Raw genomic sequence first — 461,373 nt, 5'->3', positions numbered from 1 at the left:
GCTAAACGTAGAAATTCTCGGTGAGTTCGACGATGCGGCGCTGATGAAAGCCTTTGGCGAGGCGCACAACGCTATCTTCGTTGCCCCGACGCTGTATGCGCACGATCTCTATTCAGACGACAAGATTACCGAGATTGGCAGGGTGGATAACGTGATGGAAGAGTATCACGCCATATTCGCCGAAAGGATGATTCAGCATCCGGCGGTGCAGCGAATCTGCAACCGGGACTACTCGGCGCTGTTTACGCCGCCGGCAATCTGAAGGCATAAAAAAACCCGCGTTAAGCGGGTTCTTTCAAACAAGCAACAACAAGTGGCGATTAAGCCAGTTTGTTGATCTGCGCGGTCAGGTTTGCTTTATGACGCGCTGCTTTGTTTTTGTGGATCAGACCTTTAGCAGCCTGACGATCCACGATTGGTTGCATTTCGTTAAATGCGTTCTGCGCTGCAGCTTTGTCGCCAGCTTCGATTGCTGCGTATACTTTCTTGATGAAAGTACGCATCATAGAGCGACGGCTTGCATTGTGCTTACGAGCCTTTTCAGACTGAACGGCACGTTTCTTAGCTGATTTGATATTAGCCAAGGTCCAACTCCCAAATATGATCTATGTGGACAATTCAAAGGCCGAGGAATATGCCCTCTATACCTTCTTTTGTCAATGGATTTGTGCAAATAAGCGCCGTTAATGTGGCGACGCTACGTTACGTAGTGATGGCGCAGGATTCTACCAGCTTGTCGTTCGTGAATACAGCTTTTCGGCGTAAAAATCGCAGTTCGCGGGCAGATTTTTTTGCTGTGAAAGGTCAGCGTGATGAAATCATACGGCTTTCTGTTTAGCGTGAACAATCGCCGGTTAACCTTAACCGCTGTACAAGGTATACTTTGGCGATTTTCACTGTTTTGAGCCAGTCATGAAGCTGATACGCGGCATACATAATCTCAGTCAAGCCCCGCACGGGTGCGTGCTGACCATTGGTAATTTCGACGGCGTGCATCGTGGGCATCAGGCGCTGTTGCAGGGATTGCGTAAAGAAGGCGAGGCGCGAGGCCTGCCCGTCGTGGTGATGATTTTCGAGCCTCAGCCGCTGGAGCTGTTTGCAGGCGAGAAATCCCCCGCGCGGCTGACGCGTCTGCGTGAGAAGTTACGCTACCTGGCGGAGTCAGGGGTGGACTACGTCCTGTGTGTACGGTTCGACCGTCGTTTTGCCGCGCTGACCGCACAAAATTTTGTCAGCGACCTGTTGGTCAGGCAGCTTGGCGTGCAGTTTCTCGCCGTGGGCGATGATTTCCGCTTTGGCGCTGGTCGTCAGGGCGATTTCTTGTTATTACAGAAGGCTGGCCTGGAGTACGGGTTTGACGTCACCAGTACAATGACCTTCTGCGAGGGCGGCGTGCGCGTCAGCAGCACGGCGGTACGTCAGGCGCTGGCGAACGATGAACTGGACACGGCAGAAACGCTGCTGGGTCACCCGTTCACGATTTCAGGTCGCGTGGTCCATGGCGATGCGCTGGGCCGCACGATAGGTTTCCCGACGGCGAATATACCGCTGCGTCGTCAGGTCTCCCCGGTTAAAGGGGTCTATGCGGTGGAAGTGGCAGGACTGGGCGAGAAGCCTTTCTACGGCGTCGCCAACATTGGCACACGTCCAACGGTTGCCGGTGTGCGTCAACAGTTAGAAGTACACCTGCTGGACGTTGTAATGGACCTGTATGGTCGCCATATAGATGTGATACTGCGTAAAAAAATACGCAATGAACAGCGATTCGCTTCGCTGGATGAACTTAAGGCGCAAATCGCGCGAGATGAATTAACGGCCCGCGAGTTTTTTGGGCTTTAGAACCGGCTTAACTGCCTACGTGATAAATACGGAACCGAGAATCTGATGAGTGACTATAAATCAACCCTGAATTTGCCGGAAACAGGGTTCCCGATGCGCGGCGATCTCGCCAAGCGTGAACCGGGAATGCTGGCGCGTTGGACCGATGATGACCTGTACGGCATCATTCGTGCAGCCAAAAAAGGCAAAAAAACCTTCATTCTGCATGATGGCCCTCCATATGCGAATGGCAGCATTCATATTGGTCACTCTGTAAACAAGATTCTGAAAGACATTATCGTGAAGTCCAAAGGACTCGCGGGATATGACTCGCCTTACGTTCCGGGCTGGGACTGCCATGGTCTGCCAATCGAGCTGAAAGTAGAGCAAGAGTACGGTAAGCCGGGTGAGAAGTTCACCGCCGCAGAATTCCGCGCGAAGTGCCGCGAATACGCAGCCACCCAGGTTGACGGTCAGCGCGCTGACTTTATCCGTCTGGGCGTGCTGGGCGACTGGTCGCATCCGTACCTGACCATGGATTTCAAAACCGAAGCCAACATCATCCGTGCGCTGGGCAAAATCATCGGTAACGGCCACCTGCACAAAGGCGCGAAGCCGGTGCACTGGTGCGTGGACTGCCGTTCTGCGCTGGCCGAAGCGGAAGTAGAGTATTACGACAAAACCTCGCCTTCTATCGACGTGGCGTTCGAAGCGGTCGATCAGGATGCGATCAAAGCTAAATTTGGTCTGCCTGGGGTAAGCGGTCCAGTCTCGCTGGTTATCTGGACAACCACCCCGTGGACGCTGCCTGCTAACCGCGCGATCTCCCTCTCTGGCGAGTTTGAGTATGCGCTGGTGCAGATTGATGGCCGTGCGGTTATCCTGGCGAAAGACCTGGTCGAAAGCGTACTGAAACGCGCGAACATCACCGATTACACCGTGCTGGGCACCGTAAAAGGCGACGCGCTGGAACTGATGCGCTTCAAACACCCGTTCCTGGACTTCGACGTTCCGGCGATTCTGGGCGACCACGTAACGCTGGACGCGGGTACCGGTGCGGTACATACCGCCGGTGGCCACGGCCCTGACGACTACAACATCAGCCTGAAGTACGGTCTGGAAATCGCCAACCCGGTTGGGCCGGACGGCTCTTACCTGCCTGGCACCTACCCGGCGCTGGACGGCATCAACGTCTTCAAAGCGAACGACATTATTGTCGACATGCTGCGCACCAGCGGCGCGCTGCTGCACGTTGAAAAAATGCAGCACAGCTATCCGTGCTGCTGGCGTCACAAGACGCCAATCATCTTCCGTGCGACCCCGCAGTGGTTCGTCAGCATGGATCAGAAGGGCCTGCGCGAGCAGTCTCTGAAAGAGATCAAAGGCGTGCAGTGGATCCCGGACTGGGGCCAGGCGCGTATCGAATCCATGGTGGCTAACCGTCCTGACTGGTGTATCTCCCGTCAGCGCACCTGGGGCGTGCCGATGTCGCTGTTCGTGCACAAAGAGACGCAGGAACTGCATCCGAACACCCTGGAACTGATGGAAGAAGTGGCGAAACGCGTTGAAGTTGACGGCATTCAGGCGTGGTGGGATCTCGACGCCCGCGACATCCTGGGCGCGGACGCGGACAACTACGAGAAAGTGCCGGATACCCTGGACGTGTGGTTCGACTCCGGTTCAACCCATGCCTCTGTGGTTGACGTGCGCCCTGAGTTCGCCGGTCACGCTGCCGACATGTATCTCGAAGGCTCCGACCAACACCGCGGCTGGTTCATGTCATCCCTGATGATCTCCACCGCCATGAAGGGCAAAGCACCTTACCGTCAGGTACTGACTCACGGCTTCACCGTGGATGGTCAGGGCCGTAAGATGTCCAAGTCCATCGGTAACACCGTTTCGCCGCAGGACGTAATGAACAAGCTGGGCGCGGACATCCTGCGTCTGTGGGTAGCCTCTACCGACTACACCGGCGAAATGGCGGTGTCTGACGAGATCCTGAAGCGTGCTGCCGACAGCTATCGTCGTATCCGTAACACCGCGCGCTTCCTGCTGGCGAACCTGAACGGGTTCGATCCGGTAAAAGATATGGTGAAGCCGGAAGAGATGGTCGTGCTCGATCGCTGGGCGGTAGGCTGCGCGAAAGCGGCGCAGGAAGATATCCTGAAAGCGTATGAGTCTTACGATTTCCACGAAGTGGTGCAGCGCCTGATGCGCTTCTGCTCCATCGAGATGGGCTCGTTCTACCTCGACATCATTAAAGACCGTCAGTACACCGCGAAAGCGGACAGCGTGGCGCGCCGCAGCTGTCAGTCTGCGCTGTACCACATCGCAGAAGCGCTGGTGCGCTGGATGGCGCCGATCATGTCCTTCACCGCGGATGAAATCTGGGGTTACCTGCCGGGCGACCGTGAGAAGTATGTCTTCACCGGCGAGTGGTATGAAGGTCTGTTCGATCTCTCCAGCACCGAAGCGATGAACGATGCCTATTGGGACGAGCTGCTGAAAGTGCGTGGCGAAGTGAACAAGGTTATCGAGCAGGCGCGCGCTGACAAGAAAGTCGGTGGCTCTCTGGAAGCGACGGTGACCGTGTACGCAGAGCCTGAGCTGGCCGCGAAGCTGACCGCGCTGGGCGATGAATTACGATTTGTCCTGTTGACCTCTGGTGCGAAAGTTGCGGATTATGCCGAGGCGTCTGCTGATGCTCAGCAGAGCGAACTGCTCAAAGGACTGAAGGTCGCGCTGAGCAAAGCCGACGGTGAAAAATGCCCGCGTTGCTGGCATTACACCACTGATGTCGGTCAGGTGGCGGAACACGCAGACATCTGCGGACGCTGTGTAAGCAACGTCGCCGGTGACGGCGAAAAACGTAAGTTTGCCTGATGAGTAAAACTCTCTGTTCAACAGGACTGCGCTGGCTGTGGCTGGTGGTGGTGGTGCTGATTATTGATTTGGGCAGCAAGTTCCTGATCCTCCAGAATTTCGCTCTGGGGGATACGGTCCCGCTGTTTCCGTCGCTTAACCTGCACTACGCCCGCAACTACGGTGCGGCGTTTAGTTTCCTTGCCGACAGCGGTGGCTGGCAGCGCTGGTTCTTCGCGGGTATCGCTATCGGTATCTGCGTCGTGCTGGCGGTGCTGATGTACCGCTCGAAGGCCACGCAAAAGCTGAATAACATCGCCTACGCGCTGATCATTGGCGGCGCGCTGGGTAACCTGTTTGACCGCCTGTGGCACGGCTTTGTGGTCGATATGATCGACTTCTACGTCGGCGACTGGCACTTCGCGACCTTTAACCTCGCCGATAGCGCAATATGCGTTGGTGCGGCGTTAATCGTGCTGGAAGGCTTCTTGCCTAAACCGGCAGCGAAAGAGCAGGCGTAACAAAACCAGCCGGGTGACGCGTAGCGATCCCGGCCTACAGAATTTGTGGCCCCCGTAGGCCCGGTAAGCGTAGCGCCACCGGGCAACAGGTGACCCAAAACAAGCGAGCAATTTGCATGTCTAAATCCGTACAGAGCAACAGCGCGGTTCTCGTTCACTTTACGCTGAAGCTGGATGACGGCTCTACGGCCGAATCCACCCGCAACAACGGCAAACCAGCCCTGTTTCGTCTTGGCGATACCTCCCTGTCTGAAGGTCTTGAGCAGCAGCTTCTCGGTCTGAAAGAGGGTGAGAAAAAAGCCTTTTCGCTGGAGCCGGATGCCGCGTTTGGCGTGCCAAGCCCGGATCTGATCCAGTACTTCTCCCGTCGTGAGTTTATGGACGCGGGTGAACCGGAGATCGGGGCAATTATGCTCTTTACCGCTATGGACGGCAGCGAAATGCCTGGCGTGATCCGCGAAATCAACGGCGACTCGATTACCGTTGACTTCAACCATCCGCTTGCCGGGCGCACTGTCCATTTTGATGTAGAAGTGCTGGAGATCGATCCGGCACTGGAGGCCTGAAATGCAGATCCTGTTGGCTAACCCGCGCGGTTTTTGCGCCGGTGTAGACCGCGCTATCAGCATTGTTGAAAACGCGCTGGAGATTTACGGCGCGCCGATTTACGTGCGTCACGAAGTGGTGCACAACCGCTACGTGGTCGACAGCCTGCGCGAGCGCGGTGCGATTTTTATCGAGCAGATCAGCGAAGTGCCGGACGGCGCAATTCTCATCTTCTCCGCGCACGGCGTCTCGCAGGCGGTACGCAACGAGGCGAAAAACCGCGATCTGACCGTTTTCGATGCCACCTGTCCGCTGGTGACCAAAGTGCATATGGAAGTGGCGCGCGCCAGCCGTCGCGGTGAAGAGTCAATTCTGATTGGTCACGCCGGTCACCCGGAAGTGGAAGGCACCATGGGCCAGTACAGCAACCCGGAAGGGGGCATGTATCTGGTTGAGTCACCGGAAGACGTCTTTACGCTGAATGTGAAAAACGAAGCCCGACTGTCGTTTATGACCCAGACGACGCTTTCCGTGGACGACACCTCAGACGTGATTGACGCCCTGCGCCAGCGCTTCCCGAAAATCGTCGGGCCGCGCAAAGATGATATCTGCTACGCAACCACCAACCGTCAGGAAGCCGTGCGCGCGCTGGCTGAACAGGCGGACGTGGTGCTAGTGGTCGGCTCGAAAAACTCCTCTAACTCTAACCGTCTGGCCGAACTGGCGCAGCGTATGGGGAAAGCGGCGTTTTTAATCGACGACGCAACGGACATTCAGGAAGCGTGGGTGAAAAACGCGGTCTGCGTCGGTGTTACCGCAGGCGCTTCAGCGCCGGATATTCTGGTGCAGAACGTCATTGCCCGCCTGCAAGAGCTGGGCGGTGGCGAAGCGGTGCCGCTGGAAGGCCGCGAAGAGAACATTGTTTTTGAAGTGCCGAAAGAGTTGCGTATTGACGCGCGAGAAGTGGAATAGTTCTTTATCTGATGAAAGGCCAGCACCTCCTGTGCTGGCCTTTTTTTTGCCCCAAACTTTATCGTGACGACAAAATCATGTCTTTTACTGATATTTAAGTCGGTTTCACGTTAAATTCTAATTATCGGTGTTTTCAGTTGGCAGGCTTTGCCAAGGCTGGTTAATCTGAAAACGGTTTACATCATTTTAACGTAAGAGAATAACTATGCATGATGCACAGATCCGCGTTGCTATTGCGGGCGCGGGTGGACGTATGGGTCGCCAGCTGATTCAGGCGGCACTACAGATGGATGGCGTGGCACTCGGCGCGGCGCTGGAGCGTGAGGGTTCATCCCTGCTGGGAGCCGATGCAGGCGAACTGGCGGGCGCGGGCAAGACAGGCGTAACCGTACAGAGCAGCCTTGAGGCAGTGAAAGAAGACTTTGATGTGTTCATCGACTTTACCCGTCCGGAAGGCACGCTGGCTCATCTGGCGTTTTGCCGTCAGCACGGTAAAGGGATGGTGATTGGTACCACTGGTTTCGATGATGCCGGTAAACAGGCCATTCAGGACGCAGCCACCGACATTGCGATTGTCTTCGCTGCGAACTTTAGCGTCGGCGTTAACGTCATGCTGAAACTGCTGGAAAAGGCAGCGAAGGTGATGGGAAATTATACCGACATTGAGATTGTTGAAGCTCACCACCGCTATAAAGTTGATGCTCCATCAGGCACGGCGCTGGCGATGGGCGAAGCGATTGCTCATGCACTTGATAAAGATTTAAAAGAGTGCGCGGTCTATACCCGTGAAGGACATACCGGCGAACGCGTGCCCGGGACAATTGGTTTCGCAACCGTTCGTGCAGGCGATATCGTCGGTGAACATACGGCGATGTTCGCCGATATTGGCGAACGTGTTGAGATTACCCACAAAGCGTCAAGCCGCATGACGTTTGCGAATGGTGCAGTTCGCGCCGCTTTGTGGCTTAACGCGAAGGAAAAGGGTCTTTTTGATATGCGAGATGTGCTTGATCTCAATAATTTGTAAGCGATATTACCCATCGTGATGTGGTTATTGCAGTCGTAATTACTTGATTGCATGGGGCAATAATTTATTGCCCTCTTATTTTATCCGTTTTAGATTAAAAATAACGCTTAGGCGGTATAAATCTTATTGATATGCCATTTTTCTGTGAAATATATGTAAATTTTGACCATCTGGTCCACTTTTTGTCATCCACCTCCTTAAAATTCTAACAAACCTGTCGCGCAAGCGTTTTCCGGAATGATTTACCTGATCTTTTTGCCCATTAAATCCCATTCCAGATGCCAGACTTGCAAAAGAATAAACAAAACTCCCGTTTTAAGTTGACTTTTACATGGCAAATCCCCAGAATGCCGCCGTTTGCCAAAAATCCGCTGGCAACACATTTGCATTGATCCATGACATGGTTATGAATTAATATGCAAATAAAGTGAGTGAATATTCTCTGGAGGGTGTTTTGATTAAGTCAGCGCTATTGGTTCTGGAAGACGGAACCCAGTTTATCGGTCGGGCCATAGGGGCAACGGGTTCGGCGGTTGGGGAAGTCGTTTTCAATACTTCAATGACCGGTTATCAAGAAATCCTCACTGATCCTTCCTATTCTCGCCAAATCGTTACTCTTACTTATCCTCATATCGGCAATGTCGGCACCAATGCGGCTGACGAAGAATCCTCTCAGGTACATGCGCAAGGCCTGGTCATTCGCGACCTGCCGCTGATTGCCAGCAACTTCCGCAACACCGAAGACCTCTCTTCTTACCTGAAGCGCCATAACATTGTGGCGATTGCCGATATCGATACCCGTAAGCTGACGCGTCTGCTGCGCGAGAAGGGCGCACAAAACGGTTGTATCATCGCAGGGGATAACCTCGATGCGACGCTGGCGCTGGAAAAAGCGAAAGCCTTCCCGGGTCTGAACGGTATGGACCTGGCGAAAGAAGTGACCACGGCGGAAGCCTACAGCTGGACGCAGGGTAGCTGGACGCTGGAAGGCGACCTGCCGGAAGCGAAACCGGAAAGCGAGCTGCCGTTCCACGTGGTGGCCTACGATTTTGGCGCCAAGCGCAACATCCTGCGTATGCTGGTTGACCGTGGCTGCCGCCTGACGGTCGTCCCGGCACAAACGTCTGCGGAAGATGTTCTGAAGATGAACCCGGACGGCATCTTCCTCTCTAACGGTCCTGGCGACCCGGCGCCGTGCGACTACGCTATCGACGCCATCAAGTCCTTCCTTGAAACCGATATCCCGGTATTCGGCATCTGTCTCGGCCATCAGCTGCTGGCACTGGCGAGCGGAGCGAACACCGTCAAGATGAAGTTCGGCCACCACGGTGGTAACCACCCGGTGAAAGATATCGACAACAACACGGTGATGATCACCGCGCAGAACCACGGCTTCGCTGTGGATGAAGCGACGATGCCGGCTAACCTGCGCGTGACGCACAAATCACTGTTCGATGGTACCTTGCAGGGTATCCATCGTACCGATAAGCCTGCGTTCAGCTTCCAGGGCCACCCTGAAGCCAGCCCGGGCCCACACGATGCCGCACCGCTGTTCGATCACTTCATCGAACTTATTGAGCAATACCGTAAGATCGCTAAATAATCAGGAGCTGAGAAGACCATGCCAAAACGTACAGACATAAAAAGCATCCTGATCCTTGGCGCTGGCCCGATTGTCATCGGCCAGGCCTGTGAATTTGACTACTCTGGCGCGCAGGCGTGTAAAGCCCTGCGTGAAGAGGGTTACCGCGTCATTCTGGTGAACTCTAACCCGGCCACCATCATGACCGACCCGGAAATGGCGGATGCGACCTACATCGAGCCAATTCACTGGGAAGTGGTACGCAAAATTATCGAGAAAGAGCGTCCGGACGCGGTGCTGCCGACCATGGGCGGCCAGACGGCGCTGAACTGTGCGCTGGAGCTGGAGCGTCAGGGCGTGCTGGAAGAGTTCGGCGTGACCATGATCGGTGCGACCGCCGACGCGATTGATAAAGCAGAAGACCGTCGCCGCTTCGACGTGGCAATGAAAAAAATTGGCCTTGATACCGCGCGTTCCGGTATCGCGCACAATATGGAAGAAGCGCTGGCCGTTGCGGCTGAAGTGGGCTATCCGTGCATCATCCGTCCATCGTTCACCATGGGCGGCACCGGCGGCGGCATTGCCTACAACCGCGAAGAGTTTGAAGAGATTTGTGAGCGCGGCCTGGATCTCTCCCCAACCAAAGAGCTGCTGATTGATGAATCGCTGATTGGCTGGAAAGAGTACGAGATGGAAGTGGTGCGTGATAAAAACGACAACTGCATCATCGTCTGCTCCATCGAAAACTTTGACGCGATGGGGATCCACACCGGCGACTCTATCACCGTTGCGCCAGCTCAGACGCTGACCGACAAAGAGTACCAAATCATGCGTAACGCCTCGATGGCGGTACTGCGTGAAATCGGCGTGGAAACCGGCGGCTCTAACGTGCAGTTCTCGGTGAACCCGAAAACCGGCCGTCTGATTGTTATCGAAATGAACCCGCGCGTGTCCCGTTCCTCCGCGCTGGCCTCCAAAGCCACCGGCTTCCCGATTGCGAAGGTGGCGGCGAAACTGGCGGTGGGTTACACCCTTGACGAGCTGATGAACGACATCACCGGTGGCCGCACCCCTGCGTCCTTCGAACCGTCCATCGACTACGTTGTGACTAAAATTCCTCGCTTTAACTTCGAGAAATTCGCCGGCGCCAACGACCGTCTGACCACCCAGATGAAATCTGTTGGTGAAGTCATGGCGATTGGCCGCACGCAGCAGGAATCCCTGCAAAAAGCGCTGCGTGGCCTGGAAGTGGGCGCGACCGGCTTTGACCCGAAAGTCAGCCTGGACGACCCGGAAGCGCTGACCAAAATCCGCCGTGAGCTGAAAGACGCGGGCGCAGAGCGTATCTGGTACATCGCCGATGCCTTCCGCGCGGGCCTGTCCGTCGACGGTGTATTTAACCTGACTAACATTGACCGCTGGTTCCTGGTGCAGATTGAAGAGCTGGTGCGTCTGGAAGAGAAAGTGGCGGAGCTGGGCATCAACGGCCTGGACGCTGACTTCCTGCGTATGCTGAAGCGTAAAGGCTTCGCCGATGCGCGTCTGGCTAAACTGGCGGGCGTGCGCGAAGCGGAGATCCGCAAGCTGCGCGACCAGTATGACCTGCATCCGGTTTACAAGCGCGTGGACACCTGTGCGGCAGAGTTCTCGACCGATACCGCGTACATGTACTCCACCTATGAAGACGAGTGCGAAGCGAACCCGTCCGTCGACCGCGACAAGATTATGGTGCTGGGCGGCGGCCCAAACCGTATCGGCCAGGGCATCGAGTTTGACTACTGCTGCGTACACGCCTCTCTGGCGCTGCGCGAAGACGGTTACGAGACCATCATGGTCAACTGTAACCCGGAAACCGTCTCGACCGACTACGATACCTCCGACCGCCTCTACTTCGAGCCGGTTACCCTGGAAGACGTGCTGGAAATCGTGCGCATCGAGAAGCCAAAAGGCGTGATCGTGCAGTACGGCGGCCAGACTCCGCTGAAGCTGGCGCGCGCGCTGGAAGCAGCAGGTGTACCGGTTATCGGCACCAGCCCGGATGCGATTGACCGTGCGGAAGACCGCGAGCGTTTCCAGCAGGCGGTTGACCGTCTCAAGCTGAAACAGCCGGCGAACGCCACCGTGACCGCGATTGAAATGGCCGTTGAGAAAGCGAAAGAGATCGGCTACCCGCTGGTGGTGCGTCCATCCTACGTACTGGGCGGCCGCGCGATGGAAATCGTCTACGACGAAGCGGACCTGCGTCGCTACTTCCAGACGGCGGTGAGCGTTTCCAACGATGCGCCAGTGCTGCTCGACCGCTTCCTCGACGACGCGGTTGAAGTCGACGTGGATGCCATCTGCGACGGCGAAATGGTGCTGATTGGCGGCATCATGGAGCACATCGAGCAGGCGGGCGTGCACTCGGGTGACTCCGCCTGTTCTCTGCCAGCGTATACCCTGAGCCAGGAGATTCAGGACGTGATGCGCCAGCAGGTGCAGAAGCTGGCCTTCGAGCTTCAGGTTCGCGGCCTGATGAACGTTCAGTTCGCGGTAAAAGACAACGAAGTCTATCTGATTGAAGTCAACCCGCGTGCGGCGCGTACCGTACCGTTTGTCTCTAAAGCGACCGGTATTCCGCTGGCGAAAGTGGCGGCGCGCGTGATGGCTGGCCAGACGCTGGCTCAGCAGGGCGTCACGAAAGAAATCATCCCGCCGTACTACTCGGTGAAAGAGGTGGTGCTGCCGTTCAACAAATTCCCGGGCGTTGACCCGCTGTTAGGGCCAGAGATGCGCTCTACCGGGGAAGTAATGGGCGTGGGCCGCACCTTCGCAGAAGCGTTTGCGAAAGCGCAGCTGGGCAGTAGCTCCACCATGAGAAAATCTGGCCGTGCGCTGCTCTCCGTTCGCGAAGGCGATAAAGAGCGCGTGGTTGACCTGGCCGCCAAGCTGCTGAAACAGGGCTTCGAGCTGGACGCCACTCACGGTACGGCGATTGTGTTGGGTGAAGCGGGTATCAACCCGCGTCTGGTGAACAAAGTGCATGAAGGTCGTCCGCACATTCAGGATCGTATCAAGAATGGCGAATATACCTACATCATCAACACCACCGCAGGACGCCAGGCGATTGAAGACTCCAAGCTGATTCGCCGCAGCGCGCTGCAATACAAAGTGCACTACGACACCACCCTGAACGGCGGTTTCGCAACAGCGATGGCGCTGAATGCGGATGCCACCGAGAAGGTGATTTCGGTGCAGGAAATGCACGCGCAGATTAGCAAGTAACCCCCATTGCCCGGTACCGTTCGGTTACCGGGCAATTTTCCCATCTTAAGAACCTTCTGGTTTTTCATCCGCTTTCAGTCAGTTAGCCTAAAATAGTTAGGTCGATAACGAAAATTCAACTGAGAGCAGGGGAAAACACCATGCAAAATAAACTACTGATCGCTTCCGTTCTGGCTGCCACCGCAATGTTCACCGTGGCGGGCTGTTCGTCCAATCAGGCCGTAAAAACCACCGATGGCAAAACGATTGTTACTGACGGGAAACCGCAGGTGGATGACGATACCGGTCTCGTATCGTACAAAAACGCCGAAACCGGTCAAACTGAACAGATTAACCGTGACCAGGTTAAATCAATGGGTGAGCTGGATAACTAAAAAAAAGCAGTGGCACATGCCACTGCTTTTTTGCTTCAGAATGATCGATTACCACCGATGGTTTAACAAAATATGACCGCCGTATGCGGCATAGCTGTTTTCACCCCATTCGCCGCTGGCTCGCAGGGAGATTGTCGTGGTTTCGTTCAGGTTGCCGGTTACGCCCAGCTCTAACTGACCACGATCTTCCGGCGTATCGTTGCTGACGGTCTCGTCGTTGAATGCCAGATCGTTTTGACCAGCACCTTTCAACCAGTTAACCGCGACGTACGGCTGCCAGGCCTTGACGTCCTTCTGCTGGAAGTAGCTTGCTTTAACGCCGAGACGACCAAAGACGCTGTCGTTGTCCAGGGTAGTGACGCGTACGCCGTCGCGATCGGTATGATTTTCCTGATCGAGATAGCTGTAGATCACCTGCGCCTGCGGCTCGATCTTCCAGGTACGTTCATTTTCAGACTGGATAACCCACGCGTGGCCGACTTCAACAGACGCGGCGAAACCTTCGCTATCGTAGTCTTCGTCGTTGCGGTTGCTGGTGACTTTGTTGTTATACCAGCTGTATGCGGCCCAGGTATCAACGTAGCTGCCCAGACGTAATTTCTGATCTTCCTGCCAGGTGGCGTAAAGCCCAACATTGAAACCATCAACCTTACCCTGAGCGTCACGCACGTTGTGCTTCGCATCAGAGTGGGTCTTCGCCTGGCCTGCACCGAACATCCCGCCAGCACGCAGGATACCGTTATCCATTGGCTTGCTCATGAAATCGCTGCCGACTTGCAGTACGGTCGTGGTGGTGTCATAGCTGACTTTATCGCCACCCGCATCGTTCTCGTGATAGCGACCCTTAACGTACATCCAGGTGTTCAGGTCGTCTTCATTGCGGAAGGTGATCTGGTCGCGATCGTCACGTTTATGCAGGAACATGCCCTGTGCGGCAAGGTAGTTGCCTAAGTAAGCACCCACTTCAGGCGCCATGACTTCCGGCGCATTGTTACCGCCGTTGTCAGTGCTACCGCCGTTGTCGGTGTTGCCGCCGTTGTCAGTGTTACCGCCGTTGTCGGTGTTACCGCCGTTGTCGGTGTTGCCGCCGTTGTCAGTGTTACCGCCGTTATCGGTGTTGCCGCCGTTGTCGGTGTTACCGCCGTTATCGGTGTTACCGCCGTTATCGGTGTTGCCGCCGTTATCGGTGTTGCCGCCATCATCGGTATTTCCACCGTCATCGGTGTCGTCAGAAGGATCATCAGAAGGCGTCGCCTTTGATTCCAGATACCAGTTGCCGTCACTGTGCTGGTAGAGGTTATATTCCCAGGCGCCTGCGACGACCGGTTTTGCCAGCGTCAGTTGGGCTTCGGAACTGCCGCCGATGCTGACAATTTCCATACCGTTAATGGTTTGCGCGCCTGCGCCGCCAATGTTGGTAATGCTGACGCCGGACTGACCGAAGCTGCTGCCCGTAATAGTGAGGTGGTCAGTTGGTGAATTATCTTCACCCAGGGTGCTGTTCATCACAATCTGGCTACCGTCAGAGCCGGTGTAGTCGCCATTAATCGTAAAATTATTGCCAACGCTATTATCAGCCGCACTGAGTAACAGCGTACCACCATTAGTCACGTTGCCGTTGATGGTATCGACGCCGGAAGCGCTGAGCGTGGAGTTACCCTGGACGGCATTCCATGCCGCCAGCGTACCGCCGCTAAGAACCGCGATGTTGTTGTTCACTTCGCCTGCGGTGGCAAAGGTCGCGCCATTTTCAACGGTAACAGTGGCGTTACTGTCCTTGACGCCGAGCGTTGCGCCGGTGGAGACCAGCGTGGTGCCGCCGTGCAGAACCGTATCCCCTGTGTAGCTATTTTTGCCCGTCAGGGTCAGGGTGTTGGAGTCTACTTTTTCGACGTTACCGCTACCGGTCATGTCGGTGGCGAAAGTGAAATCGCTACCCTGATTGAAAATGACGGTACCGTTGTTGGTGATCCCACCGCTGAGCGTCGCAGTTTTTTCGCCATCGCCCAGTTGCAGCGAGGCGTCTTTGGCCACCCGCGTATTACCGGTGTTGGATACTTCGCCCGCCAGGGTTAACGCGCCCTTGTCTATCATCAAGGAGTCGCCAGAGCCAATAATGTCAATATCGCCCGACAGCGCCCAGTTTTCGCCGTTCATTGTGACGCTGGCAAAACCGTCCCCTTCATTCAGACCCACAAAATTGCTGTCTTCTGTACCGGTGCCGATCAGAGTGAGGGTGTTTCCCGTGGAATTGGTGGAAATAACGTCACCGACAAGGACGGAACCCGTATCAAGCACCAGCGTGTTATTTTTATTGCTGGCAAACATTATAGCGGCTGTATTACCACTAATCGTTCCGCTATTCTTGATATCCAATTTTGCAGTATCTTTTACATTGATACCGTTCTCGGTTCCCTGCACAAGGGCATTGTTAGTAAGCTTGGTGTTGCCATTAGTTGCCGTAATAGCATCACCATTTGTACCGATAATTGCGCCACTGTTATTAATGCCAATACCATACCGAGTACTTAGACCCGTTTTTCCTTTTATCATTCCGGTGCTGGTATTGATAATGTTTACTGCGGAAGAGTTTTCGCCGACAAACATGCCATTTTCCGCACCGATAATATTTCCACTGTTATTAAAATCACCGAGCATTGACTGAATATTAACAGCATTCGCGGTGGTGGAGGAAATGGTTGCACCGATGTCGTTATTAATTAAAATGCGCTGTTCACCAGTATTAATATCCAGGCCATTTCCCGTGCCAGAAATATTGCCATAATTAGTGGTAGTAGTGGTAGTAAACCCAGTGACAGACACCGCCGCTTCACTACCCGCGGAGGATATCGTCACGTCTTTATTAATAACATATTCAGCATCGGCTGAAAAATCTTGAGGGACAGAGGTTGATTGATCAATGATTGCAGAAAATGCAACCGCGGGGGTGCATATCAACAAAGCAGGAAATATCTTCCCTAGAGTTTTGGTTGTATTATTTAATTTGAAGAATTTTTTGCTCATGTACACATCCATTTGAGTGAGAAGGAACATCAGATAACGTGTGTAAAACGTATATTGACTATCTTTAAGGTTGAGCTCAAAACAAAAAAGCATAAAATTATTATTTTTTCAATGAGTTATGTACAGGTTGATTTATTAAAATATGACTTAAGATAATCTAAAAATATTCGTTAAAAATATGAGTCTGCATAATCATTTTGCAGGGTTAATTCGTCGCTAGCGTGGTGCTCCTTCTTTCGCGTCAGTCGCGTTTGTATGGCGACAAAGGTTGCCAATCCTTGCGATTTACTTTGAAGCGGTCGTTAGCCTCTTTCAGTTGGGGGGGGAACTGTCTACACTCATTGCTACAAGAAAAGCAGAAGACAGGCATATTCATGGTTCTGATAATTTATGCGCACCCCTATCCGCAGCATTCGCATGCGAATAAGCGGATGCTTGAGCAGACAAGGACGCTCGAAAACGTAGAGATACGTTCCCTCTATCAACTCTATCCTGATTTTAATATCGATGTCGCCGCCGAACAGGAGGCGCTCTCTCGTGCCGATTTGATCGTCTGGCAGCATCCGATGCAGTGGTACAGCACCCCTCCGCTGCTGAAATTGTGGATCGACAAAGTTTTCTCCCACGGTTGGGCATACGGACACAACGGCAACGCGCTTCATGGCAAAAGCCTGATGTGGGCTGTTACCACCGGCGGGGGGGAAAGCCATTTTGAGATTGGCGCCTTCCCCGGATTTGACGTGCTGGCGCAGCCGCTCCAGGCTACTGCCCTTTACTGCGGTCTGAACTGGCTTCCGCCTTTTGCGATGCACTGTACCTTTGTCTGCGACGATGAAACCTTGCAGGCGCAGGCTCGTCACTACAAACAACGCTTACTTGAGTGGCAGGAGACGCACAATGGATAGCCATACGCTGATACAGGCGCTGATTTATCTTGGCGCGGCGGCATTAATTGTGCCCGTGGCGGTTCGTCTGGGGCTGGGCTCGGTGCTCGGCTATCTGATTGCCGGGTGTGTAATTGGCCCCTGGGGTTTTCGGCTGGTGACGGATGCCGAGTCGATCCTGCATTTTGCGGAGATCGGCGTGGTGCTTATGCTGTTCGTGATTGGCCTGGAGTTGGATCCGCAGCGGCTGTGGAAACTGCGCGCCTCGGTGTTTGGCGGAGGTGCTCTGCAAATGCTGGCCTGCGGTCTGCTGTTGGGCGGGTTCTGCATTCTGCTCGGGATGGAGTGGAAAGTTGCGGAGTTGATCGGCATGACGCTGGCGCTCTCCTCGACGGCTATTGCCATGCAGGCTATGAACGAGCGTAACCTGACGGTGTCGCAAATGGGGCGCAGCACCTTCTCCGTACTGTTGTTCCAGGATATTGCCGCCATCCCGCTGGTGGCGATGATCCCGCTGCTGGCAACCAGCGGCGCATCAACGACGCTGGGGGCATTTGCCTTATCAGCGCTGAAGGTTGTTGGTGCGCTGGCGCTGGTTGTTCTGCTTGGTCGCTACGTAACGCGTCCGCTGCTGCGCTTTGTTGCTCGCTCTGGCCTGCGCGAAGTCTTCAGCGCCGTTGCGTTATTCCTGGTGTTTGGTTTTGGATTGCTGCTTGAAGAGGCCGGGCTGTCGATGGCAATGGGCGCCTTCCTCGCGGGGGTCTTACTGGCTAGCTCCGAATACCGTCACGCGCTGGAAAGCGATATCGAGCCGTTTAAAGGATTGCTGCTGGGGCTGTTTTTCATCGGCGTCGGGATGTCTATCGACTTCGGGACGCTGGTGACCCATCCGCTGCGCATCATCATTCTGCTGGTAGGTTTCCTGGTCATTAAAATGGCGATGCTGTGGCTGATCGCCCGCCCGTTAAACGTGCCAAAACCGCAGCGCCGCTGGTTTGCCGTGCTGCTGGGGCAGGGGAGTGAGTTTGCTTTCGTGGTCTTTGGCGCAGCGCAGATGGCAAATGTACTCGATCCGGAATGGGCAAAAGCGCTGACGCTGGCGGTTGCGCTGTCGATGGCCGCAACGCCGATCCTGCTGGTGTTGCTGACGCGTCTGGAAAAAACGGGAAGCGAACAGGAACGAGAAGCCGATGAGATCGACGAGGAGCAGCCGCGGGTGATCATCGCCGGATTTGGCCGCTTCGGGCAGATTACCGGCCGTTTACTGCTCTCCAGCGGAGTCAAAATGGTTATCCTCGATCACGATCCTGACCATGTGGATACGCTGCGTAAATTCGATATGAAAGTATTTTACGGTGATGCGACCCGGGTTGATCTGCTGGAATCCGCCGGCGCGGCGAAGGCCGAGGTGCTGATTAACGCCATCGACGATCCAGAGACCAGTATGCAGATGGTTGAGCTGGTCAAAGAGCATTTTCCGCATCTGACCATTATCTCTCGTGCGCGCGATGTGGATCATTACATCCAGCTCCGTCAGGCGGGTGTGGCAGCCCCTGAACGTGAAACCTTCGAAGGGGCGCTCAAATCTGGCCGCATGGCGCTTGAAAGCCTGGGACTTGGCGCGTATGAAGCGCGTGAGCGTGCCGATTTATTCCGCCGTTTTAACCATGAGATGGTGGAAGAGATGGTGGCGATGGCGAGCAGTACGGCAACCGAACGCGCTGCGGTGTTTAAACGCACCAGCACCATGCTGACGGAGATCATCAACGAGGATCGTAATCACCTGTCGCTGGTTCAGCGCCACGGCTGGCAAGGAACGGAAGAGGGCAAGCATACCGGTGATCCTGAGGATGAACCGGAGAGTAAACCCTCTGCGTGAAGTGGAGTTGCCAGCAATATTAAAAAATTTCTAATTCTTTACCCTGCCGCCAGTCGACGAAAGATTAAGCTTTCCGTATAGTGGCGGCAATTTTTTGCATCCGGGAAATTTTCAATGATCAGTCTGATTGCAGCGCTGGCGGTAGACCGCGTTATCGGCATGGAAAACGCCATGCCGTGGAACCTGCCTGCCGATCTCGCATGGTTTAAACGTACTACGTTAAACAAGCCGGTAGTGATGGGCCGCCTGACCTGGGAGTCGATTGGTCGTCCATTGCCGGGTCGTAAGAATATTGTGATCAGTAGCCAGCCGGGCACTGACGATCGCGTGCAGTGGGTTAAGTCCGTTGATGAAGCCATTGCCGCCTGCGGCGATGCCGAAGAGATCATGGTGATCGGCGGCGGGCGTGTGTATGAGCAGTTCCTGCCAAAAGCGCAGAAACTGTATCTGACGCACATTGATGCGGAAGTGGAAGGGGATACCCATTTCCCGGATTACGATCCGGACGAGTGGGAGTCTGTATTCAGTGAGTTTCACGATGCGGATGAGCAAAACTCGCACAGCTACTGCTTCGAAATTCTGGAACGTCGTTAACGGTTTTATCCTCTCCTCGAAGGGAGAGGATAAACATCTTCAGGAGGCGACCGCCTCACCTTCGCCTAAGTCCAGCTGTCGGTTGGATGGCTGCACAAAGTAGGTCTTATCTTCCCAGCGTAAGCAGGTTAAATCCCCGCCCCAGCAGCATCCGGTGTCCAGCGCGTAGATATTTTCCGGGGTGCCTTTTCCTTCCAGCGATGCCCAGTGCCCAAATACCACGCTATATTCGTTTGTCACGGGGCCCGGAATGGCAAACCACGGCTTAAGCGGCGCAGGCGCATTTTCCGGCGTATCTTTGCAATACATATCCAGCTGTCCGTTCGGGAAGCAGTAGCGCATGCGCGTAAAGGCATTGGTGATAAAACGCAGTCGCGCCAGGCCGCTGAGATCATCACTCCAGTTATTTGGCATGTCGCCGTACATCGCATCGAGGAAGAACGGGTAGGAGTCGCTCGCCAGCACCGCTTCGGTGTCGCGCGCGCAGGTTTTTGCCGTCTCAAGATCCCACTGAGGCGTGATGCCGGCATGCGCCATCACCAGTTTTTTTTCTTCGTCAATCTGTAGCAGCGGCTGGCGACGCAGCCAGTTGAGCAACTCATCGGCATCCGGCGCTTCCAGCAGGGGGGTAATGCGATCTTTCGGCTTATTACGGCTGATCCCGGCGTATACGGCCAGCAGATGCAGATCGTGGTTGCCCAGCACCATGCGCACGCTGTCGCCCAGCGATTTGACATAGCGGAGGACGTCCAGGGAACCGGGACCGCGCGCCACTAAGTCGCCCGTCAGCCAGAGCGTATCCTGCCCGGGGGTGAAGTCGACCTGTTTTAATAATGCGATCAGTTCATCGTAGCAACCGTGAACGTCGCCAATCAGATATGTAGACATTAGATTAATGAATAAGTGTAGGTACGGCGAGACGGAATACGGGAATAGCAATGCGGAAAGCATTACCGTCGGCATCGACCATTTCGTAATGGCCCTGCATGGTACCCAGCGGAGTTTCAATTACCGCGCCGCTGGTGTACTGATACTCTTCGCCAGGGGCGATATGGGGTTGTTCACCCACCACACCTTCGCCCTGGACTTCAATTTCACGGCCATTGCCGTTGGTGATAAGCCAGTAGCGCCCGAGCAGTTGCACAGGCATCCGCCCCAGATTGCGAATGGTTACGGTATAAGCAAAGACAAAACGTTCTTCATCCGGTGTGGATTGGGACTCAATGTAGACGCTTTGAACCTGAACACAGACGCGGGGCGAATCAATCATGGCTTAGCTCTCCTTCGGCGGCGCATTGTCGCTGATGTAATTAGCCAGCTTGCAGTACTGCTCTACGGAAATATTTTCCGCACGCATTGCCGGGTCGATGCCCAACTCAGCTAATACGTCAACGGTAAACAGATTGCCAAGGCTGTTACGAATCGTTTTACGGCGCTGGTTAAAGGCTTCTGTCGTGATACGGCTCAGCACGCGCAGGTCTTTGACCGGGTACGGCATCGTTTTGTGCGGCACCAGGCGCACAACCGCAGAATCTACCTTTGGCGGTGGCGTGAATGCGGAAGGCGGTACTTCTAATACCGGGATCACGTTGCAGTAATATTGCGCCATCACGCTTAAACGACCATACGCTTTACTGTTCGGCCCTGCAACCAGACGGTTAACGACCTCTTTTTGCAACATGAAGTGCATGTCGGCAATGGCATCAGTATAGCTAAACAGATGGAACATCAGCGGGGTGGAGATGTTGTACGGCAGGTTACCGAACACGCGCAGCGGCTGTCCCATTTTTTCTGACAGTTCGCCAAAGTTCATGGTCATCGCATCCTGCTGATAAATCGTCAGCTTCGGCCCGAGGAACGGGTGCGTTTGCAGACGCGCGGCCAGATCGCGGTCGAGTTCGATAACGGTCAGTTCGTCGAGGCGTTCGCCTACCGGCTCGGTCAGCGCGGCAAGTCCCGGGCCGATTTCGACCATGGCCTGACCTTTCTGCGGATTAATGGCAGAAACGATACTGTCGATCACAAACTGATCGTTGAGGAAGTTTTGCCCGAAGCGTTTACGGGCTAAGTGGCCCTGATGGACTCGATTAGTCATTGAGTATTAACAATCATTTTGATGGCGAGATTAAGCGCCGTAATAAAACTGCCGACATCCGCTTTTCCCTGGCCTGCCAGATCCAGCGCAGTACCGTGGTCAACGGACGTTCGAATAAAGGGTAAACCGAGGGTGATATTCACCCCGCGGCCAAAGCCCTGGTATTTTAGCACGGGCAGACCCTGATCGTGGTACATCGCGAGTACGGCGTCGGCATTATCCAGGTATTTGGGCTGGAAAAGGGTGTCGGCAGGCAGAGGCCCGCTGAGGTTCATCCCCTTCGCCCGCATCTCCTCAAGCACTGGAATGATGGTGTCTATCTCTTCGGTGCCCATATGTCCGCCTTCACCCGCGTGCGGATTCAGGCCGCAAACCAGCACATGCGGCTGCGGAATGCCGAATTTGGTTTGCAGATCGTGATGCAAAATGCCAATGATCTCACGCAGGAGTTCAGGCGTAATGGCATCCGGAATGGCTTTGATCGGCAGGTGCGTTGTTACCAGCGCAACGCGCATTGCTTCGGTTGCCAGCATCATCACCACTTTCGGGCTGTGCGAACGCTCTTCGAAAAATTCCGTATGCCCGGTAAACGGAATGCCCGCGTCATTGATCACGCCTTTATGCACCGGACCGGTGATCAGGGCGGCAAATTCGCCCTGAAGGCAACCGTCACAGGCGCGCGCCAGCGTCTCGACAACGTAGTGGCCGTTTTCGGTGTGTAACTCGCCGGGGACAACAGGCGCACGGAGCGGAACAGAAAGCAGGGTGAGAGTACCAGACTGCTGCGGTGCGGGCTGTTGGCCTTCAACGTAAGGGAGGAGCGTTAAAGGCAGACCGAGCAAAGCTGCCCGGTCTTGTAACAGTGTTGCATCTGCACAGACAACCAACTCTACCGGCCAGCTGCGCTGGGCGAGCTGAACCACCAGGTCAGGCCCAATCCCGGCGGGTTCGCCGGGGGTGATCACAACACGATGCGGTTTCATCAGTTGCTCAACACTTTCACGTAAGCGCTGGCGCGTTGTTCCTGCATCCAGGTTGCGGCTTCTTCAGAGAACTTACGGTTAAACAGCATGCGATACGCGCGGTCTTTCTGCGCCGCGTCGGTTTTATCCACGTTGCGCGTGTCCATCAGCTGGATCAGATGCCAGCCGAAGGAAGAGTGTACCGGCGCGCTCATCTGGCCTTTATTCAGCTTCATTAACGCATCGCGGAAAGCCGGATCGTAAATATCAGCGGCCGCCCAACCCAGGTCACCGCCCTGGTTTGCAGAGCCAGGATCCTGAGAGAACTCTTTTGCTGCTTTATCGAAGGTGGTTTTACCGCTCTTGATGTCTGCGGCGATCTGTTCCAGCTTCGCACGGGCCTGATCGTCAGTCATGATCGGAGACGGCTTAAGCAGGATATGACGCGCATGCACTTCAGTAACCGAAATGTTCTGGCTCTGGCCGCGCAGGTCGTTCACTTTCAGAATGTGGAAGCCCACACCGGAACGGATTGGACCGACGATATCGCCTTTCTTCGCGGTGCTCAGCGCCTGGGCAAACAGGGATGGCAGCTCCTGAATACGCCCCCAGCCCATCTGGCCGCCTTTCAGCGCCTGCTGGTCAGCGGAATAGGTGATCGCCAGCTTGCCGAAGTCATCGCCATTACGCGCCTGCTCAACGATAGCGCGCGCCTGGCTTTCCGCCTCTGCCGCCTGATCGGAGGTTGGGTTTTCCGGCAGTGGGATCAGGATGTGGCTCAGGTTAAGCTCTGTGCTGGCATCATTCTGATTCCCCACCTGTTTTGCCAGGGCATCCACTTCCTGCGGCAGGATGGTGACGCGGCGACGGACTTCATTATTACGCACTTCTGAAATCAGCATCTCTTTACGGATCTGATTGCGGTAGGTGGCGTAGCTGATGCCGTCATAGGCGAGGCGGCTACGCATCTGGTTCGGGGTAATGTTGTTCTGCTTTGCAATGTTGGCGATCGCCTGATCGAGCTGCTCGTCAGAGATCTTCACACCCATTTTCTGGCCCATTTGCAGGACAATCTGATCCATGATCAGACGTTCCAGGATCTGGTGGCGCAGCGTAGCGTCATCCGGAAGTTGTTGACCTGCCTGGCCCGAGTTGAGCTTTACAGATTTCATCAAACCGTCAACGTCACTTTCAAGCACGACGCCGTTGTTAACCACAGCCGCGACTTTATCGACAACCTGTGGGGCCGCGAAGCTGGTATTCGCAACCATAGCGACACCGAGTAGCAGCGTTTTCCAGTTCTTCATACTTTTTCCATTTCAATTAACCGCAAAGCGGATTACGTTGTAAATCAAGCATATTACAATGAACTACGATACGGCAGAATGTTCGAGCGCAGCATCTGCTGCGTGCCCAGACCGTAGTTAGAACTCAGGCCGCGCAACTCGATATTAAAGCCAATCACGTTATCGTATTTGCCCTGACTGTTTTGCGTATCCCAACCGTTAAGTTTGCGTTCGTAACCGACACGTATTGCGTAACAGCAGGAGTTATATTGCAGACCCAGCATCTGGTCAGCAGGTTTTTGGGCATTCGTGTCATAGTAGTAGGCCCCGACGACTGACCAACGATCGGCAATCGGCCAGCTCGCGGCGGTACCCACCTGTGAAATACCGTCTTTGTATTGGTCTGTATTCGCATAGTTTGGCAGTGTCGCCTGGATATACTCCGGGCTGGCGTAACGGTACGTTAACTGCAACATGCGGTCTTCATCACGACGATATTCGATGGCAGCGCTGCCCGTCGCGATATTGTCCAGTCGTGTATCGTATTGAACACCACCGCGCAGACCCCAACGATCCGTCATGCGCCAGTAGGTGTCGCCTGCCCATACCAGTGAGCCCGTTTTGTTGTCTTTCTCCCAGTTAATGTCGTCATCACCGGTGCGAGACTCGGTGAAATAGTAGATTTGACCAACAGAAACGTTAAAACGTTCAACGGCAGCATCATCATATACGCGCGTTGTGACGCCGGTCGTTAACTGGTTAGCAGACGCAATACGGTCAAGGCCGCCGTAGGTACGGTCACGGAACAGGCCGCTGTAGTCTGATTGCAGGAAGGACGAGTCATAGTTTTGAATTTTGCTCTGATCGCGATAAGGCACATAAAGATACTGCATACGTGGCTCAAGCGTCTGGGTGTATCCATCCGCGAGAAGAGCCATATCACGTTCGAAAATCAGCTTCCCGTCCATTTTGAATTGCGGAAGCGTACGGTTTACCGATTCTTCAAGATCGGTGCCATAACGTTTGTTATACCAGTCCAGATTCTTCTGTTGGTAGTGGGTGGCCATCACTTTGGCTTCGGTATTCAGACTCGCCCAGTCGTTTGACCACGGCAGGTTGATCGTCGGCTCGATATGCAGACGCGTTGATTCCGGCATATCCGAGTTGGTGTTGACGAAATGGACCGCCTGAGCGTAAACGCGCGTGTCGAAAGGACCCACATCGTTCTGATACCAGTTCACGTCCAGCTGCGGCTCGGCACCATAGGTACTACGCGATTGCGTATCAAACACCTGGAACTGTTTGGTCGACACCGTCGCGTCAAAGTTCTCAATGGCGTAGCCCACGCTGAATTTCTGCGTGGCGTAACCGTCGGTACTGGAGCCGTATTTAGAATCAAAGTCGTTGAAGTAATACGGATCGCTGACTTTGGTGTAGTCGATGTTGAAGCGCCACACCTGATCCAATACCCCGGCGTGCTTCCAGTAGTACATCCAGCGGTGCTTATCACCTTCGCTCGGATGCTCGTCCTGGAAGACCTTATCTGATGGCAGATAATCAAATTCCATCAGACCCGCGCCCGCCTTGGTCAGATAGCGGAATTCGTTCTCCCACATGATGTTGCCGCGCTTATGGATATAGTGCGGCGTGATCGTGGCGTCCATGTTAGGCGCAATGTTCCAGTAGTACGGCAGGTAGAACTCAAAGTAGTTCGATGTGCTGTACTTGGCGTTCGGGATCAGGAAACCTGAACGACGTTTGTCACCCACGGGCAGTTGCAGGTAAGGACTATAGAAAATGGGCACCGGGCCGAGTTTAAAACGAGCGTTCCAGATCTCTGCAACCTGTTCTTCACGGTCGTGGATCACTTCACTGCCCACAACGCTCCAGGTATTTGACCCTGGCAAACAGGAGGTAAACGTGCCGTTTTCGAGAATGGTGTAGCGGTTTTCGCCGCGCTGCTTCATCAGGTCCGCGGTACCGCGCCCCTGACGACCGACCATCTGGTAATCACCTTCCCAGACGTTGGTGTCTTTGGTATTCAGATTCGACCAGGCTTTCGGACCTTTCAGGATGACCTGATTGTCGTCATAGTGCACATTACCCAGCGCATCCACCGTACGGACAGGCGCCTGAGCACCTTCCGGTTGCTTCTGGTGCAATTGCACTTCGTCAGCAAGCAGGCGACTGTTGCCCTGGTTAATATCGACATTGCCCGTAAAGGTTGCATTGTCAGGATAATTACCTTTTGCGCTGTCGGCATTAATGGTGACGGGTAAGTCATTCGTATCGCCTTTCACCAGTGGGCGATTGTAACTTGGGACGCCAAGCATACACTGCGAGGCGAGATCGGCTGCGAGCCCCTGTTGGCTATACAGGGCGGTGCCAATCATTGTGGCCAGAAGGGTGGGGATACGTTTTTTCATACGTTGTATTTTATTGTTCCGTCATCAGTGGCTACGGCTTACAAACGCTCAGAGACTATCTTACTCATCAGCGCAGTACCAGCGTTAATCCTGCCCGTTTGCGCGCCAGAGTGTTAGGCTCGCTATCGAATGACGAGTATGATAATGCAAATTATAGGCGATGTCCCTCAATTGACCGTGGCGCGACCACTGTAATGATGGCGTTGCGTCGGCCAGGAACATGACCATTCGGGGAGTATATGCAGTATTGGGGTAAAATAATCGGCGTTGCGTTCGCAATTATTATGGGTGCCGGATTCTGGGGTGTCGTTCTTGGCCTCATTATCGGCCATATGTTTGATAAAGCACGCAGCCGCAAAATGGCCTGGTTTGCCAACCAGCGCGAGCGCCAGTCACTCTTCTTCTCCACCACCTTCGAGGTGATGGGGCACTTAACCAAATCAAAAGGGCGCGTAACGGAAGCCGATATTCAGGTGGCCAGCGTCTTTATGGATCGCATGAATCTGCACGGCGAATCCCGCATCGCGGCGCAGAATGCGTTCCGGATTGGTAAATCAGATAACTACCCGCTGCGTGAAAAAATGCGGCAGTTCCGTAGCATCTGTTTCGGGCGTTTTGATTTAATTCGGATGTTTCTGGAAATTCAAATCCAGGCCGCCTTCGCGGATGGTTCTCTGCATCCGAATGAACGGGACGTTTTATATGTGATTGCCGAAGAGCTGGGCATTTCCCGCATGCAGTTCGACCAGTTCCTGCGTATGATGCAGGGCGGCGCGCAGTTTGGCGGTGGTTATCAGCAACAGCACTCCTCCGGCGGCTGGCAGCAGGCGCAGCGTGGCCCTACGCTTGAAGATGCCTGCAACGTCCTCGGCGTGAAGCCGTCTGACGATGTCACGACCATCAAACGCGCCTATCGTAAGCTGATGAGCGAGCACCATCCGGATAAGCTGGTGGCGAAAGGCCTGCCGCCAGAGATGATGGAGATGGCGAAGCAAAAAGCGCAGGAAATTCAGAAAGCCTACGAGCTGATTAAAGAGCAGAAAGGTTTTAAATAAAAAATGGCCCGACAGTGTCGGGCCATTTTTTCAGAAGTCTACCGGGGCTTTGAACGTCATGGCGTTGCCGAAAGCAGGGTGGGTAATGGTGAGCGTCTGCGCATGCAGTTGCAGGCGCGGCGCTAAGGCCAGCGCTTCTGGCGGCGCATAGAATCTGTCCCCCAGAATCGGGTGACCCATCGCAAGCATATGCACACGCAGCTGATGGGAGCGCCCGGTAATCGGCTTTAGCAGGACGCGCGCGGTGTTATCCGGCGCGTACTCCAGCACTTCATACTCGGTTTGCGCGGCCTTGCCGGTTTCATAACACACCTTCTGCTTTGGCCGGTTCGGCCAGTCGCAAATCAGCGGTAAATCCACCAGCCCTTCCGCCTGCGCCGGATGACCCCAGACGCGCGCGACATACTGCTTCTTCGGCTCGCGTTCGCGGAACTGACGCTTCAGCTCGCGTTCTGCCGCTTTATTCAGAGCCACCACAATCACGCCGCTGGTCGCCATATCCAGACGATGGACAGACTCGGCCTGGGGATAATCACGCTGGATACGCGTCATCACGCTGTCTTTATGCTCTTCCAGACGCCCCGGCACGGATAACAAGCCGCTCGGCTTGTTAACCACCATAATGTGCTCATCCTGATACAGAATGACCAGCCACGGATCCATCGGGGGATTGTAGGGCTCCATTACCATCTTGCGCTCCGCTTACTGATGCGTCACAACGATAAGACGCAGGGCGTCGAGACGCCACCCCGCCTGATTCAGGCTTTCCAGCACCTGCTGGCGATTGCTCTCAATAGCGGCCAGCTCATCGTCACGAATGTTCGGGTTCACCGCTTTCAACGCTTCCAGGCGCGACAGCTCGGCAGAAAGCTTCTCATCGGCTTCGCTACGCGCCGCATCGATCAGTTCTCTGGCCGCTTTTTCGGCCTGGGCTTCACCCAGTTGCAGAATGGCATGCACGTCCTGCTGCACCGCATTCACCAGCTTGCTGCCGGTATGGCGGTTCACCGCGCTCAGCTGACGGTTGAAGCTTTCAAACTCCACCTGACCGGCCAGGTTCGTACCGTTTTTATCCAGCAGCAGACGCACCGGGGTTGGCGGCAGGAAGCGGTTAAGCTGAAGCTGTTTCGGCGCCTGCGCTTCCACAACGTAGATCAGCTCCACCAGCAGCGTGCCCACAGGTAAGGCTTTGTTCTTCAACAGGGAGATGGTGCTGCTGCCGGTATCGCCTGAGAGGATCAGATCCAGGCCATTGCGGATGAGCGGGTGCTCCCAGGTGATGAACTGTGCGTCTTCGCGGGACAGCGCCACATCACGCTCAAAGGTGATGGTGCAGCCGTCTTCCGGCAGGCCCGGGAAATCCGGCACCAGCATATGATCGGACGGGGTCAGCACGATCATGTTCTCGCCGCGATCGTCCTGGTTAATGCCGACGATGTCGAACAGGTTCATGGAGAAGCTAATCAGGCTGGTGTCATCGTCCTGTTCTTCAATACTTTCGGCCAGCTGCTGCGCTTTTTCACCGCCGTTGGAGTGGATCTCCAGCAGGCGATCGCGCCCCTGCTCCAGCTGGGCTTTCAGCGCGTCGTGCTTCTCTCGACAGGATTTGATCAGCTCATCAAAGCCCTCGGTGTTTTCCGGCGCCGCAAGGTAACCGATCAGGTCTGCATGCACCTGATCGTAAATGGTGCGGCCGGTCGGGCAGGTATGTTCAAACGCATCCAGGCCTTCGTGGTACCAGCGAACCAGAACGGACTGGGCGGTTTTCTCCAGATACGGAACGTGGATCTGGATATCGTGCGCCTGACCGATACGATCCAGACGGCCGATACGCTGCTCAAGCAGATCCGGATTAAACGGCAGATCGAACATCACCAGATTGCTGGCGAACTGGAAGTTACGGCCTTCAGAACCGATTTCGGAGCACAGCAGAACCTGCGCGCCGCTGTCCTCTTCACTAAACCACGCCGCAGCGCGGTCGCGCTCGATAATAGACATGCCTTCATGGAACACGGCGGCGCGAATACCTTCGCGCTCGCGCAGCACTTGTTCAAGTTGCAGGGCGGTGGCTGCCTTGGCGCAGATCACCAGCACCTTCCGGGAACGGTGCGCGGTCAGATAACCCATCAACCACTCCACGCGCGGATCGAAGTTCCACCAGGTGCCAGTGTCGCCTTCAAATTCCTGATAAATCTGCTCCGGATAGAGCATGTCGCGCGCGCGATCTTCCGCAGATTTACGGGTGCCCATAATACCGGAGACTTTGATCGCCGTCTGGTACTGGGTCGGCAGCGGCAGTTTGATGGTGTGCAGTTCGCGTTTCGGGAAGCCTTTTACACCGTTACGGGTGTTACGGAACAGCACGCGGCTGGTGCCGTGGCGGTCCATCAGCATGTCGATCAGCTCTTTACGCGCAGATCCCGCATTATCGCTGTCGCTGTTCGCGGCCTGAAGCAGCGGCTCAATATCCTGCTCGCCGATAAGATCGCTGAGGGTGTTAAGTTCATCATTAGAGAGACGATTACCGGCCAGCAGCAGCGCGACGGCGTCCGCCACCGGACGATAGTTTTTCTGCTCTTCCACAAACTGCTCAAAATCGTGGAAACGGTTCGGATCGAGCAGGCGCAGACGGGCGAAGTGGCTCTCAAGACCCAGCTGCTCCGGGGTGGCGGTCAGAAGCAGAACACCCGGTACGCGCTCGGCAAGCTGCTCAATCGCCATGTATTCGCGGCTTGGCGCGTCCTCGCTCCAGACGAGGTGGTGTGCTTCGTCGACGACCATCAGATCCCATTCAGCGTCGCACAGATGCTCCAGGCGTTGCTTGCTGCGGCGCACGAAGTCCAGGGAACAAATGACCAACTGTTCGGTTTCAAACGGGTTCTCCGCGTCGTGCTGGGCTTCAGCATAGCGCTCGTCGTCGAACAGGGAGAAGCGCAGGTTAAAGCGGCGCAGCATCTCGACCAGCCACTGATGTTGCAGCGTTTCCGGCACCACAATCAGCACGCGCTCGGCAGCGCCAGAGAGCAGCTGCTGGTGCAGGATCATGCCTGCTTCGATGGTTTTACCCAGGCCCACTTCGTCAGCCAGCAGCACGCGAGGCGCATGGCGACGGCCCACGTCATGGGCGATATTCAGCTGATGGGGAATAAGGCTGGTACGCTGGCCGCGCAGGCCGCTCCACGGCATGCGGTACTGTTCACTCTGGAACTTACGCGCGCGGTAGCGCAGGGAGAAGCGATCCATTCGGTCGATTTGCCCGGCAAACAGACGGTCCTGCGGCTTGCTGAAAACCAGTTTGCTGTCGAGCAGCACTTCACGCAGGATAACATTCGTCTCGTCGGTATCAAGACGCGTACCGATGTAGGCGAGCAGTCCATTCTCTTCTTTTACGTCTTCAACCTTCAGCTGCCAGCCTTCGTGGCTGGTCACGGTGTCGCCCGGATTGAACATTACGCGGGTAACAGGGGAGTCATTGCGAGCGTACAGGCGGTTTTCACCGGTAGCAGGGAAAAGGAGGGTAACCATGCGCGCATCGACGGCAACGACGGTTCCTAATCCAAGTTCGCTTTCTGTATCGCTGATCCAGCGTTGACCAAGTGTAAAAGGCATAGTTGTTCGGCTCTAATCTTTAATTGCAGGCAATAGTTCGACCCCGTCAAAAAAGACGGTCATCGAAAAATGGGTCCGGGAATGGAAAGGGCGCTATGGTACTGGATGGCAACGGTTTCGTCACGCGTCAAAATAGCCCAAGTTGTCCTGTCACTAGTGTAGCAAAGTCGTCATTGATGAACGGTAAAATTCCCTCCGCAACCGGCTGAAGCTGGCGGGTCAGGTAGTGATCGTAATCAAGCGGAGACTGCTGGTAATCAACGGGTTCCGGGCCGTTAGTGGTCCAGACGTATTTGATCGTTCCCCGGTTCTGATACTGCGGCGCACGGCCCCGGCGAACGTTCTCTTCATCCGCCAGCCGCGCGGCGCGTACGTGGGGAGGAACGTTACGTTGATATTCGGCCAGGGGGCGGCGCAGGCGCTTGCGATACACCAGTTGGTCATCCAGTTCACCCGCCATCAGGCTGGCGATGGTGTCGCGCACATAATCCTGATAAGGCTCATTGCGGAACACCCGCAGGTAGAGCGTCTGCTGGAACTGCTGTGCCAGCGGCGTCCAGTCGGTGCGCACTGTCTCCAGCCCTTTAAACACCATCCGCTGCGTGTCACCTTCCTGAATCAGCCCGGCGTAGCGCTTCTTGCTGCCCTGGTCGGTTCCGCGAATGGTCGGCATTAAAAAGCGGGCAAAATGGGTTTCAAACTCCAGCTCTAACGCGCTGGTTAACCGCTCTTTTTGCAAACTTTCGCGCCACCAGTCGTTCACAAAGGCGACCAGATCTTTGCCGATTTGTGCGGCGTCGTCTTCCGAATGGGCGGCTTTCAGCCAGACAAAGGTGGAGTCTGTATCGCCATAAATCACATCATAGCCCCGGGATTCAATCAGCGCTTTGGTCTGGCGCATAATCTCGTGCCCGCGCATGGTGATGGACGACGCCAGACGGGGATCAAAGAAGCGGCAGGCACTGGTACCCAGCACGCCGTAAAAGGCGTTCATAATGATTTTCAGCGCCTGTGAGAGCGGCTTGTTGCCGTGGCGCTTGGCCTCATCGCGGCCGTGCCAGATGTTTCCCACAATTTCGGGCAGGCAGTGTTTTTCCCGCGAGAAGCGTGCTCCAAGAAAACCTTCGGTGCTGTGCGCATCGTCTGGCTGCGCCATCCCCTCCACCAGCCCCACCGGATCAATCAGAAACGTGCGGATAATGGACGGATACAGGCTTTTATAATCCAGCACCAGCACCGAGTCATACAGCCCGGGCCGTGAATCCATCACGTAACCGCCGGGGCTGGCCTGCGGCGGCACGTCGCCGAGGTTAGGGGCGACATAGCCCGCCCGGTGCATCCGCGGGAAATAGAGGTGGCTGAAGGCCGCTACCGAGCCGCCGTGCCTGTCGACCGCAAGGCCGTTCACCGTCGCCCGCTCCAGCAGGAAGGGCATGATCTCGGTTTTGTGGAAGATCTGCGTCACCAGCTCGCAATCTTTCAGGTTATAGGTGGCGAGCGCGGGTTTGTCTTCATTAAAGCGCCGGTCGATCTCGTCCATTCGGTCCCAGGGATTGTCGATGGATTTACCTTCGCCGAGCAGTTCCTGGGCGACCGCTTCCAGCGAGAAGGAAGAGAAGTTCCAGAAGGCGGATTTCAGCGCCTCGATGCCGTCGATAATCAGGCGACCGTTAGCCTGCGCGAAGAAAACACCGTTCTTAAAACCATGCTCACGCCACTCCAGCTCGCTGTTTCCGCGCCCCAGCATCATCGGGATACGGTAACGCTCGGCATGTTTTTGCAGCACGCGCAGGTCAAACTGCACTACGTTCCAGCCGATCAGAACATCCGGATCGTGCTCGGCAAACCACTGGTTAAGCTTCTCCAGCAGTTGCGGGCGGCTGTTGACGTACTCCAGATTAAAATCCAGCGCGGACGCATCGCCGTTTGGCGGCCCGAGCATATAGACAACCCGCTGCCCACAGCCTTCCAGACCAATGCAGTACAGTTCGCCGTGGCGGGTGGTTTCGATATCCAGCGAGACCCACTTGAGCGGGGGGCGATAATTCGGGCTAGGCTTGAGGCGCGCGTTAACGATCCTGCCATTTTGCGCGATGCCATCTACCCAGACGGGGGCGGTGATAAACCGCTCCATCAGAAAGCGTTCAGGCGGGCGAATGTCGGCCTCGTAAAGCGTCACGCCCGCTTCACGGAGCAGTTTTTCATAGCGCATTAACTGGCGATGGGCGCGGCAATAGAGGCCGTAAACCGGCTGGCGGTGGAAATCTTTCAGTTCAAGCGGGGTTATGCGCCAGCCGTTTTCTCCGCGCAGCAGCTGTTTCACTTTTTCGACGTGAGCTTCAGGAATAAAGGCCACGGACTCCTGCGGCGGGAGCGTAACGTTTAGCGGGCCGTTGTCCGTTGCCAGCCAGAATTCAACCTCAGTACCCTGAGGGGTATCCCGCCAGTGTCTGGTCAGTAAAAAGCCTTCTTGCGCCTGCGTCACGGCGTTATCCCATAAAACAAAACCAGGCCTGATTATAGCCTGGTTGAGGGGTGTTTTCTGGGGTTTTATACAGTGCCTGTTTTGCCGGATGACGCTGCGCTTATGCGGCCAACAAGCTACTGCCCGTAATACGCTTTCGCGCCGTGCTTGCGCAGATAATGCTTATCGAGCAGGGTCTGTTGCATGTCCGGCAACTGCGGTGCCAGCTGTCGACAGAAGATCCCCATATAGGCGACCTCTTCGAGCACGATCGCGTTGTGCACAGCGTCCCCCGCGTTTTTACCCCAGGCAAACGGGCCGTGGGAGTGCACCAGCACGCCGGGCATTTGCGCCGCGTCGATTCCCTGTTTTTCGAAGGTTTCGACGATCACGTTCCCGGTTTCCCATTCGTACTCACCGTTGATCTCCGCATCGGTCATCAGACGCGTGCAGGGAATGGTGCCGTAAAAGTAGTCCGCGTGGGTGGTGCCGGTCGCCGGAATAGGCTGGCCCGCCTGCGCCCAGATGGTCGCGTGACGCGAATGGGTATGCACAATCCCACCGATGGTCGGGAAGGCCTGATACAGCAGGCGGTGAGTCGGCGTATCGGAGGAGGGCTTTTTTTTGCCTTCAACCACTTCACCCGTTTCGATGCTGACCACCACCATGTCTTCTGCGGTCATTACCGTGTAATCCACGCCGGAAGGCTTGATCACGAACACCCCTTTTTCCCGGTCAACGGCGCTGACGTTGCCCCAGGTCAGGGTCACCAGGTTATGTTTTGGCAGCGCCAGGTTGGCTTCGAGTACCTGACGTTTGAGATCTTCTAACATTGTCGTCTCCTGCCGGATGGCGCTTCGCTTATCCGGCCTACAGAACCGTAGGCCCGGTAAACGAAGTGCCACCGGGCATTCAGGGCTTAGCGTTTTGAACCGTAATAGACTTCGTTCCAGCGCAGCGCGTCTTTAAAGGCTGGCAGACGGGTATCGTTATCAATCACGGTCAGTTCGATGTCGTGCAGCTCGGCAAACTGACGCATATCGTTCAGGTCAAGCGCGTGGCTGAATACGGTGTGGTGCGCGCCGCCGGCCAGGATCCAGGCTTCCGACGCGGTTGGCAGGTCAGGCTGCGCTTTCCACAAGGCGTTGGCGACCGGCAGTTTCGGCAGAGAATGCGGAGTTTCCACCGCATCGACGCAGTTCACCAGCAGGCGGAAACGGTCGCCGAGGTCGATCAGGCTGGCGTTAATGGCCGGGCCGGTACGGGTGTTGAAGATCAGACGGGCCGGATCCGCTTTGCCGCCAATGCCGAGGTACTGCACGTCGAGGATCGGTTTCTCTTCAACCGCGATGGATGGACACACTTCCAGCATGTGCGAGCCGAGCACCAGATCGTTGCCGTTCTCGAAGTGGTAGGTGTAGTCCTCCATAAAAGAGGTGCCGCCCTGTAGACCGGTTGACATCACCTTCATGATGCGAAGCAGAGCGGCAGTTTTCCAGTCGCCTTCGCCCGCAAAGCCGTAGCCCTGCTGCATCAGACGTTGTACCGCCAGACCCGGGAGCTGTTTCAGGCCGTGGAGATCTTCAAAGGTGGTGGTAAAAGCGTGGAAGCCGCCCTGTTCCAGGAAGCGCTTCATGCCCAGCTCAATGCGCGCCGCGTCCAGCACATTCTGGCGCTTGTCGCCGTTGATTTGTGCCGCAGGCGTCAGGCGGTAGCTGCTTTCGTACTCGTCCACCAGCGCGTTAACGTCGCCATCGCTGATGTCATTCACCACCTGCACCAGGTCGCCCACCGCCCAGGTGTTGACGGAGAAGCCAAATTTAATCTGCGCGGCCACTTTATCACCGTCGGTGACCGCCACTTCGCGCATGTTGTCGCCGAAACGCACCACCTTCAGGTGACGGGTATCCTGCTTAGATACCGCCTGACGCATCCAGGAGCCAATGCGTTTTTGTGCCTGGCCATCCTGCCAGTGGCCGGTCACCACGGCATGCTGTTGACGCATGCGCGCGCCGATGAAGCCGAACTCGCGGCCGCCGTGCGCGGTCTGGTTCAGGTTCATGAAGTCCATGTCGATGCTGTCCCACGGCAGGGAGGCGTTGAACTGCGTGTGGAATTGCAACAGCGGTTTGTTGAGGATAGCCAGGCCGTTGATCCACATTTTGGCTGGCGAGAAGGTGTGCAGCCACACCACCAGGCCAGCGCATTTGTCATCGTAATTGGCATCTCGGCAAATGTTGGTGATTTCGTCCGGGGTAGTCCCCAGCGGCTTCAGCACCAGTTTGCACGGCAGTTTGGCTTCCGCGTTCAGCGCATTCACAACGTGCTCCGCGTGTTTCGTCACCTGCTGCAACGCTTCCGGTCCGTACAAATGCTGGCTGCCAATCACAAACCACACTTCATAATTATTAAAAATGGTCATTATCGTGTCCTTAATGTGTCAGGGTTGCCGTAGTGTCCGCGGTGCTTTTGGCCGGGGCGGCGACAGGGAGATAGTGAAGTTCGGCGCTTTTTGCCCATTGCTGGTAGCGCTGATAAAGCTGTTCAAAGCGTTGTGCCTGCTGAGTCTGCGGATGGAGCGTATTTTCGACGGCGCTCGCCATATGCTGTTGCGCGGTCGGGATATCCGCATGGACGCCTGCGGCCACGGCAGCGAAAATCGCGGCACCCAGCGCACAGCACTGATCGGAGGCCACAATTTGCAGCGGCCGGTTCAGCACGTCGCAGCAGGCCTGCATAATCACCGGATTTTTACGGGCGATCCCGCCCAGCGCCATCACGTTGTTCACGTCAATGCCCTGGTCGATGAAGCACTCCATGATGGCGCGCGCGCCGAACGCGGTGGCGGCGATCAGGCCGCCAAACAGCGCGGGCGCGTCGGTCGCGAGGTTGAGATCGGTAATCACTCCTTTCAGACGCTGGTTGGCAAACGGCGTACGACGGCCGTTGAACCAGTCCAGCACCACCGGCAGGTGGTCGAGAGACGGATTTTTTGCCCAGGCGTCGGTGAGCTGCGGCAGGAGCTGTTTTTTGCTCGCCGTAATCTGCGTTTTCAGCTCAGGATGCGCGGCAGCCAGCTGATCCAGCGGCCAGCCGAGCACGCGGCCAAACCAGGCATAGATATCACCGAAGGCGGACTGGCCCGCTTCAAGGCCGATAAAATCAGGCACCACGCTGCCGTCAACCTGGCCGCAGATGCCTTTCACCGCGCGGTCGCCGACGCTGGCTTTATCTGCCGTCAGAATGTCACAGGTGGAGGTGCCGATAACTTTCACCAGCGTGTTGGGCTGCGCACCCGCGCCCACGGCCCCCATATGGCAGTCGAACGCGCCGCCGGAAATGGTCACGTTTTGCGGCAGACCGAGGCGTTTCGCCCACTCTTCGCAGAGCGTGCCGACCGGAATATCGGCGGTGAAGGTGTCGGTGAACAGCGGGTATGTCAGGTTTTTGTTGATGATCGGGTCGAGTTCATCGAAGAACGCTGCCGGAGGCAGACCACCCCAGCTGTCATGCCACAGCGATTTATGCCCGGCGCTGCAACGGCCGCGGCGAATATCCTGCGGACGCGTGGTGCCGGAGAGCAGGGCGGGAACCCAGTCGCACAGCTCAATCCATGACGCCGCTGCCTGTGCGACCGACGCGTCCGCGCGGGTAACGTGCAGGATCTTGGCCCAGAACCACTCGCTGGAGTAAATCCCGCCGATGTAGCGGGAGTAGTCAGTTTTGCCCGGCTGATGGCATAAGCGGGTGATGGCTTCCGCCTCTTCCACGGCGGTATGGTCTTTCCACAGCACAAACATGGCGTTCGGGTTGTCGGCAAACTCCGGTCGCAGCGCCAGTACGCGGCCTTCGGCATCGACAGGGGCAGGCGTTGAGCCGGTGCTGTCGACGCCAATCCCCACGACATCGGCCCGCTGGGCGTCGGTCAACTCCGCCAGAACGGTTTTGATCGCCGCTTCCATCGACTCGATGTAGTCCCGCGGGTGGTGACGGAACTGGTTGTTTGGCGCATCGCAGTAGCGCCCCTCTTGCCAGCGCGGATACCACTCAACGCTGGTTGCTATCTCCTGGCCAGTCGTACAGTCCACTGCCAGCGCGCGAACTGAGTCGCTGCCAAAATCGAGGCCAATTGCAATTGCCATGGTGTTGCTCCATCCAAAAAACAGGTATGGAAGAACATTAGAGACTAGGGACAAAAATCGTCAGGCAGGATCCGCTAATCTTATGGACTAAATTGCTGTAGCCACGCAAAGTGTGACGCCGTGCAAATATTCTATGTGGACATTTCTGCCGCACTTATAGACACTTTTGTTACTGCTTATCCGCCCGTGCTGGCGGAGAAATCAGGGGGAAAGGCTGAAACATGGCGGACGTAAAAGAGGCGTGATGCTTTTTGGATCTTTTCGCGGGCCATTTTTATACTGCTTTTATCGATATGGACAATTGGTTTCCTTCAGGACCCTTGGGAGAACTGAATCTATGGCCGAACCGCAAAACGATCCCTTACTGCCGGGCTACTCATTTAACGCCCATCTGGTGGCGGGACTGACGCCAATTGAGGCCGAGGGATATCTCGATTTTTACGTCGATCGCCCTCTTGGCATGAAGGGATATATCCTGAACCTGACCGTACGCGGAGAAGGCGTCGTCAAAAATGGGGATCAACAGTTTATCTGCCGCCCCGGTGATATGCTGCTGTTCCCGCCGGGGGAGATCCATCACTACGGGCGCCACCCGGATGCCAAAGAGTGGTATCACCAGTGGGTCTATTTCCGTCCGCGCGCCTACTGGCAGGAGTGGCTCTCGTGGCCGGCCATTTTCGCCCATACCGGTTTATATCGCCCGGATGAGGCGCATCTGGCGCAGTTCCGTGAGCTGTTCGCACAGATTATTGAGGCAGGGCAGGCGGGCGGGCGCTACGCCGAACTGCTGGCCATCAACCTGCTTGAACAGGTGCTGCTGCGCCGCATGGAGGCCATCAACGAGTCGCTTAATCCGCCGCTGGACAACCGCGTCCGCGACGCCTGCCAGTACATCAGCGACCACCTTGCCGACAGCCAGTTTGATATTGCCAGCGTCGCCCAGCATGTGTGCCTGTCGCCGTCACGGCTGTCGCATCTGTTCCGCCAGCAGCTTGGCGTGAGCGTACTCAGCTGGCGCGAGGATCAGCGCATCAGCCAGGCGAAACTGCTGCTCAGCACCACCCGAATGCCTATCGCCACCGTCGGGCGTAACGTCGGCTTTGAAGATCAGCTCTATTTCTCTCGCGTGTTTAAGAAGTGCACCGGTGCCAGCCCGAGCGAATTCCGTGCGGGATGTGAATAATCGGTAAACATTCAGGTGAACTTCAGGCGCATCTTGTAAACTATTCAGACAATTGATGCCTTGACGCGGTGCAGGGCGCTAAGCAGAATCGCTGATTCGTTTTCTGACCGGAATAGTTATGCAGGCATTGCTGGAACATTTTATTACCCAGTCCGTTATGTATTCGCTCATCGCTGTGGCGCTGGTGGCGTTTCTGGAGTCGCTGGCGCTGGTCGGGCTGATCCTGCCCGGCACCGTGATGATGGCGGGGCTTGGGGCGCTTATCGGCAGCGGCGAGGTCAATTTCTGGCAGGCGTGGATGGCCGGTATTATCGGCTGTTTGCTGGGGGACTGGATCTCCTTCTGGCTGGGCTGGCGCTTTAAGAAGCCGCTGCACCGCTGGTCGTTCATGAAAAAAAACAAAGCGCTGCTGGATAAAACCGAGCATGCGCTGCACCAGCACAGCATGTTCACCATCCTCGTGGGGCGCTTCGTTGGCCCAACGCGTCCGCTGGTGCCGATGGTGGCCGGGATGCTGGATCTGCCCGTCGCGAAGTTTGTGGTGCCGAATATCATCGGCTGCGTCTTCTGGCCGCCGTTCTACTTCCTGCCGGGTATCCTGGCGGGCGCGGCGATTGATATTCCTGACGGTATGCAAAGCGGTGAGTTTAAATGGCTGCTGCTGGGCACGGCGGTGCTGCTGTGGCTGGCGGTCTGGCTCTGCTGGCGCCTGTGGCGCAGCGCGAAAGCCAGTGTTGATCGTCTGACGCGCTATCTTCCGCGCACTCGCCTGCTCTGGCTGGCCCCGCTGACGTTGGGGGTGGCCGTGGTGGCGCTGATCGCGCTGATCCGCCACCCGCTGATGCCGGTGTACGGCGAGATCCTGTTAAAGGTGGTGAGCCGTTAAGGTGTTTTCCCTCTCCCTGTGGGCTGAGGGTTCCCCACAAAATAATGCCTGCACAGACGGCCCCCTCTCCCTTGAGGGAGAGGGCTGGGGTGAGGGGGAACATACGGCTCTGGTGGTCATTCCGTTCACTATATGTTCCTTGCTACTCTGTCACGACATGGCCGGTGAACGTGCCAGGGTGGCTCAGTCGCCACCACCCTTGGCGACCCGAGCTCCCGGCGGAAAATCGCCGCTTCGCGGTACCTTCGGCTTATTCCTTCAGGCTATCGGGTCGGGCATGAGCCTGCATCCATGCAGGCCACGCCCTCTCGGCGCATCCCTGCGCCTCGCCCCGGCCTACAGGAAACGCCTCAGCGATTTACAGCCGGACCAGGGCATCGCTGAAAGCCCTCAGTTATTCTGAAGGCAACGTTATCGCTTTTGCTTTCAAATTACTGGTGATCCCTCTCCCCTGTGGGAGAGGGCAAGGGTGAGGGCATCAGACCTCACGAATACCTAAAAGTGAAGATGCCCCCGCCTTACCACTCAGAAGTTCTTCTGTTTCCCCATCCCACAAAATACGTCCCTCCGCGATCACCACCGATCGCGGCGCGATGCGTGCGGCATCTTCGATGCTATGCGAAACCATCAGCATCGTCAGTTGCTCGCGCTCGCAAACCTCCTCAACCAGCGAGAGCATCTCCTGACGCAGGGCCGGGTCGAGCGCCGAAAAGGGTTCGTCAAGCAGCAGCAGCGGCTGCTTGCGCACCAGACAGCGCGCCAGCGCTACGCGCTGGCGCTGGCCGCCCGAAAGCTCCCCCGGTAGTCTGTTGATAAACGCAGCAAGGCCCATTTGTTCGGCGATCGCCTCCAGCGTCTGACGCTGCGCAACATTGAGCTTCAACCCCGGATCCATACCCAGCGCGATGTTCTGCCACACCGTAAGATGATTGAACAGATTGTTTTCCTGGAACAGCATCGACACCGGGCGCTTAGCCGGCGGAGCGTAGGTATACTCGCCATTATCAATGACGATCGACCCGCTGGCAGGCTGTAAAAAACCGGCAATCAGATTGAGCAGGGTACTTTTTCCGGCCCCGCTGGGGCCAAGCACTGCGATTCGCTCTCCCTGACGAACGGAGAGGGTAAAACGCATTGGCAGGTGCTCATAAAGCCAGGTTACATCAGTCAGTTTTAACATCACGCCCCGGAAGTTTTTCGATAACGTTAAATAACGCAAAGCACAGCAGCAACAGGAGTAGCGCCGTGACGGCGCCGTCCTGGCTACGATAGGAGCCAATTTGCTGATAAAGCCAGAACGGCAGCGTGCGGAAATCCTCGTTGCCGAAGAGGGCCACAACGCCAAAATCGCCAATCGACAGCACGCAGGCAAACGCCAGCGCCTGGGCCAGCGGACGCTTTAGCGCGCGCAGTTCGACCACCTTCAGACGCTGCCAGCCCTGCATGCCCAGCGACTGACACAGCAAACTGTAGCGGCTATTGACGTCGCGCATCGGGTTTTCCAGCACCTTGAGCGCGTAAGGGATGGCCATCAGTGCGTTGGTAAAAATGACGATGCCGCCGGCGCTTTCCGGCAGGCCGATGGTGCTGTTGAACAGTAAAAAGAATCCGGTCGCCAGCACAATGCCCGGCATCGCCAGGATCAGCATACCCGTCAGTTCCAGCGCGTGTCCGGCTTTACGGGCATGACGCGCGTGCAGTTCGCGGCTGCTCCAGAGCAGCATCATGGTCAGGATCACGCACAGTAGCCCGGCAGCCAGCGCGATGCGCAATGAGGTCCACGTTGCTTGCCACAGGACAGGCTGTTGCAGTACCGACAACACATTGCGATTCAGGCCATCAACAATAACGGCCAGCAGCGGGGGCAGCAGAAGCAGGAGTGCCAATGCGATTAGCATAAAATCCGCGACGCGGCTGTGCAGGCTGTCCTGCGGATCGCGCCAGCCTGTCAGGTTATTGCTACCTGTGGGGATCGCTTTACTTAGCCGCTGGCTGAGTAACACCAGCGCCAGGCAGCAGACCATCTGCACGATCGCCAGCAGCGCGGCGCGGCCCGGATCGTAGTCGTAACTTAAGGCCTGATAGATCGCCAGCTCAATGGTGGTGGCCTGCGGCCCGCCGCCGAGAGAAAGTACGGTCGCGAAGCTGGCGAAGCAGAGCATAAAGATTAGCGCGGCAACCGGAGCAATCTGGCGTCGCAGCCACGGCCATTCGACAAAGCGGAAGAACGACCAGCCGCGCATGCCAAGCTGGGCGGCAATCTGACGCTGCTCACCGGGAATGTTTTCCAGCGCCTGTAAAAAGAGGCGCGTCGCCATCGGCATATTGAAAAAAATATGCGCCAGCAGAATGCCTTTCAGGCCGTAAGGGGAGAAGGTCCATTCCAGACCAAGCAGGTTGAAGAGGGATGCCAGCCAGCCCTGCCGACCGTAGACGCTCAGAATGCCGAACACCGCCACCAGCACGGGCAGGATCAGCGTCATCGCGCACAGCCGCAGCAGGGCAAGCCTGCCGGGGAAACGTCTGCGATAGAGGGCGCGTGCAAGGAAAATGGCCGGGATCGCCGACAGCAGCGCGGAGAGAAACGCCTGCCAGAAGGAGAAGCGGATGACGTGCCAGAGATAGCTGTCGTGCCAGAGGGCGAGCAGATCGCTCTCTGGCGCGTTAAACCACAGCGCAAGGAATGCACCCAGGCTGACGACGACCATCAGTACGGCGGCGAGCAGCCCGGGAACTAACCAGCCGGGGATCAGCGGCTGACGGCGCGTTGCCATTCACTAATCCATGCGGCGCGCTGGGCGGCAACCTGCTGCGGCGTAAATTCCAGTGAGGTTTGCGGCTTGTTTAGCTGCTCAAAGCCTGCCGGCAGCGCAACGTCAGTGACCGGGTACATCCAGTTGCCGGTCGGAATAGCGTTCTGAAATGCCGGGGAGATCATAAATTTCAGGAATTTTTCGGCAAGCTCCGGCTGTTTGCTCGCGGCGGTGCGGGCGGCCACTTCCACCTGCAAATAATGCCCTTCAGCAAAGTTCGCGGCGGCGTAGTTGTCTTTCTTCTCGGCGATAATGTGGTAGGCCGGAGAGGTAGTGTAGCTCAGCACCAGGTCGCTTTCGCCTTTCAGGAACAGGCCATAGGCTTCGCTCCAGCCTTTGGTGACGGTAACGGTTTTCGCGGCCAGCTTCTGCCACGCTTCCGGCGTTTTATCCCCGTAAACTTTTTGCATCCACAGCAGCAGCCCCAGACCCGGCGTGCTGGTACGCGGATCTTCGTAAATCACGCGCCATTTCTGGTCACTTTCGACCAGCTCTTTCAGGCTTTTGGGCGGATTCTTCAGCTTGTTTTTATCGTAGACAAACGCAAAGTAACCGTAATCAAAGGGAACGAAGGTGTCGTTTTTCCAGCCGCCCGGTACGTTAACGGCATCTGCCGCCACGCCGCTTTTGGCGAACAGTCTGGTTTGGGTGGCGGCTTCCAGCAGGTTGTTATCCAGCCCGAGCACCACGTCGGCTTTGCTGTTTTTGCCTTCCATGCGCAGCCGGTTAAGCAGCGAGACGCCATCTTCCAGCGCCACGAATTTCAACTCGCAGTTGCAGTCCGCTTCAAAGGCTTTTTTTACCACCGGGCCAGGGCCCCAGTCGGCGGAGAAGGAGTCGTAGGTGTAGACCGTCAGAACAGGCTTAGCAAAAACAGGCAGCGCAAACAGCGCCAGCAGAGGAAGAACGTTTTTTAACACTTTGCACCTCAGGGTTGAGTGGCAAAGGATTTTGAGCGACAGCCTCAAATCCCTTCGCCGGCGTTATCCGGATCAGGTTCGACGGGTATTATCTCAGCGCACATCTGTGATGCAGCACCCCGTTGAGAACGGCGCTATTGTAATGATTTGGTGAATATTACGAAAGCGTTATGGCTCCGGCGGCGCAAACCAGGCGGATTTAAAATCAAACCAGCCCAGGGTGTTCATCCGCAGGCCGCGCATGCTGCGCTGGCCCTGGATCAGCAGCCAGTGGTGAATCAACGGTACGATCGTCTGCCCGGCCAGTAATTCCTGACACCAGGCGGCCAGATCCATTTCTCCTGCCCGCCACCGTGCGGCGTCCTGCTGCCAGTCCCGGTTGATACAGTGCTGAATCAGGGGCACTTCGTACAGGTGAGAAAAGAGCGAGAAATCAAGCGGCAGCGTAAAGTTTGCGCTGTTGAGCCAGATATCGCTGATGACGTCTCCGCGATGCCATTCATCATAATCGACTTCCTGTATCGCCAGCGTCACGCCTTCGGCTGCCAGCAGCGTGCTCATGATCCTTGCGATAAACCTGTGCTCAATGTGATCGCGATAGTAGCTGAGGGTGATGGTCTCCAGTCCGGCAGGTTTTTCACTGCGCACTGGCTGCGCATGGTGCCAGCGCGGAAGCAGGCCATAGGCCGGGAACCACCAGGTCTGGTATTGCTCCTCTGCGTGATAAATCAGGTTAGCAGGGGCAAGAATATGGCTGATCCACCTGCGTACGTCGTGGTTTGCCCCGCGATGGCTGCGGCTATCAAAGAGCAGGTAGTAGCAGCCCTCCTCCAGGCGGCTTTCGAACGCCTTTTCACCGGCTGTTGGCCCTTCCAGGGTCAGGCCTGCGCTCAGCTCTTCGTTGAGATCCGGTAACACCCAGACGTTCACTTCGTCGATCAACGCCCTGTAGCCAAAGTAATCATCAAAGGCGCGGATCTTCAGCTGATTACTGTTGTTTCGTGTAACGGAGTAGGGGCCCGTACCAATCGGCTGGCTGGAAAAATTGTTCAGGGAGCGCCACTCGGCAGGCAGGATCATTGAGGGGACGTAGCCCAGAAGCCACGGAAGCCATTTGTCCGGCTGCGATAGCTCAATATCCAGCGTCCAGGCCGTTGGGGAGTGGATCCGCGAGATATGCGAATAGAGCGGCAGCGTGCGGGCGCGCTCTAAGGAATCGATAACGTCGCGCATCACCAGCTCGCGTCCATGGTGGAAATGAATGCCGGGGCGTAAGAAAAAGCGCCAGTGGCGCGGGGAAAGCTGTTGCCAGTGGTGCGCGATATCCGCCTCCAGTTCCCCGTTTTCCTCATTTATCCGCGTCAGGCCGCTGAATATCTGCCGGGCCATGTGGGTTTCAGAGCGACGTAACGCCGTACCGGGCAACAGATTTTTCATTGGGCGGTAGTAAAGCACCCGCAGAATGTGGCGTCCCTGACGAAAGCTGCGTCCCAGATGCGAGACCAGCATCTGGCGCACGGCGGCTTTGTCGCCCACCAGCTGGACCAGCTGATCGATGCGGTCCTGCTCCAGCAGATCCTCCGCCCGCTGTTGCTGTAGCGCCAGGCCGGTATAAAGGAAAGTCAGGCGCGAGCGCTTGCCGCGTCCGGCTTCAGCCTCCCAGTTTAGCCAGCCCTGCTGCTGCATGGTGTTGAGGAGGGTACGCATATGACGCCGGGAGCAGTTGAGGAGTTCAGCCAGCTCGTTCAGCGTGGTCTCCTGCGATTGCCCCTCGCAGCACTGCCAGAGGCGGATAAATTGTTGTTGCAGACGACCAGAAGGCATAAAAGGGGAACTCCTGACAAAAAATCAGCAATTTATTAATCCCTATATTAAGCCAATAATCCTTATCGATGAAGCGAGGAGGTAAATTATGAAGAGGTCTACCGCACGTCAGTTTTATCAGCACTATTTTTCAGCGACAAAGGGAGTGTCCTGGCTGGCCCGCCAGTGCGCAGAGCAGCGGCTGAGAATACTGGAAGATCTGATGCAGTGGGACGTTACGAAACCGACCTCTTCTCGCTAACTCGCCTCGATCATGTGTGACTGAGTATTGGTGCTAATCACCCGCCAGCAAAATGTTTTTTGCTGGCTTTTTTCGTTTACTATTTCACCCAATTTCGATTCGCTTTCATAAGGACTTGCGCATGCTCTGGTTGATGACGATGGGGCGACGCCTGAATGGCGTGTACGCCGCTTTTATGCTGGTGGCCTTCATGATGGGCGTAGCCGGCGCGCTACAGGCGCCGACGCTGAGCCTGTTTCTCAGCCGCGAGGTGGGGGCGCAGCCGTTTTGGGTGGGCCTGTTCTACACCGTCAACGCCATTGCCGGGATCCTCGTCAGCCTGTGGCTGGCGAAACGATCCGACAGCCAGGGCGATCGCCGCAAGCTGATCCTCTTTTGTTGCGCAATGGCCGTGGGCAACGCGCTGCTGTTTGCCTTCAACCGCCATTACCTGACGCTCATTACCTGCGGCGTGCTGCTGGCCTCTCTGGCGAACACCGCCATGCCGCAGCTCTTCGCCCTGGCACGGGAGTACGCCGACAACTCGGCGAGGGAAGTGGTGATGTTCAGCTCGGTGATGCGTGCGCAGCTCTCGCTGGCGTGGGTCATTGGTCCCCCGCTGGCGTTCATGCTGGCGCTGAACTACGGCTTCACCACCATGTTTTCCATCGCGGCGGGGATTTTTGTCATCAGCCTGGCGCTGATAGCCTTTGCGCTGCCATCGGTGGCGCGCGTAGAGCAGGTGACGGACAAGCCCATCACGCAGGTGAGCGGCTGGCAGGATAAAAACGTCCGCATGTTGTTTATCGCCTCCACGCTGATGTGGACCTGCAACACCATGTACATTATCGATATGCCGCTGTGGATCAGCAGCGATCTGGGACTGCCCGACAAGCTCGCGGGGATCCTGATGGGCACCGCTGCCGGGCTGGAGATCCCGGCGATGATTCTGGCGGGTTACTACGTCAAACGTTTCGGAAAGCGTCGGATGATGGTCGTCGCCGTGGCGGCTGGGGTGGTGTTCTACGCGGGGCTGATCCTGTTCCATTCGCGTGAAGCTTTGCTGACGTTACAGCTGTTTAACGCGGTATTTATCGGCATCGTTGCCGGGATCGGCATGCTCTGGTTCCAGGATCTTATGCCCGGACGCGCAGGCTCTGCGACCACGCTTTTTACCAACAGCATTTCAACCGGAGTGATCCTGGCGGGGGTGATTCAGGGGGCGCTGGCGCAAAGTTACGGGCATGGCTCAGTTTACTGGGTGATTGCCGCGATTTCGGTGGTTACGCTTGGGCTGACTTGCCGGGTTAAGGATGTCTGATTTTGGAAGGCGGCTTTACGAAACAAATCAATGGCCCGCTTTTTGCGGGCCATTGTCTTTAGCCCATAAACGCAGGCTGTTTTTTCTCGTACGCGGAGATGGCGTCTTCGTGCTGGAGAGTTAAACCAATGCTGTCCAGACCGTTCAGCATGCAGTGGCGACGGAACGCATCAATGCTGAAGCTGTAGGTTTTATCCCCGGCTTTCACCACTTCCCCTTCCAGATCCACTTCAAACGCAATCCCCGGATTTGCCTGCACCAGCGCAAACAGTTCATCGACCTGTTCGTCACTCAGCGTCACCGGCAGCAGCTGGTTGTTAAAGCTGTTGCCGTAGAAGATATCCGCGAAGCTTGGGGCGATAACCACCTTAAAGCCGTAGTCGGTCAATGCCCATGGCGCATGTTCACGCGACGATCCACAGCCAAAGTTTTCCCGCGCCAGCAAAATGGAGGCGCCTTTGTATTCCGGAAAGTTCAGGACGAATTCCGGGTTTGGCACTTCGCCTTTATCGTCGAGGAAGCGCCAGTCGTTGAACAGATGCGCACCAAAACCCGTGCGCGTCACTTTCTGCAAAAACTGCTTAGGAATGATAGCGTCAGTATCGACGTTAGCGGCATCCAGCGGGACAACACGGCCCGTATGTTGGGTAAATTTCTCTGCCATGATTGTCTCCTTATTTCAGGCTGCGAATATCGGCGAAATGACCGGTGACTGCCGCAGCGGCGGCCATTGCCGGGCTGACCAGGTGGGTGCGCCCACCGCGGCCCTGACGGCCTTCAAAGTTACGGTTGCTGGTGGAGGCACATCGCTCGCCCGGATTCAGGCGGTCGTTGTTCATCGCCAGACACATGGAGCAGCCGGGCAGGCGCCATTCGAAGCCTGCTTCGATAAAGATCTTATCCAGACCCTCCGCTTCCGCCTGGGCTTTCACCGGACCGGAGCCCGGCACAACCAGCGCCTGCACGCCCGGCGCCACTTTGCGGCCTTTAGCAATTTCTGCCGCAGCGCGTAAATCTTCAATACGGGAGTTGGTACAGGAGCCGATGAACACTTTATCAATGCTCACGTCGGTCAGCGGTACGCCGGGTTTCAGCCCCATATAGGCCAGCGCCTTTTCCGCACTGGCGCGCTCGACCGGATCGGCGAAGGAAGCCGGGTCAGGAATGCTGTCGTTGACAGAAATCACCTGGCCCGGGTTGGTGCCCCAGGTGACCTGCGGGGCGATCTCTTCCGCCTGTAACGTCACAACGGTATCAAAAATTGCCCCCTCGTCCGTTTTCAGGGTTTTCCAGTACGCTACCGCGTCGTCAAAATTCTGACCTTTCGGCGCATGCAGACGCCCCTTCACATAGTTGAAGGTGGTTTCGTCTGGGGCCACCAGTCCTGCTTTGGCGCCCATCTCAATGGCCATGTTGCAGAGGGTCATACGACCTTCCATGCTCAGCGCCTGGATAGCATCTCCGCAGAACTCAACGACGTGACCGGTGCCGCCTGCACTGCCGGTTTTGCCGATAATCGCCAGCACGATATCTTTCGCGGTGATACCCGGCGCGGCTTTCCCCTTCACTTCAATCTTCATGGTTTTGGCGCGGCCCTGCTTCAGGGTCTGCGTCGCCAGAACGTGTTCAACTTCAGAGGTCCCAATCCCGAACGCCAGCGCGCCAAATGCGCCGTGGGTTGCGGTATGGGAGTCGCCGCAGACGATGGTCATGCCTGGCAGGGTAATCCCCTGCTCAGGCCCCATTACGTGGACGATACCCTGATAGGGGTGGTTCAGATCGTACAGCTCCACGCCAAACTCGTTACAGTTCTTAATCAGCTCCTGCATCTGGATACGCGCCATCTCGCCAGATGCATTGATGTCTTTGGTCTGGGTGGAAACGTTGTGATCCATCGTGGCAAAGGTTTTACCCGGCTGACGCACCGGGCGCTTGTGCGCGCGCAGGCCGTCAAATGCCTGAGGAGAGGTCACTTCATGTACCAGATGACGGTCGATGTACAACAGTGGGGTTTCGTTTGGTGCTTCGTAGACCACGTGCGCATCAAACAACTTCTCATATAACGTCTTAGCCATGATTACACCCCTTCAGCGACATAGCGGGCAATGATGTCGCCCATTTCATCGGTACTGACTGCCGCCGTGCCGCGTGCTAAATCGCCGGTACGGACGCCTTCTTCTAACGCCCGGTTAATGGCGTTTTCAATTGCGGTTGCTGCATCGCCTGCATCCAGGCTATAGCGCAGCAGCAGAGCCAGGGAGAGGATCTGCGCAATCGGGTTGGCGATGTTTTTGCCTGCGATATCCGGCGCGGAGCCGCCCGCCGGTTCGTACAGGCCAAAGCCTTCTTCGTTCAGGCTGGCCGAGGGCAGCATGCCCATGGAGCCGGTGATCATGGCGCACTCATCCGAGAGAATATCGCCGAACAGGTTGGAGCACAGCAGCACGTCAAACTGGGACGGATCTTTGATCAGCTGCATCGTTGCATTGTCGATATACATATGCGACAGCGCAACGTCCGGGTACTGCTTAGCGACTTCACTGACGATTTCGCGCCACAAAATAGACGACTGGAGCACGTTTGCTTTATCAATAGAGGTCACTTTACGGCGGCGTTTGCGCGCTGACTCAAACGCGATATGGGCGATACGTTCGATTTCAAAACGGTGATAGACCTCGGTATCAAACGCTTTCTCATGCTGACCGCTGCCTTCGCGACCTTTTGGCTGACCGAAGTAGATGCCGCCGGTCAACTCACGCACGCACAGGATGTCGAAACCGTTGGCCGCGATATCCGCGCGCAGCGGGCAAAACTCTTCCAGCCCCGGGTACAGTTTCGCCGGACGCAGGTTGCTGAACAGTTTGAAGTGCTTACGCAACGGCAGCAGCGCACCGCGCTCTGGCTGCTCTGCTGGCGGCAGGTGTTCCCATTTTGGGCCGCCCACGGAGCCAAAAAGAACGGCATCGGCATTTTCGCAGCCTTCTACAGTCCCTTTCGGCAGGGGAGTACCGTGATTATCAATCGCAATACCGCCCACGTCGTAGTGGCTGATGGTAATTTTCATCGCAAAACGCGAACGAACAGCTTCCAGTACTTTCAGTGCCTGTGCCATCACTTCCGGGCCAATTCCGTCGCCCGGCAACACGGCAATATGGTAATTCTTCGACATTACACGGTTTCCTTATTGTTCTCTTTATTCTGAGCCTTGCGTTGCAACTCTTTTTCCACTTCGGCGGCGCGCCAGATGTTGTTCAGGACATGCACCATCGCTTTCGCGGAGGATTCGACGATATCTGTCGCCAGACCCACACCGTGGAAGCGGCGACCGTTGTAGTTGACGACGATATCAACCTGGCCCAGGGCGTCTTTACCGTGCCCTTTTGCCGTCAGGTCGTATTTCACCAGCTCTACGTCGTACTCAGTGACGCGGTTAATCGCCTGGTAAATGGCATCCACAGGGCCGTTACCGTTGGCGGCTTCCGCTTTAATTTCATCGCCGCAGGCCAGCTTGACGGAGGCGGTAGCGATATCGCTTGAGCCTGACTGAACGGTGAAGTAGTCCAGACGGAAGTGTTCTGGCTCTTCCTGCTGTTTATTGATGAATGCCAGTGCTTCCAGGTCGTAATCGAAGACCTGGCCTTTCTTGTCAGCCAGCTTCAGGAATGCGTCGTACAGCTGATCCATGTTGTAATCGCTGTCCTTATAACCCATCTCTTCCATACGGTGTTTTACCGCCGCGCGGCCAGAGCGCGAGGTCAGGTTCAATTGAACCTGGTTCAGACCGATGGATTCCGGAGTCATGATTTCGTAGTTTTCACGGTTCTTCAGCACGCCATCCTGGTGAATACCGGAGGAGTGCGCGAAGGCACCCGTGCCGACGATCGCTTTGTTGGCCGGAATCGGCATGTTGCAAATCTGGCTGACGGTCTGGCTGGTGCGCCAGATCTCGTTGTGATTGATGCGGGTGTGCACATCCATGATGTCTTTGCGCACCTTGATCGCCATGATCACTTCTTCCAGCGAGCAGTTGCCCGCGCGTTCACCGATACCGTTCATCGCGCCTTCTACCTGACGCGCGCCGGCGTGGACGGCTGCGATGGCATTGCCCACGGCCAGACCCAAATCATCGTGGGTGTGGACGGAGATAATCGCTTTATCAATATTCGGTACGCGGTCATACAGGCCGGTGATGATATTGGCGAACTCAAACGGCATGGTGTAGCCGACGGTATCAGGGATGTTGATGGTTTTGGCGCCGGCATTGATGGCGGCTTCCACCACACGGGCCAAATCGTCAATCGGCGTGCGGCCTGCATCTTCACAGGAGAATTCGACGTCATCAGTGTAGTTACGCGCGCGTTTGACCATATACACCGCACGTTCAATCACTTCATCCAGCGTACTGCGCAGCTTGGTCGCAATGTGCATGGGGGAGGTGGCAATGAATGTATGGATACGGAAGGCTTCTGCAACTTTCAGGGATTCCGCGGCCACATCAATATCTTTCTCTACGCAGCGAGCCAGACCGCACACGCGGCTGTTTTTGATGGTGCGGGCGATGGTCTGCACTGACTCGAAATCACCTGGCGAGGAGACGGGAAAGCCGACTTCCATTACGTCTACACCCATGCGTTCGAGGGCCAGAGCAATTTGCAGTTTTTCTTTAACACTCAGGCTCGCCTGTAATGCCTGTTCACCGTCACGTAAAGTAGTATCGAAAATAACGACTTGCTGGCTCATGGGTTAGGTCCTTGTCAGTCTTAGGGCGCCTTGCTACGAGCATAAAAAAACCCGCGCAGTGGCGCGGGTTTTTAGTTTTACTGAAGACGATTCAACGCTGAATTTCGCCCGCCAGTCTACCGCGCACAGTGGATGCGTTTAGTAGTAGTAGACCGGTGAAACGAAGGGTGCGAATCATGAATCGTGCTCCAGGTGAATGCGATATGCTTTTAGTGGTACTGGATACGCCAACTCATGTCAACCCCTCTCAGGCAAAACGGCCACTCAGTAAAGGATAAACTCATTAGCTAATTGTGCTGGTTTTTGCATGTCTAACCGATTTTATTGTCTATTATTGGACTGGCGATTCATCTCTGGAATAATTTGAATATAATTGGTAGCAATTGAACATACTATTTTTACCAATGTGCTGTGAAATGGAATCTGTTTCATATCATTGATTTATAAATTACATGAATGATTTGCGGGTGAGTAAGTTATCAAAATTGATATCATTTTGTTAATGAAAATGCGATGTATGCCATTAATAGTTTAATAACACTTAAGTCATTATTAATGAGTGCGTTGATTGTGCATTTGTCTGATTTATGGTTTCATGCCCACATTAAAGTTTGAGATATCTTTTGAACGATTTTTAGCTCTTCATTTATGGGATGCGTAAAGTCGCTCGTTGAATGGGGTTTCTTTATATATTCCGAATTTTAAATAATTTCCTTTCGCTTGTTGTATATGCATGGTAAATCATATTTTTCGAAGTTATTACTGTACCTTGGCAAAGGGAATTTAGCGTGACGGTGGAGTCAGAAATGCCAGAAAATAATATTAACCAACCACAGACTTATGATGGGGTTAAGCCTCAGTTGCGCACAGTGGATCTCAATCTGTTAACTGTATTTGATGCAGTTATGCAGGAGCAGAATATTACGCGAGCAGCGCAATCTCTGGGAATATCTCAACCTGCCGTGAGTAATGCCGTAGCCAGACTTAAGGTGATGTTTAACGACGAGTTATTCGTCCGCTATGGAAGAGGTATCCAGCCCACGGCGCGTGCATTCCAGCTATTCGGTTCGATTCGTCAGGCGCTACAGCTGGTACAAAATGAGCTTCCCGGCTCGGGTTTTGAACCCTTAAGCAGTGAACGGGTTTTCCATCTCTGTGTTTGCAGTCCGTTAGACAATTATTTGACGTCTGTTATATATAATAAAGTTGAACACATTGCTCCTAATATTCATCTCGTTTTTAAATCATCATTAAATCAAAATACTGAGCACCAGCTTCGTTATCAGGAAACGGAGTTCGTTCTGGGCTATGAAGAGTTTCGCCGTCCAGAGTTTGCCTGTGTTCCATTGTTTAAAGATGAAATGGTGTTAGTCGCCAGCAAAAAACATCCCCGTATGAATTCTCCGCTGCGTGAAAGCGATGTTTACAGCGAGCAGCATGCCGTGGTTGCTCTGGACAGATATGCCTCATTTAGTCTGCCGTGGTATGACACTGCCGATAAACAAGCCAGCGTGGCCTATCAGGGAATGGCGATGGTCAGCGTATTGAATGTCGTTTCTCAGACGCAGCTAGTCGCTATTGCACCGCGCTGGCTTGCTGAAGAGTTCTCCGATTCGCTGAGCCTGCAAATTTTACCTCTGCCGCTCAAGCTGAATAGCCGTACCTGTTATCTTTCCTGGCATGAAGCGGCGGGGCGGGATAAAGGGCATCAATGGATGGAAGAGCTGCTGATCAATATTTGTCGTCGATAAGACAGGGTGAATAAACCGCATGGTGCCATGCGGTTTATTCTGTGTTTTTTTATGCAAGCAATATTTTGTTCTGTTCGCATTTTTTCAGACACTCAGGGAGGCTTAAAAATAGATGATTTCCTGATCCATCCTCTTTTTAAGAGATGAATTATTAGCGTCTCCCCTCATAGCAGATGAATTCACCATATTCGTGTCTGACAGCTGTTTTTTCTGCTTTTATTGCCCATTCCCGCATTCCGTTTGCTAATTGCCTGGCTCATAACGAGCGGTTAAGGTATCCATCACTCTGCACTTTATAAGATGGGTTTACCCTGTCAGAAGACGGCGCGGAAATGAATTCTGTTGACCGTCTATAACAAAAGCCTGGAGGCAAAGCATGGAGATGTTGTCTGGCGCGGAAATGGTCGTCCGATCGCTTATCGATCAGGGCGTGAAGCAAGTGTTCGGCTATCCTGGAGGTGCGGTTCTTGATATTTATGACGCGCTGCACACGGTAGGCGGTATTGATCATGTTCTGGTTCGTCATGAACAGGCTGCTGTGCATATGGCAGACGGCCTGGCCCGCGCCACGGGCGAGGTGGGTGTTGTGCTCGTCACTTCCGGACCGGGGGCGACCAATGCCATTACCGGCATTGCGACTGCGTATATGGACTCCATTCCCCTGGTCATTCTCTCCGGACAGGTGGCGACGTCACTGATTGGCTATGATGCGTTTCAGGAATGCGACATGGTGGGGATCTCACGCCCCGTGGTGAAGCACAGCTTTCTGGTTAAGCAAACGGAAGACATCCCGGGCGTACTGAAAAAAGCCTTCTGGCTGGCCGCCAGCGGTCGTCCTGGGCCAGTGGTTGTCGATCTGCCAAAAGATATTCTCAATCCCGCGAATAAACTGCCTTACCTGTGGCCTGAGTCGGTGAGCATGCGTTCATATAATCCGACGACGCAGGGGCACAAAGGCCAGATTAAGCGTGCGCTGCAAACGCTGCTGGCTGCGAAAAAGCCCGTAGTCTATGTGGGGGGCGGCGCCGTCAATGCAGCCTGTGAAACGCAACTACGCGAACTGATTGAGAAGCTGAATCTTCCTGTCGCGTCATCGCTGATGGGGCTGGGGGCATTCCCGGCTACCCACCGTCAGGCGCTGGGCATGCTGGGTATGCACGGCACCTATGAAGCCAATATGACGATGCACCATTCTGATGTGATTTTTGCCGTCGGCGTGCGTTTTGACGATCGCACCACCAATAATCTGGCGAAATACTGTCCGCATGCGACGGTGCTGCACATTGATATCGATCCGACTTCAATCTCTAAAACGGTGCCGGCGGATGTGCCGATCGTGGGGGACGCACGACAGGTGCTGGATCAAATGTTGGATCTGCTGGCGCAGGAGACCGCGTCTCAACCGCTGGACGAGATCCGCGACTGGTGGCAGCAAATCGAACAGTGGCGTGGCCGTCAGTGCCTTAAGTACGACACACAAAGTGAGAACATCAAGCCGCAGGCGGTGATCGAGACGATCTGGCGTCTGACCAATGGCGATGCGTATGTCACTTCTGACGTGGGCCAACATCAGATGTTCGCTGCGCTGTATTACCCGTTTGATAAACCGCGTCGCTGGATCAACTCTGGCGGGCTCGGCACGATGGGCTTTGGTCTGCCCGCCGCGCTGGGGGTGAAGCTGGCGTTGCCAAACGAAACGGTGATCTGCGTGACGGGTGATGGCAGCATACAGATGAATATTCAGGAGCTTTCTACTGCGCTGCAATATGAGTTGCCAGTGCTGGTGCTGAACCTGAATAACGGTTACCTCGGTATGGTAAAGCAGTGGCAGGATATGATTTATTCTGGCCGTCACTCTCAGTCTTATATGAAGTCACTTCCGGACTTTGTCCGCCTGGCTGAAGCCTATGGTCATATTGGCATGCGGGTAACCGATCCGTCAGAGCTGGAAGCGAAGCTCGGCGAAGCGCTTGAGCACGTTAAAAACAATCGCCTCGTCTTCATGGACGTCATCGTCGACGGCACAGAGCATGTTTATCCGATGCATATCCGTGGCGGCGGTATGGATGAAATGTGGTTAAGCAAAACGGAGAGAACCTGATATGCGCCGGATATTATCTGTATTACTGGAAAATGAGTCGGGCGCACTGTCACGCGTCATTGGGCTTTTTGCGCAGCGCGGCTATAACATTGAAAGCCTGACCGTTGCGCCGACCGATGACCCAACGCTCTCCCGCATGACGATCCAGACTGTCGGCGATGCGAAAGTGCTTGAGCAGATTGAAAAACAGTTGCACAAACTGGTGGACGTACTGCGCGTCAGCGAGCTGGGGCAGGGGGCTTACGTCGAACGTGAAGTGATGCTGGTGAAAATTCAGGCCAGCGGTTACGGTCGTGAAGAGGTCAAGCGCAACACGGATATCTTCCGTGGGCAGATCATCGACGTCACGCCTTCTATATATACTGTGCAGCTTGCCGGAACGAGCGATAAGCTGGATGCGTTCCTGGCCTCCGTCAGGGATGTAGCAAAAATTGTTGAAGTTGCGCGCTCTGGCGTTGTTGGCCTCTCGCGCGGCGATAAAAGCATGCGTTAGTTGCGCAAAAGGTTCGCCTCTTTCAGCCCGGTAGCCAAAGCCGGGCTTTTTTTTGCGTAATCCACCGACAACGCGGACAAAAGCGGTTGCCGTGAAAGCTATTCTGCGTTTAGATGTTAAAATATTTAACCATAACCTTGACAGGGCCATGGACTTTTTTCTTTTTTTGAGGGGCAATTGTGAAACTGGATGAAATCGCCCGGCTCGCCGGCGTGTCGAGAACCACGGCCAGCTATGTGATTAACGGTAAAGCAAAGCAGTATCGTGTCAGCGATAAGACCGTTGAGAAAGTGATGGCAGTCGTTCGTGAGCATAATTACCATCCGAATGCTGTCGCCGCAGGTTTACGTGCCGGGCGCACCCGCTCGATTGGCCTGGTTATCCCGGACCTGGAAAATACCAGCTATACCCGCATCGCCAACTATCTGGAACGTCAGGCTCGTCAGCGGGGCTATCAGCTGTTGATTGCCTGCTCCGAGGATCAGCCTGACAACGAGATGCGCTGCATTGAGCATCTGCTGCAACGTCAGGTTGACGCCATCATCGTGTCGACCTCTTTACCACCAGAGCATCCTTTCTATCAGCGCTGGGCAAACGATCCGTTCCCGATTGTGGCGCTGGATCGTGCGCTGGATCGTGAACATTTCACCAGTGTCGTAGGTGCCGATCAGGACGATGCAGAAATGCTGGCTGCCGAGCTGCGTACCTTCCCGGCTGAAACGGTGCTGTATCTTGGCGCTTTGCCTGAACTTTCCGTAAGCTTCCTGCGTGAACAAGGGTTCCGTACGGCATGGAAAGACGATCCGCGTGACGTTCATTATCTGTATGCCAACAGCTATGAGCGTGAAGCGGCTGCCCAGCTGTTCGAGAAATGGCTGGAAACGCACCCGATGCCGCAGGCGTTGTTTACCACCTCGTTTGCCTTGTTGCAGGGGGTGATGGATGTGACATTACGTCGCGATGGCAAACTGCCATCCGATCTGGCGATTGCGACCTTCGGCGATAACGAACTGCTCGACTTCCTGCAATGTCCGGTGCTGGCCGTGGCCCAGCGTCACCGCGACGTCGCCGAGCGCGTGCTTGAGATTGTTCTGGCAAGCCTGGATGAACCCCGCAAACCGAAACCCGGGCTTACGCGTATCAAACGTAATCTCTATCGGCGCGGAATTTTGAGCCGCCATTAATATTTCCACAGGGGCGGTAAAACTGCCCCTTTTGAAGCGCATTTATTGCGGGAAATAATTCCCGGATAAAAATTAGGATTTATCTCTAAGATTCATAGCCTGCTATTATTCTGAATCCATTTTGACGTTAAAAAGTGCAATTATAATTTCTAACGGGCATTTCTTTGTATTGTTTTGTTACAAACAGGTGCCAGCCGATGAATATTCAGCCATTTTTTACTCCCCCCTTCAGACCTCAACGCACACGAACGAATCCATCTGGCTTTGAGGTTAATCTGGCGCTGTTATCCCCCGGCGATATGCCTTAAAATGCTGCCCGCGTCGCAAACTGACACTTTATATTTCCCTGCGATGATATTGAGTGAGTCTTAACGCTCGTGTGCATATTCTGTTTTTTTCTTACAAATATTCATAACGTTAATTTTGCCTCGCCAGTTGTGTAGTAATTAGCCAGGTCACGCTTGCTCTGTAAATACGGTGCTTTCGCGCCGGTATAGAGAGAGTCCTGGCTTGACAAGCTTTTCCCTCGCTCCGTAAACTCCTTCAGGTGGGAATTTGTGGGTTAAAGTGGTGAGGAGGGGTGAGACTGGCATGTTCCGTGGAGCAACGTTAGTCAATCTCGACAGCAAAGGGCGTTTATCGGTACCAACCCGATACCGCGACCAGCTGATTGAGAACGCTTCGGGTCAACTGGTTTGCACCATTGACATCAACTCCCCCTGCCTGCTGCTTTACCCTTTGCCTGAATGGGAAATCATTGAGCAAAAGCTGTCGCGACTGTCGAGCATGAACCCGCAGGAACGCCGCGTACAGCGGCTGTTATTGGGACATGCCAGTGAATGTCAGATGGATAGCGCCGGGCGATTATTGATTGCGCCTGTGTTGCGGCAACATGCCGGTCTGACTAAAGAAGTGATGCTGGTCGGACAGTTCAACAAGTTTGAACTGTGGGACGAAACGACCTGGTATCAACAGGTCAAGGAAGATATCGACGCTGAGCAGTCTGATTCCGAAACATTATCGGAACGGCTGCGGGACTTGTCTCTATAAATATGATGGAAAATTATAAACATACAACGGTGCTGCTGGATGAGGCCGTTAACGGCCTGAATATTCGTCCAGACGGCATCTATATTGATGGCACTTTTGGTCGCGGTGGTCACTCGCGTTTGATCCTCTCTCAGCTTGGAGCGGAAGGACGCCTGCTGGCAATTGACCGCGATCCGCAGGCGATTGCCGTTGCGCAAACCATCGATGATCCTCGCTTTTCCATCGTGCATGGACCTTTCTCTGCGCTTGCGGATTATGTCGCTGAGCGCGGCCTGACCGGCAAGATCGACGGGATTCTCCTCGATCTTGGCGTCTCTTCACCACAGCTTGATGATGCAGAACGCGGTTTTTCCTTTATGCGTGATGGACCGCTGGATATGCGTATGGACCCTACTCGCGGCCAATCTGCCGCTGAATGGTTACAAACTGCTGACGAAGCGGATATTGCCTGGGTAATCAAAACCTTCGGCGAAGAACGCTTTGGCAAACGTATTGCCCGCGCCATCGTGGAGCGCAACCGCGTTGAGCCAATGACCCGTACCAAAGAACTGGCAGAAGTCATCGCGGCGGCAACGCCGGTGAAGGACAAGCACAAACATCCTGCGACCCGTACCTTCCAGGCGGTTCGTATCTGGGTAAACAGTGAACTGGAGGAAATAGAGCTGGCGCTAAAAAGCTCGCTCGACGTGCTGGCCCCGGGTGGGCGGTTATCCATCATCAGTTTCCATTCGCTGGAAGATCGCATCGTAAAACGCTTCATGCGTGAACAGAGCCGCGGTCCTCAGGTTCCGGCGGGGCTGCCGATGACGGAAGAACAACTCAGAAAGCTGGGCGGCCGTCAGTTGCGAGCATTAGGCAAGTTGATGCCGGGCGAAGAAGAGGTGGCAGAGAATCCACGTGCCCGTAGTTCAGTGCTGCGTATTGCAGAGAGGACGAACGCATGATCAGCAGAGTGACAGAGACCCTAAGCAAAGTTAAGGGATCGTTAGGAAGCAACGAGCGCCATGCCTTGCCTGGCGTGATCGGCGACGATCTTTTGCGGTTTGGGAAGCTGCCACTCTGCTTGTTCATTTGCATCATTGTGACGGCAGTCATGGTGGTCACCACCGCTCACCATACCCGTTTATTAACTGCGCAGCGCGAACAGATGGTACTGGAACGCGATGCGCTGGATATTGAATGGCGAAATCTGATCCTTGAAGAAAACGCGCTCGGCGATCACAGCCGGGTTGAACGGATCGCAACGGAAAAACTGCAATTACAGCATGTTGATCCTTCGCAGGAAAATATCGTAGTACAAAAATAAGGGAAAACGCGACGCATGAAAGCAGCGGCAAAAACGCTAAAACCAAAACGCCAGGAAGAACAGGCCAACTTTGTCAGTTGGCGTTTTGCGTTGCTTTGCGGCTGCATTTTACTGGCGCTGGGTTTCCTGCTGGGACGCGTGGCGTGGCTACAAATCATCGCGCCTGACATGCTGGTGCGCCAGGGTGATATGCGTTCTCTGCGCGTGCAGGAAGTTTCTACCTCTCGTGGGATGATCACCGACCGCTCCGGCCGCCCGCTGGCGGTGAGCGTGCCGGTGAAGGCGATCTGGGCCGATCCGAAAGAGCTGCACGACGCAGGCGGGATCACCCTTGATAACCGCTGGAAGGCGCTCTCAGACGCGTTGAAAATGCCGCTGGATCAGCTGGCGTCGCGCGTTAACGCCAACCCGAAAGGGCGCTTCATCTATCTTGCTCGTCAGGTGAACCCTGACATGGCTGACTACATTAAGAAACTGAAGCTGCCGGGCATTCATCTGCGGGAAGAATCCCGCCGTTACTATCCTTCCGGCGAAGTCACCGCGCACCTGATTGGCTTTACCAACGTGGATAGTCAGGGGATTGAGGGCGTTGAAAAAAGCTTCGACAAGTGGCTTACCGGCCAGCCTGGCGAGCGAATCGTGCGTAAAGACCGCTATGGTCGCGTCATTGAAGACATTTCCTCGACAGACAGCCAGGCCGCGCACAACCTGGCCCTGAGTATTGATGAACGCTTGCAGGCGCTGGTCTATCGTGAACTGAACAACGCCGTCGCGTTTAACAAGGCGGAATCGGGCAGCGCCGTGCTGGTGGATGTGGCGACAGGTGAAGTGCTGGCGATGGCCAGTAGCCCCTCATACAACCCGAATAATTTTGCCGGTACAGCAAAAGATGCAATGCGTAACCGCTCCATCACCGATGTGTTTGAACCCGGTTCGACCGTAAAACCCATGGTGGTGATGACGGCTCTACAGCGAGGCATCGTCAACGAAAATACCGTTCTGAATACGATCCCTTATCGAATTAACGGTCACGAAATCAAAGACGTGGCACGTTACAGCGAACTGACCCTGACCGGGGTCTTGCAGAAGTCGAGTAACGTCGGTGTGTCAAAACTGGCGTTAGCGATGCCGTCCTCAGCGTTAGTAGATACTTACTCACGTTTTGGGCTGGGAAAGGCGACCAATTTGGGGTTGGTCGGAGAACGCAGTGGCTTATATCCTCAAAAACAACGGTGGTCTGACATAGAGAGGGCCACCTTCTCTTTCGGCTACGGGCTAATGGTAACTCCCTTACAGTTAGCGCGAGTCTACGCAACGATTGGCAGCTATGGCATTTATCGTCCGCTGTCGATCACCAAAGTTGATCCACCGGTTCCGGGGGAACGTGTTTTCCCGGAATCTATCGTTCGTACCGTCGTGCATATGATGGAAAGCGTCGCGTTACCTGGCGGTGGCGGCGTGAAGGCCGCAATTAAGGGCTATCGTATCGCCATTAAAACCGGTACAGCGAAAAAAGTGGGGCCGGACGGCCGCTATATCAACAAATACATTGCCTATACCGCAGGCGTAGCGCCTGCAAGCAATCCGCGTTTTGCACTGGTGGTCGTCATCAACGATCCGCAGGCAGGTAAATACTACGGCGGCGCCGTCTCCGCGCCTGTGTTCGGGGCTATTATGGGCGGCGTGTTGCGCACCATGAACATTGAACCGGATGCGCTGGCGACGGGCGAAAAAAGTGAATTTGTAATTAATCAAGGCGAGGGAACAGGTGGCAGATCGTAATTTGCGCGACCTTCTTGCTCCGTGGGTGCCTATGCTACCTGCGCGAGCACTGCGAGAGATGGTACTGGACAGCCGCGTAGCGGCTTCTGGCGATCTTTTTGTGGCAGTGGTGGGTCATCAGGCGGACGGGCGTCGTTATATCCCGCAGGCGATTGCGCAAGGTGTTGCTGCCATTATTGCTGAGGCCAAAGATGAGGCAACAGACGGTGAGATCCGTGAAATGCACGGCGTGCCGGTCATCTATCTCAGCCAGCTGAATGAGCGTCTCTCCGCGCTGGCAGGACGTTTTTACAACGAACCTTCCGACCAGTTACAGCTGGTTGGCGTGACAGGAACCAACGGAAAAACCACCACCACTCAGCTGATGGCGCAGTGGGCGCAGCTGCTGGGCGAAACCGGTGCCGTCATGGGCACGGTGGGGAACGGTCTTCTGGGCAAAGTAAGCCCGACGGAAAACACTACAGGCTCGGCGGTTGACGTGCAGCGTGTGCTGGCGGGCCTCGCTGAGCAGGGGGCGACCTTCGCTGCGATGGAAGTCTCTTCCCATGGTCTGGTACAACATCGCGTGGCGGCCCTGAAATTTGCTGCCTCTGTCTTTACTAACCTGAGCCGCGATCACCTTGATTATCATGGTGATATGGAGCACTACGAAGCGGCGAAATGGCTGCTTTATTCCACTCACCACCACGGGCAGGCGATCATTAACGCCGACGACGAAGTCGGTCGCCGCTGGCTGGAAAAACTGCCAGATGCGGTGGCGGTGTCGATGGAAGATCGCATTAATCCGAACTGCCGCGGCCGCTGGCTGAAGGCGGTCGAGGTGAACTACCACGATAGTGGGGCGACGATCCGCTTCGCTTCCACTTGGGGCGAAGGTGAAATTGAAAGCCGCCTGATGGGGGCCTTTAACGTCAGTAACCTGCTGCTGGCGCTGGCGACGCTGCTGGCGCTGGGTTACCCGATGGCGGATCTGCTGAAAACGGCTGAGCGTTTGCAACCGGTCTGCGGCCGCATGGAAGTGTTTAGCGCGCCGGGCAAGCCGACGGTGGTTGTGGATTACGCCCACACGCCGGATGCGCTGGAAAAAGCGCTGGAAGCGGCGCGTCTGCACTGCGCTGGCAAGCTCTGGTGCGTGTTTGGCTGCGGTGGCGATCGCGACAAGGGCAAACGTCCGCTGATGGGCGCCATCGCTGAGCAGTTCGCGGATATTCCCGTGGTAACCGATGACAACCCGCGTACCGAAGAGCCGCGGGCCATTATCAACGACATTCTGGCGGGCATGCTGGATGCGGGACGTGCGCGCGTGGTCGAAGGCCGTGCGGAGGCCGTGACTAACGCCATTATGCAGGCGCAGGAGAACGATGTGGTTCTGCTGGCCGGTAAAGGTCATGAAGATTATCAGATTGTCGGCAATCGTCGTCTGGATTACTCCGACCGCGTGACGGCAGCGCGTCTGCTGGGAGTGGTGGCATGATTAGCATTACGTTAAGCCAGGCCGCTGCGGTATTGCAGGGGATGCTGCATGGTCAGGATCTGACCATCGAGGCTGTAACCACCGACACCCGTAAGGTGACGGCGGGCTGCCTGTTTGTGGCGCTGAAGGGTGAACGTTTTGACGCCCACGATTTTGCGCAACAGGCTAAAGATAACGGCGCGGGCGCGCTGCTGGTCAGTCGTAAGCTCGATATCGATTTGCCGCAGATTGTGGTGAAAGATACGCGCCTGGCGTTTGGCGAGCTGGCGGCATGGGTTCGCCAGCAGGTGCCAACACGCGTCGTGGCACTGACGGGCTCGTCGGGCAAAACCTCCGTTAAAGAGATGACGGCGGCGATCCTTAGCCAGTGCGGTAACACGCTTTATACGGCGGGCAACCTTAATAATGACATCGGTGTGCCGATGACGCTGCTGCGCCTGACCCACGAGCATGAATATGCGGTGATTGAGTTAGGGGCTAACCATCAGGGCGAAATCGCCTGGACCGTGAGCCTGACCCGTCCGGAAGCGGCGCTGGTGAATAACCTGGCGGCGGCACATCTTGAAGGTTTTGGTTCGCTGGCCGGTGTGGCGAAAGCGAAAGGTGAAATTTATACCGGACTGCCGGATGACGGCATCGCCATTATGAACGCCGATAACAACGACTGGCTGAACTGGCAGAGCATCATTGGTTCACGTAAAACCTGGCGCTTCTCACCGAATGCGGCAAACAGTGATTTTTCGGCGACCAACATTCATGTGACGTCACACGGTACCGAGTTCACCCTCACAACCCCAACGGGCGACATCGACGTGCTGCTGCCCCTGCCGGGTCGTCATAACATCGCCAATGCGCTTGCTGCGGCAGCGCTCTCAATGGCGGTAGGTGCCTCACACGCGGCGATTAAAGCAGGTCTGGCAAATTTAAAAGCCGTGCCGGGGCGTCTGTTCCCGATCCAGCTGGCTGAAAACAAACTCCTGCTGGATGACTCCTACAACGCTAACGTTGGCTCAATGACGGCGGCCGTGCAGGTCTTGTCTGAAATGCCGGGCTATCGCGTGATGGTTGTGGGCGATATGGCCGAGCTGGGTGATGAAAGCGAAGCCTGCCATGTTCAGGTGGGTGAAGCGGCGAAAGCCGCCGGGCTTGACCGCGTATTGAGCGCAGGCCCGCTGAGCAAGGCCATTTCCGATGCCAGTGAAGTTGGCGACCATTTTGCCGATAAATCTGCACTGATCGAACGCCTGAAGGCATTGATTACAGAAAAACAGATTGTGACTGTTTTAGTTAAAGGTTCACGTAGTGCCGCCATGGAAGAGGTTGTGCACGCATTACAGGAGAACGGGACATGTTAGTTTGGCTGGCCGAACATTTGGTCAAATATTACTCAGGCTTTAACGTCTTTTCCTATCTGACGTTTCGTGCCATCGTCAGCCTGCTGACTGCGCTGTTCATCTCGCTGTGGATGGGCCCGCTCATGATTGCCCGTCTGCAAAAACTCTCTTTCGGCCAGGTTGTGCGCAACGACGGTCCGGAATCGCACTTCAGCAAGCGGGGTACGCCGACCATGGGCGGGATCATGATCCTGACCGCGATTGTGGTGTCCGTGCTGCTGTGGGCGTATCCGTCTAACCCCTACGTCTGGTGCGTGCTGACCGTTCTGGTTGGCTACGGGATCATCGGTTTTGTTGATGACTACCGCAAAGTCGTACGCAAAGACACCAAAGGTTTGATCGCCCGCTGGAAGTATTTCTGGATGTCGGTGATTGCGCTGGGCGTGGCCTTTGCCCTTTACCTGGCAGGAAAAGACACCCCGGCTACCGAGCTGGTGGTGCCGTTCTTCAAAGACGTGATGCCGCAGCTGGGGCTGTTCTACATTTTGCTGGCTTACTTTGTGATCGTCGGTACCGGCAACGCCGTCAACCTGACCGATGGTCTGGATGGCCTGGCCATCATGCCAACCGTGTTTGTCGCGGGCGGTTTCGCGCTGGTAGCCTGGGCGACCGGTAACATGAACTTTGCAAATTACCTGCACATTCCGTACCTGCGACACGCGGGGGAACTGGTTATCGTCTGTACGGCGATTGTCGGGGCGGGGCTGGGCTTCCTGTGGTTCAACACCTATCCGGCGCAGGTCTTTATGGGCGACGTCGGTTCACTGGCGCTGGGCGGCGCACTGGGTATTATCGCCGTGCTGCTGCGTCAGGAGTTCCTGCTGGTAATCATGGGCGGTGTGTTTGTGGTTGAGACGCTGTCGGTGATTTTGCAGGTCGGTTCCTTCAAGCTGCGCGGTCAGCGCATCTTCCGTATGGCACCGATTCACCACCACTATGAACTGAAAGGCTGGCCGGAGCCGCGCGTCATTGTGCGCTTCTGGATTATTTCGCTGATGCTGGTGCTGATTGGCCTGGCAACGCTGAAGGTACGTTAATCATGGCAGATTACCAGGGCAAAAAAGTCGTTATCATCGGGTTGGGCCTCACCGGCCTCTCCTGCGTGGACTTTTTCCTTGCGCGTGGCGTGACGCCGCGCGTGATGGATACGCGCGTCTCTCCGCCGGGTCTGGACAAGCTGCCGGAGCAGGTTGAACGCCACCTGGGTGGTCTGAATGATGAGTGGCTGCTGGCCGCCGATCTGATTGTTGCCAGCCCCGGTATGGCGCTGGCGCATCCTTCCCTGAGCGCCGCCGCGGATGCAGGCGTTGAGATTGTCGGCGATATCGAACTGTTCTGCCGGGAGGCGCAGGCGCCGATCGTCGCCATTACCGGTTCAAACGGTAAAAGCACCGTCACCACGCTGGTGGGGGAAATGGCGAAGGCGGCGGGCAAAAATGTCGGCGTGGGCGGTAACATTGGTCTGCCCGCTCTGATGCTGCTTGATAAAGGGTGCGAGCTGTTCGTCCTTGAGCTTTCCAGCTTCCAGCTGGAAACCACTTCAAGCCTGCATGCGGCGGCGGCGACGATCCTAAACGTCACCGAAGATCATATGGACAGATACCCGTTCGGCTTGCAGCAATACCGTGCGGCCAAACTGCGCGTTTATGAAAATGCCAAAGTTTGCGTGGTGAATGCCGATGATGCACTCACCATGCCGGTGCGCGGCGCAGACGATCGCTGCATTAGCTTTGGTATTAATATGGGTGACTATCACCTTAACCGTCAGCAGGGCGAAACCTGGCTGCGGGTGAAAGGTGAGAAGGTGCTGAACGTGAAAGAGATGATGCTCTCCGGCCAGCATAACTACACCAATGCCCTGGCGGCGCTGGCGCTGGCGGATGCCGTTGGCCTGCCGCGATCTTCAAGCCTGAAGGCGCTGACCACCTTTACCGGCCTGGCGCACCGGTTCCAGCTTGCGCTGGAGCACAACGGCGTACGCTGGATTAACGATTCCAAAGCGACCAACGTGGGTAGCACCGAGGCGGCATTGAACGGTCTGCACGTTGATGGCACGCTGCACCTGCTGCTGGGCGGCGACGGTAAATCGGCTGACTTCTCCTCGCTGAAGCAGTACCTCAACGGTGATAACGTGCGCCTGTATTGCTTTGGCCGCGATGGTAGCGAGCTGGCGGCGTTGCGTCCTGAGGTCGCCGAGCAAACCGAGACCATGGAGCAGGCGATGCGTCTTATCGCCCCACGCGTGAAGCCCGGCGATATGGTGCTGCTCTCACCAGCCTGTGCCAGCCTCGATCAATTCAAGAATTTCGAACAGCGGGGTGATGTCTTTACCCGCCTGGCGAAGGAGTTAGGCTGATGCGTTTATCTCTCCCTCGCCTGAAAATGCCGCGCCTGCCAGGATTTGGTATCCTGGTATGGCTGTTTACGGCGCTGAAAGGCTGGGTGATGGCTTCACGGGATAAAGATTCCGACAGCCTGATCATGTACGACCGCACGCTGTTCTGGCTCACGCTGGGGCTGGCAGCGATCGGCTTTATTATGGTCACCTCGGCGTCAATGCCTGTCGGACAGCGTCTGGCAAACGACCCGTTCCTGTTTGCCAAGCGTGACGGGCTTTACATCATTCTCGCGTTCTGCCTGGCGCTGATCACCTTACGCCTGCCAATGTCGTTCTGGCAGCGGCACAGTACGGCCATGCTCATCGCCTCAATCATCATGCTGTTGATCGTGCTGGTTGTCGGGAGCTCTGTTAACGGGGCATCACGCTGGATTGCCTTTGGCCCACTGCGTATTCAGCCGGCGGAGTTCACCAAACTGTCGTTGTTCTGCTACCTGGCTAACTACCTGGTGCGTAAAGTTGACGAAGTCCGTAACAACCTTCGCGGCTTCTTAAAACCGATGGGCGTGATTCTGGTCCTCGCGATCCTGCTGCTGGCGCAGCCCGACCTCGGTACGGTAGTCGTACTGTTTGTCACTACGCTGGCGATGCTGTTCCTGGCGGGCGCAAAACTGTGGCAGTTCATTGCCATCATCGGGATGGGGATTTCGGCGGTGGTGCTGCTGATCCTCGCCGAACCCTACCGTATCCGCCGTGTGACCTCGTTCTGGAACCCATGGGAAGATCCGTTCGGCAGCGGTTACCAGCTGACGCAGTCGCTGATGGCGTTTGGCCGCGGCGAAGTCTGGGGCCAAGGCCTGGGCAACTCGGTGCAAAAACTGGAGTATTTACCGGAGGCGCACACCGACTTCATCTTCTCCATTATTGGGGAAGAACTGGGTTATATCGGTGTGGTATTGGCGCTATTAATGGTATTCTTCGTCGCTTTCCGCGCCATGTCGATTGGCCGGAAAGCGCTGGAGATCGATCACCGCTTCTCCGGTTTCCTGGCCTGCTCAATTGGTATCTGGTTTAGCTTCCAGGCACTGGTAAACGTTGGGGCGGCAGCGGGTATGTTGCCGACTAAAGGTCTGACGTTACCGTTGATCAGTTATGGTGGTTCGAGTCTGTTGATCATGTCGACGGCCATCATGTTTTTGTTACGCATAGATTATGAAACGCGTCTGGAGAAAGCTCAGGCGTTTACACGAGGTTCACGATGAATCAACCGAAGCGGTTAATGGTGATGGCAGGCGGTACCGGCGGACATGTGTTCCCGGGGCTGGCGGTTGCGCACCATTTAATGGAACAGGGCTGGCAGGTACGCTGGCTGGGAACCGCAGACCGCATGGAAGCCGACCTGGTACCTAAGCACGGTATCGAGATCGACTTTATTCGTATTTCTGGCCTTCGTGGCAAAGGGATCAAGGCGCTGCTGCTGGCGCCGGTGCGCATTTTCAATGCCTGGCGTCAGGCGCGCGCCATTATGAAGCGTTTTAAGCCTGACGTCGTTCTGGGCATGGGGGGGTACGTTTCCGGCCCTGGCGGACTGGCGGCGTGGTCATTAGGGATTCCCGTTGTTCTGCATGAGCAGAACGGTATTGCCGGTTTGACCAACAAATGGCTGGCAAAAATCGCCACCAAAGTTATGCAGGCCTTCCCCGGGGCATTCCCGAAAGCGGATGTCGTAGGGAATCCGGTACGTGTGGACGTGCTGGCGCTGGCGCTGCCAGATACGCGTCTGGCGGGTCGCGAAGGGCCGGTGCGCGTGCTGGTCGTCGGCGGTTCCCAGGGCGCGCGTATTTTAAACCAGACGATGCCGCAGGTTGCGGCAAAACTGGGTGATGCAGTGACCATCTGGCACCAGAGCGGGAAGGGCGCTCAGCAGACCGTTGAGCAGGCCTACGCGCAGGAAGGTCAGCCGCAGCATAAAGTAACTGAATTTATTGATGATATGGCCGCAGCCTATGCATGGGCCGATGTCGTGGTCTGTCGCTCGGGCGCGCTGACGGTGAGCGAAATCGCCGCCGCCGGTTTACCGGCGCTGTTTGTGCCGTTCCAGCACAAAGACCGACAGCAGTACTGGAATGCACTGCCGCTTGAAAAAGCGGGTGCCGCGAAGATTTTTGAGCAGCCACAATTTACCGCTGATGCGGTCGCCACTACCCTGGCGGGCTGGAACCGGGATGTATTACTGGAGATGGCGCAACGCGCACGCGCGACCGCTATCCCGGATGCAACGGAACGGGTGGCAAAAGAAGTGAGCCTGGCAGCCCAGGCATAATTCTCGCAGCGCGTGTTGCGCTGCACGATTTTTTTGAAGTAGTCGATGGCGTTTAGAGAATGAATACACAACAACTGGCAAAACTGCGTTCTATCGTGCCCGAGATGCGTCGCGTCCGGCACATTCACTTTGTCGGCATCGGTGGTGCTGGCATGGGCGGTATTGCCGAAGTGTTAGCTAACGAAGGCTATCAGATCAGCGGGTCTGACCTGGCGCCAAACCCTGTTACGCAGCAGCTGGCGTCGCTGGGGGCGACTATCTATTTCAATCATCGCCCGGAAAACGTGAGCGATGCGAGCGTGGTTGTGGTGTCCAGCGCTATCTCCGCGGATAACCCGGAAATCGTTGCGGCGCATGAGGCGCGCATTCCGGTGATCCGTCGCGCGGAAATGCTGGCGGAACTGATGCGTTTCCGTCACGGCATTGCGGTGGCCGGCACGCACGGTAAAACCACCACAACAGCGATGGTCTCCAGCATTTATGCGGAAGCGGGTCTCGACCCGACGTTCGTTAACGGTGGTCTGGTGAAAGCCGCTGGCGTGCATGCGCGTCTGGGCCATAGCCGTTATCTGATTGCGGAAGCGGATGAGAGCGACGCGTCGTTCCTGCATCTACAGCCGATGGTGGCGATCGTCACCAACATCGAAGCTGACCATATGGACACTTACCAGGGTGACTTCGAGAACTTAAAGCAGACCTTTATTAACTTCCTGCACAACCTGCCGTTCTATGGCCGTGCGGTGATGTGCGTGGACGATCCGGTTATTCGCGAACTGCTGCCGCGCGTCGGGCGTCAAATTACGACCTACGGCTTCAGCGAAGACGCGGATGTACGCGTAGAAGATTACAAGCAGATCGGTGCGCAGGGGCATTTCACCCTCGCGCGTCAGGATAAAGACCTGCTGCATGTCACCCTGAACGCGCCGGGACGTCACAACGCCCTGAATGCGGCAGCGGCGGTGGCTGTTGCGACAGAAGAAGGCATTGACGATGAAGCGATCCTGCGTGCACTGGAGAGCTTCCAGGGGACGGGCCGTCGTTTCGACTTCCTCGGTGAATTCCCACTGGAGCCGGTAAACGGTAAGCCAGGGTCTGCGATGCTGGTGGATGATTACGGTCACCATCCGACGGAAGTGGACGCAACCATCAAAGCGGCACGTGCGGGTTGGCCGGAAAAGAATCTGGTCATGATCTTCCAGCCGCACCGTTACACGCGTACCCGCGATCTGTATGACGATTTTGCCAACGTCCTTTCTCAGGTTGATACCCTGCTGATGCTGGATGTTTATGCTGCGGGTGAAACGCCGATTCCGGGTGCGGACAGTCGTTCTTTATGTCGTACCATCCGTGGACGCGGTAAAGTGGATCCTATTCTGGTTCCCGACCCGGCGCAGGTGGCTGAAATGCTTGCCCCGGTCCTGACGGGTAACGATCTGATCCTGATTCAGGGCGCGGGAAATATCGGCAAAATCGCCCGTACCTTAGCTGAAATCAAACTGAAGCCGCAAACTCAGGAGGACGAGCGTCATGGCTGATAAGATTGCTGTCCTGTTTGGCGGCACTTCCGCCGAACGCGAGGTTTCTCTGAATTCGGGCGCTGCCGTGCTGGCGGGCCTGCGTGAAGGTGGCGTGGACGCGCATCCGGTTGATCCGAAAGAGGTGGACGTCACGCAGCTGAAAGCGATGGGCTTCGATAAAGCCTTCATCGCGTTGCACGGCCGCGGTGGTGAAGACGGCACGTTGCAGGGGCTGCTGGAGCTGATCGGTATACCGTACACCGGCAGCGGCGTGATGGCATCCGCCATCTCCATGGATAAACTGCGCAGCAAACTGCTGTGGCAGGGCGCGGGCCTGCCCGTTGCGCCATGGGTTGCACTGACGCGTCGTGAATATGAATTGGGTCTGTCGGACAGCGTTAATACACGCATTGCGGCACTGGGCTTACCGGTTATTGTTAAGCCGAGCCGTGAAGGGTCGAGCGTGGGAATGTCCAAAGTTGATAAAGCTGTAGATTTGGCTGACGCTTTAGCACTGGCATTTCAACATGATGAAGAAGTTCTGATTGAAAAATGGCTTAGCGGGCCGGAATTTACCGTCGCGATGCTTGGCGAAGAAATTTTACCGTCAATTCGCATCCAACCCGCCGGAGTCTTCTATGATTATGAGGCGAAGTATCTCTCTGATGAGACGCAATATTTCTGCCCAGCGGGTCTTGAAGCAGAGCGTGAAGCCGAATTACAGTCTCTGGTGCTTAAAGCGTGGAATGTTCTGGGATGTCGTGGCTGGGGACGCATTGACGTAATGCTTGACGGTGACGGGCAATTTTATCTGCTGGAAGCAAACACGTCTCCGGGAATGACCAGCCATAGCCTTGTGCCGATGGCGGCGCGTCAGGCGGGAATGAGCTTCTCGCAATTAGTTGTACGTATTTTGGACCAGGCGGGCTGATATGTCTCAGGCTGCATTGAACACGCGCAACCGCGATGACGAAGAAGAATATTCCTCTTCGCGCCGGAGTAATGGAACGCGTCTTGCAGGGATCATCTTCCTGCTCGGGGTGCTGTGCACCGTGTTTATCAGCGGCTGGATGGTGCTGGGCTGGATGGAAGATGCGCAGCGGTTGCCGCTTTCAAAGCTGGTGGTGACCGGGGAGCGACACTACACGCGTAACGATGATATTCGCCAGTCGATTCTGGCGCTTGGGTCGCCTGGCACCTTTATGACGCAGGACGTCAACATTATTCAGAGTCAGATTGAACGTCTGCCGTGGATAAAACAGGCAAGTGTCAGAAAGCAATGGCCTGATGAATTGAAGATTCATCTGGTTGAATATGTGCCGATTGCGCGTTGGAATGATCAGCATATGGTTGATGTAGACGGAAATTCGTTCAGCGTCCCGAGCGATCGTGTCAACAAGCAGAATTTACCGATGTTGTATGGGCCGGAAGGCAGCGAAAACGAAGTATTGCAGGGTTTTCGTGAGATGGGGCAGGTGCTGGCTAAGGATCGCTTTACGTTAAAAGATGCTGCGATGACGGCGCGCCGTTCCTGGCAGTTGACCTTAACGAATGGCATCAAGCTCAACCTTGGCCGCGGCGATACAATGAAACGTCTGGCGCGTTTTGTAGAACTTTACCCGGTTTTACAGCAGCAGGCGCAGACGGATGGCAAACGGATAAGCTACGTTGATTTGCGCTATGACTCAGGCGCAGCAGTCGGTTGGGAGCCGGCTCCGGTCGAGGAACCTAATCAGCAACAAAATCAGGCACAGGTACAGGCAGAACAACAATGATCAAGTCGACGGACAGAAAATTGGTAGTAGGACTGGAGATTGGCACCGCGAAGGTTGCCGCTTTGGTAGGGGAAGTTCTGCCCGACGGTATGGTCAATATCATTGGCGTGGGCAGCTGCCCCTCCCGTGGTATGGATAAAGGTGGGGTAAACGACCTTGAGTCGGTGGTGAAATGCGTTCAGCGCGCCATCGACCAGGCTGAATTGATGGCAGATTGCCAAATTTCCTCTGTCTATCTGGCCCTTTCTGGTAAGCATATCAGCTGCCAGAATGAAATCGGTATGGTGCCGATTTCCGAAGAAGAAGTGACGCAGGAAGACGTTGAGAACGTTGTCCACACGGCGAAATCCGTGCGTGTTCGCGACGAGCACCGTGTGCTGCATGTGATCCCGCAGGAATACGCGATCGACTACCAGGAAGGCATCAAGAATCCGGTCGGTCTGTCGGGCGTGCGTATGCAGGCAAAAGTGCACCTGATCACATGTCACAACGATATGGCGAAGAACATTGTAAAAGCCGTTGAACGTTGTGGCCTGAAAGTTGACCAACTCATTTTCGCCGGACTTGCCGCGAGCTATTCCGTGCTGACCGAAGACGAACGTGAACTGGGCGTCTGTGTGGTCGATATTGGTGGTGGTACAATGGACATGGCTGTCTATACCGGCGGTGCGTTACGCCACACCAAAGTGATCCCGTACGCCGGGAATGTGGTTACCAGCGATATCGCTTACGCCTTTGGTACGCCACCGAGCGATGCAGAGGCGATTAAAGTGCGCCATGGTTGCGCGCTGGGCTCTATCGTCGGCAAAGACGAGAGCGTTGAAGTGCCGAGCGTAGGCGGTCGACCGCCGCGCAGCCTGCAACGCCAGACGCTGGCAGAGGTAATTGAGCCGCGTTATACCGAGCTGCTCAACCTGGTCAACGAAGAGATTTTGCAGTTACAGGAACAGCTTCGCCAGCAGGGTGTGAAACATCATCTCGCGGCGGGGATTGTATTAACCGGCGGGGCAGCGCAAATTGAAGGTCTTGCGGCCTGCGCTCAGCGCGTGTTCCATACGCAGGTGCGTATCGGTGCGCCGCTGAATATCACCGGTTTAACGGATTATGCCCAGGAGCCGTACTATTCAACGGCGGTGGGCCTGCTGCACTACGGGAAAGAGTCCCATTTAAGTGGTGAGGCAGAGGTGGAAAAACGCGTCTCGGTGGGGTCGTGGGTCAAACGACTTAACACCTGGCTGCGAAAAGAATTTTAATTTTTTTAAGAGACCGGAGAGAATTAGCGGTCTCGGGCGACAGGCACAACGGAGAGAGAGATTATGTTTGAACCTATGGAATTAACCAACGACGCGGTGATTAAAGTCATCGGCGTCGGTGGCGGCGGCGGTAACGCCGTAGAGCACATGGTGCGCGAGCGCATCGAAGGTGTTGAATTCTTCGCGGTGAACACCGATGCGCAGGCGCTGCGTAAAACGGCTGTTGGCCAGACGATTCAGATCGGTGGTGGCATCACCAAAGGTCTGGGAGCAGGGGCTAACCCGGAAGTGGGCCGCAACGCGGCTGAAGAAGATCGTGAAGCGCTGCGCGCTGCACTGGACGGTGCAGACATGGTCTTCATCGCAGCGGGTATGGGCGGCGGTACAGGTACCGGTGCAGCACCCGTTGTGGCGGAAGTCGCTAAAGATTTAGGTATTCTGACCGTTGCTGTCGTGACCAAGCCTTTCAACTTTGAAGGTAAGAAGCGTATGGCTTTCGCGGAGCAGGGTATCACCGAGCTGTCCAAGCACGTGGACTCTCTGATTACCATTCCGAACGACAAGCTGCTGAAAGTGCTGGGTCGCGGTATCTCTCTGCTGGACGCCTTTGGCGCGGCAAACGACGTGCTGAAAGGCGCGGTTCAGGGTATTGCTGAACTGATTACCCGTCCTGGCCTGATGAACGTCGACTTTGCAGACGTTCGTACCGTGATGTCCGAGATGGGCTACGCGATGATGGGCTCTGGCGTGGCGAGCGGCGAAGACCGTGCGGAAGAAGCTGCTGAAATGGCGATCTCCTCTCCACTGCTGGAAGATATCGATCTGTCTGGCGCGCGCGGCGTGCTGGTCAACATTACCGCTGGCTTTGACCTGCGTCTGGATGAGTTCGAAACTGTGGGTAACACCATCCGTGCATTCGCCTCTGACAACGCGACCGTCGTTATCGGTACCTCCCTTGATCCGGAAATGAACGACGAACTGCGTGTGACCGTTGTGGCCACCGGTATCGGTATGGACAAGCGTCCTGAGATCACCCTGGTGACTAACAAACAGACTCAACAGCCGGTTATGGATCGTTACCAGCAGCACGGTATGGCGCCTCTGACTCAGGAGCAAAAACCCGCTGCGAAAGTGGTGAACGACCCGACTCCACAAACGGCAAAAGAGCCAGATTATCTGGATATCCCGGCGTTCCTGCGTAAGCAAGCTGACTAAGAATTGGCTGGAATTTGGGGATTTGCGCTCTTTGTGCTAAACTGGCCCACCGTTAGTGATATACACTCTCGGTTGGATAGTTAATTTGGCGAGATTATACGATGATCAAACAAAGGACACTTAAACGTATCGTTCAGGCGACGGGTGTCGGTTTACATACCGGCAAGAAAGTCACACTGACGTTACGCCCTGCGCCGGCCAATACCGGGGTCATCTATCGTCGCACCGACTTGAATCCACCGGTAGATTTTCCGGCCGATGCCAAATCTGTGCGTGATACTATGCTCTGTACTTGTCTGGTGAACGAGCATGACGTGCGGATTTCTACCGTAGAGCACCTGAACGCCGCCCTGGCGGGTCTGGGTATCGACAACATTATGGTTGAAGTCGATGCGCCAGAAATCCCGATCATGGACGGGAGTGCTGCTCCGTTCGTTTATTTGTTGCTGGATGCCGGCATCGAAGAACTGAACTGCGCGAAGAAATTTGTTCGCATTAAAGAGACCGTTCGCGTCGAAGATGGCGACAAATGGGCTGAATTCAAACCGTACAATGGTTTTTCGTTGGACTTCACCATCGATTTTAACCATCCGGCGATTGACTCCAGCACCCAGCGCTATGCGATGAACTTCTCTGCGGATGCGTTCATGCGCCAGATCAGCCGAGCACGTACCTTCGGCTTTATGCGTGATATCGAATATCTGCAATCCCGCGGCCTGTGCCTGGGCGGCAGCTTCGATTGTGCCATCGTTGTTGACGATTATCGCGTACTGAACGAAGACGGCCTGCGTTTTGAAGATGAATTTGTTCGTCACAAAATGCTGGACGCGATCGGCGACCTCTTCATGTGTGGTCACAACATCATTGGTGCCTTTACCGCGTTTAAATCCGGTCATGCACTGAACAACAAACTGTTGCAGGCCGTCCTGGCAAAACAGGAAGCCTGGGAATATGTGACCTTCGAAGACGAAGCTGAACTGCCGCTGGCGTTCAAAGCACCGACTATGGTCCTGGCGTAACGGTTAAACCCGTTTCGTAAGAAAAGCGACTGGTTCACCTGGTACTCTCTCCGACCAGGGAAGCCAGTCGTTTTTATTTCTGCCCTTCTTTAATTTGTCCCTTTCACCCCTGGCCTGTGTCGGGTGCCGAATAACGGTGTGTTCGCTGCATTATTGACCGTTTTTACCTGCTGCAAGGTGTCATTCCTGCTGCCGTGTACTGGCTTTAGTGGTAATATCTGGGCGCTAAAAAAGAATAACTAAACTCAGCCTGCACTGGCGGGCGAACGTGGTGGAGCAAGTGAGCGGAATACTGACGCGCTGGCGACAATTTGGCAGACGTTACTTCTTGCCGCATCTCTTATTGGGGATGGTCGCGGCGAGTCTCGGCTTGCCTGTGCTCAGCAACAGCGCAGACGCGGCAACGCCAGCACGTTCCACGACGACCAAACACGATCTCACCACACGGGTTAACTTCACTAATCTCGCATGGCTTGAAGCCAGCCGTCGTCCCAATTTCTCCGTTGATTACTGGCAGCAGCACGCGATTCGCACGGTTATCCGCCATCTGTCGTTCGCGATGGCGCCGCAGACGATGCCTGTTGCGGAAGAAACGCTGCCGGTCCAGGCTCAGCATCTTGCCCTGCTCGATACGCTTAATGCGCTTCTGACGCAGGACAACCAGCCGCCAGTGACCGTGAATCAGACGGCGAAAACGGATTTTGTTTCCCCTGCATCCTTCTCTGTTTCGACATGGATTAGCCAGGTTCACGGCATCCGTGCCGGGCCTCAATGCCTCAGCTAAATTAACCTTTTTCAATACCTTAATTTATCTGCCCGACTGGGGCGTTTGAGAATTTATTATGCTAATCAAATTGTTAACCAAAGTTTTTGGTAGTCGTAACGATCGTACCCTGCGCCGCATGCGCAAAGCTGTGAACGTCATCAACGGTATGGAACCGGCGATGGAGAAGCTCTCTGATGATGAGCTGAAAGCGAAAACCGCGGAGTTCCGTGCGCGTCTGGAGAAAGGCGAAACCTTAGAAAGCCTGATCCCGGAAGCCTTTGCCGTAGTACGTGAGGCCAGTAAACGCGTGTTCGGCATGCGTCACTTCGACGTGCAGCTGCTGGGCGGGATGGTGCTCAACGAGCGCTGCATCGCGGAAATGCGTACCGGTGAAGGTAAAACCCTGACTGCAACGCTGCCGGCTTACCTGAATGCGCTGACGGGTAAGGGTGTTCACGTTGTTACCGTCAACGACTATCTGGCGCAGCGCGACGCCGAAAACAACCGTCCACTGTTCGAATTCCTCGGCATGACCGTGGGCATTAACATGTCCGGCCTGCCGGCACCTGCCAAGCGTGAAGCCTACAACGCGGACATCACCTACGGCACCAACAACGAATACGGCTTCGACTACCTGCGTGACAACATGGCGTTCAGCCCGGAAGAGCGCGTCCAGCGTAAACTGCACTATGCGCTGGTGGATGAGGTTGACTCCATTCTGATCGATGAAGCGCGTACCCCGCTGATCATCTCCGGCCCGGCCGAAGACAGCTCCGAGATGTACCGTAAAGTCGACAAAATCATTCCTCACCTGCTGCGTCAGGAGAAAGAAGACTCCGATACCTTCCAGGGTGAAGGTCACTTCTCCGTGGATGAAAAAGCGCGTCAGGTCAACCTGACCGAACGCGGCCTGGTGAAAATCGAAGAGCTGCTGGTTGCTGAAGGCATTATGGAAGAGGGCGAGTCTCTGTACTCCCCGAGCAACATCATGCTGATGCACCACGTAACGGCTGCACTGCGCGCGCACGCGCTGTTCACCCGCGACGTTGACTACATCGTTAAAGACGGGGAAGTCATCATCGTCGATGAACACACCGGCCGTACCATGCAGGGACGTCGCTGGTCCGATGGCCTGCACCAGGCCGTGGAAGCCAAAGAAGGCGTGGATATTCAGAACGAAAACCAGACGCTGGCATCCATCACCTTCCAGAACTACTTCCGTCTGTACGAGAAGCTGGCGGGGATGACCGGTACCGCAGATACCGAAGCGTTTGAGTTTAGCTCCATCTATAAGCTGGATACCGTGGTAGTACCTACCAACCGTCCGATGATCCGTAAGGATATGCCGGACCTGGTATACATGACTGAAGCGGAAAAAATTCAGGCGATCATCGAAGATATTCGCGAACGTACCGCGAAGGGCCAGCCGGTACTGGTGGGGACCATCTCCATCGAGAAGTCCGAAGTGGTGTCTAACGAGCTGACTAAAGCAGGCATCAAACACAACGTTCTGAACGCCAAGTTCCACGCTAAAGAAGCAGATATCGTTGCGCAGGCGGGTTACCCGGCAGCCGTAACCATCGCCACCAACATGGCGGGTCGTGGTACCGATATTATGCTCGGCGGTAGCTGGCAGGCCGAAGTGGCGGAGCTGGAAAACCCAACCCCAGAGCAAATCGCGCAGATCAAAGCCGACTGGCAAGTGCGTCACGACGCGGTGCTGGCATCCGGTGGTCTGCACATCATTGGTACCGAGCGTCACGAATCTCGTCGTATCGATAACCAGCTGCGCGGTCGTGCGGGTCGTCAGGGTGATGCCGGTTCTTCCCGCTTCTATCTGTCTATGGAAGATGCGCTGATGCGTATTTTCGCCTCTGACCGTGTGTCCGGCATGATGCGTAAACTGGGCATGAAACCTGGCGAAGCGATCGAGCACCCGTGGGTTACCAAAGCGATTGCCAACGCCCAGCGTAAAGTGGAAAGCCGCAACTTCGATATTCGTAAGCAGCTGCTGGAATATGATGACGTTGCCAACGACCAGCGTCGTGCGATCTACACCCAGCGTAACGAACTGCTGGACGTGTCCGACGTGAGCGAAACCATCAACAGCATTCGCGAAGATGTGTTCAAAGCCACTATCGACGCTCATATTCCACCGCAGTCTCTGGAAGAAATGTGGGATATCGAAGGCTTGCAGGAACGTCTGAAAAACGACTTCGATCTCGAACTGCCAATCAAAGAGTGGCTGGACAAAGAGCCTGAGCTGCACGAAGAGACCCTGCGCGAGCGTATCTACGAAACCGCGCTGGACGTCTACAAGCGTAAGGAAGAAGTGGTTGGCGCAGAGATGATGCGTCACTTCGAGAAAGGCGTAATGTTGCAGACCCTGGACTCCCTGTGGAAAGAGCACCTGGCGGCAATGGACTACCTGCGTCAGGGTATCCACCTGCGAGGTTATGCGCAGAAAGATCCGAAGCAGGAGTACAAGCGTGAATCCTTCTCCATGTTTGCTGCCATGCTGGAGTCGCTGAAGTATGAAGTTATCAGCACTCTGAGCAAAGTTCAGGTGCGTATGCCGGAAGAAGTGGAAGCGATGGAGCAGCAGCGTCGTGAAGAAGCTGAGCGTCTGGCACAGATGCAGCAGTTGAGCCATCAGACCGATGAGAGCGAAGCCGCAGCAGCAATCGCAGCGCAGACGGGCGATCGTAAAGTTGGTCGTAACGATCCGTGCCCATGCGGTTCCGGCAAAAAATACAAGGCGTGCCACGGCCGTCTGAGCTAAGAACATAACAAACTGAAAAGGCGCAGATATCTGCGCCTTTTTTATGGAAGTGACATGATGAAAACACTGCAAATTGCTGTCGGGATCATTCGCAACCCGCAAAACCAGATCTTCATTACCCAACGTGCCGCCGATGCGCACATGGCCAACAAATGGGAATTCCCCGGCGGGAAAATCGAATCAGGTGAAACGCCGGAGCAGGCGCTGGTGCGTGAGCTTCAGGAAGAGGTGGGGATCACCCCGCATGGCGCAACGCTGTTCGATAAGCTGGAGTACCAGTTTCCGGATCGTCACATCACGCTGTGGTTCTGGCTGGTGGAAAGCTGGGAAGGTGAACCGTGGGGTAAAGAGGGGCAGCCGGGTAACTGGATTGAGCTTCAGGCCAGCGATGCGGAAAAATTTCCGCCCGCCAATGAGCCTGTGATCCTTCGGCTGGTTGCACAACCGTAGGCCTGCTACGCGAAGCGCCAGCAGGCTTTGAACGTTACTGCTGGTTTTCGCTCCAGTCATCGCTATCCGAGAGATCGCCTTCGCTCGGAATGCGTTTCTCTTCCGCCGCCCATTCGCCCAGGTCTATAAGCTGACAGCGCTTGCAGCAGAATGGGCGAAATGGACTCACTTCTCCCCAGACGACAGTTTTCCCACAGGTTGGGCAGTTTACGGTGGTTACGTCAGACATCGGCACTCCTTAACAACAGGCCAGTTCAAAATCGAGGCGTTCCGGCACGGTGCCATGTTCACTGTCCAGCGGCATAAAGCGGATCGCGAAACGGCTTTTATGTCCGGAAATTTGCGGGTAAAGCTGCTCGCTAAGAGACAGATTCAGGCGCAGAAGATCGGCGTCGTCGCCGTTATCCTGATAGAAACCGTTGAGACTGGTTTGTTTGCGGAACGGGGCAGAGTTACGCACAAGATCGAGGATCAAGGATAACGTCTGATTCATCGGCTCCAGGCTGCCCAGCCAGCTGTTCACCTGGCGATCGCGCTGTTCCTGCGGCATGTGCAACCACATATGCAGCGTTGGCAGGTCAAAGCTACAGCAACCGCCCGGTATGCTCAGGCGCTGGCGCACCAGCGCAATCAGACGATCCTCTCGTAAAAACTGGCCAACGCGCGGCGCGGCCATCAGCGTCGTGCTGCTGTTTTTCAGCTGCTGGCGTAAAGCGTCAATTCGACTTTGATCCACGCCCGGTACTTCGGCCCAGGCCTGTAATTTACGCTGCTGGCGCTCCAGCTCTTTCAACAGCTCAGTGCGGACGTCACCGCGTTCAATCACATCCAGCAGATCGCCCACGTTGCGGAAAAAATGCAGCGCGGTGGCGTGATCGTTGACAGGCAGATGTTGTGAAAGCTGTTGAATAAGAAATTCTATGCGTAGCCAGGTACGCATTTTTTCGTTAAGCGGGTGCTCAAAAAGGATATGAGTCGACATTATGGTTTTTCCTGTGCAACGGCCTGCGCGGCGAAGGTCAGATACTGCGCGTGCAGACGAGCAACATCCGATGCAATGGCATCTGGTGCGCCGTTATTATCAATAATATCATCCGCAACGGCGAGGCGCGCTTCGCGCGTGGCCTGTGCGGCAAGAATTTGTTCAGCATGTTCGCGTGAAACATGGTCACGCGCCATGGTTCTCTGGATTTGCGTTTCGCGGGAAACGTCAATCACCAGCGTTCTGTCTGCTTTATTCTGAAGCTGATTTTCCACCAGTAACGGGACGACCCACAACACATAGGGCGAACGGGCTGCGGCAATTTGACGCTGAGTTTCCTGGTGGATAATGGGGTGGAGCAGGGCATTAAGCCAGGCTTTTTCCGCTGGATCGGAAAATATGCACTCACGCAGCTGCCGACGATTCAGGGTGCCGTCAGCCTGTATCACACGGCGACCAAAATGCGCTTCGATGGCGTTTAAGGCGGGTGTATTGGGTTCTACCACATGACGGGCAATGATATCGGCGTCGATAATCGTGATGCCGAGACGAGCAAACGCGTGCGCAACGGTGCTTTTACCACTACCGATGCCGCCGGTTAATGCGACGATATACCCCATTAAATCAGATCCTGGGAATTATTCAGTTTTAAAATCAGTTGCTTAAAATTCAAACTTACAACAGCCAATGTTTAGCTCTCTTTACCCGCTTTTTACCAGGTAAATTTATAGGATTGTAGCGTAAAAAAAGAGAATTTCGCAGTCTTGCGGAGCAGGTATTAGTGCGTATGATAGCGTCACTGGAGTTGTGCTTTTAATATATTTGCCTCTAACCCCAGGAATCCGCACATGCGTATCGAAGAAGATCTGAAGTTAGGTTTCAAAGACGTTCTTATCCGCCCTAAACGCTCTACACTGAAAAGTCGCTCAGACGTTGAACTCGAACGTCAATTCACCTTTAAGCATTCCGGTCAGACGTGGTCTGGCGTGCCGATTATCGCGGCCAACATGGACACCGTCGGGACCTTCGAGATGGCGACCGCACTGGCGCAATTCGACATCCTTACTGCGGTACACAAACACTACAGCGCTGAAGAGTGGGATGCGTTTGTCGCCTCCGCCTCGGCTGACGTGGTGAAGCATGTGATGGTCTCGACCGGTACGTCTGATGCAGATTTCGAGAAAACCAAACAGATCCTGAACGCCAATCCGGCGCTGAATTTTGTCTGCATTGACGTGGCAAATGGTTATTCCGAGCATTTCGTCCAGTTCGTCAGCAAGGCGCGTGAAGCATGGCCAACCAAAACCATCATCGCGGGCAACGTGGTGACCGGTGAAATGTGTGAAGAGCTGATCCTCTCCGGGGCCGACATTGTGAAAGTGGGCATTGGCCCGGGCTCCGTTTGCACCACGCGCGTGAAAACCGGTGTGGGTTATCCGCAGCTGTCTGCGGTAATTGAATGCGCTGACGCTGCGCACGGTCTGGGCGGCCAGATCATCAGCGACGGTGGCTGCACCATGCCAGGCGATGTCGCGAAAGCCTTCGGCGGCGGCGCGGACTTCGTTATGCTCGGCGGCATGCTGGCAGGCCACGAAGAGAGCGGCGGTACCGTGGTGGAAGAGAACGGCGAGAAATTCATGCTATTCTACGGAATGAGCTCTGAATCCGCGATGACCCGTCACGTGGGTGGTGTCGCGAAATACCGTGCGGCGGAAGGCAAAACCGTTAAGCTACCACTGCGTGGTCCGGTCGAAAACACGGCGCGCGATATCCTCGGCGGTCTGCGTTCTGCCTGCACCTACGTTGGGGCTTCCCGCCTGAAAGAGCTGACTAAACGCACGACGTTTATCCGCGTTCAGGAGCAGGAAAACCGCGTTTTCAATAGCCTCTGACGGCTACGGCTGGCGCGCGTCCGTGCGCCAGCGTTACCCCGCGCTCATTGCATCCCCCAGATGGAAAATCGGCAGATACATTGCCACCACCAGCGTGCCAATAATCAGACCTGTCACGACCAGTAGCAAAGGCTCAAGAAGCGCCGCCAGATTGTCTGCCTGCTGAAATGTCTGTTCCGTATGATGGCGGGCCAGATTCATCAGCATGACATCCAGTGAACCCGACACTTCTCCGGTGCGAATGAGCTGAATACACAGTGGCGTAAAAACAGAGGCCTTCTGGAAGGAGGACCACACGGGCATCCCCTGTTCGATATCGCTGCGTATCTCACGGAGTTTCTCCTGCCAGTAGCCACACTCAACGGTCTCCTCCACACTCTCCAGTCCTTGTAAAAAGGCAATTCCGGCCTGCTGGGTTAATGACAGCACGGTAAAAATTTGCCCCAGTTTTTGCCCGCGCGTCAGCGTGCCCATCACCGGTACATGTAACAAGACATACTGCCAGCGCGGATGCCGCCGCAGCTTACAGGCGATGACAACCATTGCCACGAGCAGGGCCAAAAGGGTGAGGATATGCGCCTGAACCAAGGCCGCCAGCCCCATGACTGCCTGCGTGAGCAAAGGGAGCGGGGTGTTGAACGTTTTGTAGATTGCAGCAAACTCAGGCAAAACCAGCGTGACCATCGCCAGCACCACGAAAACGGCCAGCGTCAGGATGATCAGCGGATAGCGCAGCGCTTTCTTCACCTTTGCACTGAGCTGCTGCTGGGATTTTTGTTGCTGCGCAAGCTGACGGCAGCAGGCTTCGAGCTTACCCGTCAGTTCACCCGTCTTCACCATCGAGACATAAAGGGGGCTAAACACCTCTGGCCATTTCTTCATGGCCTCTGACAGAGCGAAACCTTCGCTCAGGTCATCAGCAAGACTGTGCAGCAGCGCCTGCCAGTGCTGCAAAGGATGCTGTTCCGCCAGCATGTGCAGGCTTTGGGACAGCGTGAGTCCGGCCTGTAGCAGCGTGGCGAGCTGGCGAAAAATATCGTAGCAGTGCTGCACTTGCCATCGGTGGTGCTGCTGGCAGCGTTTTAGCGCCAGCGGGTGCAGCTGTTTAAGCACCAGAGCCGTGTAAGCTGCGTTACGGTCGATGGCCCAGAGGGTGCCGGTTTGCACCTCCCCCTCGGTGGTCAGGGCACGCCAGCGCCAGAGCGAATTAGCAGCCATCTGGCATTCCCAGGACGCGCAACAACTCTTCGAGCGTAGTCAGCCCTTGCTCTACGGCCATGCAGCCATGCTCAAACAATGAGGTCATTCCCGCCTGACGAGCGCTGGACCCAATCACCTCCGTGCTTGCTCCGCTGGCGATGGCCTGCCGCAGCGTGTCGTCGATGACGAGCACTTCAAAAATGGCTACGCGACCATAAAAACCGTGGTAGCAGCGATCGCAGCCGGTGGGTTGCCAGCGAGGAAGCGGCCGGGGCCACAGCGTGCGGGGTAATTCGGTGTGGCGGCTGGCTTCCTGTCGGCAGTACGGGCATAAACGGCGCACCAGCCGTTGGGCAATCACCATCGAGAGCGCCGAAGAGATCATCCAGCGCGCGACACCCATCTGTTGCAGCCGTACCAGCGTTTCAGTCGTCGAATTAGTATGGAGGGTGGACAGCACCAGATGCCCGGTTTGTGCCGCCTTAATGGCAATTTCTGCCGTTTCGCCGTCACGAATTTCACCTACCATAATGATGTCAGGATCCTGCCTGAGCAGGGCGCGCAGCACGCTCTGGAAGGTCAGCCCCGCACGCGGATTAATCTGCGTCTGGTTTAAGCCTGCAAGCGGGATTTCAACGGGATCTTCCACGCTGCAAATATTAACGTCAGGTGTATTTCGCGCCTGTAACGCGCTATACAGCGTCACCGTTTTCCCGCTACCGGTCGGGCCGGTGACCAGAATCAACCCCTGAGGGCTGTTAAGCGCCCCGGCAAAACGGGCCTGCTGGTCTGCGCTCATCCCCAGCTGTTCAAGCTCCAGAGCCTGCTGTACCTGGTGAAGCAGACGAAGCACGATTTTTTCTCCACCGCTACAGGGAAGGGTTGCGATACGAAAAGAGACGGGGACGCTTGCCAGCTCCACCGTAAACTGACCGTCCTGCGGCAGGCGGCGCTCCGCAATATCCAGTTGACCCAGCACCTTCAGGCGTGCGGCAAGCGTCGTCCCGAGGGCGGCAGAGATCGGCGGTTGCGGGTAGAGAACACCGTCGATTCGCAAACGGATCTGGTAACCGTGCTCCGTCGGTTCAATATGGATGTCAGAAGCCCGCTGGTTTACTGCCTGCTGCAAGGTTGTACTGAGCACGTCAGCGGCTGAGTTTGGCGCGATGCCCGGCAGGTGTGATGATGAGAGGGACTGAAGCCGTTTTTCCATCCGTTCAGCCGTCCAGCACTCAATATCAATACGTTTCTGCGTGGCGAAGCGTAACGCTTCCATCAGCTCAGAGGCTGGATTACCCACCACCGCAATGCTGATCATCTCGGTGTCGCTTGCGAGTAGCAGTGCGTGATGGCGCTGACAGAGCGTCATAAGCTGCTCGGTATTCATTGTCCACTCCTTTCAGTTGTTGTCGAAGCGGAAAACATCTTCACAGGCTTGTCTGAGCGCCGTGTCGGACGCAATTTTGCAGTCACGCGTCCAGCCCGTCATACCGTTACCGTCGCTCCAGATCGGTGTCATGAGCACTTCAAGTCCGTTAAGGCTTTCCTGCCCTGTTAACGATACGATCCCCTTCGCCACGCTCATCGCTGAAACGTAACGTGTGGTTGTCGGGGAGGGGATGCCATTGGTGCCTGCGTCGCAGCGATCCACACCACCACGATCCAGGGCGCAAAGCTCAATGGCGGTGCGGTAGGGGATGAACGTTTGCAGCATATCGGTGAGCGCCGCTTTTCGCAGGTAGTTCTGATAGGCCGGGACGCCAATCGCGCTCAGGATGGCAATAATGCCAATGACCACCATTAGCTCAATCAGGGTAAATCCTTGTTGTCTGTTCATGTCTGCTCCTTATGTTAAGTGGCGCTACTGTGGCAGTGACTGCGCGCAGAAACGAGGGGCAAAAGCGTGAACGTGAAGGGGCTTTCAGGGAAATGATTCAGTGTTGCAGAGAAGGACAGCGTAATTGCGAGCGGTTTCGTATTTCCCCTCTCCGGGCGGAGAGGGGGGATAATTTATTTGAAGCGCATCGAGAGGTCGAGGGCGCGGACGTGCTTGGTCAGGGCGCCTACGGAGATGTAATCGACGCCGGTTTCAGCAAATTCGCGGATGGTGTCGAACGTCACGTTGCCGGACACCTCAAGCTGCGCCTGGCCGTTTGTGCGTTTGACCGCTTCACGCATCTGCTCCGTGTCGAAGTTATCGAGCATGATGATGTCAGCCCCCGCTTTAATGGCCTCGTCCAGCTCCTCCAGCGTTTCCACTTCCACTTCGACGGGCACATCCGGATGCAGCCAGAAGGCTTTTTCCACGGCCTGACGCACCGAGCCAGAGGCAATAATGTGGTTCTCTTTGATCAGGAAGGCATCGGATAGCCCCAGACGATGGTTGGCGCCGCCACCGCAGAGTACCGCGTATTTCAGCGCGGTGCGCAGGCCCGGCAGGGTTTTACGGGTATCCAGCAGCTGCGTGCGGGTGCCTGCCAGCAGGTCAACGTAGCGGCGTACTTCACTGGCAACGCCAGAGAGCGTTTGCACAAAATTGAGCGCGGTGCGTTCACCAGTCAGCAAGACGCGGGACGGGCCGTCCAGTTCGAACAGTGGCTGATTCGCCGTGACCGCATCGCCGTCCTCAACGTGCCATGTTACCTGCACCTCGTCGCCCGCCAGCTGGGTAAAGACCTCCTCAACCCAGCGTTTGCCGCAGAAAACCCCTGCTTCACGGGTGATAACCACCGCATGCGAGCGTGTCTCTTTTGGCAACAATTGGGCGGTAATATCGTTATCGGCGCTGACGTCACCGCCGAGGTCTTCTCTCAGGGCATGGGCAACGCTTGCCGGGATATCACTATTAATACGTTCCAGAAGCGCGTCACGTCGGTGGTCGGGGTTATAGCGGCGAGGCGGCATGATAAAACTCCAAATTGGTAACGAATCATAATATTGAAACATGCTACTCTGAACCGAGTAACAGCACCATAGATAAGGAGTTCCAGCATGTTGTTAGAAAACGGATGGCTGGTGGACGCGCGGCATGTACCGTCGCCGCACCACGACTGCCGCCCGGAGGATGAAAAGCCCACACTGCTGGTGGTTCACAATATTAGTCTCCCGCCGGGTGAGTTTGGCGGTCCGTGGATCGATGCGTTATTCACTGGAACGATAGATCCCGATGCCCACCCCTTCTTTGCTGAGATTGCGCATCTGCGCGTATCGGCGCACTGTCTGATCCGTCGTGATGGCGAAGTGGTTCAGTATGTTCCTTTTGATAAGCGTGCCTGGCATGCCGGCGTGTCGAAGTATCAGGGGCGCGAGCGGTGCAATGATTTCTCCATTGGAATTGAACTGGAAGGAACGGACACCACGCCTTACACCGATGCGCAATATGAGAAACTGGTTGCTGTAACGCAAACGTTAATCGGGCGCTATCCCGCCATTGCAGACAATATTACAGGGCACAGCGACATCGCCCCCGAAAGAAAAACCGACCCCGGCCCGGCTTTTGACTGGTCCCGGTTTCACGCCATGCTTACCACGTCGTCAGATAAGGAGATAACATGACGTTGTTTACCATGCTGCTGGTTATGATCGCTGAACGCCTGTTTAAGCTCGGCGAGCACTGGCATCTGGATCATCGGCTGGAGGTGTTATTCCGCCGCATCAGACATTTTTCCATGCTGCGCACGCTGCTGATGACGGCAGGCGTGATGGTGATTACGTTCCTGTTGCTGCGCTCGCTTTACGGCCTCTTTTTCAACGTGCCGCTGCTGGTGATGTGGATCCTGCTCGGCGTGTTGTGTATTGGCGCGGGCAAGGTGCGTTTGCACTATCACGCGTATCTGAAAGCCGCTTCCCGGGATGATGCCCACGCGCGCGGCGCGATGGCGAGCGAGTTGACGATGATCCACGGCGTACCGCCGGACTGCGATGAACGCGAGTTTCTGCGGGAGCTGCAAAACGCGCTGCTGTGGATTAACTTCCGTTACTACCTGGCGCCGCTGTTCTGGTTCGTGGTGGGCGGGCCCTGGGGGCCGGTACTGCTGATGGGTTACGCGTTCCTGCGCGCCTGGCAGACCTGGCTTGCCCGCTATCTTACGCCGCATGAACGTCTACAGTCCGGCATTGATGCCATCCTGCACGTGCTCGACTGGCTTCCGGTGCGTCTGGTAGGCGTGGTCTATGCCCTCATCGGTCACGGTGAAAAGGCGCTGCCCGCGTGGTTTGTCTCCCTTGCTGACCGTCATACCTCGCAGTATCAGGTTTTAACCCGACTGGCACAGTTCTCGCTGGCGCGTGAGCCGCACACGGACAAAGTCGCAACGCCAAAGGCTGCCGTCTCGATGGCGAAGAAAACGTCGTTTGTGGTGGTGGTGATTGTGGCGCTGCTGACGATTTACGGCACGCTGGTTTAAGCCAGCGCGCCGAAGCCGTTACGGTGTATCTGCGGGCGGGATGCCGAATTCAGGCATCCCGTTTTCGTTCCAGCGGATGAGTTTCAGGCGAGTATGGCGATTGGGATCGTAAAGCGGATCGCCTTCAATTTCAGTGTAGTTTCGCGCGTGGTAGACCAGCACATCTTCGCCTTCCGGCGTCTGCGTAAAGCTGTTATGGCCTGGCCCATACTGACGGTTTTCGTAGCTGGTGACGAACACCGGGCGCGGGGATTTATGCCAGTTAGCCGGGTTTTGCGGATCGGCATTCAGGTCTGCCCACAGTAATCCCATGCAGTAGTTCTCGTCGGTGGCGCTGGCGGAATAGCTGATAAACAGCTTATCGCCATGGAACAGCACCGCCGGGCCTTCATTGACCCAGAACCCGCGGCACTCCCAGTCATATTCCGGTTTACTGAGCATCACCGGCTCGCCTTTCAGCGTCCACGGATTTTCCATTTCACACAGGTAAAGATTCGAGTTACCGGAAATATCCGGGGCTTTTTGCGCCCACAGATACCAGCGTTTACCCTGATGAACAAAGGTGGTGGCATCCAGCGCGAAGGTGTCAAACGGGGTTTTGATTTGCCCTTTTTCTACCCACGTACCGGTGAGCGGATCGCGATCTGCGCATTCAATGGCAAACATGCGATGCTGGAACATCCCGAGATGATCGAGCGCCTGGGTATGCGTGGCGGCAAAATAGATGTACCAACTGCCGTCGATATGATGCAGTTCCGGTGCCCAGATCAGCTGGCTCATCGGGCCGGTGTCGGGCTTGCGCCAGACAACCACCTCTTCGGCATCGCGTAAACCTTCCAGCGAGTCCGCGCGGCGGATCGCCAGCCGATCGTACTCCGGTACGGAGGCGATAAAGTAATATTGCCCATCGTGACGCAGGATATACGGGTCGGCGCGTTGTTCAATAAACGGGTTTGGCCAGGTTTGCATTCGGCTTTCCTTATTTAGTCTCAGCGGCTTTGAGTTCCTGATAATCGTTCAGCTCGCGATAGTTGGTGCGACGCTTTTCCAGATCGGACTGGATCTGCTTCATGGTCTCACGGTCCACTTTCAGCAGACGTACTACGCCCGCGGTAATTAAGTATCCAATGCCAGGAATGACGGTAAAGAGCAGCACGATCCCGTTGATGGCATCCGCGCTCTGCGCTTTTGCGCCCGCATCGTAGCCGTACCAGGAGAGCAGGAAACCGACCATTGCCCCGGCAATCGCCAGACCCAGTTTCAGGAAGAAGATGTTGCCGGAGAAGCTGATCCCGGTGATACGTTTCCCGGTTTTCCATTCACCGTAGTCGTCCACGTCGGCCATCAGGGACCAGTGCAGCGGGGATGGGATCTGGTGCAGGATGTTCAGCAGGACGTAAAGCACAACAATGGTTGTCGTCGCTTTCGGGTCGAAGAAGTAGAAGGCGCAGGAGAAAATCGCCAGCGCGATGTTGGTCCAGAAGAAGACCTTCAGCTTGCACCAGCGGTCGGTCAGCACTTTCGCCAGCATACTGCCGAACATCATGCCGACAACGCCCAGGCTGATAAACAGCGTGGCGAAATGGGTGCTTTGCCCCATGACCCAGGTAACGTAATACATGGTGGCCGCCATGCGGATAAAGCCAGGGCAGACGTTGCACAGGGTTAACAGCAGGATCCGCACCCACTGGTCGTTCTTCCACACGTCTTTCAGGTCGTTTTTAAGTTCGTCATGGGTTTGCACCGCCGGACGCACGCGCTCGCGCACCGTGGCGAAGCAGAACAGGAACATGCAGGTACCAATCAGCGCCAGCACGGTCATCGCCATCTGGTAGCCTTTGGCTTTGTTATCCCCACCGAACCAGTCGGCCATTGGCAGGAGCGTTAGCGACAGCAGCAGCGTGGCGATACCAACCATAACAAAACGGTAGGACTGGCAGGCAACGCGCTCTTTCGGGTCGTTGGTGATCACGCCGCCGAGCGAGCAGTACGGAATATTGATGGCGGTATAGGTCAGCGACAGCAGGAAGTAGGTGACAAAGGCATAGATAACTTTGCTGTTATAGCTCCACTCTGGCGTGGTGAACATCAGAATGCTGAACAGCGCATAGGGGAAGGCAATCCACAGCAGCCATGGACGAAACCGGCCATATTTGCTGCGGGTACGGTCAGCAATCGCGCCCATGATCGGGTCCGTTACGGCATCAATGACGCGCACGGACAGGAGTAAAACGCCAACCAGTGCAGGCGCCAGACCAAAAATATCCGTATAAAAATAGTTAACAAATAACATGATGGCGCCAAAGATAATGTTGCATCCGGCGTCACCCATGCCATAGCCGATCTTTTCTTTTACTGACAGTTTGTTGTTATTCATCGACAGCTCTCCGGGTTTCGGTATGGAGAGAATTATTCGCTGGCAAACGAATATATGCGTTGCAATATAAAGGCGGTGATATGGAGGATTTTGCTGTTGGCGCGAATTTGTGAGGAAGGTAACAAGACGCTGTACCCGCAACCGCGAGTACAGCGAGAAAACATTTAGTGCGCTTTCACCGTTTTGGCATTTTTCTGTTTCACCATATAACCCACGCCGAGGATCGCAATCCAGACCGGGATCAGGTAGACGGAAATCGCCATGCCTGGGGTGATGAGCATGATGACCAGTACAGCTGCCATGAACAGCAGGCAAACCCAGTTCCCCAGCGGATAGAGCAGGGCAGGGAAGCGCGTGGTTACGCCCTGCTGCTGCTTGGCGCGGCGGAACTTGATGTGCGCGAGGCTAATCATTGCCCAGTTAATCACCAGGGCGGAAACCACCAGCGCCATCAGCAGACCGAAGGCTGATTCCGGGGCCAGGTAGTTAATCAGCACGCACAGCGCTGTCACGACCGCCGACACGATGATGGTATTAACCGGTACGCCACGCTTATCAACGGTGAGCAGCGCTTTCGGTGCGTTGCCCTGTTGCGCCAGGCCGAACAGCATACGGCTGTTGCAGTAAACGCAGCTGTTATAAACGGAGAGCGCAGCGGTCAGCACCACGACGTTGAGCGCGTTCGCCACGAAGGTATCGCCCAGCTCGTGGAAGATGAGCACAAACGGGCTGGTATCCGCCGTGACGCGCGTCCATGGCAGCAGCGAGAGCAGCACCGCCAGGGAGCCCACATAGAAGATCAGGATGCGGTAGATAACCTGATTTGTGGCTTTCGGGATGCTCTGTTCCGGGTTGTCGGCTTCCGCGGCGGTGATGCCCACCAGCTCCAGACCGCCGAAGGAGAACATAATGATCGCCATCATCATCACCAGGCCGGTCATGCCGTGAGGCAAGAACCCGCCTTGCTCCCAAAGGTTGCGCACGGTGGCCTGCGGGCCGCCGTTGCCGCTGAACAGCAGCCAGCCGCCGAAGATGATCATCGCTACAACGGCAATCACTTTGATGATGGCAAACCAGAACTCCATCTCACCGAACACTTTTACGTTGGTGAGGTTAATGGCGTTAATCAGGACGAAGAAGGCCGCCGCAGACGCCCAGGTAGGGATCTCCGGGTACCAGAACTGAATATATTTCCCGACGGCGGTCAGCTCGGCCATGGCAACCAGAACGTACAGAACCCAATAGTTCCAGCCCGAGGCGAAACCTGCGAAGCTGCCCCAGTATTTATAGGCGAAGTGGCTGAATGAGCCTGCGACCGGCTCCTCAACAACCATTTCCCCTAACTGACGCATAATCAGAAATGCAATGAAACCCGCTATCGCGTACCCCAAAATAATGCCCGGACCGGCCGACTGGATAACCGATGCACTGCCCAGAAACAGGCCAGTACCAATAGCACCGCCCAGGGCGATGAGCTGTATATGGCGGTTTTTAAGGCCGCGCTTTAGCTGATCGCCATGCTGTTGAGCTTCCATTTGAAACCTCGTGTGTGGTTGTTATGTTCACGCTGTGCGTGTGTAATTATGAAAGTCCATATTCTGTATTTATTTCTTTACGGTTAACGATACCGAAAAAAGCGGAGATGGCTTCCGTTAGCGCCAGAATAGTGGTAAGCGCCAGCGAATGCACCTGCTTTATGAAGGGGCGATGACGACTTGAATAAAAAGAAACCAATTGTAAATCGGTACGTTAACCCCTCATACCCCAACCTATAGAATAGAAATGCGTCAGAAGAGGGCGAATTTTCATTTTTTGCCTTGTTGAATCGCTTCAGATTGCAAAAACCCTCGTTTCATTATGGTTAAAACTGCCTCTTTGGTAGTAACCATTTCATTTGTGCAAAGTTACATTCCTGAAACGTTAGTTCTGTAAGGTTGTTAAAATGTGCCGGGTTTACTGATTTCAATCAAAACCAATATGGACAGAAGGTGAATACTTTGTTACTTTAGCGATACGAACATGAAATTGGTAAGACCAATTGACTCCGGGCAAAAAGGCGTAAGACAGGGAATATGGCCTACAGCAAAATTCGCCAACCAAAACTTTCCGATGTGATTGAGCAGCAGCTGGAGTTTTTAATTCTCGAAGGGACACTGCGCCCGGGCGAGAAGCTCCCGCCAGAACGCGAGCTGGCAAAACAGTTCGACGTTTCACGTCCCTCTCTGCGTGAGGCGATTCAACGTCTCGAAGCAAAGGGCCTGTTGCTCCGTCGCCAGGGTGGCGGAACCTTTGTGCAAAACAGCCTGTGGCAGAGCTTCAGCGACCCGCTGGTAGAACTTCTCTCTGACCACCCAGAATCCCAGTTTGATCTGCTTGAGACCCGTCACGCGCTGGAAGGTATCGCGGCCTATTACGCCGCCCTTCGCAGCACTGATGAAGACCGCGTACGTATTCGCGAGCTGCATCAGGCCATTGAACGGGCACAGCAGTCCGGCGATTTAGACGCCGAGTCCAGCGCCGTCGTCCAGTATCAAATTGCCGTCACCGAAGCGGCGCACAACGTGGTGCTCCTCCATCTGCTACGCTGCATGGAGCCGATGCTGGCCCAGAACGTTCGTCAGAATTTTGAATTGTTGTATGCCCGTCGGGAGATGCTCCCGCTGGTAAGCAACCATCGCACCCGAGTATTCGAGGCGATAATGGCCGGGGAACCGGAGCAGGCGCGCGAAGCGTCGCACCGCCATCTGGCTTTCATTGAGGAAATCTTGCTGGACCGCAGCCGTGAACAATCGCGTCGCGAACGTTCATTACGCCGCATACAGCAACGAAAGGATTAAGCGCCAGGTACTTTTAGAGCGCGGCAACTAAACGCAGAACCTGTCTTATTGTGTTTTCTGGCGAAAATACAATGGGACAGGTTCCAGACAAATCAACGTATTAGATAGATAAGGAATACCCCCATGTCAGAACGTCTCCAAAATGACGTGGATCCGATCGAAACTCGCGACTGGCTACAGGCGATCGAATCGGTCATCCGTGAAGAAGGTGTTGAGCGCGCTCAGTATCTGATTGATCAGCTGCTTTCTGAAGCACGCAAAGGCGGCGTGAAAGTGGCTTCAGGTGCAGGGGCTAGCAACTACGTAAACACGATTGCCGTCGAAGACGAACCGGAATACCCGGGCAATCTGGATCTGGAACGCCGTATCCGTTCTGCTATCCGCTGGAACGCCATCATGACCGTTCTGCGCGCATCTAAGAAAGACCTGGAACTGGGTGGCCACATGGCGTCCTTCCAGTCTTCTGCGACCATTTACGAAGTGTGCTTCAACCACTTCTTCCGTGCAGCTAACGAGAAAGACGGCGGCGATCTGGTGTACTTCCAGGGCCACATCTCTCCGGGCATCTATGCACGTGCCTTCCTGGAAGGTCGTCTGACTGAAGAGCAGATGAACAACTTCCGTCAGGAAGTTCACGGTAAGGGTCTGTCTTCTTACCCGCACCCTAAACTGATGCCTGAGTTCTGGCAGTTCCCGACCGTATCTATGGGTCTGGGTCCAATCGGTGCGATCTATCAGGCTAAATTCCTGAAGTACCTGGAACACCGTGGTCTGAAAGACACCTCTGAGCAGACCGTTTACGCCTTCCTGGGCGACGGTGAAATGGATGAGCCAGAATCTAAAGGCGCCATCACCATCGCGACCCGTGAGAAGCTGGACAACCTGTGCTTCATCATCAACTGTAACCTGCAACGTCTGGATGGTCCGGTAACCGGTAACGGCAAGATCATCAACGAACTGGAAGGCATCTTCGCAGGTGCTGGCTGGAACGTGATCAAAGTGATGTGGGGCGGTCGTTGGGATGAACTGCTGCGTAAAGACACCAGCGGTAAACTGATCCAGCTGATGAACGAAACCGTTGACGGCGACTACCAGACCTTCAAATCCAAAGACGGTGCCTACGTTCGTGAGCACTTCTTCGGCAAATATCCTGAAACCGCAGCCCTGGTTGCAGACTGGACTGACGAGCAGATCTGGGCGCTGAACCGCGGTGGTCACGATCCGAAGAAAGTTTACGCTGCACTGAAAAAAGCGCGTGAAACCAAAGGTAAAGCGACTGTGATCCTGGCCCACACCATCAAAGGTTACGGCATGGGTGATACCGCAGAAGGTAAAAACATCGCTCACCAGGTTAAGAAAATGAACATGGACGGCGTGCGTTATATCCGCGACCGTTTCAACGTTCCAGTGACCGATGAGCAGGTAGAAAAACTGTCTTACATCACCTTCCCGGAAGGTTCTGAAGAGCACAAGTACCTGCACGAACGTCGTCAGGCGCTGAAAGGCTACCTGCCTGCTCGTCAGCCTAACTTCACCGAGAAGCTGGAACTGCCAGCGCTGGAAGATTTCTCTCAGCTGCTGGAAGAGCAGAACAAAGAGATCTCTACCACTATCGCTTTCGTTCGTGCCCTGAACGTGATGCTGAAGAACAAGTCGATCAAAGATCGTCTGGTTCCAATCATCGCCGACGAAGCGCGTACTTTCGGTATGGAAGGTCTGTTCCGTCAGATCGGTATCTACAGCCCGAACGGTCAGCAGTACACCCCGCAGGACCGTGAGCAGGTTGCATACTACAAAGAAGACGAGAAAGGTCAGATCCTTCAGGAAGGTATCAACGAACTGGGTGCAGGCGCATCCTGGCTGGCTGCTGCGACTTCTTACAGCACCAACAACCTGCCGATGATCCCGTTCTACATCTACTACTCCATGTTCGGGTTCCAGCGTATCGGTGACCTGTGCTGGCAGGCAGGCGATCAGCAGGCTCGCGGCTTCCTGATCGGGGGTACTTCTGGTCGTACGACCCTGAACGGTGAAGGTCTACAGCACGAAGATGGTCATAGCCACATTCAGTCTCTGACTATCCCTAACTGTATCTCTTACGATCCGTCTTACGCGTACGAAGTGGCAGTCATCATGCATGACGGCTTGCAGCGCATGTACGGTGAAGCGCAAGAGAATATTTACTACTACATCACCACCCTGAACGAAAACTACCACATGCCGGCAATGCCAGCAGGTGCCGAGGAAGGTATCCGTAAAGGTATCTACAAACTCGAAACCATCGAAGGTAGCAAAGGTAAAGTTCAGCTGCTGGGCTCCGGTTCTATCCTGCGTCACGTTCGTGAAGCAGCGCAGATCCTGGCGAAAGACTACGGTGTGGGTTCCGATGTGTACTCTGTTACCTCCTTCACTGAACTGGCGCGTGATGGCCAGGATTGTGAGCGCTGGAACATGCTGCACCCAATGGAAACCCCACGCATTCCGTACATCGCTCAGGTGATGAACGACGCGCCAGCGGTGGCGTCTACTGACTATATGAAACTGTTCGCTGAGCAGGTTCGTACTTACGTTCCAGCTGATGATTATCGCGTACTGGGTACTGACGGCTTCGGTCGTTCTGACAGCCGCGAAAACCTGCGTCACCACTTCGAAGTTGATGCTTCCTACGTGGTTGTAGCAGCACTGGGCGAACTGGCTAAACGTGGCGAAATCGATAAGAAAGTGGTTGCAGACGCAATTACTAAGTTCAACATCGATGCAGATAAAGTTAACCCGCGTCTGGCGTAAGAGGTAAAAGAATAATGGCTATCGAAATCAATGTACCGGACATCGGGGCTGATGAAGTTGAAATCACCGAGATCCTGGTCAAAGTGGGCGACAAAGTTGAAGCTGAACAGTCGCTGATCACCGTAGAAGGCGACAAAGCTTCTATGGAAGTCCCGTCTCCTCAGGCTGGCATCGTTAAAGAGATCAAAGTCTCTGTTGGCGATAAAACCGAGACTGGCAAACTGATCATGATTTTCGATTCCGCCGACGGTGCAGCAGCAGCTGCACCTGCGCAGGAAGAGAAGAAAGAAGCCGCTCCTGCTGCTGCTCCAGCAGCGGCCGCGGCAGCGAAAGAAGTGAACGTGCCTGACATCGGCGGTGACGAAGTTGAAGTCACTGAAATCCTGGTGAAAGTGGGCGATACCGTTGCGGCTGAGCAGTCACTGATCACCGTAGAAGGCGATAAAGCCTCTATGGAAGTACCAGCGCCATTCGCCGGTACCGTTAAAGAGATCAAGATCAACACCGGTGACAAAGTGTCTACGGGTTCCCTGATCATGATTTTCGAAGTGGCGGGCTCTGAAGGCGCTGCGGCTCCAGCGAAAGCGGAAGCTGCTCCGGCTCCGGCTGCTGCACCAGCGGCTGCTGGCGGCGTGAAAGACGTTAACGTACCAGACATCGGCGGTGACGAAGTTGAAGTGACCGAAGTGATGGTGAAAGTGGGCGACAAAGTTGCCGCTGAACAGTCACTGATCACCGTTGAAGGCGACAAAGCTTCCATGGAAGTGCCTGCGCCGTTCGCGGGTACCGTTAAAGAGATCAAAATCAGCACCGGCGACAAAGTCTCTACCGGCTCTCTGATCATGGTCTTCGAAGTGGAAGGCGCTGCACCTGCCGCCGCTCCTGCTGCTCCTGCTGCTCCGGCACCGGCTGCTGCACCGGCTCAGGCTGCTAAACCGGCTGCTGCCCCTGCTGCTAAAGCAGAAAAATCTGAGTTCGCTGAAAACGACGCTTATGTCCACGCGACTCCGCTGATCCGTCGCCTGGCGCGCGAATTCGGCGTGAACCTGGCGAAAGTGAAGGGCACCGGCCGTAAAGGTCGTATCCTGCGCGAAGACGTTCAGGCTTACGTGAAAGACGCGGTGAAACGCGCCGAAGCTGCACCTGCGGCAGCCGCTGGCGGCGGTATCCCGGGCATGCTGCCATGGCCGAAAGTGGACTTCAGCAAGTTCGGCGAAATCGAAGAAGTGGAACTGGGCCGTATCCAGAAAATCTCCGGTGCTAACCTGAGCCGTAACTGGGTGATGATCCCGCACGTTACCCACTTCGATAAGACCGATATCACCGATCTGGAAGCGTTCCGTAAACAGCAGAACGCCGAAGCTGAGAAGCGTAAGCTGGACGTGAAGTTCACCCCAGTGGTCTTCATCATGAAAGCGGTTGCGGCGGCGCTGGAACAGATGCCACGCTTCAACAGCTCCCTGTCCGAAGACGGCCAGAAGCTGACGCTGAAGAAATACATCAACATCGGTGTTGCGGTTGATACGCCAAATGGTCTGGTTGTTCCGGTCTTCAAAGACGTGAACAAGAAGAGCGTCACAGAGCTGTCCCGTGAACTGACCACCATCTCCAAGAAAGCGCGTGATGGTAAGCTGACTGCCGGCGAAATGCAGGGCGGCTGCTTCACCATCTCCAGCATCGGCGGCCTGGGTACCACCCACTTCGCGCCGATTGTGAACGCGCCGGAAGTGGCTATCCTCGGTGTGTCCAAGTCCGCGATGGAGCCGGTGTGGAATGGCAAAGAGTTCGTACCGCGTCTGATGATGCCAATCTCTCTGTCCTTCGACCACCGCGTGATCGACGGGGCTGATGGTGCGCGTTTCATCACCATCATTAACAACATGCTGAGCGACATTCGCCGCCTGGTGATGTAATCGAAAAGCCGGCCAATCGGCCGGCTTTTTTCTGATAATCTCATGGGGTTTTTGAGGTTATTGGTGAAAGCGATAATTCGTGAGCCGTTTGTTGTTTCAAAATTGTTAACAATTTTGTAAAATACGGGCGGATAGAACGACCCGGTGGACGACGGGTATACATTAAGAGGTCATGATGAGCACAGAAATCAAAACTCAGGTCGTAGTACTTGGGGCAGGCCCGGCAGGTTATTCCGCAGCATTTCGCGCCGCGGATTTAGGTCTGGAAACCGTCATCGTAGAACGTTACAGCACCCTCGGCGGTGTTTGTCTGAACGTCGGCTGTATCCCTTCTAAAGCGCTGCTGCACGTAGCGAAAGTTATCGAAGAAGCCAAAGCGCTGGCTGAACACGGTATCGTCTTCGGCGAGCCGAAGACCGACATCGACAAAATTCGTACCTGGAAAGAGAAAGTTATCACTCAGCTGACCGGCGGTCTGGCGGGTATGGCCAAAGGCCGTAAAGTGAAAGTGGTAAACGGTCTGGGTAAATTCACCGGTGCGAACACCCTGGAAGTGGAAGGTGAAAACGGTAAAACCGTGATTAACTTCGATAACGCGATCATCGCGGCAGGCTCTCGCCCAATCGAACTGCCATTCATTCCACATGAAGATCCACGCGTGTGGGATTCCACCGATGCGCTGGAGCTGAAAACCGTTCCTAAGCGTCTGCTGGTTATGGGCGGCGGTATCATCGGTCTGGAAATGGGTACCGTGTACCATGCGCTGGGTTCAGAGATTGACGTGGTTGAAATGTTCGACCAGGTTATCCCGGCTGCCGACAAAGACATCGTTAAAGTCTTCACCAAACGCATCAGCAAGAAATTCAACCTGATGCTGGAAACCAAAGTGACTGCCGTTGAAGCGAAAGAAGACGGTATTTACGTTTCCATGGAAGGCAAAAAAGCCCCATCCGAACCACAGCGTTACGACGCCGTACTGGTGGCTATCGGCCGTGTGCCGAACGGTAAAAACCTCGACGCGGGCAAAGCTGGCGTGGAAGTGGACGACCGTGGCTTCATCCGCGTTGACAAACAGCTGCGTACCAACGTGCCGCACATCTTTGCTATCGGCGATATCGTCGGTCAGCCAATGCTGGCGCACAAAGGTGTTCACGAAGGTCACGTTGCCGCTGAAGTTATCGCCGGCATGAAGCACTACTTCGATCCGAAAGTGATCCCATCTATCGCCTACACCGAGCCAGAAGTTGCATGGGTTGGTCTGACTGAGAAAGAAGCGAAAGAGAAAGGCATCAGCTACGAAACCGCCACCTTCCCGTGGGCTGCTTCTGGCCGTGCTATCGCGTCCGACTGCGCAGACGGTATGACCAAACTGATCTTCGACAAAGAAACTCACCGTGTAATCGGTGGTGCGATTGTCGGTACCAACGGCGGCGAGCTGCTGGGTGAAATCGGTCTGGCTATCGAAATGGGCTGTGACGCGGAAGACATCGCGCTGACCATCCACGCTCACCCGACTCTGCACGAGTCCGTGGGCCTGGCGGCAGAAGTGTTTGAAGGTAGCATCACCGACCTGCCAAACGCGAAAGCGAAGAAGAAATAAGTTTCTTCAGATGAAAAAAGCGGCCTCAGGCCGCTTTTTTTATGCACTGCGTTCAGGGGGTGACAGGCTGCCAGGTTTTATCCGGGTGGTATGCAGCGAGCGCCTGCGCTTTCTGCGCCGAATCGTTGCCGAGATTTGCCTGATAAACCTTGTCTTCCTGGTTAACGACAAAGCTCATTACCCCCGTCTGACCATAGCTTACGGGCCAGGCAACCATCGCAAAGCCATTTTTATCCGACAGAATGCGGAACCGATAGCCGTGATAGCCCATACCAGGCTCCGGCGGGCTAAAGGCGGGACCCAGCGGGCTTGGCGCTTCGCCCGGCGAGATGGGCCAGTACAGGCCGTCTTTTAGCCCTGGCGTGCTGACAATCTTCTGCGCATAGCGGTGGTTCATGGCGTAGTAGCTCCGCTGTGCGTCGACGTAGGCGTGCAGCGCTTCGATAGCCGCGAGTTCGTTGCGGCCGATTTCGCGGGTCAGGATCTCATCAGCCGCTTTCTGCATATCAAATTGCCAGCCCTCTTTTTTCTTCACTACCGGTATGGGGAGTTGCCAGCCGTTATCGCCAACTGACAGATGGGCAATATCGCCGCTGATTTCGGTACGATGGTTTATCTTCCAGTCACGCAGGAATCGAGCCACCGCCTCCGGATCAACCCCTTCAGGTGGCAGATAATCGCGCCAGTTATCCCCCAGCAGGTCGGCCATCGCGCTCTCATTCTGCTCGCTGATGGCCTTCGTCAGGGCATTGGCCGCCTGCTCAGGTGTGGAGAAAGATTGCTGGGCGAAGGCGAAGGTGGATACCATCAACAACAGCATTCCACCGATCGGTTTCATGTTCATAGCGGCTCCCTTAACGACGGTGGAATTCATGGTGTTCGGTATGGTGTTCGGACAGCTGCTGGCGGAAGCTGGCACGCTGCTCACTGTTCAGCGACGCGTGCTGGCGGCTTTGCAGCCCGCGCTGGTGCTGGGCCTGCCAGCTGGCCGAACGGCTGTCGTTGCCGCTCAGGGCGTTTGCCCGCAGCGGCTGATGCTGAACCTGCGTCGGGCGTCTGGTTTGCGCAAGAGTATTATTCATCTGTTGTGCGTGGGGCCGCGCGCTGTCGTAGCCGCGATAGTTGCTGCGCTGAGAGAGCTGCTTCAGTTGCTGCGCGGACGCTGAATGTTGCGGGAAATGCGCGTCGCCATGCTGTAGCTGTGTGAGCGTTTTGCCCGTCGACTGCTGTACCTGCGCCATCGCGGCCTGCCGCTGGCTATCGCGGTTGACCGGCTGCTGCTGGGTAGCGCTCAACCCGCCCGGCACTGAAGTCTGATGATAGCGGCTGGCAAGCTGGCTATTGGCGTAGGGCACGCCGTTGCGGTAGGCCGGATTATGCTGCCAGACCTGGTGATTATCGGTACGGTGCTCGCCGGTGATCTTATTGAAGTTATTAACATTAATATTAATGTTATCGCCGTTATGCGAATAACCGCCGTGGTGATCGTTATCATGATCGTGATGATGATCGTCGTCATCGTCCCAGTCGATGTTACTGAACAGCGCATAGGTGGTGGCTACGCCGAGGCTATAGCCAAAGCCTCTGACAAAACTATTGGTAAACTGCTGGCCGGGAGACGGGGGCAGATACACCGGCGGATAGCTGGCATTTGGCCACGTGCCGTAAACGGTGGAAGGGTTGTAGGTAGGGACATAAACCACCTGTGGATCGGCTGGCTCAATTTTAATCACCGTCGGACTAGCCGACGTTGACGTCGCGGCTGTACTGGCGGAGGCTGGCGCAGATTTTTTCACGGTGGTGACGGTCTGCTGCGGGGTGGATTGCAATGTGCCTGTCTGCTTCGCCAGCAGGCGCAGACGCTGCACGGAATCCATCACATCCTTTGGCTGGGCCAGAAAGGCGTCGCCGAGGCTTTGTACCCACGACGGGTTTTCCCCCATCAGCGACATTAACTGCGGAAAGGCGACCAGCGATTTCACGCTGGCATCCCATGGCTGCCCGCTGACCGCCTGAATGGCGGCATCGCCCTGCATTTTAGGGTTGTCCTTTGACCACTGGGCGGCCTGAATCACGCTCGCCGGATAGGTTGAGGCCATCAGAATTTGCGACAGCAGCGCGTCGGGGTAGAGCGCAATGGGCGCGGTCCACTGATCGATCTGCGCGGCGGTATAGGCAGGGGTGGCCACCGGGGCAGGCTGTGCTGCCGGGTCGGGGAGCTGCGGGGCTACCGGCGCAGGTGCGGGAGCGGGTTCCGTTGCGCGGCTTTTAACGAACATGACGCCCGAGGCGGCAAACAGCCCCGCACTGCAAAGCAGAACAAGAAGATGTGGTTTAAAAGGCAACTTCATAGATTGACTCCAACGAGACGAGTGCAGTGCCGTGAGGCGTTGCTGTTGCCGCGAGTATCATTCACCCGTGTTTTACAGTTTTGACTTTTGTTGGGAAAAACTCTGAAGCATCCGGATAAAGAGTGTGAGTATTTATTACACAATTATATCGGATGGCTGAGCAGGCGACGGAAATTCAGAAGGCCGCTCTTGCGAGCGACCAGCAGCGCGTTGCCGGGGGGACGACAGACTTACGGAACTGCTTCCGGGCCCGGTGACGGGGTGCTACATCATGCTTAACGATTCAGCAAATTTTTTAATGTTGCTTTTTTGTAAACAGATTAACACTGTGCAGAAATCCTGCTATGCTGCCCGACGCGGTATCGGGCATTTACCCTACAAACTGCTGTCTCACAGGAGCGTGAAGAGAACGCCCGCCGCATATGACAATGAGAGCGAGGAGAACCGTCGTGCTAGAAGAATACCGTAAGCACGTAGCAGAACGTGCCGCCGAGGGAATTGTACCCAAACCGTTAGATGCAACCCAAATGGCCGCGCTCGTCGAGCTGCTGAAGAACCCGCCTGAGGGCGAAGAAGAATTCCTGTTAGATCTGCTGATCAACCGTGTACCGCCTGGCGTAGATGAAGCTGCCTACGTAAAAGCCGGATTCCTTGCCGCCGTTGCCAAAGGCGAAGCCACCTCCCCACTGGTTACTCCTGAAAAAGCGATTGAACTGCTCGGCACCATGCAGGGTGGCTATAACATTCATCCGCTGATTGACGCGCTGGATAACGACAAGCTGGCACCGATTGCCGCTAAAGCGCTCTCTTCAACGCTACTGATGTTCGATAACTTCTACGATGTGGAAGAAAAAGCTAAAGCAGGCAACGTCTATGCGAAGCAGGTGATGCAGTCCTGGGCCGATGCCGAATGGTTCCTGAACCGCCCTCAGCTTGCTGAAAAAATTACCGTTACCGTCTTCAAAGTGACCGGTGAAACCAACACCGATGACCTCTCCCCGGCACCGGACGCGTGGTCTCGTCCTGATATCCCTCTGCACGCCCTGGCGATGCTGAAAAACGCCCGTGAAGGCATTGAGCCGGACCAGCCGGGCAGCGTTGGCCCGATCAAACAGATCGAAGCCCTGCAACAAAAAGGTTTCCCGCTGGCTTACGTGGGTGACGTTGTGGGTACCGGCTCTTCCCGTAAGTCCGCCACCAACTCCGTGTTGTGGTTCATGGGCGACGACATTCCGCACGTGCCAAACAAGCGCGGCGGCGGCCTGTGCCTCGGCGGCAAAATTGCGCCAATCTTCTTCAACACCATGGAAGATGCTGGCGCGCTGCCGATCGAAGTGGATGTCTCTAACCTGAACATGGGCGACGTGATTGACGTTTACCCGTATAAAGGCGAAGTGCGTAATCACGAAACTAATGAGCTGCTGGCAAGCTTTGAGCTGAAAACCGACGTGCTGATCGACGAAGTACGTGCTGGTGGCCGCATTCCGCTGATCATCGGCCGTGGCCTGACCACCAAAGCGCGTGAAGCGCTGGGTCTGCCGCACAGCGACGTGTTCCGTCAGGCGAAAGACGTGGCGGAAAGCAACCGTGGCTTCTCGCTGGCACAAAAAATGGTCGGTCGCGCCTGCGGCGTCGCTGGTATCCGTCCTGGCGCGTACTGCGAGCCGAAGATGACCTCCGTCGGCTCTCAGGACACCACCGGTCCAATGACCCGTGATGAGCTGAAAGACCTGGCGTGCCTGGGCTTCTCTTCCGATCTGGTGATGCAGTCCTTCTGCCACACTGCGGCGTATCCGAAGCCGGTTGACGTGACCACGCACCACACGCTGCCAGATTTCATCATGAACCGCGGTGGCGTGTCTCTGCGTCCGGGCGACGGCGTTATCCACTCCTGGCTGAACCGCATGCTGCTGCCGGATACCGTCGGTACCGGCGGTGACTCCCATACCCGTTTCCCAATCGGTATCTCCTTCCCGGCGGGTTCCGGTCTGGTGGCGTTTGCTGCCGCGACCGGCGTGATGCCGCTGGATATGCCGGAATCGGTGCTGGTGCGCTTCAAAGGTAAAATGCAGCCGGGTATTACCCTGCGCGACCTGGTTCACGCGATCCCGCTGTATGCCATCAAACAGGGTTTGCTGACCGTTGAGAAAAAAGGGAAGAAAAACATCTTCTCTGGCCGCATTCTGGAAATTGAAGGTCTGCCGGATCTGAAAGTTGAGCAGGCTTTCGAGCTGACCGATGCCTCCGCTGAGCGTTCGGCTGCGGGCTGTACCATCAAGCTGAACAAAGAGCCGATTATTGAGTATCTGAACTCTAACATCGTGCTGCTGAAGTGGATGATTGCAGAAGGCTACGGCGACCGTCGTACGCTGGAGCGTCGTATCCAGGGCATGGAAAAATGGCTGGCCGATCCGCAGCTGCTGGAAGCCGATGCTGACGCAGAGTACGCGGCGGTGATCGACATCGATCTGGCGGATATCAAAGAGCCAATCCTGTGTGCACCGAACGATCCGGACGACGCGCGTCCGCTGTCCGAAGTTCAGGGCGAGAAGATCGACGAAGTGTTCATCGGTTCGTGCATGACCAACATCGGCCACTTCCGTGCAGCCGGCAAGCTGCTGGATACCCACAAAGGCCAGCTGCCAACCCGTCTGTGGGTGGCGCCGCCAACCCGTATGGACGCGGCTCAACTGACCGAAGAGGGCTACTACAGCGTGTTTGGTAAGAGCGGTGCGCGTATCGAAATTCCTGGCTGTTCCCTGTGTATGGGCAACCAGGCGCGCGTAGCCGACGGCGCGACGGTGGTCTCCACCTCGACCCGTAACTTCCCGAACCGTTTAGGTACCGGTGCGAACGTCTTCCTGGCCTCTGCGGAACTGGCGGCGGTTGCGGCGCTGATTGGCAAACTGCCAACGCCGGAAGAGTACCAGACCTTTGTGGCTCAGGTGGATAAGACGGCGGTGGATACCTATCGCTACCTGAACTTCGACCAGCTCTCTCAGTACACCGAGAAGGCAGACGGGGTGATCTTCCAGACGGCGGTATAAACAGCAAAACCGTCTCTACGAGACGGTTTTTAGTGTTTGCACCCTCTCCCGTGGGAGAGGGACGGGGTGAGGGCATCAGGCCGCAGGTCTTGCTCTCACCTTTTTATTTTCATTCCTCCCACCTCCCACGCTTTTTTTCTTCCTCGCTGCTGCGATAATTACCTTAATGGCTTTGCAGAGGAAAACACTATGGATTACGAATTTCTGCGCGACATCACCGGCGTGGTGAAAGTGCGAATGTCGATGGGGCACGAAGCCGTTGGACACTGGTTTAACGAAGAGGTGAAAGAGAACCTCGCGCTGCTGGATGAAGTTGAGCAGGCGGCGGAAACGGTGAAAGGCAGTGAACGCTCCTGGCAACGCGCCGGGCACGAATACACCCTGTGGATGGATGGCGAAGAGGTGATGGTGCGCGCCAACCAGCTTGAGTTCTCGGGTGATGAAATTGAAGAGGGGATGAGCTACTACGACGAAGAGAGCCTGTCGCTGTGCGGCGTGGAAGACTTCCTGAGTGTGGTGAATGCCTACCGCGACTTTATGAAACAGAAGTAACTTCCCGAAGCGTCCCTGCTCCGGGTCACGTTTACACGGTCGGAATGTTACGGCCGTAGTAAATTTCGCGCATCTCTTTCCAGAGCAGGTCGGTAATGACCTTTCGCTCTTCCTCACTTAAATCTTCCGGCTTCGTGTGGAACATGTAGTGCTTAAGGTCGAATTCCTTAAGTAACATTTTGGTGTGGAAGATATTCTCCTGATAGACGTTCACATCCATCATGTCGTACAGCGACTTCATGTCCTCGGACATGAAGTTCTGAATGGAGTTGATCTCATGATCAATGAAGTGCTTCATGCCGTTGATATCACGGGTAAAACCGCGTACGCGATAATCAATGGTGACGATGTCCGATTCCAGCTGGTGGATTAAATAATTCAACGCATTTAGCGGTGAAATCACGCCGCAGGTGGACACTTCAATATCCGCGCGGAAGGTACACAGCCCGCCTTCCGGGTGGCTTTCCGGGTAGGTGTGCACGCAGATGTGGCTTTTATCCAGGTGAGCAACCACCACTTCCGGCAGCGGGCCGGGGTGTTCGGTTTTGTCGATAAGCTTCGGGTCAACCGGCTCTTCACTCACCAGAATGGTGACGCTCGCACCCTGAGGCTCATAATCCTGGCGCGCGATATTGAGGATGTTCGCGCCGATAATCGAGCAGGTCTCTGTCAGGATCTCGGTCAGACGGTTGGCGTTGTAGAGTTCATCGATATAGGCGATGTAACCATCGCGCTCTTCTGCTGTTTTGGCGTAGCAGATATCGTAAATACAAAAACTCAGGCTTTTGGTCAGATTGTTAAAGCCATGCAGTTTAAGCTTTTTCAATTAGTTCACCTCCTTTGAGGACAGCGCGTCTTGCAGATATTGAGGCAACGAAAAGGCTGCGGTATGAATAGCCGGATTGTAGTATCGGCACTGTAGACCTGCCTGATGGAAGCGGGCCTGAATAATTTCGGTGGAGAGATGACGTAATACGTCGTTATCCGTCGCCCAGGCAAAGGTCATGATACCGCCGTAGTACGTCGGAATGGCCGCCTGATAGAAGCTGACGTCAGCAAAATAGGTGCTCAGCTTACGGTGGCTATCAAGCGCTTCATCCTGTTGCAGGAAGCAAACGCCGTTTTGCGCCACAAAAATTCCGCCAGGCTTCAGGCAGCGCTTGCAGCCTTCGTAAAACGACGAGGTAAACAGCGACGCGCCCGGACCGATAGGGTCGGTACAGTCAGAGATAATGACATCAAACGTTTGCGTGGTCTGGTTAACAAAATTGACGCCATCGTCGATAACCAGATTAAACCGCGGATCGTCATAGCTGCCGGCATTATGGTTGGGCAGATACTGGCGGCAGAACGACACGACCCCGGCGTCGATTTCCACCATGGTGATGGTTTCGACATTCTGATGGCGAGAGACTTCACGCAGCATCGCGCCGTCGCCGCCGCCGATAATCAGCACGTCCTTCGCGTGGCCGTGGGCCAGCAGCGGGACGTGGGTCATCATTTCGTGATAGATAAACTCGTCGCGCTCGGTGGTTTGCACCACGCCGTCCAGCGCCATCACGCGGCCAAAAGCGGCGTTTTCGAATATTATCAAATCCTGATGATCGGTTTTCTCATGATAGAGCACGTTATCCACGGTAAAATACTGACCAAACTGGTCGTGCAGCATTTCTTGCCATACCGTTTTTTCGGTCATGGGGAGCACCTCCTTCGTTAACATCCATTACATCCGGCAGATGGGCGCAACACAACACCGCCGAGAGGCGGTTAGCGGGTCAACAAGGGGCGTCGGGAAGGTTACTTCACGTAGGCGAGCAGGCTGAGTGAATCGCGAGCCAGCGCTTTGCATTTTTTAGCAGTGGGAATGCCAATACCGCTTAAATCACGGTAGCTGTCTTCACCGAGCGCCTTCATGTCGAAGCTGTCGTAGTTGCTGAGGTCCCATTGATTCTGCTGGGCAAAAAAGACCAGTGCGCGACGAATTTGCCCATTGGGTAAATTCTGGTAACCACAATCGTTTTTCAGAAAAACAAAAACTGCCGTCAGATCGGCCATATCTTCCGCTTCGTTTTCACTTAGCGCGTAACTGTTCGCACACATCGCCATCAGGCTGGCGAACAAAATTGTTCTGAAAAACGTCTTCATTGCCTTTACCACTGCATCACGGAAAATTAACGTTAGCATACTTGATGCCAGGCCGACGATCTTTATTATTGCCGCCGTGCTTGACCTTCCGGTAAGGGGAGGGTTTATGCTCAAAAGATCGCCTGCTGGAAATAAGGAAATGCACATGCAACGTCGTGATTTTTTAAAATTTTCTGCCGCGCTGGGGGTTGCCAGCGCGATACCTCTCTGGAGCCGCGCCGTTTTTGCCGCCGACAGACCGGCTTTACCCATTCCTGAATTACTCGCCCCAGATGCCCGCAGCCGCATTCAGCTTGTGGTGCAGGCCGGTAAAACCACGTTCGGTCAGCACGCCGCCACGACGTGGGGGTATAACGGCAATCTGCTCGGCCCGGCGTTGCAGTTACGCAAAGGGAAGGCGGTGACGGTAGACATTCATAACACGCTTGCGGAAGAGACCACGCTGCACTGGCACGGGCTGGAAGTCCCGGGCGAAGTGGATGGGGGGCCTCAGGGCGTCATCAGGCCTGGTGGTAAACGCAGCGTAACCTTTACCCCGGAACAACGCGCGGCGACCTGCTGGTTCCACCCGCATCAGCATGGCAAAACGGGCCATCAGGTGGCGATGGGGCTGGCCGGGCTGGTGCTGATTGAAGACGATGAAAGCCGCCTGCTGCGCCTGCCGAAACAGTGGGGTATCGACGATGTCCCGGTGATTGTGCAGGATAAAAAATTCAGCGCTGACGGGCAAATTGACTATCAGCTGGACGTAATGAGCGCGGCGATAGGCTGGTTTGGCGATACGCTGCTGACCAACGGCGCGATCTACCCGCAGCATGCCGCGCCAAAAGGCTGGCTGCGCTTACGTCTGCTTAACGGCTGTAACGCCCGCTCCCTGAACTTCGCCACCAGCGATAAACGCCCGCTTTATGTAGTGGCAAGCGACGGCGGCCTGCTGCCGGAGCCGGTGAAGGTGAGCGAGCTGCCGATGCTGATGGGCGAGCGCTTCGAGGTGTTGGTGGATATCAGCGATGGCAAAGCGTTTGACCTGGTGACCCTGCCGGTCAGCCAGATGGGGATGGCCGTCGCGCCGTTTGATAAGCCGCATCCGGTCCTGCGCATTCAGCCGCTACAGATCACCGCCTCCGGTACGCTGCCGGAGACCCTCACCACGCTGCCAGCACTCCCGTCGCTGGACGGGCTTACGCAGCGTAAACTTAAGCTTTCCATGGACCCGATGCTCGACATGATGGGCATGCAGGCGCTGATGAAGAAGTACGGCAATCAGGCCATGGCGGGAATGCATCACGGCCAGATGATGGGCCATATGAATATGGACCACGGCAATATGGGCGGCATGAATCACGGCGGCCATGGTTTCGATTTCCACAATGCCAACCGCATCAACGGCAAAGCGTTCGATATGAACACGCCCATGTTCGCCGCCACGAAAAGGCAGTTTGAACGCTGGGTGATTTCAGGCGAAGGCGACATGATGCTGCACCCGTTCCATATCCACGGCACGCAGTTCCGTATTCTGTCTGAAAATGGTAAAGCACCGGAGGCGCATCGTGCGGGCTGGAAAGATACGGTGAGGGTGGAAGGCGGCGTCAGCGAGGTGCTGGTGAAGTTCGACCACGAGGCGCCGAAAGAGTTTGCCTATATGGCCCACTGTCATCTGCTGGAGCATGAAGATACGGGGATGATGCTCGGTTTTACCGTATAAAAAAAAGCCGGGTGGCGGCTTCGCCTTACCGGGCCTACATAGGGCACCCGTAGGCCCGGTATGCGTTAGCGCCACCGGGCTTTTTCGTTACTTAGCGTCGTCAGGCAGTGCATACGCGACAATATAGTCGCCCATCTTCGTGCCAAACGAACCGTGACCACCCGCAGAGATGACAACGTACTGCTTGCCATTCACTTCATAGGTCATCGGCGTTGCCTGTCCACCGGCTGGCAGACGGCCTTGCCACAGTTTCTCACCGTTGGTCATGTTGTACGCGCGCAGGTAGTTATCTGCGGTTGCCGCGATGAACAGCACGTTACCGGCGGTGGAGATTGGGCCACCCAGCATTGGCATACCCATATTGAACGGCACTGGAACAGGCATCGGGAACGGCATGCTGTCCTGTGGCGTACCAATACGTTTTTTCCAGACGATCTTATTGGTCTTCAGATCCAGACCGGAGATATAACCCCAGGCAGGCTGTTTACACGGCAGACCGAACGGAGAAAGGAACGGATTCAGGGTCACACCATAAGGAACGCCATACTGCGGCTGGATACCGGCTTCGGTACCGCTGCCTTTCGCATCTTTCGGCTGCTCCATTGGGTTACCCGGACCGCGTGGGATCAGACGGGAAACGAACGGCAGCGCCATTGGGTTAGCGATGGCGACCTGACGGTTAGGGTCAACGGAGATCCCACCCCACTCGAACATCCCCAGGTTACCCGGGAAGACCAGCGTGCCCTGCTCTGAAGGCGGCGTGAAGATGCCTTCATAGCGCAGTTGATGGAACATCACGCGGCACACCAGCTGGTCAAACATGGTGGCACCCCACATGTCTGCACCGCTGAGATCTTTCTTCGGACGGAAGCTCAGGTCAGAGAACGGCTGCGTTTTGGTGACGTAGTCGCCTTTGGCCGCGCCCTGCGGAACCGGTTTTTCTGGCGCAGGAACAACCAGCTTACCGTTGCTGCGATCCAGCACGAAGATGTTGCCGGTTTTGGCCGGGGCGTAAATCACCGGAACGGTTTTACCGTTAACGGTAATGTCCGCCAGCGTCGGCTGGGACGGCATATCCATATCCCACAGATCGTGGTGAACGGTCTGGTAGCTCCATGCCAGTTTACCGGTCGTTGCGTTCAGCGCCACGATGGAGCTGGCGTAACGTTCCTGCTCCGGCGTGCGGTTACCGCCCCAGATATCTGGCGTGGTCACGCCCATCGGCAGGTAAACCAGGTCCAGCTTCGCGTCATACGCTGCCGGTGCCCAGGAGTTCGGTGAGTTAAAGGTAAAGGTGTGTTCATCGGATGGGATCGCGTTAGGATCTTTCGCGCCCGGGTCGAAGGCCCACAGCAGTTTACCGGTGTTCACGTCGAAACCACGGATAACGCCGGAGGTTTCGCGGGTAGAGAAGTTATCCGTTACCGAACCGGCAATCACGATGGTTTTATCGGTGATGATTGGCGGGGAGGTCGGCTCATACAGACCCGGCGTGGTGTCCGGCATGTTGGTCTGAAGATTCAGAATGCCTTTGTTAGCGAAAGTTTCGCACAGCTTACCGGTCTCAGCGTTGATGGCAAACAGGCGGCCATCGTTCACCGGCAGCATAATGCGGCGAGGACAGTCGGCAATGACTTCCGGGCTGGCATTATCTGCGCGCGCTTCGTGGTAAGAGACGCCGCGGCAGGTGATGTGCTGGAACGACGGGTTGGAGTTCAGCTGTGGATCAAAGTGCCATTTCTCTTTACCGGTGGCCGCGTCGAGCGCGAACAGGCGCTGGTGCGCCGTACACAGGTAGAGCATGTTGCCCACTTTAATCGGGGTCACTTCGTTGGTCAGCTCACCCGGATCGTTTGGCATCTTCAGGTCGCCGGTACGGAATACCCAGGCTTCCTTCAGGTTTTTCACGTTGTCCGCGTTGATCTGCTTCAGCGGGGAGTAGCGTTGACCTTCCTGGTTACGACCATAAGCAGGCCAGTCACCGTCCGCCACCTGCGAAATAGCCGCAGCCGGCGTGGATTCCGCGTTCAGCGTGCCATTGATCTCCTGCGGGTCGTTAAAACCGGCCCAGGTCAGGATGCCGCCACTAATCAGCAGAGCAACGACCAGACCGGCCACGGCGCCACTGGAAGGGACAATCAGACGACGCCAGACAAACGGCAGGATCAGCCAGATACCGAAGAAGACCAGAATGTCGCTGCGCGGCGTCAGCGCCCAGAAGTCGAACCCGACTTCCCAGACGCCCCAGATCATGGTTGCGAGCAGTAACGCTGCGTACAACCACAGAGCAGATTGTTTTCTGCGTAAAAGCAGGACGGTTACGCCAACCATAACCAGACCCGCAATCGGGTAGTACCAGGAGCCGCCAATCGCGACCAGCCATACGCCACCGATTAACAAATACAGCGCGCAGAATGCGGCAAACGCGGCTGTTAATGTCACCAGTAGACGCGGCTGTTTAGTTTTTGTTTCAGCCATAGAAAAGTACTCGTCAGTTTTGTTAATTATTTGCTAGCAATTAATTATAGGTATTAACAACTGTGATCGGAATCACAAATATTGCTTTTTATAACTCATACGCCAGGCTTATCCATTTACTGGTATAATGGCTGGCTTGCGTATCGATGCCGGAGCGAGAGTCATCCGCATTGAGAGATTTTCACTAAAATCATTTGGTTAGTAATATGAAACATACTGTTGAAGTGATGATCCCGGAAGCCGAGATCAAAGCGCGTATCGCCGAACTGGGTCGTCAAATCACCGAACATTACAAGGACAGCGGCAGCGAAATGGTGCTGGTCGGTTTGTTGCGTGGCTCTTTCATGTTCATGGCAGACCTGTGTCGTGAAGTGCAGGTGCCGCACGAGGTCGATTTTATGACCGCCTCCAGTTACGGCAGCGGCATGTCCACAACCCGTGATGTGAAAATCCTGAAAGATCTGGATGAAGATATTCGTGGCAAAGATGTGTTGATTGTTGAGGACATCATCGACTCCGGCAACACGCTCTCTAAAGTGCGTGAGATCCTGAGCCTGCGTGAACCAAAATCACTGGCGATTTGTACCCTGCTGGATAAGCCTGAGCGCCGTGAAGTGCAGGTGCCGGTGGAGTTCGTTGGTTTCTCCATCCCGGACGAATTCGTGGTGGGTTACGGCATTGATTACGCACAGCGTTATCGCCATCTGCCGTATGTTGGGAAAGTGGTGATTCTTGACGAATAATTTCGGGCTGATGCCCTCACCCCAGCCCTCTCCCACAGGGAGAGGGTGAAAACCCCCGGCTTTGTTATTTATGGTTAACGTGCTTAAGCTTGAGGTTGGCAATTCCCGAGCGGTAACGCTGTTCCAGCGTTTCGCGGTTGGTGGCGGTCACTTCCAGATTGCGCAGCAGGCCGTCGTGAATACCGTACGCCCAGCCGTGGATGGAGACCTTCTGCCCGCGTTTCCAGGCAGACTGCATAATCGTCGAATGGCCCAGGTTATACACCTGCTCCATCACGTTCAGCTCACACAGCGTGTCGAGACGGCGCTCCTGCGGCATTTCGCCCAGCAGTGAGCTATGTTTGAACCAGATATCACGAATGTGCAGCAGCCAGTTATCGATTAACCCCAGCTCTGTATTTTCGACCGCCGCCTGCACGCCGCCGCAGCCGTAGTGACCACAAATAATGATGTGCTCAACCTCAAGAACGTCGACGGCATACTGAACAACCGAAAGGCAGTTGAGATCGGTATGAATAACCAGGTTAGCCACATTGCGGTGAACAAACAGTTCGCCAGGTTCAAGACCAGTCAGACGTTCGGCGGGGACGCGGCTGTCAGAACATCCAATCCAGAGAAAGCGCGGGTTCTGCGCTTGCGCGAGTTTTCCAAAAAATCCGGGGTCTTCCTCCACCAGCATTTTTGACCATAGTGCATTGTTGCTGATGAGTGTATCTATGTCGTTCATGGAGGTTAGCGACCTGTAACCAAGTGATTGCGTTGCGCTACTATAGGGTAACCCGACTTTTAATGAAACCACACAACGTGTGTCAGAACTTAAGGTAAGTTGAATTCATGGCGATTGCACTGGAGCTTGAACAGCTCAAAAAAACCTACCCGGGGGGCGTTCAGGCGCTGCGCGGGATAGATCTTAAAGTCGAAGCGGGAGATTTCTACGCGCTTCTGGGGCCGAACGGGGCAGGGAAATCCACCACCATCGGGATCATCAGTTCACTGGTCAATAAAACCTCGGGCCGCGTCAGCGTGTTTGGCTACGATCTGCAAAAAGATGTGGTCAACGCCAAGCGCCAGCTGGGGCTGGTGCCGCAGGAGTTCAACTTTAACCCGTTTGAGACGGTACAGCAGATTGTTGTTAACCAGGCGGGTTACTATGGCGTGGAGCGCAAAGAGGCGCTTGAGCGCAGCGAAAAGTACCTGAAACAGCTTGATCTGTGGGAGAAACGTAACGAGCGCGCGCGGATGTTGTCCGGAGGGATGAAGCGCCGCCTGATGATTGCCCGCGCGCTGATGCACGAGCCAAAGCTGCTTATCCTTGATGAGCCGACCGCTGGTGTGGATATTGAACTGCGTCGCTCCATGTGGGGTTTCCTGAAAGATCTGAACGACAAAGGCACCACCATCATTCTGACCACGCACTACCTGGAAGAGGCGGAAATGCTGTGCCGCAATATCGGCATCATTCAGCACGGTGAGCTGGTGGAAAACACCTCGATGAAGAATCTGCTCTCCAAGCTCAAATCAGAGACCTTTATCCTCGATCTGGCGGCGAAAAGCGCGCTGCCGAAACTGGAGGGCTACAACTATCGCCTGGTCGATACCTCGACGCTGGAGGTAGAAGTGCTGCGCGAGCAGGGTATTAACAGCGTGTTCTCACAGTTGAGTGCGCAGGGCATTCAGGTATTAAGCATGCGTAACAAAGCAAACCGACTGGAAGAGCTGTTTGTCTCTCTGGTGCACGACAAACAAGGAGACAAGGCATGACGCATCTTTACTGGGTCGCGCTGAAAAGCATCTGGGCGAAAGAGATTAACCGCTTTATGCGTATCTGGGTGCAAACCCTGGTGCCGCCGGTGATCACCATGACGCTCTACTTCATCATTTTCGGCAACCTTATTGGCTCCCGCATTGGTGAGATGCACGGCTTCACCTATATGCAGTTTATCGTGCCGGGCCTGATCATGATGGCGGTGATCACCAACGCCTACGCGAACGTGGCGTCCTCATTCTTCAGCGCCAAGTTCCAGCGCAACATTGAAGAGCTGCTGGTGGCGCCGGTGCCAACGCACGTCATCATCGCCGGTTACGTGGGCGGCGGCGTGGCGCGCGGGCTGTGCGTGGGTATCCTGGTAACGGCCATTTCGCTGTTCTTCGTGCCGTTTCAGGTTCACTCCTGGCTTTTCGTGGCGCTGACGCTGCTGCTCACCGCGATTCTGTTCTCGCTGGCCGGCTTGCTGAATGCGGTGTTCGCTAAAACCTTTGACGACATCAGCCTGATCCCGACCTTTGTGCTGACGCCGCTGACCTACCTCGGCGGGGTGTTTTACTCCCTGACGCTGCTGCCGCCGTTCTGGCAGGCACTCTCGCACCTGAACCCGATTGTCTACATGATCAGCGGCTTCCGCTTTGGTTTCCTCGGCATTACCGATGTCCCGCTGTTTACCACGGTGGTGGTGCTGGTGGTGTTCATTATCGCCTTCTACCTGCTGTGCTGGTATCTGATCCAGCGTGGACGTGGGCTGCGTAGCTAACCTTCTGCCCGGCAGACGTTCTGTTTGCCGGGCACTTTCTTTGACAGTTATCACCGTAAACTAACCTTCACCTGGATAAACTACTCGCCTGCTAAGGAGAGACGTTATGCTGGGATGGGTTATCACCTGCCACGATGAAGAGGCACAGGAAATGCTCCTGAAGCTGGAGGCCCGATTTGGCCCTCTGGCGCAATGTCGTGCGGTAAATTACTGGCGAGGGCTGAGCACCAACATGCTCAGCCGGATGATGTGCGACGCGCTGCATGAAACCGACACCGGTGATGGCGTGATTTTTCTCACCGACAAATCGGGCGCGGCGCCTTACCGTTCAGCAGCGTTAATGAGCCATAAGCATGATAATTGTGAAGTGATCTCCGGTATCAGCCTGCCTTTACTCGAAGCGATGTATCCGCTGCGCGCAACGTTGAGCAGCGCTGAGTTTCGCCACGCCATTGTGGCGCAGGGCTCCCCGGGCGTGAGCAGCCTGTGGCACCAGCAGCAGAAGAACCCGCCTTTCGTTCTGCTTCACGATCTGTATAAGCATTAAACATTGGTATTGATGTCGCTTTTGCTACAATGGCGACTGATTTTCCGTATCGATTTATATCCCATGCTCATGCGCGTTATCTTTATCCTTCTGGTGCTGGTTTCCGGTGGTGCGTCTGCCAGCCTGACCAGTCAGCAAGGCCTTCCTGCCCAATATATGCAAACCACCGAAGATGCGGCCATCTGGGCGCAGGTGGGAAATGCCGTTGTGAATGTGGGGAATGTCCGCGCCGGGCAGATCCTCGCTGTCTTTCCGGCCGCGGCGGATTACTATGAATTTCGTTTCGGATTCGGCACGGGGTTTATTGATAAAGACCACCTTGAAAAAGTGCAGGGCAAACAACGTGTTGAGGATAGCCTGGGTGACTTGAACAAGCCGCTCAGTAATCAAAACCTCATCACCTGGAAAGACACGCCGGTGTATAACGCCCCCAGCAGCGGAAGCGCGCCTTTTGGCACCTTAAGCGCCAATCTTCGCTATCCGATTCTGAATAAGCTGAAAGACCGCCTGAACCAGACATGGTTTCAGATCCGTATCGGTAATCGTCTGGCGTGGATCAGCAGCCTCGATGCACAGGAAGATAACGGGCTACCGGTTCTGACTTACCATCATATTTTGCGTGATGAAGAGAACACCCGTTTTCGACATACCTCCACGACGACCAGCGTACGTGCGTTTAATAATCAGATGGCCTGGTTACGCGATCAAGGCTATACCACGCTGACGATGTACCAGCTTGAAGGGTACGTGCGTAACAAGATGAACCTACCCGCGAAAGCAGTGGTGATCACCTTTGATGATGGTCTCAAATCGGTGAGCCGCTACGCGTACCCTGTTCTGAAAGAATATGGCTTCAACGCGACGGCGTTTATAATTTCATCACGTATCAAAGGCCATCCGCAGAAGTGGGATCCAAAATCGCTACAGTTTATGAGCGTTCAGGAAATCAAGGGCATCCAGGATGTGTTCGACATTCAGTCTCACACCCATTTCCTGCATCGCGTGGATGGCTATAAACACCCCATCCTGTTGAGCCGTAGCTATCACGTGATCCTGTTTGATTTTGAACGATCACGTCGTGCACTGGCGCAGTTCAACCCGCGCGTGTTGTATGTGTCGTATCCGTTTGGCGGCTATGACAATAAAGCGATTAAAGCGGCGAACGATGCGGGGTTTCATCTGGCGGTGACCACGGTGAAAGGGAAGGTGAAGCCGGGGGATAATCCGTTCCTGTTGAAGCGTTTGTATATATTAAGAACGGACTCACTGGAGACGATGTCGCGGCTGATCAGTAATCAGCCGCAGGGATAGCGGTTAGTCGTATGAAAGGGTGAATACGCCGGTGGCTTTAAACGACCCCGGTTTCACTGTGCTTCCGTTTGCTACCAGTTGAGCAACATAATTAATTTGCTTGGATTCCGGGGTTTGGTAATCCGTTATGACATAGGATGAGTCAGGATTATTCGGCAGGAGTTGAGAGGTTCCGTTATACATAATTTTCACGCCTGCGCCCTCAGCTCCGGACGAAAGCGTATTTCCAAGAAGATCATTATTTTTTCCGGTTAGCTTTGAGGTGGTGAGTTTGGTTGTGATATTTGCCACACTGGTACAATTGCTTAAGCTAATTGAAAAAGGGATATCCTTAACCCGATTGTTTTTAATGTCTGAAACATAATATTCTCCCAGGTTAACATCATTAGTGCCATCTGAAAGCATGGCCATGTCGCAGGTTGGAAGAACGATCGGGATCTGGAATGAGTCTTCGTTGACCACAAATGTCCATGGTTGGTTGTTAGAATCATTTGGATTACCAATAGCCATTTTACCCAGAGTGCCGGGTTTGGGTCTGATTGAGGTTTCTTTGTTCGGGTTGCCTCTGTAACCTTCATCAATATAAATTTGAACTGAGGTGTTAATCCATTTATTATCCCAGGGATCAGAATTTCCGGAGGATGCAACGGTAGTCCAGTCAGTAGTATTCATAGCGAAATAGCCACCCATGCCTCCATCGCTTTCTGCGGTGTGGACCCTTACGGAATAATAAATCCCCGGAATATTTGTTTCAAACATAGCCCTGCCATAACTGCCCCCCTTTAGCAAGGTCGAGTTTGTTTGTGAGACGAGGTTAAAACCATCGTTCCCTGGACCACATTCGGCCTGAATGCCCGGTGTCAGGTTAACGTTAAAAAGAGTACTGGCATAATTACCCGGAGGGGGAAGACGTACGGTGCCACCTGAGTATTCGGAATTGATCAGCGTGGTTGTGCCGCCTTTTCCATTATTCATGCGACACTCAGCTGCCCAGCAGGAGTGGCTGAGGGTTAATAACACGCTCGCCATGGCAAACGCCATTGTGCCTTTCACGGTGAAACCCTGTCTTATAAAGTTGAACATTCTCATCCTTTTTCCTGTTCTGATTATTATTCGTAAGTGACGTCAACTAATACTTTACTGGTAACGACACCACCAGCCACTACGCCAATATTTTGATATCGGGCATAGAACTGATAATCCGTTAAAAATGCAGTATCCTGACCGCTTACGTCATAAGTGATTTTTGACGTGCCGTCGTTGTTTAAAACATTCTTTTTATATCTTTCAGAGAAAACGACGACGCCGACATTTTTTGCCGCGCCTGCGGCGGTATCATCACTTTTGAAAACCTGATTTTGTCCTGGCCAGAAACCCGACTGCGGCGAAAAGCTAAAACTCAGCTTTTTAGCCGTACTGCTTTCTCCATAGCAATCATCTACATGGATCTTAAAAGGCGTACCGCCTGCATCATCGGTTGCAGTAAAACGATCGCTACCATCCGGGTTATAAAACCAGCTGCGCATTACATTGGGGAGATAAATTTCGCCGTCATTTTCCACGGTCATCTTACAAGTGCTATTAACAATGTTAGCGGTAATATTTACGTCTAATCCTGAGCTTGCCTGGCCTACGCCAGGCAAGATGCCACCAGCCAAGCCCATAAGCAACACAAGACCGGGCTGGTATAAAGTAAACGGTGATTGTTGCATGCTGGTTCCTGGTATTATGGATAAGTGATAGTAAACGTGACTGGCGCATTAACCGCCCCCGCGCCTACTTCAGCAATGGTTTGGCCTTGTCCGATAACGATACGGGAATTCATCGGGAATTCACCGGTACCATCAGTAATGGTGACATCCTTAGCAGCCGGAGGCGTGTTGCAGCTCATAAGCTCGCCAGTATCGACAACACCCGACCAGATCTCAAAGCCCGTTGCTAAGCCGCCGGAGTAAGAATCACCCGTCTTGTTGACGCCACTGCATTCACCACCAGCGCCTTTCGCAGCGGACACCGTTGCCTTGGTTACTCCAGAACAGTTGGTGAAACTAATCTTGAGCGGCTCGACACGGGTTTTGTTCACCAGATCGGATTTGTATACGTCGCCGAACGCAATTTCAGTGGAAGCTGTGCCTGCATCGTTAAGTACTTTTGCGGTACATGTGCCTGATACAATTTTTGATTTAATCGTTAATTCGACACTAGGGGTGCCTGTAATAGCTGCGCTTGCCATTCCCGAGAACAGAAGGGCAGAAACGGACAGGGCGATAAAAGTAAAATTGAATTTCATAATGTTGCTCCGTTTTCCTGCACTAATCACTCGTAGATAAATTCAAAGGTCGCCACGGCCTGAAAATCACCTATGGTCATCCTGTTTTCCTGTGTTTCACGTAAGGTGGCCACCAGAGCAACTTCCTTATTCTGGATTTCTGTCGGACTCCAGACCAGGCGCTCGTTATCGTCCTCAGAGTTAATGATAAACGGGGCATCCGGTGCGCTGGCTCTGGCAATCTCAACAGCAGAGTAGTCTGCACCTCCGTCGATTTTTTGTATTTGGTTAATAAGGCCTGAGTACAAATATCCAGATCTTGTTCCCGATACTTTGGTTTTCAATGAGGTCAGTGATGCCGGGCATTCAACGAGCACAATTTTGAAATTGGCATTTGCCGTTCCGGCTTTGACATCATCTAAACGTACCTGTCCGTTATTACCGATAGTCAGCGTTTGCTGCGTATCTGAACCCGTATCGCCGACCAGTTTCATATCGCAGGTGGTTTCGCGGATATTGGCAGTAAAGTTAACATTGAGATCGGCTGCCGCAGCAGAACCTGACATCGCTAACATTGCTAATGCGATTAATGAATAACCGCAATGATTTTTCTTCATATTATTTCCCATGGGTGTGATTCCCTGTTTTAACATCATTACATTTGGCACTGTTGATTACTCAGAATCGTGGTTAAGCCTGCTTTCTTCGCATTTTCAGGAATCTGATAATGCACCGTGCAGGAGCTGGAACCATCGCTTCCCCATACCACCCGGAGAGCGCCTTTGTTTTCCACACCGCGTACATAAGCTTGTCCTGCCTGGCCTACCGTTCCGATAGATTCGTTTTTCTCATTCAGAACGTCAGCACCTAGCGGAATAAAGCCGTTATCAGAACGTTGTAATTCCAGAACAAGCGAACGGCCTTCATCCGTTTCAAAATTCACAAATACAACGGAGCCATTGCGAGGTACGGCAACTGCGCTTGTATTTTTGATTTCAACGTCTGCTTCGAGAGTGCTGATATCGAGCGATACTCGGTTTTCTCTGTAGGCTGACATATACGGCATAATCCCGTACCCGGAACTGTTAATGCGGCTTTGGCCGTAACCCAGCCGAGCACCCGTTGCGCCACTTGCTTTTACCAGCGCAAGTGAATCCGTTTCGCCGATACTGCCTGATGTAAATACAACGCCACCCGAGTGAACAACCATTCCGCCGTTATAACTCGCGGAATACTGTTTACTATTGTCATCGCCAAAGGACGCCGAGACACCGAGCGGCCCGTAAGGACTGTTCCATGAGCTATAGCCACTGACCTGGTTCAGGTTGCCGTAGTTGCCCCCGCTTGATGAGGCGCTAACGGAATAGCTCACTTCACTGTTTTTGGAGTTGCCGCTTGCCGTAGAGTTAAAACTGGTACCGCCTTTTAAATCAGTGCGCAGGCTCATGTTGACGTTATTAAATCCGCCTGACTGCGCGTTATCCTTATTGAATATGCTGAATGGAATACTGACGTTTAAATAAACGCTGTCATCCTTTTCCCCTGTTTCGTTGTACGTGCGTTGCACAGAAACGCTATAGCTACCGTAAGCAAAACTATTGTTGTAACCCACGCTGTAGTCGGAAGTGGAGCTGGAATCATTCCAGTAATCCTGCCAGGTACCGCTAATATAGAGTGAGCCGTATTCATCACCGTTAACATTCAATGGCTGGTTCAGGCTGATCTGTATCTGGTTTTTGGTACGCTGATAATCAGCATAAAGCTCGGCATTGCTGTCATAAGATCGATTGCCATATTCCTCGTGGTGAATACTGTCCTGCAATGAGGCGGCATCGTTAAGGCTGAGATAATCTTCTGTTGAGAAGCGATAAGCTGCCACGTTAAGAGATGTGTTAGTGGCTTCAAGCATTTTGCTGTAGGTCAGCCGATAACTCTGCCCTTTAAGCGTGTCCAGCCCGTCGATATCGGCATAGGACCCGGTAACATCTAAAGCGAATGCACCAATACGGGTATTCATAGCCAGACCAAGCAGGCCGGCGTAGAAATCCATATCCGTATATTGCGCACCCACGTAACCGGTAAAGGTATTATTCAGACCATACGCGTAAGTTGCGTAGCCAACGTTTGGCTTATCATGCAATGAATCATCATTCAGCTCACCTATACCCACATCCCAGCGGCTGGAGCCTGGGCGGAGCATTTGTGTAACTGAGGAGAACGGAACGGTAAACGTCCGTTTACTTCCATCGGCTTCCTCTACAGTGACAATCAAATCATTACCATAGCCTGTTGTACTGAGGTCATTGATCTCGAAAGCACCGGGTGGAACGGTGGTTTCATAGATTTTATTGCCGCTTTGCATAACGCTAACTTTGGCGTTACTGTTTGCCACACCACGAATTACTGGCGCGTAGCCAGAGGTGCCTTGCGGGAGCATGCGGTCATCGTTATACATACGCGCACCACGCAGGCTCACCGAGTCAAAGACATCACCGCGTGTGTAGGAATCACCCATTACCATCTGTGCGTTAAGTGGTGTGATGTCTCGCTGGAGGTATATATCCTGGCTGGAATAATGTGTGCCATTATCACTGTCCCAGTTCAGACTGCCGCGAGAACGTAAACGCCACGGCCCCACGTTCAGGCCATAATGCAAGCCCGCATAAGCGGTATCTGAATTGGTGCCGTTTGACTCGCTGTGCCAGGTATTAAGATCGTATGAAAGTAATCCGGCCGGAACACCATTATCCCATAATGAAGGATCGACATACCCTGCTGGAAGCTTAAGCACGTAGATTTGCGGGAAATTAAGATCCATTTCCTGCTTGCTACTATCAAAATTTTCAGAAGCACCGGGATAATATTTTTTGATATCTACGCAAGACGTTTCGTCGTCTTTGACATCATCGCCTAATATGCTGGTATCAACGCCTGCCTGTGTCAGCGTGAGTTTAGTCAGACATGCTGAGGCACGTGGCGTTTTGTTATCAATGAATGCCATCTCGACCGTGGATTTTGAATTGCCATTCAAATTCACTTTTACACGGTAAGTACCTGGCAGAACTGGGTTGCCATAAGCATAACGATCGACATTGATACCTCCACCATTATCGATAAGGAACTGGTCATTAAATTCAATGGCCGATTCTGTTTCGGATGAGGTGTCTACAGCTTTTTTTTCAGTCTCGCTGGCATGCAGAGGGAATGCTGCACAGATTGCGAGACATAAAATTGATCGTTGAAATAGCATGCTTCATCCAGACAAGTCGTCGTATGAATGCTATGAATCATTCATACGTATTATATTTATAATGTGGCAGTGATGCGGTTATTAGTTTACTTTGCTTTCAAAAGTATCAGAGCCGCCATTGTCATTAATGGTTTCGTAAGCAACAGTGCCGGTGGCAGTACTACCTAAACCTTTTACCTGCATTATTTGAGTACTAAACGGTAAAATAGATTTATGCTCAACCTGGTACTCTTTATTTGCTGATTTCAGCTTTACATTTGAAATAGAAACGTTGTAAGGGGAATCATTGTGTGCAATCAGGTTTAGCGTATTACCTTGTTTTTGTTGCGACCACGTTACCCTGGCTGCTGCATTTCCTGGCGTACCTTTCAGGCCGTCAGGTCGGAAAAAGAGTTTAATACGTGTGCGGAATGCCAGCTGGAGCTGGTTAGGATTTTCACCGTCTTTCACTTTTGACTTCGGTGGAATCTCGAGCACATTGAACCAGAATAGGGATTCGCGATCTTGCGGCAATGAACCACCCAGGTACGAGATCCGAACGGATTGACCTTTTTGGGGATCAATTCGGGATACTGGTGGAGTAATAATAAAAGGAAGTTTTAATTCCTGTGGATTGGTGTCATCGCGACCGTCATCGATCCATGATTGAACTAATAGTGGCTTTTTGCCACGGTTGTCTAAAGAAACGATGACATCTTTTTGCGACTGCTGATAAACAATACGTGTTCCCGAAATAACGATATCTGCGCTTGCCTGGAATGACGCGACAGCAGCAACTGTAAAGCAGGCAGCTTTAAATCCTTTATAAAATGATGTGCTTAACATTTTTCCAGTTCCTGTTGGAATGATATCAATAGTCCCCTGACGTACGTCAGGGGATAATATGAGCATTTTATCTATGCTTTTAAAATTACTCGTAGATCATGGTGAATGCAGCTTGTGCCTGAACCACACCAGCTGACACTGGGTTGTTGGCCGCATCCCAGTTCTGACCTTGGGTATACGCTACACGGTAGTAAAGTGCGCCTGCGCCTGTGGTATCAATCGTTGCTTTCTGGGTATTGTTGGTCTGATCCAGTTTGATCTGATCGGTAGCGGAGTTGCCATCGTTTGACAGTACCAGATTGACGTTTTTAGCGGCGCCTTGAGTGTTTGATGGTGGAACCAGCAGACCGCCGGAAGTTGAAGAAGAACCCGCCCAGGAATCAAACTGAGCGGATGCCTGTTTGACGGTAGCAGAATCACAACCTGTCAGGGTGAGGGAGAATTTCTTTTCTCCCAGGGTGCTGGTGGTACCCAGCGCATTAGCGAAGTCTTTTACAAACACGGTATCCAGGTTAACGTCAAAATCATTACCATCCTGGTCAATCTTCTGATCCAGGGATACTTTACAGGTGTTATTAGAAACCATACCGTGGAAAGTAATAGTGCCTGTATCTGAAGGAATATCAGCTGCCATTGCAGAACCCGCACTCAGAACCATTGCTACTACAGTTGCCAGACCTAATTTATTAAAAGACATTTTTTATATCCATATTTAAATGCTAGAAAAGTGCACATAAGCAAGGCTTATGTTCGTTCCGAACAGATGCTTCGGGAAAAGGATTCTAAGTGATGAGTAATGGTTGTGAGAAGCCGTAAGATGTTAGAAATACTTAAACGATCTTTAAGCCAATGTGATTATTTAATAGTAAGTGATAATAATTGTTCATCATTTTGATGATCGGGTGCTCGGCAGGGTGACTTTAATATATTAATAAAAAAATATAAAAAGAACGCTATTCATTTTAATTATGTATAAATTACCCAACCTATTTTGCCGGGTAATTTATAACAGTACTATTGGCTTAGGCAACCTGCACCGGAATCGCCTTCGCGGTACGTTTCATCTCATTATCGCCTTCAAAGTAGGCCACTTTAGGCTGCCAGCGACGTGCTTCTTCGTCAGACATCATCACAAAGCTGGCAATAATGACGATATCGCCTACGTCCGCGCAGTGCGCTGCTGCCCCATTAACGGAGATGATTTTAGATCCGCGTTCAGCGGCAATCGCGTACGTTGAAAAGCGTTTGCCGTTATTAACGTTCCAGATATCAATAGCTTCGTTTTCGAGAATACCCGCCGCGTCGAGAAAATCCTGGTCGATCGCGCAGGAGCCTTCATAGTGCAGGTCGGCCTGGGTGACTTTCACACGGTGAAGCTTACCTTGTAGCATTTTGCGAATCATTACGTTTACCTTTCACTTCCGGGTAGTAAAACTACGCCAGTTCAACCACTTTGTTATCGATAAGGCGGGCCTGGCCGAGCCATGCCGCCACCAGAATTACCGCACGTTTGCTGGTCTCTGTAAGCGCCAGAAGCGTATCGGCATCCCGAATTTGAACGTCGTCAGCACGAAGACCTTTCTCGTTCAGCGCCTGTTCAGCCAGAGCGATAATTTCTTCTGCGGTTAACTCTTTTGCCAGCAGTTGCTCTGCCATGGTATTCATGACTTTGCTTAAACCCGGCGCAATTTTACGCTGTTCGGCGGTCAGATAGCCGTTACGGGAGCTGAGCGCCAGGCCATCTTTCGCACGCACAATCGGTACGCCGACTATCTCAATGTCGTAGCCCATATCGGCAACCATTTTGCGGATCAGCGCCAGCTGCTGGAAATCTTTCTCGCCAAAACAGGCGATGTCCGGCTGCACCAGGTTAAACAGCTTGCTGACGATGGTAGAAACGCCACGGAAATGGCCCGGGCGGCTGGCGCCCTCCAGCATGGTCGAAATACCCGGCACATCGACGTAGGTCGATTCAGTGGTGCCCTGGGGATATACATCTGCGGGGGCCGGAGCGAAGACGATATCCGCATGACGTTTTTTGAGCTTCTCGCAATCTTCCTGCAAGGTACGTGGGTAGCGCGCCAGATCGTCTTCGCGATCGAACTGCATCGGGTTAACGAAGATACTGACTACCACAATATCTGCACGGGCTCTCGCTTCATCGACCAGCTTCATATGGCCGTCGTGCAGGTTGCCCATGGTTGGAACAAGGGCGATACGTTTACCTTCCTGACGTGCACGGCGGATATGCTGGCGCAGCAGCGGCAGAGTTTCTATGATTAGCACACCTGGACTCCTTAATGGAAACTGTGTTCTTCGCCCGGATAAACGCCGGACTCAACCTCGGCAATATACTGCCGCACAGCAGCACGCATGTCGCCTGCTTCTGTCAGGAAATTTTTAGCAAATTTTGGAATGTGGCCGCCGGTGATCCCGAAGGCGTCGTGCATGACCAGAATCTGGCCATCGGTGACGTTGCCCGCGCCGATGCCGATCACCGGAATCGACAGCGCCTCAGTGATACGCTTAGCCAGCTCAACCGGTACACACTCCAGCACCAGCAGCTGTGCGCCCGCGGCTTCCAGCGCCACGGCATCATCAAACAGCGTCTGCGCCGCATCGCCTCGGCCCTGCACCTTATATCCGCCAAAGATGTTTACAGACTGCGGCGTCAGCCCCAAATGACCACAAACCGGCACGGCGCGTTCGGTAAGCATTTTTACCGTATCGACCAGCCAGGCGCCGCCTTCGATTTTGACCATATTGGCGCCAGCACGCATCACTGTCGCCGCATTTTCAAAGGCCTGTTCCGGGGTGGCATACGCCATAAACGGCAGATCGGAAAGCAGCAGGCAGGCGGGCGCACCCCGGCGCACGGCGCGGGTATGGTAAGCAATATCCTCGACCGTGACCGGCAGAGTGGAATCATGTCCTTGTACCGTCATCCCTAACGAGTCCCCGACCAGCATGACGTTGATCCCTTCTTCGGCAAACAGTTTTGCGAAGCTGTAGTCATACGCGGTGATAGTGGCGAAGCGTTTTTTTTCCTGTTTGCATTTCTGCAATAAGGAGATGGTGGTTGGTTTCATACTGTTTCCTGATGGCCCAATAGCGAATCTTTGCGCATTCTAACAGTAACATTCGAGGGAACAATGATTTTAGGCAATCGATTAACCGCAAATAAGGAATGGTTAATCGATGCAGAGGCGGGATTACCAGCGGGTCGGTTTATCCGCGTTGAGATTTTGCAGAACGGCTTGCAGCGAGGCGCCGTCAGGGAAGGTGAGATCGGGCGCGACTTCAAACAGCGGCCAGAGCATAAACCCGCGGTTTTTCATGTCGTAATGCGGAACGGTGAGGCGTTCGGTGTTAATCACCTCGTGGCCGAAAAGCATAATATCGAGATCGAGGGTGCGCGGTCCCCAGCGTTCGGCTTTGCGGACGCGACCCTGCTGTAGCTCAATACGCTGGGTATTATCCAGCAGCGTTTCTGCGTCAAGGGTCGTTTCCAGCACCACGGCGGCGTTCAGATAATCAGGCTGATCCTGCGGGCCGAGCGGCGGCGTACGGTAAAATGAGGACAGCGCGACGATGCGGCTTTGCGGGATCTTCCCCAGCGCCTGCACGGCAGCGTTAACCTGCTCCAGCGGAGAGGCCAGATTGCTGCCGATGGCGATATACGCAAGGGTCATGCCGTGCCTTCACGACGCGGTGCGCGTTTGCGCGGGCGACGGTGACGACGGCGCGGTGCCGGCTCGTCATCCAGATCCGTAAGCATATCTTTCTGCTCTGGTGGTGCAGAGACCTGAAATTCTCCCCACCACTGCGCCAGACGCTGTAGCTCCTGGTTTCTTTCGACTTCAGCACGCAGAGAGAGCAAATCGAACGCGGCGCGGAACTTAGGATGCTCCATCAGCTTCCAGGCGCGTTTACCCTGACGGCGGGACATACGCAGCTGAAGCTGCCAGATATCACGCACCAGCGTGGTAATACGTTTCGGGATCGCCAGCGTGCGACAGCCTTCGTCCAGCACGTCGTTTGCCGCCAGCGCGAACGCATCATAATAGGCGAGACCACTCTCCTGAGTGATGCGCTGCGCCGTTTCCAGCAGCGGATACCAGAACATGGCCGCGAACAGGAACGCCGGATTCACGCGCATATCGTTATGAATACGGGTATCTGTGTTCTTCAGCACCTGTGCAATCATCCGCTCCATTGCGCTGTCACCGTTTTCGGTGAAGTAGCGGGTAATGGTCGGGAACAGCGGCTGGAACAGGTTGTATTCACGCAGCAAATTGTAGGTTTCAAACCCGTAGCCTGCCTGGAGCAGCTTTAACGACTCCTCAAACAGACGGGCAGGGGGGACGTCGTTAATCAGCGTCGCCAGGCGCGGGATCGGCTCTGCGGTTTCCGGACTGATACGCATGTTCAGCTTGGCGGCGAAACGCACGGCGCGCAGCATTCGGACCGGATCTTCGCGATAGCGCGTTTCCGGCGTGCCGATCAGGCGAATCAGGCCGTCTTTCAGATCCTGCATACCGCCGACGTAATCGCGCACGGTAAAATCCGCCACGCTGTAGTAAAGGCTGTTGATGGTGAAATCGCGACGCTGAGCATCTTCTTCAATAGAGCCGAAGATGTTGTCGCGCAGCAGCATGCCATTTTGGCCGCGCTGGGAAGTCGTGCGATCGTTGACGCCCGCTTCGTGGTGACCGCGGAAGGTCGCCACTTCAATGATTTCTGGTCCAAACATCACGTGCGCCAGACGGAAACGGCGGCCAACCAGACGGCAGTTGCGGAATAATTTACGCACCTGCTCAGGTGTGGCGCTGGTCGTCACGTCGAAATCTTTTGGTTTTTTGCCCAGCAGTAAATCGCGCACCCCGCCGCCGACGAGATAGGCCTCGTAGCCTGCTTTATTCAGACGATAGAGCACCTTGAGGGCATTTTCACTGATATCTTTGCGGGAAATATTGTGCTGCTCACGCGGAATGACCGACATGTGTGGCTGTGCAATAGCGTCGTTCGCCATGCTCTCTTCGCGGCTCAGCACTTTACGGCAAAAATTAGCGACTCGGGTAAAAATAGTACACCTCGTAGTGTGTTTTGTTATCAAAAAAGCGGCTAATCATAGCTCAGCGCAACGCATTTGAGAATGCTGGATTTTTGGCACGGCCATAAGCGCCCAGTCAGCAATGGCCGTTTTCAGCAATTCATCCAGACTCAGATCCTGCCATTCCTGCGTTACATTCTGGTTGAGAAATCGCAGCGCGTCGATCAAAACCGGGCGCGGATCGCCGTCAGGCAGCGCCGGGGCATGATTCTGTTTCGACAGCTTATTTCCCTGTTCATTGACCGCCAGCGGCAGATGGATGTAATCCGGCACCGTCCAGCCAAACTGCTGGTAAAGCGATATTTGCCGCACGGTAGGCTCAACCAGATCCGCCCCGCGCACGATTTCCGTGACGCCCTGGAAATGGTCATCGACAACCACCGCCAGGTTATAGGCAAACAAACCATCACGACGGTGAATAATAAAATCTTCACGCGCCAGGCGTTCATCCGCCTGAATGGTTCCTGAGAGAACGTCGGTAAACTGCGTCACCGGAGAACGCTGTATCAGCCGTACGGCAGCATTCTCAGGACCGTTGTGCCGCGTACGACAGTGGCCGTCGTAAACGCCACCCACGCTTTGAATTCGCGCCCGCGTGCAGGTGCAGTTATAGGAAAGGCCCTGTTCAGTAAGCCACGCCAGACGTTCACGGTAGGCATCATGGCGTTGAGACTGCCAGAGTACGTCGCCGTCCCAGTGAAGACCGTAATGTTCCAGCTGACGCAGAATAGTTTCTGCTGCACCGGGAACTTCACGCGGAGGATCGATATCTTCAATGCGGACCAGCCATTGACCCTGACGGGCGCGAGCCTGTAGGTAGCTGCCAAGCGCGGCAATTAATGAGCCGAAGTGTAATTCACCGGAGGGAGATGGCGCAAAGCGCCCGATATAGTGAGATTCAGACATATCAACGGTAACAAGGCGGGAGAGACTCCCGCCTTAGCAGAGTAGTGAGAGGGCAGGCGTTAGCCAGCCATCTGTTTTTCGCGGATTTCTGCCAGCGTTTTACAGTCGATGCACAGATCGGCTGTTGGACGCGCTTCCAGGCGACGAATACCGATTTCAACACCGCAGGATTCGCAGTAGCCAAAATCTTCGTCCTCGACCTTCTTCAGCGTTTTTTCGATCTTTTTGATCAGTTTGCGCTCGCGGTCACGGTTACGCAGTTCGAGGCTGAACTCTTCTTCCTGAGCGGCACGGTCGACCGGGTCCGGGAAGTTAGCAGCTTCGTCCTGCATATGTGTAACGGTGCGATCGACTTCATCCCTGAGTTGATTACGCCATGCTTCAAGAATACGCTTGAAGTGCGACAGCTGGGCTTCGTTCATATACTCTTCGCCCGGCTTCTCTTGATACGGCTCCACCCCAGCGATGGCGAGAATACTCAGGGACGATGTTTTACGGTTTTGCCCTTCTTGCATGTTGCTTCTCCTTAACACGCACTATCGATCCCCGTGTTGGGGGAAAAATCAGGTCGCTATAAATAGCAGATGCTTTTCCGTATGGCAATTATCTAAACGTAACACTTGACAACCCTGTGAGGAAAAGCGTATTTGCGCACGCGGCCAGAACACTTATTAGTCAATCGTCTAATCCCTTATAAGACAATGGGAAGAGAGGATCTCAGAGTCATATTATCGGCAGAAAGTTCCGCTTTATAAGCGAAAATCTCTACCCCCTGCTTTTGTGCCTCATTCAACAATTGCGCGTATTTAGGATCAATATGACGGGCCGGGGAAAACCGTTCAATGGCTGAATGCAGAACCGCAAACAGCAACACGGCGCGCTTGCCCGCCGCCGCTACACTCATTAGCTCTCGCAGATGCTTCTGGCCACGTAGCGTTACCGCATCCGGAAAGAAGCCGTTTTCCTGTTCCGCTAACGTCACTGATTTCACTTCAATATAGCACTCAGGGCGGTCTTCCGCCTGTAACATAAAATCAATTCTGCTGCCTTCATCGCCATATTTCACTTCGCTTTTTTGCGTGCCGTAACCCACCAGTTCAGGAAGCATTCCATTTGTCAGAGCTTCCTTAACCAGCTGATTTGCGCGCAGGGTATTAACGCAAATAAATGCCCCGCTTTGCGTCTCGGTCATTTCCCAGGTATGGGGATATTTGCGTTTAGTATTTTCTGATGTGGAATACCAGACCGTGTCACCCGGCGTGGCGCAACCGGTCATGGCGCCGGTGTTAGGGCAGTGCAGCGTGAGCGTTTCGCCCGCAGGGGTGATCACATCAGCGAGAAAGCGTTTGTAACGCTGGATCAGCGTGGCGGGCTGGAGTGCAGGACTAAACTTCATCAGGATTCCTTAACGTGTCGCCCAGCGTCCAGCGCTGGAGCGGAGTATAGCGGGTGCGTCCTTGTACAAAGGCAGATTCGTACAGCGCAAATTCATTCACCTGAAAGGACCAGTGAAAGCCCGGTGGCGGGATGGCAACGGCCTGACCCGCATCGCGCAGCAGGGTAATGTGGGGATGAAACGGCTGCGGGCTCTGATAACAGCCGCTGCGCGCGGCCTGCGCCCGCAGCATGTTGGCGAGCTGTAGCAGTCCGCGAGGGGGCTGCCGCGTCCCCAGCCAGACCACCCGAGAGCGCAGCCATTGCCCGGCATCGTCAAGATGCAGCGTAAACCCCGGCTGCGAAATGCGTCCGGCCATTGCGCTTAACGCGCGCTGCTTTTCAGCGCTTACTTCACCAAGAAAGGCTAACGTCAGGTGCATATTGGCGGCGACGACGGGGCGGCCCGCTTCCGCGGGGAAGTGGCTGGCGCGCCAGCGAACAATCTGCCGTTGAAGCGTGGTGGGTAATTCAATGGCGAAGAATAGCCGTTTAGACTCAGACATGCGCAAGACTCGGTAATGATATGCGCCGATGCTACAATGTACGCCGATTAATGTTAACCCTCTGGAGCCGTAAGTGTCCTCTTTGCCCGTCGCCGTCGTCCTTCCTGAGCTTCTCGCAGCCTTAGAACATGCGCCACAGGTTTTGCTCAGCGCGCCCACCGGAGCGGGTAAATCCACCTGGCTGCCCCTGCAAATTCTGCGCGATGGGAACATCAGCGGGAAAATTATCCTGCTGGAGCCGCGCAGGCTGGCGGCGCGCAATGTGGCGCAGCGCCTGGCGGAACTGCTGAATGAAAAACCGGGTGAGACGGTAGGGTACCGGATGCGCGCCGAAACCTGCGTTGGACCATCCACGCGGCTGGAAGTGTTCACCGAAGGTATTCTTACCCGTATGTTGCAAAACGATCCGGAGCTGACCGGCGTCGGGCTGGTGATCCTTGATGAATTTCACGAGCGCAGCCTCCAGGCCGATCTGGCCCTTGCGCTGCTGCTCGACGTTCAGCAGGGGCTGCGCGACGACCTTCGGCTGCTGATTATGTCGGCGACGCTGGATAACGAGCGGCTCCGGCAGACGCTCCCTGACGCGCCGATGATCTCCTCTGAAGGGCGTGCGTTCCCGGTCGAGCGCCGCTATCAGCCGCTGCCTGCCCATCAGCGTTTTGACGAAGCGGTTGCCATCGCCACCGCCGAATTGCTCCGCCAGGAGCCCGGCTCGCTGCTGCTGTTTTTACCCGGCGTAGGCGAAATCCAGCGCGTACAGGAGCAGCTGGCATCCCGGGTGAACAGTGACGTTATGCTGTGCCCGCTCTACGGCGCGCTGCCGTTGGCTGACCAGCGCAAGGCGATCCTTCCCGCACCGGCGGGGCAGCGCAAAGTGGTACTGGCAACCAATATCGCGGAAACCAGTTTGACCATCGAAGGCATTCGCCTGGTGGTGGACAGTACGCTGGAGAGGGTGGCCAGTTTTGATCCGCGTTCCGGGCTGACCAGGCTGCTGACGCAGCGCATCAGCCAGGCCTCAATGGTGCAGCGCGCAGGGCGAGCAGGGCGTCTTGAGCCGGGTATTTGCCTGCATTTAACCAGCGCCGAGCAGGCGGAGCGTGCGGCATTCCAGAGCACGCCTGAGATTTTACAAAGCGATCTCTCCGGACTGGTGATGGATCTGATGCAGTGGGGCTGTCCGGACCCTGACCAGCTCACCTGGCTTAATCCTCCGCCTGTCGTCAACCTTTCCGCCGCGTGCAGTCTGCTGACCCAGCTTGGCGCGCTGGAAGGCGAGCGACTGACGGCGCGCGGCCAGAAAATGGCGGCGCTGGGCAACGATCCACGTCTGGCGGCAATGCTGGTAGCAGCACAGGGCGACGATGAAATTGCCACGGCGGCAAAACTGGCGGCTATTCTTGAGGAGCCGCCGCGCGGTGGCGGCAGCGATCTGGGACAGGCCTTTTCACGCCATCAGGGAAACTGGCAACAGCGGGCGCAGCAGCTGTGTAAACGCCTGAATTGCCGGGGCGGTTCGCCTGACAGCGATAAAGTTATCCCTCTGCTGGCCCAGGCCTTCCCGGACAGAATCGCGCGCCGTCGCGGGCTGGATGGTCGCTATCAGCTGGCAAATGGGATGGGCGCGATGCTGGACAGCGATGACGCCCAGACGCGTCATGAATGGCTGATCGCGCCGCTCTTACTCCAGGGCAGCCACTCCCCGGACGCGCGTATTTTACAGGCGGTTGCCGTGGATATTGACGTCCTGACGCGTGCCTGCCCGCAGCTGCTTCAGCAATCTGACATCGTGGAATGGGATGATACCCAGGGCACGCTGAAGGCGTTCCGTCGTAGCCAGATTGGCAAACTGACGCTCGGGACGAAACCGCTGGCGAAGCCGTCGGAGGAAGAGTTACACCAGGCGATGCTGAATGGCATTCGGGAAAAAGGGCTGAGCGTACTGAACTGGACGCCGGAGGCTGAACAGTATCGCATTCGTCTGCACTGCGCCGCGAAGTGGCTGCCGGAACAGGGGTGGCCAGCGGTGGATGATGAGACGCTGCTTGCGACGCTTGAACAGTGGCTGTTGCCGCAGATGAGCGGCGTACACTCCCTGCGCGCCCTGAAGGCGCTTGATGTTAAGGCAGCGTTACAGAATTTACTGGACTGGTCGTTACGTCAACGTCTGGATAGTGAACTGCCTGGGCATTACACTGTGCCAACCGGGAGCCGGATTGCCATTCGTTATCATGAGGATAATCCGCCGGCGCTGGCGGTTCGGATGCAGGAGATGTTTGGTGAGGCCACCACGCCGTCCATTGCTGAAGGCCGTGTGCCGTTAGTGCTTGAGCTGCTTTCGCCTGCGCATCGTCCCTTGCAGATCACCCGCGACTTGGGGGCGTTTTGGGCAGGGAGCTATCGTGAAGTGCAGAAAGAGATGAAAGGGCGATATCCCAAACACGTCTGGCCGGACGATCCGGCGAATACCGCGCCGACACGGCGCACGAAAAAATATTCGTAATGGGGAAAGTGCGGGCTGATGCCCTCACCCCGGCCCTCTCCCACAGGGAGAGGGAGAAACAAACTTTGAGAGATTTCTTCTTTCACTGACCTGTGCAAGATAAGAAAATCTGGCCTTTGCGCCTGAATGTTGCGGAGAAAAAGCATGGCGGGGAATGACCGCGAGCCAATAGGACGTAAGGGAAAGCCGACGCGTCCGGCGAAAGAAAAGGTAAGCCGTCGTCGCCTCAGAGATGAGGAGTATGACGATGACTATGAAGACGATTATGAGGATGAAGAACCGATGCCGCGTAAAGGGAAAGGCAAAGGGCGTAAGCCTCGTGGTAAGCGCGGCTGGTTCTGGCTGCTGCTGAAGCTGTTCATTGTTTTTGTTGTCCTGATCGCGATTTACGGCGTTTATCTGGATCAGAAGATCCGCAGCCGTATTGACGGGAAAGTCTGGCAATTGCCTGCGGCAGTATACGGCCGCATGGTGAACCTTGAGCCGGACATGTCCATCAGCAAGAACGAGATGGTGAAGCTGCTGCAAGCCACGCAGTATCGTCAGGTCACGAAAATGACCCGTCCAGGCGAATTTACCGTCCAGGCGAAAAGTATTGAGATGATCCGCCGTCCGTTCGACTTCCCGGACAGTAAAGAAGGGCAGGTGCGCGCGCGTCTGACCTTTGACGGCGATCGTCTGGAAACCATTGAGAACATGGATAACGATCGCCAGTTCGGTTTCTTCCGTCTCGATCCGCGTCTCATCACCATGCTGTCGTCCGCAAACGGCGAACAGCGGCTGTTCGTGGCGCGTAACGGCTTCCCGGATTTGCTGGTGGATACCCTGCTGGCAACCGAAGATCGCCACTTCTACGAGCACGACGGTATCAGCCTTTACTCCATTGGTCGTGCGGTACTGGCGAACCTGACCGCCGGGCGTACGGTGCAGGGGGCGAGTACCCTGACCCAGCAGCTGGTGAAAAACCTGTTCCTCTCCAGCGAGCGCTCTTACTGGCGTAAAGCCAACGAAGCGTACATGGCCGTGCTGATGGATGCGCGCTACAGCAAGGATCGTATTCTTGAGCTGTACATGAACGAGGTGTACCTCGGTCAGAGCGGCGATAACGAGATCCGCGGCTTCCCGCTGGCGAGCCTGTACTACTTTGGCCGTCCGGTAGAAGAGCTGAGCCTTGACCAGCAGGCGCTGCTGGTGGGCATGGTGAAAGGCGCGTCGATCTACAACCCGTGGCGTAACCCGAAACTGGCGCTGGAGCGTCGTAACCTGGTGCTGCGTCTGCTGCAACAACAGCAGGTGATTGACCAGGAGCTGTACGACATGCTGAGCGCACGTCCGCTGGGCGTTCAGCCGCGCGGTGGGGTGATCTCTCCGCAGCCTGCCTTTATGCAGATGGTGCGTCAGGAGTTGCAGTCGAAGCTCGGAGATAAAGTGAAAGATCTCTCAGGCGTGAAGATCTTTACCACCTTTGATTCCGTGGCGCAGGATGCGGCAGAAAAAGCGGCGGTAGAAGGTATTCCGGTGCTGAAAAAGCAGCGTAAGCTGAGCGATCTGGAAACCGCGATGGTAGTGGTTGACCGTAACACCGGCGAAGTTCGTGCCATGGTGGGCGGTGCTGAGCCACAGTATGCGGGCTATAACCGCGCAATGCAGGCGCGTCGTTCGATTGGTTCACTGGCAAAACCGGCGACTTATCTGACCGCGCTGAGCCAGCCGAACCTCTATCGACTGAACACCTGGATTGCCGATGCGCCAATCTCCCTGCGCCAGCCTAACGGCCAGGTATGGTCACCGCAGAACGATGACAGACAGTTCAGCGGTCAGGTGATGCTGGTGGATGCGTTAACCCGCTCGATGAACGTGCCAACGGTTAACCTCGGGATGGCGCTGGGCCTGCCAGCCATCACCGACACCTGGCAGAAGCTGGGCGTACCGAAAGATCAGCTGCACCCTGTGCCAGCGATGATCCTGGGGGCGCTTAACCTGACGCCAATCGAAGTGGCGCAGGCGTTCCAGACCATCGCCAGCGGCGGTAACCGAGCGCCGCTCTCCGCTCTGCGTTCGGTGATTGCCGAAGATGGCTCCGTGCTGTATCAGAGCTTCCCGCAGGCGGAGCGCGCTGTTCCGGCACAGGCGGCCTATATGACGCTGTGGACCATGCAGCAGGTGGTTCAGCGCGGTACCGGTCGTCAGCTGGGGGCGAAGTATCCTGGTCTGCATCTGGCGGGTAAAACCGGGACCACCAACAACAATGTCGATACCTGGTTCGCCGGTATTGATGGTCGTGAAGTGGTCATCACCTGGGTGGGGCGAGATAACAACCAGCCGACCAAACTGTATGGCGCGAGCGGTGCTATGTCGATTTACCAGCGCTACCTCGCGAATCAGTCTCCGGTGCCGCTGAACCTCGTTGCTCCGGAAGATATCGTCGATATGGGCGTGGACAGCTCGGGTAACTTCATTTGCGGCGGTGGCGTGCGTACGCTGCCGGTCTGGACGACCAACCCGGATGCGCTGTGCCAGCAAAGCCAGCCAGAAGAACCGACAGGTAACCCGTTCGATCAGTCTTCTCAACCTCAGCAGCCGCAGCAGCAACAGCCGCAGCAGCAGGAAGAGAAGAAAGACAGCGACGGCGTCGCCGGCTGGATCAAGGATATGTTCGGCGGGAACTAACCCTACTGATACCCCCTTCTCAGGAAGGGGGTATTTTTTCACCTCAGTAACTCATTTCCTTAACCCTGTTTACAATCCTTATTAACGACCCATTTTCCGTTGATTATTTCTTAAACCCTCAATTCTTGTAGGGCCGCATATCGCTTGCTATGCCGTCAGCGTTTCGCATATTATTCTGCGGTCATAATAATAATTCTCGTTTACGTTATCATTCACCTTTTCCATCAGAGATCCATCATGGCGCTTTCCAATACTGCTCAGCCAATTAACACGTCGCTGCGTAAACTCGCAGTCGTCGTAGCCACAGCGGTTGCCGGCATGCCTGCTTACGCACAGGCCGCTGAAACCCCCAAGAAAGAAGAAACCATCACCGTGACTGCCGCACCGGCTGCACAGGAAAGTGCCTGGGGTCCTGCACCGACGATTGCAGCAAAGCGCACTGCAACGGCGACGAAAACCGATACACCGATCGAGAAAACCCCGCAGTCTATTTCCGTGGTTACACGTGAAGAGATGGACATGAAACAGCCGGGAACGGTTAAACAGGCGCTGGCCTATACCCCAAGCGTTTTCGCAACGCGCGGCGCATCAACAACTTACGATGTGGTTTCGATTCGTGGTTTCACGACCTCCAGCACCGTGAATACCAACCAGTATCTGGATGGTATGAAGTTGCAGGGAGACAACTACTCTGAAGCGTCCATGGACCCGTACTTCCTTGAGCGCGTAGAGCTGCTGCGTGGCCCGACGTCTGTACTGTATGGCAAAAGCCATCCTGGCGGCGTAGTGAGTATGGTCAGCAAGCGTCCAACTACGGAACCGTTGAAAGAAATTCAGTTCAAAATGGGGACGGATAACCTCTGGCAGACCGGGTTTGATTTCAGCGACGCGATTGACGATGACGGCGTGTGGTCCTACCGTCTGACCGGTCTGGGGCGCAGTGAAAATGCGCAGCAGGAAATGGTGAAGTCTACTCGTTACGCGATTGCGCCGTCTTTCAGCTGGCGTCCTGATGATAAAACCGATTTCACTTTCCTGAGCAACTTCCAGAGCGATCCGGATGCGGGTTACTACGGCTGGCTGCCGCGTGAAGGTACCGTTGTGCCTTACTATGATGCTAACGGAAAAGCGCACAAACTGCCGACCGACTTCAACGAAGGCGATGAAGACAATAAGATCTCCCGTCGTCAGAAAATGGTGGGTTACAGCTTCGCGCATGAATTCAACGACACCTTCACCGTGCGTCAGAACCTGCGTTATACCAAAATCAACACGCTTTACCGTTCAGTTTACGGTAACGGCTATATCGCCCCGGCCCAGATCAGCCGCGCGTACGTGCGCTCAGATGAAGACCTCAACTCGTTCACGGTTGATACACAGCTCCAGTCGAAATTCGCGACCGGCGCCGTTGACCATACCCTGCTGACGGGTGTGGATTACCTTCGTATGCGCAATGACATTGATGCTGACTACGGTACCGCCGATCCGATCAGCATGAACAATCCGCAGCACGGCAATGCGAACGTTAATGTGAACTTCCCGTATGCCATGCTCAATCGCCAGGAGCAGACCGGTCTCTATGCGCAGGATCAGGCGGAATGGGATAAGTGGGTACTCACCCTGGGTGGCCGCTATGACTTTGCGAAAACGTCTGCCTTTAACCGTAATAACGGAACCACCGCGGAAATTAACGATCAGGCATTTACCTGGCGCGGGGGGATTAACTACCTGTTCGACAACGGGATTACACCATACTTCAGCTACAGTGAATCTTTCGAACCGCTCTCTGGCACTACTCAGGGTGGTAAACCGTTCGATCCGGCACGCGGCAAGCAATATGAAGCGGGCGTGAAGTATGTTCCAAAAGATCTGCCTGTTGTGGTGACGGCAGCGGTATACCAGCTGACCAAGAACAATAACCTGACCGCCGATCCGGCGAACCCGACCAGCGGCTTTAGCGTGCAGGGCGGTGAAATTCGCTCCCGTGGCTTTGAGCTGGAAGCGAAAGCGGCGGTGTCGGCTAACGTGAACGTGACGGCGGCCTACAGCTACACCGATGCGGAATACACCCACGATACCTGGTATGAAGGTCGTCGTCCGGCAGAAGTACCGCGCAACATGGCATCCCTCTGGGCGGATTACACCTTCCACGAGACGGCGCTGAGTGGCCTGACCGTCGGTGCAGGCGCGCGTTACATCGGTAACACGGTGACGTACTACTCCTCAGCGTCGCCTAAAGCCTATGAGTCCTTTAACGTCGCGGGTTATGCCCTGGCGGATGCGACCGTGAAATACGATCTGGCGCGCTTCGGTCTGCCGGGCTCTTCCGTCGGCGTCAACGTGAACAACATCTTTGACCGTGAATACGTCTCCAGCTGCTACAGCGAGTATGCATGCTACTGGGGAGCAGGACGCCAGGTTGTTGCCACGGCGACCTTCCGCTTCTAACCTCTTTATGGGCACGGTTCGCCGTGCCCTTTTTATTTAAGTTGGCTGACATGCAGGATAACAAAACGCAATCCGACTCCACCTTCACGCTCAATAATCTCTCCTTTCGCGTACCCGGGCGCACCTTGCTGCATCCGCTCTCTTTGACGTTTCCCGCAGGTAAAGTGACCGGTTTAATCGGGCACAATGGTTCCGGTAAATCGACGCTGCTGAAGATGCTGGGCCGTCATCAGCCACCGTCCGAGGGCGACATTTTGCTGGATGACCAGCCGCTGGCGAGCTGGAGCAGTAAGGCCTTTGCCCGCAAGGTGGCCTATCTGCCGCAGCAGTTGCCGCAGGCGGAGGGGATGACGGTGCGCGAGCTGGTGGCGATTGGACGTTATCCGTGGCACGGTGCGCTCGGGCGTTTTGGCGTTGCTGACAGAGAGAAAGTGGAAGAGGCGATCGCGCTGGTGGGATTAAAACCGCTGGCGCACCGTCTGGTGGATAGCCTGTCCGGTGGCGAGCGTCAGCGCGCATGGATCGCAATGCTGGTGGCGCAGGACAGCCGCTGCCTGCTGCTCGACGAACCCACGTCGGCGCTGGATATTGCTCATCAGGTTGACGTCCTGGCGCTGGTGCATCGCTTAAGTCAGCAGCGCGGCCTGACGGTGATTGCCGTTCTGCATGATATCAACATGGCGGCACGCTATTGCGACTATCTGGTAGCGCTGCGCGGCGGTGAAATGATCGCTCAGGGTACGCCTGCCGAACTGATGCGTAGCGAAACGCTGGAACATATCTACGGTATTCCTATGGGCATCCTGCCTCACCCGGCCGGGGCTGCACCCGTGAGCTTTGTCTACTGATGCTGGATTCAACTTTCATTAGCCGCCGTCGCCTGCTGACGGCCATGGCGCTCTCACCGCTGCTGTTAAAGATGGGCCCGGCCCGCGCTGCCGCTATCGATCCGCACCGCATCGTGGCGCTGGAGTGGTTGCCCGTTGAACTGATGATGGCGCTGGGCGTGACGCCTTACGGTGTGGCCGATATTCCCAACTACACCCTGTGGGTGAATGAGCCAAAACTGCCGGACTCCGTCATCGACATCGGTCTGCGTACGGAGCCGAACCTTGAGCTTCTCACCCAGATGAAACCGTCTTATTTATTCTGGTCTGCGGGGTATGGTCCGTCGGAAGAGACCATGGCGAAGATTGCGCCCGGACGGGGCTTTTCCTTTAGCGACGGTAAAAAGCCGCTGACCATGGCAAAAAATTCCATCCACGAGATGGCGCAGTTCCTCAACCGTGAGGCTCAGGCGAAAAAACACCTCGATGAATTTGATGCGCTGATTGATTCCCTTAAGCCGCGCTTTGCCCACCGTGGCGATCGGCCTTTGCTGATGGTGACCCTGCTGGATGCCCGCCATATGCTGGTCTTTGGAAATAACTGTCTGTTCCAGGAAGTGCTCGACAGCTTTGGCATTCGCAATGCCTGGGAAGGCGAGATGACGTTCTGGGGCAGTACCGCCGTGGGGATTGACCGTCTGGCGGCGTTTCGTGATGTGGACGTGCTGTGCTTTGACCACGGCAATGAGCGCGAGATGCAAACCCTGATGGCGACCCCGCTCTGGCAGGCAATGCCGTTCGTCCGCGAGCAGCGCTTCCTGCGCGCGCCAGCGGTATGGTTCTACGGCGCGACGCTGTCGGCCATGCATTTTGCCCGCGTGCTGGACAATGCACTGGGAGGCAAGGCATGAGCACGCGTATGGCCCGTTTCCCGATGTTACTGTTAGCAATCATTTTTCTGGCTGCCCTGGCGTTAACCGGCTTTAACCTGACAACGGCGTTGCCGCGCGATCAGTGGGCAGCCGCGTTTGCCGCACCGGATATCGATAATATTCAGCAAATGCTGTTCCACTACAGCCTGCTGCCGCGTCTGGCTATCTCCCTGCTGGTCGGGGCGGGACTGGGACTGGTGGGCGTACTGTTTCAGCAGGTGCTACGTAACCCGCTGGCGGAGCCCACCACGCTGGGCGTGGCGACGGGGGCTCAGTTGGGGATCACCATCACCATTCTCTGGACCCTGCCGGGAGCGTTAACCTCGCAGTTTGCCGCGCTGGCAGGTGCATGCGTGGTCGGTGCGCTGGTCTTTGGCGTGGCCTGGGGAAAACGTCTCTCGCCGGTCACGCTGATCCTCGCGGGGCTGGTCGTCAGCCTCTACTGTGGGGCGATCAACCAGCTGCTGGTGCTGTTTCACCACGACCAGTTGCAAAGCATGTTTATGTGGAGTACCGGCACGCTCACCCAGACCGACTGGAGTATCGTTCAGCGCCTGTGGCCGCAGCTGTTTGGCGGCGTGGTGCTGACACTGCTGCTGCTGCGTCCGCTCACGCTGATGGGCCTGGACGACGGCGTGGCGCGCAATCTCGGGCTGGCGCTGTCGCTGGCGCGTCTGGCGGCCCTGACCCTGGCGATTGTGCTCAGCGCGTTACTGGTTAACGCCGTCGGCATCATCGGCTTTATCGGCCTGTTTGCGCCGCTGCTGGCAAAAATGCTCGGCGCACGCCGTCTGCTGGCGCGCCTGATGCTGGCGCCGCTGATTGGTGCGCTGATCCTCTGGCTTTCCGATCAGCTCATTCTCTGGCTGGCGCGCGTCTGGATGGAAGTTTCCACGGGCTCGGTGACGGCCCTGATCGGCGCGCCGCTGCTGCTGTGGCTCTTGCCGCGCCTGCGCAGCATTAGCGCCCCGGCAATGGATGCCGGCGATAAAGTACATGCTGAGCGTCAGTCGGTGGTGTGGTTCAGCCTTGCCGGGCTGGCAGTGCTGGTTATCGCCTCGTTTGCCGCACTCTCGCTGGGACGCGACGCCACGGGCTGGCATTGGGCGACGGGGGATTTGCTGCATGAACTCATGCAGTGGCGCTGGCCGCGGATCTTCTCCGCGCTGATTGCGGGCGTCATGCTGGCGGTGGCGGGCTGTATTATCCAGCGTCTGACCGGTAACCCGATGGCAAGCCCGGAAGTCCTGGGCATCAGTTCCGGCGCCGCGTTTGGCGTGGTGTTGATGCTGTTTCTCGTGCCGGGGAATGCCTTCGGCTGGCTGATGCCTGCCGGGAGTATCGGTGCGGCGGCGACGCTGATGATTATCCTGATCGCCTCCGGGCGCGGCGGTTTCTCGCCTCACCGCATGCTGCTGGCCGGGATGGCGCTCAGCACCGCATTTACTATGCTGCTGATGATGTTGCAGGCGAGCGGCGATCCGCGCATGGCGCAGATCCTGACCTGGATTTCTGGTTCAACATACAACGCCACCGGCAGTCAGGTGGTGTATACCGGGATTGTAATGATCGTGCTGCTGGCGATTGTGCCGCTGTGCCGTCGCTGGATGACTATTCTGCCGTTGGGTGGGGATACCGCTCGCGCGGTCGGGGTGGCGCTGACGCCAACGCGCATCGCCCTGTTGCTGCTGGCCGCGTGCCTGACGGCGACGGCCACCATGAATATCGGCCCGCTCAGTTTTGTCGGATTAATGGCGCCGCATATCGCCCGTATGATGGGCTTCCGCAGGACTTTGCCACATATCGTGATCTCTGCGCTGACGGGCGGGGCGATCCTGGTCTTTGCTGACTGGTGCGGAAGGATGGTGCTGTTCCCGTATCAGATCCCGGCGGGCCTGCTGTCGACCTTTATCGGCGCGCCGTACTTTATATATCTGTTGAGAAAGCAGAGTCGGTAATAAAAGTAAACGGCAATCCTTAGATTGCCGTTTTAGTGTTTGCTCCCTCTCCCTGTGGGAGAGGGCTGGGGTGAGGGCATCAAGCCGCACATTTTACAGCTTCGCAAACACCTTACGCGCTGCGTCGATGGTGTTATTGATATCTTCTTCGCTGTGCGCCACGGACATAAAGCCCGCTTCAAACGCTGACGGGGCCAGATACACGCCTTCTACCAGCATCAGGTGGAAGAAGCGTTTGAAGCGTTCCACGTCGCATTTCACCACGTCCTGATAGCAGGTCACGGTTTTCGCCTCGGTGAAGAAAATCCCGAACATCCCGCCGACGTGGTTTACCACCAGCGGAATACCCGCGTCTTCTGCGGCTTCCAGCAGACCGTTTGCCAGCTGCGTCGTCCGGTCCGTCAGGGTTTGGTGGATGCCCGGCTGCGCCACTTCGGTCAGACAGGCAAAGCCCGCCGCCATCGCAATCGGGTTACCGGAGAGCGTACCCGCCTGGTAAACCGGACCGGTTGGCGCCAGTGCGTCCATTACGTCCTTACGGCCGCCAAACGCGCCGACAGGCATGCCGCCGCCAATGATCTTGCCGAGGCAGGTCAGATCCGGCTCGACGCCGTAGTATGACTGCGCCCCCGCCAGTGCGACGCGGAAACCGGTCATCACTTCGTCGATGATCAGCAGCGCGCCGAACTCATCGCACAGTGCGCGCAGGCCCGGCAGGAAGTCAGGCTGCGGTGGGATACAGTTCATGTTGCCCGCCACCGGTTCGACGATAATGCAGGCGATCTCCTGCGGATACTGCTCGAACGCCGCGCGAACGGTGTCCAGATCGTTATAGGTGCAGGTGAGGGTGTGTTTTGCGAAGTCAGCCGGCACGCCCGGAGAGTTAGGCTGACCGAGCGTCAGCGCGCCGGAACCGGCTTTTACCAGCAGGCAGTCGGCGTGGCCATGGTAACAGCCTTCGAACTTGATAATCTTGTCACGGCCGGTAAAGCCGCGCGCCAGACGGATGGCGCTCATGGTCGCTTCCGTACCGGAGTTCACCATACGCACCATGTCCATCGTTGGCACCAGCTCGGTGACCAGCTCCGCCATTTTAACTTCCATCTCGGTTGGCGCGCCGAAGCTCAGGCCGCGCTGAGCGGCTTCAATCACCGCGTTGCGGATCGCCGGGTGGTTGTGGCCCAGTACCATCGGGCCCCAGGAGCCGACGTAATCGACATAGGCTTTACCATCCACATCATACAGATATGCGCCATCCGCACGTTCGATAAACAGCGGGGTGCCACCCACGCCGGTAAAGGCGCGCACCGGTGAGTTTACGCCGCCTGGGATAAGCTCGCGGGCTGCGCTGTAGAGGTTTTCAGACTTGCTCATGGCGTCGTTCCTGGTTCGTAGAAATAAGTTAAGGCAACTATTCTAAGTGATTCGGAAGAGGTTATAAAATTTTTGCCCCTCAGAAGGCTTAACAATTGTTAAGTATTTTTCAGGGGACGAGGGGATTGTCTCTGGTAAAATCCCTGCGGCCATTTGTATGACGAAACAGAAAAGGTAATGAACGAGAACACTCCGTCTTTTGAACAACAGCAGTTTACGCGCGCGAAGCGCCGGGTCAGCATCCGGCGGCTGCTCAACCGTGACAAAACCCCGTTGGCCATTCTGCTGGCAGCTGCCGTTGTGGGCACGCTGGCCGGTCTCGTGGGCGTCGCGTTTGAAAAAGCCGTCAACGCGGTGCTCAACTGGCGCATAGGCACCGTCGCCAGCTTTGCGGATCGGGAATGGCTGGTCTGGGTGTGGGCCTTTGGCCTTTCGGCCCTGTTTGCCATGGTGGGCTATTTCCTGGTACGTAAATTCGCACCCGAAGCGGGCGGCTCGGGGATCCCGGAAATTGAGGGGGCGCTGGAGGAGCTACGCCCGGTTCGCTGGTGGCGGGTACTTCCTGTGAAATTTATCGGCGGGATGGGAACGCTCGGGGCGGGCATGGTGCTCGGTCGGGAAGGGCCAACGGTACAGCTGGGCGGTAACGTCGGGCGCATGGTCGGCGATCTGTTCCGTATGCGCAGCGCCGAAGCACGGCATACGTTGCTGGCGACGGGGGCGGCGGCGGGGCTGTCTGCGGCGTTTAACGCGCCGCTGGCGGGTATCCTGTTTATCATTGAAGAGATGCGCGCCCAGTTCCGCTACAACCTGATCTCCATTAAAGCGGTGTTTACCGGCGTGATTATGTCGAGCATTGTCTTTCGCGTCTTTAATGGCGAAGGGGCGGTGATTGAAGTTGGCAAGCTGACCAATGCGCCGGTCAATACTTTGTGGCTGTATCTGGTTCTTGGGATGATTTTTGGCGTCGTTGGCCCGCTTTTTAACACCCTGATTTTACGGGCTCAGGATATGTTTCAGCGCATCCATGGCGGAAATACCACGAAATGGGTGCTGGTGGGGGGCCTGCTTGGCGGCGTGTGCGGGATCCTCGGCTTCATCGAACCGAACGCGGCGGGCGGCGGTTTCGGCCTGATTCCCATTGCCGCGGCGGGGAATTTCAGCGTGGGGCTGCTGCTGTTTATGTTTATCTCGCGGGTTATCACGACCGTGCTGTGCTTCTCCTCCGGCGCACCGGGCGGCATATTTGCCCCGATGCTGGCGCTGGGAACGCTGCTGGGCACGGCGTTTGGCATGGCGGCAGCGGTTGGCTTCCCGGCCTATCATCTGGACGCGGGGACGTTTGCGGTGGCGGGAATGGGGGCGCTGCTGGCGGCCTCCCTGCGCGCGCCGCTTACCGGGATCGTACTGGTGCTGGAAATGACCGACAATTACCAGCTCATTTTGCCAATGATCATTACCTGTCTCGGCGCGACACTATTAGCCCAATTCCTGGGTGGAAAACCGCTATACTCCACCATTCTTGCCCGTACCCTGGCGAAACAGGAAGCTGAACAGGCCCTGAAGCAGAATACTTGAATGAATTACCAGGGTATTAGATAATGACAAAAAGAATTGGGTGATTTTTGCCCAATAGCAGTCGCAGTATTCATGGGAGCATAAGATGAGTGATGACGTAGCGTTGCCGCTGGAATTTACCGAAGCAGCAGCGAAAAAAGTGAAAACCCTGATTGCCGACGAGGACAATCCGGATCTGAAACTGCGTGTTTATATTACCGGCGGCGGCTGTAGTGGCTTCCAGTATGGTTTTACCTTTGACGACCAGGTTAACGATGGTGATATGACTATCGAGAAACAGGGCGTCGCGCTGGTGGTTGATCCGATGAGCCTGCAATATCTGGTGGGCGGTTCAGTGGACTACACTGAAGGTCTGGAAGGTTCGCGCTTTGTGGTGACTAACCCGAATGCGACCAGCACCTGCGGGTGTGGTTCTTCGTTCAGTATTTAAGCCTGGACGCAGATTGTAGGCCCGGTAAGCGAAGCGCTACCGGGCTTATAAACGACACCTATCTTGAATTTTCATCCAGCGCAAAGGTCGGCAGCTTCAGGTGCCAGCGTATCGCCGCTAAACGGATCACCAGCGTGACCACCATCCCCAGCATCGCCGCATTCTCCAGCGGGACAGCAAAGGTGTAATACGCCGTGGCGTGAACGATCCCCCCGATGATACAGGCCGTCGCGTAGATTTCCGTTCGCAGGATCATCGGGACTTCTCGCGCCAGTATGTCGCGAATAATCCCTCCGCCCACGCCAGTTAACACCCCCATGCAGATCGCCACCAGCGGGCCAGTCCCGGCAATAAAGGCTTTGTTCACGCCTATTCCCACAAAGACCGCCAGACCGACGGCATCCAGCACCGGTAATATCCATTTTGGCAGTCTGCGAGGCTGACGAACCAGCACGATGGTTAACAGGCAGGTGACCATCGCCACCACCAGATCCGTGGGATCTTTTACCCAAAATACCGGGCCATTTGCCAGCGCCATATCGCGGATCGTTCCGCCTCCCACCGCCGTAACGACGCCGAGCACCAGTACGCCAAAAGGATCCATGCGTAGTTTTCCGGCAAGCAAAACGCCGGAGATAGCAAAAACGGCTGTGCCAAGAATATCCAGCCAATACACGAGCATCGTTAAATCCTCGAAGGGGTATTTATCTGTTTGAGTGACTCTCTGCCAGTTCGGCGCAGAGTTGTTTTGCGGCGAGGATAATACGCGGGCTGGCGCGTTCAAACCAGTCGCTGTTGAGTGCGATGACCGGAATTTTAAGCTGCCGATGCCAGAATTGTTCTATTTTAGGAATCTCGCTCGCATTTCCGACCACCACAATGGCCTGCGGTTGTCGCGCCAGAACCTGCTCACGACTGACCTGGGGCCAGGGGACCCGACTTTCGGCAAAGATATTTTCACCTCCACAGGTTTCAAGCACCTGGTTCTGGATCGAACCTTTCCCGGTAGTGAACAGCGGCTGGCTGCCAAATTGCAGAAAAACGCGTTGTTTCGGTTGCGTGCCGTATCGGGCTTTTAGCGCGGCATAGTCGTTGAGCATCTGCTGTGCAGCCTGTCCGGCGCGTTGGGGGGTAGGGCTGAAGGGCGCGAGGTCACGGAGGGTTTGCGCCACCTGTTCGATGCTCACCGCGTCCACCCATTTAACCGTTATTCCCAGCGAAGAGAGCTGGTTTACCTGCCGTTCGGCATTACCGCCGCGCCAGGCGAGTACCAGATCGGGCTTTAGCGCAACGATGCGTTCCAGATTCATTCCCTGCCAGGTGGCAACCTGTTCGATTTGGGCGGCCTGCGGTGGATAATCGGAAAAGCTGCTCACCGCAACGGGCGTGATCCCGGCGGCAAAAGCCAGTTCCGTATTGGCAGGGGAGAGTGTGATCACCCGCGGCGCGGCGATGAGCCAGGCCGGAGCGAACAGAAGCAGGGCGACCAGCGCCCTGAATGACACCTTACCCACGCGCCAGTTTCTGCACCAGGGTTTCCACCATCACGGTGGACTGCTTGGCCGCAACGGCCAGGAACTCGTCGAAGCTGATGTGGGACTGCTGGTCCGCTACGTCAGAGATCGCGCGAACGACCACGAACGGCACGCTGAAGTTATGGCACACGTGCGCAATGGCCGTGGCTTCCATCTCAACGGCCACAGCCTGCGGGAAGTTATGACGGATTTTCGCCAGACCAACAGAGCCGTTGATAAAGGCATCGCCGCTGACGATCAGGCCACGCACCGCATTGAGGTTCAGCTCGTTGATGCAGCTTTCAGCGGCGGCAATCAGCTTATCATCCGCTTTAAACCCGGCCGGGCAGCCCGGAAGCTGACCATATTCGTAGCCGAATGCGGTGACGTCTGCATCGTGGTAACGCGCTTCGTCGGAAACCACGATATCGCCCACTTTCAGCGTCGGCGCCAGACCGCCCGCAGAACCTGTATTAATGATAACGTCAGGCTTGCAGCGCTCAAGCAGCAGGGTCGCGCCCAGTGCCGCTGCAACTTTACCGATGCCTGATTTCAGCAGAGCCACGTCAACACCGTTCAGCTGGCCGGTGTAGATCTCACAGCCACCGAGGGAGAGGGTCTGACGGTTCTCAATTTTGTCACGCAGCAGCGTAACTTCTTCTTCCATTGCACCAATAATGCCGATTTTCATAGATTTACTCGCGATGTGCCTTGTTAAGATGCATAGTCTATCATGCGGTTAAGGGGAAACGCATTCTCACGCGGGGGAGCACATGGCACCAATCGATTTTCGCACCAAAATTAACTGGCACCGACGTTTCCGTTCGCCACAGGGCGATAAGAGCGAACATGAGATCCTGCGCATTTTTGAAAGCGATCGCGGACGCATCATCAATTCGCCCGCCATCCGCCGGTTACAGCAAAAAACCCAGGTGTTCCCGCTGGAGCGTAACGCCGCGGTGCGTACGCGGTTAACGCACTCCATGGAAGTGCAGCAGGTGGGACGCTACATTGCGAAAGAGATCCTCAGCCGCCTTAAAGAGCAACGTCTGCTGGAAACCTACGGACTGGATGAACTGACCGGCCCGTTCGAAAGCATCGTTGAGATGGCCTGCCTGATGCACGATATCGGCAATCCTCCCTTTGGTCATTTCGGCGAGGCCGCCATCAATGACTGGTTTAAACAGCGGCTTTTTCCCTCTGATGCCATAAGCCAGCCGCTCAGCGATGACCGCTGTTTGGTACGCGATTTACGCCTGCGTGAAGGTGAAGATAGCCTGAACGATCTGCGCCGTAAGGTGCGCCAGGATCTGTGTCATTTCGAAGGTAACGCGCAGGGGATCCGTTTGGTGCACTCCCTGATGCGGATGAATCTGACCTGGGCCCAGGTGGGCTGTATTCTTAAATACACGCGTCCCGCGTGGTGGACCGGAGAAACGCCCGCCACGCATAGCTACCTGATGAAAAAACCGGGCTATTACTTATCGGAAGAAGCATATATCGCGCGGTTGCGTAAAGAACTGTCTCTGACCCCCAATGGCCGTTTTCCATTGACATGGATTATGGAAGCGGCTGATGACATTTCTTATTGCGTGGCCGATCTGGAAGACGCGGTGGAAAAAAGAATATTCAGCGTCGAGGAGCTGTATCAGCATCTTCATGATGCCTGGGGAGAGCATGAAAAAGGTTCTCTGTTTGCGCAGGTCGTCGAGAATGCCTGGGATAAATCGCGTTCAAATTCGCTGAGCCGCAGTACCGAAGATCAGTTCTTTATGTATTTGCGAGTAAACACGCTGAATAAACTGGTGCCGTATGCAGCCGCCCGTTTCATTGATAATTTGCCGATGATATTTAGCGGGGAATTTAATCACGCCCTGCTGGAAGATGAGAGCAGTTTTAGCCAGCTTCTTGAATTATATAAAAACGTGGCTGTTCGCCATGTTTTCAGCCACCCGGATGTCGAGCAGCTGGAGCTGCAAGGATACCGGGTTATCAGCGGGTTGCTGGAGATTTATGGCCCGCTGCTCCAGCTGACGGTCGATGAGTTTAGCGAGCTGGTCGAAAATGAACGTGTTCGCCGCCTGCCGATTGAATCTCGTCTCTATCAGAAGCTTTCAACGCGCCACCGGCTGGCATACATTGAAGCCGTCAGTAAAATAGAACGTCATTCTTCCCAATGGCCAGTCATGGAATATTATTATCGCTGTCGTCTTATCCAGGACTATATCAGCGGGATGACAGATTTGTATGCCTGGGATGAATACCGCAAGCTTATGGCCGTTGAATAAGCCATGAGTTTTGTAAAGACGACCAATAAATTTTTACTTTTTCCATAAACTTAATCCCGGAACTAAGCGGTATAAAACGAATCTGAGTTACACAGCAATTTTGCGTTATCTGGTAAATCGAGATTGAGAAACATGAAAAAAACCACATTAGCAATGAGTGCACTGGCTCTGAGTTTAGGTTTAGCGCTGTCCCCTCTGGCGACGGCGGCCGAGACAGCTTCCTCGGCAGCGACTGCGCAGCAGATGCCAAGCCTGGCCCCGATGCTCGAAAAAGTGATGCCATCGGTGGTGAGTATTAACGTTGAGGGCAGCACAACCGTCAATACGCCGCGTATGCCGCGTAATTTCCAGCAGTTCTTCGGCGACAATTCGCCATTCTGCCAGGACGGTTCGCCATTCCAGAGCTCCCCGTTCTGTCAGGGCGGCGGTGCAGGGGATGACGGCATGGGCGGCGGCCAGCAGCAGAAATTCATGGCACTCGGCTCGGGCGTGATTATTGATGCAGCCAAAGGCTACGTGGTGACCAATAACCACGTGGTGGATAATGCTAACACCATTAAGGTGCAGATGAGCGATGGCCGTAAATTCGATGCCAAAGTGGTCGGTAAAGACCCGCGCTCCGATATCGCGCTGATTCAAATCCAGGATCCGAAGAACCTGACGGCGATTAAGCTTGCCGACTCTGACGCGCTGCGCGTGGGTGACTACACCGTCGCCATCGGTAACCCGTTTGGTCTGGGCGAAACCGTGACCTCGGGTATCGTCTCGGCGCTGGGACGTAGCGGCCTGAATGCGGAAAACTATGAAAACTTCATCCAGACGGATGCGGCCATTAACCGTGGTAATTCCGGCGGTGCGCTGGTTAACCTGAATGGTGAACTGATCGGTATCAACACCGCTATCCTGGCACCGGACGGTGGCAACATCGGTATCGGCTTTGCTATCCCGAGCAACATGGTGAAAAACCTGACTGCGCAGATGGTGCAATATGGACAGGTGAAACGCGGTGAGCTGGGTATCATGGGTACCGAGCTGAACTCCGAGCTGGCGAAAGCGATGAAAGTAGACGCTCAGCGCGGCGCATTCGTAAGCCAGGTCATGCCGAACTCCTCGGCGGCGAAAGCCGGCATTAAAGCGGGTGACGTGATCACCTCTCTGAACGGTAAACCGATCAGCAGCTTTGCCGCCCTGCGTGCGGAAGTGGGTTCTATGCCAATCGGCAGTAAAGTGACCCTCGGCCTGCTGCGTGAAGGTAAGCCGGTTAACGTGAGCCTGGAACTGCAACAGAGCAGTCAGAATCAGGTGGATTCCAGCACCATCTTCAGCGGTATTGAAGGTGCTGAGATGAGCAACAAAGGGGCAGATAAAGGCGTGGTGGTGAACAACGTGAAAGCGAACTCACCTGCTGCCCGTATCGGCCTGAAAAAAGGTGATGTGATCATGGGCGCTAACCAGCAGCCGGTGAAAAACATCGCTGAACTGCGCAAAATTCTCGACAGCAAGCCGTCCGTGCTGGCACTGAATATTCAGCGTGGTGATACTTCTATTTATCTCCTGATGCAGTAATCATCTTAAGCCCCTGTTCGCAGGGGCTTTCTCGTTTCTGTGACCTTTCCCACAACTCCATACATCTCTCTCTGCCTTTGGGCATCTGCACAATGCAGCCTTAGCTGAACTTCCCTATGCTTGAGCTCTGCTCACGGGAGGGTTTTATGGCTGGCTGGCATTTTGATACCAAAATGGCGCAGGATATCGTGGCGCGAACCATGCGCATCATTGATACCAATATCAACGTAATGGATGCCCGTGGGCGCATTATCGGCAGCGGCGATCGTGAGCGTATTGGGGAATTGCACGAAGGGGCGTTGCTGGTGCTCTCTCAGGGGCGCGTGGTCGACATCGATGACGCCGTGGCGAAACATCTGCACGGGGTTCGTCAGGGGATCAACCTGCCGCTGCGTCTGGAAGGAGAGATTGTTGGCGTTATCGGTCTGACCGGCGATCCTGAATCGCTGCGTAAATACGGTGAGCTGGTCTGCATGACGGCGGAGATGATGCTGGAGCAGTCGCGTCTGATGCACCTGCTCGCCCAGGACAGCCGCCTGCGCGAAGAGCTGGTGATGAATTTGATTCAGGCGGAGGAGCATACGCCTGCCCTGAGCGAGTGGGCGCAGCGTCTGGGTATCGACCTGAATCAGCCGCGCGTGGTTGCCGTTATTGAGGTGGATAGCGGCCAGCTTGGCGTGGACAGCGCCATGGTGGAGCTACAGCAGCTGCAAAACATGCTGGCGACGCCGGAGCGTAACAACCTGGTGGCAATCGTCTCTTTAACGGAAATGGTGGTGCTCAAGCCTGCGCTTAATCAGTTTGGCCGCTGGGACGCGGAAGATCATCGTCGCCGCGTTGAGCTGCTCATCGAGCGCATGAAGGAGAACGGACAGCTCCGTTTTCGCGTCGCGCTGGGAAATTACTTTACCGGGCCGGGGAGTATCGCCCGTTCATGGCGAACGGCGCGCACCACCATGATGGTGGGTAAACAGCGCATGCCGGAGAGCCGCAGTTATTTCTATCAGGATCTGATGCTGCCGGTCCTGCTCGACAGCCTGCGCGGTGGCTGGCAGGCCAACGAGCTGGCGCGTCCGCTTGTGCGTCTGAAAGCGATGGACAATAACGGACTGCTGCGCCGCACGTTGCAGGCATGGTTCCGGCATAACGTGCAGCCGCTGGCAACGTCAAAAGCGCTGTTTATTCACCGTAATACGCTGGAGTATCGGCTTAACCGGATCTCGGAACTGACGGGGCTGGATTTAGGGAATTTTGACGACCGGCTACTGCTGTATGTGGCGTTGCAGCTGGATGAGCAGAGATAGCTGAGTGCGGTCTGGTGCCCTCACCCCATCCCTCTCCCACAGGGAGAGGGCGCAAACATTAAAAACGGCAATCAAGGATTGCCGTTTTGCTTTTATTTCCGCGTCAATTTCTCAAGATCCGCTTCAATCTCGCTGATCTTATTGGTGACTACGCTTTCCAGGTGACGCAGGTCGTCAAGGATCTTACGTTTCAGATCGACTTCGCTGCGATCGCGCTGGCAGATTTGATCGAGTTCGTCGATCACGTAGCGCAGGTTAGGGCTGATTTCCTGTACTTCTTTATATCCCTGACCGATACCGTCAGCGACAACGGTCTTACGCTGGCGAGGGTATTTAAACTTCACGCTTTTGGCGAAGAACTCTCCTTTGTCCTTGTGAAAATAGATTTTCAAAATATCGTTATTGGCTTCCTGGCGAAGACTATAACGATCAATTTCATCAGGATTGGTAATGCCCAGACTTTTCAGATTATCGTACATAGCGGTACCCTTGATCTCAACATAACCTATGAATAATTAACGAAAAAATCTATTTTCGCCACCTTCGGATATAAAAAAAGCGGGGTTGCCCCCGCTTTTTGTTATACCCGATTAATCGATGGTGCGCAGCAGTTCATTGATGCCTACTTTACCGCGCGTTTTCGCGTCCACTTTTTTCACGATGACCGCGCAATACAGGCTGTATTTGCCATCTTTAGACGGCAGGTTGCCGGAAACCACAACGGAACCGGCTGGAACGCGGCCGTAGTGAATTTCACCGGTTTCGCGATCGTAAATACGGGTGCTCTGGCCAATGTACACGCCCATGGAGATCACAGAACCTTCTTCGACGATCACGCCTTCAACCACTTCGGAACGTGCGCCGATGAAGCAGTTGTCTTCGATGATGGTTGGGTTAGCCTGAAGTGGCTCAAGAACGCCACCGATGCCCACGCCGCCGGACAGGTGAACGTTTTTACCGATCTGCGCGCAGGAGCCGACGGTAGCCCAGGTGTCCACCATGGTGCCTTCGTCAACGTAGGCGCCGATGTTCACGTAGGATGGCATCAGCACGGTGTTGCGTGCGATGAATGCCCCCTGACGAACGGCTGCCGGTGGTACTACGCGGAAGCCCTCTTTCTGGAAGCGCGCTTCGTCGTAATCCGCAAATTTCATTGGCACTTTATCGAAGTAGCGGCTTTCTGCTCCGTCGATAACCTGGTTATCGTTGATGCGGAAAGAGAGCAGCACAGCTTTCTTCAGCCATTGATGAGTAACCCACTGACCGTCGATTTTTTCTGCCACGCGCAGCGCGCCGGAATCCAGCAGGGAAATAACCTGGTTTACCGCTTCACGGGTCACGGTATCCACATTTGCCGGAGTGATGTCGGCGCGACGCTCAAAAGCGGACTCAATAACGTTCTGTAACTGCTGCATTGTTTACTCTTTCCATTTCACTAAAAAACACGTCACCCTTTATCGTTTGGATTGAGGGCTGCTGTCAACCGTTGTTGCACTTCAAGTTGCAGGTCATTATTAAGGGCACGCCGGTCGGCTGTCGCGATTATAAATAAATCTTCTACTCGTTCGCCAATCGTTGTAATTCGGGCGCCGTGAAGCGAAATTCCCAGATCGGCAAAAACCTGGCCGACGCGGGCGAGTAGCCCTGGCTGGTCGAGCGCAATCAACTCAAGGAACGATTTACGGTCGGTATGGGTCGGCAGGAAATTGACCTCGGTATCGACGGTAAAGTGGCGCAGTTTTGCCGCCTGACGGCGCGGCTGCGGAGGTTGCCAGCTGCGCTGCGTAATCGCCTGCTCAAGGCCAAAGCGTATCCCCTCATGCCTGTCCGACGACAGCGGGCTGCCGTCCGGCTCCAGCACAATAAAGGTGTCCATCGCCATGCCGTCGCGGGTGGTAAAAATCTGCGCGTCGTGAACGCTCAGGTTACGCCTGTCCAGCTCGGCACAGACCGCTGCAAACAAATAAGGCCGGTCCGGGCTCCAGATAAAGATCTCCGTCCCGCCGCGCGTGGCCTGCGGGCTAAGCAGAATCATCGGTTTCGTCAGATCGTGCTTCAGCAGATGCCGGGCGTGCCAGGCAAGCTGGTTTGGGCTGTGGCGTACAAAGTAGTTGGCGCGACAGCGCGCCCAAATCTGATGCAGCGCCTCTTCGTTGATGTTATCCATGCGCAGCAGGGCCAGCGCTTGCAACTGGTGATGGCGCACACGCTCGCGCATGTCCGGGGTATTCTGCATCCCGCGACGCAGCTGTTTTTCGGTGGCGAAGTACAGCTCGCGCAGCAGGCTCTGCTTCCAGCTGTTCCATAGGGTTTCGTTGGTGGCGCAGATATCGGCTACCGTCAGGCAGACCAGGTAGCGCAGGCGGTTCTCCGTTTGCACTTCCTCGGCGAACTGCTTGATTACTTCCGGATCCTGAATATCACGACGCTGAGCGGTAACCGACATCAGCAGATGATGGCGAACCAGCCAGGCGATAAGCTGCGTTTCACGCGAGTTCAGGCCGTGCAGCTCGGCAAATTTCAGCACGTCCTGGGCACCGAGTACGGAGTGGTCGCCGCCGCGACCTTTGGCGATATCATGGAACAGAGCAGCGATCAGGATCAGCTCCGGGTGTGCCAGACGTGGCCACAGATCAACGCACAGCGGATGGCGGGATCGCGTCTCTTCTTTAGCGAAACTTTCCAGCTTCAGCATGACGCGGATCGTGTGCTCATCCACCGTATAGGCGTGAAACAGGTCGAACTGCATCTGCCCGACAATATGCGACCACTGAGGCATATAGGCCCACAGCACGCTGTGACGGTGCATTGGCAGCAGTCCGCGGCTGACGGCGCCCGGATGACGAAGCATGCTCAGGAACAACGAGCGCGCCTCCGGGATGTAACACAGCGGCTGCTTCAGATGACGCCGTGCATGGCGCAGATGACGCAGGGTAGTGGAGTAGATCCCGGTGATCGTGCTGTTGCGCACCATGGTATAGAACATTCGCAGGATCGCTTCCGGTTCGCGAATGAACAGCGTTTCGTCGCGCAGATCGATCAGCGTGCCGCGCAGCTGAAATTCGTCATCAATCGGACGCGGTTTTTCGTCTGCCGTCAGCGCGAGGATCGCCTCATCGAACAGCTGTAACAGCATCTGGTTCAGCTCAGAGACGCGGCGGGTGACGCGGAAGAAATCCTTCATCATTTGCTCGACCGGCTCGTTGCCCTCGCCCTGGTAATTCAGGCGCTGCGCCACGCTGAGCTGTCGGTCAAACAGCAGGCGGTTATCGTAGCGGGTGACTTCCAGGTGCAGGGCAAAACGGATGCGCCACAGCAGATGCAGACACTCATTGAGTTCGTTACGTTCGGCTTCGGTCAGAAAACCAAACCCGACCATTTCGTCCAGCGATGTTGCCCCAAAATGGCGACGGGCGACCCATTGCAGCGTGTGGATATCGCGCAGGCCACCGGGGCTGCTTTTAATATCCGGTTCGAGATTATAGCTGGTACCGTGATAGCGCTGGTGGCGCTGGTTTTGTTCTTCGACTTTCGCAGCGAAGAATTTTTCCGAAGGCCAGAAGCCGTCGCTAAAGATGTGCTTTTGCAGTTCGAGGAACAGCGCCACGTCGCCAATCAGGAGGCGGGTTTCAATCAGGTTGGTGGCGACGGTCAGGTCAGATAACCCTTCCAGCAGACACTCTTCCAGCGTGCGTACGCTGTGGCCCACTTCCAGCTTTACGTCCCAGAGCAGGGTCAACAGTTCACCGATTTTCTGCGCCCGATCGTCCGGCAGTTTTTTACGGCTTAAGATCAGCAGGTCGATATCAGAGAGCGGATGCAGTTCACCCCGGCCATAGCCGCCAACAGCAACCAGCGCGACGTCGCTCACCTGTCCGAAACCGTAGTCGATCCAGAGACGTTGCAGGAGCTGGTCGATAAATTCGGTGCGCGCTTCAATGAGCTGCTCGGCCGAAACGCCTGCGTCAAATGCGCTTCCCAGCCAGCGATGGAAAACCTCCATGTGGGCTTTGATATGCGCGCAGGTCAGTTCATGCGGTGGCCAGACGCCCGGGTTATCAGGCTGGTCGGGGAGGGTGGGAAGTGCTGTGTTAGCATACTGTTCGGGTAAGAGATTACTCATCGTGCGCCACCCATAAGAAAAAGCTATCGCCATTAAAAAAGCCGGCATTCGCCGGCTTCTTATCACTCAATGTTCGTCAGTATCGCCGGGATGGTGTCATCCTTGCGCAACGTCATAATTTCGCAGCCGTTGTCTGTAACCACAATAGTATGCTCGTACTGGGCAGACAAGCTTCTGTCTTTGGTTTTTACCGTCCAGCCATCTTTCATGGTACGGATGCGGTAATCACCCGCGTTGACCATTGGCTCGATCGTGAAGGTCATGCCCTTTTGCAGCACTACGCCGCCGTCGTCTGCATCGTAGTGCAGAACCTGCGGTTCTTCATGGAACACACGACCAATACCGTGACCGCAATATTCGCGCACCACGGAGAAACCTTCCGCTTCCACAAATTTCTGGATTGCGGCGCCGATGGTGCGCAGGCGGATGCCCGGCTTCACCATTTTCAGCGCCAGGTAGAGGCTCTCTTGCGTTACTTTGCACAGACGCTCGCCCAGAATCGTTGGCTTGCCAACGATGAACATCTTAGAGGTGTCGCCGTGGTAGTCGTCTTTGATGACGGTCACGTCGATGTTGACGATGTCGCCATCTTTCAGCAGCTTCTCGTCATCCGGAATGCCGTGGCAAACCACTTCATTAATAGAGATGCAGACGGATTTCGGGAAACCGTGATAGCCAAGGCAGGCGGAGACCGCGTGCTGTTCGTTGACGATATAGTCGTTACAGATGCGATCCAGTTCGCCAGTGCTGACGCCCGGTTTCACAAACGGCTCAATCATTTCCAGCACGTCCGCGGCCAGACGACCGGCGACGCGCATCTTTTCAATTTCTTCAGGTGTCTTAATAGAGATAGCCATGTAATCTGTCCATCGGTGTCGATTTTTTCGACAATACTAGTGTAAGTGTTGTCAATGGTATCAGTCAGGCGCACCCCGTGCCAAATTGAGAATCATTAACAGCACACTCCGCCAACAATTATTGGTTTCTGGCCGTGTTTTGTGATATAAAGCGCGCCGGACTTCCGATCCATCTCAGATACACAGGCTGGACGGGAGCGACAAATCTCACTTTGTGTAACAACACACACGTATCGGCACATATTCCGGGGTGCCCTTCGGGGTCGGTAATATGGGATACGTGGAGGCATAACCCCAACTTTCAATATAGAGGTTTTAAACATGGCAACTGTTTCCATGCGCGACATGCTCAAGGCTGGTGTTCACTTCGGTCACCAGACCCGTTACTGGAACCCGAAAATGAAGCCTTTCATCTTCGGCGCACGTAACAAAGTTCACATCATCAACCTTGAGAAGACTGTACCAATGTTCAACGAAGCCCTGGCTGAGCTGAACAAGATCTCTTCCCGTAAAGGTAAGATTCTGTTCGTTGGTACTAAGCGCGCTGCAAGCGAAGCTGTGAAAGATGCTGCTAACAGCTGCGACCAGTTCTTCGTGAACCATCGCTGGTTGGGCGGCATGCTGACCAACTGGAAAACTGTTCGTCAGTCCATCAAGCGCCTGAAAGATCTGGAAACCCAGTCTCAGGACGGTACTTTCGATAAGCTGACTAAGAAAGAAGCGCTGATGCGCACTCGTGAACTGGACAAGCTGGAAAACAGCCTGGGCGGTATCAAAGATATGGGCGGCCTGCCAGACGCGCTGTTCGTAATCGATGCAGACCACGAGCACATCGCAATCAAAGAAGCTAACAACCTGGGTATCCCGGTATTCGCTATCGTTGATACCAACTCCGATCCGGACGGTGTTGACTTCGTTATCCCGGGTAACGACGACGCAATCCGTGCTGTTAGCCTGTACCTGAGCGCTGTAGCTGCTACCGTTCGTGAAGGCCGTTCCCAGGATCTGGCTTCTCAGGCGGAAGAAAGCTTCGTAGAAGCTGAATAATAAGGTTTTACCCCTTATTAGTACCGTGTATGAATAGGGGCCCATTATCGGCCCCTTTTTTCAATTTATACTGTTTGGCTCCCGGCCGGGCAGTTCACATCTCCCGAGGATTTAAGAATGGCTGAAATTACCGCATCCCTGGTAAAAGAGCTGCGTGAGCGTACTGGCGCAGGCATGATGGATTGCAAAAAAGCGCTGACCGAAGCGAACGGCGACATCGAGCTGGCAATCGAAAACATGCGTAAATCCGGTGCGATCAAAGCAGCTAAGAAAGCAGGCAACGTTGCTGCTGACGGCGTGATCATCACCAAAATCGACGGCAACTACGGCATCATTCTGGAAGTTAACTGCCAGACTGACTTCGTTGCTAAAGATGCTGGTTTCCAGGCATTTGCTAACAAAGTTCTGGACGCAGCGGTTGCAGGCAAAATCACTGACGTTGAAGTTCTGAAAGCACAGTTCGAAGAAGAGCGTGTTGCGCTGGTTGCTAAAATCGGTGAGAACATCAACATCCGTCGCGTTGCTTCCCTGGAAGGTGACGTTCTGGGCTCTTACCAGCACGGCGCGCGTATCGGTGTTCTGGTTGCGGCTAAAGGCGCTGACGAAGAGCTGGTTAAACAGCTGGCAATGCACATCGCTGCAAGCAAACCAGAATTCGTTAAGCCAGAAGACGTGTCTGCTGAAGTGGTAGAGAAAGAGTACCAGGTTCAGCTGGACATCGCGATGCAGTCTGGTAAGCCAAAAGAAATCGCAGAGAAAATGGTTGAAGGCCGCATGAAGAAATTCACCGGCGAAGTTTCTCTGACTGGCCAGCCTTTCGTAATGGATCCAAGCAAGTCTGTTGCTCAGCTGCTGAAAGAGCACAACGCTGATGTAACTGGCTTCATCCGCTTCGAAGTGGGCGAAGGCATCGAGAAAGTTGAGACTGACTTCGCAGCAGAAGTTGCTGCAATGTCCAAGCAGTCTTAATGATTGAAAAGGAGCCGCCTGAGGGCGGCTTCTTTTTGTCACCCGTCTCACGAAATCAGACAGGCTCCAGTATCGCTGTGCTGATTTGCGACATATCATGTCGCCAGAATTAACCCCATCTTAATCGTTGACAGTCTCAGGAAAGAAACATGGCTACCAATGCAAAACCCGTGTACAAACGCATTCTGCTTAAGCTGAGTGGCGAAGCGCTGCAAGGATCGGAAGGCTTCGGTATTGACGCAAGCATCCTTGATCGCATGGCACAGGAAATCAAAGAACTGGTCGAACTGGGTATTCAGGTTGGCGTGGTCATTGGCGGTGGCAACCTTTTCCGTGGTGCTGGTCTGGCGAAAGCGGGGATGAACCGCGTAGTGGGCGACCACATGGGTATGCTGGCAACCGTGATGAATGGCCTGGCGATGCGTGATGCGCTTCATCGCGCCTATGTGAACGCTCGCCTGATGTCCGCTATTCCTTTGAATGGCGTATGCGATAATTACAGCTGGGCAGAGGCCATCAGCCTGCTGCGCAACAACCGCGTGGTGATCCTCTCCGCCGGTACGGGTAACCCGTTCTTTACCACCGATTCCGCAGCCTGCCTGCGCGGTATCGAAATCGAAGCCGATGTGGTGCTGAAAGCGACCAAAGTAGATGGCGTGTTTACTGCCGACCCGGCAAAAGATCCTTCAGCGACCATGTACGATCAGCTGAGCTACAGCGAAGTGCTGGAAAAAGAACTAAAAGTGATGGATCTTGCCGCCTTTACGCTGGCTCGTGACCACAAACTGCCGATCCGTGTCTTCAATATGAACAAGCCTGGCGCGCTGCGTCGCGTTGTTATGGGCGAAAAAGAAGGCACTTTGATCACGGAATAATTTCCGTCGGCGATAAATACAGGTAAGATTCCGCTTTATTTCGACGTGGTATCTTACCCGGGCGCGCCTTTGGCGTTGTCATGAATTAAACGCGACTATACTTAGCACACCTGTAGCGCTGTGCTGGCGGATAGTCTGCCTGAGACAAGTTTTCAAGGATCCGTAACGTGATTAACGACATCAGAAAAGATGCTGAAGTACGCATGGACAAATGCGTAGAAGCGTTCAAAAACCAAATCAGCAAAATCCGTACTGGCCGAGCTTCCCCAAGCCTGCTGGATGGCATCATCGTAGAATACTACGGTACGCCTACGCCACTGCGTCAGCTGGCGAGCGTGACGGTAGAAGATACCCGTACCCTGAAAATCAACGTGTTCGATCGCTCAATGAGCCCGGCCGTTGAAAAAGCGATCATGGCATCTGACCTGGGTCTGAACCCAAGCTCAGCCGGCGCGGATATTCGCGTTCCACTGCCTCCGCTGACGGAAGAGCGTCGTAAAGACCTGATCAAAGTAGTTCGTGGTGAAGCTGAGCAGGGTCGTGTTTCCGTACGTAACGTGCGTCGCGATGCGAACGATAAAGTGAAAGCCCTGCTGAAAGAAAAAGAGATCAGCGAAGACGACGATCGTCGTTCTCAGGACGACATTCAGAAAATGACCGACGCGGCGATCAAGAAAATTGATGCGGCGCTGGCAGAAAAAGAAGCGGAACTGATGCAGTTCTGATTTTCGCTGTACACTGATAAACGCCGTTCAGAAGGACATTGAGTCTTGCTGGCGGCGTTTTGCTTTTATCTGATCTAACTTTTGGGCATCTCATGAAGCATCTCACTCTCCTCGGCTCGACCGGCTCTATCGGTTGCAGCACTCTCGACGTTGTACGTCATAATCCTGACAGCTACACCGTAGCCGCGCTTGTGGCCGGAAAAAACGTGCAGCGAATGGTCGAACAGTGCCTGGAGTTTACCCCCCGTTTTGCGGTGATGGATGATGAAGAGAGCGCCCGCCAGGTAAAAGCGCTGTTGCAGGAGAAGGGCTGCCGTACCGAGGTGCTCAGCGGGCAACAGGCGGCGTGCGATATGGCCGCGCTTGATGAAGTTGATCAGGTTATGGCGGCAATCGTCGGGGCGGCGGGTCTTCTGCCGACGCTTGCCGCGATCGATGCGGGAAAAGATGTCCTGCTTGCGAACAAAGAGTCGCTGGTCACCTGCGGACGCCTCTTTATGGACGCGGTAAAACAGCGTGGGGCACGTCTTTTGCCGGTCGATAGCGAGCACAACGCCATTTTTCAGAGTTTACCCCAACCTTTTCAACAAAACCTGGGGTACGCTGACCTGGAGCAGAATGGCGTTGTGTCGATTCTGCTTACCGGGTCTGGTGGCCCGTTCCGTGAAACGCCACTGTCTGAATTGAGCGCAATGACGCCGGATCAGGCATGTCGTCATCCGAACTGGTCAATGGGGCGTAAGATCTCCGTCGATTCGGCCACCATGATGAACAAAGGTCTGGAATACATTGAAGCTCGCTGGCTGTTCAATGCGTCGGCGAAACAGATGGAAGTGCTGATCCACCCGCAGTCGGTGATTCACTCGATGGTGCGCTATCAGGACGGCAGCGTGCTGGCCCAGCTGGGCGAACCGGATATGCGTACGCCAATTGCTCATACAATGGCGTGGCCAAACCGCGTAAAATCGGGCGTTAAGGCTCTCGATTTTTGCAAGCTGAGTTCACTGACGTTTAGCGAGCCTGATTACGACCGTTATCCCTGTCTGAAACTGGCGATGACGGCCTTCGATCAGGGGCAGGCGGCGACAACGGCGCTTAATGCAGCCAATGAAGTGACCGTTGAAGCATTCCTGAACCAGCAGATCCGCTTTACTGATATCGCCGCGTTGAATTTATCCGTGCTGGAGATGATGGATTTGCGTGAGCCGCAGAGCGTGGAAGAGGTGCTGGCCGTGGATGAACAGGCACGCATTGTTGCGCGTAAACAGGTGACACGTCTCGCAAGCTGGTGATAAAGCAAGCACTAGTCGTCGTGCTATTTGTTAGCGTTGGGCTTCAGTGATATAGTCTGCGCCACCTGATCGCAGGTATTTGGCTTTAAGTGGTCAGGTAAGCCGTGGTTTGACACGGCTTTTTTATGTATAGGCTTCAGTATTCCTGTGTACCGTTAAATCCTTTCAGGGACTAAAAACGCGTTATGTTGTCTGCGAATCAACCAATAAGCGAAAACTTGCCAGCACATGGCTGTCGCCATGTTGCAATCATCATGGATGGCAATGGCCGCTGGGCGAAAAGACAAGGGAAGATACGAGCCTTTGGGCATAAAGCTGGGGCGAAATCTGTTCGCCGCGCCGTTTCTTTTGCCGCCAATAACGGCATTGATGCGTTAACGCTCTATGCTTTTAGCAGTGAGAACTGGAATCGACCTGCGCAGGAAGTGACTGCGTTGATGGAACTGTTCGTGTGGGCGCTCGATAGCGAAGTAAAAAGCCTGCACCGCCACAACGTCCGCTTGCGTATTATTGGCGAAACCAGTCGTTTTAACTCACGTTTGCAGGAACGGATTCGCAAAGCAGAAGCGCTGACGGAAAATAATACCGGCCTGACGCTCAATATCGCGGCGAATTACGGCGGACGCTGGGATATTATCCAGGGGGTTCGGCATCTGGCTGAGCAGGTTCAGGAAGGGCTGTTAAGACCCGACCAGATTGATGAAGAGGCGCTGAGTCAGCAAATCTGCATGAATGAACTGGCACCCGTGGATTTGGTTATAAGGACAGGGGGGGAGCATCGCATTAGTAACTTTTTGCTGTGGCAAATTGCCTACGCCGAACTTTACTTTACGGATGTTCTTTGGCCAGATTTTGATGAACAAGACTTTGAAGGTGCGCTGCATGCCTTTGCCAATCGAGAGCGTCGTTTCGGCGGCACCGAGCCTGGTGGCGATAACGCCTGATGGGGGTAGCTTTTGCTGAAGTATCGCCTGATTTCCGCTTTTGTATTAATACCCGTCGTCATCGCAGCGCTGTTTTTACTGCCTCCGGTGGGATTCGCTATTGTTACGCTGGTGGTGTGTATGCTCGCCGCGTGGGAATGGGGGCAGCTTAGCGGCTTTACCTCGCGCACTCAGCGGGTATGGCTGGCGGTACTCTGTGGTTTTTTACTGGCCCTGATGCTGTATACCTTGCCTGAATATCATCACGATGTTCACCAGCCGCTGGTTGCCGGATCCTTATGGATATCGCTGGCCTGGTGGATTGCTGCGCTTGTTTTAGTGCTTTTCTATCCAGGCTCTGCGACGATCTGGCGTAACTCTAAAGTGTTGCGCCTTATTTTTGGTCTGCTCACGATTGTTCCCTTTTTCTGGGGGATGGTTGCGCTGCGCGCCTGGCACTATGACGAAAACCACTACAGCGGCGCGATATGGCTGCTTTATGTGATGATTCTCGTCTGGGGGGCTGACTCCGGGGCCTATATGTTTGGTAAACTGTTCGGCAAACATAAACTGGCGCCAAAGGTTTCTCCGGGCAAAACCTGGCAAGGCTTCATTGGCGGCCTGTTTACGGCAGCGATTATCTCCTGGGGCTATGGCGTCTGGGCGAATCTTGAGGTTGCCCCCTCCACGCTGCTGGTATGTTCGATTTTCGCGGCGCTGGCATCGGTGCTGGGTGATTTAACCGAGAGTATGTTTAAGCGTGAAGCAGGGATTAAGGACAGTGGTCACCTGATTCCAGGACATGGCGGAATACTGGATCGCATTGACAGCCTTACCGCGGCTGTTCCTGTATTTGCTTGCCTGCTTTTACTGGTGTTTGGGACGATATAACGGAAGGTTTTATGCTGAGCATTCTCTGGAATCTGGCGGCGTTCATTGTTGCACTGGGTGTACTGATTACCGTGCATGAATTTGGCCATTTCTGGGTTGCCCGGCGCTGTGGTGTGCGGGTGGAGCGATTCTCGATTGGCTTTGGCAAATCGCTCTGGAAGCGTACCGATAAGCATGGCACCGAGTTTGTCATTGCTCTGATTCCCCTGGGCGGCTATGTCAAAATGCTCGACGAACGCGTTGAGCCTGTCGCCCCGGAACTTCGCCATCGCGCGTTTAACAATAAAACTGTTGGACAACGTGCTGCCATCATCGCTGCCGGCCCGGTAGCCAATTTCATCTTCGCTATCTTCGCCTACTGGCTGGTGTTTATCATCGGCGTGCCTGGCGTGCGCCCGGTCGTGGGCGAAATCACCACGGGTTCTATTGCGGCAACGGCGCAAATTACACCGGGAATGGAACTTAAAGCGATTGATGGTATCGAAACCCCTGATTGGGATGCCGTGAGGTTACAACTGGTTGCCAAAATCGGTGATGAGCAGACAACCGTCAGCGTATCGCCATTTGGTTCCGACCAGCGGCAGGAAAAAGTGCTGGATTTACGCCACTGGCGCTTTGAGCCAGACAAAGAGGACCCTGTCGCCGCACTCGGGATTCGACCGCGCGGCGCGCAGATCGAGCCGGTATTAGCCGAAGTACAGGCCAAATCGGCAGCGAGTAAAGCAGGTTTACAAGCGGGTGACAGGATCGTTAAAGTCGATGGTCAGCCATTAACACAATGGATGACCTTTGTTACTCTGGTGCGCGATAATCCAGGCAAGCCGCTCGCGCTGGAAGTGGAAAGGCAGGGGAGTTCGCTCTCACTGACTCTCACCCCGGATACCAAATCGGGCGGCGGTAAGGCGGAAGGGTTTGCCGGCGTTGTGCCGAAAGTGATCCCACTGCCAGATGAGTATAAGACAATACGCCAGTATGGGCCGTTTAGCGCCATCGTTGAGGCCACGGATAAAACATGGCAGCTGATGAAGCTTACGGTCAACATGTTGGGGAAATTGATAACCGGTGATGTGAAACTGAACAACCTCAGTGGGCCAATTTCGATTGCTCAGGGGGCTGGGATGTCAGCGGAGTTCGGGGTGATTTACTATCTCATGTTCCTTGCGCTGATTAGCGTGAACCTGGGGATAATCAACCTGTTCCCGCTTCCCGTACTAGATGGGGGCCATTTGCTGTTTTTAGCGATTGAAAAGCTAAAAGGCGGACCGGTATCCGAGCGAGTTCAAGACTTTAGTTATCGCATTGGCTCGATTTTGCTGGTGCTGTTAATGGGGCTTGCACTTTTCAATGATTTCTCTCGGTTGTAAGAGAGTTAGTTAGGAAGAACGCATAATAACGATGGCGATGAAAAAGTTGCTCATAGCGTCGCTGCTGTTTAGCAGCGCGACCGTATACGGTGCTGACGGGTTCGTAGTGAAAGATATTCATTTCGAAGGCCTTCAGCGTGTCGCCGTTGGTGCGGCCCTCCTCAGTATGCCTGTGCGCCCCGGCGATACGGTTAATGATGAAGATATCAGTAACACCATCCGTGCTCTGTTTGCCACTGGCAACTTTGAGGACGTCCGCGTCCTGCGCGATGGTGATACGCTGGTGGTTCAGGTAAAAGAACGTCCAACGATTGCCAGCATCACTTTCTCCGGCAACAAGTCGGTGAAAGATGACATGCTCAAGCAGAACCTTGAGGCATCGGGTGTTCGTGTGGGGGAATCTCTGGACCGCACAACCCTTGCAGACATTGAAAAAGGTCTGGAAGATTTCTATTACAGCGTCGGTAAATACAGCGCGAGCGTTAAAGCGGTTGTTACACCGCTGCCACGTAACCGTGTCGACCTGAAACTGGTCTTCCAGGAAGGTGTTTCTGCGAAGATCCAGCAGATCAACATCGTGGGTAACCACGCGTTCAGCACCGACGAACTGATCTCCAACTTCCAGCTGCGTGACGAAGTGCCGTGGTGGAACGTGGTGGGCGATCGTAAATACCAGAAACAGAAACTGGCGGGTGACCTTGAAACCCTGCGCAGCTACTATCTGGATCGCGGTTACGCCCGTTTCAACATCGATTCAACTCAGGTGAGTCTGACTCCGGACAAGAAAGGTATCTACATTACCGTTAACATCACTGAAGGCGATAAGTACACGCTTTCAGGTGTTGAAGTCAGCGGCAACCTGGCAGGACATTCAGCTGAAATTGAATCTCTGACCAAAATTCAGCCGGGCGATCTGTACAGCGGATCTAAAGTCACCAAAATGGAAGACAGCATTAAGAAGCTGCTCGGCCGTTATGGTTATGCGTATCCGCGTGTGCAAACGCAGCCGGAAATTAACGACACGGATAAAACCGTTAAGCTGCACGTTAACGTTGATGCGGGCAACCGTTTCTATGTGCGTAAGATCCGCTTCGAAGGTAACGATACCTCTAAAGACTCCGTTCTGCGCCGTGAAATGCGCCAGATGGAAGGGGCATGGCTGGGAAGCGATCTGGTAGACCAGGGTAAAGAGCGTCTGAACCGTCTGGGCTATTTCGAAACGGTCGATACCGATACTCAGCGTGTACCAGGTCGTCCGGATCAGGTTGATGTTGTTTATAAAGTTAAAGAACGTAATACCGGTAGCTTCAACTTCGGTATTGGTTACGGTACTGAAAGTGGCGTGAGCTTCCAGGTCGGTGTTCAGCAGGATAACTGGCTGGGTACGGGCTACTCTGTCGGTATCAACGGGACGAAAAACGACTACCAGACCTACTCTGAGTTCTCTGTTACCAACCCATACTTCACCGTTGACGGTGTAAGCCTGGGCGGTCGTATCTTCTATAACGACTTTAAAGCGGATGACGCGGACCTCTCCTCGTATACCAACAAGAGTTACGGTCTGGATGGTACGCTCGGCTTCCCGGTTAACGAATACAACACCCTGCGCGCAGGTTTAGGGTACGTGCATAACGACCTGTCCAACATGCAACCGCAGGTGGCGATGTGGCGTTACCTGGACTCCATCGGTCAGTCGGCGAGTACGTCCAGCGATGACAACGGTTTCGCCGCGGATGACTTCACCTTCAACTACGGTTGGACCTACAACCGTCTTGACCGTGGCTACTTCCCGACGGAAGGTTCACGTGTCAACCTGAACGGTAAAGTGACTATCCCGGGCTCGGATAACGAGTTCTACAAGGTCACGCTGGATACGGCGTCCTACTTCCCAATTGATGAAGATCACAAGTGGGTTGTTCTGGGTCGTACCCGTTGGGGTTATGGTGACGGTATTGGAAGCAAAGAACTGCCGTTCTATGAAAACTTCTACGCCGGTGGTTCAAGCACCGTGCGTGGCTTCCAGTCCAATAACATTGGTCCGAAAGCGGTTTATTACGGCGGTAATGACGAAGATAACTGCGCAAGCCGTGATCCTAAGCAAGTATGTAGCTCTGATGACGCAGTAGGTGGTAACGCTATGGCCGTGGCGAGCCTCGAGTTCATCACGCCTACGCCGTTTATCAGCGACAAGTACGCAAACTCTGTCCGCACCTCCTTCTTTATGGATGCAGGTACAGTGTGGGACACCAACTGGGAGAACACCGCCCAGATGCGTGCGGCGGGGGTCCCGGACTACAGCGATCCGAGCAACATTCGCATGTCCGCAGGTATCGCATTACAATGGATGTCACCGCTGGGGCCGTTGGTCTTCTCTTACGCCCAGCCGTTTAAGAAATACGATGGAGACAAAGCGGAGCAGTTCCAGTTTAACATTGGTAAAACCTGGTAATAATCCGCTGCAATGGAATGCGTTGGCAGTGTAGCGCTGACAACCGGCGATCGGTAAAACGATCGCCTTGCCACGCAAAGAACGGTACCCCTCGGGTGCCAATGGGATGGTAAGGAGTTAATTGTGAAAAAGTGGTTATTAGCTGCAGGTCTCGGTTTAGCGATGGCAACTTCTGCTCAGGCAGCGGATAAAATTGCAATCGTCAACATGGGTAATTTGTTCCAGCAGGTTGCACAGAAAACCGGTGTTTCTGCAACGCTGGAAAACGAATTCAAAGGCCGTGCGAGCGAACTGCAACGTATGGAAGGTGATCTTCAGTCCAAGATGCAGCGTCTTCAGCGTGATGGTTCTACCATGAAAGCGAGCGAGCGCAGCAAACTGGAAAAAGACGTCATGTCTCAGCGCCAGACCTTCTCTCAGAAAGCACAGGCTTTCGAGCAGGATCGTCAGCGTCGTTCTAACGAAGAGCGTGGCAAACTGGTGACGCGTATTCAGTCTGCCGTTAAAGCAGTCGCAGCCGATCAGAGCATCGATCTGGTTGTTGATTCGAACGCCGTTGCATTCAACAGCAGCGATGTTAAAGACATCACAGCTGATGTTCTGAAACAGGTTAAATAAGTAATGCCTTCAATTCGACTGGCTGATTTAGCTCAGCAGTTGGATGCAGAATTACACGGTGATGGCGATATCGTCATCACCGCTGTTGCGTCCATGCAATCTGCTAAAGCAGGCACTATTACCTTCATGGTAAGCCCTAAGTACCGTGAACACCTGGCCCAGTGCCAGGCGTCTGCCGTTGTTCTGACGCAGGACGATCTTCCGTTTGCCACTAGCGCTGCACTGGTAGTGAAAAATCCCTACCTGACCTATGCGCGCATGGCCCAAATTCTTGATACCACGCCGCAGCCGGCACAGAACATTGCAGCCAGTGCTGCGATTGATCCGACGGCTCAGCTGGGTAACAACGTATCAGTCGGCGCAAACGCCGTTATCGAATCCGGCGTCGTGCTGGGTGATAACGTGGTGATTGGCCCAGGCTGCTTTGTTGGAAAAAATACGAAAATTGGCGCAGGGACTCGTCTGTGGGCCAATGTCTCTGTCTACCATGAGGTTGAGGTTGGCGAGAATTGTCTCGTACAGTCCAGCACGGTGATTGGTTCTGACGGATTTGGTTACGCTAACGATCGGGGTAACTGGGTTAAGATCCCTCAGCTGGGTCGCGTGATTATCGGCGATCGTGTGGAGATCGGCGCTTGCACCACCATCGACCGCGGTGCGCTTGACGACACCATTATTGGTAACGGTGTTATCATAGACAACCAGTGCCAGATTGCACATAACGTTGTGATTGGCGACAATACCGCAGTGGCGGGTGGTGTTATCATGGCAGGCAGCCTGAAAATTGGCCGTTACTGCATGATTGGCGGTGCCAGCGTGATCAATGGCCATATGGAAATATGCGACAAAGTCACGGTGACGGGGATGGGCATGGTGATGCGTCCAATCACTGAGCCTGGCGTTTATTCCTCCGGTATTCCGCTGCAACCGAACAAGGTCTGGCGTAAAACAGCTGCACTGGTGATGAATATTGATGATATGAGCAAGCGACTCAAAGCGATTGAGCGCAAAATCGATCAACAAGACTAAGCGTTCATCCGTTTAACGCTAAATTTCCCGGCCTGTCGGCTTTGTTTATAAACCGGCAGGCCGTGTTATTATTGCTACTTAGTACATTTGACAGGAAGAGTATTTTGACTACTGACACTCATACTCTGCATATTGAAGAGATTTTAGAACTTCTGCCGCACCGCTATCCGTTTTTACTGGTAGACCGTGTGCTGGATTTTGAAGAAGGTCGTTTTCTGCGCGCAGTGAAAAATGTCTCCGTTAACGAGCCGTTCTTCCAGGGGCACTTCCCTGGTAAGCCTATCTTCCCGGGGGTATTGATCCTGGAAGCGATGGCACAGGCTACCGGTATTCTGGCGTTTAAAAGCGTAGGTAAACTGGAACCGGGTGAACTCTATTACTTCGCGGGTATCGATGAAGCGCGCTTCAAGCGTCCGGTCGTGCCTGGTGATCAAATGATCATGGAAGTCACTTTTGAAAAAACGCGTCGCGGCCTGACTCGCTTCAAAGGCGTAGCTATGGTTGACGGCAAAGTTGTTTGCGAAGCGACAATGATGTGTGCGCGTAGCCGGGAGGCCTGATACGTGATTGATAAATCCGCCTTTATTCATCCTACCGCCATTGTGGAAACGGGTGCCATCATTGGTGCCAATGTCCACATCGGCCCGTTTTGTATTGTTGGACCCCATGTCGAAATTGGTGAGGGTACAGTACTGAAATCTCACGTTGTCGTGAATGGTCATACCACCATTGGCTGCAACAATGAGATCTATCAGTTCGCCTCCATCGGCGAAGTTAACCAGGATCTCAAGTATGCTGGCGAACCGACCCGCGTGGAAATCGGCGATCGTAACCGCATTCGCGAAAGCGTCACCATTCATCGTGGTACAACGCAAGGCGGTGGATTGACGAAGGTGGGCAGCGACAACCTGTTTATGGTTAATGCGCACATTGCGCACGACTGTACCGTGGGGAGCCGCTGTATTCTCGCCAACAACGCAACGCTGGCGGGACACGTATCGGTCGATGATTTCGCCATTATTGGCGGCATGACCGCAGTCCATCAGTTCTGCATCATTGGTGCACACGTGATGGTCGGCGGATGCTCCGGTGTGGCGCAGGACGTCCCACCGTTTGTGATTGCGCAGGGCAACCATGCCACGCCGTTTGGCGTGAACATTGAAGGTCTCAAGCGTCGTGGCTTCAGCCGCGAAGCGATTACCGCGATCCGCAACGCGTACAAATTGCTGTACCGTAGCGGTAAAACGCTGGAAGAGGCTAAGCCGGAAATTGCCGAGCTGGCGAATAAGCACCCTGAAGTGAAAACGTTCATGGAATTCTTTGAACGTTCAACCCGTGGTCTGATTCGTTAATGGTCGACAGTCGTCCGCTTACCATCGCCCTGGTCGCCGGAGAAACCTCCGGCGATATTCTTGGTGCAGGTCTTATCCGCGCGCTTAAAGCCCGTGTACCCAATGCCCGCTTTGTGGGCGTGGCTGGGCCGCTAATGCAGGCCGAAGGCTGCGAAGCCTGGTATGAAATGGAAGAGCTGGCTGTGATGGGCATCGTCGAGGTGCTGGGCCGCTTGCGTCGCCTGCTGCATATCCGCGCCGACCTTACCCGCCGCTTTACCGACCTCAAGCCCGATGTATTTGTCGGCATTGATGCGCCTGATTTCAATATTACCCTTGAAGGGAACCTGAAAAAGCAGGGGATCAAAACGATCCATTACGTCAGCCCATCCGTGTGGGCGTGGCGACAGAAACGCGTTTTCAAAATCGGACGGTCCACCAATCTGGTGCTGGCTTTTCTGCCTTTCGAAAAAGCGTTTTACGACAGATTTAATGTCCCGTGCCGTTTTATCGGTCATACCATGGCGGATGCCATGCCACTGGATCCGGATAAAAACGCGGCGCGTGACGAACTGGGCATCCCGCATGATGTGCATTGTCTGGCGCTGCTGCCAGGAAGCCGGGGTGCGGAAGTTGAAATGCTCAGTGCCGATTTCCTGAAAACGGCGCAAATTCTTCGCAAGACTTACCCCGATCTTGAAGTGGTCGTGCCGCTGGTGAATGCCAAACGCCGGGAGCAGTTTGAGCGTATCAAAGCCGACGTCGCCCCGGATCTTCACGTCCGCTTGCTGGACGGAAAAGGGCGGCAAGCCATGTTTGCGAGCGATGCCGCACTGCTGGCTTCCGGCACGGCTGCGCTGGAGTGTATGCTGGCAAAATGCCCAATGGTGGTCGGTTATCGCATGAAGCCGTTTACCTTCTGGCTGGCAAAACGTCTGGTAAAAACAGATTACGTATCTCTGCCAAACCTGCTTGCGGGTCGCGAGCTGGTGAAAGAGCTCTTGCAGGATGAATGTCAGCCGCAGGCGCTGGCAGATGCGCTGCTGCCGCTGCTGGCCAACGGTAAAACCAGCCACCAGATGCATGATACCTTCCGTGAACTGCATCAACTGATCCGCTGTAATGCTGATGAGCAGGCGGCCGATGCGGTGCTGGAGTTAGCACAATGATGGAATTTATTTATCCCCATACCCACCTCGTTGCCGGTGTGGATGAAGTCGGTCGTGGCCCGTTAGTGGGTGCCGTTGTGACCGCGGCGGTGATCCTCGATCCAGCACGCCCGATCGTTGGCCTGAACGACTCGAAAAAACTGAGCGAAAAGCGTCGTTTAGCGCTGTTCGATGAAATTAAAGAGAAAGCGCTGGCCTGGAGTCTCGGGCGCGCAGAACCGCATGAGATTGACGATCTAAACATTCTGCACGCTACCATGCTGGCGATGCAGCGTGCCGTTGCGGGCCTGAAGATTGTGCCTGAGTATGTACTGATCGACGGTAACCGTTGCCCGGCGCTGCCGATGCCTTCCATGGCTGTTGTTAAAGGCGATAGCCGCGTCGCAGAAATCAGTGCGGCGTCAATCATTGCCAAAGTGACGCGCGATGCTGAAATGGCCGCGCTGGACCTCACTTATCCCGCGTATGGTTTCGCCCAACACAAGGGATATCCAACGGCTTTCCATCTGGAAAAGCTGGCTGAACATGGCGCAACTGAACATCATCGGCGCAGCTTTGGCCCGGTGAAACGCGCGCTGGGACTGGTGTCCTGAATCAAGACGCAAGCAATTAAGTAACGCGGGATTTGAAGATGGCTGAACCACGTTTCGTACACCTGCGGGTGCATAGCGACTACTCCATGATCGATGGGCTGGCAAAGACCGGGCCGCTGGTAAAAAAGGCGGCCTCGCTTGGCATGCCTGCGCTGGCGATCACCGATTTTACCAACCTGTGTGGCCTGGTGAAGTTCTACGGAACGGCGCATGGCGCAGGATTAAAGCCCATCGTCGGTGCGGATTTTCATGTGCAGAGCGACCTGCTCGTCGATGAGATGACGCAAATTTCCGTGTTAGCCATGAATAACACGGGCTATCAGAACCTCACTCTGCTGATCTCAAAAGCCTACCAGCGCGGCTACGGCGCACTGGGCCCATGGATTGACCGCGACTGGCTGGCAGAGCTGAACGAAGGTTTGCTGCTGATCTCCGGTGGTCGTATGGGGGATGTCGGCAAATGTCTGCTGCGCGGTAACAACGCGCTGGTGGATCAGTGCGTCTCGTTCTACGAAGAGTATTTCCCGGATCGCTATTACCTGGAGCTGATCCGTACCGGGCGTGCGGACGAAGAGAGCTATCTGCATGCGGCCGTCGCCCTGGCGGAAGCGCGTGGCCTGCCTGTAGTGGCCACCAACGATGTGCGCTTCCTTGAGGCGGGCGATTTTGACGCGCATGAAATTCGCGTCGCTATCCACGACGGCTTCACCCTCGACGATCCGAAACGCCCGCGCAACTACTCATCGCAGCAGTACATGCGCAGCGAAGAGGAGATGTGTGAGCTTTTCTCGGACATCCCGGAAGCGCTGGAAAACAGCGTAGAGATTGCCAAGCGCTGTAACGTCACCGTGCGTCTCGGCGAATACTTCCTGCCGCAGTTCCCGACGGGCGACATGACCACCGAAGATTTCCTGGTCATGAAATCGAAAGAGGGTCTGGAAGAGCGTCTGGAATTCCTTTTCCCGGATGAAGCGGTCCGTAAAGAGAAGCGTCCTGAATATGACGAGCGCCTGGATATTGAACTCCAGGTGATCAACCAGATGGGGTTCCCTGGCTACTTCCTGATCGTGATGGAGTTCATCCAGTGGTCGAAGGATAACGGCGTGCCGGTAGGCCCGGGCCGTGGTTCCGGTGCCGGCTCGCTGGTGGCGTACGCACTGAAAATCACCGACCTCGATCCGCTGGAATTCGACCTGCTGTTCGAACGTTTCCTCAACCCGGAACGTGTCTCCATGCCCGACTTTGACGTCGACTTCTGCATGGAAAAACGCGACCAGGTGATTGAGCACGTGGCCGATATGTACGGTCGTGATGCGGTTTCACAGATCATTACCTTCGGGACGATGGCGGCGAAAGCGGTTATCCGCGACGTGGGCCGCGTTCTGGGCCACCCGTACGGTTTTGTCGATCGTATCTCTAAGCTGGTCCCGCCCGATCCGGGCATGACCCTGGCGAAAGCCTTTGAAGCCGAACCTCAGCTGCCGGAAATCTACGAAGCCGACGAAGAGGTGAAAGCGCTGATCGACATGGCGCGCAAGCTGGAAGGCGTCACGCGTAACGCCGGTAAGCATGCGGGGGGCGTGGTTATCGCCCCGACCAAAATCACCGACTTCGCGCCGCTGTACTGCGATGAAGCGGGCCAGCATCCGGTCACCCAGTTCGACAAGAACGACGTGGAATACGCCGGGCTGGTGAAGTTTGACTTCCTCGGCCTGCGTACGCTGACCATCATCAACTGGGCGCTGGAGATGATCAACGCCCGTCGCGAGAAGAACGGCGAACCGCCGCTGGATATCGCGGCTATCCCGCTTGATGACAAGAAAAGTTTCGACATGCTGCAACGCTCGGAGACGACAGCCGTCTTCCAGCTTGAATCCCGCGGCATGAAAGATTTGATTAAGCGTCTGCAACCCGACTGCTTCGAAGATATGATCGCGCTGGTGGCCCTGTTCCGTCCGGGGCCGTTGCAGTCGGGGATGGTGGATAACTTTATCGACCGTAAGCACGGGCGCGAAGAAATTTCCTACCCGGACGTTCAGTGGCAGCATGAAAGCCTGAAACCGGTACTGGAGCCAACCTATGGCATCATCCTGTATCAGGAACAGGTGATGCAGATCGCCCAGGTACTTTCGGGTTATACCCTTGGCGGCGCAGACATGCTGCGTCGTGCGATGGGTAAGAAAAAGCCTGAAGAGATGGCCAAGCAGCGCTCCATCTTTGAAGATGGAGCGAAGAAAAACGGCATCGATGGCGAACTGGCGATGAAAATCTTCGACCTGGTGGAGAAATTCGCCGGGTACGGATTTAACAAATCTCACTCCGCCGCCTATGCTTTGGTTTCGTATCAGACGCTGTGGCTGAAAGCTCACTATCCCGCTGAGTTTATGGCAGCGGTAATGACTGCCGATATGGACAACACCGAGAAGGTGGTTGGCCTGGTGGACGAGTGCTGGCGCATGGGGCTGAAGATCCTGCCGCCGGATATTAACTCGGGCCTGTATCATTTTCACGTTAACGATGACGGGGAAATCGTCTATGGGATCGGCGCGATCAAGGGCGTGGGTGAGGGTCCGATCGAGGCGATCATTGAAGCGCGTAACAACGGCGGCTACTTCCGTGAGCTGTTCGATCTGTGCGCCCGTACCGATACCAAAAAACTGAACCGCCGCGTGCTGGAAAAACTGATCATGTCCGGCGCGTTTGACCGTCTGGGGCCACACCGCGCCGCGCTGATGAACTCGCTCGGCGATGCGCTGAAGGCGGCCGATCAGCATGCGAAAGCGGAAGCCATTGGCCAGGCGGATATGTTCGGCGTGCTGGCGGAAGAGCCAGAGCAGATCGAGCAGTCCTATTCCAACTGCCAGCCGTGGCCAGAACAGGTAGTGCTGGATGGAGAGCGGGAAACGTTAGGTCTGTACCTGACGGGGCACCCGATCAACCAGTATCTTAAAGAAATTGAGCGCTATGTCGGCGGCCACAGGCTTAAAGACATGCATCCGACAGAACGTGGTAAAATCACCACGGCTGCGGGGCTCGTGATTGCTGCAAGGGTAATGGTCACCAAGCGCGGCAATCGTATCGGCATCTGTACCCTGGATGACCGTTCCGGGCGTCTGGAGGTGATGTTGTTCACCGACGCGCTGGATAAATACCAGCAATTGCTGGAAAAAGACCGCATACTTATCGTCAGCGGACAGGTCAGCTTTGATGACTTCAGCGGGGGGCTTAAAATGACCGCCCGCGAAGTGATGGACATTGACGAAGCCCGGGAAAAATATGCTCGCGGGCTTGCTATCTCGCTGACGGACAGGCAAATTGATGACCAGCTTTTAAACCGACTCCGTCAGTCTCTGGAACCCCACCGCTCGGGGACCATTCCAGTACATCTCTACTATCAGAGGGCGGATGCACGCGCGCGGTTGCGCTTTGGTGCAACGTGGCGTGTCTCTCCGAGCGATCGTTTACTGAACGATCTCCGTGGCCTCATTGGTTCGGAGCAGGTGGAACTGGAGTTTGACTAATACAGGAATACTATGAGTCTGAATTTCCTTGATTTCGAACAGCCGATTGCAGAGCTGGAAGCGAAAATCGATTCTCTGACAGCCGTGAGCCGTCAGGATGAAAAACTGGATATTAACATCGACGAAGAAGTGCATCGTCTGCGCGAAAAAAGCGTAGAACTGACGCGCAAAATCTTTGCCGATCTCGGCGCATGGCAGATCGCCCAGCTGGCGCGACATCCACAGCGTCCGTACACCCTGGATTATGTCCGCCTGGCGTTTGACGAATTTGACGAACTGGCAGGCGACCGCGCATACGCTGACGATAAAGCTATCGTCGGCGGTATCGCGCGTCTGGATGGACGTCCGGTGATGATCATTGGTCATCAGAAAGGCCGTGAAACCAAAGAGAAAATCCGTCGTAACTTCGGTATGCCAGCACCAGAAGGCTACCGTAAGGCCCTGCGTCTGATGGAGATGGCTGAGCGTTTCAATATGCCTATCATCACCTTCATCGACACGCCGGGTGCTTACCCGGGTGTTGGCGCTGAAGAGCGCGGTCAGTCTGAAGCCATCGCACGCAACCTGCGCGAGATGTCTCGCCTGAAAGTGCCGGTTATCTGTACCGTTATCGGTGAAGGTGGGTCCGGCGGTGCGCTGGCAATTGGCGTGGGCGATAAAGTGAATATGCTACAGTACAGTACCTATTCCGTTATCTCTCCGGAAGGCTGTGCCTCCATCCTGTGGAAAAGTGCCGATAAAGCGCCGCTGGCTGCTGAAGCGATGGGCATCATTGCCCCACGTCTGAAAGAGCTGAAGCTGATCGACACCGTTATCCCTGAACCGCTGGGTGGCGCGCATCGTAAGCCGGAAGTGATGGCTGCTTCCCTGAAAGCGCAGCTGCTGGCAGACCTGGCGGACCTGGACGTGCTGAGCACAGAAGATCTGCTCAACCGTCGTTATCAGCGTCTGATGACCTACGGTTACGCGTAAGCCTCACAATTATCCTAAAAGCCGCACATTGTTGCGGCTTTTTTTATACCTGCCGTTTACCTTAACTATGCTTATCTGATGTTTTTCAAGGAGGTAAACCATGAACATCATTGCCATCATGGGGCCACACGGCGTCTTTTATAAAGACGAACCCATCAAGGAGCTGGAGCAAGCCCTTAAAGCACGCGGATACCAGCTGATCTGGCCGCAAAACAGCGCCGACCTGCTGAAATTTATCGAACACAATCCGCGCATCTGTGGCGTGATATTCGACTGGGACGAATACGACATGGAGTTGTGCAGCGATATCAATAAGCTCAACGAATATCTTCCGCTGTACGCGTTTATCAACACTCACTCGACCATGGACGTGAGTGCGCACGATATGCGTATGGCGCTGTGGTTCTTCGAATACTCACTCGGCGTTGCCGAGGACATTGCGACCCGCATTCAGCAGTACACCGGTGAATACCTCGATAACATCACACCGCCGTTTACGCGCGCATTGTTCACCTATGTGAAAGAAGGGAAGTACACCTTCTGTACGCCAGGCCATATGGCGGGAACGGCCTATCAAAAAAGCCCGGTGGGATGCCTGTTCTACGATTTCTTCGGCGGTAACACGCTGAAGGCGGACGTGTCGATTTCGGTCACCGAGTTAGGCTCTCTGCTGGATCATACCGGCCCGCATCTGGAAGCTGAAGAATACATCGCCCGGACCTTTGGCGCCGAGCAAAGCTACATGGTGACCAACGGTACCTCAACCTCGAACAAAATCGTCGGGATGTATGCCGCGCCTGCCGGCAGTACGCTGTTGATTGACCGAAACTGCCATAAATCACTGGCGCATTTGCTGATGATGAGCGATGTGGTGCCGCTCTGGCTGTCGCCTACGCGTAATGCGCTGGGTATTCTCGGCGGCATTCCTCGCCGTGAGTTCGCGCATGAAGCCATTGAGAATAAGATCGCGGCTATCCCCGAGGCAAGCTGGCCTGTGCATGCGGTGATCACCAACTCCACCTATGACGGGCTGCTTTACAACACGAACTGGATCAAGCAGACGCTGGACGTGCCGTCGATTCACTTTGACTCCGCGTGGGTGCCTTACACTAATTTCCACCCGATTTACTCGGGTAAAAGTGGGATGAGCGGCGAGCGGGTGCCGGGCAAGGTGTTCTTCGAAACGCAGTCGACGCACAAAATGCTGGCCGCGTTTTCCCAGGCGTCTCTCATTCACATCAAGGGTGAGTACGACGAGGACACCTTCAACGAAGCTTTCATGATGCACACGACCACGTCGCCAAGCTACCCGCTGGTGGCGTCCATCGAAACGGCGGCGGCGATGCTGCGCGGTAATCCGGGTAAACGCCTGATCAATCGTTCGGTGGAGCGGGCGTTGCATTTCCGAAAAGAGGTTCAGCGACTTAAAGATGAAGCGGACGGCTGGTTCTTTGATATCTGGCAGCCGGAAGAGATTGATGAGGCAGAATGCTGGCCCGTCGCGCCGGGGGAGAGCTGGCACGGTTTTCGGGATGCTGATGCGGACCACATGTTCCTCGATCCGGTTAAGGTGACAATCCTGACGCCGGGCATGGATGAGCAGGGTGTGATGGGTGAGGAAGGGATCCCGGCAGCGCTGGTGGCGAAGTTCCTTGATGAGCGCGGCGTGGTGGTGGAGAAAACCGGCCCCTATAATCTGCTGTTCCTGTTCAGCATCGGGATCGATAAAACCCGCGCGATGGGGCTGCTCAGGGGACTGATGGAGTTTAAGCGCGCATACGATCTGAACCTGCGGGTGAAGAACATGCTGCCGGATCTCTACGCGGAAGATCCTGACTTCTACCGCAATATGCGTATTCAGGATCTGGCCCAGGGGATTCACAGGCTGATCCGCCAGCACGATCTGCCGCGCCTGATGTTGCAAGCATTTGATGTTCTGCCTGAAATGAAGCTGACGCCGCACAGGGCGTGGCAGCGCCAGGTGAAAGGGGAGGTTGAAACCGTTGAGCTGGAGAACCTGGTCGGGCGGGTATCGGCCAACATGATCCTGCCTTATCCGCCAGGCGTGCCGCTGCTGATGCCGGGTGAAATGATCACCGAGGAGAGCCGGGCGGTGCTCGATTTCCTGCTGATGCTCTGTTGGGTGGGGCGCCACTATCCCGGCTTTGAAACGGATATTCATGGCGCGAAACGCGACGATAACGGCGTGTACTGGGTGAGAGTCCTAAAATAAAAGGGGCCGCTTGCCAGGGGCGGGTTGTCGGTTGTAACGTTCAGGGCATCATAAAAAGGAGAAACTATGCTGGGTTTAAAAGCGGTTCATCATATTGCGATCATTGCCACCGATTATGCGAAAAGTAAGGCATTCTACTGCGACGTTCTCGGCTTTACGCTGTTGAGCGAGGCCTACCGTGAGGAGCGCGACTCCTGGAAAGGCGATCTGGCGTTAAACGGTCAATATGTGATTGAGCTGTTCTCTTTTCCTTTCCCGCCAGCGCGTCCTTCACGCCCGGAAGCCTGCGGCCTGCGCCACCTGGCCTTCAGCGTCGATGACCTGGACAGCGCGGTAAAACATCTGGAAGCCCACGGCGTGGCCTGCGAAGCGATTCGTGTCGATCCCTTTACCGATAAACGTTTCACTTTTTTCAACGATCCGGACGGCCTGCCGCTGGAGCTTTATCAGCAGTAATCGCCGTCATGTGTGATAATGCCCGTTCAGTTCGGGCATTTTTTATGTGTAATTTCCTATGACCTTACCCGCTATCGCGCACGCCGTTTCACCCTACCGCCAGCTGCTGGTGGGGTTCAGCGGTGGCCTGGATTCCACCGTTTTGCTGCACCGCCTTAAGCTCTGGCGCGACCGTGAGCCTGACGTCCAGCTGCGGGCGATGCATATCCATCACGGCTTAAGCCCCCATGCCGACGACTGGGTGGCGCACTGCGAAGCGGTGTGCTCAGGGTGGGAGATCCCGCTGATCGTTGAACGCGTCACGCTTGAGGATGAGGGGCTGGGTATTGAGGCGCAGGCGCGGAAAGCCCGCTACGCCGCGTTTTCTGGCGCATTACAGCCTGGAGAAGCGTTGGTCACCGCGCAGCATCTGGACGACCAGTGCGAGACGTTTTTACTGGCGCTCAAGCGGGGCAGCGGGCCTGCGGGTTTATCCGCCATGCCTGAGCGCGCTGATTTTGCTGAAACAGAGCTCATCCGCCCGCTGCTGGGTGAGACGCGCGCATCACTGGAAGCCTGGGCGCAGCAGCATCATCTGTGCTGGATTGAAGACGACAGCAATCAGGACGACAGTTACGACCGTAACTTCCTGCGCCTGCGCGTCTTACCGCTGCTGAGTGAGCGCTGGGCGCATTTTTCCGAAGCGGCGGCCAGAAGCGCCATGCTGTGTGCTGAACAGGAAAGCTTGCTGGATGAGTTGCTGAGCGGGGAGCTGAATACACTGATTACCGCTGACGGTGCCCTGAACGTTGCGCCGTTGAAGGTGATGAGCCCCGTGCGTCGGGCTGCTCTGATTCGCCGCTGGCTGGCTTACCACCGTGCGGTTATGCCGTCCCGGGCGATGCTCAACCGTATCTGGGAGGAAGTTGCACAGGCGAGGGAAGATGCCGCACCATGTATACACCTGAATGGTTATGACGTCAGGCGTTATAAAGGGCAACTCTGGTGGGTAAAATCTGTGCCGTCGCTGGCTGACGTTGTGCTCGACTGGCCGTCGCCGGAAAAAGCATTAACGCTACCGATGAATGCCGGTGTCGTTGCGTTAAGTCATTCGGGCAATGTGCGTCTACCTGAGCCGGACGAGAACGTTACCATACGCTTCAGGGCCAGCGGCATGCTGCATATCGTCGGTCGTAACGGCGGGCGTAAGCTGAAGAAAATCTGGCAGGAACAGAACGTTCCGCCCTGGCGACGTGATACCACGCCGCTTCTGTTTTACGGCGACACGCTCATCGCGGCGGCAGGGGTGTTCATCACTGAAGAGGGGTGGGCTGAAGCGGGTGTTAATTTTGAATGGAAAGCGTAACGGGCAGCCTGGCTGCCCGTTGGTTATCAGGATTCGCTCACCACGACGGTGCCGATTTCCGGATGGCTGAAACTGGCAATTTTGTCGAGGCGTAGCTCACGCGTTGCACCTGCATCTTCCACAACCAGGTATTCCACATTTTTACGGGAAACCAGATCGCTGGCCTTTGCCTTTAGCACTTCGCCATCTTTTAGCTCCAGCGTCAGTATTAAATGATGCTGGCAGGCGAGTTCGAGGTTGTCATAGTCATCACAATTGATGGGTTGATAAGTATCATTCATCGACATAATCGCTCACCAGTAAATTCGCCGCAGCATACGCTGCTTTTTCCCTGACCGATTCAGAAAGGCTCTCATCAGAGGCCACTTCATTTAGCACGTTCAATACACAGCCCAACGCATCCGGAATGTACCCCAGATCTCCGCTGGCGATCTCCGCATACCGTCTGCGAATCAACTCACAATAATTATTCACATCACCTCCTGCCAGCGTACTGACTTACTGTGAGATATCATTAAGCCTACGAAGTTAAACTCGGTTTAGCAAGGTGACTATACCATACTCATTTAAGCAATATCAGCGCCTTGATAAGAGTTAGCCACCACCTCGTAACAGCCTTTTGCCGCGGTTTTCGCTACAATGTACGCCTGATTCGAAAGGAGTTCTCTCATGGCGCTGAAAGCGACTATTTATAAAGCTGTGGTCAATGTGGCGGATCTTGACCGTAACCAGTTTCTGGATGCGTCATTGACGCTTGCGCGTCACCCTTCTGAAACCCAGGAGCGCATGATGCTGCGCCTGCTGGCGTGGATTAAGTATGCCGACGAGCGTCTGCAATTTACCCGTGGTTTAAGCGCGGAAGATGAACCGGAAGCCTGGCTGCGCAACGATCATCTGGGTATCGATTTATGGATTGAGCTTGGCCTGCCGGATGAACGCCGGATCAAAAAGGCCTGCACCCAGTCTGCTGAAGTGGCGTTGTTTGCCTACAACCAGCGCGCGGCGGAGATCTGGTGGCAACAAAATAAAAATAAATGTGCGCAGTTCAAAAATCTTACCGTCTGGTATCTGGATGATGAACAGCTGGCGCAGCTGAGTGCGTTCGCCAGCCGGACGATGGCGCTACAGGCAACAATTCAGGACGGTGCCATCTGGCTTTCCGATTCTCAGAATAATCTGGAAATTCATCTCACGGCCTGGCAGCCCGCATCATGATTGTATTGTCCCGAAATGTCAGCATCCCTGATAACGAGCTGGAGATCACCGCTATCCGGGCCCAGGGCGCAGGGGGGCAGCACGTTAACAAGGCCTCAACGGCTATCCATTTGCGCTTTGACATTCGGGCCTCCAGCCTGCCAGAGTATTATAAAGAAAGCCTGCTTGCCGCCAGCCATCACCTGATCACCAGCGAGGGTGTGATAGTGATTAAAGCGCAGGAGTTTCGCAGCCAGGAGCTTAACCGGGAAGCGGCAATTGCCCGGCTGGTCGCGGTCATCAAAGAGCTGACGGCTGTACAAAAAAGTCGCCGGGCAACACGTCCAACGCGGGCATCGAAAGAACGTCGGTTGTCATCGAAGGCGCAGAAATCCACCGTAAAATCACTGCGTGGCAAAGTCCGTCACCCATAATGTGACGAAAGGGATACCCTTTTCATAAGGAAAGTATTGTGAAAAAAGCATTATTATCAGCGCTGGCCGTGACAAGCCTGTTTGCGCTTTTTGGCTGTAATAACCGTTCGGAAACGCAGGTACTACAGCCAACGCAAAATGAAGAATTAAAGCCGATGCAGCAAAGCTGGCGCGGCGTATTACCGTGTGCAGATTGCGAGGGCATCGAAACCTCTCTGTTCCTGCAAAAAGATGGCACCTGGGTCATGAACCAGCGTTACCAGGGGGCGAAAGAACCGTCTTCTTTTGCATCTTACGGAACATGGGCGCGTACGGCTGAGAAGCTGGTATTGACGGATACCACGGGCGATAAAACCTTCTTCCGCGCCAAAGGCGAGGGGATGGAGATGCTCGATCGCGAAGGCAATCCGATTGAATCCCAGTTCAACTACACGTTGGCCCCGGTGAAAGCGACCCTGCCAGCCACCCCAATGGCGATGCGAGGAATGTATTTCTACATGGCGGATGCGGCGATCTTCACTGACTGTGCAACCGGGAAGAAAGTCAGCGTGGCGAACAATGCCCAGCTGGAGCGAGACTATGCCGTCGCGCGCGGCAACGACAGTAAGCCAGTGTTGCTGACGGTTGAAGGGCATTTTACGCTGGAGCCAAACCCGGATAGCGGCGAGCTGGTGAAAACGCTGGTGGCTGATAAAGACGCGAAGTTTGCTACGGGGAAAGACTGCGAAAGCAAATAAGATATAGCCATTAAAAAACCCCGCACTGGCGGGGTTTTTTGTTTCTTAACCTTTGATGGCTTTCACCAGGTAATCAAGAATATCGCCCGTCTTGATCATCTGTTTTTCGCCGTTGCGACGGTACTTGTATTCAATCTCGTCACTGTCGAGGTTACGGTCGCCAATGACGATGGTATGTGGAATACCGATCAGTTCCATGTCAGCAAACATCACGCCAGGACGCTCTTTACGGTCATCCATCAGCACGTCGATACCTTTCGCGCTCAGCTCAGCGTAGAGTTTCTCAGCCAGCTCCTGCACGCGGTAAGACTTGTGCATGTTCATTGGCAGGATCGCTACCTGGAACGGCGCGATGTTATCCGGCCAGACGATTCCGCGTTCGTCATAGTTCTGCTCGATAGCGGCAGCAACAACGCGCGTTACGCCAATGCCGTAGCAGCCCATGGTTAGAACCTGGTTACGACCATCTTCGCCCTGAACGGCAGCGTTCATTGCGCGTGAGTACTTATCGCCCAGCTGGAAGATGTGGCCTACTTCGATACCGCGTTTGATCATCAGGGTACCCTTGCCGTCCGGGCTTGGATCGCCTGCGACCACGTTACGGATGTCAGCCACTTCCGGCGTCGCCACGTCCCGATCCCAGTTGATGCCGAAGTAGTGTTTACCGTCGATGTTTGCGCCCGCAGCGAAGTCGCTCATCGCCGCAACGGTGCGGTCAATGACCACCGGAACAGGCATGTTCACCGGGCCCAGAGAACCAGGACCTGCATTCACCACGGCGCGGATCTCCGCTTCCGTTGCGAAGGTCAGCGGGCTGGCAACCTGCGGCAGCTTCTCGGCTTTCACTTCGTTCAGCTCGTGATCGCCTCGTACCAGCAGGGCAACCAGTGGATAAGCGCTACCTTCAGCCGATTTCACCAGCAGGGTTTTCACGGTTTTTTCGATCGGCAGAGTAAACTGCTCAACCAGCTCGGCGATGGTTTTCGCGTTTGGCGTATCAACCAGCGTCATCTCTTGCGTTGCCGCGCCGCGTGGTTCTTTTGGTGCCAGCGCCTCTGCAAATTCGATGTTCGCGGCGTAATCAGAGGAGTCAGAGAAGATCACATCGTCTTCGCCGCTCTGCGCCAGAACCTGGAATTCATGGGAGGCGCTACCGCCGATTGAACCGGTATCAGCCTGTACAGCACGGAAATCCAGCCCCATGCGGGAGAAGATTTTACTGTAGGCCGCGTACATTTTGTCGTAGGTCTCTTGCAGCGATTCCTGAGAAGTATGGAAAGAGTAAGCATCTTTCATCAGGAACTCGCGAGAACGCATGACGCCAAAGCGTGGACGCACTTCGTCACGGAACTTAGTCTGGATCTGGAAGAAGTTCAGCGGCAGCTGTTTGTAAGAGCTCAGCTCGTTACGGATCAGGTCAGTGATCACTTCTTCATGCGTTGGGCCGAGGACGAATGGACGATCGCCACGATCGGCAATACGCAGCAGTTCAGGACCGTACTGCTCCCAGCGACCGCTCTCCTGCCACAGTTCAGAGGGCTGAACGACCGGCATTAACACCTCGATAGCACCGGCGTTGTTCATCTCTTCACGCACGATGTTTTCGACTTTTTTCAGGACGCGCACGCCGGTCGGCAGCCAGGTGTATAACCCGGAGGCCAGCTTGCGGATCATCCCGGCGCGCAGCATCAGCTGGTGGCTGATCACCTCGGCGTCGGCAGGTGTCTCCTTCAGAGTGGAGAGCAGATATTGGCTAGTACGCATGTTGTTACGGTTCCATTTCGACGATTGGAACAGGCTGAAACACCAGCCTGACACAAAAAAAGTGGTTTAGTTTACCAGTGTGGCAAAGATGCCAAAAGAGAGGAGAACAAAATTACCTGGGTTCCAGGGCAAACACTTCAAAACCCGCCGCAGTCACGCGCCAGCGCACGTTAAAGTCCAGCAGCCAGACGGCGTACGTTTTCCCGGCTTCCTCTTCTTTGCGGTAGGCGGGACGGGGGTCCTGCGCCAGCACTTCAACGATAAAGTCACGCAGACGTGGATAACGCTTTTCCAGCTCGCTGATTTGCGTCGTTATTTCAGACGTGAAGTGAACCGGCATATCTGCCTGCGGTGCGTCCTGAGCATAGCTTGCCCGGGCATCCGGCAGCGCTTCGGCGAAGGGCAGGTAAGGCTTAATATCTATGACCGGTGTGCCATCAACCAGGTCAAGGCTACCTAACTCCAGGATCACCTGATCTCTCTGACAACGTATGCCTTTCAGCTCGACCAGCGACATTCCGATGGGGTTGGGACGAAAGGTTGAGCGGGTGGCAAAGACCCCCATTCTGGCATTTCCGCCCAGACGAGGAGGACGCACAGTGGGACGCCAGCCGCCTTCCATGGTCTGGTGAAACACAAAGACCACCCATAAATGGCTGAACGCCTCAAGCCCGCGCACTGCATCGGCCTGGTTATACGGCGCGACAAGATGAAGCTCGCCACCGCCGTGAATGACCAGACCCGGCTGACGCGGCACGGCGAACTTTTCTTTATAAGGGGAGCGGATAACGCCTATCTGCTCGAACTGAAATGAACTCATTTCGCCGTAATGTTAAGCGCAGAACCGATACATACCGCCTGACGATAGCAACCTGGTGTGCCGCTGGTGACTTCACAGCTGTGCAGCAACACCGCGTTGGCTTTCATTTTCGACGCGTTGATTTGCATACGCTTGCGGGCTGTCGGAATATTGGGTGGAGAGTCCTGATTCGTTGCCTGGCAGGATTCGCCGCTCACTTCGCCCAGTTCACGGAATGGCTTACCGACCAGCTCGTCGGCTTTGGTAATAATACGTACCGGCGCAGCGCGAGGCGCTTTCGGTTTTGCTGGCTCCGCTTTTGGCGGGGTTGCAGTGCTTTGAACAGGTTCAACAGGAGATCTGCTTAGCATAGAACAGCCGCTCAGCATCAGTGCTAAAAGACAGATCGGTAAAGCACGCATAATAATTCCTCAGTGGATAATCAAAACGTCAGATATTGAAGCAGTTGACCGCACAAATGACAAGACGGGCAAATGCCCGTCTTGATGATATTACACTGCCGGGAGATTACCAGCCTTTAACCGCGCCGCCGTTAAACACCTTATTGGCTTCCTGGTACACTTCTTCAGACTGATATGCCTGTATGAATTTCTTCACATTCTCCGCGTCTTTGTTGTCTTCGCGAGTCACGATCAGGTTGACGTACGGGGAATCTTTATCTTCAACGAAGATGCCATCTTTCGCTGGGGTCAGGCCGATCTGGCTGGCGTAAGTGGTGTTGATCACGGCCAGGGCGATCTGCGCATCGTCCAGAGAACGTGGCAGCTGTGGTGCTTCCAGCTCAACAATTTTCAGATTTTTCGGGTTTTCGGTTACGTCCAGAACGGTCGGTAACAGGCCAACGCCTTCTTTCAGTTTAATCAGGCCCACTTTCTGTAGCAGAAGCAGGGAACGGCCAAGGTTGGTTGGGTCGTTAGGGACGGCAACCTGTGAACCCGGCTGGAGTTCATCCAGAGATTTAATTTTCTTGGAGTAGCCGGCAATCGGGTAAACGAAGGTGTTACCGACAGCAACCAGTTTGTAGCCGCGATCTTTGATCTGCTGATCCAGGTACGGTTTATGCTGGAAGGCGTTAGCGTCAATGTCGCCTTTGCTCAGCGCTTCGTTCGGCAGAACGTAATCGTTGAAGGTCACCAGTTCAACGTCCAGGCCATATTTCTCTTTAGCGATTTTCTGCGCGGCCTCAGCAACCTGCTGTTCTGCACCGACGATAACGCCTACTTTGATGTGGTTTGGATCTTTTTCGTCCTGACCGCAACCCACCAGTGCCAGCGAGCCAATCAGTGCGCCTACTGCTGCGAAGGTCTTAAATTTAAACGCCATGTTATATCCTTAACTCGTCGAGTTTGTGTTGTTTGTAACGTTATTTATGCGTAACAGCCCGGACGATACGATCGCCAGAGAATTGAATTAAGTAAACCAGCACAACCAGCAATACCAGAACGGTATTCATTACGGTAGCGTTATAGCCAATATAGCCGTACTGATAGCCAATCTGGCCTAAACCGCCTGCACCTACGGCACCGCCCATCGCGGAATAACCGACAAGCGTGATAAGCGTAATGGTCGCCGCGTTCACCAGCCCTGGCAGCGCTTCAGGCAGCAGTACTTTGCGCACGATCTGCATTGGTGTTGCACCCATCGCGCGGGAAGCTTCAATCAGGCCTGTTGGGATTTCCAGCAGGGCGTTTTCCACCATACGGGCGATAAACGGTGCCGCGCCTACTGTCAGCGGGACAATTGCCGCCTGCAAACCAATCGACGTCCCGACGATCACGCGAGTAAACGGAATCATCCACACCAGCAGAATAATGAACGGAATAGACCGGAAAATGTTCACCAGCGCAGAGAGCGTGCGATACAGCTTCGCGTTTTCAATAATTTGACCCGGGCGCGTGACGTACAGCAACACGCCGACCGGCAGCCCAATCACAAAACCAAAGAAGCCCGATACGAAGGTCATTGCCAGCGTTTCCCAAACGCCGCGAACCAGTAGCCACATCATCGGCTCAGACATAACCCAGTACCTCTACTTTTACGTGATGTTCTTGCAGCCAGGCAATTGCCGCCTGGGTTTCTTCCTGTGTGCCGTGCATTTCCGTCAGCATAATGCCGAACTTCACGCCACCGGCGTAGTCCATCTGCGCGCTAATAATGTTGTTATTCACGTTAAAGCGACGCGCGGTTTCGGACAGCAGCGGTGCGTCAACGGACTGGCCCGTGAACTCCATGCGCAGCATCGGGACGCTGTCAGGCGTTGCGTCTGTTTTTAAACGTTCCAGATAATCTTCCGGAATATCAAGATGCAGTGTGGACTGAATGAACTGCTGAGCCAGCGGCGTTTTCGGGTGCGAGAAGACTTCGCTCACCGTGTCCTGCTCAATCAGCTCACCGTTGCTGATGACTGCTACACAGTCGCAGATACGTTTCACTACATCCATTTCATGTGTAATAAGGAGGATAGTCAGGCCCAGACGACGGTTAATGTCTTTTAACAGTTCCAGAATAGAGCGCGTGGTAGCCGGATCTAATGCGCTGGTGGCTTCATCGCACAGCAGCACTTTTGGGTTGCTTGCCAGCGCGCGAGCGATTGCTACTCGCTGTTTTTGCCCGCCGGACAGATTTGCCGGGTAGCTGTCATGTTTATCACCCAGACCAACCAGATCGAGCAGTTCGGTGACGCGACGCGTAATTTCTTCTTTTGGTGTGTTATCAAGCTCCAGGGGTAACGCAACGTTACCGAAAACGGTGCGTGAGGCCAGCAGGTTAAAGTGCTGGAAAATCATACCAATCTGGCGACGCGCTTTGGTGAGTTCTTTTTCTGAGAGAGCGGTAAGCTCCTGGCCGCCAACTTCTACGCTGCCCTGGGTTGGGCGCTCAAGCAGGTTAACACAACGGATCAGCGTACTTTTACCTGCACCCGATGCGCCAATGACGCCATAAATCTGACCAGCAGGCACATGCAGGCTGACGTTGTTCAGCGCCTGAATGGTTCGGTTCCCCTGCTGGAACACTTTGGTGATATTGGAAAGTTTAATCATTAGATTATTTTTATCGTAAGTAAGTTAGCCGTGGCATTTTCTTCTGCCAGATACGGGGAATGACCGTAAACAAAATGGATGTTAAGGCATCCAGACGTCTAAATCAATCCACCTCTTTGCGATGAGCACTTTATTGCGCTGCGATTCATGAGATACTAGCCGAACAAGCCTTTTTCAGGAGCAAACCGGTGGCAAAATCTGTACCCGCAATTTTTCTCGATCGTGACGGCACTATTAATGTGGATCACGGTTACGTCCATGAGATTGATGAGTTCGAATTTATCGAGGGCGTAATAGATGCCATGCGCCAGTTGAAAGAGATGGGCTATGCGCTGGTGGTGGTAACTAACCAGTCCGGTATCGCCCGGGGTAAATTTACCGAAGCGCAGTTCGAGACGCTGACGGAATGGATGGACTGGTCTCTGGCCGATCGCGGCGTCGATCTTGATGGCATCTATTATTGTCCGCATCACCCGCAGGGAAGTGTAGAGGCGTATCGTCAGACCTGCGATTGCCGTAAGCCACACCCGGGCATGTTTATCTCTGCAAAGGAATTCCTGCACATTGATATGGCCGCATCTTATATGGTGGGCGATAAACTGGAAGATATGCAGGCAGCAACGGCGGCAGGTGTAGGTACCAAAGTATTAGTGCGTACCGGTAAACCGGTCACCCCAGAAGCAGAAAATGCAGCCGACTGGGTGATAACTAGTCTGGCAGAACTGCCAAAAGAGATTAAAAAGCACCAAAAATAGGCGTTTTGGCGAAAAGGTGAGCGGTTGAAATAAAAATGCATTTTTCCGCTTGTCATTCCTCGGCGGCTCCCTATAATGCGCCTCCATCGACACGGCGGATGTGAATCACTTCACAAACAACCCGGTCGGTTGAAGAGAAAAAATCCTGAAAATCAGGGTTGACTCTGAAAGAGGAAAGCGTAACATACGCCACCTCGCAACGGTGAGCGAAAGCCGCGTTGCACTGCTCTTTAACAATTTATCAGACAATCTGTGTGGGCACTCAAAGTGACATGGATTCTTAATGTCCTCGGACACTAAATGAATACCAAGTCTCAACGAGTGAACACGTAATTCATTACGAAGTTTAATTCATTGAGCATCAAACTTTTAAATTGAAGAGTTTGATCATGGCTCAGATTGAACGCTGGCGGCAGGCCTAACACATGCAAGTCGAACGGTAACAGGAAGCAGCTTGCTGCTTTGCTGACGAGTGGCGGACGGGTGAGTAATGTCTGGGAAACTGCCTGATGGAGGGGGATAACTACTGGAAACGGTAGCTAATACCGCATAACGTCGCAAGACCAAAGAGGGGGACCTTCGGGCCTCTTGCCATCGGATGTGCCCAGATGGGATTAGCTAGTAGGTGGGGTAACGGCTCACCTAGGCGACGATCCCTAGCTGGTCTGAGAGGATGACCAGCCACACTGGAACTGAGACACGGTCCAGACTCCTACGGGAGGCAGCAGTGGGGAATATTGCACAATGGGCGCAAGCCTGATGCAGCCATGCCGCGTGTATGAAGAAGGCCTTCGGGTTGTAAAGTACTTTCAGCGGGGAGGAAGGCGATAAGGTTAATAACCTTGTCGATTGACGTTACCCGCAGAAGAAGCACCGGCTAACTCCGTGCCAGCAGCCGCGGTAATACGGAGGGTGCAAGCGTTAATCGGAATTACTGGGCGTAAAGCGCACGCAGGCGGTCTGTCAAGTCGGATGTGAAATCCCCGGGCTCAACCTGGGAACTGCATTCGAAACTGGCAGGCTAGAGTCTTGTAGAGGGGGGTAGAATTCCAGGTGTAGCGGTGAAATGCGTAGAGATCTGGAGGAATACCGGTGGCGAAGGCGGCCCCCTGGACAAAGACTGACGCTCAGGTGCGAAAGCGTGGGGAGCAAACAGGATTAGATACCCTGGTAGTCCACGCCGTAAACGATGTCGACTTGGAGGTTGTGCCCTTGAGGCGTGGCTTCCGGAGCTAACGCGTTAAGTCGACCGCCTGGGGAGTACGGCCGCAAGGTTAAAACTCAAATGAATTGACGGGGGCCCGCACAAGCGGTGGAGCATGTGGTTTAATTCGATGCAACGCGAAGAACCTTACCTACTCTTGACATCCAGAGAACTTTCCAGAGATGGATTGGTGCCTTCGGGAACTCTGAGACAGGTGCTGCATGGCTGTCGTCAGCTCGTGTTGTGAAATGTTGGGTTAAGTCCCGCAACGAGCGCAACCCTTATCCTTTGTTGCCAGCGGTCCGGCCGGGAACTCAAAGGAGACTGCCAGTGATAAACTGGAGGAAGGTGGGGATGACGTCAAGTCATCATGGCCCTTACGAGTAGGGCTACACACGTGCTACAATGGCGCATACAAAGAGAAGCGACCTCGCGAGAGCAAGCGGACCTCATAAAGTGCGTCGTAGTCCGGATTGGAGTCTGCAACTCGACTCCATGAAGTCGGAATCGCTAGTAATCGTGGATCAGAATGCCACGGTGAATACGTTCCCGGGCCTTGTACACACCGCCCGTCACACCATGGGAGTGGGTTGCAAAAGAAGTAGGTAGCTTAACCTTCGGGAGGGCGCTTACCACTTTGTGATTCATGACTGGGGTGAAGTCGTAACAAGGTAACCGTAGGGGAACCTGCGGTTGGATCACCTCCTTACCTTAAAGAACCTGCCTTTGCAGTGCTCACACAGATTGTCTGATGAAAAACAGCAGTAAAAAACCTCTACAGGCTTGTAGCTCAGGTGGTTAGAGCGCACCCCTGATAAGGGTGAGGTCGGTGGTTCAAGTCCACTCAGGCCTACCAAATTTTTGCTGATGCTGCGTTGCGGCGACACTCACATACCTGAGTATGCTTCGTGTCACCACGCCTTGCCTCAACAAAAATTACCGGTACAGAGGTGACTACGATGGGGCTATAGCTCAGCTGGGAGAGCGCCTGCCTTGCACGCAGGAGGTCTGCGGTTCGATCCCGCATAGCTCCACCATCTTTTGCTGCGAACACAAGAAAACTTCAGAGTGAACCTGAAAAGGTGCACTGCGAAGTTTTGCTCTTTAAAAATCTGGATCAAGCTGAAAATTGAAACGACACACAGCTCATGTGTGTTCGAGTCTCTCAAATTTTCGCAATCAGAAGTGAAACATCTTCGGGTTGTGAGGTTAAGCGACTAAGCGTACACGGTGGATGCCCTGGCAGTCAGAGGCGATGAAGGACGTGCTAATCTGCGAAAAGCGCCGGCGAGGTGATATGAACCTTTGACCCGGCGATGTCCGAATGGGGAAACCCAGTGTGTTCCGACACACTATCGTTAACTGAATACATAGGTTAACGAGGCGAACCGGGGGAACTGAAACATCTAAGTACCCCGAGGAAAAGAAATCAACCGAGATTCCCCCAGTAGCGGCGAGCGAACGGGGAGCAGCCCGGAGTCTGAATCAGCTTGTGTGTTAGTGGAACGGTCTGGAAAGTCCGACGGTACAGGGTGATAGTCCCGTACACGAAAATGCACATGCTGTGAACTCGAAGAGTAGGGCGGGACACGTGGTATCCTGTCTGAATATGGGGGGACCATCCTCCAAGGCTAAATACTCCTGACTGACCGATAGTGAACCAGTACCGTGAGGGAAAGGCGAAAAGAACCCCGGCGAGGGGAGTGAAAAAGAACCTGAAACCGTGTACGTACAAGCAGTGGGAGCACCTTCGGGTGTGACTGCGTACCTTTTGTATAATGGGTCAGCGACTTATATTCTGTAGCAAGGTTAACCGTATAGGGGAGCCGAAGGGAAACCGAGTCTTAACTGGGCGTTAAGTTGCAGGGTATAGACCCGAAACCCGGTGATCTAGCCATGGGCAGGTTGAAGGTTGGGTAACACTAACTGGAGGACCGAACCGACTAATGTTGAAAAATTAGCGGATGACCTGTGGCTGGGGGTGAAAGGCCAATCAAACCGGGAGATAGCTGGTTCTCCCCGAAAGCTATTTAGGTAGCGCCTCGTGAACTCATCTTCGGGGGTAGAGCACTGTTTCGGCTAGGGGGCCATCCCGGCTTACCAACCCGATGCAAACTACGAATACCGAAGAATGTTATCACGGGAGACACACGGCGGGTGCTAACGTCCGTCGTGAAGAGGGAAACAACCCAGACCGCCAGCTAAGGTCCCAAAGTCATGGTTAAGTGGGAAACGATGTGGGAAGGCACAGACAGCCAGGATGTTGGCTTAGAAGCAGCCATCATTTAAAGAAAGCGTAATAGCTCACTGGTCGAGTCGGCCTGCGCGGAAGATGTAACGGGGCTAAACCATGCACCGAAGCTGCGGCAGCGACGCTTATGCGTTGTTGGGTAGGGGAGCGTTCTGTAAGCCGTTGAAGGTGTGCTGTGAGGCATGCTGGAGGTATCAGAAGTGCGAATGCTGACATAAGTAACGATAAAGCGGGTGAAAAGCCCGCTCGCCGGAAGACCAAGGGTTCCTGTCCAACGTTAATCGGGGCAGGGTGAGTCGACCCCTAAGGCGAGGCCGAAAGGCGTAGTCGATGGGAAACAGGTTAATATTCCTGTACTTGGTGTTACTGCGAAGGGGGGACGGAGAAGGCTATGTCAGCCGGGCGACGGTTGTCCCGGTTTAAGCATGTAGGCGGAGGTTCCAGGTAAATCCGGTACCTTATTAACGCTGAGGTGTGATGACGAGGCACTACGGTGCTGAAGTGATAAATGCCCTGCTTCCAGGAAAAGCCTCTAAGCATCAGGTAACACGAAATCGTACCCCAAACCGACACAGGTGGTCAGGTAGAGAATACCAAGGCGCTTGAGAGAACTCGGGTGAAGGAACTAGGCAAAATGGTGCCGTAACTTCGGGAGAAGGCACGCTGATATGTAGGTGAAGCCCCTGCGGGCGGAGCTGAAATCAGTCGAAGATACCAGCTGGCTGCAACTGTTTATTAAAAACACAGCACTGTGCAAACACGAAAGTGGACGTATACGGTGTGACGCCTGCCCGGTGCCGGAAGGTTAATTGATGGGGTTAGCGGCAACGCGAAGCTCTTGATCGAAGCCCCGGTAAACGGCGGCCGTAACTATAACGGTCCTAAGGTAGCGAAATTCCTTGTCGGGTAAGTTCCGACCTGCACGAATGGCGTAATGATGGCCAGGCTGTCTCCACCCGAGACTCAGTGAAATTGAACTCGCTGTGAAGATGCAGTGTACCCGCGGCAAGACGGAAAGACCCCGTGAACCTTTACTATAGCTTGACACTGAACACTGGTCCTTGATGTGTAGGATAGGTGGGAGGCTTTGAAGCGTGGACGCCAGTCTGCGTGGAGCCGCCCTTGAAATACCACCCTTTAATGGCTGGTGTTCTAACGTAGACCCGTGATCCGGGTTGCGGACAGTGTCTGGTGGGTAGTTTGACTGGGGCGGTCTCCTCCCAAAGAGTAACGGAGGAGCACGAAGGTTGGCTAATCCTGGTCGGACATCAGGAGGTTAGTGCAATGGCATAAGCCAGCTTGACTGCGAGCGTGACGGCGCGAGCAGGTGCGAAAGCAGGTCATAGTGATCCGGTGGTTCTGAATGGAAGGGCCATCGCTCAACGGATAAAAGGTACTCCGGGGATAACAGGCTGATACCGCCCAAGAGTTCATATCGACGGCGGTGTTTGGCACCTCGATGTCGGCTCATCACATCCTGGGGCTGAAGTAGGTCCCAAGGGTATGGCTGTTCGCCATTTAAAGTGGTACGCGAGCTGGGTTTAGAACGTCGTGAGACAGTTCGGTCCCTATCTGCCGTGGGCGCTGGAGAATTGAGGGGGGCTGCTCCTAGTACGAGAGGACCGGAGTGGACGCATCACTGGTGTTCGGGTTGTCATGCCAATGGCACTGCCCGGTAGCTAAATGCGGAAGAGATAAGTGCTGAAAGCATCTAAGCACGAAACTTGCCCCGAGATGAGTTCTCCCTGAGACTTTAAGTCTCCTGAAGGAACGTTGAAGACGACGACGTTGATAGGTCGGGTGTGTAAGCGCAGCGATGCGTTGAGCTAACCGATACTAATGAACCGTGAGGCTTAACCTTACAACGCCGAAGATGTTTTGGCGAACGAGAGACAGACACGATTTTCAGCCTGATACAGATTAACAGAATTTGCCTGGCGGCTTTAGCGCGGTGGTCCCACCTGACCCCATGCCGAACTCAGAAGTGAAACGCCGTAGCGCCGATGGTAGTGTGGGGTCTCCCCATGTGAGAGTAGGGAACTGCCAGGCATCAAATTAAGTAGTAAGCCGGTGCATTAATCCGGTGGTTACAGAAGTATTCGGTGGAGCGGTAGTTCAGTCGGTTAGAATACCTGCCTGTCACGCAGGGGGTCGCGGGTTCGAGTCCCGTCCGTTCCGCCACTTATTAAAAGCCCTGAGCGTTAGCTCAGGGCTTTTTTCTTATCTGTCGTTTGATTGTTGCGAAATTAGCAAAAATCCTCTGCGTTTTACGATCTTTTTCGTCATAACAACTACAGCGATAATCTTCCTCAGTTTACGAACATAACGATTGAGGAATCATATGACTATCCCTGCACTGGGTCTGGGCACTTTTCGCCTGAAAGACGATGTTGTTATTGCATCTGTTAAAACCGCACTCGAGTTGGGCTATCGTGCTATTGATACGGCGCAGATTTATGATAACGAAGCTGCCGTAGGCCAGGCCATCGAAGAGAGTGGCGTACCGCGCGACGAACTTTTCGTCACCACTAAAATCTGGATTGAGAATCTCAGCAAAGACAAGCTGATCCCAAGCCTGAAGGAAAGTCTGAAAAAGCTGCGTACTGACTATGTTGATCTGACGCTGATCCACTGGCCATCTCCTGATGATGCCGTCTCTGTGGAAGAGTTTATGCAGGCGCTGCTGGAAGCAAAAGAGCAAGGCTTAACGCGTGAAATTGGCATCTCTAACTTCACCATCCCGTTGATGGAAAGGGCCATCGCCGCAGTGGGTAAAGAGAATATTGCTACCAACCAAATTGAACTCTCTCCTTACCTGCAAAACCGCAAAGTCGTGGACTGGGCGAAACAGCATAGTATTCACATCACCTCGTACATGACGCTGGCATATGGTAAGGCGCTGAAAGATGAAGTGATTGCGCGCATCGCTGAGAAACACAATGCGACAGCCGCACAGGTGATCCTGGCATGGGCGATGGGTGAGGGCTATGCCGTGATCCCGTCTTCAACCAAACGTGAAAACCTGGCAAGTAACCTGTTAGCGCGGGATCTCCAGCTTGATGATGAAGATAAAAACGCGATCGCTGCACTGGAATGCAACGATCGTCTTGTCAGCCCGGAAGGGTTAGCACCAGACTGGGATTAATAAAAACCCTCCCTCTGTACCTTTAAACCCTCACACAGCTCCTCCGGGAGCTGTTTTTATATGTTCGCTAAGGAAGTCGATAAAAGCGCGTATGCGCGTACTTACCGCTCTGTCACTGTAATACACTGCGCTAAAAGGCATCTCTACAGGTAAGCGTTTGTCAGCCATCAGTTCTACAAGCTGACCCGCAGCTATTTCCTTATCAATCATATAGTCTGATAAACAGGCGATCCCATTTCCTTCAAGACAAAGCTGTTTCAGCGTTTCTCCGCTATTAGACGAAAGTCCGCAGGTGATCTCATGAAGTTGTCCGTCATGACAGGCCACGGGCCAGGTGTTCAGCGAGACGGGTTCCGTAAAGCCCAGACACAGATGCTGCCTTAACTCCTCAACCGTCTCCGGTTTACCATGCTCTGCAATATATTGCGGTGACGCGATAATTTTGCGGTAGCTGGTGAACAGAGGGCGAGCGCGTAAGCTTGAATCCGTCAGGGTTCCGGCGCGGATCGCCACATCCACTTTACGCTCAATAAGATTGATAAACGTTTCCGAGGAGACCAGAGACAGGGTCATCTCCGGGTAGCGCTCACGAAAGGGCTTAATCAGCGGCATCAAAAAATGAAGCACGACCGGCGTAGCCGCATCGATGCGCAGCAATCCGCGCGGGGTGCTGCGCGATTCCATTATTTCCGTTTCTGCCGCCGCCATCTCCTGCAAAACGGACTGCACGCGTCGAAAATAACGTTCACCTTCTTCCGTCAGGCTGAGCTGCCGCGTTGTCCTATTAAGCAGACTCACTCCGAGCTTCATCTCCAGCTTTTTCACCGAGCGGCTGATGGCGGAGTTCGCCTGCCCGAGCTGTTCGGCCGCACGGCTGAAGCTGCCGCTTTCAACAACGGCAACAAAGATAGTCAGTTCTTCCGATGTGGCTTTCATTATTGCATCATCCGCAAAATTCTATTGAGATTCTAACCATTTTTGTTATTTAAACACTGGCGCATACTGCCTGTCATCATAATCCTGAAGAGACGGAGTATTTATGCCACTGGCGCTTCTTGCCCTGACGATCAGTGCCTTCGCAATTGGCACGACCGAATTTGTTATTGTAGGACTTGTTCCCACCATTGCTGAACAACTCGCCATTTCGCTGCCTTCTGCCGGGCTGCTGGTATCTATTTACGCGTTAGGCGTCGCTGTTGGGGCGCCTGTGCTGACCGCATTGACTGGGCGCTTTGCGCGTAAAAAACTGTTAGTTGCCCTGATGGTGCTCTTCACCGCCGGCAATATTCTGGCGTGGCAGGCTCCGGACTACACCACGCTGGTCATTGCCCGTTTGCTGACTGGCCTCGCGCACGGTGTCTTTTTCTCCATCGGTTCCACGATTGCAACCAGCCTGGTGCCAAAAGAGAAAGCGGCGTCAGCCATTGCGATTATGTTTGGCGGCTTAACCGTTGCGCTGGTCACCGGCGTGCCGTTAGGAACGTTTATTGGGCAACATTTTGGCTGGCGAGAAACCTTCCTCGCGGTATCGCTGTTGGGCGTGATTGCTCTGGTAGCCAGCCTGCTGCTGGTACCCTCCAGTATTCCGGGGCGCGCGAGCGCCAGCCTGAGCGATCAGGTTAAGGTTCTCACACACCCGCGCCTGCTGCTGATCTATGCCGTTACGGCTCTGGGTTATGGAGGTGTGTTCACTGCGTTCACTTTCCTTGCACCGATGATGCAGGAACTGGCTGGTTTTTCTCCGGGCGCAGTGAGCTGGATTTTACTGGGCTACGGTATCTCCGTCGCAATCGGCAATATCTGGGGCGGCAAACTTGCGGATAAGCATGGTGCGGTACCGGCGCTGAAATTCATTTTCGCCGCGCTGGTTGTCCTGCTGATGATTTTCCAGTTCACCGCGTCGATACAATACGCCGCGCTGGTAACCGTGTTGGTTATGGGAATATTCGCGTTTGGTAACGTACCGGGATTGCAGGTCTATGTTGTACAGAAAGCCGAACGCTATTCGCCCAATGCGGTGGATGTCGCATCCGGCCTGAATATCGCCGCATTCAATATCGGCATCGCACTCGGATCGGTTATCGGCGGGCAGACGGTTGAACACGTTGGATTAACCCAAACGCCATGGATTGGTGCGGTAATTGTGCTTGTCGCTTTCCTCCTTATTGGTCTGAGTGGACGGCTTGATAAACCCGCTCGCGTCGCGCTTGGATAAGTATCAGTAAGTGCTTGCTTACAAAACTGGAAAGCGGTTTCTCAGTAATTGCGTTGAAAGTGTGACCTAAAATCCCTATAACATTAGAACCAGTCCGTTTTCCGGGCTGGTTCATGTTACAGAGGTCGTTTCCAAAAGTGCGAAAAAATACCTATGCCATGCGTTATGTTGCCGGAATGCCCGCGGAGAGGATCTTGCCTCCGGGGTCGTTTGCGAGCCTGGGTCAGGCATTACCAGCGGGCACGCCATTAAGCAGTGACGAAAAAATTCGCGTACTGGTGTGGAACATCTTTAAACAACAGCGTGCGGAGTGGTTATCCGTACTTCAAAATTTTGGTAAAGATGCGCATCTGGTTCTGTTACAGGAGGCGCAAACCACGCCTGAGCTGGTCAGGTTTGCAACGACAAACTATCTTGCAGCCGATCAGGTGCCTGCCTTTGTTCTGCCACAGCATCCTTCTGGGGTGATGACCCTTTCAGCCGCACATCCGGTCTATTGCTGCCCGCTGCGTGAACGTGAGCCGATCCTGCGTCTGGCAAAATCGGCGCTGGTCACAGTCTATCCGTTGCCCGACACCCGTCTGCTGATGGTGGTAAACATTCATGCGGTGAACTTCAGCCTCGGTGTTGATGTGTACAGTAAGCAGTTACTTCCCATTGGCGATCAGATTGCTCATCACAGTGGGCCGATCATTATGGCAGGGGACTTCAATGCCTGGAGCCGTCCGCGTATGAACGCGTTGTACCGCTTCGCGCGTGAAATGTCGCTGCGTGAAGTTCGTTTTAACGATGACCAGCGCAAGAAAGCGTTTGGTCGTCCTCTCGATTTTGTCTTCTATCGGGGTTTAAGCGTGCACGACGCCTCCGTTCTGGTGACGCGCGCCTCCGATCATAATCCTCTACTAGTTGAATTCAGTCCCGGCAAACCTGATAAATAATGGTGCGTCAGGTCTGCCGTGGGGCAGGCCTGTGCGGGTGCTGCCCTTTATTTTTTAACCCATAAAAGGACAGCAACATGACAACAACACACTCCCATCATGACAACGTCGAAAAACAGTTTGGTTCGCAGGCAAGTGCCTACCTGAGCAGCGCCGTGCACGCCTCTGGCCGCGACCTGGTGCGTCTCGGCGAGCGGCTCGCCGCGTTTCCTGACGCGCACGTGCTGGACTTAGGCTGCGGGGCAGGGCATGCCAGTTTTACCGCCGCAGAGCAGGTTGCTCAGGTGACGGCGTATGACTTATCGAGCCAGATGCTCGATGTGGTCGCTGAAGCGGCGAAAGCGAAAGGACTGAATAACGTCACGACGCGCCAGGGCTACGCTGAATCATTACCCTTTGAGGATGCATCGTTTGAGGTTGTGATTAGCCGTTACTCTGCACACCACTGGCATGATGTGGGGCAGGCATTACGGGAAGTGAAACGCGTACTCAAACCGGGCGGAATCTTCATCATCATGGACGTGATGTCTCCCGGACATCCGGTACGAAATATCTGGCTCCAGACGGTTGAAGCGCTGCGTGATACCTCGCACGTGCAAAACTACTCCAGTGGAGAGTGGCTTACGTTTATCACCGAAGCCGGCTTGATTTCACGCTCATTGATAACCGACCGTTTGCCGCTGGAGTTTGCGTCATGGATTGCGCGGATGCGCACCCCCGAGGCATTAACTCAGGCGATCCGATTGTACCAGGAGAGCGCCTCTGCTGATGTGAAGGCGTACTTTGAGCTGCATGACGATGGTTCGTTTACTAGCGACACCATTATGGCTGAAGCGCAAAAAGCAGGATAAACAAAAAAGGCACCGAGGGGAATCGGTGCCTTTTTAACAAGCGAACGTACTATCAGGAATCTGGCGTAGCGCTGTTTTTCACAAACAACGTCAGCTGGTCGCCAGGTTGCAGGTTGTCAGTATCGTTGTTCCAGCGCATCACATCTTTGATGTTTACGCCGTGACGCTTAGCAATACTGGACAGCGAGTCGCCTTTACGTACGCGATAGGTAATGCTATCGCTGTTTTTAGCGAGACGCTGTGCGCTGCTACCTGCACCTACGTTCAGCGTTTGACCCACTTTCAGACCAGATCCGCGCAGATTATTCCACTGCTGGAGATCTTTCGCATTCACGCCAAGACGTGATGCAATACCTGAAAGCGTATCACCTGAACGCACCTTATAGCTGCGGCTGCTTACAGGCGACGTATCAGCGATCAGCGTGGACTGAACGGCTGCGATTTCACCCGAAGCTAAAGACTCTCGTAACTGTTCCGCATGTTTCTGCGGAACCATCACATAGCGTGGGCCACTAGCACCCAGCGTGGAGCCTTTAACACCTGCATTAAAGGTTTTAAGCTTACTTACCGACATACCCGTCATATCGGCAACCTGTTGAATATCAACCGGGCTGCTGAGGCGGACACGCGCCAGTGCACGACTTTCGTCTGGTGTTGGCAGTTGTACACCGTAACGTTTGCTGTTCTTGAGAATGTCACTCAGTGCCAGCATTTTCGGTACGTAAATCTTTGTTTCCTGTGGCAGTGAGAGCGACCAGAAGTCTGTGGATTTTCCACGCGCTTTATTCGCTTTCATTGCCTTCAGTACACGACCTTCACCACTGTTATACGCCGCGACAGTCAATAACCAGTCGCCGTCAAACATCTTGTTCAGACGTTGCATCATGTCGAGAGCGGCTGTCGTTGAAGCGACAACATCACGACGCGCATCGTAGTTGCGGGTCTGCTTTAAACCATAATTTCGCCCTGTGCTCGGAATGATCTGCCAGATGCCTGCTGCATTGGCGCCAGACGTCGCGTGCGGGTCAAAAGCGCTCTCCACTATGGGTAGTAGTACCAGTTCCATAGGCATGTTACGTTTCTTAACTTGCCCGGCTATCCAGTACATATACGGCTCTGCCCGTAATGTTACATCGTGGAGATAGCTCTTATTTCTCAAATACTTCTGTTTCTGTTCGCGAATCCGGCTGTTTTCCGGAATTCCCATCTTTAGCTCGTCGCCAATAGAGGCCCACAAGTCTTGTTCCTGCGCGAAGGATGTCCCATCGTCCAACCATCGCGCCTGACTCGTAAACTTCCCTGCTTCCCCTTGACCAGCCGCAGAAAGGCTCTGTGCGTGCTGTTGTACGTTGCTGCCGTTTTGTGACTGGCAACCTACAAGCAGGACAGAGGCGAGTAATATCGCTTTTGCCTTCATGTGTGTGTCAATAGTTGCTTAAAAGACGAGCGATGATAACGGCGAAATTTTGAAAAGGCAACCCGCAATTATCTGAAGTTATCTTTCTTTGACCTTAACCATGCAAATCGCGCTTCAGGTTGTAACAAATTTGTTTCTTGATTAATTTTATTAATTAAATCAACATCATCAGTTCTTAAAAATAAATTAATTTGTCGTTCATTTTTCAGAATTACGGGGAGTGTTTTTTGGTTTTTTGCACGTAACTCCTTCACTTTCAGGTAATAATCCTGAATCGCCCGATCCTCAGGCAGCACGCTTGCAGCAAACTTCATATTCCCTAATGTATACTCATGTGCGCAACAAATTACGGTGTCGGCTGGAAGCGCATTAATTTTTTGTAAAGATTGATACATCTGTTCTGGCATGCCTTCAAACAGCCTTCCACAGCCGCCAGAAAACAGCGTGTCGCCACAAAACAGATAAGGTTTGCTGTAGAAACAGAGATGACCGGAAGTGTGACCTGGCGTAGCAAATACGGAAAACTCCCACCCGAGAATGAGGATACTTTCGCCTTCTTCGACAACTTGCGTCGTACCCTTATCCTGTGTCTCTGCCGGTCCGTAGACGGGAAGATGAGGATAGCGCGCAAGGAGATCGGGAACACCGCCGACATGATCGTGATGGTGATGGGTAAGTAGGATCGCTTCAGGCTGCCAGCCGTTTTCTTTTATCGCGTGCAGGATCGGTGCGGATTCGCCTGGATCAACAATGATGCATCTGCGATCGTCGTCGACTAAAACCCAGATGTAATTGTCCTGAAAGGCGGAAATACTGATAAGATTCATGCATTACCTCTTATAGCGTGGCGGGTGTTTTGATGAAACCGGCAAGGATACCTCAGACTGTCGCACCACCGGAACGTTGGGCAGAGTTGCCCTGGGGTGAATATTATCGCGAGGCCTTAGAACTTCAGCTTAAACCCTGGCTCGCGAAAATGTATGGTTTTCACCTGCTTAAGATTGGCAATCTGAGCGCAGAAATCAATACCGAAAGCTGCGCTATCTCGCATCAGGTTAGCGTATCGCTTAATGGCTCCCCGGTTCAGGTGAAAGCGGATCCGCTGCATTTGCCGTTTGCGGAAAAATCCATTGATGCCTGTCTGCTCGCCCATACGCTGCCCTGGTGCAGCGATCCCCATCGTCTGCTGCGGGAAGCCGACCGCGTTTTGATTGATGACGGCTGGCTGATCCTGAGCGGTTTTAATCCGCTGAGTCTGATGGGGCTACGTAAACTGACGCCCGTTCTGCGCCGCACGCCGCCCTATAACAGCAGGATGTTTACCATGATGCGCCAGCTGGACTGGCTTTCACTGTTAAATTTCGAAGTGCTGAGCTATGGGGGTTTTCAGGTCATCCCCTGGACGCGTAAAGGCGGGGTTTTATTAAGCACCCATTTACCCGCGCTGGGCTGCATGCAATTTATTGTCGCGCGTAAGAGGACGATCCCCCTTACGCTAAACCCAATGAAGCAAAGCAAATCAAAAACGCGGATCCGCCAGACCGTGGGGGCCACGCGGCAGTACAAAAAACCGTGATCAGGATTCAGGTTGATAACCTGCATCCTCATGGGTTGGGTTGGATGCCGCCGCGCGAGCCAGCTCGTCACAGCGTTCGTTTTCAGGATGACCGGCGTGCCCCTTTACCCACTCCCATTTGATTTCGTGCTGACCGAGGGCGGCATCAAGACGCTTCCAGAGATCGACATTCTTGACCGGTTTTTTCTCTGCCGTTTTCCAGCCGCGTTTTTTCCAGTTGTGGATCCATTGGGTAATGCCCTGGCGGACATACTGGCTGTCGGTACTCAGCACCACGTCGCAATGTTCTTTTAACGCTTCCAGCGCCACGATGGCCGCCATCAACTCCATGCGGTTGTTGGTGGTCAGGAAATAGCCTTCACTAAAGGTTTTTTCATGCTGGCGATAGCGCATAATGGCACCATAGCCGCCGGGCCCTGGGTTACCGAGACAAGATCCATCGGTGAAAATTTCTACCTGTTTACGCATCTCTGGTAGACTTCCTGTATTTGAAACGTTCAGTAAAACGATAAGTCTGACATAAATGACCGCTATGAGCACTGCAATTACTCGCCAGATTGTTCTCGATACCGAAACCACCGGTATGAACCAGATTGGCGCCCACTACGAAGGGCATAAAATCATTGAGATTGGTGCCGTTGAAGTGGTGAACCGTCGCCTTACGGGCAACAACTTCCACGTTTACCTTAAACCCGATCGGCTGGTGGACCCGGAAGCGTTCGGCGTTCACGGAATTGCCGATGAGTTTTTGCTGGATAAGCCCACCTTTGCCGACGTCGCAGATGAATTTCTCGACTACATCAGAGGTGCGGAACTTGTCATTCATAACGCGTCGTTCGATATCGGCTTTATGGACTATGAGTTCAGCAAGCTCAACCGTGATATTCCGAAGACGAATACGTTCTGTAAAGTCACGGATAGCCTGGCGCTGGCAAGGAAGATGTTCCCCGGCAAGCGTAACAGCCTTGATGCCCTGTGCTCTCGCTATGAGATAGACAACACCAAGCGAACGCTGCACGGCGCGTTGCTCGATGCCCAGATCCTGGCCGATGTCTACCTGACCATGACCGGCGGGCAAACGTCGATGAAATTCAGTATGGAAAATGAATCCCAGCAGACGCGAGATGAAGGGGGAATTCAGCGCATTGTGCGTCAGGCGAATCGCTTACGGGTCGTTTTAGCCAGTGATGAAGAGTTGATGAATCACGAGTCTCGTCTTGATTTGGTGCAGAAGAAGGGCGGGAGCTGTCTGTGGCGCGCCTGAAAAGGTGCCGAAACGTTTGTTAATTCATCGTTTGGGTGATTTTTGCAGCAAACGATTCAAAAGTTAAGAAAAAGCGTTGACGAGTTCAGAGTCAAACCGTAATATTCGCCTCGTTCCCCACACGGGAACAGTGGAGCGGTAGTTCAGTCGGTTAGAATACCTGCCTGTCACGCAGGGGGTCGCGGGTTCGAGTCCCGTCCGTTCCGCCACTATTCAGGCCCACGTTACTTGTAACGTGGGCCTTTTTGTTTTTCCTCTTTCTCATGTTTTCCTTAATTTCTGCTCTGGCACATCTGCTGAAAATCATATTTATACCATTCTGTTTTTTGTATTTAATCAATTCTAATCCGCTTAAAAATAGTGTAGGTTAATTACATCATTTCCCTCCTCTTATAATTCTGTTTTCTCGTCATTCTTAATAACCCTCTGGTGTTAACTATTCTTAATCCTGCGTAGGTTCTCTCGTGGTTTTTTCCTACCTCTATAAAGAAACCAGTCATGCTATTTTTGAGCATCATGTCAATAGACTCTATGGGCGTGAATTATGTAAGGAAGGCATAAGAGCATGGCACTAAAGGATGTATTCACGCCGATGTGCATATGTCCTTAATTTAGCATTGAATTTCACCAAGGACTTTAAGTATGACTGAAAATAAGGTCATTTTAGCGGTCAACAACGGAGACGGTAAAACGCGGTTGTTGACAGCAGATGCAGGCCGTACGGTTAAGGTAAAGCTTATCCCCGGCAATAAATATTTGCTGAAAAATGTGAATGACGACTTTGCGCCAGAAAATATTACGCTTCAACGCGTTGGCAAAGCGTTACATATTATTCAGGAAGGCGACACACAGCCCAGCATTATTATTGAAAATTATTTTGACGGCGATTCGAAAAACCCAACCCTGATGGGTATGGCCGAAGATGGATTGCTTTATGCCTATATCCCTTTGTCTGGTGAAAGCTACGATAATGGCTATCTCATGGCTGAAGGTGGTCTGGCTCCGGTTGCCCTGGGCGGTGAACCGTTAGGCGCCGGTGGGCCTCTTTTGTCTGCCCCGGACGACGAAAATGACATGCTGTTTGGCATGTTAGGGTGGTTTGCGCTTGCGGCGGCAGGTGTTGGCGCTGCGTTTGCTCTGTCCGAACTGGACAAGGATGAAAGCGATAGCCAGCCCGCCCCCGAAAAACCGAGCATTGGCAAGGCTGTGGATGATGAAGGCTCGATTAAAGGACCGCTTAAGTCTGGAGACGTGACTGATGACTCAACGCCTTCATTAATCGGTAAAGGCAAGCCGGGCGATACCATCCATATCATCGATAATGATAAGGAAATTGGCTCCGTCATCGTCGACGACGAAGGCGAATGGAGCTATACGCCGGATAAGCCGCTGGGCGACGGTGAACATGACCTCTCCGTTGTGGTTGAAGATCCGGACGGCAACATGAGCCCGCCGTCTGACCCCATTACCATCGTGGTTGATACCGTTGCGCCAGATGCGCCAACGATTGAGCACATCATGGATAAAGTGGGTAAAGTCACCGGCGAGATCCTTGAAGACGCTTACACCGACGATCCAAAACCGGAGATGAGCGGTACCGGTGAAGCGGGCGCGACGATTACCATTTACGATAACGGTAAAAAGATCGGCGAAACCAGCGTTAACGACGACGGTCGTTGGTATTTCAAACCTTCAGAAAACCTGACTGACGGCAACCACAGCATCACGGTTAGCCAGACGGATAAAGCGGGTAACGTCAGCGAGCCTTCTGATGAACGTGATTTTATTGTTCTGACGGAACCTCCGGGGAAAGCAGAAACGCCGTCAGTTATTGACGACAACGGTCCGGTAACGGGTCCGCTTAAGCCGGGTGACGTGACGGATGACACTAAACCTTCATTCAGCGGTGAAGGCACGCCGGGCAATACCATCGTTATCAAGGATAACGACAAAGAGATCGGCTCCGTTATCGTCGATGACGAAGGGAAGTGGACCTACACGCCTGAGAAAGATCTCAGCGAGGGTGAGCATAACGTTGAGGTGATTGAAGAAGATCCGCTGGGTAATGTCGGCCAACCCTCCGATCCGATCCAGATCATTGTCGATACCACGCCGCCGGCAAGACCGGACAGGGTCTATGCTGAAGATAATACCGGTCCGATTACCGGCCAGCTGAAGGGCGGCGACGTCACTGACGAAACGCGTCCGGTATTCAGCGGTAAAGGTGAACCGGGCGACACCGTGACCATTTATGATGGTGATGAAGTTCTGGGCTCTACCGTCATCGATGACGAAGGCAACTGGTCGCTGAAACCGGAGAAACCGCTGGGCGAAGGCGATCACAGCATCACCGTTACGCAAACGGATAAGGCGGGCAATACCAGCGACCCCTCGGAAGCGCTGGAGTTTGAAGTTGACACTACCGCGCCTGATGCTTCAGCAGATGTTCTGAAAATTACCGCCGTAGCGGATGACGTAGGCGATCGTCAGGGCAACGTTGCCAGCGGTGAAATCACCGATGACAGCAAGCCGCTCATTAGCGGTATCGGCGAAGCGGGCAATACCGTCTATGTCTATATCTCCTTCTTCGAGGACGATGGAAAACTGGAGCTGGATTACTCCTCCCGCGGCGTGCTGGATTACGTCAAGGTGGAAGTTGTCGGAAGCGATACCGTGATCAGTATCGACCGTGACGGTCAGGGCGGACAGCATGGATTTACTCAGGTTGTCACGCTGGCTGATGTTCAAACCGATCTGGTTACGCTGCTGCAGAATAACCAAATAATGATGTAACCCAGTAAATCCCGCCATCTTCGGATGGCGGGATTTCTGCGCATCTCTGTTGTTTTACGATCAATCACTGGGTTAATCGGGAATTTGATAAATGAAAGTAACCCCTCGGAATTTTAAAAAAATTAATCTGGCGTTCTGTGTCGCTGCTGCCTTAAGTGCATTTATGGCTAATCCCGCTTATTCAGCCGAAAAAGTGGAAAAGGCCATCGATTTACCGGTAGTGATTAAACCAGCGCCGAAAAATACGGCACCGCAGCCTTATCGTCCGGTAGCTGGCGTAACGCCTGAACTGGCGCAGGTTGTCGTCTATTATCCGCAGGGCACCGTTCCTGCGACAGTCTATGTGGACCGCGAGCTGCAGTCGGTGCTGTTGCCAGGCCAGTTTACCGTCCTGTGTGCCGCACCCGGTGCGCACACGGTGGAATCCTGGTTCAACGACCAGCCGACCTATCAGGGCAAACAAAACCCGCAGCAGCAGCTCAATACCGAAAGTGCTCAAACCTATTTTATTCAGGTGAACCCAGGCACTACGGGAAATACGGCGGCGCTGGAGGAACGCGCGCGCGCGGAATCACTTCTGAAAAATATGCATAAGCAGACCAGGATTATTAATCGAGCCTCGCAGGTCAAACCCTGTGATTACGTTAATAATACCGGCATAGTGCTTATTCAGGAGCAGGTACTGTTCCGCTTTGCCGCAAGCAACACGGTGGGCATTTTTGCGGAATCTCGCCAGAAGTTGGATGAGGTAGTGAAATTTATCCGCCAGGCGAATAACGTTCGTGAAATTCAGATTATTGGTTATACCGATGCGATTGGTAGCCGTGAAGCCAACCAGCGTCTCTCTGAAGCGCGTGCGAATACGGTTCGTTCGTTATTGATTGAGAAAGGTATTAAGCCAGAGCTTATTAATAACACAGTTGGACAGGGGGTAGCACAAACCGCTGAAGGTTGTGGAACCAGTGCCACCCAGCAAGCGGCGGGTTGTAACGTTAATAGCCGTCGTGTAGAAATTTTAGTGAAAAGCTACTAATTATGCCTAAAGAAAATACGGATCGCAGCGATGCTTTCCGTATTTTTTTGCAGAAGCGAGGAAGGGTTAACGGCGATTATGCACACTGGGGTTCGAAAGCAAGAGGGCTGGCGCTGCTGTAGTATTTTTTCTTCTCCCTGATAATCTCGTTCTCGATTGACTCCCGGATGATCTCGCCACAGGAATATATTTTTTTCAACGAGTTAAAACCCAGTTGCTTCATAATATTATTGGTATAGGTGTAGGTTGTTTTAGGTTTAATGTTGTGCACGAGGCTAATGTCATCAATGGTGTAACCCGCAATCATCAGCTTCAACACACAAAACTCCATATGCGTCAGTTCGATGTATTTGTTAACTACCTTGCTTTTGCTGGGGTGACGCTGGGCATGCATTTTTTTGATGATCTCATCGTTCGTAAGATTATTTATGTTTACAAGACGATGCCTGAAATGGGAGCAAATGCAGGAAAACAGTGTGGGAAAAATATCCGAATGATAGGCGATAATAACTTCTGATATGGTTGCATTATGCGCTTTTTTTCGAAGAGAGATCAGCCAGTGGAAGTAAATGATATTACTGTATATCGAGTCAGGTAAAACTAAATATAGGGTAAAAAAAGAGCCCCTCCTGACCTCTTTAGTCCAGGAAAAAAGATTCTGTTGATTGTCAAAAGAGATGACTTTCTCTTTCCTGAATGTTTCTGAAAGCAAATGATGTAGACCGATATTGCTAAACTGACATCGTGATAAAATAACTTTAGACGTATCCATTGGTATTCCTTTGGTTAACTTGAATGGAAGGAGTCCATCTTCGTAATGTTGCATACCGACAGACAGGTACTACGGTATGAATATATTTTTATTTTACACGACATGAATAAACTATTAATTAAGAACACTCCTTCAGTAAATGGGAATTGTTAACCTCGCAGGAATGTAATTTCACGCTGACATTAATGTAAGAAAGCGATGTTTTCAACCAGGAATAATCCACATATCCAGGACAGGCAAAACATGTGATGGTTATAATTTTATAAATAATGGCTTGCTGGATTTCTTCCTTACGGGAAGCATGTCGTTTGGCCGATTAATTAAAGAGAGTGTCGTTGTACAGGGATGACATTGTGAAAAGCATGAAAAAAATCGCGGTTCTGTTTATTTTAAGTTCTACCTTACTTCTTGCCGGCTGCCAGATCGCGCCGGGCAGCCATATCGATACCTCCGGAAAAAAAGTGGTTCATTCGCAGGAGAATAAGCAGAGCGAGCTGGATATTCATGTTTATCCCGTCACACCTGCGCTGATAGCGCAGCTGCGGGAAAACGTGGCTGTTGCCCAGGGCAATGCAGAGCTAAACAAGCGCCTGGAGGCGTATGAATACCGTATTGGTGTTGGCGACATTATTATGGTGACCGTTTGGGAACATCCGGAACTCACCACTCCATCAGGACAGTATCGAAGCGCCAGCGATACGGGAAACTGGGTACATTCAGACGGAACTATTTTTTATCCCTACATCGGGAAAGTTGTCGTGAAGGATAAAACGGTGACGGAAGTCAGAGAGATGATTACCGGGCATCTGGCGAAATATATTGAGTCTCCTCAGGTGGAAGTGGGGATTGCTGCGTTCCGTTCACAGAAGGTCACGGTATCGGGTGAGGTAAACCAGTCTGGCCAGCAGCCTATTACTAACGTGCCGCTGACGATTATTGATGCAGTAAACCAGGCCGGTGGCCTGACGGAAAATGCCGACTGGAGCAATGTGGTATTAACCCAGGGGGGCAAAAAGTCGACAATTTCGCTTCAGGCCCTCATGCAGTATGGCGATTTACAGCAGAATAAATTGCTTTATCCGGGCGATATTCTCTATGTCCCACGCAATGACGATTTAAAAGTGTTTGTCATGGGGGATGTTGTTAAGCAGAGCACCATGAAAATGGATCGCTCAGGCATGACGCTGACGGAAGCGCTGGGGAATGCTGAGGGGATGAATCAGCTAACCAGCGATGCCAGTGGGATATTCGTGATCCGTTCTGAGGCCAAATCAGAAGACGTAAACGAGAAACGTGCGGCGATCTACCAGCTCGACGCGCGAGATGCTACTGCACTGGTACTTGGAACAGAATTTAAGCTCAAGCCTTACGACATTGTCTATGTGACATCCGCACCAGTTGCGCGCTGGAACAGGGTCATTAACCAGCTAATGCCGACCATTACGGGTATCTACAGCCTGACGGAAACGACTCGCTTTGTGAGAAACTGGGGAAATTAATCGTGAAGGGGCACTATAACGCCATCCTGGTGGTTTGCACGGGCAATATATGTCGTTCTCCGGCGGGAGAACGAATATTGCGTTCCTGCTTGCCGGAAATGACGGTGGACTCCGCCGGGATTTCAGCACTATCGGGTGAATGTGCCGATCCCGTTATTCTGCAAACCGCCCGGAATTATGGATTTTCTCTGGAAGGGCATATCGCACGTCAGCTCACCCCAGCGATGTGCCGTGAGTACGATCTTATCCTGACGATGGAGAAGAATCATATTGAAGCGGTAACCCGGATGGCCATGGAGGCCAGGGGGAAAACGTTTTTATTCGGCTACTGGCTTCAGCAGCTCGAAATTGCCGACCCGTACCACCGGGGACGTGAAATATCAGATTTGATTTTTAAACAACTTTTATCCTCTGCTGAAGAATGGGTAAAGGTTTTTCAGCAGATTGAATAAGTAAGGCTGATTACCGTATGAATAACAGATACGTTAGCAACGATCCTCCCGATTATCTCCAGCGCGGGGAGGAGATTGATCTTGTCCATATCCTCAAGGTTTTATTTTATAGCAAAGTGTGGATAGCGGCCACGACTCTCCTGTTTATTGTGTGCGGCATTATTATTGCTAACACTTTGACGCCCATTTACAAAAGTGATGCGTTAATTCAGGTTGAGAAAAACCCTTCTCTGGGAATATTAAGCAAGCTGTCCCCTGTGCTACCTGAGGGGGCAGGGGTAAGTTCTGAATCAGAAGTGTCGTTAATAAAATCACGCCTGGTGATTGGAAAAACGGTGCGCGATTTAGGGCTGGATATCGTCACGACTGAAAAAACCTATCCTGTAGCCAACGGCCTATTGCAACGTCTGTTCGGTCATCAACCGGCGAAAATTGCGATTGCCTATCTTTCCGTACCGGAACCGTATATCAATCAGCCCCTGAAGCTGGACATGGTTCAGTCTGGAGGCTTCGTATTATATGTCGGAGAGTCCATTGTTGAGGGCAAAGTCGGTGTGCCTGTCCACACTGACGACGTTGATTTCCTGATTGACAGCGCTCAGCTCACTGAAAATACTTCATTTATTATTATAAAGCGCAACGAGTATTCTGTCATCGAAGAAATAAAGGAGAGACTCTCCATTGATACCAAATCGGGTGGGAACGGCATGTTACATTTGAGCATGACTGGCCCCGAACCGGTGATTATCAGCAAAATACTCGATAATATAGCACATAACTATCTGGCTCAGGACGTTGCGCGGAAGTCAGAAGAGGCCAGTAAAAGCCTGGCTTTTTTAAATAAACAGTTACTGCAAATTAAAAGTAATTTGATAGAGGCTGAAAGTAAACTTAATGAATTTCGGAAGAATAATGAGTCTGTTGACTTATCATTAGAAGCGAAATTTATTCTGGATAATGTTGTTGCTATTGACACTCAACTTAATGAACTGACGTTCAAGGAAGCAGAAATCTCCAAGCTGTATAAACGAACGCACCCTGCGTATAAAGCATTGTCAGAGAAAAAAGCGATTCTTGTTGCAGAAAAAGAGAAGCTCAACCAGCGAATTAGCGCGATGCCCAGCACGCAGCAAGAGATCCTGAGTATGACCCGCGATGTGCAGATGGGTAATGACATTTATCTGGTTTTACTGAATAAACAGCATGAATTAAATATTAGTAAGGCCAGTACGCTGGGCAACGTGCGTATTATCGATCGCGCGGTAACGCAGCTGAAGCCGGTCAAACCTAAAAAGCTGCTGATTGTTATTCTGTCAGCCATGCTCGGTTTCCTTTTCTCATCGGGGATCATCCTTGTTCGCAACATGCTGATAAAAGGGATCAGGCAGCCGGCGGAACTTGAGATGCGCGATATTCCAGTGTATGCGGTTGTTCCCCTCGCTCCGGAGTTGACGAAGCGCAGACGGTGCCGTGCGATCCCGACGTATCAGTCTGATGAGCTGCTGGCAAATTCAGCCCCAACGTCGCTTGCGATAGAGGCGCTGAGAGGGCTTCGTACCAGTCTCCATTTCGCCATGCTTAAAGCCGGTAATAACATATTAATGATCTCCGGCACCTCTCCTGGGGTAGGGAAGTCATTTGTCTGCTCCAACCTGGCTGTCCTGATGGCTCAGGCGGGAACACGGGCATTGTTGATTGACTGCGATTTACGCAGAGGATATTTGCATCGCATTTTCTCAAAGACCGAGAGCAGAGCCGGCCTGGCTGATTTCTTAACGGAAGGCGGCAATATCGAAAGCGTTATTCAGAAAACCGAATATTCAGGAGTGGATTTTATCGGCCGCGGGCGCATGGTCACTCACCCGGCGGAACTCATCATGACGGATAATTTTGCAGAGTTGATAAGGGCATGCTCAACGTTGTACGACGTGGTAATCGTTGATACCCCTCCCATCCTGAGCGTAACGGACGCAGCGATTATAGGAAGATATGCATCGACTTCCCTGATGGTGGTGCGGTTCGAACAAAACTCGATAAAAGAAGTGGAGGCGGGACTGCGCCGCTTTGAACAAAATGATGTTGCCATTCAGGGTACGATATTTAACGGTGTAGAAAAAAGGGCTGCTGAGTCTTACACCTATGGTGATTATTCTTATCAGGATTAGCGCATTGTTTTTAATAAAGGATGAGTCATTAAGGCAACAGGAAGTCTACTATTCCTAATGTCAAATGACTTGTTCCTAATCAAAAGTGCCGAATAAGTGGTGCAGTCTGAATGCCATTCCAGATCAAAAATGACAAAATTAATCTTAATTACGCGCTTGAGTCTAAATTAACGAAAAGGTAGGGAACCCCAGGAGGTCAATGATCATAGGAAGTGAAGATTTTATTTAGAGTGGCGAAATTATAATTCCTAGAGAATGTAATGATTCCGTAATAAAGAGTAGGTAATAATGAAAAGTAATAAGAATAATGTCTTTCAATTAGAACTGAAGTGGCACCCTGTTGCCGCTTCAGTTCTGCTCGCTCTGCCGTTTGTTGCGCACACTGCAGAGATCAGCATGAAGAACGGTGTCGTTTCTTCTGTCGGCAACGTGCCTGTTATCAACATTAATAAAGCCAACGATAAGGGGCTTTCACATAATGTGTATGACAAGCTAAACGTAGATAAGAACGGTCTTATCTTTAATAACAGCGTTGGGGGTGCGAATACAACCCTGGCGGGCCAGATTCAGGGGAACAGCAACCTGACCTCCGGTGCAGCAAAAGTTATTCTGAACGAAGTCACTTCTAAAAATGCCTCTGCAATTAACGGCATGATGGAAGTTGCGGGTGATAAAGCCGATTTAATCATTGCCAACCCGAACGGAATTACCGTTAACGGCGGTGGTTCTATTAACACCAGTAAGCTGACCCTGACTACCGGTACGCCAGATATTCAGAACGATGCGTTAGCCGGTTATTCTGTGAATGGTGGAACCATTACGCTGGGTAAACTGAACAACTCCAGCCCGACCGAAATTCTGTCCCGCAACGTTGTGGTGAACGGTAAAGTCACCGCCAACGAGCTGAACGTTGTTGCCGGCAATAACTACGTTGATGCAGCAGGCCAGGTGACCGGTTCGGTAACGGCCGCCGGAACGCGCAATGCTAACAGCATTGACGTTGCTGCTCTGGGCGGTATGTATGCCAATAAAATTAACCTCATCAGCACCGAGAGCGGTGTGGGCGTGCGTAACCAGGGCGTTATTGCTGGCGGCATCGGCGGCGTAAATATTGACGCTAACGGTCAGCTGCTGAACAACAATGCGCGCATTGAATCCTCTGGTCAGATCAATATTAAAACCAAGGGTGCACTGAACAACACCACCGGGGATATTACTTCCGTCGGTACCATTGCGCTGGACACCAATAAAAATAGCCTCAACAACAGCCGTTCGGGCAATATTTCGACCATGGCAGACCTCTATGTAAATAGCGGTGCTATCGACAATACCAACGGAAAGATTGCGGCTGCAGGCATGCTGGCGGTAGATACCAATAACAATACCTTAACCAACTATGGAAAAGGTGTTGCTGTAGGGATTGAAGCAGGAATTGTTGCGTTAAAAACCGGCACCCTGAATAACAGCAACGGTCAGATCCTCGGCGGATACGTTGGCCTTGAGTCTGCTTCGGTAAATAACAACAGCGGTATGGTTGACTCTCTGGGCGATGTGAACGTCGTCAGCGGCGGTAACGTTGATAACAACCGCGGCATGCTCCGTTCTGCCGGTGGTTTCACCAAGATTGCAGCCAAAGGTACCGTTAATAACGGTTCAACCAAAACGGCAGATACCGCCAGCGATGACTCTTTAGGCATTATTGCCGAGAAGGGCGTGCAGATTGCAGCGAACAGCATCAACAACAACGGTGGGCAGATGGCGTCGAATGGCGATATCTCCCTGGAAAGCGCCGGCGCTATTGATAACTACTCTGGCAAGCTTAACTCCAACAGCAAAGTGATTGCTAAAGCGGCCTCCCTGCGTAACGACAACGGCGGTGTTGCAGGCCGTACCGGCGTGAGCGCGGCGGTTGGCGGCAATATCACCAACTACATCGGCGTCTTCAGCTCTGAAGAAGGTGATGTTGCCCTGGCGTCGAATGCCCTGAACAACCGCGGTGGCTTCATTATGGGACAGAACGTCTCCATTAATACCAACGCTGGTGTGAACAACAACACGGCATTTATTGTAGCCAATAAGGTTCTGTCCGTAACGGCCGGCGACAATATTGAAAACCGCTACGCTGATGATTTCGGCACTGCCTTCGGTACCTACTTCGGTATGCCGCAGCAAAATGGTGGAATGGTCGGCAAGCAGGGCGTTTCGCTGTCTGGCAACTACATCTACAACAGCCAAAGCCGTATCGTTTCGGAGGACGGTCCGCTCACAATTCTGGCGAAAGGTACCATCGACAACAGCCGCGCGTTACTGGTGAGCGGTGGAGATGCAACCATCAAAGCTGGCGGTACGTTGAACAACAACTACTCGACCATCTACAGCATGGGTAATATGGCGATCGACGCCAACAGCCTGAGCAACTACAGCGATGGCGCGCTCGAAGATAACGATGCAACGGGCGTTATTGCGGCTGATAAAAACCTGACCATGAACGTGAAGGGCAGCCTGACCAACTACGGCTGGATCAGCAGTCTGGGTGATGCCATCGTCAACATTCTGAACGGCTCTTTCACTAACCGTAATACCGTTTCTGCCGAGAAATCACTGACGGTTTCCGCGCTGACCGGTATCGACAACCTGAAAGATATCGCTGCTGGCGAGCATCTGGTGGTGAACAGCCAGCGTGGCGTGACCAACAGCTCCAACAGCAACATGGTTGGCGATAAGGTTACGATCTCCGCGGGCTATGACATCAATAACCGTGGGAATATCGTTGCTGACAGCAGCCTGGCAATGAGCGCGAAAGGCAATATCTATAACGATCTGAATATGATCAGCTATGGCGATGCGACCTTAAGTGCCAATACCATTGATAACAACTCGCGCAAAATCAAAGCGGTCGGTGATTTAACGCTGACTGCCGCAGGGAATGTTAACAACAGCCGCGGTGAAATCAGCGCTGAGGCTGGCGACGTGACCATTACTGCTGGTGGTACGGTTGATAACTACTACGGTCAGATCCTGTCCGGTAGCGACATTGCCCTGAAAGCCAACCGACTGAACAACGATTACGGTCAGGTTGCCGCCTACGGCAATATCGATCTGGCTCTGACGGGTAATTTCGACAGCAACCGTGGCTCTGTCCTTTCTCAGACTGGTGACATCAAACTGGCTGCCAACACCGTTGACAACAATAACGGTTTGATTGCTGGTAAGAACGTTACCGTCGATGCAAAAGGCACCGTGTACAACAACACCGCCATGATCGTAGCTGATAAGAAGCTCTCTGTTACTGCGGCAGGGAATATTGAAAACCGTGACGGTAACAACTTTGTTCGTAATCACGGCGAAACCTTCGGTGTGACGGGCGATGTTGGCGGCATGATTGGTCGTCAAGGCGCGTCGCTTTCCGGTCAGAACGTCTACAACAACAACAGCAGCATCATCGCGGATGAAGGTGCGCTGAGCGTACTGTCTAATGGGACGCTGGATAATACGCGTGCAATGCTGGTGAGCGGCGCGGATGCCGTCATCAAAGCAGCGGGAACGTTCTATAACAACTATGCAACCACCTGGAGTGCGGGCAACCTTGACGTCACCGCAGGTACGCTGAATAACTACAGCGACGGCAGCATGGAGAACAACACCGCGACCGGCGTTATCGCGTCAGATAAGACTCTGAATCTGACCGTTGATAACAACGTCACCAACTATGGCTGGATCAGCGGTAAAGGCGATCTGAACTTCAACGTCCTGAAAGGTGCACTGACTAACCGCAATGCCATCTCTTCAGGTAATGCATTGGCAATTAATGCCGCAAACGGTGTTGAGAACTATAAAGACATCGTAGGCGTCACCAGCGCAAAAATTGATACTCAGCGTCATGTCACCAATAACGCCAACAGCAATATCCTCGCGCAGAATATCGCGATTAATGCCGGTACCGACATTAACAACCGCGGTAATATCGTGAGCGATTATACCCTGCTGGTGAAAACGGCAGGCAATATTTATAACTACCTGAATATGGTGAGTTATGGTGTTGCCGGTATCACCGTCAACAACTTGACTAACAGCGGTAGCAGCGCCGTGTTCGGCGGTCTGTCTGGTATGGAACTTAATGCAAATAAAGTCACTAATACCGGCGACGTTGTAGGTCTGTAATTTATAAGGTGTAACAAAAGGCAGCAGCTATCGCCTGATAGCGCAAAGTCAGAACGAGACCCTGCTGCCTTTTTTTCTGAGAAAGTTAATGGAATCGCGATTTAAATTTTTACCGCTATTGTTGCTGTTGAGTTTTCACGCCTTCGCTGAAGATGGCATAAACAATCTTATCAAACAGCAGCAAAATGCCGATCTGAATACTTTCAAAGAGCAAAAGGTTTATCGGCAGGACGTTTATTCCAGCACCGAGCGTAAAGTATTCAGGCTGAATGATTTACCGCAAGAAGAGAACTGCTTTACGATTACGTCGCTCGTTCTTAAAAATGATTTTCTACAGCGTAAGACCGACAGGGCCATTAAAAAAGAGATCCTGGGCCGCTGTGTAGGCAGTATTGGCGTGGTAAAAATTGCCGCGGCGCTGCAGGACTTTTATATTGATGCGGGTTACATCACGACCCGAATTACGATCCCAACGCAAAACATTTCGTCCGGCACGCTGAAGCTTGACGTGAGCGCAGGGAAAATTGAAAAGATTATTATCGACAGTAGCGACATTAATCCGTGGATGCTGCCTTTTGCGAAAGAAGACATCCTGAATATTCGCGATATCGAGCAAGGGCTGGAAAACCTCCAGCAGGAGCCGGGCGTTGACGTCAAAATCAACATCGAACCGGGTACAAGGCAGGGCTATAGCACGATTCACATCCGCACCAACCGCGTGAAAAACTGGAGCGTGCGCGCGAGCTATAACAACTGGGGGGTTAAAGAGACGGGGCAATACCTGACCTCTGCGGTGGGCTACCTGTATAACATCGCCCGGTTCAGTGACCTGTTTTATCTGGCGGGAACAAAAAGCACAAACGGCCGCTATGAAAGTGTGAGTGGTTACTACGCGCTGCCGGTAGGCTACTGGAACTATTCTCTGTTCTACAGCACCAGCAGGTCGCGTCAGACCATACCGCTTTTCTACACCAGCGTAGACTATGCGGGTAAAAGCGATTACGCAAACGTCAAAGCATCGCGCACGCTGTATCGGGATAAAACCCGTAAGGTGAGCGGCAGTGCAGAGCTGATACGCCGGAAATCAGGCTATACCGTTGATGGCGAAGCGCTGGTCTTACAGAAGCGTGATATGGATAACGTTAAGGTTGGCGTTAACTATAAGCAACAGTTAGTGAATGCTCACTGGGACTCCTCACTCTCCTGGCAGCGTTTTTTAACCTGGTTCGGGGCAGAACATACGCCCGATATGGTCTACGGCGACGTCAGTCCCGTTAGCCAGCTGGTGAACGTTGAAAGCAACTACACCCGCCAGCTCGGCAGCAGCGTATATAGCGCCTTTTTTGTGGCGCAATACGCACCGCGTGAGCTGACGCTTCAGGATCAGATGACGATAGGCGATCGCTGGAGCGTGCGCGGGTTTGAAAACAGCGTTGGCCTTACCGGAAACAGCGGATACTTTCTGCAAAATACGTTTTATCATCCGGTGCGTGGAATTGACGCTAATTATTATTTAGGCGTTGACGCGGGTCACATAAGACGAGACAGCCAGTATGGCCAGGAAATTATCATCGGCAGCACGCTCGGTATTCAGGGGAACGTGAAGAGCCTGGCATATGATTCGTCCATCTCAATGCCGATAAAATTCCCCGGCAGCATGGACGTGAACAAATTTAATTTTAATCTGAATATTTCTTATCAGCTCTGAACAGGGAAGCATGACACATGCGTATCGGCACGGACATCGTGGAGGTTTCGCGAATAAAGCGGGCGATAACAAACTGGCAAAATGATTTTTTACAGCGCGTCTTTACCCAGCAGGAAAATATAAAAATTAACCGGGAAGATCCGAACTATGAACGCGCCTCGGGCTTCTGGGCGGCAAAAGAGGCGATGGTTAAAGCGCTTGGTTGTGGATATCGCGACGGGATTACGTTTAAAGATATTGAAATTAGCCATGACGAACTGGGCTGCCCCCATTTCATTTTTTCCGGGCGAGTCAAAGAGATGCTTGACGACAAGCAGCTCAAGAATGCCTCGCTCAGTATTTCGCATTGTCAGAATTATGCGACTGCCGTTGTCATACTTTATTAACCTAATTATTTGTGAATATTATGTATCAATATAACGATCTGAAGGCAAAGACGGTTCTGGTTACCGGAGCCAGCGGTGATATTGGTCTGGCGATCTGTGCGAAGTTTCTCGATCAGGACTGCGATGTGTATGCGCTGTACAAATCGAATGCCGTGCAGTTAACGGAGCTGAAAGAGACGCATCCTGCCGGGAACAAGCTGTCGATTATTCAGTGCGATCTTGCCGATCCGCAGAGCGTTTCTGCGCTCTGTGCTCATCTGACGCAAGCTGCCGGAAAGCTGGACGTGCTGGTCAACAATGCCGGCATTGTCAAAGACAGCCTCTTCGCCTCGATGAGCTTTGATGATTTTAGTCAGGTAGTAGACACCAACCTGTTCAGTATTTTCCGCCTGACCAAAGAGGCACTAATGCTGCTGCGTTCGGCGGAAAGCCCGGCCATCATCAACGTGGCGTCCATTGCGGCCATTATCCCAAGCGTCGGGCAGGCGAACTACAGTGCCTCAAAAGGGGCGATCCTCGGATTTACCCGTACGCTGGCAGCCGAGCTGGCGCCGTACGGCGTGCGCGTTAACGCCATTGCGCCGGGAATGATTGAATCCAAAATGGTCAAAAAAGTTTCCCGCACGGTAGTGCGCGGCGTTACCGCGTCTATTCCATTGCGCCGGCTGGGTAAATGCGACGAGGTGGCGAACACCGTCGTTTACTTAGGATCGACAGCGTCCAGTTACATTGTGGGCCAAACCGTCGTTATCGATGGCGGCCTGGTGATGCGGTGAGTTATGTCTAAATACGTTATCCCCTCGAAGATCTTTCTGGAAATGGGCGGCTGGCGTCAGCCGCTGCTGATGGTCGACAGAATTGATGACTTCAAATACGGCGAAAATGGCTTTGTGAAGGTGACGAAGCACATCACCTATAACGAACCTTATCTGCTCGGGCACTTCCCGGACGATCCGATCATGCCCGGGGTGATTATTTCTGAAATCTTTGGGCAGGCCAGCGAATACCTCTCGTTCCTCACCGATATCTGCGACATCTACGGCGAGACGTATGGTGGCGAACTCAAATCGTTACGCGATATCCATGCGCTCATTCAGCGTGATGAAATGCGGGAGATCATCCGCACCCGCCGCGCGCAGGTGCGCGGCGTACTGGCTGCCCAGAATTTAAAATTTAAGGATATTGCCTACCCTGGCGACTCGATTGAAGTCACCAGCAAGCTGGCATTTTCTGATGCTCATGGCTTTAAGCACTACTCCGTGACGGCAAACGTCGGAAAGCGATTAATCAGCCACGGCACAATTATTAATTACCGCGAAAGTAAGTAAACCCCTGAGAGAGTTAATACCATGTCTACAATGAAAAACGAAATTGACCAGCGCAAGGATGTGCTGATAACAATTAAAACTGAGATTATTCAGCGTTTGAATATTCAGCGCGATGAATCTCAAATTGATGATGATACTGCCCTGTTTGGTAATGGCTTAAAACTGGATTCCGTTGATGCAACGGAAATCGTGGTCATGCTGGATAAAGTTTTCGATATTAAAGTCAGCGAAAGCGACGATCCTTCTTATATGAGAAGTATCAACAATCTGGCGACATTTATCATCCAGAAGAAAAAAGCGTAATTCACCATTGCGAATAACAGGATCCCGTTATGACGTCTCTTTATGATTTTCATTTGAAAAACAATGCGAAAATGGGCATTTATAACAATGCCAACGTGCCTTCTGCCTACCACGACCCGATGGTGGAATATAAAGCCGTGCGTGAAAATGCTCTGCTGGTGGACTATTCCCACATGTCCATCGTCAGCGTGATGGGCGATGATGCCTGGGCTCTGGTGAATTACTATGTCTCTGCGGACGTTTCTATTATCCGTGACGAGCAGGGGATTTACTCTCTGGTACTGAATGAAGACGGTACCGTGCGCGGTGACGTGTATGTCCTTTGCGCTTCAGACGGCTACTACATCATGTCTGAAAACATTCCGGCAGCGGAAATTATCGCTGGCCTGAATGCCCTTCTGGTAAAAGCGGACGAACTGGATATTCAGGAAACCCCGGACATTGCTGATATGCGCGAGCAGAACTGGGGGGCCATCATGGTTGAAGGGCCATACTCCTGGGAACTGATGTCTGAGATCCACGGTTTCGACGTTATCGGCCTGCCTTACTATGAGTATATGAATACCGACGACGAGCTGATGGTATTCCGCTGCGGCAAGCACGGCGAGTTCGCCTATATGGTTGTGGGCCAGCAGGAACAGCTGCTGGAGCAGTGGCAGCAGCTGCTGGAGCGGGGGGATAAATATCAGCTGAAGACCGGCGGTCTGGACTACCAGAAAATCGTGCGTATCGAAAACCCTGGCTGGGACGAGGCGCTGTGGGCTGGCTACCGCCTCAACCCGGTAGAGCTCCAGATGCAGTGGGCCGTACAGTACGACAAAGAAGGCTTTGTGGGTAAAGAGGCAGCGGAAGCGTTGTCCCATAGCGAAGGCTCTCGCAAGGTAATCGGCATGATTGTCGAAGGGGAATGTGCGGGTATTGCCTCAGGCGACAGCGTACTGGTTGACGGTCAGGAAGTCGGTAAAGTGGCGAAGGCTATTTTCTCTCCAGCCCTGCAGTGCGTTATTGCGCTGGCACTGATTGAGAATGAATTTGCCTGGTCTGATATTAGCGGCTTTGATATTCAAACCGCTTCTGAAAACGTCGCCGCGAAAACCAAAGGGATGCCTTTCATCTATAACCTGAGCATGCTGGTTAATCCGACCGAGAACAGCTTTGTTGATGCATCTAAAGCAAAAAGCGCGCTGTAGTTAATTATTCACTGAAACAGTGAGGGAGAGTCGTGGATTAATTAATGCCACGGCTCCTCTCATGCTGTTACTTGTCTGTACACGGTGGTACATAGTTATGAAGACAAACCGGAAACGCGTTGTTATTACCGGGATTGGGATCCTCTCCTCGCTGGCGGATAACCTGCAGGATTTCAGAGACGCATTATTAAATAAAAAAAATGGCGTGACCGACAGCGTGCGTTTTTCAAAATGGTTTGAAAACGCCAGAGCGGCTGAAGTTTTGCATGATATTGATTATTCAGAATTGCCTGATGATGTGATTGCATCTCTGGATAATGCTGCACTCTGGGCCTACAAGGTCGGAAAAGATGCGCTGAACCAGGCGGGCTTGGCCGAAAATAAGGCTCACCTGAAAGACACCGGCCTGATTGTGGGCGTTTCTTCCGCCGGCACCGAGGCGTTCTTACCGCTGTTCGAACAACGTATGGAAGATTTCTCCCTGCGTAAAGCCTTATTCTCAGGCGGTTTCTCTTCCTGCTGTTCCAGCGTTTCTACGCTGCTCGGGCTGCAGGGCGGGGTTGAGCTGGTGGCGACCGCCTGTACGGCCAGCCCGAATGCGGTCGGGATGGCGTTTGACTATATCCAGAACGGCAAAAGCAAAACGATGCTGGCCGTTGGGACAGAGCCAATCTACCTGCCAACCTTCGCTGGGTTTTACGCCCTCAACGTGATGCATCCCGAAGCCTGCACGCCGTTTTCCGGCAACTCCGGCATGTCGATTGGCGAAGGCGCGGGTGCCGTGGTGCTGGAAGAATATGAGCACGCCGTTGCGCGCGGTGCCACCATTTACGGTGAAATTCTCTCCTATGCCACCTCCTGCGATGCGTTCCATGAAACCGGACCGGATCCGCGCGCCAGCGGCGCTGTGCAGGTAATGCATAAGGCGATGGAAAACGCGGGCGTCACCCCAGAGCAGATTGAGTACGTCAACGCCCACGGTACCGGCACTGAAGCGAACGACCGCATCGAAACGCTGGCGATGAAAAAGGTGTTCGCTAACAACGAAAAGCTGCTGGTTAGCTCTACCAAGTCTTACTTCGGCCACAACATCGGTGCGGCGGGGATCGTCGAACTGATCGCCTGCCTGGTTACGCTACCGGATAACCGCGTGCTGCCGACGCTGAACTTCAATAACGCGCGTCCTAACTGCGATCTGGACTACGTGCCGAACGACTTCCGCGATCGGAAAATCAACCTCTTCATGAAGAACAATTATGCGTTCGGCGGTAATAACTGCAGCATGATTATCAGCATGGATCCGTGTTCCGTTCCGGTCAGCGTCTACGACGAAAAGCGCGTCGCGATCTCCGGTCTCGGTGCCGTCTCCGCGATTGGCCACACCGTTAACGAGATCCTCGACAACGTCTGGAAGCAAAGCCAAAGCGTAGAGCTGGGGGGCGTCACCTTCCCGGAAGACACGCTGGAAGAAGCGAAAGAGCTGCTGGATGTTCTCGAAACGACCCGTCAGTTTGAGGACCTGTTCGGTGAAGCGTTTAGCGATCTCACGGCAACCCGTCCGGAAGCGAACGAGCACTTCAAAACCTTCCAGGTCACCGGCCTTGAGCCGCGTAAACATCTGCGTCGCTTCGATCCGCGAAAAGCCACCCGTGGCGGTACGTTTGCGCTAATCGCGTTGTCCGAAGCGCTGGAGCAGGCGAAGCGTAAAATTAAACGTGATGGCGATGCGCTGGGTATGGTGATGGGAATGTCCAGCGGCCCGCAGGAAACCACCTACAAATATCTGCAAAGCCTGAAGCCCGATCCGCGCAAGGTCAGAACCTCTGAATTCCCGGGCTCGCTGATGAACTCTATCCCAACGTTCTGCGGCATTTCCGAAGGGATCAAGGGCTATACCACCACGCTGGCGACCGGGGAAAACGCGGCACTCGGCGCATTAACCTACGGCTACGAAATTGTGCGTCAGGATCTGCAGCCGCAGGTGCTGGTGGGCGGTGCGGACGAGTATTTCCCCTCAATGTCTCTCTACATGGATGCGGTCACCCGGAAGCTCCATATGACCTCTGACGCGCGGGATTATCACATCTACGGTAACGATCCGAAGGGTTATATCCCAGGCGAAGGTGCGTGCATGCTGCTGCTGGAAGATCCGCAGCGCGCGGCGGAGCGTGGCGCCGAGGTGCTGGCAGAAGTGGTTGGTTACGGCAAATCCTGTAGCAATAGCTATTTTGACGCCTCACAGCAGGGCGAGAAATCTGCCTCTATGGCGCTGGCCATCGCCCGCGCGCTGAAGGATGCCGGCATGACGGCGCAGGAGATCGACCTGGTCTGCGGCACCAGCAAAGGCAGCGATGAAAGTTCACGCATTGAAATCGATGCGATCGCTGAAGCCTTCGCGCAGGCAAAACCGGACGTGCCTGTGGTGAACTATAACGCCTGCTTTGGTTTTGTCGCGTCTGCTGCCGGGCTGCTTAACCTGGCGGTCATCATTGACTGTATTAAGAAGCAGGCGGTTCCCGCTATTCCTCATACCGTTGAGTTCTTCGATAAGCGAATTAACTTCGTTCGTGAACCGTTGAAATTGGCCCTTAAGCACGTGCTGCTGGTGGGCGCGACGGAAGGCGGCAACTACTACGCGTTTGTGATTAAAGGATAATATTGTGGATAATGCCGCTATTATTTCGGGGTTCAGTTCCTGCCTGCCGTTTGCCGAAGACAGCCTTCAGCTTATGCAAAACCTGAAGCTGGGCAAACGCGTTGAAAGAAAGCCCTGGTTTAAATCCGACGACGAGGCAATTAAGTGTGGGTTCGATGGCAATAAGCATATTGCCACGCTGGATCATACGGATGATAGCGCATTAGATCTGCTTTATCGTCTGATTGACGATGCACTCGCCCAGGCCGGGCTGGATGTCCAGTGGCTGGGCGGGTGTAACGCTCGCGTTTATTTAACCGGCATCGGCCCTCGGGTCGATGGTATGGCCTTCAAGAATTTTTATAACAAAAATGATGTTGAAGATATTTATCTTTCAAAATCATTAATGACGCTGCACGTCGACAATATGTCGCAGGACAAGATTGCAGGACATATTGCGCGTAAATATCACCTGCAGTATCTCCCCCCCAATATGAACTGCACCAGTAATTCAGCGATGACGGCGGTGCATTTAGGCTGTCAGGCCATCGAGCATGGCGGCGTTGATATTGTGCTGGTGGTGAATTGCTCAAAAATTAAAACCCAGGATATCTGGTTCCTCGATACCCAATCGATGCTGGATACGCACCTGGTTCAGCCTTTCGGTGAGAACAGTAAAGGTGTTCTTTTTGCGGAAGGATACAGCGCGATTCTGCTCGAAAATGCGCGTCACCGCCGCGCAAGGAAGGCAGGCTCCGGCGTGCGGCTGCAAACCACCTACACGCAGATTAGCGCCGGAAGAAGCAATGACAGCTCATGGCTCAGCACCAATATCCTGAAGGTGATGCAGGCTGCGATGAAAAAAGCGGACCTGAGTGCGGAAGAACTGTGCGCAATCATGCCGCACGGTAACGGCTCATCCATCAGTGACAAAGCGGAAGCTAAAGCAATAGCGGTCTTCGCTGAGGAAAATACCATTCCGGTTCTCGCCTACAAAGGCCAGATTGGCTATACCGCCACCGGTTCAGGAATTGTCGATTTAATTATTGGACACCATACGTTATCGCAGCAAGAGCTTATTTCCCCGGTGGGGAATGACACCATTATTGAAAGCGTTGCGCAGCATGTCCTTATTGACCAGGGCATTATTGGGCACCACAAAAAACATCTTCTTAAAGTCGGCGTTGGCGTGGATGGTTCAATCATTGGTGCCGTGATGTCTGATATTCACCGGGGCCTTTGAAGGAGCGTGGAGAGCCATATGTATTTATCCTCATTTTCGCTTGTTGAGCCGGAAGATAAATTTTATTTCTATCAACCCAGCTGGTTAAACGCCTGGGAAGCACATTTATTTAATAAGGCGCTTAAATCTACCCACGCCAATGGATGGGGATTAAAACGTTTTGGTACGCAGCCGGACCTCTACCCGGGAGAGATGATCCGTAACCCTCACTATCAAAAATATCTTGAGGCGATGGAGAAGGCGGCTGATGACGCGCTGATGGCGCTGCCGACCAAAGAGCGTATGAAGCTATTAAAGCAGCGTACGGCATTTATCTACGTCGATTCCTGGGGCGAATCCGGGCCGTTTGAGAATATTTCCAGCGCGTTGCACATATCAACGATCGATACGCTGCCGAAAAACCTGGTCAAGAAATTCTCGGTTAACGCACCTACGTTCAAGCTGCGAAGCGAGAAGCAATCTTTCGTGCAGGCCATCGCTCTGGCGAACGATTACCTGAGCTGGGATGTTTTTGATTTTGTGGTGATTTGTACGGCTTACCGGGCGATCCCCATCCTGGTGTTTTCTGATGAAGATATTTCCCTAAAGTGGGGGGAGAAACGCAGGGACAAGGCCGAAGACGTGAATTTAACGGTTGAACGCGCCGGATGTTTCATCTTCAGCCAGCAGGAGAGCGCTATTCGGGTGAAGGGGGGGCAATACGTCATGGCCGATGCCATCGAGCACACCCAGGTTCCTGAACAGATTGCGTTTTCGGGCCTGCGCAAAGACCTGCTGTCTCGCTCGGCGCTGCCCGCGAATAACACGCTGGATCTGGTTGATCTCTACGGTGCCAGCGGCTGCCTGACTCCAGCGTTAAGTTTCGCCTGGCTCAAACAACATGCTGATTTTTCGGGGCGATTAAGAACCATCGTTCCCGACAAGCAGTTTGGCTACAGCTATTTCGACATTGAATATTGCAAGGAATAACGACATCTCCATGAGCGGAATAATTAAAGAACTCCCAATGATATCGTTGAACAATATCTATAAGAGTTATGGCTCGGGCGAAGGCAAAGTCGATGCCCTGAAAAATATCAATCTGGAAATAGAAAAAGGTGAATTTCTGGCGCTTTGCGGCCCGTCCGGCAGCGGTAAAAGTACCTTGTTAAATATCCTCTCGGGAATTGATAAACCCACCGTGGGAACGGTGATGTTTCTGAAAAAATTACTCAACCATCTGCCGGAAGAACAGCTCGCGGCGATCCGCGGTAGACACCTGGGTTTTATTTTTCAGTTTTTCAATCTGATACCCGTATTGAGCGTATTCGATAACGTCTTTTTCCCGCTGGTGTTAAACGGCCATGTCGGAAAAAAAGAAGCCAGAGAGCGGGCGCTGCATTTTATTGAGAGCGTGGGGCTTGCGGGATTTACCGAACGTAAACCGGGCCAGCTTTCGGGCGGGCAGCAGCAGCGCGTGGCCATCGCCCGGGCGCTGGCACACGACCCGCAGGTTGTCATTGCCGATGAACCGACCGGAAATCTCGATCTGGTCACCGGGGAAGCCATTCTGGATCTCCTGCTGAAAATTAATCAGGAGACACGCACCACTTTTATTATTTCCACGCACTCCAGCCAGCTTAAAGAGCGTGCACGGCGCGTGGTTGAAATTAAGGACGGAGTTTTAGTTCATGATTCACAAACGTAATTTTTTCCTTCTCTGCTGGTTTCTGCTGTGCCTGGCCTATGCCGGAAACATCAAAGCTGCACCGGCACCGGTAGCCGAGCACGTCATAAAAAGCGGTTTCCCGATGGAGGCAGATATGCTCGCCGAGATGACGCAGTCGCTCTTCAAGGAATACAAAGCCAACGACAATCCTCTGTCTCTGGTTTTCTATGCCTACGGTACGCTGCGTCAGGCCGACTATTTCCTTAAAACCAATGACTTTATTCGGGCATCTGAGTTCGGCAAAACGGGCTTTTTCTACCTGGATGAGGCGGTCGATCTCTATGCAGAGAACCCGCTGGTGCGCTACATGCGCGCGCGAGTCGATGCGTATTTGCCTGCGGCTATCGGACGCTGTGTGGTGACGTTAAACGATACGGAACAGATGCTGAAAACCCCTGGCATATTCAATGCCGGTTTAGTGGAACACATTAACGAAATGCGCTATCGCGCGCTGTTGAGTTGTAAACGCAAGAAGCAGGCGGACGCGTTACTGGCTGAAATAGAGCTGCGTAATGCCAGTACCGCATCGTCTCTGGCATCGGGCAATGCGCCAGAGTGGGATATCAACGAAGTGACAGAAGTCCTGTTACCGCTGGTGAAAGGGAAATAAATGTCCGGGGAAATGGTGTTCGCGATAAGCGTTGTTGTGTTGATCCTGCTTTTTGTCCTCTGGTGTGTATTATTTCGTTCGCGGGACGTAAAGTTTGCTTTCTTAAATCTGTTTCGCCACAAAAGGCGCTCGTTTTCAACGATTGCCGCCATTATGTTAGGTGGCGTGTCGATTTTTCTGTACGGCGGTTTTATTGATTACTCCTTTTGGATCCTGAAAGAGCAAACCATCCGTACTAACATTGGTCATGTTCAGATTTATAATAGAAACTATTTCGAAACATCCAATAAAAACAAAAGTCTGATCGAAGATTACCCGGCATTAAAGAAAGCGATCCTCAACGATCCGACTCTGGCCGAGAGTATCTCGACGCTCTCCGGCCAGCTGGAGTTCACCGGTGTTATTTCGCAGTATGAGAGCGAAACCTCCAGCTATTTCTCCGCGCTGGGCGTAGAGCCGCTGCCGGCACTGAAGCTGGGCTCGTTTGATAAATTAATCATCGGCAGCGATCTGTCCCGCATCCGTACGGATGAAATCACGCTTGGGAGCGGGCTGGCGAAAACGCTCAATGCCCACTATGACGACTGGCTGGACGTGCTGGTGGTCAACACGCAGGGCGGACAGGGCGCGCTGTCAATGAAGCTTCGCGGCATCTTTGAATCGGGCATCAAAGATTACGATGACGTAGCGATGAAAATTCCGCTGGATACTGCGCAACGTATTATGGGCACCGCTAGCGTGAGTAAGGTGCTGATCCTGTTAAAAGAGGACGATACTGCCGCGTTCACGGCGAAACTGCGTCAATTTATTGCCGACCACAAATTACCGTTAATCGTCAAAGACTGGAAAGAGGCCTCGATATTTTATCAGCAGGTCGAGGGGCTTTTATCAGGGATCTACTTCTTCATTAAGCTCATCGTTGGTCTGATTGTCATCTTTATGATCGGTAACTCGATGACGATGAATATTATCGAGCGCACCCGGGAAATTACCACGCTCAGGGCGATTGGCCTGAAGCCGCTACACGTGACTCGCCTGTTTTTGCTGGAGGGCATTTTCATCGGCATTATCGGCGCGTTGGGCAGCCTGGCGATTGGTTATGCCATTGCTGCCGTGATTAACCTCTACGGTATCGCGATGCCGCCGTCGCCAGGGCAATCGCAGGGCTACACGGCATTTATCAAAACCGACAGCGCCGCGCTTAACTGGATAACCCTGGTATTGCCGATCCTGGCCGCGACGGGAGCTTCAGTACTGCCCGCGCTGCGTGCTTCACGTCTCAATATTTCGGATGCATTTAAATTCTCGTAAGGAAACGATATGAAAGTTCGTGTTATTGCTCATCTCCTGATGGGGGCGTGCCTCTTTTCAGCAGCGGCTTATTCTGCCGCGGCTGACGAACGCGCGCTGGAAATTATTCGCCGTGCGGATGAAGTCCGTTCGCCAAATAAGCCGTTTCGCTACACCCTCACTATTCATGAATTTAAAGCGGGCGCCACACGGCCCGAAAATAAACAGGTGCTGGATATTTCCATGCGCTTTATGAAACCAGAGGGGGAAATCAAAGCGGATGCCCGCTCCCTGGCGCGCTTTGTTTATCCCCCGCGCGACAAGGGCAAAGTGCTGCTCTCAGACTGGTACGATCTATGGTTCTACACCCCTGAACTGCGCCGTCCGGTTCCCGTCTCACGCCAGCAGCGGCTGATTGGGCAAATATCCAATGGCGACGTGATTGTCACCAACTTTGAATATGCCTACGACGCCTCGCTTAAGGGAGAAACTGCCTGCGGTGAGGCGCGGTGTTACGTGCTGGAGCTGGTCCGCAAATCTGCGGAGGTCACCTGGCCGAAGGTGATGTATTACGTCGAAAGCGTGGGAGATAACCGTCCGTATAAGGCGGCCTATTTCTCTCTGGATAATAAGTTAATTAAAGAAGTTTTATATCAGGATTTCCAAATGGTATTAGGCAAGATGCGGCCGATGAAAATTACAGTGAAAGAGGTGCGTCACGGTAACAGTTATTCCGTCATGGAGTACAGCGACGTCCGTCTGGAGTCGTTACCTGAATCGGCGTTCACTCGCGAGTCTATTCAGCGAGGTGTGAAATGAAGCGCACGTTGACCGGATTAACCCTCGTGCTTTCTGCTCTGCCGGTAAGCGTGTTTGCTGACTGCCTCTCGGGTAATGACGCCGCAAAAAACACGTCCGTGACGTTATATGAGCAGGTGTCCGCCGTTAAAAAACAGATTTCAGACTGGCGAATCAATGGTCGAAACCCATATACCAGACACAATATCTATAACGATGCCGGAGTGAATGTTTCAAGTCGCTGCTCGTTGATTGATAATGCGCTTGATCTGGACTTTTCCGTCTATGGGCTGACCTGGTACACGCCGCGCAAGCTCGGGGCATTTGAAGAGGACGATCGCCGCTCGCGTCTGCTAATTGAGCGGCTCAAGCTTGCCTATACCGTGTCGGACAGCCTGCAGCTTGAGGTTGGCAAACTCCAGGCCAGGCAAGGGCTCTTCTTCCTGCGCTCGCCTTCCGATCTCACGCCGCATTATTACGACGGAGCAAAACCAACGCGGATTTACGATCCCGAGCTCCGTACGGCTTATCAGTCCTCTTCATGGGCGGCAACGCTGTCGATGGACAACCGGGATGAGTCGTTCTCGCTGACGGTGATTCCGAAGCTGGCCTCAATTGATAAATATTATCTGACCTCCGGAAACTGGTCTGCAAACCAGCGCGGCAACAGCAGTGAGTCATGGCTGCTGGGCTATACCTCTCACGCCTTCCGTGACCATACGCCGGGTATGCGCGTTCTGATGGGCGATTCGCATTCGGTTGCGCTTTCAGACAGTTACCACTACACCCCGCAGCTCACCATCAGTGCCGAAGTGGCGTGGCATGCGGAGCAGCGCTGGCGCCATCTGTCGGACGAAAAAACTGCTGAGCTGGCGCGATATGAATTCCCCGACTCGCTGTATGAAACAGAGGATAAACAGGGCGTGGAGGTGGCCGTTGGTGCGCAATACACCTCCGATACCTTCAACGTGTTTGGACTGGAATATTACTACCAGAGCGAAGGCTATTCGCGCTCTGAGTGGAATAAACAGCGTGACCTGATGACCTTTTTGAACACCGCGACAGGCTATGCGCCGCTCGACAGGGCATTTGATTCCTACAAGTACCTGATGGCCTCCGAGATAAGCAATACGGGCAATAAAGGCATGCTGCAGGGGAAACACTATCTCAACGCCTGGTCCAGCGTGCAGTTCACGCATCAGATCGCCGCGCAACCCTATTTGATCCTCAACCTGATGGATCAAAGCACCCTGACGGGGCTACACCTCAGCGCACCGCTGACCTTTATTGATGACCAGCTGGAGGCCTATACCGGCGTCTATTCAGCACTGGGTAGCGCAAATTCTGAGTTTGCCTTCTTCGGCGATGTCGCCGGTGGCTATGTTGGCTTTAAGTATTATTTATAAGGAAATGACAATGACGCTTAATAACGCATCGCAGCCTGTCGTGCTGCTGTTTTCCGGGCAAGGGAATCCAGTGATTGGGATGGGTAGCGATCTCTGGGATCTGAATTCAACGACGAAACAGATTTGGGATTGTGCCAGCGATATTTCTGGGCTTGATTTGCGCCGACTCTGCCTAAAGGGGCCGATGAACAGACTGATTCAGACTACAGTGCAACAGCTGGCCGTCACGGCAATTAACGTATCGCTGTATACCCTTTGCCGCGAGCGTTTTCCGGCGCTTCGGGTGACGGGAGCCTGTGGCCACAGCGTGGGGGAATACAGTGCGCTTTACGCTGCGGGTGCGATCTCGCTGGAGACGCTTTTCCGCACCCTCCATTTTCGCGCCAGCACCATGGATGCGGTCAGCAAAAGGCAGAAGGGCGCGATGATTGCGCTGAAGGGGGCGGATTTTGCCGCCCTGAGCAACATCATCACCCGCTACGGGTTTGAGCTGGATATTAGCTGTGATAATACCCCGAGTCAGCAAGTTATCGGCGGGACACCGGCTGCGCTTAGCGAGTTCGCTAAGGTGCTGGTGGACGAAGGCTATGAGCCGATTAAGCTCGGCGTCAGCGGCGCGTGGCACACGCGTTTGATGGAAGAGGGCGTACAGCTGATGCGCGATTTTCTCGCCGGACAGCCTTTCACCTCACCCGCGTACGACGTGCTGATGAACGTGACGGGCAAAATAGAAATCGTTCCGGAGGCCATTAAGGAAAACCTCTCGCTGCACCTGACCCACACGGTCAAATGGCGTGAATCCATGACGCGGTTTATCGAACAGCCAGGCAGCCCGCTGTTCCTGGAGATGAGTAACAAACCTTATCTTGGCCAAATGCTGAATGATTTCGTCGGTTTTAATGCCGAACGCGTTCTGCACTGTAGAAAAGCATTAGAGATGTAAAGGTCGAGATATGATTCCAGATTATTTAACGTTCATTCGCTTTCAGGATAAAAGGAACCTTCTTTTTATCTATATCGTGACGTTTGTGCTGCTGGGCTTTTACTGGAAAAATGCCGGGTTCTCCTTTACCCGACAGGATGTCTGGCTGGCGAGCGCTATTTTTGCGCTGATACTGTATAGCTTCACTGCCGACCTCAAGGCGTTCTGGGCGTACAAGTGCGTGGTTAAGAATGTCGACTTGTCCATTTTTCTCAAGAAAGAGGCCCGGCCGACGGCTCCGATTGTTTACGATCCTCTCGTTGCTATGGTTATCGCCACGCTGGTTTTCGCTGGCATTAGTGCACTGATGCTTACCCTGGCTCAGCCGGACATCGTGCTGCTGACGCTGACCATCGTTGCCCCGCTGATTATCTGGGGAATGTTCGCCGCGATGCGCACGATCTACATTCGACAGGTCATCGCATCGACAAGGGATAAAGGGAAATATAAGCGTTTGTCCCAGTATCTGGCCATCGCCATTACCCTGTCCATCGTGATGAACCTGCTGACAATAAGTCCCTTACGTAACAGTGAGCAATTTGAGCGCTATGGCCGGTACTTCACCCTCGAGTCCATCATTACCATGCTGGTGCTTTGTGCGGTGGTGCTGGCAATCAATCTTCTGTTTTTACGGTTCACGAAGCGATATATCTTTTTGGGGCACCTTTTCCTTAACGAGATCGATCTCTTTTTCTCTCCGGCGATCCCCTGGCGGGCTTTGTCTGAGAAACCGCTGTGGCTGAGGCTGGTGATGCTGTTGTGTGTGGAGTTTGCCTGGTCGGCGATTGTCGGATTGCTGCTTACCCTGCTCGGATGGAAGGTATGGTTTGAAGTGTACTTCCTGCTCAGCTACCTCCCTTGCCTGGCCTATTACGCTCTCCATACGTGGTGGAAATGGCATAACGATTTCATGATGTCGAGCGATATGTATCTGCGCTGGGCGGAGATCGATAAAGAAAACCCGCTGTGGTAAGACGTCAGAGGCAATAAAAAAGCCAGACCGTCATTACTGACGGTCTGGCTTTTTATCAGGTCGATACGATTCAGGTTATTCGCATCCAGGACAGCATCATCGCGGCGCTGGCAATAACATTTACGTTGGAAATGTATCCGTCATAGCGATTATTAATGGCGGAGAGCTGGTTGTTAAAGTGGTCGTTTTCAGCGGTCAAAACGTCAAGCAGCGTTCGTTTGCCCAGGTGATACCACTGCTGGTAGAACATCTGACGCACGCGGTCTGTTTCGCCTGAGAGACGATCGTAGTCATCGGCGCGCAGGAATGACGAATCACGGACCTGCACCTGATAGTTGATTTGATACTCCAGGTCGCGGTAACTCACCTCATACTGCTGCTGCGCGACGTTAGCTTTGGCGCGGGCCGTCATCTGAGCGGCACGCTGAGAGCCGCCGCTAAACGCTTCCCATTCGACGTTAAGGCCGGTATACCAGCCGCTTTCGTTGCCGTTGCTGTCTTTGGCTGTGCTTTTAGATACCACCCAGTTGACCTGCGGCAGCGCCGCGGCCTTAATGCTCTCCGCTTCATATTCCGCAGCGCGGACTTTTGCTTGCAGGTTCAGCATCATCGGGTTCTTATCCAGCGACGCAATGGCGACCGATGCCGGAATAATCGTATCCTGCCAGTTGAGATCGTCTGGTAGCGATGGCTCTGCGCCAAGCAGGCGCACCAGCTTAATTTTACTCGCGCTCAGCTGATGTTCGATATTGTCCATGCTCGCTTGTGCAGACATCAGTTTCGCTTTTGCCTGTACCAGTTCGCTCTCTCTGCCGCGGTCCGCCTGGGTAATTTGCGACAGCATATTAACCAGCTCTTTCATCCGACCAACGTAATGCTTCGCCACTATTCGGCTTTGCTCATAGCGGCTCATATTCATCAGTTCAGACACGGTGTTATAGGCCAGCTGCTCCCGGGAATACTCTTTTGAATAACGAGCGGCCTTGGCCGTCTCCAGCGAGTTATCCACCTGATTACCGATCCTGCCCCAGTCGATGATCGGGGTATTAACGGATACGGTTCCGCTGGAGTCGCTAAAATGCGTGTTGTTGGAAGAAGCCTGCCGATCTCCGCCCATCGTCGTCAACGGCGAGGTTACGCCCAGCCGCACCTGGGGCAAACGCTGGCCTTTGACCTGATCCACCATATAATCCGAGGCCAGAACCTCAGAGGAGGCTGCACGAAGTTCGGGGCTGTACGCCAGCGCTCTTGCGACCATGCTGCGAAGAAACTCCCGCGAATCACTGGTGCTGGTGCCGTTGAAGTTGCCTTGCACCATGCCGCTGGTGGCGCGACTATTTGCCGACGCGCTGTGGCGACGAACTGTGGCATAGGCCGGATCGGGCTCATAGTATTCGGTGACGGCCGGGAAGAAGTCGTAATTCTTTTTCAGTGCTGCCCTGTTACCCGCCGTGCTTTGCGGCTTCGACATTGGCGCTGCGGCCTGCTGTGCGGTGGCATAACGCTCAGGTTGCGGCGCGGAGAAGGCCCGAGTCGGCACGGCTTTGGACGTACTGGCATATTGCGACTGCGTGCGCATAGAAGGCAAGGATGTGGCAGGCGCGGCATTCTGAGAACGCGCGCGTGCTACCGGCTGCGTTTGCGATGCGCGGTTTAGTTCTGACTGCGTGCGCATAGGTGGCAGCGAGGCCGGGATGTTTTTGATCTGCGCCGCGTCAGCCGCGTAAAGCGGGGTGACAAAAGAAGAGCAGGGCAAACAGAGTGCAACCGCGGCTGCAACCCTGGCCCAACGGCGCTCTTTACGTGCCTTAACCATAAAATTATCTCTCCCTGAATGCTTCACGCGCTTTCAGTATTGGTTTGAGGATGTAAGACAAAATGGTCTTCTCCCCGGTTCTGATTTCAACGTTTGCCACCATCCCCGGAATGATCGGGAACGCTTTATCTTTAACCTGTAGCGCCGCCCGGTTTGTACGGACAAAGACCCGGTAATAGGTCGAATCACCACGTCCCTGACGGGCTTTCTCTTCATCAATTAGCGTGTCTGAACTCAGGTGTTCGACGACGCCGGTCAGGCCGCCGTAAATGGCGTAGTCGTAGGCGGTAATTTTTACCGTCGCGGGAAGACCCGGATGAATAAATGCCACATCAGAGGGTTTAATTTTGGCTTCGACCAGCAGGTTATCTTCGAGCGGAATAATGGTCATGATCTCCGCTCCCTGCTGTATAACTCCGCCGCGCGTGGTCACGCGGATATTGTTTACCGTGCCGCGCACGGGGGCGACAACGGTAGTACGGTTCATCACGTCCTGACGTCCGCGCAGGATCTCCTCCGCCTGCGCCAGTTCAGATTCCAGACGGTTTAGCTCGCTGTTGGCATCAGAGCGGAAGCGGTTGGTCCGTTCGGCAATTTGCAGGCTGAACTCGTTGGCCTGACGCTTGAGGCGCAGGATCTCCACATCGGACATCAGCCCTTTGCGAGCCAGCGGCTCGGAAAGGCTGACCTCGTTTTGCGCCAGTGCCAGGCTGCGCTGCAATGCCTGTACGCTTTCATTCAGGGTTTTGAGGCGCGCGTTATAGGCCTGCGTCTCATCACGCACGATGGACTCAATTCCTGCAATTTCCGGCGGGAAGGTCAGGGGAGTGTCATAGGCTTCAGCCCTGAGACGAGCAATGCTGCCCTTCAGCCCCTGAACTTTTGAAAGCGATTCACCGTAGCTGGCGCCGGCACGCGTGGGGTCGATTTTCAGCAGGATTTGTCCTTTCTCGACAATATCGCCCTCCTGAACGTTCAGCTCCTCAAGAATGCCCCCCTCCAGGCTCTGAATAAGCTGCTCACGGCTGGCCGGGATGACTTTTCCATCGCCACGCGTAATCTCTTCAACGCGAGCGAAATGTGCCCACACCAGCGCGACGACGACAACCATCGTGATGGTATAGAGCATGATCATGCTGAAAGGGGTTTTCTGCGCGATCAGGGCGCCCTGCAGGTCATGCATGAATTTCAGATCGTCCGCTTTTACCTTTCCTGTCGGCTGCGGTTTTTGCACCGCCAGCGCTGTTTTTCCGGCGCCGCCCTCAATTTTTCTCAACGCCGTGGAGGAAGCTCCCGCTCCGCTATCGGCCTCTCCTTTTGAGGCGTTCTGATTCACATCGTCCTCGTTCATCATCCCTTCACACCTTGTTCCTGTTGCTTTTCTTCAACCGAATGCATCGTTTGTTTTTTCTTCAGCACGTTCTCATTCAGGCTTTCCATGACTCGATCTTTTGCCCCGTCTTTCACAACGTGCCCGTCTTCCAGCACTATCAGGCGTTCAACCAGACTGAGTACGGACATGCGATGCGTGACAATGATCAGCGTTTGCCCCTTTGTGGCCTCTTTTAACCGCCGCAGGAATAACGTCTCCGTCATCGCATCCATGGAGCTGGTCGGTTCATCCATCAGTAAAATCTTCGGCCTTAGCAACAGGCAGCGGGCCAGTGCAACGAGCTGCTTTTGTCCACCCGACAGGCAGTTCCCCATTTCACCAATGGGCATGTCAAAACCCAGCGGGTGTCTGGCTGCGACCTGATCCAGCCCGGTCAGGCGAACCACGCGCAGAAACTCTTCCGTGCTTACGCCCGGGTTGCCAATAATGATGTTATGACGCAGCGTGCCGTAAAAAAGACGGCAGTCTTGCCCGACATAGCCTACGGCCGCACGCCAGTCCGCCGGATCAACCTGGGTTGCATCAACGTCATCAATGAATATCTGCCCGCTGCTCTGCTGATACAGGCGCGCCATCACCCGCAGCAGGGTAGACTTCCCGCTGCCGATCCTGCCCAGAATCGCAATCTGCTCACCGGCTTCAATATTGATATTGATATTCTCGAGAATGCGCGGGGCTACCATCATTCCCGGCACTGGATAGGTGAACCCCACTTTGTGCAGGCGCATGCTGCCCGTGAAATTCGGCGTTGGTAGATAGGTAATTAAGGAATCGCGTTCAGTGGGGGTATCCATCAGCTGGTTAAGCGATTTCAGGGCCGTTTTGGCATGCTGATAACGCAACGCCAGCCCGACAACGGATGCCAGCGGGGCGAGAGAACGGCTGGAAAGGATCACTACGCCAATCATGGCGCCCATCGTGAGCTCGCCCGCGTGGATCAAATACACACCCAGCACAACAATACAGACCGTGGTAATTTGCTGAACGAAGGAGACAAAATTGGTTGTCAGCATGGAAAGGTTGCGGGTTTTCATGGAGGAAGCGGCAGCCAGCGCGCTGAAATCATCCCAGCGCTTTTGCATAACGCCTTCACCCTGCGCAGCTTTCAGGGCTTCCAGTCCCTCAATGCTTTCAATCAGCAGGCCTTGCTTGAGCGAAATCTCGCGAACGTTTTCTTCCATATAGCGACCCAGCGGCCACTGAATAACGATGCTGGCAATTAAAATGAGCGGCATTGCCACCAGGGGCACCACGGCAAGCGGACCGCCAATCATATAAATGATGAACATGAACAGCACGCAGAAGGGCAGGTCGGACATCGTGGCGAGCGTCGCAGAGGTAATAAAATCCCGTACTGCCTCAAAATCGCGCAGCTGGTTAGCGAAGGTCCCGGAAGACTGTGGTTTATATTCCATGCGCATAGACATCACCTGGCGAAAAAGCTTCGCGCCCAGGATCAGGTCTGCCTTTTTCCCCGCGATATCGATCAGGTATGCGCGGATCTGGCGGCTGGAAAACTCAAATATATTGGCAATCACGACGCCAATAGCCAGCGACCAGAGGGTGACATAGGCCTGCGTCGGGATCACCCGGTCATAGACGTTCATCGTAAAGAAGGTGCCAGCCAGCGTAAGTATATTTGCCAGCAGTGCCGCCAGCGCAGCGCTGTAAAAATAGTGGCGGTAGCGCCACAGCGTAGAATAAAGCCAGTGACCTTCATTCTGCGCTTTCGGTAAGAGAAGATCGTCGGCACGCGCATCCAGACTGGGTTTTGGCGTGGTGACAAGGGCATAGCCGCCGTAAACTTCCAGCAAATCAGCCGCTGAAACGGTAAGTATTCCTTCGTTTTCAGGCACCACGATCTGATAGGTGAATTGTCCGCGTTTACCGTTACGCGCGGTAATAATGCAATACGTTCCATCTTTGCGGGCGATCAGCAGCGGAAAGAGCCAGGACGATATTGAATTAAGATCGCGTTTTACCCAGCCAGCAGATATCCCCATCTGGTCGAGCATACGCAAAGCCATTTCCGGCTCAAGCTTGTCGCTTTTCGGCAAGCCAGCGTAAAGAACTTCTTTGCTGGCATACTTAGCGTGATGTGCACAAAGCCATTCAACACCCCACAGAAGAGAATCTTTTCTGGGTTCTTCAATATTATTGAAATCGTGCTCTGAATTAACTTTTACGGTGGAAAGATGCGTATTCATTATCGAATCCAGACCTGTAGTTACGTTCCTTACTTTAAAAATAAAGTGAAGGCATGCTATTAAAATTGACCAAGAACATCCGTAAGTACGAAGTTTATGGCTGATGGTTATAGTGAAATTACAAGCGCTGGCAATATCGTAGTGTAAAGTTAGCCGTATATGTACACAATAAAGATAAACCACTGCATGATTAAGAATATTATATGTGGATTGATCCAGGTTTATGTTTTTTCAGGTTTTTTGAACTGAGGGTTAACTGGCGAGCCTTGAAATAGGTACGCCCAGCTTGTTCTCGATTCTTATCTTCATGGCGTAAATGTTTTTAACATTTGTAGCATTCTTCATGGCTATCTTTTTCGGGAGTTGTCCCTTATACAATTCAGAAAACAGGGCGTATTCATTTGCACTAAGTTTGGCTTTCTTCTCCGAAGGTCGCGTTATCTTGCCAAGGAACGACTGGCGAATTTTAAATTTTATATCATCAATAATATCATCATGAAAAATGACGGTGCTGATTATTGTTTCGCTTGTGTCGTTATAAAACCAGTAATGGGCAATCGCGGCCATCTTTTTATCAGTTATCAGGATCAGTCTTGCGTTTTTAAAACGATCTAACCAGCTGTTTGTTAAGAAAAAATTTATATTCTTATAGTTAAAATCAATGACTACAATGGGTTGAGAAATGATTTTAACCGTAATGTTGTTAAAGTATTGTAATATACCTTCTATCAAAAAAGAGTTATTTTCAGGCCAGATATAAAATTCAGAACCATTACACTCGCCCTGTTGTTCAGTACGAAAAGAAGGAAAAACACATTTATTCATACACCCATAGCAGCGCATAGTGTTGTCGTTGTGCTCAATATGTCTAATAGTAACGATATCCATGTGATAAAACTCTATGCGTTAAAATTATAAATGTTAAATCTACTATAATATATCAATATTTATATTAATAATGCATTAAGGAAAAAAACGAGTTGTGATGAGATAAAGCATCGTTTATCCAGGAATTTTCTACAGAAATTAATCCCCATCCGTGATTGTCGATTTTTTTACGCAATACCATTTAAGGCTAATTCACCAGGCGGGTGATAGAAACTCCCAGTTTGCGCTCAATTCTGTTTTTCATGGCATAGGTGTTTTTGACGCTAGTACCGTTCTGATACGCGATTTTTTTAGGTGTCCATCCATTGAACAAGAACGAAAACAGGCTGAATTCATTCTGGCTCAGTTTTGGCCTACTCCCGGATGGTTTGATCGTTTTTGCCAGGAACGTTTTCTTCAGTTTCGTGGCAACCTCCTCAGCGGAATCATCATAAAAGATAATAGAGCTGATGGTGGTCTCTAACGTATCGTTATAGAACCAGTAATGGGCAATCGCCGTCATCTTTTTGTCAGTGACGAGGATAAGGCGCATATTTTTGAATTGTTCGAGCCAGCTATCGTTCAGAAAATAGGTGATATTTTTATGGCTAAAATCAATAATCACGACTGGCTGAGAAATATATTTGTCGCTCACACATTCAAAATAGTGCCGGATACCTTCTACAAGGTAAGAATTGTTATCAGGCCAAATATAGCATTCAAGTCCTGTGCAGGTTTTACGAGCGCACGCTTCAGCGTCACCAAACAGGCATTTTTTCACACAACCATAGCAATGCATCGACGGCGTGTGGCTCACCTGCTGACCATCATTATGAGATAAATAAATAGAGTTATTAGTGTGAAATAACATATTACACCTTATACGCGATGATTAAGCACGATATTAGTTTTGGACGAAGCATCAACCTCGTCGTTTGATGTGAGGCATCATACTGAATACCTGGTACAAGTCTTAATTAAATAGTCTGAACACACCTTTTCAGGCTGCATTTAAGATTTAAGTCTATATTTTTCAAGTGCTTACATGTTTTCTTAAATGGCCGATTTACGGGTTTTTGGGTTATTGTTCTTCTGTTTTGTTAATGGGTGGTTATTTGTTTTCACTTGGTAATGCTATTGCAATTAACATAATGTTAAACATTGAAGGACTAAACTTTATAAGGTTGGAATAGAATGTTTCGATAAAAAGAAAAGAGGGGGTGGGCGGGAACGTCAGATTCAGTGTGAATGTAAATATTGCTTATTTACCAGGTCGCGCATTAGGTTCTCGTACGACCTGGCTAAAGTAAACGACGATGTCCTTTATTTATTTTCTATGCTAAAACGATCGGCATCCTGCCAGGCCGGAAACTTCTCCCGATACTCCTTTAACGCCGTTAACGAGATCTCAGCGTCAATTCGTGTTGCCTGATGCGGCTCGGCGGTGGCAATAATCTCACCCTGCGGACTGATCACCCGGCTGTCACCGCGATAATGGTGTCCGTTACCATCCGTGCCTACGCGGTTACATCCCACAATATAAGCCTGGTTTTCAATTGCCCGCGCCGTTAATAACGCCTGCCAGTGAAGTGAACGTGGCGCAGGCCAGTTGGCAACATACAGCGCCAGGTCGTAATCGTTGCGGTTGCGGGACCAGACGGGGAAGCGCAGGTCATAACAGACCAGCGGCAAAATACGCCAGCCGCGCCATTCAAACACCACGCGTTCGTTTCCGGCTACATAATGTTGATGCTCATCCGCCATGCGGAACAGGTGGCGCTTATCGTAGAAATGCACCTTTCCCTCTGGCTCGACCAGCAGGAAGCGGTTAACCGGCCCGCGTTCGGTCTGGAGGGCGACGCTACCGGCAATCAGCGCGTTTGTCTCCTGCGCTTTGGCGTGCATCCAGGCCACAACCTCGTCCTGCGGCATCGACTGTTTTGCAGCCTCCATCGCAAAACCCGTGGTGAACATCTCCGGCAGGACAATCACATCGCGACCGCTAATCTCTTCGAGCTGGCGATCGAAATGGCGAAGGTTGGCTGGACCGTCCATCCAAACTAAAGGCTGCTGCAAAACAGAAATCTTCAAACCAGGCACGATACCGACTCCTTAAAAGATCGCTTTTTGACACTGTAGCACGTCATTACGAGAAAATGTGGCATTAAAAAACCCCGCACGGAGCGGGGTTGATGGACGCTGAACGTCTTATGCGGCTTCAGGTTTGCGGTGCTTCTCCGGCAGCTTTACCGGCTGTGTCGCCAGCTCTTCTGGTTCGAAATCATCCACGTTAATACTGCGCAGACGGCTCTCTTCGGCTTTCACCAGAATCGCAGCTTCGCTGTTGTCGATGATGCCACCCGCCAGCGCCTGTTTTGCCAGCTCATCCAGTCGTGTAAACGGCAGATTTTTGCCCAGCTGTTTGCAGATCTTCTGGTGAATCGGGTCGGCGGCCATCACGTCAAGCAGCGCCTCTTCCAGCAAACCTACCGGGTTATGCGGGGTAGGTGCCAGATATTGACCCCGACCAATACGAGAGCGGGTTGCGCTCGGTACCTGGAGGATCTTCGCTACCTTGTGATCCAGCTTGTCGGACGGCGCCAGGTGATGACGACCGGTCGGGAAGATCACGACGCGCAGGGCACCTGCCACGAAGCGGTTCGGGAAGTTCGCCAGCAGATCGTCAATTGCCTGTTCGGCCTGATACATCGCATCCTGCACGCCCCAGTGCACCAGCGGCAGATCCGCTTCCTGACGGCCTTCATCGTCGTAGCGTTTCAGCACCGCAGAGGCCAGGAAGATCTGGCTCAGCACATCACCCAGACGGGCGGAGATGCGCTCGCGACGCTTCAGGCTACCGCCCAGCACCGCCATGGAAACGTCAGACAGCAGAGCCAGGTTGGCGCTCAGACGGTTAAGGTGCTGGTAGTAACGTTTGGTCGCATCACCGGTTGGCGTCGCGCTGGTCAGCCCGCGCGTCAGGCCCAGCCAGAAGCTGCGCACCTTGTTGCTGCCGACGTGACCGATATGTTTGAACAGCAGCTTGTCGAAGGCATCCACATCATTATTCTGCGCGGCAGCCATCTCTTCCAGCACGTACGGATGGCAACGAATCGCACCCTGGCCGAAGATCATCATGCTACGGGTCAGGATGTTTGCCCCTTCCACGGTGATGGCAATCGGCGCACCCTGATAGCTGCGTGCCAGGAAGTTGCCTTCACCGAGCATGATCCCTTTACCGCCTGCGATATCCATTGCATCAATAATTGACTGCTGTGCACGGTGGGTACAGTGGTATTTCACAATTGCCGACAGCACGGCGGGTTTTTCGCCCAGCATAATTCCGTAGGTAATCAGCGAGGCTGCGGCGTCCATCACGTAGGCATTGCCCGCAATACGCGCCAGCGGCTCTTCGATACCTTCCATCTTGCCGATGGAGATTTTGAACTGACGGCGGATATGCGCGTAAGCCCCAATCCCCATCGCCACCGATTTCAGACCGCCGGTTGAGTTCGACGGCAGGGTAATGCCGCGGCCCACAGACAGACATTCTACCAGCATACGCCAGCCCTGACCGGCCATTTTCGGGCCACCGATGATGTAATCAATCGGGACAAAGATATCCTGACCGCGGGTAGGACCGTTCTGGAACGGTACGTTCAGCGGGAAGTGACGGCGACCAATCTCAACACCTGGGGTCGAGGTTGGGATCAGCGCACAGGTAATGCCCAGATCTTCTTCACCGCCCAGCAGTTTTTCCGGGTCAGAGAGTTTGAACGCCAGGCCCAGCACCGTGGCGATAGGCGCGAGGGTGATATAACGTTTGTTCCAGGTCAGGCGCATGCCCAGCACCTGCTGGCCCTGCCACTCGCCCATGCAAACCACGCCGGTATCGGGGATCGCGCCGGCATCAGAGCCCGCCTCCGGGCTGGTCAGCGCGAAGCACGGAATTTCCTGGCCACGCGCCAGACGCGGCAGGTAGTGATCTTTCTGCTCTTCTGTACCGTAATGCTGTAACAGCTCGCCCGGGCCTAAGGAGTTTGGCACGCCAACGGTAATCGCCAGGATCCCGGAGACACCCGCCAGTTTTTGCAGCACGCGAGCCTGAGCGTAAGCGGAGAATTCCAGACCGCCATACTCTTTCTTAATGATCATCGCGAAGAAGCGATGCTCTTTCAGGTATGCCCACAGCTCAGGCGGCAGGTCGGCCATTTCGTGAGTGATGGCAAAGTCGTTTGCCATGCGGCACGCTTCTTCTACCGGACCATCAATAAAGGCCTGTTCTTCGGCGGTCAGACGCGGCTGTGGATAGTTGTGAAGCTTTTTCCAGTCCGGGTTGCCCTGGAACAGATCGCCTTCCCACCAGGTCGTACCGGCGTCAATCGCTTCTTTCTCTGTACGCGACATCGGCGGCATCACTTTACGGAATCCCCTGAACACCGGCACAGAGATCATCGACTTACGCATCGGCGTCAGGTTAAACGGCAGTAAAATGATGGCCAGGGGAACAAGAACCCAGATATTCCACAGGCCAGCGACGCCAAGTGCAGCCGTCCAGGCCAGAAGAATCAGGCTACTCAGGAATAAACTGACACGGTGATAGAACAACACACCGAGCAGTACAACGGTTGCGAGAATGCTCAAAATCATCATAAAGAAAAGCTCCCTTGCTTGTAGGAGGTCTGACCACTTGTGATGATATGGTTGTAGTTGATGTCATTTCCTTTAGCAATGTGTTTACAAAATAATTACAACCTGGTTCACATTGTTCGCGTTTTAGCCGGCACAAAAAATCAAAACGCCGGACGATTCGCATGGCTTTAGCTTCTCGCTTTTACTGCTATCCGGTACACTCCACTGTGTTATTTCATCAATACTGAAGGATTATCCTCATGTACCAGGATCTTATTCGTAACGAACTGAACGAAGCGGCGGAAACGCTGGCGAACTTTCTGAAAGATGATGCCAATATTCACGCTATTCAGCGCGCGGCGGTCCTGCTTGCCGACAGCTTCAAAGCCGGCGGTAAAGTGCTCTCCTGCGGTAACGGCGGTTCCCACTGTGACGCCATGCACTTCGCCGAGGAGCTGACCGGACGCTATCGCGAAAACCGTCCGGGCTACCCGGCGATTGCGATTTCCGACGTGAGCCACATCTCCTGTGTAGGCAACGACTTTGGTTACGACCACATCTTTTCCCGCTACGTTGAAGCCGTAGGCCGTGAAGGCGATGTGCTTCTCGGTATCTCCACGTCCGGTAACTCCGCTAACGTGATCAAAGCGATCGCCGCCGCGCGTGAGAAGGGCATGAAAGTGATCACCCTGACCGGGAAAGATGGCGGTAAGATGGACGGTACAGCGGACATTGAAATCCGCGTTCCACACTTCGGTTATGCCGATCGCGTTCAGGAAATTCACATCAAAGTGATCCACATCCTGATCCAATTGATCGAAAAAGAGATGGTTAAGTAAGACTTCGCTGGGGGGCGCCGGTGCCCCCCGCTGTTGTGGAGGTGATCTATGTGCGAACTGCTCGGGATGAGCGCCAATGTGCCAACCGATATCTGCTTTAGTTTTACCGGGCTGGTTCAGCGCGGTGGAGGAACCGGGCCGCATAAAGACGGCTGGGGCATTACCTTCTACGAAGGCAAAGGATGCCGCACGTTTAAAGATCCACAGCCCAGCTTTAACTCACCCATTGCCAGACTGGTGCAGGACTATCCTATTAAATCCTGTTCGGTGATCGCCCATATCCGCCAGGCCAATCGCGGCGAAGTGGCGCTGGAAAATACCCATCCGTTTACCCGTGAACTGTGGGGCCGTAACTGGACCTATGCGCACAACGGGCAGCTCTCGGGCTATAAATCACTGGAAACCGGCAATTTTCGTCCTGTCGGTGAAACGGACAGCGAAAAAGCATTTTGCTGGCTGCTGCACAAGCTGACCGAGCGCTATCCCCGTAAGCCCGGCAACATGACCGCCGTTTTTAAGTACATAGCGTCACTGGCGTCTGAGTTACGCGCGAAAGGCGTCTTTAATATGCTGCTGTCTGACGGGCGCTACGTGATGGCGTTCTGCTCGACAAATCTGTTCTGGATCACCCGACGTGCGCCGTTTGGCGTCGCCACGCTGCTCGATCAGGATGTGGAAATTGATTTTCAGAAGGAGACCACACCGAACGATGTGGTCACTGTCATTGCAACGCAGCCACTGACGGGCAACGAAACCTGGCAAAAGATCATGCCAGGCGAGTGGGCGCTATTTTGTCTCGGGGACCGCGTAATTTGACGCCAGCTGCGGCTGAACCACTTCATGGCTGAGCGGTTTACTCACCACATAACGGCCATTGACGATGGACACCACCGGCGGCTTATGGGTCTGCTCGAAGTAGTCATAGCCCGGTTTTAGCTGTTTCCAGAAATCTGTGTAAACAGAGTACTTATGGCGTGCCATGTTCGCATCCGTCATACGGAACGGATAGATGCTGACCTGAACATTCGGCTGACCGAAGACCAGTGCGCCCGTGACAAACTGGAAGATTTCATCAATGCCGGAATCCGTCATCGCATAACAGCCGACAGACACGCAGGCGCCGTGGATCATCAGGTATTTCCCTTCGTAACCGTGCGCACGGTCGAAGGCATTGGGGAAACCGATGTTAATCGCTTTATAGAAGCGGCTGTCCGGTTTTAGCTGGTTACGCTGAACGTTGTAAAACCCTTCCGGACTTTTGAAGTCACCCTGCCGCTGTTTCGGCCCCAGCCCGCCAGAATAGTTACAGATTTTGTAGCTATCGAGCAGCTGATACGTCTCGCCCATTTTGACAAACAGATCGAGTGTGCGCTCTTCCTTGAAGATTTGAATATAAACCGGGGATCCCATCAACTGCTGTTTATACTCTTTACTGATCGGCGTCGTTGAACTATTACTGCCAAGCAGCCCGGCAAACGACATGCACGGTATCAGAAGCATCGCAATGAACAATGCGATTTTACGCATACTACTGGTTCCTTGATAAAACAATGACCAACTTGCCAGAACGGCAAAAGACACCCGAAATCAGACTAATCTGGACAGGAGCGCTCACATTAGCACCGATGGAGATTTTCGCAAGAGCCAACCTTTGCGTTTACAAATTAGTTTTACTTTATAACCCATTCACATTGTCCTGACTCCAGGAACTTTGCGCAATAGCTCGCATTTCGGCGCGCCAGACGGCGGATTTGCTGCCCCTGGCAGGGCCTAAAATGGTACACTCCGGCCTCTCTGGATTGTTGTTCATGGATACCTGCTAACCACATGTTTAGAATCAGAAAAGGACTCGATCTGCCAATCTCTGGCGTGCCTGAACAGCACGTTACCACCGGCGCCAGTATTCATCATGTCGCCATTGTAGGTGATGATTACGTGGGCATGCGTCCTGCGATGCTGGTACAGGAAGGCGATCGCGTAATAAAAGGCCAGGCACTCTTCGAGGATAAAAAAAATCCTGGCGTTATGTTTACAGCCCCAGCCAGCGGCACCGTTGTTGCCATCCATCGTGGTGAGCGTCGCGTCCTGCAATCGGTTGTTATTCAAATTGAAGGTGATGAGAAACGCGAATTTGCGCGTTTTGACGCCGCCGATCTCGCCACCCTCAGCCACGACGTGGTGCAGACGCAACTGCTGGAGTCGGGACTGTGGACGGCGCTTCGCACGCGGCCCTATAGCAAAACGCCCGTGCCAGGCACTGTGCCGGCCGCTATCTTCGTTACGGCCATCGACACCAACCCGCTCAGCGCAGATCCGCAGCCTCTTATCCTGGCGGAACGAAAAGCTTTCGATGCCGGCCTCACCGTGTTAACACGCCTGACGCCGGGCAAAGTGCATGTCTGCCAGGCCAGCGGCGGTAAGCTGGGCGGTCATCCGCAAGGGCAGGTGGCCTTTAATGAATTTGCCGGCCCGCATCCGGCGGGGCTGGTGGGAACGCATATTCATTTCCTGGAGCCGGTAAGCCTGACGAAACAGGTCTGGCATCTTAATTATCAGGACGTGATCGCTATCGGTAAGCTGTTCACCACGGGTGAGCTGTGCGCAGAACGCATTATTGCCATCGGCGGCCCTCAGGCAACCCAACCGCGTCTGGTTCGCACGCTGCTTGGGGCAGACCTGACGGCGCTGTTGGCTGGCGAAACGAAAGAGGGTGAAAACCGTATTATTTCCGGTTCGGTGCTGAGCGGCAGGCACGCGACAGGCCCGATGGCCTGGCTGGGTCGTTTCCATCTTCAGGTGAGTGTTGTGCTTGAAGGACGCGAGAAAGAGCTGTTCGGCTGGGTACTGCCTGGCGCAGAAAAATACTCGGTAACCCGCACCACGCTCGGCCACTTCCTGCGTCATAAGCTGTTTAACTTCTCCACCAGCACCAACGGCGGTGAGCGCGCCATGGTTCCGATTGGCAACTACGAACGCGTGATGCCGCTGGATATTCTGCCCACCGTGCTGCTGCGGGATCTCCTGGCCGGTGATACCGACGGTGCCCAGGCGCTGGGCTGTCTGGAGCTGGACGAAGAAGATCTGGCGCTGTGTACCTATGTGTGTCCAGGTAAATACGAATATGGACCCGTATTGCGCGAGGTGTTAACCCGCATTGAGCAGGAAGGATAAACATGGGCTTAAAACACCTCTTTGAAAAAATTGAGCCGCACTTTACCGAAGGGAAGCTCAAAAAGTACTACCCGCTGTATGAAGCGACAACGACCATTTTCTACACGCCGGGTCTGGTAACGAAAGGCGCGGCGCACGTTCGCGACGCCATCGACCTCAAGCGAATGATGATTCTGGTTTGGTTTGCGGTCTTCCCGGCCATGTTCTGGGGGATGTATAACGTTGGGTTGCAAACTATTCCGGCGCTGCACCATATGTACGATGCAGAACAGCTGGCGCAGGTGATTCAGTCTGACTGGCACTATCGTCTGGCACAGTCGCTGGGGGTGAGCTTTGCGGCAGATGCCGGCTGGATCAGCATGATGACGCTGGGCGCTGTCTTCTTCCTCCCCATCTATATGACTGTCTTTATCGTGGGCGGTTTCTGGGAGGTGCTGTTCGCCATTATTCGCAAACATGAGATCAACGAGGGCTTCTTTGTTACCTCTATTCTGTTTGCGCTGATTGTTCCGCCAACGCTGCCGCTCTGGCAGGCGGCGATGGGGATCAGCTTTGGCGTGGTGATTGCCAAGGAGATCTTCGGCGGGACCGGACGCAACTTCCTCAACCCGGCGCTGGCAGGACGCGCGTTCCTGTTCTTTGCTTATCCGGCGCAAATCTCGGGCGATCTGGTGTGGACGGCAGCAGACGGATTCTCCGGCGCGACGCCACTTTCACAGTGGGCGGCAGGCGGCGGCGAAACGCTGGTCAATAATGCAACCGGACAGCCCGTCACCTGGTTTGATGCGTTTATCGGCAATATCCCAGGCTCCATCGGTGAAGTGTCTACCCTGATGATTTTGATCGGCGGAGCCATCATCCTCTTTGGCCGCGTGGCGTCCTGGCGCATTGTCGCTGGCGTCATGCTCGGGATGGTACTCACCGCCACGCTTTTCAACTTCATTGGTTCAGACACAAACCCGATGTTCTCCATGCCGTGGTACTGGCACCTTGTGCTGGGAGGCTTTGCGTTTGGCATGATGTTCATGGCCACCGATCCGGTCTCGGCTTCGTTTACCGACAGAGGTAAATGGTGTTACGGCGCGCTCATTGGGGTGATGTGTGTACTGATTCGCGTGGTCAACCCGGCTTATCCGGAAGGGATGATGTTGGCCATTCTGTTTGCCAATCTGTTTGCGCCGCTGTTCGACTACCTGGTCGTGCGCGCCAACATTAAGCGGAGGAAGGCGCGTGGCTGAGATCAAAAATAACGACAGCATCAGCAAAACGCTGCTGGTGGTGCTGGTACTGTGTCTGGTTTGTTCCATTGTCGTGGCCGGTTCTGCCGTAGGGTTGAAACCGCTACAGCAGGAGCAACGTGCGCTGGATAAACAGCGTAACATCCTGGCCGTTGCCGGGCTGATGCAGGAAGGCATGACGAAGGATGACGTCGCAGCGGTGTTTGCCGAACGTATTACCGCACGGCTGGTGGATTTAAAAACCGGGGAGTTAATGGATAAAGACCCGGCGAAATACAACCAGGCGCTGGCGCTAAAAGATCCGCAAATGAGCACCACGCTTGACGCCTCGCAGGATCCGGCAGGCATTAAGCGCCGCAGCAATGTCGCGGAGATTTACCTCGTCCGTGACGAGCAAAAACGCATTCAGAAAATCGTGTTGCCCATCTATGGCAACGGTTTATGGTCAATGATGTACGCCTTTGTGGCGCTGGATACCGACGGCCGTACGGTTAAAGGCATTACTTATTACGATCAGGGCGAAACGCCGGGGCTGGGGGGCGAAGTTGAGAACCCTAACTGGCGGGCACAGTTTGTTGGTAAAAAAGTGCTCGACGACAACGGCCAGCCTGCGCTGAAGGTGGTAAAAGGGGGCGCGCGTCCCGGCGATGAATTTGCCGTTGATGGCCTTTCCGGCGCCACGCTCACCTCAAACGGTGTGCAGCACAGCTTTGATTTCTGGATGGGTGAACTGGGCTTTGGTCCCTTCCTGAAGAATGTACGTGAAGGAGCGCTGAATAATGGCTGATACGGGTGAACTGAAAGAAGTTAAAAAGGTGCTGATTGGCCCGCTGTTAGCCAATAACCCGATAACGCTTCAGGTGCTGGGGGTGTGCTCGGCGCTGGCGGTCACCACCAAGCTGGAAACGGCGGTGGTCATGACGCTGGCGGTAACGCTGGTGACAGCTTTTTCCAGCATGTTTATCTCAATGATCCGCCACCACATACCCAACAGCGTAAGGATCATCGTGCAGATGGCGATCATCGCCTCGCTGGTGATCGTGGTCGATCAGCTCCTGCGCGCCTTCGCCTATGAAACCTCGAAGCAGCTTTCGGTGTTTGTCGGCCTGATTATCACCAACTGTATCGTGATGGGGCGTGCTGAAGCCTATGCGATGAAAATGCCGCCGCTGGCGAGCTTTATGGACGGTATCGGCAACGGCCTGGGTTACGGCGTAATCCTGTTGACGGTTGGTTTCCTGCGCGAACTTATTGGCAGCGGCAAGCTGTTTGGCATTCCGGTGCTGGATACGGTACAGAACGGCGGCTGGTATCTGCCGAACGGCCTGTTCCTGCTGGCCCCAAGCGCATTTTTCATTATCGGTTTGCTGATCTGGCTGATTCGTACGTTGAAGCCTGAACAGCAGGAAAAGGAGTAACCGACAATGGCTCATTACCTGAGTTTATTTGTGCGCGCGGTGTTTGTTGAAAACATGGCGCTCGCTTTCTTCCTGGGCATGTGTACGTTCCTTGCCGTTTCTAAAAAGGTATCGACGGCATTTGGTCTGGGCGTGGCAGTCACCGTTGTGCTGGGGCTTTCCGTTCCGATTAACAACCTGGTATTCAACTTCGTGCTGCGCGATGGCGCGCTGGTGGAGGGGGTTGATCTTAGCTTCCTGAACTTCATCACCTTTATCGGAGTGATTGCGGCGCTTGTTCAGATCCTGGAGATGATCCTCGATAAATACTTCCCGTCGCTGTACAACGCGCTGGGGATCTTCCTGCCGCTGATCGCCGTGAACTGCGCCATTTTTGGCGGTGTTTCCTTTATGGTTCAGCGTGATTACAACTTCAGTGAATCGGTTGTGTATGGCTTCGGTTCCGGTATCGGCTGGATGCTGGCGATTGTTACCATGGCGGGGATCCGTGAAAAAATGAAATATGCCAACGTACCTGCGGGGCTTCGTGGCTTAGGGATCACCTTTATCACCACCGGCCTGATGGCGTTGGGCTTTATGTCCTTCTCCGGTGTGCAGCTATAAGGGCTAACAAATGGAAATTATTCTTGGCGTGGTGATGTTCACGCTGATAGTACTGGTGCTGTCAGGGCTGATCCTGGCGGCGCGTGCGAAGCTGGTCAATTCCGGGGATGTGATCATTGATATCAATGACGATCCGCAGAATCAGATCCGTACCCCGGCAGGGGATAAGCTGCTTAACACGCTCTCCGGCAACGGGATTTTTGTCTCGTCTGCCTGTGGCGGCGGTGGCTCCTGTGGCCAGTGCCGTGTGACGGTGAAAGAGGGCGGCGGTGATATTCTGCCAACGGAACTGTCCCATATTACGAAGCGTGAAGCGAAAGAGGGATGCCGTCTGGCGTGTCAGGTCGCTGTGCGCCAGAACATGAAGATTGAGCTGCCGGAGGAGATCTTCGGCGTGAAAAAATGGGAGTGCGAAGTTATCTCTAACGATAACAAAGCCACGTTCATTAAAGAGCTCAAGCTGCGTGTCCCTGAAGGGGAGAGCGTCCCGTTCCGTGCGGGTGGGTATATCCAGATTGAATGTCCGGCACACACCGTCGCGTATGCTGACTTCGACGTGCCCGAAGAGTACCGGGCCGACTGGGATAAATTTAACCTCTTCCGCTTTGTTTCCGAGGTAAAAGAGCCCGCGCTCCGCGCCTATTCCATGGCTAACTACCCGGAAGAGAAGGGCATTATTATGCTCAACGTGCGTATCGCCACGCCGCCACCGAATGTGCCTGATGCCCCCCCTGGCGTCATGTCATCCTATATCTGGTCCCTCAAGCCTGGCGACAAAGTGACGATTTCCGGCCCGTTCGGCGAATTCTTTGCCAAAGATACTGACGCGGAGATGGTCTTTATCGGCGGCGGAGCGGGTATGGCGCCGATGCGTTCGCATATCTTTGACCAGCTCAAACGACTTGGCAGCAAGCGCAAGATCAGCTTCTGGTACGGAGCGCGTTCACTGCGCGAAATGTTCTATGACGATGAGTTTGAACAACTGGCACGTGATAACCCTAACTTTACCTTCCATGTGGCGTTATCCGATCCGCAGCCGGAAGATAACTGGACAGGCTATACGGGCTTCATCCACAACGTGCTGTATGAAAATTACCTCAAACAGCACCCGGCACCGGAAGACTGCGAGTTCTATATGTGTGGTCCACCAATGATGAACGCGGCCGTGATTAAGATGCTAAAAGATCTTGGCGTGGAAGATGAGAACATCATGCTCGATGATTTCGGAGGCTGATTATGCTGACCTTTCTGGCGACCTTTGCGGTGTTTGTGCTGGTGATCTTCGGCATGTCCTTAGGCTGGATCATCAAGCGTAAAAGCATTCAGGGCAGTTGCGGAGGCATCTCTTCCATCGGAATGGAAAAAGTGTGCGATTGTCCGGAACCGTGCGATGCGCGGAAAAAGCGGATGGCTCGCGAGCAGCAACGCATTATTTAGTCTTCCTGGTCGGGTAAGGCAACGCCGCCACCCGACAATTCCCATGCACACTTCTCAACCCTCATTTGTTTACTGTATACTTATCCAGTAACGAGTGAGGGCTTACTATGCGCAAAATAATCCATGTCGATATGGACTGCTTTTTTGCCGCAGTGGAGATGCGTGACAACCCGGCGCTGCGGGATATTCCCATTGCCATTGGCGGCAGCCGGGTACAGCGCGGTGTCATCAGCACCGCCAACTATCCTGCTCGCAAATACGGCGTGCGCAGCGCCATGCCGACAGCGATGGCGCTGAAACTGTGCCCGCATCTCACTCTTTTGCCCGGACGTTTTGATGCCTATAAAGAAGCATCGAGCCACATTCGGGAGATCTTTTCCCGCTACACTTCACTTATCGAACCGTTATCGCTGGATGAAGCCTATCTTGATGTCACCCACAGCTTGCACTGCCACGGCTCCGCCACCCTGATGGCGCAGGAGATCCGCCAGACTATTTTTAACGAGCTGAACCTGACGGCATCGGCGGGTGTCGCGCCGGTCAAATTTCTCGCCAAAATCGCCTCCGATTTAAATAAGCCCAACGGCCAGTACGTTATCACTCCGGAAGAGGTTTCGGCGTTTTTAAAGACGCTGCCGCTCAGCAAAATCCCCGGAGTGGGCAAAGTCTCCGCCGCGAAGCTGGAAAGTATGGGGCTACGCACCTGCGAAGACGTTCAGCGCAGCGATCTGGCGCTGCTGCTTAAGCGTTTTGGCAAGTTTGGCCGCGTACTGTGGGAACGCAGTCAGGGCATTGATGACCGGGATGTGAACAACGAACGGCTGCGTAAATCGGTCGGCGTTGAACGCACGCTGAGCGAAGATATCCATGACTGGACCGAATGTGAAACCATTATTACGGAACAACTCTATCCTGAACTTGAACGACGCTTACTGAAGGTCAAACCGGATCTGCTTATTGCCCGGCAGGGCATCAAACTGAAATTTAACGATTTTCAGCAGACGACGCAGGAACACGTCTGGCCACGCCTCAACAAAGAGGATCTTATCGCGACGGCAAAAAAGGCATGGGAAGAACGGCGGGGCGGGCGAGGGGTGAGGCTGGTGGGGCTGCACGTCACCTTGCTGGATCCGCAGCTGGAGCGTCAGCTGGTGTTGGGGCTGTAGATTACGCTAATTGTAGGCCCGGTAAGCGTAGCGCCACCGGGCAACAGACGACGAATTACTTCGCAGGGATTGCTTTCAGCAGCTCAGTCAGCAGCGTCCAGTAGTGACCGACGCTTTCAATATGAACCTGTTCATCCGGGGAGTGTGGACCCGTGATGGTCGGCCCAATGGAGACCATGTCCATATCCGGATACGGTTTCTTGAACAGACCACACTCCAGACCCGCGTGAATAACCTGAATGTTCGGGGTGCTGTTGAACAGTCGCTGATAAGTTTCACGCACCAGTGCCATGACCGGAGAACTTGCATCCGGCTGCCAGCCCGGGTAGCTGCCTTTTGCAGACGTTTTCGCGCCCGCCAGGGTACCCAGAGATTCCAGCATGCTCACAACGTACTCTTTTCCGCTGTCGATCAGGGAACGGATCAGGCAGATGATCTCTGCGCTGTCGTCACCCATGGTCACCACGCCCACGTTCAGGGAGGTTTCCACCACGCCTTTCGCCACGTCAGAGTTGCGAATAACGCCGTTTGGCGTTGCGTTCAGCAGCTGGACAAACGTGTCACGAGACTGTGCGGTCAGCGCGGCTTTATCCGTCGTAACGGACTCCAGCACCACCGTCAGGTTTTTCTCTTTTGCAGACAGTTCGTTTTTCAGGATCTCCAGATACACGCTTGAGAGTTTTTTCAGTTCGTCCGCTTTCGACGCAGGCACTGCCAAGGTAGCGAAGGCTTCGCGAGGGATCGCGTTACGCAGAGTACCGCCGTTGAAGTCCACCAGACGCAGATCCAGTTCAGCGGCATGGCCCGCCAGGAAACGCGCCAGCAGTTTGTTGGCGTTGCCCAGGCCCAGGTGAATATCACCGCCGGAGTGACCGCCTTTCAGCCCTTTCAGCGTCAGCTTAAAGGTCTCGAATCCGGCAGGGATCGCTTCGCGGGACAGCGGCAGGGTAGAGATAAAATCGATCCCGCCCGCGCAGCCCATGTAGATCTCACCTTCTTCTTCGGAGTCGGTGTTGATCAGAATGTCCGCTTGCAGCCAGTTTGCCTGGAGACCGAACGCGCCATCCATGCCCGCTTCTTCAGTCATGGTCAGCAGCACTTCCAGCGGACCGTGTTCAACGCTGTCGTCAGCCAGCACGGCCAGCGCGGAAGCCATACCAATGCCGTTATCTGCGCCCAGGGTCGTGCCCCGCGCCTTCACCCACTCGCCGTCGATGTACGGCTGAATCGGGTCTTTTGTGAAGTCGTGAACGGTGTCGTTGTTTTTCTGCGGAACCATGTCCAGGTGCGCCTGCAATACCACTGGCTTACGGTTTTCCATACCTGCGGTGGCAGGTTTGCGGATAAGAATATTGCCAACCTGGTCGCGTTCAGCGTGCAGACCTTTTTCCTTTGCCCAGCCCATAATATGTTCGGCAAGCTGTTCTTCGTGATAGGAAGGGTGCGGAATGGAGCAGATTTTGGCAAAAATATCCCACAGCGGCTGTGGAGATAATTGAGACAGTTCAGACACGATAGGTCTCCTTGTCGTTGCGCTGCAAAACAATGTTGCAGGTCACAGGGTTAGCAGGTTAATCGTTACCACAAGCCAGGCTTGCGAGATGCAACTGAGAATACCACTTTCTCCCGTGGCTGGTAGCATTAAGCATGTAAAAACTCAGGCTCATGGCGCGTAACACTGGTTTTTAGTGCGTCAGATCTCTATAATCTCGCGCAACCTGGTTCACCCTCATTTTTTTTAAGCCGTATATAAACAGGCTGGGACACTTCACATGAGCGAAAAATACGTCGTCACCTGGGACATGTTGCAGATTCACGCACGCAAACTGGCTGCGCGTCTGATGCCTTCCGAACAGTGGAAAGGCATTATTGCCGTCAGCCGTGGCGGTCTGGTACCGGGGGCGCTGCTGGCACGTGAGCTGGGTATTCGTCATGTCGATACCGTATGTATCTCCAGCTACGATCACGACAACCAGCGCGAACTGAAAGTGCTGAAACGCGCGGAAGGCGACGGTGAAGGCTTTATCGTTATCGACGATCTGGTGGATACCGGCGGTACTGCGGTGGCTATCCGCGAAATGTATCCAAAAGCGCACTTCGTCACTATCTTCGCGAAACCAGCGGGTCGCCCACTGGTTGATGATTACGTCATTGATATCCCGCAGGATACCTGGATTGAACAGCCATGGGATATGGGCGTGGTCTTCGTACCGCCTATCTCTGGCCGTTAATTTCAGTACGTAACTTTACACGCCCGGTTATGCCGGGCGTTGTTCTTTTTACCCTGCCACGCGTTACAATGGTCTTCATATGACGTATCCATGGAGGCAACGCAATGACGCAGGCGAATCTCACCGAAACTCTCTTCAAACCCCGTTTCAAGCACCCTGAAACGTCGACGCTGGTGCGTCGGTTTAATCCGGGGACAATGCCTGCCGTTCAGTCAGCGTTAGACGGTAAAAACGTGCCCCACTGGTATCGAATGATTAACCGCCTGATGTGGATCTGGCGCGGCATCGATCCGCGTGAAATCCTCGACGTGCAGGCGCGTATCGTGATGAGCGAGTCCGAGCGTACCGACAGCGATCTCTACGATACGGTAGTGGGCTACCGTGGTGGAAACTGGATCTACGAATGGTCAAAGCAGGCCATGCTCTGGCAGCAAAAAGCGAGCCAGGAAGAAGATGCCACTCTCAGCGGCAAGCACTGGCTGCATGCGGCAAACCTTTACAGCATCGCTGCATATCCGCATCTTAAAGGCGACGAACTGGCAGAGCAGGCGCAGGCGCTGGCAAACCGGGCTTATGAAGAGGCTGCGCAGCGGTTGCCTGGCCGGATGCGTGAAATTGAGTTCGCCATTCCCGGCGGCAGCCCGGTGACCGGATTCCTGCATATGCCGGAGGGGGAAGGGCCGTTCCCGACGGTTCTGATGTGCGGTGGACTGGACTCGTTACAAATTGACTATTACAGCCTGTATGAGCGCTACTTTGCCCCAAACGGAATCGCCATGCTGACGCTTGATATGCCTTCCATTGGTTTTTCATCCAAATGGAAACTTACGCAAGACTCCAGCCTGCTGCACCAGCATGCATTAAAAGCGCTGGAGAATATCCCCTGGGTTGATCACACCCGGGTTGGCGCGTTTGGCTTCCGCTTCGGCGCTAACGTCGCGGTACGGCTTGCCTACCTTGAATCTTCACGCCTGAAGGCCGTCGCCTGTCTTGGTCCGGTGGTGCATGCTCTGTTAAGCGATCCTGCGCGTCAGGGTAGCGTTCCTGAGATGTATCTGGACGTACTGGCGAGCCGACTTGGCATGCATGATGCTTCAGACGAAGCGTTGCGCATTGAACTTAATCGTTATTCATTAAAAACGCAGGGCTTACTCGGCCGCCGCTGCCCAACCCCGATGATGTCCGGTTTCTGGAAGAACGATCCGTTTAGCCCGGAAGAGGAGTCACGCTTAATCACGTCGTCATCTTCTGATGGTAAATTGCTGGAGGTGCCCTTCAGCCCGGTGTACCAGAATTTTGACAAAGCGCTGAAAGAGATCACACGCTGGATCACGCAGAGATTGTGTTAATAGTTTGCTAAATTTCGTTGGTTTGGTAAAACAGTGCTTCACAAAAGGAGATCGCAATGACGTTACCGAGTGGACACCCGAAAAGTAGACTGATTAAGAAGTTCATGGCTCTTGGCCCGTATATTCGAGAAGAGCAGTGTGAAGAGAATCGCTTTTTTTTCGACTGCCTGGCTGTTTGCGTCAACGTGAAGCCTGCACCCGAAAAACGTGAGTTCTGGGGCTGGTGGATGGAAATGGAAGCACAGGAAAACCGTTTTACCTATACCTATCAGTTTGGCCTGTTTAATAAAGACGGGCACTGGCAGGCGACGAGCATCAAAGATCAGGAAGTGATCGATCGCCTGGAGCATACGCTAAAAGAATTTCACGGCAGAGCTCGCGACCTGCTGGCAACATTGGATCTGAAGCTGGAGCCTGCGGACGATTTTTCCAGCGAAGCGGTGAAACTGAGAGCCTGATGATGTCCCAGCGCCGGGTGGCGGCTACGCCTTACTCGGTCTGAAAAATGTACTATCCCGTACGCCCGGTAAGCACAGCGTCACCGGGCACAAAAAAACCGGCTCAGCGCCGGTTTATTTATTACCACAACATCAGAACTGGTAGGTCATGCCCAGCGCAACGATATCATCGCTGCTTACGCCCAGTTTATTATCGTCATCAATCTGGTTGATCTTATAATCAACAAACGCAGACATATTTTTGTTGAAATAATATGTCGCACCTACGTCGATGTATTTCACGATATCTTCATCGCCGATACCTTCGATATCTTTGCCTTTAGACTGCACGTAACCCAGAGATGGACGCAGACCAAAGTCAAACTGATATTGCGCGACTACTTCGAAGTTTTGCGCTTTATTTGCAAAGCCACCGGAAATAGGGGCCATATTGCGGGTTTCGGAATAGATAGTGGCCAGATAAATATCATTGGCATCATATTTCAAACCGGTTGCCCAGCCTTCTGCTTTTTTACCTTCGCCGCGTGCCTGAAGGTTTTGCTCGTTGGTGCGGTCGGAGCTGGCATACGCACCAATCACAGAAAAATCGCTGCCGCCGAAGTCATAGCTCAGGGAGGTACCGAAGCCGTCACCGTTTTGCTTCTTCACGTCGCGGTTTTCATTTTTGCCCTGGTATTGCAGGGTCATATTCAGGCCGTCAACCAGGCCAAAGAAATCGGTATTACGGTATGTGGCCAGACCGGAGGCGCGTTTCGTCATGAAGTTATCGGTCTGTGCCAGGCCGTCACCGCCGAACTCCGGGAACATATCGGTGTATGCGGCGACGTCATACAGCGCGCCCAGGTTACGGCCATAATCCAGTGAGCCGAAGTCTTTCAGTTTCAGCCCGGCAAATGCCAGACGTGTTTTTTGAGAAGAGTCGCTTTCAGCTTTGTTACCCGCGAACTCAGCTTCCCAACGTCCGTAGCCCGTCAGCTGATCGTTAATCTGCGTTTCACCCTTAAAGCCGAAACGAACATAAGTCTGGTCACCATCCTTAGCGTCATCATCACTGATGTAGTGCATTGCTTTTACTTTGCCGTACACGTCCAGTTTATTCCCGTTTTTATTATAAACTTCTGCTGCCTGAACAGATGCGGAAGCAACTACGCCCATTACCACTAATGCCAGAGTGCTCTTTTTCATTTTCAATCCTGATTTTATAAAAACGCGCTAATATTCGCTGAGTAATAAGATTCGGCTTATTACCCCGTGAAAAACAGGAAGGGTTTTATCGTTCGTGGGTGAAAGTTTTATGACAAAGTAAGAATATGTCTAAAAAAGTATGTTTTAATTTTTCGGTAATAAAATTGTCAAAATCTGCCGCTACGCTTCCTGATCCCGCGCAACAAAGTGACGGGTCATGCGCTAAGGCAGTTGGCAACGGGGCTGACACCTGTTAAAACGTCTGACTGACATCATTTTCCCTTATTGTTGAACGGCAGAGAATCATGAGTGACAGCCAGACGCTGGTGGTAAAACTCGGTACCAGTGTGTTAACAGGCGGATCGCGCCGCCTGAATCGTGCCCATATCGTTGAGCTTGTACGTCAGTGCGCTCAGTTGCATGCCGCAGGGCATCGTATTGTAATTGTGACATCCGGGGCGATTGCCGCCGGGCGTGAACACCTGGGCTACCCCGAACTCCCCGCGACGATCGCTTCCAAACAGCTGCTGGCCGCCGTGGGACAAAGCCGACTCATACAGCTCTGGGAACAACTGTTCTCCATCTACGGCATTCACGTCGGGCAGATGCTGCTGACGCGTGCGGATATGGAAGACAGAGAACGTTTCCTGAATGCCCGCGATACGCTGCGCGCGCTGCTGGATAACCATATCGTTCCGGTCATTAACGAAAACGACGCTGTTGCCACCGCTGAAATCAAAGTGGGCGACAACGATAACCTCTCTGCGCTGGCGGCGATCCTGGCAGGGGCCGATAAGCTGCTGCTTCTGACCGATCAGCAGGGGCTGTTTACCGCTGATCCGCGCTCTAATCCACAGGCTGAACTGATCAAAGACGTTCACGGCATTGACGATGCGCTGCGCGCCATCGCGGGTGACAGCGTTTCTGGTCTGGGGACCGGCGGTATGGGCACCAAGCTCCAGGCCGCGGACGTGGCGTGCCGGGCCGGCATCGACACCATCATCGCCGCGGGCAGCCGTCCGGGCGTGATAGGTGATGTGATGGAAGGCATCTCTGTAGGCACTCGCTTCCACGCCCAGGCGTCCCCGCTGGAAAACCGCAAACGCTGGATCTTTGGCGCGCCCCCGGCTGGCGAACTGACCGTGGATGAAGGCGCGACCGCCGCTATTCTGGAAAGAGGAAGCTCGTTACTTCCAAAAGGAATTAAAAGCGTGACAGGCAACTTCTCGCGTGGTGAAGTGATCCGAATCCGTAACCTTGAAGGTCGCGACATCGCTCATGGCGTAAGTCGTTATAACAGCGACGCGCTGCGTCGGATTGCTGGTCACCATTCCCAGCAGATCGACGCCATCCTGGGCTATGAATATGGCCCGGTTGCCGTGCATCGTGACGACATGATTATTCGTTAAGGAGCCAGAACATGCTGGAACAAATGGGCGCAGCCGCGAAAGCCGCCTCGTATAAACTGGCGCTCCTTTCCAGCCGCGAGAAAAACCGCGTGCTGGAAAAAATCGCTGATTATCTGGAATCTCAGTCGCAGGAAATTTTGCTCGCCAACGAGCAGGATCTGCTGGAAGCGCGTCGCAACGGCTTGAGCGAAGCGATGCTCGACCGTCTGGCGCTGACCCCGGCGCGTCTGAAAGGTATTGCCGACGACGTCCGTCAGGTGTGCAACCTCGCCGACCCGGTAGGGCAGGTGATTGACGGTGGGGTGCTCGACAGCGGGTTACGCCTTGAACGTCGTCGCGTGCCGCTTGGCGTCATTGGGGTGATTTACGAAGCGCGTCCAAACGTGACGGTGGATGTCGCCTCCCTGTGCCTGAAGACCGGTAACGCCGCGATCCTGCGTGGCGGGAAAGAGACCTGGCGCACCAACGCCGCGACGGTAAACGTCATCCAGCAGGCGCTGGAGGAGTGTGGTTTACCGGCGGGTGCCGTGCAGGCGATTGAAAGCCCCGACCGTGCTCTGGTTAACGAGATGCTGCGCATGGACAAATACATCGACATGCTCATCCCACGCGGCGGTGCGGGCCTGCACAAGCTGTGCCGCGAGCAATCTACCATTCCGGTGATCACCGGTGGTATTGGCGTATGCCATATCGTGGTGGATGACACCGCGGAGGTAGAACCTGCGCTGAAGATTATCGTCAACGCTAAAACCCAGCGTCCAAGCACCTGTAATACGGTAGAAACGCTGCTGGTGCATCAGGGCATCGCCAGTACCTTCCTGCCAGCGCTGAGCAAGCAGATGGCGGAAAGTGGCGTCACGCTGCATGCGGACGAGAGCGCTTTCGCCCTGCTGAAAGACGGTCCGGCGAAGGTCGTTCCGGTTAATGCGGAGCAGTACGACGATGAGTATTTGTCGCTGGATCTGAACGTGAAGGTAGTTGCGGATCTCGATGACGCTATTGCGCACATTCGTGAACACGGAACCCAGCATTCTGACGCGATCCTGACGCGCACCCTGCGCAATGCCGATCGGTTTGTGAATGAAGTGGATTCGTCTGTGGTTTACGTCAATGCCTCGACGCGCTTTACCGATGGCGGCCAGTTTGGTCTGGGCGCGGAGGTGGCGGTGAGCACACAGAAGCTGCACGCCCGCGGTCCGATGGGGCTGGAAGCGCTGACCACCTACAAGTGGATCGGCTTTGGTGATGATACCATTCGTGCGTAAATAATCGCGGGTGATGCAAAAATAGCCGTTTGATTCAAAAGGGCATTGACGCATCACCCGGTTAGATCTACTCTTTTGCCCCGTGGTTACGCTCGTAACCGGCCTTTCAGGGCCGATATAGCTCAGTTGGTAGAGCAGCGCATTCGTAATGCGAAGGTCGTAGGTTCGACTCCTATTATCGGCACCATCTAAGAAAATCAATCACTTATCGTCAAAAACCTAAAGGATTGTATCTTTCATTATCATCCTTGATAACACTTGGTAAACGCCTTTCCGTTGTATCGGCTCAAGGATTGTACAACGTACTGGCGGGTAGTTACCAGGCTCAAGCCCGAACAGCATTAGAAATTTTGCCATCCCTTGAAGCTGAAAGAGTTGCCGGACTCTCTAAACACATCACTTGAACCATTAGCGATACGTTCCGCGCTTCGTGCGGCGCTCAATGATGCTACACCTTGTGAAAGGTCACAGAGAATAAACAGGCGTAATGTTGGGAAGACTAACCGGATCGGGAAAGAATCCGGCTCTGCCACGGTTTCGATCACCGGAGTATAACGATCACCTGATAAGAGAACGTGCTAAGGCTTTATCCTCCCTGCGAAGGGATTACACCCTGCGGTAGCGCTATGCGCCGCCTTTTCTTATGTGCCCAACACGGCACGTAATGATCATCTATTATCTGCACCATTGTAACTTTCGTTGTACTGTCTCTCTGCTGTACGTTGAACGCTGGCAGATTCAGCGGAGGGGATACCATGTCAAAAGCCACGAATACAGCAGCCACTAAGCGCAACAACCGTAAGATTCACGCCCGTAAATTCCTGGCAACACCAGAGGGGAAAGCCTGGCTTGCTAAGAAGCAGGAAGAGCGAGAGGAAATCAAGTTGGCGCGAGCGGCTAACAACATGTTTTAAACTACCGAACACGCCGCTAATTGGCTTCTATTGTCCAAAATCTGTTAGTTGCGCATTTCCTGCTCTCTGGATACCCTGATATAAATCATACAAGGAGGACAGTTTATGAGCGCACAGGCAGAGGAAGGAACATTACGCCGGATGACCTTAGGCGAGATTGCAATGGCTCGCAGAGTGTTCGGTGATTCGATAGTGTATAGCCGTGTCTGGATTCATTGCGACAGCTATTTACCGTTCGGCCTCCAGAAACAGAACTACGCGATGACTCCCAACGGGGAGTTGTGGTACAGAAAACAGATGTACAGGGAAGACTTTTCCGCAAACTCAGTTTTCGTTGAAGATAAATATGTTTTCATCCATGAATTGGGGCATGTGTGGCAACACCAGCACGGGCAATGGGTGAGAATGCGGGGTGCGTTTAGCTGGGCTGCTGAATATACCTACAGGCTGGATAAAGAAAAGCTCACTGATTACTCTCTTGAGCAGCAAGCCTCTATTTTAGCTGATTACTGGTTACTGCTGGTTTATGGGATCAGTAAGTGGTCTTACTATCAGAGACCAGGGCGCATGGGGATGTACAGGGGCGTAGACAAATTGCAGGATGTCCCTTCGCTTTACCAGAAAATCGTAACAGGGAAGGGGCGTTAAACATGAAAAACAAAATGTTGCTGGGTGTTGTATTCCTCTTAACGGGATGCCCTGGGCCTGGTGATCGAATGGTAGATCGTGAATCTACAACGGCATTTATCAAAGATAATCAAGTTTGTGTGGTGTCACCACTGGAGCCACAGGAACGGATCACTGCTATCCAAATCAACAGTGATAATAGCGACTCTCTTCACAATATTTTTGATGACAAGCCTGTTTATGTACCGAAGGGTGAGTGTCTTCCTGTATTCGGATTTAAGTTTACACCTGGAGAGCGGTATAACTTCGCGTATGACGTCCAATCTGCTAAATCAGGGGCGTATTTAGTCACTGCTGAATTTTCTTATCCCAAAGAATAAGGGGGCATTCTGCCCCCAAATCTTATTTCTTCAAGTCACCAGTACATTGATATTCCATTGTGACCATTGTTTCCATACATCCGCTTGAGGATGGTTGAGAACAAACAGAAGTTGAACCACCGAAAGGCTCAGCACCAGAATAGCCCCATGCAGCGCAACGCTGTGTGAAGTGGTTTACTGAATTTGGCCACCTGAACAGAGGTGATATGCTCATCTCAGAACAATACAGGTGTCCCAATGAAAAAAGAAATTTCAGCGCAGAGTTTAAACGCGAATCCGCTCAACTGGTCCTTGATCAGAACTACACCGTTGCAGCTGCGGCCAGTGCTATGGACGTGGGGCTTTCTACCATGACGCGATGGGTAAAGCAGTTACGGGATGAACGACAGGGTAAAATACCTAAAGCCTCCCCTATAACCCCGGAACAGATTGAAATACGTGAGCTAAAGAAAAAGCTACAACGCATTGAAATGGAAAACGACATATTAAAAAAGGCTACCGCGCTTTTGATGTCAGACTCCCTGAACAGTTCTCGTTAATCGAAAAACTCAGAGCGCAGTATCCTGTGGTCACACTCTGACAGGTGTTCGGGGTTCATCGCAGCAGCTACAAATACTGGGTGAAAAGCCCCGAAAAGCCAGACGGCAAGCGGGCTATATTACGTAGCCAGGTTCTGGAGCTGCATAACATTAGCCATGGCTCTGCTGGCGCGAGGAGTATCGCCATTATGGCAACCCTGAGAGGTTTCAGAATGGGACGCTGGCTTGCCGGCAGACTCATGAAAGAACTGGGACTGGTTAGTTGTCAGCAACCCACCCACCGGTATAAACGTGGTGGCCATGAACACATTGCTATCCCAAACCACCTTGAGCGACAGTTCGCAGTGACAGAGCCTAATCAGGTGTGGTGCGGCGATGTGACGTATATCTGGACAGGCAGGCGCTGGGCTTACCTCGCCATTGTTCTCGATTTGTTCGCCAGGAAACCGGTAGGCTGGGCAATGTCATTCTCACCGGACAGCAAGCTAACCATCAAAGCGCTGGAAATGGCGTGGGAAACCCGAGGTAAACCAGCGGGAGTGATGTTCCCCAGTGACCAGGGTAGCCACTACACAAGCAGGCAGATCCGGCAGTTATTGTGGCGTTACCGGATCAGGCAAAGTATGAGCCGACGCGGAAACTGCTGGGATAACAGCCCGATGGAACGCTTCTTCAGAAGTCTGAAAAACGAGTGGGTGCCAGTGACATGCTATATAAACTTTAGCGAAGCAGCTCATGCGATCACAGACTATATCGTCGGGTATTACAGGTCGGTAAGGCCGCATGACTATAACGGTGGGTTACCCCCAAACGAATCGGAAAACCGATACTGGAAAAACTCTAAAGCCGTGGCCAGTTTTGGTTGACCACTTCAAACAACTCAACCCATCTATGCTGCACTTTCTGGCTGAATGCTTAACCCTGTCTGTTGAACTGCGGCATAACCCTAAAGGCTATACCGCCAGCGTTATGTTATCGCGCCATTAACGCAAACACTCCCCAGCCAAAGTACTCCCGCGTGTACGTCACATGACGTTCAGGCGCTATCGTCAGCTCCGCCCGAACCTCCTGCGCGAAGTCATCGTCTGGGTTTTCCTCCAGCCAGCGCCGCATGGTCATCCATTTTGCGGCTTCGTACCTGTCCCAGCCTTCCTGGTCAGCCAGCACCATTTCAACCAGGTCATAGCCCTGTTGATCGAAAGACGCAACCAGACCGGGCAGAGTGAGAAAGTCTGCAATCGACGAGATGCCGCAGGCCTGAGCTATCTCTGCCGTCGCGGGTACCTGACGCCAGTACGGTTCGCCGATGAGCATTATTCTCCCAGGCTTGAGGCTTTTTGCCAGCAGATCCATCGTCCCGGCTACGCCCCCCGCAATCCAGGTTGCGCCAACGCAGGCCGCCACGTCACATTTTTCATTCGCGACGTAGCCGGCCGCGTCGTTATGAATGAAATGGACGCGTTCGCTGACACCGAGTTCCTCTGCGCGCCGCGTGGCCTGCGCGGTGAAGAGCGGGCTCATATCGATACCGATACCGGTAATGGCGTGATCCCTAGCCCAGGTACAAAGCATCTCTCCCGAGCCGCTGCCGAGATCGAGAATGCGAGTGCCTGGCTTCATGCGTAACACGCGGCCCAGCGTCGCGTACTTCTCTGGTGTAAAGGGGTTATGAATGCGGTGTTCGCTTTCGCTAACAGTAAAAATACGTGGGATATCCATCATCCTCTCCTTAACGATTATCAGGCTGAGCGCGAACGTTGTTCAGCCCGGTGGTGTTAATGCGGTAGGGCTGACCGTTAACGGATTTGATCAGCTTTTTGGTTTTGAGCTTTTTGAAAACGGCGAGCGTGCAGTCAGCCAGCAGTAGCCCTTCGCGGCTATAGCATTCAACGGCGGTGACGCGGCCGGAGGTATCGCGGACGTGCACAATACGGCCACCTTTGGCGAGAACGTGTAAGGTACGTTGTTCCTGACGGGATAAATTCATACTGGAAAACCTGTTTAATCATCATGTGCAAAACGTGCAAACACACAGCGGTGTCCGCATACGATTTCGGCGCATTGATAATCAGTCCGGCCTGGAAAGGTCGGGAAGCTGATTATCGGATGATTACATTCTCCAGCATCAAAGCCTCGGTTTGAGTTGATAGGTATTTACGGGGTGAATGATAACACCTGGTTATTGTCAGTGAATACCCAGGGGTGAAAAATGTGATCCCGGTTGGTATCGGGCTGAGGAGAGGGGATCATTCCTGGCCGCTCTTAATTTTGCTGTCGACCTGAGGCTGTGGTTTGCTGAAAAGATATCCCTGCACAAGCTCGCAACCCAGAGCCTGAAGCCGCTCAAGCTGCTCTTCGGTCTCAACGCCCTCAGCTATGACGCCCATATTAAGGCTTTTAGCCATACCGGTAATCAGCTTCACAATATTAAGCGCATCTTCCTGCGTAGATATCGGATTGACAAAAGATTTATCGATCTTGATTTTATCAAAATTCAGTTCGCTGAGTCTGGAGAGCGACGAATAGCCCGTGCCAAAATCATCAATGGAGATTCTTACGCCCAGTGCGCGGAGTTTTTTCAGAATCGCAATGGGGTTATTTCTGTCACTGAAGAGGGATGACTCCGTGACCTCTAACTCAAGACGGTTAGCCGGGAGCCCGGTTTCAGCCAGAACGGACTGCACCGTATTAATAAATGATTTGCTGCCCAATTGAACAGGCGAGACGTTGACGGAGATCCTGGCCGGAACAGTCCAGGAGACCGCTTCCCTACAGGCCAGTTTAAGTACGGTTTTACCTATCTCGTTGATCATGCCTGTTTTTTCAGCGGCGAAAATAAAGCTATCTGGGGAGAGCACTCCCTTTACAGGATGCATCCAGCGAATCAGCGCTTCATAGCCGTAAATTTCCTTGCTGACGGAATTCACAATAGGCTGGTAATAAACAACAAATTCATCATTCTCTATTGCTCTTGCCATATCATTTTCAAGGGTTCTGCTTTCCTGCAACTTCTGTAGCATTCGCTGGCGGAATACTTTGATTTGCTGAGAACCTTCTTTCTTGGCTTCATAGAGCGCCAGATCGGCAAATTTATAAAGGTAATCTGAACGTCGTTCGTTATCCGATAAAACAATACCTACACAGGTGGCTATTTTTATGAGTTGATTATTGATTGTATAGGGCTTGCTGATGCTATCACTGATTTCTCGCGCGCGTGAGACGGCTGCGGTTTCGGTTAAGCCACTGGAGAGAAACGCAAATTCGTCGCCGCCCAAACGATAAAATGTCTCTGAAAAGCGGCCCAAAGCATTAAGGCGCGTGGATACCTCACGTAACAGTAAATCCCCGGTATCATGACCGTAGGTATCATTCACCTCTTTGAACCGGTCTAAATCGAATAACATCACCGTGACCGAAATATGTTTTTTCTCAGCCTGTAGATTAAGTTTATTGAGATCATCCCAAAAGAAAAGACGGTTTTTCATGCCGGTAAGGGAGTCATGATAAACATCGTATTCCAGTTTTGTATTCTGGATTTGCAGGGTTTCTTTGGATAGCTGAAGTTCTTCAGCCAGCGTTTTCACCTGCATATGGGCTTTCAGGATATTTTTATTTTGATAGATAATCAAAAAGCCCAGTATGAAGCTTAAAATAACCAGCAACAGAGAAAGTGCCGAGTAAATATAATACAGAACCTGTATTTTAAGGTTGGTTTCATTGATTGTATTAACATCTTTTGTTAAAGCCGTGGATGAAAGCTGGCTTAGCGGGGCATCCAGTGAATGCATATTGTTCAGATAGAACTTTAACTCTGAACGGCTCATTTTCTCAAGATGACCATCCAGATAGTTCAGTATATTTTCCAGGCGTAAGGCGAGCGCCTGATGCGCTTTTTCGCTGTTTATATAACGACCCAGGCCGCCCTCTTTCAATAAATCATTCTGGCTCAGCATGATTTCCAGGCGCATGCGAACCTGGTCTACCGTAACGTCATCAGTCTCGGTTGCGTACAGTCCAATCCATGATTCAAATCGGTAATATTCAGATACCAGTTGGGCTACAGACCAGGACTCAGTGTAGTGAGTCAATTTTTGCAACTCTTGCTGACGATCGTAAACAAGAAATGCTATATATCCCGTAGTGATAAAAAGAGAAAAAATGATACCAACCAGTATCCTGTTCATTATGTTCTCCTGAACTACTATTCAATCTTCATTTTGCTGACCTGCCATGCCGATCGCGAGTAATAAATCTGATTATTGAGTTCAGGAAGACTGTCATAAGGGTAGACGATGAATGACGGACCTTTATCGCGGATGCGCATATATTCGCCATTGACCTTTAAAGCCAGGATGGCGTTGTATTTCTGGAAGTCGCTGAGAGGGATGACGGTAGTGTAATCATTGAGTGCAATCACATTCAGGACAGAACCCTTTGCACCCACATACTCCATGAGTTTGCGCATCGGGATACCCTCAAACTTCGTGCGGCCATTATACCAGGGAGAGGTCGTCTGGAAACTCACCATGCCCAGTTTTTCAAGGCTGGCAATATCAAAAACGGCATTTCCATTTTCGTTCGTATTTTCTATATTACCGTTAATGGTTAAGATGGGTTTGCCCACAGGCTTTGGCAGTTCGCCAGCCCAGCTTAAACTTTGTACCAAAAAGCAGCACAGCATTAGGATTATTCGCATATTGGCCTCCTCTTTTTAACAGAAGTATAAGAATTATAAGTTATTTATCCTATAAGTTTGTCTATTTTGTTGAACGCCACGCCTTTTTGCAAACGCTACTTGATTAAAATCATAAAAATCAAAATGATAGCTGTATTTTGCCCCGTGATTGCAGACCGCTGGCTGAAGCTTACGTTTTTTAAAACATAAAAACTTAGTGTAATAAACCACCCGAGTTTAAAAAATGATCGCTTTGATTTATTGATATATTTACGCACCCCCATTTTTTATCAATGGTGGCATCGTTAAGATGAATTTATTTGTACAAAGAATGATAACGCACCCTCAATGTGAGGGAATAAGAGAGTGCGCGTACCTCTGACGTCGTTGGCACTGAGTTTCGCTTAACCCGCCTCCAGCATACTGAAACTGACGATCCGCGAGCGCCCCAGCTCTTTCGCCCGGTAAAGCGCAACGTCTGCCGCGCGCAGCAGGTCGTCGCTTTGGGCGTGCTGCGGGTAACTGGCGATCCCGATCGACACATCTACCGGGCCAATCTCAGCAAGCCCATAACGTAGCGACAGCGTATGGACGCCGTTATAAATCTCCGTTGCGCAGGCGTGAGCCGCTTCCTCATCCGCACCCGTAAGTAGCACCAGAAACTCTTCGCCACCAAAGCGGAAGGCCAGGCCGGCATCGTGCACGGCACGCTGAACAATTGTCGCCACGCTCTTAATCACATGATCGCCAGCCTCATGGCCGAAGCGATCGTTAATGCTTTTGAAGTGATCGATGTCGATCATCATGCAGCTCACCGGTTCATCATTGCGCATCGCCTGAGCTATCTGAGTGCGCAGGGTATCTTCAAGGTGGTGGCGGTTACGCAAGCCGGTGAGCGGGTCGAATAGCGCTTTTTCCAGCAGGGCATCGCGCAGACGCTGGTTGGCCAGCGCCAGACCCAGGGCTTCCGCCATTAATTCGAGATAGGCGCGGGACGGTGCCGTTTCAGGCGTGATGTTCTGAAACGACAGCAAACCAATGGCTTCCCCCTGCGCAATGAGCGGCACGCAGAGTGAACTGTCTTTTTGTGATTCAGGCAGATGCTGGCAACCGATATCCGGCTCGCCATTGACCGGTGGGTGGCTCTGACCACGGCGTATGGCCCAGCATTGATCGGGGTGGAAAGCATTTTTTTCTCCCTGGGGAGATAACCATTCCGCCGCACAGCGCATCTCCCACGGGTTTCGATCCAGAATATACAGACGCCCGGCGACACCCGGCGCAATGTTGGGAGCAAACAGCTCTGCCACCTCAATCACGTCGCTAACGTTCTCGCAGCCCTGCAAGCGCTGGGTCATTCGCGCGAGCAGCTCGCGGATGGCCCAGTCTGCGTCGCGTTCTTTTTCAAGCCGCTGCCTTGCCAGCCCGTTCTCGCGGAAAATGCGAATAGCCTGCGCCATATCGCCTATCTCATCGACCTGGTTGAAATTTGGCGTTTCGACGGCGTAATCCTGTGAGGCCAGCCGGTGAACCACATCACTGAGGCGCACCACAGGGCGCAGCACGCGGTGCTTGAGAATAAAACCCATCACGAATAAGAAGAGCAGGGCGGTCAGGCCGACCATCATTTCAGAGGCGGTACGCAGGGTTTTTGACGTGTTGGTCGCTGCCTGGACATCGGCGATAATGCGCTTATCCAGAAGCACACGAAAATGGTCAATCTTGCTTTGGGCGCGTTCCATTTCAAGTTCGTAGATTTTGCCGAAGAGTAACGCAATGGCCTGTTGTTCCTCACCCCGGGCGACGCTGGCAATTGCTGCCTGCTGTTCATCCTGTAGGTCATCGACAATCTTCAGCCCTTCGTACAGCAGCGCCAGCTCTTCGCCCGTTGCGCCCGTATCTTTTAACTGGCCCAGCTTGCGCTCGATATTCTTCAGTTCGCCTTCTTTCGCCTGGTACGTTTTCAGCACATCGGGCTCTTTTTTGATGGCGTAAAGGCGCGCTAAGTCGGAGAGCATCCAGGTTTCTGCTTCAATCTCTTCCGTAAGCTGGTCAAAAATTTGTCGTTGCTTAACAGCCTGACGTTCTACGTTGTCGGCATGGGAAGCCATCAGCATGACGATACCGGAGGCAATGGTCAGGCACACCGTGACACCATAAGCCCAGTTTGTGATCGTGGCGATTCGCACCTGTTGGATCCTTCTACGACAAATGTGGAAGAGCGTTCATTAAAGATTATAGAAAACCCCTGATTTATCGCGAAAAAAAAGGCGGCACCGGGCCGCCTGTCAAAACGCGTTTAGTTAGAGATCCGGAGGATTTTTTCCTTCTTCGATAAAATCTGCGTCCAGCTCCTCGGCGTTGCCTGCGTGGTCGCGGCCGGAGAAGAGGTTCCAGCAGGCGATAAACAGGGCGGCAATCAGCGGCCCAATCACAAAGCCGTTAATGCCGTACAGCTCCATACCGCCGAGCGTGGTGATCAGTATCAGGTAGTCCGGCATTTTGGTGTCTTTGCCCACCAGCAGCGGACGTAAAAGGTTGTCCACCAGCCCGACGATAATGACAAAGAAGCCCACAATGAACAGACCCTGCCACAGCTGGTGAGTGGCAAACAGGAAGATGGCGGCGGGAACCCAGACGATAGCCGAGCCGACGGCGGGCACCAGGGAGAGGAACGCCATCAGCGCTCCCCACAGTACGCTACCGTCAATACCGACGATGGCAAAGGCGATACCGCCAAGCGTACCTTGAACCACCGCCACGACCGCCGTACCTTTTACCGTAGCTCGCGAGACGCCGACAAACTTCGCGAACAGGTGCTGTTTGACGAAGTCAGACAGCGGCAGCGAGTCGAGGATCTGGCGCACCAGATAGGGCCCGTCTTTGAGCAGGAAAAACAGCAGGTACAGCATAATGCCGAAGCTAATAGCAAAGCCGAACGTCCCTTTACCAATCAGGAACGCGCTACCCGCCAGATACTGTCCGCCCTGTAACGCGACATCGGAAAGCTTTTTCTGGATCTGCGCGGCGTTGGTCAGGTTGTGATCCGCCAGGAAGCCGCTGGCCCAGTCCGGCAGGCGGTTGAAGATACCGGCGATGACTTCCGGGAACTGCGTGTTGTTCTGTTGCAGCTTGGTGTAAACCATGTTCAGTTCCACCGCGAGCGAGGAAAGGATCACCATCAACGGAATAAACACGATCAGGCAGATAATGCCGAGTGTGAGGAGGGAAGCCAGCCCGTTGCGATCGCCCAGCGCGGTACGCAGCTTGTTTTTCACCGGGTTGAAAATGATGGTCAGGATCGCGGCCCACAGAATCGCCGAGAAATAGGGTGACAGCACGTCAAAGAAAGCCCAGGTTACAAGGGCCAGGATGAGAATAAAGAAACCTTTGGTAAGTCCGTTAAATCGCATAGTGAGTCCTGGTGAAGAAGAAACTGTGTCGACTATAGAACTGATTTAAGGATTTACCAATAATTGCGCCGAAGTCGTGCCGGGTGGCTTTTTGTTAACAATCGCGGTATAACACCCTTCTTTGGATGTTTAGATGTCCATACGTTTAGAAGGTAATATGCAAACAGAACAACAAAACGGGCAGCTTAAGCGCACCATGAAAACCCGCCACCTGATTATGCTCTCGCTGGGTGGCGTTATCGGCACAGGGTTATTCTTCAATACCGGATACATCATTTCGACAACTGGCGCGGCGGGCACGCTGCTGGCGTATCTTATCGGTGCGCTGGTGGTCTGGCTGGTTATGCAGTGTCTGGGCGAGCTCTCCGTGGCGATGCCGGAAACCGGGGCGTTCCACGTCTACGCCGCTCGTTATCTCGGCCCGGCGACAGGGTATACCGTGGCGTGGCTGTACTGGCTTACGTGGACAGTGGCGCTGGGATCGAGCTTTACCGCAGCCGGGTTCTGTATGCAGTACTGGTTCCCGCAGGTTCCCGTCTGGACGTGGTGCGTCGTCTTTTGCGTGGTGATTTTTGCTCTTAATGTGATTTCCACGCGTTTCTTCGCCGAAGGGGAATTCTGGTTCTCGCTGGTGAAAGTCATCACCATCATCGCCTTCATTATTCTCGGCGGAGCGGCGATCTTCGGTTTTATCCCGATGCAGGATGGTTCACCGGCGCCGGGCTTGAGCAACATTACTGCCGAAGGCTGGTTCCCGCACGGCGGTCTGCCGATCCTGATGACCATGGTGGCGGTCAACTTTGCCTTCTCAGGTACAGAGCTTATCGGCATCGCGGCAGGGGAAACGGAAAACCCACACAAGGTTATTCCGGTTGCTATTCGCACCACCATCGCCCGGCTCATCATCTTCTTTATTGGCACCGTGTTTGTGCTGGCGGCGCTGATCCCGATGCAGCAGGCTGGCGTGGAGAAAAGTCCGTTTGTGCTGGTGTTTGAAAAGGTCGGCATTCCGTATGCGGCGGATATCTTTAACTTCGTGATCCTGACGGCGATCCTCTCGGCGGCGAACTCGGGCCTGTACGCCTCTGGCCGTATGCTGTGGTCTCTGTCTAACGAGAAAACGCTGCCGCGCTGCTTTGCCCGCGTCAACAAAAACGGCGTGCCGCTGACGGCGCTCTCCGTTTCCATGCTGGGCGGCATGCTGGCGCTGTTCTCCAGCGTGGTCGCGCCGGATACGGTGTTTGTGGCGCTGTCCGCTATCTCCGGCTTTGCGGTGGTGGCGGTGTGGATCAGCATCTGCGCGTCGCACTTTGTGTTTCGTCGCCGTCACGTGCAGTCCGGGCAACCGCTTTCGGCGTTGCAGTATCGCGCGCCATGGTATCCGCTGGTGCCCGTGCTTGGCTTTATCCTCTGCCTGGTGGCCTGCGTCGGCCTGTGGTTTGACCCCAGCCAGCGTATTGCCCTTTATTGCGGGCTTCCGTTTGTCGCCCTGTGTTATGGTGCGTACTACCTGACCCGAAACCTGACCACGCAGGAGCCTGAACATGTCGCAGAATAATCCGCTTACCGCTCTCCTTGAAAACCAGCCGTTTGTCGTGCTGGATGGGGCAATGGCAACGGAGCTGGAAGCGCGCGGTTGTAACCTTGCCGACAGCCTCTGGTCGGCTAAAGTGCTGATGGAAAACCCGGAGCTGATCCGTGACGTACACCTCGACTACTACCGCGCGGGGGCACAGGTGGCGATCACCGCCAGCTATCAGGCGACACCCGCGGGCTTTGCCGCTCGCGGGCTGGACGAGTCGCAATCCCGGGCGTTGATTGGCAAAAGCGTAGAGCTGGCACGCAAAGCGCGGGAAGCGTACCTGGCTGAGAACGCAAATGCAGGCACGCTGCTGGTGGCGGGATCTGTGGGCCCTTACGGCGCGTATCTGGCCGATGGTTCCGAGTATCGCGGCGATTACGTGCGTAGCGCTGAAGAATTCACCGCCTTCCACCGCCCGCGTGTAGAGGCGCTATTGGATGCGGGCGCGGATTTGCTGGCCTGTGAAACGCTGCCTTCGTTCACTGAGATTAAGGCGCTGGCGGCGTTGCTGACGGCGTATCCCCGCGCCCGGGCATGGTTCTCATTTACCCTGCGTGACAGCGAGCACCTGAGTGACGGAACGCCGCTGCGGGATGTCGTTTCTGCGCTGGAAAACTACCCGCAGGTTGTCGCGCTGGGGATCAACTGTATCGCGCTGGAAAACACCACCTCGGCGCTGACGCATCTGCACAGCCTGACATCGCTGCCGCTGGTGGTCTATCCGAATTCCGGCGAGCATTATGATGCGGTGAGCAAAACCTGGCATCACCACGGTGAAGCGTGCGAGACGCTGGCGGGGTATTTACCGCAGTGGCTGGCGGCTGGCGCTAAATTAATCGGGGGATGTTGCCGGACCACGCCGAAAGATATTGCTGCGCTGACGGTTCAGCGCTGAGGTCTTTGCCGGGTGGCGGCTGCGCCTTACCCGGCGAAACAACCGCACAAAATTCACTATCCTTTCCCGCTTTTTTTCTAAAAACGAATCGTCATTAGCGATTCTTTTTTATTCCTTTATCAAAATTCTCGCGCCGGAAATACTGCTCTCATAACAACAAGGGAGCAGACATTATGGCAATTTCATCGCGGATCACACTTCTCGGCGCACTGGCGCTGTGGGCATTTCAGGCGCAGGCGGTGGACGTCACCGTCGCGTATCAGACTTCCGCTGAGCCGGCGAAAGTCGCGCAGGCGGATAACACCTTCGCCAAAGCGAGCGGGGCGAACGTCGACTGGCGCAAGTTCGACAGCGGCGCGGCGATTGTGCGGGCGTTAGCCTCGGGCGACGTGCAGATTGGCAACCTGGGCTCCAGCCCGCTGGCGGTGGCCGCCAGCCAGCAGGTGCCGATTGAAGTTTTCCTGCTGGCGTCGCAGCTCGGAAATTCCGAAGCGCTGGTGGTAAAGAAAAGCATCACGAAACCCAAAGATTTGATCGGCAAACGCATCGCGGTGCCGTTTATCTCCACCACGCATTACAGCCTGCTGGCAGCGCTGAAACACTGGGGCATTAAGCCCGGCCAGGTGCAGATCATCAACCTGCAACCTCCGGCCATTATTGCCGCCTGGCAGCGTGGCGACATCGACGGAGCATACGTCTGGGCGCCCGCCGTCAACGAACTGGAAAAAGAGGGCACCGTGCTGACCGACTCCGAAAAAGTGGGGCAGTGGGGCGCGCCAACCCTTGATGTCTGGGTGGTACGTAAGGACTTTGCCGAGAAACACCCTGAAGTGGTGAAAGCCTTCGCCAAAAGCGCCATCGACGCACAACAGCCATACATCAGCAACCCGGATGAATGGCTGAAACAGCCCACCAACCTGGGGAAACTCTCACGTCTGAGCGGCGTGCCGGAAGCTGACGTGCCGGGGCTGGTAAAAGGCAACACCTATCTGACGCCTGCTCAGCAGGTCCAGCAGCTGAACGGGCCGGTAAGCAAAGCGATTGTTGACACTGCGACGTTCCTGAAAGAGCAGGGCAAAGTGCCTGCGGTGGCGGCGGATTACAGCCAGTTCGTGACCGATCGCTTTGTGAAATAAGGGGGCTGCAATGCTGAACATTACAAACCTGTCTGCCGATTACGGCGGCAAACCCGCCCTGGAAGCGATCAACCTGACGCTGGACAGCGGTGAACTGCTGGTGGTGCTGGGACCGTCCGGCTGCGGGAAAACGACGCTGCTGAACCTGATCGCCGGGTTTGTACCGTATCAGCACGGCTCGATCCAACTGGAAGGGAAACGGGTCACGGGGCCGGGCGCAGAGCGCGGCGTGGTTTTCCAGAACGAAGGGTTACTCCCGTGGCGAAACGTTCAGGAAAACGTTGCGTTTGGTCTGCAACTGGCCGGTGTAGCGCGTGAACAGCGCCTGAATACGGCGCGCGATATGCTGAAAAAGGTCGGGCTGGAGGGGGCTGAAAAACGCTTTATCTGGCAGCTTTCAGGCGGGCAGCGTCAGCGCGTCGGGATCGCCCGTGCGCTGGCGGCTAACCCACAGCTGCTGTTGCTGGACGAACCTTTTGGGGCGCTGGACGCCTTCACCCGCGAGCAGATGCAAACCCTGCTGCTGCGCCTGTGGCACGAAACCGGCAAGCAGGTGCTGTTAATCACCCACGATATCGAAGAGGCCGTGTTTATGGCGACGGAGCTGGTGCTGCTCTCACCGGGGCCGGGACGCGTGCTGGAGCGCCTGCCGCTTGAGTTTGCCCGGCGCTATGTGGCGGGAGAACCGGTACGCAGCATCAAATCCGATCCGCTGTTTATTGAACAGCGTGAATACGTCTTAAGCCGCGTGTTTGAGCAACGGGAGGCGTTCTCATGAGCATTGTTTTCAGTGAAAAAACGCGGCGGACGCGCCTTGCCTTACGCTGGCCGTTCTCTCGCCAGCTCACTTTAAGCGTCAGCACGCTGGTGGTGTTGCTGGCGGTATGGTGGGCGGTTGCCGCGCAGCAGTGGGTCAGCCCGCTGTTTCTGCCCCCGCCAGGCCAGGTTCTGGAAAAACTGATTACTATCGCCGGGCCGGAGGGCTTTATGGATGCCACGCTCTGGCAGCATTTAGGTGCCAGTCTGACGCGTATTCTGGTGGCGCTGCTGGCGGCGGTCATTATTGGCGTTCCGGTGGGGATCGCGATGGGACTGAGCCCGACGGTACGCGGCATTCTCGACCCGCTGATAGAGCTTTACCGTCCCGTCCCGCCGCTGGCTTACTTGCCCCTGATGGTGATCTGGTTTGGTATCGGGGAGACGTCAAAGATCTTACTGATATACCTGGCGATTTTTGCGCCGGTCGCGATGTCGGCTCTGGCTGGCGTAAAGAGTGCGCAGCAGGTACGCATACGTGCGGCGCAGTCGCTCGGCGCCAGCCGCGCGCAGGTCCTGCTGTTCGTCATTTTACCGGGCGCGCTGCCGGAGATATTGACCGGGCTGCGCATCGGCCTTGGGGTGGGCTGGTCTACGCTGGTGGCGGCAGAGCTGATAGCCGCCACACGCGGCCTTGGGTTTATGGTGCAGTCGGCGGGAGAGTTCCTGGCGACTGATGTGGTACTGGCAGGGATCGCAGTGATCGCCGCGATCGCCTTTGGATTAGAACTGGGACTGCGCGCGCTACAGCGTCGCCTGACGCCCTGGCATGGAGAAATACAATGAGTGAACGTCTGACGATTATCCCGTTGGGGCCGTACATTGGCGCGCAAGTGTCGGGCCTGGACGTAACCCGTCCGCTGAGCGATAACCAGTTTGAGCAGCTGTACCACGCGGTGCTGCGTCATCAGGTGGTGTTCCTGCGTGAACAGGCCATTACCCCGCATCAGCAGCGCGCGCTGGCCCTGCGTTTTGGCGACCTGCATATCCACCCCGTCTATCCGCATGCGGAAGGGGTGGAGGAGATTATCGTCCTCGACACCCACAACGATAACCCGCCGGATAACGATAACTGGCATACCGATGTGACCTTTATCGACACACCGCCAGCCGGGGCGATTCTTGCGGCGAAGCTGTTGCCTGAGACGGGGGGCGATACGCTGTGGGCCAGCGGGATCGCAGCGTTTGAGGCGCTCTCCGCGCCGCTCCAGACCCTACTGAGCGGCCTGCGGGCGGAGCATGACTTCAAAAAATCATTCCAGGAATATAAGTACCGTAAAACGGAAGAGGAGCACCAGCGCTGGCTGGATGCGGTCGAAAAACATCCCCCGCTGCTGCACCCGGTGGTGCGTACGCATCCGGTGACCGGAAAGCAGGCGCTGTTTGTGAATGAAGGGTTTACCACGCGTATCGTGGACGTAGCGGAGAAAGAGAGTGAGGCGCTGCTCGGCTTCTTGTTCGCGCATATCACCAAACCGGAGTTTCAGGTGCGCTGGCGCTGGCAGGAGAACGATCTGGCGATCTGGGATAACCGCGTCACGCAGCATTACGCCAATGCGGATTATCTGCCGCAGCGAAGGATTATGCAGCGGGCGACGATTTTGGGGGATAAGCCGTTCTACCGTGCGGTTTGAGCCCCTCACCCTAACCCTCTCCCCAAAGGGGCGAGGGGACTGACCGGTGCGGTTTTCACCCTCTCCCTTTTAGGGAGAGGGCAGGGGGGAGGGTATTAAGTGCGCCTCTATATACCGCTGATAGCGGTTCGCCTTCAGATAACACAAATCCACCAGCACCAGCCCGTCGATACAGTTATTGAACGCCGGATCGCTGCCGAAATCGACAAACTGCACGCCGCCGGGTTCGCATAGCTCGGAATACTGTTTGTAGAGCGGCGGGATGCCGCAGCCCAGGTTGCCGAGTAGGGATTTGAGCTTTGTCAGGTCATCCACGTAATCCACCCCGCCAAATTGCGCCAGCACGTCTGGCAGGGATGCGGGATAGGGCTGGCGCGAGGCGGCTAGAGGATGCGTCGCCGGGAACCACAAGCGGTAAAAGGCGACCAGCAGATCCCGCGCGGCAGGCGGTAACCCCCCGGAGATGGAGACCGGGCCAAACAGGTAACGGTAATGAGGATAGCGTGCCAGATAGGCGCCAATACCTGACCACAGATAGTCCAGACCGCGACGCCCCCAGTAGCGCGGCTGTACAAAGCTACGCCCCAGCTCAATGCCGTGCTCCAGTATGTCCTGCATTTTTTCGTCGTAGTGGAACAGGCTGTAGCTGTACAACCCCTCGACGCCGCGCTTTTCCACCTGCATGGCCGTTGGCATAAAGCGGTACGCGCCGACAATCTCCAGGTCATCGTCATCCCACAAAATGAGGTGCAGATAGTCATCATCGTAGCTGTCCGTATCCCGCCGCTTCCCGCTGCCTTCCTCCACGGCACGAAAGGCAATCTCGCGCAGCCGCCCCAGCTCGCGCAGCAGAGGCGCCTCTTCCTGCCCGTTGAGCTGCCAAAGATAGATGGCCTTACCATCGCTCGTTTTTCCCAGACACTCGGCCTGCGCCAGTTCGCGCTTCAGCGTGGCCCTGTCTTCCGGGCGGGCAATGGCGCACTGGGTTTTAAAGACGCCAGGCAATCCCTTGCCAAGACGTATCACGTGCTGACGACACTGCTCGGCCATCTCACGCGATGAAAGGGTAGAACTAAACCGGTCATTCCAGGCAATCTGCTGGCCGATTTTGATCGGCAACTGACTGTGACGGCGGCGAAACATCTGTTGCATCAACAGCAGCATGGATACCGTTGGCGAGACCAGGGTACTGGCATAAAACAGCAGGCTGTTGTGCGCCTGGATATGTACCGGAAGTAGCGGCACCCGTAATTTGCCAGCCAGCTTGATAAAGCCCGGATGCCATTTTTTATCGCGTATGCCTTTGCGCGTTGGGCGGGAAACTTCGCCCGCCGGAAAGAAGATCAGCACACCGGCGTTTTGCAGGTGCTGCTCCATCTGTATCAGCGAAGCTTTTGCGGTTCTGCCGCCCATATTATCCACGGGAATAAACAATGAACTGAGGGGCTCAAGGTGGGACAGCATCCTGTTGGTAACAACCCTGACGTCGCGGCGCACGCGGGAAACGGCGTACAGCAACGCCAGCCCATCCAGCGTGCCAGTGGGGTGGTTCGCTATCACAATGAGTGGGCCGTGTTCGGGGATTTGTTCGAGATCGCGGGCGGAAACGGAGCAGTGAATATCAAGGTGTTCCAGAACCTGATCCACCATATCCAGCCCTTTCAGGTGACGGTGGCTGGCGGCAAACTGCTGAAATTCGTCTTCGTGAAGCAGTCTTTTTAACAGACTTTTTTGCCAGGGTGCGGGCCTCGCCTGAGGCCAAAGGTCATCAAGAACGCTGTCGAGACTAAACATTGATCACTCCTCCTGCCGTCTTGCCCAGACAGTAGAAGGAGGAGATGTCGTTTGTATTGCAGTTTGGTGAAGATTAGCGCAGAGAGCAGGCCGGGTAAGGCGAAGTCGCCACCCGGCGCTAAAGCGGATTAACGCAGAATTTTCTTCTCGGCCAGATCCAGCGCGAAATAGCTGAAGATCAGATCCGCGCCCGCACGTTTGATCGCCCCCAGGCTTTCGAGGATCACTTTCTCTTCGTCGATGGCACCCGCCTGCGCGGCGAATTTGATCATCGCGTACTCACCGCTCACCTGGTATGCGCCCAGCGGCAGTTCGGTGCGTTCGCGAATGTCGCGCAGGATATCCAGGTACGCGCCAGCCGGTTTCACCATCAGGCAGTCAGCGCCCTGGGCTTCATCAAGCAGAGATTCACGAATCGCTTCGCGGCGGTTCAGCGGGTTCATCTGATAGGTTTTACGATCGCCTTTCAGCGCCGTGCCCGCTGCTTCACGGAACGGACCGTAGAAAGAGGAGGCGAATTTGGTGGAGTAGGACATGATGGCGGTGTCGGTGAAGCCCGCGGCATCCAGCGCATGGCGAATCGCCTGTACCTGCCCATCCATTGCCGCAGAAGGCGCAATGAAATCCGCACCCGCGGCGGCGGCAACCACCGCCTGCTTGCCCAGATTCAGCAGGGTCGCATCGTTGTCCACGCCGTGATCGCACAGCACACCACAGTGGCCATGAGAGGTGTATTCGCAGAAGCAGGTATCGGACATGACGATCATCTCCGGCACACTCTCTTTGCAGATGCGCGACATGCGTGCCACGAGGCCGTCTTCTTTCCAGGCATCGCTGCCGGTCGCGTCAGTGTGGTGGGAGATACCGAACGTCATCACCGAGCGGATGCCCGCATTCGCAATGCGTTCGATCTCGCGGGCCAGATGCTTTTCAGGAATGCGCATCACGCCCGGCATCGCGTCGATGGCTTTGTAGTCATCGATCTCTTCTTCAACAAAAATCGGCAACACCAGATCGTTTAAGGTCAGTGTTGTCTCTTCAAACATGGCGCGCAGTGCGGGTGACTTGCGCAGGCGACGGGGACGTGCAATTAAATCGGTCATGGTATGCCTGATGTTTGTGGAACAAAGAGGTATAGTGTACCTGAAAGCAGGGAGCGGTGTTTTACTAAAGTTGTCTTTTAGATTTTCGAAATCGACTAATATACGCTGCATGTATTTAGTCTATATTATAACTCTTATTCTGATGTTCAGCGTGGCGTGTAATATTGGTGAGGCTTCTATATTGGTTTGGGATTATAAATATAAATGATTAATTGCTTTTTATTATATGTGTCGAAGCAACTAAAGTAGTTTGCAATCAGTTGAATTTATAATATTTATTCATAATGATTGATATTGCCGTGGGTTTATAAGCTTATTTGTCTGAATACGGACTTAATGGAATCATTCATTGAACCTTTTCGAAGTGAAACTGCATAATTCCTTCCGCAATTTAATGTTGCTAAATGATTTGATGGACAAACTTGCTTACGTCCCTGAGGAGGGATGACCCAATGCAAACATGGAAAAAGAAACTGGTTGTATCACAACTTGCATTAGCCTGCACACTGGCTATCGCTTCTCAGGCCAATGCGAAAGATATATCCGGCACGACATATAATACTTTTGGATATGACAATACTGCGTCCACGCCCTGGTATTATGGTTATGCTGACTGGAATTATTCAGATGCCACACATGATGGTGACATTTATCCGGTCGTCAATAAATCAACCGTAAACGGAGTTATTTCGACATACTATCTGGATGATGGTGTCAATGGCCGTGCGAACGCGTTGAGTATTTCTAACAGCACCATTAATGGCATGATCACCTCAGAGTGTATGACCACGACGTGTGCAGATGGCGTAGATACTGACGGCACCGCTCATACCCAGTATGATCGTTTTAGCCTGACCGTTGATAACTCCACCATCAACGATACCTACGAGCATTACGCGTATGATGTCGTCAATGGCGAAACCACTGAAACGCATTATCTGGACACCTATGATCTGGGTAACGCCATCACGCTGGACGTTGAATCTGATATCGTTATTCAGAACAATTCCCACGTTGCGGGTATCACGCTGACGCAGGGTTACCAGGATCTGGATAACACGCCATACGACGGTGTTGAAGGCGTTGCTAACAGCAGCAATGTCTTTACCGATACGCTGGTGGTGAAAGACTCTGTGCTGACCTCCGGTGCGTACAGCGATCTGGGTACCAGCGGCTTCTACGGTCAGACGGCGAAGCCGAGCGACTACGGTGAAACCAACGCCACGGCTGCGGATGATGCGGCGCTGATCGTTGTGGCTGGCGCGTCTGATAACGCTATGCAGACCACCGCTACCTTCGATCACTCTACCATTACCGGCGACATCCTTTTCTCCAGCACCTTTGATAACAACTTCTACGAGAATGGCGATCCGGCAACGGATACCACCGATGACGGCATCTATAACCCAACTACCAACGGCTGGGATGATACCGACAAGCTGGATGTCACGCTGACCAACGGCAGTAAATGGGTGGGTGCCGCGCAGTCCAGCGTTGAGGCCATCGGCACGGCGCAGATGTATGGTGAAGGCTACAGCAATGTAGACTGGCATGCACTTTCTCCAAACAGCATCTGGCCTGATTCTACCTTTGATAGCAACGGTCACGTTGCAGGTGAAGAGGTTTATCAGAGCGGCCTGTTCAACGTGGCGCTGGATAACGGTTCCGAGTGGGATACCCGTAAGATCTCCAACATCGACGCGCTGACGGTGAACAACCAGTCTCAGGTCAATGTTGAAAACTCCGGCCTGCTGGCGGATTCCATCACCCTGACCAATGCGTCTAGCCTGAACATCGGCGACAACGGCGCGGTAGCAACCGATAGCCTGTATCTGGATAGCTACAGCCGTGCGGCACTGACTGAAGAGACAGCTGAGCTGTATGCCAACACCATTACCGTGGACAACGGTGCAGAGCTGGCGCTGGGTCTGGGTCAGGTTGATACGCACAATATGGTGCTGACCGATGGCGGTGTACTCAACGTTGCCAGCCGCGATTATGTGCTGAACAGCGACCTGAACAACGCACGGTATATCACCAACGATCGCAATAAAGCGGACTACGACTATGGTGTTGTCGCGCTGAACTCTGACGGTCATCTGGCGGTGAACGGTGACGTTGCCGGTAACTATAAAGTGCGCATCGACGATGCGACCGGCGCAGGCTCCGTAGCTGACTACAAAAACAAAGAGATCATTCGCGTCTATGACAATAACGCGGATACCGCTGCCAGCTTTACTGCGGCAAATAAAGCTGATTTAGGTGCATACACCTATCAGGCGCAGCAGAAGGGCGACACCGTTGTTCTCCAGCAGGAAGAGCTGACTGACTACGCCAACATGGCGCTGAGCATTCCTTCTGCTAATACCAACATCTGGAATCTGCAACAGGATACCGTGGGTACCCGTCTGACCAACAGCCGTCATGGCCTGGCAGATAACGGCGGCGCATGGGTGAGCTATTTCGGCGGCAACTTTGACGCGGATAATGGCACCGTTAGCTACGATCAGGACGTAAGCGGCATTATGGTAGGTCTGGATACTCAGATCGACGGTAATAACGCGAAGTGGATTGTCGGTGGTGCGGCTGGTTTCGCGAAGGGTGATATCAGCGATCGTACGGGTCAGGTCGATCAGGACAGCCAGACTGCGATGATCTACGCGTCGGCGAAGTTCATGAACGATATCTTCCTCGACAGCTCACTGAGTTACACCCGCTTCAACAACGACCTCTCTGCCACCATGAGCAATGGTCAGTATGTTGACGGTAATACCACGACTGACGCCGTTGGTTTCGGGATGAAACTGGGCTATGACTGGAAACCAAACCTGTCTGGCTACGTCACGCCTTACGCGGCGATTTCTGGCCTGTTCCAGTCCGGTGATGACTACCAGTTAAGCAACGACATGCGTATCGATGGTCAGTCTTACGACAGTATGCGTTATGAAGTCGGCGTGGATGCAGGTTATACCTTCAACTACGGCGGCGAGCAGGCATTAACGCCTTACTTCAAACTGGCTTACGTGTATGACGATGCTGACAACAATGCTGATATCAACAACGACAGCATTGATAACGGCGTAGAAGGCTCTGCGGTTCGCGTGGGACTGGGTACTCAGTTCAGCTTCACGAAAAACTTCAGTGCTTACACTGATGCGACTTATCTGGGCGGCGGCGACGTTGACCAGAACTGGGGAGCAAACCTGGGTGTGAAATATACCTGGTAAGAAAAAAACGCGGGGGATTTTGCCCCCGCTTTTTTATGTGCTTTAAAAATAATAAAGAACCGACAGATACAGATGACTTGAGGTATGCATGAACGTTAATGCGAAACCACTTTCTGAATTAAGCCGGCTCATTAAGTGTCTGGAAATCGCCGGTACCCCATTTAAGACCGAACCACAACAATTAATAACTACCGGCAATAATGATGATGAACCATTGACCGTTGTCATACAATCCGGTCTGACTGCCGTCCACCGTAAATCAGACGAATTACTTATGGGTATTGCGCGGGCACCGTATATCCACGGTTTAAGCGCATGGATAAATGACAACTATCTTGAATATTCTCTGATTGCACAAACACCTTGTACCGGATTTTATTTGCCTGCCTCTACTGCATGCGAACTTATTCAAGAAGCGCATGTTTGGCAAGAAGCTTTCTGCTGGCTGTCATGGCTAAACCATTTACTGGGAAAACGTGATATACAGCTGATTGGAAATAATTCCTATAGCCAAATTCGGGCGATGCTGTTGAATATGGCCGAGTGGGATGATGCGCTACGTTCAAAAATTGGTGTTATGAATCATATTCAGCGTAGCACGCGTATTTCTCGTTCGGTCGTTGCGGAGGTTCTGGCGGCGCTGCGTCAGGGGAACTACATCAATATGAGCCGGGGCAAACTGGTCAGTATCAACCGTTTGCCCACGGACTATTGAGATCAGTTAGAGGCCGTAAGCACCTGCGCTTTATTGGCGCTCAGCTCGGCCACCAGATTATTTACGCCATCACTCATATTCACGAAGCGTGTATTTGGCGACCGGGTGACCACCACAAAAGCACCTACGTTTGATTGCGGAATCATCGCCATATAGGTGATGAATCCGCCACCTCCACCGGTTTTTTGAATAATCCCCGGTCGGCCATCTTTTGGCGCCATATACACCCAGCCCATGCCGAGGGCATCGGCTTTACCGGGTACATCCATGCCAATGACGCGACGTAACTGAGCACGCTGGTAGATGAGCGTCTGCATGCGGTCGGCCTGATTGCTGCGCGCGTAAAAATCCGATGAGAGGAACTGTTGCATCCAGCGCATCATGTCGCCAGGCGTAGAGTAAACTCCACCGCTGCCAATGGCGGCCAGCGTGTTATTGCACGGGCTGGCCCCTTTTTCCGCCACCATCAGACGCTTGCACTGGTCCGGGGAGGGGGTGTAAGTGGTATCTTTCATCCCGAGCGGACGCGTGATCTGCTCTTCAAACAGTTGAGGGTAGGGCTTACCCGAGGCCGTCGCTAAAGCGTCGGCCAGCAGATCAAACGCCAGGTTAGAATAGCCGGCCTGCGAGCCCGGGGCCGATTTCAGGGTTGCTGTGCTCAGGTAGTTCCAGCGTTGCTCACGGGTTGGCCAGACAAAGACAGGGCGATGCGCAGCTCCACCGGGCTGTTCTCGCGGCAGGGCGCTGGTATGGGTCGCCAGATTCACCAGTCTGATCGGCGTTCCCTGATATGTCGGAACGCGAGCGCCGGGCGGCGCATATTTGCTGAGCGGATCGTCGAGTTTAACCACGCCCTGATCGAGCAGTTTCACCAGCATTTCGCTGGTCATCAGCTTGGTTATCGACGCGACACGGATAACGGAATCCAGCTGCGGACGAACGTTATTTCCCGGTCGTGTTTCACCGAAGCTGCGAAACACCCGCTGGTTACCGTCGATCACGACCAGCGCCATTCCCGTCGCACCGCTGCCGTAATAAATAAGGTTCGCGTAGCGATCGGCAATGTCAGAGGCCAGAACCGGGGCCGTCAGAGGCTGTGCTGCCTGGGCGGTGGACAGGCTCACCGCACACAGCGCGGCGATAGAGAGCAGACAACGTTTCAACGAAAAGCATCCATCAAGTGAATAAGGAAAGTTACGGGTAGTTATACTACTAATCGGCGTCGGGCAATGGCCCGATTTGCATAACGATAGCGAGAAAAACGTAACCGTGGGTAAATTTGAACAATTTACTTGCAGCGTGGCTCCCATTTTGTGACATCGACCGTATGATAGACGCTACGATCGCTGTTGCGAATGAAACGCACCGAAACAATTCCTGAAAACGGGGAAGCGAACTAATAATTCACCCGCAGGTCTCACTTTTTTGCCTGAGCCGGGAGGCTGGTACAGGCAAGGTTTCGTGTGGCGATATGTTGAACACAGCAACAGCCATAACAACAAGAAGGAAGCACAATGTTTAAGTCTTTTTTCCCAAAGCCGGGGCCCTTTTTCCTGTCGGCATTTATTTGGGCACTGCTGGCTGTCATTTTCTGGCAGGCCGGTGGCGGCGCGTGGCTGACCCGTCTTACGGGGGCAACGGGCGATATTCCCATTAGCGCAGCGCGCTTCTGGTCCATGAGCTATCTGCTTTTCTACGCTTATTACGTGCTCTGCGTAGGGCTTTTTGCCATGTTCTGGTTTGTCTATTCTCCTCACCGCTGGCAATACTGGTCGATTCTCGGCACGTCGTTAATCATCTTTGTCACCTGGTTCCTGGTGGAGGTGGGCGTAGCGGTCAACGCCTGGTATGCGCCGTTTTACGATCTGATCCAGACGGCGTTGAGTTCGCCGCATAAAGTGACCATTAACCAGTTCTACCATGAGGTGGGGATCTTCCTCGGCATCGCCCTCATCGCCGTGGTGATCGGCGTGATGAATAACTTTTTCGTCAGCCACTATGTGTTCCGCTGGCGTACCGCGATGAACGAACACTATATGGCGCACTGGCAGCACCTGCGGCATATCGAAGGTGCCGCACAGCGTGTGCAGGAAGACACCATGCGTTTTGCCTCTACTCTGGAAGATATGGGCGTGAGCTTTATCAACGCCATCATGACGTTGATTGCCTTCCTGCCGGTGCTGGTGACGCTCTCGTCGCACGTTCCGGAGCTGCCGATTGTCGGCCATCTGCCCTACGGCCTGGTGATTGCTGCGATTGTCTGGTCGCTGATGGGAACGGGGCTGCTGGCGGTGGTGGGGATCAAGCTGCCGGGGCTGGAGTTTAAAAACCAGCGCGTGGAAGCGGCCTACCGTAAAGAGCTGGTGTATGGCGAAGACGATGCCAACCGTGCGTCACCGCCTACCGTGCGTGAGCTGTTTGGCGCCGTACGTCGTAACTACTTCCGCCTCTATTTCCATTACATGTATTTCAATATCGCGCGCATTCTTTATCTTCAGGTTGATAACGTTTTCGGGTTGTTCCTGCTGTTCCCGTCCATCGTTGCGGGTACGATTACGCTCGGTCTGATGACCCAAATCACCAACGTCTTTGGTCAGGTTCGCGGTTCGTTCCAGTATCTGATTAGCTCCTGGACTACGCTGGTGGAGCTGATGTCCATCTACAAACGTTTACGCAGTTTCGAGCGTGAGCTGGACGATAAGGATGTGCAGGAAGTTACCCATACATTAGGTTAAAAAGGAATTGCTATGCCATTTGCCGTACCACGTGCATTACCTCTGACGTTACTCGCCGCTTTCGTGCTGGCGGGCTGTGCCGAAAAAGGGGCTGCCCCGCTCAAAGAAGGGGAGAAGCCTGTGGATGTGGCGAGCGTGGTGCGGCAGAAGATGCCCGCCAGCGTGAAGGATCGCAGTGAGTGGGCTGATGCGCTGGCAACGACCTTCAAAAGCCAGAAGATCGCGCCTACCGAAGAGAATATCTGCTCGGTGCTCGCGGTGGCGCAGCAGGAATCGATGTATCAGTCAGATCCTGTTGTGCCTGGCCTGAACAAAATCGCCTGGAAAGAGATCGACCGCCGGGCCGAATCGATGCATATCCCTGTTTTCCTGGTACATACCGCCCTTAAAATCACCTCGCCAAACGGTAAAAGCTATAGCGAACGGCTGGATACGGTGAAAACCGAGAAGCAGCTTAGCGCCATTTTCGATGATTTCATCAATATGGTGCCGATGGGGCAGAAGCTGTTTGGATCGCTGAATCCGGTGCATACCGGCGGTCCGATGCAGGTGAGTATCGCATTTGCGGAAAAGCATACCGACGGCTATCCGTGGGATATCGATGGTACGGTGCGTCAGGAGGTCTTCTCCCTGCGCGGTGGGCTGTGGTTTGGGACGTATCACCTGCTGAATTATCCGGCCAACTACGATAAACCGCTGTATCGCTTTGCCGACTTTAATGCGGGCTGGTATGCCAGCCGAAATGCAGCCTTCCAGAATGCGGTAAGCCGCGCCAGCGGTGTGAAGCTCGCTTTGGATGGCGATCTCATTGCATACGGCAGCAGTGAGGCTGGGACCACCGAACGTGCGGTGCGAAAACTCTCGACGAAGCTGGAGATGAGCAACAGCGACATTCGCCGACAGCTGGAGAAGGGCGACAGCCTGGCGTTTGAGAAAACGGATCTCTATAAGCAGGTCTTTGCGCTGGCCGAGAAGAAAAGTGGAAAGGCATTACCCAGAGCCATTCTGCCAGGGATTCAACTGGAAAGCCCGAAGATCACGCGTAACCTGACGACCGCCTGGTTCGCGAAACGCGTGGACGATCGTCGGGCACGCTGTATGGGACTGTAATCAGTGGCGATTGCGCCAGCGCAGGACGAGGGCAATCACGCCCAGAACCATGCTGCCCGCGAGGAAGGGAATGAGTCCAAATACGGTGCTCACGCCTAAACCGATTTCAACGCGTGGGCGGCCTGTATCCTGCACCTGCATCAGATGCTCATACACGCCAGGAGCATGCACCAGCATATTCAGCAGTTGGGTTCCTGCCCAGAAACAAAACAGAACAAACAGGGCATAGGCAATATTCCCCGCCGTGGAGGTTTTTGGTTGTTTTCCGCCAAAAATCGGTTTCGACAATGTAAAGTCTGCCATAAGACCTCCTGAAAATATCACTCTGTTTTAATACGCGTCGTACAGGGTGAGTGTGACAGGTCATAGCATTTGTCAATATCAGAATCGTGGGAAATTCGGTTCAGGATTTCTCCTGGATTGTCGAATTCTGCATCACGTCACAAATTGATAACATAAGTGAAACTGCGCTGCTTTTCAGAATTTACGTATCCGCCACAGACGCCTTTATCAAACTGTGAGAGGATAGTTTTTTTTCTGCCGGAGTTGTCATGAAGCTCACTTCCAAACTACGCCGTGACTGGCATTACTACGCCTTTGCGATCGGGCTGATCTTTATTCTCAACGGTGTTATCGGGCTGCTGGGATTTGAAGCGAAAGGCTGGCAAACCTATGCGGTTGGGCTGGTGACCTGGGTAATCAGTTTCTGGCTGGCGGGATTCATTATCCGCCGTCGCCCCGATGAGACGACGACGGCAGAGAAAACCGACTAACCGTTAGTTAACGGAGCTTTTCAGGGCGCTGTCAGCGGCGTGACGCTCCAGCGCCAGTTCAATCAGGCGGGTGATCAGTTCCGGATAGCTTATCCCGCTGGCCTGCCACAGTTTCGGGTACATGCTGATATTGGTAAAGCCCGGCAGGGTGTTGATTTCGTTAATCACCACCTCGTTATCCGGCGTCAGAAACACGTCGACGCGCGCCATCCCACAGCATCCCAGCGCCTGATAGGCTTCAACGGCGATCGCGCGGATCTTGTCGTTAACGTCAGGATCGAGCGCGGCGGGGACCACAACCTGGGCACCTTTATCGTCAATATATTTGGTGTCGTAGGAATAGAAGTCGCTGTTCAGCACTACTTCACCGCAGGTACTCGCCTGTGGGAAGTCGTTGCCCAGTACGGCGCACTCAATTTCGCGTCCGTTAATTCCCTGCTCAACCACCACCTTATGGTCAAACTCAAAGGCCAGACGAACGGCTTCGTTAAACTGCGCTTCGCTGGTGACTTTGCTGACGCCAACGGACGAGCCCTGATTTGCTGGTTTCACAAATAGCGGCAGGCCGAGTTGCGCCTGGATCTGCGCGAAGCTATGTTTATCGCGGTTGGCACGAGTAAGCGTCACGAACGGCGCAATATTCAGACCGGCGTCGCGCAGGAGACGTTTTGTGACGTCTTTATCCATGCAGGCGGCAGAGCCCAGCACATCGGAACCGACAAACGGCAGGTTCGCCATCCGCAGCATGCCTTGCAGGGAGCCGTCTTCGCCCAGCGTGCCGTGAACGATAGGAAACACCACGTCAATCTGTGCCAGCGCCTGCGCGTTCCCGGCATCGATAAGCTGTCCCTGTACCACGCCTGGAACCGTTGCGACGCTGATATCAGAAGGATTAAGGGCGATGTGCGCCGGATCGTCAGCGTGTAACAGATACTGGCTGGCATCGTTAACATGCCACTGGCCCTGTTTATCTATGCCCAGCAGCACCACGTCAAAACGGCTTTTATCAATCGCATCAACGATATTTTTAGCCGATTGCAATGACACCTCGTGCTCTGCCGATTTTCCCCCAAAGACAATACCTACGCGCTGCTTTGCCATCTCACTCTCTTCCAGTCTGACGAAAAGCCAATAACATACCACGATGCCCGGCGGGTTTCGCGGCCTTCTGCCATAATGTTTTGAGGGATGCTGAAGGGGGGCGCGTGAAAGGAAAAGGTCTGTTTATTCTTATTGTTATTGCCGGGATCGTCACGGTGGGCTACCGCTGGTTGCCGTCGCAGTACAACCCTTTCGTGCCGCTTACGCTTGACGATCCGCCCGGAAAAATAACCCAGTTTAAACTTCGGCGTTTAACCCCCCAGGCGTGCGAAAGCCTGTTAACGCAGGCGAACCAACGTCGGCTTATCCGTACCCAGGCGGTCGCTGACAGCGCCGGGGAGTGTCCACTGAGTAACGTGGTGCGCGTACGTGATTTTGGCCCGGTCAGCCTGAACAGCAGCTTTCTTGCCAGTTGCCCGCTGGCGTTAAGTTCGGCGCTGTTTGTCAGCCAGCAGGCCCGGCCGCTCACCAAAACCTGGACGGGAAGCGAGCTTGCGCGTATTGAACATCTGGGCAGCTTTGCTTGCCGCAATATCTACAGCCGCCCGGATGCGCGGCGCAGCGAACATGCTACGGCGGATGCGCTGGATATCAGCGCTTTCAGGCTGGCAAACGGACAGCGTGTTACCGTTCTAAACGGCTGGAAAGCGGAAAAGACGCAGCCCTGGCTACAGGCGCTGCTCTCGGCAAGCTGTGGTTATTACGGTAACAGTCTGGGACCGGACTATAATGCCGCCCATGCCAACCATTTCCATCTGGGAATGCGCGGATATGGATTATGTCGATGAAGCATAATCTTCCGCCGAAATTTGGATGAATTGTGACTTATTTCACAAATATGATGACTGGGAAGATAAAACACCAAAGTCTGCAAGGCCGCATCTCTGGCGCTATGTCATTGCGCGTAACTTGCTAATCTGTCGGCGAATTCGCCTAAAAATGAAGACTATTTCTGTTATGGAATCCTGGAAAGTTAACCTCATTTCAGTCTGGTTCGGCTGCTTCTTCACCGGACTGGCTATCAGCCAGATATTGCCCTTCCTGCCGCTGTATGTGTCGCAGCTGGGGGTCACTTCCCATGAAGCGCTCTCCATGTGGTCCGGCCTGACGTTCAGCGTGACGTTTCTGGTCTCCGCCATTGTGTCGCCGATGTGGGGTAGCCTGGCAGATCGCAAGGGGCGCAAGTTGATGCTGCTCCGCGCCTCGCTGGGGATGGCGATAGCCATTTTGCTCCAGGCCTTCGCCACCAACGTCTGGCAGCTGTTTATTCTGCGGGCGATAATGGGGCTGACCTCTGGGTACATTCCGAATGCCATGGCGCTGGTGGCCTCACAGGTACCGCGTGAGCGAAGCGGCTGGGCGCTCAGCACGCTTTCCACCGCCCAGATCAGCGGGGTCATTGGCGGCCCGCTGCTCGGCGGCTTCCTGGCGGACCATGTCGGGCTGCGTGCGGTCTTTATCATTACTGCGATCCTGCTGACGATCAGCTTTCTGGTCACCCTTTTTCTGATTAAAGAGGGCGGGCGGCCTGTTGTCAGCAAATCCGAACGCCTGAGCGGAAAAGCGGTTTTCGCCTCGCTGCCTTATCCTGGCCTGATGATTAGCCTCTTTGTGACGACGATGGTGATCCAGCTCTGTAACGGCTCGGTGGGGCCGATTCTGGCGCTGTTTATCAAGTCGATGGCGCCGGACAGCAGCAACATTGCGTTTCTGAGCGGGATGATTGCCGCCGTGCCGGGCGTGTCGGCGCTGATGTCTGCTCCGCGCCTGGGGAAACTGGGCGACAGGATCGGTACGGCACGTATTCTGATGGCAACGCTCATCATTGCGGTGATCCTTTTCTTTGCCATGTCATTCGTCACCACACCTCTTCAGTTGGGCATCCTGCGCTTCCTGCTTGGCTTCGCGGATGGCGCCATGCTGCCCGCTGTTCAGACGCTGCTGGTGAAATATTCCAGTGACCAGGTAACCGGCCGCATTTTTGGCTACAACCAGTCGTTCATGTATTTAGGCAACGTAGCGGGCCCGCTTATTGGCGCCTCGGTCTCGGCGATGGCGGGTTTCCGCTGGGTATTTGCCGCGACGGCGGTGGTGGTACTGCTGAATATTATTCAACTGGCCTTCGCCTTACGCCGTCGCAGGCGAATCGCTGAGGCAAAGTCGGCCCGGTAAACACGATAATATATTATTTATTCTTATGAACGCCGCATTTTTATATAACGAAATGCGGCGCCTTTCTTTTAGAAAAACGTTTCGCTTTCTCCCCGAAATATCTTTTTTGGCAGCGATGTCACTTTTGCATAAGATAAAGCTAATCCATGCTTTTCATTATTCAGTGAGGGTGTTAATTTCAGGGGAAATCACATAAGGAAATAGCACCATGAAAAATCTCATTGCTGAGTTGTTGGTTAAGCTTGCCCAAAAGGAAGAAGAGTCGAAAGAGCTGGTTGCCCAGGTCGAGGCGCTGGAAATCGTTGTGACGGCGCTGCTGCGACAGATGGCAAAACCAGAGCAGGAGGCGCTGATCGACAACGTTGAAGGCGCGCTGGAAAAAGCTCGTCCTGATTCACAGGTTCCCGCAGAGGATGCGGAGCTGCTTCAGCAATACGTAAAAAAGCTTTTGAGGCATCCTCGCACTTAACCGGCCAGAGGTGAAATGACATGTCACAGAATTGTCATGCAGGATGCCTGGCGTCGCTCTGTTTTTATTTTTACACATTTTTCAGGGTAAATTAAATTGAGACAGAGCACAGTTTTCACCGCATAATTTCTGCTATTAATTACCGCCTCCCTGCCGGCGAAACCGGATAATGATCATTGTGCCGCTACAGGGCTGAAATAACCGCGGAGCCCGGCGAAAATCAGGTGCGCAGGGTGGTTTTTTTTCCGTAACGAACCAGACTTAACGTGGAACTTCACATAAAGGATGGTGCAATGAAAACAACAATACTGATTACCCTGCTCTCTGGCCTGTGTCTGATGGCATCAGCACATGCGGAAGAGAAAACGTTGACGCCCCAGCAGCAACGCATGACGACCTGTAACCAACAGGCGACATCGCAAAGCCTGAAAGGGGATGCCCGTAAAACGTACATGAGCGACTGCCTAAAAAATGGTGCGACAAAACCCGGTGAAAAAAGCCTGACCCCGCAGCAGCAAAAAATGCGCGAGTGCAATGCCCAGGCGACACAGCAGATGCTGAAAGGCGACGATCGCAGCAAGTTCATGAGCGCGTGCCTGAAAAAACAGGCGTAGTGCTAACGGGTGAGTCACGGCTGTGGCTCACCCAAAATTTCATACTTTCCCCGCTATCCCCCTCTCTATAATTTGGGAAAATGTTTCAGAATATTCCCAAAGATGATGAATGATGAGTTTTATGACAGTCATGAGAACATTCGGGAAGCGTGGCACCAGCAGCTTTCTCAGGATGATTCATACCGTTCCGGTCTGCGATTTGCCCGGCGAATACGGCTGGCACGCATCGTTGGTCTGGCGGCGCTATTTGTTCCGCTTGCCAGCGTTCTGGTGAGCCAGTTTCTTTCCGGCGTCTGGTGGTTATTGCTGGTGGGCTGGGTCTTTGTCTGGCCCCATCTGGCCTGGCAGCTGGCTTTTCGTTCGGCTGAACCCCACAGAAGTGAAATTGTTAATCTGAAAATCGATGCCATTCTTGCCGGTGTCTGGATGGGGCTAACAGGGTTCAATGCACTACCAACGGCGGCGCTGATCATGATGATCGGCATGAATATGATGGGATCGGGGGGATGTCGCTTATTTCTGACAGGACTGGCGCTGCTTGCCCTGTCTGCTCTGCTCACCGTGCAATCCACGGGTACTCCTGTGCTATTGACCTCTGAACCGCTGGCGTTGTGGCTGACGCTCCCCGTGCTGGTGGTCTACCCCATGCTGTTTGCATGGCTCAGCCACCGCACGGCGATCCGCCTGGCAGAGCATAAGCGTCGGCTTGAGCTGATGAGTACCCGCGACGGAATGACCGGCGTGTTCAATCGCCGTCACTGGGAAACGCTGCTGCGTTACGAATTTGAGGCCTGCCGTCGCAGCCATCGACAGGCGACGATACTGCTCATCGATATCGATCACTTCAAGACGATCAACGACACCTGGGGGCATGACGTGGGGGATGAAGCGATTGTTGCCATTACGCGCCAGCTTCAGCTGACTCTGCGCTCCGGCGATTATATTGGCCGCTTTGGTGGGGATGAGTTCGCGGTGATCATGTCCGGCACGCCTGCCGACAGCGCGATTGCAGCGATGTCGCGCGTCCATGAACGGCTGGTCAACATGCCGCTGCACGGAGCACCAACGGCGAGGTTGTGTATCAGCGTTGGGGTTGCCCCCTGGGGGGCGCAGTTCACCCACTATCGTGAATGGCTAAAGGCGGCGGACGTGGCCCTCTATAAAGCCAAAAATGCCGGACGGGGCCGCACCGAAGTGGCCGCCTGACGCCCGGCGTAGCGCATCAGGACTTACTGAGCTTCTCTGATTTTTCCATGCATTTTTCCATCGCCTCGATCACGGCGGAGCGGAATCCGCGATCTTCCAGCACGCGCACGGCTTCAATGGTTGTGCCCCCCGGCGAGCACACCATATCTTTCAATTCGCCCGGATGCTTACCCGTTTCCAGCACCATTTTGGCCGAGCCCATCACCGCCTGCGCTGCAAATTTGTAGGCCTGCGCGCGCGGCATTCCGCCCAATACGGCAGCATCGGCCATGGCTTCGATAAACATAAAAACATACGCCGGGGCAGAGCCGCTCACGCCGACCACCGGGTGGATCATCGGTTCGGCAATCACTTCCGCTTCGCCGAAGCAGCGGAAGATATTCAGTACATCTGCCACGTCTTCAGATGTGACCAGCGCGTTCGGGGTAACGGAGGTCATACCGGCATTCACCAGCGACGGGGTGTTTGGCATGGCGCGAACAATCTTACGGTCGTGACCCAGCGCGCGGGCGAGCTGATCGAGGGTCACGCCTGCGGCAATCGACACCACCAGGGTCTCTTTGTTAAGGCTGGAGGTGATCTCGCCCAGGACTTTAATCATGATATTCGGCTTAACGGCGCCAAAGACAATATCCGCCACCTGAGCCACTTCCTGCGCGCTTTCGGCAGCGTTGACACCATACTCATCACGCAGCGCCGCGACTTTATCCGGGGATGGGGTATAGACCCAAATCTGCCCCGGCAGCACCTGCCCGCTGGCAATCAGTCCGCCGAGGATAGCTTTGCCCATGTTTCCGCAGCCGATAAACCCGATTTTCTTATCCATCACGTCTCTCCGTTATTATGCGTTGTTATCTCTCATTGATAGCTTAACAACGAAATGCAGGCGACAATAGTCGCCAGAATCATAATGGGGAGAGACGATGGCGATTTGGGTTGATGCGGACGCGTGTCCGAATGTGATTAAAGAGATTTTATTTCGTGCTGCCGAGCGCGTGCAGATGCCGCTAACGCTGGTGGCGAACCAGAATATCCGCGTGCCGCCCTCCAGATACATCCGATCTCTGCGCGTTCCGGCCGGGTTTGACGTGGCGGATAACGAGATAGTACGCCTGTGTGACGCAGGAGATCTGGTGATCACGGCGGATATCCCGCTGGCTGCCGACGTGCTGGCGAAGGGGGCCGCGGCGCTTAACCCGCGCGGCGAGCGCTACTCTCCGGCAACGATCCGGGAGAAGCTCACCATGCGTGATTTTATGGATACGCTGCGTTCCAGCGGCGTGCAAACCGGTGGGCCGGACAGCCTGTCGCAGCGCGATCGCCAGCAGTTTGCCGCCGAGCTGGATAAATGGCTGCTGGAAGTGAAGCGCCGCCCGGCGTAGCCCACCTCCGGGCGGTTTTGTGGTACAGTGTGGCTTCCACAGGCTTGTCATTCCGTACCGCTTTGCAGTAAAGTTAGCGCAACATCTACTGCAATCATTTCTTTACAGCCTTCAGTTATCCGGCAGCAAGGGGAACACCTGGTTATGAACCCACCCATCTTTTTAGTTGGCCCTCGCGGCTGTGGGAAAACCACCGTTGGTCTGGAGCTGGCGCGTTTGTGCCAGAGTCAGTTTGTCGATACTGACCACTGGCTTCAGGAGAATGCGGGTAAGACTATCGCCGATATCGTTGAAGATGAGGGTTGGGAGAGCTTTCGTGCGCGTGAAACGGCCACGCTGGAAGCGGTGACCGCGCCGTCAACCGTGATTGCGACCGGTGGGGGCATTATCCTGGCGTCGTATAACCGCCAGTTTATGCGCGAAAAGGGTGTCGTGATCTACCTCTGTGCCCCGGTCTCTACGCTGGTGGGGCGGCTGGAGGCGTTTCCGGAAGAGGGGCAGCGCCCGGCGCTGACCGCGAAACCGCTGAGTGAAGAGGTCAGCGAGGTCCTCGCCGAACGCGATGCACTGTACCGCGAGGCGGCACACCACGTTGTGGATGCGTCGGCGTCATCCGAAAAAGTTGCGATTCAGATTATTACCGCCCTGCGTTTGGCTTGCGCCAGCTAACAGCCGTCTATACTCATAGCTCAGACATAAAAAAAGGATGAGCTATGCCAACCAGACCTCCCTATCCACGTGAAGCCCGCATCGTTACCGTTGAAAAAGGTAATGGTGATCAAACCGTAACCTGGTACCAGCTGCGTGCCGATCACCCTAAACCTGATTCGCTGATCAGCGAACATGAAACCGAACAGGAAGCGCTGGATGCGAAACGGCGCTATGAGGATCCTGAGAAGTCCTGACAGGAATCCGAATTCGTTACAACCGTGCCTGAATCACACTTTTAACTTATCGCTGATGTTAAGCAGCAGTTAATATTTAGTTATTACAGGTGGATTCGGAAAGGCCAGTCGATCTTTACACTACGGTGTTGAGATCCCCTGCTACGCTTGGTGCTGTTTTGTTGAATAAATGAACAGTGCAGCGTAGTGAGCCTGCACCTGTGTGGCAGTTGTGGTAGTAACGGAAGGCGATCAAAATGAAGGCGACGTTGGCGATCCTCACGATTGGTGTGGTGCCTGTAAGCGAAGTATTACCGCTCTTAACCGAGCATGTCTCTGAACAACAAATTACGCATCTCAGTCTGTTAGGGAAGCTCAGTCGGGAAGAGGTCATGGAAGACTACGCGGTCGGAGAGGGGGAAGATCCCCTGGCAACGTTACTCAGTGACGGTAAACTGGCGCATGTGTCGCGCCAGAAAATCGAGCGCGCGCTACAGGGCGTGATCGAAGTGCTCGACAATCAGGACTATGACGTCATTTTGCTGATGAGCACGGCACCCGTTAAAGGACTCAGCGCGCGTAATGCCATTCTGCTCGAACCGATGCGGATTATCCCCCCGCTGGTGGCCTCTATTGTTGATGGTCATCAGGTTGGGGTCATCGTTCCCGTTGAGGAACTGCTGGATAACCAGACGGTGAAGTGGGCTGCGCTGGAGCACACCCCGCTGTACGCGCTGGCTAACCCGTTCTGGGACAGCGAAGCGAAGCTGATTGCAGCTGGGCAGGAATTGATCGACAGAGGGGCGGATGTCCTGATGCTCGACTGCCTGGGCTTCCATCAGCGGCATCGTGATTTATTGCAAAAGGCGCTGGATGTTCCGGTGCTGCTCTCTAACGTCCTGATGGCGCGTCTGGCGTCAGAATTACTGGTGTAATGATTTTGCGTGACAGGTCATGAGCATGGCCCCTATAGTGGATTTTTCTCTATAAATATAAGGGCCAGTTCATGCTTCAAAGTAACGAATACTTTTCCGGTAAAGTGAAATCCATTGGTTTTACCAGCAGCAGCACTGGCCGCGCCAGTGTCGGCGTAATGGCGGAAGGGGAATACACCTTTGGCACCGCAGAAGCGGAAGAGATGACGGTGGTCAGCGGCGCGCTGAACGTCCTGCTGCCGGGTGAAACGGAGTGGAAAGTATATAGTGCCGGGCAGGTCTTCAACGTGCCGGGCCACAGCGAGTTCCATTTACAGGTTGCAGAGCCAACCTCTTATCTGTGCCGCTATCTGAAATAAAAGCATGCCGGGTGGCGCATTCGCTTACCCGGCCTACGTTTTGCCTGTCAGCGCTGCGCTTCGCCGCCGAGACCTTCCACCAGGTTCTGAATTAGCGCCGCCAGCTCGCCGGTCATCAGGATAAAGTCTGCGTCAAAGCGCTGAGCATAATCTTCGCGGTCGATATCTTCGTTCTGATCGCGCAGTTCATCGCAGAATTTCAGGCGCTTCACGGAGCCGTCATCACACATCACAAACTGAATGCGCTGCTGCCAGTCGAGTGCCAGTTTGGTCACCACTTTGCCCGCTTCAATGTGCACGGCGATTTCGTCGCTCACCAGTTCCTGTTTCTTCGCGCGGATCACGCCGCCATCTTCCAGCAACGCTTTCAGCTCTGCTTCATCAAGGATCTGGAAGCCCTGCGCGGCAGTCCCGCTGCGCACCCACTCGGTCAGGGTCAGCTCAATCGGCGTTTCCAGCGCCAGCGGTACCACCGGTAATGAGCCAAGGCTCTTACGCAGCAGCGCCAGCGTATCTTCGGCTTTTTTGGCGCTGGCGCAGTCCACCATAATCAGCCCGTTAACGGTGTCGATCCACATCATGGTCTGGCTAAAGCGGCTAAAGGCGCGCGGCAGCAGCGAGTGCAGCACTTCATCCTTCAGCGAATCTTTTTCGGTTTTTTTAAGCTTACGGCCCTGTTCAGCTTCCAGCTTGAAGATCTTCGCTTCGAGTGCCTGCTTAACCACGGGCGTCGGCAGGATCTTCTCTTCTTTGCGGGCGCAAACGATGATTTGCCCCGTGCTGCTGGCGTGGGTCAGCGCATCGCTTTGAGAACCCATTGGCGGAACCCAGCCGGTTTTTGCCATATCCTGGCTACCGCAAGGGGTAAAGGAGTAAGCGGCTAACTGTTTTTCCATCTCTTCTGCACGCAGCGAAACGTCGCGGCTGAGACGGTAAACCATCAAATTTTTGAACCACAGCATGATAATTTCCACGGCCTTGTCGTTAAATCAGCGGGCATGATAACGAATTGTCGCATCGCTTGCATTGCTAATCGGGAAGCGGGCTTCTACTCTGTTGATAATCAAAATAATGAGGAGTGTCTTGTGCGTATTGGGATTGATTTGGGCGGCACCAAAACAGAAGTCATTGCGTTGAGCGAGCAGGGGGAGCAACTGTTTCGCCACCGTCTGCCTACGCCGCGCGATGATTATCACCAGACCATAGAGACGATTGCCCGCCTGGTCGATATGGCAGAGCAGGCAACGGGCGAGACGGGCACAGTCGGGATGGGGATCCCTGGCTCCATTTCGCCGTATACCGGCGTGGTGAAAAACGCCAACTCCACCTGGCTCAACGGTCAGCCGTTTGATAAAGACTTAAGCCAACGCCTGAACCGGGAAGTGCGTCTGGCGAATGACGCAAACTGCCTGGCGGTGTCTGAGGCCGTGGATGGCGCAGCGGCTGGCGAGCAGACCGTATTTGCCGTAATTATCGGCACCGGCTGCGGGGCGGGCGTGGCCTTCGGAGGGCGCTCGCATATTGGCGGCAACGGCACCGCGGGCGAGTGGGGGCACAACCCGCTGCCGTGGATGGATGAAGATGAACTCAAATACCGCGCCGAAGTGCCGTGCTACTGTGGCAAGCAGGGCTGTATAGAGACCTTTATCTCCGGTACGGGGTTTGCCACCGATTATCATCGTCTGAGCGGCCAGCCGCTGAAAGGTAACGAGATTATGCGTCTGGTTGAGGAGCAGGATCCGGTGGCTGAACTGGCGCTCAGCCGCTACGAAATGCGGCTGGCTAAGTCACTGGCGCATGTGATCAATATCCTCGATCCGGACGTGATTGTGCTGGGCGGCGGCATGAGCAACGTCGACCGACTTTACGCCACGGTGCCAACGCTGGTGAAACAGTGGGTATTTGGCGGCGAGTGCGAAACACCGATCCGCAAAGCCGTCCACGGTGACTCCAGCGGCGTGCGAGGCGCGGCGTGGCTGTGGCCGGAATAAACGCAAAACGGTAACTTGCGTTGCCGTTTTTGATGTTTGTACCCTCTCCCACAGGGAGAGGGCCAGGGTGAGGGCATCAGACCGCACCGTCCCCCATTCAATTCACCGCAAACTCCCTGTCCAGCCTGCTATACCCCAGCCCGTTGATCTTCTTCACCTTGATCTGCACCGGAATACGCTCTTTCATCGCCTCAACGTGGCTGATCACGCCGATGGTTTTCCCGGTGGCGTTCAGTGCGTCGAGCGCATCCAGCGCGGTGTCCAGCGTTTCACTGTCGAGCGTGCCGAACCCTTCATCCAGGAACAGCGAATCAATGCGCGTTTTGTGACTGACCAGATCGGAAAGCGCTAAAGCCAGCGCCAGACTGACCAGGAAACTCTCCCCGCCGGAAAGGGTACGGGTATCGCGTATCGCATCGGCCTGCCAGGTATCGACCACTTCCAGCTCCAGCGCGTCGCTGGCTTTACGCTGAAGCAGATAGCGGCCATGCAGACGGTTGAGCTGCTGGTTGGCAAGCCACACCAGATTATCCAGCGTTAGCCCCTGGGCGAATTTACGGAATTTATCGCCGGTGCTGGAGCCTATCAGCGCATTGAGATAGCCCCAGTCGTCGGCCTGACGCGCCGCCTCCTCAATCTGCTGCATAAGCGCCTGCTGGTGCAGACGGTTATCGGCGTCCTGTTTGAGCTGCTGGCGGATCTCCCCCTGATGCGTGGTGTTGTCCCGAAGCTGTTGCGCCAGCTGATGTAACTGCGCCTGAAGCGTTGCGGCATCGGTTTCCAGCCCCTCGGGGCGCTGTGCCTGATGCGCCTGAAGCTGCTGGCTTGCCTGCACCGAAAGCGCCGTGGTCTGCTGGAGCTGGTTTTCCAGCGTCTGCTTTTGCTGTTCAAGCTGGCGGATCGACGCTTCATCCAGCAGGGCGGAGAGAAATGCCTCCCGATCGGCAAAGCAGCTCGCGGTCAGCGCGGCGTTGAACTGAGCCTGTGATTGCTGGAGCCGTTCACGCTCAAGCGTCTCCTGCTGCTGGAGGGTGGTGAGCTGGCTTTGCAGCGACACGCATTCGTCGTGGATGCCGCGCCACTTCTCAGGTATAACCGCGTCGGCTTCTGTATCATCGGTAACCGGCAGCGTCTCCAGGATTGGCATCAGGGCGTTAATACGTTCCTGAATCGTACCGTGCTGGGCCTGTTTTTCCTGCCACAGGGTATATTCGCTTTCGCGCGCGCTCAGCCAGGCGCTTTCGGCCCCTTCATCGGGCACGCTAAGCGACAGCGACTCTAGCGAGGCCGCCAGCGCCTGACGCGTCGCCGTCAGCTGCTGCTGGTACTGGCGCGCCTGACCTTCCTGTTCAATGAGCTGGTTTTGCAGCGTCAGACGCTGGCTGAGCTGATACAGCTGGCGTTCATACTGCTCCTGTGCGCTCATCCAGAGTGCTATATCATCCTGAATATTCAGCGCTATGTTCAGGGAGGTGCAGACCTCCAGCCACTCTTTAGTGAGTGCTTGTTCTTCCTGAGAGAGAGCCTGTGCTTCCTCAGTCTCGCGCTGGATCTGTTGGGTCAGCGCATTCACCTGCCCGAGCACCAGCAATCCTTCCTCTTTTAGCGCGGCAACCTCTTTCTCCAGCGCGTCGCGGCGGCGCTGATTGTCAGTCAGTTCAAGCGCCTGATACTGCACAACTGCCGGGTGTTCGCGTGAACCGCAGAGCGGGCAAGGCTTACCCGCTTCCAGCTGAGCACGATAATTCTCAAGATCCTTGATTGTCGCCTCACGCTCACAGAGCGCTTTCAGGTCGGCATAGTGCTGATTTTTTTCTTTGAACTGCTGACGCCGCAGGATCAGCGTTTCATTGAGCTTACCCTGCTCAGCCTGCGCTTTCTGCACGCTTTCCGCATTCTGGCGCAGTCGTTTTTGCAGCGGCTGATAGCGAGCGTGAAGTGCAGTCAGACGCTGGCGGAGCGCCCGCGATTGTGCCTGTTGCTCCATTGCCGTCGCGAGATCCTCAGCCGTCAGCGTCAGCGTACTCTCCGGCATCTCAGCCAGCTTCTGACGAAGCTCAGCCATGCGCGCTGCCTGGGCAACAAGCTGATTTTTATCGCGATTCAGTTGCGTAAAATGCGCCCGCCAGCCGGCAATTTCCTGTCCCCACTGACGGAAACGATCGTGTTCGGTCAGCCACTGCGTCAGCGCCGTGTGCTCTGTCTGCAACTGTTCACGGTTGCGCTGCGCACCGTTGCGGATACGCGCGCGCTGTGCCGCTCTGTCGAGTAAGCGAGTATTTACTTCGACAATTCGCTCTGCGGTTTGCGACAGGCGGGCGGTCTGCTCCTGCTGGTGCTGCCATAGCGGACGTAGCTGGGCGGCGGGCTGCGCCAGCTGGAGCTTAGCCAGTTGCGGCGCGGCGTCCGTCAGAGCCTGTTGCGCCTGCTGCTGCGAAGCGGCTGCGCGCTGCTGCTCACGTATCAGTTCGTCGTTACGCGTAAGCCACTGAAAATCTTTCTGTTGGCTCTGCTGCTGTGCCAGCAGGATTTTCTCTTCGTCAGTAAGTGCCTGCAAACTTTGCTGCAAGTGCTGCTGCTGTTCCTCGCTCAACAGCACAACCCCTGCGGCCTGCGCTTCGCACATCTCCAGCGCGTTACGTGCCGCTTTGTGTTTTTCAAAAACCATGGCGGAAATCTGGCCGTAAATTTCCGTGCCGGTCAGTTCCTCCAGCAGCTCAGCGCGATCGCTCGGTTTAGCATTCAGGAAGGCGGCAAACTGCCCCTGCGAGAGCAACATCGAGCGGGTAAAGCGACCATAGTCCAGCCCGGTGAGTGCGGCGGTTTGTTCCAGCTTATCCGTGACTTTGTCGGCCAGAATTTTGCCGTCTTCGCAGCGGGCCAGCTCTACGCGCGGTGCCTGTAAGTTCCCGTCCGGCTGGTTGCGGGCGCGGTTCTGGCTCCAGAAAGCGCGATAAGCAACGCCTTTGACCTCAAATTCCACTTCCGCCAGGCATTCAGCGGTATCGCGCGTCATCAGGTCGTTTTGCGCCTGAGAGACCTTATTAAGACGCGGAGTTTCGTGGTACAGCGCCAGGCAGATGGCATCCAGCAGCGTGGTTTTACCCGCGCCGGTTGCGCCGGTGATGGCAAACAGCCCGTTACTGGCGAACGGCTCCGCGGTGAAATCAATTTTCCACTCACCCTTTAGCGAATTCAGATTTTTCAGACGCAGGCTCAGAATTTTCATGCGTTTTCGTCCTCGTCATGGAGGGAGTGCAGGGTCTGGGCAAACAGCTCGTTAAGCCTGGTGCGTCTGGCCTCGTCCACCTCTTCATGCGCAAGCCGCCGCGCGAACACCTCTTCAACCCGAAGTTCGCTAAGCGTTTCACGCTGGGCGTTGAGCAGTATTTTCTCGCGCTGCTCGCGGCTGCGGCGTACCAGCAGTACTTCCACGGGAAGGTCTTCCGTCAGCGTCTGAATTTTACGCTGCATATCGTACAGGTAGTCGTCGGTGGTGATTTCGATATCGAGCCAGACGGGGGGATTAAGCGCTGCGCCGCGCCACTGATCAAGCTGAGCGGTAATGGCGGCCAGATCGCCTTTCAGCACCGCCAGCGGCTGGGTGACCGGCACCTCAAGCCTCTCAACGGCGCTGAGTTTGCCCCCGGTGAAGCTCACCAGATGGACGGATTTGGCTTTGCCCGTTTCGTCAAAACTGAGCGAAATGGGCGAGCCGCAGTAGCGGATATGCTCGCAGCCGCCGATGATCTGCGCCCGGTGAATATGCCCGAGGGCAATGTAGTCGGCGGGGGGGAAGTTTTGCGCCGGAAACGCGTCCAGCGTACCGATATAGATCTCGCGCACCGCGTCACTCTTACTGGCTCCGACGGTGGTGAGGTGTCCGGTGGCAATGATCGGAATGGCCTGATCGCCGCGCAGGGCGCAGGCTTCCGTATGCTGCTGGTGATAATAGCGGGTGATGGCCTGCAACAGATGCTGCTGTTTTTCGCTGCCGGACAGACCCGCCTGGCTTTGCACGATATCTCGCGGGCGTAAAAACGGGATTGGGCACAGCACCGCGCCCGGCGTGCCGTCGCGTTTTTTCAGGATCTGCGGCGCGTGCCCGGCGCTGGCCACCACGGTGGTATTGAGGAACGCCAGAATATCGCGGGATTCATTCAGCGTCGCCACCGAGTCATGATTTCCGGCGACAATCACCAGGTGACAACCGGTTTGCTGGAGGTTGACCACAAAACGGTTGTATAGCTCACGCGCATAGCTCGGCGGCGATCCGGTATCAAAAATGTCGCCCGCCACAATAATCGCGTCCACCTCGTGAGCCTGAGCCGTCTCCAGCAGCCAGTTCAGGAACGCTTCATGTTCCGCGGCGCGGCTTTTGCTGTAAAAATTTTGACCCAGGTGCCAGTCTGAGGTGTGAAGTATGCGCATAAAAGATCCGTGGCAATAATAAGAAAGCAGGATTATAAACGTTCGGGGAACGGAAAATAACCGCTGTAATAAAACAACAGTTTGCTATTTATCGTGGTAATGTTTTTCATAAATCTGTCATAAATCTGACGCATAATGACGCCGCATTACAGACTTGTAACTTAAATACGATAAGACAGGGCAAAGTATGGCGAGACGTATTCTGGTCGTAGAAGATGAAGCTCCGATCCGTGAAATGGTGTGCTTCGTGCTTGAACAAAATGGCTTCCAGCCGGTTGAAGCGGAAGATTATGACAGCGCGGTGAACCAGCTGAATGAACCCTGGCCCGATCTGATCCTGCTGGACTGGATGCTGCCTGGCGGTTCCGGATTGCAGTTTATCAAGCATATCAAACGCGAGGCGATGACCCGTGATATCCCGGTGGTGATGCTGACGGCGCGCGGCGAGGAAGAGGATCGCGTGCGCGGTCTGGAAACCGGCGCGGACGATTACATCACCAAACCGTTCTCCCCGAAAGAGCTGGTGGCGCGTATCAAAGCCGTGATGCGCCGTATTTCACCGATGGCGGTGGAAGAGGTGATTGAGATGCAGGGGCTGAGCCTGGATCCTACCTCACACCGGGTCATGACCGGTGAAAATCCCCTCGATATGGGACCGACCGAATTTAAACTCCTGCACTTCTTTATGACCCACCCGGAGCGCGTTTACAGCCGCGAACAGTTGCTGAATAACGTCTGGGGAACTAACGTCTATGTCGAAGACCGAACGGTTGACGTCCATATTCGCCGCCTGCGTAAAGCACTGGAACTGAGCGGCCACGATCGCATGGTACAGACGGTCCGCGGCACGGGTTATCGCTTCTCGACCCGTTTCTGAACAATGACAGGAGTGTGACGCGTGCTGGAACGTCTGTCATGGAAAAGGCTCGTCTTTGAACTGATCTTATGCTGTATTCCGGCCCTCATTCTGGGGGCTATCTTTGGCTATCTGCCGTGGTTTTTACTGGTGGCCGTGACGGGATTGCTCGTCTGGCATTTCTGGAATTTACTGCGTCTTTCCTGGTGGCTGTGGGTCGACAGAAGTATGACACCCCCGCCGGGAAGCGGGAGCTGGGAACCGCTACTATACGGCCTGCACCAGATGCAGATGCGTAACAAAAAGCGCCGTCGTGAGCTGGGAAGCCTGATCAAACGCTTTCGTAGCGGTGCGGAGTCGCTGCCGGACGCGGTGATCCTGACCACAGAAGAAGGGACAATCTTCTGGTGTAATGGCCTCGCGCAACAGCTGCTGGGCCTGCGCTGGCCGGATGATAATGGTCAGAACATCCTGAACCTTCTGCGTTATCCCGAGTTCACGCTGTATCTGAAAAAGCGGGATTTTTCGCGCCCGCACAATCTGAAGCTCAATAACGGTCGCCATCTGGAGATCCGCGTGATGCCCTACAGCGATCGGCAGTGGCTGATGGTGGCGAGGGACGTTACCCAGATGCACCAGCTTGAGGGCGCGAGACGTAACTTCTTTGCCAACGTCAGCCACGAGCTGCGTACGCCGTTAACGGTGCTTCAGGGCTACCTGGAGATGATGCAGGAGCAAACGCTTGAGGGGGCGCCGCGTGAGAAAGCGCTGCATACCATGAGGGAGCAGACGTTCCGCATGGAAGGGCTGGTCAAACAGCTGCTGACGCTTTCAAAAATTGAGGCAGCCCCGTCGCTGGCGCTAAATGACATCATTGATGTGCCGATGATGTTGCGGGTGGTGGAGCGCGAAGCCCAAACGCTGAGCCATAATCAACACACCCTGAGTTTTGATGTTGATAACACGCTGAAAGTGCTCGGCAGTGAAGATGAGCTGCGAAGCGCTATCTCAAACCTGGTCTATAACGCCGTGAATCATACCCCGAAAGGGACGCATATCGCGGTGCGCTGGCAGCATACTCCGGCAGGGGCTGAGTTTAGCGTCGAGGACAACGGGCCGGGGATTGGGCCTGAACACCTCCCGCGTCTCACCGAACGGTTCTACCGGGTGGATAAGGCGCGCTCGCGGCAGACCGGCGGAAGCGGACTGGGGCTGGCAATTGTGAAGCATGCCGTCAGCCACCACGAAAGCCGGCTCAATATCGAAAGCACCCTCGGTAAGGGCACGCGCTTTAGCTTCGTGATTCCGGAACGATTAATTGCCAAAAAAAGCGCCTGACAGCGTGTGTGTCAGGCTACCTTTCCACGGGCCAGCGATTGCTGGCCCGTTTGCTTTGCAGTCAAGCGAAACGCGGATGAATATTATACGGCTGGTGCTTTTTTGTTCGCATGATTAGCCATGAGTTTTTCTTATACATGGCATATTATGTTGGTCTGGATTTTCATGCTGGCATATTGTTCTGGTTTTACGATCCCTTCTTGCCTTTAAACGTTATAAGCGTTTAAATTGCCCCCCATATACTGTCAGACCGACTGTATTTGCGTGGTAAATCGAAAAACTATTCTTCGCCACGCCAGGACGGGAGCATATCCCGCTGAAATTGAGCAAATTTTCCGCTGTATCGTCCCATCAGGGATGGCGAAAATCTCAACGTATTCAACACCACATCCACAGGCAGTAAGGTTTTATGACCCATCACTTGAAATCGCGTGACATTATCGCGCTGGGCTTTATGACATTTGCGCTGTTCGTTGGCGCAGGTAATATCATTTTTCCTCCAATGGTTGGCTTACAGGCGGGTGAACACGTCTGGACGGCTGCGTTTGGCTTCCTGCTTACTGCCGTGGGCCTGCCGGTACTGACCGTTATCGCGCTGGCGAAAGTCGGTGGCGGTGTGGACAGCCTCAGCACCCCGATTGGCAAAGTGGCTGGCGTTCTGCTGGCAACCGTCTGCTATCTGGCCGTTGGCCCGCTGTTCGCGACCCCGCGCACGGCGACCGTCTCCTTTGAAGTGGGTATCGCCCCGCTGACCGGTGACGGCGCGATGCCACTGTTTATTTACAGCCTCATTTACTTCGCCATCGTGATTCTGGTTTCTCTCTATCCGGGCAAACTGCTGGATACCGTAGGTAACTTCCTGGCACCACTGAAAATTGTGGCGCTGATTGTGCTGGCGGTTGCGGCCATTGTCTGGCCTGCGGGGCCCATCAGCTCCGCGATGGACGCCTACCAGAACGCGGCGTTCTCAAACGGTTTCGTGAACGGCTATCTGACGATGGATACGCTTGGCGCGATGGTGTTTGGTATCGTTATCGTTAACGCCGCGCGTTCCCGTGGGGTGACCGAAGCGCGCCTGCTGACTCGTTACACTATCTGGGCTGGCCTGATGGCCGGTGTCGGCCTGACGCTGCTGTATCTGGCGCTGTTCCGTCTGGGTTCAGATAGCGCAACGCTGGTCGATCAGAGCGCAAACGGCGCGGCGATCCTGCATGCTTACGTGCAGCACACCTTTGGTGGTGCAGGCAGCATGCTGCTGGCAGCGCTGATTTTCCTGGCCTGTCTGGTGACGGCGGTGGGTCTGACCTGCGCCTGCGCGGAGTTCTTCGCTCAGTATCTGCCGCTCTCTTACCGCACGCTGGTGTTTATCCTCGGCATCTTCTCCATGGCGGTTTCAAACCTCGGTCTGAGCCACCTGATCCAGGTGTCAATTCCGGTGCTGACGGCTATCTATCCGCCATGTATCGTGCTGGTGGTGCTGAGCTTCACCCGCCCGTGGTGGCATAACTCGACGCGAATTATTGCGCCGGCCATGTTTATCAGCCTGATTTTTGGTATCCTTGACGGGATCAAAGCATCAGCATTTGCAGAAATCCTGCCAGCCTGGACACAGCGTCTGCCGCTGTCCGAGCAGGGCCTGGCCTGGCTGATGCCTTCCGTTGTAGCGCTGGTTCTTGCGATTATCTGGGACCGTGCGGCCGGGCGTCAGGTGACATCCAACGCCCATTAATCAACGGCAACAAATTGTTTAACCACGGGGCTTAAGGCCCCGTGGTTTTTTGTTTTTTTCGTGTTGAATGGCAAGATTTTAATGGAAAGCACTAACAAACTTAAACGTGGATTGAGCACCCGCCACATCCGCTTTATGGCGCTGGGCTCGGCTATCGGCACCGGTCTTTTTTATGGCTCGGCAGATGCCATCAAAATGGCCGGTCCAAGCGTTCTGCTGGCCTACATCATCGGCGGTGCCGCGGCCTATATCATCATGCGTGCGCTGGGGGAGATGTCGGTTCACAACCCGTCTGCCAGCTCGTTTTCACGCTATGCACAAGAGAACTTAGGCCCGCTGGCCGGGTTTATCACTGGCTGGACTTATTGCTTTGAAATCCTGATTGTCGCCATTGCCGATGTGACGGCGTTTGGCATCTATATGGGGGTCTGGTTCCCTGCCGTGCCGCACTGGATCTGGGTGCTGAGCGTGGTGCTGATTATCTGCGCCGTTAACCTGATGAGCGTGAAGGTGTTTGGCGAGCTGGAGTTCTGGTTCTCCTTCTTCAAGGTCGCGACCATTATCATCATGATCCTCGCCGGTTTCGGCATCATCATCTGGGGTATCGGCAACGGTGGGCAGCCAACCGGCATCCATAACCTGTGGAGCAACGGCGGCTTCTTTAGCAACGGCTGGCTCGGGATGGTCATGTCGCTCCAGATGGTCATGTTCGCCTATGGCGGAATCGAGATTATCGGCATCACCGCCGGGGAAGCGAAAGATCCGGAGAAGTCTATTCCGCGCGCCATCAACTCGGTGCCGATGCGTATCCTGGTGTTCTACGTGGGCACGCTGTTTGTGATTATGTCCATCTACCCGTGGAACCAGGTGGGCACCAACGGCAGCCCGTTTGTCCTGACTTTCCAGCATATGGGCATTGCGTTTGCCGCCAGCATTCTCAACTTTGTGGTGCTGACCGCCTCGCTGTCGGCCATCAACAGTGACGTGTTCGGCGTGGGCCGTATGCTGCACGGCATGGCGGAGCAGGGCAGTGCGCCGAAGGTGTTTGCCAAAACGTCGCGTCGCGGCACCCCGTGGGTAACGGTGCTGGTCATGACCGTGGCGCTGCTGTTCTCGGTCTACCTGAACTACATCATGCCGGAGAACGTCTTCCTGGTGATTGCGTCACTGGCGACATTCGCCACCGTGTGGGTATGGATCATGATCCTGCTGTCGCAGATTGCGTTCCGTCGCCGCCTGTCGCCAGAAGAGGCCAAAGCGCTGAAGTTTAAAGTGCCGGGCGGCGTGCCAACGACCATTGTCGGTCTGATCTTCCTGGTCTTCATCATTGGCCTGATTGGTTATCACCCGGATACCCGTATTTCCCTGTACGTGGGCTTCGCGTGGATCGTCCTGCTGCTGGTGGGCTGGATGTTTAAATGTCGCCGCGATCGTCAGCTGGCGGAAGCACAGTAACATTCTTTTCCCCTCTCCCCGTGGGAGAGGGTTAGGGTGAGGGCATCAGGCTGCACTGATGCCTCCTCCCCCGTCCTCCTCCCTCAATAAATCCCATCATGGTGAGCTATCCTTAATCACCCTGTGGCAAGGTGACGTCAATTTCATCAAAGGGGATTCGTGATGTTAAACGCCTGGCACCTTCCGGTTGCCCCATTTGTTAAGCAAAACAAAGACAACCTTGTGATTACGCTCTGGCTGGCAGGGGACAATCAGCCTGAACGTGTGACCCTGCGCGCCGAAGTGGATAACGAAGAAACGTCGCTGAAAATGCACAAAGTGCGCAGCCAGCCGCAGCCGGGCGTCACGGCGTGGCGGGCAAATATCGATTTGCGCAGCGGGCAACCGCGTCGCCGCTACGGCTTCAAGCTGCTGTGGAACAACCGCCAGCTGTGGTTTACCCCGCAGGGTTTCAGCCGTTTCCCTCCGGCCAGGCTGGAGCAGTTTGCCGTGGATCACCCGGATAACGGCCCGCAGTGGGTTAACGATCAGGTCTTTTACCAGATTTTCCCGGACCGCTTTGCGCGCAGTGAAAAGCGCACCGTCGATCAGGACAAGGTTTATTACCATCATGCGGTCGGTCACGACATCATTCTGAAAAAATGGGACGAGCCGCTGACCGCCCAGGCGGGGGGATCGACCTTTTACGGCGGCGATCTCGACGGTATCAGCGAAAAACTGCCGTACCTGAAAAAGCTCGGCGTGACGGCGCTGTACCTGAACCCGGTGTTTAAAGCGCCAAGCGTGCACAAATACGATACGCAGGACTACCGCCACGTTGACGAGCAGTTTGGCGGTGACGAGGCGCTGCTGCGGCTGCGGCACAACACGCAAAAAGAGGGTATGCGCCTGATCCTTGATGGCGTGTTCAATCACAGCGGTGATTCTCATGCGTGGTTTGACCGTCACAATCAGTCGATGGGCGGCGCATGCCATAATCCGGACTCACCGCAGCGTGACTGGTACAGTTTTGACGAGAATGGCCGCGCCCTGGACTGGCTGGGCTACCCGAGCCTGCCGAAGCTCGATTTCCAGTCGCCATCGCTGGTGAATGAGATCTACGGCGGCGACGACAGCATCGTGCGCCACTGGCTGAAAGCGCCGTGGAACATGGACGGCTGGCGGCTGGACGTGGTGCATATGCTGGGTGAAGCAGGCGGGGCGCGGAATAACCTTCAGCATGTCGCCGCCATTACCCGGTCGGCAAAAGCGGCCCGGTCGGAAGCATTCGTCTTCGGGGAGCACTTTGGCGACGCGCGTCAGTGGTTGCAGGCTGATGCAGAAGACGCGGCGATGAACTATCGCGGCTTCACCTTCCCGCTGTGGGGTTTCCTCGCTAACACCGATATCTCTTACGATCCGCAGCATATTGACGCCGAAACCTGCATGGCGTGGATGGAAAACTATCGCGCTGGCCTGTCGCATCAGCAGCAGCTGCGGATGTTTAACCAGCTCGACAGCCACGATACCGCACGCTTTAAATCGTTGCTGGGTAAGGATGTGGCGCGTCTGCCGCTGGCGGTGACCTGGCTCTTTACCTGGCCGGGCGTACCCTGCATCTACTATGGCGATGAAGTCGGGCTGGACGGCAACAACGATCCGTTCTGCCGTAAAACCTTCCCGTGGGAGCCTGAAAAGCAGGATCAGGATCTGTTCAGCCTCTACCAGCGCATGGCGACGCTGCGCAAGCAGAGCCAGGCCCTGCGATACGGGGGCTGTCAGGTGATGTACGCCCACGATAACGTGGTGGTGTTTGTCCGCGTCTATAACCAGCAGCGCGTGCTGGTGGCGATCAACCGGGGCGAGGCGTGTGAAGTCGTGCTGGAAGATTCACCGCTGCTGGCTGGTAAAATGTGGAAGAGCAAAGAGGGTAAAGCGACGTTCCAGGGGAGCGTGCTCACGCTGCCAGCGATCTCCGCTGCGGTCTGGTTCGGCAGCTAAGCGCAGGCAGAATGGTTTTCACCTTTTAAGATGGCGTAAATGCAACGATTTGTGTCAATCTTAACGGATCGTTTACGGTGAAGGTGGAAACATGGACGAGCTTTACATCCTTGGCTGTTTGTTCCTGGTTTTTGCGCTGGTCGTGGCACCCGTGCTCGCGGTGATAGGCTTTAACCGAAGCACGGCGGCGCGGCAGGAGATCGCCCGGCTTCGCCAGCGCATTGAGGCGCTCGAGCAGCGTAGTGTGGCTGAGAAAGCACCGGAGCAGGTGCAGACCGCCGCGCCGGTGAAGACGCCAGCGCCGGTGTCAGAGGCCGTTAACGCACCTGTCGATCCCTGGCGTCCCGAACCGCCCGTCACTGAAGCAGAGCCTGTGCCTGTACCGGCGGCAAAACGTCCTTCCGCCTTTGGCGGCATCCTGTCCTCGCTGACGCGCTGGTTTATGCAGGGCAATCCGCTGGCAAAACTGGGGATTGTACTGCTCTTCCTCGGCCTCTCTTTCCTGCTGCGCTATACCGTTGAACATTCACTGTTTCCGCTTGAGCTGCGTCTTGCCGCCACGGCGCTGTTTGCCATGGTTCTGCTGGCCGTTGGATGGCGGCTGCGGCACAGGCAGCGGATCTACGCGCTGATCCTCCAGGGCGGAGCGACCGGCGTGCTTTATCTGACCGTCTTTGGCGCATTCCGGCTGTGGCAGATGCTGCCGATGACGCTGGCGTTTGCGCTGCTGGTGGTGATTTGCGCGGCGAGCGTCGGGCTGGCCGTGTTGCAAAAGGCGCTGAGCCTTGCCATGCTGGCGAGCCTCGGCGGATATCTTGCGCCGCTGCTCCTGTCTACCGGGGGCGGTAGCTTTGTGGCGCTATTCTCCTTCTATCTCCTGCTGTCCATCGGTATTCTCGTCATCAGCATCTGGCAGCACTGGCGCGAGCTCAACCTGCTCGGGCTGCTCTTCACGTTTGGCGTTGGCGGGGTGTGGGGACTGAGCGACTACCAGCCGGAAGACTATGTTATTTGTCAGCTGTTCCTGATTGCCAATACGCTTATTTTTGGCGTGTTTAGCGTGGCGCTGTCGCTGCGGGCGCAAGAAAAAGGCAAACAGATTATTGACGGCGTACTGCTGTTTGCTCCGCCGCTGATTGGTTTTGGGATGCAGTATGGCATGACGTCTCACTGGACGTACGGCCCGGCGCTAAGCGCGCTGGGCTATGGTGCGTTTTACCTCTCGCTGGCGTTTCTCGCGCTGCGGCGTTACCCCTCCATCGGACGACCGCTGGTTATGGCGGCGCTGGCGATCGGCGGCGGGTTTGCCACGCTTGCCATTCCGCTGGCGCTTTCAGCGCGCTGGACGGCGATGGCCTGGGCGCTGGAAGGGCTGGGTATTCTTTGGTTGGGCGTGCAACAGCAGCAGCGGCACATGAGCTATAGCGGGACGGCGTTGCTGGTGCTGGCGCTCGGCAGCGCGATATGGGCGCAAATGGACGGGGTCACTACGCTGAGCCTCCTGCTTATTTTCGCAGTGCTCAGTCTTTGCTGGCTGGCTGCGGCCTGGCTGTGGCAGAAAATCGCGCTGCCGGGCAGCTGGGCATTGCTGGCCGGTGGGTTGCTGTTCTGGTTAGTGGCGTTGCTGGGCGCGTCGCAGTTGTTCCTGAAGCAGGAGTTATCGCTTCTGGCAGGCGTGCTGGCGCTGACGGCGGCGTCGGCCTGGGGATGGCGGCAGGCTGCCGCTCGTCTGGCATGGTGGGAGCTGGATGCCAGCAAATGGCTGCTGTGGCCGGTGATGCTGCTGATGGTGCTGTATCAGGTCTCGCACCAGCAGATTCTGGCGGCCGGCTGGGCAAATCTGGCCTGGGCTATCGCGCTGCCTGCCGCCCTGATGCTGCTGCGGCGCGACGAAGATAAACTTCTGCCGCGCATCTCAATGGGACTGCATCTGTCGCTGTTGTGGATGATTTTACTCGCCCTTGCCGCCGAGCTTTACTGGTTTGCCCGCTCCCTGCCATGGGGCATGGCGGCCTGGGGAAGCGGCATTGCGATGGCTGTCGGCGGTGGGGTGATTATGGCGATCTCCGCGGCCGTACGGCGTCGCGGGTGGCCTTTCCGGGTATGGCCTGCGCTCTACGCCTGCCTTGCCGCGATCCCTGTGGTTATGGCGCTGGTGGTATTGCTGGTCGTGACCAATTTCCAGGACGGTGTGGTCTATCGACAGACCTGGCTGCCGCTGGTGAACCCGCTTGAGGAAGGGGCGGCGTTCGCGCTGCTGGGGCTGGTAGTATTTTATCGGGCAGTGGATCGCTACTATCCGGCATCGCTTGCGCAGTCCCGACCTTGGCCCGCTGTTGTGCTGATGGCGCTTGGCTTCTGGTGGCTCAACGGCGCGTTGCTGCGTGCGCTGGCGTGGTACGGCGAGGTGGCCTGGAACATGGAATCGCTGTGGCATTCGCGGCTTATTCAGACCACCTTTGCCCTGTTCTGGATGTTCTGCGCGCTGGCGGTGATGATCCGCGCCACCCGTCAGGCCTCCCGTCATCAGTGGCTTGGCGGTGCGGCGCTGCTGGGGGTAGTCATGCTCAAACTGATGCTGGTGGACAGCGCGGGCGGTGGCGGCCTGGCGCGCGCCGTCGCGTTTATTGGCGTGGCGATCCTGGTCCTGATTGTGGGCTATTTCTCGCCGCTACCGCCTAAAGCAGGAGAAGAAAAATGAGATGGATGAATGCGGTTGTTTGTGCAGCACTGCTGGCCATGGCCGGTCCGGCATTCAGCGAGGGCGCGCCAGCGGAATCCCCGCGGGATTATGCCTACGGCCTGTCCCTTGATACCTCTGCCTCTTCGCCGTGGTATCGGGTCATGCTGCCGCTGGCGATTTATCAGCAGAGCACATCGCCCGATCTGCGCGACGTGCGCGTGTTTAATCAGTCGGGCGAGCCTGTACCGTTCAGCCTGGTTACTACGACGCGTCCGCAGCCGGCACCGACCACCACGGCGCTGCGCGTTTTTGCGCTTAACGCCTCGCCGGGCGGGGAAGAGGACAGCGGCGATAAAATTATGCTACGGGCCAGAAACGGCGTGGAAATTGTGCTGGAAGGGCAACACGCTGCGGCTGCCGGACAGCACTATCTGCTGACCCTGCCGGAAAACGCGACGGAGGTTCCGCTCTCTCAGCTCCAGCTTTTCTGGGACACGCCGCAGGGCTCGTGGCAGGGGACGGCATCGGTCTATTACAGCGAGGATCTGAAAAACTGGTATACCTTGCGCGAAGAGATGCCCCTGCTGGACGTGATGAGTGGACAGGATCGCCTGAAGCTCGACCGCATCGATACCGATCTGGTGTTATCACCTGAGGCGAATCGCTATCTGCTGCTGGTGCTGAACACGGGACGTTCTGCCCTGACGTTAACCGGCGTCAACGCGATTAACGCGCCTGCGCAGCCGGAATCAGAGCACATTAGCCTGGCGGGAGAGGGGGAGCGGTTATCCGAAAGTGAAGCCGTGTGGCGCTGGAAACATCCGCAGCCTCTGAGTGCGATCGCCTTAATGCTGAATGACGACGGCGTTCTCCCGGCAGAAATAGCCTGGCGGGGGGCGGACAAGGATCGATGGCATACGCTGAAAAAAGAGGTGATCTACCAGCTCGGCGGCAAAACGGCTGAACCTGTTCCGCTCCCTGGCGGGCTGGTCGAGGCGGTAAAAATCAAGACCCTCAATGCGCGTTTGCCTGAGAACCTGCCGGGCGTGATAGGGCAGCGCGTGCGCTACGATCTGGTGTTTAACGCGCAGGGGAAGGGGCCGTACCTGCTCGCGTGGGGGAACGGGGCTGCGAAACCGGCGAGCGTGGAGACGGATATGCTGATCCCGACCGAACTGCGTAAAACCTACGATCTGGCAGCCTTGCCGATGGCGGATACGCTGGAACCTGTCCCGCTGGGGGGCGAGGCGCGTTTAACCGCGACGTCTGCGGCTGAGCAGGAAAGCAGAATGAAAACGCTGATGGTCTGGGGCGTACTGATTGCGGGGGTGATGGTGCTTGCGGGTATGGCATGGCGCATCTGGCGCGAGGTAAAAAAAGACGGCGCAGCATAAGCCATAAAAAAACCCGCGTATTCGCGGGTTTTTCGTAAACCGTGTCGATTACAGGCTGGATACGTTCTCAGACAGGTATTTAGCTACGCCGTCTGGGGAAGCCGCCATACCTTCTTTACCTTTTTCCCACTGCGCCGGGCACACTTCACCGTGCTCTTCGTGGAACTGGAGCGCGTCAACCATGCGCAGCATTTCGTCGATGTTACGACCCAGCGGCAGATCGTTCACAACCTGGTGACGAACGATGCCGTTTGCATCGATCAGGAAAGAACCACGCAGTGCAACGCCAGCGTCCGGATGTTCGATACCGTAAGCCTGCTGGATTTCGCGTTTGATGTCCGCAACCATCGCGTATTTCACCGCACCGATGCCGCCGTTTTCGACAGGGGTGTTACGCCATGCGTTGTGTACAAATTCAGAGTCGAAGGAGACGCCAACCACTTCCACGCCACGCTTCTGGAATTCTTCGTAACGTTTGTCGAACGCGATCAGTTCAGACGGGCAAACGAAAGTGAAGTCCATAGGCCAGAAGAACAGAACGGTCGCTTTACCGTTGGTATGCTGTTTAAAGTTGAAGTTTTCAACGATTTCACCATTGCCCAGAACGGCGGCAGCTGTAAAATCCGGAGCCGGACGAGTTACCAGAACCATATGATTCTCCTGTAGATACTAAGGTTATTTGGAACGCAACGCGGGCCAGTATAGAGGCAGTACGGGAATAAGACAAAGAGGTGGTAACAATCGTTCCACCAGCTTTTACCTATCAATCATACCGGCATCACAGTTCTTTATTTTTCGCCTGCGTCATCATACGCGGGTAGAACTGCCAGAAGCGGGTTTCCAGCGCATCGTAATGTTCATCCAGGTCATGCCATGAGTCGCGCAGCGCGTCCAGACGCGGTCGACGGCTCGCCATGCCGTTCAGGACGTTCTGAATGAAATCCATCTCGCGGTATCGCTCCAGCCAGCGTTCAGACCAGAGATAGTTATTCAGATTTACAAAGCGCGGCGGGGAGTCCGGCAAAATGATCGACACCTGCGCGTGGGCGTAGCGCACAAACTCAGGCAGCGACATATCAGGCGACAGCTGCGACCAGTGGCGCGACAGGAAATGATCCCACATGACGTCGAGCGTGATCGGCGCCACCCGTCGCGTTTCGGGGCGGAACCAGGTTTTGGCTTCCGTCACTTCCGGCAGGTTATCGGTCAGCACGTCGATGCGGCGGTGCATAAAAATTCCGTCGACAACCTCAGGGGAATACGCTTCCGCCGGGTTGCCGCGTACAAAATCGGCCAGCAAATTGCCGGAGAGGGAGCTGTCCGCGAGGTGAGCGAGATGCAGGTGAGCGAGAAAATTCATCCGTTTTCGTTGTCCGGTGGCGGCTAGTTGTTGCAGCAAAAGGGTGTGAGCACTAGACTATGCCGCCTGTTTTTAAGTCACGAGTATACGTCATGCGCGTCGCCGATTTCTCCTTTGAACTACCTGAATCCCTGATTGCTCACTACCCCATGCCTGAGCGTAGCAGCTGTCGCTTGCTGTCACTGGACGGGCCAACGGGCGCGCTGACGCACGGTACTTTCACCGATCTGCTCGACAAGCTCAACCCTGGCGATCTGCTGGTCTTTAACAATACCCGCGTGATCCCGGCGCGTCTGTTTGGCCGTAAAGCCAGCGGCGGTAAGATTGAGGTGCTGGTCGAACGTATGCTCGATGATAAACGTATTCTGGCACATATTCGCGCCTCCAAAGCGCCGAAGCCGGGCGCGGAGCTGCTGCTGGGGGATGACGAGAGCATCAAAGCGACCATGACCGCGCGTCACGACGCGCTGTTCGAGGTGGAGTTCAACGACGAACGCACGGTGCTTGATATCCTCAACGCCATCGGCCACATGCCGCTGCCGCCGTACATTGAACGCCCGGACGAAGAGGCCGACCGCGAGCTGTATCAGACCGTCTACAGCCAGAAGCCGGGTGCGGTGGCGGCGCCAACGGCGGGCCTGCACTTTGATGAACCGCTGCTGGAAAAGCTGCGCGCCAAGGGCATTGAGATGGCCTTCGTGACGCTGCACGTCGGCGCGGGGACCTTCCAGCCGGTGCGCGTGGACAGCATCGAAGATCACATCATGCACTCTGAGTATGCCGAAGTGCCGCAGGAGGTTGTGGATGCGGTGCTGGCGGCGAAAGCGCGCGGTAGCCGCGTCGTGGCCGTCGGTACAACGTCGGTACGTTCCCTTGAGAGCGCTGCGCAGGCCGCGAAAAGCGAGCTGATTGAACCGTTCTTTGGCGATACGCAGATTTTTATCTACCCGGGCTATCAGTACAAAGTCATTGATGCGCTGGTGACCAACTTCCATCTGCCTGAATCGACGCTGATTATGCTGGTTTCCGCGTTTGCGGGGTATCAGCATACGATGAACGCCTACAAGTCTGCGGTAGAACAAAAATATCGCTTTTTTAGCTACGGTGACGCGATGTTTATCACGTACAATCCGCAGGCTTTGAATGAGCGTGTCGGGGAATAAGTCCGCGGCACTGTGTTACAACGTTGGACTGTTTTTCTGACGTCGGAGAAAAAATGAAATTTGAACTCGATACCACCGATGGTCGCGCGCGTCGCGGTCGTCTGGTGTTTGATCGCGGCGTGGTAGAAACCCCCGCGTTTATGCCTGTGGGCACGTACGGCACCGTAAAAGGAATGACGCCGGAAGAAGTTGAAGCTACTGGCGCACAGATTATCCTCGGCAACACCTTCCACCTGTGGCTGCGTCCAGGCCAGGAGATCATGAAGCTCCACGGCGATCTGCACGACTTCATGCAGTGGAAAGGCCCCATCCTCACCGACTCCGGCGGTTTCCAGGTCTTCAGCCTGGGCGATATCCGTAAGATCACTGAGCAGGGCGTACACTTCCGTAACCCGATCAACGGCGATCCAATCTTCCTCGATCCAGAAAAATCCATGGAGATTCAGTACGATCTCGGCTCCGATATCGTAATGATCTTCGACGAATGTACGCCATACCCGGCGGACTGGGACTACGCCAAGCGTTCTATGGAGATGTCCCTGCGTTGGGCGAAGCGTAGCCGCGACCGTTTTGACTCCCTGCAAAACAAAAATGCGCTGTTCGGCATTATCCAGGGTAGCGTTTACGAAGATTTACGCGATATCTCGGTTAAAGGTCTGGTAGAGATAGGCTTTGATGGCTACGCTGTCGGCGGTTTGGCTGTGGGTGAGCCGAAGGAAGATATGCACCGCATTCTGGAGCATGTCTGCCCGCAAATCCCGGCGGATAAACCACGATACCTGATGGGTGTGGGTAAACCAGAAGATCTGGTGGAAGGCGTACGTCGCGGCATTGATATGTTCGACTGCGTTATGCCAACCCGAAACGCGCGTAACGGTCATCTGTTCGTTACCGATGGCGTGGTGAAAATCCGAAACGCGAAGCATAAGAGTGACACCAGCCCGCTCGATTCCGAGTGCGATTGCTATACCTGTCGCAATTATTCTCGCGCGTACCTGCATCATCTCGATCGTTGCAACGAGATTTTGGGGGCGCGTCTCAATACCATTCATAATCTTCGTTATTATCAGCGCTTAATGGCTGGTTTACGTAAGGCTATCGAAGAGGGTAAATTAGAGAGCTTCGTGACCGATTTCTACCAACGTCAGGGGCGGGATGTTCCACCGTTGAACGTTGATTAATTTTAATAATGAGGGAATTTGAATGAGCTTTTTTATTTCTGATGCGGTAGCAGCAACGGGTGCACCAGCGCAGGGCAGCCCGATGTCTCTGATTCTGATGCTGGTTGTGTTCGGTCTGATCTTCTACTTCATGATCCTGCGTCCACAGCAGAAGCGTACTAAAGAGCACAAAAACCTGATGAACTCCATCGCGAAGGGCGATGAAGTCCTGACCAATGGTGGCCTGGTGGGTCGCGTAACCAAAGTAGCGGAAAACGGCTACATTGCTATCGCCCTCAACGACACCACTGAAGTGGTTATCAAACGTGACTTCGTAGCTGCCGTTCTGCCGAAAGGCACCATGAAGGCGCTGTAATCCCAACTTTTCCCAAAGGGAACTGCCGTGTTAAACCGTTATCCTTTGTGGAAGTACATCATGCTGGTCGTCGTGATTATCGTCGGCCTGCTGTACGCGCTTCCCAACCTGTATGGTGAGGATCCGGCCGTTCAAATCACTGGCGCGCGCGGTGTCGCCGCCAGTGAGCAAACGCTGATCCAGGTCCAGAAAACGTTACAAGAAGAAAAAATTACCGCTAAGTCTGTGGCACTGGAAGAGGGCGCAATTCTTGCTCGCTTCGACACCACCGACACGCAGCTCCGCGCACGTGAAGCGCTGATGGGCGTGCTGGGTGATAAATATGTCGTGGCGCTTAACCTTGCTCCTGCAACCCCACGCTGGCTGGCTGCGCTGAACGCAGAGCCAATGAAACTGGGTCTTGACCTGCGTGGCGGCGTTCACTTCCTGATGGAAGTGGATATGGATACCGCGCTCGGCAAGCTACAGGAACAGAACATCGACAGCCTGCGCAGCGATCTGCGCGATAAGGGCATTCCGTACACCACCGTACGTAAAGAAGATAACTACGGCATGAGCATCACGTTCCGCGACAGCGCGGCACGCGATCAGGCTGTGACCTATCTGTCTCAGCGTCACCGCGATCTGGTGATCACCTCTCAGGGCAGCAATCAGCTGCGTGCGGTAATGACCGACGCGCGTCTGAGTGAAGCACGTGAATACGCCGTTCAGCAGAACATTAACATTCTGCGTAACCGTGTAAACCAGCTGGGCGTGGCTGAGCCACTGGTACAGCGTCAGGGTGCTGACCGTATCGTGGTCGAACTGCCGGGTATCCAGGATACCGCCCGTGCGAAAGAGATTCTGGGCGCGACGGCGACCCTGGAGTTCCGTCTGGTTAACTCCAACGTTGACCAGGCTGCTGCGGCTTCAGGCCGTGTGCCGGGCGATTCCGAAGTGAAGCAGACCCGCGAAGGCCAGCCGGTTGTGCTGTACAAACGCGTGATCCTGACCGGTGACCATATCACCGACTCCACTTCAAGCCAGGATGAGTACAACCAGCCGCAGGTTAACATCTCGCTGGATAGCGCAGGCGGCAACATCATGTCTAACTTCACCAAGGACAACATCGGCAAGCCGATGGCGACCCTGTTCGTGGAGTACAAAGACAGCGGTAAAAAAGACGCCAATGGCCGTGCCGTGCTGGTGAAAGAGGAAGAGGTGATTAACATCGCCAACATCCAGTCTCGTCTGGGTAACAGCTTCCGTATTACCGGTATCAGCAACCCGAACGAAGCGCGTCAGCTCTCTCTGCTGCTGCGTGCCGGTGCGCTGATTGCGCCAATTCAGATTGTTGAAGAACGTACCATCGGTCCAACCCTGGGTATGCAGAACATCAAACAGGGTCTGGAAGCGTGTCTGGCCGGTCTGGCGGTGTCCATCATCTTCATGATCTTCTTCTATAAGAAGTTCGGCCTGATTGCGACCTCCGCGCTGATTGCCAACCTGGTGCTGATCATCGGTATCATGTCCCTGCTGCCGGGGGCGACGCTAACCATGCCAGGTATCGCGGGTATCGTTCTAACCCTTGCGGTGGCGGTCGACGCCAACGTACTGATAAACGAACGTATCAAAGAAGAGCTGAGCAACGGTCGTTCTGTACAGCAGGCGATTGAAGAAGGCTACAAAGGGGCGTTCAGCTCCATCTTCGATGCGAACGTAACAACACTGATTAAGGTTCTTATCCTGTATGCAGTGGGTACTGGCGCGATCAAAGGCTTTGCGATTACTACCGGTATCGGTGTCGCAACGTCGATGTTTACCGCTATTGTCGGCACCCGTGCCATCGTGAACCTGCTGTACGGCGGCAAGCGCGTCAAAAAGCTGTCTATCTGAGGAGTGCGTTGTGGCACAGGAATATACTGTTGAACAATTGAACCACGGCCGTAAAGTCTGGGACTTTATGCGCTGGGACTACTGGGCCTTCGGCATTTCAGGTTTTCTGCTGATCTTGTCCATCGTCATTATGGGCGTAAAAGGCTTTAACTGGGGCCTGGATTTCACCGGTGGTACGGTGATCGAAATTACCCTGGAAAAACCGGTCGATATGGACCAGATGCGTGAGTCTCTGCAAAAAGCGGGCTTTGAAGAGCCGCTGCTACAGAACTTCGGCAGCAGCCGCGACATCATGGTGCGTATGCCGCCGGTACACGATGCCAACGGCAGCCAGGAGTTGGGCAGCAAGGTCGTTCAGGTTATTAACGAAACGACCAGCCAGGATGCAACGGTTAAGCGTATTGAGTTTGTCGGCCCGAGCGTTGGTGCTGACCTGGCGCAGACCGGTGCGATGGCGCTGCTTGTGGCGCTGATCTCGATCCTGATTTACGTCGGTTTCCGCTTTGAGTGGCGACTGGCGGCAGGCGTGGTTATCGCCCTGGCGCACGACGTGGTGATCACCATGGGCATACTGTCCCTCTTCCACATTGAGATTGACCTGACGATTGTGGCATCCCTGATGTCCGTTATCGGTTACTCACTGAACGACAGTATCGTGGTATCTGACCGTATTCGTGAAAACTTCCGTAAGATCCGTCGCGGCACGCCGTACGAAATCTTTAACGTGTCGTTGACCCAGACGCTGCACCGTACGTTGATCACCTCCGGCACCACCCTGATGGTGATCCTGATGCTGTTCCTGTTCGGTGGCCCGGTGCTGGAAGGCTTCTCGCTGACCATGCTGATCGGTGTGTCTATCGGTACGGCCTCGTCTATCTACGTCGCGTCCGCGCTGGCGCTGAAGCTGGGCATGAAGCGCGAGCATCTGATCCAGCAGAAAGTCGAGAAAGAAGGGGCGGATCAGCCGTCCATTCTGCCGTAAGCGTCTTATGCGGTATCGAAATCCCGGCCTGCTGGCCGGGATTTTTTTTGTCTGCATCTCACAAACACTCCTGACAGTATGCTGTCAGGAGCCCTGTCGTAGACTCCTTCTGAACCCTAACAACAGGCAGGAGGACGTATGAAAAGTGTTATTAACTGGTTTGAAATTCCGGTCGCCGATATGGATCGCGCCATCAAATTTTATGAGTCGGTGATGCAGGTCGCGCTGCGGCGCGAGAAGATGGACGTGGCTGAGCTGGCGGTTTTCCCGCACGAGGATCCGGCCACCGGCGGCGCGCTGGCGAAATTTGACGGCGTTACACCTTCTTCGCAGGGCGCTATTATTTACCTGCATACTGACAATCTGGCGGCCACGCTCGATCGTATTGCTTCTGCGGGCGGTGAGTGCGTGTTTGGCCCGCTGGAACTGCCGCAAGGCATTGGCACTATAGCCCTGTTTACCGACAGCGAAGGTAATCGCGTCGGCCTCCATCAACCGGTATGAGAGTAAACCGATGACCCGACGCGCTGACCGTTTGTTCCAGATTGTGCAGATCCTGCGGGGCAGGCGTCTGACAACGGCAGCGCATCTGGCGGAAAGGCTTGGCGTGTCCGAGCGCACGGTGTACCGCGATATCCGCGACCTGTCGCTTTCCGGCGTGCCGGTGGAAGGCGAGGCGGGAAGCGGATATCGGCTAATGTCGGGTTTTGATTTACCCCCGTTGATGCTGACCAACAAGGAGTCCGAGGCGCTGATGGTGGCGATCCGTCTGCTCAAAACCTGGGGCGGGGAATCGCTGTCGCGCGAGCTGGAGTCGGCCCAGGAAAAAGTGCTGGCGATCCTGCCAGAAGAGAGCCGCCGCAAAGCTGAACAGACGCGAATTTACGCGCCGGATATTGCCCTTCAGCCACACTCCCGTAGTGGTTTCGACGTGATCCACCAGGCAATTTCTGCCCTGCGTGTGCTGGCGCTGCACTATCGCGATGAAGCCGGGCAGTTAACCTGGCGTGAGGTTCAGCCGCTGGGGCTGTTCTTCTGGGGTGAGCACTGGCTGCTGGCCGCGTGGTGTGAACGGCGCGATGACTATCGCTGCTTCCGTCTCGACCGGTGTTTGCATATTACGCTGACGGAAAGACACTTTAGCGAAAGCGCGGACAGGTCGCTGGCGGATTTTTTGCGCAAGGTGAAGCAGTAAAAAGCCGGGTGGCGAGGTAAAAGCAAAACGGCAACGATGTTGCCGTTTTTTGTGTTTGCGCCCTCTCCCGTGGGAGAGGGAAGGGGTGAGGGCACCAGCCCGCACAATCCCGCACTGATTAGAAGTTGTAACCCACGACCAGGTAACCGCCCCAACCGGTAGAACGAACGCTGAAGTCGCCGTTGCCGAAGTTCAGGCTGGCGTCGTCGTTCCACTGACCACCGTTGTGCCAGTAACGCGCAACAACAGAGTAGTGCCAGTGATCGTAGTTCAGCGCCAGGATGTGGCTGGACGCGATGGAGTCGTTAGTGCGCGCTTTTCTGCCGTTCAGGTCGCGGAAATCGTTATCGCCCAGGTCTGAACCCCAGTCAAAGTTGGTGAAGCCGATATAGCTCAGGTTGCCGCCCCACAGTTGGGTAATTGGCACAAAGTATTTCACTTTGAAACGGTAGCCATCCCACTCGTTCTCGTTCGCAGCGCCGTAGTTCTGCCACTGGTATTTTGCGTAGACGTTCATGGACAGGCTCATCGGCAGGCCAGTCTCAATGTCTGTACCCAGACCCATATACCAGGTGCTCTGGCGACCGGACTTGTTGCGGCCCATGTCGTAGATGTAGTTGTTTGCGAAATACCACTCTTTGAACGGACCAAACGCCAGACTGGTACCAGTCAGTTTATCAATGGAGAAGCGTGGTTCGATCTCCATGAACAGTGGGGAACCGTGGTTCCAGATACCTTTCGCGTCGGTGTTACCGCCGAAGAATACCGGTGCGTCCATGTAGCCATAGAAATCAAACCAGTCTTTTTTTGCGAATGCTTCGTACTCGAGGTAAGTATCGTTACGGATCTGCGGTCCGAAACGGGTATGGTAGCTGCCTACCACGTTAACGCTCTGGTGCCACCAGTCGGAGAGGTATTGTGGTTTGTCGTTTTCCGCTGCGTTAACAGTGAAAGAGGAGGACAGTGCCAGAACTGCACCGGCTGCGAGTAATGTTTTTTTCATAATCATGCCACTGATTGAAATTCCCTTCCGGGAGTGAAAAATGCGCGAATTGCGTTTCTAAATATTTCGTGTTTCTGCGGAGCCTATTATAGGAATCCTTGCTCACAAAAATATGTGTTGTTTCACATATCTCTCACATACGTAATCGATTGCGTTCACGTTTGCGTACTTTAGACGGGCGCGATTGTAGCGGCAATCATTTATGTTGCCAATCCATACGAAATGTAAATGTTAGCGGAGTGACATTTCACTCCGCTAAAAGGGCGGGTTATTGCGCGGCGGGTTGAATGTCGTGAATACGGATAAAGCCCAGCTGTTCTGGCGTCAGTCCGCTCAGCTGGAGCGGGATGTCAACATCGCTCGGCGCCAGCGTGCTGGCGGGGGCGGTGAAGAGCTGATTCTTCACGTTCACTTCCTGATAGCTCTCCGTGGTGCCCTGAATCTGGCCCCACTCTACGGTGCCGCTGAACGCGGGCAGCGGATCGTTGGACTCACCCTGAATGCGTAATGTTGCGCGAGTACCATCGGCATTCGCTGCAACATTCACCAGAGACATCTTTAGCGTGCCAATCTGGCTGTTCAGACGCGCGGGCGTGTTTGCACCTGGCAATAAATAAACGCCATTGCTGGATTTGGCATTCAGCGCGTTCTGCTGGGTGATCTTCACGGTTTCTTTATTAAGTTTGTCCATCGCCACGTTAAGCGTATTCACGCTTTGTTTCATCTCGCGGACTTCGCTTTGCTGTGCGCAGGCGCTAAGCGTGAACAGGCTCCCCACCAGCACTATTTTCAGGTAACGTCTTGTCATTGCGTTTAATTCCTTGAAATCACAGATTGCTGCAATGGTAGACAGGATAGTGCCGTCAGGCATAGATCCTTTGTCTCAAAAAGCTCTTCCTTTGTTGTCGGGCCAGTTCAGGGTAAAATAGAAATCAGTTAACCAGATAACAGGGACATCGTATGCATTGCCCATTTTGCTCCGCTGTGGATACCAAAGTCATCGACTCACGTCTTGTAGGCGAAGGGTCTTCCGTGCGTCGTCGTCGGCAGTGTCTGGTGTGCAACGAGCGTTTTACCACCTTCGAGGTGGCAGAGCTGGTAATGCCGCGCGTGGTAAAAAGTAACGATGTGCGCGAACCGTTCAATGAAGAAAAACTGCGTAGCGGGATGCTCAAGGCGCTGGAAAAACGGCCCGTCAGCTCCGATGACGTCGAAATGGCGTTAAACCACATTAAATCTTATCTGCGGGGGTTAGGTGAGCGCGAAGTGCCGAGCAAAATGATCGGCAATCTGGTGATGGAACAGCTGAAAAAGCTCGATAAAGTCGCCTATATCCGCTTTGCCTCCGTTTACCGCAGCTTCGAAGACATCAAAGAGTTTGGCGAAGAGATCGCCCGCTTACAGGATTAAGACCATGCACGACGAGATGTACATGGCGCGAGCCATGAAGCTGGCGCAGCGCGGTCGGTTTACCACTCACCCTAACCCCAATGTCGGGTGCGTCATTGTTAAAGATGGTGAGATCGTGGGGGAAGGTTTTCACTATCGCGCAGGCGAGCCGCATGCTGAAGTGCATGCCTTGCGCATGGCGGGGGAGAAAGCGCGTGGCGCGACGGCCTATGTGACGCTGGAGCCATGCAGCCACCATGGGCGTACGCCGCCGTGCTGTGAAGCGCTGATTGCGGCGGGCGTCTCGCGCGTTGTCGCCGCCATGCAGGATCCTAACCCGCAGGTAGCGGGCCGCGGACTGTATCGTCTGCAACAGGAAGGAATCGACGTCAGCCACGGCCTGATGATGCAGGATGCGGAAGCCCTGAATAAAGGCTTCCTGAAGCGTATGCGCACCGGCTTCCCGTTTATCCAGCTTAAGCTTGGCGCGTCACTGGATGGCCGCACGGCGATGGCGAACGGCGAGAGCCAGTGGATCACCTCGCCACAGGCAAGGCGCGATGTGCAACGTCTGCGCGCGCAAAGCCATGCTATTCTCACCAGCAGTGAAACGGTACTGGCTGACGATCCGGCCATGACCGTACGCTGGGAAGAGCTGAATGCAGATACGCAGGCGCTCTATCCGCAGGAGAACCTGCGTCAGCCGCTGCGCATTATTATTGATAGCCAGAACCGCGTGACGCCGGAGCACCGCATCGTGCAGCAGCCGGGGGAAACCTGGATTGCACACACCAAAGAAGATACGCGCGAATGGCCGCAAGGCGTGCGCAGCATTACGGTGCCGGAACATAACGGGCATCTGGATCTGGTGGTGCTGATGATGTTGCTCGGCAAACAGCAGGTCAACAGTATCTGGGTTGAAGCCGGTCCGACGCTCGCCGGCGCACTGCTTCAGGCGGGGCTGGTGGATGAGCTTCTCGTCTACGTTGCGCCTAAACTGTTAGGTAACGACGCGCGCGGCCTGTTTGTGCTGCCCGGCCTTGAAAAACTGGCCGATGCGCCGCAACTCTCATTCAGTGAGATTCGTCCGGTAGGCCCGGATGTCTGCCTCCATTTAACGACAGCGTAATTGCTCCTGAAATAGGGAAGCAGTACGCAAAGTATTATGATAAAATCCGCCCCCCTGCGGGGCCAAATGAACCCGTAAAGGAAGAGTATGAACATTATTGAAGCTGCTGTAGCTACCCCGGACGCTCGCGTCGCCATCACCATTGCGCGTTTCAACAACTTCATCAATGATAGCCTGCTGGAAGGTGCGGTTGACGCCCTGAAACGTATCGGCCAGGTTAAAGATGACAACATTACCGTCGTTTGGGTACCAGGTGCTTACGAACTGCCACTGGCAGCGGGCGCGCTGGCGAAAACCGGTAAATACGACGCGGTGATTGCGCTGGGTACTGTTATTCGTGGCGGCACTGCGCACTTCGAATACGTTGCGGGCGGTGCAAGCAATGGTCTGGCGCACGTTGCGCAGGATGCTGAAATTCCTGTCGCGTTCGGCGTGCTGACCACCGAAAGTATTGAACAAGCCATCGAACGTGCTGGCACCAAAGCCGGTAACAAAGGTGCAGAAGCTGCACTGACCGCGCTTGAAATGATCAATGTATTGAAAGCCATCAAGGCCTGATTTTTTTGTAAGGGGAATTCCGTGAAACCTGCTGCTCGTCGCCGCGCCCGTGAATGTGCCGTCCAGGCACTTTACTCCTGGCAGTTGTCCCAGAACGACATCGCTGATGTTGAATACCAGTTCCTGTCAGAACAGGACGTGAAAGACGTTGACGTTCTGTACTTCCGTGAACTGCTGTCGGGAGTGGCGACTAATAGCGCGTATCTCGATGGTCTGATGAAGCCATACCTGTCCCGTCTGCTCGAAGAGCTGGGCCAGGTCGAAAAAGCAGTGTTGCGTATCGCGCTGTTTGAGCTGTCTAAACGTGATGATGTGCCGTACAAAGTGGCCATCAACGAAGCGATCGAACTGGCGAAAACCTTCGGCGCTGAAGACAGCCACAAGTTTGTTAACGGCGTGCTGGATAAAGCCGCACCTGCGATCCGTCCCCACAAAAAGTGATCCGCAAACCGGAGTTCTGCATTGCCTGACGGGCAGTGCGGCTCCGGTTTTTTCTTTTATTTGCTGAGGCATAACGTATGGCATGCGGCGAATTCTCCCTGATTGCCCGTTATTTCGACCGTGTCAGAACCTCTCGTCTTGATGTTGAAACCGGCATTGGCGATGACTGCGCACTTCTCAATATTCCCGAAAAACAGACACTGGCAATCAGCACCGACACCTTAGTGTGTGGGCGACATTTCCTGCCCGACATCGATCCTGCCGATCTGGCGTATAAAGCGCTGGCGGTGAACGTCAGCGATCTGGCGGCAATGGGCGCCGACCCGGCCTGGCTGACGCTGGCTCTGACCTTGCCAGAGGTGGATGAAGCCTGGCTTGAAGCCTTCAGCGATGCCCTGTTTGAGCAGCTGAATTATTACGATATGCAGCTGATTGGCGGTGATACCACTGCCGGTCCGCTGTCGATGACCCTGGCAATCCACGGCTATGTGCCTGCCGGGCGCGCGCTGAAACGTTCGGGCGCAAAACCGGGCGACTGGATCTACGTGACCGGTACGCCGGGGGATAGCGCGGCAGGGCTGGCAATCCTCCAGAACCGTTTAACGGTTGAAGATGCTGACGATGCGGCGTACCTGGTGAAGCGCCATCTGCGGCCCACGCCGCGTATTTTGCACGGTCAGGCGCTGCGCGAGCGGGCCAGTTCGGCTATCGATTTGTCTGACGGGCTGATCTCCGATCTCGGCCATATCCTGAAAGCCAGCGGCGTGGGCGCGCGGATCGATCTGGATCTGTTCCCTCTGTCAGAGCCGTTGCGTCGTCATGCCGAGCCTGAGCAGGCGCTGCGATGGGCGTTATCCGGTGGAGAAGATTATGAGCTGTGCTTCACGGTGCCTGAGCTGAATCGCGGAACACTGGATGTGGCGTTAGCGCATCTGGGGGCGAAATTTACCTGCATCGGGCAGGTGATGCCGGAAAGTGAAGGGCTGCTGTTTGTCCGCGACGGCGCCCCGGTTACGCTTGACTGGAAAGGGTACGATCACTTCGCGTAATTTTGTGCGCTCTGTATTGCCGGGTGGCGCTGCGCTTACCCGGCCTACGGATTTTGTTCCCTGAATTGTTTATTTAAACCCTACCACCGGATGTTGCTGATACGGCGTCTCCAGCTCGGCAATCTGCTCCGGCGTCAACGATAGGTCCACCGCACTCAACAACTCATCCAGCTGTTCTTCCCGCGATGTGCCCACAATCGGCGCGGCGACACCGCGCTTGCTCAGCAGCCACGCCAGTGCCACCTGCGCGCGCGTTGCACCGATATCGTCGGCGATCCCGGCTAAGCGTTCGGCAATTAACGCATCGCTGGCTTCTGTATCGTCATACAGGTTTTTACCCACTTCGTCCGATACCAGCCGGGCGGTGGTTTCGCCCCACGGACGGGTTAACCTTCCGCGCGCCAGCGGGCTCCACGGGATCACCGCGACGCCTTCCTGGTAGCAGAGCGGCAGCATCTCGCGCTCTTCTTCCCGGTAAATCAGGTTGTAGTGATCCTGCATGGTGACAAAGCGCGCCCAGCCGTGCTGTGCCTGGAGATCGAGCGCCTGGGCAAACTGTGAGGCATGCATGGACGATGCGCCGATGTAGCGCGCTTTACCGGCTTTCACGACGTCGTTCAACGCTTCAAGCGTCTCTTCGATCGGGGTGTTGTAATCCCAGCGGTGGATTTGCAGCAGGTCGACGTAATCCATGTTCAGGCGTCTGAGGCTGTCATCAATAGAACGCAGGATCTGCGCGCGAGAAAGGCCTTCCGCCAGGTCGCCTGACGGGTAGTACACCTTAGTGGCGACCACAACGTCATCACGACGGGCAAAATCTCGCAGGGCGCGGCCAACAATCTCTTCGCTGCTGCCGTCGGAGTAGCTGTTGGCGGTATCGAAGAAGTTGATGCCGCCGTCAATGGCGCGCTTGATGATGGGGCGGCTGCTCTCTTCCGGCAGCGTCCAGGCATGATTTCCCCGGTCAGGCTCGCCAAACGTCATGCATCCCAGGCAAAGCCGGGACACCTTAAGGTCCGTTTTTCCTAATGTCGTGTATTGCATGGTTCCGCTCCTGCTGTTTAAACAATACGTTTAAGCATAGCAGGAGCAGAAAAGGGGAGGGTTCAGGCCAGCCAGGTGCGGATTTTGGCTTCGATACCGGCGGCGTCCAGACCAATGTCGGCGCGCGCCTCATCCTGGGTGCCTTGCGGGATGAAGTGGTCCGGCAGGCCGAGATTAAGCACCGGAACGGCTTTACGGTTCGCCATCAGCACTTCGTTCACGCCGCTACCCGCGCCACCCATGATGGCGTTCTCTTCCAGCGTGACCAGCACGTCATGGCTTTCCGCCATGCTCAGAATCAGAGATTCATCGAGCGGCTTCACGAAGCGCATATCGACCAGCGTCGCATTCAGGTTTTCAGCGACTTTTGCCGCTTCCGGCATCAGCGTACCAAAGTTCAGGATCGCCACTTTTTCACCGCGACGTTTCACCAGACCTTTACCGATGTCCAGTTTTTCCAGCGGCTGTAATTCAACGCCAAGGGCATTACCGCGTGGATAGCGTACCGCGCAGGGACCGTCCTGATAGTGGTAACCGGTATACAGCATCTGACGACACTCATTTTCGTCGCTTGGCGTCATGATCACCATGTCCGGGATACAGCGCAGGAAGGAGAGATCAAACGCGCCCTGGTGCGTCTGGCCGTCAGCCCCCACAATGCCCGCGCGATCGATAGCAAACAGCACCGGCAGCTTCTGGATGGCAACGTCATGGATAACCTGATCGTAGGCGCGTTGCAGGAAGGTAGAGTAGATCGCTACCACCGGCTTGTAGCCGCCAATCGCCAGGCCCGCAGCAAAGGTTACCGCGTGTTGCTCGGCAATGGCGACGTCGAAATACTGGTCCGGGTATTTTTTGGAAAATTCCACCATGCCGGAGCCTTCACGCATGGCAGGCGTCACCGCCATCAGCATGTTGTCTTTCGCCGCCGTTTCGCACAGCCAGTCGCCGAAGATTTTTGAGTAGCTTGGCATCCCGCCGCTGCTTTTCGGCAGGCAGCCGCTGGTATGGTCGAACTTAGGCACTGCGTGGAAGGTGATCGGATCTTTCTCCGCCGGTTCGTAACCACGCCCTTTTTTGGTCATGATATGCAGGAACTGAGGGCCTTTCAGGTCGCGCATGTTTTTAAGCGTCGTCACCAGACCCAGCACATCGTGGCCGTCCACCGGGCCGATATAATTAAAGCCCAGCTCTTCGAACAGCGTACCCGGTACGACCATGCCTTTGATGTGTTCTTCGGTACGCTTAAGCAGCTCTTTGATCGGCGGTACGCCGGAGAAGACTTTTTTACCGCCTTCACGCAGTGAGGAGTAAAGCTTGCCGGACAGCAGCTGCGCCAGATGGTTATTCAGCGCGCCGACGTTCTCGGAGATCGACATTTCGTTATCGTTGAGGATCACCAGCATGTCCGGTTTGATATCGCCCGCGTGGTTCATGGCCTCAAAGGCCATCCCGGCGGTGATCGCCCCGTCGCCAATCACGCAGACAGTGCGACGTTGTTTATTCTCTTTTTCGGCGGCAACGGCAATACCAATGCCCGCAGAAATGGAGGTGGAAGAGTGGCCGACGCTTAACACGTCATATTCACTCTCGCCGCGCCACGGGAACGGGTGCAGGCCCCCTTTCTGGCGAATGGTGCCAATTTTATCGCGACGTCCGGTCAGAATTTTGTGCGGATAGGCCTGGTGGCCGACATCCCAGATCAGCTGATCGAACGGCGTGTTATAGACGTAATGCAACGCCACGGTCAGCTCAACCGTGCCAAGTCCGGAGGCGAAGTGGCCGCTGGAGCGGCTAACGCTGTCGAGCAGGTAGCGACGCAGCTCGTCACACAGCTTCGGCAGACTCTCTTTCGGCAACAGACGTAACTCCTGAGTGGAGTCAACTAACGCCAGTGTCGGGTATTTGGCAATATCAAAACTCATCAAAGGCTCATCGAGATTTATAGTTTATTTATCACGCTGGATTATGTAGTCCGCTAGCGCTTCCAGTGCCGAGGTATCCAGCGATTGCGCGGCCAGCTCATTCAGCGACTGGCGGGCATCGTCTATCAGATCCCGGGCTTTACGTTGGGCATGCTCAAGGCCCAACAGGGCGGGATAGGTACTTTTGCCAAGCTGCTGATCCGCACCCTGACGTTTTCCCAATGTTGCAGTATCGCCCACCACATCCAGAATGTCATCCTGAACCTGGAATGCCAGACCGATACTTTCTGCGTATCTGTCCAGAATCGGCAGGGCTTTACGCCCGCGTTCACCCGCGCTCAGCGCGCCCAGGCGAACGGCTGCACGAATCAGTGCGCCCGTTTTGTGACGGTGGATGCGCTCCAGCTGTTCCAGAGTAACCTGACGACCTTCAGCCTCTAAATCCAGCGCCTGGCCGCCGCACATCCCGGCGACGCCGCTGGCCATTGCCAGTTCGGACACCATTGCCAGACGATCGCGATCGCTCACTTCAACCATCGGCGCATCGCTCAAAATGGAGAAGGCCAGAGTTTGCAGCGCATCACCCGCCAGAATGGCATTCGCTTCGCCAAATTTGATATGGCAGGTTGGCTGACCGCGACGCAGATCGTCATCGTCCATGGCTGGCAAATCATCGTGGATCAGCGAATAGGCGTGGATACACTCCACGGCGGCTGCCGGGGCGTCCAGCGTGTTATCGCTGATACCGAACATGTTGCCCGTGGCATACACCAGGAATGGACGCAGGCGTTTACCCCCCAAGAGTGCGCCATAGTGCATGGCTTCAACCAGTGGAGTGTTCTGAAAAGGCTGCGGCTCAATGAAACGGCGCAGCGCGTCGTTGGCGCGGATGACGCGCGCCTGAAGCGCGTTGGAGAAATCCATTTACTCGGCGTCCGGTGTGAATGGCGTGGTTTTAGCGTCTTCGCTGTCGGAAAGCAGGATCTGCACACGCTGCTCGGCCTGCTGAAGCTTTACCTGCCCCTGGCGCGCAAGCTGCACACCGCGTTCAAATTCGTTGAGGGCATCTTCCAGCGGTAAATCGCCGCTCTCGAGGCGGGTAACAATCTGCTCAAGCTCACTCAGCGCAGTTTCAAAACTGGCCGGTGCGTCGTTCTTCTTCGGCATAGTGAATTAACTCTTATATTCTTCGCCCCAACATGGTAACGGACTCGGGGCAATTATCAAATAACGCGAGTGGCGCGATGGTGGTATACTTGCGCGCCTGGATGCAGCCACGGGTGTGGGCTGCTGTATCATTTTCCACTACAAGCCTTTATAAGCTTGCCTAAGAAACATTGCCGCCATGAAGTTTATCATTAAATTGTTCCCTGAAATCACCATCAAAAGCCAATCTGTGCGTTTGCGCTTTATTAAAATTCTCACCGGGAACATTCGTAACGTATTAAAACACTACGACGAAACGCTCGCTGTGGTGCGTCACTGGGACCACGTTGAAGTCCGCGCGAAAGACGAAAGCAAACGTCTTGATATTCGCGACGCGCTGACCCGTATTCCTGGTATTCATCATATTCTGGAAGTGGAAGACGTTCCGTTCAGCGATATGCACGATATCTTCGAAAAGGCGCTGGTACAGTACCGCGACCAGATCGAAGGCAAAACCTTCTGCGTGCGCGTGAAGCGTCGTGGTAAACACGAGTTCAGCTCGATTGAAGTCGAGCGCTACGTTGGCGGCGGTCTGAACCAGCACGTTGAGACGGCGCGCGTGCGCCTGACTAACCCGGACGTTACCGTTAATCTTGAGATCGAGAACGATCGTCTGCTGCTGGTTAAGGGTCGTTATGAAGGTATTGGTGGTTTCCCGATCGGCACGCAAGAAGATGTGCTGTCGCTGATCTCGGGCGGCTTCGACTCCGGCGTCTCCAGCTACATGCTGATGCGTCGCGGCTGCCGCGTGCACTACTGCTTCTTCAACCTGGGCGGGGCGGCGCATGAAATCGGCGTACGTCAGGTGGCGCATTACCTGTGGAACCGCTTCGGCAGCTCTCACCGCGTGCGTTTTGTGGCGATCAACTTTGAGCCGGTGGTCGGCGAAATCCTCGAAAAAGTGGACGACGGCCAGATGGGCGTGGTCCTGAAACGTATGATGGTGCGCGCGGCGTCCAAAGTGGCTGAGCGCTACGGCGTGCAGGCGCTGGTCACCGGTGAAGCGCTGGGGCAGGTCTCCAGCCAGACGCTGACCAACCTGCGTCTTATCGACAACGTGTCTGATACGCTGATCCTGCGCCCGCTGATCTCTCACGATAAAGAGCACATCATCGATCTGGCGCGTAAAATCGGTACTGAAGATTTTGCCCGTACCATGCCGGAATATTGCGGTGTGATCTCAAAAAGTCCAACCATTAAAGCGGTGAAGGCGAAGATCGAAGCGGAAGAAGAGAACTTCGATTTCAGCATCCTGGAAAAAGTGGTGGCGGAAGCGTCCAACATCGATATCCGTGAGATCGCCCAGCAGACCGAGCAGGAAGTGGTTGAGGTGGAGACGGTCAGCGGCTTTGGTGCTAACGATACGATTCTGGATATCCGTTCTGTTGATGAGCAGGATGACAAGCCGTTGCAGGTGGAAGGCGTGGAGGTGGTTTCGCTGCCGTTCTACAAGCTGAGCACCCAGTTTGGCGATCTCGACCAGAGCAAAACGTATCTGCTGTGGTGTGAGCGTGGGGTCATGAGCCGTTTGCAGGCGCTGTATCTGCGTGAGCAGGGCTTCGCGAACGTGAAGGTGTATCGCCCGTAGTTTATTGTCGAGGAGTGCGGCCTGATGCCCTCACCCCGTCCTTCTCCCGCAGGGAGAGGCCGCAAACATTAAAAACGGCAACCTCGGGTTGCCGTTTTGCTTTTACCTGGCGCCACCCGGCTTTTTTATTCGTAGTAGTTATAAATCCCCGCCGCCATCACCAGTGATGACGCGACTTCGTACGCTTTTTCGCGCCCAACCAGCAGGTCAATAATCTTCAGGCCAAAATCAATGGCGGTGCCCGGCCCCTGGCTGGTGAGCAGGTTAACGCGCGGATCCCAGACCACGCGTTTATCCACCCACTGGTCTTCCGGAATTGTATCCTTCAGACCAGGGAAGCCGGTCATATTGCCGATGGGGAAAATGTCGTGCGGAACCAGCACCGTACCTGCGGCTGCACAGATTGCCGCGACGATACGACCGGAAAGATGAAACTGACGAACGGTTTCAACCAGCAGCGGGCTGTCGTGGAAACACTCAGCCCCCTTCAGACCACCCGGCAGAACGATAATGTCGTAATCACCGTCCGCCACTTGTACAAGCGGTGCATCCGCCAGAATCTTCACCCCACGCGAGCAGGTAATCGCCAGGCTTCCGTCGCTGGCGACGCTGGCGGTAGTAACCTTAATACCACCACGTACCAGTAAATCAATGGTGGTGACCGCTTCTGTCTCTTCGCTACCAGGGGCGAGGCATACCAGTGCCGATGCGCTCATACTCACTCTCCTTTCGTTTTACTAACTCAAACAGACGGCTGTTTTCCGCAACGGTAATGCCGTGTGCCCGGGCGCGTTTTAACAGATAACCGGTAATGTAATCAATTTCGGTATGCCGCATAGCCCGGATATCCTGCAACATTGAGGAGATATTTTCTGCCGTACTCTCAATGACCTGGTCGACATAATAACGTAAATCGGACTCTGAGGTGTGGTAGCCTTCGCGTTCAATGACGGCGGCAACTTCCCGGCAAATCAGCGCTACCCGATCAGGATGCTGGCGCAGTTCACCGTTAGGGCAATCCAGCAGGGCGGTCAGCGGATTAATCGCGCAGTTCACCGCCAGTTTGCGCCACAGTTCCGCGCGAATGTTATTGTGCCAGGCGACATCAGGCAGCGTGCTTTGCAGGGTATCCGCAAGATAGCTGTAATCGCCGGGCTGTTCACGCGCGGGACCGATATGAGTGATACCACTGGCAACATGGATAATGACGTTACCGTCGCGACGCGCCGCGTGGGTGGTTGTCCCCCTCAGCAGCGGTTGCCGGACAGATTTTAGCTCTTCAATGGTACCCATACCGTTGTGAATCAGCAGGATTGGCGTGCTTTCAGGTAACTGGGCGGCCAGGCTTTTCACCGCATCGGAGACCTGCCAGGCCTTCAGCGTGACCAGCAGCAAATCGCTGGTGGCAAGAAATTCCGGATCGTTTGCCGTCAAAGACTCATTAAAAATTGAACCGTCTGTACCCATCACGTTCACACTGCAATAGGGCTGGGGAATTCGCAGCCAGCCCTGAACGTCGTGTCCCTGTTTGCATAGCGCTGTAAGCCAGAGTTGGCCAAGGGCTCCGCATCCAAGCACTGTTACTTTCATCGTTCCTCCTCACCTGCAACGGCGCCAGGTGCTATGACGCTAAGTATAGCGCCATCAGCTAAGCTTCTCGTTATGCCTCGTTGCGGGTATTATGCAACGCAACAAAAATGAAGGGAGAAGAAAAGATGCCATCTTTCGATATTGTTTCTGAAGTTGATTTGCAGGAAGCGCGTAACGGCGTAGAAAATGCTGTCCGTGAGGTTGAGTCACGTTTCGATTTTCGTGGCGTTGAGGCGACCATTGAACTGAACGACGCGAACAAGACGATCAAAGTCCTGAGCGAGTCTGATTTCCAGGTCAACCAGTTGCTGGATATCCTGCGCGCCAAGCTGCTCAAGCGCGGCATTGAAGGGACCTCACTCGATGTGCCGGAAGATTTTGTTCACAGCGGCAAAACCTGGTTTGTGGAAGCGAAGCTGAAGCAGGGGATTGAAAGCGCCGTGCAGAAGAAAATCGTGAAGCTTATCAAAGACAGTAAGCTCAAAGTGCAGGCGCAGATCCAGGGGGAAGAGATCCGCGTGACCGGAAAATCCCGTGATGACCTGCAATCCGTGATGGCGCTGGTGCGTGGCGGCGATCTCGGTCAGCCATTCCAGTTTAAAAACTTCCGCGATTAAGACAATCATGCCCGGCTAAACCGGGCATTTTTTCAGGCCTTCAGCGCCTGCTCTACCTCAAAGCGGTTAGTCACTTTGCTGTCAATTTTGACATACGCACTGCGCTCTTCCGGGACAATCAGCACTTCGCTCACGCCCTCTGTCGCTTCCAGACGCTGTTGTAACGCGTCACCGATTGCCACGTCATCGGGAATTTCTACCCGCAGGCTACTCACGTAACGCGGCTCTTTCATGGTGCTGGCCACAAACAGCCAGAGCATCGCCAGCAGCGCACCGGCGAGGAAAACGGTCTGGGAGTCAAACAGACCATCCACCCAGCCGCCGAGTGACCCGCCGATCGCCACGCCGAGAAACTGGCTGGTGGAGTAAATGCCCATCGCGGTGCCTTTGTATCCTGCCGGAGACTCTTTGCTGATAAGCGACGGCAGCAGGGCTTCCATCAGATTAAAGGCCAGGAAGAACAGTTGTACGCCAGCGATCAGCTCCCAGAAATGCGGGCCGGCGCCCCACAGCACAATCTCGGCAATCAGCAGTAACGCCACGCAGCCCACGAAGACGCGTTTCATTTTGCGCTTCACTTCGGCGTAAATAATGAAGGGCACAACGGAGACAAACGAGATCAGCATTGTGACCAGATAAATTTTCCAGTGCTCTGCCGCCGGAAAACCTGCTGAGGCCAGTTGACCGGGCAGGGCGACGAAGGTGGACATCAGCAGAATGTGCAGGCACATAATGCCGAAGTTCAGCTTAAGCAGGCGCGGCTCGGCGATGACTTTGCTGAAGCAGCCTTTGACCATCCCGGATTCACGGTTGAGGACGTGGTTTTTACTGTCAGGTACAACCCACAGCGTAAGTGCGATCCCGATGGTCGCCAGCACCGCAATCATCCAGAACAGGGCGTGCAGGCCGAGCGCATGAGTGATAACGGGCCCCAGCACCATGGCAATGGCAAACGTGACGCCAAAGCTGACGCCGATAAACGCCATGGCTTTGGTGCGGTTTTGCTCGCGGGTTAAGTCTGACAGCAGCGCCATCACGGCGGCGGCAATCGCCCCGGAACCTTGCAGGGCGCGCCCAAGAATAATTCCCCAGATAGAGTGGGAGAGGGCGGCGATGATGCTGCCGAGCACAAACACCAGCAGCCCGCCGACAATCAGCGGTTTACGACCCACGCGGTCGGAGAGCAAGCCAAAGGGGATCTGGAATATTGCCTGCGCCAGGCCGTAGATACCGATCGCCAGACCGATCAGCGCTTCGCTGGCACCCTGTAACGCCATGCCATATGTGGTCAGAACGGGCAGGACCATAAACATGCCAAGCATCCGCAGCGAGAAAACAGTCCCTAAACCCCAGGTCGCACGCAGTTCGCCTGGCGTCATTTTATAATCGTTCATTACCACCTCAGTTCAAAAGCAGGCCATAGTGTAGTGCGGGGAAGGGGCGGGGTAAATAATCGGTTATTTAACAAATATTACATACGTTACTAATAGATTTCATGAATAAAAAAGGGGTGCCGAAGCACCCCTTTATGTCCTTGCTATAGCTTACCAGACGTAAGTCAGCAGGTTTTGTGAATCAGGCACCATGAAGTCTACGGACATCATCACGGACAGGGAGGTGATGGCGACAATCGAGAACACAAACAGCTTGCGTGCCCAGACCTTGTCATCTTCCACTTTGTAACCGCGCAGGGCCATGCCGAGCCACCAGACGCTCACCGCAGCTGCTACCACCAGATATTTATATCCGGCGTAACCGCCCAGAGAGAGCATCAGCGTTGCCACGGCAAAAGCGATGATGTAGAGCGTGATGTGGTTCTTGGCAACCGAAATGCCTTTCACGACCGGCAGAACCGGAATGTTCGCCGCCTGATAATCCTTAAAGCGGAAAATCGCGATGGCGTAGGAGTGCGGCATCTGCCACAGGCTAAAGATAGCCAGCAGGATCAGCGCACCGCTGTCGAACTCGTTCGTGACGGCGCAATAGCCAATCACCGGCGGCGCAGCGCCGGAGAGAGAACCAATCAGCGTGCCGTAGACGGAGTGACGTTTCATATACAGGCTGTAGACGCCCACATACACCACGAACCCCATCACCCCCAGCCAGCAGGCCAGCGGGTTAGCACCAAACCACAGCAGCATAAAGCCAGCAATACCCAGCAAGGTGGCGTACACCAGCGAGACGGAAGGAGCAATCAGGCCTTTAACCAGCACCCGATTTTTGGTCCTTTCCATCTTCTTGTCGATATCCATGTCGATGTAGTTGTTAAATACACAACCGGACGCAACCACCAGTGACACACCGACCAGCGTGTAAATAAAGAGGGTGTAATCAATGCTGCCTTTAGAGGCCAGCAGGAACCCTCCGATTACGGAGATCAGGTTGCCAAAGATGATGCCTGGTTTCGTGACTTGCAGGTATTGCTTAAACATACTCGCCGCTCTTAGTGAACCATCATGTTGTAGTTAAGGTTCCACATAATCCAGATGGAACCGACTACCAGGATAGCGATGATAATCACGGTAAAGATAAAGGCCGTCATGTTCCAGCCTTCATCGGACTTGGTGTTCATGTGCAGGAAGCAAACCAGATGCACCAGAATCTGAATCACCGCGGTCACCAGGATTGCGCCCAGGATAACCGGCTTAGATGCAGAACCGTTCATCACCATCCAGAACGGGATCACCGTCAGAATGATCGACAGGATGAAACCTGTCATGTAGGTTTTTACGCTGCCGTGGGAAGCGCCATGATCGTTAGAATGACTCATTACATCGCCCCCATCAGATAGACAACAGAGAACACACAGATCCATACCACGTCCAGGAAGTGCCAGAACAGGCTCAGGCACATAATACGGGTACGGTTAGTACTGGTCAGGCCGCGACGGGAGATCTGGAACATCAGTACCGCCATCCAGATCAGACCCGAGGTCACGTGCAGACCGTGGGTGCCGACCAGCGCGAAGAACGCTGACAGGAAGCCGCTACGATCCGGGCCGAAACCTTCCATGATCAGGTGATGGAATTCATAGATTTCCATCCCGATAAAGCCAGCACCAAACAGCCAGGTCAACGCCAGCCAGGAGACAACCTGGCTCTTGTTGTTTTTGTACATGGCGATAGCCGCCATGCCGTAGGTGATGGAGCTGAATAACAGCAGTGCGGTTTCAACCAGTACGAACGGCAGCTCAAAGATGTCCTTACCGGTCGGGCCGCCCGCTGTGCCGTTCACCAGAACGGCATAGGTTGCGAACAGACAGCAGAACAGGATGCAGTCGCTCATCAGGTAGATCCAGAAACCGAAGACTTTTGTCGGTCCTGTATCATGGTGCGCATGTTCATGCGCGTGGGCAGTCGAGTGCGCCAGAGTATCAGTTGCCATTTTTCAGCCCCGCTTTAGAAATCTCGTCAAAATGCTGGTTTTCCAGCTTTTCAACTTCACGGACTGGTACGTAGTAGTCCACGTCCTCGTCAAAGCTCTTCACAATCCAGCTGATTACGATGCCAGCGAAGCCAACAATCGCCATCCACCAGATGTGCCAGATCATTGCGAAACCAAATACCGTTGCGAAGGCGGCAATGACGATGCCCGCACCGCTGTTTTTCGGCATATGGATCTCTTCGTAATGTTCAGGTTGCTTGTACGCTTCACCTTTTTCTTTCATTTCCCAGAATGCGTCACGCTCATGAATGTGTGGCACTACGGCAAAGTTATAGAACGGAGGTGGAGAAGAGGTAGACCACTCCAGCGTACGGCCACCCCACGGGTCACCGGTCAGGTCGCGGTTCAGGTTACGGTCACGGATAGACACGTAGTACTGAATCAGCTGGCACAGAATACCGCAGGCAATCAGCGCTGCGCCGCCCGCTGCAATCATCAGCATTGGGTGGAACTGCGGATCGATCTGCTGGCTCAGACGACGGGTCATACCCATGAAGCCCAGCACGTACAGCGGCATAAATGCTACGAAGAAGCCAATGATCCAGAACCAGAACGCGCGTTTACCCCATTTCTCGTTCAGCGTGAAGCCGAACGCTTTTGGCCACCAGTAGGTTACGCCAGCGAAGCAGCCGAAGACCACGCCACCGATGATAACGTTATGGAAGTGCGCAATCAGGAACAGACTGTTGTGCAGAACGAAGTCAGCACCAGGTACCGCCAGCAGTACCCCGGTCATCCCACCTACGGAGAAGGTCACGATGAAGCCGATGGTCCACAGCATGGCTGAGTGGAACACGATACGGCCCTGGTACATGGTGAACAGCCAGTTGAAGATCTTAACCCCGGTCGGGATCGCGATAATCATGGTGGTAATACCGAAGAAGGCGTTTACGTTGGCGCCCGCACCCATAGTGAAGAAGTGGTGCAGCCAGACGATGAACGACAGAACGGTAATACATACGGTTGCCCACACCAGAGAGGTGTAACCAAACAGACGTTTACGCGAGAAGGTTGCCGCGATTTCGGAGAACACACCGAACACCGGCAGAACCAGGATGTACACTTCCGGGTGACCCCAGGCCCAAATCAGGTTGATGTACATCATCATGTTGCCACCCATATCATTCGTGAAGAAATGGGTACCCAGATAGCGATCCAGGGTCAGCAGCGCGATGGTGACGGTCAGAATTGGGAACGACGCGATAATCAGGACGTTGGCGCACAGAGATGCCCAGGTAAATACTGGCATCTTGAACATCGTCATACCTGGTGCACGCATCTTCAGGATGGTCACGAAGAAGTTAATACCGGTCAGAGTGGTACCGACACCGGAGAGCTGAAGCGCCCAAATCCAGTAGTCAACGCCCACGCCCGGACTGTATTCAATTCCCGACAGCGGCGGGTAGGCCAGCCAGCCGGTCTGAGCAAATTCGCCCACACCCAGTGACAGGTTAACCAGGATAACGCCGACAACCGTGAACCAGAAGCTCAGGTTGTTGAGGAACGGGAACGCAACGTCGCGCGCGCCGATTTGCAGCGGAACGACCACGTTCATCAGACCGATTACCAGCGGCATCGCCACGAAGAAGATCATGATAACGCCGTGGGCGGTAAAGATCTGATCGTAGTGGTGCGGTGGCAGGAAGCCGGCTTCGCCCGCAGACGCAAGCGCCTGCTGGCTACGCATCATGATTGCATCCGCAAAGCCACGAATTAACATGACGATACCGACGATGCAGTACATGATACCGAGTTTTTTGTGGTCAACCGAAGTCAGCCACTCATTCCACAGGTAGCTCCACTTACCGAAGTAAGTGATCAGGCCAACTAAGGCCGCGCCACCAATGATAATTGCAGCCACCGTAACCATAATAATCGGTTCATGGTAGGGCACTGCATCCAGTGTCAATTTTCCGAACATTTTCTTCCTCGGCCCCTTAGTGAGCGGTTTCCGCGTGGCTCATGTCCATGCCTTCCATACCCTGGTGCGTGTTGTGCTCGCCTTCAGGCTGGGTCATGTCCATGCTCATGCCGTGATCCATAAATTTGCCAATAACATCTTTGAACAGATTCGGTTTCACGTTAGAGAAGTACTCCACCTTGTTGTATTCGCTAGGTGCAGCCACTTTTTCGAACGCCGCCATGTCAGACATGGTGTTGGTAGACTGCTTCGCTTTTGCAACCCACTGGTCGAAAGTCGCGCGGTCTGGCGTAGCGATAGCTTTGAACTTCATACCCGAGAAGCCCGGGCCACTATAGCTGGCGGAGATACCGTCGTAGGTGCCTGCTTCATTCGCGATCAGGTGCAGGTTAGTCTGCATACCGGCCATCGCGTAAATCTGGCTGCCCAGACGTGGGATGAAGAAGGAGTTCATTACGGAGTTGGAGGTCACTTTGAACTGAACCGGAGTGTTCGCCGGGAAGGCGATTTCATTCACGGTAGCAATGCCCTGTTCTGGATAGATGAAGAACCATTTCCAGTCCATGGAGACCACTTCAATGGTAATAGGTTTTTCATCGTGAACCAGCGGTTTGCTCGGCTCAAGTGCGTGAGTGGTTTTCCAGGTCAGTACAGCAAGGAACAGGATGATCAGAATAGGTACCGTCCAGACCACAGCTTCCACTTTATTGGAGTGTGACCAGTTAGGGCTATACTTCGCATCTTTATTGCTCGCACGATACTTCCAGGCGAAACCAACAGCCATCAAGATGGCAGGAATAACCACAATCAACATCAGGCCAAAAGCCGTCAGTATCAATGAACGTTGTTCCAGTCCAATCTGTCCTTTGGGGTCTAGTAGTGCAGAATCGCAGCCACTGAGTAATACAGTGCCTGCGAATAATGACAACCATCCCAAACTTTTATTGTATTTCCTGAGTCTCATTTAACGACCTCAATTCCACGGGAGTCTGGTGGCGTTTAAAGTGTGGGGGCATTTTACGGGAAGGTTACATTACTGTAAACATCATTAGCCCTGTGTCAGGAAGGTGTTACCGGGTTCTGCCGCACATGTCACAAGTGTTGCAAATTATGTCGCGTTTTCCGGGGGAAGCCGCACGGAGTGGGCGTTATAACGAAAGGGTGCCCCAGCATACCGCAAAAGGGACAATTGGTATAACCATTGCGGAAAATACACAAATAATTAACAATTAATTATCAATAAAAAGACAACTAAAAAACGAAAATTCAATCTTTCGAATGCTGAATCGTTTAACGGAAAATAGCGTAGCGAAATAAGCTCCAATAATTTCCGAATGCTATCCCGCACAAAACAACAAATATTTTTTTTGCCGATGGCGGTTATTTCGCCGTTATAATTTCGTGTCGTTATTACAACGGGAAATAACCTTTCGCTTTTTACTTCATGTCATCTGCGTTTTCCGCAGTGACATGAAATCCAGCATCCCACCGGTCAGGATACCCACGATGGCGAGAAACACGCCTGCATCAAGCAGCTGGGTTTCAAAAGGAAGCGACAAGGTGGTCGTCGCATTGATAATGAGAACCGCGAGCCACACTACCAGCGCAAGACAACCTACCATCAGCAGACGCAGGGCAAACCGGTAAGCAGCCTGATATTCCGTGCGCGGCATGAAGTGTTCCGTCCGCTGGGTATATTCCAGCGTCTGGCGACAGACCAGCAACAATAAAATCCCCGGCACAGCCGCCACCACCGAGAAGAGATAAAATGTCGGCCAGCCGTGGGCTTCAACAAACCAGCCCGCGACGGGACCTACGTACACGCGCCCGACGGCTGAGAGGGCAGAGAGCAGGGCAAACTGGGTGGCGGAAAATGACTTATTGCACAGCGTCATCAGCAGGGCGACAAATGCCGCAGTGCCCATACCTCCGCACAGATTTTCAAAGAATACCGCCGTCGCCATGCTGATCATATGCTTGTCGGTGATCGACAGCAGCCAGTAACCGGCATTCGAAGCGCCCTGAAGGATGCCGAAGATCAGCAGAGCACGGAACAGCGACAGACGCTGCATCAATACGCCGCCGTACAGCGCGCCGACGATCGTGGCAAACAGCCCCAGGGTTTTGTTCACCACGCCGACCTCCCCCGCATCAAACCCGACGCCGCGGATCAGGAAGGTGGTGGTCAGACTCATGGCGAAAGCGTCGCCGAGCTTATAAAGGACAATCAGCAGCAGGATCAGCCAGGCATTATTGCGACCAAAGAAGTCGCGGAGCGGTGCGGCGACGGCCTGCTCCAGCGAGCGGGGAACCGGAATCACATCGCTCGGTTCAGGCGCGAATAGCGTGGCAATAATGCAGGGGATCAGCAGAGCGGCCATCAGCCAGTACATTCCCTGCCAGCCGAGATAGCGGTCGGCAAGCCAGAGGGCCAGCCCGCCGGAAACCAGCATACCCAGGCGGTAGCCAAGCACGCTGATTGCCGCACCGGCACCACGCTCTTCCGCTGGCAGGACGTCCGTCTTCCAGGCGTCAAAAACAATGTCCTGCGAAGCGGAGCAGAAGGCGATGACCACCGCAAGCGCGGCCATCCAGCGCAGCTGTGTTGACGGCTCAAGGAAACCCATTGCGGCAATGGCCAGCAACAGCAGCACCTGCGTCATCGCTAACCAACCGCGACGGCGCCCGAGGAACGGTGGGGTATAGCGATCCATCACCGGCGACCACAGGAACTTAAAAACGTAAGCCTGGCCGACGAGCGAGAAGAAACCAATGGTTTTAAGATCGATGTTCTCAACCGTCATCCACGCCTGTAACGTGCCGGAGGTGAGCGCAAGGGGCAAACCGGAGGCGAAACCAAGGATCAGCAGAATAGCTGATTTCGGTTGCTGGAAAATGCGTAAGTAGTGACTGGACATGTTCTTATGAACTGACCCGGTGAAGCACCGGGTCAGTCAGCAGGATTAACGGGCGTTCTGCTTGATGAAGTCGTGAATGCTGGTGTCCTGTGCCATGTCGGCAATGGTGTCAGTCAGCACGCTGTTAACCGCGTCAGCGATATTTTTGTTGGAGGCCTGGAATGCGCCTTCAACGGAATAGCTCGCACGGTAGTTTTTGTTCATTTTGTTGCCGTTCTTCGCGGTAGCGATGATGGCGATATCGGCTTTAGTCGCAATGTTGTAGCGAACGTTACCCTGGGAGACGTCAGCGTACAGGTTGTTCACGATGATTTGCAGATCAACCGCGCCGCTTGGGCCAATCATGTAGCCGCGGGAGGTCATCTGTTTCTCCAGCACTTCCTGCAACAGGAAGCGCAGGTCGCGGGAGGCGGTCAGCGTGACCTGTTGGTTGTCGCGAGTCACTTTCGCCAGCGCCTGGTCCTGACGCTGATCGGCGCCATTAATGCTGACCGTAACGCCCATCAGGCTTGGATCCTGCTGAGGCAGGGTAATTTTTGGTGAAACGTCAATGGTCGTCGGCGGAGTCGCGCAGCCGGCGAGCATAAAGAGTGCTACCAACGGAAAGAAGAGTTTTTTTAACATTTTCGGGTTCTCAACGAATCGTAAGCAAAGAGAGAAAAATTGCCGCCATCATAACATCGCTAACGGCCAGGGGAAGTGGTCAACGCATGTAAATTCATCGCCTTGTCCGAAAACTGACCACCTTTCCGCTTTTCTCTGCCTGTAAGTGACAAAACGTATGAACCTCATAGTGAACTTCATTCGTTTGGGTGAGAAAATCAGACGAAAGCTAAATATTTGTTGTCAAGGTGTAATGGAACCGGTAAAAGCGGCTAATATTTAAAGGGATGGGTGACATCTTAGCGTTGTCGGAGGAGTGATTTCATGATGATACGTGAACAGATAGAAGAAAAATTAAGGGCAGCGTTCAACCCTGTGTTTCTCGAAGTTGTCGACGAAAGCTATCGTCATAACGTGCCGGCAGGTTCTGAAAGCCACTTTAAAGTGGTTCTGGTCAGCGATCGCTTCACGGGAGAACGTTTCCTGAACCGACACCGCTTGATCTACAGCACCTTGACGGAAGAACTCTCCACAACCGTACATGCGCTGGCGCTGCATACCTACACCATTAAGGAATGGGAAGGGCTACAGGATACGGTATTCGCATCACCGCCTTGTCGGGGTGCAGGTACCATCGCCTGATAAATCGGATTTGCAACCGCCGGAGTTTTTCCAGTATGTTGCTTACAGATTTCGTCAAGACGGCCTTCGGGCCGTTTTGTTTTGTCTGAGTTTTGAGCGGATGGCGCGTTTTTAAGGCTAAAAATAGCCTTAAAGTGTGAAAAAAGCCGCAGCAACATGCTCCAACCGTTCTCGACTCACCTAAGTGATGCCGCTATAATGCCGCGTCTTATTGAATGTCTTCGGGATGATTCTGGCGACAGGGAATGTGAATCTGCACATAAGAGAGCATCCCGGTATAACAGACAGATTCAGAGTTGACCGAGCACTGTGATTTTTTTGAGGTAACAAGATGCAAGTTTCAGTTGAAACCACTCAAGGCCTTGGCCGCCGTGTAACGATTACTATCGCTGCTGACAGCATCGAAACTGCTGTGAAAAGCGAGCTGGTCAACGTAGCAAAAAAAGTACGTATTGACGGCTTCCGCAAGGGCAAAGTACCAATGAATGTTGTTGCTCAGCGTTATGGCGCTTCCGTGCGTCAGGATGTGCTGGGTGAACTGATGAGCCGCAACTTTATCGACGCGATCATCAAAGAAAAAATCAATCCAGCCGGTGCGCCGAACTACGTTCCAGGCGAATACAAGCAGGGCGAAGACTTCACCTACTCCGTAGAGTTCGAAGTGTACCCGGAAGTTGAGCTGAAAGGTCTGGAATCTATCGAAGTTGAAAAACCGATCGTTTCCGTGACCGACGAAGACGTTGACGGCATGCTGGATACCCTGCGTAAGCAGCAGGCGAACTGGAAAGAGAAAGAAGGCGCTGTTGACGCAGAAGACCGCGTAACCATCGACTTCACCGGTTCTGTAGACGGCGAAGAGTTCGAAGGCGGTAAAGCGTCTGATTTCGTACTGGCGATGGGCCAGGGTCGTATGATCCCAGGCTTCGAAGACGGTATCAAAGGCCACAAAGCGGGCGAAGAGTTCACCATCGACGTGACCTTCCCTGAAGAATACCACGCTGAAAACCTGAAAGGTAAAGCAGCGAAGTTCGTTATCAACCTGAAGAAAGTGGAAGAGCGCGAACTGCCAGAACTGACTGAAGAATTCATCAAGCGTTTCGGCGTGGAAGACGGTTCTGTTGCGGGCCTGCGTACCGAAGTGCGTAAAAACATGGAGCGCGAGCTGAACGGCGCTGTACGTAACCGCGTGAAGTCTCAGGCGATTGAAGGTCTGGTGAAAGCGAACGACATCGACGTTCCTGCTGCCCTGATCGACAGCGAAATCGACGTTCTGCGCCGTCAGGCTGCACAGCGCTTCGGTGGCAACCAGCAGCAAGCGATGGAACTGCCACGCGAGCTGTTCGAAGAGCAAGCGAAACGTCGCGTTGTTGTTGGCCTGCTGCTGGGCGAAGTGATTCGTACCCACGAGCTGAAAGCTGACGAAGAGCGTGTGAAAGGCCTGATCGAAGAGATGGCTTCTGCATACGAAGATCCATCAGAAGTGATCGAGTTCTACGGTAAGAACAAAGAGCTGATGGACAACATGCGCAACGTCGCGCTGGAAGAGCAGGCTGTAGAAGCGGTACTGGCGAAAGCGAAAGTCACCGAAAAAGAGACCTCTTTCACCGAACTGATGAACCAGCAGGCGTAATTTCGCCCCAACGGTTTAAAGTTTGAACAAAAAACCCGTTGCCCTCCGGCGACGGGTTTTTTTTATCACAGCTTTAGTCCTGGAAGGGTGCTAAAACGCCCTTTCAGTGTTAGCGTTACAACAAAACGTTGTTATGCTTGAAATAGGGCATGGCGACCCCCATTAGTATGTAATCACGATGATTGAGACTGGCTGATAATCCGTCCATAAGGTTACAATCAGTACAGCAGGTGTTTTCAATTTTGAACCAGGAGACGGAAATGTCATACAGTGGCGAACGAGATAACTTTGCACCCCATATGGCGCTGGTGCCAATGGTTATTGAACAGACCTCACGCGGTGAGCGTTCTTTCGATATCTATTCCCGTCTGCTCAAGGAACGCGTTATCTTTCTGACCGGCCAGGTGGAAGACCATATGGCTAACCTGATCGTGGCGCAGATGCTGTTCCTGGAAGCGGAAAACCCGGAAAAAGACATTTACCTGTATATCAACTCGCCGGGCGGTGTGATTACGGCGGGCATGTCTATTTATGACACCATGCAATTCATCAAGCCGGATGTCAGCACCATCTGTATGGGGCAGGCGGCGTCCATGGGGGCTTTCCTGTTAACCGCAGGGGCGAAAGGTAAGCGTTTCTGCCTGCCTAACTCCCGCGTGATGATTCACCAGCCGCTGGGTGGTTACCAGGGCCAGGCGACGGATATTGAAATCCACGCCCGAGAAATTCTGAAAGTAAAAGCGCGCATGAATGAACTTATGGCGCAGCATACGGGTCAACCTCTCGAGCAGATCGAGCGCGATACCGAGCGCGATCGCTTCCTCTCTGCGCCAGAGGCAGTTGAGTACGGCTTAGTCGACTCCATTTTGACCCATCGTAATTGATGCCCGCGACGCGAGTGTGCCGCTATACTAAGGTAGGGCGGCACGTTGCCTGTAAGCAGCTTGCGTCTGAGAATGGCATTTGCGTCGTCATGTGCGGCACATAGAACTTAAAAAGAGGTTTGGACTCATGACAGATAAACGCAAAGATGGTTCGGGCAAACTGCTGTACTGCTCTTTTTGCGGCAAAAGCCAGCATGAAGTGCGTAAACTGATTGCCGGGCCGTCCGTGTATATCTGCGACGAATGCGTCGATTTATGTAACGACATCATTCGCGAAGAGATTAAAGAAGTCGCGCCGCACCGTGAGCGCAGCGCGTTACCAACGCCACACGAGATTCGCCACCACCTGGATGACTATGTCATTGGTCAGGAGCAGGCGAAAAAAGTGCTGGCGGTGGCGGTATACAACCACTACAAACGTCTGCGTAACGGCGATACCAGCAATGGCGTAGAACTGGGCAAAAGTAACATTCTGCTGATCGGGCCTACCGGTTCCGGTAAAACCCTGCTGGCAGAAACGCTGGCGCGCCTGCTGGATGTTCCGTTCACTATGGCGGATGCCACCACCCTGACCGAAGCCGGTTATGTGGGTGAAGACGTTGAAAATATTATCCAGAAGCTGCTCCAGAAGTGCGATTACGACGTACAGAAAGCCCAGCGCGGGATCGTCTATATCGATGAGATCGACAAAATCTCTCGTAAATCAGACAACCCGTCCATCACCCGTGACGTCTCGGGCGAGGGCGTGCAGCAGGCGCTCCTGAAGCTGATTGAAGGTACGGTTGCGGCTGTTCCACCGCAGGGTGGGCGTAAACATCCGCAGCAGGAATTCTTGCAGGTTGATACCTCTAAGATCCTGTTTATCTGTGGTGGTGCGTTTGCAGGCCTGGATAAAGTGATCTCTCACCGTGTGGAAACCGGCTCCGGCATTGGTTTTGGCGCAACGGTGAAAGCCACGTCTGAAAAACCAAACGAAGGCCAGCTGCTGGCGCAGGTTGAGCCGGAAGATCTGATCAAATTCGGTTTGATTCCGGAATTTATCGGCCGTCTGCCGGTTGTGGCGACCCTGAACGAACTGAGCGAAGACGCGTTGATTCAGATCCTGAAAGAGCCGAAAAACGCGCTGACCAAGCAGTATCAGGCGCTGTTTAATCTGGAAGGCGTTGAGCTGGAATTCCGTGACGAAGCGTTGGACGCGATTGCCAAGAAAGCGATGGCGCGTAAAACCGGTGCCCGTGGCCTGCGTTCTATCGTGGAAGCAGCATTGCTCGACACGATGTACGATCTTCCTTCTATGGAAGACGTCGAAAAAATCGTGATCGACGAGTCCGTCATTGGTGGCCAGACCAAGCCGTTACTGATTTACGGTAAACCGGAAGCGCAGCAGGCATCTGGCGAATAATTCACCATTTCATACAATCAGTTAATCAAAAAGGGGGGATTTTATCTCCCCTTTACTTTTTCCGTATTCATGGCGTTGAATGTATGGGAAACATCCCCATATACTGGATTACATGTTAATGGTTGTGTGAAGCACAGTTACATGACCAGTTTACCTGGCGGACACTAAACTAAGAGAGAGCTCTATGAATCCTGAGCGTTCTGAACGCATTGAAATCCCCGTATTGCCGTTGCGCGATGTGGTGGTTTATCCGCACATGGTCATACCCTTATTTGTAGGGCGGGAAAAATCTATCCGTTGCCTCGAAGCCGCCATGGATCATGATAAAAAAATCATGTTGGTCGCGCAGAAAGAAGCATCAACGGATGAGCCGGGTGTAAACGATCTTTTCACCGTCGGGACCGTGGCCTCTATTTTGCAGATGCTGAAGCTGCCAGACGGCACCGTGAAGGTGCTGGTGGAAGGCTTACAGCGTGCGCGTATTACCACTCTGTCAGACGATGGCGAGCACTTCTCTGCGAAGGCAGAGTACCTTGATTCACCGGAACTTGATGAGCGCGAGCAGGAAGTGCTGGTACGCACCGCGATCAGCCAGTTCGAAGGCTACATCAAGCTGAATAAGAAAATCCCACCTGAAGTGCTGACGTCGCTGAACAGCATCGACGATCCTGCACGTCTGGCGGATACCATCGCTGCGCATATGCCGCTGAAGCTGGCTGACAAACAGTCCGTGCTGGAAATGTCCGACGTTAACGAACGTCTGGAATACCTGATGGCGATGATGGAGTCTGAGATCGATCTGCTCCAGGTTGAGAAGCGCATTCGCAACCGCGTCAAAAAGCAGATGGAAAAATCTCAGCGTGAGTACTATCTGAACGAGCAAATGAAAGCCATTCAGAAAGAGCTCGGCGAGATGGACGATGCGCCGGATGAAAACGAAGCGCTGAAGCGTAAGATCGACGCGGCGAAGATGCCGAAAGAGGCGAAAGAGAAAGCCGAAGCTGAGTTGCAGAAGCTGAAAATGATGTCTCCGATGTCGGCGGAAGCGACCGTTGTACGCGGCTACATTGAGTGGATGGTGCAGGTTCCGTGGAATGCCCGCAGCAAGGTCAAAAAAGACCTGCGTCAGGCCCAGGAGATCCTGGATACCGACCACTACGGCCTGGAACGTGTGAAAGACCGCATTCTTGAGTACCTCGCGGTACAGAGCCGTGTGAACAAAATCAAAGGCCCAATCCTGTGCCTGGTAGGGCCTCCAGGGGTGGGTAAAACCTCTCTGGGCCAGTCCATCGCCAAAGCGACAGGGCGTAAGTACATCCGTATGGCGCTGGGCGGCGTGCGTGATGAAGCGGAAATCCGCGGTCACCGCCGTACCTACATCGGTTCCATGCCGGGCAAGCTTATCCAGAAAATGGCGAAAGTGGGCGTCAAAAACCCGCTGTTCCTGCTCGATGAGATCGACAAAATGTCTTCGGACATGCGTGGCGATCCGGCGTCGGCGTTACTGGAAGTGCTTGATCCAGAGCAGAACGTGGCGTTTAGCGATCACTACCTGGAAGTGGATTACGACCTGAGCGATGTGATGTTTGTGGCGACGTCGAACTCCATGAACATTCCGGCGCCGCTGCTGGACCGTATGGAAGTGATCCGTCTGTCAGGTTATACCGAAGACGAGAAGCTGAACATTGCCAAACAGCACCTGCTGCCGAAGCAGATTGAGCGTAACGCGCTGAAAGCCAACGAGCTGACCGTTGAGGACAGCGCCATTGTCGGCATTATTCGTTACTACACCCGTGAAGCGGGTGTGCGTAGCCTCGAACGTGAGATCTCTAAGCTGTGCCGTAAGGCGGTGAAACAGCTGCTGCTGGATAAGAGCCTGAAGCACATCGTGATTAACGGCGACAATCTGCATGCGTACCTGGGCGTTCAACGCTTCGACTACGGTCGCGCAGACAACGAAAACCGTGTTGGTCAGGTGACCGGTCTGGCATGGACGGAAGTGGGCGGCGATCTGCTGACCATCGAAACCGCCTGTGTTCCGGGCAAAGGCAAGCTGACCTACACCGGTTCGCTGGGTGAAGTGATGCAGGAGTCCATCCAGGCGGCGCTGACCGTGGTGCGCGCGCGTGCGGAAAAACTGGGTATCAACCCGGATTTCTACGAAAAACGCGACATTCACGTTCACGTTCCGGAAGGGGCGACGCCGAAAGATGGCCCAAGCGCGGGTATTGCCATGTGTACTGCGCTGGTTTCCTGCCTGACAGGTAATCCGGTTCGTGCTGATGTGGCCATGACCGGTGAAATTACGCTGCGTGGTCAGGTACTGCCTATCGGCGGGTTAAAAGAAAAACTGCTGGCGGCACACCGCGGTGGGATCAAAACCGTATTGATCCCTTACGAGAATAAACGCGATCTGGAAGAGATTCCGGACAACGTTATTGCCGATTTGCAGATCCATCCGGTGAAACGCATTGAGGAAGTTCTGACTCTCGCACTGCAAAATGAACCGTCCGGAATGCAGGTTGTAACCGCAAAATAGTGACCTCGCGCAAAGAGCGCCAATAAAAACAAGGCTGGTAAGTCATTTCGTACTTGCCAGCCTTTTTTTGTATAGCTAATTTAGATTGCTGATTGGGTTAGCCATCAACAACGGGTGTTGTAAGGTCATAGCAGGACTGATATAACTGCTGCGCGGTCGCGCTGTGAAGGATTCAGGTGCGATATAAATTATAAAGAGAGGAAGAGAACAGTGAATAAATCTCAACTGATTGACAAAATTGCTGCGGGTGCTGATATTTCTAAAGCGGCAGCTGGACGTGCTTTAGATGCTTTAATTGCTTCTGTTACTGAATCTCTGCAAGCTGGGGACGACGTTGCACTGGTAGGCTTCGGTACTTTTGCGGTTAAAGAGCGTGCAGCCCGTACTGGCCGCAACCCTCAGACCGGCAAAGAGATCACCATTGCTGCCGCTAAAGTGCCGGGTTTCCGTGCAGGTAAAGCGCTGAAAGACGCAGTAAACTGATTGCTTTCCCGCTCCAGGGAAGCTGAAAAGTACAAGGGCGCATCGTTTGATGTGCCTTTTTTGTTTGTCCAGACCTGATTTGTGCGAGTTTATGCGAGTTGTGGGCTGACAATTGCCCTGTTTTCTTGTCACAATACGCCTTTACGCGCGACGGTCAGGATTTTCCGTCAGCGTCAGGTAACCAGTCACCTACAGCGGAGTGTTGTTACACCATGATGGACAGCTTACGCACGGCTGCTAACAGTCTCGTGCTCAAGATTATTTTCGGTATCATTATCGTGTCGTTCATATTGACCGGTGTGAGTAGTTACCTCATCGGCGGTGGCGCGAACTACGCCGCAAAAGTGAATGGCCAGGAAATTAGCCGTGGGCAGTTCGAGAACGCTTTTGCTGGTGAACGTAACCGCATGCAGCAACAGCTGGGCGACCAATACTCTGAACTTGCAGCCAACGAAGGCTATATGAAAAACCTGCGTCAGCAGACGCTAAACCGCCTTATTGACGAGGCGCTGCTGGATCAGTACGCGAAAAGCCTGGGTCTGGGCATCAGCGATGAGCAGGTTAAAAAAGCCATCTTCTCGACGCAGGCTTTCCAGTCTAATGGGAAGTTCGACAACGCGCGTTACAACAGCATTGTTAACCAGATGGGTATGACGGCTGACCAGTACGCTCAGGCACTGCGTAACCAGTTGACCACGCAACAGCTGATCAACGCGGTGGTGGGCACCGATTTCATGCTGAAAGGTGAAACTGAAGAGCTGGCGGCACTGGTGGCGCAGCAACGCGTGGTGCGTGAAGCGACGATTGATGTCAACGCACTGGCAGCGAAACAGCAGGTTAGCGACGCTGAAGTTAATGCTTACTACGAGCAAAACAAGAACAACTTCATCTCTCCGGAACAGTTCCGCGTAAGCTATATCAAGCTGGATACAGCGGCGATGCAGGAAAATGCGACTGACGCCGAGATCCAGTCTTATTACGACCAGCATCAGGATCAGTTCACTCAGCCGCAGCGTAACCGTTACAGCGTGATCCAGACCAAAACGGAAGCAGAAGCGAAAGCCGTGCTGGACGAGCTGAACAAAGGCGCTGATTTCGCCACCTTAGCGAAAGCAAAATCCACCGACATTATTTCTGCCAAAAACGGCGGTGATATGGGCTGGCTGGAAGAGTCAACTACCCCGGATGAGCTGAAAAATGCAGGCCTGAAAGAGAAAGGCCAACTGTCTGGTGTAATCAAATCCTCCGTCGGCTTCCTGGTGGCGCGTCTGGACGATGTTGTGGCGGCGAAAACCAAGCCGCTGGCTGACGTTCGTGATGATATCGCTGCGAAAGTGAAGCAGGAGAAAGCGCTGGATGCCTTCTATGCTCTGCAACAGAAAGTGAGCGATGCCGCAAGCAACGACAACGAATCACTGGCGGGCGCTGAGCAGGCTGCTGGCGTGAAAGCGGTTGAGACGGGCTGGTTCAGCCACGAAAACCTGCCGGAAGAACTGAACTTCAAACCGGTTTCAGATGCCATTTTCAATGGTGGTCTGGTCGGTGAGAATGGTACGCCGGGCAGCAACTCAGACATCATTACCGTTGACGGTGATCGTGCGTTCGTACTGCGCGTCAGCGAGCACAAAGCCGAGGCAGTGAAGCCCCTGGCGGAAGTGAAAGATCAGGTGGTGGCGCTGGTGAAACACAACAAAGCGGCACAGCAGGCAAAACTGGATGCAGAGAAAATTCTGGCCGACCTGAAAGCCGGTAAGAACGATGCGCTGAAAGCGGCTGGCCTGAGCTTTGGCGAAGCAAAAACGCTGAGCCGTACCGGTCAGGATCCTGTCAGCCAGGCGGCGTTTGGTCTGAGCCTGCCGGCGAAAGACAAACCTGTCTTTGGCACCACGACCGATATGCAGGGTAACGTGGTGGTTCTGGCGCTGGATGAAGTGAAAGCCGGCACGCTGCCAGACGCGCAGAAGAAGGCCATGGTTCAGGGAATTACCCAGAACAATGCCCAGATTGCTTTCGAAGCGTTGATGAGCAACCTGCGTAAAGAAGCCAAAATCAAGCTGGGTGATGTGGTCACTCAGGAGCAATAATTACGTGTCTGCTCGCAGATTTTCGTAACGTTCTGCAAAAACTAAAGGCCGCTTTCGCGGCCTTTTCCATTTCTGCAATCTGCTGTTTGTCCCTGTTTTCCCGTGCGGCTATCGTGGCATGGCTGTCAACAAACAAGGAGAAAACAGCATGAAATGTGGAATCAAAGCACTGTTAATTACACTGGCTATTGCCACTTCCGGGATGAGTGCGGGCGCGCTGGCGGCGTCACCCTCGTCTAAAGCCCAGTCTGCACAAACTCAGGCCGATGCAACGTCACAAGGTCAGGTTAAAGCCAACGCGACGGCCAGCACGAAAGCCATTGAGGACGAGGGTACGCGGGTCAGTATTAATACTGCCTCTGCGGACGATCTTGCCCGCGTAATGAATGGCGTGGGCCTCAAAAAAGCGCAGGCCATCGTCAGCTATCGTGAAGAGTATGGTCCTTTCAAAACCCTTGACGATCTCAAGCAGGTGCCGGGTATGGGCAGCGCGCTGGTTGAGCGCAATCTCGCACACCTGACGCTGTAATCGCGTAATCACTTGCACTGCGGCAAAAATTTGCCAGGATAAAGAGGTCATACCAGTTATGACCTCTGAACCTATAACAACGAAAGGCTATTGCGCTATGCAGACACAAATCAAAGTCCGTGGTTATCACCTCGATGTTTACCAGCACGTCAATAACGCCCGCTACCTCGAATTTCTTGAAGAGGCGCGCTGGGACGGCCTGGAGAACAGCGAAAGCTTCCAGTGGCTAACCGCACACAACATCGCGTTTGTGGTCGTCAATATCAACATTAACTACCGCCGCCCGGCTGTGCTGGGGGATGTGCTGACCGTGACCAGTGAGGTCCAACAACTGAATGGCAAAAGTGGTGTATTGAGCCAGGTCGTTACGCTGGAGCCAGAAGGGCAGATTGTGGCCGATGCGCTGATCACCTTTGTCTGTATCGATCTCAAAACCCAGAAAGCGTTGCCGCTGGAAGGGGAGTTGCGCGAAAAGCTGGAGCTGATGATCGCGTAAATTTTTGTCTTTTATAAAAGACAAGAAGGGTTTTCAGGGATAAAATCATGAACAGGGACTACGTTGTTAAACGTTACCGAACCCGCGACGGAAAAATACCGTTTGAGGATTGGGTAGCAAAGTTGAGACGAAAGGATCCGGAGCTGGCGTTTCGGATCCTTCTGCGAATCGACCGCGCTGAGAAGGGGAATTTTGGCGATTACCGTTATCTCAGAGAGGGTGTCTGGGAGTTGAAGGTTGATTGTGGTCCCGGTTATCGAGTCTATTTTGCGGTCCAGCATCGGGAAATCTTATTGTTGCTGATCGGCGGTGACAAAAAGAGCCAGAAAGCGGATGTGATGCTGGCAATAGATTACTGGAAAGATCATCAAAAGGATAAACTCCATGAGCAAAAGTGAGCGAAAATTCTCAAGTACCGTCAGCCATGATGAAGCTGTAGTCAAAATGCTGCGCGAAAATCCTTCTTACGCGCAACTCTATCTGCAAATTGCACTGGATGAAATTTACGAGGACCAGGGGATCCCAGCCTATTTGATTGCCCTCAGACGCGTTATCGAAGCGCGCGGCGGTATTGGAGAGATTTCAGCCAAAGCGGGGCTTTCACGTCAGCAGCTATACCGTACCCTGTCCGAAAATGGTAACCCAACGCTGACTACACTGATGAAAATTACCCGTGCTGCCGGTGTAAAACTGTTCGACAGCACGGTCAGGTAGCCCTTATTTCAGCCCGGTCTTTTTCTGCATTACGGCCATAACGCCCGCTTTATCCGCAAAATAATGATTCAGACCGTTCGCGCGCAGGTTACAGGCGGCACACTGCCCACAGCCGTCCCCTTTAATGCCGTTGTAGCAGGTCAGGGTCTCGTTGCGAACGACATCCAGCTTGCCCCAGTAGTCGGCCAGCGCCCAGGTTTCAGCCTTATCCAGCCACATCAGCGGCGTTTCGAAGCGGGTCTCTTTTGCCATTCCCAGATCGACGGCGTGATTGAGTGCTTTCACGAATTCATCCCGGCAGTCCGGGTAGCCAGAGAAGTCGGTCTCACACACGCCCGTGATCACCGCTTCGGCCTTCACCTGGTAGGCATAGATCGCCGTCAGGGTCAGGAAGAGAATGTTGCGGCCCGGTACGAAGGTGTTCGGAATGCCGCTGGCATCCGGTTCGTAATCAGGCACCGGAATGCTGTCGCGGGTGAGGCTGCTGACGGCCAGTTCATTTAACAGCGCCACGTCCAGCACTTTATGAGCGCGGGCGCCCAGTTTGAGAGCCAGTTCACGAGCGACATCGATTTCAGCGCGATGACGCTGACCATAATCAAAAGTGACGCAGTGCACTTCATCATACTGGTGAAGCGCCTGAATCAGGCAGGTGGTGGAATCTTGTCCTCCGCTGAACACGACGACGGCACGTTTCATAGATCATCTCGACAGTTACAGTAAAAGCGTCATGTTAACGCCTGGCTAAAGCGGCGACCAGCTTCTTCACGCGTTTGGTGGAGGAAGCCAGGCTTCGGTGAAGTCAAACCAGCCGCGAGTGTTAAGGCGTATGCCGTTGACGCCCGGAGGCGCGCTGATTTGATACTGGTAGTTAAAGAGCGGCGTCAGGACGGCTGTCTCCATTAACCGGCTGAATATAGCCTGAAGTCCTGCGTGTCGGTCACGCTCGTCGGCCTGCGACTGCACCGCATCCAGCGTGGCCTGCAAATGGGCGAATGCCGGTGCGCTCAGCAGATGCGGCCAGAGCGCATCGCAGCGGAGCCACTGCTCAAGCGTGTACGCCGGCGCTTCGCCAATCAGTCTGTCTCCCATCATGATGTCTGCATCGGCAAGCTGCTGGCACCCGTCCCACGTTTTGGCGTCATGAAAGATGACGGTCAGTTCACAACCCTGCCGCGCAAGGTATGCTTTTAACTGGCTGGCCATGGTGTGAAGCTCAACCGGCAGGTGGTAGACCAGCGTCAATGCCTCTGGCAGCGCAACGTCGGTTAAATCAGGCCACTGGGAGATCGCCCAGCCGGGAAGCAGTTCCTCGGTAGGAGTGATGAGTCCTTCGTTCAGGGGAAGCGTGTGTAGCAGCGTTGAGAGATGAATGATATTAATCAGCCGCTTTGCCTGAAGTTCGCTCAGACGTGGACTCTGTTTCAGCGTGAGGTAGCAGAAGCCCAGACTGGTGCTGTTACTCACCAGCCGCAGGCTGGCCAGTTCGTCGGCCTCGCCAATAGCGATTTGCACCGGGTGGCGACAGCTGGTGCCCAGACTGTAGTCAAAAAGCTGGGGCGTGATCCAGTACTCGATAGCCTTAAGCAACGGATGGCCAAGATGATACTGCTCGTGGCTTTCCAGACGCACCAGTTCAGGCTCAAAAACGCTCAGCCGAAAGGGACCGCTGCCCACCACGGGGTAATCGGGATGTGCCAGACGGCTACAGTAGGTTGCCAGCCTGTGCGCCAGCCAGTAGTCAGGTTGATGGAGAATAAACGTCAGGCACTGCGGGTGCGTGGTTTCGATACGTAAGACGCTGCGGAACAGCGTGCCCATGCCGGGCTGCGATAACAGCGCCGTCAGGCTTTGCCGGAGCTGTGCCGTCTCTATTTTATCGCCGTTATGCCAGTGCAGGGTGGAGCGAATGTAGAAATGCCAGCGCAGGCCGTTAGCAGAGACTTCCCAGTGATGCGCCAGATCGCCCGTGGGTTCACTGCTGTTACCATTAAAACGCGTCAAACCAGAGAATACCTGTCCCGCCAGATGCTGCTCCGCCCGGCCAGGGAGAAACCCCGGCTGAAGCGGCTCCAGCGAGCGATAGTAGGGAATACGCAGCGTCGGCGTATCGTTCTGCCACTGTCCGCCCATAAACGGATGCAGCAGCGATCGCAAATCTTCAGGCGCGAGCTGGGCCAGCTCCAGCGCGTTGTGCTGCTGTCCACTTTTCAGGGCCTCTTCCATCATCGTATTACGCAACGAATCCGGGGTGACGTGAAAGCGTAATTCCCCACGCTTACCTCGTCCGGAGCGGGCGTGCCAGCTTAGCCAGCCCGCCTCCTGCGCCTGGCGCAGCAGGGTGCGAACATGTCGCTCGCTGCAAAAGCAGCGGCTGGCAAGTTCACTGATGGTCACCTGCTGCGGTGCGCCGGCAGACGGGTGCCACAGACGCTGATACTGGTTAAGACGGTTAAGCTGGCGCATGAAAAACCCGGAACAATAATTATCATCTATTCACTATTACTTCCGTATATCCCACGTAATACTGATGCACAAGTTAACCGCATCACATTTCGGGAGTAATCATGGCTCGGCTCGCTGCATTTGATATGGACGGCACGCTGTTAATGCCGGATCACCGTTTAGGGGAGAAAACCTTGAACACTCTTAAGCGCCTGCGCGAGCGTGAAGTTACCCTGACGTTTGCTACTGGTCGTCATGTGCTGGAGATGCGCCATCTGCTGGGGACATTTGCCCTCGATGCGTTCTTGATCACCGGCAACGGAACGCGCATTCACTCCGTCGACGGCGATGTGCTGCACCGTCAGGATCTGAATCCGGAGGTGGCGGACATTGTCCTGCACAGCACCTGGGATACGCAGGCCAGCGTGCATGTTTTTAATGATGAAGGCTGGTTTACCGGGCGTGAGATCCCGGCCTTGCTGCACGCTCACGTTTACAGCGGCTTTAAATATCAGCTTATCGATTTGCGCCGCATTCCGGCACACAAGGTGACCAAGATCTGCTTCTGTGGCGATCACGACGATCTCTGCCGCCTGCGTATTCAGCTTAACGAGGCGCTGGGCGACCGGGCGCACCTGACCTTCTCGGCGGTGGACTGCCTTGAAGTGCTGCCGGTGGGCTGTAACAAAGGATCTGCGCTGGCGGTGCTGAGCGATCATCTGGGGCTGACGATGCAGGACTGTATGGCCTTTGGTGACGCCATGAACGACCACGAGATGCTGAGCAACGTAGGTCGTGGGCTGATTATGGGGAACGCGATGCCGCAACTTATTGCCGCGCTCCCGCATTTACCGGTTATCGGACACTGTCGTAACGAAGCGGTGTCCCATTTTTTGACGCATTGGCTGGACAAAAATAACCTCCCGTATTCCCCCGAATAGTGAGACCCTTCCAGCAAGCCAGGCTAAAGCCTGGCTTTTTTTTATTTCACCAGCTGCGAAATCTGCGCTTTCCACGGTTCTACATCGCCAATAGTTGCCTGCACCCATTCTGCGTTGTAATAGGTGTCCAGGTAGCGCTCCCCGCTGTCACACAGCAGCGTGACGACAGAGCCGGTACGGCCTTCTTCGCGCATCCTCGCGGCCAGCTGTAGCGCGCCCCACATATTGGTGCCGGTGGAAGCCCCGACTTTACGGCCAAGCTGTGTCTCCAGCCAGTGCGCCGTCGCGACGCTGGCGGCGTCCGGCACGCGGAGCATCTCATCCACAACGTCCGGAATGAACGAGGGTTCGACGCGCGGGCGACCAATCCCTTCGATCTTGCTCCCCACGGGGCTGCGCAGGCTGGCATCGCGGGATTGCCAGTAATCGAGGAACACCGAGTTTTGCGGGTCAACCACCATCAGCTGCGTATCATAACCCTGACAGCGGATATAACGTCCGATGGTGGCGGAGGTTCCGCCCGTGCCCGCGCTCATGACAATGTAAGAGGGAACAGGATGCGGCTCGTGGGTCATCTGGCGGAAAATGCTGTCCGCAATGTTATTATTGCCGCGCCAGTCGGTGGCGCGCTCGGCGAAGGTGAATTGGTCCATATAGTGACCATTCAGTTCGCGGGCCAGCATTTCGGAGGCCGCATAGATTTCGCAGGCGCTTTCCACAAAGTGGCAGCGTCCGCCGTAAAATTCGATCTGTTCGACTTTACGTTTCGCCGTGCAGGAGGGCATCACGGCGATAAACGGGAGGCCCAGCAGGCGGGCAAAGTAGGCTTCGGAGACGGCAGTTGATCCGGACGACGATTCAATAATCGTGGTGCCTTCTTTAATCCAGCCGTTACATAAACCGTATAAAAAGAGTGAACGCGCCAGGCGATGCTTCAGGCTACCGGTAGGATGGGTACTTTCATCTTTCAGATAGAGCTGAATACCGGGAAATCCCGGCAGAGGCAGGCGGATTAAGTGGGTGTCTGCCGAGCGCTGATAGTCGGCATTTATTTCGCTGATGGCATGTTTAACCCAGGTGCTATTCATCGTAGTTATCCGTTTGTCATTTTGTGCCCAGCATAGCGAAAAGCACAGAAAAAATTGTTGCTATCTGACCTTTAAAATAGAATGTAAGGAGAATAATTTTCTCTTCGAGGTGGCTATGTTAGATAAAATTGACCGTAAGCTGCTTTCTTTGCTGCAAAGCGACTGTACCCTCTCTTTGCAGGCGCTGGCAGATGCCGTTAATCTGACCACCACACCGTGCTGGAAGCGCCTCAAGAAGCTGGAAGATGATGGCATTCTGCTGGGACGTGTGGCGCTGCTGGATCCCGAAAAACTGGGGCTTGGACTGACCGCCTTCGTCCTGATAAAAACGCAGCATCACAGCAGCGAATGGTACTGCCGCTTCGTCACGCAGGTTTCCGACATGCCCGAGGTGCTCGGCTTCTGGCGCATGGCGGGGGAATACGACTATCTGATGCGCGTTCAGGTGGCAGACATGAAGCGCTACGATGATTTTTACAAGCGGCTGGTCAATAGCGTACCGGGCTTGTCCGATGTCACCTCCAGCTTCGCCATGGAACAGATTAAATACACCACAGCGTTACCCATTGAATAACTTCTTAAAATACCTTCAGGAAAAGACCGCGTGCGATTATTTGCCCAATTAAGCTGGTACTTTCGTCGGGAGTGGCAACGCTACCTCGGCGCAGTGGCCCTGCTTATTATCATTGCCATTCTGCAACTGATCCCCCCCAAAGTGGTGGGCTACGTCGTGGATGGCGTTACCGAACAACATTACACCGCCGCACGGGTGATAATGTGGGTCGGTACGCTGGTGCTGACGGCCGTGGTGGTTTACCTGCTGCGTTATGTCTGGCGCGTGCTGCTGTTCGGTGCGTCCTATCAGCTTGCCGTTGAGCTGCGCGAGGACTTTTACCGTCAGCTGAGCCGCCAGCACCCTGAGTTTTATCTGCGTCACCGTACCGGGGATCTCATCGCCCGCGCCACTAACGATGTAGACCGCGTGGTGTTTGCCGCCGGTGAAGGGGTGTTAACGCTGGTGGATTCCCTGGTGATGGGCTGTGCGGTATTGATTGTGATGTCTACGCAAATTAGCTGGGAGCTCACGCTGCTGGCGCTGCTGCCAATGCCGCTGATGGCGCTGGCAATTAACCGCTACGGCGAGCAGCTCCATGAACGCTTTAAGCTGGCGCAGGCGGCGTTCTCGTCGCTGAACGATCGCACCCAGGAGAGCATGACCAGCATCCGCATGATCAAAGCGTTTGGTCTGGAAGACCGCCAGTCCGCGCTGTTTGCCGCCGACGCCGCCGATACCGGCGCGAAAAACATGCGCGTGGCGCGTATTGATGCCCGTTTCGATCCGACAATTTATATTGCGATTGGTATGGCGAACCTGCTGGCGGTGGGCGGCGGCAGCTGGATGGTGGTGCGAGGCACCATGACCCTCGGGCAGTTAACCAGCTTTGCGATGTACCTTGGGCTGATGATCTGGCCGATGCTGGCGCTGGCCTGGATGTTTAATATCGTTGAACGTGGGAGCGCCGCTTACAGCCGTATCCGCGCCATGCTGGCGGAAGTGCCGGTCGTGAACGATGGCAGCGAGCCGGTACCGGAAGGTCCGGGTATTCTCAAGGCTGATATCCGCGCCTTTATCTACCCGCAAACGGAACATCCGGTGCTTGAGAACGTCAGTTTCACGCTGCGTCCTGGTCAGATGCTGGGCATCTGCGGCCCGACGGGTTCCGGTAAAAGCACCATTCTGTCACTGATTCAGCGCCATTTTGACGTGAGCGAAGGCGATATCCGTTTCCACGACATCCCTCTGCCACGTCTGCTGCTGGATGACTGGCGCAGCCGCCTGGCGGTCGTCAGCCAGACGCCGTTTTTGTTTTCAGACACCATTGCCAACAATATTGCGCTCGGGTGTCCGACGGCGACACAGGACCAGATCGAGCACGTGGCGCGTCTGGCCAGCGTCCACGAGGATATTCTGCGCCTGCCGCAGGGCTACGACACGGAAGTGGGTGAGCGGGGCGTTATGCTCTCCGGCGGACAAAAACAGCGTATCTCTATTGCCCGCGCGCTACTGCTGGACGCTGAGATCCTGATTCTGGATGATGCGCTGTCCGCGGTTGACGGGCGTACTGAACATCAAATTCTGCATAACCTTCGCCAGTGGGGAGAGGGGCGCACGGTCATCATCAGCGCGCACCGTCTGTCGGCGCTTACCGAAGCCAGTGAAATTCTGGTGCTTCAGCACGGACATATTGCCCAGCGTGGTCAGCATGAGCAGCTCGCCGGGCAGACCGGCTGGTATCGGGATATGTACCGCTATCAACAGCTTGAAGCCGCGCTGGATGAGGAGGTGGCCGATGCGTAAGTTTGGACAGATGTGGCCGACGTTAAAACGGCTGCTGGCCTATGGCTCACCGTGGCGCAAACCGCTTTCCATCGCCGTGCTGTTGCTGTGGATCGCCGCGATTGCGGAGGTGACCGGTCCGCTGCTTATCAGCTATTTCATCGATAACATGGTAGCGAAAGGCTATTTGCCTCTCGGCCTGGTCGCCGGGCTGGGCGTGGCGTACGTCGGGCTACAGCTGACGGCTGCAGGGCTGCATTACGCGCAGTCACTGCTCTTTAACCGGGCCGCCGTGGGCGTGGTGCAGCAGCTGCGCACGGACGTGATGGATGCCGCGCTGCGCCAGCCGCTGAGCGAGTTTGATACCCAGCCGGTCGGGCAGGTTATTTCGCGCGTCACCAATGACACCGAGGTGATCCGCGACCTCTATGTAACCGTTGTTGCAACGGTTCTGCGCAGTGCCGCGCTAATTGGCGCGATGCTGGTGGCGATGTTCAGCCTGGACTGGCGGATGGCGCTGGTGGCAATCACCATTTTCCCGGCGGTGCTGATCGTGATGGTGATTTACCAGCGCTACAGCACGCCGATCGTGCGCCGCGTGCGCGCTTACCTTGCAGATATCAATGATGGCTTCAACGAAGTGATCAACGGCATGAGCGTTATTCAGCAGTTTCGCCAGCAGGCGCGTTTTGGTGAGCGAATGGGGGAAGCCAGCCGCTCGCATTATATGGCGCGGATGCAGACGTTACGCCTGGACGGTTTCCTGTTACGTCCGCTGCTGAGCCTCTTCTCGGCGCTGGTGCTGTGCGGACTGCTGATGCTGTTCGGCCTGACGACGCGCGGAACCATCGAGGTGGGGGTACTGTACGCGTTTATCAGTTACCTCGGACGCCTTAACGAACCGCTGATTGAACTCACCACGCAGCAGTCGATGCTGCAACAGGCAGTGGTCGCGGGCGAACGTGTATTCGAGCTCATGGACAGGCCGCGTCAGACCTATGGCGATGACGAACGCCCGCTGGAAAGTGGATCCATAGCGTTTGATCATGTCTCGTTTGCCTACCGCGACGACCAGCTTGTCTTGCAGGATATCAACCTCGAGGTACCGTCGCGTGGTTTTGTCGCCCTGGTTGGGCATACCGGCAGCGGCAAAAGCACGCTCGCCAGTTTGCTGATGGGCTACTATCCGTTGACGCAGGGGGAGATCCGTCTGGACGGACGGCCGCTTGCCTCGCTTAGCCACAACGCGTTGCGTAAGGGCGTCGCGATGGTGCAGCAGGATCCGGTGGTGCTGGCGGATACCTTTTATGCCAACGTGACGCTGGGACGTCCTTTCACCCCTGAGCAGGTATGGGAGGTGCTGGAAACGGTGCAGCTGGCGGATCTGGCGCGCGGGTTAAGCGAGGGGATCAATACCCGGCTGGGTGAGCAGGGCAACAACCTCTCCGTCGGGCAAAAGCAACTTCTGGCGCTGGCGCGCGTGCTGATTGAGACGCCGCAGGTGTTAATTCTGGATGAAGCGACAGCAAGCATTGACTCCGGTACCGAGCAGGCGATCCAGCAGGCGCTGGCTGCCGTGCGGGATCACACTACGCTGGTGGTGATCGCCCACCGCCTGTCAACGATCGTCGATGCCGATACCATTCTGGTGCTGCACCGTGGCCAGGCCGTTGAACGGGGTACACACAGAGCGCTGCTTGAGGCAAAAGGACGCTACTGGCAGATGTATCAGTTGCAGCTGGCAGGCGACGAACTGGCCGCCAGCGTGCGCGAGGAAGAGTCACTCAGCGCCTGATGCACCATAACAAGGCAATGCGCTAACAGACTTAACCGTTGGTGCAAAACTGAAACGCACCCTGCACTGCCATGGTGCGTTTTTTTTTCACTTTTTCCCGGCGCATGCGCGCTGCGGCGCTTTCCTCCTCACCTTTCACTTCTGGCACACCCTTTGCAATATCACTCTCGTGTTAGCTGCGGCCATTACCGAATTCTGACTGGAGGGGATATATGAAGCTGGTTACGGTGGTAATCAAACCATTCAAACTCGAAGACGTGCGTGAAGCGCTGTCTTCCATGGGTATTCAGGGACTGACTGTCACCGAAGTGAAAGGCTTTGGGCGTCAGAAAGGTCATGCCGAGCTTTATCGCGGGGCGGAATACAGCGTTAACTTCCTGCCAAAAGTGAAAATTGATGTGGCGATTGCCGACGATCAGCTTGATGAGGTGATTGATGTCGTCAGCAAAGCGGCCTATACCGGAAAAATTGGCGACGGCAAAATTTTCGTTGCCGAACTACAGCGCGTTATTCGCATCCGTACCGGCGAATCTGACGAAGCGGCGTTGTAAGTAACTCCTGGCACACAGTGATAGGGATCGAGAAAATGAAGAAAGCAACAATGAAAACAGGTCTGGGGTCGCTGGCACTGCTGCCGGGCCTGGCAATGGCTGCACCTGCTGTGGCAGACAAAGCCGATAACGCCTTTATGATGATTTGCACCGCGCTGGTGCTGTTCATGACGATTCCGGGGATCGCGCTGTTTTACGGCGGCCTGATCCGCGGCAAGAACGTACTCTCCATGCTGACGCAGGTTGCCGTCACTTTCGCGCTGGTGTGCGTGCTGTGGGTGGTTTACGGTTACTCGCTGGCCTTCGGGGAGGGCAACGCCTTCTTCGGCAACGTTAACTGGGCGATGCTGAAAAATATCGAACTGACCGCGGTAATGGGCAGCTTCTATCAGTATATTCATGTCGCGTTTCAGGGCTCATTCGCCTGCATCACCGTGGGGCTGATTGTGGGCGCGCTGGCTGAGCGTATCCGCTTCTCTGCGGTACTGATTTTCGTGGTGGTCTGGCTGACGCTCTCCTATATCCCGATTGCGCATATGGTCTGGGGCGGTGGTCTGTTGGCTTCCCATGGCGCGCTGGACTTTGCGGGTGGTACCGTTGTGCACATCAACGCCGCGGTAGCAGGCCTGGTAGGCGCCTACCTGATTGGCAAGCGCGTGGGCTTCGGGAAGGAAGCATTCAAGCCGCACAATCTGCCGATGGTCTTTACCGGCACCGCCATCCTCTACTTTGGCTGGTTCGGCTTCAACGCAGGTTCAGCCAGCGCCGCTAACGAAATCGCTGCACTGGCCTTCGTGAATACCGTTGTGGCAACCGCCGGCGCTATCCTCTCATGGGTATTTGGCGAGTGGGCCGTTCGCGGCAAGCCATCGCTGCTGGGTGCCTGTTCCGGGGCGATTGCCGGTCTGGTAGGTATTACGCCAGCGTGCGGTTACGTGGGCGTAGGCGGTGCGCTGCTGATCGGTATCGTCGCAGGACTGGCGGGGCTGTGGGGCGTTACCGCACTGAAACGTGTTCTGCGCGTTGACGATCCGTGTGATGTATTCGGCGTGCATGGTGTGTGCGGCATTGTCGGCTGTATCATGACCGGTATCTTTGCTGCCCAATCTCTGGGCGGTGTGGGTTACGCAGAAGGCGTAACCATGGGGCATCAGGTGCTTGTACAGCTGGAAAGTATCGCGATCACCGTTGTCTGGTCGGGTGTTGTGGCCTTTATCGGTTACAAGCTGGCTGATATGACCGTTGGGCTGCGCGTGCCGGAAGAGCAGGAGCGCGAAGGCCTGGACGTCAACAGCCACGGCGAGAATGCCTATAACGCATAATTTGAGTGCCTTGCCGGGCGGCGGCTTCGCCTTACCCGGCCTGAAAAAGCGTAATTTGCAGGCCCGGTAAGCATAGCCACCGGGCTTTTTACCTCACCCGCGATTACGCATCACACCTTCCTGCACGGTAGAAGCCACCAGCACGCCATCCTGGGTGTAAAATTCCCCGCGAACAAAACCGCGCGCGCTGGACGCAGAGGTACTTTCCACGCTGTAAAGCAGCCACTCGTTCATATCGAAAGGACGATGGAACCACATGGAATGGTCAATTGTGGCTACCTGCATCCCTTTTTCCAGGAATCCCACGCCGTGCGGCTGTAGCGCAACCGGCAGGAAGTTGAAATCCGACGCATAACCCAGCAGATACTGCTGCACGCGCAAGTCTGCCGGTACGCTGCCGTTGGCGCGGATCCACACCTGGCGGGTGGGCTCAGCGGTATGCCCCTTCATTGGGTTATGAAATTCGACCGGGCGGATCTCCAGCGGTTTATCGCACAGAAACTTCTCTTTTACCTGCGGCGGCAACAGATGCGCGAGTGCGCGGGCTATTTCGGTTTCCGATTTCAGATCGTCCGGCGACGGGGCAGACGGCATCTGTTTTTGATGCTCATAGCCCGGCTCTGGCGCCTGGAAGGAGGCGGTCATGTAGAAAATGGGTTTCCCATGCTGGATGGCCGCCACGCGACGGGCGCTGAAGCTTTGGCCGTCACGCAGAACTTCCACGTCGTACACAATCGGTTTAGCGCTGTCACCGGGGCGTAAAAAGTAGCTGTGAAACGAGTGCACCAGACGGTCTGCCGGGACGGTCTCCTTGGCGGCATACAGCGCTTGCCCCACAACCTGGCCCCCAAAAACCTGGCGTAAGCCTAAATCTTCGCTCTGTCCGCGAAATAGCCCTTCTTCTATTTTTTCCAGGTTAAGCAATGTCAGCAGATTGTTCAGTGCCTGACTCATAGTGGTCCTCAATAAACGCCGTGGCGAAAGATACGCTGAGTATAACGCAGAAACGATAGTGGTCCGATGGGTAGAATAATCTTAATACCTGGGCAAAATTAGGCATAAATCCGTGATTTGTGCCACACTTGTTTACGTTATGTGAATAAAACGACATCGGATGGGATCGATCCCGCCGGTGCATTGATGATAAGGAGACTTCAATGAAACTCGTGCCTATGTTAAGCGGTGTTGCAATGGCGGTGGCGTTGTCCGCCTGTGCGGATAAGAGTGCCGATGTAGCGGTACCAACGGCGACCCCAAACGGGATTAACACCCTTTCACAGCAAGCTATTCGACAGCCTAACGTGTCCGGTACCATCTGGATCAAACAGAAAGTCGCTCTGCCGCCGGACGCGGTTTTAACGGTCACGTTATCCGATGCGTCTCTGGCGGATGCACCGTCTAAAGTCCTTGCTCAGCGTGCAGTTCGTACAGAGGGTAAACAGGCGCCGTTCAGCTTCGTGCTGCCGTACAACCCGTCTGACGTCCAGCCTAACGCGCGTATCCTCCTGAGCGCGGCGGTAACGATCAACGATAAGCTGGTCTTTATCACCGATACCGTACAGGAAGCGGTCAACAAAGGCGGCACCAAAATCGACCTGACCCTGGTACCGGTGCAGCAAACTGAAGTGCCTGTTGCAACGCAAACCAATCAGCCGACTCTGCCTACACCCCCAACACAGATGTAATTTTCCTTCGCCCTCTCCATGTTGACGGGAGAGGGCGTCAGTACTCCCAGCGATACTTCTGCATATCAATATGTCCTGCCCCGGACACCTGCACCCCTTCTGAGAGTAATGCCTGACGCTGGCGCTGCAAGTCTGGCCCGGTGAGGGAAATGGCGCCATGGCGATTGACGACCCGGTGCCACGGTAACGTGCTTCCCTCCGGTAGCCTTCTCAGCACGCCTCCAACCTGACGCGCCGCGCGCGGAGAACCCGCCAGCCGGGCGACTTCCCCATAGGTCGTGACACAGCCTTCCGGAATCGAAGCCACGATTTGCCACACTCGCTGTGGGAAAGTGTCATGTTCGTCCATTGTTTCTCCTGCGGGAAATCAGCGAAGGGTAATGTTATACGAAGATAAAGAAGATTGTCGGGGCAGTTTGCGCAATAATCCAGCATCCGGTTGCCAGCGGCTTGCAATTGAGGTGCTCCACAGGGATAATGCGCCAGCGCGTTGGATATCAACGCTCTCAATGGGGGCTCTGTTGGTTCTCCCGCAACGCTACTCTGTTCACCAGGTCAGGTCCGGAAGGAAGCAGCCAGGGCAGACGACGTGGGTGCCGGGATGTAGCTGGCAGGGCCCCCACCCATTTGTGATCCTCTCAGTTGTTCCCCTGAATAAACCTTCTAAATTATGTGACTATTGTATTTTCTGTAATACAGCCTTCATTTAACTGAAATAATAATGTCATAAACCTGTAATAATAGACTGTCATTTTATTTTCGGATGCCTTTATTCTGTCATAAGCTAAAAAATATATATCTGGATAACAAACTTATCTTCGTGTATTAAATTAAACACGTGTTCCGAAAGGATGTGACAATCATGGTTACTGCGGTTTTAAACGTTAAAATTGATGAAGCGCTAAAAGAAAGACTTCGCCACTATGCGGAAGACAATAATGAGAATTTAAGCGTGACCACAGAGAAACTGCTGCTGCTGGCATTTGAAGCAGTAGAAGAGGCGGGAGTATCGGAAGAGGATGTTGATAATCAGCATACGGAAGAAGAGAGCGTAACTCCATTTACTCCTAAAGAAATCAAAGCACTACGTAAACTTCTGAAGAAGAGAAAATGAAACAACAACTATCGACTGCCAGTGACTACAACGAGGCCTGCAATCTGTTACGTTCCGGCTACGTGAAACATGTTCGTCTTGGCTGGAATGTAGGAAGTGATGAGTTCTTTCGAATTGCGTCTGACTGGTGTGATACCGGTGCAAAAATAAAGAAAGAAGGGGATAATTTCATTATTTCGCTGAAAGGCTTCCCGATTCCTCCTCAACATTAAGCTGTTCTTCATGAAAACTGCTGACTGCATGCGTTACAGTCAGCAGTTTTTATTGTTTCTGGCGAATAATTTACACCAGGCTCCGTTTTACTGGCGCTACACTTTTATTTAACGCACGCCACAGCGGTTTGATCCGCAATAATGCCTCTTCAAGTTCCGGCGGACTGAGTGAGAAGGGCATTCGCAGATAGCGGTCAAACGCGCCTGAAAGCCCAAAGCGCGTGCCGGTGCCCATAATGATGCCTGTCGTCTCGGCGCGTGCCGCCAGCTGCGTCGCCAGCATGCCGGGTAATTCAATCCAGTATGAGAGCCCTCCCTCCGCTTCCTGAAACCGCCATTCGGGGAAATGTTCCCGCAGCATCTGGCCGCAGCGGTCGCGACGTTCTGCCAGCATTTCCCGCCGGGCAGGCAGGAAGGTTTCACTGTTTTCGATAAGCCACAGCGTGGCCAGTTGTTCCAGCACCGGAGAACCCAGATCCAGCGTGTCGCGCGTCTGCGCGAGCGTGGCGATAGTGCGGGACGAGGCGCGGATCCAGCCGAGACGCAGCCCACCCCAGAAACTTTTGCCTGCGGAACCCAGCGTCATCACCGCGGCCTCCGGGTTAAAGGCGGCCAGCGGCGGCGGCGGGGGAGCATCGAACCAGAGATCGACCATGGTTTCATCCACCACCAGCGTGGTGCGGGTTTGCGCGGCGATGTCGGTTATGGTCTGGCGCGTCGCGGCATCCATGCAACGCCCGGTCGGATTATGAAAATCCGGCATCAGATAGGCCAGACGCGGGGCGGTCTGGGCGAGCGTTGCGGCAAAACCGTCGGTATCCCAACCCGTTTCAGGCAGCGAGACGCCCACGGGCCGGCATAGCGCTCCCTGAATGGCGGCTATTGCCAGCGGGTAAGTGGGATGATCCACCACCACGCGATCCCCGGGACCGGTCATCATTCTTAAGATCAGGGCAAAGCCGCTGACGGCGCCGTTCACCACCATCACTTCGTCTGCCCGGGTGGGCAGACCGCGTGCGGTGTAGCGGGCGGCGATAGCTTCACGCAGCGCCGGAAGCCCAAGCTGATCGTACCCGGTCAGCGCCAGATTCGGCGTGATGGCCGTTAGCGCGTGGGCGTAGGCCTGGTGGATCTCTGGCCCCGCGTTGAGCGCGGCGGTTGAGAGATCCAGCGCCGCACTGGCTGTGGAAAGCGTGGGCACGGCGCGGCTGTCTGGCAGGATCGCCCGCGAACCGCTGCCGTGACGGCTCTCCAGATAACCTTCTTCCCGCAGATGCGCCAGCGCGCTGCTGATGGTGGTGCGGCTTACGCTCAGTGCGGTGGCCAGCTCCCGCTCTCCGGGCAGGCGCGTGTTTAGCGCCAGCCTGCCATCCAGAATCAACAGGCGTAACGCGTCAGCCAGCTGGCGCCACAGCGGGGTACGGGAAGAGGCTTGCTGCCAGTGCCCTAACAGGCGTACCAGAGACTGGCTTCCAAAACGACGTGATGACATGTGCAGTCCACTATTTGAAAACTGGACATTAATCATAATGCCATTTTCACCGAAGATGGAACCTGGTACTTCGGAGAAGAGAAAATGGTACGTCGTCTGGTACAACTTTATGTCGGTTTAGGCCTGTACGGGCTTTCAACCGCGATGTTTATTCGTTCGGATCTGGGTGTCGACCCTTGGGATGTCTTTCACCTTGGCGTCGCCATCCAGACAGGGATGAGCATCGGCACGGTGATTATTTTAACCGGGGCAGCGGTGCTGCTGCTGTGGATCCCGCTGCGTCAGCTGCCGGGGCTGGGCACTATCAGTAATGTGATTTGTATTGGTCTGGCGGCAGATGCGTCAATGGCGCTGATCCCTGAGCTCACCTCGCTGCCCGTGCGCATCACCCTGCTGGTTTCCGGCATTGTGGTTAACGCCCTTGCCACCGGGATGTATATCGGCGCGGGTTTTGGCGCAGGCCCGCGCGACGGCCTGATGACCGGCATACACGCCCGGCTGGGCTGGTCGATCCGCAGCGTGCGTACCGCGATCGAGGTGACTGTGTTGATCGTCGGCTACCTCCTCGGGGGAGCGTTTGGCGTTGGAACCGTGCTGTATGCATTAACCATCGGCCCGCTGATCCAGCTTTGTTTGCCGTGGTTTCGCCCGAGACCGCGCATTCAGAAAGCTCCACAGCCGGAGCGGATTGTTTAATTTTGCGAAGCGCTCACAGGCTATGATGGCGTAACTGTGTCAGAATAGAGACTTCTCTTTTCACGACGCCAGAATGTATGAAAGCGATCACTCTTTATGACGTTGCCCGCGTGGCAGGCGTTTCTTATCAGACCGTTTCCCGGGTGATTAACGACGCGGAACACGTTTCTGCCCGTACGCGGGAAAAGGTCCGGCAGGCCATGGCGGCGCTACACTATGTGCCCAACCGTGGCGCGCAGCAGCTGGCCGGGAAACGCACCCGCACGCTGGGGCTGATGACCAGCGATCTGGCGCTACATGCGCCGTCGCAAATCGCCTCAGCTGTAAAATCCCGGGCAGTGGAGCAGGGGGCTAGCGTACTCATCTCCATGGTGGAGCAACCCGCGCAGTGTCAGGCTGCTTTGCAGGAATTACTGGCGCAGCGCGTAGAGGCGCTGCTGGTGAACGTTCCGCTGGAAGATGCCCTGGCAGAAATGCTTCAGGAAATGGCCTCGCCGACCCCGGTTCTTTTTCTCGATGTGTCCCCCACAGCTCGGGTTAACAGTCTCGTTTTCAATGCCGAACAGGGCGCTGCCCTGGGGGCAGAGCATCTGCTTTCGCTGGGGCACCAGCGAATTGCGCTGCTCGCCGGGCCGGAAAGTTCTGTCTCTGCCCGGGCTCGTCTGGCGGGATGGAAAACCACGCTGGCTCAGGCCGACGTGGAGGCGTTTGCGGTGGCGCAGGGCGACTGGAGCGCGGCTTCGGGCTATGAGAAAGGGCATCAGCTCCTGGCGGGCGCGCAGCTGCCGGAGGCGATCCTCGTCGCTAACGATCAGATGGCGCTTGGCGTTTTACGCGCTTGTGCGGAAAAAGGCGTTGCGGTACCGGGGCAGATCTCGGTTGTCGGGTTTGATGATACGGCTGACAGCGCGTGGTTTTCACCTCCGCTCACCACCGTTCGGCAGGCGTTCCGCGAGGCCGGTGAGCGCAGCGTGGAGTGGCTGATGGCACCTGCCCATCACCACGAACGCAGGCAGGAACAACTTCCCGTTACGTTGATCGTGCGTCATTCCACCGCGCCGCGCGCCGCACAGCAGGCCGATCGTGAAGATCTTGCGCAACAGCTCAGAACGCTGGCGCTGCTGGCGGAGAAACTGGCGCGCAGCTAGCACTTTTGTGATCGTGCTCGCCTGGTGACGATCAAAGTCTTTACCGCTACCGTTTACCAGGGCATGTTGGCTAAAATTGTGAGCGCTTCGCAAAGAGGTTGATATGTCTTCTACATTGCCGCTGACTCTCAGCGCACTTCTGGCGCGTCGTGACTGGGAAAACCCGGGTGTGACGCAGTGGAATCGTCTGGCCGCACACGCGCTTTTTCATAGCTGGCGCGATGAAACCTTCGCCCGCGAGGATAAGCCTTCGCGGAGCAAGCGTCTGCTTAACGGCATCTGGCGATTCAGCTTTTTCCCGGCGCCAGAGCAGGTTCCGGAGGCATGGATAACGGACGATCTGGCTGATGCCGTTGAGATGCCCGTGCCGTCGAACTGGCAGATGCAGGGATTTGATACTCCCATCTATACCAACGTCACCTATCCGATAAATGTGAACCCGCCCTATGTTCCGGTTGAAAACCCAACCGGTTGTTACTCGCTCACATTTGAGATGGATGACGCCCAGATGTGCAGCGGGCAAACCCGCATTATTTTTGACGGGGTGAATTCAGCTTTTCATCTGTGGTGTAACGGCCAGTGGATGGGCTATTCGCAGGACAGCCGTCTGCCTGCGGAGTTCGATCTCAGCGCGGTGCTGCGACCGGGGCAGAACCGCCTGGCGGTGATGGTGTTACGCTGGTGCGACGGAAGCTATCTGGAAGATCAGGACATGTGGCGGATGAGTGGCATTTTCCGTGACGTCTCGCTGCTGCACAAGCCGGAAACGCGAATTGCCGATTATCAGATCGTGACCGATCTGAATGCCGAATGCGATCGGGCGATACTCCGGGTTGACGTTGCGCTGGAAGGCACACGCTACGCCGAATGCGAGGTGGCGTTTACCCTGTGGCGTAACGGCGAAGCCTGCGCGCAAACCACGCAGCAGCCCGGATCGGCCATCGTGGACGAACGCGGCAGTTGGGCAGAACGGCTTAGGGTGGCGATACCCGTGAACGCTCCTGCGCTATGGAGCGCTGAAACACCGGAATGCTATCGGCTGACAATATCGCTTCGGGATGCGCAGGGTAACGTGCTGGAGACTGAAGCCTGCGATGTCGGTTTCAGACGCGTCGAAATCAGCAACGGCCAGCTGAAGCTTAACGGCAAACCGCTGCTGATCCGCGGCGTGAACCGTCACGAACATCATCCTGAGAAGGGGCAGGTGATGGATGAGGCGACCATGCGCCGCGACATCGAACTGATGAAGCAGCATAACTTCAACGCCGTGCGCTGCTCGCATTATCCGAACCATCCTCTGTGGTACACGCTTTGCGATCGCTACGGCCTGTACGTGGTTGATGAGGCGAATATTGAAACCCATGGCATGGTGCCAATGAGCCGCCTGGCGGACGATCCGCGCTGGCTGCCTGCCATGAGCGAACGCGTAACGCGTATGGTGCAGCGGGACCGGAATCATCCGTCCATCATCATCTGGTCCCTGGGGAATGAGTCCGGGCATGGGGCGAATCACGATGCGCTGTACCGCTGGCTGAAAACCACCGATCCCACGCGGCCGGTGCAGTATGAAGGCGGCGGCGCCAGTACGGCGGCAACCGATATTGTCTGCCCGATGTACGCTCGCGTCGATCAGGATCAGCCGTTCCCGGCGGTGCCAAAGTGGTCGATTAAAAAGTGGATTGGTATGCCGGACGAAACCCGTCCGCTGATCCTGTGCGAGTATGCCCACGCGATGGGCAACAGCTTTGGCGGCTTTGCCAGCTACTGGCAGGCATTCCGCAGCCATCCCCGGTTGCAGGGCGGCTTTGTCTGGGACTGGGTCGATCAGGCGCTGACGAAAAAAGCGGAAGACGGCACGGTATTCTGGGCCTACGGCGGCGATTTTGGCGATAAGCCCAACGACCGTCAGTTCTGCCTCAACGGACTGGTGTTTCCCGATCGCACTCCGCATCCCGCCCTTTACGAGGCGCAGCGTGCCCAGCAGTTCTTTACCTTTACGCTGGTGAGCACCGCTCCGCTGGTCGTCGAGATCCAGAGCGATTATCTGTTCCGTCATACTGACAACGAGTATCTGCGATGGTCGGTGGCGCGTGACGGTGCGGTACTGGCTTCCGGCGAAACCCCCCTTTCTGTTGCGCCCGAGGGGACGCAGCACGTTGAGATCCCGCTGCCTGAACTTGTCGCTGAGCCGGGCGAGGTCTGGCTCAACGTGGAGATCGTTCAGCCGCAGGCCACGCCGTGGTCGCCGCCCGGCCACCGTTGTGCCTGGGATCAGTGGCCGCTCCCGGCGCCGCTGTACCTTGCGCCACCGAAAGCAGGCGGAACCCCTCCGCAGCTAACGGTGCAGGACGAGGCGCTGGACATTACTCATCAGCAGCAGCGCTGGCAGTTTAGCCGTCTCACCGGAAACTTGACCCAGTGGTGGAACGAGGGCGCTGAAACGCTCCGTTCTCCGCTAACGGATAACTTCACCCGCGCGCCGCTGGACAATGACATTGGCGTCAGCGAGGCGACCCGCATCGATCCGAACGCGTGGGTGGAACGCTGGAAAGCGGCAGGGATGTATGAGATGTCCGCGCGCCTCCTCCAGTGTGAAGCGGAGCAGCATAACCGTGAGGTGGTGGTGACCACGCAGCACGTCTGGGAGCATCAGGGTAAAGCGCTATTTATGAGCTGCAAGGTCTGGCGGATTGATGACCACGGGGTGCTGCACGGTGATGTGCAGGTGACGGTGGCGTCTGACATTCCTGAGCCCGCTCGCGTGGGCCTGAGCGTTATGCTGGCGGATATCCCGGAAACGGTGCGCTGGCTGGGACTAGGCCCGCTGGAAAACTATCCGGACAGAAAACTGGCGGCGCAGCAGGGGCGCTGGGCGTTACCGCTGGAAGAGATGCAGACGCCGTATATCTTCCCGACGGAGAACGGTTTGCGCTGCGACACCCGCGAGCTGACGTTTGGCTCCCATCAGTTGCAGGGACAGTTCCATTTCTCCCTGAGCCGTTATAGCCAGCGGCAGCTGCATGAGACAACGCATCAGCACTTGCTGCGGGAAGAGGCTGGCTGCTGGTTGAATCTTGATGCGTTTCACATGGGCGTAGGGGGGGACGACTCATGGAGCCCGAGCGTAGCCCCGGCCTTCATTCTGCAAAACCGCCGGCTGCGCTACACGTTTAGCTGGCAGCAGAACGGCTGAGCCGAAACGTGCGGCCACTGCCGTGGCCGCACGTAACACCGCACAATCGGTTTATTTCCTGAGGTTGTGCGCGGCCCAGAGAATGAAATCCTCTTTAGGCAGCGCCTTGCTGAAATACCAGCCCTGGCCGTACTGCACGCCGTGGCGATGCAACCATTCGATCTGCCCTTCAGTTTCAATGCCTTCTGCGACCATCGCCAGTTTAAGCGATTTGGCCATTTCGATGATGTGGGGAGTCACGTGCTTGTACTCCAGCGCATCCACAAAGGATTTATCAATCTTCAGAGTATCGACATCCAGATCCTGCAAATAGCTCAGGCTGGAGTAACCCGTGCCAAAATCATCAATGTAGATAGCGTGCCCGGCGCGGCGAAATGCAGCGATAGCAGGTACGCTGACGGCAGGATCGGCAAACCCGCGCTCGGTTAATTCAAGGGCGATCTGGCGCGGGTGGACGCCCCATTTGTTGAGCAACTGACTCAGCTGGCGAGGCAGCTCGGGGGACGTTAAATCCGATGGCGCAAGGTTGACAGAAATATGCAGTTCCGGGTGATGGTGTAGCCAGGCGCCTAGATCCTCAAATACCTCATTTACCACTAGCCGCGTCAGCGTTGAAATAAGCCCTGTCTGCTCAGCCAGCGGAACAAAGAGATTAGGCGACAGGTTACTGCCATCCGGCTGGGGCCAGCGCATCAGCGCTTCAGCACCCACCAGTTTTCCACTACACAGCGCCACGATGGGCTGGTAGTGAACCTCGATCTCCCGGTTGTTGATCGCGTCGATCAGGCGGTGACGCGGGGACAGCAAACGGCGGAGAATGCGCAGGACAATAAGGGCAGCAACCAGGCTTAGCAGTATGCCAGCCGGTAGCCAGATGATCAGTTGCTGGTGCCAGGAAGCCGCCAGCGGTTTTAACGACGCCCAAGCGATCACCGTAAACCCCAGTTCGGGTACAGGTTTCATCACGTACATTGAGCCGTTGTATTGCACGCGCGTAACGTCCTGCTGCTCCTTAACGACAGAGAGAATATACGGGTCTAGAACATTGCTTCTGGCAAATATATGATGGGTTGAGCTGCCCACCAGGGCGGCATCCATTGAGATTTCACCAAACGGAACAACATCCACAAGCGACGCCGGATCGACCATTACCAGATAATGTCCTTTCCCCAGAACGGCCATATAACGCTGAATGCCGAGGTCGTTTTGCGAGGTGAGCCACGCGCTATAACCATCTTCGGTGATCCGCATTGGGGGCGGTAAGATCGCCGTATCACTGGATTGTTCAAGCGATGAGCAGAGCGGTTTCAGGTTATCGATATACATCACTTCCTGGATATAGCGCCATGAGAACCCGACCCGGCGCATTTCGCGTAAATGCGGGGGAGTGCAGGGCGGGGCGTGGAATGTCTGTAGGTGCGTGAGCGCCTGTTTTGCCTGCGCAACGACTCTGTCGGTACGGATCAGGACACGCGAGGCATAGCTGTCCAGCGCGTCCACAAATTTCTCCTCAGCCTGACGATGCGCCAGCCAGATACTGAGGCACACAGGGACCAGCACAGAGAAGATCAGTACGCCTGTCACCAGGCTGACCAGATGTCGGGTTCGCATGCTGTTTTATCCTTCCCATATGCCCGCCCCGGGCCTGGAGTTTGCGCGCCAGAGGAAAAAGTTTTTATCGGTAAATGATATAGTTATAGCATGCAACCGTCTCAGGCAGGTATCTGAATAAACCTTTCAAAAACAGGCTGTGCGTCACAGGGGTTGTTTTTGCAGCAAAGCTCAGATAGTATTTTGTTATGTTATAACAATACATGAAGGCCAGAGATGAAACCGAATATCCATCCAACCTATCGCACCGTTGTGTTTCACGACACCACGGCTAATGAATATTTTAAAGTTGGCTCAACGATTAAGACAGATCGTGAAATTGAGCTTGAGGGGAAAACGTATCCTTACGTTACTCTTGATGTCTCCTCTAAATCACATCCGTTTTATACCGGGAAGCAGAAGACCTTCTCGACAGATGGCAGCGCGGCACGCTTCCGCAAGCGTTTTGGCGGCTTTCTTGATGCGAAGCGAGGCTAATCATGCAGGTGCTTAACTCATTGCGCAGTGCAAAACAGCGTCACCCGGATTGCCAGATAGTCAAACGCAAGGGACGCTTATACGTGATTTGCAAATCTAACCCGCGCTTTAAGGCGGTGCAGGGGCGTAAAAAAAGGGGCTAGACGCGCGTTTCTCGCCAGCTTTCCAGGGATCTTTTCTGTTTGCCATCGGCAGTAAAATTGTCGGTGGCAAGCCAGCTTTCAAAGGCGCTCGCCAGCGCTGGCCACTCTTTGTCGAGAATTGAAAACCAGTCGGTGTCCCGGTTTCGGCCTTTAATGACCAGCGCCTGGCGAAAACGCCCTTCAAACTGAAAGCCAAGACGCAGGGCCGCTTTGCGGGAGGGTTCGTTCAGGCTATTGCACTTCCATTCATAACGCCGGTAGCCCAGGGTATCGAACACGTACCGCATCAGCAGATACTGCGCTTCTGTCGACATGGGCGTGCGGCTTAACAGTGACGAGAAGTGAACATGTCCCACTTCCACGACGCCGTTTTTAGGATCGATCCGCATCAGGGACAGCGTCCCGACAGGAGACTGGGTCTGGTTATCGATAACGGTAAAGTGGATGGGATCGGCTAATTCGCTTACGCTCGCCACCCATTCGGCAAACTCCTCTGCGGTGGCATCGGGCTCACGCAGCAGCCACGTCCAGCTTCGGGTATCTCCGGCCACGGAATACGCAGAGAACAACGCGTGGGCATGCTCCATGCGCAGCGGCTCAAGCCGACAATAGCGACCCTGAAGTACCACCCGGGACGGGTGCGGCCGAGGCTGCCAGTCGATAAGGCTTTCCCCTACAGGTTGACCAAACTCATTGAATGTATTCATCTTTATTTCCATGATGTTAAGAAGATCTCCAGATTAATGAATTGCTGGTTCCTTAAAAAGAACCACCAGGTTATGTTTTTCTGGTACCACAAGGAGGAATGATGAATATACCGGGTGATGAGCTATACACCTTGCTCCATGCTGCGCTGAAAAAACGTGGGACAGAGACGCTCCAGCGCGCGCTCTATCTTGCTTTGCGGGAGGCCATACTGTGCGGAAGGCTTCGGTCCGGCAGCCATTTGCCCGGCTCACGAACGCTGGCGCATCAGATCTCGGTGTCCCGAAATACCGTCAACGCGGCGCTGGACCAGCTCACGCTCGAAGGTTATTTGCTGCGTAGCCGCCAGGGCACGCGGGTGGGGCAATTCGCTCCTCGTACGATTGCCCGGACATTACCGGACCCGGACGTCAGGCTGACAAAACGTGTCGCCCGGCTGCCCGCGCCTGTGCCGCGTGACACTCCGGTGATGGCGTTTACGCCGGGAACGCCTGCCATCAACTATTTCCCCTTGCCGCTGTGGCGGCGGTTGTACGATCGCGTCCTGCGCGAGGAGGGAAGCGCCCTGTTAGGGTATGGCGACCCTGCCGGCGAGCCGTCGCTACGGGCCGCCATTGCCCGCCATCTTGCGCTCTCCCGCGGCATTGACTGTGACGCCAGCCAGATAGTGATAACCGAAGGGGGCGCTGGAGGGCGTCAATCTGTGCACAATGCTGTTAAGCGAGCCGGGGGATGTCGCCTGGGTGGAAAATCCCGGCTATAGCGGCGCCAAAAGCGCTTTTGTCAAAACCGGCCTGGCGATGACCGGCATACCGGTGGATGACGAGGGGATGTGCTGGGAAGGGCTGTGTGCGCCTTCACCCACGCTGATTTTTACCTCGCCATCGCATCAGTTCCCTTACGGAAGCGTACTCAGCGCGCGGCGGCGTCTGGCGCTGCTGGAACTGGCCCGGCAGCACAACGCGTGGATCATTGAGGACGATTACGACAGCGAATTCCGTTATACCGGTGAGCCCGTCCCGGCGATGCTGGGTATGGTCAACAACGCGCCCGTTGTGTATCTGGGGACGTTCAGCAAAACGCTGTTTCCGTCGCTCCGAATGGGGTTCATGGTGTTACCGCCAGCGCTGGCGAAGGCGGCACGTCCCGCCATCGGCTCGCTGCTGCGCGGCGGGCATCGCGCTGAACAGCGCACCCTGGCGCTGTTTATTGAGGAAGGCCACTATGCGCGACATCTTGCCGCCATGCGCCGACTTTATCGTAAGCGATACCGCCAACTGCGAGAGGTGCTAAGCGCAGAGCTTCATACGCCGCATCGCGTTCTTGCCGGAGAAGGAGGGATGCACCTGGCGCTGGCGATTGACGGTATCGACGACCAGCGGCTGGTGGAGCAGGCAAGAGCGTTTCAGCTGGCACCCGCTGCGCTGAGCGGATATTACCTTGAGACGAAGCAGGGGCAAACCGGTCTGGTTTTAGGTTACGGCAATACCTCTGCTTCGCAGTTTGCGCCGGGTATCCGACGTCTTCAGGCGTTAATTACGCAGCAGTGGGGCGGGAAAGGGTAAAGACATCATAAAAAGAGAGCTGGCCCTTGGTGGTGACCATTTTCTGCAACTTCTCTTTTTGCCCGGCTTCGACAGCCGGCGAGTGCAGGATGCTGTCGATCAGCTCCTTCGGCACGTAACGCGTGTTGTACCACTCCCCGTTGTAGCACACGCGGAAATCGAGTACGTCGATATCTTCATACCGGTAACGCGGATTGACGTCGAAAAAGAAAAACGCGTTAAACACCACGAACAGCACTACCAGCAGCCAGACGGAATCGACCAGCGTTTCAGACTTCAGCATGACGATAAGCGTTGCCAGCCAGGCGGCGTACATGGCGACGAACAACCCGGGGTGTTTGCGAATAAAGCTGATGCTAAAGCGCGGGCGATTGTCGCGCTTTTCGCGAGTATTGAGATCGTCGATGGTGGCGGTAAGCAGGCGCTGTATCTCTGTCATTTTTTGCCTTTATGATTGTTGAAAATACAGGTGATCTGCTTATTTTATGAGAGGGGTTTACGCGATGAAAGTAACAGTTATGCCAGGAAAAAGCATAACAGTTACTCAGGATGCGCTTAGAGCATTTTAATGATTTTCGCCGGATTGCCGCCCACGACAGCATTGGCCGGCACGTCTTTGGTCACTACCGCGCCGGAAGCGATAACCGCATTATCGCCAATGGTTACGCCCGGGTTAATGATCGCACGTCCGCCGATCCAGACGTTATCACCAATGGTGACCGGTTTACCGTACTCCAGCCCGCTGTTACGTTCGGTCGCATCCAGAGGATGCGTGGCCGTATAAATGTGCACCCCCGGCGCAAGCATACAGTTATCGCCAATGCGGACAGGGCAGACATCCAGCATGACGCAGTCAAAGTTGGCATAAAAATTTTTGCCCAGATAGATGTTATACCCGTAGTCGCAGCGGAAGCTCGGTTCTATATAGGCGCCTTCGCTTTGGCCCAGCAGGTCAGCTAATAAGGCGCGACGTTCGGCCTTCTCATCGGGTGCGGTATGGTTATAGCGGTGAACAAGATGACGCGCGCGTAAACGGTCAGCCCTCAGCGTGTCATCGCCAGGGCGGTAATATTCACCTGCAATCATCTTCTGTTTTTCTTCACTCATGGGAACCTCTCTGGAATCGTTTTACGCAGCGTAAAGAGGATTAACCAGAAAGGGAACGTTCCCTAAAAGCGGCTGTGACGGGAGTCACAACATTTATGCGCATAAATACGTTTTATACGGGAACCTGGCGTTTGCACTTGAAGCGTAATTCGAAAGGTAAATTCAGCTTAACAACGGGCGTAATGCCTTTACAGTCTCTCTTCAACGATTAACGAACAAATTTCCATACCGAAGAGGGGATCTTGTCATACAGTTTATTCATGGTTAGTTCAGCCAGACGATGGTCGGCAGCTGAATAAAATACCGCCAGTTCATTATCAGAGAGCTCGTATTTATTTTTTTCAATAACACGTTCGAGGGTGTCAATTGACTGGCAGCGTCGCAGGCGCATCAAATAATCGACTTTTGTTAATGGTTTATCAGACATAAATTCACCTTAGTAATTGTAATAATTTTAACAGGAAAGACTAACCGGATTAGCTCTGCTGACATTAGTGAAGCAGCGAAATAGGCGGTTTCCTGATTTACGCCATTTCTGCAAATCCTGTGCGTTAATGCCGTAGCTGCTGAACAACATAAAGGTGTCGTCCAGGTATTCATCAATTTGCTCTATCAACTTATTATCTTCATTGTACTTAATTTTATAATTAAGTGCGAAGGTGGCGATATGCTCGATCAGCTCGTTAAGCTGTAAATTGATAGCAGACGTTGGATCGTTCACCCAGCCATGGTTACTTTCTTCAAGATTGGCAAGGCAGTCATGGTACAAGGATTCGCAGAGAAATTTCAACTGCGCGATATCATGCCTTTTTGGCGAGTACTCGTCCATAGCGCATCCCCTTCTGAGTGATTTTTTACTCACCGAACATCATGTCGGGATGGATACAACTTGCTTAGCCACATGGGAGCTGTGTTCCTGATAAGTCTAACTATAAGCCACTCTGATCAAGATTTCACCGCGCTATTACGAAAAATTACAATTAAATCGTTACTGTGCGAGCCTTTACGCAAATGTACCTTTTGCAGCAACCACGTTAATCAAATAAAAAACCGTTTTTTATCGGTTCCTTAAAATTCATTGAGTTAGCGCAAAGTTTCATGTGAAGTCCGAAACCAGATATCTTCAGATAATTTCCGTTACTTAGGAATAGTCCGAATAATTTACGCCGCAAAATGATAATAAAAGAAGGCTGAGTTCCTGGTGTAAGTTATCGGCCTATTATGCCAGGCCTCATTTAAAAAGAAGAAAATAAATAGAAAAGCAATAGGTCTATTTTATGATTTTTTCTGAAAATGAAAAAGGCCGCAAATGCGGCCTTTTTATCATGTGAAACCGGTATCAGTGATGTTCTACCGAATGATTGTGCTCAACATCTTCATTTTTGCGGCTGAAGCGGCGACGAACCACCACGAAGAACACCGGTACGAAGAAGATGGCGAGAACGGTCGCCGTGACCATACCACCCATTACACCCGTACCTACCGCGTTCTGTGCGCCGGAGCCCGCGCCGGAGCTGATAACCAGCGGCATAACGCCGAGGATAAACGCCAGGGACGTCATCAGGATTGGACGCAAACGCATACGAACGGCTTCCAGCGTGGCTTCAATCAGGCCTTTTCCTTCTTTCTCCATCAGATCTTTGGCGAATTCGACGATGAGTATCGCGTTCTTCGCCGACAAGCCAATGGTTGTCAGCAGGCCCACCTGGAAGTAAACGTCGTTGGTCAGCCCACGGAAGGTTGCGGCAAGCAGTGCACCGATAACCCCCAGCGGAACCACCAGCATAACGGAGAACGGAATCGACCAGCTCTCATACAATGCCGCCAGACACAGGAACACCACAATCAGTGAAATGGCGTACAGGGCAGGGGCCTGGTTACCGGACAGACGTTCCTGATAGGACATGCCGGTCCAGTCGTAGCCGATACCCGCAGGTAGTTTGCTGGCCAGTTCTTCCATCAGGTTCATGGCTTCACCGGTGCTTCGGCCTGGCGCTGCCTGACCGAGGATTTCCATCGATGGCAAGCCGTTATAACGCTCCAGACGCGGCGAACCGTATTCCCAGCGCGAGGTTGAGAAGGCGGAGAACGGCACCATCTGGCCATCGCTACCGCGAACGTACCAGTTGTTGATATCGTTCGGCAGCATGCGGTATTGCGCTTCGGACATCACGTACACTTTCTTCACGCGACCACGGTCGATGAAGTCGTTGACGTAGCTGCCACCCCAGGCTGCACCCAGCGTGGTATTAATGTCGCTGATGGAAACACCCAGCGCCTGCGCTTTTTCCTGGTCGATATCGATCTTGTACTGCGGCGTATCTTCCAGACCGTTAGGACGCACGCCCACCAGCAGGTCAGGGTGTTTTGCCACCTCGCCAAACAGCTGGTTACGCGCCTGCGTCAGTTTTTCGTGGCCCAGACCGCCCTGGTCAATCAGCTGGAAGTCGAAGCCGGTCGCCGTACCCAGTTCAACAATCGCTGGCAGGTTAAAGGCAAAGACCATCGCATCTTTAATCTGTGAGAAGGTGCCCATTGCACGGCCGGTAATGGCTTCTACCTTGTTCTCTGCACCTGGACGTTCAGACCAGTCTTTCAGAGAAACGAAGGCGATACCGGTGTTCTGACCACGACCCGCGAAGCCAAAGCCGTTAACCGCAAACACGGATTCGACGTTGTCTTTCTCTTTGGTCAGGAAGTAGTCGGTCATCTCATCCAGCACTTTCTGCGTACGCTCTTGCGTCGCACCGGCCGGAAGCTGCGCCATACTCAGGAACACGCCCTGGTCTTCATCTGGCAGGAACGAGCTTGGCAGACGAACGAACAGGAATGCCATCCCCACCACGATGATGATATAGAGCAGCAGGTAACGACCGGTGCTGCGCAGGATGTTACCCACGCTGTCGGTGTAGTGGTGCGTGCTCTTATCAAACATGCGGTTGAACCAGCCGAAGAACCCTTTATGCTCGCCGTGTCCGCCTTTCTGAATCGGCTTCAGCATCGTCGCGCACAGGGCTGGCGTCAGGATCAGCGCAACCAGTACCGACAGCGCCATCGCCGAAACGATGGTGATGGAGAACTGACGGTAAATCGCACCGGTAGAGCCGCCAAAGAAGGCCATCGGGATAAACACCGCGGACAGTACCATCGCGATACCGACCAGCGCGCCCTGGATCTGGCCCATAGATTTACGGGTTGCTTCCTTCGGCGGCAGGCCTTCTTCCGCCATCACACGCTCGACGTTTTCGACCACCACGATGGCGTCATCCACCAGCAGGCCGATGGCGAGCACCATCCCGAACATCGTCAGGGTGTTTATCGAGTAGCCAAATATCGCCAGAACCGCGAAGGTCCCAAGCAATACAACCGGTACGGCGATGGTTGGGATCAGCGTCGCGCGGAAGTTTTGCAGGAACAGGTACATTACCAGGAAGACGAGGATGATCGCCTCAACCAGGGTTTTTACCACTTCGTGAATCGAAATTTTTACGAACGGCGTAGTGTCATACGGATAAACGATTTTCAGACCTGACGGGAAGAACGGTTCCATCTTCTTCAGCTCTGCACGAATAGCCGTCGCGGTGTCCAGGGCGTTAGCGCCGGTCGCCAGTTTGATACCCAGACCAGATGCCGGCTTGCCGTTGAACTTCGCGATAACGTCGTAGTTCTCGCCGCCCAGCTCCACTTTCGCTACGTCACGCAGGCGAACCTGCGAACCGTCCTGATTCACTTTCAGCAGAATTTTGCTGAACTCATCCGCGGAGGTCAGACGGGTTTGCGCGATGATCGAGGCGTTAAGCTGCTGGCCCTTGACCGGCGGCGTACCGCCTAACTGACCGGCTGCCACCTGGGCGTTCTGCGCTTTGATGGCGTTAATCACGTCAACCGGCGTCAGCTGGAAGTTGTTCAGTTTATTCGGATCCATCCAGATACGCATGGCGTACTGGGAACCAAACAGCTGAACGTCACCCACACCTGACGTACGGCTGATGGCGTCCTTCATGTTGGCGCCCACGTAGTCGGAAATATCCTCCTGCGTCATGGTGCCGTTGGTGTTGATCACGCCGACAACCATCAGGAAGCTACTGGACGATTTCTCGACGCTCACGCCCTGCTGTTGTACTTCCTGCGGCAGCAGAGGCATCGCCAGCTGCAATTTGTTCTGCACCTGAACCTGCGCAATGTCCGCATCCGTACCGGATTCAAAGGTCAGGGTGATCTGAACCGTACCGGTTGAGTCACTGTTTGAGGACATGTACATCAGGTTATCGATACCGTTCATGTTCTGTTCGATAACCTGCGTAACGGTATCCTGCACCGTTTTCGCATCAGCGCCCGGGTAGGTTGCGGAGATCGTTACTGCCGGTGGCGCAATCGTTGGATATTGCGCAACAGGCAGCTTCAGGATCGCAAGTCCCCCGGCCAGCATGATGATAATGGCGATCACCCACGCAAATATGGGGCGATCGATAAAGAAATTAGGCATGTCTTAACGGCTCCTGTTTAAGTTAAGACTTGGTTTGTTCTGACTGGCCAGCGGCCGACGCTTGTTGTTTGTCGTCAGATTTCACTTCCTGCGCTTTGACCTGCGCGCCAGGACGAACTTTTTGCAAACCAGTAATAATCACGCGATCGCCATCTTTCAGACCTTCCGTCACCAGCCACTTATCGCCAATCGCCTGCGTTGCAGTGATATTGCGCATTTCGACTTTGTTATCGGCACCCACAACCAGCGCGCTCGCATCGCCGCGTGGCGTACGGGTCACACCCTGCTGAGGAACCAGAATGGCGCTTGGGTTAGTCCCTTCCTCAAGACGGGCGCGTACGAACATACCCGGCAGCAGGGTTTTATCCGGATTCGGGAAAATGGCCCGGATGGTGATTGAGCCGGTGGTCTGATCGACGGTCACATCAGAAAATTCCAGTGTACCGGTCTGCGAGAACTCGATACCGTCGTTGGTAACCAGTTCAACCTTGGCTTTACCGTTTTCCTGTTTCAGTTGACCGCTTGCCAGCTCCTGTTTGAGACGCAGGAAATCGTTGCTGGACTGGGTAACGTCAACATAGATCGGGTCAAGCTGCTGCACGGTGGCCAGTGCGTTGGTCTGACCGTTTTGCACCAGTGCACCTTCGGTGACGGCAGATTTACCAATGCGACCGCTGATAGGGGAGGTCACTTTGGTGTAGGCCAGGTTAATACGCGCGGTTTCTACCGCCGCTTTCGCCGCCACAACGGCCGCGTTGGCTTGCTGCGCATCGGCCAGGGCTGAATCATAATCCTGTTGGCTGATGTACTGCGTGCCGAGCAGCTTCTTGTAACGATTCAACGTCAGCTGCGAAATTTTGGCTGCCGCTTCTGCTTTCGCCAGATCGCCTTTAGCGCTCTCATAAGACGCCTGGTAGGTTGCTGGATCAATCTGATACAGAGACTCACCTGCCTTGACATCACCGCCTTCGGTGAAGTTACGTTTCAGGATGATACCGCTTACCTGCGGACGCACTTCCGCAATGCGATAGGCGCTGGTGCGGCCCGGTAGTTCTGTTGTCATCTGGAGAGGTTCGGATTTGAGCGTCACGACGCCAACTTCTGGCACCTGCTGAGCTCCTTGTTGAGCCTCTTTGTCGTCACATCCTGTAAGCGCTAAGCTGCCTGAGAGCATCAGAACGACCGCCAGAGGCGTTAACCCTCTGTTTTTGTTCATATGTAAACCTCGAGTGTCCGATTTCAAATTGATCAAGGGTCCTGAGTCTAAAAACCCATTGCTGCGTTTATATTATCGTCATGCTATGGTACATACATTCATAAATGTATGTAAATCTGACTCCTGTAAATTCATCAACGTATGGCACGAAAAACCAAACAACAAGCGCTGGAAACCCGACAACACATTCTGGATGTGGCAATGCGTTTGTTCTCACAGCAGGGTGTTTCGGCAACCTCGCTGGCACAGATTGCTCAGGCCGCGGGCGTCACGCGGGGAGCGATTTACTGGCATTTCAAAGACAAGTCCGATCTGTTTGGTGAAATCTGGGAGCTTTCAGAGTCCAGCATTAGCGATCTTGAGAGTGAGTATCGGGCAAAATTCCCTCACGATCCACTCTCTGTGTTAAGAGAAATTCTAGTATATATCCTTGAAGCGACAGTTGTTGAAGAGCGCCGCCGTCTGATGATGGAAATCATCTTCCATAAATGTGAGTTCGTTGGCGAAATGGCGGTGGTTCAGCAGGCGCAACGCGACCTGTGTCTGGAAAGCTACGATCGCATCGAACAGGTCCTCACGGAGTGCATGCAGGCCAAAATGCTTCCTGCTACCTTACTCACCCGCCGGGCGGCGATCCTGATGCGCAGCTATATTTCCGGCCTGATGGAAAACTGGCTTTTTGCTCCGGAGTCGTTCGATCTCAGATCAGAGGCGCGCAGCTATGTCGACATTTTTCTTGAGATGTGCCAGCTCTGTCCGACCCTTCAAAGTAAGCATCACCCCCGTTCTACCTGATCGGGTACGGGAAAAATCGTAGACCCTTTCCGTCGTACTATTCTGCTTCAGCCGGGCGTGATATCCTTCATGCCCGACTATTTCCGGTCATTTCTCACATCACATTCACAACTATGCTGCACATCAATCGCTCGCAACATCTTGTTCTGGCCCTGTTTTTGATCCTGCTGTTTTACTTTGCAGCCGCGCCGCTTTCCTGGGCCCGTGCAGACAACGGCAGTGACATTCCCACGCGTGCTGATGTTCAGGCGCAACTCGACACCCTGAATAAGCAGAAAGATCTGTCCGCCCTGGAAAAACTTGTTCAGCAGGACCTGACGGAAACCCTGGAAACGCTGGACAAGATAGAGCGCATCAAAGCCGAAACGGCCCAGCTGAGGCAGAAGGTCGCTCAGGCGCCGGAAAACATGCGTAAGGCTACGGAGGCGCTGAATGCGCTCAGCGACGTCGACAACGACGATGAAACCCGAAAAACGCTTGCCACGCTGTCGTTGCGCCAGCTTGAGTCGCGCGTGGCGCAGCTGCTGGACGATCTGCAAACGGCGCAGTCCGATCTCTCAACCTATAACAGCCAGCTGGTTTCGCTGCAAACCCAGCCTGAGCGCGTGCAGAACGCCATGTACTCCGCATCGCAACAGCTACAGCAGATACGTAACCGTCTGAATGGCGTCACCGTTGGGGAAGGGGCGCTTCGCCCCACCCAGCAAACGCTGCTGAATATCCAGCAGACGCTGCTAAACGCGGAGATTGAACAGCAGCGTAAGAGCCTGGAAGGCAACACGGTGCTACAGGATGCGCTGCAAAAACAGCGTGACTACGTGACCGCGAATATCAACCGGCTTGAGCATCAACTTCAGCTGTTGCAGGAAGCGGTAAACAGCAAGCGCCTGACCCTGACTGAAAAAACGGCCCAGGAAGCGGTCTCGCCAGACGAGACGGCGCGTATTCAGGCCAACCCGCTGGTGAAGCAGGAGCTGGAGATTAACCACCAGCTGAGCGAACGTCTGATCCAGGCGACTGAAAACGGCAGCGCGCTGGTACAGCAGAATATCAAGGTCAAAAACTGGCTGGATCGCGCGTTGCAGGCCGAGCGTAACGTCAAGGAGCAGATTGCCGTCCTGAAGGGCAGCCTGCTGCTGTCGCGCATTCTCTACCAGCAACAGCAGACGCTGCCGTCCGCCGACGAGCTGGAAGACATGACCAATCGCATTGCGGATTTGCGTCTTGAACAGTTTGACGTCAACCAGCAGCGCGATGCGCTATTCCAGAGCGATACCTTCGTTGCCAAAGTGGAAGAGGGCCATTCAGGTGAAGTGAACGCTGAAGTTCACGACGCGCTGTTGCAGGTGGTGGACATGCGCCGCGAACTGCTCGATCAGCTCAACAAGCAGCTGGGCAACCAGTTGATGATGGCGATTAACCTGCAAATCAACCAGCAGCAGTTGGTGAGCGTTTCTAAAAGCCTCCAGGAGATCCTGACCCAGCAGATTTTCTGGGTGAACAGCAATAAACCCATGGACTGGGACTGGTTTAAATCTTTCCCGGAAACGCTGAAATCCCAGATAAAAAGCATGAAAATTACCGTGAACTGGGAGAAAGCCTGGCCTGCGGTAATGATTGCCTTCCTGGCGGGACTGCCTTTGTTGCTCATCGCTGGCGTAATACGCTGGCGTTTGAAATGGCTGAAACAGTACCAGGCGAAGCTGGCCTCGGAAGTGGGGCAACTGCGTAACGACAGCCAGCTGCACACCCCGAAAGCGATCCTGATCGATCTGATCCGTGCTCTGCCGGTCTGCCTGTTGATACTCGCCGTGGGCCTGATCCTGCTGACCATGCAGTTGAATATCAGCGATCTGCTGTGGGCGTTCAGCAAGAAGCTGGCGCTGTTCTGGCTGGTGTTTGGCCTGTGCTGGAAAGTGCTGGAAAAAGATGGCGTCGCCGTCCGCCACTTCAACATGCCGGAAAAACTCACCAGCCACTGGCGTCGCCAGATTGTACGCATCAGCCTCGCGCTGCTGCCGCTGCACTTCTGGTCAGTTGTGGCCGAGCTTTCGCCGCTGCATCTGATGGATGACGTACTGGGGCAACTGGTGATTATGCTGAACCTGCTGCTGATTGCCGTCCTTATGTGGCCGATGTGCCGCGACAGCTGGCGGGATAAAGAGTCCCATAATCTTCGTCTGGTTACCGTAACGGTGCTGGCGATCATTCCGCTGGCGCTGATGGTGCTGACGGCGACGGGTTACTTCTATACCACGCTGCGTCTGTCAGGCCGCTGGATCGAAACGGTTTATCTGGTGATTGTGTGGAACCTGCTGTTCCAGACCGTGCTGCGTGGTTTGAGCGTAGCGGCGCGCCGCATTGCGTATCGTCGTGCTGTTGCCCGTCGGCAGCATCAGGTGAAAGAGGGGGCTGAAGGGGCAGAGCCGCAGGAAGAGCCGACTATCGCCCTGGAGCAGGTCAACCAGCAAACGATGCGTATTACCATGCTGGTGATGATCGCCCTGTTTGCGGTGATGTTCTGGGCCATCTGGTCTGATTTAATTACCGTCTTCGCCTACCTCGACAGTATCACGCTCTGGCAATACAACGGTACCGAAGCGGGCGCTGCGGTAATGAAAAGCGTCACCATGGGCAGCCTGCTCTTTGCGCTGGTGTCGTCAGTGGTTGCCTGGGCGTTGATCCGCAACCTGCCGGGTCTGCTGGAAGTGCTGGTTCTCTCAAGACTGAACCTGCGTCAGGGGGCGTCGTACGCCATTACTACCATCCTGAACTACGTCATTATTATTGTCGGGGCGATGACGGTATTCGGTTCGCTGGGCGTCTCGTGGGATAAACTCCAGTGGCTGGCGGCAGCGTTGTCGGTGGGTCTCGGCTTCGGCTTGCAGGAGATCTTCGGTAACTTTGTCTCTGGCCTGATTATCCTGTTCGAACGTCCGGTGCGTATCGGCGATACCGTCACCATCGGCACCTTCTCCGGGACCGTCAGCAAGATCCGCATCCGTGCGACCACCATTACCGACTTCGATCGTAAAGAGGTGATCATCCCGAACAAAGCCTTTGTGACCGAGCGCCTGATCAACTGGTCGCTCTCGGATACCACCACCCGCGTGGTGATCCGACTCGGGGTGGCCTACGGTTCAGATCTGGATAAAGTGAAAGAGGTCCTGCTGGAAGCCGCGAAATCACATCCTAAAGTGATGCACGATCCTGCGCCTGACGTGTTCTTCACCACCTTCGGGCCAAGCACGCTGGATCATGAGCTGCGCCTGTACGTACGTGAACTGCGCGATCGCAGCTACACCGTCGATGAGCTGAACCGCACCATTGACCGTCTGTGTCGTGAAAACAACATTAATATCGCCTTCAACCAGCTTGAAGTGCACCTGCGTAACGAGAAAGGTGACGAGCATACGGAAGTGAAGCGCGAGATTAAGGGGGACGACCCTACTCCCGCCTGAATTATTTCCCTCTCCCCACTGGGGAGAGGGCAGGGTGAGGGGGGAGTTTCCCCTCAAAATCCCGCCGCACAATCTCCAGCGCTTTCAGCACCGTCTCAGCCGGGATCGCATGATTCTCCAGCAGCATAATTAAATCGACGGCCAGTTTGACCTCATCGGGGGCATTTTCCAGTGACATCCGCGGCTCCTGTTAACGGGTCAGGCGTTCAATGACGCGTTCAATCTCATCCAGCGCCTGACGGCAGCGAACGATGCGGCCTTCCAGCGCGCTGATTTCACGCATTAATAACTGCTGCTCTTCCAGCGTTTCGCTGGTGTTCAGGCGGGCTTCGCGCTCACGCTTCATCTCAAACAGACGGCGCTCAAACTCCTGGTTCTCCAGCCGCTTGCGCTGCCATTTTCCCAGTCCCGGCGAGGCGCTGTCCCACGCCCGTAGCGGCCAGGCGGCGATTTCCCGGTGCAGGGCGGTGATCTGCTCGGTAAGATGCTCCGCAAGCCACGCGACCTGTTCCTGCTGTTCACTCTCAACCGCGTGGCGAAGCTCGTCGAGGTTGGTCTGCGCTTCAGCAAGGTAATCCTGAATGACGGTGCTGCGGGTGCGGAAGAGCTGCCGGTCAAAGCGCGGTTTCAGCGTGGCGTGGCCCATCAGCGGTGTGGCCTGCGCCCGCAGCGCGATCAGCTGATTTTGCAGCCTCTCAAGAAGCAGTGCTGTTTTCAAGGCGCTCTCCAGTGGTAAAGTAGCCGTTCAGTTTGATAACGATTCGCATTATGCAGCGTACTATTTTAATCATCATTGGCTGGCTCGCGGTAGTGCTGGGTACGCTGGGTGTGGTTTTGCCCTTGCTGCCGACCACCCCGTTTATCCTGTTGGCCGCCTGGTGCTTCGCCCGCTCGTCGCCGCGTTTTCACCACTGGCTTCTGTACCGCTCGTGGTTCGGCGGCTACCTGCGGCACTGGCAAAAACACCGGGCTATGCCGCCCGGGGCCAAGCCGCGCGCCATTGCCTTCATCCTGATCACCTTCGCCGTCTCGTTATGGCTGGTGAAAATGATGTGGGTGCGCATTCTGCTGCTGGCGATCCTGGCCTGCCTGCTGATCTTTATGTGGCGGATCCCCGTGGTTGATGAAAAGCAACAAAAGCACTGAAGCCTCATCATGGCGGTTGCAATTATGGCGCACAGCCAGTAAATTCGACCGTTTTCGAGCACAGGTGCGCCTGGTCAAAGGTTAAACAACTGTTACTTTGACCGACTCGTCGCGCGCCGTGAGTAACACTGTTTCATTTAGGCACAAACCGATGACCGCAACTGCACAGCAGCTTGAATATCTGAAAAATAGCATCAAAAGTATCCAGGACTATCCAAAACCTGGCATTCTTTTCCGCGATGTCACCAGCTTGCTGGAAGACCCGAAAGCGTACGCCCTCAGCATTGAACTGCTGGTTGAGCGTTATAAAAACGCCGGGATCACCAAAGTAGTAGGTACTGAAGCCCGTGGCTTCCTGTTTGGCGCACCGGTTGCGCTGGCGATGGGCGTGGGTTTTGTGCCGGTGCGTAAGCCGCGCAAACTGCCGCGTGAAACCATTGCTGAGAGCTATGAGCTGGAATACGGCACCGATCAGCTGGAAATTCACGTTGATGCTATCAAGCCAGGCGACAAAGTGCTGGTGGTGGACGATCTGCTGGCAACCGGCGGCACCATCGAAGCGACCGTGAAGCTGATCCGTCGTCTGGGCGGGGAAGTGACCGACGCGGCATTCATCATCAACCTGTTCGATCTCGGCGGCGAGCAGCGTCTGGAAAAACAGGGTATTACCAGCTACAGCCTGGTGCCATTCCCGGGACATTAATCCCATATCTCACAACCTCGCTCAATGGGTGAGGTTGTGATAGCATTCCCCTCCATTAATTCACCTTCCAGCGTTGCAGAGCCTGCCCATGAGTTATCAGGTGTTAGCCCGTAAATGGCGACCACAAACCTTTGCTGACGTTGTCGGTCAGGAACATGTGCTGACGGCCCTGGCGAACGGCTTGTCGCTAGGTCGCATCCATCACGCCTATCTTTTTTCCGGCACCCGCGGCGTCGGTAAAACCTCTATTGCCCGTCTGCTGGCAAAAGGTCTGAACTGCGAAACCGGGATCACCGCCACCCCGTGCGGCGTGTGCGACAACTGTCGTGAGATCGAGCAGGGGCGTTTTGTCGATCTGATTGAGATCGACGCCGCCTCGCGCACCAAAGTGGAAGACACCCGCGATCTGCTCGACAACGTGCAGTACGCCCCGGCGCGCGGCCGCTTCAAGGTCTATCTGATCGATGAAGTGCACATGCTGTCGCGCCACAGCTTCAACGCCCTGCTGAAAACGCTGGAAGAGCCGCCTGCGCATGTCAAATTCCTGCTGGCGACCACCGATCCGCAAAAGCTGCCGGTCACGATCCTGTCGCGCTGCCTGCAATTCCATCTGAAGGCGCTGGACGTTGAGCAGATCCGCGCTCAGCTTGAGCATATTCTCGATGAAGAGAACATTGTTCATGAACCGCGCGCGCTGCAACTGCTGGCCCGTGCGGCGGACGGCAGCCTGCGCGATGCGCTAAGCCTGACCGACCAGGCGATTGCCAGCGGTGACGGTAAACTCTCCACCGACGCGGTCAGCACCATGCTCGGCACGCTGGATGACGATCAGGCGCTGTCGCTTATTGAAGCGATGATCGCCGCCAACGGTGAGCGGGTGATGACGCTCGTCAACGATGCCGCCGCCCGTGGCATTGAATGGGAAGCGCTGCTGGTCGAGATGCTCAGCCTGCTGCACCGCGTGGCGATGCTGCAACTGTCTCCGTCGGCCATTGGCGCGGACATGGCGACCATTGAGCAGCGGATGCGTGAACTTGCGCGCACCGTGCCGCCGGCTGACGTTCAGCTTTATTATCAGACGCTGCTGATCGGCCGCAAAGAGCTGCCGTTTGCACCGGATCGCCGGATGGGCGTTGAAATGACGCTGCTGCGCGCACTGGCCTTCCATCCGCGCAAGCCACTGCCGGAGCCGGAAACGCCCCGGCAGTCCTTTGCGCCGGTTGCGCCGACCGCGGTAATGTCACCGCAGCAGGTGCCACCGCAACCGGCATCGCCGCCGCCGCAAAACGTGCCGCTGTCGGATGCCACCAGTTCGGTGCTTGCCGCACGAAGCCAGTTGCAACGTGCGCAGGGAGCAACCAAACCAAAAAAGAGTGAACCGGCAGCGCCTGCAAGAGCGCGGCCGGTGAACAACGCCGCGCTTGAACGACTGGCCTCGGTAACGGAGCGCGTGCAGTCGCGTCCGGCACCGTCCGCGCTCGAGCAAAAAGCCCCGGCGAAAGAAGAGGCATACCGCTGGAAGGCGACTACCGTTGTTGAAACGGTCAAGGAAGTGGTCGCCACGCCAAAAGCGCTGAAAAAGGCGCTGGAGCATGAAAAAACGCCGGAGCTGTCCGCGAAGCTTGCGGAAGAGTCCATTGCGCGCGACGCCTGGGCCGCAGAGGTCAGCAAACTGCAACTGCCGAAGCTGGTTGAGCAGGTCGCGCTGAACGCCTGGAAAGAGCAGGACGGTAATCAGGTGCGTCTGCACCTGCGCCCTGGCCAGCGGCACCTCAACTCCCCAGGCGCGCAAAAGGCGCTGGCCGAGGCGCTTACCGCATTACAGGGTGTGCCGGTTGAATTGACTATCATTGAAGATGATAATCCGGCGGTGAAAACGCCGCTCGAGTGGCGACAGGCGATTTATGAAGAGAAGCTCGCGCAGGCGCGCGAGGCGATAATTGCGGATAACAACATCCAGACCCTGCGCCGGTACTTCGACGCCGATCTGGATGAAGAGAGTATTCGCCCCATTTGATCGTGAGTCTGACTTACGGTTGTAATCCTTAACGTGAAAGAAGAGAGAAGCCTATGTTTGGTGGAAAAGGCGGTCTGGGTGGCCTGATGAAGCAGGCTCAGCAGATGCAGGAAAAAATGCAGAAGATGCAGGAAGAGATCGCTCAGCTGGAAGTCACGGGTGAATCCGGTGCCGGTCTGGTCAAGGTGACCATCAACGGTGCGCATAACTGCCGTCGCGTGGAAATCGACCCGAGCCTGCTCGAAGACGACAAAGAGATGCTGGAAGATCTGGTTGCAGCCGCGTTTAACGATGCCGCTCGCCGTATCGACGAAACCCAGAAAGAGAAAATGGCCTCTGTTTCCAGCGGTATGCAACTGCCGCCGGGCTTTAAGATGCCATTCTGATGCAAACCAGTCCGCTGCTCACGCAGTTGATGGAAGCACTGCGCTGCCTGCCGGGCGTTGGCCCGAAGTCGGCGCAGCGTATGGCGTTTACGCTATTGCAGCGCGACCGCAGCGGCGGGATGCGCCTGGCGCAGGCTCTGACCCGCGCCATGTCAGAAATTGGCCACTGTGCGGATTGCCGGACCTTTACCGAGCAGGACGTATGTAACATCTGCACGAACCCGCGTCGTCAGGAAAACGGTCAGATTTGCGTGGTGGAGAGTCCGGCGGACATCTACGCCATCGAACAAACCGGGCAGTTTTCCGGCCGCTATTTCGTGCTGATGGGGCATCTCTCCCCTCTGGACGGCATCGGCCCGGACGATATCGGTCTTGACCGCCTGGAGCAGCGCCTGGAGTCGGAAACCATCAAAGAGGTGATCCTCGCCACCAACCCCACGGTGGAAGGGGAGGCAACCGCCAACTACATCGCCGAACTGTGCGCGCAGTACGGCGTTGACGCCAGCCGCATCGCCCACGGCGTGCCGGTCGGCGGTGAGCTGGAGATGGTCGACGGCACCACGCTGTCGCACTCGCTGGCCGGACGTCACAAGATTATTTTCTGACCAAACGGAGGCTGCGCGCGCGGCCTCCGCTTGAAAATTTCCCCCCTTATCCCCATCTCTCACTCAACGTTTTACAACCCCATTAAATGGCATTGTTGAGGTCGACTTAGATGAAAGGACAAGAAACCCGTGGTTTCCAGTCAGAAGTAAAACAGCTTCTGCACCTGATGATCCATTCCCTGTATTCCAACAAAGAAATTTTCCTGCGTGAGCTGATTTCCAACGCCTCCGATGCGGCGGACAAGCTGCGCTTCCGCGCGCTGTCTAACCCGGATCTGTATGAAGGCGACGGCGAACTGCGCGTGCGCGTCTCGTTCAATAAAGAGAACCGCACCCTGACGATTGCCGATAACGGCATCGGGATGAACCGCGACGAGGTGATCGACCACCTCGGGACCATCGCCAAATCCGGCACCAAAGCGTTCCTTGAGTCCATGGGCTCTGACCAGGCGAAAGACAGCCAGCTGATTGGTCAGTTCGGCGTAGGCTTCTACTCGGCGTTCATCGTGGCGGACAAAGTCACCGTGCGCACTCGCGCCGCGGGCGACAGCGCCGAGAACGGCGTGCTGTGGGAATCCAAAGGGGAAGGCGAGTACACCGTTGATGACATCACCAAAGCGGATCGCGGCACCGAAATCACCCTGCACCTGCGTGAAGGCGAAGACGATTTCCTGAACGACTGGCGCGTACGCTCCATCATCAGCAAGTATTCCGACCACATCGCGCTGCCGGTTGAGATTGAAAAACAGGAAGAGAAAGACGGCGAAACCGTGGTTTCCTGGGAGAAAATCAACAAGGCGCAGGCGCTGTGGACGCGTAACAAAGCTGAAATTAAAGACGACGAGTACAACGAATTCTACAAGCACATCGCCCACGACTTCACCGATCCGCTGACCTGGAGCCACAACCGTGTGGAAGGTAAGCAGGAGTACACCAGCCTGCTGTACATCCCGGCACAGGCACCGTGGGACATGTGGAACCGCGATCACAAGCACGGCCTGAAGCTGTACGTGCAGCGCGTGTTCATCATGGACGACGCCGAGCAGTTCATGCCGAACTATCTGCGCTTTGTGCGCGGCCTGATCGATTCCAACGATCTGCCGCTGAACGTCTCCCGCGAAATTCTGCAGGACAGCACCGTCACCCGTAACCTGCGCAACGCCCTGACCAAACGTGCGTTGCAGATGCTGGAAAAACTGGCGAAGGACGATGCGGAAAAATACCAGACCTTCTGGAAACAGTTTGGCCTGGTGCTGAAAGAAGGTCCGGCGGAAGACACCGCGAATGTGGAAGCTATCGCTAAACTGCTGCGCTTCGCCTCTACGCACAACGACTCCTCCGCCCAGACCGTGTCGCTGGAAGAGTACGTCTCCCGCATGAAAGAAGGGCAGGAGAAGATCTACTACATCACCGCCGACAGCTATGCGGCAGCGAAGAGCAGCCCGCACCTGGAGCTGCTGCGTAAGAAAGGCATCGAAGTGCTGCTGCTGTCTGACCGCATCGACGAATGGATGATGAACTACCTGACCGAGTTCGACGGTAAGGCGTTCCAGTCCGTTGCCAAAGCTGACGAGTCCATCGACAAGCTGGCAGATGAAGTGGACGAAAGCGCGAAAGAAGCCGAGAAGGCGCTGGAGCCGTTCATTGAGCGCGTGAAAACCCTGCTGGGTGACCGCGTGAAAGAGGTGCGCTTCACGCACCGTCTGACCGATACGCCAGCCATTGTCACCACCGATGCGGACGAAATGAGCACCCAGATGGCGAAACTGTTCGCTGCGGCGGGCCAGGCCGTGCCGGAAGTGAAATATATCTTTGAGCTTAATCCGGATCATCCGCTGGTGAAACGCGCGGCGGATACCCAGGACGACGCCCGCTTTGCGGAGTGGGTTGAACTGCTGCTGGATCAGTCCCTGCTGGCCGAGCGCGGTACGCTGGAAGATCCTAACCTGTTCATTAAACGTGTGAATGCGCTGCTGCTGGCGTAATCTTCCCTCACCCCGACCCTCTCCCACAGGGAGAGGGTTAGGGTGAGGGCACCAGACCGCACTCTCCCAAATTATCTCCCCTCATTAACCGTTTCAGCCTCCCCGCCTTCCTTGAGCGATACCCGTTCTGGTGGTATTGTTTAGCGCTTTTGAAAAATTGAATCGACATTTGAGGGGATTTTCGCAATGCGTATTATTCTGCTTGGCGCTCCGGGCGCGGGTAAGGGAACTCAGGCTCAGTTCATCATGGAGAAATACGGTATTCCGCAAATCTCTACTGGTGACATGCTGCGTGCCGCTGTTAAATCTGGCTCCGAGCTGGGCAAACAAGCTAAAGACATCATGGACGCAGGCAAGCTGGTGACCGACGAACTGGTTATCGCGCTGGTAAAAGAGCGCATTGCTCAGGAAGACTGCCGCAATGGTTTCCTGCTGGACGGCTTCCCGCGCACCATTCCTCAGGCTGACGCCATGAAAGAAGCGGGCATCAACGTGGATTACGTGCTGGAGTTCGACGTACCGGACGAGCTGATCGTTGACCGTATCGTTGGCCGTCGCGTACACGCTGCTTCTGGCCGCGTTTACCACATTAAATTCAACCCACCTAAGGTTGAAGGCAAAGACGACGTGACCGGCGAAGAGCTGACCACCCGTAAAGACGATCAGGAAGAAACCGTGCGTAAACGCCTGGTGGAATACCATCAGATGACCGCACCGCTGATCGGCTACTACACCAAAGAAGCGCAGGCGGGTAACACCAAATACGCGAAAGTGGACGGCACCAAAGCCGTGGCTGACGTACGTGCAGAGCTGGAAAAAATTCTCGGCTAAGCGCACCTCTCTCACCCGGAGCCCCGGGTGAGAAAAATTCTCATCTTACCTATTGCAGCAATGGGTTTCGTTTAAACGCATTTCCGCTACAATTGACAGCCTATCAAATGGTTAAGAGGCGTGAATGAGTCAGGCGAAAACCGGCATCCTGCTTGCCAATCTGGGCACCCCAGAAGCACCTACTCCAGCGGCGGTAAAACGCTACCTGCGACAATTTTTAAGCGACACGCGCGTCGTGGATACCCCAAGACTGCTGTGGTGGCCACTGCTGCGTGGCGTCATTCTGCCGATTCGTTCCCCGCGTGTGGCAAAGCTCTATCAGTCCGTGTGGATGGAAGAGGGCTCGCCGCTGATGGTGTACAGCCGTCGTCAGGAGAAGGCGCTGGCCGCCCGCCTGCCGGACATGCCCGTTGCGCTCGGCATGAGCTACGGTAAGCCGTCCCTGGAAAGCGCCGTTGACTCTCTGCTGGCGCAGGGCGTTGAACACATTGTGGTGCTGGCTCTATATCCGCAGTATTCGTGCTCCACGGTAGCTGCCGTCTGGGACGAACTGGGGCGCATTCTGGCGACCCGCCGCCGTATACCGGGTATCACCTTTATCCGCGACTACGCCGATAACGAGCTGTACATTCAGGCGCTTGCCAGCAGCGTGCGCGCGTCGTTTGAAAAACACGGCGAGCCGGATCTGCTGCTGCTCTCCTATCACGGTATTCCGCAGCGTTTCGCGAACGAAGGGGACGATTACCCCCAGCGTTGCCGCGATACCACCCGCGAGCTGGTCTCCGCCCTCGGCCTGCCGCCTGAGAAGGTGATGATGACCTTCCAGTCGCGCTTCGGCCGTGAACCTTGGCTGACCCCGTATACTGATGAAACGCTAAAAATGCTGGGCGAGAAGGGCGTGAAGCACATTCAGGTGATGTCGCCGGGCTTCTCGGCGGACTGTCTGGAAACGCTGGAAGAAATTGCCGTCCAGAACAAAGAGTTCTTTATGGAGGCGGGCGGAACGAAATACGAATACATTCCTGCGCTTAACGACTCCCCTGAACACATCGACATGATGGTGTCACTGGTCACCACCCGCCGCTGATCGCGTTACGGGCCGGGTTTGTGCTACCATTCCCGGCCCGTATTCTTTGCACAGTTCAGACCATGAAATTTCCCGGTAAACGTAAGTCCAAACACTATTTCCCCGTCGATGCCCGCGATCCGCTGTTACAGCAAATTCAGCAGGAAAGCGAAACCAGCGCTGCCTGGGTGGTCGGTATCGATCAGACGCTGGTGGACATTGAAGCCAAAGTGGATGATGCGTTTGTCGCTCGTTACGGTCTGAGCGCCGGGCACTCGCTGGTGATTGAGGATGACGTTGCTGAAGCGCTGTATCAGGAGCTGGTGCGCGAAAATCTTATCACCCACCAGTTTGCCGGCGGCACTATCGGCAACACCATGCACAACTACTCCGTACTGGCAGACGACCGCTCGGTGCTGCTTGGCGTGATGTGCAGCAATATCGAAATCGGTGGCTACGCCTACCGCTACCTGTGCAATACCTCCAGCCGCACCGATCTGAACTATTTACAGGGCGTTGACGGGCCGATTGGCCGCTGCTTTACGCTGATAAGCGATTCCGGCGAGCGTACCTTTGCCATCAGCCCCGGCCATATGAATAAGCTGCGCGCTGAAAGTATCCCGGAAGAGGTGATCGCGGGCGCGTCTGCGCTGGTACTGACCTCCTATCTGGTGCGCTGCAAGCCGGGCGAACCAATGCCGGACGCAACCATGAAGGCAATTGAGTACGCGAAGAAATACAACGTGCCTGTGGTTCTGACGCTGGGCACCAAATTCGTCATTGCCGACAACCCGGAGTGGTGGCAGGCCTTCCTGAAAGAACACGTCTCGATTCTGGCGATGAATGAAGAAGAAGCCGAAGCGCTGACCGGTGAAAGCGATCCGCTGCTGGCGTCTGATAAGGCGCTGGACTGGGTGGACCTGGTGCTCTGCACCGCCGGGCCGGTCGGGCTGTACATGGCGGGCTTCACGGAAGAAGAGAGCAAGCGTAAAACCCAGCACCCGCTGCTGCCGGGCGCAATCGCCGAATTTAACCAGTACGAGTTCAGCCGCGCTATGCGTCATAAAGACTGCATCAACCCGCTGCGCATCTTCTCTCACATCGCACCGTATATGGGTGGCCCTGAGAAGATCATGAACACCAACGGCGCGGGCGACGGCGCGCTGGCCGCGCTGCTGCACGACATTACCGCCAACGCCTACCACAAAACCAACGTGCCGAATTCCAGCAAACATACCTTCGACTGGCTGACCTATTCCTCGCTGGCGCAGGTGTGTAAGTACGCGAACCGCGTGAGTTATCAGGTGCTGAACCAGCATTCTCCGCGCTTAACGCGGGGGCTGCCGGAACGGGAAGACAGCCTCGAAGAGGCTTATTGGGACAGGTAAAAGTAAAACGGCAACCTGTGGTTGCCGTTTTTAGTGTTTGTTCCCTCTCCCTGCGGGAGAGGGTCAGGGTGAGGGCATCAGGCAGCACAAAACTTACCCCGTTACTGCCTCTTCAACCGGCGGTTTCGTCAGCATTGTCAGCATCGTATTCGCAATCTCACGCTCACCCATCACCACCTGATTCGCGCCGCGCTCGGTGATGTACTCCACTTCGTCATCATAATGGGCGCGGGCAATGATTTCGATATGCGGGCATTTTTCACGGGCTGTGGCGACAATCTCGCCAGCCTCGTAACCGTTCGGGATAGTGAGCAGCAGCCAGCGAGCGCAGTCCAGATGCGCCAGATTCATAATCTCTTCGTTAGCCGCGTTGCCCAGCACCGCGCGGATGCCGCGCTCGCGAAGTTCGTCGACGCGGGTGCGTGACGTTTCAATCACTACAAGTGGAATGCCCTGAGCCATCAGTTTTTCACCCAGCAGGCTGCCGACGCGGCCAAAACCGACCAGCAGCGCGTGGTTGCAGATATCCACCGGGATCTGTTTCTCTTCTTCTGTCGCCTCTTCCAGCGTCAGCTCTTCGAGGGTTTCGGTCTTCTCGAGATATTTCTCCAGCAGGGCAAACAATACCGGGTTCAACATGATGGAGAGGATCGCCCCCGCCAGCACCAGATTTTGCCCAGCCTGTGGCAGCAGGTTCAGGGCCATCCCCAGACCGGCAAGAATAAAGGCGAACTCGCCAATCTGCGCCAGGCTGGCGGCGATGGTCAGCGCCGTGCGCGGCGAGTGACCGAACATCCGCACCAGGAAGAAGGCGGCAACGGACTTACCAAAGATGATGATTGCCAGCGTACCCAGCACGGCCAGCGGCTGCTGGATGAGGATCAACGGGTCGAACAGCATCCCGACGGAGACGAAGAACAGCACCGCGAATGCATCACGTAGCGGCAGGGTATCGTGCGCGGCGCGGTGGCTCAGCTCGGACTCGTTCAGCACCATCCCGGCGAAGAACGCGCCCAGCGCAAAGGAGACGTCAAACAGCTCGACGGCGCCAAAGGCAATGCCCAGCGCCAGCGCAAGGACTGAAAGCGTGAACAGTTCACGCGAGCCCGTGGCGGCGCTGCGGGACATGATCCACGGCACCAGACGGCGGCCCACCAGCATCATGATGGCGATAAACGCCACAACCTTACCGATGGTAATGCTCATATCTAGTGCCAGCGAGGCGAAGCCGATATTCTCTTTTTCCATCATCCCGGCGACGGCGGGCAGCAGAACCAGCGTCATCACCATTACCAGATCTTCAACAATCAGCCAGCCTATCGCGATTTGCCCGCGCTGGCTGTCTATCAGCTGCCTCTCTTCAAGCGCGCGCAGCAGCACCACGGTACTGGCGGTTGAAAGACACAGCCCAAATACGATACCGGTCATGATTGACCAGCCCAGCACCGCCGAAAGCGCCATGCCCAGCAGCGTCGCCACCCCTATCTGGGCGATCGCTCCCGGTATGGCGATCGACTTTACCGCCATCAGATCCTTCAGGGAAAAATGCAGCCCGACGCCAAACATCAGCAGGATCACGCCTAATTCCGCCAGCTCAGGCGCCAGTTTGGTATCTGCGACAAAACCCGGCGTAAAGGGCCCTGCCAGCACGCCCGCCAGCAAATAGCCTACCAGGGGCGAAATACGCAGTTTATTGGCAATCATGCCGAGAATAAAAGCGAGCACAAGTCCACCAACAATGGTGGTGATAAGCGGTGTGGCGTGGTGCATTCCGTCTCCTTTTGCGATGGGTGATCCATTTTTGGTGCAAATACCAAAAAGCCGATTAATAGTTTATGACAATTTTTACGCTTATGTTTATGAATAATTGTTGAAAACACAATAAAAAAGCAATAAGCATGAAAAAAGGCAGATTTTGATAAATTTGCTGAGGGGAGGGAGAGGAAAGCCTTATGACATCAGGTTATCCGGCTGCCAAAGTTTAACTTTGGCAGCCGTGAAGTTACGCTTTATGACGGTTGTCAGGCAGGAATATGGTCAACATCCCCAGAAGTGGCAGGAAAGCGCAGATTTTATAGACCAGGAAGATGCTGGTGTGGTCGGCAACCATCCCTAAAACGGCTGCGCCAAGGCCGCCCATGCCAAAGGCAAAACCGAAAAAGAGGCCGGAAACCATACCGATACGTCCCGGCAGCAGCTCCTGCGCGTAGACCAGGATGGCTGAAAATGCCGATGCGAGAATAAAACCAATAATCACCGTCAATATTCCGGTCCATTCCAGCGTTGCGTAGGGTAAAACAAGCGTAAACGGTGCAACGCCGAGGATAGAGCCCCAAATCACATATTTACGTCCGATTTTATCCCCCACAGGGCCGCCAATCACCGTGCCTGCCGCCACCGCAAACAGGAAGGCAAAGAGATGGAACTGGGCGTTTTGTACCGATAATCCGAATTTTTGCATCAGATAGAAGGTGTAATAGCTGCTGATGCTCGCCATATAGAAATATTTCGAGAAAATCAGCACCAGCAGCACGCTGACGGCAAGGATCACCTTATTGCGCGGAAGGGGGTTGGTTATCTTCACGGCAGGTTTTCCCTTATTTACGCGATGCTGCGCGGCATACCAGCGGCTGATTTGCGCCAGGACGACAATCGCCAGCAGCGCGGCCAGCACAAACCACGCCACGTTGCCTTTACCGTAGGGCGCGATAATCACCGCCGCCAGCAGAGGACCGAGGGAGCTACCAAAGTTCCCCCCCACCTGGAACAGAGACTGCGCCAGCCCGTGGCGTCCGCCGGAGGCCATACGCGCCACGCGGGACGATTCCGGATGGAACACCGATGAACCGGTTCCCACCAGCGCCGCGGCAACCAGTACCGCCTCAAAGCTGCCCGCCATGGCCAGCAGCACCAGCCCGCTCAGGGTGAAGCACATCCCAATGGGCAGCGACCATGGCATCGGGTATTTGTCCGTCCAATAGCCCACCACCGGCTGTAGCAGCGAAGAGGCCAGCTGGAAGGTCAGGGTGATCATCCCGATCTGCACGAAGGTTAATGAGAACTCAGACTGCAACAGCGGGTAGATCGCCAGAATCAGCGACTGGATCATGTCGTTGAGCAGATGAGAGAGACTGATTGCGCCTAATACTTTAAAGGAAGTGCGCGATTTCGGCGGCGACGCCGGAGCGCCCTGGACGGGCTGGGTTGATTCACTGATTGCCATAAATACCACGTCGATTTGTTATTAGAGATGCAGGGAGTAATTATTATCCGACTAACATACCCGTCCGTGACATTTGAAGAAAGTCGCAATTCTGAAAACTTATTTGTCTATTCTTGTGAGTCACTGTAATTTTTGCGTTTGTCTATGGGTCAGGGAGAGAGAAGATGAAGTTAATGAAGCGTGGCGTCGCGCTGGCGCTCATCGCCGCATGGGGGCTAACAAGCCTGCCCGCGCAGGCGTATGAAAAAGATAAAACCTATAAAATTACCATTCTGCATACTAACGATCATCACGGCCATTTCTGGCGCAGCGAATACGGTGAATATGGCCTGGCGGCGCAAAAAACGCTGGTGGACGGCATTCGTAAAGAGGTCGCGGCCCAGGGCGGCAGCGTGCTGTTGCTGTCGGGCGGGGATATTAATACCGGCGTACCGGAATCTGATTTGCAGGATGCCGAGCCTGATTTCCGCGGCATGAATTTAATTGGTTACGACGCGATGGCGGTCGGAAACCACGAGTTTGATAATCCGCTGAGCGTGTTGCGCCAGCAGGAGAAGTGGTCCAAATTCCCGTTCCTTTCCGCCAATATTTATCAGAAAAGCACCGGCGAGCGCTTGTTTAAACCGTGGGCGCTGTTCAAGCGTCAGGATCTGAAGATCGCGGTCATCGGCTTAACCACCGACGATACGGCCAAAATTGGCAACCCTGAATTTTTCACCGACATCGAATTCCGTAAACCGGCGGACGAAGCGAAGCTGGTGATCCAGGAGTTGCAGCAGAATGAAAAACCGGATGTGATTATCGCGACCACCCACATGGGGCATTACGATAACGGTCAGCACGGCTCTAACGCGCCGGGCGACGTGGAGATGGCGCGCAGCCTTCCAGCGGGCTCGCTGGCGATGATTGTGGGCGGTCATTCGCAGGATCCGGTCTGCATGGCTTCTGAGAATAAAAAGCAGGTAGATTATGTGCCCGGCACGCCGTGCGCGCCGGATCGTCAGAACGGGATCTGGATTGTACAGGCCCACGAGTGGGGTAAATACGTTGGCCGCGCGGATTTCGAATTCCGTAACGGCGAGATGAAGCTGGTGCACTATCAGCTCATCCCGGTCAACCTGAAGAAGAAAGTGACCTACCCGGATGGCAAAAGCGAGCGGGTACTCTACACGCCAGAGATCGCTGAAAACCAGCAGATGCTCTCTCTGCTGACGCCGTTCCAGAGCAAAGGGAAAGCGCAGCTGGACGTGAAGATTGGCACGCTTAACGGACGACTGGAAGGGGACCGCAGCAAAGTCCGCTTTGTACAGACCAACATGGGGCGTCTGGTGCTGGCCGCGCAGATGGCGCGCACGAATGCGGATTTCGCCGTGATGAGCGGCGGCGGTATTCGTGACTCCATCGAAGGCGGAGACATCACCTATAAAGACGTGCTCAAAGTGCAGCCGTTTGGCAACGTGGTGGTCTATGCGGACATGAGCGGGAAGGAGGTGATTGACTACCTGACCGCCGTGGCGCAGATGAAGCCAGATTCCGGGGCGTATCCGCAGTTTGCTAACGTCAGCTTCGTCGCGAAGGACGGTAAGCTCAACGATCTCAAAATCAAAGGCGAACCGGTTGATACGGCGAAAACCTACCGCCTGGCAACGTTAAGCTTTAACGCCACCGGCGGCGACGGCTATCCGCATATCGATAACAAACCGGGCTATGTAAATACCGGGTTTATTGATGCGGAAGTGTTGAAGCAGTTTATCCAGCAAAATTCACCGATTGACGTGAACGCGTATGAGCCGAAAGGTGAGGTGAGCTGGCAGTAGTGTTGTGCGGCCTGATGCCCTCACCCCAACCCTCTCCCACCGGGAGAGGGCGCGAACACAAAAAACGGTAACGCCTGTTACCGTTTTGCTTTTACCTCGCAGCGCCACCGGGCAATTTTCTCAATCCCGGCGCGCAATATCCGCAAATTTCGCGTCCAGCATTTTCGCCAGATCGCCTGCGGACAGTTCGATATCCAGCCCGCGTTTGCCGCCAGAAATATAGATCGTTTCAAATTCTTGCGAAGGCGCATCGATCAGCGTGGGCAGACGCTTTTTCTGACCGAGCGGGCTGATCCCGCCGACCAGATAACCCGTTGTGCGTTGCGCAACCATCGGGTCTGCCATATCGACCTTTTTCGCTCCCAGCGCTTTGGCCACTTTCTTCAGATCAAGCTGTCCGGCGACGGGCGTTACTGCTACGGCGAGGTGCTTCATATCGCCGTTCACCGCGACCAGCAGCGTTTTGTAGACCTGGTCCGCGTTCAGCCCCAGCTTGCGCACCACTTCATCACCAAAGTTGGTTTCGTTCGGATCGTGATCGTAGGTGTGGATCCGGAAAGAAATTTTGTTTTTTTCGAGTAATTTAACGGCGGGAGTCATGGCTATCCTTCTTACGACAGACGATTCATGCCAGCAGCATACGCCTGACGTTTGTCTAAAAAATAGCACCATCTTGCGCAATAGTATTGGCAGTGATGGTTACTTTGAGCGACAATCGGCGTAGCCGAAGGTCACTTCGGTATAATAAAAACGATGAAATTCCTCTTTGACGGGCCAATAGAAATATTGGCCATTTTTTTATTTCAGCAGCGACGGCAAATTCCCTTCTCCGTACAAATGCAACGCGCCAACCGCGACAACATAACGACCGGCAGGCAGGGCATATAGCGTCTCCCGCCACGCCTGGTTGCGCGCGTTCATCAGCACATCATACAACGATTCACTGAACGTCGACGGTAACGCCAGCTTACCGTCTGCGGGCGGCGCATCCAGCCACCAGCCAATCATCGTTTGCAGCAGACGCGCGTTGGTGTGCCAGTGGGTCAGGGTATCATCCAGTAGCATCTTGCCGTCATCGGGAAGCTGGCGAAGGAGCGCAATCTGGCTGTCCGTGCCTTCCAGTTCAATAACGGACAGGTTGCGCGCCCTTGCCGCATTCAGCAGTTGATAATCGATACCGTAATCGCCGCGCAGCCCCAGGCGCTGCGCCTGGGTTGCCTGTAGCACCATGGCAATTTGCCACAGGGGCAGGGTGTCGAGCATTGAGAGCGAGACGCCGGTCTCATCCGCAAGACGAGTAAGCTCAGCCAACTGCGTCTCGTTAAGACGTTCCGCCAGGGGGCGGCCGCTTTCCAGCCCGGCAAACGGCGATTCATGGCCGGAGATGTCGGCTTCGACGATCAGCGCGTCGGCGCGCTTCAGTAGTTTAATCAGGCCGGAGGGCAGGGGGGACATATCCTGCGTGCCCATATGAATGCTTCCCACCAGGTGCAGATGCTGCCCGCCCGGAAGCGAAATATCCATACCGGGCCAGGCATAACGGCGGGGAAAAAGGGCGCGAAACGATGTTTTTATACGATTAAACAGACCCATACGCGCTCCATAAACGGAAAGGTTCATGCTAGCGCGTACGGGTACAAGGTTCAATCCTTCGGTTTAAACCGCAGCAGACGGTTAGCGTTGCTCACCACGGTAATTGACGAGAGCGCCATCGCCGCACCCGCAACAACCGGGTTCAGCAGGGTACCGGTCAGCGGCCACAAAATCCCGGCGGCAATCGGAATGCCGAGCGAGTTATAGACGAACGCCCCCAGCAGGTTCTGCTTCATGTTGCGCAACGTGGCTTTCGAAATCGCCAGCGCGTCCGCCACGCCCATCAGGCTGTGGCGCATCAGGGTGATCGCCGCGGTTTCAATGGCGACATCGCTCCCGCCGCCCATCGCAATTCCTACGTCAGCCTGCGCCAGCGCCGGGGCGTCGTTGATGCCGTCGCCCACCATCGCCACCTGGCGACCCTGACTTTGCAGGTTCTTGATGGCGTCCGCTTTGCCGTCCGGCAGCACGCCCGCGATCACCTCATCAATACCGGCTTCTTTGGCGATGGCGTTGGCGGTGGTCGGGTTGTCCCCGGTCAGCATCACCAGACGATAGCCCGCGCGGTGCAGGCGCTGTAAGGCATCTACGCTGTCCTGGCGTAACGGATCGCGCACGGCCAGTAGCGCCGCCACCTGACCATCCCTCGCCAGCAGAACCGGCGTCGCGCCCTGAGAGGCCTGCGCGTTCAGCTCTGCGTCCAGCGCGGACGTATCAACGCCGTGTTCAGTCAGCAGTGCCTGGTTTCCCAGCAGCAGCGTATGGCCTTCGGCTTCACCGCTGACCCCTAAACCGCGCAGGGTGCGGAAGTTACTTACCTGCGGCAGACGGGCATCACCGGCTTTCTCCAGGATGGCGCGCGCCAGCGGGTGGCTGGAGCCTTGTTCCAGCGCGGCGGCCAAGCGCAGGGCATCCGTCTCCGTACAGCCAACGGTACTGACGGCTACCACCTGCGGTTTGCCCTCGGTGAGCGTGCCGGTTTTATCAAAAACAAGGGTGTCCAGCGTGCTTGCCCGTTGCAGGGCGTCAGCATCACGGACCAGTACGCCAAATTCGGCGGCGCGTCCGACGCCAGAGATAATCGACATCGGCGTGGCCAGGCCAAGGGCACAAGGGCAGGCGATGATCAGTACCGTGGTGGCGATCACCAGGGTGTAGACAATCTGCGGCGCCGGGCCGAATAAATACCAGATTGCCGCGCTCAGCAGGGCAATACCGACGACCACCGGCACAAAAATGGCGGAGATTTTATCGGCAAGCTGACCAATCTCCGGCTTACTGCTCTGCGCCTGGCGGACCATGCGAATGATGCGTGACAGCGTGGTATGGCTCCCGACCGCGCTGGCGCGGAACAGCACGCTGCCGTCCTGCACGACCGTACCGGCATGCACGGCGTCGCCCTGAGATTTCTGCTGAGGAATCGGCTCGCCGGTCAGCATCGCTTCATCCAGCCAGGCATCGCCCTGGGTGATTTCACCGTCGACGGGCACGCGGTCGCCGGTGGTCAGGCGCAGCGTCATTCCCGGCTGTACCTCTGAGAGCGGAACGCTTTTTTCCCCGTCGTCCGTGACCACGCGGGCCGTCGGCGGGGTTAAATCAAGCAATCTTTCCAGCGCTTTCGACGAGCGCTGACGCGCGCGGGCTTCGAGCATATGGCCTAAGTTAATCAGACCGATAATCATCGCACTCGCTTCATAATAGAGATGGCGCGCCTCCATCGGGAACCACTGCGGCCAGACGTTAACGCTCATCGAATAGAGCCACGCCGCGCCGGTCCCGAGGGCGACCAGGGTATCCATCGTCGCGGTGCGGTTTTTCAGGCTCTTCCAGGCGCTGGTATAGAAATGCCCGCCTGCAAACACCATCACCGCAAGGGTAATCAGACCAATCACCAGCCACAGGGTGCGGTTGTCAGCGGTGACCATCATGTTGTCACCCATCATGCCCCACACCATCACCGGAATACCGACCAGCAGGGCGACAATCGCCTGCCAGCGGAAGCGCTTCATGGTGGCGACAGCCGTTTCCTGCTGGCGCTCGCGGCGCTCGGCATCATCTTCGATGGCCTCCGCCCCGTAGCCCGCTTTCTCCACGGCCTGCACTAACTCTGCGGCGGAGGCGCTGCCCATCACCAGCGCAGTACGCTCCGCCAGGTTTACCCGTGCCTGTGCTACACCCGGTACCGCCTGTAAGGCGTTTTGTACCCGGGAAACGCAGCTGGCGCAGCTCATGCCGTTGATCAGCAGCTGTTGGCTGTCATCAATGTCATCAGCTACCGGAAGCTCAGGAGTGGCCGCTGTCAGTGCTTCCGACGGGGATGATGACTCTGCCAGCGGTTTAGCCTTTGGGTGGCTTAACTCCGCCCCGTAACCGGCCTGTTTAATGGTATCAATCAGCGCGTCGGCGCTGGCGCTGCCGGTCACGGCGGCATGATCGATAGTCACCTCAGCGCTTTCCACGTCAGGACGCTGCTCCAGGCTTTCTTTAACGCGTTTGACACAGTGGCCGCAGGAGAGGCCGTCCAGTGTCAGGTCAATAGTGTGAGACATAACAAAACTCCCGTATAATGTACTGGTCAATTGTTGACCTTCACTCTGCTTTTCGCTAACTGTTATGAAGGTTAAACCTTCCATCAAGGGGAAGGTCAAGGGGGAAATGTGAATATCAGCGATGTTGCGAAAAAAACCGGCTTAACCAGCAAAGCGATTCGCTTTTATGAGGAAAAAGGGCTGGTGACGCCACCGTTGCGCAGTGAGAACGGCTACCGCAGCTATACGCAGCTGCATCTTGATGAACTGACGTTACTGCGCCAGGCAAGACAGGTAGGATTTAACCTTGAGGAGTGCGGCGAGCTGGTTAACCTGTTTAACGATCCGAAACGCCACAGTGCCGACGTGAAAAAACGTACGCTGGAAAAAGTGGCGGAGATCGAACGCCATATCATCGAATTACAGGCGATGCGTGAGCAACTGTTACAGCTGGCAGAATCCTGCCCGGGAGATGACAGCGCCGAGTGCCCGATTATCGACAATCTTTCCGGCTGCTGCCACCGTAAAACCCACGCCTAACAGGCTTTAACCCGCAGGGTAATACCTTCCACCGCGATGACCTCAACCCGCGTGCCGGCGCTGAGGTCATCATCGGCCACCACCGGCCACGAACTGTCCCCCACGCGCATATGACCGCGTCCGTTTATTAGCGTGTTATCAAGCGTAAAGCGTTTACCCACGATCTGCTGCCCACGCTGGTTGAGATGCGCGTCGACCGGCTTCTGCGCCTTCACCCGTTTGTTCAGCCAGCGCCACCACAGCCAGGCGGCCAGCAGCGTCAGCACGGCAAACAGCGCGCCCTGCCACTCCCAGCCGACAGGCAGCAGCCAGACGACCAGCCCGGTAATCACCGCGGCAACCCCGCTCCACAGCAGATAACCGTTGCCGCCAAGCATCTCGGCGGCCAGCAGCAGTCCGCCAAGGCTTAGCCAGAACGCATGAGGATGTGCAACGATGAGCTCAATCATTTTTTACGCTCGTTTCCGCCGTCTTTGATCAGTTCGGCAATTCCGGCGATAGACCCCATCAGGCTGCTGGCATCCAGCGGCATCATTACCACTTTGCTGTTGTTCGCGGAGCCGATCTCCTTCAGCGCATCGGTATATTTTTGTGCGACGAAGTAGTTCACGGCCTGGATATCCCCGGCGGCAATCGCCTCGGAGACCATTTGCGTCGCGCGGGCTTCTGCTTCTGCCGAACGTTCACGCGCTTCCGCCTGGAGGAAGGCAGACTGACGGTCGCCCTCGGCTTTCAGGATCTGCGACTGTTTTTCCCCTTCCGCTTTCAGGATTTCAGCCTGACGCACCCCTTCGGCTTCAAGAATATAGGCACGCTTGGTACGCTCGGCCTTCATCTGCGCGTTCATGGAAGCAATCAGCTCTGCCGGTGGGCGCACGTCGCGGATCTCAATGCGTGTCACTTTGATCCCCCACGGATTGGTGGCTTCATCCACAATGTGCAGCAGGCGGGTATTAATGCTGTCGCGCTGGGAGAGCATTTCATCCAGCTCCATCGAGCCAAGCACGGTACGGATGTTGGTCATGGTCAGGTTGACGATCGCCAGCTCCAGGTTGCTCACCTCATAGGCCGCTTTTGGCGCATCAATCACCTGAATAAAGCACACCGCATCGATGGTGACGTTGGCGTTATCCTTGGAGATGACTTCCTGAGAAGGGATATCCAGCACCTGCTCCATCATGTTGATCTTGCGCCCAATTCTGTCCATGAACGGGACGATCAGGCTTAAACCCGGCTGAAGGGTATTGGTGTAGCGACCGAAGCGTTCGACGGTCCACTGGTAACCCTGCGGGACAATTTTGACGCCTGCGCCCACGATAACCAGCGCAACGAAAATAAGGACGGGAACAACGATGAGCATAAAAACCTCCTGTTTTGCATGCCGTAACGAGAAAAACTGCGTATTTGTTGAACGTAAGTATATCGGCTAACGAACAGGATTTCGCCCCTGTAAAGAGGTGGGAACCGGACTGGCAGAAATAAAACGCCCCGTTCGGGATGCGGGGCGCAAAGCGTTACTTTTCAGACCAGGTATAGCTGAAGTCAGTGATAAACCCATCCCCGGCGTCAGCGATGGCTTTTGATAATCCCTGATAGTATTTTTCCAGGCCGATGGCCTCTATCTGCTGGATCTGCTCGCGAACGGGAGCGCAGAACAGCACCGCATTGCCCGCTCCGACACGTTTGTTGTTCGGCGGCAGATCGCCAGTAATCGCTTTAAACCAGGTTCTGATCCCTTGCTTTAAGTTGTGCGGCGCTTTTGTAAGATCCTCCTGGCCGGTCAGCACCTGTAGGGTAGGGAATTCATTAGCATTGACGGCGGTTTTCATACGCGCAAAGAACGCGGTAAAAAGCTCAAAAGAGCCGAGATCCGTAACGCGAGGCTTGGTAGTTTTTCCGTTTTTATTGCCCATTTTTCCGGCAGGGGCTGTAGGTGCCGGAACCACATTGACCTTATGCAGATCCAGACCAAACAGCAGATTGCAGTGCGCCCGGCGCTCTTTAAGCGGGTAGGACATCAGCACGTCAATAAACGCCGTCGCCTTCACATCGGCCAGGTCATGGTTAATCAGCCATTGCGAGCGGGCAAATTCCGCAGGGGAAACGAACCAGTCAGGCACCTCAGTAAAGCGTCTGGATTTACCCTTGCCGTCAAACTCGAGAAAGTAAGCCCCATCATCAAAAGCAAAATAGCAGTTTTTAAAGCTACCGATTGTGGTGTTAACGATGAGCGCCTTCTTAACAAAATCGACCACCTCTGCACCCATGACAAAACGCGTGAGTTCAGAAGAATTGATGACTTCCATTAATGTTTCCACATCAGGAACACCAGGCTTCAGGGAGGAGAACTCATAAAAGATATGTGTCATGTTGCTGACTTCCTGTAGTGATAGAGGTGACAATAAACAGGCAAAAAGTTTAACACTTGCTATAGGTTAAGGCTATTCGCGCTGCGTAGCGGAAAGGATTATGCTAAAGGCTCTTCTTATCACAGCGGTTAATGGAATCGGAATGAATAATAAAAAAAATCTTCTGGATATCAGGGATGTTGGCTTTCGTGTGGGTGATAACACCATCCTTCAGCACGTCGATTTTTGTCTCTCTCCGGGCGAATTTAAACTGATAACCGGTCCCTCCGGCTGCGGCAAAAGCACCCTCCTGAAAATCGTGGCTTCGCTACTGAGCCCAACGGAGGGAACCATCCTGTTTGCAGGAAAAGATATCGCCACGCTTTCACCGGAAAGCTATCGCCAGCAGGTGTCATACTGCGTGCAAACGCCGTCCCTGTTTGGCGACACGGTGTACGACAATCTGGTTTTCCCCTGGCACATCCGCAACCAAACGCCTGATCCGAAAAAGTTTACCGACGATCTGACCCGGTTCGGGCTTTCGCCGGAGACGCTGACCAAATCGATCGCCGAACTGTCGGGAGGGGAAAAGCAGCGCGTCTCGCTGATCCGTAACCTGCAATTCTTGCCGAAGGCGCTGTTGCTGGACGAAATCACCAGCGCGCTGGATGACGCTAACAAGCGCAACGTCAATGACATTATCCATCGCTACGCCCGGGAGCAGAATATTGCCGTGCTGTGGGTGACGCATGATTCAAATGAAATTACCCATGCGGATGATGTCATCACGCTCAGGCCGCAGGGCGGGAAAATGGAGGAGGCTCACCGTGGGTGAACATAACATAACCAACGAATCGCTGGCGCTGTCAATGGTCCTGGTGCTGGTGGCGATTGTGGTCAGCTACCGGGAAAAGCTGGGGCTGGAAAAAGATATTCTTTGGAGTATCGCCCGCGCGGTCATTCAGCTCATCATCGTCGGCTATGTGCTGAAATACATCTTCAACGTCAATCATGCCGTGCTGACCCTGTTGATGGTGCTATTTATCTGCTTTAACGCGGCATGGAACGCGCAGAAACGCAGTAAATACATCGATAAAGCGTTCATTTCGTCGTTGATCGCCATCACTACCGGGACCGCGTTAACGCTGGCTGTGCTGGTGCTTTCCGGCTCGATAGAATTTACGCCGATGCAGGTGATCCCCATTTCCGGGATGATTGCGGGCAATGCGATGGTGGCGGTCGGGTTGTGCTACAACAATCTGGGGCAACGGTTCAGCAGTGAACGGCAGCAGCTTCAGGAGAAGCTAAGCCTTGGCGCGACGCCGAAAGTGGCCTCGGCGAGGTTGATCCGCGACAGCATTCGCTCTTCGCTGATCCCAACGGTGGATTCCGCCAAAACGGTGGGGCTGGTGAGCCTGCCGGGCATGATGTCGGGGCTGATTTTTGCCGGTATCGATCCGGTAAAAGCCATTAAATACCAGATTATGGTGACGTTTATGCTGCTCTCTACGGCGAGCCTGTCCACCATCATTGCCTGCTACCTGACCTATCGGAAGTTTTACAACGCGCGCCACCAGCTGGTGGTGACGCAGTTGAAAAAGACGGGGTAATATCTGCTTTTATAGGCCCGGTAAGCGTTAGCGCCACCGGGCATTTTTTTGCTAGTAGAGCAACGCGTACAGCTGACGACGATATTTCGACGCCAGCGCGTCACCGGTACCCAGCGCGGCCAGGATCTCCTGGAACATCTTCCGCGCCTGTCCGTCTGCGGCGCCCAGGTCCTTTTGAAGATGGCTAAACAGCAGCTCCAGCGCCTCTTCGTTACGCCCCACCTGATGAAGCTGAAGCGCCAGCTGGCTTGCCAGCGCGGCATCCTGCGGGTTGTCCGCAACCTGCTGCTGAAGCTGTTGAATTTCAGGGGTATCGGCCGCCTGTTTAAGCAGGTCAATCTGCGCCACCAGACCCTGATAACGGGTATCCTGATCCTGCATCGGCACCGTTTTCAGCACGGCTTCCGCGTCTTCAGGGCGGTGCAGTGCAATCTGGGTCTCTGCCAGCAGCAGACCAATCTGGCTGTTCTGGTTCGACAGCTGCCACGCGTCTTTTAACAGCGGCAGCGCCTCGTCGTACTTGCCTTCCTGCATCAGCACCATGGCTTCCTGCGCTTTCAGCTCTTCTTCGCGCGGCAGGACTTTATCCAGCAGGGCGCGGATCGCCTCTTCCGGCTGCGGCCCCTGGAAGCCATCCACCGGCTGACCGTTCTGGAACAGGTAGACGGTTGGGATCGCGCGCAGGCCAAACTGGGAAGCCACCATCGGTTCGGCGTCACAATCCAGCTTCGCCAGAATGAACTGACCGTTGTACTGCGCGGCAAGGCTTTCCAGGACCGGCGTCAGTTGCAGGCAGTGTTGGCTGCGTTCAGACCAGAAGTAGAACAGCACCGGTTTAGTCATTGACTGTTCGAGCGTCTGTTGCAGGTTAGCTTCAGTTATGTTGACGATATTCTGTACGGACATGCGGCATTCTCTTTTATCGGTTTACTCTTTACATGGGGGTAAGCGTGGTCGCTTCAACTCAACCCTGCAAAATTTTGTCCATCATCCGCCCCGGCAGCAGGCGTTTCAACCAGCCGACGGCATGGGTCACCAGCGTGACCGGATAGCGCATTTTAGGGGTATCGCTCTCAAACGCGTGGCGCACTTTGGCAACGACGGCTTCTGGCCCAAGCGTAAAACGCGCCGCGATGCCGGGATTTTCGACCGGTTTGTCCGCCTGCGTCTGGTTAACGTTTTCCGTAAAGCGGGTGCGGATCGGGCCGGGTTCAATCAGGCTGACCTTAATACCGCTGTGGCGCAGCTCCATGCGCAACGCATCGGACCAGGCTTCAAGCGCATATTTACTGGCAGCGTAAGCCCCGCGGCCCGGCGTGGAGATCAGGCCCATCACCGAGGAGGTCATGACAATCCGCCCTTCGCCGTGCGGCAGCATGGCCGGGAGAAGGCGCATGGTAAGCTGATGCGCCCCGAAAAAGTTTGCGGAGAACTGCTGCTCCAGCTGTTCCCGTGAGAGAGTCTGTAGCGGGCCGTACACGCCGTAGCCCGCATTGTTGAACAGACCGTAAAGACGGTTGTTGGTCAGGGCGATAACCTCATCGGCGGCCTGCTCTACGCTCTCTGGCGAATCAAGATCCAGCAGAATGCCGGTAAATCCCAGCCCTCGCATGCGTTCGACATCCTCGGGTTTGCGGCAGGCTGCCAGCACCCAAAACCCCTGACGTTTCAGTTCAAGGGCGCTTTCAAGGCCAATTCCGCTGGAACATCCTGTTATTAAGACCGATTTTTGCATAACTTTACCTGTCAGGTTCTCAGCTGTTTGACGAGTCATGTTTTACTAAAGGAGCCAGCCGGGTTGCCATCCAGTCGGCAATAAACGGCTGGGCATCGCGATTGGGGTGAATGCCATCATCCTGCATCCACTGGGGTTTCAGATAGACCTCTTCCATGAAAAATGGCAGCAGCGGAATATCAAACTCTTTGGCAAGCTTAGGATAGATCGCGCTAAACGCCTCATTATACCGACGGCCGTAGTTAGCGGGCAGGCGAATTTGCATCAGCAGCGGCTGGGCATTGGCGGCCTTAATGGTTTGCAAAATGGTCCGCAGCGTTTGCTCCGTTTGCTGAGGCTGGAAGCCGCGCAAACCATCATTACCGCCCAGTTCGACCAGCACCCAACGCGGTTGATGCTGCTTAAGCAGGGCAGGCAGGCGCGATAAGCCTTGCTGCGACGTATCGCCGCTGATGCTGCCGTTCACGACAGAGGCCCGGGACTGCCATTTATCATTGAGCAGGGCGGGCCAGGCCGCACTGGCGGCCATACGATAGCCCGCGCTCAGGCTGTCGCCCAGAATCAATAACGTGTCCGCAGCCGCCGCGCGGAAGGTCATCAGCATCAAAAACAGGAAGGGCAAATGCCAGCGGAAAACATTGTTGAAGTTCATCGTCTTAAGAAGTCCGTCGGTCAGGGGGAACACGAGCTTTCCATCCTCACCGGAGTTGAACTCGTTGTCAAACGTGCCGAAACCATCGCCCTGATTGGTGAATCCGGTTCCGGTAAGTCCACGCTGCTGGCCATTCTCGCCGGTCTGGACGATGGCAGCAGTGGGGAAGTGAACCTGGTCGGCCAGCCCCTCCACGCGCTTGATGAAGAGGCCCGCGCCGCGCTGCGAGCCCGGCATATCGGGTTTGTCTTTCAGTCATTCATGCTGATCCCGACGCTGAACGCGCTGGAAAACGTTGAGCTACCTGGCCTGCTGCGCGGTGAAAATACCCGTGAAAGCCGCGATCACGCGAAGGCGTTGCTGGAACAGCTGGGGCTGGGAAAACGTCTCGACCACCTTCCGGCACAGCTTTCCGGCGGTGAGCAGCAGCGCGTGGCGCTGGCCAGGGCGTTTAACGGGCGCCCGGAAGTGCTGTTTGCCGATGAGCCAACGGGCAATCTCGACCGTAAAACCGGGGACAAAATTGCCGATCTGCTGTTTTCCCTCAACCGCGAGCACGGCACCACACTGATTCTGGTTACCCACGACCCGCAGCTGGCCGCCCGCTGCGACCGCCGCCTGCGGCTGGTGAACGGTATTCTTCAGGAGGAAGCATGATTGCCCGCTGGTTCTGGCGCGAGTGGCGCTCGCCCTCGCTGCTGATTGTCTGGCTGGCGTTGAGCCTCGCGGTGGCCTGCGTGCTGGCGCTCGGTAGCGTCAGCGATCGTATGGAGAAAGGGCTTAGCCAGCAGAGTCGGGAATTTATGGCCGGGGACCGGGCTCTGCAAAGTTCTCGCCCCGTGCCGCCGGGCTGGATTGAGGAAGCGCGCAAAGAGGGGCTGAAAGTAGGGGAGCAGATCACCTTTCAGACCATGACCTTTGCGGGCGACACGCCGCAGCTTGCCAGCGTAAAAGCCGTGGATGACATCTACCCGATGTACGGTGACTTACAAACCAGCCCGCCGGGGCTAAAACCGACGGCCGGTACGGTCCTGCTGGCATCGCGACTGATGGCGCTGCTGAACCTGAAGCCCGGCGACAGTATCGACGTCGGCGACGCGACACTCAAAATTGCCGGGGAAGTGGTGCAGGAGCCCGACTCCGGATTTAATCCGTTCCAGCTTGCGCCGCGCCTGCTGATGAACACCGCGGATGTGGCGAAAACCCACGCCGTCCAGCCGGGAAGCCGTGTCACCTGGCGGTATAAGTTTGGCGGAACGCCAGCTCAGCTGGAGGCGTACGAAAAATGGCTCCTGCCGCAGCTCAAGCCGGAACACCGCTGGTACGGACTGGAGCAGGATGACGGGGCGCTCGGCAAATCTCTTGAGCGTTCTCAGCAGTTCCTGCTGCTGTCGGCGCTGTTAACCCTGCTGCTTGCCATTGCGGCGGTTGCCGTGGCGATGGGGCACTACTGCCGCAGCCGTTACGATCTGGTGGCGATCCTCAAAACCCTCGGCGCGGGCCGCGCGCAACTGCGCAAGCTGATTGTCGGCCAGTGGCTGATGGTGCTGGCGCTGTCGGCTCTGACCGGCGGGGCGATAGGGCTGCTGTTTGAAAAGCTTCTGATGGTGCTGCTCAAACCGGTACTGCCCGCCGCATTACCGCCTGCCAGCCTCTGGCCGTGGCTGTGGGCAATCGGCGCGATGACGACGATCTCCCTGCTGGTGGGGTTACGCCCGTACCGGCTGCTACTCGCCACCCAGCCGCTGCGCGTGCTGCGCCGCGATGTGGTGGCCAGCGTTTGGCCGCTGAAGTTCTACCTGCCGGTGATTATTGCGGTGGCGGTCGGGCTGCTGGCCTGGCTGATGGGCGGCAGTACGCTGCTGTGGGCGGTGCTGGCGGGCGCGGTGGTGCTGGCGCTGCTGTGCGGCGTAGTGGGCTGGATACTGCTTAATGTGCTGAGAAAGCTGACAGTTAAATCACTTCCCATACGGTTAGCGGTTAACCGACTGCTGCACCAGCCGTGGTCTACCCTCAGCCAGCTCTCGGCATTTTCGCTGTCGTTTATGCTGCTGGCGCTTCTGCTGGTGCTGCGCGGGGATCTGCTGGATCGCTGGCAGCAGCAGCTTCCGCCAGAAAGCCCGAACTATTTCCTGATCAACATCGCGCCCGAGCAGGTGACGCCGCTGAAGGGCTTCCTGTCCGAGCATCACATTATTCCCGAGTCGTTCTATCCGATCGTGCGCGCCCGACTGACGCAGATCAACGGCCAGTCGACGGAGGGAAATAAGGATGAATCGCTCAACCGCGAACTCAACCTGACCTGGCAGGCGAAACGTCCGGACCATAACCCGATCGTTGCTGGCACCTGGCCGCCGAAAGCGGGGGAAGTGTCGATGGAGGAGGGGCTGGCGACACGCCTGAACGTGAACCTCGGCGACAGCGTGACCTTCACCGGTGATACCCAGGATTTCACCGCCAAAGTTACCAGCCTGCGTAAAGTGGACTGGGAAAGCCTGCGGCCAAACTTCTTCTTCATCTTCCCGCCGGGTGCGCTGGACGGACAGCCCCAGAGCTGGCTCACCAGCTTCCGCTGGGAAAACGGCAACGGCATGCTGACGCAGCTTAACCGGGAATTTCCGACGGTGAGCCTGCTGGATATCGGCGCGATCCTTAAACAGGTCGGGCAGGTGCTGGAGCAGGTAAGCCGCGCGCTGGAGGTGATGGTGGTGCTGGTGACGATCTGTGGCATATTGCTGCTGCTGGCGCAGGTGCAGGTCGGCATGCGTCAGCGTCATCAGGAGCTGGTTGTCTACCGCACGCTGGGGGCCAGTAAACGGCTGCTGCGCGCCACGCTGTGGAGCGAATTTGCCCTGCTCGGGCTGGTGGCGGGCCTGGTGGCGGCCATCGGGGCGGAAACGGCGCTGGCGGTACTCCAGAGCAAAGTCTTCGACTTCCCGTGGGAGCCCGACTGGCGGCTGTGGCTCACGCTGCCCGTCTGCGGCGCCGTGCTGCTGTCCCTGTGCGGCGGCTGGCTCGGATCCCGGCTGTTGAAAGGTAAAGCGCTATTCCGCCAGTTTGTCAGCTAGTTTACTGACGTGATGATGACGCACCGGCATTTCTGCTGGTGCGTCATTGCTTAACGGCACAAATCGTTAATGCCCCTGCATTTAGTAGCACAAAACATTAAAAACCCGCCCACACAGCCCGAATTTTTCCGGTTAATATTCACCAGCTAAATATTTAGCAGCGTGTCTATCAAGGAAAAAGAATGACTATAAGAAAAACAGCGCTGGCGACAACGATCGGCGCAGCAGTGGCATTGGCTTCTTTCGCATCCCAGGCGGAAATCACTCTTCTGAAACAGGATCCGCAGGCGGGTAACCCGCTGAGCCGCCTGAACTTCACCGTTGGCGGTAGTATTCGTCCTCAGTTCCAGAACATGACCGGCGATGACGGCAAAAACGGCTACAAGCGCAACGGCTTTGACGGCGGTACCCGCTTCCGTTTCGCGGCAGACTACTACCTGTTCGATGACATCAGCTGGATCACTTACTACGAGCTGGGTGTGAACATTCCGGCGCAGTTTAACTGGGATAACCACTACGCCGACGGCGCGCACGATACTTCACGCCGTATGCTCTACACCGGTCTGAAGAGCGACACCTGGGGTACGCTGACCTTCGGCCAGCAGAACAGCGTGTACTATGACGTGGTGGGCGCAAAAACCGATATCTGGGACTACGACATGATTGGTCAGGCGCCAGGTAACGGGATTAATGGCGACTACGACGGCTCTTACCGTTCACGCCAGATGCTGAAGTACAAGAAAACCGTGGGCGATGCTGACATCTACGCCTCTTACCTGTTTGAAGACAGCGAATACCTGCCGGGCAACGGCCTGCGCTACAAGCGTAAAGGCGGCGGTTCACTGGGTATCGATTATCACCTGACCACCGATCTGACCTGGGGCGCAGCGTGGAACTACACCCGCGCGGACATGCGTAACCCGGACAACGGCGACAGCAAATCCTACGACCAGAACATCCTTGGTACCGCCCTGAGCTGGACGCCGGATAACTGGACCTTCTCCGCAGGCGGCGGCTGGTATCAAAACTTCCTGACCACCAAAAAAGTGTCCGTTAACGACTACTTCGCCGGTGATGCATGGGGTATTGAATACTTTGCGGGTTACAAGTTCCCTGTTGGTCAGTATGCGGTGAAATCCATCCAGCCGTACTTCATGGGCGACCGTATCGAGTACGTGAATGGCCGTAACTACCAGCGCATCGACAACGGTGTGGGTATCAGCTTCCAGCTGGATTACGGTTTCCGCGTGGATTACGAACACGTGTTCACCTCCAGCACCGACAACCTGGGCGACATGAACCTGGTGCGTCTGCGTTACGACTTCTAAGTTGTCATGTAGGGTGCGGCCTGATGCCCTCACCCTGACCCTCTCCCACGGGGAGAGGGAAAAAACATTAAAAACGGCAACCCAGGTTGCCGTTTTGCTTTTACCTCGCCACCCGGCTTTATTTTTCAGCGATCGAGCCACTCAGCAATTTCTTCGTACGTCCCGCGATACACAATCTTCTCCGCCTTTTTCTCCAGCTGATAGCCGTACATCGGGTCGTAATAATCCTTCAGCAGCGGCACAAGCCAGCTGAAGTGCGCGTCAGTGCTGCCAGTACGCTGTTGCTCGACAAGCGCGGCATCCAGCAGGGCGGTAAATTCCGCGAAGCGTTGCAGTCCCAGACGGCGACGAATGGCGTACAGGCCGTGATGCAGATATTCGCTATACGCTTTCCAGCCCGCTTTCTCGCCGTAGGCAGCAGAAAAATCGGCCCACATATGGTCGAAATACTCTTCGCGCAGGCGCTCCAGGCGGACTTCAAAGGGGTCTTCGACGACAACGACAGGGGCGTCAACCATGCGGTCGCGCAGGCATTCCGGCAGGTGGTTAGAGCCAATCATCCGGCCTTCATCTTCCAGCACCCAGCGCGCGGCGTCTTTTTTTAGCAGTTCGACGGCAAGGTGATTTTCAAAACTGGCCTGGGAAAGCTGCGGGGTGAGCGTGCGACCAAATGATGAGCCGCGATGGTGCGCCAGCCCTTCCAGATCGATGCCCTGCGCATGCTGCTTAACCAGCAGCGTTTTACCGTTTCCGGTACAGCCGCCGATAAGCACCATCGGTTTTTGTGACTGCTCAATGGTCACCTGAATCGCCGTCTGACGCAGGGCCTTATAGCCGCCGCGGATCAGCGGATAATCGATTCCCGCCTCTTTCAGCCAGGCCTGGGAGATGTGTGAGCGCTGACCACCGCGCGCGCAGCAAAGGTAGCCCTCAGGATGGGCCAGGCTGGCTTCCCGCCAGGCGTTGATGCGCGCCTCTCGCGTCTCGCCGTTGACCAGGCTATGGCCGAGCGCCAGCGCGGCGTCCGGACCCTGGCGTTTATAGCAGGTGCCGACGGCGGCACGCTCGTCGTCGTTCATTAAGGGCAGGTTGAGTGCGGCGGGCATCGCACCCTGGGCAAATTCGATCGGCGCGCGAACGTCGATTAAAGGGGTATCGGACGCGAGGAGCGCGCGATAGTCCGTTCCATCGTTCATGGTGATTCCAGAAGAAAACTGAGCAGTAATGGGCGGGAATTGTACGCCGGGGAAGGGGAAGGTCAACTCCCCGGCGGGGGATACTTACTTCAGTTTTGACTGCGCCCAGACAATGCCGCTCGCGTATTCTGGCGGCAGCAGGGGAACAATCGCTTCCAGCGTAGCGCTCAGACGGTCCGTGTCGGTATCGTTCAGGTTCAGGTGGCCGACCTTACGCCCCGGACGTACCTCTTTGTCGTACCAGTGCAGGTGCACCAGCGGCAGCTTCAGCCAGTTGTAGTTCAGATCGGTGCCGATCAGGTTGATCATCACCGACGGGCTGGTCACCACCGGCTGCGGCAGCGGCAGGTCAGTGATGGCGCGCAGGTGCAGCTCGAACTGGCTGATGGAGGCGCCGTTTTGCGTCCAGTGACCGCTGTTGTGCACGCGCGGCGCAAGTTCGTTGATCAGCAGACCCGACGGCGTGACGAAACACTCCATCGCCATTACGCCCACATAGCCCAGCTCATGCATGATGGCAGAGAGCATTTCTTCCGCCTGCGCCTGCTGGTCAGCATTGGCCTGCGGGAAGGCGACGCTGGTGCGCAGAATCCCGTCCTGATGCAGGTTATGCGTTAGCGGGTAAAAAACGGTGTGCCCGTCATGCCCGCGCGCGCCCACCAGCGACACTTCACCGCTGAAATTTATGCCCTGCTCAACGATACACTCGCCGTAGCAGTCATCCGGCAGCTCGGCGGTGTCGTTCGCGCGCAGGCGCCACTGCCCGCGGCCGTCGTAGCCGCCGACGCGACGCTTCACAATCGCCAGGTCTCCCAGCATCGCAAAGACGTCATCCCATTCGCGCTTATCGGAAAGCAGCTGCCACGGCGCGGTCGCGAGGCCGAGCTTGTCGAAAAGCTGCTTTTGCGTCAGGCGGTCGGCAATGATCGGAAACACGTCGCGGTTTACAAAGGCGTTATGGCGCGCCAGCTCGCGGGTCAGGGCGGTTTCCGGCCAGCGTTCAATTTCGGCGGTGATCACGCTCTGGTGGAACGGCACGGCTTCCGGCTCGGCATCCAGCCCGACGGGCCAGACGGCAATACCCAGCGGCTCACCGGCCTGACGCAGCATCCGGCCAAGCTGACCATTACCAAGAACGCAAACCTGCTTCATGCTGCACCCCGCGGATCCGGGTTATCCAGCACCTCGTCGGTCTGGGCTTTACGCCACTCCGCCAGACGCTGATGTAACTCTTTATCATGCGTCGCCAGGATCTGCGCGGCCAGCAGGGCGGCATTTGCCGCACCCGCTTTACCAATCGCCAGCGTACCGACAGGAATACCGCGCGGCATCTGGACGATAGAGTAAAGGCTATCAACCCCGCTTAACGCGGCGCTTTGCACAGGAACACCCAGTACCGGCACCAGCGTTTTGGCGGCAATCATGCCCGGCAGATGTGCTGCGCCGCCCGCACCGGCAATGATCACCTCGTAACCGTTCTCTTCGGCGCTTTCGGCGAAGCTGAACAGTTTATCCGGCGTACGGTGCGCGGAAACCACTTCGACGTGGTGCGGAACATTCAGGATTTCAAAGATTTCGGCGGCGAACTGCATGGTAGCCCAGTCGCTTTTGGACCCCATCACGATGGCGACACGCGCCGGATTATTGCGGGAAGACATGCGTCTTAAAACTCCTGTGGTGCGGAACACACTGCTTTCGAGGGCACAGAGAATAGCATGTAATACCGGCAAGGAAAACGGTTGCGTGGTCGGGAAATGGGCGAAAAGACGGGGAGGGTTAAAACGGGAAGGCGATCAGTTCAACACCTTCCGGCGTGACTTTGACCATCGATCCTTCGCTGTGCCAGGCCCCTAAAACCACGCGATGGGCGGGCTCGCCGTTGGCGATAAGGGAATGCACATCGGGACGATGGGTATGGCCATGGATCAGCCACTGAACGCGATGCTTCTCCATCACCTTCACCACCGCCTGCGGGTTGACGTCCATGATGGTCATCGATTTGCTGCTGTTGGCGGCCTTGCTGCCCGCGCGCATTCTGGCGGCGATGCGGTTGCGAATAAACAGCGGCAGGGCGAGGAACACTTTCTGGATCCACGGGGTGTGAACTTTGGCGCGAAACGCCAGGTAGCCGGTATCGTCAGTGCAGAGCGTGTCGCCGTGCATGATCAGAATATTGCGGCCATAGAGGTTTAGCACCTGCTCTTCCGGCAGCAGCGTCATGCCGCTCTCGCGGGCGTAGCGCTGGCCGATCAGGAAATCACGGTTGCCGTGAATGAAATAGCAGGGGACGCCGGAATCCACCAGCGTTTTAATGGCCGCAGCCATCTCACGGTGCAGCGGGTTCGGATCGTCGTCGCCAATCCAGGCCTCAAACAGGTCGCCCAGAATGTACAGCGCGTCGGCGTTTTTCGCTTCACCGCGTAAAAAACGCAGAAAACCGGCGGTTATCGCCGGTTCTTCTGTTTGCAGATGCAGATCCGCAATAAAGAGTGTCGCCACGAATTACTCGCTGACGGTCACGCTTGTAATCACAACGTCTTCTTTAGGAACGTCCTGGTGCATACCGCTGCGGCCAGTAGAAACGGCTTTGATCTTGTCGACCACGTCCATCCCTTCAACCACTTCTGCGAATACGCAGTAGCCCCAGCCTTGCAGACTTTCGCCAGAGAAGTTCAGGAAGTCGTTGTCCGCTACGTTGATGAAGAACTGTGCGGTTGCAGAATGTGGCGCCTGAGTACGGGCCATTGCCAGCGTACCACGGGTGTTTTTCAGGCCGTTGTTCGCTTCGTTTTTGATCGCTTCTTTCGTCTCTTTCTGGCGCATGCCAGGCTCGAAACCGCCGCCCTGGATCATAAAGCCGTTGATCACACGGTGGAAAATAGTGTTGTTGTAGAAACCTTCGCGGCAGTAGTCCAGGAAGTTTTTAACTGTTTCAGGCGCTTTGTCATCAAAGGTTTTGATTACGATATCGCCATGATTAGTGTGGAAAGTAACCATTTTTGCATCCTGTTCCGTTATTGTGGTGCGTCGACCCGTGCTCGGGTCACATATAGGGGCTTGTTATAGCATAACCACAGGACACGATCACCTTGCATTGTGTGCTGACCGTACTCCGAATTATGGGTATTATAAGGAACAAACAATCCACACACGTGTTTACATGGAATCTTCGATGTTAAAAATCTTTAATACAATGACGCGCCAAAAAGAGGAATTTAAACCTATCCATGCCGGGGAAGTCGGCATGTACGTGTGTGGTATTACGGTTTACGATCTCTGTCACATCGGCCATGGCCGTACCTTTGTCGCGTTCGACGTGGTGTCACGCTACCTGCGCTTCCTGGGCTACAACCTGAAGTATGTGCGCAATATCACCGACATCGACGACAAAATCATTAAACGTGCTAATGAAAATGGCGAAAGCTTTGTCGCGCTGGTGGATCGCATGATCGCCGAAATGCACAAGGATTTTGACGCCTTAAATATTCTGCGCCCGGACAGCGAGCCGCGTGCGACCCACCATATCCATGAAATCATTGATATCACCCAAAAGCTGATCGAGCGCGGTCACGCCTATGTGGCGGACAACGGCGACGTGATGTTCTCGGTGCCGACGGACCCAACCTACGGTGCGCTTTCCCGCCAGGATCTGGACCAGCTCCAGGCCGGTGCGCGCGTGGACGTGGTTGACGTGAAGCGTAATCCGATGGACTTCGTGCTGTGGAAGATGTCCAAAGCGGGCGAACCGAGCTGGCCATCCCCGTGGGGCGAAGGGCGTCCGGGCTGGCACATTGAATGTTCCGCGATGAACTGCAAGCAGCTGGGCAACCATTTCGACATCCACGGCGGCGGTTCGGATCTGATGTTCCCGCACCACGAAAACGAAATCGCGCAGTCCACCTGTGCTCACGGCGGCGAGTACGTGAACTACTGGATGCACTCCGGGATGGTGATGGTTGACCGCGAGAAGATGTCGAAATCGCTGGGTAACTTCTTCACCGTGCGCGACGTGCTGAAGTATTACGACGCGGAAACCGTGCGTTACTTCCTGATGTCTGGCCACTATCGCAGCCAGCTGAACTACAGCGAAGAGAACCTGAAGCAGGCGCGCGCTGCGCTGGAGCGTCTGTATACCGCACTGCGCGGCACCGACAAGTCTGTTCCGGCCGCAGGCGGCGAGGCGTTCGAAGCCCGCTTCGTTGAGGTCATGAACGACGACTTCAACACCCCTGAAGCCTATTCCGTGCTGTTCGACATGGCGCGTGAGGTGAATCGCCTGAAGTCAGAAGATATGGCGGCGGCCAATGCGCTGGCGTCTCATCTGCGTAAGCTCTCTTCCGTGCTCGGCCTGCTGGAGCAGGAGCCGGATGTGTTCCTGCAAAGCGGCGCGCAGGCGGACGACGGCGAAGTGGCGGAAATTGAAGCACTGATTAAAGCGCGTCTGGAAGCGCGTCAGGCGAAAGACTGGGCGGCGGCGGATGCGGCGCGTAACCGTCTGACCGAGATGGGCATTATTCTGGAAGATGGCCCGCAGGGAACCACCTGGCGTCGTAAGTAATTTTCTCCTCACTCTAACCCTCTCCCACTGGGAGAGGGAATTGTTAGGTTTTCCCCCTCTCCACGTGGGAGAGGGCCGGGTGAGGGCATCAGCGCGCACGTTTTCTCCACCATAACATCCCCATCAGCACCATCCCCGGCAGCCACACCCACAGCAGTTCCAAGATAATGACCTCATGCCCGTATGGCGTGGTATAGCGCGACAGCGCAAACGGCGCGACTTTGATCACCTGCCACGGCGCAAAGAAGCGCTCATCTGACCAGGGCCACAGCCAGCCGACGCCTTTACCGCCGGTGGTGATCGAATCCAGCAGGCTGTGCGACAGCAGCGACACGGTTAAAAACAGCCAGCAGCGCGTCAGGCTGGCCCTGAACCATCGTCGGCCTGCCAGCACGCAGAGTATCGGCACCACCAGGGCAAACAGTAGCGAATGAGTGAAACCGCGATGGCCGAAAATATTCCCGTAGGCAACACCGAATTTAAACGCCAGTACATCGGCATCGGGCAGCATGGCGAGGACGATCCCGGCAAACAGCAGGCGGGGTGGGATGACGTTGGTTCCGAGCCCTAAGCCCAGACACAGAGGTACGGCAGCGTGGGTGATAACGGTAGGCATTGCATTTATCCATGGCAAATCATGGAAATATAGCAGTCATCTCGCGCTAAAAGACCCATGCTAAATTCTGATTTTACGCCGATTCCCGCGCGATAAGCTGCCCGGAGAGGGTTATGCGCTGCGTTTGCAGGTCCGGCTCTTTCAGCCTGCGGATCATCAGCCCTGCCGCCTGGCGGCCGGTCTCTTCGCTGGCAGACGAAACGTAAGTCAGTGACGGCGACGTGAGATTAACGTGGAGCATATCTTCAAAACCAATCAGCGCCACCTGCTGGGTTAAAAACACGTCTTTACCCACCGTGCGCCCCACCTGGTGAATACCTGAGATCGAACCGATCATCGCGTCCGGTGAATGGCAGAGCAGGGCGGTAATCGTGTTGTTCTTCTCCAGCAGCTGGCGAGTCGCCATGGCCGCCGCCTGCGTGTCATCGGTGCAGGCTGGAGAATATTCCTCACGCCAGATCAGACCGTTCTGCGTCATCGCGCTGCGAAAACCGAGCAGGCGCTGCTCGCGGATACGGCACCCGTCGCGCCCGCCAATGTAGGCGATGGTGCGGTGCCCGCGCTCGATAAGATAACGCGCGGCCAGGTTCGCCGCCTGGCGGTTATCGCGCATCACCAGATTGCATTTCTCTTCCAGCAACGACTGCGAAACCGCCACAAGCGGCAGCGGGCAGTGGCGAATGTGTTCCGGGAGAGAGGCGGTGCGGGTGTCCGACGCCAGGTAGATGACGCCCGCCACGCCCTGCTGCTTAAACGAGAGCAGGGTACGCTCAAGATGTTCGCCGTCATTCAGCGGCTGACCGAGAAAAACCATATAACCCTGCTTCTCCAGCTCCTGAACGATGCTCGCCATCACCTTGATGGAAAAGCTGTCGCTGAAGTCGCGCAGGATCAGGCCGATTAAGTTGGAGGTGTTGGCGCGAAGATTGGCAGCGGCGACGTTATGAACATAGCCCAGCGTTGTGATGGCGGCATTGACCTTCCCGATCGTCGCCTCTGAGATCTTCCCTTTCTGGCGCAGCACCAGCGAAACGGTAGAAACCGACACGCCCGCATGCTTTGCGACATCAATGATGCTGACTTTCTTCAAAACCGCTCCCTGAAATTTACCGATTATCAGCCAGATAAGAGGCGACCCCCAGCGTACAGGAGACGCCTCCTTCAGGCATCTTATTATTTGCCAATCATCGTGGACATCGTCTGGGCGATAAACTGTGCTCTGGCCCCGAAAATCACCTGTATCCCGTTATCGCCCACGAACACCACGCCGCGCGCGCCAAGCCCATTCAGCCCGTCCCGGTCCACTGCTTCGCTCTTCGCCACTTCCAGACGCAGACGCGTGATGCAGGAGCCGACGGAATCAATGTTCTGCGCACCGCCCAGCAGGCCGATGATTTCGGTGGCAAGTTCGGAATCGGACTTGTCATTCGCGCTGGCGGTCACTTCGGTGCGGCCCGGCGTTTTCACGTCGAAACGGCGGATCACGAAGCGGAAGGTGAAGTAGTAGATTAATGCCATCGGAATGCCGATGATAATGGCGCTCAGGAAGTTGGTCTGATAGCCGTTAAACGACGGCAGGATCCCGAACGACAGGTAGTCGATAAAGCCCGCCGAGAACGACTTGGCGATATGCGCATGCAGCAGGTACATGGTCATGTACGCCAGGCCTGCCATGATGGCGTTGAAGACGTAAAGGATCGGCGCCACGAAGATAAAGGTGAACTCTACCGGCTCGGTGATGCCCGTCAGGAAGCAGGTGAGGGCGGCGGAGAAGAGAATACCGGCCGCGATTTTCTTATTCTTCGTGTGCGCTTCGTGGTACATCGCCAGACACGCCGCGGGCAGTGCGAACAGCATCAGCGGGAACTCGCCCTGCATGAATTTCCCGGCGTTCTGGTAGGTGTCGCTGCTGAAGGATTTCACTCCCTCTTCCAGCATCTTGAACCAGATGGTCTGGTCGCCGTGGATCACCTGACCCGCCTGGGTAGTGTAATCCCCGAACGAATACCAGAAGGAGGGATACCAGATGTGGTGCAGGCCGAGCGGGATCAGCGCGCGCTCCACCAGCCCGAAGATAACGGTCGAGGCCGCCTGGTTATCGCCGTTCACCACCACGGACAGGGCGTCGATGCCGGACTGAATATGCTGCCAGACGTACGGCAGCAGCAGGCCGAGCAGGAACGACAGAAACGCCGTCGCAATCGCCACAAAGCGCTTGCCGGAGAAGAAGCCGAGGAATTCCGGCAGCTGCATGGTGTGGAAGCGGTTGTAACACCAGGCCGCAAGAATACCGCAGATCAGGCCGCCAAAGACGCCCATCTGTAACGTCGGAATGCCGACGACCATGGCGTATTTCCCGCCCTGGGAGGCCATTTCCGGCGTAATGCTCAGCACGGTGCTGATGGTGATGTTAGTGACAAACACGGAGACCGCCGCAGAGAGAGCGGCAATGCCGGATTCCGAAGCCAGTCCGACGGCAGAGCCGATGGCGAAGAGCATTGGCAGGTTATCAAAGATAACCCCGCCTGCGTTCATCATCAGCGGCAAGTGGAACTTATCGCCGAAGGCCAGCAACAGGCCCGCAGCGGGAAGCAGTGAAATTGGCAGCATTAAGGCGCGACCAATCATCGATAACTTAGACAGCGATTTAACAAACCCTGATATCAGGCTCATGCTGATTTCCCCCGAGTAGCGCTTTTTTTGCGCTGTTATTGTAAGTAGAACGTTTTAGTAGAACGTTCTACTTATCGTGGGGAAAGTCTGAAAATCGCGCAACTTAAACTTCACATTTCGCCAAAGGGAATAGTGATTATTTGAAGTTGATCGATAATTAACCGTGATGGGTGTGAGGGGATGTTTATCCCCTCTCCCTGTGGGAGAGGGTTAGGGTGAGGGCATCAGACAGCTCAGGCCGTCACGGTCACGCTCTGACCTGCGAAGCTCACGGTCTGACCCGCGACAATTTTGCAGCGCTTGCGGGTTTCCACCGCGCCGTCTACTGTTACCTGCCCGTCGGCGATGACGATTTTCGCCTGCGCGCCGCTTTCGCTCCAGCCTTCCAGCTTCAGCAGATCGCACAGCTCAACGTGCGGGTGTTTACCTAAAGAAAAAGTTGCCATGATTACGCGTCCTCTACGTCGTGATACTCCTCGCACGCCTGCAAGGTATTCTGAATCAGTGTTGCTACCGTCATCGGGCCAACGCCGCCCGGGACCGGAGTAATATAGGATGCGCGCGCTGCGGCATCTTCATACACCACGTCGCCAACCACTTTGCCGTTTTCCAGGCGGTTAATACCCACGTCCACGACGATTGCGCCCTCTTTGATCCACTCGCCCGGAATAAAGCCCGGCTTGCCGACCGCAACGATCAGCAGATCGGCGTTTTCGACGTGATGACGCAGGTTTTTGGTGAAGCGGTGGGTGACGGTGGTGGTGCAGCCCGCCAGCAGCAGCTCCATGCTCATCGGACGGCCCACGATGTTGGAGGCGCCAATCACCACGGCGTTCAGGCCATAGGTATCGATGTTATAACGCTCCAGCAGCGTCACGATGCCGCGCGGGGTGCATGGACGCAGGCGCGGCGCGCGCTGGCACAGGCGGCCTACGTTATACGGATGGAAACCGTCAACGTCTTTGTCCGGCGCGATACGCTCCAGCACCTTCACGTTGTCGATGCCCGCAGGCAGCGGCAGCTGAACCAGGATACCGTCGATCTCTTTATCGGCATTCAGGGTGTCGATCAATTCCAGCAGTTCCGCTTCGCTGGTGGTTTCCGGCAGATCGTAAGAGCGGGAGACGAACCCCACCTCTTCACACGCTTTGCGTTTGCTGCCGACATAAATTTGCGAAGCCGGGTTGCTGCCAACCAGCACAACGGCCAGCCCGGGGGCGCGAAATCCGGCGGCTTTACGCGCCTTCACTTTTTCCGCAACCTCAGAGCGCACCTGCTGCGCAATCGTTTTACCGTCAATAATCTTTGCTGCCATCAGAGAGAAGATTCCGTCTGTAACGTTAGAAAGGGGGGATTGCCTGTATTTTGTCAGAAGCGAGCGCCGCTGTCAGTCACCCTTTACGAGATTTCATCGATGTCCCGCAAAATCCCTTCTCAGGGCATGGTCAATTTCTTAGAGGTGATTAGGATGTGACCTGGCTAAATGGCAGCGTTTTGACATATTACAAAATAGATTCCTGAGCTACTTTGTCCTCTCCGAAATAAGCCTTCAATTTTTTAATTGAACGTATTTCTTATTCCCGAATATGCGCGGGAAGGGTTATTTACATTTTAAAGGAATAGACATGAAACTCAGCAACATTGCTTCTACTGTTATTGCAACTCTGGCCCTGGTCGCGGGTGCCGCTCACGCAGAAGATCCGGTAGCGCCTGTATCTGTAAACGGTGGTACGGTGCATTTTAAAGGTGAATTAGTGAATGCCGCGTGTTCAGTGAATACTGACTCTTCAGAGCAGACGGTTAATCTTGGCCAGTACCGTACCGCGAAATTCACTAAAGTGGGTGACACCACCTCCAATATTCCGTTCACCATCGAACTGAACGACTGCGATCCTGCGGTAGCGAAAACCGCTGCTGTCGCGTTTACCGGCCAGATCGACGCCACCGACAAAACGCTGCTGGCGGTAAGCTCCGGTAACAACGACAACTCCGCGAAGGGCGTAGGTATTGAGATCCTCGACAGCAAATCCTCCACGCTGACCCCGGACGGCGCAACCTTCTCTGCGGCGCAGAACCTGATTGAAGGGACTAACACCCTGAACTTCACCGCGCGCTACAAAGCCACGGCGGCGACCACCGAGCCAGGCCAGGCAAACGCGGACGCAACATTCGTAATGAAATACGAGTAATGCCTGAGTACAGGGATGTGGCTGGCCTCAGGGAAGAGGTCTTTTGATCGCCTATACCGGGAGCGAAGGATGACAAGGACTGGGATACTGCTGTGCGCCCTTGCGATTGCCCCAGCGGTAAACGCACATACCGTGGTTATTGACGGCGGCAAAGTACACCTCAGGGGAGAGCTGGTTAACGGCGGTTGCGCCGTGGCTCCGGACAGCCAGAATATGCGCGTGGATATGGGGCAATACCGCACAAACGCCTTTTCCGGCGTCGGCAGCTTTTCCACGGTTAATGTGCCTTTCACCGTACGTCTGCTGGATTGCAGCGTGGACGTCTCCCGCACCGTGGGGATCCAGTTCCAGGGAGTGACACCGGCAGAAGACCCGCAGGTTTTCCTGGCGACATCGCGGCCGGGGGAAAATGCGGTCAGCAGTGGTGTCGGGCTGGCGCTTTTTGACGAACAGCAACGTCAGATCATCCCGAACGCGACGGCGGTGAGCTGGTTACCCATTAACACCCGCGAGCTGGTATTTCATTTCAGCGCCCGCTACCGGGCAATTTCCGAACACCTTGTCCCAGGCACTATTCAGTCGAATGTCTGGTTTACGTTGATTTATCCCTGACGCCTGCGAACTAATTATTAAAGGTACGGTTGTGATGAACACCCTGATTAAACCTGGACTGTTTTTATCTTTTATTTTGATGATGGTTTCTGCCAGCGCGAATGCGTCCGGCGGAATTGCGCTGGGCGCGACGCGCGTTATTTATCCGGCCGATGCCAAACAAACGTCGCTGGCGATCACCAACAGCAATAAACAAGAGCGCTATTTAATTAACGCGTGGATAGAAAATGCCAACGGGCAAAAGGAAAAAACCTTTGCCGTCACGCCGCCGCTGTTTGTCAGCGAGCCGGCCAGCGAAAACACCCTGCGCATTATCTACGCAGGCCCGGCGCTGCCTGCCGATCGCGAATCGCTCTTTTACATGAACGTCAAAGCGATTCCCTCCGTCAGCAAAAAACATCAGGACGGCAACAACGTCCTGCAACTGGCTATTCTGTCACGTATCAAGCTGTTTGTTCGCCCGGCTAACCTGGCGATGCCGCCGGAAGAGGCGCTCTCACAGCTGCGCTTTGAGCGCGTCGGCAACCATCTTAAGGTGAGCAATGCCTCACCGTATTACGTCACGCTGGTCAATCTGAAGCTCGGCGGACAGACGCTGGATAACCTGATGGTTGCTCCTAAAAGCTCGGCGCAGCAGGTGCTGCCTGCCGCTACGAGCGGCACGCTCTCCTGGCAGAGTGTGAATGACTATGGCGCCATTACGCCGGCGCGTAGCGTCAGCCTGTGAGCAGAGACAGGGCGATGAACACTCAATGGCGTTACTGCCCGGTTGCGCTGGCACTGATGGCAACGCTCTGGCCACTCGCTGGCTGGGGCGAAAGCTACTTTAACCCGGCGTTTCTCTCCGATGACACGGCGAACGTCGCGGATTTGTCGCGTTTTGAAAAAGGCCACCAGCAGGCACCGGGCGTCTATCGCGTCGATATCTGGCGTAACGATGAGTTTATCGGCACGCAGGACGTGCGGTTTGAGCAAGCTGACAACACGCCGCCGGTCGCAGGCGGTTTGTCGCCGTGCATTACGCGCGCGATGCTCGATCGCTTTGGCGTCAATATCGCCGCCTTCCCGGAACTGAGCAACGTGCAGGGCGATACCTGCGTTCCGCTCACAACGGCTATTCCGGGCAGCGAAGCGGCGTTCAACTTCGCCTCGTTGCGCCTGAACGTCAGCCTGCCTCAGGTGGCGATGCAAAACAGCGCCCGCGGATATATTCCGCCTGAACAGTGGGATGAAGGCATCCCTGCCGCGCTGCTGAACTACAGCTTTACCGGCAACCGGGGCAGCGACGACGACAGCTACTATCTGAACCTGCAAAGCGGGTTGAACTATGGCGCCTGGCGATTACGCAATAACGGCGCGTGGCGTTATACCGAAAGCAACGGCCAGCGGCACAGCAGCTGGCAAAATATTGGTACCTGGGCGCAGCGTACGATCATCCCGCTGAAAAGCGAGCTGGTGCTTGGCGACAGCAACACCGGTAACGATGTCTTCGACAGCGTCGGTTTTCGCGGTGGTCGCCTCTATTCGTCCGACAGTATGTACCCGGACAGTCTGCAAGGTTACGCGCCTACCGTGCGCGGAATCGCCCGCACCCCTGCCAAAGTGGTGATCCGCCAGAACGGATACGTGATTTACCAGAGCTATGTGCAGCCGGGGGCTTTTGCGATAACTGATCTTAACCCGACCTCCTCAAGCGGTGACCTGGAGGTGACGGTGGAAGAGAAGGACGGCAGCCAGCAGCGCTACACCGTCCCGTATTCCACCGTTCCGCTGCTCCAGCGTGAAGGACGCTGGAAATACGATCTGGTGGCAGGGGACTATCGCAGCGGCAACAGCGAGCAGGACACGCCGTTCTTTACTCAGGGTACGATGATTGCGGGTCTTGCCGACGGCTACACGCTGTACGGCGGAACGCAGCTGGCCTCGCGCTATACCGCCATCGCCATTGGCGCGGGTAAAAACCTCGGTGACTGGGGGGCGGTTTCACTTGATCTCACCCATGCCCGCAGCCAGCTTGCCGATGACAGCCGCCATGAAGGGCAGTCCCTGCGGTTCCTGTACGCAAAATCCCTTAACGGATTCGGCACCAACTTTCAGCTGCTGGGCTATCGCTACTCGACCAAAGGCTTCTACACCCTCGACGATGTGGCCTGGCGCACAATGGAAGGCTACCAGTATGGCGACGATCAGGACGATGACGGCGTGCCGGACGTGCAGAGCTATCACAACCTGACGCTGAATAAAAAAGGGCGTTTCCAGCTCAATATCTCCCAGTCTCTTGGCGATTACGGCTCGGTGTACGTGTCGGGCAGCCAGCAAAGTTACTGGGGCACCAGCGAATCCAACGTCTGGTATCAGCTTGGCTACGCGGGCGGGGTGAAAGGGGTCAGCTACGCCTTATCCTGGTCGTGGAACAAGGCCGTCGGCATTGAAGGAACCGACCGGATCGCCTCGTTCAACGTCTCCGTCCCGTTCAGCCTGTTCACCCGTCACGGCTACCGTCGCGATAACGCGATCGACCGGGCCTATGCCACTGCCTCTGCCAGCCGTAACAGCGACGGTGATACCAGCTGGCAGACCGGGATCAGCGGAACGCTGCTAAAAGATCGTAACCTGAACTACAGCGTTACGCAGGGCCACACCAGCAATAACGGTGCCAGCGGCAGCGCCAGCGCTAACTGGCAGGCAACGTACGGTACGCTGGGCGTGGGCTACAACTACACGCGGGATCAGCACGACCTCAACTGGCAGCTTTCCGGCGGCGTGGTAGGGCATTCAGACGGCATCACATTCAGTCAGCCGCTGGGCGATACCAACGTCTTGATCAAAGCGCCGGGCGCGTCAGGCGTGAGCGTCGAAAACCAGACCGGCGTCAAAACAGACTGGCGTGGCTATGCGGTGATGCCGTACGCCACGGTGTACCGTTACAACCGCGTGGCGCTCGACACTAACACCATGAGCAACAACACCGACATTGAAAATAACGTTTCCAGCGTCGTGCCGACGAACGGTGCGCTGGTGCGCGCCAGTTTTGACACCCGCATCGGCGTGCGCGCGTTGCTCACCGTTAAGCGTGATAACCAGCCTGTGCCGTTTGGGGCGGTGGTGCGTGAGACGCAGAGCGGCGTAACCAGCATGGTGGGAGATGACGGTCAGATTTACCTGAGCGGGCTGCCACTGAGCGGGGAGCTGCTGATTCAGTGGGGAGACGGGAAGCAGTCCCAGTGTCGTGCGCCCTACAGCCTGCCAGAACAGAGCCTGCAACAGGCGATCACACTTAAGGGGATCCGCTGTGAATAAAATCCATTATCTGGGGCTATCCCTGCTGGCATTTTTGCCGCTATCTCAGGCGTTCGCCACCGTCTGCGTCAATGAAAATGGCGTGCCGACGGAGGTGTATTACGACCTGACGGATAAATTCAACAGCTCCAATAACCAGGTGGGGCAGATTGTCACACTCAGCGAGAAGTCTCAGTGGGTGGGTGTTAACGCCGTCTGTCCTAAGGGAACGTCCGGGAACACCACCAAGCGCAGCTATGTTACCGATTTCCCGGTCACGGGCACCAGCGATGGCTACCAGTATCTGAAGCTTAACGACTATCTGGACGGAGCGATGAAAATCACCGACAGCTACGCTGGCACCTTCTATCCACCCAGAAAGTACATTCAGATGGGGAGCCATCCGAACGTGTCTAAAAACAAACCGTTTGGTGTACAGGATTCCAGCCTCGTCTTTCGGCTTAAGGTGACCCGACGCTTTATCAATATGGTAGTGATCCCCCGGGCGACCATGTTCCGGGTTTACGTCACCACGACCTCCTCGGATCCGCTCACCACGCCGGTTTATACCATCAGCTACAGCGGGACCATTCAGGTGCCTCAGAGCTGTGAAATTAATGCCGGGAATGTGGTGGAGTTCGATTTCGGAGACATCGGCGCCTCCCTGTTCAGTAAAGCGGGCATTGGGAATAAGCCGGAGGGGATCTCAGCGCAAAGCAAAACCATCGGCATAAAATGCACCAACGTCGAGGCGAACGCCATGCTCACGATGCGTGTTGAAGCGGAGAAGGTTTCAGGCAGTACGCTGGTTTCCGATAACGCGGATGTGGGTTTTGTGATTGCCAACAGTAATGGCGTGCCGCTGACGCCCAACAACCTGACCAGCAAAATCCCGTTCCGTCTGGACGACAGCGCTCAGGCACAGGTGGGGATCCGCGCGTGGCCCGTCAGCGTGACCGGTAAAAAACCTGCCGAGGGGCGTTTTACCTCTCGCGGCTATTTACGCGTCGACTACGACTAAGGAGCAGATATGCGAAAGGGAATACGGTATTTAGCCGTCGCGCTCTTTGCGCTTTGCTCCCCTGCACACGCAGAGACGGCGCTTGGGGAAATTAACATTCAGCTCTACGGCAATATCGTGGATTTTACCTGCGTGGCGGAGGGGGACGACAGCAATAAAACCGTCACGCTCGGCACCTGGCCCACGAAACAGCTCCGCACAACGGGGAGCCGGACGCAGCCTGTGCCGTTCACCCTGAAGCTGACCGGATGCCCGCCGGGGGCAGCTTCGGTCACATTTACGGGGAAGATGGACGGGCATGATAACAGCCTGCTGGCGCTGAATGATGCCAGCGCGGCCAGCAACGTGGCCGTGGAGATCCTTGACCGGGATAAAACGCGCCTCGCGTTGCAGCAGGCCAGCCAGACGGTGGCGGTGGATGCGCAGGGAAATGCAGAACTGTCGTTTTATGCCAATTATATCGCCACGGCGGATAATCCGCAGCCGGGCCGGGCTGACGCCGATGCAACGTTCATGATCAATTATAATTAATCGTATCCACTCTCCCTGTGACGATTATATGTTGCAGGGAGAGAGAGGGATTACAGTAATTCGTGCGCTTTCGCGTAATCAATTAATTCAACGATACTTTGCACGCCCAGCTTGGAAAAGATATTAGACTTATGGGCACTAATTGTTTTGTTGCTAAGTAATAATTGATCCGCAATCTCCTTATTAGATAATCCGTTCGCCAGATATCGCAGAACCGTCACTTCACGATTCGATAATGGCATATCCACAGCGGCGCCCGTCCGCGAGCCCAGATGGTTTATAAAACTTAATGTTTCTGAAGGGAAGAAAGAATAGCCCGTCAGTATCATTTCCACCGCGTTATAAATTTCCCCCAGATCTTTTCGCTTACTGACAAAACCATTTGCCCCGGCGCGGATGGCGCGTCCTGCGTAGAAGGCTTCAGATTTTGAAGAGAGGAAAAGAACCTTAATGTCTTTATTTAAGTTCCTGATTCTTTTCAGTAATACGAACCCATCCGTGCCCGTCATTTCAATATCGAGAATGACCAGGTCAATGGGGTGGTTGCGTATACAGTCAAGCACTTCGTGGCTGTCGCCTGACTTCAGTTTGACCTGGATGTTTTTATTTTTCTGTAGCAGGACTTCTATCGACATTCTGACGATAGGGTGTTCGTCCATAATGATAACGGATGCCGGTTTCATTTTTTATGCCTCAGATTGTTAAAAGCGTTATGCTGAGTTTTGTTAAAACTCTCGAAAAGCCGGAAGGATAATTGCGCAGATCCTTGTACGGTAAATGTCCCTGGGAAGAGCGAAAGCATCCTTGTTTACGTAGTGGTGATATCAATGCCTCAGCGCAGTTATCTCATAAGGCTGGTTATGGCAAAATGATTTTTCTTATTCGCGTGTCAAACACGTCTTATTATACCGTTTAAGTATTGTCCGAAAAGCCTGTAAATTAATATCCATATATTGCTGATTATTATGTTCTGGATCTGAATCACTAACTTTTTAAAATTAGCAAAAATGTCCTGATATTGCATTTACCACACACTTTCATCTTTATGTAATAACAAAAAATAAACGATTTTACTGTATGTTAAATGAATGTTAACAGTAAGCGGGCTGTGACAACCAGCATCCCGCCTGCCCGCCATCCCTGAAATCCGCCATTTCGTGCGTCATCTCTCCGTTTCAAACGTCTCCTGGCAAATTGCCGTTCCCAACAACAGAACAGCACTATCTGCTGTTTTCTTCACCTCTCATCGCATTCTTTTACAGGTAAATCGCTTGTTTTTACACCATTATCATCCTGTTAACGGAAGCGCCAGAACCTTAACGCATGGATAAAATCACTCTCGTTGAGCGTACCAGCAGCATTTCGCATGGTTTAAGGTCAAGAATTAGGAATAGTTATAAAATCGAAAGTTTTGTTAAAAAACACAAAAATTTAACATGCATCCTAAGTAATTTCCTAAAGGTCTTTAGGAATTAAGAAGTTACTGAATACGTTAATACGTGAAATCTGAGAGGTTGTTGAGAAGATGTAGCAACTCATGACGATGATTCAGTCCAAGTTTCGCCAGGATGCAGCTGAGACGGTAAATAATGCGGCTATATGGGCGGTTCTGTAACTGCGCGATCTGACGCAAGGAGCTACCCTGTGACAGCGCCTGTAAGATCGGCCATTCATCCCGTGAAAACCACTCTTTGCGGTTGCCGGCGGGTGCCGGTGCTTCCAGCAAGGTTTGTTGCATAGCCAACGCCGTAAGCTGGCGTTCAAGCACATGAAAAGGGCCAGCCGCTTTACAAAACAGGCGAGCATCATAATCATCGGCGCGGACGAGCAGGTAGGGTGTCAGGTAGGGGGCGAACAGGCTGTGGCGGCGTAATCGGTCCAGCAGGTCAATGAGCGGCGAGGCGCGGCTTTCAATGTCAACTACCAGACGCGATGAAGGCCAGTGATTTAAATCACTGAGAGCGGCATCAAGCGTGGAATAGTCGCAGCAATTGCTCAGGGGCGACTGCCCGCTCAGAAAACCGGAACGGAAATAATTATCCTGTGTGACCAGAATGATAAAGGGAGCATCGGTTTTGCGGGTCTGGTTGATTGACTGGCTCAAATATTCGAGACGATCAAAAAATGGGAGAGCAAAAGGCGAGTGCGTAGAACCCAGTGAATCACTTCCTGTCCGACGACGCCGGTAACGGCGTACTGTCATTCGCATAGCTTCCCTCTTGGCGATGACCGTTCAGTCCTCCTGCCATCTCCAGGATGGCCAATAATATCCCTGACCGAAGCGCGCGCCAGCATGAAGCGCGCATGTACGGTCCCGTTCTGTTTCAATGCCTTCAATAAGCACATTCGCAGCAATTTTTGAACAAAGGGTGACCAGCTGTGTCAGCGCCGGCGTTTCACGTAAACGCCAGAAAGCGATCTTATCGATTTTTATTCCGCATAACGGCAGGCGACAGGATAAAAATGCTTGCCCTGACGCTTCATCAATATCATCCAGCCAGATCCGGTGTCCCCGCGCGGTCAACTGCTGAAGCGCACAACTCACCCTCTGACGTACCGGGTCTGAGAGTGAAAAGAACGAGGCAGGTTCCACGAGTTCAATGTTCAGCGGTGGGCTGTTAAGTTGCAGTAAACGCTGGAACATTTCCGGTATGGTCAGAACGGTTATCGGCAAATTTATGAAAAGGTTGTCACAAGGGAAGGGGTTTTTTAACGCGGCGATCTGTGCTTCCAGCAAAACAAGCGCCCGGGTGGCTGACCAGTCCTGGAAAAAGCTTTCGCTTTGCTGATGCGGCGACAGCACGCTGAGCACTTCGGCCCCCACCGCGCGTGAAGAGGAGAGGGCGACAATAGGTTCAAGCTTAATGCCTGTAATGTCGTGTGAGATGTGCTGCACGCACGAGGGAAAACCTGTCTGCTCTGGCGCTGTCACTCCGTCGTCCTGTTCACTTCCAGCCTCCAGGCGGCCGGGATACCGCAGGACAGTGTGAAGGTGAAGTAAACAGGAAAACAGCAGGCGTTACTTAAAAGCGGCTAAGCCTTTTCGCAGCCCGTAAAAGAGGGATAAATGTTGAAAAAACAGCCGTATTTACAATCAGCTAGTCATTATCGCCAGAGAAGGCGGAAAAGGCATTGACTCACTACGCATTGACCGTATAATTCCAGGCGTTTCACCACCGCGAAGTACACTCTTCTCCGTGCGCCCTTAGCTCAGTTGGATAGAGCAACGGCCTTCTAAGCCGTAGGTCGTAGGTTCGAATCCTACAGGGCGTGCCATTCAAAAACAGGCGCTTACGCCAGTTTCAAGCCAGCCTGATTTTCTCCTTGTGTCGTATTTGTGTCATGGTTGCCAAAAATGGCATCAATTTTCCGTGCGTGTTCGCTTAAGTGGTTCGGTGCCAGGTGAGCGTATCGACGGACCATTTCGATGGACTCCCAGCCGCCCATTTCTTGCAGAACGGACAACGGCACGCCGGACTGAATTAACCAGCTCGCCCAGGTATGCCGGAGGTCGTGAAAACGGAAGTCCTCTATACCCGCTCTTTCCAGTCCAATGCGCCAGGCGACATTGTCATCCACTCGCATTTTTCGGACAGCCGGAGTGACGGTTTTATCCGGGCGCGTTGATGGCTTCGTGTGAACGAATACCCACCTGGAACTTTTCCCGATCTGATCCCTTAACACCCTGCATGCGGTATCATTCAGAGCCACGCCGATAGCCTTGCCCGCCTTCGCGTTCTCCGGATTTACCCATGCAACCTTTCTCTGCATATCGACCTGCTGCCACTCCAGATCAATGATGTTGGAGCGGCGCAGGCCGGTTGCCAGTGCAAATATCACCACCGGCTTTATCGACTCCGGCATGCAGGCAATTAACCGTTCTGCCTCGTCCCTGGTCAGCCATCGGATGCGTTTGCTGATCGGCTTTTTCGTTTTTATAACCGGGGCCGTTTTAATCCAGCCCCAGTCATTAGCCGCAGCCTTGAACAGAGATCGCATGAACGAAAGGTGCTGGCTCTTTGTGGCCTGGCTTACCGGTTTCTCAACATAAGGAGGCGGTTCCTTCCCCCGGCGTATAGCCGCGTCCCTGCGCGACTCCCAGACCTGAATATGCTTACGGTTGACCATCTTCGAAACAGCCTCATGAACCTGATCAGCCGTGATGGTTGAAATATCCCGGCCGGAGAAATGCCGCAAGAAATATTCTATTTTGGTTTTATCGTCATCGAGGGACCGCTTATGCTCCTTCTCGCGGATCCACCTGATGCAACATTCCTCAAACGTCCTCGTCGGCAGCTCTCCAATTTTATCAACCCGCCACGCTTCAGCCTTCAGCTTGTCGTGCAGCTCCTGCGCTTGTTTCTTGTCCCCCGTACCAAGAGATCGTCTAATTCTTTTCCCTGACGGCGTAACGAAATGACAGTGCCAGACGCCGCCTCTGAGGGTGATTGACATAAAATTTCTCCTTTATGTTCACCCGCGCTCGCAGGAACAGGATCGCGCGGGTCATGTAAATACGCAATACAGGCGACGTCGGTCGTTCGGTATTTGTTCCCGATCTTCTTCCCGGCCAACTGCCCCGAGTCGATAAGCCGGTAGACAGTTCTCGGTGAGGTGATCAGTAGTTCTGCCGCCTGTCTGGCTGTCAGTGTTTTTGCCTCAACCATGTATTTCCTCCAGGCAAAAAGAACCCGGCGCAGGGCCGGGCAAAAGGGATCACGAGGTGGCACTTTCGCACCCAATAGCCAGCTCATAACTGGCTATCAGTTGCGTCAGTCGTCTTCATCTTCGTCCCAGTCCTCGTCGTAATATGGCGAGGCGAGAAGGGGGTTAGTTGCTGAGAGAATCTCTCCGGCGGCGCCCTGCCGCTGAAGTCGACGAAGTGCTTCGTAAAGCTCAAATGCCTCGGTTCGCTCGTCACCTATATCGAGGGAGCACGCCACTTTGTGCGCCTCGGTGACCAGGGTTGATAGCTGGTTTCGGATGTCCTGAATGGTGCTCATAGTTCTCCTTACGCCGCACGCTGGGCGCGCAGCTTCTTCAGGTGTTCTGCTGTTTCGATTTCTTCGGCGATCCGCTCGGCCTGTGCTTTGGTCAGTGGCTCGAATTCATGCTGAAAGCGGCCCATGCTGGCGATGCAGGTGCGACCGTTGCGGATGTAGTGGATTACTTCGTGGGTAGTGCGGAGGATTTTGCAGGGCGCGCCGTGGGGATCGGCATACCAGGTATTAGGCTGTATTATCCTGAACATTGGCTGACTCCTGCATCATGAGGAAGACAATCATTGCGGCACGAAGTGGGTTATCGTTAAAGCTATATGCATCGTTGGGATGAAAAGCCTCGGCCCCCCAACCGCCTCTTTTGTCCGCTTTGCTCATTGCGTAAATGCTGATTTTATTTGCGGTGATAATCGGCCATGCGTCCGCCGGGTTGTTGCAGTAGTCTCTCAGGCCGTTTTGGGCAGCTATTTTGTTTGCGAAGCCCTGAGCGCCACCAACAAGGACGTTAATATCTTTGTCAGTCAACTTGCTGTAATCCATCATATCCCCCTCTGCTTATTCTTCAGTTCAATGACAGATTGGCACTCCGCGCACGTCTGGCAGCTGGGAACGGCAGCGCGCCGCGGCTCGGGAATTGGTTCGTCGCATTCTTCACAACGCTCAGCTGATACTGCGTTGCGATTGAGGCGGTGAGCGGAAAGGGCAGCGTTACGCTGAAGCTCTTCAATCTCTGCTGCTGTGTCGATGATATCGGCCATGGTCAATGCTCCCGGAACTGTCGGTTAATACGGTTGAATGTGAACGCCAGCAATAAAAAAGGCCGCTTTAGCGACCTGGTGATTAGTGCCTTCATGCAGCACCGCCTTCATTCTTCTCGGCTTCGACCGCCTCTGCTCAAGCCGTCGCGATAACTCGGCGGCCAGCGTCTGGAATTCTTCCTCGGTCTCCACCGGAATCGGCACGAAGCGAATCCCGATGTGCGCCAGATGGTTGGCTATTTCGAGGCTTTTCCTCAAATCAACTGGAGAGGCTTTGTTCATGCGGCACCGCCTTGCTCACCGACCAGAAATGCACAATCCTTCTTGTGCTCGTTACAAGACCAAACAACTTCGTCATCGCCACGGAAAATATTCATTTCCACGGTCGTTTTATACTTCGCCACTGCACCGCATTTGCATTTAGCGGAGGTGTTTTTGCTTTTGGCTGACACGCTGCCAACCCTTGGATATTTGCTCACGATTCCACTCCGAAGCGGCGATTAAGCCGCCCTGTGTATACGACGAACTCCAAGAGGCTAACTCCCAGAGCTTCAATTTTCTTGTGATGCTTATTGATGATGGGAGGAACCGTTTCGTTCCAGTTAGGCTTTGGCTTCTTGCGCATGGCCAGCTGGATTTCCTCGGTGCAGCGGCGGCAGGCGGCGCGGATGGCGTTTTCATTTGCTGGCGTCATGCGGCCTCCCGACGGGCGAGAAGTTTCGCCCCGAAAGCCATCAGCTCGTCCCGATCCACAGTTGCGAAGTGGCAGTGTGTTCGCGGGTACGGTCGCCAGATGATAAGCATCGACCCTTTGTTGTTGCCGCTTACCGGCTTACCGGTGACCGGGTTAATAAATGCCAGCCGCCCAGCGGTGATGAAGCGAACCTCGCTGGCGGTCTGGATCGCCTCATTAAACCAGCCAACCGATGTGTCTGCCGGAACCAGCATGACCGTGCCGATCTGATTTGCGCTTTCGGTAGCGGCCTTCTTAACGAACGGTGTGATGTCGCTGTATGGCGGGTTCAGCCAGACGTAGCCGGGAACATTCAGGTAATCAGCCCAGGGCGTCTCCAGTGTGTTCTGCTCGGCGGTGATGAACTTCCGGCACAGCGCGTTATGAGGCGCCGCGGCGGCATCCAGCTGGAAGCAGAACTCAGCATCAAGGGAGGCGAAGAGGACTGGTGGAGTACGCCAGAGATCGCGCTGATCCGCTGGAGTGTTGCTGCCGGTGAAATCCGTCATATATCCTCCCGCTCCGGATCGTTAACATCCCAGCCATTACGCTCAATATTGGTTTGCAGCCGCTTATCCCCGACCTCTTCAATGCTGCAGCCGGTAATCTCCGAGACTTCGGCGTTTGAGTGTCGCCACAGCAGCGCCAGCTCTTCGAGTGACCATGCTTTCATAGCACTGACTCCATTTCGTCGATGTAGAGGCCCTGAGCAATCAGGCGGCGACGGCGGGCTGCACGTTCAATGCATTCCTTCCGTCTACCTTCCTGCGACTGCTCTATTGCGCGCCGGGTGAATAGCCGCGATTTACCCTGTGGTGTTACGACTTTTGGCTTCGTGACCAGGTCGAATGTCCGGTCGCAGATGCCGTCCTCGTTGAGCCATTTTTCAGACTCAACGATCTGTGCTATCTGTCCGGAGCCGCGGGTAATGCCGTTGGCGACCCGGTTAAACTCAATGAGCGTTACGCCAAACTTCTCAGCGATTTCGCTGCCGGTGACCGGGCGGCCGCGCGTCTGAATCATCCAGATAACGCGCTCACGAAGGCCGGAGAATTGCCCGGTTCGTCCGGGCCTGCGGTAGAAGGGTGTGCGTTTCATTTCCACTGTTCCCCGAACGTGAAACCGATCTCCGCCAGCGCCTCGTCCATCTTCTCGATGAACTCAGGCACCATTTCATTGAAATCGGTCATGTATTGCGGATCCCGCTCAACGACGATGTGGTGAATACCTTCGCGTTTCATGCGCGGGTCGTAGTTGGCAAAAAACCAGGCGTCTTTCCCGGTCACCCACATGCTGTACTGCACCTGGGCCATATACGCAGACTTGATGGCTTCGAAACCGCCAAGGCGGAATTTCATGAAGTCGCGGGAGGTGAACGGGCATTTAAGCTCAAGACCGAACCCGTTACTGCACAGGCCGTCAGGGGAGCATGCGGTGCGCATGCTCTCGTCACGGAACAGGATCGGAGACTCCGTGACTTTCACGTCGGTGGTGAACTCGAAGAGGGTGCGGGCGTCTTCCTCGTACTGCTTGCCCCAGGCCAGCGCCTTCGCGTTAACCTCTGGTGCGACGCCGGTGCATACCTCAGCGAGTAGGGTGTGGAAGTAGGACATTTTCATGTCTGTCCATTTCTTTCCCGATCTTGGCTTGGCGATGACGTTATGCACCTCGGAGGCTGTGATAACGCCGAGTCGCAGCCGGTGCCATGCCTCGTCGCCTTGCTGGATAGTGGTTACGTCAATACCGGTCCGGGCAAGGATAATTTCTGGTGTCATGCTGCCGCCTTAGCCCTTTTCTGAAGGAAGCCAAACCCTTTCTGCGCCTCTTCTTCAGTGAGTTCTGACGCCTCAAGGATTTGCCGCTTGAAGATGTCGCTGCAAAGAGGAAGAAAGTCTTGCTCCATGTCCTTACCAAGCTCTTTCAAAAGATTGGTAATGGACTGGATGGTTTCTTCGCTTGCGGCTGGTGGAAGCGCTTCTGTAGTGCTGCGCGGCGTGACGTCACGGATATCAACGTCCAGTAATTTGCCTTCCATTTCTTCGGCGGTGGGCTGCTGTCCAATCTCAGGCCATGCCTTACGCAACGCCTGGGCTTCTGCGCATTTCGCCAGCTGTCCATACGGGCGCTTTTTCCACATCGCGTTCGGCGCCGTGGTGTCGCGGCCGCCGGTGGCGTAGTTTTCAATCCAGTATTCTTTGGCGCTGAACTCGACGATCTCTCCGCTAGGCATGCGCTTGTAGACGGTGTATTTGCACCACTGAGGGAAGGTTACCTCGACACCAGAAAGCGTCTGCGTCGTGTCTGGACCGAACTCTGGTTCGCGGGCACCGGCATAATCACCTGATCGGTCCGCCTGAATGCGGTAAAGCCCGATGCCCGGCATTACCACGTCACGCCATTCGCCTTTACCTGTTTTCGAGTCTTTAACGTACATCGGGACGAGGTGGACAGGTTTGAGCAATGGGTCCAGTTGGCGGGCGCGACAATAATCAAGCGCCATCATTACCGATTCGTCTTTCGCGCCAGGGTAGATGCTGTTCTTCAGCGCGCTCCAGGTGGAGACGTCGACGCCTATCTCCTGAAGCGACGTCGCTGTGATTGTTAATTCGTTTGCCATCGTTAATCCCCTCAAAAATTAAAACGGGCAGCCGGTACGGTGTTCCCAGTCGTATTCCGCCTGGGCGTAAGCAACTGCCGAAATGAAATCGTTGTAGGTCTCGCCAGCTTTATCGCTGCGAAGTCCTTCGTATGGGCTGGTGTCGATCGGGACCGTGAAGTGGAAGAGGCCGGACGGTTCTTTCGGCATCATGTCGATGATTTCCCGTGCACGGTCGCCGATCCACTTCTCTTTCTCGTCGTCGAGCTGCTGTTCAACCCAGCGCCGATCTTCGATGCGGTCGTAAGTGAGGTATGCGTTCATGGCTGAACTCCTGAAATTTGGATGTGCAGATTCCGCCCGCATTGAGCTAGGCCGATCGGTTGAATAGGGTGGTTAGTGCTGGATAGGGTTTCCGTGACCGTCCAGAAGGACGTCAATCACGCAGTCACTGAGGCGGATGATTTCTGCATCGGTGTGCAGGTACACCCATTTGCGCTCCTGAATGACTGCTGAGACGCGATAGGTGCGGCCTTCATGCAATGCCATCATGCCGGGCGTGACGCACTGGCGAATGAGCGGGGTGGTGCCGTAGTGATTGATCATACCTTCACCTCAACCTGTTCCAGGAGGCCAGCGATATGCATCTGCCAGCGGTTCAGTGTCAGCTTGTCGCGCGGTGCTGATACCGACGTCAGCTGCCACTCGTTATCGTTAAGCTTTTTGGCGGTGTACTGCTTGCCGTTGTGGGTGACTGTCATGATGCCTCCCTGGCACGCAGCATTGCGTCAGCAATCTGGTATGCTTCGGTTGCCGTGCGGTCATCGCTACACAACCAGTCAGGATTCGCTAATCGACCCTGCATGGCCTTAGCCGCGAAGTAATCTCGCATCGTCATGCCACTAAAGTTAGCTGTCTTACCAGGAGCCAACTCAATGCCGAATGTGTTCATTGTCTCGCTGGAATTGTTAACAAGTACGTATGGAAATGCTGGTCCGCCTGCCTGAATTTTCATAATCATCTCCGCGCTTAAGGCCGCGCCGCCGAACGTTAAACAAGACTTCTGCGCTAATGGGCGGTGGATGGCCGCCGGTTGTCATAACTAAGCAACCTCTTTGAAGTTGCTGAGGTATGGCCGATAAAAAACCCGCCGGAGCGGGTCTATTTGATGCGTCTTACTAACTGCCCCTGGACATTCACCCCGTCACCCGGCTGCAGCCTCCATAACTCTGAAAGTTGCAGATCCGTCCATGCGCGAAAATCAATCAACTCACGCAAAGAAAATCCTTTCTGATGATTAACCTCAAATTCTGGCATCGCCTTACCCTCTGTCGTTACCCGCTGATGCGGGAGAAATGCTTTGTGGTGCAGCGCCGGGTGCTTATCTTCCGGTTGCCGCCGATGCAGCTGCAATTCACTGCACTACAAAACATTCCAGTTGGTGCCGGGATATTTATCCGCGCCCGGCGCGCGCTTTCCCGCTATTCCCCAACAGCAAGAAATCGCTTACTCTTTAATCTCCCCAACAGTAGAAAGGATATATTCATGCAAACCATGCGGACCGTGTGCCCTGACTGCGGAAGTGAGATGTTCAACCAGCCCGATGATTTTGACTTTGAGACAAATTTCACCGGCGTCAGTTGTGCTGACTGTGGTCGCGAAATCACTAAGGACGATGTTGTCAATCAGGCCACGGACACGGTCAAAAAACAGATCGATGACATGCTCAGGAATTCCCTGAAAGGAACTGGCTGGAAGTTCAAGTAACTTTAAAAGCTCCCCGAACTGAGTGAGAACCTCACTGGCGTCTACGTTAAGCAGTAGTGGCGCCGTTTTTTTATCTGCCATACACACTCCTCTCTTTGTTTACCGTCAGCCCCTCGCAAAGAGCTGCTGGTAAAGCTTCCCCGATGTTCGGGAACTGAGCAGCAAACCATTCCGGTGCGGAGTCCTCTTCGTGTGCTATACCCGCCACGCGTTACACACCTGCCTCAATCCCATTGGGCGCCATTTCAATTTGCCAGGAGCGCTCCGGGTGATTTGCTGCTTGGTTGAATTCTTAATGAGCAGGCGACTTGCTGTCCGCCGCTGGCTAACTTCGCTCAGCTGTCGATGTTTCGTTTCGATGGGTTAAAGATAACCTTAGTTATGAGTGATGGCAATAACCTAATTTATAATATCAATCACATAAGTTATAAATTAATGATAACTAAATGAATTTATTTTTGTAAATCATGAGTGCTATGCTTAAAAAAACAGCAGGAGGGATGTGCATGGTTCTGGATGAAGAGCGTATAAGCATGAAAATTCAGGCGATGGGGCGGGCGGTGATGGAATTGTCACTGGCTGATTTACCCATGACCCAGCAAAACATCATCGACAAGCTGAAGCAGTACCGGAAGGAAACAGGAAACGTGACAGGGAAGGGAGCTGACAGGGATGCGGCTGAGATAGTGCGGAAAGGGCAATAAAAAAGCCCGCACGGGGCGGGCAGGTAGTGTTGCGATAGTTATTGTTATCAGCTTCAGGCTGAATAGTTATCAGCTTCAGGCTGAATAGTTATCGGCAGAATGGCGGATAGCTTTATGGGTGGGCAATAAAAAACCCGGCTCAATGGCCGGGCCTACTTTTAGCTGGCGTTCTCACAACCAGGTTGACCGCGGTCGATCACTTCAGTGCCTTCGATAACAAATCCGAATTTACCAAACAGGAAGGAGTGGTTGAACTGAGTAACAACTACATCAGAAAGAGCAACAGAGCATTTGTTCTTCTCAATTGCACGGTCGATAGCCGTTTTTACATTCGGGATTCCCAGAGGGAAAATCACGACTGGAGCAGAGTCTTCTGCGGTTACGCGAGCGCCTTTGACGAAATTGTTTGAGTTAAGATTGTAGTTTTTAGTGCTAGCCACAGTCAGATCAGCTACACGTGAGCTACACCCAGCTAACATCATTACCCCAAGAGCTAGAGCCAAAACCTTTTTCATTTTTTGTTTCCTTTGATTGCAATCGGAAACATCTTAACATAAAGCTAGGGCTTTGGAGATCACCTGTTCTAAGGGCTTTCAGGCATTAAAAAACCCGGCGCGGTGGCCGGGTTTAATTTAATTTATCTTTCTATGCCAAGGAAAGGTAATGGTGTCAATCACTGTATGGCGAAGCACTGACTCTAGTGCTAATTTACCTGACAAAAACAAGTAGTTTTCAAAGAACCATAAGTTCTTTTCAATATCAGATTCTTCAATTCCCTTTTCGGAGAGGCATTTAAATCGCATTGAAAACGAAACCTCACACTCAAAGGCTAAATTTTCATCCGAATAATCTTCCGTGGCTTCGCCGTTATAAGCCTTTAATATAGCCGTGGTGTCCAGGAAAAACTCATGATTCCCTTCATTTTCTTGAAGTGAGGAAAAATTAAGCCCCTTATAATCAACATTAAATCTACCACCGTCTGTATCAGATTCATCACGTTCAACAAAACGAGAAGATGTGATATCAAAACCATTAAAATGAATGTCTTTGATAATCAATGATCTAACCTCCCTTCACCAAGCGCGCTCCATTTGTAATCCGTGCGCCTTTTGTTTGAAGTAGTAAAATGAGCTTTCGATATAGCGGCAAATGATTCTAAATGATAATGAATCTCTCTTTTTGTGCTCAACTTTTCCGCTACAGCCTGCTTTACGAACTCATTAAGTTTTATGCCTTGCTCAATAGACGCAAGATATGCCTTTTGATGAAGCTCAGATCCAATCCTAATGTTGAACGTTCCACTCATGGGCTTCTCTGGTATTTTTCCTATGGCCTCACAAGTTTCAATGTAGTCGTCAACCGCCTCTCGAAAAGCTACTTCTAAAGCAGGGATTGTTTCAGCTTCATAAGTCACAAGATCATTAATGCATTCTATTTTTCCATGGAGAATCTTATCTTCGTATGAAAGATCAATGCTGCCACAAAAGTCTTTATATTTAAGAATGCCGCTCATAGGTTATCCAACTCATCAAGTACAGATTTAACATCTTTAAGTGAATACTGCTTCACTATGCTCCCTGGGTGGGGACAGTGAATATTGATCAATCTTTTCTCCGCGTTAACGAATTTCCTCCTTGATCCCGACCCATTGAGAACAACAAAACCATAACTCTTCAGCAGTGTTACTAGCTCATCCCACGTAAAATCTTTGGGTATTGTACCTAAACGACTTCTCAGCTTCTGTTGTTTACTCACAGTCAGTATATCCTTGCCTGTAATAGTAGCAACTAAAAAATAGTTGCATTTCTTTTCACTTTTCTCAAGCAACCCCACTCACAAACGTAAAACCTAACCGTAACGAAGTTACTGTAACCATATGAAATACAGAATATAATCTTGCGATGTTGATGCTATGAATCATTAAACCAGCCGCATCTTCGTCTCTATCCAAAAGTCTCTTCCGGCCACTGCTACAGTTTGTTGTACGCTATCGATTCGTGAATAAGCGCTTTACCCATGATGTATAGCTGGTCCTGATTTTCTTCTGTCACATACCAATCTTTGTAAGCCGGATTATCTGAAAGCACGGCTAACTGCAGGCCCTGCATCTGCAGGCGCTTGACATGGAAGTGCTGCCCGAAGACAAATGCGTATACTCCGTCAACCTTGAAGTTCCTCACCGAAACGTCAAAGAACAGGCGATCTCCCGACTGAATCGTTGGGCACATGCTGTCACCGTCTACGGTCATCACCTTCACATCATTTTGAGTGCGGTTCCCGAAAAGAGATCTGGCATGCTCAGTTGTGAACTCAATAGCATGCAGGACCTCAACAAATTCAGAAATCATAAAAGACCCCGGACCAGCGCTTACTTTCAGGTCTAAAACATCAACCCGAAAGACATCAATTGTTTCCGAGACCGGTTGGGCCGCAGATGGCACATTACCATCAATCCGCATTTCCCCCACTCCAGAACTAAGCCATTCCGGCCTTACACCCAGAGCATGAGCTAGCTCGACCATCTTACGGCTGCCGCTCGTTTTACCTGACGTCATCTTTTGAATTGCAGGCTGGGATATACCGACTTTATCAGCCAACTGTCCTTGAGATATGTCAGCGGCCGACATAGCCGCGTTCAGTCGTTCTGCAAATGTTTTCATCTTATCAATATATAACCGAGGTTATGTAGAGTAAAATAACAAGGGTTATGGACAATACCCATAACTTGGGTTATCTTTTCATTAATCCAGTAATCGGATAGGTAAAATCCATGAACAAAGTTATTCAACGAGCTTTAGAAATCGTTGGCAGCCAGAAGCGACTCGCAGATATTTGCGGCGTTAGCCAGCCAGCGGTTCACAAGTGGCTTAACGGTGGTTCCGTATCTCCGGAAAAAGTAACAGCCATCGTAAACGCTACTGGTGGCGAGATTAAGGCACACGAAATTCGACCTGATCTTCCCGACCTGTTTCCACACCCAGAGAACCATGCCGCTTAACGGCGGCCCTAACCACGAAAGGGAAAGCAATGCATTCACTTGCGTATCAACAGAGTACCGGACTTGAACAACGTCCGTTGATTTCGATTTATCAAAGTGTTCCGCGTAATAACCGTAAGCTAACTCGAATACGGGAGGCAGTTAAGGCCTGGCAAAAAGCTACGCCGGGCCAGTCTCAGGTTCACATTTCTCAGCTGGTTGCGAAAGAGTGGCTGGCGCGCGGCGGGAAGGGGTTGTTACTGGCAGGTTCTGAACACAACACGAAGCAGAACTTCTTCCGGATGATTAACGATCCGGGCCCGAAGAACGACAAGGGGTTGATGCTACTGATCCCCGTCATTATCGACGTGATGGCGCGGGATAACGAGAAAGTGGCGAGAGAGTTCGGTCTGGTCGCAAAGACTGAGGCCGAACTGATAGCCGAGGCCATGAAAGAGTGCACTGAAGCGCATCAGGCGAAGTTACTTGGTCAGCCGATACAACGCCTTGAGAAAGAGGTGAGAGAAGCTGCTGAAGCACTGCTGCGCTTCCTGCCAACTGAATCAATCGCTGCGGTGGTGACAAGTCTGGCCGCTATGGCGCCGGGAGTTATGTGATGGGTACTACCAAAAAAGCGAAAGCCCTTGAAGCGGTCACTTCAAAGGCCCTTATCACACTGTGTTACGCCAAGTAACGGGAGTAAGTATGTCAAAAACTCGCAAAAAGTACCAGGAAAAAGAGGAACGTCGCCATCCAGATTCACCAGATGGCCTGGTTGTCGCCGCCTCAAAAAACAGGGCGTTCGCTGAGCGCTTCGTTGGCATGGCAAGACTGGCACTGATTCAGGCAGGGGTGAAGCATGGGCGTCGTTAAGCATTTAGCAGACTACAGGCCGCCGCTGGAGGTCGTGGAGCATCGTGTGGCGCAACTGGAAGATGGGTTCACTCGCGTTGCGAATGAGCTTCTTGATGCCGTTATGGCTTCAGGTTTGAGCGAAACTGAGATGTGCATTGTGCTGGCCGTCTGGCGCAAAACATACGGCTTCAATAAAAAAATGGATTGGGTCAGCAACGAGCAACTTGAGCAGATGGTTGGTAAGCACCACACGCATTGCTCTACTGCCAAAAACCTGCTGATCGGCAAGAAGGTATTCATTCAGGAAGGCCGCAAAGTGGGCATGAATACCAATGTTTCCGAGTGGAAAACGAAGGTTAACGGATTCTGCAAAACATTAGCTAAACCTGCTAAGAAAACCTTAGCGGAAGTTGCTAACGGAACTAAGCAGAAGGTGCTAACCACAAAAGACAATAATCAAAATACAGAAAAACAAGATCCCCCTAAATCCCCCCAGGGGGAAAACTCACTCGCTCAGGAAGTGATGGATTACTTCAACGAGCTAACTGGTAGTCGTTGTGCTGCGCTGGCACCTTTTGAGAAAGCTCTCTCCACGGTGAAGAGCAAAGACCAGTGCTACACCGCTGAAGAGCTGAAGCTGGTTATACGCTGGGCCCATGTGAACTGGGGTCACAGCTTCAAGCCAGAGAACATGTGCCGTATGACCCGCTTTGATGGATACCTGTCAGACGCCCTGATATGGGCAGATGGTCATGGAAGCAACCCGAAAGCCTGTCCGCACGAAGAGATCATCAAGCTCTGGAATGAAAAATTCCCTTCGAAGGCCGTTTCGCTGCATGAGTGGAACCGCCGCCGTCCGGCCTATCGAGACCTGGAAGCTGTGTGGAACGGCAAAACCACCCAGGGAAACTGGCGAGAACTGAAGCACATGGGAATGGCCTTCGAGCTGATTAGCAAGTCTTCCCTGTTCGCCACCAGAGGCGATCAGCCATGGCTGACACTCGACTGGATCCTGAATCCGAAGAACTGGGGATCTGTCTACGAGCAGGCTATCAACGAGCACCGTGAGCGCAAGGGAGTCAAAGCATGAGCCGTTTTATCGATTTGTACGTTGAGCAGGCCGTCATCGGCGGGATCATGCTCGCAGCGGGCCGCACAGACGGCGTTGACATGGCGACTGACGCGATTGAGGGGCTGACTGAGGACCACTTCACAGCAACGCCTCACAAGGTGGCTCTGCGGTCCTACAAACGCCTCAACGAGTCCGGGGAGAAGATAGACCTGCTGACGTTGACCAGCGACCTTGAACGGCTTGGCGCGCTGGAAAGTGCCGGGGGATTCGCTTACCTGGCTGAATGCAGCAAAAACACACCGTCGTTCGCGAACCTTTCCTCGTACTGCGAAAAGTTGCGGGAAATGCATCTCGGCCGCCGGATGACCCTGGCGCTACAGGTAGGGATCCAGAAGCTGTCCGAACCATCCAGTGAGGGTATCGCTGACATCATCGGCAACATACAGGCGGATATCTCTGGCATCGAGCACAACACCGACTACGGCACCGAGCACATCACCACCGGGATCGACATGTCCCTCGAGACTATCCAGTCGATTATCAGCGGCGATATCTGGAAGCACAAAACCGAGCTGGGCATGGCAACCATCGACAGCGCATTCGGCGGGTTCAACAACACCGATTTTATCGTCGTTGGTGGACGTCCTGGCATGGGGAAAACCATGTTTAGCACTACAGTGACAGAAACCGTAGGCCTGAAAAACAAAAAGCCGGTGCTGTTCTTCAGTCTCGAGATGCCAGTGGAACAAATCTCTGAGCGAGTCGCTTTCCACCGGGCCCGGGTGAGCAAAGAGGATTTACTCAGCAAGCAAAGCGGCGTGATGGACGGGGCCTGGGGAAAGGTCGGCCACTGCATGAAGGAGTTCATCGACTCTCCAATCTACATCAATGACAAGCCATCCCTGAGCGTTCACCAGGTGCGTGCGGAAGCGCGGCGTATGAGTAAGAAGCTGGGCGGACTGGGCGTGGTAATCGTCGATTATCTGCAGAAGATGCGCATGTCTGACCCTGAGAACATGAACCGCAGCGTAGGGGAGATCGCCACCGGCCTGAAGAACCTGGCGAAAGAGTTGCGTTGCCCGGTCATCGCACTGGCTCAGCTTAACCGTAAGGTCGAAGAACGTGCTAATAAGCGCCCGGTCGCAGCTGACCTCCGCGAGTCCGGTGTTATCGAGCAGGAAGCCGATGTGATTTTCATGATCTACCGGGATGAGAAATACAACCCGAACACCGAACTGAAAGGCATCACCGAAATCATCTGTGTGAAGTCCCGCCATGCGCCGGGGGCAGAAAAGACCTACCACTTCAGCAGCCGCTACTCAGGCCTGGACCCGGTAGATTTCACCTACAGCGGCCAGATGCAACAGGAGGCTGACTATGAGTGCTAAATCCATGGCGGGGCGTGAAGCTATCGAGTGGTATCTGGAAGGTTACGGTTCATTCACCGCGGAACTGGTATGCGAAGCAACCGGAGTGTCCCGCTCTCAGGTGCTGGCGGCATCGTTCAAGATGCGACAGAACGGCGAGATTGTCCTTCGCGAACGTAACTGGCGAACCAATGTGTACGTGGCCGCCGAAGACGACGAAGGCAAGCCGATCAACCTCGACGGCGAGAATACGATTTTCCAGGAATGCCGCAACAGCGCGGCTATGAAGCGAGTATTGATGGTTTGGGGGAGGTTAGGGGTATGAACGTGAAACGTTATGAGTGGGTGGCCTGTGATGAGCATGCGTGCCATTGCGACGTGGTAGAGAGCGCCGAGGGCGATATGGTCGATTACGAAGACTACGCCGCACTTGAAGCCAGATGCGCGGCGCTGGCTGCGGAGAATGGGGTATTACTCGCAATCATGAATGAGCAGGCTGGAAGTTTTGGCGCTGCTTTAGCTGAGGGATTCCATGACGCCGTTATGGAGTCAGGGATTGATCAGCTTATTGATATCTACCAGCGACGTTTACAGCAAGCCATTCAGTGCATTCCGCCAACCACGTCTACCGACGCTTTCCTGGCTGAAGTGCGGGCGCAGGGTGTGGAGATTTTTGCTGACAGCCTGCTGTGTCCAGACCTTGATGACACTATCCGTGAGTTTGCCGACGAGCTTCGCAAAGGAGTGCAGTCATGAAAAACCGCAAAGCAAAAATCATCGTTCTGCGTGCTTTGAAAAATTGCTACCCGCGTCAGTGGCTGAACGTAAGCAATCGCCGCATGGTTCTCTTCACGCTCGG

The 461,373-nt window shown here is 54.6% G+C and carries 423 protein-coding genes, 6 tRNA genes, 3 rRNA genes, 1 other RNA gene, 4 pseudogenes, 1 riboswitch and 1 other annotated feature (2 of these 439 cut by a window edge); of the genes and pseudogenes, 253 read left to right on the top strand and 184 right to left on the bottom strand.

What is annotated here, in order from left to right; genetic code table 11:
• On the top strand, window positions 1–262 hold the end of the coding sequence (gene nhaR / locus AM329_RS13800) for a transcriptional activator NhaR (RefSeq protein WP_003856462.1). It extends 638 nt beyond the left edge of the window; 262 of the gene's 900 nt are visible here — the last part of the coding sequence; the start codon falls outside the window, past its left edge; its stop codon occupies window positions 260–262.
• Between the two features lie 58 nt (window positions 263–320).
• Here nhaR and rpsT read toward each other — a convergent pair whose 3' ends face one another.
• Window positions 321–584, bottom strand: coding sequence for a 30S ribosomal protein S20 (gene rpsT / locus AM329_RS13795; protein WP_003856458.1), 264 nt, complete (start codon window positions 582–584; stop codon window positions 321–323).
• 115 nt (window positions 585–699) lie between these two features.
• Here rpsT and AM329_RS25550 point away from each other — a divergent pair.
• The 10 genes and pseudogenes from AM329_RS25550 to AM329_RS13745 form a co-directional block, all read left to right on the top strand.
• A pseudogene (locus tag AM329_RS25550) lies at window positions 700–905 on the top strand (DUF2575 domain-containing protein); the annotation flags it as partial.
• A gap of 7 nt (window positions 906–912) precedes the next feature.
• The gene (ribF, locus tag AM329_RS13785) at window positions 913–1,839 is read left to right on the top strand and encodes a bifunctional riboflavin kinase/FAD synthetase (protein WP_003856456.1); all 927 of its coding nucleotides are present in this window, start codon (window positions 913–915) and stop codon (window positions 1,837–1,839) included.
• A 45-nt stretch (window positions 1,840–1,884) separates the two neighbouring features.
• Window positions 1,885–4,701: an isoleucine--tRNA ligase gene (gene ileS / locus AM329_RS13780; RefSeq protein ID WP_032608473.1), complete on the top strand. Its 2,817-nt coding sequence runs from the start codon at window positions 1,885–1,887 to the stop codon at window positions 4,699–4,701.
• Entirely contained in the window at window positions 4,701–5,201 is a 501-nt protein-coding gene (gene lspA, locus AM329_RS13775; RefSeq protein WP_003856452.1) for a signal peptidase II, read from the top strand. The genes ileS and lspA overlap by 1 nt, the downstream gene beginning before the upstream one ends.
• 116 nt (window positions 5,202–5,317) lie before the next feature.
• Window positions 5,318–5,767 (top strand): FKBP-type peptidyl-prolyl cis-trans isomerase, encoded by a 450-nt coding sequence (gene fkpB / locus AM329_RS13770; protein ID WP_003856450.1) that lies wholly within the window; start codon window positions 5,318–5,320, stop codon window positions 5,765–5,767.
• 1 nt (window position 5,768) lies between these two features.
• Window positions 5,769–6,719 carry a 4-hydroxy-3-methylbut-2-enyl diphosphate reductase gene (gene ispH / locus AM329_RS13765; protein ID WP_003856448.1) on the top strand — a complete coding sequence of 317 codons (951 nt, stop codon included), beginning with the start codon at window positions 5,769–5,771 and terminating at the stop codon, window positions 6,717–6,719.
• A gap of 205 nt (window positions 6,720–6,924) precedes the next feature.
• Window positions 6,925–7,746 (top strand): 4-hydroxy-tetrahydrodipicolinate reductase, encoded by an 822-nt coding sequence (gene dapB / locus AM329_RS13760; RefSeq protein WP_032608474.1) that lies wholly within the window; start codon window positions 6,925–6,927, stop codon window positions 7,744–7,746.
• A gap of 454 nt (window positions 7,747–8,200) precedes the next feature.
• Window positions 8,201–9,349 (top strand): glutamine-hydrolyzing carbamoyl-phosphate synthase small subunit, encoded by a 1,149-nt coding sequence (gene carA / locus AM329_RS13755; RefSeq protein WP_032608475.1) that lies wholly within the window; start codon window positions 8,201–8,203, stop codon window positions 9,347–9,349.
• A gap of 18 nt (window positions 9,350–9,367) precedes the next feature.
• Complete coding sequence (carB, locus tag AM329_RS13750) at window positions 9,368–12,592, top strand: carbamoyl-phosphate synthase large subunit (RefSeq protein ID WP_023315370.1); 3,225 nt, start codon at window positions 9,368–9,370, stop codon at window positions 12,590–12,592.
• Between the two features lie 140 nt (window positions 12,593–12,732).
• Window positions 12,733–12,966, top strand: a complete 234-nt coding sequence (locus AM329_RS13745) for a YgdI/YgdR family lipoprotein (RefSeq protein WP_003856439.1) — start codon at window positions 12,733–12,735, stop codon at window positions 12,964–12,966.
• Between the two features lie 48 nt (window positions 12,967–13,014).
• On the opposite strand, the gene AM329_RS13740 is transcribed toward AM329_RS13745, so the two are convergent.
• Complete coding sequence (locus AM329_RS13740) at window positions 13,015–15,990, bottom strand: autotransporter outer membrane beta-barrel domain-containing protein (RefSeq protein WP_077870391.1); 2,976 nt, start codon at window positions 15,988–15,990, stop codon at window positions 13,015–13,017.
• A 374-nt stretch (window positions 15,991–16,364) separates the two neighbouring features.
• On the opposite strand from AM329_RS13740, the gene kefF reads away from it, so the two are divergent.
• The 3 genes from kefF to folA all read left to right on the top strand — a co-directional run bounded on the left by kefF (window position 16,365) and on the right by folA (window position 19,347).
• Complete coding sequence (gene kefF / locus AM329_RS13735) at window positions 16,365–16,895, top strand: glutathione-regulated potassium-efflux system oxidoreductase KefF (RefSeq protein WP_032608477.1); 531 nt, start codon at window positions 16,365–16,367, stop codon at window positions 16,893–16,895.
• Window positions 16,888–18,753 (top strand): glutathione-regulated potassium-efflux system protein KefC, encoded by a 1,866-nt coding sequence (kefC, locus tag AM329_RS13730; RefSeq protein ID WP_003856433.1) that lies wholly within the window; start codon window positions 16,888–16,890, stop codon window positions 18,751–18,753. The genes kefF and kefC overlap by 8 nt, the downstream gene beginning before the upstream one ends.
• A 114-nt stretch (window positions 18,754–18,867) precedes the next feature.
• On the top strand, window positions 18,868–19,347 hold the full coding sequence (gene folA / locus AM329_RS13720; protein WP_032608478.1) for a type 3 dihydrofolate reductase: 480 nt from the start codon (window positions 18,868–18,870) through the stop codon (window positions 19,345–19,347).
• Window positions 19,348–19,386: 39 nt separating this feature from the next.
• Here the strand turns inward: folA and apaH are convergent, their stop codons facing one another.
• Genes apaH through lptD form a run of 6 tightly spaced genes read right to left on the bottom strand, consistent with a single transcriptional unit; the run spans window position 19,387 to window position 26,116 of the window.
• Window positions 19,387–20,235 carry a bis(5'-nucleosyl)-tetraphosphatase (symmetrical) ApaH gene (gene apaH, locus AM329_RS13715; protein WP_023324139.1) on the bottom strand — a complete coding sequence of 283 codons (849 nt, stop codon included), beginning with the start codon at window positions 20,233–20,235 and terminating at the stop codon, window positions 19,387–19,389.
• A 4-nt stretch (window positions 20,236–20,239) separates the two neighbouring features.
• Window positions 20,240–20,617, bottom strand: coding sequence for a Co2+/Mg2+ efflux protein ApaG (apaG, locus tag AM329_RS13710; protein WP_003856425.1), 378 nt, complete (start codon window positions 20,615–20,617; stop codon window positions 20,240–20,242).
• 3 nt (window positions 20,618–20,620) lie between these two features.
• Window positions 20,621–21,442, bottom strand: a complete 822-nt coding sequence (gene rsmA, locus AM329_RS13705; protein ID WP_003856423.1) for a 16S rRNA (adenine(1518)-N(6)/adenine(1519)-N(6))-dimethyltransferase RsmA — start codon at window positions 21,440–21,442, stop codon at window positions 20,621–20,623.
• The gene (gene pdxA, locus AM329_RS13700; RefSeq protein ID WP_003856419.1) at window positions 21,439–22,425 is read right to left on the bottom strand and encodes a 4-hydroxythreonine-4-phosphate dehydrogenase PdxA; all 987 of its coding nucleotides are present in this window, start codon (window positions 22,423–22,425) and stop codon (window positions 21,439–21,441) included. Before pdxA ends, rsmA begins: the two co-directional genes overlap by 4 nt.
• The gene (gene surA / locus AM329_RS13695; RefSeq protein ID WP_032608479.1) at window positions 22,425–23,711 is read right to left on the bottom strand and encodes a peptidylprolyl isomerase SurA; all 1,287 of its coding nucleotides are present in this window, start codon (window positions 23,709–23,711) and stop codon (window positions 22,425–22,427) included. The genes pdxA and surA overlap by 1 nt, the downstream gene beginning before the upstream one ends.
• A gap of 53 nt (window positions 23,712–23,764) precedes the next feature.
• Entirely contained in the window at window positions 23,765–26,116 is a 2,352-nt protein-coding gene (gene lptD / locus AM329_RS13690; protein ID WP_006810140.1) for an LPS assembly protein LptD, read from the bottom strand.
• Between the two features lie 239 nt (window positions 26,117–26,355).
• Here lptD and djlA point away from each other — a divergent pair, with 239 nt between their 5' ends.
• A complete protein-coding gene (gene djlA / locus AM329_RS13685; protein WP_023315375.1) occupies window positions 26,356–27,171 on the top strand; it encodes a co-chaperone DjlA in 816 nt (271 codons plus the stop codon).
• A gap of 30 nt (window positions 27,172–27,201) precedes the next feature.
• Here the strand turns inward: djlA and rluA are convergent, their stop codons facing one another.
• The 6 genes from rluA to araB all read right to left on the bottom strand — a co-directional run bounded on the left by rluA (window position 27,202) and on the right by araB (window position 37,386).
• Complete coding sequence (rluA, locus tag AM329_RS13680) at window positions 27,202–27,861, bottom strand: bifunctional tRNA pseudouridine(32) synthase/23S rRNA pseudouridine(746) synthase RluA (RefSeq protein ID WP_003856412.1); 660 nt, start codon at window positions 27,859–27,861, stop codon at window positions 27,202–27,204.
• Window positions 27,862–27,873: 12 nt separating this feature from the next.
• On the bottom strand, window positions 27,874–30,780 hold the full coding sequence (gene rapA, locus AM329_RS13675; protein WP_032608482.1) for an RNA polymerase-associated protein RapA: 2,907 nt from the start codon (window positions 30,778–30,780) through the stop codon (window positions 27,874–27,876).
• Window positions 30,781–30,907: 127 nt separating this feature from the next.
• Window positions 30,908–33,265: a DNA polymerase II gene (polB, locus tag AM329_RS13670; protein WP_032608483.1), complete on the bottom strand. Its 2,358-nt coding sequence runs from the start codon at window positions 33,263–33,265 to the stop codon at window positions 30,908–30,910.
• A gap of 116 nt (window positions 33,266–33,381) precedes the next feature.
• Entirely contained in the window at window positions 33,382–34,077 is a 696-nt protein-coding gene (araD, locus tag AM329_RS13665) for an L-ribulose-5-phosphate 4-epimerase (protein WP_032608484.1), read from the bottom strand.
• 86 nt (window positions 34,078–34,163) lie between these two features.
• Window positions 34,164–35,666, bottom strand: a complete 1,503-nt coding sequence (gene araA, locus AM329_RS13660; RefSeq protein WP_003856405.1) for an L-arabinose isomerase — start codon at window positions 35,664–35,666, stop codon at window positions 34,164–34,166.
• Window positions 35,667–35,676: 10 nt separating this feature from the next.
• Window positions 35,677–37,386 (bottom strand): ribulokinase, encoded by a 1,710-nt coding sequence (gene araB / locus AM329_RS13655; protein ID WP_023315377.1) that lies wholly within the window; start codon window positions 37,384–37,386, stop codon window positions 35,677–35,679.
• A gap of 337 nt (window positions 37,387–37,723) precedes the next feature.
• On the opposite strand from araB, the gene araC reads away from it, so the two are divergent.
• Together araC and AM329_RS13645 are read left to right on the top strand one after the other, a co-directional pair.
• Window positions 37,724–38,569, top strand: a complete 846-nt coding sequence (gene araC, locus AM329_RS13650; protein WP_003856402.1) for an arabinose operon transcriptional regulator AraC — start codon at window positions 37,724–37,726, stop codon at window positions 38,567–38,569.
• A 118-nt stretch (window positions 38,570–38,687) separates the two neighbouring features.
• Entirely contained in the window at window positions 38,688–39,455 is a 768-nt protein-coding gene (locus tag AM329_RS13645) for a DedA family protein (protein ID WP_023324146.1), read from the top strand.
• Window positions 39,456–39,933: 478 nt separating this feature from the next.
• Here AM329_RS13645 and thiQ read toward each other — a convergent pair whose 3' ends face one another.
• The 4 genes from thiQ to sgrR all read right to left on the bottom strand — a co-directional run bounded on the left by thiQ (window position 39,934) and on the right by sgrR (window position 45,012).
• Entirely contained in the window at window positions 39,934–40,635 is a 702-nt protein-coding gene (thiQ, locus tag AM329_RS13635) for a thiamine ABC transporter ATP-binding protein ThiQ (protein ID WP_032608486.1), read from the bottom strand.
• Window positions 40,619–42,229, bottom strand: coding sequence for a thiamine/thiamine pyrophosphate ABC transporter permease ThiP (gene thiP, locus AM329_RS13630; RefSeq protein ID WP_032608487.1), 1,611 nt, complete (start codon window positions 42,227–42,229; stop codon window positions 40,619–40,621). Before thiP ends, thiQ begins: the two co-directional genes overlap by 17 nt.
• A complete protein-coding gene (thiB, locus tag AM329_RS13625; protein ID WP_003856391.1) occupies window positions 42,205–43,188 on the bottom strand; it encodes a thiamine ABC transporter substrate binding subunit in 984 nt (327 codons plus the stop codon). The genes thiP and thiB overlap by 25 nt, the downstream gene beginning before the upstream one ends.
• Window positions 43,189–43,219: 31 nt before the next feature.
• Window positions 43,220–43,320, bottom strand: a riboswitch (TPP riboswitch).
• Between the two features lie 36 nt (window positions 43,321–43,356).
• The gene (sgrR, locus tag AM329_RS13620) at window positions 43,357–45,012 is read right to left on the bottom strand and encodes an HTH-type transcriptional regulator SgrR (RefSeq protein ID WP_032608489.1); all 1,656 of its coding nucleotides are present in this window, start codon (window positions 45,010–45,012) and stop codon (window positions 43,357–43,359) included.
• A gap of 88 nt (window positions 45,013–45,100) precedes the next feature.
• Between sgrR and sgrT the strand changes: the two genes are divergently transcribed.
• Together sgrT and AM329_RS13610 are read left to right on the top strand one after the other, a co-directional pair.
• Window positions 45,101–45,253, top strand: a complete 153-nt coding sequence (gene sgrT / locus AM329_RS13615) for a glucose uptake inhibitor SgrT (RefSeq protein ID WP_003856388.1) — start codon at window positions 45,101–45,103, stop codon at window positions 45,251–45,253.
• A 121-nt stretch (window positions 45,254–45,374) separates the two neighbouring features.
• Entirely contained in the window at window positions 45,375–46,553 is a 1,179-nt protein-coding gene (locus tag AM329_RS13610) for a sugar efflux transporter (RefSeq protein ID WP_003856386.1), read from the top strand.
• 58 nt (window positions 46,554–46,611) lie between these two features.
• On the opposite strand, the gene leuD is transcribed toward AM329_RS13610, so the two are convergent.
• The 5 genes from leuD to leuL form a co-directional block, all read right to left on the bottom strand.
• Window positions 46,612–47,217 (bottom strand): 3-isopropylmalate dehydratase small subunit, encoded by a 606-nt coding sequence (gene leuD, locus AM329_RS13605; RefSeq protein ID WP_032608490.1) that lies wholly within the window; start codon window positions 47,215–47,217, stop codon window positions 46,612–46,614.
• Window positions 47,218–47,227: 10 nt separating this feature from the next.
• Window positions 47,228–48,628 (bottom strand): 3-isopropylmalate dehydratase large subunit, encoded by a 1,401-nt coding sequence (gene leuC, locus AM329_RS13600; protein ID WP_003856382.1) that lies wholly within the window; start codon window positions 48,626–48,628, stop codon window positions 47,228–47,230.
• 2 nt (window positions 48,629–48,630) lie between these two features.
• On the bottom strand, window positions 48,631–49,722 hold the full coding sequence (gene leuB, locus AM329_RS13595) for a 3-isopropylmalate dehydrogenase (protein WP_032608492.1): 1,092 nt from the start codon (window positions 49,720–49,722) through the stop codon (window positions 48,631–48,633).
• Window positions 49,722–51,293: a 2-isopropylmalate synthase gene (gene leuA, locus AM329_RS13590; protein ID WP_032608494.1), complete on the bottom strand. Its 1,572-nt coding sequence runs from the start codon at window positions 51,291–51,293 to the stop codon at window positions 49,722–49,724. The genes leuB and leuA overlap by 1 nt, the downstream gene beginning before the upstream one ends.
• 91 nt (window positions 51,294–51,384) lie before the next feature.
• Entirely contained in the window at window positions 51,385–51,471 is an 87-nt protein-coding gene (leuL, locus tag AM329_RS26350; protein ID WP_057979999.1) for a leu operon leader peptide, read from the bottom strand.
• A 628-nt stretch (window positions 51,472–52,099) separates the two neighbouring features.
• On the opposite strand from leuL, the gene leuO reads away from it, so the two are divergent.
• The 23 genes from leuO (at window position 52,100) to mutT (ending at window position 79,266) form a co-directional block, all read left to right on the top strand.
• Window positions 52,100–53,044 carry a transcriptional regulator LeuO gene (gene leuO, locus AM329_RS13585; protein ID WP_032608495.1) on the top strand — a complete coding sequence of 315 codons (945 nt, stop codon included), beginning with the start codon at window positions 52,100–52,102 and terminating at the stop codon, window positions 53,042–53,044.
• Between the two features lie 376 nt (window positions 53,045–53,420).
• The gene (gene ilvI, locus AM329_RS13580; RefSeq protein WP_003856373.1) at window positions 53,421–55,145 is read left to right on the top strand and encodes an acetolactate synthase 3 large subunit; all 1,725 of its coding nucleotides are present in this window, start codon (window positions 53,421–53,423) and stop codon (window positions 55,143–55,145) included.
• Window position 55,146: 1 nt separating this feature from the next.
• Window positions 55,147–55,638, top strand: coding sequence for an acetolactate synthase small subunit (ilvN, locus tag AM329_RS13575; protein WP_075155264.1), 492 nt, complete (start codon window positions 55,147–55,149; stop codon window positions 55,636–55,638).
• A 179-nt stretch (window positions 55,639–55,817) separates the two neighbouring features.
• Window positions 55,818–56,822, top strand: a complete 1,005-nt coding sequence (gene cra / locus AM329_RS13570) for a catabolite repressor/activator (protein ID WP_003856369.1) — start codon at window positions 55,818–55,820, stop codon at window positions 56,820–56,822.
• Between the two features lie 591 nt (window positions 56,823–57,413).
• The gene (gene mraZ, locus AM329_RS13565) at window positions 57,414–57,872 is read left to right on the top strand and encodes a division/cell wall cluster transcriptional repressor MraZ (protein WP_003856368.1); all 459 of its coding nucleotides are present in this window, start codon (window positions 57,414–57,416) and stop codon (window positions 57,870–57,872) included.
• 2 nt (window positions 57,873–57,874) lie between these two features.
• The gene (rsmH, locus tag AM329_RS13560) at window positions 57,875–58,816 is read left to right on the top strand and encodes a 16S rRNA (cytosine(1402)-N(4))-methyltransferase RsmH (RefSeq protein ID WP_003856366.1); all 942 of its coding nucleotides are present in this window, start codon (window positions 57,875–57,877) and stop codon (window positions 58,814–58,816) included.
• A complete protein-coding gene (gene ftsL, locus AM329_RS13555; RefSeq protein ID WP_003856363.1) occupies window positions 58,813–59,178 on the top strand; it encodes a cell division protein FtsL in 366 nt (121 codons plus the stop codon). The genes rsmH and ftsL overlap by 4 nt, the downstream gene beginning before the upstream one ends.
• Window positions 59,179–59,193: 15 nt before the next feature.
• Window positions 59,194–60,960: a peptidoglycan glycosyltransferase FtsI gene (ftsI, locus tag AM329_RS13550; protein WP_003856361.1), complete on the top strand. Its 1,767-nt coding sequence runs from the start codon at window positions 59,194–59,196 to the stop codon at window positions 60,958–60,960.
• Window positions 60,947–62,434 (top strand): UDP-N-acetylmuramoyl-L-alanyl-D-glutamate--2,6-diaminopimelate ligase, encoded by a 1,488-nt coding sequence (gene murE, locus AM329_RS13545; protein ID WP_022650392.1) that lies wholly within the window; start codon window positions 60,947–60,949, stop codon window positions 62,432–62,434. Before ftsI ends, murE begins: the two co-directional genes overlap by 14 nt.
• Entirely contained in the window at window positions 62,431–63,789 is a 1,359-nt protein-coding gene (murF, locus tag AM329_RS13540; protein WP_032608497.1) for a UDP-N-acetylmuramoyl-tripeptide--D-alanyl-D-alanine ligase, read from the top strand. The genes murE and murF overlap by 4 nt, the downstream gene beginning before the upstream one ends.
• Window positions 63,783–64,865 carry a phospho-N-acetylmuramoyl-pentapeptide-transferase gene (mraY, locus tag AM329_RS13535; RefSeq protein WP_032608498.1) on the top strand — a complete coding sequence of 361 codons (1,083 nt, stop codon included), beginning with the start codon at window positions 63,783–63,785 and terminating at the stop codon, window positions 64,863–64,865. Before murF ends, mraY begins: the two co-directional genes overlap by 7 nt.
• A 2-nt stretch (window positions 64,866–64,867) precedes the next feature.
• Window positions 64,868–66,184, top strand: a complete 1,317-nt coding sequence (murD, locus tag AM329_RS13530; protein WP_023315390.1) for a UDP-N-acetylmuramoyl-L-alanine--D-glutamate ligase — start codon at window positions 64,868–64,870, stop codon at window positions 66,182–66,184.
• Entirely contained in the window at window positions 66,184–67,428 is a 1,245-nt protein-coding gene (gene ftsW / locus AM329_RS13525; protein WP_003856348.1) for a cell division protein FtsW, read from the top strand. Before murD ends, ftsW begins: the two co-directional genes overlap by 1 nt.
• The gene (gene murG, locus AM329_RS13520) at window positions 67,425–68,489 is read left to right on the top strand and encodes an undecaprenyldiphospho-muramoylpentapeptide beta-N-acetylglucosaminyltransferase (RefSeq protein WP_003856347.1); all 1,065 of its coding nucleotides are present in this window, start codon (window positions 67,425–67,427) and stop codon (window positions 68,487–68,489) included. Before ftsW ends, murG begins: the two co-directional genes overlap by 4 nt.
• A 59-nt stretch (window positions 68,490–68,548) precedes the next feature.
• Window positions 68,549–70,024 (top strand): UDP-N-acetylmuramate--L-alanine ligase, encoded by a 1,476-nt coding sequence (gene murC / locus AM329_RS13515; protein ID WP_003856345.1) that lies wholly within the window; start codon window positions 68,549–68,551, stop codon window positions 70,022–70,024.
• Entirely contained in the window at window positions 70,017–70,937 is a 921-nt protein-coding gene (locus tag AM329_RS13510) for a D-alanine--D-alanine ligase (protein WP_003856344.1), read from the top strand. The genes murC and AM329_RS13510 overlap by 8 nt, the downstream gene beginning before the upstream one ends.
• Window position 70,938: 1 nt before the next feature.
• Window positions 70,939–71,781 carry a cell division protein FtsQ gene (gene ftsQ / locus AM329_RS13505; RefSeq protein ID WP_003856342.1) on the top strand — a complete coding sequence of 281 codons (843 nt, stop codon included), beginning with the start codon at window positions 70,939–70,941 and terminating at the stop codon, window positions 71,779–71,781.
• Complete coding sequence (ftsA, locus tag AM329_RS13500; protein WP_003856340.1) at window positions 71,778–73,034, top strand: cell division protein FtsA; 1,257 nt, start codon at window positions 71,778–71,780, stop codon at window positions 73,032–73,034. The genes ftsQ and ftsA overlap by 4 nt, the downstream gene beginning before the upstream one ends.
• 63 nt (window positions 73,035–73,097) lie before the next feature.
• Window positions 73,098–74,249: a cell division protein FtsZ gene (gene ftsZ, locus AM329_RS13495; RefSeq protein ID WP_003856338.1), complete on the top strand. Its 1,152-nt coding sequence runs from the start codon at window positions 73,098–73,100 to the stop codon at window positions 74,247–74,249.
• Window positions 74,250–74,350: 101 nt separating this feature from the next.
• A complete protein-coding gene (gene lpxC, locus AM329_RS13490) occupies window positions 74,351–75,268 on the top strand; it encodes a UDP-3-O-acyl-N-acetylglucosamine deacetylase (RefSeq protein WP_003856337.1) in 918 nt (305 codons plus the stop codon).
• A 280-nt stretch (window positions 75,269–75,548) separates the two neighbouring features.
• Window positions 75,549–76,052 carry a secA translation cis-regulator SecM gene (secM, locus tag AM329_RS13485; protein WP_032610173.1) on the top strand — a complete coding sequence of 168 codons (504 nt, stop codon included), beginning with the start codon at window positions 75,549–75,551 and terminating at the stop codon, window positions 76,050–76,052.
• Window positions 76,053–76,110: 58 nt separating this feature from the next.
• Window positions 76,111–78,816, top strand: a complete 2,706-nt coding sequence (secA, locus tag AM329_RS13480) for a preprotein translocase subunit SecA (RefSeq protein ID WP_003856335.1) — start codon at window positions 76,111–76,113, stop codon at window positions 78,814–78,816.
• Window positions 78,817–78,873: 57 nt separating this feature from the next.
• Window positions 78,874–79,266: an 8-oxo-dGTP diphosphatase MutT gene (mutT, locus tag AM329_RS13475; RefSeq protein ID WP_032610174.1), complete on the top strand. Its 393-nt coding sequence runs from the start codon at window positions 78,874–78,876 to the stop codon at window positions 79,264–79,266.
• A 34-nt stretch (window positions 79,267–79,300) separates the two neighbouring features.
• Here mutT and yacG read toward each other — a convergent pair whose 3' ends face one another.
• Genes yacG through coaE form a run of 3 tightly spaced genes read right to left on the bottom strand, consistent with a single transcriptional unit; the run spans window position 79,301 to window position 80,868 of the window.
• Entirely contained in the window at window positions 79,301–79,495 is a 195-nt protein-coding gene (yacG, locus tag AM329_RS13470; protein ID WP_003856332.1) for a DNA gyrase inhibitor YacG, read from the bottom strand.
• Between the two features lie 9 nt (window positions 79,496–79,504).
• The gene (zapD, locus tag AM329_RS13465; protein ID WP_003856329.1) at window positions 79,505–80,248 is read right to left on the bottom strand and encodes a cell division protein ZapD; all 744 of its coding nucleotides are present in this window, start codon (window positions 80,246–80,248) and stop codon (window positions 79,505–79,507) included.
• Window positions 80,248–80,868 carry a dephospho-CoA kinase gene (gene coaE / locus AM329_RS13460; protein ID WP_032608502.1) on the bottom strand — a complete coding sequence of 207 codons (621 nt, stop codon included), beginning with the start codon at window positions 80,866–80,868 and terminating at the stop codon, window positions 80,248–80,250. The genes zapD and coaE overlap by 1 nt, the downstream gene beginning before the upstream one ends.
• Window positions 80,869–81,096: 228 nt before the next feature.
• On the opposite strand from coaE, the gene AM329_RS13455 reads away from it, so the two are divergent.
• On the top strand, window positions 81,097–82,140 hold the full coding sequence (locus tag AM329_RS13455) for a GMP reductase (RefSeq protein WP_017383777.1): 1,044 nt from the start codon (window positions 81,097–81,099) through the stop codon (window positions 82,138–82,140).
• A gap of 33 nt (window positions 82,141–82,173) precedes the next feature.
• On the opposite strand, the gene hofC is transcribed toward AM329_RS13455, so the two are convergent.
• The 4 genes from hofC to nadC form a co-directional block, all read right to left on the bottom strand.
• Window positions 82,174–83,358 carry a protein transport protein HofC gene (hofC, locus tag AM329_RS13450; RefSeq protein ID WP_032608503.1) on the bottom strand — a complete coding sequence of 395 codons (1,185 nt, stop codon included), beginning with the start codon at window positions 83,356–83,358 and terminating at the stop codon, window positions 82,174–82,176.
• Complete coding sequence (gene gspE / locus AM329_RS13445; protein WP_032608504.1) at window positions 83,348–84,727, bottom strand: type II secretion system protein GspE; 1,380 nt, start codon at window positions 84,725–84,727, stop codon at window positions 83,348–83,350. The genes hofC and gspE overlap by 11 nt, the downstream gene beginning before the upstream one ends.
• A gap of 12 nt (window positions 84,728–84,739) precedes the next feature.
• A complete protein-coding gene (ppdD, locus tag AM329_RS13440; protein WP_023315399.1) occupies window positions 84,740–85,177 on the bottom strand; it encodes a prepilin peptidase-dependent pilin in 438 nt (145 codons plus the stop codon).
• 173 nt (window positions 85,178–85,350) lie between these two features.
• Entirely contained in the window at window positions 85,351–86,244 is an 894-nt protein-coding gene (gene nadC, locus AM329_RS13435) for a carboxylating nicotinate-nucleotide diphosphorylase (protein ID WP_032608506.1), read from the bottom strand.
• Between the two features lie 87 nt (window positions 86,245–86,331).
• Here nadC and ampD point away from each other — a divergent pair, with 87 nt between their 5' ends.
• Both ampD and ampE read left to right on the top strand, forming a co-directional pair.
• On the top strand, window positions 86,332–86,895 hold the full coding sequence (gene ampD / locus AM329_RS13430; protein ID WP_003856321.1) for a 1,6-anhydro-N-acetylmuramyl-L-alanine amidase AmpD: 564 nt from the start codon (window positions 86,332–86,334) through the stop codon (window positions 86,893–86,895).
• A complete protein-coding gene (gene ampE, locus AM329_RS13425) occupies window positions 86,892–87,746 on the top strand; it encodes a beta-lactamase regulator AmpE (RefSeq protein WP_023324156.1) in 855 nt (284 codons plus the stop codon). The genes ampD and ampE overlap by 4 nt, the downstream gene beginning before the upstream one ends.
• Before the next feature lie 18 nt (window positions 87,747–87,764).
• Here the strand turns inward: ampE and AM329_RS13420 are convergent, their stop codons facing one another.
• The 3 genes from AM329_RS13420 to aroP all read right to left on the bottom strand — a co-directional run bounded on the left by AM329_RS13420 (window position 87,765) and on the right by aroP (window position 91,658).
• Complete coding sequence (locus AM329_RS13420; RefSeq protein WP_023315401.1) at window positions 87,765–88,715, bottom strand: family 43 glycosylhydrolase; 951 nt, start codon at window positions 88,713–88,715, stop codon at window positions 87,765–87,767.
• Window positions 88,716–88,725: 10 nt separating this feature from the next.
• Window positions 88,726–90,123 (bottom strand): glycoside-pentoside-hexuronide (GPH):cation symporter, encoded by a 1,398-nt coding sequence (locus AM329_RS13415; RefSeq protein WP_003856318.1) that lies wholly within the window; start codon window positions 90,121–90,123, stop codon window positions 88,726–88,728.
• 164 nt (window positions 90,124–90,287) lie between these two features.
• Window positions 90,288–91,658: an aromatic amino acid transporter AroP gene (gene aroP / locus AM329_RS13410; RefSeq protein ID WP_003856317.1), complete on the bottom strand. Its 1,371-nt coding sequence runs from the start codon at window positions 91,656–91,658 to the stop codon at window positions 90,288–90,290.
• 537 nt (window positions 91,659–92,195) lie between these two features.
• Between aroP and pdhR the strand changes: the two genes are divergently transcribed.
• The 4 genes from pdhR to lpdA all read left to right on the top strand — a co-directional run bounded on the left by pdhR (window position 92,196) and on the right by lpdA (window position 99,260).
• Entirely contained in the window at window positions 92,196–92,960 is a 765-nt protein-coding gene (gene pdhR, locus AM329_RS13400; RefSeq protein ID WP_006173806.1) for a pyruvate dehydrogenase complex transcriptional repressor PdhR, read from the top strand.
• Window positions 92,961–93,083: 123 nt separating this feature from the next.
• On the top strand, window positions 93,084–95,747 hold the full coding sequence (aceE, locus tag AM329_RS13395) for a pyruvate dehydrogenase (acetyl-transferring), homodimeric type (protein ID WP_032608509.1): 2,664 nt from the start codon (window positions 93,084–93,086) through the stop codon (window positions 95,745–95,747).
• 14 nt (window positions 95,748–95,761) lie between these two features.
• Window positions 95,762–97,660, top strand: a complete 1,899-nt coding sequence (gene aceF, locus AM329_RS13390) for a pyruvate dehydrogenase complex dihydrolipoyllysine-residue acetyltransferase (RefSeq protein WP_032608511.1) — start codon at window positions 95,762–95,764, stop codon at window positions 97,658–97,660.
• A gap of 175 nt (window positions 97,661–97,835) precedes the next feature.
• Entirely contained in the window at window positions 97,836–99,260 is a 1,425-nt protein-coding gene (gene lpdA, locus AM329_RS13385) for a dihydrolipoyl dehydrogenase (RefSeq protein WP_003856313.1), read from the top strand.
• A 52-nt stretch (window positions 99,261–99,312) separates the two neighbouring features.
• Here lpdA and AM329_RS13380 read toward each other — a convergent pair whose 3' ends face one another.
• A complete protein-coding gene (locus tag AM329_RS13380; protein WP_003856312.1) occupies window positions 99,313–100,104 on the bottom strand; it encodes a DUF2950 family protein in 792 nt (263 codons plus the stop codon).
• A gap of 10 nt (window positions 100,105–100,114) precedes the next feature.
• Window positions 100,115–101,611 carry a DUF3300 domain-containing protein gene (locus AM329_RS13375; RefSeq protein WP_032608512.1) on the bottom strand — a complete coding sequence of 499 codons (1,497 nt, stop codon included), beginning with the start codon at window positions 101,609–101,611 and terminating at the stop codon, window positions 100,115–100,117.
• 449 nt (window positions 101,612–102,060) lie between these two features.
• Between AM329_RS13375 and acnB the strand changes: the two genes are divergently transcribed.
• Window positions 102,061–104,658: a bifunctional aconitate hydratase 2/2-methylisocitrate dehydratase gene (gene acnB / locus AM329_RS13370; protein WP_023315407.1), complete on the top strand. Its 2,598-nt coding sequence runs from the start codon at window positions 102,061–102,063 to the stop codon at window positions 104,656–104,658.
• A gap of 189 nt (window positions 104,659–104,847) precedes the next feature.
• Window positions 104,848–105,210, top strand: a complete 363-nt coding sequence (gene yacL, locus AM329_RS13365; RefSeq protein ID WP_032608514.1) for a protein YacL — start codon at window positions 104,848–104,850, stop codon at window positions 105,208–105,210.
• A 31-nt stretch (window positions 105,211–105,241) separates the two neighbouring features.
• Here the strand turns inward: yacL and speD are convergent, their stop codons facing one another.
• The 3 genes from speD to AM329_RS13350 all read right to left on the bottom strand — a co-directional run bounded on the left by speD (window position 105,242) and on the right by AM329_RS13350 (window position 107,355).
• The gene (speD, locus tag AM329_RS13360) at window positions 105,242–106,036 is read right to left on the bottom strand and encodes an adenosylmethionine decarboxylase (protein ID WP_032608515.1); all 795 of its coding nucleotides are present in this window, start codon (window positions 106,034–106,036) and stop codon (window positions 105,242–105,244) included.
• Window positions 106,037–106,906, bottom strand: coding sequence for a polyamine aminopropyltransferase (gene speE, locus AM329_RS13355; RefSeq protein ID WP_032608516.1), 870 nt, complete (start codon window positions 106,904–106,906; stop codon window positions 106,037–106,039).
• 101 nt (window positions 106,907–107,007) lie between these two features.
• Window positions 107,008–107,355: a YacC family pilotin-like protein gene (locus AM329_RS13350; RefSeq protein WP_003856306.1), complete on the bottom strand. Its 348-nt coding sequence runs from the start codon at window positions 107,353–107,355 to the stop codon at window positions 107,008–107,010.
• 145 nt (window positions 107,356–107,500) lie between these two features.
• On the opposite strand from AM329_RS13350, the gene cueO reads away from it, so the two are divergent.
• Entirely contained in the window at window positions 107,501–109,060 is a 1,560-nt protein-coding gene (gene cueO, locus AM329_RS13345; protein WP_032608517.1) for a multicopper oxidase CueO, read from the top strand.
• A gap of 87 nt (window positions 109,061–109,147) precedes the next feature.
• On the opposite strand, the gene AM329_RS13340 is transcribed toward cueO, so the two are convergent.
• Window positions 109,148–111,538: a glucose/quinate/shikimate family membrane-bound PQQ-dependent dehydrogenase gene (locus AM329_RS13340; protein WP_003856304.1), complete on the bottom strand. Its 2,391-nt coding sequence runs from the start codon at window positions 111,536–111,538 to the stop codon at window positions 109,148–109,150.
• Between the two features lie 206 nt (window positions 111,539–111,744).
• Between AM329_RS13340 and hpt the strand changes: the two genes are divergently transcribed.
• Window positions 111,745–112,281, top strand: coding sequence for a hypoxanthine phosphoribosyltransferase (hpt, locus tag AM329_RS13335; protein ID WP_003856303.1), 537 nt, complete (start codon window positions 111,745–111,747; stop codon window positions 112,279–112,281).
• Between the two features lie 64 nt (window positions 112,282–112,345).
• On the opposite strand, the gene can is transcribed toward hpt, so the two are convergent.
• Window positions 112,346–113,008, bottom strand: coding sequence for a carbonate dehydratase (gene can, locus AM329_RS13330; protein ID WP_003856301.1), 663 nt, complete (start codon window positions 113,006–113,008; stop codon window positions 112,346–112,348).
• Between the two features lie 107 nt (window positions 113,009–113,115).
• Between can and AM329_RS13325 the strand changes: the two genes are divergently transcribed.
• The 4 genes from AM329_RS13325 to AM329_RS13310 all read left to right on the top strand — a co-directional run bounded on the left by AM329_RS13325 (window position 113,116) and on the right by AM329_RS13310 (window position 116,667).
• Window positions 113,116–114,042, top strand: a complete 927-nt coding sequence (locus tag AM329_RS13325; protein ID WP_003856300.1) for an ABC transporter ATP-binding protein — start codon at window positions 113,116–113,118, stop codon at window positions 114,040–114,042.
• Window positions 114,039–114,809, top strand: coding sequence for an ABC transporter permease (locus AM329_RS13320; RefSeq protein ID WP_023324161.1), 771 nt, complete (start codon window positions 114,039–114,041; stop codon window positions 114,807–114,809). Before AM329_RS13325 ends, AM329_RS13320 begins: the two co-directional genes overlap by 4 nt.
• Window positions 114,810–114,915: 106 nt before the next feature.
• Window positions 114,916–115,356 (top strand): PTS sugar transporter subunit IIA, encoded by a 441-nt coding sequence (locus tag AM329_RS13315; RefSeq protein ID WP_032608521.1) that lies wholly within the window; start codon window positions 114,916–114,918, stop codon window positions 115,354–115,356.
• A 63-nt stretch (window positions 115,357–115,419) separates the two neighbouring features.
• Complete coding sequence (locus AM329_RS13310) at window positions 115,420–116,667, top strand: polysaccharide deacetylase family protein (RefSeq protein ID WP_032608523.1); 1,248 nt, start codon at window positions 115,420–115,422, stop codon at window positions 116,665–116,667.
• Window positions 116,668–116,670: 3 nt separating this feature from the next.
• Here the strand turns inward: AM329_RS13310 and AM329_RS25225 are convergent, their stop codons facing one another.
• The 16 genes from AM329_RS25225 to thpR form a co-directional block, all read right to left on the bottom strand.
• A complete protein-coding gene (locus AM329_RS25225; protein ID WP_048859459.1) occupies window positions 116,671–117,756 on the bottom strand; it encodes a fimbrial protein in 1,086 nt (361 codons plus the stop codon).
• A 20-nt stretch (window positions 117,757–117,776) separates the two neighbouring features.
• The gene (locus tag AM329_RS13300; RefSeq protein ID WP_032608524.1) at window positions 117,777–118,379 is read right to left on the bottom strand and encodes a fimbrial-like protein; all 603 of its coding nucleotides are present in this window, start codon (window positions 118,377–118,379) and stop codon (window positions 117,777–117,779) included.
• Window positions 118,380–118,393: 14 nt separating this feature from the next.
• Window positions 118,394–118,957 carry a hypothetical protein gene (locus AM329_RS13295; RefSeq protein ID WP_023324165.1) on the bottom strand — a complete coding sequence of 188 codons (564 nt, stop codon included), beginning with the start codon at window positions 118,955–118,957 and terminating at the stop codon, window positions 118,394–118,396.
• A gap of 26 nt (window positions 118,958–118,983) precedes the next feature.
• The gene (locus tag AM329_RS13290; RefSeq protein ID WP_032610176.1) at window positions 118,984–119,553 is read right to left on the bottom strand and encodes a fimbrial protein; all 570 of its coding nucleotides are present in this window, start codon (window positions 119,551–119,553) and stop codon (window positions 118,984–118,986) included.
• A 38-nt stretch (window positions 119,554–119,591) separates the two neighbouring features.
• Window positions 119,592–122,186 carry an outer membrane usher protein gene (locus AM329_RS13285; RefSeq protein WP_023324167.1) on the bottom strand — a complete coding sequence of 865 codons (2,595 nt, stop codon included), beginning with the start codon at window positions 122,184–122,186 and terminating at the stop codon, window positions 119,592–119,594.
• 81 nt (window positions 122,187–122,267) lie between these two features.
• Window positions 122,268–123,011, bottom strand: coding sequence for a fimbrial chaperone (locus tag AM329_RS13280; RefSeq protein ID WP_032608525.1), 744 nt, complete (start codon window positions 123,009–123,011; stop codon window positions 122,268–122,270).
• An 85-nt stretch (window positions 123,012–123,096) separates the two neighbouring features.
• Window positions 123,097–123,708 carry a fimbrial protein gene (locus tag AM329_RS13275; protein WP_023324169.1) on the bottom strand — a complete coding sequence of 204 codons (612 nt, stop codon included), beginning with the start codon at window positions 123,706–123,708 and terminating at the stop codon, window positions 123,097–123,099.
• Between the two features lie 325 nt (window positions 123,709–124,033).
• Window positions 124,034–124,414, bottom strand: coding sequence for an aspartate 1-decarboxylase (gene panD / locus AM329_RS13270; protein ID WP_003856284.1), 381 nt, complete (start codon window positions 124,412–124,414; stop codon window positions 124,034–124,036).
• Window positions 124,415–124,445: 31 nt separating this feature from the next.
• On the bottom strand, window positions 124,446–125,297 hold the full coding sequence (gene panC, locus AM329_RS13265; RefSeq protein WP_003856282.1) for a pantoate--beta-alanine ligase: 852 nt from the start codon (window positions 125,295–125,297) through the stop codon (window positions 124,446–124,448).
• Window positions 125,298–125,308: 11 nt separating this feature from the next.
• The gene (gene panB / locus AM329_RS13260) at window positions 125,309–126,100 is read right to left on the bottom strand and encodes a 3-methyl-2-oxobutanoate hydroxymethyltransferase (protein ID WP_003856280.1); all 792 of its coding nucleotides are present in this window, start codon (window positions 126,098–126,100) and stop codon (window positions 125,309–125,311) included.
• Between the two features lie 123 nt (window positions 126,101–126,223).
• A complete protein-coding gene (folK, locus tag AM329_RS13255; RefSeq protein WP_032608527.1) occupies window positions 126,224–126,703 on the bottom strand; it encodes a 2-amino-4-hydroxy-6-hydroxymethyldihydropteridine diphosphokinase in 480 nt (159 codons plus the stop codon).
• Window positions 126,700–128,097: a polynucleotide adenylyltransferase PcnB gene (gene pcnB, locus AM329_RS13250; protein ID WP_071785222.1), complete on the bottom strand. Its 1,398-nt coding sequence runs from the start codon at window positions 128,095–128,097 to the stop codon at window positions 126,700–126,702. Before pcnB ends, folK begins: the two co-directional genes overlap by 4 nt.
• A gap of 42 nt (window positions 128,098–128,139) precedes the next feature.
• Window positions 128,140–129,030: a tRNA glutamyl-Q(34) synthetase GluQRS gene (gene gluQRS, locus AM329_RS13245; protein ID WP_032608529.1), complete on the bottom strand. Its 891-nt coding sequence runs from the start codon at window positions 129,028–129,030 to the stop codon at window positions 128,140–128,142.
• Window positions 129,031–129,089: 59 nt separating this feature from the next.
• Window positions 129,090–129,545: an RNA polymerase-binding protein DksA gene (dksA, locus tag AM329_RS13240; protein WP_001155232.1), complete on the bottom strand. Its 456-nt coding sequence runs from the start codon at window positions 129,543–129,545 to the stop codon at window positions 129,090–129,092.
• A gap of 176 nt (window positions 129,546–129,721) precedes the next feature.
• Window positions 129,722–130,426: a DNA/RNA nuclease SfsA gene (gene sfsA, locus AM329_RS13230; protein WP_003856251.1), complete on the bottom strand. Its 705-nt coding sequence runs from the start codon at window positions 130,424–130,426 to the stop codon at window positions 129,722–129,724.
• Window positions 130,416–130,970 (bottom strand): RNA 2',3'-cyclic phosphodiesterase, encoded by a 555-nt coding sequence (thpR, locus tag AM329_RS13225; RefSeq protein WP_003856249.1) that lies wholly within the window; start codon window positions 130,968–130,970, stop codon window positions 130,416–130,418. Before thpR ends, sfsA begins: the two co-directional genes overlap by 11 nt.
• A 73-nt stretch (window positions 130,971–131,043) precedes the next feature.
• Here thpR and hrpB point away from each other — a divergent pair, with 73 nt between their 5' ends.
• The 6 genes from hrpB to fhuB all read left to right on the top strand — a co-directional run bounded on the left by hrpB (window position 131,044) and on the right by fhuB (window position 142,308).
• A complete protein-coding gene (gene hrpB, locus AM329_RS13220) occupies window positions 131,044–133,473 on the top strand; it encodes an ATP-dependent helicase HrpB (RefSeq protein ID WP_032608530.1) in 2,430 nt (809 codons plus the stop codon).
• Window positions 133,474–133,617: 144 nt separating this feature from the next.
• Window positions 133,618–136,143, top strand: coding sequence for a bifunctional glycosyl transferase/transpeptidase (gene mrcB / locus AM329_RS13210; protein WP_032608531.1), 2,526 nt, complete (start codon window positions 133,618–133,620; stop codon window positions 136,141–136,143).
• 237 nt (window positions 136,144–136,380) lie between these two features.
• Window positions 136,381–138,591, top strand: a complete 2,211-nt coding sequence (gene fhuA, locus AM329_RS13205; protein WP_032608533.1) for a ferrichrome porin FhuA — start codon at window positions 136,381–136,383, stop codon at window positions 138,589–138,591.
• Window positions 138,592–138,641: 50 nt separating this feature from the next.
• Window positions 138,642–139,439 (top strand): Fe3+-hydroxamate ABC transporter ATP-binding protein FhuC, encoded by a 798-nt coding sequence (gene fhuC / locus AM329_RS13200; protein ID WP_003856242.1) that lies wholly within the window; start codon window positions 138,642–138,644, stop codon window positions 139,437–139,439.
• Window positions 139,439–140,329: a Fe(3+)-hydroxamate ABC transporter substrate-binding protein FhuD gene (gene fhuD / locus AM329_RS13195; protein ID WP_003856240.1), complete on the top strand. Its 891-nt coding sequence runs from the start codon at window positions 139,439–139,441 to the stop codon at window positions 140,327–140,329. Before fhuC ends, fhuD begins: the two co-directional genes overlap by 1 nt.
• Window positions 140,326–142,308 (top strand): Fe(3+)-hydroxamate ABC transporter permease FhuB, encoded by a 1,983-nt coding sequence (gene fhuB, locus AM329_RS13190; RefSeq protein WP_032608535.1) that lies wholly within the window; start codon window positions 140,326–140,328, stop codon window positions 142,306–142,308. Before fhuD ends, fhuB begins: the two co-directional genes overlap by 4 nt.
• Window positions 142,309–142,401: 93 nt before the next feature.
• On the opposite strand, the gene hemL is transcribed toward fhuB, so the two are convergent.
• The gene (hemL, locus tag AM329_RS13185; RefSeq protein WP_032608536.1) at window positions 142,402–143,682 is read right to left on the bottom strand and encodes a glutamate-1-semialdehyde 2,1-aminomutase; all 1,281 of its coding nucleotides are present in this window, start codon (window positions 143,680–143,682) and stop codon (window positions 142,402–142,404) included.
• Window positions 143,683–143,859: 177 nt separating this feature from the next.
• Between hemL and clcA the strand changes: the two genes are divergently transcribed.
• On the top strand, window positions 143,860–145,260 hold the full coding sequence (gene clcA / locus AM329_RS13180) for a H(+)/Cl(-) exchange transporter ClcA (RefSeq protein WP_032608537.1): 1,401 nt from the start codon (window positions 143,860–143,862) through the stop codon (window positions 145,258–145,260).
• A gap of 85 nt (window positions 145,261–145,345) precedes the next feature.
• A complete protein-coding gene (erpA, locus tag AM329_RS13175; protein ID WP_003856230.1) occupies window positions 145,346–145,690 on the top strand; it encodes an iron-sulfur cluster insertion protein ErpA in 345 nt (114 codons plus the stop codon).
• Between the two features lie 58 nt (window positions 145,691–145,748).
• Here erpA and AM329_RS13170 read toward each other — a convergent pair whose 3' ends face one another.
• Genes AM329_RS13170 through mtnN form a run of 3 tightly spaced genes read right to left on the bottom strand, consistent with a single transcriptional unit; the run spans window position 145,749 to window position 147,895 of the window.
• The gene (locus AM329_RS13170; RefSeq protein ID WP_003856227.1) at window positions 145,749–146,372 is read right to left on the bottom strand and encodes a TRIC cation channel family protein; all 624 of its coding nucleotides are present in this window, start codon (window positions 146,370–146,372) and stop codon (window positions 145,749–145,751) included.
• A 22-nt stretch (window positions 146,373–146,394) separates the two neighbouring features.
• A complete protein-coding gene (btuF, locus tag AM329_RS13165) occupies window positions 146,395–147,204 on the bottom strand; it encodes a vitamin B12 ABC transporter substrate-binding protein BtuF (RefSeq protein ID WP_032608538.1) in 810 nt (269 codons plus the stop codon).
• Complete coding sequence (gene mtnN, locus AM329_RS13160; protein WP_003856223.1) at window positions 147,197–147,895, bottom strand: 5'-methylthioadenosine/S-adenosylhomocysteine nucleosidase; 699 nt, start codon at window positions 147,893–147,895, stop codon at window positions 147,197–147,199. Before mtnN ends, btuF begins: the two co-directional genes overlap by 8 nt.
• An 82-nt stretch (window positions 147,896–147,977) precedes the next feature.
• On the opposite strand from mtnN, the gene dgt reads away from it, so the two are divergent.
• The 3 genes from dgt (at window position 147,978) to AM329_RS13145 (ending at window position 152,362) form a co-directional block, all read left to right on the top strand.
• Window positions 147,978–149,492: a dGTPase gene (gene dgt / locus AM329_RS13155; RefSeq protein WP_032608540.1), complete on the top strand. Its 1,515-nt coding sequence runs from the start codon at window positions 147,978–147,980 to the stop codon at window positions 149,490–149,492.
• A gap of 132 nt (window positions 149,493–149,624) precedes the next feature.
• On the top strand, window positions 149,625–151,058 hold the full coding sequence (degP, locus tag AM329_RS13150) for a serine endoprotease DegP (protein ID WP_003856219.1): 1,434 nt from the start codon (window positions 149,625–149,627) through the stop codon (window positions 151,056–151,058).
• 146 nt (window positions 151,059–151,204) lie between these two features.
• The gene (locus AM329_RS13145; RefSeq protein ID WP_032608541.1) at window positions 151,205–152,362 is read left to right on the top strand and encodes a CdaR family transcriptional regulator; all 1,158 of its coding nucleotides are present in this window, start codon (window positions 151,205–151,207) and stop codon (window positions 152,360–152,362) included.
• A 92-nt stretch (window positions 152,363–152,454) separates the two neighbouring features.
• On the opposite strand, the gene AM329_RS13140 is transcribed toward AM329_RS13145, so the two are convergent.
• The 4 genes from AM329_RS13140 to map all read right to left on the bottom strand — a co-directional run bounded on the left by AM329_RS13140 (window position 152,455) and on the right by map (window position 157,342).
• Complete coding sequence (locus AM329_RS13140) at window positions 152,455–152,841, bottom strand: DUF3461 family protein (RefSeq protein WP_003856216.1); 387 nt, start codon at window positions 152,839–152,841, stop codon at window positions 152,455–152,457.
• 111 nt (window positions 152,842–152,952) lie between these two features.
• Window positions 152,953–153,777 carry a 2,3,4,5-tetrahydropyridine-2,6-dicarboxylate N-succinyltransferase gene (dapD, locus tag AM329_RS13135; protein ID WP_003856214.1) on the bottom strand — a complete coding sequence of 275 codons (825 nt, stop codon included), beginning with the start codon at window positions 153,775–153,777 and terminating at the stop codon, window positions 152,953–152,955.
• Window positions 153,778–153,809: 32 nt separating this feature from the next.
• On the bottom strand, window positions 153,810–156,485 hold the full coding sequence (glnD, locus tag AM329_RS13130; RefSeq protein ID WP_003856210.1) for a bifunctional uridylyltransferase/uridylyl-removing protein GlnD: 2,676 nt from the start codon (window positions 156,483–156,485) through the stop codon (window positions 153,810–153,812).
• 62 nt (window positions 156,486–156,547) lie between these two features.
• A complete protein-coding gene (map, locus tag AM329_RS13125) occupies window positions 156,548–157,342 on the bottom strand; it encodes a type I methionyl aminopeptidase (RefSeq protein ID WP_003856208.1) in 795 nt (264 codons plus the stop codon).
• A gap of 321 nt (window positions 157,343–157,663) precedes the next feature.
• On the opposite strand from map, the gene rpsB reads away from it, so the two are divergent.
• The 20 genes from rpsB (at window position 157,664) to tilS (ending at window position 181,144) form a co-directional block, all read left to right on the top strand.
• A complete protein-coding gene (rpsB, locus tag AM329_RS13120; RefSeq protein ID WP_003856207.1) occupies window positions 157,664–158,389 on the top strand; it encodes a 30S ribosomal protein S2 in 726 nt (241 codons plus the stop codon).
• Window positions 158,390–158,506: 117 nt separating this feature from the next.
• The gene (gene tsf, locus AM329_RS13115) at window positions 158,507–159,358 is read left to right on the top strand and encodes a translation elongation factor Ts (protein ID WP_003856196.1); all 852 of its coding nucleotides are present in this window, start codon (window positions 158,507–158,509) and stop codon (window positions 159,356–159,358) included.
• A gap of 149 nt (window positions 159,359–159,507) precedes the next feature.
• A complete protein-coding gene (gene pyrH / locus AM329_RS13110; protein WP_003856194.1) occupies window positions 159,508–160,233 on the top strand; it encodes a UMP kinase in 726 nt (241 codons plus the stop codon).
• 167 nt (window positions 160,234–160,400) lie between these two features.
• Window positions 160,401–160,958, top strand: coding sequence for a ribosome recycling factor (gene frr / locus AM329_RS13105; RefSeq protein ID WP_003856180.1), 558 nt, complete (start codon window positions 160,401–160,403; stop codon window positions 160,956–160,958).
• A gap of 92 nt (window positions 160,959–161,050) precedes the next feature.
• A complete protein-coding gene (gene ispC / locus AM329_RS13100; protein ID WP_032608544.1) occupies window positions 161,051–162,250 on the top strand; it encodes a 1-deoxy-D-xylulose-5-phosphate reductoisomerase in 1,200 nt (399 codons plus the stop codon).
• Window positions 162,251–162,435: 185 nt separating this feature from the next.
• Entirely contained in the window at window positions 162,436–163,194 is a 759-nt protein-coding gene (gene ispU / locus AM329_RS13095) for a (2E,6E)-farnesyl-diphosphate-specific ditrans,polycis-undecaprenyl-diphosphate synthase (protein WP_003856176.1), read from the top strand.
• 12 nt (window positions 163,195–163,206) lie between these two features.
• Window positions 163,207–164,064: a phosphatidate cytidylyltransferase gene (gene cdsA / locus AM329_RS13090; RefSeq protein ID WP_032608545.1), complete on the top strand. Its 858-nt coding sequence runs from the start codon at window positions 163,207–163,209 to the stop codon at window positions 164,062–164,064.
• Window positions 164,065–164,075: 11 nt separating this feature from the next.
• Entirely contained in the window at window positions 164,076–165,428 is a 1,353-nt protein-coding gene (gene rseP / locus AM329_RS13085) for a sigma E protease regulator RseP (RefSeq protein WP_003856174.1), read from the top strand.
• 31 nt (window positions 165,429–165,459) lie between these two features.
• The gene (gene bamA, locus AM329_RS13080; protein WP_003856172.1) at window positions 165,460–167,877 is read left to right on the top strand and encodes an outer membrane protein assembly factor BamA; all 2,418 of its coding nucleotides are present in this window, start codon (window positions 165,460–165,462) and stop codon (window positions 167,875–167,877) included.
• A gap of 123 nt (window positions 167,878–168,000) precedes the next feature.
• Entirely contained in the window at window positions 168,001–168,495 is a 495-nt protein-coding gene (skp, locus tag AM329_RS13075; protein ID WP_003856169.1) for a molecular chaperone Skp, read from the top strand.
• A gap of 3 nt (window positions 168,496–168,498) precedes the next feature.
• Window positions 168,499–169,524, top strand: coding sequence for a UDP-3-O-(3-hydroxymyristoyl)glucosamine N-acyltransferase (lpxD, locus tag AM329_RS13070; protein WP_032608546.1), 1,026 nt, complete (start codon window positions 168,499–168,501; stop codon window positions 169,522–169,524).
• Window positions 169,525–169,628: 104 nt separating this feature from the next.
• A complete protein-coding gene (fabZ, locus tag AM329_RS13065; RefSeq protein WP_003856165.1) occupies window positions 169,629–170,084 on the top strand; it encodes a 3-hydroxyacyl-ACP dehydratase FabZ in 456 nt (151 codons plus the stop codon).
• Window positions 170,085–170,087: 3 nt separating this feature from the next.
• Window positions 170,088–170,876 (top strand): acyl-ACP--UDP-N-acetylglucosamine O-acyltransferase, encoded by a 789-nt coding sequence (gene lpxA, locus AM329_RS13060; RefSeq protein WP_003856164.1) that lies wholly within the window; start codon window positions 170,088–170,090, stop codon window positions 170,874–170,876.
• Window positions 170,876–172,024: a lipid-A-disaccharide synthase gene (gene lpxB / locus AM329_RS13055; RefSeq protein WP_003856161.1), complete on the top strand. Its 1,149-nt coding sequence runs from the start codon at window positions 170,876–170,878 to the stop codon at window positions 172,022–172,024. The genes lpxA and lpxB overlap by 1 nt, the downstream gene beginning before the upstream one ends.
• Window positions 172,021–172,617, top strand: a complete 597-nt coding sequence (gene rnhB / locus AM329_RS13050; RefSeq protein ID WP_003856158.1) for a ribonuclease HII — start codon at window positions 172,021–172,023, stop codon at window positions 172,615–172,617. Before lpxB ends, rnhB begins: the two co-directional genes overlap by 4 nt.
• A gap of 38 nt (window positions 172,618–172,655) precedes the next feature.
• A complete protein-coding gene (gene dnaE, locus AM329_RS13045; protein WP_032608549.1) occupies window positions 172,656–176,138 on the top strand; it encodes a DNA polymerase III subunit alpha in 3,483 nt (1,160 codons plus the stop codon).
• Between the two features lie 12 nt (window positions 176,139–176,150).
• Window positions 176,151–177,110, top strand: coding sequence for an acetyl-CoA carboxylase carboxyl transferase subunit alpha (accA, locus tag AM329_RS13040; protein WP_003856154.1), 960 nt, complete (start codon window positions 176,151–176,153; stop codon window positions 177,108–177,110).
• Between the two features lie 100 nt (window positions 177,111–177,210).
• Window positions 177,211–179,343, top strand: coding sequence for a lysine decarboxylase LdcC (locus AM329_RS13035; protein WP_032608550.1), 2,133 nt, complete (start codon window positions 177,211–177,213; stop codon window positions 179,341–179,343).
• 66 nt (window positions 179,344–179,409) lie between these two features.
• Window positions 179,410–179,799, top strand: coding sequence for a VOC family protein (locus AM329_RS13030; RefSeq protein WP_003856151.1), 390 nt, complete (start codon window positions 179,410–179,412; stop codon window positions 179,797–179,799).
• A gap of 58 nt (window positions 179,800–179,857) precedes the next feature.
• Window positions 179,858–181,144: a tRNA lysidine(34) synthetase TilS gene (gene tilS / locus AM329_RS13025; protein WP_023324181.1), complete on the top strand. Its 1,287-nt coding sequence runs from the start codon at window positions 179,858–179,860 to the stop codon at window positions 181,142–181,144.
• A gap of 26 nt (window positions 181,145–181,170) precedes the next feature.
• Here the strand turns inward: tilS and rof are convergent, their stop codons facing one another.
• Complete coding sequence (gene rof, locus AM329_RS13020; protein ID WP_003856148.1) at window positions 181,171–181,431, bottom strand: Rho-binding antiterminator; 261 nt, start codon at window positions 181,429–181,431, stop codon at window positions 181,171–181,173.
• Window positions 181,418–181,618 (bottom strand): YaeP family protein, encoded by a 201-nt coding sequence (locus AM329_RS13015; protein WP_003856146.1) that lies wholly within the window; start codon window positions 181,616–181,618, stop codon window positions 181,418–181,420. Before AM329_RS13015 ends, rof begins: the two co-directional genes overlap by 14 nt.
• A gap of 195 nt (window positions 181,619–181,813) precedes the next feature.
• Between AM329_RS13015 and AM329_RS13010 the strand changes: the two genes are divergently transcribed.
• From AM329_RS13010 to nlpE, 3 genes are read left to right on the top strand one after another with little or no spacing between them, the layout of a single operon-like run.
• A complete protein-coding gene (locus tag AM329_RS13010; RefSeq protein WP_003856144.1) occupies window positions 181,814–182,359 on the top strand; it encodes a YaeQ family protein in 546 nt (181 codons plus the stop codon).
• The gene (arfB, locus tag AM329_RS13005) at window positions 182,356–182,772 is read left to right on the top strand and encodes an alternative ribosome rescue aminoacyl-tRNA hydrolase ArfB (RefSeq protein ID WP_032608551.1); all 417 of its coding nucleotides are present in this window, start codon (window positions 182,356–182,358) and stop codon (window positions 182,770–182,772) included. The genes AM329_RS13010 and arfB overlap by 4 nt, the downstream gene beginning before the upstream one ends.
• Window positions 182,773–182,810: 38 nt before the next feature.
• Window positions 182,811–183,509, top strand: coding sequence for an envelope stress response activation lipoprotein NlpE (gene nlpE / locus AM329_RS13000; RefSeq protein ID WP_032608552.1), 699 nt, complete (start codon window positions 182,811–182,813; stop codon window positions 183,507–183,509).
• A gap of 45 nt (window positions 183,510–183,554) precedes the next feature.
• On the opposite strand, the gene proS is transcribed toward nlpE, so the two are convergent.
• From proS to metN, 6 genes are all read right to left on the bottom strand, one after another.
• Entirely contained in the window at window positions 183,555–185,273 is a 1,719-nt protein-coding gene (gene proS / locus AM329_RS12995; protein WP_003856138.1) for a proline--tRNA ligase, read from the bottom strand.
• 112 nt (window positions 185,274–185,385) lie between these two features.
• The gene (gene tsaA, locus AM329_RS12990) at window positions 185,386–186,093 is read right to left on the bottom strand and encodes a tRNA (N6-threonylcarbamoyladenosine(37)-N6)-methyltransferase TrmO (RefSeq protein WP_003856135.1); all 708 of its coding nucleotides are present in this window, start codon (window positions 186,091–186,093) and stop codon (window positions 185,386–185,388) included.
• Window positions 186,090–186,494 carry an Rcs stress response system protein RcsF gene (gene rcsF, locus AM329_RS12985; protein ID WP_003856133.1) on the bottom strand — a complete coding sequence of 135 codons (405 nt, stop codon included), beginning with the start codon at window positions 186,492–186,494 and terminating at the stop codon, window positions 186,090–186,092. The genes tsaA and rcsF overlap by 4 nt, the downstream gene beginning before the upstream one ends.
• A 106-nt stretch (window positions 186,495–186,600) precedes the next feature.
• Window positions 186,601–187,416, bottom strand: a complete 816-nt coding sequence (metQ, locus tag AM329_RS12980; protein WP_003856132.1) for a methionine ABC transporter substrate-binding lipoprotein MetQ — start codon at window positions 187,414–187,416, stop codon at window positions 186,601–186,603.
• A gap of 40 nt (window positions 187,417–187,456) precedes the next feature.
• On the bottom strand, window positions 187,457–188,110 hold the full coding sequence (locus AM329_RS12975) for a methionine ABC transporter permease MetI (RefSeq protein ID WP_003856130.1): 654 nt from the start codon (window positions 188,108–188,110) through the stop codon (window positions 187,457–187,459).
• The gene (gene metN / locus AM329_RS12970; RefSeq protein ID WP_032608553.1) at window positions 188,103–189,134 is read right to left on the bottom strand and encodes a methionine ABC transporter ATP-binding protein MetN; all 1,032 of its coding nucleotides are present in this window, start codon (window positions 189,132–189,134) and stop codon (window positions 188,103–188,105) included. The genes AM329_RS12975 and metN overlap by 8 nt, the downstream gene beginning before the upstream one ends.
• 188 nt (window positions 189,135–189,322) lie before the next feature.
• Between metN and gmhB the strand changes: the two genes are divergently transcribed.
• From gmhB to dkgB, 8 genes are all read left to right on the top strand, one after another.
• The gene (gene gmhB / locus AM329_RS12965) at window positions 189,323–189,889 is read left to right on the top strand and encodes a D-glycero-beta-D-manno-heptose 1,7-bisphosphate 7-phosphatase (protein ID WP_032608554.1); all 567 of its coding nucleotides are present in this window, start codon (window positions 189,323–189,325) and stop codon (window positions 189,887–189,889) included.
• Window positions 189,890–190,260: 371 nt separating this feature from the next.
• Window positions 190,261–191,802: ribosomal RNA gene (locus AM329_RS12955) — 16S ribosomal RNA — on the top strand.
• Window positions 191,803–191,872: 70 nt separating this feature from the next.
• A tRNA-Ile gene (locus tag AM329_RS12950) sits at window positions 191,873–191,949 on the top strand.
• Window positions 191,950–192,054: 105 nt separating this feature from the next.
• Window positions 192,055–192,130: transfer RNA gene (locus AM329_RS12945), tRNA-Ala, on the top strand.
• A 170-nt stretch (window positions 192,131–192,300) separates the two neighbouring features.
• A 23S ribosomal RNA gene (locus AM329_RS12940) occupies window positions 192,301–195,205 on the top strand.
• Window positions 195,206–195,277: 72 nt separating this feature from the next.
• Window positions 195,278–195,393: ribosomal RNA gene (gene rrf / locus AM329_RS12935) — 5S ribosomal RNA — on the top strand.
• The 16S, 23S and 5S rRNA genes sit together here with 3 tRNA genes alongside, the layout of an rRNA operon.
• Before the next feature lie 55 nt (window positions 195,394–195,448).
• A tRNA-Asp gene (locus tag AM329_RS12930) sits at window positions 195,449–195,525 on the top strand.
• A 160-nt stretch (window positions 195,526–195,685) separates the two neighbouring features.
• On the top strand, window positions 195,686–196,489 hold the full coding sequence (dkgB, locus tag AM329_RS12925) for a 2,5-didehydrogluconate reductase DkgB (protein WP_023315437.1): 804 nt from the start codon (window positions 195,686–195,688) through the stop codon (window positions 196,487–196,489).
• A 30-nt stretch (window positions 196,490–196,519) separates the two neighbouring features.
• Here the strand turns inward: dkgB and yafC are convergent, their stop codons facing one another.
• On the bottom strand, window positions 196,520–197,425 hold the full coding sequence (gene yafC / locus AM329_RS12920) for a DNA-binding transcriptional regulator YafC (protein ID WP_003863251.1): 906 nt from the start codon (window positions 197,423–197,425) through the stop codon (window positions 196,520–196,522).
• A gap of 103 nt (window positions 197,426–197,528) precedes the next feature.
• Between yafC and AM329_RS12915 the strand changes: the two genes are divergently transcribed.
• The 3 genes from AM329_RS12915 (at window position 197,529) to AM329_RS12905 (ending at window position 200,493) form a co-directional block, all read left to right on the top strand.
• Window positions 197,529–198,704: an MFS transporter gene (locus AM329_RS12915; RefSeq protein ID WP_032608578.1), complete on the top strand. Its 1,176-nt coding sequence runs from the start codon at window positions 197,529–197,531 to the stop codon at window positions 198,702–198,704.
• Window positions 198,705–198,841: 137 nt separating this feature from the next.
• A complete protein-coding gene (locus AM329_RS12910; RefSeq protein WP_003863247.1) occupies window positions 198,842–199,642 on the top strand; it encodes an endonuclease/exonuclease/phosphatase family protein in 801 nt (266 codons plus the stop codon).
• 77 nt (window positions 199,643–199,719) lie between these two features.
• On the top strand, window positions 199,720–200,493 hold the full coding sequence (locus AM329_RS12905) for a class I SAM-dependent methyltransferase (protein ID WP_003863245.1): 774 nt from the start codon (window positions 199,720–199,722) through the stop codon (window positions 200,491–200,493).
• A gap of 52 nt (window positions 200,494–200,545) precedes the next feature.
• On the opposite strand, the gene mltD is transcribed toward AM329_RS12905, so the two are convergent.
• Both mltD and gloB read right to left on the bottom strand, forming a co-directional pair.
• Window positions 200,546–201,910, bottom strand: a complete 1,365-nt coding sequence (gene mltD, locus AM329_RS12900; RefSeq protein ID WP_022650424.1) for a murein transglycosylase D — start codon at window positions 201,908–201,910, stop codon at window positions 200,546–200,548.
• A 68-nt stretch (window positions 201,911–201,978) separates the two neighbouring features.
• Window positions 201,979–202,737, bottom strand: coding sequence for a hydroxyacylglutathione hydrolase (gene gloB / locus AM329_RS12895; RefSeq protein WP_032608580.1), 759 nt, complete (start codon window positions 202,735–202,737; stop codon window positions 201,979–201,981).
• Window positions 202,738–202,769: 32 nt separating this feature from the next.
• Between gloB and AM329_RS12890 the strand changes: the two genes are divergently transcribed.
• The gene (locus AM329_RS12890; RefSeq protein WP_017383714.1) at window positions 202,770–203,486 is read left to right on the top strand and encodes a class I SAM-dependent methyltransferase; all 717 of its coding nucleotides are present in this window, start codon (window positions 202,770–202,772) and stop codon (window positions 203,484–203,486) included.
• Here AM329_RS12890 and rnhA read toward each other — a convergent pair whose 3' ends face one another.
• Window positions 203,487–204,065, bottom strand: coding sequence for a ribonuclease HI (gene rnhA, locus AM329_RS12885; protein WP_160840538.1), 579 nt, complete (start codon window positions 204,063–204,065; stop codon window positions 203,487–203,489).
• Between rnhA and dnaQ the strand changes: the two genes are divergently transcribed.
• The 4 genes from dnaQ to AM329_RS12865 all read left to right on the top strand — a co-directional run bounded on the left by dnaQ (window position 204,019) and on the right by AM329_RS12865 (window position 208,576).
• Complete coding sequence (gene dnaQ, locus AM329_RS12880) at window positions 204,019–204,750, top strand: DNA polymerase III subunit epsilon (protein ID WP_057979995.1); 732 nt, start codon at window positions 204,019–204,021, stop codon at window positions 204,748–204,750. The two genes, rnhA and dnaQ, sit on opposite strands and share 47 nt — an antisense overlap.
• A gap of 132 nt (window positions 204,751–204,882) precedes the next feature.
• Window positions 204,883–204,959 (top strand) — tRNA-Asp (locus tag AM329_RS12875).
• A gap of 433 nt (window positions 204,960–205,392) precedes the next feature.
• Window positions 205,393–207,543, top strand: a complete 2,151-nt coding sequence (locus tag AM329_RS12870; RefSeq protein ID WP_032608583.1) for an Ig-like domain-containing protein — start codon at window positions 205,393–205,395, stop codon at window positions 207,541–207,543.
• A 163-nt stretch (window positions 207,544–207,706) separates the two neighbouring features.
• The gene (locus tag AM329_RS12865) at window positions 207,707–208,576 is read left to right on the top strand and encodes an OmpA family protein (protein WP_223831776.1); all 870 of its coding nucleotides are present in this window, start codon (window positions 207,707–207,709) and stop codon (window positions 208,574–208,576) included.
• Between the two features lie 76 nt (window positions 208,577–208,652).
• On the opposite strand, the gene AM329_RS12860 is transcribed toward AM329_RS12865, so the two are convergent.
• Window positions 208,653–209,348, bottom strand: a complete 696-nt coding sequence (locus tag AM329_RS12860) for a LuxR C-terminal-related transcriptional regulator (protein WP_023315445.1) — start codon at window positions 209,346–209,348, stop codon at window positions 208,653–208,655.
• 362 nt (window positions 209,349–209,710) lie between these two features.
• On the opposite strand from AM329_RS12860, the gene AM329_RS12855 reads away from it, so the two are divergent.
• The 20 genes from AM329_RS12855 (at window position 209,711) to AM329_RS12760 (ending at window position 234,185) form a co-directional block, all read left to right on the top strand.
• On the top strand, window positions 209,711–210,847 hold the full coding sequence (locus AM329_RS12855) for a polysaccharide export protein (RefSeq protein WP_023315446.1): 1,137 nt from the start codon (window positions 209,711–209,713) through the stop codon (window positions 210,845–210,847).
• Between the two features lie 2 nt (window positions 210,848–210,849).
• Window positions 210,850–211,299, top strand: a complete 450-nt coding sequence (locus AM329_RS12850) for a protein-tyrosine-phosphatase (protein ID WP_032608587.1) — start codon at window positions 210,850–210,852, stop codon at window positions 211,297–211,299.
• A 17-nt stretch (window positions 211,300–211,316) separates the two neighbouring features.
• Window positions 211,317–213,464 (top strand): polysaccharide biosynthesis tyrosine autokinase, encoded by a 2,148-nt coding sequence (locus AM329_RS12845; protein ID WP_032608588.1) that lies wholly within the window; start codon window positions 211,317–211,319, stop codon window positions 213,462–213,464.
• 288 nt (window positions 213,465–213,752) lie between these two features.
• The gene (locus tag AM329_RS12840; protein ID WP_023315449.1) at window positions 213,753–217,625 is read left to right on the top strand and encodes a filamentous hemagglutinin N-terminal domain-containing protein; all 3,873 of its coding nucleotides are present in this window, start codon (window positions 213,753–213,755) and stop codon (window positions 217,623–217,625) included.
• Between the two features lie 88 nt (window positions 217,626–217,713).
• The gene (locus tag AM329_RS12835) at window positions 217,714–219,333 is read left to right on the top strand and encodes a ShlB/FhaC/HecB family hemolysin secretion/activation protein (RefSeq protein WP_032608589.1); all 1,620 of its coding nucleotides are present in this window, start codon (window positions 217,714–217,716) and stop codon (window positions 219,331–219,333) included.
• 17 nt (window positions 219,334–219,350) lie between these two features.
• Entirely contained in the window at window positions 219,351–219,719 is a 369-nt protein-coding gene (gene acpS / locus AM329_RS12830; RefSeq protein WP_023315451.1) for a holo-ACP synthase, read from the top strand.
• 20 nt (window positions 219,720–219,739) lie between these two features.
• On the top strand, window positions 219,740–220,495 hold the full coding sequence (locus AM329_RS12825) for an SDR family NAD(P)-dependent oxidoreductase (protein WP_032608591.1): 756 nt from the start codon (window positions 219,740–219,742) through the stop codon (window positions 220,493–220,495).
• A gap of 3 nt (window positions 220,496–220,498) precedes the next feature.
• Window positions 220,499–221,047: a 3-hydroxyacyl-ACP dehydratase FabZ family protein gene (locus tag AM329_RS12820; RefSeq protein ID WP_023315453.1), complete on the top strand. Its 549-nt coding sequence runs from the start codon at window positions 220,499–220,501 to the stop codon at window positions 221,045–221,047.
• Between the two features lie 21 nt (window positions 221,048–221,068).
• Window positions 221,069–221,350: an acyl carrier protein gene (locus AM329_RS12815; protein ID WP_023315454.1), complete on the top strand. Its 282-nt coding sequence runs from the start codon at window positions 221,069–221,071 to the stop codon at window positions 221,348–221,350.
• 29 nt (window positions 221,351–221,379) lie between these two features.
• A complete protein-coding gene (locus tag AM329_RS12810; RefSeq protein ID WP_032608593.1) occupies window positions 221,380–222,540 on the top strand; it encodes an aminomethyltransferase family protein in 1,161 nt (386 codons plus the stop codon).
• A gap of 97 nt (window positions 222,541–222,637) precedes the next feature.
• On the top strand, window positions 222,638–225,196 hold the full coding sequence (locus AM329_RS12805; RefSeq protein WP_044596276.1) for a beta-ketoacyl-[acyl-carrier-protein] synthase family protein: 2,559 nt from the start codon (window positions 222,638–222,640) through the stop codon (window positions 225,194–225,196).
• A gap of 4 nt (window positions 225,197–225,200) precedes the next feature.
• Entirely contained in the window at window positions 225,201–226,418 is a 1,218-nt protein-coding gene (locus AM329_RS12800) for a beta-ketoacyl synthase (protein ID WP_023315457.1), read from the top strand.
• Window positions 226,419–226,436: 18 nt separating this feature from the next.
• Complete coding sequence (locus AM329_RS12795; RefSeq protein WP_023324192.1) at window positions 226,437–227,387, top strand: hypothetical protein; 951 nt, start codon at window positions 226,437–226,439, stop codon at window positions 227,385–227,387.
• Between the two features lie 10 nt (window positions 227,388–227,397).
• Window positions 227,398–228,105, top strand: coding sequence for an ABC transporter ATP-binding protein (locus AM329_RS12790; protein WP_023315459.1), 708 nt, complete (start codon window positions 227,398–227,400; stop codon window positions 228,103–228,105).
• Window positions 228,089–228,736, top strand: a complete 648-nt coding sequence (locus AM329_RS12785; RefSeq protein WP_023315460.1) for a hypothetical protein — start codon at window positions 228,089–228,091, stop codon at window positions 228,734–228,736. The genes AM329_RS12790 and AM329_RS12785 overlap by 17 nt, the downstream gene beginning before the upstream one ends.
• Window positions 228,737–230,047: an ABC transporter permease gene (locus tag AM329_RS12780; RefSeq protein ID WP_032608594.1), complete on the top strand. Its 1,311-nt coding sequence runs from the start codon at window positions 228,737–228,739 to the stop codon at window positions 230,045–230,047.
• Between the two features lie 39 nt (window positions 230,048–230,086).
• Window positions 230,087–230,845, top strand: coding sequence for an outer membrane lipoprotein-sorting protein (locus AM329_RS12775; protein ID WP_032610179.1), 759 nt, complete (start codon window positions 230,087–230,089; stop codon window positions 230,843–230,845).
• Window positions 230,842–232,230 carry a hypothetical protein gene (locus tag AM329_RS12770; RefSeq protein WP_032608596.1) on the top strand — a complete coding sequence of 463 codons (1,389 nt, stop codon included), beginning with the start codon at window positions 230,842–230,844 and terminating at the stop codon, window positions 232,228–232,230. Before AM329_RS12775 ends, AM329_RS12770 begins: the two co-directional genes overlap by 4 nt.
• A 10-nt stretch (window positions 232,231–232,240) precedes the next feature.
• Window positions 232,241–233,173: an ACP S-malonyltransferase gene (locus AM329_RS12765; RefSeq protein WP_032608597.1), complete on the top strand. Its 933-nt coding sequence runs from the start codon at window positions 232,241–232,243 to the stop codon at window positions 233,171–233,173.
• 10 nt (window positions 233,174–233,183) lie between these two features.
• Window positions 233,184–234,185: a hypothetical protein gene (locus tag AM329_RS12760; protein ID WP_023324195.1), complete on the top strand. Its 1,002-nt coding sequence runs from the start codon at window positions 233,184–233,186 to the stop codon at window positions 234,183–234,185.
• 70 nt (window positions 234,186–234,255) lie between these two features.
• Here the strand turns inward: AM329_RS12760 and AM329_RS12755 are convergent, their stop codons facing one another.
• From AM329_RS12755 to fadE, 7 genes are all read right to left on the bottom strand, one after another.
• A complete protein-coding gene (locus AM329_RS12755; RefSeq protein WP_032608598.1) occupies window positions 234,256–236,001 on the bottom strand; it encodes a TolC family protein in 1,746 nt (581 codons plus the stop codon).
• Window positions 236,002–236,005: 4 nt separating this feature from the next.
• Window positions 236,006–237,355, bottom strand: coding sequence for an HlyD family type I secretion periplasmic adaptor subunit (locus AM329_RS12750; protein WP_023315467.1), 1,350 nt, complete (start codon window positions 237,353–237,355; stop codon window positions 236,006–236,008).
• Window positions 237,352–239,601, bottom strand: a complete 2,250-nt coding sequence (locus tag AM329_RS12745; protein WP_032608599.1) for a type I secretion system permease/ATPase — start codon at window positions 239,599–239,601, stop codon at window positions 237,352–237,354. The genes AM329_RS12750 and AM329_RS12745 overlap by 4 nt, the downstream gene beginning before the upstream one ends.
• Window positions 239,602–239,853: 252 nt before the next feature.
• Window positions 239,854–240,489: a hypothetical protein gene (locus tag AM329_RS12740; protein ID WP_023324197.1), complete on the bottom strand. Its 636-nt coding sequence runs from the start codon at window positions 240,487–240,489 to the stop codon at window positions 239,854–239,856.
• A 187-nt stretch (window positions 240,490–240,676) separates the two neighbouring features.
• Complete coding sequence (locus AM329_RS12735) at window positions 240,677–241,339, bottom strand: hypothetical protein (protein ID WP_023315470.1); 663 nt, start codon at window positions 241,337–241,339, stop codon at window positions 240,677–240,679.
• Window positions 241,340–241,791: 452 nt separating this feature from the next.
• Window positions 241,792–242,568, bottom strand: a complete 777-nt coding sequence (locus AM329_RS12730) for an amidohydrolase (protein ID WP_023315471.1) — start codon at window positions 242,566–242,568, stop codon at window positions 241,792–241,794.
• 108 nt (window positions 242,569–242,676) lie between these two features.
• The gene (gene fadE / locus AM329_RS12725; protein ID WP_023315472.1) at window positions 242,677–245,121 is read right to left on the bottom strand and encodes an acyl-CoA dehydrogenase FadE; all 2,445 of its coding nucleotides are present in this window, start codon (window positions 245,119–245,121) and stop codon (window positions 242,677–242,679) included.
• Between the two features lie 239 nt (window positions 245,122–245,360).
• Between fadE and lpcA the strand changes: the two genes are divergently transcribed.
• Window positions 245,361–245,939 (top strand): D-sedoheptulose 7-phosphate isomerase, encoded by a 579-nt coding sequence (gene lpcA / locus AM329_RS12720; protein WP_003863232.1) that lies wholly within the window; start codon window positions 245,361–245,363, stop codon window positions 245,937–245,939.
• Window positions 245,940–245,987: 48 nt separating this feature from the next.
• On the top strand, window positions 245,988–246,755 hold the full coding sequence (locus tag AM329_RS12715) for a class II glutamine amidotransferase (protein ID WP_032608601.1): 768 nt from the start codon (window positions 245,988–245,990) through the stop codon (window positions 246,753–246,755).
• Here the strand turns inward: AM329_RS12715 and dpaA are convergent.
• Entirely contained in the window at window positions 246,726–247,466 is a 741-nt protein-coding gene (gene dpaA / locus AM329_RS12710; protein WP_023315473.1) for a peptidoglycan meso-diaminopimelic acid protein amidase, read from the bottom strand. The two genes, AM329_RS12715 and dpaA, sit on opposite strands and share 30 nt — an antisense overlap.
• 300 nt (window positions 247,467–247,766) lie before the next feature.
• On the opposite strand from dpaA, the gene AM329_RS12705 reads away from it, so the two are divergent.
• The 8 genes from AM329_RS12705 to dinB all read left to right on the top strand — a co-directional run bounded on the left by AM329_RS12705 (window position 247,767) and on the right by dinB (window position 254,972).
• On the top strand, window positions 247,767–249,110 hold the full coding sequence (locus tag AM329_RS12705) for a Na(+)-translocating NADH-quinone reductase subunit A (protein ID WP_032608602.1): 1,344 nt from the start codon (window positions 247,767–247,769) through the stop codon (window positions 249,108–249,110).
• A gap of 2 nt (window positions 249,111–249,112) precedes the next feature.
• Window positions 249,113–250,348 carry an NADH:ubiquinone reductase (Na(+)-transporting) subunit B gene (locus tag AM329_RS12700; RefSeq protein ID WP_022647143.1) on the top strand — a complete coding sequence of 412 codons (1,236 nt, stop codon included), beginning with the start codon at window positions 249,113–249,115 and terminating at the stop codon, window positions 250,346–250,348.
• Window positions 250,341–251,135: a Na(+)-translocating NADH-quinone reductase subunit C gene (locus AM329_RS12695; protein WP_003863221.1), complete on the top strand. Its 795-nt coding sequence runs from the start codon at window positions 250,341–250,343 to the stop codon at window positions 251,133–251,135. Before AM329_RS12700 ends, AM329_RS12695 begins: the two co-directional genes overlap by 8 nt.
• Window positions 251,128–251,766, top strand: coding sequence for an NADH:ubiquinone reductase (Na(+)-transporting) subunit D (locus tag AM329_RS12690; protein WP_003863219.1), 639 nt, complete (start codon window positions 251,128–251,130; stop codon window positions 251,764–251,766). The genes AM329_RS12695 and AM329_RS12690 overlap by 8 nt, the downstream gene beginning before the upstream one ends.
• Window positions 251,767–251,772: 6 nt before the next feature.
• A complete protein-coding gene (gene nqrE / locus AM329_RS12685) occupies window positions 251,773–252,369 on the top strand; it encodes an NADH:ubiquinone reductase (Na(+)-transporting) subunit E (RefSeq protein ID WP_003863217.1) in 597 nt (198 codons plus the stop codon).
• A gap of 10 nt (window positions 252,370–252,379) precedes the next feature.
• Window positions 252,380–253,603 carry an NADH:ubiquinone reductase (Na(+)-transporting) subunit F gene (nqrF, locus tag AM329_RS12680; RefSeq protein WP_023315477.1) on the top strand — a complete coding sequence of 408 codons (1,224 nt, stop codon included), beginning with the start codon at window positions 252,380–252,382 and terminating at the stop codon, window positions 253,601–253,603.
• A 2-nt stretch (window positions 253,604–253,605) separates the two neighbouring features.
• Window positions 253,606–253,806, top strand: a complete 201-nt coding sequence (gene nqrM / locus AM329_RS12675; RefSeq protein WP_003863212.1) for a (Na+)-NQR maturation NqrM — start codon at window positions 253,606–253,608, stop codon at window positions 253,804–253,806.
• A 107-nt stretch (window positions 253,807–253,913) separates the two neighbouring features.
• The gene (dinB, locus tag AM329_RS12670) at window positions 253,914–254,972 is read left to right on the top strand and encodes a DNA polymerase IV (RefSeq protein ID WP_032608604.1); all 1,059 of its coding nucleotides are present in this window, start codon (window positions 253,914–253,916) and stop codon (window positions 254,970–254,972) included.
• Window positions 254,973–255,027: 55 nt separating this feature from the next.
• On the opposite strand, the gene pepD is transcribed toward dinB, so the two are convergent.
• Complete coding sequence (gene pepD, locus AM329_RS12665; protein WP_003863206.1) at window positions 255,028–256,485, bottom strand: cytosol nonspecific dipeptidase; 1,458 nt, start codon at window positions 256,483–256,485, stop codon at window positions 255,028–255,030.
• Window positions 256,486–256,744: 259 nt separating this feature from the next.
• Between pepD and gpt the strand changes: the two genes are divergently transcribed.
• The 3 genes from gpt to crl all read left to right on the top strand — a co-directional run bounded on the left by gpt (window position 256,745) and on the right by crl (window position 259,010).
• Window positions 256,745–257,203 (top strand): xanthine phosphoribosyltransferase, encoded by a 459-nt coding sequence (gene gpt / locus AM329_RS12660; protein ID WP_003863205.1) that lies wholly within the window; start codon window positions 256,745–256,747, stop codon window positions 257,201–257,203.
• A 104-nt stretch (window positions 257,204–257,307) separates the two neighbouring features.
• Window positions 257,308–258,552 (top strand): esterase FrsA, encoded by a 1,245-nt coding sequence (gene frsA / locus AM329_RS12655; RefSeq protein ID WP_023295967.1) that lies wholly within the window; start codon window positions 257,308–257,310, stop codon window positions 258,550–258,552.
• Between the two features lie 56 nt (window positions 258,553–258,608).
• Complete coding sequence (crl, locus tag AM329_RS12650) at window positions 258,609–259,010, top strand: sigma factor-binding protein Crl (RefSeq protein WP_003863201.1); 402 nt, start codon at window positions 258,609–258,611, stop codon at window positions 259,008–259,010.
• A 132-nt stretch (window positions 259,011–259,142) separates the two neighbouring features.
• Here crl and phoE read toward each other — a convergent pair whose 3' ends face one another.
• On the bottom strand, window positions 259,143–260,195 hold the full coding sequence (phoE, locus tag AM329_RS12645) for a phosphoporin PhoE (RefSeq protein WP_003863199.1): 1,053 nt from the start codon (window positions 260,193–260,195) through the stop codon (window positions 259,143–259,145).
• 305 nt (window positions 260,196–260,500) lie between these two features.
• Here phoE and proB point away from each other — a divergent pair, with 305 nt between their 5' ends.
• From proB to AM329_RS12615, 6 genes are all read left to right on the top strand, one after another.
• Window positions 260,501–261,604, top strand: coding sequence for a glutamate 5-kinase (proB, locus tag AM329_RS12640; RefSeq protein ID WP_015571369.1), 1,104 nt, complete (start codon window positions 260,501–260,503; stop codon window positions 261,602–261,604).
• A gap of 11 nt (window positions 261,605–261,615) precedes the next feature.
• Window positions 261,616–262,869 carry a glutamate-5-semialdehyde dehydrogenase gene (gene proA, locus AM329_RS12635; protein WP_032608607.1) on the top strand — a complete coding sequence of 418 codons (1,254 nt, stop codon included), beginning with the start codon at window positions 261,616–261,618 and terminating at the stop codon, window positions 262,867–262,869.
• A 111-nt stretch (window positions 262,870–262,980) separates the two neighbouring features.
• Window positions 262,981–263,056 (top strand) — tRNA-Thr (locus tag AM329_RS12630).
• A gap of 568 nt (window positions 263,057–263,624) precedes the next feature.
• On the top strand, window positions 263,625–263,783 hold the full coding sequence (locus AM329_RS25895) for a hypothetical protein (protein WP_023315491.1): 159 nt from the start codon (window positions 263,625–263,627) through the stop codon (window positions 263,781–263,783).
• A gap of 105 nt (window positions 263,784–263,888) precedes the next feature.
• Entirely contained in the window at window positions 263,889–264,431 is a 543-nt protein-coding gene (locus AM329_RS12620; protein ID WP_032608608.1) for a type IV secretion protein Rhs, read from the top strand.
• Window positions 264,432–264,433: 2 nt separating this feature from the next.
• Window positions 264,434–264,790, top strand: coding sequence for a putative T6SS immunity periplasmic lipoprotein (locus tag AM329_RS12615; protein WP_032608610.1), 357 nt, complete (start codon window positions 264,434–264,436; stop codon window positions 264,788–264,790).
• Window positions 264,791–264,812: 22 nt separating this feature from the next.
• Here the strand turns inward: AM329_RS12615 and yecR are convergent, their stop codons facing one another.
• The gene (yecR, locus tag AM329_RS12610; protein ID WP_071785715.1) at window positions 264,813–265,004 is read right to left on the bottom strand and encodes a YecR family lipoprotein; all 192 of its coding nucleotides are present in this window, start codon (window positions 265,002–265,004) and stop codon (window positions 264,813–264,815) included.
• Here yecR and AM329_RS12600 point away from each other — a divergent pair.
• Window positions 264,997–266,195, top strand: a pseudogene (locus tag AM329_RS12600) (IS3 family transposase). The gene yecR and the pseudogene AM329_RS12600 overlap by 8 nt on opposite strands.
• Window positions 266,196–266,301: 106 nt before the next feature.
• Here the strand turns inward: AM329_RS12600 and AM329_RS12595 are convergent.
• The 6 genes from AM329_RS12595 to AM329_RS12565 form a co-directional block, all read right to left on the bottom strand.
• Window positions 266,302–267,048, bottom strand: coding sequence for a cyclopropane-fatty-acyl-phospholipid synthase family protein (locus AM329_RS12595; protein ID WP_032608613.1), 747 nt, complete (start codon window positions 267,046–267,048; stop codon window positions 266,302–266,304).
• 10 nt (window positions 267,049–267,058) lie between these two features.
• On the bottom strand, window positions 267,059–267,316 hold the full coding sequence (locus AM329_RS12590) for a YjhX family toxin (protein ID WP_003863178.1): 258 nt from the start codon (window positions 267,314–267,316) through the stop codon (window positions 267,059–267,061).
• Between the two features lie 259 nt (window positions 267,317–267,575).
• On the bottom strand, window positions 267,576–269,513 hold the full coding sequence (locus AM329_RS12580) for a bifunctional diguanylate cyclase/phosphodiesterase (RefSeq protein ID WP_032608614.1): 1,938 nt from the start codon (window positions 269,511–269,513) through the stop codon (window positions 267,576–267,578).
• Between the two features lie 17 nt (window positions 269,514–269,530).
• Complete coding sequence (locus tag AM329_RS12575; protein WP_032608616.1) at window positions 269,531–270,025, bottom strand: molybdopterin-dependent oxidoreductase; 495 nt, start codon at window positions 270,023–270,025, stop codon at window positions 269,531–269,533.
• 383 nt (window positions 270,026–270,408) lie between these two features.
• Window positions 270,409–272,193 (bottom strand): diguanylate cyclase, encoded by a 1,785-nt coding sequence (locus tag AM329_RS12570; RefSeq protein WP_032608617.1) that lies wholly within the window; start codon window positions 272,191–272,193, stop codon window positions 270,409–270,411.
• A gap of 114 nt (window positions 272,194–272,307) precedes the next feature.
• Window positions 272,308–273,417, bottom strand: a complete 1,110-nt coding sequence (locus tag AM329_RS12565) for an AI-2E family transporter (RefSeq protein ID WP_003863175.1) — start codon at window positions 273,415–273,417, stop codon at window positions 272,308–272,310.
• A gap of 157 nt (window positions 273,418–273,574) precedes the next feature.
• Here AM329_RS12565 and mmuP point away from each other — a divergent pair, with 157 nt between their 5' ends.
• From mmuP to tauD, 6 genes are all read left to right on the top strand, one after another.
• Entirely contained in the window at window positions 273,575–274,975 is a 1,401-nt protein-coding gene (gene mmuP / locus AM329_RS12560) for an S-methylmethionine permease (protein WP_032608618.1), read from the top strand.
• Window positions 274,962–275,894, top strand: a complete 933-nt coding sequence (gene mmuM, locus AM329_RS12555) for a homocysteine S-methyltransferase (protein ID WP_022650442.1) — start codon at window positions 274,962–274,964, stop codon at window positions 275,892–275,894. The genes mmuP and mmuM overlap by 14 nt, the downstream gene beginning before the upstream one ends.
• A 173-nt stretch (window positions 275,895–276,067) precedes the next feature.
• Window positions 276,068–277,030: a taurine ABC transporter substrate-binding protein gene (gene tauA / locus AM329_RS12550; RefSeq protein ID WP_032608619.1), complete on the top strand. Its 963-nt coding sequence runs from the start codon at window positions 276,068–276,070 to the stop codon at window positions 277,028–277,030.
• A gap of 10 nt (window positions 277,031–277,040) precedes the next feature.
• Window positions 277,041–277,808, top strand: coding sequence for a taurine ABC transporter ATP-binding subunit (tauB, locus tag AM329_RS12545; protein ID WP_003863171.1), 768 nt, complete (start codon window positions 277,041–277,043; stop codon window positions 277,806–277,808).
• Window positions 277,805–278,632: a taurine ABC transporter permease TauC gene (gene tauC, locus AM329_RS12540; RefSeq protein WP_032608620.1), complete on the top strand. Its 828-nt coding sequence runs from the start codon at window positions 277,805–277,807 to the stop codon at window positions 278,630–278,632. Before tauB ends, tauC begins: the two co-directional genes overlap by 4 nt.
• Window positions 278,629–279,480 carry a taurine dioxygenase gene (gene tauD / locus AM329_RS12535; protein WP_003863169.1) on the top strand — a complete coding sequence of 284 codons (852 nt, stop codon included), beginning with the start codon at window positions 278,629–278,631 and terminating at the stop codon, window positions 279,478–279,480. Before tauC ends, tauD begins: the two co-directional genes overlap by 4 nt.
• Before the next feature lie 69 nt (window positions 279,481–279,549).
• On the opposite strand, the gene AM329_RS12530 is transcribed toward tauD, so the two are convergent.
• Window positions 279,550–281,274 carry a lysophospholipid acyltransferase family protein gene (locus AM329_RS12530; protein WP_032608621.1) on the bottom strand — a complete coding sequence of 575 codons (1,725 nt, stop codon included), beginning with the start codon at window positions 281,272–281,274 and terminating at the stop codon, window positions 279,550–279,552.
• A 128-nt stretch (window positions 281,275–281,402) separates the two neighbouring features.
• On the bottom strand, window positions 281,403–282,377 hold the full coding sequence (gene hemB, locus AM329_RS12525; protein ID WP_003859169.1) for a porphobilinogen synthase: 975 nt from the start codon (window positions 282,375–282,377) through the stop codon (window positions 281,403–281,405).
• Between the two features lie 452 nt (window positions 282,378–282,829).
• Here hemB and AM329_RS12515 point away from each other — a divergent pair, with 452 nt between their 5' ends.
• Together AM329_RS12515 and AM329_RS12510 are read left to right on the top strand one after the other, a co-directional pair.
• Entirely contained in the window at window positions 282,830–285,604 is a 2,775-nt protein-coding gene (locus AM329_RS12515) for an autotransporter outer membrane beta-barrel domain-containing protein (protein WP_032608624.1), read from the top strand.
• A gap of 88 nt (window positions 285,605–285,692) precedes the next feature.
• The gene (locus AM329_RS12510; RefSeq protein ID WP_003859165.1) at window positions 285,693–286,319 is read left to right on the top strand and encodes a helix-turn-helix domain-containing protein; all 627 of its coding nucleotides are present in this window, start codon (window positions 285,693–285,695) and stop codon (window positions 286,317–286,319) included.
• Between the two features lie 2 nt (window positions 286,320–286,321).
• On the opposite strand, the gene ampH is transcribed toward AM329_RS12510, so the two are convergent.
• The gene (gene ampH, locus AM329_RS12505) at window positions 286,322–287,482 is read right to left on the bottom strand and encodes a D-alanyl-D-alanine-carboxypeptidase/endopeptidase AmpH (RefSeq protein ID WP_003859164.1); all 1,161 of its coding nucleotides are present in this window, start codon (window positions 287,480–287,482) and stop codon (window positions 286,322–286,324) included.
• Between the two features lie 351 nt (window positions 287,483–287,833).
• Here ampH and sbmA point away from each other — a divergent pair, with 351 nt between their 5' ends.
• Both sbmA and AM329_RS12495 read left to right on the top strand, forming a co-directional pair.
• The gene (gene sbmA / locus AM329_RS12500) at window positions 287,834–289,054 is read left to right on the top strand and encodes a peptide antibiotic transporter SbmA (protein ID WP_003859162.1); all 1,221 of its coding nucleotides are present in this window, start codon (window positions 287,834–287,836) and stop codon (window positions 289,052–289,054) included.
• A gap of 12 nt (window positions 289,055–289,066) precedes the next feature.
• On the top strand, window positions 289,067–290,164 hold the full coding sequence (locus AM329_RS12495; protein ID WP_032608625.1) for a DUF1615 domain-containing protein: 1,098 nt from the start codon (window positions 289,067–289,069) through the stop codon (window positions 290,162–290,164).
• On the opposite strand, the gene AM329_RS12490 is transcribed toward AM329_RS12495, so the two are convergent.
• Window positions 290,165–290,467, bottom strand: a complete 303-nt coding sequence (locus AM329_RS12490; RefSeq protein WP_003859159.1) for a DUF2755 family protein — start codon at window positions 290,465–290,467, stop codon at window positions 290,165–290,167.
• A gap of 248 nt (window positions 290,468–290,715) precedes the next feature.
• Here AM329_RS12490 and AM329_RS12485 point away from each other — a divergent pair, with 248 nt between their 5' ends.
• Window positions 290,716–290,937, top strand: a complete 222-nt coding sequence (locus tag AM329_RS12485) for a DUF2754 domain-containing protein (RefSeq protein ID WP_023324216.1) — start codon at window positions 290,716–290,718, stop codon at window positions 290,935–290,937.
• A gap of 3 nt (window positions 290,938–290,940) precedes the next feature.
• Here AM329_RS12485 and ddlA read toward each other — a convergent pair whose 3' ends face one another.
• Window positions 290,941–292,038, bottom strand: a complete 1,098-nt coding sequence (ddlA, locus tag AM329_RS12480; protein ID WP_003859156.1) for a D-alanine--D-alanine ligase — start codon at window positions 292,036–292,038, stop codon at window positions 290,941–290,943.
• Window positions 292,039–292,142: 104 nt separating this feature from the next.
• Between ddlA and AM329_RS12475 the strand changes: the two genes are divergently transcribed.
• The 5 genes from AM329_RS12475 (at window position 292,143) to adrA (ending at window position 296,499) form a co-directional block, all read left to right on the top strand.
• Window positions 292,143–292,826, top strand: coding sequence for an extensin family protein (locus AM329_RS12475; RefSeq protein WP_023324217.1), 684 nt, complete (start codon window positions 292,143–292,145; stop codon window positions 292,824–292,826).
• A gap of 169 nt (window positions 292,827–292,995) precedes the next feature.
• On the top strand, window positions 292,996–294,210 hold the full coding sequence (locus tag AM329_RS12470) for a multidrug efflux MFS transporter (protein ID WP_015571317.1): 1,215 nt from the start codon (window positions 292,996–292,998) through the stop codon (window positions 294,208–294,210).
• A 208-nt stretch (window positions 294,211–294,418) separates the two neighbouring features.
• On the top strand, window positions 294,419–294,679 hold the full coding sequence (gene iraP / locus AM329_RS12465; RefSeq protein WP_032608626.1) for an anti-adapter protein IraP: 261 nt from the start codon (window positions 294,419–294,421) through the stop codon (window positions 294,677–294,679).
• 293 nt (window positions 294,680–294,972) lie between these two features.
• On the top strand, window positions 294,973–295,293 hold the full coding sequence (gene psiF, locus AM329_RS12460; protein ID WP_022650447.1) for a phosphate starvation-inducible protein PsiF: 321 nt from the start codon (window positions 294,973–294,975) through the stop codon (window positions 295,291–295,293).
• 102 nt (window positions 295,294–295,395) lie between these two features.
• Window positions 295,396–296,499, top strand: a complete 1,104-nt coding sequence (adrA, locus tag AM329_RS12455) for a diguanylate cyclase AdrA (RefSeq protein ID WP_023324219.1) — start codon at window positions 295,396–295,398, stop codon at window positions 296,497–296,499.
• A 16-nt stretch (window positions 296,500–296,515) separates the two neighbouring features.
• Here the strand turns inward: adrA and proC are convergent, their stop codons facing one another.
• On the bottom strand, window positions 296,516–297,325 hold the full coding sequence (gene proC / locus AM329_RS12450; protein ID WP_023315501.1) for a pyrroline-5-carboxylate reductase: 810 nt from the start codon (window positions 297,323–297,325) through the stop codon (window positions 296,516–296,518).
• 97 nt (window positions 297,326–297,422) lie between these two features.
• Between proC and AM329_RS12445 the strand changes: the two genes are divergently transcribed.
• From AM329_RS12445 to ppnP, 5 genes are all read left to right on the top strand, one after another.
• Complete coding sequence (locus tag AM329_RS12445; RefSeq protein WP_003859141.1) at window positions 297,423–297,881, top strand: YaiI/YqxD family protein; 459 nt, start codon at window positions 297,423–297,425, stop codon at window positions 297,879–297,881.
• A gap of 144 nt (window positions 297,882–298,025) precedes the next feature.
• A complete protein-coding gene (gene aroL / locus AM329_RS12440; RefSeq protein WP_032608627.1) occupies window positions 298,026–298,550 on the top strand; it encodes a shikimate kinase AroL in 525 nt (174 codons plus the stop codon).
• Between the two features lie 44 nt (window positions 298,551–298,594).
• Window positions 298,595–298,786, top strand: a complete 192-nt coding sequence (gene yaiA / locus AM329_RS12435; RefSeq protein ID WP_003859135.1) for a protein YaiA — start codon at window positions 298,595–298,597, stop codon at window positions 298,784–298,786.
• Window positions 298,787–299,022: 236 nt separating this feature from the next.
• The gene (locus tag AM329_RS12430) at window positions 299,023–299,700 is read left to right on the top strand and encodes an AroM family protein (protein ID WP_003859133.1); all 678 of its coding nucleotides are present in this window, start codon (window positions 299,023–299,025) and stop codon (window positions 299,698–299,700) included.
• 71 nt (window positions 299,701–299,771) lie between these two features.
• Window positions 299,772–300,059, top strand: coding sequence for a pyrimidine/purine nucleoside phosphorylase (ppnP, locus tag AM329_RS12425; protein ID WP_003859131.1), 288 nt, complete (start codon window positions 299,772–299,774; stop codon window positions 300,057–300,059).
• 47 nt (window positions 300,060–300,106) lie between these two features.
• On the opposite strand, the gene rdgC is transcribed toward ppnP, so the two are convergent.
• A complete protein-coding gene (rdgC, locus tag AM329_RS12420) occupies window positions 300,107–301,021 on the bottom strand; it encodes a recombination-associated protein RdgC (protein ID WP_003859129.1) in 915 nt (304 codons plus the stop codon).
• A gap of 123 nt (window positions 301,022–301,144) precedes the next feature.
• Here rdgC and mak point away from each other — a divergent pair, with 123 nt between their 5' ends.
• The gene (mak, locus tag AM329_RS12415) at window positions 301,145–302,050 is read left to right on the top strand and encodes a fructokinase (RefSeq protein ID WP_032608628.1); all 906 of its coding nucleotides are present in this window, start codon (window positions 301,145–301,147) and stop codon (window positions 302,048–302,050) included.
• A 97-nt stretch (window positions 302,051–302,147) separates the two neighbouring features.
• Here mak and sbcC read toward each other — a convergent pair whose 3' ends face one another.
• Both sbcC and sbcD read right to left on the bottom strand, forming a co-directional pair.
• Window positions 302,148–305,279, bottom strand: a complete 3,132-nt coding sequence (gene sbcC, locus AM329_RS12410; protein WP_032608629.1) for an exonuclease subunit SbcC — start codon at window positions 305,277–305,279, stop codon at window positions 302,148–302,150.
• The gene (gene sbcD / locus AM329_RS12405) at window positions 305,276–306,481 is read right to left on the bottom strand and encodes an exonuclease subunit SbcD (protein ID WP_032608631.1); all 1,206 of its coding nucleotides are present in this window, start codon (window positions 306,479–306,481) and stop codon (window positions 305,276–305,278) included. The genes sbcC and sbcD overlap by 4 nt, the downstream gene beginning before the upstream one ends.
• A 187-nt stretch (window positions 306,482–306,668) precedes the next feature.
• On the opposite strand from sbcD, the gene phoB reads away from it, so the two are divergent.
• From phoB to AM329_RS12370, 7 genes are all read left to right on the top strand, one after another.
• Entirely contained in the window at window positions 306,669–307,358 is a 690-nt protein-coding gene (gene phoB, locus AM329_RS12400; protein ID WP_003859122.1) for a phosphate response regulator transcription factor PhoB, read from the top strand.
• Window positions 307,359–307,379: 21 nt separating this feature from the next.
• Window positions 307,380–308,675 carry a phosphate regulon sensor histidine kinase PhoR gene (gene phoR / locus AM329_RS12395; RefSeq protein WP_023315505.1) on the top strand — a complete coding sequence of 432 codons (1,296 nt, stop codon included), beginning with the start codon at window positions 307,380–307,382 and terminating at the stop codon, window positions 308,673–308,675.
• 409 nt (window positions 308,676–309,084) lie between these two features.
• Window positions 309,085–310,404 (top strand): branched-chain amino acid transporter carrier protein BrnQ, encoded by a 1,320-nt coding sequence (gene brnQ, locus AM329_RS12390; RefSeq protein WP_003859118.1) that lies wholly within the window; start codon window positions 309,085–309,087, stop codon window positions 310,402–310,404.
• Between the two features lie 81 nt (window positions 310,405–310,485).
• Window positions 310,486–311,859, top strand: coding sequence for a proline-specific permease ProY (gene proY, locus AM329_RS12385; protein ID WP_003859117.1), 1,374 nt, complete (start codon window positions 310,486–310,488; stop codon window positions 311,857–311,859).
• 162 nt (window positions 311,860–312,021) lie between these two features.
• Window positions 312,022–313,839 (top strand): maltodextrin glucosidase, encoded by a 1,818-nt coding sequence (gene malZ, locus AM329_RS12380; protein WP_023315506.1) that lies wholly within the window; start codon window positions 312,022–312,024, stop codon window positions 313,837–313,839.
• 91 nt (window positions 313,840–313,930) lie between these two features.
• Window positions 313,931–316,540: a DUF2339 domain-containing protein gene (locus tag AM329_RS12375; RefSeq protein ID WP_032608633.1), complete on the top strand. Its 2,610-nt coding sequence runs from the start codon at window positions 313,931–313,933 to the stop codon at window positions 316,538–316,540.
• Window positions 316,537–317,916 (top strand): DUF3999 domain-containing protein, encoded by a 1,380-nt coding sequence (locus AM329_RS12370; protein WP_032608635.1) that lies wholly within the window; start codon window positions 316,537–316,539, stop codon window positions 317,914–317,916. Before AM329_RS12375 ends, AM329_RS12370 begins: the two co-directional genes overlap by 4 nt.
• A gap of 48 nt (window positions 317,917–317,964) precedes the next feature.
• Here the strand turns inward: AM329_RS12370 and AM329_RS12365 are convergent, their stop codons facing one another.
• Together AM329_RS12365 and acpH are read right to left on the bottom strand one after the other, a co-directional pair.
• The gene (locus tag AM329_RS12365) at window positions 317,965–318,567 is read right to left on the bottom strand and encodes a peroxiredoxin C (RefSeq protein WP_003859113.1); all 603 of its coding nucleotides are present in this window, start codon (window positions 318,565–318,567) and stop codon (window positions 317,965–317,967) included.
• 127 nt (window positions 318,568–318,694) lie between these two features.
• The gene (gene acpH, locus AM329_RS12360) at window positions 318,695–319,276 is read right to left on the bottom strand and encodes an ACP phosphodiesterase (protein WP_032608636.1); all 582 of its coding nucleotides are present in this window, start codon (window positions 319,274–319,276) and stop codon (window positions 318,695–318,697) included.
• 92 nt (window positions 319,277–319,368) lie between these two features.
• Here acpH and queA point away from each other — a divergent pair, with 92 nt between their 5' ends.
• From queA to AM329_RS12325, 7 genes are all read left to right on the top strand, one after another.
• The gene (gene queA / locus AM329_RS12355; protein ID WP_006809916.1) at window positions 319,369–320,439 is read left to right on the top strand and encodes a tRNA preQ1(34) S-adenosylmethionine ribosyltransferase-isomerase QueA; all 1,071 of its coding nucleotides are present in this window, start codon (window positions 319,369–319,371) and stop codon (window positions 320,437–320,439) included.
• Window positions 320,440–320,492: 53 nt separating this feature from the next.
• Window positions 320,493–321,620, top strand: a complete 1,128-nt coding sequence (gene tgt, locus AM329_RS12350; RefSeq protein ID WP_003859110.1) for a tRNA guanosine(34) transglycosylase Tgt — start codon at window positions 320,493–320,495, stop codon at window positions 321,618–321,620.
• 22 nt (window positions 321,621–321,642) lie between these two features.
• Window positions 321,643–321,975 carry a preprotein translocase subunit YajC gene (yajC, locus tag AM329_RS12345; RefSeq protein ID WP_003859109.1) on the top strand — a complete coding sequence of 111 codons (333 nt, stop codon included), beginning with the start codon at window positions 321,643–321,645 and terminating at the stop codon, window positions 321,973–321,975.
• Window positions 321,976–322,002: 27 nt separating this feature from the next.
• On the top strand, window positions 322,003–323,850 hold the full coding sequence (gene secD / locus AM329_RS12340; RefSeq protein ID WP_003859106.1) for a protein translocase subunit SecD: 1,848 nt from the start codon (window positions 322,003–322,005) through the stop codon (window positions 323,848–323,850).
• A 10-nt stretch (window positions 323,851–323,860) separates the two neighbouring features.
• Window positions 323,861–324,832: a protein translocase subunit SecF gene (secF, locus tag AM329_RS12335; RefSeq protein WP_003859105.1), complete on the top strand. Its 972-nt coding sequence runs from the start codon at window positions 323,861–323,863 to the stop codon at window positions 324,830–324,832.
• Between the two features lie 138 nt (window positions 324,833–324,970).
• Window positions 324,971–325,336 (top strand): VOC family protein, encoded by a 366-nt coding sequence (locus tag AM329_RS12330; protein ID WP_023315514.1) that lies wholly within the window; start codon window positions 324,971–324,973, stop codon window positions 325,334–325,336.
• A gap of 10 nt (window positions 325,337–325,346) precedes the next feature.
• Window positions 325,347–326,027, top strand: coding sequence for a YafY family protein (locus AM329_RS12325; protein ID WP_022650457.1), 681 nt, complete (start codon window positions 325,347–325,349; stop codon window positions 326,025–326,027).
• A gap of 118 nt (window positions 326,028–326,145) precedes the next feature.
• On the opposite strand, the gene AM329_RS12320 is transcribed toward AM329_RS12325, so the two are convergent.
• A complete protein-coding gene (locus AM329_RS12320) occupies window positions 326,146–327,030 on the bottom strand; it encodes a nucleoside-specific channel-forming protein Tsx (protein ID WP_032610182.1) in 885 nt (294 codons plus the stop codon).
• A 268-nt stretch (window positions 327,031–327,298) separates the two neighbouring features.
• A complete protein-coding gene (locus AM329_RS12315) occupies window positions 327,299–327,838 on the bottom strand; it encodes a DUF3251 domain-containing protein (RefSeq protein WP_003859100.1) in 540 nt (179 codons plus the stop codon).
• Window positions 327,839–327,990: 152 nt separating this feature from the next.
• Here AM329_RS12315 and nrdR point away from each other — a divergent pair, with 152 nt between their 5' ends.
• The 5 genes from nrdR to thiL all read left to right on the top strand — a co-directional run bounded on the left by nrdR (window position 327,991) and on the right by thiL (window position 331,596).
• Window positions 327,991–328,440, top strand: a complete 450-nt coding sequence (gene nrdR, locus AM329_RS12310; RefSeq protein WP_003859099.1) for a transcriptional regulator NrdR — start codon at window positions 327,991–327,993, stop codon at window positions 328,438–328,440.
• Between the two features lie 4 nt (window positions 328,441–328,444).
• Complete coding sequence (ribD, locus tag AM329_RS12305; RefSeq protein WP_032608638.1) at window positions 328,445–329,548, top strand: bifunctional diaminohydroxyphosphoribosylaminopyrimidine deaminase/5-amino-6-(5-phosphoribosylamino)uracil reductase RibD; 1,104 nt, start codon at window positions 328,445–328,447, stop codon at window positions 329,546–329,548.
• A gap of 87 nt (window positions 329,549–329,635) precedes the next feature.
• On the top strand, window positions 329,636–330,106 hold the full coding sequence (gene ribE, locus AM329_RS12300) for a 6,7-dimethyl-8-ribityllumazine synthase (protein WP_003859098.1): 471 nt from the start codon (window positions 329,636–329,638) through the stop codon (window positions 330,104–330,106).
• A 21-nt stretch (window positions 330,107–330,127) separates the two neighbouring features.
• Window positions 330,128–330,547, top strand: a complete 420-nt coding sequence (nusB, locus tag AM329_RS12295; protein ID WP_006809908.1) for a transcription antitermination factor NusB — start codon at window positions 330,128–330,130, stop codon at window positions 330,545–330,547.
• A gap of 77 nt (window positions 330,548–330,624) precedes the next feature.
• Window positions 330,625–331,596: a thiamine-phosphate kinase gene (gene thiL, locus AM329_RS12290; RefSeq protein ID WP_023315516.1), complete on the top strand. Its 972-nt coding sequence runs from the start codon at window positions 330,625–330,627 to the stop codon at window positions 331,594–331,596.
• 69 nt (window positions 331,597–331,665) lie between these two features.
• On the opposite strand, the gene AM329_RS12285 is transcribed toward thiL, so the two are convergent.
• From AM329_RS12285 to xseB, 4 genes are all read right to left on the bottom strand, one after another.
• On the bottom strand, window positions 331,666–332,640 hold the full coding sequence (locus AM329_RS12285; RefSeq protein ID WP_017383171.1) for an aldo/keto reductase: 975 nt from the start codon (window positions 332,638–332,640) through the stop codon (window positions 331,666–331,668).
• A gap of 62 nt (window positions 332,641–332,702) precedes the next feature.
• Window positions 332,703–334,565 carry a 1-deoxy-D-xylulose-5-phosphate synthase gene (dxs, locus tag AM329_RS12280; protein ID WP_015571294.1) on the bottom strand — a complete coding sequence of 621 codons (1,863 nt, stop codon included), beginning with the start codon at window positions 334,563–334,565 and terminating at the stop codon, window positions 332,703–332,705.
• Window positions 334,566–334,589: 24 nt separating this feature from the next.
• Complete coding sequence (ispA, locus tag AM329_RS12275) at window positions 334,590–335,489, bottom strand: (2E,6E)-farnesyl diphosphate synthase (RefSeq protein ID WP_032608639.1); 900 nt, start codon at window positions 335,487–335,489, stop codon at window positions 334,590–334,592.
• Window positions 335,490–335,732: an exodeoxyribonuclease VII small subunit gene (xseB, locus tag AM329_RS12270; protein WP_003859094.1), complete on the bottom strand. Its 243-nt coding sequence runs from the start codon at window positions 335,730–335,732 to the stop codon at window positions 335,490–335,492. It abuts the gene before it with no gap.
• 178 nt (window positions 335,733–335,910) lie between these two features.
• On the opposite strand from xseB, the gene thiI reads away from it, so the two are divergent.
• Window positions 335,911–337,359 carry a tRNA uracil 4-sulfurtransferase ThiI gene (gene thiI / locus AM329_RS12265; protein ID WP_022650463.1) on the top strand — a complete coding sequence of 483 codons (1,449 nt, stop codon included), beginning with the start codon at window positions 335,911–335,913 and terminating at the stop codon, window positions 337,357–337,359.
• Window positions 337,360–337,484: 125 nt separating this feature from the next.
• Here the strand turns inward: thiI and yajL are convergent, their stop codons facing one another.
• Entirely contained in the window at window positions 337,485–338,075 is a 591-nt protein-coding gene (gene yajL / locus AM329_RS12260; RefSeq protein WP_032608640.1) for a protein deglycase YajL, read from the bottom strand.
• Window positions 338,038–338,949, bottom strand: coding sequence for a 2-dehydropantoate 2-reductase (panE, locus tag AM329_RS12255; protein WP_075155263.1), 912 nt, complete (start codon window positions 338,947–338,949; stop codon window positions 338,038–338,040). Before panE ends, yajL begins: the two co-directional genes overlap by 38 nt.
• A 125-nt stretch (window positions 338,950–339,074) precedes the next feature.
• Here panE and AM329_RS12250 point away from each other — a divergent pair, with 125 nt between their 5' ends.
• Window positions 339,075–339,566 carry a YajQ family cyclic di-GMP-binding protein gene (locus AM329_RS12250; protein ID WP_017383179.1) on the top strand — a complete coding sequence of 164 codons (492 nt, stop codon included), beginning with the start codon at window positions 339,075–339,077 and terminating at the stop codon, window positions 339,564–339,566.
• A gap of 32 nt (window positions 339,567–339,598) precedes the next feature.
• Here the strand turns inward: AM329_RS12250 and AM329_RS12245 are convergent, their stop codons facing one another.
• The 8 genes from AM329_RS12245 to AM329_RS12205 all read right to left on the bottom strand — a co-directional run bounded on the left by AM329_RS12245 (window position 339,599) and on the right by AM329_RS12205 (window position 348,473).
• Window positions 339,599–340,960, bottom strand: a complete 1,362-nt coding sequence (locus AM329_RS12245) for an MFS transporter (RefSeq protein ID WP_032608641.1) — start codon at window positions 340,958–340,960, stop codon at window positions 339,599–339,601.
• Between the two features lie 150 nt (window positions 340,961–341,110).
• Window positions 341,111–341,998 carry a heme o synthase gene (gene cyoE / locus AM329_RS12240; protein WP_003859062.1) on the bottom strand — a complete coding sequence of 296 codons (888 nt, stop codon included), beginning with the start codon at window positions 341,996–341,998 and terminating at the stop codon, window positions 341,111–341,113.
• Window positions 341,999–342,009: 11 nt separating this feature from the next.
• A complete protein-coding gene (locus tag AM329_RS12235; protein WP_006809888.1) occupies window positions 342,010–342,336 on the bottom strand; it encodes a cytochrome o ubiquinol oxidase subunit IV in 327 nt (108 codons plus the stop codon).
• On the bottom strand, window positions 342,336–342,950 hold the full coding sequence (locus AM329_RS12230; protein WP_003859057.1) for a cytochrome o ubiquinol oxidase subunit III: 615 nt from the start codon (window positions 342,948–342,950) through the stop codon (window positions 342,336–342,338). Before AM329_RS12230 ends, AM329_RS12235 begins: the two co-directional genes overlap by 1 nt.
• Window positions 342,940–344,931 (bottom strand): cytochrome o ubiquinol oxidase subunit I, encoded by a 1,992-nt coding sequence (gene cyoB, locus AM329_RS12225; protein ID WP_022650473.1) that lies wholly within the window; start codon window positions 344,929–344,931, stop codon window positions 342,940–342,942. Before cyoB ends, AM329_RS12230 begins: the two co-directional genes overlap by 11 nt.
• Before the next feature lie 16 nt (window positions 344,932–344,947).
• The gene (cyoA, locus tag AM329_RS12220) at window positions 344,948–345,895 is read right to left on the bottom strand and encodes a cytochrome o ubiquinol oxidase subunit II (RefSeq protein ID WP_003859054.1); all 948 of its coding nucleotides are present in this window, start codon (window positions 345,893–345,895) and stop codon (window positions 344,948–344,950) included.
• 478 nt (window positions 345,896–346,373) lie between these two features.
• Window positions 346,374–347,849, bottom strand: a complete 1,476-nt coding sequence (ampG, locus tag AM329_RS12210; RefSeq protein ID WP_032608644.1) for a muropeptide MFS transporter AmpG — start codon at window positions 347,847–347,849, stop codon at window positions 346,374–346,376.
• A gap of 45 nt (window positions 347,850–347,894) precedes the next feature.
• Window positions 347,895–348,473, bottom strand: a complete 579-nt coding sequence (locus tag AM329_RS12205; RefSeq protein ID WP_003859052.1) for a lipoprotein — start codon at window positions 348,471–348,473, stop codon at window positions 347,895–347,897.
• A gap of 303 nt (window positions 348,474–348,776) precedes the next feature.
• Between AM329_RS12205 and bolA the strand changes: the two genes are divergently transcribed.
• From bolA to AM329_RS12145, 11 genes are all read left to right on the top strand, one after another.
• Entirely contained in the window at window positions 348,777–349,094 is a 318-nt protein-coding gene (gene bolA / locus AM329_RS12195; RefSeq protein ID WP_003859051.1) for a transcriptional regulator BolA, read from the top strand.
• Between the two features lie 331 nt (window positions 349,095–349,425).
• Window positions 349,426–350,724 (top strand): trigger factor, encoded by a 1,299-nt coding sequence (gene tig, locus AM329_RS12190; RefSeq protein ID WP_015571277.1) that lies wholly within the window; start codon window positions 349,426–349,428, stop codon window positions 350,722–350,724.
• Between the two features lie 260 nt (window positions 350,725–350,984).
• Window positions 350,985–351,608, top strand: coding sequence for an ATP-dependent Clp endopeptidase proteolytic subunit ClpP (gene clpP, locus AM329_RS12185; RefSeq protein WP_006809880.1), 624 nt, complete (start codon window positions 350,985–350,987; stop codon window positions 351,606–351,608).
• Between the two features lie 127 nt (window positions 351,609–351,735).
• Window positions 351,736–353,010: an ATP-dependent protease ATP-binding subunit ClpX gene (gene clpX, locus AM329_RS12180; RefSeq protein ID WP_032608645.1), complete on the top strand. Its 1,275-nt coding sequence runs from the start codon at window positions 351,736–351,738 to the stop codon at window positions 353,008–353,010.
• Window positions 353,011–353,194: 184 nt separating this feature from the next.
• Complete coding sequence (gene lon, locus AM329_RS12175; RefSeq protein ID WP_006809878.1) at window positions 353,195–355,549, top strand: endopeptidase La; 2,355 nt, start codon at window positions 353,195–353,197, stop codon at window positions 355,547–355,549.
• A 210-nt stretch (window positions 355,550–355,759) separates the two neighbouring features.
• On the top strand, window positions 355,760–356,032 hold the full coding sequence (hupB, locus tag AM329_RS12170; protein ID WP_002444653.1) for a nucleoid-associated protein HU-beta: 273 nt from the start codon (window positions 355,760–355,762) through the stop codon (window positions 356,030–356,032).
• A 212-nt stretch (window positions 356,033–356,244) separates the two neighbouring features.
• Window positions 356,245–358,116 carry a peptidylprolyl isomerase gene (ppiD, locus tag AM329_RS12165; protein ID WP_032608648.1) on the top strand — a complete coding sequence of 624 codons (1,872 nt, stop codon included), beginning with the start codon at window positions 356,245–356,247 and terminating at the stop codon, window positions 358,114–358,116.
• A gap of 148 nt (window positions 358,117–358,264) precedes the next feature.
• A complete protein-coding gene (locus tag AM329_RS12160; protein ID WP_032608649.1) occupies window positions 358,265–358,645 on the top strand; it encodes a helix-hairpin-helix domain-containing protein in 381 nt (126 codons plus the stop codon).
• A 97-nt stretch (window positions 358,646–358,742) separates the two neighbouring features.
• The gene (locus AM329_RS12155) at window positions 358,743–359,141 is read left to right on the top strand and encodes a YbgC/FadM family acyl-CoA thioesterase (RefSeq protein ID WP_023315524.1); all 399 of its coding nucleotides are present in this window, start codon (window positions 358,743–358,745) and stop codon (window positions 359,139–359,141) included.
• A gap of 47 nt (window positions 359,142–359,188) precedes the next feature.
• Window positions 359,189–359,539: a type II toxin-antitoxin system RelE/ParE family toxin gene (locus AM329_RS12150; RefSeq protein ID WP_022650479.1), complete on the top strand. Its 351-nt coding sequence runs from the start codon at window positions 359,189–359,191 to the stop codon at window positions 359,537–359,539.
• The gene (locus tag AM329_RS12145; protein ID WP_022650480.1) at window positions 359,526–359,855 is read left to right on the top strand and encodes a DNA-binding protein; all 330 of its coding nucleotides are present in this window, start codon (window positions 359,526–359,528) and stop codon (window positions 359,853–359,855) included. Before AM329_RS12150 ends, AM329_RS12145 begins: the two co-directional genes overlap by 14 nt.
• A 3-nt stretch (window positions 359,856–359,858) precedes the next feature.
• Here the strand turns inward: AM329_RS12145 and queC are convergent, their stop codons facing one another.
• Both queC and AM329_RS12135 read right to left on the bottom strand, forming a co-directional pair.
• Window positions 359,859–360,554 (bottom strand): 7-cyano-7-deazaguanine synthase QueC, encoded by a 696-nt coding sequence (queC, locus tag AM329_RS12140; protein WP_032608650.1) that lies wholly within the window; start codon window positions 360,552–360,554, stop codon window positions 359,859–359,861.
• A 66-nt stretch (window positions 360,555–360,620) separates the two neighbouring features.
• Window positions 360,621–362,321, bottom strand: a complete 1,701-nt coding sequence (locus tag AM329_RS12135) for an SgrR family transcriptional regulator (protein ID WP_032608652.1) — start codon at window positions 362,319–362,321, stop codon at window positions 360,621–360,623.
• Between the two features lie 101 nt (window positions 362,322–362,422).
• Here AM329_RS12135 and cof point away from each other — a divergent pair, with 101 nt between their 5' ends.
• A complete protein-coding gene (gene cof / locus AM329_RS12130) occupies window positions 362,423–363,241 on the top strand; it encodes an HMP-PP phosphatase (protein WP_032608653.1) in 819 nt (272 codons plus the stop codon).
• Window positions 363,242–363,282: 41 nt separating this feature from the next.
• Here the strand turns inward: cof and AM329_RS12125 are convergent, their stop codons facing one another.
• Window positions 363,283–364,329 (bottom strand): PLP-dependent cysteine synthase family protein, encoded by a 1,047-nt coding sequence (locus AM329_RS12125; RefSeq protein WP_017383196.1) that lies wholly within the window; start codon window positions 364,327–364,329, stop codon window positions 363,283–363,285.
• Between the two features lie 115 nt (window positions 364,330–364,444).
• Here AM329_RS12125 and AM329_RS12120 point away from each other — a divergent pair, with 115 nt between their 5' ends.
• From AM329_RS12120 to amtB, 5 genes are all read left to right on the top strand, one after another.
• On the top strand, window positions 364,445–364,903 hold the full coding sequence (locus AM329_RS12120; protein ID WP_015571267.1) for an Lrp/AsnC family transcriptional regulator: 459 nt from the start codon (window positions 364,445–364,447) through the stop codon (window positions 364,901–364,903).
• Window positions 364,904–364,933: 30 nt separating this feature from the next.
• Window positions 364,934–366,688: a SmdA family multidrug ABC transporter permease/ATP-binding protein gene (locus AM329_RS12115; protein ID WP_032608655.1), complete on the top strand. Its 1,755-nt coding sequence runs from the start codon at window positions 364,934–364,936 to the stop codon at window positions 366,686–366,688.
• Window positions 366,681–368,462, top strand: coding sequence for a SmdB family multidrug efflux ABC transporter permease/ATP-binding protein (locus AM329_RS12110; RefSeq protein ID WP_023315529.1), 1,782 nt, complete (start codon window positions 366,681–366,683; stop codon window positions 368,460–368,462). The genes AM329_RS12115 and AM329_RS12110 overlap by 8 nt, the downstream gene beginning before the upstream one ends.
• Before the next feature lie 212 nt (window positions 368,463–368,674).
• The gene (gene glnK, locus AM329_RS12105; RefSeq protein WP_006809867.1) at window positions 368,675–369,013 is read left to right on the top strand and encodes a P-II family nitrogen regulator; all 339 of its coding nucleotides are present in this window, start codon (window positions 368,675–368,677) and stop codon (window positions 369,011–369,013) included.
• A gap of 35 nt (window positions 369,014–369,048) precedes the next feature.
• Window positions 369,049–370,335 (top strand): ammonium transporter AmtB, encoded by a 1,287-nt coding sequence (amtB, locus tag AM329_RS12100; RefSeq protein ID WP_022650485.1) that lies wholly within the window; start codon window positions 369,049–369,051, stop codon window positions 370,333–370,335.
• Between the two features lie 93 nt (window positions 370,336–370,428).
• Here the strand turns inward: amtB and tesB are convergent, their stop codons facing one another.
• On the bottom strand, window positions 370,429–371,289 hold the full coding sequence (tesB, locus tag AM329_RS12095) for an acyl-CoA thioesterase II (protein ID WP_023324238.1): 861 nt from the start codon (window positions 371,287–371,289) through the stop codon (window positions 370,429–370,431).
• 203 nt (window positions 371,290–371,492) lie between these two features.
• Here tesB and AM329_RS12090 point away from each other — a divergent pair, with 203 nt between their 5' ends.
• Window positions 371,493–372,020 carry a YbaY family lipoprotein gene (locus AM329_RS12090; RefSeq protein ID WP_003859018.1) on the top strand — a complete coding sequence of 176 codons (528 nt, stop codon included), beginning with the start codon at window positions 371,493–371,495 and terminating at the stop codon, window positions 372,018–372,020.
• A 37-nt stretch (window positions 372,021–372,057) separates the two neighbouring features.
• Here the strand turns inward: AM329_RS12090 and AM329_RS12085 are convergent, their stop codons facing one another.
• Window positions 372,058–372,369, bottom strand: coding sequence for an MGMT family protein (locus tag AM329_RS12085; protein ID WP_032608658.1), 312 nt, complete (start codon window positions 372,367–372,369; stop codon window positions 372,058–372,060).
• A 170-nt stretch (window positions 372,370–372,539) separates the two neighbouring features.
• Between AM329_RS12085 and ffs the strand changes: the two genes are divergently transcribed.
• The 3 genes from ffs (at window position 372,540) to AM329_RS12070 (ending at window position 373,346) form a co-directional block, all read left to right on the top strand.
• Window positions 372,540–372,636: signal recognition particle sRNA small type (gene ffs / locus AM329_RS12080), an RNA gene on the top strand.
• 246 nt (window positions 372,637–372,882) lie between these two features.
• Window positions 372,883–373,134, top strand: a complete 252-nt coding sequence (locus AM329_RS12075; protein WP_006809862.1) for a hypothetical protein — start codon at window positions 372,883–372,885, stop codon at window positions 373,132–373,134.
• Complete coding sequence (locus AM329_RS12070) at window positions 373,131–373,346, top strand: hypothetical protein (protein ID WP_015571263.1); 216 nt, start codon at window positions 373,131–373,133, stop codon at window positions 373,344–373,346. Before AM329_RS12075 ends, AM329_RS12070 begins: the two co-directional genes overlap by 4 nt.
• A 70-nt stretch (window positions 373,347–373,416) precedes the next feature.
• On the opposite strand, the gene AM329_RS12065 is transcribed toward AM329_RS12070, so the two are convergent.
• Entirely contained in the window at window positions 373,417–374,838 is a 1,422-nt protein-coding gene (locus AM329_RS12065) for a PLP-dependent aminotransferase family protein (RefSeq protein ID WP_022650488.1), read from the bottom strand.
• A gap of 84 nt (window positions 374,839–374,922) precedes the next feature.
• Here AM329_RS12065 and AM329_RS12060 point away from each other — a divergent pair, with 84 nt between their 5' ends.
• From AM329_RS12060 to AM329_RS12050, 3 genes are all read left to right on the top strand, one after another.
• Window positions 374,923–375,534 carry a YitT family protein gene (locus tag AM329_RS12060; protein ID WP_032608660.1) on the top strand — a complete coding sequence of 204 codons (612 nt, stop codon included), beginning with the start codon at window positions 374,923–374,925 and terminating at the stop codon, window positions 375,532–375,534.
• Between the two features lie 77 nt (window positions 375,535–375,611).
• On the top strand, window positions 375,612–376,682 hold the full coding sequence (locus tag AM329_RS12055; protein WP_032608661.1) for a LacI family DNA-binding transcriptional regulator: 1,071 nt from the start codon (window positions 375,612–375,614) through the stop codon (window positions 376,680–376,682).
• A gap of 103 nt (window positions 376,683–376,785) precedes the next feature.
• The gene (locus AM329_RS12050) at window positions 376,786–379,875 is read left to right on the top strand and encodes a beta-galactosidase (protein ID WP_039264664.1); all 3,090 of its coding nucleotides are present in this window, start codon (window positions 376,786–376,788) and stop codon (window positions 379,873–379,875) included.
• 51 nt (window positions 379,876–379,926) lie between these two features.
• On the opposite strand, the gene AM329_RS12045 is transcribed toward AM329_RS12050, so the two are convergent.
• On the bottom strand, window positions 379,927–381,486 hold the full coding sequence (locus AM329_RS12045; RefSeq protein ID WP_032608664.1) for an EAL domain-containing protein: 1,560 nt from the start codon (window positions 381,484–381,486) through the stop codon (window positions 379,927–379,929).
• Window positions 381,487–381,702: 216 nt separating this feature from the next.
• On the opposite strand from AM329_RS12045, the gene AM329_RS12040 reads away from it, so the two are divergent.
• Together AM329_RS12040 and ykgO are read left to right on the top strand one after the other, a co-directional pair.
• Window positions 381,703–381,963, top strand: a complete 261-nt coding sequence (locus AM329_RS12040; RefSeq protein WP_015571255.1) for a type B 50S ribosomal protein L31 — start codon at window positions 381,703–381,705, stop codon at window positions 381,961–381,963.
• A 2-nt stretch (window positions 381,964–381,965) separates the two neighbouring features.
• Entirely contained in the window at window positions 381,966–382,106 is a 141-nt protein-coding gene (gene ykgO / locus AM329_RS12035) for a type B 50S ribosomal protein L36 (protein WP_032608666.1), read from the top strand.
• Here ykgO and AM329_RS12030 read toward each other — a convergent pair.
• Window positions 382,103–382,813 carry a GNAT family N-acetyltransferase gene (locus AM329_RS12030; RefSeq protein ID WP_022650493.1) on the bottom strand — a complete coding sequence of 237 codons (711 nt, stop codon included), beginning with the start codon at window positions 382,811–382,813 and terminating at the stop codon, window positions 382,103–382,105. The two genes, ykgO and AM329_RS12030, sit on opposite strands and share 4 nt — an antisense overlap.
• A 101-nt stretch (window positions 382,814–382,914) precedes the next feature.
• Between AM329_RS12030 and AM329_RS12025 the strand changes: the two are divergent.
• Window positions 382,915–384,376 (top strand): annotated as a pseudogene (locus tag AM329_RS12025) (PLP-dependent aminotransferase family protein).
• Here AM329_RS12025 and AM329_RS12020 read toward each other — a convergent pair.
• The 6 genes from AM329_RS12020 to acrA form a co-directional block, all read right to left on the bottom strand.
• Window positions 384,348–384,815 carry a YlaC family protein gene (locus AM329_RS12020; RefSeq protein ID WP_022650495.1) on the bottom strand — a complete coding sequence of 156 codons (468 nt, stop codon included), beginning with the start codon at window positions 384,813–384,815 and terminating at the stop codon, window positions 384,348–384,350. The pseudogene AM329_RS12025 and the gene AM329_RS12020 overlap by 29 nt on opposite strands.
• A 116-nt stretch (window positions 384,816–384,931) precedes the next feature.
• Window positions 384,932–385,483, bottom strand: coding sequence for a maltose O-acetyltransferase (gene maa, locus AM329_RS12015; RefSeq protein WP_022650496.1), 552 nt, complete (start codon window positions 385,481–385,483; stop codon window positions 384,932–384,934).
• A 208-nt stretch (window positions 385,484–385,691) separates the two neighbouring features.
• Window positions 385,692–385,910 (bottom strand): HHA domain-containing protein, encoded by a 219-nt coding sequence (locus tag AM329_RS12010; protein WP_015571250.1) that lies wholly within the window; start codon window positions 385,908–385,910, stop codon window positions 385,692–385,694.
• A gap of 27 nt (window positions 385,911–385,937) precedes the next feature.
• Window positions 385,938–386,312 carry an Hha toxicity modulator TomB gene (tomB, locus tag AM329_RS12005; protein ID WP_006809850.1) on the bottom strand — a complete coding sequence of 125 codons (375 nt, stop codon included), beginning with the start codon at window positions 386,310–386,312 and terminating at the stop codon, window positions 385,938–385,940.
• A gap of 510 nt (window positions 386,313–386,822) precedes the next feature.
• A complete protein-coding gene (acrB, locus tag AM329_RS12000; protein ID WP_022650497.1) occupies window positions 386,823–389,969 on the bottom strand; it encodes a multidrug efflux RND transporter permease subunit AcrB in 3,147 nt (1,048 codons plus the stop codon).
• A gap of 22 nt (window positions 389,970–389,991) precedes the next feature.
• A complete protein-coding gene (gene acrA / locus AM329_RS11995; protein WP_022650498.1) occupies window positions 389,992–391,185 on the bottom strand; it encodes a multidrug efflux RND transporter periplasmic adaptor subunit AcrA in 1,194 nt (397 codons plus the stop codon).
• Window positions 391,186–391,326: 141 nt separating this feature from the next.
• On the opposite strand from acrA, the gene acrR reads away from it, so the two are divergent.
• Together acrR and mscK are read left to right on the top strand one after the other, a co-directional pair.
• Window positions 391,327–391,980: a multidrug efflux transporter transcriptional repressor AcrR gene (gene acrR, locus AM329_RS11990; protein WP_032608669.1), complete on the top strand. Its 654-nt coding sequence runs from the start codon at window positions 391,327–391,329 to the stop codon at window positions 391,978–391,980.
• A 113-nt stretch (window positions 391,981–392,093) separates the two neighbouring features.
• Window positions 392,094–395,441, top strand: a complete 3,348-nt coding sequence (gene mscK / locus AM329_RS11985; RefSeq protein ID WP_023315539.1) for a mechanosensitive channel MscK — start codon at window positions 392,094–392,096, stop codon at window positions 395,439–395,441.
• A 1-nt stretch (window position 395,442) separates the two neighbouring features.
• On the opposite strand, the gene rsmS is transcribed toward mscK, so the two are convergent.
• Entirely contained in the window at window positions 395,443–395,619 is a 177-nt protein-coding gene (gene rsmS / locus AM329_RS11980) for a pleiotropic regulatory protein RsmS (protein ID WP_023315540.1), read from the bottom strand.
• A 12-nt stretch (window positions 395,620–395,631) separates the two neighbouring features.
• A complete protein-coding gene (gene priC / locus AM329_RS11975) occupies window positions 395,632–396,159 on the bottom strand; it encodes a primosomal replication protein N'' (protein WP_022650502.1) in 528 nt (175 codons plus the stop codon).
• 50 nt (window positions 396,160–396,209) lie between these two features.
• Here priC and AM329_RS11970 point away from each other — a divergent pair, with 50 nt between their 5' ends.
• The 9 genes from AM329_RS11970 to AM329_RS11930 all read left to right on the top strand — a co-directional run bounded on the left by AM329_RS11970 (window position 396,210) and on the right by AM329_RS11930 (window position 405,568).
• A complete protein-coding gene (locus AM329_RS11970) occupies window positions 396,210–396,587 on the top strand; it encodes a DUF454 family protein (RefSeq protein WP_022650503.1) in 378 nt (125 codons plus the stop codon).
• 151 nt (window positions 396,588–396,738) lie between these two features.
• Complete coding sequence (gene apt / locus AM329_RS11965; protein ID WP_000127359.1) at window positions 396,739–397,290, top strand: adenine phosphoribosyltransferase; 552 nt, start codon at window positions 396,739–396,741, stop codon at window positions 397,288–397,290.
• 88 nt (window positions 397,291–397,378) lie between these two features.
• Window positions 397,379–399,307, top strand: coding sequence for a DNA polymerase III subunit gamma/tau (gene dnaX, locus AM329_RS11960; RefSeq protein WP_032608670.1), 1,929 nt, complete (start codon window positions 397,379–397,381; stop codon window positions 399,305–399,307).
• Window positions 398,637–398,701 (top strand) — a sequence feature (DnaX frameshifting element). It overlaps the preceding gene by 65 nt.
• Before the next feature lie 53 nt (window positions 399,308–399,360).
• A complete protein-coding gene (locus tag AM329_RS11955; protein ID WP_003858972.1) occupies window positions 399,361–399,693 on the top strand; it encodes a YbaB/EbfC family nucleoid-associated protein in 333 nt (110 codons plus the stop codon).
• Entirely contained in the window at window positions 399,693–400,298 is a 606-nt protein-coding gene (gene recR, locus AM329_RS11950; protein ID WP_006809843.1) for a recombination mediator RecR, read from the top strand. Before AM329_RS11955 ends, recR begins: the two co-directional genes overlap by 1 nt.
• 110 nt (window positions 400,299–400,408) lie before the next feature.
• A complete protein-coding gene (gene htpG / locus AM329_RS11945) occupies window positions 400,409–402,283 on the top strand; it encodes a molecular chaperone HtpG (RefSeq protein WP_023324248.1) in 1,875 nt (624 codons plus the stop codon).
• 186 nt (window positions 402,284–402,469) lie between these two features.
• Window positions 402,470–403,114, top strand: a complete 645-nt coding sequence (gene adk / locus AM329_RS11940; protein ID WP_006809841.1) for an adenylate kinase — start codon at window positions 402,470–402,472, stop codon at window positions 403,112–403,114.
• A gap of 124 nt (window positions 403,115–403,238) precedes the next feature.
• Entirely contained in the window at window positions 403,239–404,201 is a 963-nt protein-coding gene (gene hemH / locus AM329_RS11935) for a ferrochelatase (RefSeq protein WP_003858963.1), read from the top strand.
• 62 nt (window positions 404,202–404,263) lie between these two features.
• Window positions 404,264–405,568, top strand: coding sequence for an inosine/guanosine kinase (locus AM329_RS11930; RefSeq protein ID WP_022650506.1), 1,305 nt, complete (start codon window positions 404,264–404,266; stop codon window positions 405,566–405,568).
• Between the two features lie 93 nt (window positions 405,569–405,661).
• On the opposite strand, the gene ybaL is transcribed toward AM329_RS11930, so the two are convergent.
• Together ybaL and AM329_RS11920 are read right to left on the bottom strand one after the other, a co-directional pair.
• Entirely contained in the window at window positions 405,662–407,338 is a 1,677-nt protein-coding gene (gene ybaL / locus AM329_RS11925; protein WP_032608671.1) for a YbaL family putative K(+) efflux transporter, read from the bottom strand.
• Window positions 407,339–407,570: 232 nt separating this feature from the next.
• Entirely contained in the window at window positions 407,571–408,791 is a 1,221-nt protein-coding gene (locus AM329_RS11920) for an MFS transporter (RefSeq protein ID WP_022650508.1), read from the bottom strand.
• A gap of 164 nt (window positions 408,792–408,955) precedes the next feature.
• On the opposite strand from AM329_RS11920, the gene ushA reads away from it, so the two are divergent.
• Window positions 408,956–410,608, top strand: coding sequence for a bifunctional UDP-sugar hydrolase/5'-nucleotidase UshA (ushA, locus tag AM329_RS11915; RefSeq protein WP_022650509.1), 1,653 nt, complete (start codon window positions 408,956–408,958; stop codon window positions 410,606–410,608).
• Between the two features lie 120 nt (window positions 410,609–410,728).
• Here ushA and ybaK read toward each other — a convergent pair whose 3' ends face one another.
• The 3 genes from ybaK to copA form a co-directional block, all read right to left on the bottom strand.
• Complete coding sequence (gene ybaK / locus AM329_RS11910; RefSeq protein ID WP_003858950.1) at window positions 410,729–411,208, bottom strand: Cys-tRNA(Pro)/Cys-tRNA(Cys) deacylase YbaK; 480 nt, start codon at window positions 411,206–411,208, stop codon at window positions 410,729–410,731.
• Window positions 411,209–411,406: 198 nt separating this feature from the next.
• On the bottom strand, window positions 411,407–412,201 hold the full coding sequence (locus AM329_RS11905) for a TraB/GumN family protein (protein WP_003858948.1): 795 nt from the start codon (window positions 412,199–412,201) through the stop codon (window positions 411,407–411,409).
• Between the two features lie 50 nt (window positions 412,202–412,251).
• On the bottom strand, window positions 412,252–414,750 hold the full coding sequence (gene copA, locus AM329_RS11900; protein WP_032608672.1) for a copper-exporting P-type ATPase CopA: 2,499 nt from the start codon (window positions 414,748–414,750) through the stop codon (window positions 412,252–412,254).
• A 108-nt stretch (window positions 414,751–414,858) separates the two neighbouring features.
• Here copA and cueR point away from each other — a divergent pair, with 108 nt between their 5' ends.
• Window positions 414,859–415,269 carry a Cu(I)-responsive transcriptional regulator gene (gene cueR / locus AM329_RS11895; RefSeq protein ID WP_017383222.1) on the top strand — a complete coding sequence of 137 codons (411 nt, stop codon included), beginning with the start codon at window positions 414,859–414,861 and terminating at the stop codon, window positions 415,267–415,269.
• On the opposite strand, the gene AM329_RS11890 is transcribed toward cueR, so the two are convergent.
• The 3 genes from AM329_RS11890 to AM329_RS11880 all read right to left on the bottom strand — a co-directional run bounded on the left by AM329_RS11890 (window position 415,266) and on the right by AM329_RS11880 (window position 417,638).
• The gene (locus AM329_RS11890; RefSeq protein WP_022650512.1) at window positions 415,266–415,718 is read right to left on the bottom strand and encodes an NfeD family protein; all 453 of its coding nucleotides are present in this window, start codon (window positions 415,716–415,718) and stop codon (window positions 415,266–415,268) included. The two genes, cueR and AM329_RS11890, sit on opposite strands and share 4 nt — an antisense overlap.
• On the bottom strand, window positions 415,715–416,629 hold the full coding sequence (locus tag AM329_RS11885; protein WP_003858941.1) for an SPFH domain-containing protein: 915 nt from the start codon (window positions 416,627–416,629) through the stop codon (window positions 415,715–415,717). The genes AM329_RS11890 and AM329_RS11885 overlap by 4 nt, the downstream gene beginning before the upstream one ends.
• A gap of 154 nt (window positions 416,630–416,783) precedes the next feature.
• Window positions 416,784–417,638 carry a hypothetical protein gene (locus AM329_RS11880; RefSeq protein WP_023324252.1) on the bottom strand — a complete coding sequence of 285 codons (855 nt, stop codon included), beginning with the start codon at window positions 417,636–417,638 and terminating at the stop codon, window positions 416,784–416,786.
• A gap of 142 nt (window positions 417,639–417,780) precedes the next feature.
• Between AM329_RS11880 and fetA the strand changes: the two genes are divergently transcribed.
• Both fetA and fetB read left to right on the top strand, forming a co-directional pair.
• Window positions 417,781–418,452, top strand: coding sequence for an iron ABC transporter ATP-binding protein FetA (fetA, locus tag AM329_RS11875; protein WP_015571235.1), 672 nt, complete (start codon window positions 417,781–417,783; stop codon window positions 418,450–418,452).
• Complete coding sequence (gene fetB, locus AM329_RS11870) at window positions 418,445–419,227, top strand: iron export ABC transporter permease subunit FetB (protein ID WP_023324253.1); 783 nt, start codon at window positions 418,445–418,447, stop codon at window positions 419,225–419,227. Before fetA ends, fetB begins: the two co-directional genes overlap by 8 nt.
• Before the next feature lie 51 nt (window positions 419,228–419,278).
• Here the strand turns inward: fetB and AM329_RS11865 are convergent, their stop codons facing one another.
• The 3 genes from AM329_RS11865 to tesA are packed head-to-tail and all read right to left on the bottom strand — an operon-like array spanning window position 419,279 to window position 421,614.
• Entirely contained in the window at window positions 419,279–420,133 is an 855-nt protein-coding gene (locus tag AM329_RS11865; protein ID WP_032608673.1) for a co-chaperone YbbN, read from the bottom strand.
• 58 nt (window positions 420,134–420,191) lie between these two features.
• A complete protein-coding gene (locus tag AM329_RS11860; RefSeq protein WP_006809829.1) occupies window positions 420,192–421,001 on the bottom strand; it encodes an SDR family oxidoreductase in 810 nt (269 codons plus the stop codon).
• Window positions 420,982–421,614: a multifunctional acyl-CoA thioesterase I/protease I/lysophospholipase L1 gene (tesA, locus tag AM329_RS11855; RefSeq protein WP_003858933.1), complete on the bottom strand. Its 633-nt coding sequence runs from the start codon at window positions 421,612–421,614 to the stop codon at window positions 420,982–420,984. The genes AM329_RS11860 and tesA overlap by 20 nt, the downstream gene beginning before the upstream one ends.
• Between tesA and ybbA the strand changes: the two genes are divergently transcribed.
• The 3 genes from ybbA to AM329_RS11840 all read left to right on the top strand — a co-directional run bounded on the left by ybbA (window position 421,585) and on the right by AM329_RS11840 (window position 426,010).
• Window positions 421,585–422,271 (top strand): putative ABC transporter ATP-binding protein YbbA, encoded by a 687-nt coding sequence (ybbA, locus tag AM329_RS11850; protein WP_023315548.1) that lies wholly within the window; start codon window positions 421,585–421,587, stop codon window positions 422,269–422,271. The two genes, tesA and ybbA, sit on opposite strands and share 30 nt — an antisense overlap.
• Window positions 422,268–424,682 carry a putative ABC transporter permease subunit YbbP gene (gene ybbP, locus AM329_RS11845; RefSeq protein ID WP_023315549.1) on the top strand — a complete coding sequence of 805 codons (2,415 nt, stop codon included), beginning with the start codon at window positions 422,268–422,270 and terminating at the stop codon, window positions 424,680–424,682. Before ybbA ends, ybbP begins: the two co-directional genes overlap by 4 nt.
• A gap of 182 nt (window positions 424,683–424,864) precedes the next feature.
• Window positions 424,865–426,010: a porin gene (locus tag AM329_RS11840; RefSeq protein WP_022650515.1), complete on the top strand. Its 1,146-nt coding sequence runs from the start codon at window positions 424,865–424,867 to the stop codon at window positions 426,008–426,010.
• A gap of 125 nt (window positions 426,011–426,135) precedes the next feature.
• On the opposite strand, the gene mnmH is transcribed toward AM329_RS11840, so the two are convergent.
• The 5 genes from mnmH to ppiB form a co-directional block, all read right to left on the bottom strand.
• A complete protein-coding gene (mnmH, locus tag AM329_RS11835; RefSeq protein WP_032608677.1) occupies window positions 426,136–427,206 on the bottom strand; it encodes a tRNA 2-selenouridine(34) synthase MnmH in 1,071 nt (356 codons plus the stop codon).
• Window positions 427,207–427,290: 84 nt separating this feature from the next.
• The gene (purK, locus tag AM329_RS11830; protein WP_003858922.1) at window positions 427,291–428,358 is read right to left on the bottom strand and encodes a 5-(carboxyamino)imidazole ribonucleotide synthase; all 1,068 of its coding nucleotides are present in this window, start codon (window positions 428,356–428,358) and stop codon (window positions 427,291–427,293) included.
• The gene (purE, locus tag AM329_RS11825; protein WP_003858921.1) at window positions 428,355–428,864 is read right to left on the bottom strand and encodes a 5-(carboxyamino)imidazole ribonucleotide mutase; all 510 of its coding nucleotides are present in this window, start codon (window positions 428,862–428,864) and stop codon (window positions 428,355–428,357) included. Before purE ends, purK begins: the two co-directional genes overlap by 4 nt.
• A gap of 118 nt (window positions 428,865–428,982) precedes the next feature.
• Window positions 428,983–429,705 (bottom strand): UDP-2,3-diacylglucosamine diphosphatase, encoded by a 723-nt coding sequence (gene lpxH, locus AM329_RS11820; RefSeq protein WP_022650517.1) that lies wholly within the window; start codon window positions 429,703–429,705, stop codon window positions 428,983–428,985.
• 3 nt (window positions 429,706–429,708) lie between these two features.
• Window positions 429,709–430,203 carry a peptidylprolyl isomerase B gene (ppiB, locus tag AM329_RS11815; protein WP_000256009.1) on the bottom strand — a complete coding sequence of 165 codons (495 nt, stop codon included), beginning with the start codon at window positions 430,201–430,203 and terminating at the stop codon, window positions 429,709–429,711.
• 175 nt (window positions 430,204–430,378) lie between these two features.
• Between ppiB and cysS the strand changes: the two genes are divergently transcribed.
• Complete coding sequence (gene cysS / locus AM329_RS11810; RefSeq protein WP_022650518.1) at window positions 430,379–431,764, top strand: cysteine--tRNA ligase; 1,386 nt, start codon at window positions 430,379–430,381, stop codon at window positions 431,762–431,764.
• Window positions 431,765–431,852: 88 nt separating this feature from the next.
• On the opposite strand, the gene AM329_RS11805 is transcribed toward cysS, so the two are convergent.
• The 5 genes from AM329_RS11805 to folD form a co-directional block, all read right to left on the bottom strand.
• On the bottom strand, window positions 431,853–432,380 hold the full coding sequence (locus AM329_RS11805) for a metal-dependent hydrolase (protein WP_032608679.1): 528 nt from the start codon (window positions 432,378–432,380) through the stop codon (window positions 431,853–431,855).
• A gap of 73 nt (window positions 432,381–432,453) precedes the next feature.
• Window positions 432,454–433,470 carry a Mal regulon transcriptional regulator MalI gene (gene malI, locus AM329_RS11800; protein ID WP_022650520.1) on the bottom strand — a complete coding sequence of 339 codons (1,017 nt, stop codon included), beginning with the start codon at window positions 433,468–433,470 and terminating at the stop codon, window positions 432,454–432,456.
• 83 nt (window positions 433,471–433,553) lie between these two features.
• Window positions 433,554–435,053, bottom strand: a complete 1,500-nt coding sequence (locus AM329_RS11795) for a PTS transporter subunit EIIC (protein ID WP_032608680.1) — start codon at window positions 435,051–435,053, stop codon at window positions 433,554–433,556.
• Between the two features lie 233 nt (window positions 435,054–435,286).
• A complete protein-coding gene (gene ybcJ / locus AM329_RS11790; protein WP_022650521.1) occupies window positions 435,287–435,499 on the bottom strand; it encodes a ribosome-associated protein YbcJ in 213 nt (70 codons plus the stop codon).
• Between the two features lie 2 nt (window positions 435,500–435,501).
• Window positions 435,502–436,368 carry a bifunctional methylenetetrahydrofolate dehydrogenase/methenyltetrahydrofolate cyclohydrolase FolD gene (folD, locus tag AM329_RS11785; protein WP_006809817.1) on the bottom strand — a complete coding sequence of 289 codons (867 nt, stop codon included), beginning with the start codon at window positions 436,366–436,368 and terminating at the stop codon, window positions 435,502–435,504.
• 310 nt (window positions 436,369–436,678) lie between these two features.
• Between folD and fimA the strand changes: the two genes are divergently transcribed.
• From fimA to sfmF, 6 genes are all read left to right on the top strand, one after another.
• Window positions 436,679–437,242, top strand: coding sequence for a type 1 fimbrial major subunit FimA (gene fimA / locus AM329_RS11780; RefSeq protein ID WP_003858911.1), 564 nt, complete (start codon window positions 436,679–436,681; stop codon window positions 437,240–437,242).
• Window positions 437,243–437,311: 69 nt separating this feature from the next.
• Window positions 437,312–437,854 (top strand): type 1 fimbrial protein subunit FimI, encoded by a 543-nt coding sequence (fimI, locus tag AM329_RS11775; RefSeq protein WP_003858910.1) that lies wholly within the window; start codon window positions 437,312–437,314, stop codon window positions 437,852–437,854.
• 34 nt (window positions 437,855–437,888) lie between these two features.
• The gene (gene fimC / locus AM329_RS11770) at window positions 437,889–438,581 is read left to right on the top strand and encodes a type 1 fimbria chaperone FimC (protein WP_022650522.1); all 693 of its coding nucleotides are present in this window, start codon (window positions 437,889–437,891) and stop codon (window positions 438,579–438,581) included.
• A gap of 14 nt (window positions 438,582–438,595) precedes the next feature.
• Window positions 438,596–441,154: a fimbrial biogenesis usher protein gene (locus AM329_RS11765; protein WP_032608682.1), complete on the top strand. Its 2,559-nt coding sequence runs from the start codon at window positions 438,596–438,598 to the stop codon at window positions 441,152–441,154.
• Entirely contained in the window at window positions 441,147–442,154 is a 1,008-nt protein-coding gene (fimH, locus tag AM329_RS11760) for a type 1 fimbria D-mannose specific adhesin FimH (RefSeq protein WP_003858903.1), read from the top strand. Before AM329_RS11765 ends, fimH begins: the two co-directional genes overlap by 8 nt.
• Before the next feature lie 9 nt (window positions 442,155–442,163).
• Complete coding sequence (sfmF, locus tag AM329_RS11755; RefSeq protein ID WP_032608684.1) at window positions 442,164–442,685, top strand: fimbria assembly protein; 522 nt, start codon at window positions 442,164–442,166, stop codon at window positions 442,683–442,685.
• 50 nt (window positions 442,686–442,735) lie between these two features.
• Here sfmF and fimZ read toward each other — a convergent pair whose 3' ends face one another.
• The 3 genes from fimZ to AM329_RS11740 form a co-directional block, all read right to left on the bottom strand.
• Complete coding sequence (gene fimZ, locus AM329_RS11750; RefSeq protein ID WP_003858901.1) at window positions 442,736–443,368, bottom strand: fimbria biosynthesis transcriptional regulator FimZ; 633 nt, start codon at window positions 443,366–443,368, stop codon at window positions 442,736–442,738.
• An 809-nt stretch (window positions 443,369–444,177) separates the two neighbouring features.
• Window positions 444,178–444,894 (bottom strand): response regulator transcription factor, encoded by a 717-nt coding sequence (locus AM329_RS11745; RefSeq protein ID WP_022650524.1) that lies wholly within the window; start codon window positions 444,892–444,894, stop codon window positions 444,178–444,180.
• Between the two features lie 24 nt (window positions 444,895–444,918).
• Entirely contained in the window at window positions 444,919–445,581 is a 663-nt protein-coding gene (locus AM329_RS11740) for an EAL domain-containing protein (RefSeq protein WP_032608685.1), read from the bottom strand.
• Window positions 445,582–445,884: 303 nt separating this feature from the next.
• Here AM329_RS11740 and AM329_RS11735 point away from each other — a divergent pair.
• A tRNA-Arg gene (locus AM329_RS11735) sits at window positions 445,885–445,961 on the top strand.
• Between the two features lie 15 nt (window positions 445,962–445,976).
• Here AM329_RS11735 and AM329_RS11730 read toward each other — a convergent pair.
• The 18 genes and pseudogenes from AM329_RS11730 to AM329_RS11655 all read right to left on the bottom strand — a co-directional run bounded on the left by AM329_RS11730 (window position 445,977) and on the right by AM329_RS11655 (window position 452,787).
• A complete protein-coding gene (locus AM329_RS11730) occupies window positions 445,977–447,134 on the bottom strand; it encodes a site-specific integrase (protein ID WP_223831790.1) in 1,158 nt (385 codons plus the stop codon).
• Window positions 447,017–447,352 carry a helix-turn-helix domain-containing protein gene (locus AM329_RS11725; RefSeq protein WP_071886183.1) on the bottom strand — a complete coding sequence of 112 codons (336 nt, stop codon included), beginning with the start codon at window positions 447,350–447,352 and terminating at the stop codon, window positions 447,017–447,019. The genes AM329_RS11730 and AM329_RS11725 overlap by 118 nt, the downstream gene beginning before the upstream one ends.
• 105 nt (window positions 447,353–447,457) lie before the next feature.
• On the bottom strand, window positions 447,458–447,688 hold the full coding sequence (locus tag AM329_RS11720; protein ID WP_032608689.1) for a hypothetical protein: 231 nt from the start codon (window positions 447,686–447,688) through the stop codon (window positions 447,458–447,460).
• Window positions 447,689–447,696: 8 nt separating this feature from the next.
• Complete coding sequence (locus AM329_RS11715) at window positions 447,697–447,936, bottom strand: DUF4222 domain-containing protein (protein WP_032608690.1); 240 nt, start codon at window positions 447,934–447,936, stop codon at window positions 447,697–447,699.
• The gene (locus AM329_RS11710) at window positions 447,914–448,228 is read right to left on the bottom strand and encodes a phage protein NinX family protein (RefSeq protein ID WP_306173477.1); all 315 of its coding nucleotides are present in this window, start codon (window positions 448,226–448,228) and stop codon (window positions 447,914–447,916) included. The genes AM329_RS11715 and AM329_RS11710 overlap by 23 nt, the downstream gene beginning before the upstream one ends.
• Window positions 448,225–448,443, bottom strand: a complete 219-nt coding sequence (locus AM329_RS11705; RefSeq protein WP_032608692.1) for a TraR/DksA family transcriptional regulator — start codon at window positions 448,441–448,443, stop codon at window positions 448,225–448,227. Before AM329_RS11705 ends, AM329_RS11710 begins: the two co-directional genes overlap by 4 nt.
• 120 nt (window positions 448,444–448,563) lie before the next feature.
• Window positions 448,564–448,725 (bottom strand): annotated as a pseudogene (locus AM329_RS11700) (DUF1382 family protein); the annotation flags it as partial.
• Window positions 448,722–448,922, bottom strand: a complete 201-nt coding sequence (locus tag AM329_RS25800; RefSeq protein WP_127341288.1) for a hypothetical protein — start codon at window positions 448,920–448,922, stop codon at window positions 448,722–448,724. The gene AM329_RS25800 and the pseudogene AM329_RS11700, both read right to left, overlap by 4 nt.
• Entirely contained in the window at window positions 448,919–449,137 is a 219-nt protein-coding gene (locus tag AM329_RS11695) for a hypothetical protein (RefSeq protein ID WP_032608697.1), read from the bottom strand. The genes AM329_RS25800 and AM329_RS11695 overlap by 4 nt, the downstream gene beginning before the upstream one ends.
• On the bottom strand, window positions 449,134–449,685 hold the full coding sequence (locus AM329_RS11690) for a phage N-6-adenine-methyltransferase (RefSeq protein WP_032608698.1): 552 nt from the start codon (window positions 449,683–449,685) through the stop codon (window positions 449,134–449,136). The genes AM329_RS11695 and AM329_RS11690 overlap by 4 nt, the downstream gene beginning before the upstream one ends.
• Window positions 449,682–449,849, bottom strand: a complete 168-nt coding sequence (locus AM329_RS25890; RefSeq protein WP_164088318.1) for a hypothetical protein — start codon at window positions 449,847–449,849, stop codon at window positions 449,682–449,684. The genes AM329_RS11690 and AM329_RS25890 overlap by 4 nt, the downstream gene beginning before the upstream one ends.
• The gene (locus AM329_RS11685; protein ID WP_032608699.1) at window positions 449,846–450,274 is read right to left on the bottom strand and encodes a hypothetical protein; all 429 of its coding nucleotides are present in this window, start codon (window positions 450,272–450,274) and stop codon (window positions 449,846–449,848) included. Before AM329_RS11685 ends, AM329_RS25890 begins: the two co-directional genes overlap by 4 nt.
• Window positions 450,271–450,951 (bottom strand): lambda exonuclease family protein, encoded by a 681-nt coding sequence (locus AM329_RS11680; protein ID WP_032608700.1) that lies wholly within the window; start codon window positions 450,949–450,951, stop codon window positions 450,271–450,273. The genes AM329_RS11685 and AM329_RS11680 overlap by 4 nt, the downstream gene beginning before the upstream one ends.
• Window positions 450,948–451,793: a phage recombination protein Bet gene (gene bet, locus AM329_RS11675; protein WP_032608701.1), complete on the bottom strand. Its 846-nt coding sequence runs from the start codon at window positions 451,791–451,793 to the stop codon at window positions 450,948–450,950. The genes AM329_RS11680 and bet overlap by 4 nt, the downstream gene beginning before the upstream one ends.
• Window positions 451,794–451,811: 18 nt before the next feature.
• Window positions 451,812–452,096 carry a host nuclease inhibitor GamL gene (gamL, locus tag AM329_RS11670; protein WP_032608703.1) on the bottom strand — a complete coding sequence of 95 codons (285 nt, stop codon included), beginning with the start codon at window positions 452,094–452,096 and terminating at the stop codon, window positions 451,812–451,814.
• Between the two features lie 72 nt (window positions 452,097–452,168).
• On the bottom strand, window positions 452,169–452,378 hold the full coding sequence (locus tag AM329_RS11665) for a cell division protein FtsZ (protein ID WP_000607101.1): 210 nt from the start codon (window positions 452,376–452,378) through the stop codon (window positions 452,169–452,171).
• On the bottom strand, window positions 452,375–452,533 hold the full coding sequence (locus tag AM329_RS25885; protein ID WP_023294196.1) for a hypothetical protein: 159 nt from the start codon (window positions 452,531–452,533) through the stop codon (window positions 452,375–452,377). Before AM329_RS25885 ends, AM329_RS11665 begins: the two co-directional genes overlap by 4 nt.
• Window positions 452,530–452,787, bottom strand: coding sequence for a hypothetical protein (locus AM329_RS11655; RefSeq protein WP_050596946.1), 258 nt, complete (start codon window positions 452,785–452,787; stop codon window positions 452,530–452,532). Before AM329_RS11655 ends, AM329_RS25885 begins: the two co-directional genes overlap by 4 nt.
• A 278-nt stretch (window positions 452,788–453,065) precedes the next feature.
• Here AM329_RS11655 and AM329_RS25880 point away from each other — a divergent pair, with 278 nt between their 5' ends.
• Both AM329_RS25880 and AM329_RS11645 read left to right on the top strand, forming a co-directional pair.
• Entirely contained in the window at window positions 453,066–453,539 is a 474-nt protein-coding gene (locus AM329_RS25880; protein WP_042862569.1) for a hypothetical protein, read from the top strand.
• Between the two features lie 506 nt (window positions 453,540–454,045).
• Window positions 454,046–454,243, top strand: a complete 198-nt coding sequence (locus AM329_RS11645; protein ID WP_032608706.1) for a hypothetical protein — start codon at window positions 454,046–454,048, stop codon at window positions 454,241–454,243.
• 158 nt (window positions 454,244–454,401) lie between these two features.
• Here AM329_RS11645 and AM329_RS11640 read toward each other — a convergent pair whose 3' ends face one another.
• The 5 genes from AM329_RS11640 to AM329_RS11620 form a co-directional block, all read right to left on the bottom strand.
• Window positions 454,402–454,758, bottom strand: coding sequence for a hypothetical protein (locus AM329_RS11640; protein ID WP_025760147.1), 357 nt, complete (start codon window positions 454,756–454,758; stop codon window positions 454,402–454,404).
• A gap of 117 nt (window positions 454,759–454,875) precedes the next feature.
• Window positions 454,876–455,301: a hypothetical protein gene (locus tag AM329_RS11635; RefSeq protein ID WP_032608707.1), complete on the bottom strand. Its 426-nt coding sequence runs from the start codon at window positions 455,299–455,301 to the stop codon at window positions 454,876–454,878.
• Window positions 455,298–455,756, bottom strand: coding sequence for a type II toxin-antitoxin system HicB family antitoxin (locus tag AM329_RS11630; protein WP_032608708.1), 459 nt, complete (start codon window positions 455,754–455,756; stop codon window positions 455,298–455,300). Before AM329_RS11630 ends, AM329_RS11635 begins: the two co-directional genes overlap by 4 nt.
• The gene (locus AM329_RS11625; protein ID WP_032608710.1) at window positions 455,753–455,998 is read right to left on the bottom strand and encodes a type II toxin-antitoxin system HicA family toxin; all 246 of its coding nucleotides are present in this window, start codon (window positions 455,996–455,998) and stop codon (window positions 455,753–455,755) included. The genes AM329_RS11630 and AM329_RS11625 overlap by 4 nt, the downstream gene beginning before the upstream one ends.
• Before the next feature lie 215 nt (window positions 455,999–456,213).
• Entirely contained in the window at window positions 456,214–456,903 is a 690-nt protein-coding gene (locus tag AM329_RS11620) for a helix-turn-helix transcriptional regulator (RefSeq protein ID WP_016042178.1), read from the bottom strand.
• Window positions 456,904–457,013: 110 nt separating this feature from the next.
• On the opposite strand from AM329_RS11620, the gene AM329_RS11615 reads away from it, so the two are divergent.
• The 8 genes from AM329_RS11615 to AM329_RS11580 form a co-directional block, all read left to right on the top strand.
• Entirely contained in the window at window positions 457,014–457,241 is a 228-nt protein-coding gene (locus AM329_RS11615; RefSeq protein ID WP_016042179.1) for a helix-turn-helix domain-containing protein, read from the top strand.
• 29 nt (window positions 457,242–457,270) lie between these two features.
• Window positions 457,271–457,837: a toxin YdaT family protein gene (locus tag AM329_RS11610; protein ID WP_001514165.1), complete on the top strand. Its 567-nt coding sequence runs from the start codon at window positions 457,271–457,273 to the stop codon at window positions 457,835–457,837.
• An 88-nt stretch (window positions 457,838–457,925) separates the two neighbouring features.
• A complete protein-coding gene (locus tag AM329_RS25875) occupies window positions 457,926–458,093 on the top strand; it encodes a hypothetical protein (RefSeq protein ID WP_013095956.1) in 168 nt (55 codons plus the stop codon).
• Window positions 458,080–459,165, top strand: a complete 1,086-nt coding sequence (locus tag AM329_RS11600; protein WP_032608714.1) for a replication protein — start codon at window positions 458,080–458,082, stop codon at window positions 459,163–459,165. The genes AM329_RS25875 and AM329_RS11600 overlap by 14 nt, the downstream gene beginning before the upstream one ends.
• Entirely contained in the window at window positions 459,162–460,535 is a 1,374-nt protein-coding gene (locus tag AM329_RS11595) for a replicative DNA helicase (RefSeq protein ID WP_032608716.1), read from the top strand. Before AM329_RS11600 ends, AM329_RS11595 begins: the two co-directional genes overlap by 4 nt.
• On the top strand, window positions 460,525–460,839 hold the full coding sequence (locus AM329_RS11590; RefSeq protein WP_059555724.1) for a hypothetical protein: 315 nt from the start codon (window positions 460,525–460,527) through the stop codon (window positions 460,837–460,839). The genes AM329_RS11595 and AM329_RS11590 overlap by 11 nt, the downstream gene beginning before the upstream one ends.
• Window positions 460,836–461,270 carry a hypothetical protein gene (locus AM329_RS11585; protein ID WP_032608717.1) on the top strand — a complete coding sequence of 145 codons (435 nt, stop codon included), beginning with the start codon at window positions 460,836–460,838 and terminating at the stop codon, window positions 461,268–461,270. The genes AM329_RS11590 and AM329_RS11585 overlap by 4 nt, the downstream gene beginning before the upstream one ends.
• Window positions 461,267–461,373 carry the 5' portion of a hypothetical protein gene (locus tag AM329_RS11580; RefSeq protein ID WP_032608719.1) on the top strand. It continues 79 nt past the right edge of the window, so the window shows 107 of its 186 coding nt (coding positions 1–107); it begins with the start codon at window positions 461,267–461,269; the stop codon falls past the right edge of the window. The genes AM329_RS11585 and AM329_RS11580 overlap by 4 nt, the downstream gene beginning before the upstream one ends.

Source organism: Enterobacter cloacae complex sp. AR_0002, assembly GCF_001922365.1.
GTDB classification, from domain to species: domain Bacteria; phylum Pseudomonadota; class Gammaproteobacteria; order Enterobacterales; family Enterobacteriaceae; genus Enterobacter; species Enterobacter hormaechei_C.
This window is presented reverse-complemented; position numbering and strand designations above follow the sequence as displayed.

Coding starts and splice junctions, on each gene's coding strand:
- ribF (WP_003856456.1), top strand. CDS start 913: ATGAAGCTGATACGCGGCATACATAATCTCAGTCAAGCCCCGCACGGG.
- ileS (WP_032608473.1), top strand. CDS start 1,885: ATGAGTGACTATAAATCAACCCTGAATTTGCCGGAAACAGGGTTCCCG.
- lspA (WP_003856452.1), top strand. CDS start 4,701: ATGAGTAAAACTCTCTGTTCAACAGGACTGCGCTGGCTGTGGCTGGTG.
- fkpB (WP_003856450.1), top strand. CDS start 5,318: ATGTCTAAATCCGTACAGAGCAACAGCGCGGTTCTCGTTCACTTTACG.
- ispH (WP_003856448.1), top strand. CDS start 5,769: ATGCAGATCCTGTTGGCTAACCCGCGCGGTTTTTGCGCCGGTGTAGAC.
- dapB (WP_032608474.1), top strand. CDS start 6,925: ATGCATGATGCACAGATCCGCGTTGCTATTGCGGGCGCGGGTGGACGT.
- carB (WP_023315370.1), top strand. CDS start 9,368: ATGCCAAAACGTACAGACATAAAAAGCATCCTGATCCTTGGCGCTGGC.
- AM329_RS13745 (WP_003856439.1), top strand. CDS start 12,733: ATGCAAAATAAACTACTGATCGCTTCCGTTCTGGCTGCCACCGCAATG.
- AM329_RS13740 (WP_077870391.1), bottom strand. CDS start 15,990: ATGAGCAAAAAATTCTTCAAATTAAATAATACAACCAAAACTCTAGGG.
- kefF (WP_032608477.1), top strand. CDS start 16,365: ATGGTTCTGATAATTTATGCGCACCCCTATCCGCAGCATTCGCATGCG.
- kefC (WP_003856433.1), top strand. CDS start 16,888: ATGGATAGCCATACGCTGATACAGGCGCTGATTTATCTTGGCGCGGCG.
- folA (WP_032608478.1), top strand. CDS start 18,868: ATGATCAGTCTGATTGCAGCGCTGGCGGTAGACCGCGTTATCGGCATG.
- apaH (WP_023324139.1), bottom strand. CDS start 20,235: ATGTCTACATATCTGATTGGCGACGTTCACGGTTGCTACGATGAACTG.
- apaG (WP_003856425.1), bottom strand. CDS start 20,617: ATGATTGATTCGCCCCGCGTCTGTGTTCAGGTTCAAAGCGTCTACATT.
- rsmA (WP_003856423.1), bottom strand. CDS start 21,442: ATGACTAATCGAGTCCATCAGGGCCACTTAGCCCGTAAACGCTTCGGG.
- pdxA (WP_003856419.1), bottom strand. CDS start 22,425: ATGAAACCGCATCGTGTTGTGATCACCCCCGGCGAACCCGCCGGGATT.
- surA (WP_032608479.1), bottom strand. CDS start 23,711: ATGAAGAACTGGAAAACGCTGCTACTCGGTGTCGCTATGGTTGCGAAT.
- lptD (WP_006810140.1), bottom strand. CDS start 26,116: ATGAAAAAACGTATCCCCACCCTTCTGGCCACAATGATTGGCACCGCC.
- djlA (WP_023315375.1), top strand. CDS start 26,356: ATGCAGTATTGGGGTAAAATAATCGGCGTTGCGTTCGCAATTATTATG.
- rluA (WP_003856412.1), bottom strand. CDS start 27,861: ATGGTAATGGAGCCCTACAATCCCCCGATGGATCCGTGGCTGGTCATT.
- rapA (WP_032608482.1), bottom strand. CDS start 30,780: ATGCCTTTTACACTTGGTCAACGCTGGATCAGCGATACAGAAAGCGAA.
- araD (WP_032608484.1), bottom strand. CDS start 34,077: ATGTTAGAAGATCTCAAACGTCAGGTACTCGAAGCCAACCTGGCGCTG.
- araA (WP_003856405.1), bottom strand. CDS start 35,666: ATGACCATTTTTAATAATTATGAAGTGTGGTTTGTGATTGGCAGCCAG.
- araB (WP_023315377.1), bottom strand. CDS start 37,386: ATGGCAATTGCAATTGGCCTCGATTTTGGCAGCGACTCAGTTCGCGCG.
- araC (WP_003856402.1), top strand. CDS start 37,724: ATGGCCGAACCGCAAAACGATCCCTTACTGCCGGGCTACTCATTTAAC.
- AM329_RS13645 (WP_023324146.1), top strand. CDS start 38,688: ATGCAGGCATTGCTGGAACATTTTATTACCCAGTCCGTTATGTATTCG.
- thiQ (WP_032608486.1), bottom strand. CDS start 40,635: ATGTTAAAACTGACTGATGTAACCTGGCTTTATGAGCACCTGCCAATG.
- thiP (WP_032608487.1), bottom strand. CDS start 42,229: ATGGCAACGCGCCGTCAGCCGCTGATCCCCGGCTGGTTAGTTCCCGGG.
- sgrR (WP_032608489.1), bottom strand. CDS start 45,012: ATGCCTTCTGGTCGTCTGCAACAACAATTTATCCGCCTCTGGCAGTGC.
- sgrT (WP_003856388.1), top strand. CDS start 45,101: ATGAAGAGGTCTACCGCACGTCAGTTTTATCAGCACTATTTTTCAGCG.
- AM329_RS13610 (WP_003856386.1), top strand. CDS start 45,375: ATGCTCTGGTTGATGACGATGGGGCGACGCCTGAATGGCGTGTACGCC.
- leuD (WP_032608490.1), bottom strand. CDS start 47,217: ATGGCAGAGAAATTTACCCAACATACGGGCCGTGTTGTCCCGCTGGAT.
- leuC (WP_003856382.1), bottom strand. CDS start 48,628: ATGGCTAAGACGTTATATGAGAAGTTGTTTGATGCGCACGTGGTCTAC.
- leuB (WP_032608492.1), bottom strand. CDS start 49,722: ATGTCGAAGAATTACCATATTGCCGTGTTGCCGGGCGACGGAATTGGC.
- leuA (WP_032608494.1), bottom strand. CDS start 51,293: ATGAGCCAGCAAGTCGTTATTTTCGATACTACTTTACGTGACGGTGAA.
- leuL (WP_057979999.1), bottom strand. CDS start 51,471: ATGATTCGCACCCTTCGTTTCACCGGTCTACTACTACTAAACGCATCC.
- leuO (WP_032608495.1), top strand. CDS start 52,100: ATGCCAGAAAATAATATTAACCAACCACAGACTTATGATGGGGTTAAG.
- ilvI (WP_003856373.1), top strand. CDS start 53,421: ATGGAGATGTTGTCTGGCGCGGAAATGGTCGTCCGATCGCTTATCGAT.
- ilvN (WP_075155264.1), top strand. CDS start 55,147: ATGCGCCGGATATTATCTGTATTACTGGAAAATGAGTCGGGCGCACTG.
- mraZ (WP_003856368.1), top strand. CDS start 57,414: ATGTTCCGTGGAGCAACGTTAGTCAATCTCGACAGCAAAGGGCGTTTA.
- rsmH (WP_003856366.1), top strand. CDS start 57,875: ATGATGGAAAATTATAAACATACAACGGTGCTGCTGGATGAGGCCGTT.
- ftsL (WP_003856363.1), top strand. CDS start 58,813: ATGATCAGCAGAGTGACAGAGACCCTAAGCAAAGTTAAGGGATCGTTA.
- ftsI (WP_003856361.1), top strand. CDS start 59,194: ATGAAAGCAGCGGCAAAAACGCTAAAACCAAAACGCCAGGAAGAACAG.
- murF (WP_032608497.1), top strand. CDS start 62,431: ATGATTAGCATTACGTTAAGCCAGGCCGCTGCGGTATTGCAGGGGATG.
- mraY (WP_032608498.1), top strand. CDS start 63,783: ATGTTAGTTTGGCTGGCCGAACATTTGGTCAAATATTACTCAGGCTTT.
- murD (WP_023315390.1), top strand. CDS start 64,868: ATGGCAGATTACCAGGGCAAAAAAGTCGTTATCATCGGGTTGGGCCTC.
- ftsW (WP_003856348.1), top strand. CDS start 66,184: ATGCGTTTATCTCTCCCTCGCCTGAAAATGCCGCGCCTGCCAGGATTT.
- murG (WP_003856347.1), top strand. CDS start 67,425: ATGAATCAACCGAAGCGGTTAATGGTGATGGCAGGCGGTACCGGCGGA.
- murC (WP_003856345.1), top strand. CDS start 68,549: ATGAATACACAACAACTGGCAAAACTGCGTTCTATCGTGCCCGAGATG.
- AM329_RS13510 (WP_003856344.1), top strand. CDS start 70,017: ATGGCTGATAAGATTGCTGTCCTGTTTGGCGGCACTTCCGCCGAACGC.
- ftsQ (WP_003856342.1), top strand. CDS start 70,939: ATGTCTCAGGCTGCATTGAACACGCGCAACCGCGATGACGAAGAAGAA.
- ftsA (WP_003856340.1), top strand. CDS start 71,778: ATGATCAAGTCGACGGACAGAAAATTGGTAGTAGGACTGGAGATTGGC.
- ftsZ (WP_003856338.1), top strand. CDS start 73,098: ATGTTTGAACCTATGGAATTAACCAACGACGCGGTGATTAAAGTCATC.
- lpxC (WP_003856337.1), top strand. CDS start 74,351: ATGATCAAACAAAGGACACTTAAACGTATCGTTCAGGCGACGGGTGTC.
- secA (WP_003856335.1), top strand. CDS start 76,111: ATGCTAATCAAATTGTTAACCAAAGTTTTTGGTAGTCGTAACGATCGT.
- mutT (WP_032610174.1), top strand. CDS start 78,874: ATGAAAACACTGCAAATTGCTGTCGGGATCATTCGCAACCCGCAAAAC.
- yacG (WP_003856332.1), bottom strand. CDS start 79,495: ATGTCTGACGTAACCACCGTAAACTGCCCAACCTGTGGGAAAACTGTC.
- zapD (WP_003856329.1), bottom strand. CDS start 80,248: ATGTCGACTCATATCCTTTTTGAGCACCCGCTTAACGAAAAAATGCGT.
- coaE (WP_032608502.1), bottom strand. CDS start 80,868: ATGGGGTATATCGTCGCATTAACCGGCGGCATCGGTAGTGGTAAAAGC.
- AM329_RS13455 (WP_017383777.1), top strand. CDS start 81,097: ATGCGTATCGAAGAAGATCTGAAGTTAGGTTTCAAAGACGTTCTTATC.
- hofC (WP_032608503.1), bottom strand. CDS start 83,358: ATGGCTGCTAATTCGCTCTGGCGCTGGCGTGCCCTGACCACCGAGGGG.
- gspE (WP_032608504.1), bottom strand. CDS start 84,727: ATGAATACCGAGCAGCTTATGACGCTCTGTCAGCGCCATCACGCACTG.
- ppdD (WP_023315399.1), bottom strand. CDS start 85,177: ATGAACAGACAACAAGGATTTACCCTGATTGAGCTAATGGTGGTCATT.
- nadC (WP_032608506.1), bottom strand. CDS start 86,244: ATGCCGCCTCGCCGCTATAACCCCGACCACCGACGTGACGCGCTTCTG.
- ampD (WP_003856321.1), top strand. CDS start 86,332: ATGTTGTTAGAAAACGGATGGCTGGTGGACGCGCGGCATGTACCGTCG.
- ampE (WP_023324156.1), top strand. CDS start 86,892: ATGACGTTGTTTACCATGCTGCTGGTTATGATCGCTGAACGCCTGTTT.
- AM329_RS13420 (WP_023315401.1), bottom strand. CDS start 88,715: ATGCAAACCTGGCCAAACCCGTTTATTGAACAACGCGCCGACCCGTAT.
- AM329_RS13415 (WP_003856318.1), bottom strand. CDS start 90,123: ATGAATAACAACAAACTGTCAGTAAAAGAAAAGATCGGCTATGGCATG.
- aroP (WP_003856317.1), bottom strand. CDS start 91,658: ATGGAAGCTCAACAGCATGGCGATCAGCTAAAGCGCGGCCTTAAAAAC.
- pdhR (WP_006173806.1), top strand. CDS start 92,196: ATGGCCTACAGCAAAATTCGCCAACCAAAACTTTCCGATGTGATTGAG.
- aceE (WP_032608509.1), top strand. CDS start 93,084: ATGTCAGAACGTCTCCAAAATGACGTGGATCCGATCGAAACTCGCGAC.
- aceF (WP_032608511.1), top strand. CDS start 95,762: ATGGCTATCGAAATCAATGTACCGGACATCGGGGCTGATGAAGTTGAA.
- lpdA (WP_003856313.1), top strand. CDS start 97,836: ATGAGCACAGAAATCAAAACTCAGGTCGTAGTACTTGGGGCAGGCCCG.
- AM329_RS13380 (WP_003856312.1), bottom strand. CDS start 100,104: ATGAACATGAAACCGATCGGTGGAATGCTGTTGTTGATGGTATCCACC.
- AM329_RS13375 (WP_032608512.1), bottom strand. CDS start 101,611: ATGAAGTTGCCTTTTAAACCACATCTTCTTGTTCTGCTTTGCAGTGCG.
- yacL (WP_032608514.1), top strand. CDS start 104,848: ATGGATTACGAATTTCTGCGCGACATCACCGGCGTGGTGAAAGTGCGA.
- speE (WP_032608516.1), bottom strand. CDS start 106,906: ATGACCGAAAAAACGGTATGGCAAGAAATGCTGCACGACCAGTTTGGT.
- AM329_RS13350 (WP_003856306.1), bottom strand. CDS start 107,355: ATGAAGACGTTTTTCAGAACAATTTTGTTCGCCAGCCTGATGGCGATG.
- cueO (WP_032608517.1), top strand. CDS start 107,501: ATGCAACGTCGTGATTTTTTAAAATTTTCTGCCGCGCTGGGGGTTGCC.
- AM329_RS13340 (WP_003856304.1), bottom strand. CDS start 111,538: ATGGCTGAAACAAAAACTAAACAGCCGCGTCTACTGGTGACATTAACA.
- hpt (WP_003856303.1), top strand. CDS start 111,745: ATGAAACATACTGTTGAAGTGATGATCCCGGAAGCCGAGATCAAAGCG.
- can (WP_003856301.1), bottom strand. CDS start 113,008: ATGAACGACATAGATACACTCATCAGCAACAATGCACTATGGTCAAAA.
- AM329_RS13325 (WP_003856300.1), top strand. CDS start 113,116: ATGGCGATTGCACTGGAGCTTGAACAGCTCAAAAAAACCTACCCGGGG.
- AM329_RS13320 (WP_023324161.1), top strand. CDS start 114,039: ATGACGCATCTTTACTGGGTCGCGCTGAAAAGCATCTGGGCGAAAGAG.
- AM329_RS13315 (WP_032608521.1), top strand. CDS start 114,916: ATGCTGGGATGGGTTATCACCTGCCACGATGAAGAGGCACAGGAAATG.
- AM329_RS13310 (WP_032608523.1), top strand. CDS start 115,420: ATGCTCATGCGCGTTATCTTTATCCTTCTGGTGCTGGTTTCCGGTGGT.
- AM329_RS25225 (WP_048859459.1), bottom strand. CDS start 117,756: ATGAGAATGTTCAACTTTATAAGACAGGGTTTCACCGTGAAAGGCACA.
- AM329_RS13300 (WP_032608524.1), bottom strand. CDS start 118,379: ATGCAACAATCACCGTTTACTTTATACCAGCCCGGTCTTGTGTTGCTT.
- AM329_RS13295 (WP_023324165.1), bottom strand. CDS start 118,957: ATGAAATTCAATTTTACTTTTATCGCCCTGTCCGTTTCTGCCCTTCTG.
- AM329_RS13290 (WP_032610176.1), bottom strand. CDS start 119,553: ATGAAGAAAAATCATTGCGGTTATTCATTAATCGCATTAGCAATGTTA.
- AM329_RS13285 (WP_023324167.1), bottom strand. CDS start 122,186: ATGCTATTTCAACGATCAATTTTATGTCTCGCAATCTGTGCAGCATTC.
- AM329_RS13280 (WP_032608525.1), bottom strand. CDS start 123,011: ATGTTAAGCACATCATTTTATAAAGGATTTAAAGCTGCCTGCTTTACA.
- AM329_RS13275 (WP_023324169.1), bottom strand. CDS start 123,708: ATGTCTTTTAATAAATTAGGTCTGGCAACTGTAGTAGCAATGGTTCTG.
- panD (WP_003856284.1), bottom strand. CDS start 124,414: ATGATTCGCAAAATGCTACAAGGTAAGCTTCACCGTGTGAAAGTCACC.
- panB (WP_003856280.1), bottom strand. CDS start 126,100: ATGAAACCAACCACCATCTCCTTATTGCAGAAATGCAAACAGGAAAAA.
- folK (WP_032608527.1), bottom strand. CDS start 126,703: ATGACCCTTGCGTATATCGCCATCGGCAGCAATCTGGCCTCTCCGCTG.
- gluQRS (WP_032608529.1), bottom strand. CDS start 129,030: ATGTCTGAATCTCACTATATCGGGCGCTTTGCGCCATCTCCCTCCGGT.
- dksA (WP_001155232.1), bottom strand. CDS start 129,545: ATGCAAGAAGGGCAAAACCGTAAAACATCGTCCCTGAGTATTCTCGCC.
- sfsA (WP_003856251.1), bottom strand. CDS start 130,426: ATGAAGTTTAGTCCTGCACTCCAGCCCGCCACGCTGATCCAGCGTTAC.
- thpR (WP_003856249.1), bottom strand. CDS start 130,970: ATGTCTGAGTCTAAACGGCTATTCTTCGCCATTGAATTACCCACCACG.
- mrcB (WP_032608531.1), top strand. CDS start 133,618: ATGGCGGGGAATGACCGCGAGCCAATAGGACGTAAGGGAAAGCCGACG.
- fhuA (WP_032608533.1), top strand. CDS start 136,381: ATGGCGCTTTCCAATACTGCTCAGCCAATTAACACGTCGCTGCGTAAA.
- fhuC (WP_003856242.1), top strand. CDS start 138,642: ATGCAGGATAACAAAACGCAATCCGACTCCACCTTCACGCTCAATAAT.
- fhuD (WP_003856240.1), top strand. CDS start 139,439: ATGCTGGATTCAACTTTCATTAGCCGCCGTCGCCTGCTGACGGCCATG.
- fhuB (WP_032608535.1), top strand. CDS start 140,326: ATGAGCACGCGTATGGCCCGTTTCCCGATGTTACTGTTAGCAATCATT.
- hemL (WP_032608536.1), bottom strand. CDS start 143,682: ATGAGCAAGTCTGAAAACCTCTACAGCGCAGCCCGCGAGCTTATCCCA.
- clcA (WP_032608537.1), top strand. CDS start 143,860: ATGAACGAGAACACTCCGTCTTTTGAACAACAGCAGTTTACGCGCGCG.
- erpA (WP_003856230.1), top strand. CDS start 145,346: ATGAGTGATGACGTAGCGTTGCCGCTGGAATTTACCGAAGCAGCAGCG.
- AM329_RS13170 (WP_003856227.1), bottom strand. CDS start 146,372: ATGCTCGTGTATTGGCTGGATATTCTTGGCACAGCCGTTTTTGCTATC.
- mtnN (WP_003856223.1), bottom strand. CDS start 147,895: ATGAAAATCGGCATTATTGGTGCAATGGAAGAAGAAGTTACGCTGCTG.
- dgt (WP_032608540.1), top strand. CDS start 147,978: ATGGCACCAATCGATTTTCGCACCAAAATTAACTGGCACCGACGTTTC.
- degP (WP_003856219.1), top strand. CDS start 149,625: ATGAAAAAAACCACATTAGCAATGAGTGCACTGGCTCTGAGTTTAGGT.
- AM329_RS13145 (WP_032608541.1), top strand. CDS start 151,205: ATGGCTGGCTGGCATTTTGATACCAAAATGGCGCAGGATATCGTGGCG.
- AM329_RS13140 (WP_003856216.1), bottom strand. CDS start 152,841: ATGTACGATAATCTGAAAAGTCTGGGCATTACCAATCCTGATGAAATT.
- dapD (WP_003856214.1), bottom strand. CDS start 153,777: ATGCAGCAGTTACAGAACGTTATTGAGTCCGCTTTTGAGCGTCGCGCC.
- glnD (WP_003856210.1), bottom strand. CDS start 156,485: ATGAGTAATCTCTTACCCGAACAGTATGCTAACACAGCACTTCCCACC.
- map (WP_003856208.1), bottom strand. CDS start 157,342: ATGGCTATCTCTATTAAGACACCTGAAGAAATTGAAAAGATGCGCGTC.
- rpsB (WP_003856207.1), top strand. CDS start 157,664: ATGGCAACTGTTTCCATGCGCGACATGCTCAAGGCTGGTGTTCACTTC.
- tsf (WP_003856196.1), top strand. CDS start 158,507: ATGGCTGAAATTACCGCATCCCTGGTAAAAGAGCTGCGTGAGCGTACT.
- pyrH (WP_003856194.1), top strand. CDS start 159,508: ATGGCTACCAATGCAAAACCCGTGTACAAACGCATTCTGCTTAAGCTG.
- ispC (WP_032608544.1), top strand. CDS start 161,051: ATGAAGCATCTCACTCTCCTCGGCTCGACCGGCTCTATCGGTTGCAGC.
- ispU (WP_003856176.1), top strand. CDS start 162,436: ATGTTGTCTGCGAATCAACCAATAAGCGAAAACTTGCCAGCACATGGC.
- rseP (WP_003856174.1), top strand. CDS start 164,076: ATGCTGAGCATTCTCTGGAATCTGGCGGCGTTCATTGTTGCACTGGGT.
- bamA (WP_003856172.1), top strand. CDS start 165,460: ATGGCGATGAAAAAGTTGCTCATAGCGTCGCTGCTGTTTAGCAGCGCG.
- lpxD (WP_032608546.1), top strand. CDS start 168,499: ATGCCTTCAATTCGACTGGCTGATTTAGCTCAGCAGTTGGATGCAGAA.
- lpxB (WP_003856161.1), top strand. CDS start 170,876: ATGGTCGACAGTCGTCCGCTTACCATCGCCCTGGTCGCCGGAGAAACC.
- rnhB (WP_003856158.1), top strand. CDS start 172,021: ATGATGGAATTTATTTATCCCCATACCCACCTCGTTGCCGGTGTGGAT.
- dnaE (WP_032608549.1), top strand. CDS start 172,656: ATGGCTGAACCACGTTTCGTACACCTGCGGGTGCATAGCGACTACTCC.
- accA (WP_003856154.1), top strand. CDS start 176,151: ATGAGTCTGAATTTCCTTGATTTCGAACAGCCGATTGCAGAGCTGGAA.
- AM329_RS13035 (WP_032608550.1), top strand. CDS start 177,211: ATGAACATCATTGCCATCATGGGGCCACACGGCGTCTTTTATAAAGAC.
- AM329_RS13030 (WP_003856151.1), top strand. CDS start 179,410: ATGCTGGGTTTAAAAGCGGTTCATCATATTGCGATCATTGCCACCGAT.
- tilS (WP_023324181.1), top strand. CDS start 179,858: ATGACCTTACCCGCTATCGCGCACGCCGTTTCACCCTACCGCCAGCTG.
- rof (WP_003856148.1), bottom strand. CDS start 181,431: ATGTCGATGAATGATACTTATCAACCCATCAATTGTGATGACTATGAC.
- AM329_RS13010 (WP_003856144.1), top strand. CDS start 181,814: ATGGCGCTGAAAGCGACTATTTATAAAGCTGTGGTCAATGTGGCGGAT.
- arfB (WP_032608551.1), top strand. CDS start 182,356: ATGATTGTATTGTCCCGAAATGTCAGCATCCCTGATAACGAGCTGGAG.
- proS (WP_003856138.1), bottom strand. CDS start 185,273: ATGCGTACTAGCCAATATCTGCTCTCCACTCTGAAGGAGACACCTGCC.
- tsaA (WP_003856135.1), bottom strand. CDS start 186,093: ATGAGTTCATTTCAGTTCGAGCAGATAGGCGTTATCCGCTCCCCTTAT.
- rcsF (WP_003856133.1), bottom strand. CDS start 186,494: ATGCGTGCTTTACCGATCTGTCTTTTAGCACTGATGCTGAGCGGCTGT.
- metQ (WP_003856132.1), bottom strand. CDS start 187,416: ATGGCGTTTAAATTTAAGACCTTCGCAGCAGTAGGCGCACTGATTGGC.
- AM329_RS12975 (WP_003856130.1), bottom strand. CDS start 188,110: ATGTCTGAGCCGATGATGTGGCTACTGGTTCGCGGCGTTTGGGAAACG.
- metN (WP_032608553.1), bottom strand. CDS start 189,134: ATGATTAAACTTTCCAATATCACCAAAGTGTTCCAGCAGGGGAACCGA.
- dkgB (WP_023315437.1), top strand. CDS start 195,686: ATGACTATCCCTGCACTGGGTCTGGGCACTTTTCGCCTGAAAGACGAT.
- yafC (WP_003863251.1), bottom strand. CDS start 197,425: ATGAAAGCCACATCGGAAGAACTGACTATCTTTGTTGCCGTTGTTGAA.
- AM329_RS12915 (WP_032608578.1), top strand. CDS start 197,529: ATGCCACTGGCGCTTCTTGCCCTGACGATCAGTGCCTTCGCAATTGGC.
- AM329_RS12905 (WP_003863245.1), top strand. CDS start 199,720: ATGACAACAACACACTCCCATCATGACAACGTCGAAAAACAGTTTGGT.
- mltD (WP_022650424.1), bottom strand. CDS start 201,910: ATGAAGGCAAAAGCGATATTACTCGCCTCTGTCCTGCTTGTAGGTTGC.
- gloB (WP_032608580.1), bottom strand. CDS start 202,737: ATGAATCTTATCAGTATTTCCGCCTTTCAGGACAATTACATCTGGGTT.
- AM329_RS12890 (WP_017383714.1), top strand. CDS start 202,770: ATGAAACCGGCAAGGATACCTCAGACTGTCGCACCACCGGAACGTTGG.
- dnaQ (WP_057979995.1), top strand. CDS start 204,019: ATGAGCACTGCAATTACTCGCCAGATTGTTCTCGATACCGAAACCACC.
- AM329_RS12870 (WP_032608583.1), top strand. CDS start 205,393: ATGACTGAAAATAAGGTCATTTTAGCGGTCAACAACGGAGACGGTAAA.
- AM329_RS12865 (WP_223831776.1), top strand. CDS start 207,707: ATGGCTAATCCCGCTTATTCAGCCGAAAAAGTGGAAAAGGCCATCGAT.
- AM329_RS12860 (WP_023315445.1), bottom strand. CDS start 209,348: ATGGATACGTCTAAAGTTATTTTATCACGATGTCAGTTTAGCAATATC.
- AM329_RS12855 (WP_023315446.1), top strand. CDS start 209,711: ATGAAAAAAATCGCGGTTCTGTTTATTTTAAGTTCTACCTTACTTCTT.
- AM329_RS12845 (WP_032608588.1), top strand. CDS start 211,317: ATGAATAACAGATACGTTAGCAACGATCCTCCCGATTATCTCCAGCGC.
- AM329_RS12840 (WP_023315449.1), top strand. CDS start 213,753: ATGAAAAGTAATAAGAATAATGTCTTTCAATTAGAACTGAAGTGGCAC.
- AM329_RS12835 (WP_032608589.1), top strand. CDS start 217,714: ATGGAATCGCGATTTAAATTTTTACCGCTATTGTTGCTGTTGAGTTTT.
- acpS (WP_023315451.1), top strand. CDS start 219,351: ATGCGTATCGGCACGGACATCGTGGAGGTTTCGCGAATAAAGCGGGCG.
- AM329_RS12825 (WP_032608591.1), top strand. CDS start 219,740: ATGTATCAATATAACGATCTGAAGGCAAAGACGGTTCTGGTTACCGGA.
- AM329_RS12820 (WP_023315453.1), top strand. CDS start 220,499: ATGTCTAAATACGTTATCCCCTCGAAGATCTTTCTGGAAATGGGCGGC.
- AM329_RS12815 (WP_023315454.1), top strand. CDS start 221,069: ATGTCTACAATGAAAAACGAAATTGACCAGCGCAAGGATGTGCTGATA.
- AM329_RS12810 (WP_032608593.1), top strand. CDS start 221,380: ATGACGTCTCTTTATGATTTTCATTTGAAAAACAATGCGAAAATGGGC.
- AM329_RS12805 (WP_044596276.1), top strand. CDS start 222,638: ATGAAGACAAACCGGAAACGCGTTGTTATTACCGGGATTGGGATCCTC.
- AM329_RS12795 (WP_023324192.1), top strand. CDS start 226,437: ATGTATTTATCCTCATTTTCGCTTGTTGAGCCGGAAGATAAATTTTAT.
- AM329_RS12790 (WP_023315459.1), top strand. CDS start 227,398: ATGAGCGGAATAATTAAAGAACTCCCAATGATATCGTTGAACAATATC.
- AM329_RS12785 (WP_023315460.1), top strand. CDS start 228,089: ATGATTCACAAACGTAATTTTTTCCTTCTCTGCTGGTTTCTGCTGTGC.
- AM329_RS12780 (WP_032608594.1), top strand. CDS start 228,737: ATGTCCGGGGAAATGGTGTTCGCGATAAGCGTTGTTGTGTTGATCCTG.
- AM329_RS12775 (WP_032610179.1), top strand. CDS start 230,087: ATGGGGGCGTGCCTCTTTTCAGCAGCGGCTTATTCTGCCGCGGCTGAC.
- AM329_RS12770 (WP_032608596.1), top strand. CDS start 230,842: ATGAAGCGCACGTTGACCGGATTAACCCTCGTGCTTTCTGCTCTGCCG.
- AM329_RS12765 (WP_032608597.1), top strand. CDS start 232,241: ATGACGCTTAATAACGCATCGCAGCCTGTCGTGCTGCTGTTTTCCGGG.
- AM329_RS12760 (WP_023324195.1), top strand. CDS start 233,184: ATGATTCCAGATTATTTAACGTTCATTCGCTTTCAGGATAAAAGGAAC.
- AM329_RS12755 (WP_032608598.1), bottom strand. CDS start 236,001: ATGGTTAAGGCACGTAAAGAGCGCCGTTGGGCCAGGGTTGCAGCCGCG.
- AM329_RS12750 (WP_023315467.1), bottom strand. CDS start 237,355: ATGATGAACGAGGACGATGTGAATCAGAACGCCTCAAAAGGAGAGGCC.
- AM329_RS12745 (WP_032608599.1), bottom strand. CDS start 239,601: ATGAATACGCATCTTTCCACCGTAAAAGTTAATTCAGAGCACGATTTC.
- AM329_RS12740 (WP_023324197.1), bottom strand. CDS start 240,489: ATGGATATCGTTACTATTAGACATATTGAGCACAACGACAACACTATG.
- AM329_RS12735 (WP_023315470.1), bottom strand. CDS start 241,339: ATGTTATTTCACACTAATAACTCTATTTATTTATCTCATAATGATGGT.
- fadE (WP_023315472.1), bottom strand. CDS start 245,121: ATGATGATTTTGAGCATTCTCGCAACCGTTGTACTGCTCGGTGTGTTG.
- lpcA (WP_003863232.1), top strand. CDS start 245,361: ATGTACCAGGATCTTATTCGTAACGAACTGAACGAAGCGGCGGAAACG.
- AM329_RS12715 (WP_032608601.1), top strand. CDS start 245,988: ATGTGCGAACTGCTCGGGATGAGCGCCAATGTGCCAACCGATATCTGC.
- dpaA (WP_023315473.1), bottom strand. CDS start 247,466: ATGCGTAAAATCGCATTGTTCATTGCGATGCTTCTGATACCGTGCATG.
- AM329_RS12705 (WP_032608602.1), top strand. CDS start 247,767: ATGTTTAGAATCAGAAAAGGACTCGATCTGCCAATCTCTGGCGTGCCT.
- AM329_RS12700 (WP_022647143.1), top strand. CDS start 249,113: ATGGGCTTAAAACACCTCTTTGAAAAAATTGAGCCGCACTTTACCGAA.
- AM329_RS12690 (WP_003863219.1), top strand. CDS start 251,128: ATGGCTGATACGGGTGAACTGAAAGAAGTTAAAAAGGTGCTGATTGGC.
- nqrE (WP_003863217.1), top strand. CDS start 251,773: ATGGCTCATTACCTGAGTTTATTTGTGCGCGCGGTGTTTGTTGAAAAC.
- nqrF (WP_023315477.1), top strand. CDS start 252,380: ATGGAAATTATTCTTGGCGTGGTGATGTTCACGCTGATAGTACTGGTG.
- nqrM (WP_003863212.1), top strand. CDS start 253,606: ATGCTGACCTTTCTGGCGACCTTTGCGGTGTTTGTGCTGGTGATCTTC.
- dinB (WP_032608604.1), top strand. CDS start 253,914: ATGCGCAAAATAATCCATGTCGATATGGACTGCTTTTTTGCCGCAGTG.
- gpt (WP_003863205.1), top strand. CDS start 256,745: ATGAGCGAAAAATACGTCGTCACCTGGGACATGTTGCAGATTCACGCA.
- frsA (WP_023295967.1), top strand. CDS start 257,308: ATGACGCAGGCGAATCTCACCGAAACTCTCTTCAAACCCCGTTTCAAG.
- crl (WP_003863201.1), top strand. CDS start 258,609: ATGACGTTACCGAGTGGACACCCGAAAAGTAGACTGATTAAGAAGTTC.
- phoE (WP_003863199.1), bottom strand. CDS start 260,195: ATGAAAAAGAGCACTCTGGCATTAGTGGTAATGGGCGTAGTTGCTTCC.
- proB (WP_015571369.1), top strand. CDS start 260,501: ATGAGTGACAGCCAGACGCTGGTGGTAAAACTCGGTACCAGTGTGTTA.
- proA (WP_032608607.1), top strand. CDS start 261,616: ATGCTGGAACAAATGGGCGCAGCCGCGAAAGCCGCCTCGTATAAACTG.
- AM329_RS25895 (WP_023315491.1), top strand. CDS start 263,625: ATGTCAAAAGCCACGAATACAGCAGCCACTAAGCGCAACAACCGTAAG.
- AM329_RS12620 (WP_032608608.1), top strand. CDS start 263,889: ATGAGCGCACAGGCAGAGGAAGGAACATTACGCCGGATGACCTTAGGC.
- AM329_RS12615 (WP_032608610.1), top strand. CDS start 264,434: ATGAAAAACAAAATGTTGCTGGGTGTTGTATTCCTCTTAACGGGATGC.
- yecR (WP_071785715.1), bottom strand. CDS start 265,004: ATGAGCATATCACCTCTGTTCAGGTGGCCAAATTCAGTAAACCACTTC.
- AM329_RS12595 (WP_032608613.1), bottom strand. CDS start 267,048: ATGGATATCCCACGTATTTTTACTGTTAGCGAAAGCGAACACCGCATT.
- AM329_RS12590 (WP_003863178.1), bottom strand. CDS start 267,316: ATGAATTTATCCCGTCAGGAACAACGTACCTTACACGTTCTCGCCAAA.
- AM329_RS12580 (WP_032608614.1), bottom strand. CDS start 269,513: ATGAACAGGATACTGGTTGGTATCATTTTTTCTCTTTTTATCACTACG.
- AM329_RS12575 (WP_032608616.1), bottom strand. CDS start 270,025: ATGCGAATAATCCTAATGCTGTGCTGCTTTTTGGTACAAAGTTTAAGC.
- AM329_RS12565 (WP_003863175.1), bottom strand. CDS start 273,417: ATGCGATTTAACGGACTTACCAAAGGTTTCTTTATTCTCATCCTGGCC.
- mmuP (WP_032608618.1), top strand. CDS start 273,575: ATGCAAACAGAACAACAAAACGGGCAGCTTAAGCGCACCATGAAAACC.
- mmuM (WP_022650442.1), top strand. CDS start 274,962: ATGTCGCAGAATAATCCGCTTACCGCTCTCCTTGAAAACCAGCCGTTT.
- tauA (WP_032608619.1), top strand. CDS start 276,068: ATGGCAATTTCATCGCGGATCACACTTCTCGGCGCACTGGCGCTGTGG.
- tauB (WP_003863171.1), top strand. CDS start 277,041: ATGCTGAACATTACAAACCTGTCTGCCGATTACGGCGGCAAACCCGCC.
- tauC (WP_032608620.1), top strand. CDS start 277,805: ATGAGCATTGTTTTCAGTGAAAAAACGCGGCGGACGCGCCTTGCCTTA.
- tauD (WP_003863169.1), top strand. CDS start 278,629: ATGAGTGAACGTCTGACGATTATCCCGTTGGGGCCGTACATTGGCGCG.
- AM329_RS12530 (WP_032608621.1), bottom strand. CDS start 281,274: ATGTTTAGTCTCGACAGCGTTCTTGATGACCTTTGGCCTCAGGCGAGG.
- hemB (WP_003859169.1), bottom strand. CDS start 282,377: ATGACCGATTTAATTGCACGTCCCCGTCGCCTGCGCAAGTCACCCGCA.
- AM329_RS12515 (WP_032608624.1), top strand. CDS start 282,830: ATGCAAACATGGAAAAAGAAACTGGTTGTATCACAACTTGCATTAGCC.
- AM329_RS12510 (WP_003859165.1), top strand. CDS start 285,693: ATGAACGTTAATGCGAAACCACTTTCTGAATTAAGCCGGCTCATTAAG.
- sbmA (WP_003859162.1), top strand. CDS start 287,834: ATGTTTAAGTCTTTTTTCCCAAAGCCGGGGCCCTTTTTCCTGTCGGCA.
- AM329_RS12495 (WP_032608625.1), top strand. CDS start 289,067: ATGCCATTTGCCGTACCACGTGCATTACCTCTGACGTTACTCGCCGCT.
- AM329_RS12490 (WP_003859159.1), bottom strand. CDS start 290,467: ATGGCAGACTTTACATTGTCGAAACCGATTTTTGGCGGAAAACAACCA.
- AM329_RS12485 (WP_023324216.1), top strand. CDS start 290,716: ATGAAGCTCACTTCCAAACTACGCCGTGACTGGCATTACTACGCCTTT.
- ddlA (WP_003859156.1), bottom strand. CDS start 292,038: ATGGCAAAGCAGCGCGTAGGTATTGTCTTTGGGGGAAAATCGGCAGAG.
- AM329_RS12470 (WP_015571317.1), top strand. CDS start 292,996: ATGGAATCCTGGAAAGTTAACCTCATTTCAGTCTGGTTCGGCTGCTTC.
- iraP (WP_032608626.1), top strand. CDS start 294,419: ATGAAAAATCTCATTGCTGAGTTGTTGGTTAAGCTTGCCCAAAAGGAA.
- psiF (WP_022650447.1), top strand. CDS start 294,973: ATGAAAACAACAATACTGATTACCCTGCTCTCTGGCCTGTGTCTGATG.
- adrA (WP_023324219.1), top strand. CDS start 295,396: ATGATGAATGATGAGTTTTATGACAGTCATGAGAACATTCGGGAAGCG.
- proC (WP_023315501.1), bottom strand. CDS start 297,325: ATGGATAAGAAAATCGGGTTTATCGGCTGCGGAAACATGGGCAAAGCT.
- AM329_RS12445 (WP_003859141.1), top strand. CDS start 297,423: ATGGCGATTTGGGTTGATGCGGACGCGTGTCCGAATGTGATTAAAGAG.
- aroL (WP_032608627.1), top strand. CDS start 298,026: ATGAACCCACCCATCTTTTTAGTTGGCCCTCGCGGCTGTGGGAAAACC.
- yaiA (WP_003859135.1), top strand. CDS start 298,595: ATGCCAACCAGACCTCCCTATCCACGTGAAGCCCGCATCGTTACCGTT.
- AM329_RS12430 (WP_003859133.1), top strand. CDS start 299,023: ATGAAGGCGACGTTGGCGATCCTCACGATTGGTGTGGTGCCTGTAAGC.
- ppnP (WP_003859131.1), top strand. CDS start 299,772: ATGCTTCAAAGTAACGAATACTTTTCCGGTAAAGTGAAATCCATTGGT.
- rdgC (WP_003859129.1), bottom strand. CDS start 301,021: ATGCTGTGGTTCAAAAATTTGATGGTTTACCGTCTCAGCCGCGACGTT.
- sbcC (WP_032608629.1), bottom strand. CDS start 305,279: ATGAAAATTCTGAGCCTGCGTCTGAAAAATCTGAATTCGCTAAAGGGT.
- sbcD (WP_032608631.1), bottom strand. CDS start 306,481: ATGCGCATACTTCACACCTCAGACTGGCACCTGGGTCAAAATTTTTAC.
- phoB (WP_003859122.1), top strand. CDS start 306,669: ATGGCGAGACGTATTCTGGTCGTAGAAGATGAAGCTCCGATCCGTGAA.
- brnQ (WP_003859118.1), top strand. CDS start 309,085: ATGACCCATCACTTGAAATCGCGTGACATTATCGCGCTGGGCTTTATG.
- proY (WP_003859117.1), top strand. CDS start 310,486: ATGGAAAGCACTAACAAACTTAAACGTGGATTGAGCACCCGCCACATC.
- malZ (WP_023315506.1), top strand. CDS start 312,022: ATGTTAAACGCCTGGCACCTTCCGGTTGCCCCATTTGTTAAGCAAAAC.
- AM329_RS12375 (WP_032608633.1), top strand. CDS start 313,931: ATGGACGAGCTTTACATCCTTGGCTGTTTGTTCCTGGTTTTTGCGCTG.
- AM329_RS12370 (WP_032608635.1), top strand. CDS start 316,537: ATGAGATGGATGAATGCGGTTGTTTGTGCAGCACTGCTGGCCATGGCC.
- AM329_RS12365 (WP_003859113.1), bottom strand. CDS start 318,567: ATGGTTCTGGTAACTCGTCCGGCTCCGGATTTTACAGCTGCCGCCGTT.
- acpH (WP_032608636.1), bottom strand. CDS start 319,276: ATGAATTTTCTCGCTCACCTGCATCTCGCTCACCTCGCGGACAGCTCC.
- queA (WP_006809916.1), top strand. CDS start 319,369: ATGCGCGTCGCCGATTTCTCCTTTGAACTACCTGAATCCCTGATTGCT.
- tgt (WP_003859110.1), top strand. CDS start 320,493: ATGAAATTTGAACTCGATACCACCGATGGTCGCGCGCGTCGCGGTCGT.
- yajC (WP_003859109.1), top strand. CDS start 321,643: ATGAGCTTTTTTATTTCTGATGCGGTAGCAGCAACGGGTGCACCAGCG.
- AM329_RS12330 (WP_023315514.1), top strand. CDS start 324,971: ATGAAAAGTGTTATTAACTGGTTTGAAATTCCGGTCGCCGATATGGAT.
- AM329_RS12325 (WP_022650457.1), top strand. CDS start 325,347: ATGACCCGACGCGCTGACCGTTTGTTCCAGATTGTGCAGATCCTGCGG.
- AM329_RS12320 (WP_032610182.1), bottom strand. CDS start 327,030: ATGAAAAAAACATTACTCGCAGCCGGTGCAGTTCTGGCACTGTCCTCC.
- AM329_RS12315 (WP_003859100.1), bottom strand. CDS start 327,838: ATGACAAGACGTTACCTGAAAATAGTGCTGGTGGGGAGCCTGTTCACG.
- nrdR (WP_003859099.1), top strand. CDS start 327,991: ATGCATTGCCCATTTTGCTCCGCTGTGGATACCAAAGTCATCGACTCA.
- ribD (WP_032608638.1), top strand. CDS start 328,445: ATGCACGACGAGATGTACATGGCGCGAGCCATGAAGCTGGCGCAGCGC.
- ribE (WP_003859098.1), top strand. CDS start 329,636: ATGAACATTATTGAAGCTGCTGTAGCTACCCCGGACGCTCGCGTCGCC.
- thiL (WP_023315516.1), top strand. CDS start 330,625: ATGGCATGCGGCGAATTCTCCCTGATTGCCCGTTATTTCGACCGTGTC.
- AM329_RS12285 (WP_017383171.1), bottom strand. CDS start 332,640: ATGCAATACACGACATTAGGAAAAACGGACCTTAAGGTGTCCCGGCTT.
- dxs (WP_015571294.1), bottom strand. CDS start 334,565: ATGAGTTTTGATATTGCCAAATACCCGACACTGGCGTTAGTTGACTCC.
- ispA (WP_032608639.1), bottom strand. CDS start 335,489: ATGGATTTCTCCAACGCGCTTCAGGCGCGCGTCATCCGCGCCAACGAC.
- xseB (WP_003859094.1), bottom strand. CDS start 335,732: ATGCCGAAGAAGAACGACGCACCGGCCAGTTTTGAAACTGCGCTGAGT.
- thiI (WP_022650463.1), top strand. CDS start 335,911: ATGAAGTTTATCATTAAATTGTTCCCTGAAATCACCATCAAAAGCCAA.
- yajL (WP_032608640.1), bottom strand. CDS start 338,075: ATGAGCGCATCGGCACTGGTATGCCTCGCCCCTGGTAGCGAAGAGACA.
- panE (WP_075155263.1), bottom strand. CDS start 338,949: ATGAAAGTAACAGTGCTTGGATGCGGAGCCCTTGGCCAACTCTGGCTT.
- AM329_RS12250 (WP_017383179.1), top strand. CDS start 339,075: ATGCCATCTTTCGATATTGTTTCTGAAGTTGATTTGCAGGAAGCGCGT.
- AM329_RS12245 (WP_032608641.1), bottom strand. CDS start 340,960: ATGAACGATTATAAAATGACGCCAGGCGAACTGCGTGCGACCTGGGGT.
- cyoE (WP_003859062.1), bottom strand. CDS start 341,998: ATGTTTAAGCAATACCTGCAAGTCACGAAACCAGGCATCATCTTTGGC.
- AM329_RS12235 (WP_006809888.1), bottom strand. CDS start 342,336: ATGAGTCATTCTAACGATCATGGCGCTTCCCACGGCAGCGTAAAAACC.
- AM329_RS12230 (WP_003859057.1), bottom strand. CDS start 342,950: ATGGCAACTGATACTCTGGCGCACTCGACTGCCCACGCGCATGAACAT.
- cyoB (WP_022650473.1), bottom strand. CDS start 344,931: ATGTTCGGAAAATTGACACTGGATGCAGTGCCCTACCATGAACCGATT.
- cyoA (WP_003859054.1), bottom strand. CDS start 345,895: ATGAGACTCAGGAAATACAATAAAAGTTTGGGATGGTTGTCATTATTC.
- ampG (WP_032608644.1), bottom strand. CDS start 347,849: ATGTCCAGTCACTACTTACGCATTTTCCAGCAACCGAAATCAGCTATT.
- AM329_RS12205 (WP_003859052.1), bottom strand. CDS start 348,473: ATGTTAAAAAAACTCTTCTTTCCGTTGGTAGCACTCTTTATGCTCGCC.
- bolA (WP_003859051.1), top strand. CDS start 348,777: ATGATGATACGTGAACAGATAGAAGAAAAATTAAGGGCAGCGTTCAAC.
- tig (WP_015571277.1), top strand. CDS start 349,426: ATGCAAGTTTCAGTTGAAACCACTCAAGGCCTTGGCCGCCGTGTAACG.
- clpP (WP_006809880.1), top strand. CDS start 350,985: ATGTCATACAGTGGCGAACGAGATAACTTTGCACCCCATATGGCGCTG.
- clpX (WP_032608645.1), top strand. CDS start 351,736: ATGACAGATAAACGCAAAGATGGTTCGGGCAAACTGCTGTACTGCTCT.
- lon (WP_006809878.1), top strand. CDS start 353,195: ATGAATCCTGAGCGTTCTGAACGCATTGAAATCCCCGTATTGCCGTTG.
- ppiD (WP_032608648.1), top strand. CDS start 356,245: ATGATGGACAGCTTACGCACGGCTGCTAACAGTCTCGTGCTCAAGATT.
- AM329_RS12160 (WP_032608649.1), top strand. CDS start 358,265: ATGAAATGTGGAATCAAAGCACTGTTAATTACACTGGCTATTGCCACT.
- AM329_RS12155 (WP_023315524.1), top strand. CDS start 358,743: ATGCAGACACAAATCAAAGTCCGTGGTTATCACCTCGATGTTTACCAG.
- AM329_RS12150 (WP_022650479.1), top strand. CDS start 359,189: ATGAACAGGGACTACGTTGTTAAACGTTACCGAACCCGCGACGGAAAA.
- AM329_RS12145 (WP_022650480.1), top strand. CDS start 359,526: ATGAGCAAAAGTGAGCGAAAATTCTCAAGTACCGTCAGCCATGATGAA.
- queC (WP_032608650.1), bottom strand. CDS start 360,554: ATGAAACGTGCCGTCGTCGTGTTCAGCGGAGGACAAGATTCCACCACC.
- AM329_RS12135 (WP_032608652.1), bottom strand. CDS start 362,321: ATGCGCCAGCTTAACCGTCTTAACCAGTATCAGCGTCTGTGGCACCCG.
- cof (WP_032608653.1), top strand. CDS start 362,423: ATGGCTCGGCTCGCTGCATTTGATATGGACGGCACGCTGTTAATGCCG.
- AM329_RS12125 (WP_017383196.1), bottom strand. CDS start 364,329: ATGAATAGCACCTGGGTTAAACATGCCATCAGCGAAATAAATGCCGAC.
- AM329_RS12120 (WP_015571267.1), top strand. CDS start 364,445: ATGTTAGATAAAATTGACCGTAAGCTGCTTTCTTTGCTGCAAAGCGAC.
- AM329_RS12110 (WP_023315529.1), top strand. CDS start 366,681: ATGCGTAAGTTTGGACAGATGTGGCCGACGTTAAAACGGCTGCTGGCC.
- glnK (WP_006809867.1), top strand. CDS start 368,675: ATGAAGCTGGTTACGGTGGTAATCAAACCATTCAAACTCGAAGACGTG.
- amtB (WP_022650485.1), top strand. CDS start 369,049: ATGAAGAAAGCAACAATGAAAACAGGTCTGGGGTCGCTGGCACTGCTG.
- tesB (WP_023324238.1), bottom strand. CDS start 371,289: ATGAGTCAGGCACTGAACAATCTGCTGACATTGCTTAACCTGGAAAAA.
- AM329_RS12090 (WP_003859018.1), top strand. CDS start 371,493: ATGAAACTCGTGCCTATGTTAAGCGGTGTTGCAATGGCGGTGGCGTTG.
- AM329_RS12085 (WP_032608658.1), bottom strand. CDS start 372,369: ATGGACGAACATGACACTTTCCCACAGCGAGTGTGGCAAATCGTGGCT.
- AM329_RS12075 (WP_006809862.1), top strand. CDS start 372,883: ATGGTTACTGCGGTTTTAAACGTTAAAATTGATGAAGCGCTAAAAGAA.
- AM329_RS12070 (WP_015571263.1), top strand. CDS start 373,131: ATGAAACAACAACTATCGACTGCCAGTGACTACAACGAGGCCTGCAAT.
- AM329_RS12065 (WP_022650488.1), bottom strand. CDS start 374,838: ATGTCATCACGTCGTTTTGGAAGCCAGTCTCTGGTACGCCTGTTAGGG.
- AM329_RS12060 (WP_032608660.1), top strand. CDS start 374,923: ATGGTACGTCGTCTGGTACAACTTTATGTCGGTTTAGGCCTGTACGGG.
- AM329_RS12055 (WP_032608661.1), top strand. CDS start 375,612: ATGAAAGCGATCACTCTTTATGACGTTGCCCGCGTGGCAGGCGTTTCT.
- AM329_RS12050 (WP_039264664.1), top strand. CDS start 376,786: ATGTCTTCTACATTGCCGCTGACTCTCAGCGCACTTCTGGCGCGTCGT.
- AM329_RS12045 (WP_032608664.1), bottom strand. CDS start 381,486: ATGCGAACCCGACATCTGGTCAGCCTGGTGACAGGCGTACTGATCTTC.
- AM329_RS12040 (WP_015571255.1), top strand. CDS start 381,703: ATGAAACCGAATATCCATCCAACCTATCGCACCGTTGTGTTTCACGAC.
- ykgO (WP_032608666.1), top strand. CDS start 381,966: ATGCAGGTGCTTAACTCATTGCGCAGTGCAAAACAGCGTCACCCGGAT.
- AM329_RS12030 (WP_022650493.1), bottom strand. CDS start 382,813: ATGAATACATTCAATGAGTTTGGTCAACCTGTAGGGGAAAGCCTTATC.
- AM329_RS12020 (WP_022650495.1), bottom strand. CDS start 384,815: ATGACAGAGATACAGCGCCTGCTTACCGCCACCATCGACGATCTCAAT.
- maa (WP_022650496.1), bottom strand. CDS start 385,483: ATGAGTGAAGAAAAACAGAAGATGATTGCAGGTGAATATTACCGCCCT.
- AM329_RS12010 (WP_015571250.1), bottom strand. CDS start 385,910: ATGTCTGATAAACCATTAACAAAAGTCGATTATTTGATGCGCCTGCGA.
- tomB (WP_006809850.1), bottom strand. CDS start 386,312: ATGGACGAGTACTCGCCAAAAAGGCATGATATCGCGCAGTTGAAATTT.
- acrB (WP_022650497.1), bottom strand. CDS start 389,969: ATGCCTAATTTCTTTATCGATCGCCCCATATTTGCGTGGGTGATCGCC.
- acrA (WP_022650498.1), bottom strand. CDS start 391,185: ATGAACAAAAACAGAGGGTTAACGCCTCTGGCGGTCGTTCTGATGCTC.
- acrR (WP_032608669.1), top strand. CDS start 391,327: ATGGCACGAAAAACCAAACAACAAGCGCTGGAAACCCGACAACACATT.
- mscK (WP_023315539.1), top strand. CDS start 392,094: ATGCTGCACATCAATCGCTCGCAACATCTTGTTCTGGCCCTGTTTTTG.
- rsmS (WP_023315540.1), bottom strand. CDS start 395,619: ATGTCACTGGAAAATGCCCCCGATGAGGTCAAACTGGCCGTCGATTTA.
- AM329_RS11970 (WP_022650503.1), top strand. CDS start 396,210: ATGCAGCGTACTATTTTAATCATCATTGGCTGGCTCGCGGTAGTGCTG.
- apt (WP_000127359.1), top strand. CDS start 396,739: ATGACCGCAACTGCACAGCAGCTTGAATATCTGAAAAATAGCATCAAA.
- dnaX (WP_032608670.1), top strand. CDS start 397,379: ATGAGTTATCAGGTGTTAGCCCGTAAATGGCGACCACAAACCTTTGCT.
- AM329_RS11955 (WP_003858972.1), top strand. CDS start 399,361: ATGTTTGGTGGAAAAGGCGGTCTGGGTGGCCTGATGAAGCAGGCTCAG.
- recR (WP_006809843.1), top strand. CDS start 399,693: ATGCAAACCAGTCCGCTGCTCACGCAGTTGATGGAAGCACTGCGCTGC.
- htpG (WP_023324248.1), top strand. CDS start 400,409: ATGAAAGGACAAGAAACCCGTGGTTTCCAGTCAGAAGTAAAACAGCTT.
- adk (WP_006809841.1), top strand. CDS start 402,470: ATGCGTATTATTCTGCTTGGCGCTCCGGGCGCGGGTAAGGGAACTCAG.
- hemH (WP_003858963.1), top strand. CDS start 403,239: ATGAGTCAGGCGAAAACCGGCATCCTGCTTGCCAATCTGGGCACCCCA.
- AM329_RS11930 (WP_022650506.1), top strand. CDS start 404,264: ATGAAATTTCCCGGTAAACGTAAGTCCAAACACTATTTCCCCGTCGAT.
- ybaL (WP_032608671.1), bottom strand. CDS start 407,338: ATGCACCACGCCACACCGCTTATCACCACCATTGTTGGTGGACTTGTG.
- AM329_RS11920 (WP_022650508.1), bottom strand. CDS start 408,791: ATGGCAATCAGTGAATCAACCCAGCCCGTCCAGGGCGCTCCGGCGTCG.
- ushA (WP_022650509.1), top strand. CDS start 408,956: ATGAAGTTAATGAAGCGTGGCGTCGCGCTGGCGCTCATCGCCGCATGG.
- ybaK (WP_003858950.1), bottom strand. CDS start 411,208: ATGACTCCCGCCGTTAAATTACTCGAAAAAAACAAAATTTCTTTCCGG.
- AM329_RS11905 (WP_003858948.1), bottom strand. CDS start 412,201: ATGGGTCTGTTTAATCGTATAAAAACATCGTTTCGCGCCCTTTTTCCC.
- copA (WP_032608672.1), bottom strand. CDS start 414,750: ATGTCTCACACTATTGACCTGACACTGGACGGCCTCTCCTGCGGCCAC.
- AM329_RS11890 (WP_022650512.1), bottom strand. CDS start 415,718: ATGATTGAGCTCATCGTTGCACATCCTCATGCGTTCTGGCTAAGCCTT.
- AM329_RS11885 (WP_003858941.1), bottom strand. CDS start 416,629: ATGCTCATCGTTGTTCCCGTCCTTATTTTCGTTGCGCTGGTTATCGTG.
- AM329_RS11880 (WP_023324252.1), bottom strand. CDS start 417,638: ATGACACATATCTTTTATGAGTTCTCCTCCCTGAAGCCTGGTGTTCCT.
- fetA (WP_015571235.1), top strand. CDS start 417,781: ATGAATAATAAAAAAAATCTTCTGGATATCAGGGATGTTGGCTTTCGT.
- AM329_RS11865 (WP_032608673.1), bottom strand. CDS start 420,133: ATGTCCGTACAGAATATCGTCAACATAACTGAAGCTAACCTGCAACAG.
- AM329_RS11860 (WP_006809829.1), bottom strand. CDS start 421,001: ATGACTCGTCAAACAGCTGAGAACCTGACAGGTAAAGTTATGCAAAAA.
- ybbA (WP_023315548.1), top strand. CDS start 421,585: ATGCCAGCGGAAAACATTGTTGAAGTTCATCGTCTTAAGAAGTCCGTC.
- tesA (WP_003858933.1), bottom strand. CDS start 421,614: ATGAACTTCAACAATGTTTTCCGCTGGCATTTGCCCTTCCTGTTTTTG.
- ybbP (WP_023315549.1), top strand. CDS start 422,268: ATGATTGCCCGCTGGTTCTGGCGCGAGTGGCGCTCGCCCTCGCTGCTG.
- AM329_RS11840 (WP_022650515.1), top strand. CDS start 424,865: ATGACTATAAGAAAAACAGCGCTGGCGACAACGATCGGCGCAGCAGTG.
- mnmH (WP_032608677.1), bottom strand. CDS start 427,206: ATGAACGATGGAACGGACTATCGCGCGCTCCTCGCGTCCGATACCCCT.
- purK (WP_003858922.1), bottom strand. CDS start 428,358: ATGAAGCAGGTTTGCGTTCTTGGTAATGGTCAGCTTGGCCGGATGCTG.
- purE (WP_003858921.1), bottom strand. CDS start 428,864: ATGTCTTCCCGCAATAATCCGGCGCGTGTCGCCATCGTGATGGGGTCC.
- ppiB (WP_000256009.1), bottom strand. CDS start 430,203: ATGGTTACTTTCCACACTAATCATGGCGATATCGTAATCAAAACCTTT.
- cysS (WP_022650518.1), top strand. CDS start 430,379: ATGTTAAAAATCTTTAATACAATGACGCGCCAAAAAGAGGAATTTAAA.
- AM329_RS11805 (WP_032608679.1), bottom strand. CDS start 432,380: ATGCCTACCGTTATCACCCACGCTGCCGTACCTCTGTGTCTGGGCTTA.
- AM329_RS11795 (WP_032608680.1), bottom strand. CDS start 435,053: ATGAGCCTGATATCAGGGTTTGTTAAATCGCTGTCTAAGTTATCGATG.
- ybcJ (WP_022650521.1), bottom strand. CDS start 435,499: ATGGCAACTTTTTCTTTAGGTAAACACCCGCACGTTGAGCTGTGCGAT.
- folD (WP_006809817.1), bottom strand. CDS start 436,368: ATGGCAGCAAAGATTATTGACGGTAAAACGATTGCGCAGCAGGTGCGC.
- fimA (WP_003858911.1), top strand. CDS start 436,679: ATGAAACTCAGCAACATTGCTTCTACTGTTATTGCAACTCTGGCCCTG.
- fimI (WP_003858910.1), top strand. CDS start 437,312: ATGACAAGGACTGGGATACTGCTGTGCGCCCTTGCGATTGCCCCAGCG.
- fimC (WP_022650522.1), top strand. CDS start 437,889: ATGAACACCCTGATTAAACCTGGACTGTTTTTATCTTTTATTTTGATG.
- AM329_RS11765 (WP_032608682.1), top strand. CDS start 438,596: ATGAACACTCAATGGCGTTACTGCCCGGTTGCGCTGGCACTGATGGCA.
- sfmF (WP_032608684.1), top strand. CDS start 442,164: ATGCGAAAGGGAATACGGTATTTAGCCGTCGCGCTCTTTGCGCTTTGC.
- fimZ (WP_003858901.1), bottom strand. CDS start 443,368: ATGAAACCGGCATCCGTTATCATTATGGACGAACACCCTATCGTCAGA.
- AM329_RS11745 (WP_022650524.1), bottom strand. CDS start 444,894: ATGCGAATGACAGTACGCCGTTACCGGCGTCGTCGGACAGGAAGTGAT.
- AM329_RS11725 (WP_071886183.1), bottom strand. CDS start 447,352: ATGGTTGAGGCAAAAACACTGACAGCCAGACAGGCGGCAGAACTACTG.
- AM329_RS11720 (WP_032608689.1), bottom strand. CDS start 447,688: ATGAGCACCATTCAGGACATCCGAAACCAGCTATCAACCCTGGTCACC.
- AM329_RS11715 (WP_032608690.1), bottom strand. CDS start 447,936: ATGTTCAGGATAATACAGCCTAATACCTGGTATGCCGATCCCCACGGC.
- AM329_RS11710 (WP_306173477.1), bottom strand. CDS start 448,228: ATGATGGATTACAGCAAGTTGACTGACAAAGATATTAACGTCCTTGTT.
- AM329_RS11705 (WP_032608692.1), bottom strand. CDS start 448,443: ATGGCCGATATCATCGACACAGCAGCAGAGATTGAAGAGCTTCAGCGT.
- AM329_RS11695 (WP_032608697.1), bottom strand. CDS start 449,137: ATGACGCCAGCAAATGAAAACGCCATCCGCGCCGCCTGCCGCCGCTGC.
- AM329_RS11690 (WP_032608698.1), bottom strand. CDS start 449,685: ATGACGGATTTCACCGGCAGCAACACTCCAGCGGATCAGCGCGATCTC.
- AM329_RS25890 (WP_164088318.1), bottom strand. CDS start 449,849: ATGAAAGCATGGTCACTCGAAGAGCTGGCGCTGCTGTGGCGACACTCA.
- AM329_RS11685 (WP_032608699.1), bottom strand. CDS start 450,274: ATGAAACGCACACCCTTCTACCGCAGGCCCGGACGAACCGGGCAATTC.
- AM329_RS11680 (WP_032608700.1), bottom strand. CDS start 450,951: ATGACACCAGAAATTATCCTTGCCCGGACCGGTATTGACGTAACCACT.
- bet (WP_032608701.1), bottom strand. CDS start 451,793: ATGGCAAACGAATTAACAATCACAGCGACGTCGCTTCAGGAGATAGGC.
- gamL (WP_032608703.1), bottom strand. CDS start 452,096: ATGAACGCATACCTCACTTACGACCGCATCGAAGATCGGCGCTGGGTT.
- AM329_RS11665 (WP_000607101.1), bottom strand. CDS start 452,378: ATGATCAATCACTACGGCACCACCCCGCTCATTCGCCAGTGCGTCACG.
- AM329_RS25885 (WP_023294196.1), bottom strand. CDS start 452,533: ATGACAGTCACCCACAACGGCAAGCAGTACACCGCCAAAAAGCTTAAC.
- AM329_RS11655 (WP_050596946.1), bottom strand. CDS start 452,787: ATGAAAATTCAGGCAGGCGGACCAGCATTTCCATACGTACTTGTTAAC.
- AM329_RS25880 (WP_042862569.1), top strand. CDS start 453,066: ATGATTAACCTCAAATTCTGGCATCGCCTTACCCTCTGTCGTTACCCG.
- AM329_RS11645 (WP_032608706.1), top strand. CDS start 454,046: ATGGTTCTGGATGAAGAGCGTATAAGCATGAAAATTCAGGCGATGGGG.
- AM329_RS11640 (WP_025760147.1), bottom strand. CDS start 454,758: ATGAAAAAGGTTTTGGCTCTAGCTCTTGGGGTAATGATGTTAGCTGGG.
- AM329_RS11630 (WP_032608708.1), bottom strand. CDS start 455,756: ATGAGCGGCATTCTTAAATATAAAGACTTTTGTGGCAGCATTGATCTT.
- AM329_RS11620 (WP_016042178.1), bottom strand. CDS start 456,903: ATGAAAACATTTGCAGAACGACTGAACGCGGCTATGTCGGCCGCTGAC.
- AM329_RS11615 (WP_016042179.1), top strand. CDS start 457,014: ATGAACAAAGTTATTCAACGAGCTTTAGAAATCGTTGGCAGCCAGAAG.
- AM329_RS11610 (WP_001514165.1), top strand. CDS start 457,271: ATGCATTCACTTGCGTATCAACAGAGTACCGGACTTGAACAACGTCCG.
- AM329_RS25875 (WP_013095956.1), top strand. CDS start 457,926: ATGTCAAAAACTCGCAAAAAGTACCAGGAAAAAGAGGAACGTCGCCAT.
- AM329_RS11600 (WP_032608714.1), top strand. CDS start 458,080: ATGGGCGTCGTTAAGCATTTAGCAGACTACAGGCCGCCGCTGGAGGTC.
- AM329_RS11595 (WP_032608716.1), top strand. CDS start 459,162: ATGAGCCGTTTTATCGATTTGTACGTTGAGCAGGCCGTCATCGGCGGG.
- AM329_RS11590 (WP_059555724.1), top strand. CDS start 460,525: ATGAGTGCTAAATCCATGGCGGGGCGTGAAGCTATCGAGTGGTATCTG.
- AM329_RS11585 (WP_032608717.1), top strand. CDS start 460,836: ATGAACGTGAAACGTTATGAGTGGGTGGCCTGTGATGAGCATGCGTGC.